The following is a 340,111-nucleotide window of genomic DNA, read 5'->3' on the forward strand; positions in this document are numbered from 1 at the left end:
ACGAGCAGGTCGGTAACGCCAAGGCGATCATCGCCGCGACCAAGAAGACCGGCATGGACGAGCGTGCCGCCGTGGTCGCGATCGCCACCGCGTTCCAGGAGTCGAAGCTGGAGAACCTGGGCCACCTGGGTGAGCGTAACGATCACGACTCGCAGGGCCTGTTCCAGCAGCGTCCGTCCAGCGGGTGGGGCACGGTCGAGCAGATCACCGACCCGGAGTACTCGACCACCGCGTTCCTGAAGGGTCTGAAGCAGGTCGACGGGTGGCAGGACATGCCGCTGACCGTGGCCGCGCAGACGGTGCAGGTGTCGGCGTACCCGGACCACTACGCCCAGTGGGAGCAGCAGGCCGCTGACCTGGTCGCCCAGCACTGGAACAGCTGACCCCGGACCATCATCGAACTGGCTGGCACCCCACCCGGGGTGCCAGCCGTTTCGGCGTCTGTCCCACCCGGGCGACATCGCGTGGCGCCTGCCGCTGCGGTGTTAAGAAGGGGCCCTTCCTCTACACCAGGCGTTAACAAGGGGCCCTTCCTTCGGTTGGGTTTTGGTGAAGTGGGAACAAGGAGGGGTGTGGGTCGGTTGTACCGAGCGTCGGTGTGATTCAGTGTCCCCGGGCCTCACCTATAACGCCTTCGCGGAATACCGTTCGGCTGGAGCCGCGTCGCGCCACTCGCCGAGAGGCGACCTGCACACCGACACCCACGTGCCGCCCCCGGCCCGGTTTCGGGCCGGGGGCGGTATCGGTTGACGATCTGCCGCCCCGGCTCGCCGACTCGCCCCGGCTGTCCTATGGTCAAGACGGACAGCGCTGGGCGGGAGGTGTCGCACGTGGGTCTGCGGAAGGTTCTGCTGGGATGGCCGGTCTACCGGCAGCTCACCGGCACCGACCCGCTGGGTCGGGGTGCCGCGGCCCGGTCCGCCCGCTCCGCGGCGCTCACCGCCCGCACTGAGGATGCCGATCGGGTGGCCCGTTCCGTCTGCCCGTACTGCGCGGTCGGCTGCGGCCAGCGGGTGTTCGTCGCCGACGGCCAGGTCACCCAGATCGAGGGCGACCCCGACAGCCCGATCTCCCGGGGCCGGCTCTGCCCGAAGGGCTCGGCGAGCAAGAGCCTGGTCACCAGCCCGCTGCGGCAGACGAAGGTGCGTTACCGCCGGCCGTACGCCACCGACTGGGAGGACCTGGACCTGGAGACGGCGCTCGACATGATCGCCGACCGGGTGCTCGCCGCCCGCGCGCAGACCTGGGAGGACGTCGACGCGCAGGGCCGTCCACTGAACCGTACGCTGGGCATCTCCAGCCTCGGTGGGGCCACGCTGGACAACGAGGAGAACTACCTCATCAAGAAGTTGTTCACCGCGGCCGGCGCGCTCCAGATCGAGAACCAGGCGCGGATTTGACACTCCGCCACCGTCCCCGGTCTGGGGGCCAGCTTCGGTCGCGGCGGCGCGACGATCTTCCAGCAGGACGTGGCCAACGCTGACGTCATCGTCATCCAGGGCTCCAACATGGCCGAGGCCCACCCGGTGGGCTTCCAGTGGGTGATGGAGGCGAAGCGGCGCGGGGCGAAGGTGTTCCACGTCGACCCGCGGTTCACCCGCACCAGCGCGCTGGCCGACGAGTACCTGCCGATCCGGGCCGGCACCGACATCGCGCTGCTCGGCGGGGTGGTCAACTACATCCTCAGCAACGAGCTGGACTTCCGGGAGTACGTGTTGGCGTACACCAACGCGGCGACGCTCGTCAGCGAGGACTTCGTCGACGCCGAGGACGCCGAGGGCATCTTCTCCGGCTTCGACCCGCAGACCGGCAGCTACGTGCAGACCAGTTGGCAGTACGCCGGCCAGGAGGCCAGTTCGGGCAGCGGTCACACGGCCGCCGAGCGGGAGACCGCCGCCGGGCTGCTGCACGAGTCGCACGGCGCCCCGGTGGCCGGCGCCGTCGAGCGCGACGAGACGCTGCAACACCCGCGTTGCGTCTACCAGATCCTCAAGCGGCACTTCGCCCGCTACACCCCGGAGATGGTGGAGCGGGTCTGCGGGGTGCCCCGGGAGAGGTTCCTGGAGCTGGCCCGGGCCTGGACGGAGAACTCGGGCCGCGACCGCACCGGCTGCCTGATCTACTCGGTGGGCTGGACCCAGCACAGTGTCGGCGTGCAGTACATCCGCACCGGGGCGATCATCCAGTTGCTGCTGGGCAACGTGGGTCGCCCGGGTGGTGGGGTGCTGGCGCTGCGTGGGCACGCCAGTATTCAGGGTTCGACCGACATCCCGACGCTGTTCAACCTGCTGCCGGGCTATCTGCCGATGCCGCAGCACGACGCGCATCCCACGTTCGACGCGTGGGTGGAGAGCATCCGGCACCCGGGCCAGAAGGGTTTCTGGGGCAACGCGCGGTCCTTCGCGGTCAGCCTGCTCAAGGCGTACTGGGGCGAGGCGGCGACGCCGGACAACGACTTCTGCTACGGCTACCTGCCTCGGCTCACCGGCGACCACGGCACCTATCAGCAGGTGCTCGACATGATCGACGGAAAGATCAAGGGTTACTTTCTGCTCGGCCAGAACCCGGCGGTCGGTTCGGCGCACGGGCGGGCGCAGCGGCTGGGGATGGCCAACCTGGACTGGTTGGTGGTCCGCGACCTTTTCATGATCGAGAGCGCGACGTTCTGGCAGCGCGGCCCCGAGGTCGCCACCGGCGAGATCGTGCCGCAGGAGTGCCGCACCGAGGTGTTCTTCCTGCCCGCCGCCTCCCATGTGGAGAAGGAGGGCACGTTCACCCAGACGCAGCGGTTGTTGCAGTGGCGCGAGAAGGCGGTCGACCCGCCCGGCGACGCCCGCTCCGAGCTGTGGTTCTTCTACCACCTCGGGCGCAAGCTGCGGGAGAAGCTGGCCGGCTCGCCGCTGCCGCGCGACCGGGCGCTGCTCGACCTGACCTGGGACTATCCCACGCACGGTCCGCACGCCGAGCCCGACGCCGAGGCGGTGCTGCGCGAAATCAACGGGTACGACACCACCACCGGCCGCCCCCTCGCCGGGTTCGCCGAGGCCCGCGACGACGGCAGCACCGCCGTGGGCTGCTGGATCTACAGCGGGGTGTACGCCGACGGGGTGAACCAGGCGGCCCGCCGTCGTCCCGGGCAGGAGCAGGACTGGGTGGCCGCGGAGTGGGGTTGGGCGTGGCCGGCGAACCGGCGCACCCTCTACAACCGGGCCTCGGCCGATCCGCAGGGCCGGCCGTGGAGCGAACGCAAACGCTACGTGTGGTGGGACGCCGAGGCCGGGCGGTGGACCGGCCACGACGTGCCGGACTTCGAGGTGTCGAAACCGCCGTCGTACCGGCCGCCGCCGGATGCCGTGGGCCCGGCCGCGATCGCCGGCGACGACCCGTTCGTCATGCAGGCCGACGGCAAGGGTTGGCTGTACGCGCCCAGCGGGGTGCTGGACGGGCCGCTGCCCACCCACTACGAGCCGGTCGAGTCGCCGGTGCGTAACCCGCTCTACGGCCAGCAGGCCAATCCGACCCGCAAGATGTACGCGCACCCGGTCAACGCCACCAACCCGAGCCCGCCGCAGGAGCACAGTCAGGTCTTCCCGTACGTGTTCACGGTCAGCCGACTCACCGAGCATCACACGGCGGGTGGGATGAGCCGTACCGTGGCGCCGTTGGCGGAGCTGCAACCGGAGATGTTCGTCGAGGTCTCCCCGGAGTTGGCCGTGCTGGTCGGGCTGAACCATCTCGGCTGGGCGCATCTGATCAGCTCCCGCGCGGTGATCGAGGCGAAGGTGCTGGTCACCGACCGGGTCGCTCCGCTGCGGGTGGAGGGCCGGGTGATCCACCAGGTGTGGCTGCCGTACCACTTCGGGTTCGAGGGGCTGGTCACCGGCGACTCGGCCAACGACCTGTTCGGCATCACCCTGGATCCGAACGTGCTGATCCAGGAGAGCAAGATCGGCACCTGTGACGTGCGGCCGGGCCGCCGGCCCACCGGGCCGGCGCTGCGCGAGCTGGTGTCGGACTACCGGGTCCGCGCCGGCGTCGTGCCGGGGGGCAACCCGCCGGCGGTCACCCCGGGCGTGTCGATCGAGACGACCGGGTCCACCGGCGAGGGAGAGGGGAATCGCTGATGGTCGACCCGGAGAGCCGGTCGGGTTCGCCGGTGGCGTTCGACCCGGCCGCGGCGGCCGGCTGGGTCGACGCGCCGCCGCGGATGGGCTTCTTCACCGACACCAGCGTCTGCATCGGCTGCAAGGCGTGCGAGGTGGCCTGCAAGGAGTGGAACGGGGTGCCCGCCTCCGGGCTGGATCTGCTCGGCATGTCGTACGACAACACCGGCGCGCTGACCGCGAACTCGTGGCGGCACGTGGCCTTCGTCGAGCAGCCCCGCCCGTCGGGGGACGACTCGGCCGCGCCCGCCGGGGCGGGGTCGACCGAGTTCCTCGGCATGCCGGGCGCCGCGCCGCCGGGCCGTACCGGTAGTGCGCACGGGCGCAGCGACTTCCGCTGGCTGATGATGTCCGACGTGTGCAAGCACTGCACCCGGGCCGGCTGCCTGGATGTCTGCCCGACCGGCGCCCTGTTCCGCACCGAGTTCGGCACGGTGGTGGTGCAGGAGGACATCTGCAACGGCTGCGGCTACTGCGTGTCGGCCTGCCCGTACGGGGTCATCGACCGGCGGGCCGACGACGGTCGGGCCTGGAAGTGCACGCTGTGCTACGACCGGATCGGGGCCGGGATGACGCCGGCGTGCGCGCAGGCGTGCCCGACCGAGTCGATCCAGTACGGCCCGCTGGACGAGCTGCGCGATCGGGCCGCGGCCCGGGTGGCGACGCTGCACGAGCGGGGTGTGCCCGAGGCGCGGCTCTACGGCCACGACCCGAGCGACGGCGTCGGCGGCGACGGCGCGTTCTTCCTCCTGCTCGACGAGCCGGAGGTGTACGGCCTGCCACCGGATCCGCAGGTGCCGACCGGGGACCTGCCGCAGATGTGGCGGCGTGCCGGGTTGGCGGCGCTGGCCATGGCGGCCGGAGCGGTCGCCGCGTTCCTGGGCGGGCGGCGGTGACCCCGCGCCGACCGCCGGTGGGCGAGCGGTTCCGCCGCTTCCGCGACCGGCTTCGCGCCGCGTCGGGCAACATCAGGGCTCCGAGCGACGACGCGCGCACCGCGCCCGGCACCGCCAGGCCTCCCAGCGACGACGCGCGCACCGCGTCGGGCCGGCGCGGCGTCCCGCCGCCGGAGGCCGGTCGGCGCCGTGGGCGGGGCGGGGAGGAGCTCACGGTTCCGCCGGCGGAGTTCAGCTCGTACTACGGCCGGCCGATCCTCAAGCCGCCGGTCTGGACCTGGGAGATCGCCGCCTACCTGTTCACCGGCGGCCTGGCCGCCGGCTCGTCGCTGCTGGCCGCCGGCGCGCAGCTCACCGGCCGGCCCGCGCTGCGCCGCGCCGGCCGCCTCACCGCGCTGGCCGGGGTCACCGCCAGCGGGGTGTTGCTGGTCAAGGACCTGGGCCGCCCGGAGCGGTTCCACCACATGCTGCGGGTGGCGAAGTTGACCTCGCCGATGTCGGTGGGCACCTGGATCCTGGCCGCGTACGGGCCGGCGGCCGGGCTCGCCGCGGTGGCCGAGGCGGCGCCGCTGCTGCCCGAGCGGGGTCCGCTGGGGGTGGCCCGTCGGATGCTGCCCCCGGTGGGGCGGGCCGCCGGGCTGGCCGCTGCGGGGATCGCGCCGGCCCTGGGCACCTACACGGCGGTGCTGCTGTCGGACACGGCGGTGCCGTCCTGGCACGCGGCGTACCCGGACCTGCCGTTGGTTTTCGCGGGCAGCGCCCTGGCCAGCGGCGCCGGGATGGGCCTGATCGCGGTGCCGCCGGCGCAGGCCGGTCCGGCGCGGCGGCTGGCGGTGGCCGGCGCCGGCCTGGAGTTGTTCGGCGCTCACCGGGTGCAGACCCGCCTCGGTCTGGTCGCCGAGCCGTACCGTGTCGGGCACGCCGGCCGGCTGCTGGCTGCCGGGCGGGCGTTGACCGTGGTGGGGGCGGTCGGCGCGCTGCTCGGTGCCCGCAGCCGGGTCGTCTCGGCGGCCTCCGGCGCCGCCCTGCTGGCCGCGTCGGTGGCCACCCGGTTCGGGGTGTTCCACGCCGGGGTCGCCTCGGCCCGGGATCCCCGGTACACGGTGCTTCCGCAGCGGGAGCGACTCCAGCGGCGGGCCGACGAGCAGGACCGGTAGCGGGGACTCCGTCGCGCGTCCGTCCACCGGCTGTGATCAAATGCTCGGTGGAGGCGTTCAGGTGGCTGGTGCCCCTCCCGGTCTTCAACACCGGTGTGGTCCGGGACCCGGGCCAGGCGGGTTCGATTCCCGTCCGTCTCCGCCAATGCTGCGAGGAGATGACCCGATGGGCGACGGCCGCGCCGACCCGCGACGCCGGGTGCCGCGTACCGACGTGCTGCTGGCCGATCCGCGGCTGGCCACGGCCGCCGCGACGCTGGGCCGGGAGCGGGTCAAGGCCGCCGTGCGGCAGGCCCAGGACCGGGCCCGTCGCGGTGAGATCAACCCGGATGAGGTACGCGACGCGGTGCTGGCCGCGTTGCCGCCGGCCGTCCCGCGCGCGGTGCTCAACGCGACCGGGGTGCTGCTGCACACCAACCTCGGCCGGGCCGCGCTCTCCGAGGCGGCGGTGGCCGCGGTGGTCGCCGCCGCCGGCCACACCGATGTCGAGCTGGACCTGGGCACCGGGCGGCGGGCCCGCCGCGGCCGCGACGCGCTGGCCGCCCTCGCCGCCGCCGTGCCGGGGGCCGAGGCGGTGCACGTGGTGAACAACGGCGCGGCGGCGCTGGTCCTCGCGGCCACCGCGCTCGCCGCCGACGCGGAGATCGTGGTCAGCCGGGGCGAGTTGGTGGAGATCGGTGACGGCTTCCGCCTGCCGGACCTGTTGGCCAGCACCGGCGCCCGGTTGCGGGAGGTCGGCACCACCAACCGCAGCACCCTGGCCGACTACGCCGCCGCGATCGGTGGCCGCACGGGTTTCGTGCTCAAGGTGCATCCGTCCAATTTCCGGGTCACCGGCTTCACCTCCTCGGTGCCGGTGCGGCGGCTGGCCGGGCTCGGCGTGCCGGTGGTCGTCGACATCGGCTCCGGGCTGCTCGCCCCCGATCCGGCGCTGCCCGACGAGCCGGACGCGGCGAGTGCCCTGGCGGCCGGGGCGGGCCTGGTCACCGCGAGCGGCGACAAGCTGCTCGGTGGCCCCCAGGCCGGGCTGCTGCTCGGCGACGCCGGGCTGGTCGAGCGGCTGCGCCGGCATCCGCTGGCCCGGGCGCTGCGGGTGGACAAGCTGACCCTGGCCGCCCTCGCGGCGACCCTCGGTGATCCGGCCACGCCCACCCGGTCCGCGCTGCACGCCGACCCGGCCGCGTTGCGGGCCCGCACCGAACGGCTGCGCGACGCCCTGGCGGGCGAGGGCCGCAAGGGCGAGGTGGTGCCGTCCGTGGCGGTGGTCGGCGGCGGTGGCGCTCCCGGGGTGGAGTTGGACTCGTGGGCGTTGAGCCTGCCCGAGCGGTACGCGTCGGCGCTGCGCGTCGGTGACCCGCCGGTGCTCGGGCGGGTGGCGCGCGGCCGGCTGCTGCTGGATCTGCGGTGCGTGCCGGAGCACGCCGACGAGCGCCTGCGCGCCGCCGTGCTGGCCGTGCCGGAGGACGACTGAACATGCTGGTGGTGGCCACCGCCGGGCACGTCGACCACGGCAAGTCCACGTTGGTGCGGGCGCTGACCGGGATGGAACCCGACCGGTGGGCCGAGGAACGCCGTCGGGGCATGACCATCGACCTCGGGTTCGCCTGGACGCTGCTGCCCTCCGGCGTCACCGCCGCGTTCGTCGACGTGCCGGGGCATGAACGTTTCGTGCCGAACATGCTCGCCGGCGTCGGTCCGGTGCCCGCCGCGGTGGTGGTGGTCGCCGCCGACGAGGGCTGGATGCCGCAGTCCGCGGAGCACGTGGCCGCGCTGGACGCGCTCGGGGTGGCGTACGGCCTGCTGGTGGTGACCCGCGCGGACCTGGCCGACCCGCGGCCCGCACTGGCGCGGGCCCGCACGGAGTTGGCGGCGACCTCGCTGGGCGCGGTGGAGGCGGTGGCGGTCAGCGCCGTCACCGGCGCCGGCCTGCCGCAACTGCGGGCCGCGCTGGACCGGTTGGCCGCGCGACTGCCCGCCCCGGCGGTCGACGCCCCGGTGCGGCTCTGGATCGACCGCGGCTTCACTGTGCGCGGCAGCGGCACCGTGGTCACCGGCACCCTCGGCGCCGGCCGGCTGCGGGTCGACGCCGAACTGGAGCTGGCCGGCACCGGCGAACCGGTCCGGGTGCGGGGCCTGCACTCCCTCGGCGAACCGTGCGTCGCGGTCGGGCCGGTGGCCCGGGTGGCGGTCAACCTGCGGGGGGTGGCCCGCGACCGGATCGCCCGAGGAGACGCCCTGCTCACCCCGGGACGGTTCCGGTCGACCGACCTGGTCGACGTGCGGCTGACCGGCGATCCGGTGGCCGACCTGCCGGCGACGCTGGTGCTGCACATCGGTTCGGCCGCGGTGCCGGTGCGGGTCCGCCCGCTGGGTGTGGACACTCTGCGGCTGCGGCTGAACCGTCCGCTGCCGTTGCTCGTCGGTGACCGGGCGTTGCTGCGCGACCCGGGCCGGCGCCACGTGGCCGGTGGCGTCACCGTGCTGGACGTGCTCCCGCCGCCGCTGCGGCGGCGGGGTGCCGCGGCGGCCCGCGCGGCGGTGCTGGCGACGGTGGACGGCCGCCCGGACCTGGCCGGCGAGCTGCGCCGCCGGGGCCTGGTGCGCTGCGGTGACCTGAGCCGCGCCGGTGTGCCGGTGACCGTCGCGCCGGTGGCGGGGGACTGGCTGGCCGATCCGGAGCACTGGCGGCGGCTGGGCGGCCGGCTCGTCGACGTCGTCACGCAGTACGCGCGGGCGCATCCGCTGGAGCCGGGCGTGCCGGTGGAGGTGCTGCGCCAGCGCCTCGACCTGCCCGACCGGGCGTTGGTGGAGGCGTTGGTGGCCACGCCGCTGCGGCTGGCCGCCGCCCGGGCCGGCGCCGACGCCGCGCCGGCGCTGCCCGAGCCGGTGGCGCGGGCGCTGGCCCTGGTCGGCGACGACTGGGCGGCCCATCCGTTCCGCGCGCCCGACGCCGACCGGCTGGCCGCCGTCGGGCTGGGCACCCGGGAGATCGGCGCCGCGGTCCGTGCCGGCGCGGTGCTGCGCCTGCCCGGCAACGTCCTGCTGGCGCCGGGTACGCCGCAGCGGGCAATGCGGGTGCTGGCCGGGCTGCCGCAGCCGTTCACGCTCAGCGCCGCCCGGCGGGCCCTGGACACCACCCGCCGGGTGGCGGTGCCGCTGTTGGAGCTGCTGGACCGGCAGGGCAGCACCCGCCGGCTGCCCGACGACGCCCGGGTGGTGGTGGGCCCGGCGGACGACCTGCCCGGTTGGGGCCAACCGCCGGCCGGCGGGCCGTCCGGCGACCTACGGTGACGCCATGGACCCTTCCGCGGTCTGGCGGGACAAGCAGCGCCGGTGGCGGATCGAGGCGTACCGCGCGCCGGACCTGCGGTTCGCCATCTTCGCCACCAACGGCACCACCGAGTCGGCGCCGTTGTGGTTGTTCGGTATGTCGGCGCTGGCCCGTTGGCTGATGAGCCACAAGGTGTCCCTCGACGATCTCGAGGTCGACTGACCGTTCGCCCGGTCGGAGGACTTCGCGGCGCGCACCCGGCAGCGGGCCGCCGCGGGCCGTAGCGTGCGAGCTGTGAGGGACCGAGGCATCCGCAAATTCCTCGCGGCACTGGCCGGCCTCGCCGTGATCTACTTCGGCACCGCCGGCCGGTCGGCCGAGGAGGGCCGCGGGCTCTCCGGCGGGCTGGTGGTGCTGGCGCTGCTGGCCGCCCTGCTGGTGTGGCACCTGACCAGGCCCGGTGGCGACGCGGCGAAGTGACCGGGGCCGGGGCGGTGGTCGTGCCGGTCAGCGGGCGGCGACGCTGCGGCTGATCTGCCCGGCCGAATCCTGGCCGAGCGCCACCCGCACCAGCGCCGAGGCCAGCCGGCCGAAGTCCACCTCGTCGACCAGCCGGGCCAGCCGGTCCGGTGCGGGGGGTAGGCCGAGCCGCCGGGCGCCGGCGATCGCCCGCCGGTCGGCGTACGGGCGCAGCCGTGGCCAGACCGTCTGCACCTCGCGCAGGAAGATGTCGGCGCCGGTGGGCCCGATGCCGGGGAACTCGGTGAGCAGCCGGCGCAACGCGGCCGGATCGTCGCCCGCCTCCCGGTGCAGTCGCCGCAGGTCACCGTGCCAGCGGTCGAGGCAGAGCCGGGCCCCGGTGCCGAGCATCGTCGCGGTCCGCTCGTCGTAGCGGCGGTAGTGGCCCCGGCCGAGCGCGTCCACCCGGTCCTGCCAGCTCGCCGCCTCCATCGCCTGCGGCGTGCGCTGGCCGGCGGCGAACAGTTCCCGCGCGGCGGCCACCGCTACCTGGGCCCGGATCCGGGTGCTCAGCAGGGTGACGAGCACCAGCAGCTGGTACAGCGGCGCCGGGCGGTCGGCCAGGGAGATGCCCGCCTCCTCGGCGTACGTGGGGCGGGTCAGCAGGACCCGTGCCATCTTCTGTTGGTCGCCCATCGTCGGGGTGTACCCGCACCTGATCCGGCTAGCCCTGATCGGGTGCGGGTATGCCGGCCACGGCGAGGGGTAAGCCGGGGTGGAGAGGCGGGCGCCGCGCCGGGCGGCGCACCGGCGGCGAAGGGAGACGACCGTGACGAACCCGCAGCAGGAGGAGTTCCGGCGCAACAATCTCGGTGGCACCAGCCAGGACAACAAGGGGCCCGGCCCGTCGGGTCATCCCCGCAACCGTGGCTCGTCGTCGGGCGACGCGGGCCGCCCGGTGCCGCGCGGTCAGCTGTCGCCGTACGGTCCGGCGGGTGAGCCGGTGGCCGACGACGACAGCGATCGACGCGGCTAGCGCCGGTCCGGGCCCGACGGCCGCAGCCGGTTCCAGGTGGCTGCGGCCGTCAGCCCGTACGCCAGGTGCGGAACGAGGTCGGTGACCCAGTCCGCGCGGCGCCAGGTGCGGGGGTCGGTGACGCCGAGCAGCGTCAGCGACCCGTCGGCGAGCGTCATCGCCCCACCGCCGAGCAGCGCGGCGGCCCGCAGCAGCGGTTGCCGCCGCCCGCGCGCCACCGCCACGAAGCCGACCGCCGCCGCCAGGCCCGCGCCGTAGCCCATCAACGCGCCGAGCCCGGAACGGCGGGCCGCCGCCGCCTCGCTCGGGCCCAGGTTCAGGCGGAGCGCGTCGGCCGCCTTCCCGGCGCTCTCCTCCGGCGTCTGGCTGGCCGGACGGGCCCGCACCACCATGTCCAGGTAGGTGAGGATGTTGAGGGCGGTGCTGCCCACCGCTCCGACGACGAGCCCGTCGGCGAGGTCGGCCTTGTTCACTTCGGGTCACCCGGTTCGCGGTTGCCCTTGGGCCCGTAGGTGCGTTCGCCCCGCACGACGCCGCGTTGACCCCGCTCCTCCTGCAGCAGCCGGTTGGCGGCCTCGTCGGCCAGCTTGTCCGGTGCGTGCCGACCCGAGTTGTCGATCGCGTTGCGGATGCGGGCCCGCTGCTTGTCGTAGGACTTGCTGCCCGGTCGTGGTCCTGGCATCGCTGTCTCCTCTGGTGTGCGCTGGTGCCGTTACGCGGCTCGTCTACCCGCCTGGACCGGTGCCAACCCCGCTTCGCCGGCTACCCGGGCGTATGCGATGTCGGTACTCTGGCGCCCTCTCCGTATGATGCTTGCCCCAGAGCAAGTAAATTTCGGAGGATGGTCATGGCGGATGCGCCCACCGGGGTCTCCCGCGCCCTGCGCGAGGCCCCGCCCGACCGGGTGGTCGAGGCCGCCGACCGGGCCATCCGGTCCGTCCTGGGCGCGTCGGGCACCGTCGTGTTCGTCGCCGACTACCGGATCAGCGGGCTCTGGCCGGTGCTCGACTCTCGGCAGCCCGGCGCCGGCGACCAGGCTCTGGCCCACCGCTGTTTCAGCAGTCAGCAGCCCGTGCGGGAGTCCGACGAGGACGGTCGGTGCCGGCTCTTCCTGCCGGTGTCGGTGTGGGGCGAACGGCTGGGTGTGCTGATGGTCGAGCTGCCCGAGGCCCCCGGTGACGAGATGGTACGTCGGGCGACGGACATCGCCGGCGAGGTCGCCCTGGCGCTGCGCGCCGCCGACCGGGAAACCGACCGGTACCGGCGGGCCCGCCGCCGGGAGCGGTTGAGCATGGCCGCCGAGCTGCAGTGGGAGCTGCTGCCGGGGCGCAGCGTCAGCCACGGCGCCTTCCACCTGGCGGGGCAGCTCGAACCGGCGTACACGGTGGGCGGTGACCACTTCGACTGGTCGTTGGACGACAACCGGCTCACCGTCACCGTGCTCAACGGTGACGGCGTCGGGCTGGCCGCGGCGCTGCTGACGGCGGTGGCGGTGAACGCGATGCGCAACGCCCGCCGCTCCGGCGGGTCCCTCGTCGAACAGGCCGAGCTGGCCTCCGACACCGTCTACTACCAGCATCGCGGGCACCGGCACGTGGCCACCGTGCTGCTCGAACTGGACTGCGACACCGGGCGGGTGCGGGCGGTGGACGCGGGTTCGCCGCACGTGATGCGGGTGCGTGGCGGGACCGTCTCCCGGGTGGAGCTGGAGCAGCAACTGCCGCTGGGCATGTTCGCCGAGACCCGCTACGACCTGCAGGAGTTCGACCTGGATCCGGGGGATCGGCTGTTCGTGGTCTCCGACGGGGTGTGGGGCGCCGACCCCACCGGCCGGGAGAGCTACGGCGAACGGGCGATGGCCCGGTCGATGCGGGCCACCCGGTTGCAGCCGCCGACCGAGGCGGTCGGCACGGTGATGCGCGAGTTGCAGGCCTTCCACGCGGACGTCGACCTGCGCGACGAGGCGGTCGTGGTCTGCCTGGACTGGCGTGGACCCGCCGGTTGGGCGGACCAGTGACGAACGACGAACCCATCATCCTAGGATGCGCTGGTGGTGGTGACGCCACCCACCCCGGTCACGGCACACCACGAGGCACGCCACCGCTGGGGCAGCCGAAGCCCCGCCAGGGCCCGATATAGTGGCAGCGCATCCGGCCGGCCGGTGATCATCGACCGGGAGCGGCAGGGCCAGGGGAGGTCCCGGATCGGGATCGCAGGGGGCGCCGGCATCAGTCGGCCCGACAGCGCGTACGACGCAGCACGGCGCAACCAACGCCGCGGTGCGCGAGCGTGCCGCGGAGGAGGTTCGGTGTCGCGTCGGCCCGCTCGGGCGGAGCAACCACAGGCCCCCGGCACCGCGGCAGAGCCCTCCGCCGACCGGGTGCTGACCCTGCCGAATGTGATCAGCTTCCTGCGCCTGCTGGGCGTGCCACTCTTTCTGTACCTGTTCCTCGTCGCCCGCGCCGACGTGGCCGCGATCGTGGTGCTGGCCGTCGGCGGCACCAGCGACTGGGTGGACGGCTGGATCGCCCGTCGGCTGCGGCAGGTCAGCCGCCTCGGCGAGCTGCTCGACCCGCTCGCCGACCGGCTCTACATCCTCGCGACCCTGATCGCCTTCACGGCCCGCGAGGTGGTGCCCTGGCAGTTCACCGCGGCCCTGCTGGCCCGGGAGGTGCTGCTGCTCGGTTCGCTGGCGGTGCTGCGTCGGCACGGCTACGGTCCGCCGCCGGTGCACTATGTCGGCAAGACGGCCACGTTCCTGCTGCTGGCGGCGTTTCCGCTGCTGCTGCTGGGCGCGGCGGTGCCGGCCACGACCGCGGTCGCCGACGCGATGGGCTGGGCCCTGGCCTGGTGGGGTCTGGTGCTCTACTGGGTGGCCGGGGCGCTCTACGTGATCCAGGCCCGCCAGCTGGTGCGGGCGGTACGCGGTCGAGGGGCGACGGTATGAGCGAGCGCGGCGTGGTGAATGACGAGCAGGGCGAGGGACGGCGCGGCGGCCGGGGGTTCAGCGCGGATTTCCTCACCGAGTTGTTCCGCAATCCGTTGGATCCGGGTTACGCCGACGCGGCGCTGCGGCGGGCACAGCGGGGGCAGCCGGGGCGGGCGGGCTGGTCGGTGAGTCCGGTCAGCCTCGTGATTGTCGTGCTGCTCGGCTTCCTGTTCGCGGTGGCGTATCGGCAGACCATGGCCGAGGAGCCGGGGCGGGCGCAGGCCCGGTCGGGGTTGGTGGCGCAGATCCAGCAGCGGCAGGGTGAGACCGACGAGTTGTCCATCCGGGCCGACGCGCTGCGCGAGGAGGTCAACCGGCAGCGGGAGGCGGCGCTGGGCGGTTCGGGCGCGGCGCGGTTGCGCAACCTGGAGGCCAGCACCGGCCTCGGTAAGGTGCGCGGTGACGGTGTGGTGGTGCGGTTGGCGGACGCTCCGCCCGGTCAGCAGCCGCTCAGTGGCGCCAAGGTCGGTCCGCCGCAGGTGCTTTACAGCGACCTGCAGGGGGTGGCCAACGACCTGTGGGGGGCCGGGGCGGAGGCGATCGCGATCAACGGGCAGCGGTTGACGGCGACCTCGACGATTCGTAACGCGGGTCAGGCGATCCTGGTGGACTTCCGGCCGGTGACCGGGCCGTACGAGGTGTCGGCGATCGGTCCGGGTGCGATGCGTAAGCGCTACGAGGGCAGCGGCAGTGCGTTGACGATGCGCAAGGTCGCGCAGGATACGGGGTTGTCGTTCGAGGTGCGTGACGCCGAGGACCTCACCCTGCCGGCGGCGCCGGAGCCGCAGCTACGCTACGCGCAGCCTGCGGTGAGCACGTCGCCGTCGGGTGCTGACGAGTTGTCCGGCTCGGGTTCGTCTCCCAGTCCCTCCGGAGGTGGTCGATGATCGCGGTGCTGGCGCTGCTGGCCGGTGTGCTGTTGGGTCTGTGGCTGGATCCCACGGTGCCTTCGGCGTTGCAGCCGTACCTGCCGATCGCGGTGGTGGCGGCGCTGGACGCGGTGTTCGGTGGGGTTCGGGCGAAGCTGGATCGGATTTTCGACGACAAGCAGTTCGTGGTGTCGTTCATCTCGAACGTGCTGGTGGCGGCGCTGATCGTGTATCTGGGTGACCAGCTGGGGGTGGGTGGGCAGTTGTCCACCGGGGTGGTGGTCGTGCTGGGTGTGCGTATCTTCGGCAACGTGGCGGCGATCCGCCGGCACCTGTTCCGGGCGTAGGTTTGTGGCGTGAGTGACGAGCACACCGAGACGGGTACGGGGTGGCCGCGGCCGGCGGGTCCGGCGCGGCCGGGTGGTCCGGCGGGTGAGCCGGATCCTCGGCCGGATGCCCCGGACCCGGACGAGTTGAGTCCGTTGTCGCCGACGGAGCGGCCGGCGGCAGGTGACGAGCCGTCGGCCGAGCCCGGCTCGGCCGACCCACCCTCCGCCGATCCGGTCGAGGGTGGGTCGGATGCCGCGTCCGCGGGTGGGTCTTCCGCGTCCGCCGGGGGGCCGTGGCGGCGGCTCAGTCCGGCCGCGGTGATGATCGGTGTGTTGCTGGTGCTGCTGGGTTTCACGCTGGCGGTGCAGTTGAAGACGACGTCGACGGATCCGTCGATGGCGACTGCGCGGCAGGAGGATCTGGTCCGCATTCTCTACGACCTGGATGCGCGGGAGATGCGGCTGCGGCAGGACATCGCGGCGTTGGAGGAGAGTCAGCGGCAGTTGCGTTCGGGTGAGCAGGGCCGTCAGGCGGCCCTGGAGGAGGCGACGCGGCGGGCGGACGAGTTGGGGATCCTGGCGGGTACGTTGCCGGCGCGGGGGTCGGGTCTGGCGGTGCGGTTCGAGGCGGGGTCGAAGTCGATCTCGGCGGTTCGGGTGTTGGACGCGGTGCAGGAGTTGCGGGGGGCCGGCGCGGAGGCGATGCAGATCTCCGGTGGTGATCGGGCGTCGGTGCGGATCGTGGCGTCGACGTACTTCCTGGACGGGCCGGGCGGGTCGTTGATCGTGGACGGGCGTCCGTTGACCGGGCCGTTCACGATCACGGTGATCGGGGATGCGGCGACGATGCGTACGGCGCTGAACATTCCTGGCGGGGTGGTCGCGGAAGTGGCGCGCGACGGCGGTAACGTGATCGTTGAGGATCGTGAGGTTGCCGAGGTTTCGGCGCTGCACACGCCGAGCAGGCTGGAACACGCCCGCCCGGTCGGTTAGGTCGGTGGGGGCCGGCACCGGTTGGTCCGGTGTCGCGACGGATGAGGACTTCTGGTGACTCCTGAGGATCTGCGTTACACCGCCGAGCACGAGTGGGTGGTCGCTGCCGAGGGCGGTGCGGTGCGGGTCGGTATCACCCATTTCGCGCAGGACGCTCTTGGCGACATCGTGTATGTGCAGTTGCCGGAGGCGGGCGTGGAGGTCGCGGCCGGTGAGTCGTTGGGTGAGATCGAGTCGACCAAGAGCGTGTCGGAGATCTACGCCCCGGTGGGCGGTAGGGTGTCGGCGCGTAACGAGGTGTTGACGGACACCCCGGAGGTGGTCAACTCGGATCCGTACGGGTCGGGTTGGCTGGTGGAGATTGTTCCGGCGGATCCGGCGTCGCTTGACGGGTTGCTGGATGCTGCGGCGTACCGCGAGTTGACCGAGAGCTGAACGTTTTTCTGTGCCGGCGGTGGTGTTGTGCCGCGCGTCCGGTTGCCCTGTTTTTCGGCGCTGGCTAGGCTCGCCCAGTCGACCGAGAACCCATTTGTTGCGCGTCGCGGACAGCCTTTCGAGGCGTGGCAGAGCCAGCCGCCGGGTGGATTAGCGCCCGGCGGCCAGATCCGCCGTCTTTCGACGCCGACCGAAACAGATCCGTGAGGTGGTCCCATGACTCGCCCAGGCGACGAGTTCCCCCCGCTCGACGTCACGTCGACGCTCAATCTCGGTTCGCTCGACGAAGCGTTGGAGGGGCCGGACACCGATGTGGTGCCGAGCCGGATGTCCGGTTCGCTGCCGCCGGGGATGGCGCTGCTGGTGGTGCGTCGCGGTCCGAACGCGGGTGCCCGGTTCCTGCTGGATCACGATGTGACGACCAGTGGGCGGCACCCGGACAGTGACATTTTCCTCGATGACGTGACGGTGTCGCGCCGGCACGCCGAGTTCCATCGGGACGGCGGGACGTTCACGGTGCGGGACGTGGGCAGCCTGAACGGTACGTATGTGAACCGGGAGCGGGTCGAGGCGGCGACGTTGAGCAACGGTGACGAGGTGCAGATCGGCAAGTTCCGGGTGGTGTTCATCGCCGGTCCGCGCCCGGAGGGGGAGGCCGGCCGGGGGTGAACGAGCCTGCGGCCTCCACGCCGTCCGGGGCGGGTCGTGCCCACGCGTTGATGAGCATCGGTGAGGTGCTGTCTCAGCTGCGGACGGATTTTCCCGACGTGACGATTTCGAAGTTGCGGTTTCTTGAGGCTGAGGGCCTGGTGGAGCCGCAGCGGACGGCGGCGGGTTATCGGAAGTACGGCTGGGACGATGTGGCGCGGCTGCGGTTCGTGCTGACTGCGCAGCGGGATCAGTATCTGCCGTTGCGGGTGATTCGCGAGCAGTTGGCGCAGTGGGATGCCTCGGGTGAGGTGCCGGAGCGGTCTCGGCCGGCGTTGGTGGCGGTGGGGCCCGATGGTGAGGTGCCGGGGCGTGCCGCGCCGGTGCAGTCTGCTCAGGTGCGCCTGGACCGCACGGAGCTGCTGGCGCGTAGTGGGTTGGATTCCTCGACGTTGGGGGAGTTGGAGCGGCTCGGGCTGGTGGTGTCGGATCCGCCGGGCTGGTACGACGGTGACGCGTTGATCATCGCGGGGGCGGTGGCGGGTTTGGCGGCGTACGGGTTCCAGCCGCGGCATCTGCGGGGTTATCGAACGTCGGCGGACCGGGAGATCGGTTTGTTCGCGCAGTTGGTGGCGCCGTTGGCGCGGCAGAGTGATCCGGCGGCGCGGGCGCGGGCGGCGGAGGCGGCGCGGGAGTTGGTGGCCTTGTCGCAGCAGTTGCACGCGGCGTTGGTGCGGGTGGGGTTGCGCTCGACGCTGGGTCGGTGAGGTGTCGCGTTGGGCCCGGTGGGTGTGGTGGCGCGTGCCGTAGGCTTGGCGGGGTATCCCCGGTCTTGGCGCGGGCGTCGGGTGCGGGAAGCGCATGGTACGGCCGTGTCGCGGTCCGTGTACCGTGCAGGGAAGGGCGCGGTGCGGCGCAGGTGACAACGACACGGAGGCGGCGGTGCGCGAGCTGAGCGTGGTCGGGGTTCGGGTGGAGCTGCCCAGTAACCAGCCGATCGTCCTGCTCAGGGAGGTCGAGGGTGACCGCTATCTGCCGATCTGGATCGGCGCGGTCGAGGCGACGGCGATCGCTTACGAGCAGCAGGGTGTCAAGCCGGCCCGGCCGTTGACCCACGATCTTCTGCGGGATGTGTTGGCGGCGTTGAAGGCGCCGTTGCAGGCGGTGGAGATCACTGAGCTGAAAGAGAATGTCTTCTTCGCTGATTTGTTGATCGGTGACGGGCTGCGGGTGTCGGCTCGGCCCAGTGATTCGATCGCGTTGGCGTTGCGGGTCGGTGCGCCGATTCGTTGTGCCGAGCAGGTCCTCAGTGAGGCGGGGATTGTGATTCCCGATGAGCAGGAGGACGAGGTGGAGAAGTTCCGGGAGTTCCTGGAGCAGGTGAGTCCGGAGGATTTCGCCGGTTGACCCTGGTGGTCCGGGGTGTTGGGCGGGCTTTTCGCGCCGGGGTGTGACTCTCGGTGATGGTGATGATCGTCGCTGTCGATGCGCGGCGTGTCGCGATGGTTTCTCCGTGGTAGCGCTGGGCGGTCGCTATAGGGTTGCCGTGTCGAGGGGTGCGCGTCCCGGAAACGACGTGTCCACCGCACTGACGGGGAGGTTGTCCGGATGCACGAGCCGCGAGAATTCGATCGGGTCACCGGGCTGGACGAGTCGGGTGGGTTGCCCGGGTCGGCAACTGACGGTGACGGTGCGGTGGGGTACCGGGGTGTGACGGCGTGCCACGCGGTGGGGATCAGCTATCGGCAGTTGGATTACTGGGCGCGGACGGCGTTGGTGGTGCCGAGTGTGCGGGACGCGTCGGGTTCGGGCACGCAGCGGTTGTATTCGTTTCGGGACCTGGTGGTGTTGAAGGTCGTGAAGCGATTGTTGGACGCCGGGGTGTCGTTGCAGAACATCCGTAAGGCGATTGAGGCGTTGCGGTCGCGTGGGGTGGAGGATCTGGCGGGCATCACGTTGATCTCCGACGGGACGACGGTGTATGAGTGTCGTTCTCCGGAGGAGGTGGTCGACCTGTTGCAGGGCGGCCAGGGGGTGTTCGGCATCGCGATCGGTGGCGCGTTCAAGGAGATTCAGGGTTCGTTGTCGCATCTGCCGGCGGAGCCGGTGGGGGTGGTGGCGGAGCCGGAGCCGCAGGAGTTGCCGGTGGGCGACGAGTTGGCGGCGCGGCGGGCGCGGCGGCGGGCGGGCTGAGGGGCGTTCCGGCCCGGGGGATGGCGGTGCGGGGTCGCCTTGTGAGTATTTTCTGGTTACCGAGTGTTGCTGTTTCGTGGTGCGCGGTGTCGGCTTCGGGTGGTTGTTCGGGTGTGGGGCTTTTGGCGCAGGTCCCCTCGCGTGTCGAGGGGCGGATGCGGGGCGGTGGTTGTTCCCGCGGGCCAGCACCGAAATGACGTTCTGTGAGTGCAGCGTGACACGCGACATGTCCATTTGTCACTCTTCGTGGTTGATAATCGTCATGATTCCGATAGGCCGGCGCTGCCGGATCCGATGCGACACGCTATCGTCCGTCACGGTCTGCCGGATGTCGTCGGCGTGTGTTCGACGGCGCCGGTTGACCGACGCCCCTCCGCGCCGATGTCGCGCGTACCCTCCGTGGGAAGGAAACGACCGTGACGGTTGTCGAAGAGACCGCCCCCACCTCGCACTACGAGCGCATCGGTGGCGCCGGTGCGGTGAAGGCCGCTGTCGAGTTGTTCTACGACCGGGTGCTGGCCGACCCGGAGTTGGCCGGCTACTTCGCCGAGGTGGAGATGGCGGGGCAGCGCCGGCACCTGGCGCAGATGCTGACGGTGGTGCTCGGTGGCCCGAACGGGTACACCGGCCGTGACCTGGCTGCGGCGCATCAGCCGCTGAACATCTCGGTGGCGCACTACGTCCAGGTGGGTCAGCACCTGACGGCGACGTTGACGCAGCTGGGTGTGCCGGGCGACATCATCACCGACGTGCAGGCGGTGCTGGCGCAGGTGCAGGACCAGGTGGTGGCCGGCGGAGACCGGGCGGGCGCTTGAGCGTGGACGTTCCCCGGCTCAAGCAGAGCTGGTCCCTGGTCGCCGCGCACGGTGACCAGGTGCCGCTCTACTTCTACTCCACACTGTTCCTGGCCTATCCCGAGGTCCGGCAGATGTTCCCGACCAACATGGCGGGCCAGCGGGACCGGCTGGTCACCGCGCTCGGTCACATCGTGTCCAACGTGGATCAGATGGACCGGCTGGTGGGTTTCCTGCGGGATCTCGGTGCCGACCACCGCAAGTTCGCGGTGCGGGCGGAGCACTACCCGGCGGTCGGGGAGGCGTTGCTGGCGACGCTGCGGCACTTCCTCGGCGACCAGTGGACCGACGAGCTGGCGCGGGACTGGACGGCGGCGTACGGGCTGGTGGCGAAGGTGATGACCGAGGCGGCGCAGGAGGCTGAGGCGGTGCACCCGCCGTGGTGGGTGGCCGAGATCATCGGCCACGAGCGGCGGGCCTTCGACGTGGCGGTGTTGACGGTGCGTCCGCAGTACCTGCTGCCGTTCACCGCGGGCCAGTCGATCGGGGTGTCGCATCCGGCGACGCGGGCGTGGCGGTACTACTCGCCGGCGAACGCGCCGCGGCAGGACGGCACGCTGGAGCTGCATGTGCGCGCGGCGCCGGGCGGCGCGGTGTCGTCGCGGCTGGTGTACGGGTGCGCGGTGGGTGACCAGCTTCATCTGGCGGCGCCGGTGGGCGACCGGTTGACGTTGCGGCCGGCCGGGTCGGCGGATCTGCTGCTGCTGGCCTCGGGCACCGGCTTGGCGCCGTTGAAGGCGGTGGCGGAGCAGGTGGCCGCCGAGGGGTCGCAGCGTCGGGTCGACCTGTACGTGGGGGCGCGTTCCCGCAGCGAGTTCTACGACAGCGACGCGCTGGACAAGCTCGCCGTGGCGTACCCCTGGTTGACGGTGACCCAGGTGGTGGGGTCGGACCTGACTCGGCCGGGGGAGCTGGTGCACCCGGTGGACCGGGCGTTGGCCGACGGTGACTGGCGGTCCCGGCACGTGTTCGTCTGTGGTTCCGACGACATGGTGTCGCATGCGGTGGCGACCCTGACCCGGTCCGGCTACCACGCCGGGCAGCTGCACCACGAGGGTTTGGGTCAGCACTGGTACGGCCCGGCCTGGCGGACGGCGATGGACCGCCCGTCGGTTTCCGATGATTCCGGGGGTGCCCGGTGAGTGGACGGCGTAGCCCGAAGGGAGGGTCGGTGCGGTGAACGCGACCCCGATCAGCAGGTACGACGGCACACATGTCGCCGGTGGTGTGCAGGTGCGGATGACTCCCGACCGGGTTCGGCGGTGGGAGTTCGGGTCGGCGTCGTTCACCCGGCGCGGCTACGACCAGGCCGACGTGGACCGGTTCCGCATGCAGGTGGCCGACGAGCTGGATCTGCTGGCGACGCAGGTGGCGAATCTGCGGGCGGAGAACGAGCGGCTGGGCGACCACGTGGAGCTGCACCGGCACGGGGTGATCCCGAGTTCGGGGCCGGCGGCGAAGGCGCCGGCGGCCAAGGAGGTCAATCTGCTGTCGGCCGCGCAGCGGGAGGCCGAGCAGATCATCGCGCAGGCGCACGACTACGCGCGGCGGGTCGCCGAGTACGCCCGGACCCAGTACGAGAGTTACGTGCGGGCGGCGGTGGAGGAGGCCCGGCAGGAGGCGGAGCGGGCGGTGCAGGAGTATCGCGCGTCGGCCGGTGCGACGTTCGACGACGGGGTGGCCGCGCGGGAGGCGCTGCGGATCTACGGCGAGATGATGATCTCGCACATGCAGGCGGCGGCGCGGCATCTCGACGACGGCAGCGCGCAGCTGGCCCGCGCGATGGAACGCATCGCCGGCCCGGCGATGGTGGCCGGCACGGCGCCGCGACACCAACAGCGCTGAGACCGATGGTGCGCAAGGGCCCCTTGTCAACGCCGGGTGTGCAGGGGGCCCTTGCGCACGTCGGCGGCGGTGGGGGTTCGCGGCGGGTGGGCGGGGACGCTGGTAGCGTTGATCGCGCCGGTAGCACCCACGTGGGAGAGACCGCCTGGCGGTAGCCGGGGCGGCGCCGAAGGGGCAAATCCTCCCCGGAACCTCTCAGGCAGAAGGACCGCGTCGGGGAAGGCACTGTGGAGCGCCCGTGGGTGCGACAGAGGGGGAGGGCCGACCTGTCGACCCCACCCCCGCAGGAGCGCCGCCCATGACCGCAGAGCAGTTCGCCGACCGGCACATCAGCCCCGGACCGGATGACGAGCGCCACATGCTGGACACCGTCGGGTACGCCTCGATCGACGAGTTGATGGACGCGGCGATTCCCGAGGTGATCCGCTGGCACGGCCGGTTGGACCTGCCGGAGCCGGCCGGTGAGCGGGAGACCTTGGCCGAGTTGCGGGCCCTGGCCGCCCGCAACACCGTGGCCGTGTCGATGATCGGCCTGGGTTACCACGGTACGCACACCCCGGCGGTGATCCGCCGTAACGTGCTGGAGAGCCCGGCCTGGTACACGGCGTACACGCCGTACCAGCCGGAGATCAGTCAGGGCCGGTTGGAGGCGCTGCTGAACTTCCAGACGATGGTGTCGGATCTGACCGGCCTGGCCACGGCCAACGCGTCGATGCTCGACGAGGGCACCGCGGCGGCTGAGGCGATGGCCCTGGCGCGGCGGGCGTCGAAGAGCACGAGCCGGGTGTATGTCGTGGACGCGGACACCCTGCCGCAGACCATCGCGGTGATCAGCGGGCGGGCCGAGCCGCTCGGTATCGAGGTGCGGGTGCTGGACGTGGATCGGGACGAGTTGCCGGCGGAGTTCTTCGGCCTGCACCTGCAGTACCCGGGGGCGTCGGGGGCGGTCCGGGACCACAGCCGGCTGGTGGCGGCGGCGCACGCCGTCGGCGCCCTGGTGGCCGTCGCGGCGGACCTGTTGGCGTTGGCGTTGCTGCGTCCGCCCGGTGAGGTCGGCGCCGACATCGCGGCCGGCACCACCCAGCGGTTCGGGGTGCCGATGGGCTTCGGTGGGCCGCACGCCGGCTACCTGGCGGTGCGCTCGGGGTTGGAGCGGATGCTGCCCGGCCGGCTGGTCGGCGTGTCCCGCGACGCGGCCGGCGACCCGGCGTACCGGTTGGCGTTGCAGACCCGTGAGCAGCACATCCGGCGGGAGAAGGCGACCAGCAACATCTGCACCGCGCAGGTGCTGCTGGCGGTGATGGCCGGCATGTACGCGGTGTATCACGGCCCGGACGGGCTGCGGGCGATCGCGGCGCGTACCCACCGCATGGCGGCGCGGCTGGCGGCGGGGTTGCGCGCCGGCGGTGTGACCGTCGCGGACGTGGCGTTCTTCGACACGGTGACGGCGACGGTGCCGGGGCGGGCGGCCGACGTGGTCGCGGCGGCCGCGCGGGGCGGGGTCAACCTGCGGCTGGTCGACGCCGACCGGGTGGGGATCTCCTGCGACGAGACCACCACGGCCGCGCACCTGGCGGCGGTGTGGGCGGCGTTCGACGTGCCGCGCTTCGACGGCGCGGCGGTCGCCGAGCTGCCGGCGGCGCTGGCGCGCACGTCGGACTTCCTCACCCACCCGGTGTTCCGCACCCACCATTCGGAGACGGCGATGCTGCGGTACCTGCGGCGGCTGGCCGACGCCGACTACGCCCTGGACCGGGGCATGATTCCGCTCGGGTCGTGCACGATGAAGCTGAACGCCACCACCGAGATGGAGCCGGTGAGCTGGGCCGAGTTCGCCGACATCCATCCCTTCGCCCCGGCCGAGCAGACCGCCGGCTACCGGGAGCTGATCGCCGGGTTGGAGGGGTGGCTGGCGGAGGTGACCGGCTACGACGCGGTCAGTGTGCAGCCCAACGCCGGTTCGCAGGGGGAGCTGGCCGGGTTGTTGGCGATCCGCGCCTACCACCGCAGCCGGGGGCAGGGCCACCGGGACGTGTGTCTGATCCCGTCGTCGGCGCACGGCACCAACGCCGCCAGCGCGGTGATGGCCGGCATGCGGGTGGTCGTGGTCGGCTGCGACGCCGACGGCAACGTCGACCTGGTCGACCTCGACGCGAAGATCGACCGGCATCGGGACACCCTCGCCGCGATCATGGTGACGTACCCGTCGACGCACGGGGTGTACGAGACGGGCATCGCGTCGCTGTGCGCGAAGGTGCACGACGCGGGCGGGCAGGTGTACGTCGACGGGGCGAACCTCAACGCCCTGGTCGGGTTCGCCAAGCCGGGCCGGTTCGGGGCCGACGTGTCGCACCTGAACCTGCACAAGACGTTCTGCATTCCGCACGGCGGCGGCGGGCCGGGGGTGGGTCCGGTGGCGGTGCGGGCGCATCTGGCGCCGTTTCTGCCCGGCGACCCGGCCGGGACGCCGGTCGGGGGCCGGCCGGCGATCTCGGCGGCCCGCTACGGGTCGGCGGGGATCCTGCCGATCCCGTGGGCGTACCTGCGGATGATGGGCGCCGACGGACTGACCCGGGCCACCGGGGTGGCGGTGCTGGCGGCCAACTACGTGGCGACGCGGCTGCGGCCGTACTTCCCGGTGTTGTACGCGGGCAACAAGGGTCTGGTGGCCCACGAGTGCGTCCTGGACCTGCGGCCGTTGACGAAGGCGACCGGGGTGAGCGTGGACGACGTGGCCAAGCGGCTGATCGACTACGGGTTCCACGCGCCGACGATGTCGTTCCCGGTGGCGGGCACGTTGATGGTGGAGCCGACCGAGAGCGAGGACCTGACCGAGCTGGACCGGTTCTGCGACGCGATGATCGCCATCCGGGCGGAGATCGACAAGGTGGGTTCGGGCCAGTGGCCGGCCGGGGACAACCCCCTCGCCAACGCGCCGCACACGGCGGCGATGCTGGCCGGTGACCAGTGGCCGCACCCGTACCCGCGGTCGGTGGGTGGCTACCCGCCCGGGGTGCGGCGGGCGGGGAAGTACTGGCCGCCGGTGCGCCGCGTCGACGGCGGGTACGGCGACCGGAACCTGGTGTGCTCGTGCCCGGCGCCGCAGGCGTACGAGAGCTGACCGGGCGCGTCGGGCCACCCCGCCGACCTGGGCGTCGGCCCCCCAGGGGCGGGGACTAGCCTGGGCGACGCGGGGAAAGTCGTGCCGGTCAGGCGGCGAGGGCGTGTCGGGCGGGGCCGCGGTGCGGTGCGATGCTGCTGCCGTCGGGCAGCAGCTCGCCGGTGTCCTCGAAGACGATGACCCCGTTGCAGAGCAGGCTCCAGCCCTGCTCAGGGAAGCAGGCGATGATCCTGGCTGCTTCCCGGTCGGTGGCTTCGGCGGAGGGGCAGACGGGTTGATGCTGGCACATCGGGTTCTCCGGACTGTGGGGGTACTGTGTCATGGTTCACATGACCAGTGACGCACAGTACCAAGCGCGGGCGCGCCGCATCGAGCAGGCATCCGCGTGGTATATGGGAAATCCGCTGAACGGATGAGCAGGAATCCCCCATACGGCGTGGAAACGCTCCCAGGGATGCTGGTCGATCCTCCCGCCACACCTGCCGCCTGCCGCGGCCGGCTCGTCGAACGCGCCCGCTGGCAGTGGCGCCCCACCGACGGCGGCGACCCCGCCGCCCACACCGAAGCGTTCCTCGCCGCCCACGGCCTCCCCCTGCACGACCTCGCCCACCCCACCACCGGCCACCACCCCGACGGCGTCTGCGGCGCCGCCCTCTACCTCTCCGCCGCCGCCGGCGCCCTGCTCACCGGCGCCCCCACCGGCGCCCCCAACCCCACCGACCTACCCGAAGTCGCCGTCGTCGTCTACGCCCACACCGACCCCCCACCCCGGCCACACCACCACCCACCCACGCCCTGGTCACACACCCCGTGGACGGAAAGCTGGACCCCCCGCCAACACGCCGACGCCGTCACCGCCGTCCGCGACGCCATCGGCCGCGGCGACATCTACCAGGCCAACCTCGTCGGCCACGCCGCCGCCACCTACACCGGCGACCCCCTACCCGCCCTGACCCGCCTCGCCCACCTACCCGGCGCCCGCTACGGCGGCGTCCTCACCGGCCCCGACTGGGCCATCGGCTGCGCCAGCCCCGAAACCCTCATCGAACTGCGCCACGGCACCCTGACCACCCGCCCCATCAAAGGCACCCGCCCCGCCACCACCACCGGCCGCGTCGACCTGCTCACCTCCGCCAAGGAACGCGCCGAACACATCATGATCGTCGACCTGGAACGCAACGACCTCGCCCGCGTCGCCGCCACCGGCACCGTCCGCGTCGACGACCTGTTCGCCGTACGCCGCTGGTGCGACCTGTGGCAGGCCGAATCCACCATCCGCGCCCAGGTCGCCGACGGCCTCGGCCTGGCCGACCTGCTCCGCGCCGTCTGCCCCGGCGGATCCGTCACCGGCGCCCCGAAACTCGCCGCCCTGAACCACATCGCCGCCCTCGAACCCGCCGGCCGCGGCGCCAGCATGGGCGCCCTCGGCTGGATCGGCCCCAACCACCTCGACCTCGGACTCACCATCCGCACCGCCGCCGTGGACACCACCACCCTGCACGTCTGGGCCGGCGGCGGCATCACCTGGGACAGCGACCCCGACGCCGAAGTCGCCGAAGCCGCCGCCAAAACCGCCCCCGTACGCGCCGCCCTCGCCCCCACCACCCCCCACACCCACGACCGATAACCTTGCCGCCATGACGATGCGCGACATCCGAATCATCGGCGACCCGGTGCTGCGCACCCCCTGCGAGCCGATCACCAGCTTCGACACCGAACTACGCGCCCTGGTCACCGACCTGATGGACACCCTGCTCGGCGCACCCGGCCGCGCCGGCGTCGCCGCACCCCAGATCGGCGTCAGCGCCCAGGTCTTCGTCTACGACGCCGACGGCCACCGCGGCCACCTCATCAACCCCACCCTGGAACTGTCCACCGAACTCCAACACGACGACGAAGGCTGCCTGTCCATCCCCGGCCTGTACTTCCCCACCCCCCGCGCCCTGCACGCCACCGCCCACGGCGTCGACCAGCACGGCGATCCACTCACCATCACCGGCAGCGGATTCCTCGCCCGCGCCCTGCAACACGAGACCGACCACCTACGCGGCCGCCTGTACGTCGACACCCTGCGCGGAGACACCCGCCGCCGCGCCCTGCGCGAGATCCGCGCCGGCCGCTACAGCTCACCCCGACGCGCCTGACCACACCCTCACCGGCCGGTCGCCGTCAGGGTGAACTCCCCGTACTCGGTGTCCCGTACGACGTGCTCGCGTGGACCGCCGAGTGGTACTTGCGGCCCGAGACGCTGGAGGCCGCGAACGCCGCGGTGGTCAACTATCACCACCGGCTGCCGCTGACCCAAGCGTTCGGTTGACGGGCCCGTATCGGGCCCGCGTTAGCGATCGTCAAGAAACGTTGGTTTTCTTGACGATCGCGGCTGTCGCCGGCAGGGGGCGACTCCCGGCGGTGGTCCGAGAGTCGCCCCCTGGAGGATCGTTTGAGTGCTTTCAGTTCGTTCTGCGGGTGAGTGGTGGTTGGCCTCGGGTGAGGAGTCCGGTGAGGAGTGTGGTGAGTGCTGGTGGTGCGGCGGCGATGAGGAGGAGGGCGAGCCAGGGGGTGTGCCAGTGTGCGTTGGTGCTGTAGCTGATGTAGGCGGCTGCGGGTCCGATGCCGGCGAGTAGGCCGAGGATTGCGCCGAGTCCGGCGATGAGGGCGCTCTGCGTGGCGGTGATCCGTCGGCGGGTTCGGGGTGTGGCGCCGACTGCGGTCATGGTGGCCAGGTCGGGGCGTAGTTCGACGGATGCCAGTCCAACGGCGACGGTGCTGGCGACGAGCGTGACCAGGGCGCTGACCGCGGCTAGTAGGTAGAACATCGTGGTGGTTTCTTGCGCGGGTGCTGACGCCTGCGTCGCTTCGGCGGTAATCGGCTGCTCGCGTGGCTCGCGAGCGTTGAGTTGGGCGCGGAGCAGGACGCCGTTCGCGTCGGTCAACTCCTCGTTTCGCGGTTGACGGGAGGGGTCGATCACGGCCGCTTGGGTCGTGACGTTCAGGTTGAGCCTCTTCGCCGTTGCAGGCGAGATCACCAAGCCGGGCAGCTGCGGATAGTACTCCCTGTGGGCGGCAAGAAGCGCGGGCAGGGACGGCAGGGGCTTTTCATCCTTTCTCAGCGTGATGTGCGTGTCGGAGATCAGAGTGTCGTTGAAGACGACCGCACCGCCGTCAGCGAGGATGTGCAGTTCCCTTGCGTTGGCAGGCCGGCCGGTTACCAGCTGCACTATTTCAGCCCCGCCGACAGCAACCGTGCGCTGTTGCATAGCGGCGATCAGCGTGGGGTCTGCGCCGCCATCGGGCGGGACGGCTGTTACCCATATGCCGGCGTCCGTGGCCGTTCGTAGGGTGACGGTATCCCGGGTCGGCAGGGCCGCGGTGAAGCGGCGAAGGCCGTCCTCGCCGAGCAGCCGGACGGTTTACGCCTCCAGCCGAATCTGGCCGGGGCGGGTGGGGTGTTGCGTGGCTGGCGCGTGGCTGCGGGCTGTGCCCACGATTGCGAGGGAGACGCTGCCGGCGGTCGCGGCGGTGACCGCCGCGACCGCCGCCGCTGTGCGCAGCCGGTGTCGTGCGCCGTGGCGCAGTGCCAGCCGGCCCGGCATGGGCAGCGCGGCGGCGACGCGGCCGGTGAGCCGGACGAGGGCGGGAGTGCAGGCCACCACACCGAGTAGCTGCGTGACAGCGCCGAGGGCGAGGAGTTCGGCGCGGCCCTCGGGGTTGCCCGCAAGCACGAGGACTCCCGTGCCGGCAACCAGAAGGATCATGCCGGCCACCAAGGCGGCAAGGTCGAGGCGGGATCGAGTTCGCTGACCTCCCAGGTCAGCACGGACCGGTCCGTGGCCGGCGGTGCGGGCGGGGAGCAGAGCCGCGAGGGCCCCGACCGTTGTGGTCACCGCCGCCACCCCTGCAATGCTTGGAAAGGGTATGGAGACGTCGATCAAGGGATGGTCGGCAATCGCCTCGATGAGCGGTCCGGCCAGTGTGAACGTCAAAAGGCCCGCGCCGGCCCCGGCGATGGCCGCTGCCGTGCCCAGGAGCAGTCCACTCGCCAGGACGATCCGCCTGACCTGGCGCCCAGTGCCCCCTACCGCAGCGATCATGGCCAGGTCCCGCCGCTGCCTGCGGGCACCGACCACGAACGCCGCACCTGCGAGCAGCACGACCTGCGCCCCGGCGAAGGTCGTGACGAGCAGAATCGCGGCAGCCTCCACCGCCTTCTCCGCGGCAGTCGGCCCTTCGCGATACGTATAGCTGAAGCCGCCTGACTCCAAGCCGCCTGGCTGCGGGGGTGACCAGCTCTGCCCGGCCGGAAGTTTCACCAGCAGCTTTGCGCGCGCGCCCGACAAGGGGGCCTCGGCGGAGACAAGCAACCCCGCCTGACGCAGGGAACGGCTCCAGTCGACGACGCCCACCACGGTCAGACTCCGTTGCGGCATGCCGGCAACCACCTCATCGCCGGGCCGGACATCAAGCTCACGAGCGAGCGTGTGGGTCACCGCAACCTCCGCCGCTCCCTGCGGAGCACGGCCAGCTCGCAACACATACCGGCCCCGATTGATCGGATTCTCGAGGTCGGTCGCCTCGTACTCGAGCGCGGCCAGCCCTGCGGGTCCGGCGACGACAGTGCGTCCCTGCGTCAGCGGCACCGACCGGCTAGCCGACGGCAGACTTGTCCGAGCCGCGTCACCGTCGTCGACGATCAGGTCGGCCTGCCCCATGCGGAAGCTCAACTCTTGAGCAGAGGTGCCGCTCAGGTTGGCCCAACTCATCACCAGGACCGTGGCGGCGTAAGCGGGCAGAAACAACATCATAAAGATCAATATGCTGCGTCCGCGGTGGCGGACCGTCGAACGGCGGGCAACCCGCAGCGCGGCACGCCAGGAACCGACGAACTCGCCGGCGGTCCGGGTCACGCGGTCCTCCCGAGCAGCTGCTCCGGGGTCTGCCTCGGCCCGGTGGCGTCAACCAGTCTGCCGTCGCGCAGGAAGATCGTCCGGTCGGCCCACCCGGCGTAGCGCGGCTCATGGGTGACGAGCACCCCGGCAGCGCCGGCATCGATCCGGGCCCGCAACACCTCCAACACAGCGAGACTCGTGCGCGAGTCCAAGGCACCGGTGGGCTCGTCCGCCAAGACCAGCCGCCGCTGCCCCACCAACGCGCGGGCGATCGCGATCCTCTGCTGCTGACCTCCGGAGAGCTGATCAGGGAAGCGGCCCGCCATATCGGCCAAACCCACCTCGGCTAACGCGGCGATCGCTTCCCGCCGCGCCGCCCGCGTGCCTACCCCGGCCAACTCGCGCGGCAAAGCGACGTTCTCCGCCGCGGTCAGGTCGGTAACCAGGTTGTAGTCCTGAAAGACGTACCCGACGCGATCCCTGCGCAGCCGGGCCAACGCCGCTGCGTCCAAGGCGCCGAGTTCGACATCCTCCATGAACACCGCCCCCGACGTCGGTGCGTCAAGCCCACCGGCCAACGCCAACAGCGTCGACTTCCCAGACCCCGAAGGACCCATCACGGCAACCAACTCGCCGGCGGCCACCTCGAAACTCACCTCGGCCAGAGCGTGAACCGTCTGCTCGCCACTGCCGTAGGCCCGGCTGACCCCCGCGAAACGCAACACCGCCGCACTCACCGGCCACTCACCTCGACCTCCGTGCAGTGCTGATCCGCCAGCGCTGGCGTCTTCAATGGCGTCCGGCCACGGCCAGGTCGCGCCCGCCGCAGCACAGTCGCCTCGACGTGGTCCAGCCAGCGAACCTCACTCTCCAGCGTGAAGATCAGATGATCAACAAGCAGCAGCCAGGCCACATCGTCGCTCTCGTCGGCCTGGCGACGCAGGTCGGTGTAATCACGCATCTGCCGCATCGACTCAGCCCGCTGCACCTGAACCACCGCCGCTACGTCCACGCCAGGCGCGACCGCCGCCATCGCCAACTTGATCGCCAGTTCGCTGCGCGGACGATCGGTGTCGGTCACCGGCGTGCCGAACCAACTCGCCAACGCCTCCCGCCCCTGATCGGTGATGGCGAAAACCTCGCGCCCGTCGGCATTGCTGCCGATCGGCGCCACGTAACCATCGCGGGCAAGCCGGTCAAGCGTCGTGTACACCTGCCCCACGTTCAACGCCCAACTTCCACTGGTGTGAGCATCGAACTCGCTCTTCAACTGATAGCCGTACTTCGGGCCATCCGCGAAGACCGCCAACAGCCCCCAGCGCACCGCGTTTCTCTGCATGGCGGCAACTTACCAGGTAACTACTTACTGAGTAAGTCGCCACCAAGGTGGCGACGAGGGCCTGCCGCCCGCGGGGCCGAACAGAGCCTCACGCTCTAACTGGTCAGCAGGGAGCGCGTCATCGAGTAACCCCGTCGGATGGCAGGAGCAGGAATCGGATCACTCGCCGAGCCCTCGCCTGTCAACACGGCCGGCAGCGGCCAACCGCTAATCGTTGGTTTTTCGCTGGAAGCTACATCCGCCGCTCATCCGCGACCTCGGCGTCCCGACCGTCCCGGGCCGCCTCGCAGCGCTCCCACCAGCTCGTACTTCAGGCTCCGGCACCGGTCGTCGCTCAGGCTCTGGGCTTCCGATACCACACCACCCAACGACACCACGCCGCCGCCGGTGGTACCTGGTACCGCTACAGCCCGTCATGACGATCTACCCAGGAGATCTCTTCCCGAGGTGGCTGCTCGCGGCTCTCCACAGCAGCGGCAACGAACCCCTTCGTCACTGCTGGTGAAGGCGCTCGGCGTCCGCCCACATACTGATTTGCCGAAAGAGTGCAACCGGCCTGCGCGGTTCACCGGCCATCAAGGATGGCTCTCGATCGTGGACGAGCGCATGCTGTAATCGCGCTCGACCGTGGCCACTCGTACGCGGTAGTCCTGGTACCAGGCCTCGCGGCCACGTCGCTGAGCCACCAGATGCGCAGCCACCTGCTTCCAGCCGCGTGCCGCCTGCTGATCCGCCCAGTAGGACACCGTGATCCCGAGGCTATCCCGCGCCGACTCGATGCCGAGGAATCCCGGTTGGTCCTTAGCGAGGGCTTCCATGGACGCCCCCATCGCCGCATATCCGTGGTCGCCGTCGGTGCGAGTAGACGTGAAGATCACGGCAACGTATGGGGGCTGCGGGGTGTCAGCAAAGGGTTGGTTGGACATTGATCAAGGATGACATGCGCCGTTCGTGCCCGAGGTTGTGGGCGTCCTCAACTGCCGCTGACATGGCGCGCCAGTCGTCCGGGCGCCCTCACGGTCAGTACGGCATCCAGATCGCCCGCCGTGTCATCAGACGAAGATCGTGGATCAGATCTCGCCGCCAGCACCATGCTCCGTGTGACTCACCGTGATTGCGGACGAGCCATGAACGCGAATACAAGGCAGTTGGATTACGCGACCCTGCCAGTCGGCCGGGCCGGACGCGTCGTCACGTTCCCCAACGCCGCCACCCGATAAGCGGGGGATACACGTGCACCCCGGCCACCGCCACCAGCAGGTCACCGTCGCGGATGCCCGCGTACCGGCCGGTGTCCACCATCCGCGCGTCGAACCAGTTACCCGGATACGCCACCGCGTACAGCTCACGCAACCGCGGCAGATCCGCCCGACCCAGCAGCACCCCGGCCGGTTCACACGTCGGCAACCGGCAGGCTCACCCGGCCAACCACTGGTCGTAGCCGAGCTTGCCCACCAGAGCGAACACCACCACCAGCAGCACCACCCGCACGAACCCGGACCCGCGCCGCAACGCCATCCGCGCCCCCACCATCGCCCCGACGATGTTGCACACCGCCATCGCCGCGCCCAACAGCCACCACACGTGCCCGGTCACCGCGAACACCACCAACGCACCCGCGTTCGTGCCCGCGTTGATCACCTTCGCCATCGCCGAACCGTGCAGGAAATCCGCACCCAGCAACGCCGTGAACGCCACCACCAGAAACGTGCCCGTCCCGGGCCCGATCAACCCGTCGTACGTGGCGATACCCACCCCGGCCACCAGCACCGCCACCACCACCCGCACCCGGGTCCTCCGCTGCGGCACCGCCACCGTGCCCAACCGCGGCCGCAACACCACGAACAACGCCACCGACACCAGCACCACCAGCACCACCGGCCGGTACGCCTCCGGCGGCACCGCACCCGCCAACGCCGCACCCAACCCCGCGCAGACCACCGCCAACGCCGCCGCCGGCCCCACCACGGCCCAGTCCAACGTCGTACGACGGGCGTACGTCAGCGCCGCAGTCGAGGTACCCGCGATCGCCGCCAACTTGTTCGTGCCCAACGCGGTGGCCGGCGGCATCCCCGGCGCCGCCACCAACAACGCCGGCAACAACAGCAACCCACCACCACCCACCACGGCGTCCACCCAGCCGGCCAGGGCAGCGGCGGTGAGCAGGATCGCGACAGTCACCGCATCCAGTTCCACGGGCGGCAATTCTTCCCACCCCGCCCCACCCGACGCGGCCCGCTGTGGCCAGCCTCACCGACCACCCACCAGGTCACCCGCCGCGACGGCCCCGCACCCACACCCCCACCGCGCCCATCGCCACGAAAAGCAACATGGAGCAGAGTAACGCCCGCAGCATCGGGCAACTGTCCCACACGTGTCGTTAGGGTGACAGCGTGCGCCTGGCCACGTTCAACCTGCTGCACGGCCGGTCCCTGACCGACGGCCTGGTCGACCCCGCCCGGCTCACCACCGCCGTGGCCGCCCTCGACGCCGACGTGCTGGCCCTGCAGGAAGTCGACCGCGACCAGTCCCGCAGCGGCAACCTCGACCTCACCGCCGTCGCCGCCCAAGCCCTGCACGCCACCGAACACCGCTTCGCCGCCGCCGTGGTCGGCACCCCCGGCGAAACCTTCCGCCCACTGACCCACGACGACGACGGCCACGGCGAACCCTGCTACGGCATCGGCCTGGTCACCCGCCACCGCGTCACCGCCTGGCGCGTCACCCGACTGCGACCCGCCCCACTACGCTCCCCGGTCTACGTACCCGGCCCCGGCGGCGGACTCGTCCTGCTGCGCGACGAACCCCGCGTCGTCCTCGCCGCCGTCCTGGACACCCCACACGGCCCGGTCACCGTCGCCGCCACCCACCTGTCCTTCGTCCCCGGCTGGAACGCCCACCAACTACGCCAGGTCGTCCGCGCCCTACGGCTGCTGCCCGCCCCCCGCATCCTGCTCGGCGACCTCAACCTGCCCGCCTGGGCCACCCGCGCCATCTCCGGCTGGCGACTGCTCGGCCGCCGCCCCACCTACCCGGCCGGACAACCCCGCGTCCAACTCGACCACATCATCGCCGACCGACACGGCTTCGACCGCCTACCCCCGGTCACCGCCGTGCAGACCCCCCTGTCCACCATCTCCGACCACCGCCCCCTGCTGGTCGACCTCGGCTGAGGCCAGGGCGGACCTCGTCGAATCAGCGCGGTCGTGCACCGCCTACGCGACGCGGCGTACAGGGCGCAGCAGAGTGAGGGCCCGGAGAGCATCCGCGCGGGAAATCGGCTGGTCGTCATCGGCTTGCATGGTGAGCACGATCTCGATGGCTTGGCGGATCCAGGCGGTCTTGGTGACGCCGGCGGCCTCGGCCGCCGCAGCCACCGACTCGTCGAGTTCTGCCGGTAGGCGCAGCGATCGCACGACCATGATCTCCGAGCCGCGCGGCGGGAGTGCGCCCAGCAGTTCGTCTTCACGCTCCGGCGCTGGCGGCGCGTTGTCCCGGTGCTCGCTCTGCGGCTGCTGCGAGCTGGTCGGCCAGGTTCTTCAGGGCCTGCCGTAGTTCGTCGGGTCGGTGGATGGTGAAGGGCCATTCCAGGGAGGCGAGCAGGTGGGCCATTCCGTCCAGGCGCTCTGCCCTTGCGCGCATCAAGACACCGCCGGTGTCTGCGGTGAGTGTCACGGCGGAGCGGGGCAGTCGGCGGGCGACGTCGTCCAGCGGGCCGTGGATGAGAACCTCGACGTCCCAGCGGTAGGGCACTTGAGCCAGTGCCGAGGTCAGGTGGGTGACGGGGTCGAAGTCGTCGGGGGCGGTGAAGGTCTGCGTGCGGGTCGTGACTGATGCGATGCGGTCGATACGGAAGGTCCGTAGGCTGTCGTGCCGGTGGTCGCGGCCGACGGCGTACCAGCGGCCGCGATGGAAGACGACGCCGTAGGGATCGAGGTCACGTTCGGTCTGGTCCTGGTGCCAGGACAGGTAGCTGATGCCGACGGTGGTGCGGGCGCGCGACGCCTGGGCCAGGGCCAACAGCACACTCGTCTCGGGTGCCTGTGCGGTCACCGCGTTCGTCGTGAAGGACAAGGTCTCTCGCATGGCGGCCAGCGGCTCCCGCAGGCTGTGCGGCAGGACGCGTTCGATCTTGGCCAGTGCGCCCGAATTCGCGGGGATGGTCATGCTCATGCCCAGCCGCTCAGCGGCAAGCAGGCCCACAACGACGGCGAGGGCCTCGTCGTTGGTGAGCACCAAGGGTGGCATCCGGTAGCCGCGGGCCAGGCGGTAGCCGCCGTGGCGTCCTCGTTCGGCCTCCACCGGGATGCCAAGTTCGCGCAGGTGCGCGGCGTACCGGCGCACGGTGCGGACGTCGGTGCCGAGCCGATCGGCCAGCTCGGAGCCGGGAATCCGCGTGTGCGACTGGAGGAGTTCCAGCAGGGTCAATACGCGGGTGAGGGGATGCGACATGGATCACTCGACCATTTCAGGGCGGAACTTGTCCTGTATTGATCCTACGCTTGCGGCGGCACGTCACTTCAGGGAGATCACATGGCTACCTTCGTACTCGTTCCCGGCGCCTGGCTCGGCGCGTGGGCCTGGGAAGACACCACGCAGGCCCTGCGTGAGCGGGGGCATACGGCGCTGCCGCTGACGCTGACCGGTCTCGGCGAGTACGCCGACCGGGGCACCCCGCAGACGGACCTGGAAACCCATATCGCGGACATCACCGACTTCGTCGAGCAACGCGATCTGCGCGACGTCACTTTGGTCGCCCACAGCTACGCAGCTGCTCCCGTCACCGGGGCCGCCGGGCGCCTTGGCGATCGACTGGAGCGTGTGGTCTACGTGGACAGCGCCCCGTTCGCCGCTGGCATGTGCATGCTTGACCTCATGCCACCCGAGGCTGTCGACCAGCTGCGCCAGCAGGTAGCAGAGTTCGGCGACGGGTGGCGGCTGCCGATGCCGCCCGTTGACGTCCTGGGCTTGTCCAGCAGCCTCTACGGACTCGACGAGAACAAGCGGGGGCTTCTGCGCGAAGGTGCCACCTCCCAGCCGTTCGGCACCTTCGAGCAGCGGCTCGCCGGCCCGGCCGAACCCAGCCCAGACGTCGACCGCGTCCTGGTCGCTTGCAACGACTTCAAGAACCTGCTGGACGCCGGGGTGCCGACGTTGGCGTTCCTCAACCAGCCGCCGTGGCGGCGTTTCGACCTGTCGACGGGGCATTGGCCTATGTTGTCGGCGCCAGCCGAACTCGCACACGTTCTCGGCTCGGCCGTCTCCTGACGGCGCAGAGCAGCAGATGCACCCGATGCTTCCGGGACGAACCCGAGCCACGGCAGCCGATGTTGCCCCGCGCAAAGCCGTCGCCAGCGACGTCCCGGTGCCGGTGGACCCGGCCACGGTCCGGCCGCGACGAGCCCGTGTGCGACCGGATTGACTACGCCCCGAGGACCAGGCTCCGATCTGCACCAGCTACACAGGCTTCTCCACCTCCTACGCCTGCATCCGGTGCGGGCAGGAAAGCAGACTGCACGCCGGCCGTCGCTGCACCCGTTGTACCTTCGCCCGGCGCGTCGCGGAACTCCTCGACAGCTGGCACCGCTGGCCGAGCTGCTGACCAGCATGGACAACCCGCTCTCCGGCCTGGCTTGGGTTTCGTCCCGGCACGGCCACCCGACCCGGCGTCCTGCTGCGCCTCGGCGACCCACCGAACCGGTCCCCGAACCGGTCGCCGAGCTCACGATCACCCCGCTCATGGAGGCCCCGACCCAGCCGGCCAACCGACATCCTGGCGTTACGCAGAGTCAGCTTCGTTGATCTTCATGAGCGAATACGCGATAGATCGTTTACATGACCCTGCCAGTCGTCTCTGGCGGGCCTCGTGGCGCTATCGCTGCTGCTCGAGCCACTGGTCGAAGGTGGTCGGCGTGATGCGGGCACCCTCGCCCGGCAGCAGCACGTCACCGGCCATCGCCGGACCGAACAGCGCCGACCAGGTCGGCACGAGCGTGACCGCGCGGCCGCGCGCGGAGTTGGTGCGTCGGGCCATGTCCACCAGGTCCTGCGGTTCCGGACCGGCGATGTCGGCGTAACGCCCCTGGGGCTCGCCGGTGGCGATTTCGGCGAGGATGTCGGCCACGTCCGCGGGCGCGATCGGCTGCACGAGCAGCGGGGCGATGGTGGCGACCCCGTCCCGCTCGGTCCAACTGGTCACCATCGCGGCGAAGTCGTGGAACTGGGTGGCCGGGACGATCGTCCACGGCACCGGCCCGGCGGCCACGAGGCGCTCCTGCTCCCGCTTGCCCGCGTAGTGCGCGTTGCCCTCGACGCGATGGACCCCGGTGATGGAAAGCAGCACGTGGTGCCGGACTCCGGCCCGCTGCTCGGCCGCCAGGAGGTTGCGCGTGGTGGTGCCGAAGTACGCCACCGTCTCTGCCGGGTCGGCCGCCGTGCTGTTGGTGACGTCGACGACGGCCGCGACGCCGGTCAGGACGTCGTCGAGGCCGTCACCGGTGGACAGGTCCACTCCGTGGGAGCGGCTGATCCGCACGACGTGGTGCCCGTCTCGTTCGAGGGCGGTGACGGTGAGGGTCCCGATGTTCCCGGTCGCGCCGGCAACTGCGATCCGCATGATGATCTCTCCTCTGACGTTGTCGCCGGCGACGGTATCATGGACTAAACGGGTCCACAATGTCTGCGATAGAATCGGCGGCGTGAAGCTGCCTGTGAGTACCGAATGGGTCCTGCACTGCGCCACCACGCTGGCGCAGCTCGAACCCGGAACCACCGCGTCAACGGCCCAGCTCGCGCAGTACTACGACCTCCCGCCGGCCTACCTCGCCAAGCAGCTCAAGGCGCTCGTCAAAGCCGGCGTGCTCGCCGCCACCACCGGCCCCAAGGGAGGATTCCGGCTCGCCCGGCCCACCACCGACATCACCCTGCTGCAGATCGTCGAGGCCGTCGACGGCGCGTCCCCGCCCTACGAGTGCCGCGAGATCCGCCAACAGGGGCGGGGCGCGCTACCCCCCGAGGACTGCCGCGACACCTGCATCCTGGCCGAGAAGATGGCCGACGCGCACCAGGCGTGGCGCCGCAGCCTCGCCGACGTCGCCCTCGCCGACGTCCTCACCGCGCTGCCCCCGACCGCACCGGCCCGCACCCGATCCCGCCTGGCAAGCATCCGCTGACACCTGCGGCGGACACCCGCCGCCCCACCGGGGCCGCCCGTAGCTTCCAGCTCAAGCGGCGCTCAGACCCGAAGGACACAGGATCCTACAAGTCAGTCTCTCCCTGGTTCAGGGGATTGCCAGGCGAGTAGTCGCCGAGGCTGGTGAGCAGTTTGCGCAGCAATCCGGCGAGATGTTCCTGGTCGCCGCCGCTCAGTTCATTGAGCAGCTTCGCCTCCAGGTCGACATGGGCGACGACGACGTCGTCGATCAGCTTGCGGCCGCGCTCGGTCAGCGTGATCAGCACGCTGCGCCGATTGGAGGGATCGACCTCGCGGGTCACCAGGCCTCTGGCAACGAGGCGGTCGATCCGGTTGGTGATCGCTCCAGAGGTGACCATCGCCGACTCGACCAACTGCCCTGCGGTGAGCTGATACGGAGGCCCGGACCGGCGCAGCGTGCCCAGTACGTCGAATTCCCATAGTTGCAGGTCATGTGCGGCGAAGTTGGCACGAAGCTCACGCTCGAGTAGCCGGGAGGCGCGCTGGATCCGGGCCACCACGCCCATCGGGGTGGGGTCGATATCGGGCCGCTCGGTCCGCCACTGATTCAGCCGCCAGTCGACGTTGTCCTCCACCAGCCTGCCGCCTCCAGAATCTCTCAACGTGAAACTGTTTGACGCTAGCCTAACAGACGCCTACTCTCGCCAACGTTGAACAGTTCAACGTTAAGGAGATTGGATGGCACAGGCCCCGAGCCGGCCGGACGCGGGCAACGCGTCCGTGCCCGGCAGCACCCTGGGACTGACCGCGCTGACCGCGACCGCGCCGATCAGCTGGGGCACCACATACCTGGTCACCACCGAGTTCCTCCCACCCGGCTACCCGATAGTGTCCACTGTGATCCGCGCGCTGCCGGCGGGGCTGATCCTGCTCGCCGTCACGCGCAACCTGCCGCGCGGCCAATGGCTGTGGCGCTCGCTGCTGCTCGGCACCCTCAACATCGGCGCGTTCAACGCGCTACTGTTCGTCGCCGCCTATCGATTGCCGGGCGGCGTCGCGGCGACCCTCGTCGCCGTCCAGCCGTTGTTCGTCGCTGGCCTGGCGTACCTGCTGCTCAGCGAGGAGCCCACGCGCTGGCGGGTCGGCTGGGGCCTGGTCGGCGTCGTGGGCGTCGGCTTGATCGTCCTGCGCGGCCAGATCTCCTTCGACCTGGTCGGCGTCCTGGCCGGCATTGCCGCTGCCGGCGTGATGGCCAGCGGGATCGTCCTGACCAAACGTTGGGGACGTCCAGCGGGCGCCGGCGCAGCGACCATCGCCGGCTGGCAGCTCACCCTCGGCGGTCTCGTGCTCGTCCCGCTCGCGCTCAGCTTCGAGGGACTCCCGCCCGCACTGGATCACCGTGCGATCGGCGGCTACGCGTGGCTATCGGTTGTGGGCGCCCTGCTTTCGTACGTCGCCTGGTTCCACGGCATCGGCAGGCTGCCCGTGGTCGCCATGTCGTTCCTCGCCCTGCTCTCACCCGCAGTCGCCACGATCCTGGGCTGGCTGTTCCTCGATGAGTCGCTGACGCCCTGGCAGGGCCTCGGGTTCGTGCTCGCGCTGACCACCATCGCCGCCGCGCAACTGACTCCGGATGCCATCCGCAACCTGGTCCGCATCCCCACCACCACCAAGGGAGCATGAACGTGTCACGCACCGTGCTAATCACCGGAGCCACCGGAACCGTGTCCACCGCGCTGCTGAAGGCGCTGAAGGGCGCCGATGTAAACCTTCGCGCTCTCGTCCGCGAAGAGTCCAAAGCCGACGGCCCACACCAGCAGGGCGTCGAGGTCTTCGTCGGCGACCTCGATGACGCTCGCTCACTGCCTCCCGCCTTCGAGGGCGTGCAGGACGCCTGGCTGCTCACCCCGAACGGCCCGCGCGCTCCGGAGCACAACATGAACGCCGTGTGGGCTGCACGCCAGGCCGGTGTGGAGCGCATCGTGCGCTTGTCCGTCGTCGGCGCGGCACACGACGCGCCGAATCGCAGCGGCAGGCTGCACGCGCTGTCCGACCGGGAGACCGAACGGTGCGGCATGCGCTGGACGATCCTGCGCCCGCACTGGTTCATGCAGAACCTGCTGAACGAGGCGGGCGACATCGCCGCCACCGGCACATTCTCGCTGAACATGGCCTCGGCGCGGATCGGCATGATCGACGTACGCGACATCGCCGAGTGCGCTGCCCGCGTGCTCCTCGACGACCCGGATCGCCACCACGGCCAGACGTACACCCTCACCGGCCCACGCTCGCTGACGTTCGACAAGGTCGCCGACCAACTGAGTCTCGCTCTCGACAGGTCCATCACGTACCTGCCGGTCAGCGACGACGCCAAGCGCAAGACACTGCTCGACTACCGCGTCCCGACATGGATCATCAACATGCTCGAGGAGTACGCGCAGGCGTATGCCTCCGGCTGGGGAGACTTCACCACCGACACGGTCGCCGACCTTCTCGGCCACCCCCCGCGCGACATCGCCGACTTCATCCGCGACCACGCCGCAGCGTTCACCTCAGCCGACGACCACTGAAACCGAGATCCAGGCGAGACAACTCCGATCCGAGCGCGACCCCGCCACCGTCCCCACAGGTTGCGGGGTCGCCTCCGGTGAACGTCCGCTTCTGCCGCTGACATGGCGCACCGACAGCTCAGTTGCCATCACCGTTGGTAAGTCACCCTCGCCGCTACCCGCCCGGCCGGGCCATCCTCGTGGCCGCAGATCGGCGCCAGCGTCAGGGAGTTGGCGTTATTCAACGTGGCTGCCGGATCAGCCATGAACACGAATACGAGACAGTTGGATTACGCGACCCTGCCAGCCTTCCGCGACCTCGGCATCCCGACCGTCCCAGGCCGCCTCGCAGCGCTCCGCTAGCTCGTACTTCAGGCTCCGGCACCGGTCGTAGCTCAGGCTCAGGTCTTTCACCACGACACCACCCAACGACACCACGCCGGCAGTGGCACCTGAAACCGCTACAGCCCGTCATGACGAGCCACCCAGGAGACCCCTTCCCGGGATGGCCCGCTCGCGGCTCTCCGCAGCAGCGGCAACGAACCCCTTCGTCACTGCTGGTGAAGCCGCTCGGCGCCCGCTGACATACTGATTTGGCCGAGTTGAGGGCGGTCGGCGGCTGAGTGGAAGAGACGGCATTCACGGGCAGCTTCTCGAGCGATGTATGTGGAAACTGGCAGCGGGAGCCGGGCCGGTATGACCCGGCTCCCTTGCTGATCAGTACGGGCGGAGCGACGTGAAGAACTGCGTCAGTTCGCCGGCGAGCAGGTCCGGTTCCTCCAGCGGCATGAAGTGACCGCCCCTACCTGGCTCGCTCCAGTGCCGGATATCGGTGCAGGCGCGTTCGGCGATCTCGCGGGGAAAGTTGGCATACGAGGGCTCGGCGCTCACCGTGAACGCGGCGGGCACGGTGATGTCCGGTCGTGGGCTGTTGTGGTCGAAGTCGAAGTACTGCCGGAACGACGAGCCGAGGGCGCCGCTGGTCCAGTACAGGGTGATGGTCGTGAGCAGGGTGGCCCTGTCGAAACGGCTTTCCAGGTCCCCGTGGTTGTCGCTCCAGTCTCGGTACTTGTCGACGAGCCAGGCGGCCAGTCCGGCTGGAGAGCCGGCCAGTGCCGCGGCGATGGTGTCCGGTCGGGTGCCCATGATGGCGCTGTAGCTGCCATCGGTCTCGTCGTATGCCGCGTCGGCGTCCAGGAATGCCTGCTCGGCGGGCGACATCGGGTGGGAGTCGAAGCTGGCCGGGAACGGTGGGTGGATCATGTGAATGCCGGCTACCTGCTCGGGGTCATCCGGGCGCCCTCATGGTCGGTACGGCATTCAGATCGCCCGCTGCGTCACAGACGATGATCGTGGATGCAGATCTCGCCGCCAACACCATGCTCCGTGTGACTCACCGTGATTGCGGACGAGCCATGAACGCGAATACAAGACAGTTGGATTACCCGACCCTGCCAGTCGGACGGCCCGGCTGACCACGCACCAACCCCACCAACGCCCGGTTCGTGCGATTGGCCCGCACCGCCTCCCGCTGCTGACCCGCGGTCACCTCGATGTAGTTCTGCGACGACGCCAACGACGCGTGCCCCAACAACCGCATGATCTCCGCCGCACCGGCGCCGTCCTCGGCCAACCGCGTCGCGAACGTGTGCCGCAACGCGTGCAACCGCGCCCCACGCGGCACCCGGTCGCCGATACCGGCCCGCCGGTAGCAGGACTCCACCAGATACTGCAGACCGCCCCGACGCAACGGCTCACCGTGCCGGTCCACCAGCAGCGGCGAATCCGGCCGCACCGTACGCGAACCGAACCGCCTCCGGCGACTGTCCAGATAGTCCGCCAGCACCGCGTCCAGGTCCGGCTCCACCGGCATCATCCGGGGCCGCCCACCCTTGCCCGACACCTCGAGCCGCCGCTCGCCGGGCCGGCCCGCGAGCGAACCGACCCGCAGCGCCAGCAGCTCCGACAGCCGCAGGCCGGCGCAGAGCGCCAGGGCCAGCACCGCCACGTCCCGCTCCGGCCACGGATCACGCTGCCGGCCCTCGCCGCGCGCGGCCGAGGCGAGCAGCCGCTCCGGAGTGTCCTCACCGCGCAACGGCTTGGGCTCAGGGAGCGGGGCCCGGGGACGGCCCACCCCCGGCATCGGATTGCCCGTCACCACCTGCTCGGCCACCAGGAAGGAGAAGAAGCCGTTCCAGGTCGACCAGGCCCGCCCCACCGAGGCAGCGGCCCGGTCGGTGGCGAACCGGGCGAAGGCCGCCCGCAGGAGTCGGGGGGAGAGCGCGCCGATCCGAAGATCGTCGAGGGGGAGGGGAGGGGTGGCCAACTCCGCGGCGAGGGCGGCCACGGTGCTCAGATCACGCCGGTACGCGGCCTGGGTGTGGGGGGAGGGCTTGCGGGTGGCTCGCGCGGTCAGGAAGTCCTCGATCAGCGCGACGACCGCCTTATCCGGTTTGTCATGCATAAGGCATATTATGCATGATTCTCGCGTCTGGCGCTGCCTTCGGTGCGGGGGAGAAGTGTCGGTGGCCGGTTCTAAAGTGGCCTCACCTGTCGAGCGATGGAGGCACACCATGACGACCCTGCCCGGGCGGCCGAACACGGCGCTGCTCGTTGTCGACGTTCAGCAGGGAGTGGTCGCCGGCGCCCACGACCGCGACGGCGTGATCGCCAACATCAACACCCTGGTGGCCAAGGCCCGCGCCGAGAAGGTGCCCGTCATCTGGGTGCAGCACTCCGACGACGACCTCCCGCAGGGCAGCCCGGACTGGCAGTACGTTTTCGAGTTGGTCCGCCGCGACACCGAGCCGCTGGTGCACAAGCGCTACGGCGACTCCTTCGAGCAGACCGACCTGGAGGCGGTGCTGGCCGAGCACCGCGTCGGCCGGCTGGTCGTCACCGGCGCCCAGACCGACATGTGCATCCGCTCGACCCTGCACGGCGCGCTGGTGCGCGGCTACGACGCCACGCTGGTCACCGACGCGCACACCACCGAGGACCTCAGCGCGTACGGCGCGCCGCCTCCGCACCAGGTGATCGCGCACACCAACCTGTACTGGCGCTTCCAGTCCGCGCCCGGACGACAGGCCGGCACCGTGCGGACGGTGGAGGTCGAATTCGCCGTGGCCGGCTGACCGGGGAGACCCGATCCACCGCCAACTTTACATAATGTGGATTATCGAATCCGGATCACGAGGCGTCCCGCAGCGATCAGAAGGACTGCTGGGCCGACGGTGCGCTGTGCTCGTTGACCGCCGCGACCAGTTCGTTGAACATGACCTCGTACGCCTCGCTGAGGTGTTCCACCAGTTCGTGCGGCAGAAGGTCGGTTGTCCAGACCAACGTCGCCGTCCCCTCGGCGTCCGTCAGCACCTGCATCTCGGCCTGGTGGTGCTCCGCCCCCGGGACCCCAGGTATCGCGTAGACGGCTAGCGCTCGAGGAAGTCCCACGCCACGTCCGCCGTCACCGTCAGCTTCGCCTCGCGATAGATGGTTGCCATCCGTCCCCACCTGGTTGGTCGGTCCAGCTGTCGGTCTGGCCGCCAACCATCGCATGTTCGGCGCTGAATGGGCAACGACGCCAGATTCGTCGCGGTCACTCCCCTCCCCTCGCGAGGCGAAGTTCACTCTCCACAACCGATGGGCCCGGTCGGAGGACCGGGCCCATCGGCGATAGCTACGGCGTCGCCAGCGGCTGCCCACCACGGTTACCGACCAAGCTTCCGGCAAGCTGCTCAACCCGTGATTCGGGTGTTCGGGGTGGTGCCTGGCAGTCCGCCGGTGTTGGTTTCGAAGGCGGGGATGGGAGTGCTCGCGAGTGCGGTCCCGTCGGCGGCGTGGGCGGTGACGGTTGCGGGCTTGGTTGGCGGGACGGTGGTGGTGCCGGAGCCGGCTGTGCCGAGGGTGACCGGGGTCGAGGTGCCGTCCAGGGCCGTGACGGTGGCGGTGGCCGCGCCCGGTGGGGCTACCACGATGACGCGGTCGGTCCGGGTGTCCCTGCCTTCGACGCGCATCCGCCAGGCGATGGGGCGTTGTTCGGCGCCGTCGGCGGGCAGCAGCAGCCGCAGGTCGGTTCGCCAGCCGGTGCTGTCGCCGTGCATGGCGTAGGCGATGACGCCACCGTCTCGGGGTTGGATCGTGAACAGCGCGGCGGGTTTGTCGTTGATGGTGCCGCACCAGCGTACGCGGATCGTGATGTCGCGGGCGGACAGCCGGCTGTCCTCCAACGCGAATTCGACGAAGCGGGAGAGGATGGCCTGGTCGATAGCGGGTCCTTGGGTGTGGCGGAGGGCGGCGGTGAGCATGTCGTCGGTCGGCTCGTGGCTGGTGCCCGGTCCGGTCCAGCTGCCGTGGATGGGGCCTTCGTAGATGACGGTGTCGTCGTTGCTGACCAGAGTGGTGAGCGCGGGTCCCCCGACGAGTGTGGTCGGCGGCACCTCGGCGACGCCGATGCCGGTGCCGGCCGATGAGGAAAGTTGGTGGCTCGCCACGACGCCCTTCGGGGAGTAGCCGGAGAAGGCGCTGATGGTCACGGTGGAACCGGCGGGTCCGATGACCACCGCAGCGCCGCCGTTGTTCGCGTCGCTTTCCATCCAGGTGACCACCCGGGCGTCGGCGGTTTCGTTTCCGCCCTGTTCCATCTGGTCCGACTCGGCGCCGGGCGGACCGGTGTACCAGATGAGCGTGGAGCTGGTGATGACGCCCAGGCGCAGGGGGACGAAGACCAGCGCGACCCGTCGGCCGGGGATGTCGTCGGCGTACACGATTCGGATCGCGTCGCGGTCGGTGACTCTCCACCACCCCTGCGGGTCCTGCAGGTCTGTGACCTGCCTGCGTAAGCCGTCCAGCCAGGTGTGATCGGCGGCGAGGGCGCCGCGGGTGGGGCCGTCGGCCAGTGGTGACGGCGATGAGGCGACGGCTATGCCGGGAAGCCACCCGGGCAGGGGTATCAGGTTGGTCTGAACGCCGACGGCGGCGGCCAGGATTCCGGCGATCACGCCGACGCGGACCCGGCGTGCGCGGCGGTGCACCTTCTCTTGCTGGGCGAAACGTGGCCACGGGTCCGCCGCCACGGCCAGCGTGTCGGCTTCGGCGCGGAGGGTTTCGCCGAGCGTTGTTTCGATGTCTGCGGTCATGCTGGGTCCTCCTGCAGGCTTGTCCCGATGAGCGTGGACGGTGGCTTCAGGTCGGCTCGCAGTCGGGCGAGCCCGCGCGAGGCCTGGCTTTTGACCGTTCCGGTCGAGCAGCCGAGGACCTGGGCGATGTCCGTCTCGCTGAGGTCCTCGAAGTAGCGGAGGACGAGCACGGCTCGCATCCTCGGCGGCAGGCGTCGCAGCGCCCCCAGTAGGTGGTGTCTGTTCTCGGCCCGGTGGTAGGCGTCCGGTGCCGTGATGGCGTCGGCTTCGAGAAGGGGTACCTCGACTGTTCGGCGGCGTCGCCGCCACGAGACCGCGGTGTTGACCATGACCCGGCGGACGTAGACGCCGGGTGCGTCCTTGCGGAGGACGCGGCCCCACCGCCGGTGGGTTTTTTCCAAGGCCGACTGCACCAGGTCCTCGGCGGCGCCGCGGTCTCCGGTCAGCAGGTAGGCCGTGCGGGTCAACGGCCCCCACTGTTCCACCACGAATTCGCGAAACCGTTCCTCGTCCTCACCCGGCATGACTGGTCCACATCGTCGACCACACTGTTGCTTGCATGGCAGGTAAGACGCTGCCTGGTGGGCGACAGGTTGAGCGGCGCGGTGAAGAATCTCGTGGCGGCCCGCTCAGGCGCCCTGGCCCTGGTTCTGCATGAGGCCGCCGTCGATGAAGTACGTCGAGCCGGTCACGTAGTCGGCGTCGGCGCTGGCGAGGAAGACCGCCAGTTTGGCGATCTCGGTGGGCTGCGCGGCGCGTTTGAAGGGGATGCTCTGCACCTGCTCCTCGAGGTAGGCCGGGTCGTCGATGGCGCGTTGGTTGAACGGGGTGAGCACCATGCCGGGGCCGATGTTGTTGACGTTCAGGTGCATGGGTGCGACTTCCAGGGCGAGGCTCTTGGCGAATTCCAGCAGGGCGCCCTTGCTGGTGTCGTAGTCCGCGCCGCCGGCTCGGGCGACCTCCTGGTGGATCGACGTGATGTTGATGATTTTTCCGTTGCCGCCCTGGTCGCGGCGGTGTCGTACGAAGCGTCGGGAGCAGAAGAACGCGCCGTAGACGTTGGTGCGGATGGCCCGGTCCCAGGTGGCGGTGTCCAGGTCGGCCACGGGGGTGCCGGAGGCGTCCACGCCGGCGTTGTTCATGAGGATGTCGAGCGCGCCGAAGGCGTTGAGCGCCTCGTCGAACATCGCCTCGACCTGGTGTTCGACGCTGATGTCGCCCTGCACCACGACGGCTCGGCGGCCGGCGCGTTCCACTTCGGCCCTGGTGTGGTCGGCGCCGGCGTGGTCGTGCAGGTAGTGCACCACGACGTCGGCGCCTTCCCGGCTGAACTCGATGGCGGTGGCCTGTCCGATTCCGGAGTCGGAGCCGGTGATCAGGGCGGTTTTTCCGGCGAGGCGTCCGGTCATGAGGGTGCTCCTTCCGTGCGACCCGTACCGGCCGGCACGGGGTGTCGCGGTCGGCCCGCGGTGGCCCGCCGCTCGGCGGCTTCGGTGAGCTGACCGGCGGCGTTGATCAGCCCGATGTGGGAGAAGGCCTGCGGGAAGTTGCCGAGTTGTTCCCCGGTGGCGGGGTCGATCTGTTCGGCGAAGAGGCCCAGGTCGTTGACCTGGGCGGCGAGCTGGCGGAACAGTGCCTCGGCGCGGTCCACCTCGCCGGCCAGCGCGAGGCAGCTGACCAGCCAGAAGGAGCAGATGACGAAGCCGGCGGGGTCGTCGTTCCAGCGGCGCAGCAGGCCGTGGTGGGACAGTTCGCGTTCGACGACGTCGATCGTGGAGCGCATTTGCGGGTCGTCGGCGGGCAGGAAGCCGACCAGCGGCATGAGCAGCACGGAGGCGTCCAGTTCGGCGGAGCCGAAGGCTCCGGTGAAGGCGCCCAGGCGCTCGTTCCAGCCCTGGCTGAGCACGGTCTGACGGACCTCGTCGCGGGCGGTGGTCCAGCGGGCCAGGTCGGTGCGGTCGCCGAGCCGGGTGCCGAAGCGGGTCGCCCGGTCCAGTGCGGTCCAGCACTGCACCTTGGAGGAGACGTAGTGGCGTTCGGCGTCGCGGGCCTCCCACATGCCGGCGTCCGGTCGGTGCCAGTTCAGCGCCGCCTCGTTGGCGAGGTCGTGCAGCAGTTGCCGTACGTCGGGGGCCATGGGGTCGAGGTAGTGGCGCATCAGCCAGGCCGCGTCGAGGACCTCGCCGAGTACGTCGTTCTGGCGTTGTTTCCAGGCGTCGTTGCCGACGGTGACGGGTCGGCTGTCGGCGTATCCGCGTAGGTGGTGGAGGTGGTGTTCGGTGAGGTCCCGTTCGCCCTGCACGCCGTACATGATCGGGACGGGATTGTCGCTGATGCGGCCGGTGGCGTGGGCGACCCAGGTGAACTGTCGGGTGGCCTCGTCGGGGCAGGCGGCGCGCCAGAGGGCCTGGAGGGTGAGGCTGAAGTCGCGTACCCAGACGTAGCGGTAGTCGTAGTTGCGGCCGGCGCCGGGTTTCTCGGGCAGGGAGGTGGTGGCGGCGGCGACGATGGCGCCGCTGGGCTGGTAGGTCATGCCTTGGAGGATGATGGCGCTGCGGCGGACCTGGTCGGCGAAGAGGCCGCGGTACTGATCGCGGTGCAGGTCGGCCCAGGAGCGCCAGCCGGTGATGGTGTCGGCGATGGCCTGGTCGGCGTCGGGCAGGGCGGGTGGGTCGGCGTCGTAGGTCGGTGCGTGGCCGAGGGTGAAGCGGTAGGTTTCGGCGGCTCGGACGGTGAAGGTGGCGGTGGCGTTGCCCTGGTCGCTGGTCAGCGGGATGTCGGCGCGCAGGCTGAGCCGGCAGGCGCCGGCGCTGGCGTCGATGGTGCCGTGGTGTTCGGTCAGGTAGGCGGTCACCTGTCCGTATTCGAAGCGTGGCCGGTAGTCGAGGCGGATCGGGACCGTTCCGGTGAGTCCTTCGACGACCCGGGCCAGTACTCGGGGTGAGTGCAGGCCGATGTCGTGGCCGCGGGCGCCGGGTTCGAGGGCGAGGGCGTCGGTCAGTGCGACGCTGCCGTTGGCGGTGGTGAAGACGGTACGCAGGACGAGGGTGTCTTCGAGGTAGGACCGTTCGGCGGTGAAGGGTTCTTCGGGTTGGATGGACCAGTGGCCGGCGTGTTCGTCGAGCAGTCGGGCGAAGACTGAGGGGTCGTCGAAGCGCGGCGGGCACCACCAGTTGACGGAGCCGGCGCGGTCGACCAGGGCTGCGCTGCGTCCGTCGGCGAGGAAGCCGTGTGCGGCGATGCGTGCGCTGTCCACGGCGGCGGTTACCCGCCGGGGCGGGTGGCATGCCTGGGTGGGTCAGCTGGGTGGGTGGTGGGGGGGCGTGGTGGTCAGAGGCCGCCGCCGACGCGGAGGATGGCGCCGGTGGTGTAGGAGGCGTCGGGGCTGAGGAGCCAGGCGATGGCGGCGGCGACCTCGTCGGGTTCGCCGGGGCGGCCGAGTGGGATGCGGCTGGCGGCGCGGTCGGGTCGGTCGGGTTGGCCGGAGAGGGCGTGGATGTCGGTGCGGATGATGCCGGGGGCGACGGCGTTGACGCGGATGCCGTGGGGGGCGAGTTCCTTGGCCAGGCCGATGGTGAGGGCGTCGGTGGCGGCTTTGACGGCGGCGTAGTGGACGTACTCCCCTGGGCTGCCGAGGGTGGCGGCGGCGGAGGAGATGTTGACGATGGCGGCGCCGTGGGTCATGCGGCGGGCGGCCTGTTGGGCGCAGAGGATGTAGCCGATGAGGTTGACGTCGACGACGTGGCGCAGGTCGTCGGGGTCGAGGTCGGTGAAGGGGCCGATGGGGCTGGTGATGCCGGCGTTGTTGACCAGGCCGGTGATGGGGCCGAGTTGGGCGGCGGCGTCGAACAGGGCGGTGACCTGGTTGGGGTCGCGGGTGTCGGCGGGTACGGCGACGGCGCGTACGCCGGTGGCGCGTAGTTCGGCGGTGATGGTGTCGGCGGTGTGGTGGTCGCGGCGGTAGCCGAGGGCGAGGTGGTGGCCGGCGTGGGCGAGGCGGCGGGCGGTGGCGGCGCCGATGCCGCGGCTGCCGCCGGTGATGACGGTGACGGGTGTCATTGGTCCTCTCCCCTGGCTCGGCCGGTGTGGGCGACGTTACCGGCGGGGGTGGTGGGGCTGATCTTCGGGTTGTCGCCGGCGGCTGGTATCAAGGCAGACGTCTGAACACGTGTACGAGGAAAGAGGTTGTGCGATGGGTGCCGCTGGGCAGGGTTTGTCCGATGAGGAGGTAGGCGGTATCCGGGAGGCGTTGGCCGCGGGCCGCAAGCCGAAGGTGGTGTTCACGGCGACGGCGGGGCAGATCGTCGGGCAGTTGGGTCAGGTGGTCGAGTTGACGGATCCGGCGGTGTCCGACGAGTTCGTGGTGGTGCGGTTCGGGCGTGACGAGTTGCCCTTCTCCCCTGCTGATGTGGCGGTGGCGCCGAAGGGTGCGGGGCGTCGGCCGGTGGAGTCGAAGGTGGAGCCGCCGGCGGCCGAGCCGGTGGTGGCCGGGCCGGAGTTTGTGTTGGACCAGGTGCCGCAGCCGCGGCGGGAGGAGCGGGAGGAGCCGAAGGTGGAGGCGGTGGAGGCAAAGCCGGCGCGGCGGGCGGTGAAGGTGGCGAAGCCGAAGGGGCCGGCGGGGCTGACGGTGACGTTGGCGTACGCCGATGGTGAGTGGACGGTGGCGGCGCAGCAGGGCGCCAAGGTGTTGGCCAAGCCGTACGTGCTCAAGCCGGCGGAGGCGCTGCGGATGGTGGCGTTGGTGGACGTGCCGGGGGTGCAGGAGGCGGTGGAGCAGATCCTGACGACGGAGCGGTCGGAGGCTGAGCGGCAGGCGGAGAAGTTGCGTGCCGAGTTGGCGGAGATCGAGGCCCGGTTGGCGGAGTTGCGCGAGGCGGGTTGACCGGTGGTGGGGTGTCGGCCGGCCTGGGCGGTTGCCCGGGCCGGCCGACGCCGTTGCTGGTGGTTCGGGGCGGGCCGGAACTGCGCTGGGTGAGGAGCCGGTCAGAAGGAGTCGAGGGCTTGGGCGGGTGGGCCGGCGGCGAGCAGGTCCAGGGCGCTCGGGTCCGGTGTGGTGTGTCGCAGCAGCCCGGTTTCGGTGAGGGTGCGGGCGGTGGCGGTGCCGGTGTAGAGCTGGGCGAAGCCGCGCACGGTCAGGTGCAGGTCCGCATCGGCGGTGACGCGGCGCAGGTGGGCGTTTCCGTCGGCGACGGTGAATTGCCAGGTGCCGGTGTTCCAGTCGGCGAGGTCGTCGGTGAGGGTGAAGGTGACCGTGCCGTGGGTGTGGGCGGGCCAGCCTCGGGTTTCGACGGCGCGGACGACGTCGACGGGCCGGTGCATCCAGACGTCGCGTTCGTGTTCGCGGGCGAGTTCGAGGGGCAGGTGGGCGCAGATGGCGTCGCCGGGCAGCGGGGTGACGCGCAGTGTCGGGGTGACGCTGTGCCAGCTGGCCAGGACGCCGACGAGGGCGCGGGCGGCGTCGGCGTTGGTGGCGAGGATGTCTTCGACGGTGAGCACGGCGTCGGGGCGGTAGCCGCGGCCGCGGTCCCAGCCGGCGTAGCCGATCAGGTGGCCGTCGTGTTCGACGAGGGTGAGCCCGTCGTAGGGCAGTTCGCCGCCGGTGTCGAAGCGGGGGTGGGTGCGGGTGAGCAGGCCGTTGCGGTGCCGGGTGACGCGTTGGTGCAGGTCGGCGACGGCGGGCAGGTCGGTGGGGGTGCCGGCGCGTACGGTCAGGTGTGGTTGCGGGCGGTGTCGGGGCAGCGCGGCGGTGGGCAGGTCGAGGGTGCGCAGCTGGCCGGTGATCTCCCAGCCGCAGGCCCGGTATGGGGCGGATGTGCTGGGAAAGAGGGAGCTGATGGCGGCGCCGCGGTCGTGGGCGCCGTGCAGCAGCGTACGTAGTAGGGCGCGGGCGACGCCGGTGCCGCGGGCTTCGGGGGCGACGGCGACGCCGGCGACGTCGGCGGCGGGTACGGCGCGGCCGGTCCACCACTGGTCGTGGTGCAGGTCGACGGCTTTGCCGACGAGGTGTCCGGCGGAGTCGAAGGCGCCGTAGACGGTGCGGCCGGGGGCGGGGGTGGTGGCCTGCGGTGAGGGTTGTGGGTCGGAGCCGAAGGCGAGCCGGCCGAGGTGCCAGGCGGCGGTGAGTTCGTCGGGGTGGAGTTCGCGGACGGTGGGTTGCACGCGCCCGACGATAGCCGCGCCGGCGAGGCTGTCGAGGGGTTTTGTCGGCCCCGCCGGGACGGGGTGGGTGTGGCGGATGGCCGGCGGGGCCGGGCCGGTCAGGTGGTGACGGTGGTGGGTTCGTGGCGGACGGGAAAGTTGACGGAGTTGGCGATGAAGCAGACGTGGTGGGCGTCGTCGTGCAGGGCGGTGGCGGTGTCGATGGTGGTGGGGTCGGCGACGGTGACCCGGGGGCGTAGGACGACTTCGGTGAAGTGGCCGCTGCCGGTGGCGTCGGTGGTCATGGTGCCGGTGGCGTCGTCGACGTAGTCGGTGACGACGATGCCGTTGTCGGCGCAGAGGTGCAGGTAGGCCAGCAGGTGGCACTGGGACAGCGCGGCGAGCAGGAGTTGTTCGGGGTTCCAGCGGGTCCGGTCGCCGCGGAAGGTGGGGTCGGAGCTGCCGGGGATGGGTGGGCGGCCGTCGGTGGTGATGTCGTGGTCGCGGTGGTAGTCGCGGTAGCCGCTGGTGCCGGTGCCGAGGTTGCCGGTCCAGGTGACGGTGGTGGCGTAGGTGTGGGTGTGCAGGCGCATCAGGTGATGGTGCCCGATCGGGCCGGGGTGTGTTTGCCGGCCCGATCGTCGGGTCACTGTTGGGGGATGTGGGTGACGCCGATGCGTTTGCGGAAGACCCAGTAGGTCCAGCCCTGGTAGGCCAGCACGATCGGAGTGAAGATCACCGCCACCCAGGTCATGATCTTCAGGGTGTAGGGGGTGGAGGCGGCGTTGGTGGCGGTCAGGGTGCCGGCGGGGTCCAGCGTGGAGGGCAGCACGTTGGGGAACAGCGCGGCGAACAGGGTCGCCACGGCCAGGGCGATCGCTACGGCGGTGCCGGTGAAGGCCCAGCCTTCGCGGCGTACCTTGGCGGCGGCGAGCCCGCCGAGCAGGGCGAGGGCGGCGCCGGCGGCGAGCACGATGGCGGCGGCGCTGGAGCGGATGGTCAGGGTCCAGGCGAGGAAGGCCACGGCGAGCACGGCGGTGGCCGCGCCGAGGCGGACCGCGAGGGCGGCGGCGCGGTCGCGGATGTCGCCGAGGGTCTTGAGGGCGATGAACACGGCGCCGTGGGTGGCGAACAGTGCCGCGGTGGTGGCGCCGCCGAGCAGGGCGTACGGGTTGAGCAGGTTGAGCAGGCCGCCGACGTATTCGTGGTCGGCGGACAGGGGTACGCCGCGCAGGATGTTGGCGAAGGCGACGCCCCACAGGATCGCGGGGATGAGGGAGCCGTAGAAGATGGCCTTGTCCCAGCGGCGTTTCCAGGTGGGCTCGGGGCGCTTGTGGCGGTACTCGAAGGCGACGCCGCGGGCGATCAGCGCGAGCAGGATGAGCAGCAGGGGCAGGTAGAAGCCGGAGAAGAGGGTGGCGTACCACTCGGGGAAGGCGGCGAACATGGCGCCGCCGGCGGTGATGAGCCAGACCTCGTTGCCGTCCCAGACCGGCCCGATGGTGTTGATCATGACGCGGCGTTCGCGGTCGTCGCGGCCGAGGACGGGCAGCAGCATGCCGACGCCGAAGTCGAAGCCCTCGAGGATGAAGTAGCCGGTGAACAGCACGGCGACGAGGAGAAACCAGATGGTGGTCAGTTCCACGGTGGGTGCTCCGGGTCAGTAGGCGAAGGCGAGCGGGCGCTCGGCGTCGTCGGTGTCGTCGGGTTCGGGGGTGGGCGTGACGTCGGGTACGCCGGCCTTGGCGTAGCGGACCAGTAGTTTCACCTCGATGACGGCGAGGATGGCGTAGATGAGGGTGAAGGCGGTGAAGCTGGTGAGGACCTCGGCGAGGGAGACGCTGCGGGAGACGCCGTCGCGGGTGAGCATCTCGCCGAAGACGATCCAGGGTTGGCGGCCCATCTCGGTGAAGATCCAGCCGAAGGAGTTGGCCAGCAGCGGCAGGATGGGCATGGCCAGGCCGGCGCGCAGCAGCCATTTGCTGTTCGGCACGGCGCGGCCGCGGCGTTGGGTCCAGAGCACGAGCAGGGCGATGGCGGCGGCGGCGAGCCCGAATCCGATCATGAAGCGGAAGCTCCAGTAGGTGACCGGGATGATGGGGGTGTAGCTGCCGGGGCCGTACTGGGCGCTGTAGAGGGCCTGGAGGTCGTTGATGCCGTGCACGGTGCCGTCGGGGTCGCCGGTGCCGAGGTAGGACAGCAGGTAGGGGATCTTGATGGCGAACAGTTCGCGGCTGCCGTCGAGGCTGCCGATGGTGAGTACGGAGAAGGGGGCGGGGCTCTCGGTGTGGTAGAGGCCCTCGGCGGCGGCCATCTTCATCGGCTGCACCTCGGTCATGATCTTGCCTTGGATGTCGCCGGTGATGACGACGGCTGCGGTGGCGGCCAGGGTGACCCAGGCGCCGAACTTCGCGGCGAACCGGTAGGCGGGGGTGTCGGCGCTGTCGCGGTTGCGGATCAGGTGCCACAGGGCGACCGCCACCAGCAGGGATCCGGCGACGAGGAAGGCGCCGGCGATGGTGTGCGGGAAGGTGATCAGGGCGACCTCGTTGGTGAGCACGGCGACGAAGTCGGTCAGTTCGGCGCGGCCGGTGTCGGGGTTGTAGCGGTAGCCGACGGGGTTCTGCATGAACGAGTTGGCGGCGAGGATGAAGTACGCCGAGAGGTTGGTGCCGATGGCGGCGGCCCAGATGGTGGCCAGGTGCACGCGTTTGGGCAGCCGGTCCCAGCCGAAGATCCACAGGCCGATGAAGGTGGATTCGAGGAAGAAGGCGACCAGGGCCTCGATGGCCAGGGGTGCGCCGAAGATGTCGCCGACGAAGCGGGAGTAGTCGCTCCAGTTCATGCCGAACTGGAACTCCTGCACGATGCCGGTGACCACGCCCATGGCGAAGTTGATCAGGAAGAGTTTGCCGTAGAACCTGGTGAGTTTGAGGTATTTCTTGTTCCCGGTGCGGTGCCAGAGGGTCTGCAGGATGGCGACCAGGACGGACAGGCCGATGGTCAGCGGTACGAAGAGAAAGTGGTAGACGGTGGTGACACCGAACTGCCAGCGGGCGACGTCCAACGCGTCCACCTGCGACCCCCAGGCTGCACTCATACTACAAGACGTAGTAAATGCTACCGGGTGTCGTAGAGGGTTCGGCAGGGGCGTGCGGCCCGAACCCTCCCGGGACCAATGACCCTGCTCACCTCTGCCGCTCGGCCCGCCCCCGCCACCGGCGACGCCGGACGTGCGACCATGATCGGCTGATGGACGCCGCCCACTCCCCCTGGCGATCGCCGCTGATCTGGCGCGCCGCGCAGCTGCTCGCCCACCTCGTGGTGAGGCTGCTGGCCCGGCTGGAGGTCACCGGCGACATCCCCGCGCGGCTACGCGGCGGGCCGCTGATCCTGGCCGCCAACCACATCAGCCCGTTCGACCCGATCGTGCTCACCGCCGCCTGCCGGGTCCGCCGGATCGCGCCCCGGATCATGGCCACCGGCGGGCTGTTCCGCGCTCCGGTGATCGGCGTCGCCATGCGCGCCGCCGGGCACATCCGCGTGGACCGGGGCACCAGCGGCGTACGCCGGGCCCTGGACGACGCCGCCGCGGCGGCCGCCGCCGGCGCGGCGATCCTGATCTACCCCGAAGGTCGCATCGGTCTGGACCCGGGCCTGTGGCCCGAACGCGGCAAGACCGGCACCGCCCGGCTCGCCCTGGCCTGCGGCGCCCCGGTCATCCCGGTCGCCCAGTGGGGCAGCCACGAGGTGCTGCCCTACCGGGCGCCCAGGGGGCTGCCGGGTGGGATCGCCCGCGCGCTGCTGCGCCGCCCGACGGTGCGGGTGCACTTCGGCGACCCGGTGGCGCTGGCCGACCTGACCCACGGCGATCCCGGCGCGGCCCGGCGGGCCACCGACCGGATCATCGACGCCCTCACCGACACCCTCGCCCCGCTGCGGCCGAACGAACCCGACCTGCCCCGGCATGTCGACCCGGGACGCCCCGTCGACACCAGCCGCTCGCACCGACGCCGTCCGGCCCCCGGCTGACCCGTCCGGCCTCTGGATGGGTGGGTGGGCCCGGTGGTGTTGGTCAGGGCAGCGGCTCGCCACGGGCGGTCAACCACAGCTCGTACCACTGCTCGTGGGTCAGCTCCGGTGCGCGGCGCACCGCGTCGCCGCAGGCGCGGATGCGTTCGGGTCGGGCGGTGCCGATCACCGGCGCGATCCGGGCCGGGTGCCGCTGCAACCACCACAGCACGATCGCCTCCGGCGTGGTGCCGTGGCGCTGCGCGAGCGCGGCGACGTGCTCGGCTGTGGCGTGGTCCGCCGCGCTCTGCGGGGCGCCGGTGAAGCGCCCGCCGGCCAGCGGCCCCCACGCCTGCAGCCCGACCCGGTGGCGCCGGCAGTGCTCGAGCGTGCCGAGGGGAAACCCGGGAGTCTCGGACTCCCGGGTGTTCACCAGCACGCCCGCCTCCAGCCAGTCCCGATGGGCCAGGCTCAGCTGGAGCTGGTTGACCACCAGCGGCAGGTCGAGGTGCGCCTGCAGGTGGGCCACCTGGGCGGCGGCCATGTTCGAGACCCCGACGTGGCGCACCAGGCCCTGCCGGTGCAGCGCGGCCAGCGCCTGCGCGACCTCCTCAGGGTCGGCCAGCGGATCCGGCCGGTGCAGCAGCAGCACGTCGATCACGTCGGTCCGCAGCCGGGTCAGGCTCTGCTCGACGCTGCGCACGATGTGCGCGGCGCGCAGGTCGTAGTAGCCCGGTGCGGTGCCGTCGGGCAGGTGAATGCCGCACTTGGTCTGCAGCAGGATGCGCGAGCGCAGTCCCGGCGTACGGGCGAGGACCTCGCCGAAGACGGCCTCGGACTTGCCGTTGCGGTAGATGTCGGCGTGGTCGAACGCGGTGATGCCGATCTCCAGGGCCGCCTCGATGGCCGCCTGCGCGGCGTCGATCTCCCGCGGGCCGTAGGGCTGCGTGTCCCACGTCCCGCCCAGCCCCATGCATCCGTAGACCAGCCGGTGTGTGCGGATGTCGGCTGCGGTGGTGATCTGCTGCTGACCGTTCACCAGACCTGGATAGCACAGCACGTCGTGGCCGCTGGTCGCGGGCGACCGGGTCGGGTGGCGCGTCACGTCCCGGCCACCGGCGGTTCAGCGGGGCCGGGCATACTGCGCTGCGTGTCGACCGGCTACACCTACCTGGACTCCCCCGCCCCGTTGGCGTTCGCGCACCGCGGCGGCGCCGCTGACGGCGACGAGAACACCACGGCCGCCTTCGCCCGCGCGGTCGACCTGGGGTACCGGTACGTGGAGACCGACGTGCACGCCACCGCCGACGGGGTGGCGGTGGTGGTCCACGACGACACCCTCGACCGGCTCACCGGGCAACGGGGGCGCGTGGCCGCGCTGCGCTGGGCCGACCTGGCCACCGTACGCGTCGGCGGCGCCGCCGCGGTGCCCCGCCTCGACGAGGTGCTCCACGCGTGGCCGCAGGTGCGGTTCAACATCGACGTCAAGTCCGACCCGGCGGTGACGCCGACGGTGGCCACCCTCGACCGGGCCGGCGCGGGTGACCGGGTGCTGCTGGCCTCGTTCAGCGACAACCGGTTGACCCGGCTGCGGGCGATGACCGGCGGGCGGGTGGCCACGAGCCTCGGGGTGCGCGGGGTGGCCCGGCTGCGGTGGGCCTCGCTGACCGGCCGGCCGGTGCGGCTGCCGCGGTCGGTGGTGGCCGCGCAGGTGCCGGTGCGCTACGGCCGGCTGCCGGTGGTGGACCGCCGCTTCCTGCGGATGGCGCACCGGCTGGGGTTGCAGGTGCACGTCTGGACGATCGACGAACCCACCGAGATGCACGAGTTACTTGATCTCGGGGTTGATGGCATCATGACCGACCACGTCGGCGTGCTGCGCGACGTCTACCGCAGCCGCGGCCACTGGGCCGCCTGAACACCTGAGGGCAAAGGACCCCACATGGCCGAGACGGTGACCCCTGCCGCGCAGGACGACATCCCACCGCCCACCAGCACGCGCCGCGAGCGCACCGGCTGGTACTTCTACGACTGGGCCAACTCGGCCTTCCAGACCACCGTCATCACCGTGTTCCTCGGGCCGTTCCTGACCAGCGTCGCCAAGGTCGCCGCCGGGTGCGCGCCGGGCGGCGACTGCGACGGGTACGTCTACCCGCTGGGCATCAAGGTGGCCCCGGGTTCGTACTTCCCGTACCTGATCACGTTGTCGGTGCTGCTGACGGTCTTCGTGCTGCCGGTGGTCGGGGCCATCGCAGACCGGTCGATGCACAAGAAGCGGCTGCTGGCCGGCACCGCGTTCACCGGCGCGTTCGCCACCATCGCGATGATCTTCGTGACCGGTGACAGGTACCTGCTCGGCGGCGCGTTGTTCCTCGTCGCCAACATCGCCTTCGGTGCGGCGATCGTGGTGTACAACTCGTTCCTGCCGCAGCTGGGTGGGCCGGACGAACGCGACGGCATCTCCAGCCGCGGCTGGGCGCTGGGCTACCTCGGTGGCGGTCTGCTGCTGGCGTTGAACCTCGTCGCGGTGCAGTCGTTCGACAACGGCACCCCCGAGCGCACCCTGGACCTGGCCCGCTGGTCCATCGTCTCGGCCGGTCTGTGGTGGGCGGCGTTCACCCTGGTGCCGCTGCGCTGGCTGCGGGAGCACCCCACCGCGGCGGCGCTTGCCGCCGGTGGTCGCGGCAACGTGCTGACCGACGGGTTCCGGCAGCTCGGTCGCACCCTACGGGAGGTCAGGGCGTACCCGTTGACGCTGTTCTTCCTGCTGGCGTTCCTGGTCTACAACGACGGCATCCAGACCGTCATCACCCTGGCCAGCGTGTACGGCATCGAGGAACTGCGGCTGGAGCAGAGCACCCTGATCGTGACGATCCTGCTGGTGCAGTTCCTGGCCTTCGGCGGGGCGTTGGGGCTCGGCGCATTGGCGGCACGCATCGGCGCCTGGAAGACGGTACTGCTGAGCCTGGTGCTGTGGACCGTGGTGATCCTCGGCGCGTTCTGGCTGCCCGCCGAGGCGCCGCTGCCGTTCATGATCCTCGGCGCGGCCATCGGCCTGGTCCTGGGCGGCAGTCAGGCGTTGAGCCGGTCGCTGTTCAGCCAGCTGATCCCGGCCGGCAAGGAGGGCGAGTACTACGGCTTCTACGAGATCAGCGACAAGGGCACCAGCTGGCTCGGGCCGCTGGCGTTCGGCCTGGTGTTCCAGCTCACCAACTCCTACCGGGTGGGCCTGGTCTCGCTGCTGATCTTCTTCGTGGTCGGTTTCGTGCTGCTGCTGGCGGTGCCGATGCGTCGGGCCATCGTCGCGGCCGGCAACACTCCGCCGCGGGTGCTGTGACCCGCACCGGCCGCCTGGTGATGATCGGCTAGGCTGCCCGTCCGTGACCACCGCCGACGACGCCACCCCGACCTGCCCGGCCCGACCGTTGCGGGCCGGGCCGGGCGACAACCCGGTCGGGTGCGTCGTCGCCCGGGGTGTGGACGGCCGGCCGGCGCACGCGGCCGCGTTGCGGTTCTACTGGGGTCCGATGGACTGCGGCAAGTCCACGATGGCCCTGCAGATGAATTACAACCACTCCCGGCAGGGACGTCGGGGGCTGGTCACCACCCGCATCGACCGCTCCCTCGGCCCGCAGGTCACCACCCGCATCGGGCTGGCCCACGAGGCGATCGAGGTCACCGACGAGGTGGACCTGCGGGACCTGGTGCGCGACGCGTGGGCCGACGGCGTACGGGTGGACTACCTGATCTGCGACGAGGCCAGTTTCTACTCGGTGCAGCACGTGGAGCAGATGGCCGAGCTGGTCGACAGCTACGACGTGGACGTGTACGCCTTCGGCCTGGCCACCGACTTCCGGTCCTGCCTGTTCCCCGCCGCGCAGCGGCTGTTCGAACTCGCCGACTCGGTGGCCCGGATCCAGGTCGAGGTGCTGTGCTGGTGCGGCCGGGAGGGTCTGCTCAACGCCCGCGTCGCGGGTGGGCGGGTGGTCCGTGAGGGCGAGCAGGTGGTCATCGGCGACACCGTCGACACCGGCGAGGTGCGCTACCAGGTGCTCTGCCGGCGGCACCACCGCGCCGGCGACCTCGGCCCGCGCCCGGCCGTCGTGCAGGGCTGAGCGGGGCGGACCTCGATCCGGTGCGCGACGGTCACCAGCGCAGCCCGAGCGTGCTGACGAAGGAGTGCAGCTGCTCGGCGATGACCTGGTGGTCGCGCTGCGACGGATGCCAGTGGCAGCCGAGCAGGTCCAGGCCGGTGTCGCCGTAGGCGAGGTGTCGTACCCGGTCGTCTCCCCGGCTGTTGCGTTCCCGGACGATCTGCCGGGTGGCGTCGCCCAGCGCGGTGGTGTCGGACATGTGGGCGGAGAGCACCACGATGACCGCGGTGGCGCCGTAGCGGGCGCGCAGCAGGTCGAGGAAACCGTGGTAGGCGGTGCGGTACGCGGCGATCAGGCTGTCCGGTGTCCAGGGCTCGCCGGAGTTGATGGCGGTGGAGAAGTCGTTGATCCCCAGACCCACCACGATCAGCTGCGGCCGCCAGTCGGCGGGCACCGGCCAGCGGTCGCCGTCGACGGCCAGCAGGGCGCGCTCGTAGTAGGTGCGGTAGCTGGTGCCGGGTTCACCGCCGTTGTAGTTGCGGACCATGCCGCGGCCGGAGAACGCGTTGATCTGGTAGTCGGCGTTGAGTCGTTTGGCGGTGAGGGCGCCGAAACTCGTGTCCGCGTTGGTGGTGCGGTTGACCTCGTCGCCGGAGCAGTCGCGGGTGGTGGACGTGTTGCCGTAGCCGGCGGTGTGCGAGTCGCCGATGAACTCGATCTGGCGGGTGCGGGCGGCGGGCTTGGCCAGCACGGCGCCGCCGGGCCCGGCGACGAAGCCACCGAAGGTGGCGGTGGCCCAGGGGCTCTCGTTGCGTTTGACCAGGCGCACGGTGTGCACGGCGTCGGTGAGGTTGTTGACCCAGTGGGTGCCGGCGGCCGGATTCACCAGGGTGGCCGTGGTGACGCCGTCGACCTGGATGTCGTAGTCGCTGTTGGGGTCGTCGAGCACGACACCGACCCCGGTGCCGCGGATCCGGCCCTCGAAGTAGACGCCCGGCCAGCTGAACCGGGCGGCGTCGGCGGCGATCCTGACCCGGCCGGCGGTGTGCGCCCCGGCGATTCCGCCGGGTGGCGGGATCGTCGGTGGCACGGTGGTGGGTGGGGTCGGTGGCGGCGTGACCGTGCCGGTGCAGGCCACACCGTTGAGGGTGAAGGCGGTGACGATGGGGTTGGCGCCCGACCAGGTGCCGAGGAAACCGATCGTGGTGAAGCCGTTGGTGGCCAGGGAGCCGTTCCAGGACATGCTGGTGGCCGTCACCTGGCGGCCGGACTGGCGCCAGGTGGCGTTCCAGCCCTGGGTGAGTCGCTGGCCGGCGGAGGCGAACTCGAAGCCGAGTGACCATCCGGTGACCCGGTCACCCAGGTTGGTGATGGTGACCTCGGCCTGGAATCCGCCCTGCCACTGGCTGGCCACGGTGTAGTCGACGCGGCAGCCGACGGCCGCGAGCGCCGCCCGGGGCGCGGCCACCGCCGCGAGCCCGACTGTCACCGTGCCGGCCGCCAGGACGGCGACGATCCGCCTCATCAACCCTCCGAACATCGAAGCATCTAGATTGAATGTCTTCAGTCTCGAAGCGTGCTGGTGGAATGTCAATCATGGGCGAGGCCCCTTCGGGCGAAGGATGCCGGTCGCCCGCGCCGCGCCGGTGGCGTCGAGTCACATAACGAAACGATCACTGCCGCGAACCTTTTCCGAGGGTCCGCCGCTCCTGATGCATGACGACACCGACCGCGGGCCCGTCCCGGCTCGTGAACAGCGGGGGTACGACGGATGAGGCTCGCGTTGCGACGCGCCCGTGGCACGAAGGGGCTGCTGCTCGCGGCGGCCGGGGCGGCACTGGTGGCGACGGTGGCCCTCACCGGCCTGGCCGCGTACAGCCGGGACGTGGTCGACTCCGGCACCCGCAGCGTGCTGGCGGCGGCCACCGCCGAGGAACGGTCGATCCTCGTGCGCGCCTCGGCCGGACGTACCGCCGAGGCGTTGCGGGAGCGCGACGGCGCGCTGCGGCAGCAGGTGGAGGTCGACCTGGACGGGCTGCCGGCCCGGGTCAGCGCCGCCGGATACGCGGCCGGCCGGCAGTTGCGGGGCGACACCGGCGACGCCGTCGCCGACCGAACCGGCACCATCTACGCCTCGGTGATGTTCCTCGACGACCTGCCCGCGCACGGCCAGCTCACCGCCGGCGCCTGGCCGCAGGCCGGCGCGGCCCAGCCGCAGACCGCCCTGGCCGCGGCCGCCGCGGCGACCCTAGGGGTGGAGGTCGGCGACCGGATACCGATCACCGACGGGCTCACCGAGCGGATCACCGAGGTGACCGTGGTGGGGGTGTTCACCCCCGTGGACCCGGACGACCCGTACTGGCGGCTCGCGCCGGAGACGGCGACCGGTTCGATGCCGCAGGCGGCCACCTACGGCCCGATGACCGTGCACCGCGACGACTTCGTCACCCACTTCCTGGCCAACGCCTCCGCCGGCTGGCTGGTCGAACCCGACCTGTCCGGGATCAGCACCACCAGCGCGCTGGACCAGCTGGCCGAGGTCGCCACCCGGATCGTCACCGCCACCCCGGCGGCGGCCGGTCTCGGTGACTCCGCGGTCGCCACCAGCAGCCTCGCCGAACTGGTGCCGCGGTTGCAGCAGGCCACCCTCGTCGGCCGGTCCGCGTTGATCACCCCGATGCTGCTGGTGGTGGTGCTCGGCGGGTACGCGTTGCTGCTGGTCGCCATCCTGCTCACCGAGCACCGCCGCGGCGAGACCGCGCTGCTGCGGGCCCGGGGCGCCGCCCGCTGGCAGTTGGCCGGGCTGACCGCCCGGGAGGCCACCCTGGTCGTCCTGCCCGCCGCCGTCCTGGCCCCGCCGGTCGTCGCCGAGGTGCTCGGGTTCGCCCACCGGCTGTCCGGGCTCGCCACGGTTGCGCTGCGTCCGGATGTCTCGCCCGACTCGATGGTGTGGCTGGTGGCCGGGGCCACGGCCGCCGGCTGCGCGCTGGCGATGATCGGGCCGAGCCTGCGCCGTGGCGACAGCTACGTCGCCGACCTGGCCAGCCGGTCCCGACCGAGCCGGCGGGGCATGGTGCAGCGGGCCGGGCTGGATGTGGTGCTGGTCGGCCTGGCCCTGCTGGCCTGGTACCAGCTCAGCCGCTACTCCTCACCGCTGTCGCGATCCCGCGGCGGCGAGCTGGGCGTCGACCCCCTGCTGGCCGCCGCACCGACGTTGGGGGTGCTGGCCGGGGCGGTGCTCGCCCTGCGGCTGCTGCCCCCGCTGGTCCGGCTCGCCGAACGCTGGCTGGACCGTAAACCGTGGACCGCCGTCATGCTCGGCACCTGGCAGGCCGGCCGGCGGCCGCACGCCGGGCCGGTGCTGCTGCTCGCCCTCGCCGTCGCGGTCGGCACCCTGGCCTGGTCGCTCGCCAGCACCTCGCGGCGTTCGCTGGACGATCAGGCCGCCCACCAGGTCGGCGCCGACCTGCGGCTGACCGAGGACAACGGGTTCGCTCCCGACAACCGGGCCGACCAGCTCGCCGATCTGCCGGGCACCCAGGCGGTCCTGGCGGCCTGGCGGGACAGCATGCGTCTCGGGCCGGCCGCCGAGCCGGCCACCATGCTGGCGATGGACGCCCAGGCCGCCGGTCAGGTGATGCGGATCCGACCCGACCTGGCCGGCGGCTCCGCCGACGGCCCGCTCGACGCTCTCGCCGACGGGCGCGTCACGGCACCGGACACTGCGCTGCCGGCGGGCACGCGGCGGCTGACCGGGCAACTGTTCACCCGGATCACCGTCCCCTTCGGTGTCGTCGCGCCCGTACGCCACCATGTGGTGCTCGCCGGAGCGCGGGACGGACACCGACGGCTGCTGCTGGGCACCACCGACGGCGGCGAACCATTACGGTTCTCCGTGGAGCTGCCCACCGGGGACGCGTGGCGGCTGGCCGGGTTCACCGCCGAAACCGTCGGCACGGACCGAATGACCCTCGACTGGCAGCTGTCCGACCTGCGGGCCAGCCCGAGCGCCTCCCCCGGCACCCCGGTCGACCTGGCTGCCGGCGGGCAGTGGCGGTTGAGTGAGCGATCCGGCCCGGTGGCTGCGCTGCCGGGAGCCGCCGGGAACACCCTGACGGTCAAGTACGTGCGTGGCGTGCTGGACTCTCAGACCAGCTCGATCCTGCAACTGGGCATCTCCCGGCAGGCAGCTGCCAGCCGGGTGCCGGTGGTGGCCACCCCGCAGGCGCTCGCCGCACTGCACCTGGACGTGGGCGCGCAGACGCGGTTGTTCCTCGGTGGCGCCGAGGTCGACGCCACCGTGGTCGACACCGTGACCGCGGTGCCCGGTGACGCCGAGGCCGCGGCGCTGCTGGTCGACCTGCCGTCGTTGAGTAGCCGGATCTTCCACGACCACGGCATCGTCCGCTCACCGCAGGAGTGGTGGGTGGCCGCCCGGCCCGGCCAGGCGCAGCAGGCGGGCGCCGCGGCCGCCGCGCTCGGCGGGCTGGGCGTGCTGGACCGGGAGGACGTCGCCGCCGAGCTGGCCCGTGACCCGTTCGGGGCGGGTGCCCGGGGTGCCCTGTTCGCCGCCGCACTGGCCGCGGTGCTGCTGGCCGCCGTCGGGGTGGCCGTGGACGTCAGCGCCACCGCCCGCCGGCGGGCCACCGAACTGGCCGTGCTGCACACCCTCGGCGCGGGACACCGCCTGGTGGCCAGATCGCTGCTGGCCGAGCAGTCGTTCCTCGCCGGCATAGGCGTGCTGGTCGGGCTGGCCGTCGGGGTCGGCGTCGCCGCGACGATGGCGCCGCTGGTCATCCTCACCCCGGCCGCGCAACGGCCGCACCCGCCGCCACTGTTGAGCATCGACTGGCCGCCGGTGGTCGCCACCGGTGTGGGCCTGCTGGTGTTGGCGCTGGCGTTCAGCGCGGCCGTGTCGGTGACCATGCGGCGGCGGCTGGCCGCCACGCAGCTGCGCATCGGGGAGGACCGGTGAGCGCGAGGAACGCAGCGCAGCGGAGTACCGCAGTCGCGAACGAAAGGCGGGTCCGGTGAGCGCGAGGAGTGAGCTTGCGAGCCCCGCAGTCGCGAACGAAAGGCGGGTCCGGTGAGCGTTCGAAGGATCAGGGCGTATGGCGCCCACGTGGGCCTGTTGGCGGCGCTGGGGTTGGTGGCGGCGATGCTGGTGACCGGTGTGCCCCGGCTGGCCAACGGGTACGCCGACCGGGGGTTGCACGCCGACGTGGACCGGCTGCCGCACCTGGTCCGCGACGTGTCCATCGCCGTCGAACAGTTTCCTCTCGATTCCCCGGACGCCACGGTGGGCCGGGCCGACCTCGACCGGCTCGCCGATGCGCTGCCGCAACCGCTGCCCACTCTGGTGCAGCGCCGGTGGTACGCGGCCTGGCTGGACGAGAGCAAACTGACCGCCACCGGTGCCGCCCCACCGATGGACGGCGGCGCGACCAAGCAGGTGGGTGTGCGCGCGCAGACCGGGGTCGAGGAGGCGGCTGTCCTCACCGACGGCCGGTGGCCGCGCACCGAGACGGACCAGCCGGCCGAGTTGGCGGTGTCGACGGCGGTGGCCGAGACGCTGTCGCTGCGCCCCGGTACCCAGCTGCGGTTGACCGGGTCTCGTGGGGTGGCGCAGGCGCAGGTCGTCGGGGTGTTCGAGCCGCGCGATCCCGACGACCCGGTCTGGGACGACCTGACGCTTGCGTTGAGTCCGGTCGTGCCGGTCGCCGACGGCGAGCCCTACCTCGCCGGGGCGGTCACCGACTGGGCCGGGATCGACGCCGTGTCCGCCGCCAGCGGAGCCCTGTCGATGTACGGCTGGCGGTACCGGGTCGACGAACAGCGGCTGGACACCTCCATGCTGGAGGCGGTCACCACGGCGGTGGCGGAGACCCGGCGCACCGAATGGCTGCCCAGGTCGAAGACGCACACGTCGCTGGACTTCGCACTGGCCCGCTTCGCCGAGCAGATGCGCGTGGTGCAGGCGCTGCTGGCCATCGTGCTGGCCGGCCTGGTCGCCAGCCTGCTCGGGCTGATCCTGCTGGCCGCCCGGTTGACGGTGCGACGCCGCCGCGACGAACTCGCGCTGCTGCGGGCCCGGGGAGCGTCGCTGGCCACGATCGGGCTGCGTACCCTCGCCGAGGCGGCGCCGGTGCAACCCGTCGCCGTGCTGCTCGGTTGGCTGGTCGGCACCCGGATGCCGGGCCGCTCGGACGGGGCACCGTGGGCGGTGCTGGCGCTGGCCGTGCTGACCACCGCCGTGGTGCCGCTGCTGGCCATGCATTCGCAGCGGCGGGTCGGGTTGGTCGCCGGACGGGCGGACCTGACGCGGCAACGCCCGTCGGCACGCCGCCTGACCGTGGAGGCCAGTGTGCTGGTGCTCGCCGTGCTGGGTGTGGTGCTGCTGCGCCGTCGTGGCCTCGACGCGGCCGGCGGTGTCGACGCGTACCTCAGTTCGGTGCCGGTGCTGGTGGCGGTCGCCGCCGCGCTGGTCGCGATCCGGCTGCTGCCGTGGCCGCTGCGGCTGGCCGGCCGGTTGACCAGGCGGGCCCGGGGTGCCCTGTTGTTCCTCGGTGTCGCCCGAGCCGGGCGGGGCGCGCCGGTGGCGCTGGGGCCGCTGGCCGTGCTGATCGTCGCCGTCAGCACCGGCGTGTTCGGTGGGGTGATCACGACCACCGTCGCCGCCGCCCGGGACCGGGCCGCGACGTTGACCGTCCCGGCCGACGCCTGGCTGACCGGGTACGCGTTCGCGCCCGACGCGGCCGACGCGCTGACCGCGGTGCCCGGAGTGCGGGCGGTGGCCCGGGTGTGGGTGGAGTCCAACCGGCGGCTGCTGTCCGAGGCCGGGCCGGGGGCCAAGGCGCTCGGCCAGGCCCGGGTGCTGGTGGTGGACGGTCCGGCGTTCGCCGACGTGGTGGCCCGCAGCGGAGTCGACATCGACGTGCCCGCCGCGCTGCGCGCCGCCGCCCGCGGTGACGGGCCGGTGCCCGCGGTGGTCTCCGCGAAGGTGGCGGCGGACCTCGACGGCGCCGCGGTGGCCGACGTCCAGGGCCGGCTGTACGAGTTCCACGTCGCCGGGGTGGCCGACGACTTCCCGGGCGTGGGATTGGGGGTCGACCGGTTCGTGGTGCTGCCCTGGCAGGCGCTGCCCGAGTACGAGTTCACGCCGATCATTCCCAATCGGTACCTGATCGCCGGCGACGACGTCGACCAGGCGCGGCTGCTGGAGGTGGCCGACGAGGCGCAGCGCCGCCGGCAGTCCGCGGTGCTCGGTGTGGAGGTGACGCGGGCGCAGGTGCCGGCGGCGGTGCAGACCTGGCGGGCGTACCGGGAAGGGCTGGAGCGGACCGGGGCCAACGAGGTGCTCACCCTGGCGTTCACCGCCAGCGCGGCCGGGGGCACGGCCCTGGCGGTGCTCGCCGTGGGGTTCGCGGTGCTCGCCGACGCCGCCGGTCGGGGTCGGATGCTGTCCCGGCTGCGTACGCTCGGCCTGTCCGCCGCCCACGGCCGCCGGCTGCTGGTGTACGAGCTGGTGCCGCTGGTGGTGGTCGCGGCCGTGACCGGCGCGGTGGTCGGGGTGGTCCTGCCCCGGATGCTCGGGCCGGCCCTCGGGTTGTCCGCGTTCGCTCCCGGCGTGCCGATCCGCGATCACCTGGACCCGCTGGTCGTGGGCGGGGTGTTGGCGACGGTGGTGCTCGGCCTGATGGCCGGTCTGCTGGCGGAGAACCTGGCGAACCGACGGATGCGCCTGGGAGAGGTGCTGCGTCTGGGAGAGGAGAGCTAGATGACTGTCGTGAAGGACGCACCGGACCTCGCGGCGCTGCAGCAGCGGGCGGCGCAACGGGCCGCGGACCGCGCCGGCGGCGCCGACCGGTTGCGGGGACACATCGTCTGCGACGGCCTGGTGCGGATCTTCGCCACCGAGGGCGTGGAGGTCGTCGCGTTGCAGGGCCTCGACCTGGTCGTGGACCGGGGTGACCTGGTGGCCATCGTGGGTGCGTCCGGGTCCGGCAAGTCCACCGTGTTGAACATCCTGTCCGGGTTGGACACCCCGACCGCGGGGATCGCCCGGGTGGCCGGCTACGACCTGTTGACCATGTCGGCGCGCAAGCGGCTGCGGTACCGGCGGCACACGGTCGGGTTCGTGTGGCAGCAGACCGGGCGCAACCTGCTGCCGTACCTGAGCGCCCGGGAGAACGTGGAGCTGCCGATGCGGCTGGCCGGTCGCGGCGGCCGGGCCGGCCGGCAGCGGGCGACGGAACTGCTGGAGATGGTCGGGGTCGGCTACTGCGCGGACCGCCGGCCGGGGCAGATGAGCGGCGGCGAGCAGCAGCGGGTCGCCGTCGCGGTGGCGGTGGCCAACGACCCGGAGGTGCTCTTCGCCGACGAGCCGACCGGTGAGCTGGACGAGGCGACGGCCGCGGAGGTGTTCGCCGCGCTGCGCACCATCAACGCCGAGTTGGGGGTCACCGTCGTGGTGGTCACCCACGATCCGCAGGTCGCCTCCCAGGTGCGGCGGACCGTCGCGATCCGCGACGGGCGCACCGCCTCGGAGGTGCACCGCACCGCCCGGGTCGGCGCCGACGGCGTCGAGGAGCTGGTCACCGAGGAGTACGCGGTGCTGGACCGGGCCGGACGGATGCAACTGCCCGCGGGTTTCGTCGACGCGCTGGCGCTGCGGGACCGGGTGAAGCTGACCCTGGAGCCGGACCACGTGCAGGTCCGCTCAGGGGACGAGAGGGGGCGCAGTGAGTGAGGACCTGGTCCGGGTCGAGGGGTTGTGCCGCGACTACGGCGGCGGCGACCGGGTGGTCCACGCGGTGCGGGACGTGTCGCTGCGCGCCGGCCGGGGTGAACTGATCGCGGTGCGGGGGCGCTCGGGGGCGGGCAAGACGACCCTGCTGAACCTCATCGGTGGTCTGGACCGGCCCACCTCGGGGCGGGTGTGGGTGGCCGGCCGCGAGGTGACCTCGGCCGGCGAGCGGGACCTGCTGCGGCTGCGTCGGGACAGCATCGGTTTCGTGTTCCAGTCCTTCGGGCTGATTCCGATCCTGTCCGCGGCGGAGAACGTCGGGGTGCCGATGCGGCTGGCGAAGGTGCCCGCCGGGCAGCGCGAGGAGCGGGTGGCGGTGCTGCTGGAGATGGTCGGGTTGGGTGGCCACGCCGGGCAGCGGCCGTACGAGTTGTCCGGCGGGCAGCAGCAGCGGGTGGCGATCGCCCGGGCGCTGGCCAACGATCCGGCGCTGTTGATCGCCGACGAACCCACCGGTCAGCTGGACTCGGAGACCGGGCGGGCGGTGATGGACCTGCTGCGGGCGTTGGTGCACTCTCGGGGGATGACCGCGCTGGTGGCCACGCACGACCCGACGTTGGTGGAGTTGGCCGACCGGGTGCTGGTGTTGCGTGACGGCCGGCTGGTCGCGTCCGCCGAGTCGGTCGGGGTGTGAATCAGTAGGGGTCGCCGCAGATCCGCCAGCCGCCGTCGTCGCGCACCACCGACAGGTCACGCTGTTCGGTGGTGCCGCTTTCGCGGGTCAGCCGTACGGTGACGGTGCCGTAGGGTCGGCCGGCGCGGGTGGCCACCGAGACGTCCAGGATCTCGTAGTCGCGCACCACCGGCGGGGTGCGTACCCAGCTGGTGAAGCCGAGCTGGCTCCACCGGGTGCGGGCGTCGGCGCAGAGCCGCCGGTAGGCGCCGTCGGTGTCGCCCACGGTGACCTCCCGCAGGAATCCTTCGGCGGTGTCCCGGACCGGGCTGGCGGCCTGCGTGACCACCTGCACGTTCCAGGCGCCCAGCCCGGCGACGCCGACACAGCACAGGGCCACCGCGACGCCGGCGAGGGCGAGTCCGGCCTGGACCGGACGGCGTCGCCGGGCCGGCCTGCTCCACGACTGTTCCGCGTCCACATCACCCGACGGTAGAGAATCCGCCGCGGCGGCGGGCGCGAAAACCGGGGCGGGGGTCAGCCGCGGCGGCGGGCGCGGGCGGCCCAGATGGCGTACGCGGGGTCGCGGTCCAGGTTGTGCCGGTCCCGGTCGTAGCGTCGGGTGGTACGCGGGTCGGCGTGACCCATCGCGTCCTGCACGTCCTCCAGCGGGACGCCCTCGGCGCGGGCGGTGGTGGCGAAGGCGTGCCGCAGCGAGTGCGGCGACAGGCGGGCCCAGGCGGGTATCCCGGCGTCGCGGGCGAGCCGGCGGACCAGCCGGAACACCGAGTGCCGGTCCAGGCGGGCGCCGCTGGCGGTGACCAGCAGCGCCCCGGTGAGCTGGGCGACGGGCACGCCCTGGCGGGTGGCCCGCTCGGCCAGGTAGGCGTCCACGGCGTACGCGGTGGAGGGGGTCAGTGCCCGGCGGCGGGGCTTGCCGCCCTTGCCGACGAAGCGCACGCTGCGGTGTCCCCGCTCCGCGCCCAGGTCGGTGAGGTCCAGGGCGACCAGTTCACCGACGCGGAGGCCGAGGTCGGCCAGCAGGGCGATGGCGGCGCGGTTGCGGGCGGCGGTCGGCCCGGTGTCGGCCTCGGTGGCGGCCAGCAGCGCGTCGACCTCGTCGGGGGTCAGTCCCACGGTGGCTGAGTGGTCCCGGTCGATGTGGGGGCGGTCGGCGCCGGCGACCGGGTTGGTGTCCAACGCCCGCAGCTTGACCAGGAAGTCGTACCAGCTGGACAGGGCGGACAGCTTGCGGGCCACGGTGGCCGGGGTCAGTGGTCGGCCGGTACGCGCGGACCGGCCGCTCTCCAGGGCGCGCCCGTATTCGTTGACGTGCAGGAAGTTGGCCCGTAGCGGGTCGAGGTGGCGGTCGGCGCACCAGGCGAGCCAGCCGGCGACGTCGCGGCGGTATGCGTCGCGGGTGTGGTCGCTGAGCCGACGGTTGCGCAGCCAGGCCTCGGTGACGGCGAGGGGCTCGTCGGGCAGGGCGGGTTGGGCCGGCGATTGCGACAGCACCGGCACATCGGACGAACGCACATGAAGAAGCTTCTCAGCTCGCGTGCCGCCACGCGCGCAGGCGCGCCGAAGCGCCATGATCGCCCCCACCCGCCTCCGCGATCTTGCACTTTTGGTCGGCCATTCGGGTTCTTTGTCCCGTAATGGGCCGACAGAAAGTGCAAGATCGCGGGGGTTGGAGGGCGCGAGTTGGCGGTCAGTGGTCGCGCTTCGGCAGCAGGGCGATCAGGGCGGCCGGCACCGCCAGATGCATCGCGCCCAGCGCGAGCTTGGCGCCGGCGGTGGCGTCGACCTGCACCAGGGGTGCGAACGACAGCAGCGTCACCGCCACCACGAGGCTGAACCAGATCGTGGTGGCCCGCCGCCCGGCGAACCGCTCCAGGACGGCCAGGGCCGCCCAGCCCAGCAGGGCCGAGCCGAGGGCGACGACGACGACCGGCACAAGATTGACGACCTCCGCACGCTGCCCCGGGCTGCTGACCGCGTAGTCGGCGCCGCCGAGCGCCCCGACCAGCCAGATCGCGGCGCAGGCCGCGACGGCCGCCAGGACGCTGAGGGGCCGGCGGCGCAGGGATCCGGTGGTGCTGTTGACGGCAGGCGCGGTGGTGCTGCTCATAGCCACTCCTCGATCGGGAACTTCAGCAGAGCGACCGTACCAGATCGTCTTGTGCGGGACTATCTGGTGCGAGACTAAAGTCCCCTCGCCCGGATGCCGCCGCGCTAGCGCCGGTCTGTCTGACCTTTGTCTCGTCCGACCCACGCGGAGGTACGGGGTTCGAAGTGCGCAAATCCCTGGTCAGCCGATAGGCGTATCAACGATGATTGCGGCCATGGCCACGACCCGACGAGTTGCCCCGATCACCGCCGGCGCGATCGATGGCCGGTTGGGTGGCAACGCCGCCTCGATCCGGGCGACGGCCCGTGCCCTGGCGAAGGTCGAGTCCGCTGCGGTCGTGGTGCTCGTCGAGGGCATCAGCGACCAGATGGCACTGGAAACGGCCGCAGCATGCCGCGGCCGGGATCTCCCTGAACATGACCCAGCTCGGCTCACCCCACACGCGCACCGACATGGAACACCTCGGGTTCCACGTCTGCGTCAACGACCTGGAGGAGGAGCTGATTCACGCCCTGGGCACCACACGGGTCGAAGCGCTCCTCGACTCTCAGGGCGACCTCCGCTCGTTCCGCTCGTTCCAGAGCCAGCCCGCCTGGCGTGGCCGGGAGCCCGAAGCGCAGATGTGGCGGTTCCTGCGCAGCAGCTCGCACCGCAACCTGCGCTACGCACGCCTGCTCGTCGAAGCGGCAGTTGACCGGAACACCTTGCCGCGGCCACTCGACGCGCTCCTCACCGCCGTGTGAGCGCCTGGTCAGAAGTCTCGTCGGTAACTGTCGGTGTCGTGTCCGCTCGGTAGAAAGGGCAGCCGAGGGTCGTGGTGTCGGGTTTGGCCCTGTCGAGCTGAGAGCGTGAACGGATCGCGGTGATCGACGGCGGGTGGGCGGGCTGAGGGATGGTGATAGCGCAGACGGGTCAGCTCGACAGCGGCCAGCAGCGACATCATCTGGGCCCGGGGCGCCCGCGCGGAACGCGTATCGCTCAACAGACCGAGCCGGCCGGCCCACACGCTCCGGGGCCGGCGAGCCGCTCGGTGACCAGGCGCTGAATGGCCTGGAGGAACACCTCGCGCTCGGCCTCGGGCAGCGCGGCGAGCACGTCGGCCTCGATGCGGGCGGAGACCTGCCGGGCCTGGTCGAGCACCCGCTTCCCCTTCGGGGTCACCTCGACCAACCTCGCTCGCCGGTCGGCCGGTGCGGGTACGCGTCGGGCCAGGCCGTCGGCCTCCAACTGGTCCAGGGTCACCACCATGGTGGTCTTGTCGACCCCACACGACTCGCCGATCTGGCGCTGGGTCAGACCGCCGTCGTGGGCGCGCAGCAGGACGCCGTACGCCCTGGGCGAGATACCGAGCTCGGCCAGGCCCTCGGCGTGCTCGGCCCGCAGGGCGTGACTGGCCCAGCTGAGCAGGAACATCAGGCCCGACGGGCGGCCCGGCGACGGGAGGTCCATGCACCGAGGCTAACAAGATCTTCCGAGCCGGGATCGTTGCCCGGTCATTGCCCATCGGGTGGATAGCCGACCTGGTGGGCCCGGCCGACAATGTCACCGTGACCACGGCAACCCCACAGAGCCGCAACCGCACCGCGAAGCCGCATCCGACGGGCTCCGTGCCCGGTCCCAGGGCGACCGCGCCGTGGCTCGTCGCCGGGGCGGTCGCCCTGGTCCTGCTGGCGTCAGCGCCGCGTTACGGCTACCACCGCGACGAGCTGTACTTCCTGCTCGCCGGCCGGCACCTCGACTGGGGCTACGTCGACCAGGGGCCCCTGGTGCCGGCCCTGGCCCGGTTGGCCGACACGCTCGCGCCGGGCAGCCTGCTCGCCCTGCGTACGCCGTCGGCGCTGCTGGCCGGCGGCGCGGTGCTGCTGGTCGCCGCGATCGCCCGCCAGTTCGGCGCGGACCGGCGCACGCAGATGTTCGCCGCCCTGCTCGGCGCCACCTCGGGGATCGTCCTGGCCACCGGCCACCTGCTCAGCACCAGCACCGTCGACCTGGTGGTCTGGCTGGCCGCCGCGCTGTGCACCGTACGGCTGCTGCGCACCGGGGACGGCCGGTGGGCCCTCGCCGTCGCGCTGGTGCTCGGGGTCGGAATGTTCAACAAGCTGCTGCCCGCACTGCTCGCCGTGGGCCTGGTGGCCGGGTTGGCGATCGCCGGGCCCCGCCGACTGCTGCGCGACCGCTGGGTCCTCACCGCCACCGGGCTGTTCGCGCTGCTCGCCGCCGCGAGCCTGGCGTGGCAGGCGGCTCACGGGTTCCCCCAACTGGGGGTCGCGGCGACGATCGCCGACGGGGACAGCTCCTACAGCGGCCGGCTGGACGCCTTGTTCCTGCACTTCGTGATCATCGGTCCGTTCGTGGTGCCGCTCTGGGTGGCCGGGCTGGTGGCACTGCTGAAGCGGCCACACTGGCGCGGGTACCGGACGCTCGGCTGGGCCGCCGTGGTGGTCGCCGGCATCGTGCTGCTCGCCGGCGGCAAGGGCTACTACGACGCCCCGCTGCTGCTGGTGCTCACCGCCGCCGGCGCGGTCGTCGCCGCCGGCTGGTCGGCCCGCAGCCGCGTACGCCAGGGGTTGTTGGTGGCCGTGGTCGTCCTCACCGCCGCCAGCAACGCGGTGCTGTTGCTGCCCCTGCTGCCGGCCGACCGGATGCCCGGATTCGTCGTCGCCGTCAACTACGACGCCGGCGAGACCATCGGCTGGCCGGCGTTCGCCGACTCGCTCGCCGCCGTGCACCGCGACCTCCCGGCCGAGGAGCAGGCCCGCGCGGTCATCCTCACCGCGAACTACGGCGAGGCCGGCGCGGTGGCCCGCTACGGCCCACCGCGCGGGCTGCCCACCGCGTACTCCGGGCACAACAGCATGGCCGACTTCGGTCGTCCGCCGGCGGACGCCGACGTGGTGATCGCCGTCGGGTGGCCCCGGCCGGACCGGTTGCAGGCCTGGTTCACCGACGTCACCCTCGCCGGGCGGGTGGACCAGCGGGTGGCGGTGGAGAACGACGAGAACGGCGGGCCGATCTGGCTGTGCCGGGGGCTGCGCCGCCCATGGGCCGACATCTGGGACACCGAGGTGCGTCACACGGGGTGACCGGTCGCCGCGCGGACCGCCACGGCGGCCCGCACCGGCGGGTTAGGGTGCTGCGATGGGTACCCATTGCGCCGCGGTCGAGGCGCTCAAGGCCGACCCGGCCACCGCGTCGCTGCGCCGCTCGCTGGAGGTCTACTACGGCGATCCCGACCGGGACGCGGCGATGGACGCCTTCTACGCCCGTTTCGTACGCCCCGGCGACCTGGTGTTCGACATCGGCTCGCACGTGGGTGACCACATCGGCTGCTTCCGCCGCCTCGGCGCCCGGGTCGTCGCCGTGGAACCGCAACCGCTGTGCCTGCAGGCGCTGCGCGCCATCTACGCCGACGACGAGCAGGTGACCCTCGTCGAGGCGGCCTGCGGGGCGCAGCCGGGGCGGGTCAGCTTCCTGGTGAACTCCGCCAACCCGACCGTCTCCACCGCCTCCACCGACTTCGTGGCGGCGGCGGCCGGCGCCGGCGGCTGGGAAGGACAGGTGTGGGACGGCCGGATCGAGGTCCCGGTCACCACCGTCGACGCGCTCATCGCCGAACACGGCACACCGGCCTTCGTCAAAATCGACGTGGAGGGCTTCGAGGACGCCGTCCTCGCCGGCCTGAGCCGCTCACTGCCGGCGCTGTCGTTCGAGTTCACCACGATCGGGCGTACGGTGGCGTTGCGTTGCCTGGACCGGCTCACCGCGCTCGGCTTCGGTGGCTTCGACGTGGCGCTCGGCGACGACAAGTCGTTGACCCTCGGGCGGTGGGCCAGCGCCGAGGAGATGGCCAACCACCTGCTCACGCTGCCGCACGAGGCCAACTCCGGCGACGTGTACTGCGTACCGACGTCGGCCTGACCGAGCGGCCGTCAGTCGGGCGGGCTGACGGTGACCAGCCGCTCGACCGCCTCGGCGAGGATGCTGCGCGCCTCCGCCACGCCTGCCCCCGACTCGGTGGCGAGCAGTTGCAGGCAGAGACCGTCGATCAGGGCGAGCAGCACGGTGGCATGGCGCAGTCGGTCCGGGTGACGTAGGGCGCCCTCGGCCTCCAGCGTGGCCAGCCAGGTGTCGACCCGGTCCAGCGCCCGGGCGGTCATCCCGGACAGCAACCGCCGGGCCTGTTCGATGCGTTGTGGACCGAGCGCCGAGGCGTAGAGCGCGAGCCAGTTCTCCAACTCGACCCGGCCGTCCGTAGCCGTGGGAAGGAACTGGGCCAGGCATTCGGTCAGCCGGGTCGCGGCCGGCACCGTGCGGTCGCCGATGCGCAGGTCGAGCAGCTCGGCGTCGAGGCTCTGGTCGATCACGGCCTGGTGGAGGGCGCGCTGGGTCGGGAAGTAGTGCCGCAGGGTGCTCGCGCCGATGCCGGCGCGCGCGGCGACGGCGCGTACGGTCAACGCGGCCAGGCCACCCTCTGCGGCGATCTCCGTCGCCGCGCGCACGATCTGCTCCCGCCGATCACCCATCGTCCACCCACTCCTTGCACCGACCTTTGGCAGCACGCCGCACTAGTACAGCGTGCTACGTCGCCTCGAGGTTAGCGCAGCGTACTAGTGGGTGGTGACGGAGTCGGGGCGGGGACGACGGTGAGGCGGACGTTGCGGGCCGTGAAGGCCCGTCGTCGCCCGCTCGCATCCGGGGCATACCCTGACCCGGTGCTGTCCCAGATCACGGGCCTGTCGCGGCACTTCACCGCGGAGACGCTCCGGGCCCACCTGCTGAGCCGCGCGACGCGCGCCGACAACGGATGTCTCATCGTGCGCGGTTACGGCGCCCAGCGCGGCGTGTACCAGAAACTCGCCGGCCGGGCGTGGGCGCACATCGCGGCGTACGTGATCTTCGTCGGCGACTACGACCCCGCTCTCGAGGTCCACCACGACTGCGGTGCGCCGGACTGCATCGAGCCCAGCCACCTGCGCCAGCGCAGCCGCGCCGACAACTGCCGCGACCGCTTCCAGCGTCCGCAGTGCCGCAACGGCCACGACCGGGAGATCGACCCGGCCACTGGCCGCTTCCGGCGGGCCTGCCGGATCTGCAACCGACTCGCCCAGCAGCGCTGGCGCGAGCGCCACGCCGCCGAGGTCGCCGAGGCACGCACGGCGTACGGGCGGACGTCCGCCGGAAATCACCCCTCCCCCTGATACTCGTGCCGGTTCAATCGGCACGGGAGGTGTCCACCCGCACGGTGCTGCGCGACATCGAGGCGCTGTCCGCAGCGGGCGTCCCGGTCCACGCCGAACGCGGTCGGCACGGCGGCTTCGCACTGTTGCCCGGTTTCCGGACAGAGCTCACCGGACTGAACCACGACGAAGCGCTCGCCCTGCTGGTCGCCGGATCGCGGAGCGGCGCGCAGGCGTTCGGCCTTGGCTCGGCGCTCGCCTCGGCCATGCGCAAGGTGGTTGACGCGCTGCCCGAAAGCTATCGGGCCACTGCGGCCGGCGCCGTCCAGCGATTGCTCATCGACCCGGAGACCGACCTCCTCTCGCGCCGGCTGGTCGCCGAGGAAGTGCCCGACGCCGTGGTGGCCGAGGTCCGACGCGCGGTGTTCGCCGGACACAAGCTGCGCATCCACTACGCGGCTGTGGACCAGACCCCGCAGTGGCGCACGGTGGACCCGATCGGCCTGGTCACGGTACGCGACCAGGGCTACTTGCTGGCCACGAGATCTGGCGCGGACCGCACCTACCGGCTGTCCCGGATCCTGGCCGCCGAGGAACTCGCCGAGCCCGCGCAGCGACCAGAGCGGGTCGATCTGGACCGGGCCTGGCAGGACCGCAGCACGCAGTTCCGGGCCGGCGGCGACCAGGTCACCGTGCTGGTACGGATGAACCCGGCGCGGCGGGAGGACCTGGCGGGCACCGCGCTGGCCATCCGCGCCGAGACAACCGACCCGAACGGCTGGCTGCGGCTGGAGGTGACCTTCCAGGATCCGAGGCACGCCGAATGGGCGCTGTGGCAACTCGCCATGAACGCGGAAGCTCTGGAGCCGCAGTGGTTACGTACCTCCCTCCGCAACCGCGCAGCCGCGGTCGTCACCCGCTACCGAGCACCATCCTGAGAGTCCGATCGGGACTTCCCGTCGTGTGACTGCTCCCATGCCGGTCCGGGTCGTGCGGGATCTGGTAGCGCCAGCAGGCACGCATCACCTGATTGCCGGACCCCTTGCACCAGTCTTAATGCTTACGCACCTTAACTGTCATTATGATGTCTCGACGGTATGTCCGTTTCGTGGGGACTATTTATCGGATTGCCGTAACCGGTAATCCGATAAATAGAGTCGGTGTGGCTCCAATCGCTTCTTGGCGAAGAGAGTGATGCTGCATGCCGGCAGTGACCCGTCGCCCACCCGCCCTGCTCGGTGAACGCGGACTTGATGACACCGCGCCGGAGCACGCCTACCGGGAAGCGCTCTTGCGAGTCGGGCTTCTACCGTGAACGATCGGGTGCCGTGCCGATCGTAGGGATGGACGCCGAAATCCCGGTGAACCGCCTCCTCAACGCGTCAACGCCGCGACGGGCTGACCTGGTCGCCGGCATCGTGGCCGGCGCCGCCGAGCATGCTCGGCGGCTATGCGCGGCTCCCCGCGTCCGAACGTGTCGACCTTTCCCACGATCTCCCTCTCTGCTGCGATGTCGACCGAGCCGAGTTCGCCATGGTCGGCGACCTCCGCGAAGGTCACGTTGTCCTCGCGGAGGTGCCGTGCTGAGACAGCCAGCCTCCCTGCCTGCCTGTTGTTTCTCTGGAGGGGACGGTCGAACCTCGTTCCGGTCGGAATGACAACCGCCGCGGCGGGGGGCCACGACTCGGCGTACGCCGAGTCCGCTCCACCCAGCGAACTCCATCAGCGTCGACGGTCGCCCGATGAGCAGCTCGAACATCTCGCCCCAGGCGCTTCGATCAGGCAGGCCGAGCAACTGCGGGAGTTGCCAAACTCGACCGCTCCGAGGCCGAACCGGCGCCGGTACTGCGAGGGAGCCAGCCCCGTCTCGCGGCGCATCAACGTGCGCAGGTTGGCGGTGGTGCCGAGCCCGCTGTGCCGCGCTACCACCTCAAGGCGTGCCTCACCCAGCTCGATCAGCCGACATGCCAGGTCAAGTCGTTCCCGAGTGAGCCACGCCAGCGGTGTCGTACCCAATCGCGCTTGGAAACGGCGGTGCAGCGTCGCCGGACTGACCGAGGCGTGCCTGGCCAGGTCAGCCACGGTCAGCGGCACGTCGAGCCGCTCCTGGGCCCATGCCAAGGTGGACGCGAGGGACTCGTCGGGAATGTCGGGCGCGGGGCGCTCGATGAACTGCCGCTGGCCGCCGTCGCGGTGTGCCGCGAAGACCAGCCGTCGACTGACCGAGTTGGCGATCTGCACGCCGTGGTCTCGGCGGACGATGTGCAGCCCGAGGTCAAGGGCGGCTGCACTCCCCGCTGCGGTGAGGATGCCGCCGTCGTCCACGAACAGTACGTTCTCTTCGAGCCGGACGGCGGGAAAACGGTCCCGGAAGGAGTCCGCCCACTGCCAGTGCGCGGTCGCCCGGCGTCCGTCGAGCACCCCGGCCTCGGCAAGGGTGAAAGCGCCGCTGCAGAAGCCGACCAGTCTCGTGCCGCGAGCGTGTGCCCGCCGGATGGTATCGAGTACGGCTGGGCGGCGGGGCACGTCGGTGTCGGACCGGTTGGGGACGATCAAGGTGTCTGCCGTGTCAGCCGCCTCCAGGCCGGACACCCCGGTCAAGGTGAAGAAGCCGTCCCGCATCAGCGTGCTCGGCTCGGGCGAGCAGAGACGGAAATCGTACAGATCGCGTCCGACCTCGGGTCGATGCAGGCCGAAGACCTCTGTTGCGCAGCCGAGCTCGAAGGGATTCGAGTTCTCGTCCACGATCACGACGACGCGGTGGAGCCGCGTCGAAGAGGCTGGCTGCGAGGATTCTTGCGGCACGTGCGATTTCTAGCACTCACACAGAGCATGCTCAACGGGCAAGGATTCACTCATGAGCCATGAACCCATCGCCCTCAGCGCGGCCCTGGCCTCCTTCGAAGCGTTGTGGAGCCCCCGCATCGTCACGCGCGTCAACGACTACGACGTGCGCGTCGCCAAGGTTGCGGGCGAGCACATCTGGCACGTCCACGACGACACCGATGAGTTCTTCCTGGTGCTCGACGGGGAGTTGTGCATCTCGTTGCGCGAGCCCGCTGGGGAACGCACCGTCCGGCTTGCGCAGGGCGCGGTCTTTACCGTCCCGCGAGGCACGCAGCACAGGCCGTATGCGCCCGCCGGCGCGGCAATCCTGATGTTCGAGCCCACAGGAACACCGACAGTCGGCGACCGCCACGACGAGATCCCCGACCACATCGACGCGACGACAGGGCGCCTTCTCGAGGCCGAAAAAATGAACGCAGCACCGCACGAGATCCCCTAGCCTCGCGAGGAGAGTCCACGCCCGACCGACACGAAGAGGAGACCGATCATGAGGACGTCCAGCGGTTCCCGCGGCCCCTTGTCCGTCTCCATCGCCGGAAAGGCACTTCGTGTCAGGTCTGTTCGAGAATCCTGTTGACCCCTTTCCCACCGGCGACAACTCCACTCCGGCCGCCAGTGTCCGGCGCTTCCTCCTGCGGACGTTCCGGCCGCTACGGCCGGTCGCGGCGGCTGCCGTCGCCACGACGATCCTGTGCGCCGCCGTCGAGGTGTGGCTCATCGGGTACGCGGGCCGCCTGGTCGACACCCTCGCCGCCACCAGCCCGAACACGCTCTGGACCCGCCACGGCACCGAACTGCTCACGGTGGCCGTGTTCGTGCTGCTGGTCAGACCGCTGATCAACCTGGTCGGCGAGACCCTGGACGACATCGCGTTCCGGGCCAACGCCCGCCCGCTCGCCCGCTGGCGGGCACACCGGCACGTGTCCCGGCAGTCCGTCGGCTGGTTCCGCGACGACCTCGCCGGGCGCATCGCCACCTGGGTCCGCGATGGCGGCGAAGCCGCCAGCACCGCCGCGTACTCGGTCATCCACACCTTGGTGTTCGTGATCGCCTACGTTGCCGGCTCGGTGTGGCTGATGTCCGCGATCGACGTGCGCCTGCTGTTGCCACTGGGCGCCTGGGTCCTGGCGTACGCGCTGCTCATGCGATGGGCGGTACCGCGCTACCGACGTGCGTCGGAACGCCTGCAGGACGCGGAATCCGCGCTGACCGGCCTGCTCGTCGACTCGTACGCGAACATCGACACGCTGGCACTGCTCGGCGGTCAGGACGCCCGCACCGAGCACGACGTCCAGGTGTTTGCGCGCGCCAGAAGGGCACACCTGAACCTGCAGCGGATCGAGGTGACGATCAACAGCACCATGATGGCGTTGGGCAGCGCACTGCTCGTTGGACTCGTCGGATACGGAATCGCTCTCTGGCGTACCGACGCCGCGCCCATCGGTCTCGTGGCGGCCGCGTTGGCGCTCAGTTTCCGGATCACCGCGATGGCGGAGTGGCTGCTGGACGCCATGTCGTCGCTGCTCGGGTCCGTCGGCGCGCTCCGGCGGGCGCTGCGGACCATCGCGCAACCACTCGCCGTGGCCGACAAACCGCAGGCAACCCCGCTGCTGGTACGAGGCGGAGCGGTCAGCTTCGCGCACGTCAGTCACCACTACGGCCGCGGCGAGGGCGGGCTCGACCGGTTGACCCTCGACGTCGCCGGCGGTGAGCGCGTCGGCCTCGTCGGCCGGTCCGGCGCGGGCAAGTCCACGCTGGTCGGCCTCCTACTGCGGTTTTACGACGCGGAGTCCGGCACGATCATGATCGACGGCACCGACGTCAGGGACGTGACGCAGGAGAGCCTGCGCGGCCAGATCGCCCTGGTTGCCCAGGACGCGACGCTGCTGCACCGCTCCATCCGCGAGAACATCGCTGGTCCCGGCGCCGTCGACGACATGCAGATCGAGGCGGCGCTGCGCCGGGCATCCGCCGACAGGTTCGTCGCCACGCTACGGGACGCGGATGGCCGAACCGGCCTGGACGCACATGTCGGGGAACGCGGCGTGCGACTGTCGGGCGGCCAGCGGCAGCGGATCGCGCTGGCCCGCGCGTTCTACCGCAACGCGCCGATTCTGGTCCTGGACGAGGCGACGTCCGCGCTCGATTCCGAGGCGGAGGCCGCCATCCACGACACGCTCGACGAGGTGATGATCGGCCGTACCGTGATCGCTGTCGCGCACCGGCTGTCCACCATCGCCCGCATGGACCGGATCGTGGTCCTCGACACCGGCCGGATCGCGGAGCAGGGCACCCATGCCGAACTGCTGGAACGAGGCGGAATCTATGCGAACCTGTGGTCGCGGCAGTCCGGTGGTTTCCTCGGCACAGCCGTTGATCAGGACGGGACGCCGGCGCCGGAGTGGCGAGGGCCTGCAGGTGGTGGGGCACGGCGGGCATGACCAGGCTCCCGAGCCCGCCCCAGCGCCGGATTCACCTTCACCGTGTTGGGCGAGGGCGTAGCCGGGCGGGCGGGCGAACCTACCCGCCCGGCTGGGTGGCTCCTCGGCCTCAACCAAGGGTTCTACGCCGCGCCGACTGGCTCGACCTCGATCTGGATCATCTTCCGGAGCCGCTGGAACGCCGCCTCCAATTCGGCCGGGTCGGCGGCGCCGAGCACCAGCACGCCGTGCCTGTCCGCGGACTCCCGCACCGGCCGGATCAGATCACCCGCCCGCAGGGAGAGATCGGCGGCGAGTACGCAGGGATCCGCGTACAGCTCCGCCCAGCCCTGTACCCGGCGTACCCGCCCGGCGGGCAGGACGAGGAACTCCGCACCAGCCGCCCGGCTCGCTGCCGGAAACGACGGGACAGCCAAGTCCAGCAGATCGTCGATCAACGCCCCGTAAAGCTCGAGATCGGGATGCACATGCTCCACCATCGCGTGGATGAAGTCACCGCCGGGCCGGGCGTGGATCTCGCCCAGCACCACGTTCGGGCCGTCCAACCAGAACTCGACATGGAAGATCCCGTGAGTGATGCCGACGGTTCTGAGGGCACGCTCCACCTCCTGCCGCGCCAACGTCGCCGTGGCGGTGTCCAACTGCGCCGGAACGCGGTGACCCGTCTCGACGAAGCCGGCGCCCGTGCTCTTGGCCGTAAGTGAAAGCACGACCGGCGCCCGGTCGCGCACCACGCCTTCGGCGGAGAACTCCGGCCCCGCGACGAAGGTTTCGATGAGAAAAGGTGCGCCGGGGTTGAGCCTCGCGATCGCTCGGGCCAGCTCGGCCGGGTCCGCGACAAGGGACACGCCCACGCTGCCCATCCCGTCGCGCGGTTTCACGATCCACGGACCGGGCGCCGTCGTGGCCAGGAAATGCCGCGCCGAGGGCTCGTCGGTCACCACGGCGCAGGTCGGTTGGCGGAAACCGGCCGCCCGCAGCGCCCGCCGGCACAGATCCTTCGTGCGGATCGTGCGTACCGCGTCCGGGTGGTTGCCGGCGAGCTTGCGCTCGTCGGCGACCGCCGCGACCGACTCGACGCACATTTCCCGAAACGTCATGACCGCGTCGATGCACTCGCGGTAAGTGGCCGCCCAGGATCGGGCGGCACCGGCGTCGTGCACGGGGAACGCGACGACGTCGTCAACCAGCTTCGGCGCGAACGCCCGCAGATTGGTCGGCGTGTCGGCACCGACGAGCCGCACTCCGCGGCCTCTGGCCTGCGCGCTGAGCCGGCGCATCTGATCACGCCCGTGTGGCGTGGTCGACGCGCAGCCCAGCACCAGGACGGTGGACCGGGACACGATCAAGCCTCGCTGATGCCGACGCGGACCGCGTTCACCGCCCTGACCAGGCTGTCGTGAACCCGGTCGGCGCCATCGCCCACCGCCAACACCGCCCCGACGGTGCTGGACATGTAATCCGCAGGCGGCAGTTTCACCAGCGTTCCCATCGGGCGTTCAAGCACCACGTGGCGGACCCCGGGAACCGTCAACGCCTCCGCAAGGCCGTCGAGCCCGACCAGCACTCCGGGACGGTCCGCCATGATTTTGCGGACGCCCGCGTACAACGGCTGCCCGCCACCCAGTTCCGGGCGCTGGCCCGTAGCCACCCGGATGACGTTCTCCGCGAACGGGTTTCCGGTCGCCAGGCCGACGAGGTGGGAGGTGATGAAGTCACCGCCCACCCGGGCCGCGATCTCCACCAGTCTCGCTCGGCCGTCCGGGCTCACCATGCACTCCAGGTGGAAGGTGCAGTTGTCCAGACCGATCGCGGTGATGACCGTCCTGGTCAGCTGATGCACCCGCGCCGACACATCGGCCGGCAGCAGGCTGGGGAAGGTGTGCGCGAGTTCCAGCCGAAACGGCTCAATGGTCTGCTTGTCGGTGATGCCGGCAATGACGATGTCGCCCTGGCTCACGAAGCCCTCCACGCTGTGTTCGGTGCCGGCGAGGAACTCCTCCAGGATCAGTTCGTTCGGGTTGTCCAGGAACACACGGTCAACCTCGGGCCGGGTGTAGTGCATCAGTGCGTCGAACGCGCCACGCAACTGCTCCTTGTCGCGCAGCACGAAGATGCCCTTGCTGCCCGAACCGGACGTGGGCTTCAGGACAGCGGGGAAACCGACGTCGTCGACGGCCTTGACGAGCTCCTCCCAGGTGGTGACCCGGGTGAACCGCGGAATCGTATCGGGATGTCCGGCCAACGCCTCACGCATCAGATACTTGTTGCGCGCGATGCGTGCCGCCGCCACCGAGGGCGCGGCAAGCCCGAGCCGCTCGGCGATGCGGCTCACGGTCTCCACGTCGCGGTCGGACCACGTGACCACACCGGCGACCGAATACGCGGCGACGATGGCCTCGACCGCGCCGTCCACCGCAGTCTGGTCGTAGGTGTCGACCTGGTGCACGACGCGCACGATTCGGTCCGGCAACCCGGCAGGCACTGTGTCCGCGATCAACGCGACCCCGTATCCGAGCCGGTGGGCCGCCTCGATGGCGGCGCTGTGCTCCAGGTGCGTTCTGCGCAGGTTGAGGAAGATGACGACGGGCTCAGACATGTGCTCGTTCCTTCGTGGCCACGTGGGCGCGACCGTATCGGGCTTGATACCACTGGTTGTCGAAATCGACGATATCCAGGGCTGCGGGGGCGCCCAGTTGCGCCAGCCGGTCCACGTGCGCCTGGTACAGGCTGCGCAGCAGCTCGCCGATGGCCATGCCAGCGCGCAGGTCGGACAGCGTGTACGGCTCCCCGGCAGCGCGCATGAGGCGGAAGTCATGCATGCCGGGACGGTCGGAGCCGTCGACGACGACGCCGAACGGCACGCGGATGGCGTGTCGGACGCTGTTGGCGACGTGCCCAGTGTGGTGCTGATCGGACCAGTCGGTGACGTCGGCCATGGTCGGCGCGAAGAACCAGTCACGGTCACCGCTGCGCTGGTGTGCCCCGACGGTGTGCGGCAGGTAGTGCCACCCGTTGTACCGCATGCGGGCGCTGATCGCCCGAATGACCTGAGGGAGTTGCTCCGGCACGTCGGTGAACAGCTCGATGAATGCCTGACTGGGTGTGACGCAGCAGTAGAACGCGTTCGTCGTCCACGCCACCGGGTCCATGCGGTGCTCGCGTACCGCCCGAACCAACTCACCCATCCACCGCGGCCCGCGGGACATGCCGACGTCCGATGCGGTGGCGTCGGTGGCCACTTGCACCAGTTCGTGCAGCACCTGCTCGAAGTAGCTGGTGAACCCGTCCGCGCCGGGCTGGTACAGGTCCGTCATCTTCTGCGCGCATGCGGTCCGCACGGCCGCGAAGTCGGCCGGGATGGGACAACGGAGAAGGAGGGCGAACGTCTTCACCACCGCTGGCGGCACGTCCGCGAGCGTGATGGGCGTGGCCGTCAGCTGCTCCTGCTTGTTCAGGTTCAGGCCCTGGATCACTCGGTACGGCCGGGTGCCGGCCGCCAGTGCCGCCGCCCGCCCGGCCGCGCTGGCCCGCGCCAGCACGGACAACCGCTCCCCGTTGGCAAGGCCCGCCACGTCCGGCTCGCTGGCGCCGTAGCTGGCGATTCGCTGCCGCAGGAAGGTCGTGAGCCGGTCCGGACGCAACTGCGTCCCGCTGAACTCCTCCGCCCGCACCGGCGGGCCTGAGGTGATGAGAGCGTGCAAACAGGCCAGGAAACAGGCATCCTGCGCGGCCCACTGCCTCACCGGGGTGGCCGACAGCGCATTGAGCAGACAGCGGGGCGAGTCGGTCCGTAACGACCTGCCCACCAGGTTGCTTCCCTTGCCGAGGTTGGTGTAACAGCCGTCCCCGGTGTACAGCAGCACCGGGGCCATGTGCTGCAGCGAGAAGCGGACCTGCTCGATCATGGCGGCGATCCGCTCGATGGGCAGCACGGCCAGCCAGGATTTGATCGCCTCAGCCTCGGCAGCGTCCCGCTCCGCCAGCGCGGTCAGCTGCGCGCTCAACTCGGTCGGTCGGCCGGCCGGCCAGCCGACCGAGCCGAGAAGGTGTACGTCGTCCGGCGTCTGCTGCCCGGCGGAAAGCATCCGCAGACGTCCGGTACGGGTCAGCACAAGCCGGTCCTCATCGTCCCGGTACGCGGCGAGCACGGCCCCAGCTTTTTCCGCCACCGCCAGCAGGTGCTCCTCGGGGCGAGTCAGCGCGGCCAGTCCGATCGGGACCGGAATTCGTTGCCCGAGCGACGCGGCGTACCGGGCGGCCTCGGCCACCCGGGCACATCGGGAACTGCTTCGGGCAACCCCTTCAACCAATGCCGAAAAGCCCTCGGCACGCAAAATCCCCACCCGATTCCCCCAGGTCTCAAAAGCACGTGACATGATCTGGCTGGTGCTCCAGCCGCGATTGCTCGATCGGGAAGTTGGCAGTTCGTCGACCTGGTCGGCGCCGGAGCGGCGCCAACCAGGTAGCTGCGGATGTCGATGTTACTCGCATACCTGGGCGCCGGCCGTACCGTTTGTCTGCTGTAGACTGTCGTAATTGTGATAATAAATTAACTCGGGGCTGGCGCGGTTCGCGCACCGGGCCGTGACCTGCCTGCCCGCCACCATCGACGGACCCGACCACTGGCTACCGGAGCACTACGCGGGAACCACCTGCACCCTGCCGGCTGCCGTGCGGGCACGCTCCTCGGCCTCCTCTGGTGTGCCACCGGTGGCGATCACCGAACCAACCCGGTCCCACGAGGACCGTAGATCGGCCAGCCGGTCACCCGGGCGGCGCAGCAGATCGACCCGTCGTACCCCCGGCTCGTTCTGCGCCGAAGCCACTCCCTCGATGGTGTCGATCAGACCGGGTTCCGCCGTGACGAAACGGATTGCCGCCGCACCGGCCGGTTCGACGGGAGGCCGTATCTCCCGGCCGGCCAGCAACCAGACCCACAGCTCGGTGAGGTTGGTGCCGTAGGCGAGGTCGATCAGATCCAGAATCTTGTCGCCGGGTGGCCGGCCGGCGCACTCGATGAGAAAGATCTTGTCTCCGGCGCGTACCCATTCCGCGTGCAGGATCCCGGTGTCGAAGCCGACGGCGCGCACCAGCTGCTCCGCAGCCTGCCGCCACGACGCCAGATCACCGCAGTCGGCGGCGGGCGCCGGCACGACGTGGCCCAACTCGACCGGGTGCGGTCCGGCGGCGGTCCTCTTTGCGGTCACGTTGACGAACACGACCCGTCCGTCGGCGACGAGGCACTCCGTGCTGAGCTCCGGGCCGTACAGCCGATCCTCAACCAGGTAGCGCCACGTCATCGGCCGCTTCGCCACCTGGTTACCTTCATCCGCCTGCGAGCACTCACGCCAAGCCGCAGCCACGTCGGCGCCGGCGTCGAGCAGCACCACGCCGAGACTCGCCTGCCTGTTCGCCGGCTTCACGACGCATGGGCGTCCACGGGCGAAGTCCGCGATGTCGGCCGCCGAGCCGATCTCGCGGAACCCCGGGCTCGGCATGCCCGCCCCCGAGGTGACCTGACGAAGCGAGATCTTGTCCCGGAGGATCTGCGCCGCAGCACGTCCGGCCCCCGGCAGGGCGAGGAGGTCGGCCGCGCGGGCAGCAGCCGTCACCGCGTACTCCAGACCTGGTGCGACCGCGTCGATGCCGTCCAGTCCCATGACGACGTCGAGGAACTGGTCGTCCTGCTGGTACCGGCCGAACACAACGTCGGCAAGGCAGGGATGCCTGCTTGCCTTCGTCGCCAAGCCTTTGCTCTCCCAGAGATCCTGCTCCTCGAGTACGACGACGCCGATGGCCGGCTGCACACGGTCCAGGGCCGCGAGCACGCCGTCGTTGTAACCGATCAGAAGTAATCGCATGATCAGGCGGTCCTCCGTGCGGGGTGGCGCAGGTAGGGCACAGCGGCGAGAACGCCGAAGACGGCGACGGCGCCCCAATACACCGGCTGCAGGTGGTGTTGCATGGCGGTGGCGAACAGAGCACCACCGCAGAAGGCGCCGATCGACTCGCCAGCGGTGGCGGCGACCTGTCGAAGGTTGAACAACTCCACGACCGGACGGCCACCGGGAATCTCGCTGAACGCGGTGTTGACCGTTGGCGTGAAGAAGGTTTCGGCCAGCGAGAACACCGCCACCACCGCGAACACGCCGATCACCGCCGCGCCACCGAACGCCATCACCGCGAACGCCGCACCGAAGATCATCACACCGACGGTCAGGAAGCGGACCGACGATGTTCCCGTGGTCATGCGACGGGCCACATATGCGGAAACAGGCACCTGGAGCAGTACGACGAACACCGCGTTGGCGGTGAAAAAACCAGCCCGCAACCCGACGGATTCCGTCACATGGACGACGTGCAGCGCGATCGCGCTGAAGAACTGCGCGTACAGGAACCCACCCACCGCGGTTATCAACGAGACGCGCCGCACGTGTGGATCGGCCACCACGGCGCGGAGCAGACCAAGGCGCAGCGGGGGACGCACATCTCCGTCCCTCGGTCGCATTCCCGCCGGTACGAGAAGCGCAACCGCCATGGCCGCCAGCACGTACATCCCGGCCGCCACCAGCAGCAGCGGCGTGTACATGTCACGCCCGAGCATGATGTTCGCCAGGATCGGCCCGAGCGCCGCGGACACGTTGACCGCGACCTGGATCGCCGAGAACACCGTGTTGCGCGCGGCCGCGTTCTCCAGGGACATCGCGACGTACACCCGAGCCATGAGCCCGTTGGTGCTGATGCCGGTGCCGGCGAGGAGCAGGCAGCCCACGATGCCGAGGCGGCCCGGCATGACCGGCAGCAGAGCGAACCCGAATGCCGCCATCAGCAGCCCGGAAATCATGGCACGGCGAACAGGAACGTGGTGCAGTACGGTCGCACAGAACAGCGACGCGCCGCGTACCGCGAAGTTGAAAGCGAACAGCGCCGCCCCGATGAACCAGGGACCTGCATCCGGGAGCAGACGTCCCAGCAACGGCGGCAGGACCGGGAGAACCGCGAAGAATCCCAGGTGGGACAGCAGATAGTCGAAAACGACCGGCACGCTCACACGTACAGGCGTCATCCCCGCACGGTCTTCGGCCGTGATCAATTCTCCCCGCAAAGGACGTCCCTACACGACGATTCGGTGCCGGTATCGGCATCTCCCCGATCGCCCGAAAGTATCGCAGGGCATGCCAGCGCCGGTCCACCCGCAAAGACGACCATGCGTCGGCGGGGCGTTCAACGCGCTGTCCACCGGACAGCCGTGACGCGGCCGCGGGGCCGCGCGGCGACCGCGCCGTTCGAGGCGCTGCGCCGAATGGTGACCCTCGCCTGGGGCGCAGCGAGCTTGTCCCGCAGTTGCTGAGCCTCCGGGTGCGCTATCTCGGTGAGGATCTGCAGGGCGTGCCGCCAGCAGCGGGCGGCGGCCTCATGGTCGCCGAGGGCCTGGCGGGTGTCGCCGAGGTGCCGCAGCGCCTCCGCCTCGTTGTAGCGGTGGCCGAGTTCGCGGCTGAGTTTCAACGCCCGGCCGTAACAGCGGGCGGCCCACCGGTAGTGGCCGAGATGGTGATGGGCGTAGCCGAGCGTGTCCCAGCTGTTCGCCTCGCCGGTCAGGTCACCCAGGCGGCGTTGCAGGGCAACCGCCTGCTGGCAGTAGCGCACCGCCTCCTGGTACTCGCCGAGCATGGCGTGGTCCCAGCCGAGCGCGTTGAGTGCCCGAGCCTCCCCCGCCTGGTGCCCGTGGTCGCGGAAGAGCCGCAGCGCCCGCTCGTCGTGGTGCAGCGCGGCCGCCTGGTCGCCGTCCTTCTCGCTCAACCAGCTCAGCGTCAGCAGGGTGTGTGCCTGGCCGACCCGGTCGGCGAGCTCGTCCAGCAGCGCCAGGGCGCGCTCCAAATGAGCCCGGGCCAGCTCGAACCGGCCGGTCTCGGTGTAGGCGGGGACGATGTTGAGATGCGCCTGGGCCTGCGCCGCCCGGTCACCGTCGCGCTCGGCGGCGGCCAACGCGCGCTCCTGTACGGCGATCAGGTCCGCCCAGTAGCCCCGCCGGCTGAAAAAGGTGGTCAGCGCCCACGCCAGCTGCCGGACATGCCGGTCGAAGCCGTGCCGGGCAGCCAGTTCGACCACCCGCATGAGCACCGGAGCTTCCTCGGTGAACCAGGCCAATGCCGGCGCGTGCTCGGCTGGTGCCTCCGGCCGTACGCCCGCCTCGGCCGGCGGCAACCCGAGTTGGTCCCGCAGGGGGGACAGCCGGGCGTCGGCGGAGCAGGCGCTGTGCAGGTAGTGGTCCAGCATCCGGTGCAACGCGGCGCGGCGTACGTCGGCGGGCTCCGACTCGACCAGCTCCGTCGCGTACGCCCGCAACAGGTCGTGGCAGGTGTATCTGCCGGGGACCCGCTCGACCAACAGTTGCATCCGGTGCAGTTCGCCGAGGACGGGACGCACCTGCCGCTCCGGCAGGGCGGCGAGGCTGGCCGCGGCCCGCACCGAGATGTCCGGCCCGGGATGCAGCCCGAGCAGGCGGAACAGTTGCGCCGCCGGCTCGCCGAGCGCCCGGTACGACCAGGAGAACACCGACCGCAGATCAGTGGCCGGATCCCCGCCGCCGGCGAAGCCGTCCAGGCTGCCCTGCAACTCGGCCAGTTCCCGGTCCAGCGCGGCGAGCGGGAACCCGGGTTGGGCTGACGCGCGGGCCGCCACGATCGCCAGCGCCAGCGGCAGCCCGGAACACCGCTCGACGATCCCCTGCACCGACGCCGGCTCGGCCGCCACCCGGCTGCCGCTGAGTCGGCTCGCCAGCAACTCGCGGGCCTCGGCGGCGGTGAGCAGGTCGAGCGTGACCGGGCGGGCCCCCTCGACCGCCACCAGACCGGACAGCTGCTGGCGGCTGGTCACCACCACGGCGCATCCGGGGACGCCGGGCAACAGCGGGCGCACCTGCTCGGCGTCGCGAGCGTTGTCGAGCACGATCAGCATCCGCCGACCGGACACCATGCCGCGGTACATGCTGGCCTGCGCGTCCAGGTCCGCGGGTACGGATCCGGGCGGCACACCGAGAGCGTCGAGGAAGCCGCGTAGCGCCACCGCCGGTGGCATCGCCGCCCCGGCGGGCTCGAAGCCCCGCAGGTTCACGTACAACTGCCCGTCGGGGAACCGGTCCAGGTTGTCGTGGGCCCACCGCAACGCCAGCCAGGTCTTGCCGATCCCACCCATCCCGCCGACAGCCGAGATGGTGACCCCGCCCCCCGTGGCGACCTGCCGGTCGACCGCGTCGGTCAGGGCCGCCAACTCTCGGACCCGGCCGGCGAAGTTCGCCGGTGGCGGCGGCAACTGCCGGGGCGTACGGCCGGTGCCCGGCCCGTCCGCGGGCACGGCCGAGGCGGCGAACTCGCGATCGCCGTGCAGGATCCGCAGATGCAGCTCCTGCAGGTCGGCGCCGGGGTCGACGCCCAACACGTCGGCCAGGCGGTGACGGATCCGCTGGTACTGGTCGAGGGCCTCGGCCTGCCGGCCCGAACGGGACAGCGCCAACATGAGTTGGCCGGTGAGCCGCTCGTCCAACGGCTGTTCGGCCACCCCACGCGACAGTTCGGACAGCAGCGAGGAATGCTGCCCACGCCGCAGGGCGATGTCGGTCCGGTCACGCTCGGCGGCCAGCCGCGCCTGGTGCAGTGCGGTACGCGACGTGTTGAACCAGGGCGTGTCCAGGCCCGCGAACGGCTCACCCCGCCACAGGCCGAGCGCCTCGTCGAACTGCCGCAGCGCCTCGTCGTCGTCGGCGGTGAGCCGGGCACGCGCGACCAGCGCCTGGAAACGGTGCAGATCCACCGCCATGGGATCGACGTTCAACAGGTAACCGCCCTGCTGCCGCACGATGCCGACATCGTCCGCGCCGCTCAGCGCGCGCCGTAGCCGGGACAGGTAGCTGTAGAGCGTGCCGTGTGCCCGCTGCGGTGGCCGGTCCATCCACACCCGGTCGAGCAACTGATCGGTATGGACGACCTTGTTCGCCTCGACCAGCAGCACCGCGAGCACACATCGCTGACGGACGTGGCCGAGGTCGATCGCATTGTCGTCGGCCTGCGCCTCGACATTTCCCAGCAGCCTGAACTGCACGACCATGAACCCTCGCTGCCCGCTGCTGCCGCCCACCAGCGGACTCAAGCTTTCCACAAGGTTCGCACAAGGGGTATCCGGTAGCGGCCCGCACGCCACGAACGAGCGGACGGACACAATCGACATCGACTGGAATCGGCCTCTGCTGCCCACGCTGATCTGCGAATTCAAGGTCTACGCAAGCTTTGCGAAGGGCTGAGGCCGGATGCTGATTTCACCGGGCAGCACGAACGCCGGGGCCACGGGTTGGACGGGGGGCCGGCGGGCGGACGGAGCAACACCGTCCGCCCGCCGGCAGCGGCGTCAGCCGACGCCGTCGAGCACCGGGATCAGCTGCTCCTCCTCGTACGCCAGGTGCGCCTCCAGGTCGGCGACGAGCCGGGCGACCTGCGCGCGGACCTGATCTCGGTCGGCGCTTTCGGCGTTGACCGTCTGCTGGAGTTGCGCCACCAGCTCGGCGACCCGCCGATGCTCCCCCCGCAGTCGGTCCAGCACCGGCGCCAGGTCCGGGCGCTGCGCGCCGATGCCGGCGAACATGCCGTCGTCCTCGTGGCGGTGATGCGCCTCCAGGCCGCCGCACACCGTCAGGCAGTTCACCCGCAGCTGCGCGCCGATGCCGGGACCGGAGCGGTCGACCTCGGCCCGGATCATGGCCAGCTCCCGGCGGAACGCGTCGTGGACCATTTTCAGCGCCGCGCCCCACGAGGACGCCTCGGGTGGCCCGCCGGCCTGCTCGTAGAGGGCCACCACCGGGATGACCCGGGATGTCCTCGCCTGGTAGTCGGCCCAGCCGGGGTCGGCCTCCACCGCGCGGGCGAAGAGCCGGTCGCGTTCGGCGCCGGTGAGCACCTCGGCGCGGGCCGGATAGGTGAACGTCCCGTCCTCGACGGTGACCTGCGGGTCGGCGACCAGGTTGTGGTACCACTGCGGGTGCCGGTCGGCGCCGGCGGCGGAGGCGATCACCAGGATCCGCTGGCCGCCGTCGGGCAGGTAGGCGACCGGGGTGGTGTGCCTGGTGCCGGTGCGAGCCCCGGTGGTGGTGAGCAGGATCAGGCGTGCCCCCTCGAACGGGCCGCCCACCCGGCCGGCGTTGGCCCGGAACTCGTCGATGATCTGCTGGTTGAAGTCGTTCGGCATGCTCTGCTTTCTGCGGTGGCAGGAGTCGGCCACGGTGAAGGACGCCGGTGGCCACGGCGAGCAGCGCGCTGCAGACAACGCGCGGGAGAACAGCAGCAGGCGCCTGGTGCAGGCGCGCAGGAGATGGCAGAAAGCGGCGGGCCGCGGGCCCGGGCCCGGCTCACCGGCGGGCCGGGTGTTCCGTCCACTCGTGGCCCATGGCCGACCCGGCAGTCACCCGATGGACCTTAGTCGCGCCGCTGCCGGCGCGACAACATCAGACGGTGCGGCGGCGACGAAATGGAAACCACCCACGCCGGGGCGTCGGTGACGGCGTGGCGGGCGCCGACGGCGCGGTGGTGGTGGCGCCCCGGTCGGCCCGCCAGCGCGCGACGACGGTGTCGGCGTTGACCGGACGCACCGCGACCCGGGGGCCGGACGGGTTGCGCAGCCACGCCAGCACCTGCGCGTTCAGTTCGGCGACGCAGGCCCGTACGGCCTGCTCGGTCGGCAGCTCGCGGACCTCGGCGGGCAGGCGCTCGATGCGGCGGCGCAGCAGCAGCGGGGTGGGCAGCAGCAGGTCATCGGGCACCTGCTCACGCTCCAGGAAACTCTTGATCCACCAGGACTCGTCGTAGGGCAGGCCTCGGCCGGGAATCGGCTTGCCGGCGCCGGGCAGGTTGTCGAACTCACCGCGTTGCTGAGCCGATCGGATCTGCGCCTCGACCGACGCCTCCCAGCTGTGCACCTCACCCACCTCCCGGGGCCACCGTAACGCGACCGACGCTTACCCGGAGCAGAGCGTCACCGGCCGCCGCGGGCGTTCCCCGCTGCCGTAGGCTCGCGGAGAACGAGAACGCGCCGACGGGGGGCACAGACATGGTGAGTACGGCAGGCGTCGTCGGGATCGCGTTGGTCGCGCTCGGGCTGGTGCTGACGCCGGGGCCGAACATGGTCTACCTGGTGTCGCGGTCGGTGACCCAGGGGCGGCGGGCCGGGTTGATCTCGCTGTTGGGGGTCGCCGCCGGCTTCGCGGTCTACCTGGGCGCCGCGGTGGCCGGCATCGCCACCGTGTTCGTGCTGGTGCCGGCGCTGTACACGGCGGTGAAGCTGGCCGGGGCGGCGTACCTGCTGTGGCTGGCCTGGCAGGCGATCCGTCCCGGCGGGCACTCGCCGTTCACCCCGGCGCCGCTGCCACCGGATCCGGCCCGGCGGCTGTTCGCCATGGGCCTGGTCACCAACCTGCTCAACCCGAAGATCGCGATCCTGTACGTGTCGCTGCTGCCGCAGTTCATCGACCCGACGCGGGGCAACGTGGCGGTGCAGAGCCTGCTGCTGGGGCTGACCCAGATCGCGGTGGCGTTGACGGTGAACGCGCTGATCGTGCTGACCGCCGGTGGCATCGCCGGGTTCCTGACCCGGCGACCGCTGTGGCTGCGGGTGCAGCGGCTGCTGATGGGCACGGTGCTGGCCGCGCTGGCGGTGCGGATCGCCGCCGACCGGTCCCGCGCCGCCGTGGCCGCCACCGGCTGACGCGGGTCACCCGGTCTGCTCGCGCAGCACGGCGACGCCGCCGGGCGGCAGGGTCACCGCCTCGTCGACGCATGCCCCGGTGAGCAGCTCCACGCCCCGCGCGGCGACGCGGTGTTCCCGGTCGGTGTGGTTGAGCAGGAACAGCCAGCTGCGGTGCCCGGCGCGGCGGCGGACCGCCTCCACGCCGTCGGGCGCGCCGGGGCAGACCGGTCCGACGCCGGCGGTGCGCGCCGCGGCGGCCAGCAGCCGGCGGTACGTGTGTTCGTCGGGTCGGGTGGACAGGTACCACGCGGTTCCGGCGCCGTATCGGTGCCGGGTGACGGCGGGTGCGCCGTCGAGCAGCCCACCGGCGTACGCGGTGACCACCTGCGCCCCGGCCGGGCGCAGCGTCTCGGCCCAGATCCGCCCGGTGCCGCCGTCGGAGAGGTCGACCTGCTCGTCGTCGGCCAGCGGGTGGAACTCCTCGGCCCGCACGCCGAGCACGTCGCGTAACGCGCCCGGGTAGCCGCCGAGGCGTACCCGGGCGTGTTCGTCGGCGGCCCCGCTCAGATACGTGGCCAGCAGGTGACCGCCGCCGTGCACGTAGGCGCGAATCCAGCCGGCGGTGGCGTCGTCGGCCAGGTAGAGGGCGGGCAGCACGAGCAGGCGGTACCCGTCGAGGGGGTCGCCGGGCACGACCACGTCGCAGCCGTAGCCGGCGTGCCACAGTCCCCGGTGGGCGGCGGCGGCCTCCTCGTGGTGGTCGAGGTGGCGGGAGGGCAGGCCGGGATGGCGTAGTGCCCAGCCGCTGGCGGCGTCGACGGCGAGCGCCACGGACGCCTCGACGGCTCCGCGTACCTCGGCGAGCCGCGCCAACGCCGCGCCGAGCGCGACGGCCTCGCGGAACACCCGGCTGTCCGGGCCGGCGTGCGGCACCAGGGCGGAGTGGAAGCGTTCGGCGCCGCCGGTGGGGGCCCGCCACTGGAAGAACATCGCCCCGTGTGAGCCGCGGGCGACGTGGGCGAGGCTGTGCCGCAGCATCCGTCCGGGTTCCTTGGTGTGCATCCGCCCGGCGGTGTGGATCTGGTTGGGGGCGCTCTCCATCAACAGCCAGACCGGCGCCGACGCGTCGGCGCGGTCAGCAGCCGGCGTCGGGCCGGTGCCGGGTGCCGCCGGGTCGCGGCGGCGGGTGGCGCCGTGCCGGGCCCAGCCCCGGGCCAGGTCGCCGACCAGCGCGGTCTGCTCCTCCGCGCCGATGTCCACCGCCGACGGGTAGTGGTCCACGGCGACCAGATCCACCTCGGCGGCCCAGCGGGCGTGGTCGACCGGCACCCAGTCGCCGAGCACGAAGTTGGTGGTGACCGGCAGCCGCGGGTTGGCCGCGCGCAGCAGGTCGCGCTGCTCGGCGTACGCGCCGCGCAGGGTGTCCGACCAGAATCGACGGAAGTCCAGCAGGTGACCGGGGTTGGCCAGGTACTGGGTGGCCCGGGGGGTACCGATCTGCGCCCAATCGGTGTAGTGCTGGCTCCAGAAGCTGGTCACCCAGGCGTCGTTGAGGCTGGCCAGGTCGCCGTGGTGGGCGACCAGCCAGCGGCGGAACGCGGTCGCGGCGTGCGGGCAGTGGCAGGTGGTGCCGTACTCGTTGTGCACGCGCCAGCCGGCGAGGGCCGGGTGGTGGGCGTACCGGTCGGCGAGGGCGGCGGCGATGCGTCGGGCGGCGGCGCGGTAGGCGGGCGCGGCGGCGCAGTAGGTGTCCCGGCTGCCGTGGTGCAGCCGGATCCCGTCGGCGGTGACCGGCAGGGCGTCCGGGTGCGCCGCCGAGAACCAGGGCGGCGGGGACGCCGTGGGGGTGGCCAGCGCTACCCGGATGCCGCCGTCGTGCAGCAGGTCGAGCACCTGGTCGAGCCAGTCGAAGGTGTACCGGCCGGGCGTCGGTTCCAGGCGGGACCAGGCGAACACCCCGACGGTGACCAGGTTGACCCGGGCCCGGCGCATCAGCGCGACGTCCTCGGCCCACACCCGTGCCGGCCACTGCTCCGGGTTGTAGTCCCCGCCGTAGCAGAGCCGGCCGTCGGTCCACATGCCACCACCGCCCCATTTAGTTGAAGTCCTGACCAAACTAGGTACGGGCTTTACCCATGTCAACGCCGCCGATACTTTCGGAATCGATGCCCCTCGTTGACAGTTCGTTGGTGAGTTAAAGAAACTGTCGGCACCGCCGGAAGACCTCGTCGAGGAGACGCCCATGCCGTACCGACCGCCGTTGGTGCCGTACGAGACCTTCGTCGCCGACCCGCCCGACCTGCCCGTGCGGGCCCCCGGCGAGGACGGCCCGGCCGTGGTGAGCCGGGCCGAGGTCACCGGCACCGACCCGCACGGCGCGACGTTCAAGGCCGCGCTGGCCGACGGCGCGACCATGGTGGTGCGCGTCGACGCGGCCGGCGAAGGAGTGATCAGGGTACGGCTGGCCGAGGACCCGCAGGCCCGCAGCCGCTCCGCCCGCGCCGTGGCGCTGGTGCACCCCCAGCCCTACCCGGCCACGGTCACCGTCGACGACCGGCAGGTACGGGTGGCCGCCGGCCCGGTCGTCGCCGAGATCACCCTCGACCCGTGGCGGATCCGGTTCCTGCGCGCCGACGGCGCCGTGCTCGTCGAGCAGGATCCGGGCACGAGCGACATCAGCGGCCGGCGGCGTACCCTGCCGTTCGGGCGCTCCACGGCCGACGGAGTCCGCGTCGCCTGGCACGAGAGCTTCCTCGCCCCCGGCGACGAACGGTTCGTCGGCTTCGGCGAAAAGTTCACCCCGCTGGACAAGCGCGGCCAGCGGGCCCTGATGTGGAACTTCGACGCCTTCGGCAGCGAGTCCGACCGGTCCCACAAGAACATCCCGTTCTACCTGTCCAACCGCGGCTACGGCCTGCTGGTCGACAGCGGACTGCCGGTGCAGTTCGACGTCTGCCAGTCCACCCACAGCGCGGTGCAGATCCTGGTCCCCGACGACCTGCTCGACTACTACGTGCTGGCCGGGCCGACCCCGGCGCAGGTGCTGGACCGGCTGAACCTGCTCACCGGCCGCCCGTACCTGCCGCCCCGGTGGGCCTTCGGCACCTGGGTCTCCTCCGGCTTCTACCCCGACAGTCAGCAGCAGGTGCTGGAGCGGGCCCGCCGGATCCGGCAGCGGGGCATCCCCTGCGACGTGCTGCACCTGGACTGCTACTGGCAGGTGGCCGGCGCCTGGTCGGACCTGCGCTGGGACGCCGAGGCGTTCCCGGACCCGACCGCGATGCTGCGCACCCTGGCCGACCAGGGCTTCCGGGTCTGCCTGTGGATGAACCCGTACCTGATGACCGACAGCCCGCTGTACGCCGACGCCGAGCGCGCCGGCTACTTCCTGCGCCGCCCCGACGGCGGCACGTACGTCGCCGACGTCTGGCACGGCACCCACCCGGCCTCGGGCATCGTGGACTTCACCAACCCGGCCGCCGTGCAGTGGTTCAGCTCACTGCTGCGGTCCCTGCTGGAGCAGGGGGTGGCGGTGTTCAAGACCGACTTCGCCGAGGGGGTGCCGGCCGACGCCGTGGCCGACAACGGGATGACCGGCCTCGAGCTGCACAACGTGTACGCCCTGATGTTCAACGACGTGGTCGCCCGGGTCACCGAGGAGGTGGCCGGCCACCGGACGGTGTGGGCCCGCTCGTCGTACCTGGGCGGGCAGCGGCACAGCGCGCAGTGGAGCGGCGACGTCAACGCCACCTGGCCGGCGCTGGCCAGCACGCTGCGCGGCGGCCTGTCCCACGGCCTGTCCGGGGTGCCGTTCTGGAGCCACGACACCGGCGGGTTCCACGGCGTTCCCGAGCCGGAGCTCTACGTACGCTGGTCGCAGTTCGGGGCGTTGTCGCCGCTGGTCCGGCTGCACGGCACCAGCAGCCGGCTGCCCTGGGACTTTCCGCCCGAGGCGGAACGGCACGTGGTGGCCGCGCTGCGGCTGCGTTACCGGCTGCTGCCGTACCTGTGGTCGCAAGCGGTGCGGGCCGCGCGAACCGGCGTACCGATGATGCGGGCCCTGCTGGTCGACACCCCGCACGACCCGACGGCCTGGACCACCGACCTGCAGTACCGACTCGGCACCGACCTGCTGGTCGCGCCGGTGATCGACCCGTCCGGTCGGCGCGACGTCTACCTGCCCGTCGGCGACGACTGGATCGACGCGGCCACCGGCGAGCGGTACGCCGGCGGACAGCACCTGAGGGTCGCCGTGCCGCTGTCCCGGGCGCCGGTGTACGTGCGCCACGGCGCGCTGCTGCCGCTGGTGACCGGCGGCGACACGGTGGGTGACGGCCCGTTCGGCGAGGTCACCCTGATCAGCTGGGGAGCCGTCGACGGGACCACGGTGGTGCACGACGTCGACGGCGACACGGTCATCGAGGCGGTCCGCGACGGCGCGCAGCTGCGGATCCGCACGCGTGGACCGCTGCGGGTGGGGCAGCTGGTCCTCGCCGGGGTCGACGAGGCCGACCGGCCGGCCCGGTCGCTGATCAACGGTGAGGTGGTGAGCACCTCAGCATCGACGGGACTGTTCCCCGACGCGGCCTGAACGACCCTGTGCGGCGCCGGCGACGCGGTCGGCGCCGCACGGCAGGCCGTCACCGACGGGTTTGCGCGGCGGGAATGCCCGGTTAGGATTAGTTGGGGGTCCAGCCGAATCACCGCCCCGCAGGACAGGGCGCGACTGGCCGCCGAGGACCGGGTCGCGGTGAAGCGCCGGGCACCATGATCGGTCCCGCCGCCGCACGCGATGATGAAGGCGCGCCGCGCCGGCGACGCAGGGAGCGGGCAGATCGTGATCAGCATCCACAACGAACCGCAGCCGACCGACCTCGGCGACGTCCGGGTCGCCAACCGCGCGGTGGTCCTGCGCCACGTCCGCCTGCACGCCCCCTGCTCCCGGGCGGACATCGCCGCGCGGACCGGGCTCAACAAAGCGACCGTCTCCAGCCTGGTCAGCGAGCTGATCGACCAGCGGCTGGTCCGCGAGACCGGGCTGACGGAGAACCGGGTCGGCCGGCCGGCGACGATGCTGGTGCTCGACGGCGAACCGTACGCCGCCCTGGGCCTGCAGATCAGCGCGGACGAACTGGTCGCCGTGGCGATCGACCTGGGCGGCAACCGGCTGCTCACCTGGCGGCGCGCCTTCGCCGCCGCCGCGGCCCCGCCCACCGAGACGATGCGCGCGCTGGCCGCGCTGACCCGCCGCGCGATCGGGCGCGTCAGCGCGCAGGGCCGCACCGTGCTGGGGCTGACCGTGGGCGTGCCGGGGCTGGTCGACCCGACCGGCGCGGTGCCGCTGGCCACCGCCCTGGGCTGGCGGGACGTGCCCGTCGCGGCCGACCTGCGCGCCGCTCTGCGGCAGCCGTCCTTCGCCGTCGGCGTCGACACCGTCGCCAACCTCGCCGCCCTGGCCGAGCAGCGACACGGCACGTACGCCGGCAGCACCGACCTGGTGCACCTGACCGGCGGAATCACCGTCGGCGCGGGGATCATCGCCGCCGGCCGGCTGCTGCGCGGCGGGCGCGGCTTCGCCGGCGAGATCTCCCACCTGTGCCTCGACCCGACCGGCCCGCCCTGCCGCTGCGGGCGCCGCGGCTGCCTCACCGCGCTGGTCGGGCTGCCCGCCGTGGTGCGCCGGCTGCTGCCCGACACCGCCGACGACGACAACCCGCTCACCGACTACCTGCCGGAGCTGACGCGGATCGTGGCGCTGGCCCGGCAGGGCGACCCGACGGTGCTGGGCGGGCTCGCCGAGACCGGCCGGCAGGTCGGGCGCGGCGCGGCGATCCTGGCCGACCTGCTCAACCCGCAGGTGGTGGTGCTGGGCGACCACCTCGCCACCCTGGCGCCCTGGCTGCTGCCGGCGGCCCGCTCGGAGCTGGCCGCGCGCAGCCACGCCCCCCACGCCGGTGGCTGCCAGCTGGACGCCTCCACCCTGACCACCGCGGCGGCGCTGGGCGGTGCGACCGCCGCACTGGCCACCGTCGAGGCCGGCCGGCCGCCAGCCTTGACCTGACCGGTTCCGGGGTGCCAACCTCGAATCGAGCCGCCCCGTTCGGGCACCCGGGGCGGCTTGCTTTCCGCGGTGTGTCGAAGCGCTTCGCCAGCGTCCGGGCCGACGACCGCCACCCCACCATGACCTGCGACGCTGCTCGGCCATCCGTCGTCGAAGCGCTTCGACACTCGGCGCGCCGGGCGCCGGAAGGCGACTCACCATGACCGACCACACCACACCCCACCCCCGGGTCGAGGACCTGCTGGCCCAGCTCACCCTCCCCGAGAAGATCGGCCTGCTGCACCAGTGGCAGGCGGCGGTGCCCCGGCTGGCCCTGCCCGGCTTCCGGACCGGCACCGAAGCGCTGCACGGTGTCGCCTGGCTCGGCCGGGCCACCGTGTTCCCCCAGGTGATCGGCCTGGCCAGCAGCTGGAACCCCGACCTGGTGCGCGCCGTCGGCGCCGCCGCCGGCGACGAGGTACGCGCCAAGCACCACGCCGACCCCGACCGGGTCGGGCTCAACGTGTGGGCGCCGGTGGTCAACCCGCTGCGCGACCCGCGCTGGGGACGCAACGAGGAAGGCTGGTCCGAGGACCCGTGGCTGACCGGCCGGCTGGCCACCGCATACGCCCACGGCCTGCGCGGCGACCATCCCGAACGGCTGCGCACCGCCCCCACCGTCAAACACTTCCTGGGCTACAACAACGAGACCGACCGGGCCACCACCTCCAGTAACCTGCCGCCGCGGGTGCTGCACGAGTACGAACTGCCGGCGTTCCGCGCCCCCCTCGCCGCCGGCGCGGCGATCGCCGCGATGGCCTCCTACAACCTGGTCGACGGGGTGCCGGCGCACCTGAGCCCACTGATCAACGCAGAGCTGCGCCGATGGGCCCCCGACGAGGTGCTGGTCGTCGGCGACGCGGGCGCGATCAGCAACATCGCCGACGTGCAGGGCCACCTGCCCGACCACGTCAGCGGCTTCGCCGCCGCCCTGCGCGCCGGCATCGACAGCTTCACCGAGGACGACGCCGACAGTGGACCCACCGTGGCGCGCCTGACCGAGGCACTGCGCCGCGGCCTGATCACCGCCGACGACGTGGACCGCGCGGCACGCCGCGTCCTCACCCTCCGGCTGCGCCTGGGCGACCTGGACCCGCCGCACACCGACCCGTACGCGCAGACCACACCGGAGATCATCGACTGCCCGGCGCACCGCGAACTGGCCCGGGAAGCGGCCCGCCAGTCCGTCGTGCTGCTGCACAACACCGGGCTGCTGCCTCTGCCCGCGCAGCCGCGGGTCGCCGTGCTCGGCCCGCTGGCCGACGTGGTGTACGAGGACTGGTACAGCGGCACCCTGCCGTACGCGGTGACCACCTACCAGGCGCTGGCCGAACGACTGCCGCAGGTCACCACCCATCCGGGCGCCGACCGCATCGCGCTGCGCGTGGCCGAGGGGTACGTCGGCTGCCCCGACGACCCCGACGGCGGAGCGTTGACCGTCGGCGCGGACCCCGCCTGGTTCGACGTCCACGACTGGGGCCGCGACACGGTGGCGCTGCGCGCCGTCGGCAACGGCCGGCACGTCGGCGCCGCCGACGACGGCACCCTGGTCAACGACCGTCCCGGGCCCGGCGGCTGGGTGGTCCGGGAAACCTTCCAGTTCGATCCGCTGCCCGACGGCACCGTGCTGCTGCGCCACCTGGCCACCGACCGGTACGTCACCGTCGACGACGACGGCCGGCTGCGGGTCGACGGGGACGGCACCGCCTTCGCCATCGACCTGATCGCCGACGGCGCGGCCGAGGCCGCCGCGCTGGCCGCCGCCGCCGACGTGGCGGTGGTGACGCTGGGCAACCACCCGATGGTGGGCGGCCGCGAGACCGAGGACCGCATCGACCTGGCCCTGCCGGCCCGGCAGGAGGCGATGCTACGCGCCGTGCACGCCGCCAACCCGCGCACCGTGCTGGTGGTGACCAGCAGCTACCCGTACGCCATCGGCTGGGCGCAGAAGCACCTGCCGGCGGTGCTGTGGTCGGCGCACGGCGGCCAGGAACACGGCGCCGCGCTGGCCGAGGTGCTGCTCGGCGACGCCGAGCCGGGCGGCCGGCTCACCCAGACCTGGTACACCGACGCCGCCGAACTGCCCGACCTGCTCGACTACGACGTGATCGGCGCGGACTCCACCTACCTGTACTACCGGGGCGATCCGCTGTACCCGTTCGGGCACGGACTGTCCTACACCCGCTTCGAGTACTCCGGGCTGCGGCTCAGCGCGCCCGTGGTGGCCGCCGGCGAGCAGGTCGAGGTGAGCGTGGAGGTCACCAACACCGGCGACCGGACCGGCGCGGAGGTGGTGCAGCTGTACACCCGGCAGCGCCGCTCCCGGGTCAAGCAGCCCCTGCGGCAGCTGCGTGACTTCGCCCGGATCACCCTCGCCCCCGGCGAGCGGCAGACCGTCACGCTGCGGCTGGACACCACCGAACTGGCCTGGTGGGACAGCGACCGAGGCGCCCTGGTGGTGGAGGACGCCACCCACACCGTGCTGGTCGGACGGTCCGCGACCGACGTGCGGCAGGTCGGCGCCGTGACCGTACGCGGCGAACCCGTGCAGCGGCGGCCGCGGCTGCACACCGCCAGCGGGGCCCGGTGAGCGGGCGCGGCCGCGTGCCGTCCGGCCAGCCCACCATCGCCGACGTGGCCCGGCACGCCGGCGTCGCGGTGAGCACCGTGTCGTACGTGCTCAGCGGCAAACGCGCCATCTCCGAACTGACCCGCAACCGGGTGCTGGCCAGCATCCGACTGCTCGGCTACCACCCCAACGCCGGGGCCCGCGCCCTGGCCAGCCGGCGGGCCAACGTGATCGCGCTGGTGCTGCCGCTGCGCTCGGGCATCCAGGTGCCGGTGGTGATGCAGTTCGCCACGGCCGTGGTGACCTCCGCCCGCCGCCACGACCACGACGTGCTGCTGCTCACCTCAGACGAGGGGCCGGCGGGGCTGCACCGCATCGCCGCCGGCGCCCTGGTCGACGGGCTGCTGGTGATGGACGTGGAGCTGCACGACGGGCGGGTTCCGCTGCTGCGCACCCTCGGCCGGCCCAGCGTGCTCATCGGCCTGCCCGCCGAGAGCCGCGGGCTGACCTGTGTGGACCTGGACTTCCACCGGGCCGGTCAGGTCTGCGTGGAGCACCTGGTGACGCACGGCCACCGGCGGGTGGCGCTGCTCGGCGCACCGGCGGCCGTCTACGACCGCGGCACCGGCTTCGCGCACCGCACCCGCGCCGGTGTGCTGGCCGCCGCCGCCCGCCACCGCGTCGACGCGGTGGCGCTGCCGTGTGAGGAGAACGCCGCCGAGGTGCACCGCCGGGTGGTCGACCTGTTCGCGCGCCACCCCGACACCACCGGGCTGGTGGTGCAGAACGAGGCGGCGGTCGGGCCGGTGCAGGCGGCGCTGGCGGCGCTGGGCCGGCGGATACCGCACGACGTGTCGGTGGTGGCGGTCTGCCCGGACCAGTTCGCCGAACACGCCAGCCCTCGGCTCACCCGCGTGCCGGTGCCGGCCGAGGACATCGGCCGGCAGGCCGTGTCGCTGCTGATGCGCAAGCTGGGCGACGAGCCGACGCCGGAGGTCACGCTCCTGCCACCCCGGTTGACCGTGGGCGACAGCACGGCCGCCGTCGCGACGGCGGGGTGATCCCGGCCGCCGACTAGACTGCGCGTTCGATGGACGCCCAGCCCGCCACCGACACCCGTCCCTGCGCCCACTGCGGACGCGACGTGCCGCAACGCGCCGGCGCCGGCCGTCCGTTCCGCTACTGCCGGGACAACGACGGCGCCTGCCAGCGGGCCTCCCGCAACAGCCGGATGCGCCACCGCAACGCCCCCGGCCTGCCCGGCCAGGTCGCCCGCACCTGGGAGGCGGTGGACCGGCTCGACCAGATCGTGACGACCCTGACCGAGGCGCTGCACGCCGAACTGTCCCCCGCCGGCGTGGAGCATCAGCTCGCCCAGATCCGGGCGGAGGCGGCCACGGCGGTGGCGGCGGCGCAGACCGGACGCGACGAGGCCCGCCGCCAGGCCGAGGACGCCACCGCCGCCGCGGCCCGGGCCCACAAGGAGACCGCCGCCGCGTTCACCGAACGCGACACGGCCCGCGCCGACGCCACCCGCGCCGGATCGCGGGCCGAGGCCGCCGACGAGCGCGCCCGGCAGGCCGAAGCGGACCGGGACGAGGCGCGGCGCACCGCCGCCGCCGCCGAGGCCCTACGGGCGCAGGCCGACACCGACCGGGATCAGGCCCGCAGCCGCTCGGCGACGCTGCAGGCCGAGCTGGAGGCCGAGCTGGAGGCCGAACGCCGCCGGTGCGCCGAGCTGACCGCCGAACGCGACACGGCCCGCGCCGACGTCGCCCGTACCGCCGCCGAGGCCGACCAGCAGCGGGCGGAGACGGCCCGGTGGCGCACCGCCGCCGACCAGGCACAGGCGCAACTCGCCGAGTCCCGCGCCGCCGCCGACCAGGCCCGGTCCCAGGTGGCGGCGCTCGAGGCGGAGCTCGAGCGCACGCGGGCGCTGGCCGCCGCCGCGCACGACCGGGCCCAGGCGACGGCGCGGCAGGCCGCCGCGCAACTGGCCGCCGCGCGGGCCGACCTCGACACGGCGCACGCGGGCCTGGCCGCCGCCGAACACCGGCACGGCGAGCTGACGGCGCGCCTGCACGCGACCGAATCGGATCGCGACGATGCTCGGCAACGGGTGGCCCAACTGGCCGGCCAGGTCGCCGACCTCGCCACCGCCCTGACCCGCTCCACAATGCGGCCCCACAAGACGGACTCAGCGGGCGAAACCCCGCCCACAACCGCATGATCGCGGTGGCCGAGGCCGGGGATGGCGGGGATGGCGGGGCGGGCGATGATGGCGGCATGGGCAAGACACACGAACGCATCGACGGCCGGCTACGCACCTTCATCGAGGCGCAGCCGATCTTCTTCACCGCGACCGCCCCGCTGACCGGTGACGGCACCATCAACCTCTCCCCGAAAGGCCTGCGCGGCAGCCTCGCGGTGCTCGACGAGCACACCGTGGCCTACCTGGACTTCGCCGGCAGCAACGCCGAAACCATCGCCCACCTGCGGGAGAACGGCCGGATCACGCTGATGTGGTGCGCCTTCTCCGGCCCGCCGAACATCGTGCGGGTGCACGGCCGCGGCGAGGCGGTGTTCCGCGACGATGCCCGCTTCCCCGCCCTGGTGGCCCGCTTCCCGGACATCGACCCCACCGCCCACGGGCTGCGGGCGGTCATCGTCGTGCACGCCGAACTGATCCGCGACACCTGCGGCTACGCGGTGCCGTTCATGACCTACGACGCCGACCGGGACCTGCACGCGCGGCGCTTCGCCCGCGAGGACGACGCCTCGCTGAGCGCCTACTTCACCGGCAAGGACCACGTGGCGCGCAGCCTCGACGGCCTGCCCGGGCTGCCGTTGCCGTTGCCGCCGACCCCACACCTCACCTGACGACGCGGCGGGTTTACGCCGACGGCATGCCCGCCGCGGCCACCGGACCGGCTACCATTCCCGCTGGCGGCGACGGTCCGCCGTGCCGACCGGCCGGGCGTACGCCGTGGCCGGCTACCGTTGACAGCGCGCGAACGCCGCCGTGGCAGGGCCGCGGGAATGGCCGGGCGGGCACGGACCGTTGTACCGACAGGACCAGCACCACCGAAGAGGGGAAGTCGATCATGGGCGAGCGTATGCTGCGCGGTAGCCGGCTGGGCGCGGTCAGCTACGAGTCCGACCGCAACACGGAGCTCGCACCGCGGCAGACCCGCGAGTACCTGTGCGCCAAGGGACACCAGTTCGAGGTGCCGTTCGCTGTCGACGCCGAGGTGCCCAGCACCTGGGAATGCAAATTCGACGGCAGCGTCGCCCGGCTGGTCGACGGCACCGAGCCGGAGCAGAAGAAGGCCAAGCCGCCGCGCACCCACTGGGACATGCTGCTGGAGCGGCGCTCCATCGCCGAACTGGAGGACATCCTCGCCGAGCGGCTGCAGGAGGTCCGCACCCGCCGCGGTCGCGCCTGACCCGTACCGACACGACGCCCCCGGGAGAACTCCCGGGGGCGTCGTCGTGTCTTCTTCCGGTCGCGGCCTCGCCTCAGCGGTTACGCGGCTCCACGATCTCACCCTCGATGGCCCCGCCGCCGTCCACCACCGGCGGCTCCGCCGCCTCGACGGGCTGCCCCGAGCCGGCGGCCGGCTCGAACGGCGGCCCCGCGGGCTCCTGCGGCGCACCCCGGTACACCCGCACCCGACGCGGCCCGAACAGGTCACCAGCGGCCATCGACGACATCCGACGCTCGGCGGAACGCTGCATCCCGACCCGGGCCAACCGACGCACCGGCGGCACCAGCAACACCACTCCCACCACCGCGCTGACCAGACCCGGGGCGGCCAGCAACAACGCGCCGAGCAGGCCCACCAGCCCCTCGGTCACCTCGCGGCCCGGCGGCCGGCCGGAGCGCGCCGCCTCCCGGAACCCCCGCCACGCCCGGACCCCCTCACGGCGCAGCAGCACCAGCCCGAGCAGCGAGGCCGCGAACACCAGCAGCGTCGCCACGCCGAAGCCGACGCTGCGACCCACCACCACGAACACGGCCAGTTCCGCGGCCACGGACAGCAGCAGGACCAACGGTACGAACTTCAGTGTCCGGCGCATATCACCCCATCCGCCTCACGGCGCCTCGTCGTCCCGGCACGCCCGACGGACGCCACCGTCTACCCACGCCCAGCATGACACGGACCCCCTCAGGGCCACCGCGCCCGCCCGAGGGTGGCCTCGCGCCAGCCGCGCCGCACCGCCGCACCTCGGTCGCGTACCGCCCAGCCGGTGACCCGCCACAGCGCCTCCGCCACGATCAACGGGCTCATCTTGCTGGCGCCGCGTTCCCGCTCGGCGAAGGTGATCGGCACCTCCACGATCCGCGCCCCGGCCCGATGCGCCAACCGGGACAACTCCACCTGGAACGAGTAGCCCTGCGAACACACCGACCCCAGATCCATCCGGTCCAACACCCCCACCCGGTAGACCCGGTAACCGCCGGTCGCGTCGGCCACCGGCATCCCCAACGCCAGACGCGCGTACAGGTTGGCGCACCGCGACAACACCAGCCGCCGCAACGGCCAGTTGAGCAGCCGGGCGCCACGGGCCCACCGCGACCCGATCACCACATCGGCGTCGCGGGCAGCGCTCAGCAGAGCCGGCAGGTCCTCCGGAGCGTGGGAACCGTCGGCGTCCATCTCCACCACCGCGTCGTAGCCGCGCTGCCGCGCCCACGCGAACCCCGCCAGGTACGCCGCCCCGAGACCCTGCTTGCCGCCGCGGTGCAGCACATGCACCCGCGCATCGGCACGGGCGAGTTCCGCGGCGCGCGCACCGGTGCCGTCGGGGCTGTTGTCGTCGGCGACGAGGATCTCCACCTGCGGCGCGGCCCGGCGCACCCGCCGCACGATCACCTCGACGTTGTCGGCCTCGTTGTAGGTCGGGATCACCACCAGGACCCGCCCCACCCCGGGCACCGCCGTGCCGCTGCCCTGCGCCACCGCCGCCCCCCTCTCGTGCCGGCCGTGGGCCGAGCCGGCGGACCCTAGCCGGACCCGACGCCCGCGCGGCGGCGCAGCACGGCCGCACCGACCAGCGCAACCACACCCAGCCCGGCCAGCAGCACCTCCGGCAGCACCCCGACCCGGGTGGCCAGCGTGCGCCCCTCGGTCAGCGGCAGCTGCCGCACCACCACCGCGCGGGTGTTGAACCCGGTGGCGTCGCTTACCCGCCCGTCGGCGGTGACGAACCCGGACACCCCGACCGTGGAGGCCATCAACGCCGACCGGCCGTGCTCCACCGCCCGCAACCGCACCATGGCCAACTGCTGACGCGCCTCGGCCACGTCGAACGTGGCGTTGTTGGTCTGCACCACCAAAAGCTGCGCCCCGCCGACGACCGTGTCGCGGACCAGCCCGTCGTAGGCGACCTCGAAACAGATCACGTCACCCAGCACCACCGCCGGAGTACGCAGCACACCCGCTTCGGTGCCGGCCACGAAATCCGCCCGCACCCGATCGACCTGGTCGCTGACCATCCGGGCGATGCGGCGCAGCGGCACATACTCGGCGAACGGCACCGGATGCCGCTTGACGTACAACTGCTCCAGGTCCGGGCCGACGCCCGGACGCCACAACAGCCCCACGTTGCGCACCTGCCCCTGACCCGGACCGGCCAGCACCGCCCCGACCAGGATCGGCACACCCACCGCGTCGGCGGCGGCCGAGATCCGGGCCCCGGCGGCCGGGTTGCGCAACGGGTCGATGTCGCTGGAGTTCTCCGGCCACACCACCAGGTCCGGTCGCGGCCGGGTGCCGTCGGCGACCTCACCGGCCAACGCGATCGTGGCGTCGACGTGATTGTCGAGCACCGCCTGCCGCTGGGCGTTGAAGTCCAGCCCGAGCCGCGGCACGTTGCCCTGCACGATGGCCACCGTCACGCTCCGGCCGGAACCCGCCGTGCCCACCGGCACCACCAGCCCACCGCCGGCCACCGCCACGACCGCCGCGGCGCAGCCGGCCACCGGCACCCACCAGCGCCGGCCGACGGCGGCGTCCCGGCGCGCCCGCAGCAGCCACCAGACACCGGCCACCAGCAGCCCGCCGGTCACCGCCACCGCGAACGTGACCAGCGGGGCGCCGCCCAGCGCCGCCAGCCGCAGCAGCGGCGACCCGTCCTGACCGAACGCCAGCCGGCCCCACGGAAACCCCCCGAACGGGGTGCGGCCACGCAACGCCTCCTGCCCCACCCACAACACACCGGTCACCACCGGCCACACCGCCGCAACCCGCTCGGCCAACGGCGACACCCAGGCCGTGGCCGCGCCCAGCACCGCCAGATAGCCGGCCTGCAACAGCGACAGCAACACCCACGGCAGATAACCGGTGTGCAGATTCGTCCACGCCAGCAACGGCGCGAACAGCACCACACCGGTCAGAAAGCCCAAACCGGCGCCGGCGCGCAGCCGCCGCCGGTGCGCAGCCGCCGCCAGCAGCGCCACCCCCACCGGCGCCATCGGCCACCACCCGTACGGCGGGAACGCCACCAACAGCGCCAGCCCGGCCGCCACCGCCATGGCCACCGCCACCGGCAGACGCACCGGCTGTGGGGCCGGCTCAGGACGCCGCGGCGAGATGCCGGCGGGCCGGTCCACGGTCGCCACGGGCGAGTCAGGCGCGATCACGCGCCGAAGGCTACCCGCCCACCGGCGGCGTCCACCGGTCAACCCGACCGCACCCGCCCCGGAACATGAAATCGGGGCGCGGCATACGCCGCGCCCCGATGCTCCCAGGCCCCTCCCGGCCGGTGCGGCGAGAATGGGCACGACGACCTTCGGACCGACCGGACGGCGGCTGGCTGCCCCCGTCAGGCCGTTGTCTACTGGCCACGCACCTCACCCTGCCCAAACACCGATAACCGCGGCCCGGTTCGCGCCGCCCCGCCGACCCCCGCCCGCTGGACCTGGCCGCCGCGACCAAAAAACACCTGTCGCTCGGCCAGCGGACGAAGGGACGAAGCGAACAACGGCCGCTTCCCGTGGTAGGACTCAAAGACGGTACGTGGCCCACCCCCGGCCTTGTCAACCCACCCCCGACGAGTCGCCGCGCCACCCCGGCGTGTCGCACCGATCCGCCGCACTCAGCCGAGCAGCGGACGCAGCACCGCCCGCGCCGCCACCGGATGCGCGACAGCGAGCAACCCGGCCGCCGCCAGCACATAGTCGACGTCCACCACCGGCCGCGCCGCCCGCGGCAACGCCCACCCGCCGCCGTGGTCGGCCAACACCGCGTCCAGCACCCCCACCGCCTCGTTGTGCCGGGCGTGCCGCAACACCCCACCCGAACCCACCAGCAACCGCACGTCCCGCAGATCCCGCCCGGCCCGCTCCCCGGTGCCCACCCCACGGGCATGCCGACGCACCGCCACCGTCGCCGCCAACGCCGCGATCCGCGCGTCCACAGCCCGAGCGGCGACATCCCCCGGCAAAAACCCGGGATCGGCGGCGCGGACCGCCGCCGCGGCCACCAACCCGTCCTCCGCCCCCGCCGCGACGAGACGTTCCTCGACCGCCGCCCGCACCACCCCCGGCGCGCTCCACCGCACCCCCAGATCCCCCTCGACGGTCCGCGCCCGCCACAACGCGCCGGCCACCTCCCGGCCCGGCCCGCCGGCCCGCTCGTCCGGAGTCAACACCGAGTACACGTCCGTGGTGGCCCCACCCACATCGACCACCACCAGGTCCCCGCCGACCACCTCGGCGAGCACCTCCACCCCGGTCAACACCGCGTCCGGCGTCGCCGCCCGCACCAGCCGGGCGAACCGGCCACCGGCCGACAGCCGCTTACCACCGATGACATGCCGCAGAAACACCTGCCGGATCGCCGAACGCGCCGACAGCGGCGCCAACACCCCGATGCGGGGCAGCACATTGTCGGCCACCGTCACCGGCACCCCCGCCCCCACCAACAGGGCGTGCAACTCCTCCCGGACGTCGACATTGCCGGCGAGCACCACCGGCACCCGCCAGCGGGCCCGCGCCAGCCGCGTCGCGTTGTGGGTGAGCGTCTCGGCGTCCCCGCCGTCGGTGCCGCCCACCAGCAGCACCACGTCCGGGCGGGCCGCCCGCAACGCGGCCAGCTCCGCCCGACCCAGCCGCCCCGCCGCCACGTGCACCACGTCCGCCCCCGCCGACAAACCCACCCGCCGGCCCGCCCGCGCGGTCACCAGCGGCTCGTAGCCGACCACCGCCAGCCGCAACCCACCGCCGGCCGACGAACACACGTACCACGGCGCGCCCCGCAACCCCGGCCCCGGCCAGGCCGCACCCACCGCGGCGTCCAGACCGTGCAACACATCCGAACCGACCGTGGTCGGCACCGCCGCCGCCGCGACCAACCCACCGCCGTCGAGATCCACCACCGCGACCTTCGTGTACGTGGAACCGACGTCGGCGCAGACCGCCACGCTCACGCCGACGCGGGCACGACCACCGTGCCAGTGGCCGTCACCGCCACGATCGGCGGATCCAGCACCTCCGCGGCCGACCCATCCCCCTGCGGACGGCCCCGGCAAACCACCCGGGCGACAAAGTCCAGGGTGCGGCTGCGGGCGCCCAGCCGGGTCACCGTCGCCACCACCTCCACCACGTCACCGGCCCTCATCGGCGCCCTGAACTGCACATCCGAATAGGACGCGAACAACCCCTCGTCGCCGTCGGTGCGGATACACACCTCCGTGGCCACATCCCCGAACAACCCCAGCGCGTACGCCCCATCGACCAGATTCCCCGCGTAGTGCGCGTGCCCGTACGGCACATACCGCCGATGCGTCACCGACACACCCAACCGTGGATCGCTCATGCCACCCTTGCCCTCTTGTTCGTGACCAACGCGTGGACCAGATACGACGCCACCTCACCCGGCGTCGTACCCCGACCGAAGATCCGATCCACCCCCAACTCGGCGATCTGCGACTCGTCGAACCGCGGCCCACCCACCACCAGCAGCGGCCGCCGCCCCACCGGCATCGCCTCCCGGAACGCCGCCGACATCTCCCGCGTGTTGTGCAGATGCGCGTCCCGCTGCGTCACCACCTGCGACACCAGCACCGCGTCGGCCCGCTCGACGCGCGCCGCCTCCACCAACTCCGGCACACTCACCTGCGCACCCAGATTGGTGACCTTCAACTCCCGGTAATACTCCAGGCCCTTCTCCCCCGCCACACCCTTGACGTTCAGGATCGCGTCGATGCCGACCGTGTGCGCGTCCGTGCCGATACACGCCCCCACCACCGACAACTTGCGCCGCAACTGCCGCTTGACCACCGCGTTGACCTCCCGGGCCGACAGCAGCGGATAACCCCGCTCCACCACCCGCACCGCCGACAGGTCCACCAGATGATTCACCCGCCCGTACACCACGAAGAAGGTGAACCCCTCGCCCATCGGCTTCGCGTGCACCAACAACGCCGGGTCGATGCCCATCTTGTTCGCCAACTGGACCGCCGCGCCCTCGGCCCGTCTGTCGTGCGGCACCGGCAACGTGAACGACACCTGCACCATCCCGTCACCGGTGGTGTCCCCGTACGGCCGCACGATGGTCTTCTCCGTCATGCTGTGCTGGCTGGGCATGCCCTCACGGCCCTCGCTTCGCTCGGTGCGTTCGCTCATGCCGAATGCTCCAGGATCTCGGTGGCCGGGTTGTAGTAGCCGACCTCGTGCCGCGCCACCCCGTCCAAACCCTTACCCCGGTCCGCCGGCCGCCGCATGATCCCGAACGTGCCCTCGGCGATCGCCGTCAACAACGACTGCTCCCCGATCCGCTCCAACAAACCCACCGCATCCGCCAGCACCCGGTTGGCGCGCCGCTGAATGAACCCGCCCGGCGCCGGCACGAAATCCTCATGCAACCCACCGGCCGCCCCCAGCACATACCGCACGTTCTGCAAGGCGATGTCCCGGTCCGACAGCCACGGCGTCACCACCGCCTCCGTCATCATCCCCACCAACAGAATCCCCTGCCCGGTCATCGTGCCCACCAGGTTGAAGAACCCGTCCAGCAGATTGCCCCGGAACACGTCACCGGTCATGTGCTTCGTCGGCGGCATCCACTTCAACGGCGCCTCCGGAAACAACTCCCGCGCCAACAACGCGTGCGCCAACTCCAACCGCAACGACTCCGGCACATCCGGATTGATCTCAAACGCGTGCCCCAACCCCAACTGCCAGTCCGCCAACCCCGCCTCATGCGCGAAGTACTCGTTCAGCAGCTGCGACACCGTCACCGTGTGCGCCTCGTCCACCGCATCCGCGGTCGTCAGATAATTGTCCTCACCGGTGTTGATGATGATTCCCGCCCGCGCGTGCACCTGCCGCGAAAACCGCTGGTCCACAAACGTGCGAACCGGATTGATATCCCGGAACAAAATCCCGTACATCGAATCGTTGAGCATCATGTCCAGCCGCTCAAGCCCCGCCAGAGTCGCCATCTCCGGCATGCACAACCCCGACGCGTAATTCGTCAGCCGCACATACCGACCCAGCTCCCTCGACGACTCATCAAGAGCCGCCCGCATCAACCGGAAATTCTCCTGCGTCGCGTACGTCCCAGCGAACCCCTCCCGGGTCGCCCCCTCCGGCACATAGTCCAACAACGACTGCCCCGTCGACCGGATCACCGCAATCACATCCGCACCCGCCCGCGCCGCCGCCTGCGCCTGCGGAATGTCCTCGTAGATGTCCCCCGTCGCCACGATCAGATAAATCCACGGCCGCCGCGCCGGATCCCCGTACCGCCGCACCAACCGCTCCCGCTCGGCCCGTCGCCGATCGATCCGCCGAACCCCGACCGCCACCGCCCTGCGCGCCGCCCGCCGCGCCGCCGTCGCCGCCCGCCCAGCCGGCACCGAAAACCGCACCGACCCCGCCGCCGCCTGCTGCGCCAACAACGTCACATCGGTGAGCTGCTCCCGCGCCAACGCGTCGAACACCGGCACCGCCACCCCATGCCCCAACCCCACATCCGCGACCACCGCGTCCACCAGCCGGTTCACCCACGGAATACCATCCGGATCGGCACCGCTCACCCCCGCCAGCCGCAGCACCGCCCGCTCCACCGACACCGTGGTGTGGCCCCGCGCCAACTCCACCACCGGCCGGCCCACCCGCCGCGCCAACTCCCGCGCCCGCCCCACCAACGCCGGATCCAGAGCCAGCTTCCCGACCGGCCGACTGGTCACCTCAGCCACGACGACCCTTCCTCGTAGATCACTTCACCACGCAACACCGTCGCCCGGCACACCGGCAACGGCGTCGGATCCTCCGCACCCCGCGCCTCCGGATCCGACGCCTGCAACACCGGAAGACCCCCCTGAACCCCCGCCGGCGTCGACCACACCGCAAACGTCGCCGGCGCCCCCAACGCGAGAACCCCCTCGCTGTCCAGACCCACCGCCCGCCACCCACCCCGGGTATGCGCCGCGAACGCCGCCCGCACACTCATCCGCTGCACCGGATTGTGATGCGCCGCCGCCGCCCGCACCGAACCCCACGGATCCAGCGGCGTCACCGGCGAATCCGAACCGAACGCCAACGCCACCCCCACCGCGTGCATCGACCCCATCGGATTCGACGCCAGCGACCGCGCCAACCCCAACCGCGTCTCATACATCCGACCCGCACCACCCCACAACCGGTCGAACGCCGGCTGCATCGACGCCACCACCCCGAACTCCACGAACCCGGCAATCAACCGCCGATCCATGATCTCCGCGTGCTCCACCCGATGCCGCGCCGAACGCACCCGATCCGTGCCGAGCGTCTCCGCCGCCGCCGCGAACCCCGCCAACACCGTCGAGATCGCCGCATCCCCGATCGCGTGGAACCCGCCCTGCATCCCGTGCGCCGCACAATCCAGCAGATGATCACGCACCTGCTCCGCGCTCAGATACCCGTGGCCACACCCGGCACCATCGACGTACGCCTGCGACACATGCGCCGTCCGCGACCCCAACGCCCCATCGGCGAACAGATCACCGCCGGCCCCCACCGCACCCAACTCCCGCGCCCGCGCCGCACCACCCAACTCACCCCAGTACCCGTACACCTCCGGCACCCCAACACCGGAAAGCGCCAACAAACCCGTGAAATCCTCCTCGTCGGAGATCTCCGGCCCACCGCACTCGTGCACCGCCGCGATCCCCAACGACGCCGCGCGTCCGAGGGCCACCCGCTGCGCCGCCACCCGCTGTTCCCGCGTCACCGCCTCCCGCGCCACCGCCCGCACCACATGGTGCGCGTCCCGCCGCAACCACCCCGACTCGTCATACCCCGGCGCCGCCACCGCCTCCGGACACGCCGCCAACAACGCCGACGACACCACCGCCGAATGAATCGACGCCTGCGACAGATACACCCGCCGCCCACCGGCCGCCCGCCCCAGCTCCACCGCCGAGGGCGGCCGCGGCACCGGCCACGTCGACTCGTCCCAGCCATGCCCCAGCACCACCGCGTCCACCGGCAACCCCGCCGCGAACCCGGCCACCGCGTCCAACAGCTCACCCGCCGACCGCACCCTGGACAGGTCCAGCCCCGACAACACCAACCCGGTGTCACTGACATGAACATGCGCGTCCACGAACGCCGGCGTCACCAACGCCCCGGCCAACTCCACCACCCGGTCCGCGGCCGGAGCATCCCCGTCCGCACCCACCCAGGCGATCCGCCCGTCCCGGACCAACAGCGCCGTCGCCGACGGCTCCGACGGGCAGTACAGCACGCCACCGCGATACAACGTCGAGGGGTTGTTCGTCATGACCTCAGTCTGCCGCCAACCGCGCCTCGAACAGACCACGCACCCCCGGCTCGCCACGCAGCAACCCCAACGCCAACTCCGCGTGCCCCGGCACGTACCCGTTACCGACCAGCATCGTCACATCCGCCGCCAGGCCCTCCGCGCCCAACGCCGCCGCCGCGAAACTCGTCGCCATCGAGAAAAAGATCACCGTGCCGCCGTCCGCGGTCGCCAGCACCGCCCCGTGCTCGCAGCCCGGCACATCCACACACACCACCGTCACATCCGCCGGCATTCCCAACGCCGAGGTCACCGCCGTGGACAACGCCACCGGATCCCGCGCGTCGGCCAACACCACCTCGTCAGCCAGACCCGCCGCCAGCAGCGCGTCCCGCTCCCCGGCCACCGGCACCACCCCGACCGTACGACCCGCACCCGCCCGCCGCGCCGCAGCCAGCGACAGCGAACCGCTCTTGCCCGCCCCACCGACCACCACCACCGCAACCGGCCGGGCATCCCGCCGCTCGGCCACGTACCGCGACACCACTCGGGCGGTCAACGCCGGCGCCCCGCACACGTCCAGCACCGCCAGCGACAGCTGCGGGTCCAGGTCCTCCGGCAGCACCGCCGCGATCGACCGGGCGAACAGAATCGCCCACCCATCGCACGGCACCTGCTCACTACGCCCGTCCCAGCGCGCCAGCCCGTCGGTGACCACCAGCGGGGTCAGCGTCAGCGACACCAGCGTCGCCACCCGCTCGCCCGGCTTGAACCCCAACGGCGAACGCCGGCCGACCTCCTCGACCGTGCCGATCAACATGCCGCCCGAACCGGTCACCGGGTTCTGCATCTTCCCCCGGGTCGAAATGATCTCGCACACCTCGGCGCGGACCGCGTCGCCGTCACCGCCGTGCTTCTCCCACAGCTGGCGGAAACTCGCCGCGTCCAGGTTCAACCGCTCGACCCGGATCCGCACCTCGTTCGGCGCGATCTCCGGCCGCGGATCCAGCCGCCAGGCTGCCTGTGGCAACACCCCCGCCGGTTCCCTGACACGGTGCAGACCCACCGGTGACGTCACGCCGACCTCCCCCTGTCCGGCCGCCCGAAGCTCCGACCAGAACTCGCCGAGCGGGAAAACTTACGGCAGACTAATTACTTCACCGGATATTTTCCAGTAGCCTTCGGTTCGCTGATCAACCGCACCAGCCAGAGGAGGGGTCGTGACCCAGACCCACCCGCCGGTACAGACCATCCCGGCACCCAAGCCGGCCTCGGCCCACACCACCGGCCAACCGTACGAATATCGCCGCAGCCCACTCGTCGAACCCGACTGGACCCGCTTTCCCGGCTGGCGCCACGTCACCCGCGACCAGTGGGAGAACGCCCAGTGGCAGCGCGTCAACTGCGTCAAGAACATCAAACAGCTGCGCACCGTGCTCGGCGACACCGTCGACGAGACCTTCTACGCCGACCTGGAAGCCGACCAGCGCGCCCTGGCCACCATGTCCATGCTGGTGCCGCCACAGATGATCAACACGATGGTGCCGTGCGCGCCGCCGACCACCGAGGCGCTCCTCGCCGACCCCGTCCGGCGCTACATGATCCCGGTCGCCTCCGACCGACGCACCGACTGGCCCGCACACCCGTACGCCACCCGCGACTCACTGCACGAACACGACATGTGGGTCGCCGAGGGCCTCACCCACCGCTACCCCACCAAGGTCCTCGCCGAACTGCTCTCCACCTGCCCGCAGTACTGCGGGCACTGCACCCGCATGGACCTGGTGGGCAACTCCACCCCCGCCGTCGACAAGCTCAAGCTCACGCTCAAGCCGGTCGACCGGTACGACGCGCACATCACCTACCTCAAGGCCCACCCCGGCGTCCGTGACGTCGTCGTCTCCGGCGGCGACGTGGCCAACGTGCCGTGGCGCAACCTCGAGTCGTACCTGATGCGCCTGCTGGAGATCGAGACCATCCGCGACATCCGGCTGGCCACCAAGGCCCTCATGGGCCTGCCCCAGCACTGGCTCCAGCCCGACGTCGTCGAGGGCCTGGAACGGGTCGCCCGCACCGCCGCCCGGCGCGGGGTCAACCTGGCCATCCACACCCACGTCAACCACGCCCAGTCACTCACCCCGCTGGTCGCCCGGGCCGCCCAGACCGCGCTCGACGTCGGCGTCCGCGACGTACGCAACCAGGGCGTGCTCATGCGCGGGGTCAACGCCACCAGCACCGACCTGCTCGACCTCTGCTTCGCGCTCCAGGGCGAGGCCGGCATCCTGCCCTACTACTTCTACATGTGCGACATGATCCCCAACGCCGAGCACTGGCGGGTCCCGGTCTGGCACGCCCAGCAACTCCAGCACGACATCATGGGCTACCTGCCCGGCTACGCCACCCCGCGGATCGTCTGCGACGTGCCCTTTGTCGGCAAGCGCTGGGTACACATGGTCACCGAGTACGACCGGGAGCGCGGCATCTCCTACTGGACCAAGAACTACCGCACCTCCATCGAGTCCGCCGACCTGGCCACGCTCAGCAAGCGCTACGCCTACTACGACCCGATCGACACCCTGCCCGAGGCCGGACAACGGTGGTGGCACGCCCACCGCGACGACTGACCCGCACCAGCGCACGTCAGGGGCCGCCGAGTTCACTCGGCGGCCCCTGACGTCGGCACGGTCACCGGGTGACGGCGTCCTTGGCATTACGCCCGGCGTCCTTGACGTGCTCGCCGCTCTGACGCACCCGGGCCTCACTCTGCTCGGTGGAGCCTTCGGCTCGCATGCGCTCGTTGTCGGTCATGTCGCCGACGCGCTCCTTGGCGGTGCCGCTCAGCTCCTGGAACTTGTTCTTCGCCTTGTCGGTGAAGCTCATGTCGCCTCCTCTGCCACTGCGGCGGGTCTGTTCCTTCCTTCTTGGTGTTCCCCTTGGCTTGCGCCGCGGAAACCTTTGGGATGGCACACATCCGCTAGTGCATCCTAGGAAGCTAGGTGATATGGCCCGTGCTGGTGTGAGCCCTCCGGACCTGGGGCAAGTGGTTAACTGGATGAATGGGGCAGATCATGCTGATCCGGCACGGTGAGACCACCTGGAGCGCCAGTCGCCGGCACACGTCGTACACCGATCTGGAGCTCACCCCGGACGGTGAGCGGCAGGCCCACGCGCTCGGCTCCGCCCTCGCGGACCGGCAGTTCGTCGCGGTGCTGACCAGCCCGCGTATCCGGGCGCTGCGCACCGCGCAGCTGGCCGGGCTGACCGTCACCGGCACCGACGAGGACCTGGCCGAGTGGAACTACGGCGAGTACGAGGGACGCACCACCGCCGAGATCCACCAGGACCGGCCCGGCTGGAGCGTCTGGTCCGACGGGTGCCCGGGCGGGGAATCCCCGAGCGAGGTCGGTGAACGCCTCGACCGCCTGCTCACCACACTGCACCCGCTGCTCGACCGGGGCTCGGTGGCCCTGGTCGGGCACGCGCACTCGCTGCGCGTGCTGGGAGCCCGATGGGTCGGCCTGCAGCCCTCCGCCGGCGGGCTGCTCCGCCTGGACACCGCCACCATCAGCCTGCTCGGCCAGGAGCACGGGCGGCGGGTCATCCTACGCTGGAACCAGCCCCTCCCCCCGATCGCCGAGTCTCCCGCGGCGGCGGCGCGGCACTGATCCTCCTCGCAGCGGATCGCGGTGGCCGAGCGCGGTCGGCCGCGACGTCAACGGCTCCGGTCCGACGGGGAACGCCGCAGACCGGAGCCGTGGATGCCGATGGTTCTAAAGGTAGCGGCCGGCCTCGTCGAGGAAGTGCTGCGCGTACCCCTCCGCCGGGATGTCCCCGAGGTAGTACTTCTTGAGGTCATGGCGGGTGGCCGCCAACGGATCACTGCCGAGCAGGTCGTCGAGGACCCGCTCGAGCCCCTGCACCCGGCCGCCATGCGCGTCGATCACATACGCCGCCTTCGCGAGCGGGAACGCGTCGGTGAACCGCTCCGCCGGCACCGAGACCGCGACCATCGCGAACGGCTTCTCCGAGTACAGGTAGTCGGCCACCACACTCGACACGTCCGAGACCAGCACGTCCGAGGCGTTGAAGCAGTCCACCACCGACATCTTCACCTCGGCCTCGGCCCCGAAAACATGCGGCCGCCCGGTCGCCTTGCGGTCCTCGGCCAGCAGCGCCCGGATGCGTGCACACTGGGCGATCAGCTCAGCCGAACGCTGAGAGTACGGGTGCGGCCGGAAGACGACACTGCACCCGCGCGCCAGCAGCGCCTTGATGATGTCGTAGCCGACGGGCAGCGACGAGTAGTTGGAGTCGGCGTAGAAACCCGCCCAGGTCGGAGCGTAGAGAACCCGGGCGTTGGCGATCGAGGCGATCGGCTGCGTGCCGATGACGACGTTCTCCACCTGCGGACGCCCCACGACCGTGAACATCTCCGCCGGCATGTGCACGCCGTTGGCCGCGAACCGGTCGATCGCCGCCTGGCCGGCGACGAAGTTCTTGTCGTACATCCGGAACACCGGGTTGTGGCTCGGCACCTTGTCGCTGTCACCGTGGTTGAGCTGGATGTGCTTGAGGTTGGTGTAGCGGATGAGATGGCAGTTCTTCGTCGCGGTGTTGACGTAGAAGGCGGCCTTCAGCGACGGGACGATGACCTCGTCAAGCTGGGTCAGGCCCGCCCGCAACACCACCGGGGCGGTGGTCAGCCGCAGCACTTCGTTGAAGTTGGCCTCGCTGCGCACCAGGACGAAGTACTTCTTGCCGAGCCGCTCGAGGTAGGGCAGCCACATCGCGACCTGGTAGCCGGTCGCGGCGGGCGCCTCCCAGTGCAGGAGGAAGACCGGCTCGTACGCGGTCAGCGCGGCCTTCAACCGCGCCTCGCTGTTGTGTCGGGTCCGCACTCGGGTCAGCGCCTGCCACCCGGTGAACCCGATCAGACCGAGTGCCGCCACCGACACCGCCAGCGCCACCACCCCGATCAGGCCGGTGAACCCGCAGACCAGTGCCGCGACGACCGCCACGGTGTTGACCAGCAGCGCCCGGGCCGTGTTGGGGCGAAGGGCGGGTCGCAACCCGCTACCGGGCAGGTTGGCCGAGACGGGATAGACGGCGCGGGACACCGCCATCACCGGCGCCTCGCCCAGGATCGACACGGCGGCGAGGCCGACCCCCACCGCCAGGAAGGGATCCAAGCCGCCGTGCACCGCGCCGAGCAGGTACGCGGTGGCGAGCAGGAGCAGGCGCGCCACCACGGTCGCCTCGGCGGCGACCTGGCCGGCACGCAGCCCGCCCCGCCACATCCAGGTCAGCAGACCGACCGCGACCAGGGCCGGGGGAAGCGCCCAGAGAGGTGAGTTGCCCACCGCCGCCAGCAGCAGCGCGACGACGGCCGTCACCTCGGCCGCCAGGACGGGCAGTCGACCGGCCAGCCAGCCGCCGACCCCGGAACGACCCGGCGTCACCGCCGAGCCCCCACCGACGACGGGTTGATCCGCAACACCCGACTGACCCGGCCCCGCCAGCTCGCCAGGAAGTTCTGCTGCACCTTCAGCTCCTGCTCCAATCGGGTCACTCGCTCTTCGAGTGACGTCTGTCCGCGTGGTTCGCGGAACGGTGGTTCGAACGCGTAGGCGTTGCGCTCCACATCGCCCTCGTGCCCCTGTCGCAGCCAACGCAGGCGGGACATCACCTGGCGACGCCCGACGACGTCGGAGGCCATCAGGGTGTGGACCGGCCCGGGGAACTTGGCGGCGGCCAGCGCCGCGTCGTAGGCCGGGTTCGCCTTGCCCGGCTGGAAGACGTGCTCGAGATCGTTGTGTTCCAGGAACCGCACGTAGGTCGCGAAGGTCTCGGCCTGCCGCGGCTCGAAGGCGTCGAAGTCGGCCTCCTCGTAGAGCCGTTGCGCGTCGATGTCGGGCGGCAGGTCGGCGTAGAGGCGGTAGGGGATGCCGTGGTACTCGGAGAGTTCGACGGTACGGGAGTCGTGTGCCAGCACCACCGAGGGCGTACCGGCCAGCACTCCGGCGACGTTGCCGTGGATGCGCGTGCCGAAGGCGAAGTGCTGCTCGGCCATGAACTCGACCCAGGTCGACGCGTCCACGAAGAAGCGCATCCGGTCGGTCTCGTAGAGCGGGTGTTCGGTGTGGATCGGCATCCGCGGGTTGCCGATCTTGGCGGGGTTCTCCCCCCACAGCATGAGAGCGAGCCGGTGATGCTGCTGAGGCACGATGACGCTGTTGGGGTAGCGGGTGGTGTTGGCCTCGACGAGCCGGTCGACCCCCTTGACCTTCGGGGTGTAGGAGATGGCCATCGGGCTGTCGTACGCCAGTCGGTCGACCTTGCGCACCAGCGGCCCCAGCGGCCCGTTGCCGAACATCGACGGGCAGCCGATCACTCGCACGTGCTCGTCGCCGAAGCCCAGGTACTTCAACATGCGCGCGGTGTACTCGCCGCGCACCCCGATTGAGGCGGAGCGGTCGAGGACGGCCCGGGTGAACCGCTTGACGACGCGCTTGTACTCGTCGGGCAGGGTGTCGAACTCGGTGCCGTACGGCAGCTGGGCCCCGATGCCGACCACCGTGACCGGGATCTTCAGCCGCTCGATGACCTTGGCGAGCCGCTCCAGGTGCGGCAGAAAGGTGTCCCGGTAGGAGTTCGCCATCGGCAGGACGAACCGGTCGAACTCCTCATTCGTCCGGTCGATGTACCGGCCCAGATGGATGGGCCGCTCATGGACGTACGAGTTGGCGACCAGTTCGGCGTCGGGCACGCTCAGGGCCCGGAACACCGCGCTGTAGAAGAGCATGTTGCCGGAGTTCGACCCGAAGACGCCCAGCCTCGACGTGGCCAGGCTCTGCTCGTGCGACAGCACGGTCAGCGGGCTCTTGCCGGCGCGGATGAGGATACGAGTCATGAGCGGACCTCGGGCACCGTACGGCTGAACCGCCATCTCGTCGATCGGTACATCTCATCCTCCCCTTGAAGGCGCGCGAGGCGACCCGGGTACCGCGGCAACAGGAGTCGACGCCGGCGGTAGGCCCGACGTCGACTCCTCGTTCAGGTCCTGCTAACGCAAAATTCGGCTTGGATCCTAGCCTCGCCGGCCGCGAGTCGACCGCACCGGGGGTGGCTGGATTCAGCCCTGCTCGACCCGTTCGACCAGATCACGGGCCGCCCGACCGGTGAGTGGTCAGTCACTCTCCGCCGCAGGCCGGCGGCGGTCGCCGTACGGGGTCAGGCGGAGGGCTCGTTCGACCCACGGTGCCGGTGATTGAGCGTATCCGGACCGACCTTCGGCGGACGGTGCTCGTACGGCGTGGAGAGCACGACCGTGGTGCGGGTGGTGACATTGGCGGAGGTACGTATCTCCTGGAGCAGCCGCTCCAGATCCGCCGGACCGGCCACCCGCACCAGCAGCAGGTAGAAGTCCTCCCCCGCCACCGAGTAGCACGAATCGATTTCCGGCAGGTGGGCCAGCCGCTCCGGGGCGTCGTCGGGTTGCGACGGGTCGAACGGCCGGATCGCCACGAAGGCGGTCAGCGGCAGGTCGAGCGCCTCGAAGGAGACCCGCGCGGCGTACCCCTTGAGCACGCCGCGCTGCTCCAGCCGGCGCACCCGCTGGTGCACAGCGGAGACCGACAGGCCGACCCTCTCCGCGAGGTCCGTGTATGACAGCCGGCCGTCCGCGGTCAGCGCGGCGACGATGGCCCGGTCGATCTCCTCCACGGCGTGCAAACTTACCGGGTACGAGCCGTCAGCGCGACGACCCGCCCGCCGAGCGTCACTCACGACGGACCGTCGGTCAGTCTGCCGCCAGGGCCCGGGAGATCACCAGACGCTGGATCTGGTTGGTGCCCTCGACGATCTGGAGCACCTTCGCCTCGCGCATGTACCGCTCCACCGGGTGGTCGGCCACGTAACCCGCGCCGCCGAGCACCTGCACCGCGTCGGTGGTCACCCGCATCGCCACGTCGGTGGCGAACAGCTTCGCCTTGGCCGCCTCGACCGAGTACGGCCGGGCGGCGTCGCGCAGCCGGGCCGCGGCCAGGGTCAACGCCCGGGCGGCGGAGATCTGGGTGGCCAGGTCGGCCAGGGTGAACCCGAGCCCCTGGAAGTCGATGATCGAGCGGCCGAACTGCCGACGTTGCCGGGCGTAGTCCACCGCGTAGTCCAGCGCCGCCTGGGCCAGGCCCACCGCGCAGGCGGCGATGCCGAGCCGACCGGAATCCAGGGCGGACATGGCGATGGTGAAGCCGTTGCCCTCGCCACCGATGAGCCGGTCCGCCGGCACCCGGGCCTCGTCGAAGGCGAGTTGCGCCACCGGCGAGGAGCGCAGGCCCATGGTGCGCTCGGCGGCCTGCGGGTGGATGCCGGGCGTGGCCCGGTCGGCGAGCAGGCAGGAGATGCCCCGCGCGCCCGGTCCGCCGGTGCGGCAGAAGATGTTGTAGAAGTCGGCCACCTGGGCGTGGGTGATCCATGCCTTGGTGCCCGAGACGACGTACGCGTCGCCGTCGCGGACCGCCTTCGTGGTCAGCGCGGCGGCGTCCGAGCCACCCTGTGGCTCGGACAGACAGTAGGCGCCCAGCAGTTCGCCGCCGATCATGTCGGGCAGCAGCTTGCGCTGCTCCTCGGTGCCGAAGGCGGCGACCGGGTGGCAGGAGAGGGTGTGCACGCTGATCGCCTCGGCGACCGCGAGCCAGCGGCTGGCCAGGATCTCCAGCACCTGGAGGTAGACCTCGTACGGCTGGGCGGCGCCGCCGTACTCCTCGGGGTAGGGCAGGCCGAGCAGGCCGGCCCGGCCCAGGGTGCGCAGCACCTCCCGGGGGAACTCGGCGCGCTGCTCGTGCGCGACGGCCTTCGGGGCGAGTTCCCGGTCGGCGATCTCGGTGGCCAACTCCAGCAGGTCGTGGGCCTCGGCGGTGGGCAGGATCCGGTCGACAGTCATAGCGCGATGAGCTCCGTGGGGGTGGTGTTGAGCCGTCGTACGCCGTCCGTCGTGCAGACGACGATGTCCTCGATCCGGGCGCCGTGCCGCCCGGCCAGGTAGATGCCCGGTTCGACGGAGAAGGTCATTCCCGCCGCCAACGGGCGGTCGTTGCCCGCCACCAGGTACGGCTCCTCGTGGCCGTCCAGGCCGATGCCGTGACCGGTGCGGTGCAGGAAGGCGGCGCCGTGTCCGGCGGCGGCGATCGGCTCACGGGCGGCGGCGTCGACGGCCTCCGCGCTCACCCCGGGGCGGACCGCCGCCACGGCGGCGCGCTGCGCGTCGTGCAGCACCGCGTAGTAGTCCAGGAACTCGGCCGGCGGCCGGCCGCCGGCGACGTAGGTGCGGGTGCAGTCGGAGCGGTAGCCCGAGGGCATGGTGCCGCCGATGTCCACCACCACCGGCTCGCCGGTGCCGATCGGGCGGTCGGAGGTGCCGTGGTGCGGGCTCGCGCCGTTCGGGCCGGCGGCGACGATGACGAAGTCGACGGTGACGTGCCCGGTGGCGCGGATCGCCGCGGCGACGTCGGCGGCAACCTCGACCTCGGTACGCCCCGGCCGCAGCCATTCGCCGATGCGGGCGTGCACGGCGTCGATGGCCGCGCCGGCCTCGGCGAGCGCGGCGATCTCGGCCGGCGACTTGTGGATCCGCAGTTCCCGCAGCACCTCGGAGGCGAGCCGCTGCCGGGCGTCGGGCAACGCGGCGCGCAGCGCGAGGACCTGCTCGGCCCACATCCGGTCGGCCAGCCCCACCGCGTCGACCGGCCCGCCGAGCGCGGCGGCCACCAGCGGGTACGGGTCGGTGCCGTCGGGATGGTCGACGATCCGTACCCCGGTGCTCGGCGCCGCTTCCGCCGCCGGCCGTTCCAGGGTCGGCACGATCAGTGTCGGCTCGCCCTCGGCGGGCAACACCAGCAGGGTCAGCCGCTCACCGGCGTGCGCGTCGTAGCCGGTCAGGTAACGCAGGTCGGAGCCGGGGCTGAGCAGCAGCGCGTCGAGCCCGGCGGCGGCGGTGGCGCGCTGCGCGGCGACCAGCCGCTGCGGCGGGTACAGATCCTCGATCCCCACCCCCTCAGCTTAACGTTCGTTTGGGTCCGGTGGATGGACGCCTTCCACTTCGAGCGCGTCGGCCACCCGGCGGGCCCGCTCGGCATGGGTGAGCACGTCGACGCTGTGCACGACCTGGTCGATCGCACCGATCAGGGGCCGGGCCCGCAGTTCGGCGTCGGTGATCTCCGCGCGCAGCGCGGCGGCGACCCGGTCGGCGTGCAACACCAGGAACGGCCGGGTGTGGAACGGCGCCGCCCGGGCGCGTACCGGCGCCGCCAGGCCGGTGTCGTCGGTCCAGGCCGCCACCGCCTCCAGCGCACGAACCAGGCCCGCCTGACGCCACAGCCAGTCGCCGGGGCCGAGCGCGTCGGCGAGCACCGCCGTTATCGGCGCCGCGCCCGGCAGCCGACCGAACACGGTGCCGAGCCACTTGTCGTACGGCGGCCAGCGTCGCCGGGTCAGCAGACCGATGCGCATCAGATCGCGGACGATGCCGGCGGTCACCACCCGGCTGCCCACCTCGTCGCCGACCTCGGCGCACCGGCCCGGCAGATGCTCGGCCTGCGCCACCCTGGTCCACGCGGCGGCCAGCACGTGCCGCCACACGTCGTCGGGATACCACCGCAGAGCAGCCCGGGCCCGGGTGAGCGAACCATCGAGACCGTCGTGGAAGACCGCGCCACCGGTCACCTCCGCCAGCCGCTGGGTCGGCGTCGCCAACCAGTCCGGCGTGGACACCGTCCGCATCGGATCGAAGCTCAGCCGGCCGTGGAACCAGCCGCCCAGTTCGTGGGCGGTCACCCCGTGCCGTACGCCGTCCTCCCCCGCGAGGCCGAGCAGCACGTCCTCGGCGTCGGCGAAGCGGGTCGGCAGGCCGAGAAACCTGGCCGGCAGCGCGGCGTCCACGGCGGCCAGCAGTTCGGGAACACGGTGGGCGTCGGCCGGGCCGACGAACAGTTGCAGACGGCAACCCCAGTCGTGGTCGGTCGACCGGGGCGTGTCCAGGCCGAGCAGTTCCGATCCACCGTCGAGGCGCCCGGCTGCGTACCGCAGGCCGGCGAAATTCCGCCGAATCACCGGGGCGACCACCTCGGTGTGGAAGCGCCGGGACAGCTCCAGACCCGGCAGAAAGCTCATCACGCCAGTCTGCTCGCCCGTCCGCCGAGCCGGCCAGGTCGACACATCGGCGGTCGAGCCGATTCCTTCCGATCGTGCCGCTCGCCCTGAACGTCGGTGGGGTGTGCCAGGCTGTCGGGCGTGGCACAGCAGACCCCGATCATGCTCGTCGACGCGCCCAGTCTCTACTTCCGGGCCTACTTCGGCATCCCCGAGTCCGCCGCGAAGACCGCCGACGGCCAGCCGGTCAACGCCGTGCGGGGATTCCTCGACATGCTCGCCCACCTGATCCGCACCCGGCGGCCCGGCCGAATGGTGTGCGCGATGGACCACGACTGGCGGCCGGACTGGCGGGTGGCGCTGCTGCCGTCGTACAAGGCGCACCGGGTGGCACCGGAGGGCGGCGAGGTGGTGCCGGACGCCCTCACCCCGCAGGTGCCGATGCTCCTCGACGTGCTCGCCGCACTGGGCATCACCGTGACCGGCGCCGCCGGCTACGAGGCCGACGACGTGCTCGGCACCCTCTCGGTCACCCAGCCCGGGCCGGTGGAGGTGGTCTCCGGCGACCGCGACCTGTTCCAGCTCATCGACGACGCCCGCGGGGTGCGGCTGCTCTACGTCGGGCGGGGCGTGGCCAAGCTGGAGGACTGCGACGACGCCGCGGTGCGCGCCCGCTACGGCGTGCCGGCCGACCGGTACGCCGAGTTCGCCGCCCTGCGCGGCGACCCCAGCGACGGGCTGCCCGGGGTGGCCGGCGTCGGCGAGAAGACCGCCGCGCGGCTGGTCGACCGGTACGGCGACATCGTCGGCATCCTCGCCGCCCTGGACGACCCAGGCTCCGGCTTCGCGCCCGGGCTGCGCGCCAAGCTCGCCGCCGCGCGCGACTACCTCGCGGTGGCGCCGAAGGTGGTCCGGGTCGCCCTGGACGTGCCGCTGCCGCCGCTGCCCACCGAGCTGCCGGCCGCGCCGGCCGACCCGGAGCGCCTGCTCGAGCTGGCCGAACGGTGGAACCTCGCCGGCTCCACCCGCCGGCTGGTCGACGCCCTCGCCACCCGCGCTGCTCCGCACCGCTGACCACGGAACCCTTAGCCTGGATCCGTGGACGAGGGCTGGTCCACTATGGCCCGGGCGGCGTGGAAATATGACGAGAGTGCCCTCTGGACTGGGATAATCGGGTTTGTCTAGAACACGAATCTCACCAGCTCGGAAGGGCACTCTCGGTGCAAGGATCTCATGCCTGGCGCGCGGACAGCGCGGTGTTCGACGAGGACAATCTCGTGTCGCAGGCAGGACTGGTGCCGCTGCTGGAACTGGCCGAGCAGACCGGCCTGTCACAGTTGCTGGACGAGCACGTGCGGTTCGCCTGCGAGCGGGTCAAGTCGAGGGCGGCGAACTCGACGGCGAAGCTTGCCTCGATCATCGCCGGGATGGCCGCTGGCGCGGACAGCATCGAGGACCTGGACCTCGTGCGCGCTGGTGGGATGAAGAATCTGTTCGGTGGGGTCTACGCCGCCGCGACGTTGGGAATTCTCCTACGCGAGTTCACCCACGGTCACGCTCGGCAGCTTCAGGCGGTGCTGCGCCGGCACCTGGGGGCCCTCGCCCAGCGCACGGCGGTGCTGGACGGCATCGACGACCGCGTGTTCGTCGACATCGACTCGCTGCTGCGTCCCGTGTACGGGCACGCCAAGCAGGGTGCCTCGTTCGGCCACACGAAGATCGCGGGCAAGACCATCCTGCGTCGGGGCCTGTCACCCCTCGCCGTCACCATCAGCACCGAGACCGCGGCGCCGGTCGTGGCAGGAGTGCGGTTACGGGCCGGACGCGCCGGCTCGTCGCGTGGCGCGGCGTCCATGGTCACCGAAGCGATCACCACCGCGATCGCCTGCGGCGCGGACCCGGCGAACATCCTCGTACGCGGCGACTCCGCGTACTGCGCCGGCAAGGTCGTCACTACGGTCGTCAAGGCCGGGGCCACCTTCTCGTTCGCGATCGCCCGCAACCCCGCCGTCGACGCCGCCATCGCCGCCATCGATGACAAGGCATACACGCCCGTGCACTACCCAGGTGCCGTCGTCGACCCCGACACCGGCGAACTGATCTCCGACGCCCACGTCGCCGAAGTACCGTTCACCGCGTTCGCCGGCACCCGCCACGAGACCACCGGCTGGCTCGTGGTCCGCCGCATCCTGGACGCCAACACCCAGGACCCCCTCTTTCCGGTCTGGCGCTACCACCCGTTCTTCACCAACACCACCGAACCCGCCGACCAGGCCGACATCACCCACCGCCAGCACGCCATCTGCGAAACCGTCTGGTCCGACCTCATCGACGGCCCCTGGGCACACCAACCATCCGGCCTGTTCGCCGCCAACGCCGCCTGGTGCATCCTCGCCGCGATCTGCCACAACCTGCTCCGCGCGGCCGGCACCCTCACCAACACCACCCGCTACGCCGTCGCCCGAGGCGCCACCCTACGCACCCACCTGATCAACATCCCGGCCCGCCTCGCCCGGCCGCAACGCCGGCCCGTGCTGCACCTACCCAGCCGCTGGCCCCGCGCCGACGCCTGGCTCACCATGTGGAAGGCCGTGTTCACCTGACAACGACCGCCACCGCCGCACACACCACACGCAGCATCCACACCCGAACTGCCCGACAAGTAGCCACCGAGCAGGCTGGACCAGGACCAGCGGATCAACCACGCCCTCAAACCCGCAAGATCAACCCGCCCCCGTTCCGAAGACCACACCGATCCCGATCCACGGATTCAGGCTTAGTGGCCGCCATGGCTCTGGCCTACGACGCAACGGCGGTGGAGTTGGGCGATGCGGACGCGGCGGCCACCAGGCACGAGAAGCACCAGCAGATGATGGCCTCGCACGACGTTAACAGGGGGCCCTTTTACTACAGCAGGCGTTAATAGGGGGCCCTTCCTTGCATGTCAGATGACCTCGCGGAGGTAGCCGTCGACGGCGGCGGCGAGGACCTGATCGCCGGGGCGGGCCCACACGTCGGCGTTGAAGACCTCCACCTCGATCGGGCCGGTGTAGCCGGCCGCGTCCACCGCCTCGCGCAGCCGGCGCAGCTCGATGCAGCCGTCGCCGGGCAGCGCCCGGCCGAGCAGCACCCCCGCCGGCAGCGGGGTGACCCAGTCGCAGACCTGGAACGAGGCGATCCACTCCCCCGCGCGGGCGATCTGGGCGTACACCGTGTCGTCCCACCACACGTGGTACGCGTCCACGACCACGCCGACCACGCCGGGGTCGAACCGTTCGGCGATGTCGAGGGCCTGGCCGAGGGTGGCGATGACGCAGCGATCGGCGCTGAACATCGGGTGCAGCGGTTCGATGGCGAGGGTCACCCCGGCGGCGTCGGCGTGCGGGGCCAGCTCGGCGATGGCGTCGGCCACCCGGGCCCGGGTGCCGTCGATGTCCCTGCTGCCGGCCGGTAGGCCGCCGGAGACCAGCACCAGCACCGGCGCACCGAGGGTGGCCGCCTCGTCGATGGCGCGTCGGTTCTGCTCCCGCCAGTCCTCGGCGGTGAAGAACCCGCCCCGGCACAGCGTGGTCACCGCCAACCCGGCGTCGCGGACCAGCTTGGCGGCGCGCTCGAGACCGTACTCGGCGACCGGCTCCCGCCACAGGCCGATCCCCGGCACTCCGGCGGCGACGCAGCCGGCCACCACGTCGGGCAGCGGCCAGTGCTGCGCGGTGGCCTGGTTGAAGGAGAAGCGTCGCAGCGCCGCCCGCCGGCCGGTCACCGGGGTACTCCGGCGACGGCGAAGAAGGCGCATGCCCGGGCGGCGGCCAGCTCGGCGTCGGGCAGCAGACCGGCGGCGTCGGCGAGGGTGAGCAGGGTGGCCAGGTGCGCCGGTGAGCGGCCGGACTGCAACCCGCCGACCATGGTGAAGTGGTCCTGGTGGCCGGTCAGCCAGGCGAGGAAGACGATGCCGGTCTTGTAGTACCAGGTGGGTGCGGCGAACAGGTGCCGGGCCAGCGGCACGGTGGGCGCGAAGATCTCGTCGTACGCCGCGAGGTCACCCCGGTCGAGGGCGGCCAGCGCGGCCGAGGCGGCCGGGGCGATGGCGGCGAAGACCCCCAGCAGCGCGTCGGAGTGGCCTGCCTCGTCGCCCCGGATCAGCTCCGGGTAGTTGAAGTCGTCGCCGGTGTAGAGGCGTACCCCGGCCGGCAGCCGACGGCGCAGCGCCACCTCGCGGCCGGCGTCGAGCAGCGACACCTTGATCCCGTCCACCCGGGACGCGTGGGTCTTGAGCAGCTCGACGACGGTGTCGGCGGCGAGGTCCAGGTCGGGGCTGCCCCAGTAGCCGGTCAACGCCGGGTCGAACATCGGCCCGAGCCAGTGCAGCACCACCGGCCGGTCGGCCGCGGTCAGCAGGTCGTCGTACACCCGCAGGTAGTCCTCGGGGTCGCGGGCCGCGGCGGCCAGGTGGCGGCTGCACATCAGCACCGGCACCGCCCCGGCGGCCTGCACGTCATCGAGCTGCTCGCGGTAGGCGACGGTGACCTCGGTGAGGGTGGCCGGGCCCGCCGGCAGCTGGTCGGTGGCGACGCCGGCGACGATCCGGCCGCCGGCGGCCCGGGCCTCCGCCGCGCTGCGCCGGATCAGCTCGCGGGTGGCCGGATAGTCCAGGCCCATGCCGCGCTGCGCGGTGTCCATCGCCTCGGCCACCCCCAGCCCGTACGACCAGAGGTGCCGGCGGAAGGCGAGGGTGCGGTCCCAGTCGAGGGTGGCCGGGGCGCCCGGGGTGTTGTCGGCTTGCGGGTCGGCGACGACGTGCGCGGCGGCGTACGCGATGCGGCTGCGCGACGGTCCGTCGGGGCGGGGATGGCCGGCGCCACCGCGCAGCCGCAGCCGCCGGCCGCCGGGCAGGATCACCTCGGCGGCGCTCACAGCGCCAGCTCCGGCACCTCGACGCGGCGGCCCTCGCGGGCCGAGAGCAGGCCCAGTTCGGCCAGTTGCACGCCCCGCGCCCCGGCGAGGAAGTCCCACGGAAACGGCTCACCGGTCGCGACGTGCCGCAGGAACGCCTCCCACTGCACCTTGAAGCCGTTGTCGAAGTCCTCGTTGTCCGGCACCTCGGTCCACTGCGAGCGGAAGTCCTCGGTCACCGGCAGGTCCGGGTTCCACACCGGCTTCGGGGTGACCGCCCGGTGCTGTACCCGGCAGCGGCGCAGCCCGGCCACCGCGCTGCCCTCGGTGCCGTCGACCTGGAACTCGACCAGTTCGTCGCGGAACACCCGCACCGCCCAGGACGAGTTGAGCTGGGCGATGACGCCGCCCTCCAGCTCGAAGACCGCGTACGCGGCGTCGTCGGCGGTGGCCTGGTACGGCCGGCCGGCCTCGTCGACGCGGCGCGGGACGTGCGTGGCGATGGCCGCGGAGACCGAACGCACCTGGCCGAAGAGCTCCGCCAGCACGTAGTGCCAGTGCGGGAACATGTCCACCACGATGCCGCCGCCGTCGGCGGTCCGATAGTTCCACGACGGACGCTGGGCGGGCTGCCAGTCGCCCTCGAAGACCCAGTAGCCGAACTCGCCGCGCACCGACAGCACCCGGCCGAAGAAGCCGCCGTCGAGCAGCCGCTTGAGCTTGCGTAGCCCGGGCAGGAAAAGCTTGTCCTGCACCACGCCGGTGCGGACCCCGGCGGCGCGGGCCGCCCGCGCCAGGTCGAGGGCGGCGGCGGTCTCCTCGGCGAGGGGCTTCTCGGTGTAGATGTGCTTGCCGGCTTCGATCGCCTGCCGGAGGGCCTTCTCCCGCTGCTGGGTGACCTGGGCGTCGAAGTAGATCTGGACGTCGTCGCGGGCCAGCGCGGCGGTCAGGTCGGTGGTCCAGTCGTCCAGGTCGTGCCGTTCGGCGATCTCACGCAGCTTGGTCTCGCTGCGCCCGACCAGGACCGGGTGCGGCCAGACGGTGGTGCCGTCGGCCAGCGGCACGCCGCCGGACGCACGGATGGCCAGCAGGGAACGCACCAGATGCTGCCGGTATCCCATCCGGCCGGTGACGCCGTTCACGATGATGCCGATCGACCTGCGGGTCATGGGCGTCCTCCCGTCGCACACGCCTAGGTAAGCGCTTTCCCGTCAGCGTAGGTGAGCCGTCCGACACCGGCAAGGGTGGAAGGAAGGGCCCCTTATTAACGCCTCGTGCATAGGAGGGGCCCCTTCTTAACAAGCGTTGCACCTGCGCCGAGGCCGTACGCATCACGCGCCCGGGGACCGACCTGCGGCCTTGACCTGCGCGAACCACGGAACAGGCAGGGGCCTGCGCTGCGGTACCGTGACGCTGGTCGCCACGCACGCGGCCGGCGTGACGCGGGAGGGGGCGGGAGTGGCGACGCTGTCCGATGTGGCCCGGCGGGCGGGAGTCTCCCCCGCCACGGCGTCTCGCGTGATCAACGGCAGCAGCAAGCCGGTCACCGACGAGCTGCGCGAGCGGGTGCTGCGGGCCGTCGCCGAGTTGCAGTACGTGCCGAACGCCCACGCCCAACTCCTGGCCCGTTCGCACCGCGGCGCCGTCGGCGTCATCGTGCACGACGTCTCCGACCCGTACTTTTCGGAGATCACCCGGGGTCTGCAACGGGTCGCCACCGATCAGGGCCGGCTGTTGATGATCTGCAACAGCTACCGCGACCCGGAGCGGGAGCTGGAGTACGTCGAGCTACTGCGCGGTCAGCAGGTCGCCGCCATCATCCTGGCCGGGTCCGGCTACCACGACGCCGGGTTCACCCGGCTGCTCAACGACAAGCTGGCCGCGTACGAGGCCACCGGCGGACGGGTCGCGGTGATCGGCCGCCACGAGCACTCCGGCGACGCGGTGATGCCGGACAATCGCGGTGGCGCCCGGCTGCTCGGGGAGGAGATGTGCCGACTCGGGCACGAGGGGATCGGTGTGGTGGCCGGGCCGCAGGTGCTGACCACCACGACCGACCGCCTCACCGGGCTGCGCGAGGCGCTCGCCGCGCACGGCCGGGAACTGCCGGAGCACCGCATCCGGTACGCCGAGTTCGACCGCGACAGCGGTGCCGCCGCCACCGCCGCCCTGCTCGACGCGGAGCCCGGGCTGACCGCGATCGCGGCGCTGAACGACTCGATGGCCATCGGCGCGCTGTCCCTGCTGCGCTCCCGGGCGGTACCGGTGCCCGACCGGATCAGCGTGTTCGGCTTCGACGACATGCCGATCGCCCGCGACGTCACCCCCGCGCTGACCACCGTCCGGCTGCCGCTGGTCGAAATGGGTTCCCGGGCGATGGCGCTGGCCCTGGACGCCGGCGGCACCCGCCCCCGGGTGGAGTCGCTCGCCGCCGAACTGGTCCGCCGCGACAGCTCCGCACAGGTGCAAGGAAGGGCTCATTCTTGAGCGCCCGGTGACGTTTCTGGCAACGCGAGCGCGGCTCGGCACGGGACAGACGGCGGGCATCCGGGCGCGTATCCTGACCCCGGTGTCGATCCTCAGTCCCACCCAACGGCTCCTCTCCCCGGGCGGCGTGGCCGAATTCGTGCGGGCGTCGTTCGGCCCCGACGGGCGGGTACGCGACTGCGGGCCGCTGACCGGCGGCGGCTTCGCGGCGGTGTGGTGGGTACGCCTGGACGACGGCCGCGACGTGGTGCTCAAGGTGGCCCCGCTGCCCAGCGTGCGACTGCTGCGCTACGAGACGGACCTGCTCGCCGCCGAGGCGCGCTACTTCCGGCTGGTCGCCGAGCACGCGCCGCGGGTGCCGGTGCCGCCCGTGCTGCATCACGGCCGGGATCCGCACCTCGGCGAGTGGCTGGTCACCGGGTGGCTGCCCGGTCGGGCACTACCCGACCTGGACGGTGACGACAGCGCCGCCCGCTACGACTTCGGCGTCGCGATGGCCACCCTGCACCGGATCACCGGCGACCGGTTCGGCTACGACGCCGACCGCACCGGCGGCGCCACCTGGTCGGCTGCATTCGCCGCGATCATCGACGACCTGCTCGCCGACGCGGCCGACTGGGACATCACCCTGCCCACGCCGTCACAACGGATCCGCGCGCTCGTGGCCCGGCATGCCGACCTGCTCGACCAGGTACGCCGGCCGGCCCTGCTGCACTTCGACGGCTGGGACGGCAACGTGCTGGCCGCAACCGGCAGGAGCGGACCGGCCGCCGCGCCCGACGGCGACGTGCCGGCCGCACCCGACGACACCGGCGCGTACCGGATGTGCGGGCTGGTCGACGGCGAACGGTTCCTCTACGGCGACCCGCTGCTGGACCTGGTCTCCCCGCTGCTGTTCCGCCGGGCCGAGGACGAGCCGGAGCATCCGTTCCTGCGCGGGTACGCCGACACCACCGGCATGCCGCTGGTGTTCGACGACGGGGCGCGCCGCCGGCTGGCGCTGTACCGGATGCACCTGCACCTGCTGATGACCGTGGAAATGCCCAGCCGCGGCATCACCCCGGACAACGACCCCGGCCGACACACCCTGCTGGCCAAACTGCTGGACCGCGACCTCGCCGACCTGTCTGGACACTGACCGACCACGCATGCGGAGAGCCGAACCAGCTTCCCAGGCCTGGCCGACAGCCTCTGTCACCAGGCCACCGGCGGTCACCTCTACGGGCGCTGTCCGAGCTTTGGCACAACGGCCCGTCGCAGCACCGCGGTCGTGGCCAGCACTGTCCCGGCCGGCCCGTCAGCGGTGTCCGCCACGAGATAACTGCGCGCGCCGAGGTATTCGTACGTCCGCTCATCGAAGATCCACTCGTCGCGTCGGTTCAGTTCGGTGTACCCGACGGCAACCCCTCGCCGGCCCGCCGCGTCGGTGACTTCGCGGATCAACTCGACCCCCGGAATCTTGGCCGCGGCCCGGTAGAGCACGGCGCTGGTCTGTGGCGTAACCAACGACTCGCGCAGGATGTCGCCGATCGCGGTGAACGCCGCACCGTCGCGGCTGTTGCCCCAACCGCGCTCGTCCCGCTCCCGGTAGAGCCTCGCCAGCAGTTCGTCCGGGTCGCTGGGCAGATCGACGATCTCCGCGTTCGGCGTCACGTCCGTCAGCGTCGTCTGCTCGGGGATCGCACCGATGATCGGCAGGTCGAAAAAGGGCTGCCGGAGCAGGCCGTCACCCTGCTCGTACCGCGGAATCCAGATCTCCCGCTCGTGCACCGGTTGCAGCCGGGCCGGACCGTCACCAAACTCGGCGAACGCAACCCGGCTCTTGATGTAGACGTACTCGCCCTCGCCGGGGCCCGGCTTCTCCGCGGTTGCCGCGGCCATCCGGTGGAGAAACAGGATCGCGCCAGCGTGTTCCCCTTGTTCGACCGCAACGATCAGCGGCGCGCTGTTCGGTGCCCACGGCTGAGCGATCGCTCCGGCCGCGACCGCGGTGGCCAGCACGCCCGCCACCGGCGCAAGCACCAGCATCCGCCGTCGTCGCCGGACCGGCCGCGCGACCTCGTTGATCAGGTGGTGGCGCAGTGCCTGCCGGCGCACCGCCGCAATGGCCGGCACGTGGGGAGCGCTGGGCTCGCTCATCGGTATTCTCCCTGCTTGACGGGGATGATTCGGGTACGGGCCAGTTCCTGCTCTGCCAGCCTCCGCAGCCGGGTCCGGGCCCGCGACAGGCGCGAGCGCACGGTTCCGATGGGTACGCCCAGCGCCTCAGCTGCTGCCGAGTAGTCCAGTTGTGACCACACGCACAGCAGGAACACCTCCCGGTCCGCCCGGCGCAGTGCCCGCAACGCCACCATGGCCGCGGCCACCTGGTCGGCATCGTGCATCCGGCCGACCACTTCGTCGGCGAAGTCCGCGACGGTCTCGTGTACCGGCAGTCGGCGTAGCGCCTCCCGGTGCCGGCGTGCCGCCCGCCGCCGATTGCGCAGCACATTGGTGGCGATGCCGAGCAGCCACGGCCGCAGGCTTTCCCCGTCCGGGTGCAGGGATTCGCGGATCCGCCACGCCTCAAGAAAGGTCAGCGACACCACATCCTCGGCGAGCGCCGGATCGCCCCCGCTCCATACCGCATGCCGATGAATCGCATCGGCATGTTCATCGAAGAGCTCACCGAAGGCGTCGGTGTCACCGGCCCGGATCCGGGCCCGCATCTGTGCTGTCACACCTGTACCTGTCCGCAGCCGCCCCGGAGTTCCCACCGTCCCGAGACATCTCTGCCTACGAATGGTGGCTTACGGTTGCCGAACTGCCCGTCGGCAGCACCACCGGGTCAGGACGGTGCGAAGCGGGCGATCGGGTTGGCCAGGGCGCCGACGAGTTGCAGCGCGGCGGACGGGTCGGCCAGGTCCACCATCTGCTGGTTGTCGCGCAGTTGCAGCCGGTTGAGGCAGGAGAGCGCGAACTCGGGGGCGAACAGGTCGTGGCGGGCCAGCCGGTCGGCCAGGTGGGGCACCCGGTCGGCGTACGCGGTGACGCACTCGGCGACCGTGCGCCAGAAGGTTTCCTCGTCGGTCACGCCCTGGTCGGCCAGGAGCGGGCCGAGGAAGCGGAAGAAGCAGTCGAACACGTCGGTGAAGATGCAGAGCAGCTTCATGTCCTCGGGGACGTCGGCCCGGATCCGCTCGACGGCCGGCGGCAGGGTCGCCTCGGCGTTCATCACCACGATCTCCTCGGCGATGTCCTTGAAGATCACCCGCTCGACGGCGCCGTCGCGCAGCACCAGGATGACGTTCTCCCCGTGCGGCATGAACGCCAGGTCGTAGGCGTAGCAGGCGTGCAGCAGCGGGGTCAGGTAGGCGTGCAGGTAGCGGCGCAGCCACTCGACCGGCGCCAGTCCGGAGGCGGCGATCAGCTCGGCGGCGAACGAGCGGCCGTCGGCGTCGACGTGCAGCAGCGACGCCATGGTGGCCAGCCGTTCGCCGGGGGCCAGGCCGGGCACCGGGCTCTCCCGCCAGAGCGCGGCCAGCATCTTGCGGTACGGCGAGTAGCGGTCGGTGGCGGCCTCGTACTGCCGGTGCCGGTAGCCGACGGCGGCCCGCTCCCGGATGATGGTCAGGCCGGTGTCCCGGAACACGTCGTCGGCGGCGATCAGGTCGGCCAGCCAGTCGTTGATGGCCGGGGTGGCCGCCATGTACGCCGCCGACAGCCCCCGCAGGAAGCCCATGTTCAGCACGGAGAGCGCGGTCTTGACGTAGTGCCGCTCGGGTTGGCTGATGTTGAAGAAGGTGCGGATGGACTGCTGGGCGAGGTACTCGTCCGGCCCTTCGCCGAGGTGGACCAACCGGCGGCGGGCCACCTCACCGGCGAAGGTGACCGCCAGCCTGTTCCACCACTGCCAGGGGTGCACCGGAATGAGGTGGTAGTCGGCCAGGTCCAGGCCGTACCCGGCCATGGTGTCGGCGAAGGCGGTGCGGGTGGCTTCGCCGAGTTCCGCCCGGACCAGCCGGTCGTAGTCCAGGTCGGCGGCGCAGGTGAAGGTGGCATGGTCGCGGTGCGCGGCCACCCAGATCAGGCGTACCGGCCGGGCCGTCTCCGGGGCGTACCGGTGGTATTCGTCGACGCCGAAGCCGAGCCGGCCGTTGTTGGCCACGAAGCAGGGATGCCCCTCGGTCATCGACGTCTCGATGACCTGGAAGTCGGCCTCGACCAGCTTCGCCGCGCTCGGCAGCGGGCGGTCCAGCTTGTACGCGACACCGGCCAGGGTGGAGGTGACCTCCTCCAGGTAGACCGGCAGGATCCGGTCGGTGAGGCCGAGCGAGGTGCGCAGGTCGAGGCAGAGGTCGACGGCGTCGAGCGGCAGCGGCTCGGCACCCCGGTGCCGGGTGATGCTCTCCGGGTCGATGTCCCAGTGCTCCAGGGTCTGCACCCGGGCGGCGAACCGGTAGCGCACCGCCCCCGAGTCGTCGGTCACCGCGTACCATCGCCGGCCGGTGGGGTCGGCGGCCGGGCCGTCCGGTTCGGGCGTGAGCAGTCGCTCGTGGCTGAACTCGGCCAGGGCCTTGCGCACCAGCAGCCGGTTGGCCCGTTCCCAGGTCTCCGGTCGCAGGTGGGCGACCAGGTCAGGCGTGGTCACCAGAGTGCTCCTTCGCTACGGTCGCGGCCCGGAAGCGGGCCCGGGTGCAGATGCTGAGCAACGCCGTCTTCTCCGGCTTGGCGATCGGGCCGATCACCTCGAAGCCGACCGCCGCGTTCAGCGCGTGCACGGCGGTGTTGCGCACGTCCGGCTCGACCACGACCCGTTCGGTGTCGGGGTCGGCGAACAACCACGCCAGCACCGTGGTGAGCACCGCCGTGGTGAAGCCGTGCACCGGCGTCTCCGGCGGCGCGCAGAGGAAATGCATGCCCACGTCGCCGGGGCGGGCGTCGTGGAGCCCGACCAGCTCGACCCGGGCGGGGTCGTACCGTTCGGCGAGGAACGCCGGCTCGCCGCGCCACGAACCCAGGAACGCGTCGTGGTGCGGATGCGCGGCGATGCGCCGGTACTCGGCGGCCACCGCGTCGACGTCGGCGTCGGGCATCAACCAGAACGCCGACCTCGGGTGGGTCACCCAGCGGTGCAGCAGCGGCGCGTCGGCGGCCGGATCGAGCGTACGCAGGGCGAACTCGCCGAGCCGCGGGTCGAGGCGGGTGTGCACGAGGGTGCTCACGCGGGCGCCCCGAACTCCTGGAAGGTGATCGACTTCTCGATCGGGTACGCCTCCCGGCCGAGCAGCTCGCGGATGATCCAGGCGTTGCGGTACGCGCCCATGCCGAGGTCGGGCGAGGTGATGCTGTGCGTGTGGGTGCCACCGTTCTGGAGGAAGACGCGACGCCCGGTGTGGTCGACGCTGTAGTTGCGGGCGACGTCGAGCCGGCCGTGGCCGTCGAAGCGCAGCCGGTCGCGGATCGGCTCGCAGAAGGCGGGCAGCTGGTAGCGGTAGCCGGTGGCCAGCACCAGCCCCTCGGTGTCCAGGGTGAAGTCCCGTTCCTGCTCGACGTGGCGCAGCCCGAGGGTGTGCACACCGGTGTTCTCGTCGTACGTCACGGCGGTCAGCTCGGTGTTGGTCAGCAGGCGGGTGGGCACCGGCGCGTCGACGCTGCGCGCGTAGAGCAGGTCGAAGATGTCGTTGACCAGGTCGGCGGAGATGCCCTTGAACAGCCCCCGCTGCTCGGCTTCCAGCCGGTAGCGGGTCGGCTCGGGCAGGGCGTGGAAGTAGTCCACGTAGTCCGGTGAGGTCATCTCCAGGGTCAGCTTGGTGTACTCCAGCGGGAAGAAGCGCGGCGATCGGGTCACCCAGTTCAGCTGGTAACCGTGGGCGTCGATGTCGGCGAGCAGGTCGTGGTAGATCTCCGCGGCGCTCTGCCCGCTGCCGACGATGGTGATGCTCCGCTTGGCCCGCAACGCGTCGCGGTGTTGCAGGTATCGCGAGTTGTGCACGGCGTCGGAGGTCAGCCCGGCGCAGGCGGCCGGCAGGTGCGGCGGGGTGCCGGTGCCGAGCACCAGGTGCCGGGCACGATGGGTGACGGTCGGGCCCCCCACGGCGGCGGTGACCACGTACCGGTCGTCGGCCGGGTCGTACTCGACGGCGGTGACCCGGTGACCGAAGCGCAGCTTGGGCAGCTTCGCGGCGGCCCACCGGCAGTACGCGTCGTACTCGGCGCGCAGCGGGAAGAAGTTCTCCCGGATGTAGAAGGGGTAGAGCCGGCCGATCTCCTTGAGGTAGGCGAGGAAGGAGTACGGCGAGGTGGGGTCGGCCAGGGTGACCAGGTCGGCCAGGAACGGGGTCTGCAACCGGGACGCCTCCAGCAGCATGCCGGGATGCCAGGAGACGTCGTCGCGGGCCTCCAGGAACAGCCCGTCGAGTTCGGTGATCGGCGCGGTGAGGCAGGCCAGCCCGAGGTTGTACGGACCCAGGCCGATCCCGATGAAGTCGTGGCTTGCCATCCGGCCCTCCAGGCTCGGGTTCGCCGGCGGCACGCTCAGCCGACCGGGCAGGTGAGATCGGCGGCGGTGCGCGCGTACCGGCCGGCGTGCTCGGCGATCAGATCGAGCACGTAGGCGATGTCGGCGCGGGTGGTGGCGGGGTTGAGCACGGTGAACTTGAGGTACTGCCGGCCGTCGACGCGGGTGCCGGCGACCACGGCCAGGCCGGAGGCGGCCAGTTCCGCCCGGGCGTGCAGGTTGGCCGCGTCGGCCAGCTCCGGGCCGGGCCCGGTGGGCCGCCAGCGGAACACGACCGTGCTCAGCGCCGAGCGGGTGAGCACCTCGAACCGGGGGTCGGCGGCGACCAGCTCCCAGGCCTGCGCGGCCCGGTCGCAGACCTCGTCGAACAGCTCGCCGACCGCGTCCGGGCCCATCACCCGCAGGGTCAGCCAGAGCTTGAGGGCGTCGAAGCGGCGGGTGGTCTGCAGGCTCTTGTCGACCTGGTTGGGAATGCGGTCGGCGACCGCCCGGGCCGGGTTGAGGTAGTCGGCGTGCCAGGTGGCGTGCGACAGCGTCCGCCGATCGCGGACCAGCACGGCGCTGGAGCTGACCGGCTGGAAGAAGGACTTGTGGTAGTCGACGGTCACCGAGTCGGCCCGCTCGATGCCGTCGAGCAGGTGCCGGCGGGTCGGTGAGACGAGCAGCCCGCAGCCGTACGCGGCATCCACGTGCAGCCACACCCCGGCGGTGGCGCACCCCTGCGCGATCTCGGCAAGCGGGTCGATGGTGCCGAAGTCGGTGGTGCCGGCGGTGGCCACCACCGCCATCACCGGCAGCCCGGCGCGGCGGCAGCGGGCGATCTCGTGTCGTACCGCCCCGGGGCGCATCCGCCGGTCCGGGCCGGTCTGCACCACCACGACCGCGTCCGGCGCCAGGCCGAGCAGCTTTGCCGCCTTCTGCACGCTGAAGTGCGCGGCCGCCGAGGTGACGATCCGCAGTCGGGGCAGCAGGAGCCGCCGGTCGGCCGGGCTCGCCCCGGCCAGGGCCTCCTCCCGGGCGAGCAGCAGGGCGTGCAGGTTGGACTGGGTGCCGCCGCTGGTGAACACCCCGTCGGCGGCCGGGCCGAGGCCGATCCGGCGGGCCGTCCAGTCGATCAGCCGCCGCTCGATCAGGGTGCCGCCGGCGCTCTGGTCCCAGGTGTCCATCGAGGAGTTGACCGCGCTGAGCACCGCCTCGCCGAGCAGTGCCGGGATGACCACCGGGCAGTTGAGGTGGGCGAGGTAGCGCGGGTGGTGGAAGTAGACCGCGTCGCGCAGGTACACCTCCTCCAACTCGTCCAGCGCGGCGGTGGTGTCGTGCAGCGGCCGGTCCAGGTCTATCGCCTCCACCCGCGGCGCCAGCCGGTCCGGACGTACGCCGCTGAACGGGCCGGTCACCCGGGCCACCCGCCGGGCCACCCGGTCGACGCCGGCCGCCACGGTTCGGCGGTAGTCGTCGACGGTGCCGTCGTTGAGCAGATGGGCCCGGGCGGCCGTCGGCTGGATCGGCGCGGCGGTGTGCACCGGCAGGGTCATCGGATTCCTTCCGTGGGCAGCCGGAACCCGCCGCCGGCGCGGCGCGCGGCGGGTGCTGCGGTCGGTGCGGGTGGTGGGGCCGGGCGGCCGCGATCGACCACGACAGCCGGGAGTTAGGCTAACCTAACCTAACTCCCTGTCAAGCGTCGTTCGGCGTTTCGCACCACACTGGAGGTCACTCTGTCCGCCACCGCACCACCACCTCCGGTGCCGCCGGCAGCGGTACGGTGACGCCGTGAGCGAGCGCACCGCCCGGCGGTACCGGGACGCATACGGGATCCCGCACCTGCGCGCCGCCGACCACGAGGCGCTGGCCTTCGCCCAGGGCCGGGTCACCGCGCTGGACCGGGCCTGGCAGATCGAGGTGGAGCGGCACCGGTCGCAGGGCAGCAGCGCGGCCTTCCTCGGCCCCGACGCCCTCGCCTGGGACAGCTTCGCCCGCCGGGCCCGGCTGGACGACACCGCGCGGCGCTGCCACGCGGCCCTCGACCCGGCCACCGCGCGATGGGTGGGCAGCTACGTGGACGGCGTCAACGCCGGGCTGGCCGCCGGCGCGACACGGGCACCCGAGTTCGCCGCCACCGGGCTGGCCGCCGGGCACTGGCGACCGTGGACACCGCTGGCGATCTGGCTCACCCACCACGTGCTCTTCGCCGGCTTCGGCACCAAGCTCTGGCGCACCCACGTGACCCGGCGGCTCGGCCCGTGGGCCACCCGGCTGTTCGCTGCCGAGGGGCACCTCACCCCGGGCAGCAACGGCTGGCTGCTGGCCGCCGACCGCACCGCCACCGGCGCGGCGCTGATCGCCGGTGACCCGCACCGGATCATCGAGGCGCCCGGCATCTACCAGCAGATCCGGCTGGCCTGCCCGGAGTACGACGTGCTCGGCTTCGCCGTGCCCGGTATACCGGGCATCGCGCACTTCGGTCACGCCGGGGAGGTCGCCTGGGCCATCACCAACGCGATGGCCGACTACCAGGACGGGTACGCCGAACGACTGCGCCGCCGCGACGGCCTGGTCGAGGCGTACGGGCCGGACGGCTGGCGGGCGGCACACCGGCACGTCGAGACGATCGAGGTGGCCGGCGCGGATCCGGTCGAGGTCGAGGTGATCGAGACCGAGCGGGGGCCGGTGATCTCCGGCGGCCCGGACGACGATCCGGCGGTGACGGTCGCCCTGCGGCACCCACCCCGGGTCACCGCCGACCTCGGCTTCGCCGTGCTGCCGGCGCTGCTGCGCGCCCGTACCGTCGGCGACGTCGACGCGGCGGTGGACGGCTGGGTCGAGCCGGTCAACGTGGTGCTCGCCGCCGACACCGCCGGCGGGCTGCTGCACCGGGTCGCCGGTCGGGTGCCGCGGCGCCACCCAGACAACGGGCTGCGGGTGGTGCCGGCCTGGGAGGCCCGCCATGCCTGGCAGGGCTGGCATCCGATGCCGGCCGCCCCGGTCCACCAGGTGGCGGTGATGGCCAACGAGCGCGGCGTCTCCGCCGGGCTCGGGGTGGAGTTCGCCCCGCCGTACCGCGCCGACCGGATCCGGGAGCTGCTCGCCGCCGGCACCGGCTGGCGCCCCGAGCAGATGGCGGCGATCCACACCGACACCCACCTCGCCGCCGCCGAACCGCTGTTGGCGCTGCTCGCCGAGACACCCGGGCTCGGCGTCGAGGCCGTCGCGCTGCGCGAGCGCCTGCGGCGCTGGGACCGCCGGATGGACGCCGACAGCGTCGACGCGGGCACCTTCGCCGACCTGCGGGCGGCGGTGGTCCGTCGGCTCGCCGCCCACCCGGCGCTGGCCGTACTGGACGCCCCGTCCGGCTACCCGGAGGTGTTCGCGCCCTGGCTGGCGCTGCCGCCCCGGGTCGGGTACGCGCTGCCGGCGCTGCTGCACGCCGACCTGCCCGGCCTCGACCGGGACGCCCTGCTGCGGGCCGCGGTCGAGGAGGTCGCCGCCGCCGGTGACCACCGGCGCTGGGGCGAGCGGCACCGGCTCGCGCCGTGGCGGGCGCTGCCCGACCCGGCCGCGCCGGACGGTCCGGAACTCGCCGGGGACCACGACTGCGTGCTGGCCACCGCGAGCGTTCCCGGCGTCACCGACCGGTGCCTACGCGGCCCGGCGGCCCGGTACGTGTGGGATCTCGGCCGGCGGGAGCGCAGCCGGTGGGTGGTGCCGCTCGGCGCCGACGGCACCGGCCCGCACCGCGACGACCAGCTGCCGCGCTGGCTGCGCGGCGAGCTGATCGAGGTGGTCAGCGACTGGGATCGGCTGACCGAGGAGCACGGTGACTGAGCGGCACCGGCACGAGCGGCACGTCCCCGGTTTCGGGGTGGTCGCCTTCCGGCCGGTCGACCCGGACGCCGACGCCGACGTGATCCACTCCTGGGTCAGTCAGGAGCGTGCCCGGTTCTGGGGGATGCGCGACGCCGACCGGGACCGGGTCGCCGAGATCTACCGGTACGTCGACTCGCTACCCACCCACCACGCGTACCTGACGCTGCGCGACGGTGCGCCGGTGGCGCTGTTCCAGACCTACCAGCCGGAGCACGACCCGGTCGGCGAGTGCTACCCGGTCCGCGCCGGCGATTACGGCGGCCACCTGCTGATCGGCACGCCGGTGCGGCCCGAGCCGGGCTTCACCGGCACGCTGCTCGGCGAGTTCATCGCGTTCGTCTTCACCGACCCTGGCCGGCGGCGGCTGGTGATGGAGCCGGACGCCCGCAACGACAAGGCCGTCGCCCGGCTGCGGCGGGCCGGTTTCGTCGACGGCCCCCTGATCGACCTGCCGCACAAGCGGGCCCAGCTGATGTTCAAGTGCAAGGAAGGGCCCCTTCTTAACGCCTCATGCATAGCAGGGGCCCCCTCTTAACATCGCGGCGGCCGGTTCGGCGCCGGGTTGTCGGTGGGCGCGGTTCGACGCCGGTCAGGTTGCCTCGCCGCGCTCCGACAGGGCGTAGCGGGTCAGCACCACGTCGCCGATCTGGCGGGCCTCCAGCACCCGGGCGCGTCGCCCCGGATGCCACGGGAACCGCCCCTCGCCGACGAACCGGGGCGCCCGCCGGTCCCCGACGAAGAAGGGCGCCACCACCAGGTGCAGTTCGTCGGCGAGCCCGGCGGTGAGGAACTGCCCGTGGATCCGGGCGCCGCCCTCCACCAGCAGCCGGCGGATCCCCCGCTCGGCGAGGTCGGCCAGGACGAGCGCCAGGTCGACCGGGTCGCCGACGTCGACCACCGTGGCCCGCTCGCCCAGCCGGTGCCGGGTCTTCTCCACCGCCCCGCGGGCGCAGTAGACGATCCGGTCCGTGACGCCGACGGTGAAGAACCGGGCGTCCGGGTCCAGGTCACCGCAGCCGGTGACGGTCACCCGGGTCGGGGACGCCGGCAGGCCGCGGGCGACCCGGTCGGCCCGGCGGCGATCGCAGCGCACCAGCAGCCGCGGGTCGTCGCGGCGGACCGTGCCGGCACCCACCAGGATCGCGTCGCAGCCGGCCCGGACCGCGTCGACCCGGTCGAGGTCCGCGTCGTTGGAGAGCAGCAGCCGCTCGTCGGTGGCGTCGTCGATGTACCCGTCGATCGAGGTGGCGCAGCTGAGCAGCACGTACGGCCGCGGCGCCGCCCGCGGGCCGGTCACCGGACGAAGGGGAGGTCGGCGGTACGGGCGGCGCGGCTGGCTTTCGCCGCGAGATAGTCGGCGTTGGCCGGGGAGAGGAACACCCCGGTCGGCACCTGCTCGGTCACGGTCACCCCGAGCCGGCTCAACTGCTCGGTCTTCTCCGGGTTGTTGCTCAGCACCGCGATCGGCCCGACGCCGAGCACGGCGAGCATCTGCGCGGCGACGGTGTAGTCGCGCTCGTCCTCGGCATGGCCGAGCGCGACGTTGGCCTCGAACGTGTCCAGCCCGGCGTCCTGCAACGCGTACGCGTCGAGCTTGGCGTACAGGCCGATGCCGCGCCCCTCCTGCCGCAGGTAGAGCAGATACCCGCCGACCTCGGCGATGCGCTGCACGGCCTCGCGCAGTTGCGGGCCGCAGTCGCAGCGCTGGCTGCCGAACACGTCGCCGGTGAGGCACTCACTGTGCGGGCGGACCAGCGGCACGGTCCCGCTGTTCTGCTCGCCGAGGGCGAACGCGAGGTGCTCCCGGCCGTCGACCAGCCCGTCGAAGGTGAACAGCCGGGCGGTGGTGGCGTAGCCGTCGGGGAACCGCAGCGGCACGGTGACCTGCGTCCGGATGGTGGCGACAGGCAGTGATTCGGACATGCGTCTCCTCGTCAGACGGTGGCGGGTACACGGACACGTCGAGCCAGCAGCACGGCGGCTCCGGGCAGGCTCGCGACGAGCACCAGGGCGCCGTACACCGTCGCGGTGGCCACTCCCTCGGCGGCGGTCAGGCCGGCGGCGGCGAACGCCCACGCGGCCACCCCCTCGCGGGGACCGAAGCCGGCGAAGTTGGCCGGCACGCCCATCGCGAGCAGGGCCAGCAGGGTCAGCGGCAGCAGCAGGCTCAGCGGGGCGGTGGAGCCGGCCGTCCGGGCCGCCACCAGGAACGTCGCGAGGTGCCCGGCGACAGCGAGCGCGGAGGCGAACAGCACTCCCGCCCAGGTGCGCCGGCCGAGCAGCCCGGCGCGTACGTCGGACACGGCGGTGCGCAGCGCGCGGGTGAAGCGCGACGCACCGGAGTCGGGCAGCAGCCGGGCGGCCAGCAGCACGCCGGCCAGCACGGCCAGCGCGACCGTGGCCGCCGCCGGCAGGTACGGACGCACCGGCGACGGGAAGGCGAACAGCAGCACGAGCGCGACGGCGACCAGTACGACCTGCCCGGCCATCCGCTCCCACACCACGGCCCGGATGCCACGGCCGATGTCGCCGGCCTCGCGGCCGTGGCGCACCGCCCGGTGCACGTCGCCGAGGATCCCGCCGGGCAGGGTGGCGTTGAGGAACACCGCCCGGTAGCAGTGGGCCACCGCCCGCCGCAGCGGCAGCCGCACGCCGAGCCCGCCGGCGACCAGGCTCCACCGCCAGGCGGCGCAGACCGTGGTGAGCACACCGATGGCCAGGGCCGCAAGCAGCGCGGGCGCGTCGATCAGCCGCAGTCCGGCCAGGAACGGTCCGGTGCCCAGCCAGTAGACCAGCCCCGCCAGCACGGCGAGCCCCGGGGCCAGGCGCAGCCATCCCCAGCGCGACCGGCCGGTCGGGTTGGCCTCGGGCGTGACGCCACCAGCTTCATCCCCCAACGCGGCCTCCCCGGCGAGACGATCTTCCCTGACTGTACGCACGTAACCCACGGGCCGCCGGTTCAACGGCGCACGGCCAGCAGGTCGGTGTGCTCCACCACTACCCCGAGCCGGCCGCCTTCGGCTTCCGCCCGCCGGCGTCGCCCGTATTCGCGGGTGCGCTCGGTCAACTCGGGACACTGTTCCCGGGCCGCGTCGAGCCAGCCGGTGAACCACTGCGCCGCCAGGGCGGCCTGCGCCGGGCCGAGCTGCCACGGGCTGGGCCGGGTCCGCACGGTCACGCCGTGCCGGGCAAACGCGGCGACGCAGGCGTCCGGGGCGTCCGGGCCGAGCAGTCGCCGCCCGTCGCGGGTGCGGCGCTGGTGCGCGTTGAACGCCGCGGCGACCTCGGCGTCCAGCGGGTCGGCCGGGGTCAGCCGTACCGTGCCGGTCACCGAGATCAGGAACAGCGCCGGGCAACCGGCTTCGGCGCACGTGGCGACCAGATGTTCGAGTTCCTCGGCGGTCAGCATGTCCAGCAGGGCCGAGGCGGTGACCAGGTCGGCGCCGCCCAGGTCGGCGGCGGTCAGCCGGGTCAGGTCGGCCCGGCGGGTGCGCACCGTCACCGGCGTGCCGTCGGCGGCGGCGCCGGGCCGCTCGGATGCGGCCTGGGCCAGCAGGTCCGGGTCCTGGTCGTGGAGGATCCAGTGCTGCGGCCCGGGCAGCAACGGCGCCAGCCAGCGCCCCAGCGAGCCGGTGCCGGCGCCGAGGTCGTGCACGACGAAGGGCCCGTCCCCGGTCAGGGTCGCGCGGACCGTGTCGACCAGTTCGGTCGACCGGGCCGCCACGTCGGCCGGCTCCCGCAGCGCGAGCCACTGCGCGAAGTCCGGCGGTAGATCGATGCCGGCACCTGTCTCGCTCACCGTGCCATCGCCTCCTTCAGTGCCGTGGTGATCCGGGTGGTGGTGCTCGTCCAGTCGTCGAGGGTGGCCCGACGCTGCGCGGCGGCCCGGCGCAGGTCCGCTCGGAGCGCCGCGTCGTCCAGCCACTGCCGCAGCGCCGTGGCCAGGGTCGCCGGGTCCTCCGGCGGCACCAGCAGACCCGGGCGGTCGCCGGCCACGGTGTGCCCGAGGGTGTCCGGCAGCCCACCCACGGCGGTGGCGAGCACCGGGATGCCGCGCGCCAGCGCCTCGGTGACCACCATCCCGTACGTCTCCCCTCGGGACGGGTGCACCAGCAGGTCGGCGGCGGCGTACGCGGCGGCGAGCCGGTCGCCGGTCAGCGGCCCGGTCAGCCGGACCCGCCCGTCGAGTCGGTGGACGCGCAGCCGGTCGCGCAGCCGGTCCACGAACGCCGGGTCGCGGTGCAGTGCGCCGACGCAGGTCAACGTCCAGGACCGGTCGGTGACCTCGGCCAGGGCCTCGACCAGCACGTCGTGTCCCTTGTGTGCGGCCACCGCGGCGACGCAGAGCAGCGCCGAGCCGGCCGCCGAGCCCGCCGCGGGTGGCGCCGGATCCACGCCGGGCGCCGCCACGTGCACCCGGTCGGCGGGCAGCGCGTACCGCCGCAGCAGCCGCTCGCGGGTCCAGGCGCTGGTGGCGACGACGGTGGTGGCGCACGCCAACGCCCGGGCCTCGGTGTCGTCGTCGCGGGGCAGGTGCACCAGGGCGACCAGGCGCAGCCGCCGGGCATGCCCGGCGAGGGTGTCCGGCGCCACCGAGGCGACCAGCCCGTCGACGAGCACCAGCGCGTCGTCGGGCAGGCCGGTGAGCACGCCGGCCAGCACGGCGTGCTCCGCCGGTGACGGCTGCGGCCAGGCACCCGGTACGGGATGTTCCCGCACGGTCCAGCCCGTCGCCGCCAGCCCGGCGCAGATCCGCCGGTCGTAGCCGTTGCCGCCGCTGGGCGATGCCGGGTCGTCGATGTCGCCCGGCAGGATCACGTGCAGCACCGGCACGTCAGGCGGTCTCCTCGCCGGCGTCGAGGGACCGTTCGTAGCTGGCCCAGGCGACGTGCGACTCGTGCAGGGTGACCGTGATCCCGGTCAGTCCCCGGGCACCGGGGCCGAGGTCGCCGGCGCGTACGCGGTCGGCGAGCCGGTCGGCGATGGTCCGGGCCAGCACCTCGGTGGTGGTGTTGGTGCCGGCGAAGGCGGGTTCGTCGTCGAGGTTGCGGTAGTTCAGTTCGCCGAGCACCGCGCTGAGCTGCCCGGTGGCCAGCCCGATGTCGACCACGATGCCGTCGTCGTCGACGTCGGGGCGGCGGAAGGTGGCGTCGACAACGAACGTCGCGCCGTGCAGCCGCTGGGCCGGGCCGAAGACCTCGCCGCGGAAGCTGTGGGCGATCATGATGTGGTCACGGACGGTCACGCTGAACACGGATCACTCTCCGTCGTAGGTGATGAGGTGGCACAGCGCGGGCAGGTCGCCCGCGCTCAGTCGGGTGAGCACGTCGGGCAGTTCGGCGAAGGGCGAACGGCCGGTGATCAGCGCGTCGAACGCGGGGTCGGCGAGCAGGTCGAGGGCGATCACCATCCGGTCGGCGTAACTGCGGCTGTCGCGGCGGGCGGGGGCGACCCGGCCGACCTGGCTGCTGCGGATGGTCAACCGGCCGGAGTGGAAGGCGGCGCCCAGGGAGAGCTGCACCGGCCGGTCGCCGTACCAGCTCAACTCCAGCACGGTGCCCTCGGGCGCCAGCAGGTCCAGGCCGCGTTGCAGCCCGGCGGCGCTGGCGCTGGCGTGCACCACGAGGTCGCGCCCGCCGCTGGCCGTCAGCGGCGCGGCGAAGTCGACGCCGAGCGCGGCGGCCACCTCGGCCCGCGTCGGGTCGGTGTCGACCAGTTCCACGCGGACGCCGGGGAAGCGCGCCAGCAGGGCCGCCACCGCGCAGCCGATCATGCCACCGCCGATGACGCTGACCCGGTCACCGACCAGCGGTGGGGCGTCCCAGAGCGCGTTGACGGCGGTCTCCACCGCGCCGGCCAGCACCGCGCGGGCCGCCGGCACCCGATCCGGTACGACGGTAACCGCCTCGGCCGGCACCACGTACGCGCTCTGGTGCGGGTGCAGGCAGAACACCGTACGCCCCAGCAGCCGCGCTGGCCCCTGCTCAACCTCGCCGACGCTGAGGTAGCCGTACTTGACCGGGGCGGGGAAGTCGCCTTCCTGGAACGGCGCGCGCATCGTCGCGTACTGGCTGGCGGGCACGCGACCGGCGAAGACCAGCGTCTCGGTGCCCCGGCTGACCCCCGAGTAGCGGGCGCGGACCAGGACCTGCTCGGCGCGCGGCTCCGGCAGCGTCACCGGGCGGATCTCGCCCACGCCGGGGGCGCTGAGCCAGAAGGCGCGGGCCGCTTGCGTCACCGGTACTTCTCCCTTACCTGCGTCCGGACCGAACCGATCCGTCGTATTTCCCGTATGTCCTGACAGGGGTCGTCGATCATAAACACGGAGGCACGGTGTCCACAGTTCGAACCGGTCCGCAAATCGGGCTGATCGTCCAGATCGTTGCGCTGGTCGGGCTCGCTGCGACGGTCGGTCTCAGCCCGGTGGGCTGGCTGGCCGGGCTGGCGTACGGTGCCGTGACCTGCCTGGCGCTCCTTCGTGGGCTGCGGCACGCCGGTTCGGCCCGGCTCGGTCCGGCCGACTGGGTCACCATGGGCCGTGGGCTGCTGGTCGGCGGGGTGACCGCGCTGATCGTCGACGCGCTGGTCACCGACCGCGCCGCGCCGGTCGGTGTGCTGGTCACGATGACGGCGGTGGCCCTGGCGCTGGACGCCGTCGACGGGCAGGTGGCCCGGCGCACCGGGACGGTCAGCACCCTCGGTGCCCGCTTCGACATGGAGGTCGACTCGTTCCTGGTGCTGATGCTGAGCCTCTACGTCGCCCCGTCGGTCGGGGCCTGGGTGCTCGCCATCGGCGTCATGCGGTACGTGTTCCTCGTCGCCGGCTGGCTGCTGTCCTGGATGGACGCGCAACTGCCGCCCCGGTACTGGCGTAAGGTGGTCGCCGCGGTCCAGGGGATCATGCTCGTGGTCGCCGCTTCCGAGGTGCTGCCCGGGGTGCTGACGGCCCTGGTGCTGGTCGTGGCGTTGGGCATGCTGGTCGAGTCATTCGGCCGGGACGTGGCCTGGTTGTGGCGCCACCGCGCCGACCGGCCGGTGCCGGCGCGGCTCGTGCCGGCGGTGCCGATCGGCAGGCGGAGCATCGACGGGCCCGAGGACCGTGACCTGTCGCCCGCGCCCGTCCTGTCGCTGCGCTGATCCGGGAGAACCAGTTGTCGATCTCCGACCAGGCCACGTCCGCTGCTGCCGAGCCGACCGAACAGCCCGGCCGGTGGCGCCGGGTGCGGGCCGGGGTGGTCAGCGTGCTGGCCGCCGCGCTGGCGCTGGTCACGTTGACCCTGCCCAACCGGCCCTGGCAGATCGCACCCGGCGCGTTCCTGCGGATTCCGCTGGAGGCGTTGCTGCTCGCCGCGCTGCTGCTCGCCCTGCCCGGCCGAGCCCGGCGGGTGGTGGCGGCGATCTCCGGTGTGCTGCTCGGCCTGATCGTCGCGGTGAAGGTCGGCGACATCGGTTTCTACTCGTCGTTGGGCCGCCCGTTCGACCTGGTGCTGGACTGGTCGCTGCTCGGCGCGGCGTTCGACTTCGTGGCCGAGTCGATCGGTCGGTCCGGCGCGATCGCCATCGCGGCGGGTCTCGGGCTGGTGCTGCTGGCCGTACCCGTGCTGAGCGCGCTGTCCACGGTGCGGCTGTCCGGGCTGCTGGACCGGCACCGCACGGCCGCCACCCGGGTCGTCGCCACGCTGGTGGTGGTCTGGGCGCTGCTCGCCGCGTTCCAGGCCCGGATCGTGACCGGCGTGCTGGTGGCCGACACCAACGCCAGCGCGCTGGTGCACGAGCACGCGTCCGAGGTGCGGGCCCGGCTGGCCGACCGTAAGGCGTTCGCCGCCGAGGTGGGCGTCGACCCGTTCCGGGACGTGCCCGCCGACCAGCTGCTCACCGGGCTGCGCGGCAAGAACGTGCTGATCGCCTTCGTGGAGAGCTACGGCCGGGACGCCGTCTCCGACCCCGACTTCGCCACCGTGCAGCGGGTGCTCGACGAGGGCGCGCAACGGCTGGCTGCGGAGGGCTTCGCCGCCCGCAGCGGCTTCCTCACCTCCCCGACGGTGGGCGGGGCGAGCTGGCTGGCGCACGCCACCCTGCTGTCCGGGTTGTGGATCGACAACAACCAACGCCACAAGAGCCTGCTCGCCAGCGACCGGTTCACCCTCGGCGACGCCTTCGCGCGGGCGCAGTGGCGCACGGTCGGGATGATGCCGGCGGTCAACCAGGCGTGGCCGGAGGGAGCGTTCTACGGCTACGAGCAGTTCTACAGTGGACCCGACCTGGGCTATCAGGGCCCGAGGTTCGCCTTCGCGCCGATGCCCGACCAGTTCGCCCTGCACCGGTTCCACCAGCGCGAACTCGCCGGGCCGCGGGACCGGCCGGTGATGGCCGAGTTGTCGCTGGTCTCCAGCCACTCACCGTGGACCAAAGTGCCCTCGCTGGTCGGGTGGGACGAGATCGACGACGGGGAGGTGTTCCGGCAGGGCGTCATCGGCACCCCGGCGGCACAGGCCCGCACCGGTTACCGGCACTCGATCAGCTACACGCTGCGTACGCTGATCTCCTACCTGGAGACCTACGGCGACGACGACACGGTGCTGGTCATCGTGGGTGACCACCAGCCAGCCCCGGTGGTCACCGGCGACAACCCCAGCCCGGACGTGCCGATCCACCTGCTCGCCAAGGACCCGGCGGTGCTGGAGCGGATCACCGACTGGGGCTGGCAGGAGGGCCTGACGCCGGATGCCGCCGCACCGGTCTGGCCGATGGACGCCTTCCGCGACCGCTTCCTCACCACCTTCGGTCCCACCCCCGACCGGCCTCAGACCCAGGGTCGCTGAGGCCGGTCCGGAGCGTTCCGATCGGTGCCGGCGGTGGTCGCGGCTACCGCCGGCTCCATTGCTGGTTGACCTGGCCGTTGCAGGTCCAGAGGACGAGTTTCGTGCCGTTGGCGGTACCCGCGGCGTTGGCGTCCAGGCAGAGGCCGGACTGCACGCCGGTGATGGTGCCGTTGGCGTTCACCTGCCACTGCTGGTTCGTCCCACCGTGGCAGTCGTAGATGGTGACCCGGGTGCCCGGCGACGTGCCGTAGCCCTCGGCGTCGAGGCACTTGTTGCCGTAGACGGTCAACGCCCGGCTGGACGTGTGGGTCCACTGCTGGTTGGTGCCGCCGTGACAGTCCCACAACTGGAGCTGGGTGCCGTTGGTGGTGCTGTAGCCCGGGACGTCGAGGCACCGGCCGGACGCGGCGCCGACGATCGCGGTGGCCTGTCCTCCGCCACCGCCACTGCCCGGGTTGCCGATGCTGCCGGGTACCGACTGCAACGCGGCGTACCAGACCGCGGCCATCTTGTCGTAGCCGTTGGCGGTCGGATGGATGCCGTCGATCAGGTCGCCGGTGGTCAGGGCACTGTTCATGTTCACCAGGTGCACCCGCTTGCCCGCGTTCACCTTGCTCTGCACGATGCCGGGGATCGCCGCGTTGAAGGTGCGTACGGCCGCCGCCTGGTTGCTGTTGGTGAGCGTGATGATCTGCGCGACGAACACGTCCGCGTCGGGCGCGGTGGTGGTGATCCGGTCGATCAGGGTGGAGAGTCGGTTCGGCGCGCTGCTCACGTTGTAGTTCTGCAGGATGTCGTTGGTGCCGATGTGCAGCAGGACGGTCCGCGGTCGCTGGGTGTTCAACCAGCCGACGATGTTGGCGTCGATCTGGTCGATGCGCCAACCGGGATGCCCTTGATGATCACGGTCACCGAGGCTGGCCGGCCCGTTGAACTGCGACCCAACGAAGTCCACCGTGTATCTGCCGTTGACCAGGCGCTGCCACAGACCTATGCGGTACCCGCCCGGAATCTGGGTGCCCTCGGTGATGGAGTCGCCGAGCGGCATCACCCGCACCCCGCCGTTGGACTCCGCGCTGGCCGCACCGGGCTGTGCCGCCACCCCGGCGACCACGAGACCGAGCGCGGCGACCGCAGCGAGCCATCGTCCCCTCGTACGCATCATCAACTCCTGCCCTCTGCTTCCCCAGCGCGACCGGCTTCACCCGTCGCGAGTCCTCTGTGAACGCTAACACTTACATTAATCGATCTCCACCCCCTTTCCCCCCACCCCTCGCGCCGTCGATCTTGCAGTTTCTGTCGCCGCATAAGTTGCGAAAGCCGCATTTCGGCGACCAAAAGTGCAAGATCGACGGCGCAAGGGGGTGGGGCGAGGGGTGGGGGGTGGGGGTGGGTCAGGGGGAGGGTTTGTGGGCGACGAGGATGTCGCGGGTTATGGCCTGGTCCACACGGTGGGCCAGGCAGCGCCAGGGGGCGTGGTCCAGGACGGTGAGGCCGGCGGCGGTCAGGCGTTCGGCGGCGGCCTCGCGCCGGGCCACGTTGGTGTTCCAGGAAATGCCGAGGGCACCGCCGGGGCGCAGCAGGCGTGCCCAGCCCGGCGCGGCGGCGGCGAGCAGGGCCAGCGGGTCGCGGGCCAGGCCCTGCTCGGCGGTACGGCTGCCGTGCTGCACGCCGTACGGCGCATCGGCCACCACCAGGTCGATGCTCTCCGGACGGAAGAACTCGCCAGCGCGGGTGGTGTCGGCGCTGACCACGTCCACCATCTGCACGTCGCCGGCCCGGCACGCCTCCTTCGAGGTGGCCACCTCCACCCGCAGCCGCCGGCCGACCACCTTGCGTTCCCGGCGCACCGGCCCGGACTCCAGCACCCGGTGCTTGACCCGCTTGCGCTTGAGCCAGGTGGTCAGGAACGCCTGGTACGCCTCGAAGTCCTTGCCGTCCCGGTCCAGGCCGGCGGCGTCGAAGCCGTACATCATCGCCTGGTTGACCGTGGTGCCCCGGCCGCACAGCGGGTCCAGCACCCGGAACCGCCGGGTGAGCAGTTCCTCGGCCCAGGTGGAGGCGAGCAGGGTGACGTTGAGCAGCAACTTGGTGAACTGTTCGTTGGTCTTGCCCGGGTACTTCTGAATGGTGATCAGATCGTCGTCGAAGCGGTCCAGCCGGGTCAGCGGCACCGGACGCAGCAGGTCGCCGACGAACTCGAACAGCGCGTACGCGCTGGACAGGTTGCCCAGCAGCGCCGCGTCCCGTTCGCTCAGCCCGCCGTCGACGTCGAACGTGAGGTAGCGGACACCGCCGATGGTGTCGGTCTCCACCGCCCCGATCCGGCCGCTCAGCAGCGCGTCACCGAAGATCCTCAGCTCCGCCCGCGTCAGGTCGACGGCGGCAGCGGCGTACACCCGGTTGCTCGAAGGCAGGATCAACATCCCGTAGCGCTTCACGACCAGCCACTATCGCACGCCGCCGATCCCCTCCCGCGCGCGCCCATTCGCGTGGGAGGGGCGGACCGGACTCAGGCGGGGAGACCACCGACCTGGGTGTTGATCCAGGAGCGGATGGCGGGCAGGTCACCGTAGATGGAGGGGCCGGTGGCGCAGGTGGCGTTGTTGTTGCCGGAGCGGCTGGTCGCGCCGATCACGTTCCAGACGCCGTTGATCCGACGCACCTGCGGGCCGCCGGAGTCGCCATAGCAGGCGCCGGAGTTGCCGTTCGGGTTGTCGGTGCAGATCTCGTAGGTGGCGTTGATGCCGCTGCACCGGCTGTCCGCCACGATCGAGGTGTCCAATTCGTACGCGGTGGTCGGCGCCGAGCCGCAGCCACGTACCGGGCAGGTCAGCCCCCAGCCGATGATCCGGGTGGCGGTGCCCACCGCCCCCGACGAGGTCGGGATCGGCGCCGGTGCGTAGCCGACGGAGCTGGACAGCTGGAACAGCTTGACGTCGATGCTCGGGTGGTTGACCGCCCGGCTCACCCCGACCACGGTGCCGCCGCTGGAGCGGTTGACGCTGCCCACCCGGACCGACGAGGGGGTCGAGCAGTGCTTCGCGGTGACCACCCAGTTGGCCTTGATCAGGGTGCCGGTGCAGCCCGAGGTGTACACCAGCCACGGATAGTTCTCGGTGGCCGGCCGACCGCCGACCACGAACGTCCCGATGTCGGAGTCCCCGGTCCAGGTGTAACTGCCGGCGGCGGCCACGCTGCGGCTGCCGGCGAAGAGCTGGTTGACCCGGCTGGCCTCGGCCGAGCTGGGGTTGGCGTTGGTGCAGGAGACCGGCGCGCTGCTGCCGGACATCAGATCGGTGCAGAGCCCGGTACGCCGGTCGGGCAGGCCGAGGATGTGGCCCAACTCGTGGCTGGCGATCCGGGTGCGGTGGTAGCCCTGGTTGACCGCCTGCCATCCCATCCAGATCCGGCCGGAGCCCAGCCCGGTGACCTGCGCCCGGGGCCAGCCGTCGTCGACCAGGATGGTGACGCTGGCGGGTGTGCCCGGCACCAGCCGGACGTTGCTGACCCGGCTGTTCCAGATCTGGGCGGCCTGGTCGAAGTTGGTCCGGAACTCGCCGGCCCGGCTGGCGTCGTAGTAGACGGTCCGGGCGGCCGAGGCACCGGTGGCGGTCGCCACCTGAACCCCGGTCGCCGCCAGCACCGCCGCCAGCGCGGCGGTGGCCACGCGCAGCAGTCGTCGTCGGATCATCACGCACTCCCCTGCGGACTATGCGGCGCACCGACGCGCCGCAATCGATGTGCGTGAATGTTAATGGTCGCCGTCGGCGGAATGTCATCGCGAAAGTGTCATACCGCCGGACGGCTGTTACCCGGGTGTTACGTCACGGTGAAGCTCCGGTGGCACGCCACTTCGACAGTGAAGCCACGAGGTCTCCGCCCGCACGCGGCGGGCGGAGAGGAGAGGGGACGACGATGAGGATCAGAAGGACCATGACCGCGCTGGTCGTGGCGTTCGCGGCGCTGCTCGCCGCAGCCGCGGCCGCCACCCCCGGGACGGCGGCCGACGCGCCGTACTGCGGGATCACCTGGGGCAGCGGGGACAAGACGGCCGGACCGATGAGCAGCTCCCCGCTGGTCGAGGTACGCACCGGCCGGCACGAGTGCCACGACCGGGTGGTGTTCGAGTTCGACGGCCCCGTCACCGGCTACTCCGTCGGCTACGGCGAGACGTACACCGACGGTGAGGGGCTGGCGTTGTCGCCGTACACCGCCGGTGGCGCGCTGCTGCGGGTGTCGCTGCGCGCGCCCGCGTACGACGACGAGCACCTCGCGACGGTGCTGTACCGGGTCGGCGACCACGTGGCCAACGTGGTGCGCTACCAGACCCTGCGCGACGTGGTCTTCGGCGGCAGTTTCGAGGGCTACACCACCTTCGCCGTCGGCGTGCGGGCGCGGCTGCCGTTCCGGGTGTTCCTCCTGGCCGGCCCCGGCACGCACAGCCGGATCGTGCTCGACGTGGCGCACCAGTGGCAGCAATGACCGACCGCGGGGGCGGGGGTCCGGCGCCGGCCGGTCCCCCGTTCCCGGCCGTCACGCCGAGCGACGCCCGGCCGCCCGCGGACTACCCTGGGTGCATCATGGACGGCTGCGTGCTGGTGGTCGAGGACGACGCCTCCATCCGGGAGGTCACCGCCCTCGGGCTGCGCCGCGCCGGATTTCGGGTCGACACCGCCGTCGACGGCCGGCAGGCCCTCGCGGCCTGGCGGGCCGGGCCGGTCGACCTGATTGTGCTGGACGTGATGCTGCCCGGGCTGGACGGCCTCGAGGTGTGCCGCGAGATCCGGCGCAGCAGCACGGTGCCGATCCTCATGCTGACCGCCCGCACCGACACCATCGACGTGGTGGTCGGCCTGGAGTGCGGCGCCGACGACTACTTGCGCAAGCCCTTCGACCTGCCCGAGCTGGTGGCCCGGGTCCGCTCGGTGCTGCGCCGCACGGTCGCCCCGCCGGAGCCGGGCCCGCTGCGGATCGGCGGCCTGGAGATCGACCCGGGCGCCTTCGTGGCCCGCCGCGACGGCGCCGAGCTGCCGTTGACCGCCACCGAGTTCCGCCTGCTGCTGGAGCTGGCCCGCCGCCCCGGGCAGGTCTTCACCCGCGAACTGCTGCTGGAACGGGTCTGGAACCACAGCTATCTCGGCGACAGCCGGCTGGTCGACGTGGCGGTGCAGCGGCTGCGCGCCAAGGTCGAGGACGACCCCGGCAACCCGCGACTGATCCGCACCGTGCGCGGTGCCGGCTACAAGTTCACCGCCGGATGACCGGGCGGCGGCGATGCTCCCCGACACCGTACGCCCCGGCCGGCTGCGCCGCCGGCTGACCGTCGCGTTCGTGCTCGTCGCCGGGGTCTCCGCGGGGGTCCTCGCCGGCGGGTCCTACCTGCTGCTGCGGCAGGCCCGCTACGACGCCTCGCTGCACGCCGCCGCCGCCGACGCCCGCTACCAGCTGGTGCTGGCCGGTCAGTTCCTGCCGCTGACCGAGCAGCGCCGCGCCGAGCTGCTCACCAGTTTCGAGGGCAGCGGCCGGCACGTGGTGCTCGTCGCCGGGGACGCCTGGCCGTCGCATCCGGCGTACGCGCCGCCGCTGGGCGAGCAGCTGCGGGCCACGGTCGCGGCCGGACAGCTCGGCTACGAACGCGGCGGGCTGTCCCGGCTGCTCGTGGTGGGCGGCCGGATCCCCGGTTCCACCGTCGAGCTGTACGTCATCACCGACGAGGGCGATCTCGCCGTCGGCCTGGACCAGCTGCGCAACGCCCTCGCGGCGGGCTGGGTCCTGGTGGTGCTGCTCGCCGCCGCCGTCGGGCACACCCTCGCCCGGCGCACCCTGGAACCGGTGGGGCGGGCCAGCCGAGCCGCGCGGGCGATCACCGAAGGGCTGCTCGCCACCCGGCTACCGGTCCGTGGCCGGGACGAGTTCAGCGCCTGGGCCGCCTCGTTCAACGAGATGGCCGAGGCACTGGAGGCGAAGATCGCGGCGCTGCACCGGGCGCAGGAGCGGGAGCGGCGGTTCACCGCCGACGTGGCGCACGAGCTGCGTACCCCGGTCACCGCCCTGGTGGCCGCGGCCTCCCTGCTGCGCGACCACCTCGACCAACTGCCCGCCGACGCCCGTCGGGCCGGCGAGCTGCTGGTCAGCGATGTGGTCCGGCTACGCCGGCTGGTGGAGGACCTGATGGAGATCTCCCGATTGGACGCGGGGCAGGTGGCCGTCGCCGACGCCGACGTGGACGCGCCGGCCCTGCTGCACGCGATCCTCGCCGCCCGCGGCTGGCGGGACCGGGTCGCCGTCGCCGTTGCCGTCGCCGTCGCCGGCGACGGCGACGGCGACGGCGACGGCGAACCGGTCCGGCTGCGCACCGACCCGCGCCGGCTGGAACGGGTGCTGGGCAACCTGATCGCGAACGCAGTGCAACACGGCGACGGCGAGATCCGGGCGCGCGTCACCCGGCGGCTCGGTCGCGTGGTCTTCGAGGTCGACGACCAGGGTCCCGGCATCCCGGTCGAGCACCTGCCGCGCCTGTTCGACCGCTTCCACAAGGTCGACCCGGCGCGCTCCGGCGGCGGCAGCGGGCTCGGCCTGGCCATCGCCCAGGAGAACGCCCGGCTGCTCGGCGGCCGACTGACCGTGCACAGCGCCCCCGGCTTCGGCACCCGGTTCCGGCTCGACCTGCCCGACGCCCCGGACACGGAGATCGGATCAGCGGCCGCCCACTCGTCACCGCGGTCACCCGGCGGCGAGCCTGGCGGTGCCAGGTGAGCCGGCACGCGGCCACGGCCCCGGTCCGGCGGCCGGTCAGGCCGTGCCGAACGAGCGGCCCGACGGTCACCGCGGTCGTCATCGTGCTGCTGCTGGCCACCGGCTGCGCGCCGTCGCGGTCCGGAACACTGGGACCGGCACCCACCGCCCCTGCCCCGACCTCGGCCACCCCCACCAGCGTCGGCCCGCCGGCCACCACCACACCGGCGCCCAGCGGCACCCCCGCGCCCGCGCCGCCGACCACCGGCGTCGCCGGCACCACCCGGCCCGCGACCCTCACCCTGGAGCTGTGGTACGTCCGCGACGGGCGGCTCGCCCCGACCCGACGGACCCGACCGGCCACGGTGGCCACCTCCCGGCTCGCCCTGACCGAGCTGGCCGCCGGACCGACCCCGACCGAGGCCGCGGCCGGTCTGGTCACCCTGCTGCCCGACGGCGCCGAGGTGAGCCGGATCGCCGACGGCGTCGCGACCCTCCGCCTGCCCGACGCACCCGATCCGGCCACCGCCCGGACGCGCGAGGCCCAGGTGGTCTACACACTCACCCAGTTCCCCACCGTCCGGCGGGTCGCCTTCGGCCGGGACGCGCCGGCCGGCCGCGCCGACTACGCCGACCTGTTGCCCGCGATCGTGGTCACCGGCCCGGTCATCGGTGACCGGGTGACCAGCCCGGTCACCGTGCTCGGCACCGCCGACGTGTTCGAGGCGACCGTCAGCGTCCGGTTGCTCGACGCCGCCGGCCGGCAGCTCGCCACCGCGTTCACCACCGCCACCTGCGGCACCGGCTGCCGCGGCGCCTACCGGGTCACCGTCGGCTACCGGCTGGCCCGCCAGCAACCCGGCACCATCGAGGTGTACGAGGTGTCGGCCGCCGACGGCTCGCGTACGAACCTGGTCGCCGTCCCGGTGACCCTGGCCGCCACGAGGTGAGCCGGACGGTCAGTTGGGTTTGCTGGCCAGGTACTCGGCGTGGCTGAACGGGACGACGCAGCAGCGCGCCATCTCATTCCGGGAGGCCACGTATCACCCCCATCGATTTCTGTTTGGCGAGGAACGACGTCATCGGCGCCGTCTACATCGACGCGTGACAACCCGCCCTCGGCCGACACCGCGACCTGGCTGCGCCAGGCGGGCCGACGGCCACGACAGGAGATCCGCTGACATGACCGAGCCGATGGCGAAACCAGGCCGCCTCGACAGCACCGACCTCTGGTCGCTGATCCACGCGTAGCGGGCGGCTCTGGCAGCCGACCTCACGAACCTGGCCGCCGAGCGGTGGGCGGCGCCATCCTTGTGTTCGGAGCTGACAGTGCGTGAAGTTCTCGCACATCTCACCGCGGCGGCGAGCCTCAACTCCGTGCGCTGGATGCTGGGTGTGATCCGGTGCCGGTTCGACTTCGACCGGCAGGTGGCCATGCGGCTGGCCGAACAGATGGGCCGCGACCCCGACGAGACTCTCGACAGGTTCCGCCGCGTCATCACCAGCACCACCAAGCCGCCTCTGCCGGTGCTGGCGATGCTCGGCGAGCAGATCGTGCATGGCGAGGACATCCGACGTCCCCTGGGCATCCGCCACCCGTACCCGATCGGGACCGTCACGCGCGTCGCCGAGTACTTCGCCGGCTCCGACCTCACCGTCTCCGCCAAGAGACGAATCGAGGGGCTGCGCCTCGTGGCGAACGACGCGCCCTTCACCACCACGCAGCACAGCAGCCAGCGAACCTACCCGTGCGCCCGACGGCGCGGGCGGCAGGCCGGTGGTGGATCTCGGCCGGCGCGGTGCTCGGCGGTGCCATTCTGCACGGCGGTGATGGCCAGAAAGCTCGCACTCGAGTTGGCGGAGCGAGGGCCACGGCCCGATCTCCCCCGCACGGGGGAGGCAAACCCCCGTAGTCCGGGAGGCGCGAGGCACCGAATCGCTGGCATGCTCGCAGGCATGGCCAACCCTGACCTCCCACATTTGCCGTCGGGCGCTACGCAGACAGGGCGCTCGGTCGGCTTCTCCGTGTCTGGAGCCGGCCTGCCGGCCGCCCTGGCCGCGTGGGCTGCGCCATTGGCGCTCGCGTTCGTCGTGGGGCTCGTGCTCCTCGCGACCCCGGCACCGTGGCCGCAGATGCATGTTTTCGACGACCTCCCGAGCGCTGTGCCGGGTGTTGGTCGCATCGCGATCGGGCTTGCCAACCTCGCCGCGATCATGGCGGTCGCGTTGTCGCGGCATCGGCTCGGGCTGGCCTGCGTACTGACGGCTGTCCCCTGGGTGCTCTCGCCGTTGGCGGCAACGATGGCGTGGGGCTGGTGGCTCGCCAGTCTGGCCGTGCTCGGGGTTGCGGTCTTCGACGGCGCCCGCAAACGCGCACTATGGATCGCAGCCTTGGCGATCGCCCTGGCACTGACCTACTGCACGAGCGGGGTGTACTGGAACGTGCCGCTCGTCGGGCCGGTCAATCTGTACGCCAGCGACCCGAGTCGGTGGCTCGACGACACAAGGCTGTTCTACATCGCGGCGTACCTGGGCGCGGTAGGCGCCGTCGTGCTGACCGCCGCGCTCACCAGGGCTGTGACGCGTCGGCAGCGGGCCACTCGCGCCGCCTCGATATCCGTACAGCCGACAGCCGAGCCCGCCGAACCGGCCACGCCGGCCGAAGGCGTGCCATCGCACGCCGCCGAACGGGCCCCATCAGGACCATGGGCCAACCGGATCGCCACGCTCACCCGGCGCGAGCGGGAAGTACTGCTCGCCGCCGCCCGGGGCTTGTCAAACGCCGAGATCGCCGCGGACTTGGTCATCGGCGAGGAGACGGTCGAGACTCATATTTCTGAGGTTCTTCGCAAACTCGGCTGCCGCGACCGCGTGCAGGCCGTCATCACGGCCTACGAGTCGGGTCTCGTAACACCCACGTCCGCACAACCGGCGGACGGCCGACCAGCGAGGCCAACAACACCGTCATAGCCGCTGATAGGGCGCTGGCACCTCAGCGAGTGGCACGGGCCGCGGCTGGGCGGCGATCCTCACCGGGCTGTCGCTGGTCGCCCTGCCCTACGCCATCACGGCTGTCCCGCTACTGCCCGACACGGTCTCCGGGTGGCTGCTGCGGCTCACCCCGGCCGCCGGCGTCGCCATCAAGCAGACAATGGAGGAGTTTCCGCAGGTCACCGCGCATTACGCACCGTCGGCCGGGTACTTCCCACTTCCTTGGTGGGCCGGGCTTGCCGTGCTCTGCATGTACACCGTGATCGTGATGCGAATGGCCGCCGGTCGCAAGCAGGCTGCGGACACCGACTGGCGATAGCAGACGGTGCGGGAGCTTGCTCCCGCACCGTCTCCGACTACCCGAGGACGACGCCGTCGCCGTCGGCGAGGTTACCGGTCAACGGGCCACCACCGCGCTCGTTGCCGGTGCTGGCATCTGGTGAGCTTCGCGTCGAAGGCGGGGGCATGCCCATGCCGATGGTGCCCCGACCAGGATTCGAACCTGGGGTCTCCGGCCTCGTATGCCGGCGCTCTCTCCGCTGAGCCATCGGGGCGTACGACCGGCACCCGCCCCCTGCGGGCGCCGGTCGGGTCCTCAGCCCTTCACGCAGACCACCTGCTTGAGGTGCGCCACCACCTCGACCAGGTCCTGCTGCTGTGCCATCACCTCGGTGATGTCCTTGTACGCGCCGGGGATCTCATCGATCACCCCGGCGTCCTTGCGGCACTCCACCCCGGACGTCTGCGCCGCCAGGTCCGCGGTGCTGTACGTCCGCTTGGCCTGGGCCCGCGACATCCGGCGTCTCGCCCCGTGCGAGGCCGAGCAGTACCGTTACCAGCCGTGCGCTCTGGTAAGCGCACGGCTGATAGCTCCACCTTGCGGTGAGGCGATCCCGGTCTGACCGGCGGATGCCGTGCCGGGTTCACGCTTCACGGCCACCGGCCCGCGTATGCGGGTCTTACGGTCGGCTCCACGTGCTGCCGCCGGGCCACTCCCGGCAGGGCCGACCTCGGTGGCGAGGGCGGCGAGGTTACGTGCGGCGTTGAGGTCCCGGTCGAGGGTCAGGCCGCAGGCGGTGCAGGTGTAGGTACGTTCGGACAGGGCGAGTTTGGTTTTCACCGCGCCGCAGCCCGAGCAGGTTTTCGAGGATGGGTACCAGCGGTCGGCCACGACGAGTCGACCGCTGTTCCATTCGGTCTTGTACGCCAACTGTCGGCGAAGCTCGCCGAAGCCGGCGTCGGCGATGTGCCGGGCCAGCCTGCGGTTGCGCAGCATCCCGGCCACGTTCAAATCTTCGACCACGATCGTGCCGTGCTCGCAAGCGAGTCGGGTGGTGAGTTTGTGCAGCCCATCGCGGCGCAGGTTCGCCACCCGGGCGTAGGCGCGGCCCAGCCGCAAGGACGCGCGCCGCCACCGGTTCGACGGCCGCTGCCCGGTACGCCGGTCGGGGCCGGCCTTGCGCGACAGCGCCCGGCCGAGCTGACGCAGCCGGGCCTGCGCCGCGGCCAGGTGACGCGGGTTGTCCACCAGTTCACCGGTGGACAACACCGCCAGGTGCTTGACCCCGATGTCCACCCCGACCACCGATGCGGGCCGGGCAGGTCGACGCTCGGCGCGGTCAACCTCGACACAGAACGCCACATGCCACCGGCCGCCGTCACGACGCACGGTCGCGGACATGATCCGGGCCGTGCCGTTGTCCAGGCGGCGGGCCAGCTTCCGCGCCGACTCGTGCAGCTTCAACCGGCCCAACCGGGGCAACACCACATGCTTACGGTCCGGCTCGATACGGATCGCGCCGGTGGTGAACCGCACGCTCGGTGTGCTGCGGCGGCGGGACTTGAACCGGGGGAACCCCACCGGCCGACCAGCCCGTGTCCCCGACCGGGATTCCGACCAATTCTTCAACGCGCGGGCGAGCGCGTCCAGGCCGGTGTTGAACGCCTCCTTCGAGCACTCGCGCCACCACGGCGCGACCTGCTCCTTGTTCGCGTTCCACACCTTGCGCAATCCGGGCAGCGTCCACGACACGCTTGGAGTGAGCATGTCCTCCGGCATGCCGTAGGAGCGTTCGGCGGTCTGCTGATCCATGACCGCCTTGACCCGCGCCAGCGCCCAGTTATGCGCCACCCGGGCCGCACCCGCGTGCGCCAGCGCCGCGCGCCCCTGAGCCGGGGTGAGATCGACAGCAAAGCGGTACGCCTGGATCGTCTTCACGCCGCATCCCCGGTGGCAGCCTCCACCGCACGGCGAGCACGGCTCGCAGCCGCGCGGCGTCCATAGAGACGGGCATACAGCAACGCCAGGACCTCGGTCACGCCACGCACAAGATCGTCGTCCACCTCAACCGGATCCACCACAAGCAGCCGCCGACCCGAAGCAGCCAGAGCAGCTTCCACGCACTCCGCGCCAAAACGCGCGAACCGGTCCCGACGCTCGACCACAATCGCAGTGACGTTCGGGTCACGCAGCAGAGCGAGGAACTTCCCCCGCCGCCCGTCCAACGCTGAGCCAACCTCGGTCACCACCCGCGACACAGCAATATTCTGACCGGTCGCCCACTCCGTCACCCGAGCAACCTGCCGGTCCAGGTCGGACTTCCGGTCAGCCGACGAAACTCGGGCGTACACCACCGCCATCTCTGAGAGCGACGGCTCGCAAGTTTGCTCCACCAGGATCAGCCCACCGACTCGCCGAGCAGCCACGGGCAGCTTGCCCTCCCGGAACCAGCGATACGCCGCAACCGGATGAACACCTTCCCGCTCAGCCCACTCCTTCAAGTTCACCGCATTCTGTAATTCACTGACTCGACAACAGCCGCCGACCCCACTCGTTGCCCTTGCCGCGCACGATGTACGAGCCGGTGCCCATCGACCCGGGAATGATGCCCAGGTCACCGCGGCCCGCCCGGATCGCTCCCTTGCGGGTCACCAACACGTCCACCCCCTCGTAGTGCTCCTCGGCCACGTAGTTGTGATGGCAGCTGATCGGCTCGTCGTAGCCGACCTGCGGGAACCGCTCCCGCATCAGGTTCATCAGCACGGCGAGCATGACGGCGCGGTTGCGCCGGGCGTACTCCTGCGCCCACCAGAGGTCCCGGCGGTAGGCGTCCATCTCCGGCGTGCCGGTGAGGAACACCGCCAGGTCCCGGTCGGGCAGGTCGGCGTTGTGCGGCAGCCGGCGGGCCACCGCCATGTGCCGCTCGGCCAGTTCCTTGCCGATGTTGCGCGACCCGGAGTGCAGCATCAGCCAGACCCGACCGGCGCTGACGCCGCCCTGCTCCAGGCAGACCTCGATGAAGTGGTTGCCGCCGCCGAGGGTGCCCAACTGCCGCCGAGCGCGGGTCTCCAGCTGCGCCACCCGCCGGTCGAGGTCGGCGAAGCGCCGCCAGAAGTCGTCCCATCCTCGCTGCTCCAGGCCACGCACCCGACGCGGGTCGACCGGGTTGTCGCGCTGGGCAAAGCCGACCGGGATCGCATCCTCGATGGCCCGGCGCAGCCCGGCCAGGTCGTCGGGCAGGTCGGCGGCGGTCAGCGAGGTGCGGACCGCCGACATGCCGCAGCCGATGTCCACGCCGACCGCGGCGGGCGAGATGGCCTGCCGCATCGCGATCACCGAGCCGACCGTGGCCCCCTTGCCGAAGTGCACGTCCGGCATCACCGCGACACCCTGCACCCACGGCAGCGCACCGATGTTGCGCAGCTGCCGGGCGGCCTGCGGTTCGATCCCGTACGGGTCGGTCCACACCCGCACCGGCGCCCTCGTCCCCGCGAGCACGTTGAATCCCATGATCGTTTTCTCCTGAACTGCGAACGGCCCCGCCGATCTTGCACTTACGGTCGCCAGAACACGGCTTTTCTACCCTTTGACCGGGCAAGAAGTGCATGATCGACGGCCACGTGCGGGCGTGGGGGCACGGCGGGGGTGGGGTGGGGAGAGAGAGGGAGAGGCAGCGCGCTATTTAGCGGCGGGGGGCCGGCGGCGAGATGAGCGAGCCAGGCCCGGGAAGGTGGCCGGTCTGCCGGCGGGTACGAGGGCGCGACCCGGCAGAGGACAGCTGGCCTTGGGTTTCTGTTCTGGCACGGCGTACTCCTTCCGGCTCTCGTCGTTTCGCCCTGACACGGAGAAGAGTATTGCCGGGCCGGCACGGGTGCAATTGATATTGCCCCCGCTACCCCCCGCTGGGCCGGACCGGCGGGGGGTAGCGGGGGCAAACCGCCTCAGGCGTGGGCCGAGTCCTTCTGGTCTCCGGCGAGCCGGTCCAGATGGGCGGCGAGTTCGTCGGTGAGCAGCAGATCGGTACGGATGTACTCGTGCGGGTAGCCGGCCCGGCCGACCATGTGCGCGGCCACCGGCGCGGTGGCGAGTTGGAACACCCCGACCAGCACCAGCGTGGTGATGTCCACCCCGGTACGCAGCCGCAGCGCGCAGCCGAGCAGCACCAGCAACAGCCCGAGCACCTGCGGCTTGGCCGCAGCGTGCATCCGGGTGAGCAGGTCGGGGAAGCGCACCAGGGCCACCCCGGCGGCGAGGCTGAGCAACGCGCCGACGACCAGGCAGGCGGCGGCGATGACGTCGAGCACGGCGTCGAGGCTCATCCGGCGTTTCTCCGGGCGGCGAACCGGGCCACGCTGACCGACCCGACGAACCCGAGGACGGCGAGGACCACCAGCACCGGCAGTGCGGTGGCGTCGCGGCTGTAGGCGGCCTCGGTGGCGATGGCGGCGACGATGATGGCCAGCAGCACGTCGGTGGCCACGGCCCGGTCCAGGATCGACGGACCACGGATGATACGGATCAGGGTGAGCCCGCCGGCCACGGCGAGCAACGCGGTGACGGTCACGGCGACGGCGGTCAACGTGATGCCCCTTCCAGGTCGGATGGCGCCGGCGGGTTCTCGCGAATCCGGCGCAGTTCGTCGGGTGAGCCGAGAGCGGAGACGATGCGGGCCTCCAGGGCGTACACCCCGCGCCGGAACTCTTCGAGCTCCTCCCGATTACGCAGGTTGATGACGTGGACGAACAGGGTGCCGGTGCTGCGGTCAGCCTCCAGGATCAGGCTGCCCGGCACCAGGGTCAGCGCCTCGGCGGTGAGCGTCAGGTTGAGGTCGGTGTTCACCCGCAACGGCACCGCGATGATGGCGCTACGCGCCTGCCCACCCGCCGGTCGCAGGGCCAGCCAGGCGATCTGGATCGAGGCGATCACGAGATCCTGCAGGAACCGCAGCCAGAAGCGCAGCATCGGCAGCGGGTGGATCCGCCCCGCGAAGGTCACCGGCGGCAGCGGGAAGACGGCCAGCAGGATGGCGACCACCACCAGCCCGCTGATCACATTGGCCCAGAAATGGGTCCCCCACAGCAGCACCCAGATGGCGGTCAGGCCGGTCATCGCGATGATCCGGTTACGGCGCCGGGCGGCCCGGGTCAGTCGCGGCTTCGGCGGGTCGGCCGGTGGGGCCGGGGTCATCTGGTCGGCGCTCACGGCGTACCTCCCGGGAAGACGGCCTCGACGTACGGCGTCCGACGCAGCAGGTCGTCGGCGGCGTCGGTGCTCAGCTCGAGCAGCGGCCCGGCGACCACGGTCAGCACCAGTCCGAACGCCACCAGCGCGGCGGTCGGCGCGATCATCAGTCCGGGCATGACGGCGGCGTTCTGCGCCGTGGCGACGTTCTGACCCGGCTCCATCGCGCCGTCGGTGCGGGCCGCCCGGGGCGCGTCGTCTTCCCGCGGCATGTCGGCATGTGGTGCCCGCCAGAAGGCGAGGTTCCACACCCGGGCGATGGCGTACAGGGTGAGCAGGCTGGTGACCAGTCCACCGGCGACGAGGATCCAGGCGAGCGCACCGCCGTCGTCTATGCCCGCCTGCACCAGGCCGAGCTTGCCGAGGAATCCGGAGAACGGCGGGATGCCGGCGAGGTTCAGCGCGGGTACGAAGAAGAGCACAGCCAGCAGCGGCGACAACCGGGCCAGGCCACCGAGGCGGTCCAGGGCGGTGCTGCCGCCCCGGCGTTCGACCAGACCGGCGGCGAGGAACAGGGTGGTCTGGATGGTGATGTGGTGCACCACATAGAAGATCGCCGCGGACAGGCCGAGCGACGAGGTGAGTCCGACGCCGAAGAGCATGTAACCGATGTGACTGATGAGCGTGAACGACAGCAACCGTTTGATGTCCGACTGCGCGACCGCGCCGAGGATGCCGATCACCATGGTCAGCACCGCCGTCACCAGCAGCAGGGTGGACGTCCGCCCGCCCGGGAAGAGCAGCGTCTCGGTACGGATGATCGCGTACACGCCGACCTTGGTCAGCAGGCCGGCGAAGACCGCGGTGACCGGGGCGGGCGCGGTGGGATAGCTGTCCGGCAGCCACGCCGACAGCGGGAACACCGCTGCCTTGATGCCGAAGGCGAGCAGCAGCATGCCCTGCAACACCAGCCGGATGTCGTCCGGCAGGGCGTCCAGCCGGTCGACCAGCTGGGCCAGGTTGAGGGTGCCGGTGGCGGCGTACACCAGTCCGATGGCGACCAGGAAGATCACCGACGAGAGCAGGCTGACCACGACGTAGGTGGTGCCGGCCCGGATCCGGGTCTCGGTGCTGCCCAGGGTCAGCAGCACGTAGCTGGCGACCAGCAGGATCTCGAAGCCGACGTAGAGGTTGAACAGGTCGCCGGAGAGGAAGGCGTTGCACACTCCGGCGGTCAACACCAGATAGGTGGGGTGGTAGACCGACAGCGGTGTCTCCTCGTCGCCGTCGGCCATGCCCTGCCCGATCGAGTAGACCAGCACGCAGAGGGTGACCGCGGCGGAGACCACCAGCATCAGCGCGGCGAGTTGGTCGGCGACCAGCACGATGCCCATCGGGGCGGCCCAGCCGCCGACCTCCACCACGAGCGGTCCGTCCAGGGTGGACCCGACCAGCAGCATCGCGGCGACCGCGACGGTGGCGGTGAGCACGGTCAGGCTGACCCACCGCTGGGCGCGGGGGCGGCCGAGGAGCAGCAGGGTCAGTGCCGCGCCGAGCAGCGGCATCACCACCGGCAACGGGACCAGGTGCGTCATCCGGACCTCCCCGGGGTCGCCGAGGCGGCCAGCCGCCGCTCGTCCTCTGCCGTCATGTCGTCGTCGTCATCGTCGCCGGTGTCCTCGCCGTCGGGGCCCTCGTCGCGCTCCGCGAGAGTCATGATCCGGCGGTCCTCGACGTCGTCCTGCACCTCGTCGTGCCCGTTGAGGTGCCAGCTGCGGTAGGCGAGGGCGAGCAGGAAGGCGGTCATGCCGAGGGTGATGACGATGGCGGTGAGGATCATCGCCTGCGGCAGCGGATCGCTCATCTCCTCCTGCGAGGTGGTGCCGACGATCGGCGCTCCGCCGGCCCGCCCGCCGGTGAGCAGCAGCAGGTTGGCGCCGTTGCCGAGCAGGACGACACCCATCAGCACCCGGGTGAGGCTGCGTTCCAGCAGCAACGTCACGCCGGCGGCGACGAGCACGCCGATCACGAGGACGTAGGTGAGGTTGGGTGTCACACCAGCTCCTTTTCCCGTACCTCGTCGTCCTCGGTCTCGTGCTGGCGGTCCATCTCCGCGCCGAGGCTGCGCAGGATGTCCAGCACCAGGCCGACGACGATCAGGTAGACGCCGACGTCGAAGAAGGCCGACGTGACGAAGTGGATGTGCCCCACCACCGGCAGATGGAAGTCGAGCATGGCGCTCTGCAGGAACTCCCCGCCGAGCAGCATCGCGGTCACACCGGTGCCGACGGCGACGAACAGCCCGGCGCCGAGCACCACGCCGGCGTCGACCGGTGCGGCGCCGTTGAGTTCCGTACGGCCGCCGGCCAGGTAGCGCACGGCCAGGGCGAGGCCGGCGACCAGGCCCGCGGCGAACCCGCCGCCGGGGGCGTTGTGCCCGCTGAACAGCAGGTATATGGAGAACAGCAACATGGCGTGGAACAGCATCCGGGTGACCACCTGAAGGATGACCGACTGGGCACGGGCGGTGGCACCGGTGGTCAGCCAGCGTGGCCGGGAATAGTCCGTCGGGCCGTCGCCGGGAATGTCGCCACGTCGGCCGAGGTCGCGGGTCCGCTGAAAGATCAGGCTGGCCACGCCGGTGGCGGCCACCACCAGCACGGCGATCTCGCCCATGGTGTCCCAGGCCCGGATGTCGACCAGGGTCACGTTGACCACGTTCTTGCCCCCGCCGTACGAGACGGCCGCGTCGGGGAAGCCGACGGAGATGGGCACGGCCTGGCGGGTGCCGGCCATGACGTACGCCATGCCGGCGGCGACCGCGCCGACCGCGACGCCGAGGCCGATCCGGCCGCGGCGGCTGGCCCGCATCGGCCGCTCGGAGAACTTCACCGGCAGACGGCGCAGCACCAGCACGAACATGACGATCGTGACGGTCTCCACCAGGAACTGGGTCAGCGCCAGGTCGGGCGCGCCGTGCAGGATGAACATCAGCGCGATGCCGTAGCCGGCCACGCCGACCAGGATCATCGCGGTGAGCCGGCGCAGGGCGCGGGCCGCCATCACGGCGGCGACGACGACCACGGCGGCGGCCACCACCTGCAACGGGGTGTCCCAGATGTGGAAGCGCTGCGGCCAGGGGCTGCCGGCCAGCAGTGCACCACCCGGCAGGACGACCAGCACGACCAGGATGACGCCGAGATAGAACGGCAGCGAACCACGCTGGGTGGCACCGGTCAACCACACCGCCATCCGGTCCAGCCCGCCGACGGTCCTCTCGTAGACGGCGGCGCCGTCGAACGGCAGTCGCAGGGTGGCCCGCACGCGTTCGCCACGCAGCAGCAGGAACAGCCCGACACCGCCGGCCACGGCCAGCACCGACAGCCCCAGCGCCGGGGTGAGCCCGTGCCACAGCGCCAGGTGGTAGCCGGGCTCGGCGGTGCGGTAGAGGTCGGCGTACGGGGCGAGCAGGCGGTCCACCGCCGGGGCCAGCACACCGACCGCAGCGCCGGCGAGGGCCAGCACGGCTGCGGGCGCGAGGAAGGGCCAGGAGATCGGCCGGACCGAGGTGGCGGCAGTGTCGGGCTTGTCGGCGAAGGCGCCCCAGAGGAAGCGCAACGTGTACGCGACGGTCAGCACCGAGCCGAACAACACGCCGGCCAGCACCACCCAGTCGGCGCCGGTGCCGTGCAGCAGCGCCTCGACCGCCGCCTCCTTCGCGACGAACCCGGCCATCGGCGGCAGGCCGGCCATCGAGGCCGCGGCGAGCCCGGCCACCACCGCCAGGGCCGGCGCGCGACGGCCGACGCCGTTGAGTTCCCGCAGGTCCCGGGTGCCGGTGGCGTGGTCGATGACGCCTACGGTGAGGAAGAGGGTGGCTTTGAACAGGGCGTGCGCCAGCACCATGGCGACACCGGCCAGCGCGGTGTCCCGGGTGCCGCCACCGAGGATCACCATCAGCAGGCCGAGCTGGCTGACCGTGCCGTAGGCCAGCAGCAGTTTCAGGTCCATCTGACGCAGCGCGGCCCAGCCGCCGAGGAACATGGTGAGCAGGCCGGTGGTCAGAAGTACGGGTCGCCACGGCGCGGTGTCGGCGAACGCGGGCCCCATCAGGGCGACCAGGAACACACCGGCCTTCACCATCGCCGCGGCGTGCAGGTAGGCGCTGACCGGGGTGGGCGCCGCCATCGCGCCCGGCAGCCAGAAGCTGAACGGGAAGATCGCCGACTTGCTCAGCGCACCGAGCATGACCAGCAGCACGGCGGCCGTGAGGTAGCCGCCGTCGGGCAGGTTCTCGGCGACCTCGGACCAGCGGTAGGTGCCGGCGTGCTGGCCGAGCATGATGAACCCGGCGAGCATCGCCAGGCCGCCCAGCGTGGTCACCAGCAACGCCTGCATGGCTGCCCGTCGGCTGGCGCGTTTGGCCGGGTCGTAGCCGATGAGCAGGTAGGAGAAGACGGTGGTCAGCTCCCAGAACACGTACAGCAGGAGCAGGTCGTCGGAGACGACCAGGCCGAGCATCGCCCCGGCGAAGGCGACGAACACGGCGGCGAACCGGCCGAGCCCGGGATCGTCGGACCGGAAGTAGCGGGCGCTGTACGCGAGCACCAGCGCGCCGACCCCGCCGATCAGGACGACCAGCAGCCAGGACAGGGTGCCCATCCGCAGGGCGAGTTCCAGGTTGAGCGACGGCACCCACGGCACCGTCTCGACCACCGGGTCGCCGGAGCGGACCCCTTTGGTGTGGGACAGCGCCCACACCAGCGTCGCGCCGGGGGCCAGCGCCACCAGGTAGAGGGCCTGCCTGCCCCAGAGCCGCACCAGCACCGGGGCGATCACAGCTGTCAGCGCGTGAACCGCCACCAGCACCAGCACACAGCCCTCCCCAAAGATCATCAGTCGGTGTAACGACCCTATCTGGTGACGGCCGTTGTCCGCACGCGGCGTGATTCTGATTAAAAACCGACGCCCTGAGGGGAGCGGGCTGCTGGTGTGCGGTTAGTGTACTCAATCTTACCCAGTTCGACGCGGGCGTCCGTCATCGCGGTCAATGCGAAGGTCTCGCTCAAGTTCGACGATGAGGGTGCGCAGATCGTCCAGCCGTTGACTGATCGCGATCCGGTCCACCTCGTCCGGTATCCCGTCACCGTCCTCGTCGTACCCCGGGGCGAGCCCTTCGGTCATCTCCAGCCGGCGCGCCTCCTCCATCGAGTTGACGATGACCGCGATCAGGATGTTCAGCAGCACGTTGACAGTGATGATCACGAAGCTGACGTAGTAGAGCAGGGTCCACGGGGAGAACGCGACGCCCTCCTCGATGAGGTCCGGCAGCGTCTCCAGGGACAGCAGCACGAACAGCGTCAGCAGTGACCGTCCGATGTCGCCGTAGTTCTCCGGATACGCCTCGCTGAAGATCAGCCAGCCGGCCATGCCGTAGACGTAGAGCGTCACCATGCCCAGGGCGAGGAAACCGCCGACGCCGGGCAGGCTGCGCCACAGCGCGGTGACGATCATCCGCAGGCCGGGCGAGAACCGCACCAGCCGCAGCATCCGCAGCACCCGGAGGAACCGCAGCAGCGCCGTGTCGCCGTGCAGGCCCGGCATGAAGGTCGCCATGATCACCAGGAGATCGAAGACGTTCCACCCGTGTCGGAAGAAGTCCTGCGGTCGGCGGCCGTACGCGAGCAGCCGGACAGTGATCTCGAGGACGAACACGGCTCGGAAGCACCACTCCAGGACACGCAGCGCGACGCGTGCCGAGCCCAGGTCGGGATAGGTCTCCAGGCCGAGGACGACCCCGTTGGCGATGATCACCCCGATGATCGTGATCTCGAAGGGACGCGACGCGGAGAGCCGGGCGCAGAAGTCGACCAACCGGGCACCGCGGGTGGTGCGAGCCCGGTTGGCCCGTTGAGCCGGTACGCGGTTACCGCTCACCGTCCGGCCGGTCCCGCCTCGGCGACCAGGGCCGGTGCGACCGGCCACCGTGCGTCGTCGAATTGTTGACGTACGGCAGGCATGAGCGACAGCCTACGGGGCGACGATCAACGCCAGCACCCGCCCGGCCGGACCGGACGGCGGCCAGGCCGGTATGCCGCTACCGTCGACTTTCATGGCCCTGATCCACTTTGACTTCTTCTCCGAGACGCTCGGCCTGAGCACCTCGATGACCGTCCTCCTGCCGCAGCGGACGCCGTCCCAGATCGGCATGGCCGGCGCCGAGAGCACCACGGACGATCCACCGGTGCTCTACCTGCTGCACGGGCTCAGCGATGACCACACGATCTGGCTGCGACGGACCTCGATCGAGCGGTACGTCGCCCCGCTCGGCCTGGCCGTGGTGATGCCCCAGGTCGGTGGCATCCGACCCGTCCGATCGATCCCCGGGTGTGGCACACGGTCTTCGGGGACCGTCCGCTGGCCGGGACCGACGACGGTCCACTCGCCCTGCTCGACCGGCCGGCGCGAACGCGCCCGCGCTCTACGTCGCCTGCGGCACCGAGGACTTCCCGTACCCGGACAACGTGCGCTTCGTGGAGGCGGCCCGGGCGAAGCGGGTGCCGGCTGCCGGTGACGGTGGACTTCTCCGTTACCTTTAGTGCGCTCTGGTGAGCGTGTGATCGGTAGTCCTACCTTGCGGTGGGACGGTCCCGGTCTGACCGGCGGTCGCCGTGCCGGGTTGACGTTTCGTAGCCACCTGCCCGCGTACGCGGGTCTTACGGTCGGCTCCACGTCCGGCCACCGGGCCACTCCCGGCGGTGTCCACCTCGGCCGCCAGGGCAGCGAGGTTGCGTGCGGCGTTGAGATCCCGGTCGAGGGTCATGCCGCAGGTGGTGCAGGTGTAGGTGCGCTCGGACAGGACCAGCTTGGCTTTCACCGCGCCACAGCCCGAGCAGGTCTTCGATGAAGGGAACCAGCGATCGGCTGTCACGAGCCGACCGCCGTTCCATTCAGTCTTGTACGCCAACTGGCGGCGAACCTCGGCGAACCCGGCGTCGGCGATGTGCCGGGCCAGCCTGCGGTTGCGCAGCATCCCGGCCACATTCAAGTCTTCCACCACGACCGTGCCGTGGGTGCGGGCGAGCCGGGTGGTGAGCTTGTGCAGGCCGTCACGACGCAGATTGCTCACCCGGGCATGCGCGCGGCCCAGCCGAGCGGATGCCCGGGCCCACCGCTGCGATGGACGCTGCCCGGTACGCCGATCAGGGCCGATCTTCCGCGACACGGCACGACCGAGCTGACGCAGCCGGGCCTGCGCGGCGGCCAGGTGACGCGGGTTGTCCACCAGCTCACCGGTGGACAACACCGCCAAGTGCGTGATGCCGACATCCACACCCACCACCGAGCCAGGGCACGCTGGCGCCCGGTTGGCCCGGTCCACCTCGACGCAGAACGCCACCTGCCACCGGCCGCCGTCACGCCGCACCGTGGCCGACACGATCCGGGCAGTGCCGTTGTCCACACGGCGAGCCAACTTGCGCGCCGACTCGTGCAGCTTCAACCGGCCCAGCCGGGGCAACACCACATGCTTACGGCCCGGCTCCACCCGGATCGTTCCGGTGGTGAACCGCACACTCGGTGTGCTGCGGCGACGCGACTTGAACCGAGGAAACCCGACCGGCCGGCCAGCCCGTTCCCCGGTGCGGGAGTCGGACCAGTTCCTCAACCCGCGAGCGAGAGCGTCCAGGCCGGTGTTGAACGCCTCCTTCGAGCACTCCCGCCACCACGGCGCGACCTCGTCCTTCGCCGCGTTCCACGCCTTCCGCAGCGCCGGCAGCGACCAGCCGATCGCGGGCGTCAGATCAGCCTCGGCGACCCCGTAGCTACGTTCAGCCGCCCGCTGGCTCATCACCGCCACCACCCGAGCCAACGCCCAGTTATGCGCAACCCGAGCCGCCCCCGCATGGGCCAACACCGCCCGCTCCTGAACCGGGGTCAGGTCCAGCGCGTACCGATACGCCTGAATCGTCTTCACCCGCAGGCGACCTCGACCGCCCGACGGACACGGTTCGCAGCGACATGCCGGCCGTACCGACGGACACACAACGACGCCACCATCTCGGCCACGTCCCCGACAAGGTCATCATCGACCCCGGCAGCATCGACCACCAGCAGACGACGGCCCTGCGCAGACAACGCGGCCTCCACATACTCGGCACCGAAACGGGCGAACCGGCCGCAATGCTCGACCACGATCGTGCCCACCGCCGGATCCCGTAACAGGGCGAGGAACTTCTCACGGTGACCGTCACGCGCGGACCCGACCTCGGTCACCACCCAATCCACCGCAACACCCTGCCCCGTCGCCCACACAGCCACACCCGCCACCTGCCGATCAAGCTCCGCCCTCCGGTCAGCCGACGACACACAGGCGTACACCGCGCTCTGCCCCGCAACCGGCGCCGAGCCGGCCAGCGGCTCTCCGACCATGATGAGCCACCCGAGACGATACGTGGGAACAGGAAGCCTCCCCGCCGCGTACTGCCGCCGCGCAGTCACACACGCGACACCCCTGGGAAGCCGCCCCCTCCTTCAAATTCACCCGCCCACCCTGCACCCCAAAGGGCTAAACAACGCTGACACGCCAGCAGCAGATACCCCTGGCGACCACGATTGGGCGTACTGGGACTCGACGATCGTCGACGTGCTCGCCTGGCTCCCGCTGCGTACGCGGCCGGCGAGCTGAGGCGACGCGGCGAAGGCCGACCGGCTCAGCCGGTGGAGGGCCGTGCGACCGGCAGGTCGAAGTACGTCTCCGGCCAGGGCTCGTCGCGGTACCGGAAGTGCCACCACTCCCGGTCGTAGCCGACGAAGCCGCCGTCGGTCATCAACTGCCGCAGCAGGGCCCGGTTCTCTGTGGCCGTGGCGCTGATTCCGCGCGCTCCGACGTGCGCCAGCGGGTCGAAACAGTCGAAGCCGGTGCCCATGTCGACGCTGTTGTCGGCGAAGCGCCGGTCACGCGGGGCGGTGCAGGCGACCAACGGCTGGCCCGGGACGTACCCAGGTTGACCGGGTGCCGGCACGTCGACCAGGGTCAGGTCGACCGTGCTGCCCCGGCTGTGCGCGCTGGGTGCACCGAGGTAGCCCTGGTCGAACAGGTCGGCCTTGGCCACCCGGGGATAGAACTCTGCCTTCATCTGCTGCTCGTGCGGGCGGCGGAACCAGGTCAGGAAGTCCTGCACCGCACGTTGGGGGCGGTAGCAGTCGTAAACCTTCAGGCTGCGGCCCACGGTCAGGGCGGCGTCCTGCACCCGGCGCAGCGCCGCGGCGGCCGGACCGGTGAGCAGACACAGTGGTTCCGGATAGCCGACGACGGCCCGGCCGACGAAGTTGTGCGCGGTGGCGTAGCGGATTTCGGTCTGGATCCGTGGATCCACGTCCGACAGCACCACGAAGCCGGGCCGCCCCGACGGCGACGCCTGCAGTGACGGCTGCGGCTGCTCCCGCACGCACCCACCGAGCAGTCCCGCCCCGGCCAGCATCCCCACCGCCACCCTGACTCCGATCCGTCGCCCGCCTCGCCGGGCCACCTGGCGGCTCGACCGCGGCATCGGCCGGGTACGGCGGGCCACGGCGGTCACCTGCCGCGGATGGCGGCGGCCCGGCGCCGGCGGCGGGCGATCAGGGCACTCGCGAGCAGGGTGAGGCCGGCGGCGAGGACGACGAGCGAGACGGATCGCAGTTGTCCGGCGAACGCCCGCCGACCGGAGGCCTCGGCACCGGCGGCACCGCCGGGCAGCGCCTGCGGCGGCACCGAGGCGGGCGGCGCGGAGGCGGTGGTGGCGCCCGGGCGCACCAACGCGCCGACCGAGGCGTCCCGGGGCAGGGCGAAGCCCCAGTCGAGCAGGGCGGCACCCTGTTCCCAGCCACGCTGGTCGACGACGTCCGCCCCGAGCAGGGTGACCACCAGTCGGCGACCACCGCGCTCGGCGGCGCCGACGTAGGTGTGCCGGGCCAGGTCGGTGTAGCCGGTCTTGCCGCCCAGCGCCCCCGGGTAGTGGTACAGCAGCTGGTTGTCGTTGTCGATGGTGAAGCCCTTGGCGCGCTGCCTCGGCTGGGCCGGGATGGTCGCCTCCCGGGTCGCCACGTAGCGCCGGAAACGGGCGTCGTCGAAACAGACCCGGGCGATCAGGGCCAGGTCGTACGCGCTGGTGAACTGCCCCGGGCCGTCCAGACCGGAGGGGGTGGCGGCGTGGGTCTGGTACGCACCGAGCCGGCGGGCCTGCTCGTTCATCTCCCGCAACCCGCCGGTCATGCCGTCCGCTCCGCCGCCGAGCCGGGCCAGCGCGTTGGCCACCTCGTTGCCCGATCGCAGCAGCAGGCCCAGCCACAGCGTCTCGACGCGGTACCGCCCACCCTCCACCAGCCCCACGGCCGAACTGCCCGGCTCGATGTCGAGGTCACCGGCGGTGATCGTGACGACCTCGGCCGGGTCCAAGCGAGGCAGCATGGTCGCGGCCAGCAGCAGCTTCTGCACGCTGGCCGGCGTCGCGTACTCGTGCGGACCACAACCGCCCAGCACCTCGCCGGTCTCCAGGTCAGCCACCAGCCACGAGGTGGCGGCCACCCGGGGCGGCGCCGGTGCCCCCGACGGTACGACCAGCCCGGCGGTGGCCAGCTGGGCGCCGCCCACCGCCCGCTGCACCGGATCCGGCGACGGCGCCACCGGCCGGTACGGCGCGGGCGCGGGCGGCGGCGGGCGCGGGCACGGCACCGGGGCGGCTGCGCGGGCACCGGTCGCGGGCGCCAGCGGCGACGTCATGAGCGCCGCGGTCACCGCGACGGCGAGGCGATTGACTCTCACATCCAGTGACACTATCGGGTGATTTCCGGTAGGTCCGGCGAATCGACCAGCACGCAGGTTCCCGGTCTGTCGAGACGATCAGCGCAGCGCTACGACTGCTCCCCCGGCAGTTGTCACAGCCGCGCTACGGCTCGTCGGATCCGGTGCGGCGTCCCGGAACTCGCACCGGGCCGCCGCTCGTCTGGCTGGTCCGGCCCCGCCGACCGGCGAGCACGGCCAGCCCGATCGCGGCCAGGCCGACCGCCAGCGCCACCAGCGTTCCGGTGCCCGGCGCGTCGTCGAGCGCGGCCGAGGCGTTGGGGTCCGTCGACGGCGCGTCGCCCGGCTGCGGCGCGTCGGGCCCGGCCGTCGGAGGCGCGTCCAGCTCCCCCGGTTCCACCAGCCGACCCACCGCGCTCGCCGGCGGCAGCGAGAACCCCCAGTCGAGCAACGCGGCACCCTGTTCCCAACCGCGCAGCGGCCGGGGCTCGGCACCGAGCAGCGTCACGACCAGGCGACGGCCGTCGCGCTCGGCGGCGCCGACGTAGGTGTGCCGGGCGTAGTCGGTGAAGCCGGTCTTCCCGCCCAGCGCACCGGGATAGCGGTAGATCAACTGGTTCTCGTTCTGGATCTCGAAGCCCTTGCCGCGCAGTGCCTTCTGGGCCGGGATCCGGGTTCGCTCGGTGAGCGCGTACCGGCGGAAGGCCGGGTCGGCGAAGCAGGCGCGGGCGATCAGCGCCAGGTCGTACGCGCTGGTGAACTGCCCCGCGGCGTCCAACCCGGACGGGGTGACCGCGCGGGTCTGCAACGCGCCGAGCCGGCGGGCCTGCTCGTTCATCGCCCGTACCCCGCCGGCCGCCCCGTCCGGCCCACCGCCGAGGCGGGCCAGCGCGTTCGCCGCCTCGTTGCCGGACTGCAACAGCAGCCCCAGCCACAGGGTCCGCACCGGGTAACGACCGCCGGCGAGCAGTCCGACGGCCGAGCTGCCCGGCGCGATGTCCAGGTCCTCGCGGGTGACCGTGACGACGGCGTCCGGGTCGAGCCGGGACAGCATGGTCGCGGCCAGCAGCAGCTTCTGCACGCTGGCCGGCGTGGCGTACTCGTGCGGGCCGCAACCGCCCAGCACCTCGCCGCTGTCCAGGTCGGCCACCAACCAGGAGGTCGCGGTCACCTTGGGCGGCGTCGGCGCGTTCGGCGGCACGACGAGCCCCGGGGTGGCCAGCGCGTCCCCGCCGACGACCAGGTGCTCCGGTGTGGACGGCGGTGGCGTGGGTCGCGGCGATCGCGTCACCTTCGGCGCCACCGCCCTCGGGCAGGGCAGCGCCGCCGCGCCGCCCGCCCCCGCAGGGGTGGCCGTCGCCGCGTTGGTCGCCGCCACGGAGACGAATCCGGCGGTGGCCGGCGCCACGGCGGCGACACGTTCGGTGGCGGCCGCGACACCCCCGGTCGCGGGGATCGTCGCGAACGCGAGGACGACGGGGGCGACCGCCAGGGCCCGGACTGTCATGAACACGCAGCCTAACCGCAAGATCGGCGCAGTTCAGGGCCGGGGCGGCAGCGGTACCGCTGACCACAGCGCCGGGCCGCTCGGCGAGGGCGGCGACCGGACCAGGCGACGGTCACGGCCCGAGCCCGCCCAGGTAGTCGTGCAGCGCCGCCGACGCGGCCAGTCGCCGCAGGCTGCGCCGGTGCAGGTCCTGCTCGCGGCGGGCCAGCTCCGCGCGGACCCGCTGCGGGCTGCCGGTGGTCCGCATCTCGTCGAGCACGGCCTCGATGATGTCGAAGGGGTAGGCGCCCCGGCGCAACAGTGTCACCACCTGGGCGGCGCGCACCTCGGCCTCGTCGTACACCCGGTATCCGGTGCCCGGCTCGCGAACCGGCCGGAGCAGGCCGCGGGCCTCCCAGAAGCGAAGCTGTGAGGTGCGGACCCCGACCAGGTCGGCCACCGCACCGACGCGTACCGCGCGGCGTGGCGCGGCGACCGGCGGGCTGGTCACCACCGTCTCGAACGCGCCGAGCACCCGACGGATCTCGGCGCGCTCGCGGTCCAGCTCGGCGTGGCCGGCGTCGAGCGCCGCCAGCGCCGTCGGCAGGTCGCCCCCGTGCACCGCAGACATGATCTCCCGGGTACGCGCCCAGCCGTGTCCCTCGGCCATCGTCCGAGCCACGGCGAGCGCCCGGGCGTGCGCCTCGGTGAAGATCCGGTAGCCGCTCGCCGTGCGCTCGACCGACGGCAGCACACCGAGATCGACGTAGTTGCGCACCTGCTGCACAGAGATGCCGACCGTCGCGGCGAGGTCGACCGCCCGCAGTCGCCGGTTGCTTCCGCGATCCGTCACCCGGGCAGCCTAGCTCTTCCACGTCGTTTGAGACTTTCACGCCCGTATCGCCATCGCTCCCAGCACAGCCGGCGCGAAACCCTCCACATGGTGTTTAATGAGACAATTTAATGCGGCCAGGCCAGCCCAAGCCCGTTCCGGGCGAGAAGTCCGTTCCTCACCTCGCGAAGGGTTCGCATGCAGCAGCCAGCACGGTCCGCCGCCGACAGTCACGACGTCATCGAGGTACGCGGCGCGCGGGAGAACAACCTCGCCGACATCTCGGTCGACATCCCCAAGCGCCGGCTCACCGTCTTCACCGGGGTCTCCGGCTCCGGCAAGTCCTCACTGGTCTTCGGCACCATCGCCGCCGAGTCGCAGCGGCTGATCAACGAGACCTACAGCGCCTTCCTCCAGTCGTTCATGCCGAGCCGCTCGCGGCCGGACGTGGACTCGCTGCGCAACCTGACTCCCGCCATCGTGGTCGACCAGGAGCGGATGGGAATCAACTCGCGCTCCACCGTGGGCACCGCCACCGACGCGTACGCGATGCTGCGGATCGTCTTCAGCCGGCTCGGCAGCCCGCACGTCGGCGGGGCCGGCGCGTTCAGCTTCAACCTGGCCGAGGGGATGTGTCCGACCTGCGAGGGCCTGGGCCGGGTCTCCGACCTGGACGTCAACGAGCTCGTGGACGTGGAGAAGTCGCTCAACGACGGCGCGATCACCGTGCCGAACTTCGGCGTCGACACGTGGTACTGGCAGAACATCGTCGGCTCCGGGCTGTTCGACCCGGACGTCAAGCTTCAGGACTTCACCCCGCAGCAGTGGACGGACTTCCTGCACAAGCCGGCCACGAAGATCAAAATCGGCGGCACCAACGTCACCTACGAGGGCCTGGTCGTCAAGGTGCGCCGGCTCTACCTGGCCAAGGAACGCGAGTCCATGCAGCCGCACATCCGGGCCTTCGTCGACCGGGCGGTCACTTTCACCACCTGCGCCGACTGCGGCGGCACCCGGCTCAACGCCGCCGCGCTCTCCTCCCGGGTCGCCGGGCGCAACATCGCCGAGTGCTCGGCGATGCAGATCAGCGACCTGGCCGAGTTCGTCCGGGGCATCGACGACGAGTCGGTCGCCCCGTTGACCGCGAACCTGCGGGAGCTGCTGGACTCGCTGGTCGAGATCGGGCTCGGTTACCTCAGCCTCGACCGCGAGTCCGCCACCCTCTCCGGCGGCGAGGCCCAGCGGGTCAAGATGGTCCGGCACCTCGGCTCCAGCCTCTCCGACATCACGTACGTCTTCGACGAACCCACCGTCGGCCTGCACCCGCACGACATCGCCCGGATGAACGACCTGCTGCTGCGGCTGCGGGACAAGGGCAACACGGTGCTCGTCGTCGAGCACAAGCCGGAGACCATCGCGGTCGCCGACCACGTGGTCGACCTCGGCCCCGGCGCCGGCACCGCCGGCGGGCGGATCTGCTACACCGGCGACGTGGCCGGACTGCGTCGCTCCGACACCCTCACCGGCCGCCACCTGGATCACCGGGTACGCCTGCGCGACCGGGTCCGCACCCCCAGCGGCCACCTGCCCATCCGCCACGCCGACCTGCACAACCTGCGCGACGTCAGCGTGGACGTCCCGCTCGGCGTGTTGACGGTGGTGACCGGGGTGGCCGGCTCGGGCAAGAGTTCCCTGATCCACGGCTCGCTGCACCGCCGCGACGGGGTGGTCGTGGTGGACCAGGCCCCGATCCGCGGTTCCCGGCGCAGCAACCCGGCCACCTACACCGGTCTGCTCGACCCGGTACGCACCGCCTTCGCCAAGGCCAACGGGGTGAAGGCGGCGCTGTTCAGCGCCAACTCCGAGGGCGCCTGCCCGACCTGCAAGGGCATCGGGCTGGTCTACACCGACCTGGCGATGATGGCCGGCGTCGCCTCGGTCTGCGAGCAGTGCGAGGGCCGGCGTTTCACCGACCGGGTGCTCACCTACCGCCTGCGCGGCAGGAACATCGGCGAGGTGCTCGGCATGTCGGTGGCCGAGGCCCGGGACTTCTTCCCCAGCGGACCCGCCCGGGTCGTCCTGGACCGGATGGCCGACGTCGGGTTGAGCTACCTGACCCTGGGCCAGCCGCTGACCACCCTCTCCGGCGGCGAGCGGCAGCGGCTCAAGCTGGCCATCCACATGGCCGACAAGGCGGGCACGTACGTGCTGGACGAGCCGACCACCGGCCTGCACCTGGCCGACGTCGACCAGTTGCTCGCCCTGCTCGACCGCCTCGTCGACGCCGGCAACACGGTCATCGTCATCGAGCACCACCAGGCGGTCATGGCGCACGCGGACTGGCTGATCGATCTCGGGCCGGGCGCCGGTCACGACGGTGGCCAGGTCGTGTTCACCGGCACCCCCGCCGACCTGGTCGCCCACGGTGACACCCTCACCGCCCACCACCTGCGCGAATACGTCACCCGCTGAGCAGCAGACCCGCGATCTGGGAATTTCTGTCGCTCATGGAGATCCACCAACGACGGAAATCCCTGGATCGCGGCGGGCCGTTCGGCGGCGGGACTGCCCGCGGGGGCGGGCCGGGTCGGCGGTGGGCCGACTGCCTGCGCTGTTCAGGTCAGCCGGCGCAGCCAGCGACGCTGCCAGGGGGTTTCCACCGCGCGGGGTCGGTAGGCGGCGCGGACCCAGTCGACCGCGCGGTCGGCGGGCAGTCCGTCGAGGATCGCGAGCGCGGCCAGCGCGGTGCCGGTCCGGCCCGTGCCGCCCCGGCAGGCCACCTCCACCCGCTGGCCCGCGTACCCGCGCCGCAGCGCCTCACGCAGCGCGTCCAGGGCGTCCGCCCGGTCCACCGGCACCCAGAAGTCCGGCCACCGCAGCCGCCGGTACGCCCACTGCGGCGACGGACCCGGCGCAAGCAGCAGACTGAAGTCGGCCGGCGACGCCGGATCCGCGATGCGCCGCCCCCGCACCCGTACGCCCCCGGGCAGCTCGACCACCCCGACCGTGTCCACCCAGTCGCCCATCCCAGCAGTATCGGCGAAGAACCTGGTACCGGAGGCACCAGCAGCGGTCAGCGGGGTAGGTCCTGGTCGGGGCGGTGGGTCCCGTCGACCCAGGCGCTGCGGTAGATGGTGCCCCGGCCATGCGGGTCGGGCACACCGCTCGGCGTCACGTCGGTCAACCCGGCACCGCTGTCGTTGGACCGGAGGCCACCGGCCCGCCGCGAGCGGCGCAGCCGGGTGACCACGAACCAGACCAACCCGATCACGCAGGCGACGATGACCAGGTTCTGCAGGATCCCGGCGTACCCCTCGACCAGGTGCCAGTTGTCGCCGAGCAGGTACCCGGCCAGCACAAAAACGGTGTTCCAGATCAGGCTGCCCAGCGTGGTGTAGACGACGAAGGTGAGCACCGGCATCCGCTCCACGCCGGCCGGAATGGAGATCATGCTCCGGAAGATCGGAATCATCCGGCCGAAGAAGACGGCCTTGACGCCGTGCCGCAGGAACCACTCCTCGGTCCGATCGACGTCGCTGAGTTTCACCAGCGGCAGCCGCGCCGCGATCGCCCGCGTCCGCTCCCGCCCCAACGCCGCGCCGATCCAGTACAACGCCAGCGCCCCGACCAGCGAGCCGAGGGTGGTCCAGAAGATCGCCCCGATGACGCTCATCCGGCCCTGCGCCGCGACGAACCCGGCCAGCGGCAGGATGACCTCGCTCGGAATCGGCGGGAAGAGATTCTCCAACGCCACCGCCAGCCCCGCGCCCGGGCCGCCGAGCCGCTCCACCAGATCGGTGACGAAACCGACGAGGCCGTCCTGGGGCGGCCCGGACCGGCCGGGCTCTTCGGCGGCGTACGGAAAGAGAATCATGCTCCCTACGCTACGAACTGAGCCCGCGGACCGCTCAACCGGTATCGGCTCCGTGCGACGACAAGGCTCTACGCTGCGCAAGCGGGGAGGCGACGTCCTATGTATCCCGTCACGGCGCGGAGAGCCCGACCCGACGTCGGTCAGTCGTCCTCGGGCAGCGTCTCTTCGAGCCGGTCGAGCAGGTCGTCCAGGCGGTCGGCGAAGTCGGCGGGAAGCCGGCCGCGTTCGGCCTCGTCCTCGATGCGGTCGCGCAGCTTCCCGATCCGTTTCTCGCGGTCCTTGGGCTTGCCCCGGGCGAGATCGGTGAAATCCTTACGCAGCCGGTCGGCGACCTTGCGGTCCACGTCGCCGACGAGTTGCGCCTCGGTGAGCAGGGCGACGAACTCGGCGGCGGTCTGCCGCAGGCTCACTGGTTCTGATTCGGAAGGAGGCGCCGACGGGCTGGGGCGCAGTGCCGTCGGGGTGGTCGAGGCCGGTGCAGCGGCCCGATCGGCCGGGGCGGTGGTGACGGTCGTGCTCGGCGGCGCCTCCTCGTCGCCGTTGCCGAGGGCGAGCACCACGCCCACCCCGACGAGCAGCGCCAGGCCGGCCGCCACCAACGCGCCGACCGGTGGGACGTTCCGCCCCGGCCTCCGGCCCGCGCCGCGCCCGCGACGGCCGCTGCCACGGGCCGGGCCACCGGCCGGCCGAGCGGACGCGGCCCAGACACTGGTGGCGGCCCCCTCCGGGGCGGAGCCGGCGGCCGGGCGCACGGAGGTGGGCTCGCCGGCGGCGGGCGTGGCCCTGGCGGACCACATGCCGGCCCGGTCGATCAGCGTCGGTGGATGCGCCGGCGCCGGCCGGGCCACGGCCGCCGTCGGCTCGCCGCCGGCCGGAGCGGAGGTGATCGGCAGTACGGCGGTGGGCGACCCCACCGGGCCGGTCGGCCCGGCCGCGGCACGCAGCCGGGCCGCCAACTGTCCGGCGGTGGGCCGCCGGGCCGGCTCCGGGTCGAGGCAGGCCAACACCAGTTCGGCGACGTCGGCGGGCAACCCCGGCGTCCGCGGCGGCGCCACGGGCGGCCGCTGGGCGTGCACCCGGGCGGCCTCCTCCCAACTGCGTACGGGCAACGGAACGTCACCGGTCAGGGTGCGGTACAGCAGCACGCCGAGCGCGTACAGGTCGCTGGCCGGATTCGGTGCCCCGGCCCGCAACCGCTCCGGAGCGATGTACGCGGGCGTACCCATGATCGGTTCGCCGCTCGGGCCGGGGCCGGCGTGCTGGGGGCCGGCGAGCGCGGCGATGCCGAAGTCCAGCACCTTGGCGCCGGTCTCGGTGAGCATGACGTTGCCCGGCTTGATGTCCCGGTGCACCACCCCGATGCGGTGTGCGGCGGCGAGCGCGGCGGCGACCTCGGCGCCCATCCGGAGCGCCGACGGCCAGGGCAGCGGGCTCTCGGCCAGCCGATCGGCGAGACTGCGCCCGTCGACCAGCTCCATCACCAGGTACGGCACGGTGCCGCCGTCGAGAATCGCCTCGCCGTAGTCGTACACCTGGGTAACGTGCGGGTGAGCGAGCCGGGCCGCGGCGCGGGCCTCCCGCCGGATGACGGCCCGCAGGTCCGGGTCGACGGCGAACGCGCCGGCGAGCACCTTCACCGCGACGAGCCGGCCCAGCACCTCGTCGTCGGCGCGCCACACCTCGGACATTCCGCCGAGGCCGATGCGGTCGTGCAACACGTAGCGGTCCTGCAACCGCAGGTTGGGCGTTAACGGCGACATGATCGTCAAGTCTGCCCGGTCACCCGGCCGGTCCACCACCCGCCCCGGCCGCACCGCCGGTCATCAAGCCCGGCCGTCAGCCGGGCTGCCGGTCGTCGAGCCGAGCTGTCAGTTGTTAGTAGGGGGCCCCTTCAATGCACCAGGCGTTAAAAAGGGGCCCTTCCTTTCGCGCTAGCAGGCGCAGCGGGACGGGGCGGGCTGGATCTGGTCGGCGAGGCGGTGCAGGGCTGCGGCGGTGAGCCGGCGGGCGCCGACCAGTCGCGCGGCACGCGGCGGGTCGGGACGGATCGGCGCGTCCGGCCGGGCGGAGGTGACGTGCCGCGTGACCGCGTCGACGGCGAAGATGAAGCCGGCGGGCTGTTCCATGTTCAACTCCTCGGTAGTGGTCCACTGCTGGTGCGGACGACGAGCGTGGTGGGCAGCAGGATCTGGCCCGCCGAGGCGTCCGCGGGCGGGTCGAACAGGAGTTCGGCCGCCGAGCGGCCCTTCTCCTCGCCGGGCTGGCGCACGGTGGTCAGGCCGGCGGTGGCGGCCTCGGCGATGTCGTCGAAGCCGGTCACCGAAATGGCCCGGCGCGGCCCGCCGGCCGCCGCCAGCGCGTCCAGCGCGCCCAGGGCGAGCACGTCGGAGCAGGCCAGCACGGCGGTCGGCGGCTCGGCGAGGGCGTCGAGCGCGCGTACGGCCGCGGCACCGGCGGCCCGGGTGTTGCCGGGCGCCGAGAGGATCGTCAACTCGGGCCAGGCGACGCCGACCGCGGCGAAGGCATCGGCGAAGCCGGCGAGGCGCTCGCGGGTGGTCGGGTGCGGCACGTCGGCGACGTCGGCCACCCGCAACGGCCCGGTGGCGGCGTCGGACAGGACGTCGTCACCGAGCAGGGCGACCCGGCGGTGACCGAGACCGGCCAGGTGTTCGGCAACCGAACGGGCGGCGGCCCGCTCGTCGATGCCCACCCACCGGTCACCGGCGCGGGGACGCGCGGCGGTGGTGACGAACGGCAGCCCGCGACCCCGGATGGTGTCGAGGATCCCCTCCTCGTCACCGGCGCAGTAGACGCAGAATCCGTCGACGGCGGCGTTCTCCACCGCCTTGCCGGCGCCGGCCGGGTCGGCGGGCAGCGGCACGAGCAGCAGGCTGCTGCCGTGCCGCTCGGCAGCCTCGGCGATCCCGGTGAGGAACCGCACCGCGAAGGGATCGGTGAAGGCGTACGACAGCCGCGAGGTGAACAGCACCCCCACGGCACCCACGAAGCCGCGCCGCAGCGAGCGGGCCGTCGGGTCGGGCCCCGGGTAGCCCATCTGGCGTGCGGTGTCGAGGATCCGTCGGCGCAGCTCGGTCGAGAGCTGGTCGGGGCGGGAGTAGGCGTTGGAGACGGTGCTGCGCGAGACACCGACGGCCTCGGCGACGGCCCGCAGGGTCGGTTTCACCGGGCCCTCCCCTCTTCTGGATCGATTCAGTCTGGATCGATCCAGAGACTAGCCGCAGGGGCCGGAGGATGTCAACGCACGTGATTGCGTGAACCGGCGTGCAGCCGGTCCGGTGAGATCAGCCGTGCCGGCCGGTCACGGGGAATCGATGTCGGCGATGATCCGTTTGAGGATGTCCGGAGTGTTCTCCGGCGGCTCGGCCTCGACGCAGAGTCGCTCCATGGCCAGCGCGTAGAAGTCGAGGTCCTCGCGTTTGTCCAGATAGAGCGCGCTGGTCAACTGCTCGATGTAGACGATGTCCGGCAGGTCGTGGTCGCCGAAGCGCAGGATGGTGAAGGCACCCCCGGCCGCGGCGTGCCCACCCGCGGCGAACGGGATCACCTGCAGTCGGACGCTGGGCGTCCGGGTGGCCTCGAGCAGCGCCTCCAGTTGGCCACGCATCACCTGCGGGCCACCGATCGGTCGGCGCAGCACCGCCTCGTCGACCACCGCCCACAGCCGGGGCGGGCGCGGGCGCCGCAGCAACTCCTGACGCCGCATCCGCAGATCCACCCGGCGGTCGATCTCCGCCGGGTCGGCGCCGGAGTGACCGAGCAGCACCACGGCCCGGGCGTACTCCCAGGTCTGCAGCAGCCCCGGGACGAACTGGACCTCGTAGCTGCGGATCAGCACCGCCGCGGCCTCCAGGCCGAGGTACGACTGGAACCACGACGGCAGTACGTCACCGTAACGGTGCCACCAGCCCGGGCTGTTGGCGTCCCGGGCGAGCTTGAGCAGCGCGAACCGCTCCTGCTCGTCGGTGACGCCGTAGAAGGTGAGCAGGTCGGCGACGTCGCGTTCCTTGAACCCGACCCGACCCAGCTCCATCCGGCTGATCTTCGATTCGGAGGAACGGATCTCCCAACCGGCGTCCTCCCGGGTCACCCCGCGCGACTCACGCAGCCGGCGCAGCTGCCCGCCCAGCAACATCCGCAGCACGGTCGGGCCGGCCGCCTGGCCCTGCTCGGCGGACACCATCGTCACCTGCCGTCCTCCGCATGCCGTCGGTGTGGCCGAACCGGTGAGCCGGCCCGACCGACCTGTAAGCATGCCATGAACCATCAGTGAGGTGAACCTCCATCCCGTGCGCGGCGATTCCCGCGGGTGGGATGTCGGGTCAGCCGATCAGATGATCGAAGTCTCCGTCCCGGGCGCCGAGCACGAACGCGGCGATCTCGTCCACGGTGTAGATCAGCGCCGGCCCCTGAGGGTGCCGGGAGTTACGCATGGCGATCCCCGCGCCACCGGGCAACTCCGCCAACTCCACGCAGTTCCCACTGGGATTGCTGCGTCGGCTCTTCTGCCAGGCGAGGGGAGGCAACTCGTGTGCGGGTACACCGTTCGGCGGCTGCTGCATGGGTGCGTGGGTTCTCTCCGTTGGGCGCCGGTGCCGTGGGGAGGAGCGGTAGCGGCACGAGGGACGGTGTCGACTCGATCGTTCTGCACGTGCATCTGCTATTGCATCTGCAATGGACAGCGAGCATGATAGCGCATGTGAGCGGTGCGCAGCCGCTCACATTCTGTTACGTGAACCTGGCCGCCACCAGGGGAAACGAGGTGTCTGGCAGCGCTGGACGCTGCGGCGGGGCGAAGGGAGTGGTCGGTGCCGGATCCGCTGACCGTCGCATCCGGCATCTGTGCTGCGGGAGCCCTGCTCTCCTCCTGGCAGCTGGGACGACGGGCCGTACGGGCCGAAGCCGAGATCGGGCATCTCCGGGCCGAACTGGCCGCCGAGCGGCACGCCGCCAGCCACGACCCGCTGACCGGCCTGCCCAACCGACGGGCTTTTTACCGCCTCGCCGCCGCGCTGCTCACCGACGGCACCGGCCGCCCACTGGTCGCGGTGGTGCTGGACCTGGACGGCTTCAAGCAGATCAACGACCGGTACGGCCACTCGGCCGGCGACCAGGTCCTGATCAGCGTCGCCCAGCGGCTGGCCGCCTTCGCCGGCGACAACCCGGTGGCACGGCTCGGCGGTGACGAGTTCGCCGGGCTGCTGGCCAGCCCCACGATCGACCGGCGGTGGATCGAGCAGGCCACCCGGCAGCTGTGCGACATGCTCGCCGCACCGATCCCGCTGAGCGCGACCACCCTCCGGGTGACCGCCTCGGTCGGGCTGGCACCGGTGCACGGGGCTCAGTTGGCCGAGGCGCTCGACCGCGCCGACGCGGCGATGTACGAGGCCAAGGGGCTCGGATCGGGCCGATCCGGCCGAGCGCTGCGCGGCAGCGCGCACCTCGCCGAGTGCTGACCGGCCCAGGCCCCCGCGTAGGCAGCCCGACCGCACCAGGCGGCGGCGTTGCTCAGTGCCAGCCGTAGCCGGCCCGCAACGCCTGGCTGACCCGGTCGAAACGGGCCCGGTCCAGCACCGCGCCCTCGCGCCGGATGCCGTCCTCGCGCATGGTCAGCACCCGGTCCAACCGCACCCAGCTGGGCCGCTTCTCCCGGTCCCACTCGCCAGGGCCGAGGGCCAGCCAGTGTCGCTCGCCGTCGCGATCACGCTGGCTGGACAGCATCAGCCCGAACAGCGTCCGGCTGTGCCGGCCCACCACCAGCACCGGCCGATCCTTGCCCTGCCGGGGGTCGTCCTCGTAGGACACCCAGGTCCAGACGATCTCCCCCGGGTCGGCCTGCCCGTCGGGCTCCGGGGCGTACGACAACTCGCGCCGCTGCAGGGCGTTGACCTGACGGGGCCGCGCGGCCCGAGCCGGGGTCGGCCCGGCACGCCGGGGGATCGGGATCGCCGCGCCGACCCGGGCCGCCATGTTCCTCAACAGACCTGCCACGGCGGGCAGCCTAACGGTCGACGGCCACCTCGTGTCGGCAGGGTTGGGCGAAGCCTTGCCGCTTCGGCTACGGCCCGACCTCGTCGGGGCCGGCGAGCGGATCGATCGCGCCGTCGGCGGTGGCGGGCAGTCGGGCGACCATCTCCCGGAACTCGTCGACGGTGACCGCCTCGCGCAGCGTCGCGAACACCGCCGCCGCGCCGGTGCCCGCCAGCTGCGGGTCGACCCCGGCCCGCTGACCGACCCGGCGCAGGAAGTCCGCGGGCTCCTGCGGGGCCGACGCGGCGCCGAACTCGGCCGGCAGGTAGCCGGTCGGGTCGGTGCTCGGGCCGGTCATCCGCTCCGCGACGGTCTGCAGCACCGCCCGCGCGACGGCCTCGGCCTGCTCGGGCGGCAGGCCGGAGCGACGCGACACCGCGTCGACGAAAAGGGGAAACCGCACGCCGCCTCCTGTCGTCAGCGCCGCGCTGGTTACCCTCGCCCGTCCCCGGCAAACGGAGGTGCCCCGCCGGTGGCACCCGTACGCGTACGGTTGGCCCGTGTCCACCGTCGTCGACCGGGCCACCTCCCACCGGCTGGCCCGGATCACCACCGAGGTGTTCGCGCCCGCGGTGTTCGCCGCCGTGCTGCCCATGGTGGTCGCCGTGCACGCCACCGCACCGGCCGTCGTGGTCGGGCTCGGCTGGGGGGCGCTGGCCGTGCTGTTCTGCTCCGCCGTCCCGTACGGGATCATCTGGCTGGGCGTGCGGCGTGGCCAGCTGACCGACCACCACATCGGGGTACGCACCCAGCGCCGCCGGCCGCTGCTGCACGGGATGGCATCCGTCCTGGCCGGCCTGACGCTGCTGGTGCTGCTCGGCGCGCCGCGTCCGCTGGTCGCCCTGGTGGTGGCGATGTTCGCCATCGTGGCCGGTGTCGCCGCGGTCAACCAGGTCTGGAAGTTGAGCGCCCACGCCGCGGTCTGCGCCGCGTCGGTGGCCGCCCTGATCTACGTCTTCGGCCCGGCGGCGGCTCCACTGCTGGCCCTGATCGGGCTGGTCGGCTGGTCACGGGTCCGGTTGGCCGCCCACAGTCTGGGCCAGGTGGTCGCGGGTACCGTGCTCGGTCCGCTCGTCGGGGCGCCGATCTTCGTCCTGCTCGGCTGAACGCGTGGCCGGCACGAACCGGTAGCCCAGCCCGCGTACGGTCACGATCACCGGCGCCTGTCCCCCGTCCAGCGCGAGTCGCCGACGCAGCCGCTTGATGTGCACGGTCAGGGTGTTCGAGGTGTCGTCGGAGATCCCGCCCCACACGGCGGCCAGCAACTGCTCACGGGTGACCGTCCGCTCGGCGTGGCTCATGAAGAAGTAGAGCAGCCTGAACTCCTTCAACGGCAGCGCCATTGTCCGGCCGTGCAGGCGCACCTCGAACGTCGACGGGTCCACCCGCAGCCCGCCCAGCTCGATCGGCGGATCGAGGGCGGCGGCGGTCTCCGGGCGGATCGCGCGCAGGATCGGCAGCACCTCCTCGGCCCGGTAGGGCCGCCGTACGCCGGCCGTGGCCCCCGCCTTGAGCCCGGCCGCGGCGATCCCTCCGTCGTCGTCGCCGACCCCGACCACGGTCGGGATGCCGGCCCGGCCGGCGAGCAGCCGGACCAGCTCAATGCTGCTCATGGTGGTCAGGCCGGCGGCGACCACCGCTGCGTCCGGTTGCAGGGCTCCCGCGGCCAGCAGGGCCTCGGCGGCGTGCGGATAGTGGTGTCCGCGTACCCGATGCTCGGCCAGCTGGGTGACCAGCGCGGCACCGACGCTCTCGTCGTCGTCCACCACGAGCAGCACGAAACGTCCGTCGGCCCGATGGTCACCCCTGGTGGCCTCGACGAGGTTGTTCATCGCGTACCGGCTCCGGTTCCGTCGGTCAGCCGAAGCGGCCGGTGATGTAGTCCTCCGTACGCTTGTCGGCGGGGTTGGTGAACAGCTTGCCGGTCTGGCTGTACTCGACCAGCCGGCCGTGCCGCACCTGCTTCTCGTCCACCTCGGCGGTGAAGAACGCGGTGTAGTGGCTGACCCGCGCGGCCTGCTGCATGTTGTGCGTGACGATCACGATCGTGTAGTCGTTCGTCAGCTCGAACATGAGGTCCTCGATCTTCGCCGTGGCGATGGGGTCGAGCGCCGAGCAGGGCTCGTCCATGAGGATGACCTCGGGCTTGACCGCGATCGTACGGGCGATGCACAGCCGCTGCTGCTGACCACCGGAGAGCGCCAGGGCGCTCTTGCGGAGCTTGTCCTTGACCTCGTCCCAGAGCGCGGCCTGGGTCAGCGCCTCCTCCACGTGGTCGTCGAGCCGGCCCTTGATGCCGTTGATCCGCAGCCCGTACGCGACGTTGTCGTAGATGGACTTCGGGAACGGGTTCGGCTTCTGGAACACCATGCCGATGCGCCGGCGGACCTGGATCGGGTCGACGTCCCTGGCGTACAGGTCCTGGCCGTGGAAGGAGACCTCGCCGCTGACCCGGGCGCCGGGGATGGGGTCGTTCATCCGGTTGAGCGCCCGCAGCACCGTGGACTTGCCGCAGCCCGAGGGCCCGATCATCGCGGTGACCTGGTTCTGCTGGATCGGCATCGTGGTGCCCCGGACCGCTTCGTAGCTGCCGTAGTAGACGCTGACGTCGCGCAGCTGCATCACCGACGCGGTGGCGGTGTCGACGCCGGAGGTGGTGATACCGGCGGCGTGCACCGCGACGGACGGGCGGATGGTCAGATCGGTGTCATTGGCCATGTCAGCGCTCCTTGATGGCGAACCGGCTCGAGATGAATCGGGCGATGACCGTGAAGCCGAGGACGATCACGATCAGTGTCAGGGCCGCACCCCAGGCTCGGTCCTGGGCGGCGGGAAACGAGGTGCTGGCGTTGCGGAAGATCTGCGCCGGCAGCGCGGTGTTGGAGCCCTCGAACAGGTTCCAGTTGGGCGAGAAGACGATGCCGGTGACGATGATGATCGGAGCGGTCTCGCCGGCCGCCCGGGCGACGGCCAGCAGCGAGCCGCTGGTGATGCCGGAGATCGCCGCCGGCAGCACCACGGTGAGGGTGGTCTTCCACTTGCGGGCGCCCAGCGCCATGCTCGCCTGCCGCAGCTCGTCCGGGACCAGCCGAAGCATCTCCTCGCTGCTGCGGATGACCACCGGCAGCATCAGGCAGGCCAGCGCCAGCGCGCCGGCGAAGCCGGTCTGCTCGCCGACGAGCAGCACCCAGGAGATGTAGACGAACAGGCCCATCACGATCGACGGCACGCCGGTCATCACGTCGGCCATCAGCCGGATCAGCCGGGCCAGCGGCTTCTGCTTGCCGTACTCGTTGAGGTAGACGGCGCCGAAGACGCCGAGCGGGATGGCCATCAGCGCGGCCGCACCGGTGATGACCAGGGTGCCCACGATCGCCGGCGCCATGCCGCCGCCTTCCCGGCGGTACGAGTTGGGGATGTCCTCGGTCAGGAAGGACAGGCTCATGACTCCGGCGCCCTTGCTGAGGACCGTGTAGGCCACCAGGGCGAGCGGGATGACGGCGAGCAGCAGGGCCCCCCAGATGGCGGCCGTGGCGAGGTGGTTGGTGAACCGACGCCGCCCGGCGAGGGAGGCCCGGGTCAGGTCGGGGCCGCCGGCGGCGGAGCGGGTGGCGGGCGGTGCGGTGACGGTCACGCGACACTTCCCTTCATCCGGGCCTCGGCCCGGCGGACGACCATCTGGGCGAACACGTTGATCAGCACCGTCATCGCGAACAGCACGACACCGAGGCCGATCAGGGCCGCGGTGAAGGTGCCGGTGGATTCACCGAACTGCTGCACGATGACGGCGGCCATCGAGTTGCCGGGGGCGAAGAGGTTGGCCGTGATGTTCGTGGCCCCGCCGATGACCAGGGCCACCGCGATGGTCTCCCCCATCGCCCGGCCGAGGCCGAGCATCACCGCGCCGACGACGCCACCGAAGCTGTGCGGGAAGACGGCGCCCCGGATCATCTCCCAGCGGGTGGCACCGAGCGCGAGAGCGGCGTCCTTGTCGGCGCGCGGCACGGTGCTGAACACCTCGCGCGTGATCGACGTGATGATCGGCGTGACCATGATCGCCAGGATGAGACCGGCGGTCATGAAGTTGCGACCGCTGCCGACCGGGCCGAAGAGGCGGCCGAGCACCGGGACGCCGCCGAGGACGTCGTGCATCCACTGGTACACCGGGACCAGCGCGGGGGCGACGACCAGGATGCCCCAGAGGCCGAAGACCACCGACGGCACGGCGGCGAGCAGGTCGATCACGGTCACCGCGGCCCCGCGCAGGCGGCGCGGTGCCAGTTCGGTGAGGAACAGCGCGATGCCGACCGAGACCGGCACCGCGAACAGCAGGGCGATCAGCGACGAGATCGCCGTGCCGTACGCGAACGACAGCGCCCCGAAGATGGCGTCGCCGGCCGCCGGGTTCGGGTCCCAGATCCGCTCGGTGAGGAAGCGCAGGCCCATCGCGTCGAACGCGGGCCAGGCCTCCCGAACGGTGGTGATGAGGATCAGCCCGAGGATCGCCAGCACCAGCAGGCCGGTGCCGAGTGTCCACCAGGAGAAGAGGCGGTCTCCGACGGCGTTGCCGCCACGCCGGTTCAGTGCCTGCCGGGCGGCGGGGGATTCGTTCGTCACGGTCATCTTCACTCCAGCTCAGGGACTCCGCTGGGGACGGGATCGTGTCGATCCCGTCCCCGGCTGGAAGGCCCAGCGATCCTGATGTCGATCAGCTCTGGATCTTGTCGACCTGGGCCAGCGCCTTCTCCTTGAGCGAGGCGGGCAGCGGCGCGAAGTCGATCTCCTTGGCCAGGTCCTGGCCGTCGTTGAGCAGGTAGGTGAGGAAGCCCTTGACCAGCTCCGCCTTGGCGGCGTCGCTGTAGGAGGTCTTGACGATGATGAAGGTCGGCGCGGTGATCGGGTACGAGGTCGCGCCGGCGGCGTTGAGCGGGTTGTAGCTCAGGTCGTCGGCGATCTCGGCGCCCTCCAGGCCGGCGGTGGTGCCGTCCAGCGTCGGCTCGACGAACTGGCCGTCCTTGTTCTTGATGGCGGCGAACTTCAGGCCGGTGGCCTTGGCGTCGCTGAGGTCGACGTAGCCCACGGCGCCGCTGGTCTGCTGCACGATCTGCGCGACACCGGTGTTCTTCTCGCCGCCCTGGGTGCTGGCCGGCCAGGCCACGGTGTCACCGCTGCCGAGCTTCCAGGCCCCTCCGGAGGCCGCCTCCAGGTACTTGGTGAAGTTGCTGGTGGTGCCCGAGCCGTCCGAGCGGTGCGCCACGACGATCGGGGTGTCGGGCAGCTCGACGCCCGGGTTGTCGGCCTTGATGGCCTCGTCGTTCCAGGTCTTGATGTCGGTCTGGAAGATCTTGGCGAGCGTCTCCGGGCTGAGCTGGAGCTTGTCGACGCCCTGGAGGTTGTAGGAGACGGTGATGGGTGCCGCCACCGTCGGGATATAGAGGAACGAGCCGACGGCCACGCCGTCGCTCTCCTTGACCAGGCTGTCGGTGCCGGCGAAGTCGACCAGGCCCTCACCGAACTGCTTCTTGCCGGTGCCCGAACCGGTCGCGTTGTAGGTGACGGTCACGCCGGAGGCCTCGCCCTTGAAGGCCTCGACGACCTCTTGGTAGTACGCGTCGGGGAAGCTGGCGCCGGACGCCTTCAACTCGCCGGACAGGTTCGCGTAGGCGCTGTCGCCGCCGCTCGCGCCCGGCTCTTTGCCGTTGTCGTTGCTACCACAGCCGGTAAGCGCGAGCGCGGCAAGCGCGACGCCAGCGAGGAGACGCCGCGAGAGCACGTTGCGGTTCACCAGGTAAGCCTCTCTATCGGGGTGCATCAGCCCGTCCGGGCCGTACGCGAGTCAAGCTAGGAGGCGCAGGTAGCCGGACCCCCGGCAGCAGGTGAACGAAAAATGAACTTGGTGGCCACGGTGGTGGCCGGCCGAGGTCGGGATGTGACACCGCGGGGGCGAACGCCCCGAATGCCCGAAATACGGCGGCCGGGTCAGAGGCGGATCGTCCCGGTCACCAGGAAGACCACCTGCCGGGCGACGTTGACCGCGTGGTCGGCGTACCGCTCGTAGTACCGGCCGACCAGGGCCAGGTCGATCGCCGACTCCACGCCGTACGGCCAGCCGGAGACGAGCAGCGACAGCAGCCGCTTCTCGGCCGCGTCAACCTCGTCGTCGTCCAGTGCGAGCTGCGCGGCGTCCAGGTGATCGCGGGTGGCCAGCACGACCGCTGCCTTCTCCGCCATCCGGGCCGCCGCGTCCGCCATCGCGGTCAGCACCGGCACCGCCGACGCCGGGACCACACCCACCGGGTACCGCATCAGGACGACCTTCGCGATGTGCACCGCGAGGTCGCCCATCCGTTCCAGCGAGGCGGCGATCCGCAGCGCGCACACCACCAGCCGCAGGTCGGAGGCGACCGGCTGGTGCCGGACCAGCACCTCGGGGATCCTCGCCTCCGCCTCGGCCCGGTACCGGTCGAGCACGGCGTCGCCGGCCACCACCGCCTCGGCCGCGGCCCGGTCGACGTCGAACAGGGCGACGCTGGCGCCCCGGATCGCCGCGCCGGCCTCCCGGCTCATCGTCGCCAGCAGACCGGTGAGGCGATCGAGCTGCTCCTCGTAGTTCTCCCGAGCCATCGCGCCTCTCCCGTCGTGCAGACCACCGGCCATGCCAGCATGGCCAGCAAACAGCGCCGCCGTCCAGCCGAACACCGGGAAGCCGAGGTCGGCGCCGACTTACGGTCCCGGGCTGGATACGGTGGCCAGATGAGCGAGCGCAGTGCCGGCACGGGCAACCCGACCCGCTGGGTCACCGACACCGGCCCGGAGCACTCCCAGTGGTACGTCGACCGGTTCCGGCGGCTGGCCGCCGAGGGGGCCGACCTGGCCGGCGAGGCGCGGCTGCTCGACACGCTGGTGCCGCCGAGGTCGCGGATCCTCGACGCCGGCTGCGGCACCGGCCGGGTGGGCGCCGAACTGGCCGCCCGGGGCCACACCGTGGTCGGGGTGGACGCCGACCCGGTGCTCATCGAGGCCGCCCGCGCCGACCACCCGGGGCCCCGCTGGCTGGTCGGCGATCTGGCGGAGTTGGACCTCGCGGCGGCCGGCGTGGTGGAGCCGTTCGACGCGGCGGTGCTGGCCGGCAACGTGATGACCTTCGTCGCCCCGGGCACCGAGGCGACGGTGCTGCGCCGGGTGGCCGAGCACCTGCGCCCCGACGGGGTGATCCCGGTCGGCTTCGGCACCGACCGGGGCTACCCGTTGGCCGACTTCGACGCCGACGTGGCCACCGCCGGCCTGCGGCTGGAACACCGCTTCGCCACCTGGGACCTGCGTCCCTGGCGCGACGACGCGGACTTCGCCGTCAGCCTCCTGCGCCGGCCCGCCTGATCCTCGCGCCACCGGAGCCGTAGACGACGCGTTGACGGTGCTGAGGCGAGAGTTCGAGTCCGTGGATGGGAGCTTCCTGCTCCGACTGCGCGGTGGACTCGTCTGGGACCGGGCGGCGTTCAGCCGGTTGGAGCAGGCGATGCGGCTGGCCTGTGAGCAGCGCGGGGGTCATGACGACTTGCCGCGCTGGATGGCTGAGGGGTTCTACGAGGTCTCACACTTCGTGGCGGAGTGGACCGCGCACCCGAACTTCCCTCGGCGCAGCCGGCGCAGTACTACCAGGATTGCCTGGAGCGGTGCGGGATCTGGCGGACTGGTTCTTTCGCGGGTGGCATGCCTACCAGGAGCCGCACCTGTGGCGTGATCTCTAGCGTCCCGCGGAAGGGTTTGCGTTGTGCCTTGGCGAGAATCTGGTCAGCGGTCTTGGTCCAGCGGACGGCCGGCAGCGCTCGCTGTCGACCCGGGGCACGACACTCCACCCCTTAACTGGGCAAAACGGTCAAGCCGAAACGGGCGACCGAGGATCGGAATCCTGACGGATCGAGGTCAATCCGAAGATCCGTGGTCCATCATGGAATCCACAATGTGGTATGTCGATGTTTTGGGACTGCAATGGATGACGCGGTGCGGATTCGAGTGGCGGCGGGCGCCGACGCCGCTGCCCTCCTTGACTGGTTGCGGGTCGAGCCCGAGCTGAGCGGTTGCATTGATCGGGACGCAGCGCCGCCCACACCGGGCTCGCTGGGCACCGTGACGGACGTCCTGGTCGTCGCGGTGGGCTCCGGCGGGGTCGCTACGGTGCTGGCCAGCGCTTTGGTCTCCTGGATTCGGCGGCGCGCTGGCAGTGCCGAGGTCAGGGTGACCCTGTCCGACGGCAGCTCGATCGAGATCAGGGCCACCGACGTGCACGGCCTCGACGCGGACGGAGTCGCGGCCCTGGTACGTCAGGTGCGCGTCGCGATCGCCGAAGTGCCGGCTAGCGATGGTTGAGCCCGGGCCGCCCGCCACGCGGGTCCTGATAGTGGCGACCGGTGCCCATGTCGAGGGCTCGGTCCTGCCGGACGTGCCCGCCGCGGCAACCACCGCGCATGACCTGGCCGAGGAGTTGGTCCTGCGCCGCGTGGTCGCGCCCGGGAACGTGCGGACTCTGCTCGACCCGCGCGATCCGGTCGCGTTTGGAGAGGCGGTTACCGCAGTGGCCGAGGAGGCCGACAGCGTGCTGATCGTGTACTACGTGGGCCACGGCCTCGTCGGCCTCGACGGCAGGCTGTACCTGGCCACCGCGATCACTGACCATCTGACGCGGGGTCTGGAATTCAAGGCTTTCCCCTACGCGGTGCTGCGGGCAGGGCTCGCCGCCTCCCGAGCGCGGTCGATCGTCCTCGTTTTGGACTGTTGCTTCTCCGGTCGCGCGGGTCCTGGCTTCGGTGGGGTGGCCGGATTGTTCGACCAGGCGGACGCCCAGGGCGGTTTCGTGCTGGCCTCCGCCGCGCCGGAGGAGCTGGCGCTCGCGCCTGAGGGCGAGCGGCATACCGCGTTCAGCGATAGGTTCCTCCGGTTGCTGCGCGAGGGCGATCCCGGCGGGCCTCCGCTGCTGACCTGGGATCACGCTTTCCGGTATCTGTCGCGGCATCTGCGGGACACTGGTTTCCCGCCGCCGCACCGCCAGTCGCGGGACCGGGCTGGTGAGCTGGTACTTGCGGTCAACGAGGCTTACCAACTGCCCTCAGAACCCAGCCGGCCGGTCGACCCCGAGGACGAGGACCGGGCGTTGGACATCTGTCCGTTCCAGGGCTTGGCCTCGTTCGGCGCGGACGATGCGCGGTATTTTTTCGGCCGTGACCGGCTGGTCACGGAACTGGTTGAGCGATTGTCCGCCCAGCTGGCAGCGGACGGACCGGTGATGGTCGTCGGCCCGTCTGGAGCAGGGAAGTCCTCGCTGCTGCGTGCGGGACTGCGACCGTCCCTGGACCGAGGGCTGCCGGCCGCACCACAGGTGCGGGGCTGGCCGCATCTGCTGTTCAATCCCGGCGAGCACCCGGTACGAGAGCTTGCGAGGGCACTTGGCCACACATTCGGCGGAGACCCGCAGGAAATTCAGACGGCCTTGACCGAAGATCCGCAGTCGATCACCAGCTACCTGCGGCGACCCGGCATGCTGGCGGACGGGCGCCGGCTGGTCCTGGTCATCGACCAGTTCGAGGAGCTGTTCACGCTCTGCGTCGACGAACGACAGCGTGAAGTGTTCGTGGAGGGCCTCGCTGCCGCGTGTACCCGCACTGCCGAGGCTGACGACCCGCCCGCCGTCGTGATCCTCGGGCTGCGCGCCGACTTCTACGGACATTGCGGTCAATACCCTGCATTGGTTGACGCCCTGCGCGAGGCCCAGGTGCTGGTCAGCCCGATGACCACGGGCGAACTGCGGGACGTGATCGAAAAGCCGGCGTACCTCGCCGGTCTGGCCTTGGAGCCGGGACTTGTCGATCTGCTGCTGCGGGACCTGCGGGCCGGCGGGCCCGGCGCCGGCCCGGCGCTGCCGCTGCTGTCGCACGCGCTGCTGTCCACCTGGCAGAAGCGAGTGGGCCGAACGCTGACCATGGCCGGATACGAGGCGGCCGGCGGGATCTGGGATGCGGTTGCCCGCACCGCCGAGGGCACCCACGACCGGCTCGACGAGGACGGCAGGGTGGTCCTGCGCCGGGTTCTGCTGCGCATGGTCCGGCTCGGCGACGACGCTGAGGACAGCCGCCGCAGAGTTCCCCTTACCGAGTTTCACGAGGACGGGCCAGCGGCGCCAACGGTGCTCGATGCGCTGGTACAGGCCAGACTGGTCACCGTTGACAGCGAGACCGCCGAGCTCAGCCATGACGCGCTACTGCGCGCCTGGCCTCGACTGAAGGACTGGATCGAAGCCGACCGCGCCGGCCTGTTGGTCCGCCAGCGCTTGCACGAGGCCGCGGAGGCATGGGAGCGCGACGGCCACGACCCTGACGCGCTCTACCGCGGCGTCCGACTTGACGCGGCCCAGCAGTGGTTCGAGGAGTTCGGTCACGTTCACGGAACGACCGCCGAGGCGCGGGCGTTCCTCGAGGCGAGCATCGCCCAAGCGCACGCCGAGCGGCGCGCCGCGCAACGCCGGACCACCCGGCTGCGGCTACTGGCCGGCACGCTGGGGATCCTCCTGGTGGCGGCCGTCGCCGGGGCCGGCACGGCCATATGGCAGCGCCGAATGGCGGCCCAGCAGCGGGACCTGCTCGCCTCCAAAGCCGCCAGCGTGACCGCCGATCGGCTTCGAGACACAGACCCCAGACTGGCCCTGCAGCTTGCGCTGGCCGCCCGCCGGGTCGCCGACACGCCAGAGGCCCGAACCAGCCTGCACCACGCCGCGTTGGCACCGTACGACATCCACCTCGACGGGCACACTGCAGCGGTGGCCCGGATTGCCTACCACCCGGGCCGGCACCTGCTGGTCAGCACCGCAGACGACCACACCGTCCGACTTTGGGACATCAGCGAGCCGAACCGACCCAGGACAACAGCCGTGCTGCCCACCCCGGCCAAATCGGACGTGGTCCTCAGCCCGGATGGCCGACTGCTGCTGGCAGGGCAGACCGGCACCGCTCAGCAACTGTGGAACGTTGCGGACCCGAACAAACCGGTGGCGCTCGGCTCGCTGGGCATCGGTCCCAGCCACGCCGCGTTCAGCGCGAACGGGCGCACCCTGCTCGCCCTCAACAAGGAGACGCTGACTCTGTGGGATCTCACCGACCCCGGACATCCGGTCGAGTTCAGTACGCTCCCCGTCGGGCTGGCTGACGTCAGGTCCGTGTCGCTCAGCGCGGACGACCGCACCTTCGCCGCAGCGATCGACCCAGGTGACGGCGAGTACGCCGTCCGATTGTGGAACGTGACCGACCCGCGGCGGCCAGTGGCGACGATCACTCTCCCGGACACCCACGCGCTCTCGGTGGCCTTCAGCCCGCGCACTCCGATACTCGCGATCGGTAACACCAGTACTGGGGTGGAGCTTTGGGACACCACCGATCCGACCCGGCCCACCCAGCCACACAAATACAGCATCAACAGAGGTTTCGGGGCGGTGGCGGCCCTGAAGTTCAACCCCGACGGCCACACCCTCGCGGCGGGCGTGTCCGCCGTGACCGGCAACCGCATCGAGCTCCTAGACGTCAGCGATCCAGCGTCTCCGAAATCGACCGCCGAGTACCCCGAGCCCACGCTAATCAACCAGCTAGTGTTCGGCGATGACCCGGAAACCGTCTTCAGCATCGGCGAGGAGAACAGCTTCATCCGGCTCTGGCGGCCCGCCCTCAATACGCTATGGCCGGTGGAGGGCGCTGTCGACGTGCGCGAGTTCACTCACAGCGACAGCCAAATCCTGGTGCTGCCCAAAGACACCGACCACGGGGAGTTCACGTTGTGGCGCGCGAACGGACTCCGACATCCGCAGCAGGTCGGCGTCCTCAGCACCGGAACGAAGGACCCGGTCGTGCGCGCGGTCGATGACCGCCTGCTGGTTGAGTTCAGTTGGAAGGCGCCAGCGCGACTGTGGGACATCACGGACCCGGCACACCCCGTGCCGCGCGCCTCCCTGGGCCGGATCGGGTGGAAAAAGACAACCCCCTTCCACTCCATCGGTAACGACCTGACCATCGCCGGCCACACGATCGCCGTCAACACCGACGACGACCAGATCCACCTGTGGGATGTCGCCAACCCGGCAGCCCCGGTTCCACTATCCACGATCCCGCAGCCTGACGTGGCCGACAGCATCTTCTTCATCCAAGACGGGCGTACCCTTGCCGTCATCGCCGGCGCCGCCGTCGGCCAGGCCAACGGCGATATCCTCTTCTGGGACGTCACCGACCCCCGGCGGCCAACCGGACCCACCTCCTTGGGCACCGACCATATCGCCCAATTGAATGGGTTTGACAGTCGGCTCGCGGCGGTCGGAGACGGCCCCAATCTGAAGCCCGTCCGACTGTGGGACATCAGCGACCCAGCACACCCGGTCGCCGGGACACTCCCGCCGAGCAACGTGCGCGGCCTCGCAATGAGCCCCGACGAGCACACCCTCGCGACGGCAACCAACAACAGCATCGACCTGTGGAACATCGAAGACGTACGAAACCCGGTCCAGACGGGTCACATCACTGTCGACACCCCCGCCAAACTCGCCTTCAGCCCCGACAGTCGGCTGGTGGTCGCCGAGAGCGGTGGGGGTTCCCGTCAGGTCACATTCAGCGAGAGCCAACTACAGCTGTGGGATGTGACTGACCCGGCCCGCGTCACGGAGGTAGCCGCTCCGACAGTGCCGGTCTACCTCTCGTCGGCAGGCTTCAGCCCCGACAGCAACACCCTGTACATCACAGGCAACTACAAGATCCTCCTCCTAGACCCGAACGTCGACAGTCTGACCCGGCGGCTTTGCGAGGCATCCGACGGCCCTCTCTCCCCGGGCCAACGGCGGCAGTACTTCCCCGGCACGCCATACGACCCGCCCTGCCAGCGGTGACCAGTCGCAGACGCGACCAAGCCGCAGGCAGTTGTACCGACGTTGATCGCGGCCACGTCGATCAGCCCGACCGTGTACGGGTGCCAATACGTGTCGCACGTGCTGCAAGTTGGTCCCCAGCCTGCCTGGGCGGCTCCGCGCCCCTGCTGAGCCCGTCCGGCGGGCTGGTCTTCGACGACCCCCGGTCCGTGCCCCCGGCCGTACGCGAAATCGCCGCCGCCAGCATCGCGCAGCTCGACGTCTGCCGGGCCCATGCCGCCGACTGGGTCTACCTGAGCCCACCTGCTGAGAAGCTTTACTCGCTGAAGGGCGTCATGTCACAAAGGCATAATCATGTCTCTGTGACATGACGTCTTTCGATGATGTGTCCCTCGGGCTGTCGGGCGGCGCCTCGACGCCAATGCGGCCAAGCGCGCGTCACGCGGGGGCGGCCGCCTGCCGGGCGATCGCCGGGTCCAGGGTCGCTCCGGCGGGGACCAGGCTGACCACGCCCGCCGGGAGCCGGAGCGGCCGGGCGTCGCCGTAGCCGAGCATGGCCGGCACCCCGGCGTCGGCGAGGACGTGCCGGCGGCCGAGATCGGTGACCACGGAGACCGCCCCGCCGGTCGCGCCGGGCGCGGCCACCGACTCGACCAGCGCGCCCCGCCCCGGCTCCACCAACACGTGGTCGGCCACCACCGCGGCGACCTGCCCGCGAGCGGCGCGTGGGGCGGTGATCAGCTCCGGCAGTTCCACGCCGAGCCGCAGCTCGACCTGCCCGGCCTCGTCGGCGACCCGGGCGCACAACGCCGGCGAGTCCATGGTGGCCAGTCGGGGCGGTGCGCTCGGCGGGGCGTGCGGCCCGGTCGGCGTGAGGTCGTCCAGCTGGGGCAGGGCCGCGAACCGGCCGAGGCTGATCTGGTCCGGCTCGCGCTGGCCGGTCCGGGCCAGCAAGAGCGCCGCCTGTAGCTCGGTGATGCCGGCCAGCCCGTCGCGCAGCACCACCGCGTACTGTCGAGCGCCGCCGGAGTTGCTGACCAGCAGCACGTCGCCGACCCGGGCGTCGGCGACCCGGGCGGACCGCTCGCCGAGGCCGGGCAGGTGCAGCGGCGCCAGGTCCAGGCCGGTGGGCACCGTGTTGAGCAGGGCCGGGGCGACCGGAACGGCCCGGGCCCGGGTGACTGCCAGCGCGGCCAGCACCCGGTCGGTGTCGCGGATCAGGTGACGTCGCTGCTGCCAGAGCAGGTGCAGCCGGCCATCGGGGGCGCGCAGCAGCAGCGCCTCCTCGCCCAATGGCCGGCCATCGGTCCCCTCGGTGCCAATCAGCAGCACCGACCGCGACTGCGGTCGGCCGTCGTCGGTCGTGCCGATCGAGCAGACCGTCCAGCGATCGGTAGCGAGCCGGGCCGCCGCCGGCAGCGAGTCGGGCGCGTCGGCAATGCCCAGCGGCAGGCCACGGGGTACGCCCTCGATCGAGCGGCGCGACACCAGCACGGTCCTGGGCCGCTCCGTTCCGATGATCAACAGCGCGGAGGCGTAGTTGAGGACCGGGTGCAGCCGCTGCTCGCGGTAGACGAACCGGGCACCGGACTCCTTCTCCACGATGACCGCATTGCCGTCGCGCCACTTCACGCCGCCGCCGGCGAACAGCCCGTAGAGGGCGAAACCGCCCAGCCCGATGACCGCCACCAGCATGCTGGCCAGCGCCGCACCGGCGAGCCGGCGAAACGGTGACTGCGCCGGGTCGGTCTCTCGCATCACCAGGGCGGACACCACCCGCTGGATGGTGAACTGGTACGAGTGCAACTGGTCCTGCCGCGACGGCATGCGGCCCCTTCCGGCGAGTACGGTCGGGGCACAGGATATGCGTTGCGTCGATCCCCCGGGAACCGTGCGTCACCGTCCTCCGCCGCAAGCGCGTCCGTCCTGGTCAACCGGCATGACCCGGGCGGAACCGGGTAGCTGCACCGGCAAGCCGTCCGGACCCGCCGGACGGCCCGGTCGGGAGGTGAAGATGCGCGCCCTGCTCTGGACCGTCGGCGTGATCGCCGCAATCCTCGTGCTGCTCGGGCTGCTGCTGGAGGCGGTCCGCTGGCTGGTCATCATCGGGATCATCGCCCTGGCCGCGGTGATCGTGCTGGCCTCTTTCCGAGGCCGCCGATCAGCCCAGAACTACCCCAGCCGCCGCTGACCCGCGCGGGTACGACATCGCCCGGGGCGGAAGGTTCCGGAGCCTCAGGCGGCGACGAGCACCGGGGTCGGCTGGTCGTCGACCGCCGGGGTGGCCGGCTGGCGGCGGTTGGGGAAGGCGAGGCGGATGACCTTCCACCAGGCCGAGAAGACCTGTCGGGGCAGCGAACCGGTGACGTACTTCAGGCCGTAGCGGTCGAATAGCGCCCGTACCTCGGGGGCGATCTCCTGGTAACGGTTGCTGGGCAGGTCGGGGAAGAGGTGGTGCTCGATCTGGAACGACAGGTTGCCGGTCATGATGTGCATCAGCCGGCTGCCGCTGATGTTGGCCGAGCCGAGCATCTGCCGCAGGTACCACTCGCCGCGGGTCTCGCCGTCGATCGAGGTCTTCTCGAAGGTCTCCACGCCCTCCGGGAAGTGCCCGCACATGATCACCGAGTGGCTCCACAGGTTGCGGATCAGGTTCGCGGTGAACGTCGCGGCCATGGTGTGGAAGAACGACGGCCCGGAGAGCAGCGGGTGGATCACGTAGTCCTTGAGGACCTGGCGGCGGATCTTCCGGCCGGCCGCACGGAGCTTGGCTCGGAACTCCGGATGCTTGTGCCGCCCCTCCTTCAGGTTCGTGCCCAGGTCAAGGTCGTACGCGGCGACGCCGTACTCGAAGAAGCAGGCGTTGACGAAGTTGTAGAACGGCTGGCCCAGGTAGGCCGGGTGCCAGGGCTGGTCCTCGTCGACCCGCATGATGCCGTAGCCGAGGTCGTTGTCCTTGCCGACCACGTTGGTGTAGCGGTGGTGCAGCTCGTTGTGCGACTGCTTCCACTGTTCGGCCGGGGTGGCGTGGTCCCACTCCCAGCTGGTCGAGTGGATCTTCGGGTCACGCATCCAGTCCCACTGCCCGTGCAGGACGTTGTGCCCGATCTCCATGTTCTCCAGAATCTTCGCCACCGCGAGACCGGCGGTACCGACGATCCAGGCCGGCGGGAACAGCGAGAACAGCAACACCACCCGGCTACTGATCTCCAGCTTGCGTTGGGTCGAGATGACCTTGCGGATGTACGCGGCGTCCCGCTCGCCCCGGGAGTCGATCACCCGTTGCCGGATGGCGTCGAGTTCCTCACCGAGGGTCTCGATGTCCTCTGCGCTCAGGTGAGCGATCGGGTTGGTGGCCTTCTTCTGGATGACGGTCACGTCGGTGGTTCTCCGATCAGATTTCGAGTTCGCATGGGCCGGCCGCGGCCGACACGCAGGTCTGCACGCGTACGCCGTCGCCCGGCAGGGCGGTGGTCAGTTCCCCGTTGCGTAGATCCCGGACCGCGCCCTGACGCAGTGGCAGCACGCAGCCGAAGCAGATGCCCATCCGGCAGCCCGAGGGCATCAGCACCCCGGCGTTCTCGCCGGCGTCCAGCAGCGGGGTGGCACCGCCGGCGGTGACGGTGACGGACGAGCGGGTGAAGGTGACCGTCCCGCCGTCACCGGCGGTGATGATCGTGGGCCGGAACCGCTCGGTGTGCAGCCGCTGCGCGTACCCCCGCGCCGACCAGTGCGCCTCGGCCGCGTCGAGCAGCCCGACCGGGCCGCACGCCCAGGTCTGGCGGTCCAGATGGTCGGGAACCAGGACGTCGAGTTCGGCCACGTCCAGCAGCCCCTCGACGTTGGTGTGCCGCTCCACCAGCCGGATCGCGCCACGCTCGGCGAGGTGGCGCAGCTCCGCGCCGAAGACGACGTCGGCCGCGGTGGGCGCCGAGTGCACCAGCACCACGTCGCTGCCGGCCAGCACGCCGGAGCGCAGCATCCCGGCGACCGGGGTGATGCCGCTGCCGGCGGTGAGGAACAGCACCCGGGCCGGCGACGGGTCCGGCAGCACGAAGTCACCCTGTGCCTGGTCGAGCTGCACGATCGTGCCCGGTCGCACCCGGCGGACGAGGTGGTTGCTGACCACGCCGTCCTCGATGGCCTTGACCGTCACCGAAATCGGCTCGGGATGCCGACCGGGCCGGGAGGTGACCGAGTAGGCCCGCCACTGGCGTACCCCGTCGACGTCGACCCCGAGCCGCACGTACTGCCCCGGCACGTGCGGTCGCCAGCCGCGTCCGGGCCGGATCAGCAGCGTCGCCGCGTCCGGGGTCTCCGCGCGTACGGCGAGGATCCGGCCCCGCAGATCGGTGCCGGCCCGCAGCGGCGCGACCAGGTCCAGGTAATCCCCGGGCAGCACCGGCGTGGTCACCGTCTCGGCCAGCCGCCACAGGCGACGTCGCAGGGACCCGGATGCGCGCGGCCGCGGGACGGTAGTGGTCATACGACGATGGTCGCCGCGCGCTGGCATAGAATCTTGGCCTGCGAAGGTAAAGCGATCCACCCCTTTTGTGCGGAGAGAACAACCGTGGCGGAATCCTCCGGGACCACCCATCGGGCGGCCCGCCTCGAACTGGACGAGCGGGTCGCCCGCGAGCTGCGCGATCGACTACCGCTGGTAGCCGAGCGAACCGTATCCGCGATCACGGCCGAGGTGCCCAGCTACTCCGGCACCCTGACCGGGCAGATGCGGGACAAGATCGAGAATGCGGTGCAGATCGCCCTGGGCACCTTCCTGCAACTGCTCGAACGCTCCCAGGCCACCGATCCGAGCACGCCGCTGATCCCGGCGTTGGAGGCCGCGTACGCGCTGGGCAGCGGCGAGGCCCGCGCCGGCCGCAGCATGGACGCGCTGCTGGCCGCGTACCGGGTCGGCGCCCGGGTCTCCTGGCGGGAGATGGCCGCCGCCACCGTGGCGATCGGGCTTGCCGCCGCCACCGTCGCCGAGTTCGCCGAGCTGATGTTCGCCTACATCGACGAGCTCTCCGCGGCCAGCGTGGCCGGTCACGCCGACGAGTTGGCCAGCGTCGGCCGGGCCCGGCGGCGCAACCTGGAACGGCTGACCCAGCAGCTGCTCGCCGGCGAGCCGGAGGACGTGCTGCGGCGCAGCGCCGAGCGAGCGGGCTGGCCCGCGCCGCAGACCCTCACCGTCGTCCTGCTGCCCCGGGCCAACCTGCGCGGGGTCCTCGCGTTGCTGGACGAACGCACCCTGGAGAGCAGCGAGGAGTCGTCCGCCCGAGAACCGGGTGAGGAGACGGCGGTGATGCTGGTACCGAACGCCCACGGCGACCGTCGGCAGTTGGCCCGGGTGCTGCACCGACGCCGCGCGGTGCTCGGGCCCGCCCGCCCGTGGACCCGGGCCAGCTCCTCCTACCGGCGGGTCACCCGGGTCGTGGAACTCGGCATCGCCCACCCGGCGGACGGCGAGCCGCTGGACACCGAGCGGCATCTGGCCGAACTGCTGCTCAGCGCCGACCTCGAAGCCCTCGCCGACCTGCGGGCCCGGGTTCTGCAACCCCTCGCCGAACTGCCCGCCGCCACCGCCGAACGACTCACCGAGACGCTGCGCTCCTGGCTGTTGCATCAGGGCCGACGCGACGACGTGGCCGCCGACCTGTTCGTTCACCCGCAGACCGTGCGCTACCGGATGGGCCAGCTCCGGCAGCTGTACGGCGAGCGGCTCAGCGATCCGCGTACGCTGCTCGACCTCACCGTCGCCCTGGCCCTGCCCGCCGCCCCGCCGACGGGGTGAGCACGGTCCGGGCACCGGTCAGTCGGAGCTCGACGGTCCCAGCAGGCGGATCTCCTCGATGTCCAGCCTGGCCTGCAACGCGCGCAGCACCGCCTCGTCGATCTCCCGGGAGTCACGCATCCGGGTGATCTCCTGTCGCTTGTGTTCGAGCGCGGCCAGGCGCAACCGGCGTTCGGTCTCGCGGGCCGCCGCCGAGTCGCCCTCCGGCTCGGCCTGCACGGCGCCGAGGTGGCTCTCGTACTCGGTCTGGAGCCGCCGCACCGCCTCCGGGTCGGCACCGATTCGCTCGGCGATCTCCGGCAACGCGGTGAGCGTGGCCCGGGTGGCGTGCGCCTGCGCCTTCCGGGCCTCGCTGTCGTGCTCCGGGTCGCCGCGGAGACCGGCCCAGGTCATCAGCAGCGGCAGGGTGGCGCCCTGCACGAGCATGGTCAGCAGGATCACCCCCGCGACACAGAAGATGATCAGATCACGCTCCCGCACCGGGCCGCCGTCGGCGTTCAACGGCACGGCGAGCGCCGCCGCGAGCGAGACGGCGCCCCGGAACCCGGCCCAGCCGGCGACCGTACGCACCCGCCAGTTCACCCGCTGGCCGCGCTTGGCCTTGCGCCGGTCCAACCGGGCGACGGCCGCCGTCAGGTGCAGCCAGAGCATCCGCACCGCCACCAGCACGCCGGCCACGACGAGCGCGATGACCATCGCGCGCGCCAACGACACGCTGGAGACCCCGCGGACCGCCCGCGGGATCTGCATCCCGACCAGCACGAAGAGCCCGCCGTTGACGAGGAAGGTGGTGAGGTCCCAGAACGACAGGGCCAGCAGCCGGGACCGGGCGCGGATCACCCGGGGGCTGGCGAAGGCGATCATCAGGCCGGCGACCACCACCGCGAGCACGCCGCTCTCGTGGATGCTGTCGGCCAGGAAGAAGGCGGCGAACGGCGTGATCACGCTGAGCGCGCCCTCGCGCAGCGGATCGTCCAGCCGCCTGCGAATCAGGATCACCACCGTACCGACCAGCACGCCGGCCGCGATGCCGCCGAGGAACGACAGGCCGATCCGCTCGACGAGGTCGAAGGCGTCCGGCACCGCGCCCCCGCTCAGCACGCCGAGCGCGACGGCGAACAGCACCAGGGCGGTGCCGTCGTTGATCAGGCTCTCGGCGCGCAGCGTGGTGAGCAGACGCCGGGGCATCCGCTTGGCCAGCCCGGCCACCGCCGCGGCGTCGGTCGGCGCGAGCGCGGCACCGAGCACCCAGGCCACCGGCGGGTCGACCCCGAGCCGCTGCGCGACCAGTGCCACCGCCACCATCGTGGCGCCGACCAGCCCGACCGCCAGCAGGGCGATGATCACGAAGTTCGCCCGGACCTCCCGCAGGCTGGTGGCGATGCTCTCCCGGTAGAGGATCGCCGGCAGGAACAGCACCAGCACCACCTCGGGGGCGAGCACCACCTCCGCGAACGGCGGCAGCAGCGCCAGCAGCGCGCCGAAGCAGATGAGCAGCACCGGCGGCGCGACCCGGTACCGGCCGCCGATGGTGGTGCCGACCAGCACGGTGACGCCCAGCGCGATGATCAGGAGCTCGCTCACGTCGGCCTCGTTTCCCGCACCCACTCATGGTGGTACGCGGTACGGCACGGCGAGCGCGGTTCGCCGCAGGCGACTCAGCGGCCGGCGCCGGCGCCCAGGTCCTCCTCGATGCGCCGCGCGGCGGCCAGCAGCGGGGGCAGCAGTTCCTTGCGGATCATCTCGAAGGAGCCACGGCTGGCGTGCGCCGAGACGTTGACCGCGGCGATCACGGACCCGTCGTCACCGTGGATCGGTGCGGCCAGCGAGCGCAACCCCTCCTCCAGTTCCTGGTCGACGATGGCGTACCCCTGGGCGGCGATCTTCGTCAGGATGGCGCGCAGCCTGGCCGGGTCGGTGACGGTGCGCCGGGTCAACGGGCGCAGCTGCGCGGCGGCGAGGTAGTCGTCGAGCCAGTCGGCGGGCCGTGCGGCGAGCAGCACCCGGCCCATCGACGTCGCGTACGCGGGGAACCGGGTGCCGACGCTGATCCCCACGGTCATGATCCGCTTGGTGGGTACGCGGGCGACGTAGACCACCTCGTCGCCGTCGAGCACCGACGCCGAGCAGGATTCGTGCACCTGCGCGACCAGCGCCTCCATGTGCGGCTGGGCGACCTCGGGCAGGCTCAGGCTGGACAGGTAGGCGTAGCCGAGGTCGAGGATGCGTGGCCGCAGCGAGAACAGCCGCCCGTCGGTGTGCACGTAACCCAGCTCGACCAGGGTGAGCAGGAAGCGGCGGGCGGCGGCCCGGGTCAGCCCGGTGGCCCGCGCCACCTCGCTGAGGGTGAGCTGGGGCCGTTCGGCGTCGAAGGCGCGGATCACGGCCAGGCCGCGTTCCAGCGACTGGACGAACTCGCCCGATCGCGCCGCCTCGCTCACTCGACCTCCTGCCGCAGGGTCTCCTGGGCCACCTTGAAGGCCCGGTTGGCTGCCGGTACGCCAGCGTAGACGGCCACCTGGAGCAGGACCTCACCGATCTCGGCGGGGGTGAGCCCGTTGCGCCGGGCGGCCCGCACGTGCATCGCCAACTCCTCGTCGTGGTGCAGGGTGGCCAGCACGGCGAGGGTGATGCAGCTGCGGGTGCGCCGGTCCAGGCCCTCGCGGGTCCAGATCTCCCCCCAGGCGTACCGGGTGATGAGGTCCTGGAAGTCGGCGGTGAACTCGTCGGTGCCGGCGACGGCCCGGTCGACGTGCGCGTCGCCGAGCACCTGCCGGCGGACCGTCATCCCGGCGTCGTGTCGCTGCTGGTCGGTCACGGGGTCATCCCGCCTTCCGGGTCGAAGTGGGCGGCCAACAGGCGGGCCACGGCCTCGGGCTGTTCGACGTTGGCCAGGTGCGCGGCGTCGTCCAGCACGACCAGCCGCGCGGACGGGATCCGCCGGGCGATGTCGGCGGCCTGCTCCGGTGGGGTGGCGGGATCGTCGGCGGCGCCGATCACCAGGGTCGGGGCGCGTACCGCCGCCAGGTCGGCGCGCAGGTCCATGCCGGCGATGGCCTCGCAGCAGCCGGCGTACCCGGCCGGCGGGGTGGCGGTCAGCATGGCCCGGTAGGCCGCGACCGTGTCGGGTCGGGCGGCGGCGAAGGCGGGGGTGAACCAGCGTTCGACCACGGTGTCGGCGATGGTGTCCAGCCGCCCGGCGCGGACGGTGGCCGCCCGGGCCCGCCAACCGTCGGCCGGGCCGAGGCAGGCCGAGGTGCACAGCAGGGCGAGCCGGTCGATCCGCTCGGGTGCCTGCGCGGCCAGCCACATGCCGACCATGCCGCCGAGGGAGAGCCCGGCGTAGTGCGCCCGACCGACGTCCAGCTCGTCGAGCAGTTGCAGCACCTTGCGGCCGAGCAGGTCGATCGTGTACGGCCCGGTCGGGGCGCTCGATCCGCCGTGCCCGAGGTGGTCGTAGCGGACGACGCGGAACCGGGTGGCCAGCGTGGCCAGCTGCGGCTGCCACATCGCCCCGGTGGTGCCCAGGGAACTGCCCAGCACCAGCACCGGCGCCTGCGGCGGGCCGTCGACGGTGGCGTGCAGCCGGGCGCTCACCGCGTACCGTCCCGGTGCAGGTCGAGAGCGCGGTCGACCAGGTGGCCGGCGGAGCCGAGCCAGCCGGCCGGGTCCAGCGCCGCGTCGACGTCCGCGACGGACAGGTGGGCCCGCACGTCGGGGTCGGCGAGCAGGGCGGCCCGGAATCCCGGCCCGGTGGCGGCGCGCTTGACCAGGTCGTGGGCGGCGGCCCGGCCCAGCGCCGGCGCCAGCCGGGCGGCGACGGCCTCGGCGAGCAGCAGGCCACCGCCGGCGTCGAGGTTGGCCCGCATCCGATCCGGGTGTACGCGCAGGCCGGTCAGCATCCGGGCGGTGCGGGCGGCGGCCCCACCGGCCAGGTGCAGCAGTTCGAGCAGGGGTTCCCATTCGGCGTGCCAGCCGCCGGTGGCGCGTTCGTGTTCCTGCCCGGCGGCGGCGAACAGGGTGCCGACGAGCCCGGGGGCGCGCCGGGCCGCGGCGGTGACCAGGACGGAGTCGACCGGATTGCGTTTGTGCGGCATGGCCGAGGAGCCGCCGCGCCCCTCCCCGCCCTCACCGACCTCGCCGACCTCGGTCTGAGCGAGCAGGCCGACGTCGAGCGCGACCTTGCCGGTTGCGGCGAGCAGGCCGCCGAGCGCCGCGGCGAGGTCGAGCACCGGCTGGCGGCGGGTGTGCCAGGGCAGCGGGCTCGCCGCCAGGCCCAGGTGGGCGGCGAAGCGTTCGACCACCGCCGGGCCGGCCGGCCCGTACCCGGCGAGGGTGCCCACCGCCCCGCCGAGCTGCGCGGGCAGGGCCTCGCGGACCCGCGCCAACCTGGTCCGTGCCTCGTGCAGCCCGAGCAGCCAACCGGCCGCCTTGAGACCGAAGGTGGTCGGGGCGGCCTGCTGGCCGAGGGTGCGGGCGACCATGAGGGTGTCGCGGTGGATCCGGGCGAGGCCGGCGGCGGCGTCGGCCGCGGCCTCGACGTGGCGCAGCAGCGGGCCGGCGGCCCGCAGGACCACCAGCGCCAGGGCGCTGTCGAGGACGTCCTGGCTGGTGGCCCCGTAATGCACCCAGGGCCGGGCCGGTTCGGCGACCGCGGCGGTCAGCTCCCGCACCAGCGGGACGACCGGGTTGCCGGCGGCGTCGGCCGCGGCGCCGAGCGCCGTCGGGTCGTACCGCTCGGCGTGGCAGTGCCGGGCGATCTCGTCGGCGATCTGCGCGGGCAGCAGACCGACGTCGGTGGCGGCCCGGGCGAGCGCGGCCTCGGTGTCCAGCATCGCCTGCAGCAGGGCACGGTCGTCGAGTTCGGCGTCCACGTCGGCCGCGCCGGACAGGCCGCGCAGCAGCGCCTCAGACCGCGAAGAAGACGGTTTCATGCTCACCCTGCAGGCAGATGTCGAACGTGTACCCGTCCGGCGCCGGACTCGCCAGCAGCGTGTCCCGGCGGGCGGGGTCGACGTCACGGAGCAGCGGGTCGGTGGCGTTGCCCGCCTCGTCCGGGAAGTACACCCGGGTGACCAGGCGGTGCAGCAGGCCACGGGCGAAGACCGACAGGGCCAGGTGCGGTGCCTCGGTCTCCCCCTCCGGGGTGGGCAGTGCCCCCGGCTTGACGGTGAGCAGCGCGTACCGGCCCTGCGCGTCGGTCTCGCAGCGGCCGAAGCCGCGGAAACCGGGCACCGTCGAGGGTCGGGCGCCCCGCGGGTCGTCGGGGTGGTCGAAGCGGCCGTCCGGGTCGGCCTGCCAGCTCTCCACCAGCGCGTCGACCACCGGTTCGCCGGTGCCGTCGACGATCCGGCCGCGGATCCAGCACGCCCCGGGCGTGCCCTCCGGCACCACGTACGGGCCGTCGGGCCAACGCAGGCCGATGTGCAGGTACGGCCCGACGGTCTGGGCGGGCGTGACGCCCAGGCGCTCACTCATCGTCGTCCTCGTCCTCGAAGGGGGTGGCGTCCCGGCCGCGCAGCACGATGTCGAACTCGTAGGCCAGCGCCCACTCGGGCCGGGTGGTGGCGTGGTCGTAGCGGGCGACCATGCGCTGCCGCGCCTGCTCGTCGCGGACCGAGTTGAAGATCGGGTCCTGGAAGAACAGCGGGTCGCCCGGGAAGTACATCTGAGCCACCAGCCGTTGGGTGAAGGCCCGGCCGAACAGCGAGAAGTGGATGTGGGCGGGCCGCCACGCGTTGTCGTGGTTGCGCCACGGGTACGCGCCGGGCTGCACCGTGACGAACTCGTAGCGCCCCTGGGCGTCGGTCATGGCACGCCCGACGCCGGTGAAGTTCGGGTCCAGCGGGGCGGGCCAGTTGTCCAGGGTGTGCCGGTAGCGGCCGGCGGCGTTGGCCTGCCAGATCTCCACCAGGGTGTGCGGCACGGCGCGGCCGTCGCCGTCGAGCACCCGGCCGTGCACGATGATCCGCTGCCCGAGCGGCTCGCCATCGTGCTGGCGGGTCAGGTCGTGGTCGAGTTCGCCGAGCCGTCCCGCGCCGAGCACCGGGCCGGTGATCTCGGTGAGCCGCTGCGGCAGGTAGGTCAGCGGCTGCCGCGGGGCACGGGTCACGGTGGACTTGTAGCCGGGACTGAGCAGCGGCGGGTGGGCGTCGACGTCGTCGCGTCGGTAGCCCGGCAGCACCAGCTTGCCGGTGGTGTCCTGGGTCATGGATTTCGCTCCCGTCAGGCTTCCAGTACGACGGCCAGGCCCTGGCCGACCCCGATGCAGATCGCGGCGAGGCCGCGGCCGCCGCCACGGCGGTGCAGCTGCCAGGCCAGCGATCCGAGTATGCGCGACCCGGAGGAGCCGAGCGGATGCCCGAGGGCGATGGCGCCGCCCTGCGGGTTCACGATCTTCGGATCGAGTTCTGGCCAGTGTGCCAGGCAGGCCAGGGACTGCGCGGCGAAGGCCTCGTTGAGTTCGACGACGTCGAGATCGCCCCAGCCGATGCCGGCGCGGCGCAGCGCCTCCTCGGCGGCGGCCACCGGGCCGATGCCGAACAGATGCGGCTCGATCGCGGTGACCGCCCGGGAGACGATCCGGGCCAGCGGCGCCCGGCCGATCGATTCCGCCGCGGCGGCGTCGGCGAGCAGCAGAACGCTCGCGCCGTCGTTGAGCGGCGAGGAGTTGCCGGCGGTGACCGTGCCGTCGGGCCGGAAGACCGGCTTGAGCCGGCCCAGCGCCTCGATCGTGCTGGTCGGCCGGATGCTCTCGTCCCGCTCGACGTCGGTGTCGGGCACCGGCACCACCTCGTCGGCGTACGCGCCGTCGCGCCAGGCCCGGTCGGCGAGCTGATGGCTGCGCAGCGCGAACTCGTCCTGGGCGTCACGGCCGATCCCGTGCCGCTCGGCGAGGATCTCGGCGCCCTCACCGAGCGGCACCGTCCACTGCTCGGGCATCCGGGGGTTGACCAGGCGCCAGCCCAGCGTGGTCGAGTGCAGCGTCTCGTGCGCCCGGGGGTAGCCCTGCTCTGGCTTGGCGAGCACCCACGGGGCCCGGCTCATCGACTCCACTCCCCCGGCCAGGCAGACCGAGGCGTCGCCGAGGGCGATGGCCCGGGACGCGCCGATCACGGCCTCCAGCCCGGAACCGCAGAGCCGGTTGACGGTGGCGCCGGGCACCGACGGCGGCAGGCCGGCCAGCAGCACGGCCATCCGGGCCACGTCCCGGTTGTCCTCGCCGGCGCCGTTGGCGTCGCCGAGCAGCACGTCGTCGATGCGGGCCGGATCGAGCCCGGGGTTGCGGGCGACGATCTCGCGGACCACGTGCGCGGCGAGGTCGTCGGGGCGTACGCCGGCCAGGCCGCCGCCGTAGCGGCCGATCGGGGTACGCACGGCGTCGAGCACGTACACGTCGCTCATGCCGGCCCTCCGCTGCGCTGCGGGCCGCCATGAGGCACCACCGCACTGAGCTGATGATTCGCTCGCTGCCGCTCGCTCATGCCGGCCCTCCGCTCGGCGTCGACCGCTTGGTGGCTTCCAGGGCGCGCAGGACGGTGAGTTCGTCGGCGGTGGGCGGTTCGCCGGTGGTCAGCTCGTCAGCGACGGCGAGCGGCCAGCCGGTGGCCGCGCGGGCCTGCTCGACGGTGACGCCGGGATGCAGCCGGGTGAGGGTGAGCTCGCAGGTGGCCGGGTCCGCTTCGAGGACGCCGAGGTCGGTGATCACCGTACGGGGTCCCCCGCCGCGCAGGCCCAATCGCTCCCGGTCACCCGGCCCGGCGCCGAAGCCGACCGAGGTGACGAAGTCGACGCGCTCGGTGAAGGTCCGCAGGCCCTGCCGGACGACGACCACCACCTCGCGACAGGAGGCGGCGATCTCCGGTGCTCCGCCGGCGCCGGGCAGGCGTACCTTCGGGTCGGTGTAGTCGCCACCGATGACGGTGGTGTTGATGTTGCCGTACCGGTCGAGCTGCGCGGCGCCGAGGAAGCCCACGTCGATGCGGCCGGGCTGGAGCCAGTAGTTGAACACCTCGGGCACGGAGACCACCGCGTCGGCGGTGTCGGCGAGCACACCGTCGCCGATGGACAGCGGCAGCCGGTCGGGCTTGGCCCCGAGACAGCCCGACTCGTAGATCAGCACGAGGTTGGGGGCGTGGGTGGCGCGGGCCAGATTGGCCGCGGTGCTGGGCAGCCCGATCCCGACGAAGCAGGCGGTGCCGTCGCGCAGTTGCCGGGCGGCGGCGACGGTCATCATCTCGTCGGCCGTGTAGTCCGTCATGCCTGCACCTCCACCTTGCGCACGTGCCGCTCGATCCAGTCGGCGAAGGTGTCGCGATCGCGGCTGATCGCGTCCCAGGCCCGGTAGAAGTCGTTGTCCCGCACGGAGTAGCCCTGGGTGTACGAGGGGTGGGATCCGCCGGGCACCGCCGCCACCGCGGTGACCGCCCAGCCGGGCAGCACGACCTGTCCGGGTACGGGTTCCAGCTCGTCGACGATCTCCTCGACGGTGACCAGCGACCGGTGCGCGGCCAGCACTGCCTCCTTCTGCACCCCGGTGATGCCCCACATCTGCACGTTGCCGGCGCGGTCGGCCCGCTGGGCGTGCACCACGGTCACGTCGGGCCGCAGGGCCGGAACGGCGGTCAGCGTCTCCCCGGTGAACGGGCATTCGATGGGGCGGATGTTGGTGGTGTGCCGCGGCAGGTCGGTGCCGGTGTAGCCGCGCAGCACGGCGAAGGGCAGGCCGGAGGCGCCGGCGACGTAGCGGTTGGCCATGCCCGCGTGGCTGTGCTCCTCCAGCTCCAACGGAACCGGCCAGGAGTTCTGCACGGCGTCGCGGAAGCGGTGCAGCGAGCCGACGCCGGGGTTGCCGCCCCAGGAGAAGACCAGCCGGCGCGCGCAGCCGGCGCCGATGAGCTGGTCGTAGATGACGTCGGGCGTCATCCGGACCAGGGTCAGGTCACGTCGTCCCTGTCTGATGATCTCGTGGCCGGCGGCGAACGGGATGAGGTGTGTGAAGCCTTCCAGCGCCACCGTGTCCCCGTCGCGGACCAGTTCCGCGACGCCGTCGGCCAACGAGACGAGCTTCGCCATGAGCCTCTCGCCTCCTGCGATTCGGTCGTCCGCGCGACTGGGTGTTCGGCATGCGGACTCACGTACTTATCTCGAACATAATGCTCGACAGCAGCATCCGTCAACGCGCCGCGAACTGTATTGTTTTGCGGACGGGGCTCGAGTTGCCGAAATCTTGATCTTGCGCCGGCCCGTTGACGCGAGCCAGGCCACGTGGAAACGTTCTGAATGAGAACAGCCGTTCGATCAGCGAACAGATCGGAAGGTCCCTCCGTGGCGGAGCTGCTGGCGTGACATCCACCCCCGCACCACCGACCCGTGCACCACGGGTCGACGGCACCCGGCGCACGCGGCTGCCCGGCAACACCGCGCTGCTCGGGGTGCTCGGCTTCGCCACCTTCCTCGCGCTGCTCGAGGTGGTGCCGCGGCTCGGCATCGTCGCACCGGGCTACCTGCCGCCGGTCAGCCGCATCGGGGTCGCCCTGGTGGAGCTCGCCGGCGAGTCCGCCTTCTGGACCGCCCTCGGGGACACCGTCCGGGGGTGGTTCCTCGGGCTGCTCATCGCCGTGGCGCTCGGCATCGTCGTCGGGTTCGTCCTCGGCGCCACACCGATCCTGCGGGAGGCCACCGCCTCCACGATCGAGTTCCTGCGCCCCATCCCCTCGGTGGCGCTCATCCCACTGGCCGTGCTGGTCTTCGGCACCAACCTGCGATCGGTGCTGCTGTTGGTGGTCTACGCCGCGTTCTGGCAGGTTCTCGTCCAGGTGCTGCACGGCGTGCAGGACGTCGACCCGGTCGCCCAGGAGACCGCCCGCACCTTCGGCCTCGGGCGGCTGGCCCGGATCCGGCACGTCACCTGGCCGACCGCGCTGCCGTACCTGCTCACCGGTGTGCGCCTGGCCGCCGCCGTGGCGCTGATTCTCGCCGTCACCGCCGAACTGGTGATCGGTGCCCCCGGTCTCGGCAACGAGATCGGCGTCGCGCAGTCCGGCGCCGCCGTCGCCCGGATGTACGCGCTGATCATCGTCACCGGGCTGCTCGGTGTGGCGGTCAACGTACTGGCCCGCCAGCTCGAAAGGTTGCTGCTCAGGTGGCATCCGTCGATCCGCCGGGAGGTGCCCGCATGACCGCTCTGCTCCGCCGGGCAGCGCGGAACACCCTCGCCGCTGCGGCGCTGCCGATCGCGCTGCTCGCCCTCTGGTGGGTGTTCACCGCCGACAGTGACAGCTACTACCTGCCGCCGCTGTCGGACATCCTGGCCAGCGTCGACGACGTGTGGCTGCACTCCGGCCGGCTCCGCACCGACGTGCTGCCCAGCCTGCTGCGCCTGCTCGCCGGATTCACCCTCGCCGTGCTGCTGGGCGTCGGCGTCGGCGTGGCCATCGGGTCGTCGCGCCGCCTGCGGGCCTTCTGCGAGCCGGTGCTGGAGTTCCTCCGGGCGATCCCGCCACCGGTGCTGGTGCCGGTGCTCATGCTCTTCGCCGGCATCGGCAACACCATGAAGGTCCTGGTCATCGTCTCCGGCTGCGTGTGGCCGATCCTGCTCAACACCGTCGAGGGCGTCCGGGCCGTGGACCAGGTCCTGCTCGACACGGCACGCTGCTACGGCGTACGCGGACCCGCCCGGCTGTGGCACCTGATCATCCGATCGGCCAGCCCGCAGATCGTCACCGGCATGCGGCAGGGGCTCTCCATCGGGATCATCCTCATGGTCATCAGCGAGATGTTCGCCGCCAGCAACGGGCTCGGCTTCAGCATCATCCAGTTCCAACGGACCTTCGCCGTCACCGAGATGTGGACCGGCATCCTGCTGCTCGGGCTGCTCGGCTTCCTGCTCGCCACCGCCATGCGGGTCTTCGAGCGGCGCGCCCTGAACTGGTACCTCGGCCTACGGCAGACCCAGCGGGGAGGAGACCGATGACCGGGACGCTGCTCGACGTACGCGGCGTACGCAAGGTGTACGAGGGGCACGGCCGCAGCGTGGAGGCGATCCGCGACCTGACCTTCACCGTCGCCAAGGGCGAGATGGTCTGCGTGGTCGGCCCGTCCGGCGCCGGCAAGACCACCCTGCTCAAGTGCATCGCCGGGCTGCTCGCGCCGACCAGCGGCGAGGTGGTGCTGGAGGGCGAGGCGGTCGCCGGGCCACCGCCGGGCATGGCGGTGGTCTTCCAGGAGTACGGCCGCAGCCTGTTCCCGTGGATGACCGTACGGGGCAACGTCGAGCTGCCGCTGAAGCAGAAGAAGCTGCCCAGGGCGCGCCGGGTGGAGCTGCTGCACCAGGCGCTGGACGCGGTCGGTCTGGGTGACGTGCACGGCGCGTACCCGTGGCAGCTCTCCGGCGGCATGCAGCAGCGCGTCGCCATCGCCCGGGCCATCGCGTACGAGCCGCGCATCCTGCTCATGGACGAGCCGTTCGCCGCGGTCGACGCGCAGACCCGCGCGGACCTGGAGGATCTGGTCCGGTCGCTGTGGCAGGGGCTCGGGGTGACCACCCTGTTCGTCACCCACGACATCGACGAGGCGGTCTACCTCGGCCAGCGGGTGCTGGTGCTCTCCGCCGCGCCAACGCTCGTGCTCGACGACGTCACCGTCGACCTGCCCGCCGAGCGGGACCAGCTCTCCACGCGCTCGTCGGCCCGCTTCGCCGAGCTTCGTGGGCACCTCTTCGCACAGATCCAGCGGGCCAAGACGTACCACCCGCCCGACCCCCCGCACCCCCCTGGAGGAAACTGATGTCCCTGCTCGATAACGGAACCTGGCACGGCACCCTGTACAGCGACGGCTGGGTCCAGGCGGCCGGCGGCACCGCCGCCGTGCGCTCCCCCGCCACCGGCGAGGAGATCGGCCTGGTCGGCGTGGCCGACGCCGACGACGTGGCGCGGGCCTGCGCCCGGGCCGCCGCCGCGCAGCAGGCGTGGGCCGCCACCGGCTACACCGAGCGGGCCGCCGTGCTGCGCCGGGCCGGCGCGTTGTGGGAGCAGCACGCCGCCGAGGTCGGCGACTGGGTGGTCCGCGAGTCCGGGTCGATCCCGCCGAAGGGCGTCCTGGAGACCACCACCGCCGCGCAGGAGTGCTACGAGGCCGCGACGCTGCCCTCGCATTCGCTCGGCGAGATCATTCCGAGCGCTCAGCCGCGGCTGAGCCTGGCCCGCCGGCTACCGGTCGGCGTGGTGGGGGTCATCTCGCCGTTCAACGCCCCGTTGATCCTGGCGATCCGCTCGGTCGCCCCGGCGCTGGCGCTGGGCAACGCGGTGGTGCTCAAGCCGGATCTGCGCACGGCGGTCTGCGGCGGGCTGAGCATCGCCCGGGTCTTCGAGGAGGCCGGGCTGCCCGAGGGTCTGCTGCACGTGCTACCGGGCGGCGTGGCCACCGGCGAGGCGCTGGTCGCCGACCCGCACGTGCGGGTGATCAGCTTCACCGGGTCGAGCGCGGCGGGCCGCAAGGTCGGCGAGGCCGCCGCCCGGCACCTGAAGCGGGCCCACCTGGAGCTGGGCGGCAACTCCGCCCTGGTGGTGCTCGACGACGCCGACCTGGACCTCGCCGTCTCGGCCGGCGCGTGGGGTTCCTTCCTGCACCAGGGGCAGATCTGCATGACCACGGGCCGGCACCTGGTGCACGAGAGCCTCGCCGAGCGGTACGTCGCCGAGTTGGCCGCCAAGGCCGACCACCTGCCGGTCGGCGACCCCGCCAAGGAACAGGTGGCGCTCGGGCCGATCATCGACGAGGCGCAGCGCGACAAGATTCACTCACTGGTCACGGCCAGCGTGGACGCGGGCGCCCGGCTGGCCGCCGGCGGCACCTACGACGGGCTGTTCTACCGACCGACCGTGCTCGCCGACGTCACCCCGGACACCCCGGCGTACGCGCAGGAGGTCTTCGGCCCGGTCGCCCCGGTGCTCACCTTCACCGACCTGGACGAGGCGGCGGCGCTGGCCGGCGCCAGCGAGTACGGCCTGTCGCTGGGCATCCTCAGCCGCGACGTGATGAAGGCGATGGCGCTGGCCGAGCGCATTCCCAGCGGCATCGTGCACATCAACGACCAGACCGTCAGCGACGAGGCGGTGGCCCCGTTCGGTGGGGTCGGCGCCTCCGGCACCGGTTCCCGCTTCGGTGGGGCGGCGGCGAACGTGGAAGCCTTCACCGAGACGCAGTGGCTGACGGTACAGGGCGACATCACCCGCTACCCGTTCTGAGAGACTGCCGCACACGGTTCGGGGCGAGGAAGGGAGTTGCCGTGGCAGGCGGAAGCCGGACCCCCGGCGCATCGGTGACCTCGCGTGTCCTGGCCGTGCTGGGCGCGTTCGACGCGGCCCACCCGGCGTTGACACTCAGCGACATCGCCCGGCGCAGCGGGCTGCCGCTGGCCACCACGCACCGGCTGGTCGCCGAACTGGTGACCGGCCGGGCGCTGGCCCGCGCCGCCGACGGCAGGTACACCATCGGCGTCCGGCTGTGGGAGGCCGGGCTGCTCTCGCCGCTGCACACCCGGCTGCGCGAGGTGGCCCTGCCCTACCTTCAGGAGCTGTACACCACGGTGCGGGAGAACGTGCACCTGGCGGTCTGGGACGGCGACGAGGCGCTGTACGTGGAGAAGGTCACCGGGCACAAGTCGGTGCCGACCATCTCCAGGACCGGGGGACGGCTGCCGCTGCACGCCACCGGCGTCGGCAAGGCGCTGCTGGCGTACGCCCCGCCGGAGGTCGTCGCCGCGCACCTGCGCCGACCGTTGCGCCGCTGCACGGCGTACACCGTGACCGAGCCGGGCCGGCTGGCCCGCGAGCTGGCCACCGTGCGGGAGCGCGGCTGGGCGCTCACCCACGAGGAGATGACCCTCGGTTCCTGCTCGGTCGCCGTCCCGGTGCGCGACGCCGACGGGGTCGTCGTCGCCGCGATCGGCGTCGTCGGGCACAGCCTCGGCGCCAACCCGCAGCGGCTCGTGCCGGCGTTACGCGCGGCGGCCGACGGGGTCGCCGCCCGGTTGGCCGAGGCGGCGCAGTCCTCGATTCGCCCAGTGCAGCGGAGAAGCGCCTGAGCATGCTCCGGCCAGGTGAATGCCCGGATCGAGCCAGCCTTCCACTGAGTGGAAAGCGACAGCGGCGGCGCGGGACGCGATCGGGCAGGCTGGTGCGCCGGGTGACCATGTCGCCCCCACCACCGCAAGCGTCAAGGAGGCACGGATGCGTACCCAGGTCGGCATCATCGGAGCAGGCCCGGCCGGGCTCATGCTGTCGCACCTGCTGCACCGGCAGGGCATCTCCTCCGTGGTGATCGAGAGCCGCAGCCGGGAGTACGTGGAGCACCGGTTGCGCGCCGGGGTGCTCGAACAGGGCTCGGTCGACCTGCTGCGGGAGACCGGCCTGGGGGCGCGCATGGACCGCGAGGGGATGCGGCACGAGGGCATCGAGCTGCGCTTCGACGGCGAGTCGCACCGGGTGCCGATGACGGAGTTGACCGGCCGGGCGATCACCGTGTACGGGCAGCAGGAGGTGGTCAAGGACCTGATCGCCGCCCGGCTCGACGCGGGCGGGACCATCCTGTTCGAGGCGCCGGCCGAGCGCCTCTCCGGGCTGGACTCGGCGCCGGTGATCCACTTCCGGCACCAGGGCCGGGAGGAGGAGCTGCACTGCGACTTCGTGGTCGGCTGCGACGGCTACCACGGGATCAGCCGCCCGGCGGTGCCCGACGGGGTGCTGACCACCTACGAGCGCACCTACCCGTTCGCCTGGCTGGGCGTGCTCGCCGCCGCCCCGCCCGCGGTGGACGAGCTCATCTACGCCCACCACGAGCGGGGTTTCGCGCTGTACAGCATGCGGTCGCCGCAGATCTCCCGGCTGTATCTCCAGGTGCCCGCCGACGAGGACATCGCCGACTGGCCGGACGAGCGGATCTGGGCCGAGCTGCGCACCCGGCTGGAGACGGTGCCCGGCTGGAAGCTCAACGAGGGCCCGATCCTGGAGAAGGGGATCACCCCGCTGCGCAGCCTCGTGGTCGAACCGATGCAGTGGCAGCGGCTCTACCTGGCCGGCGACGCGGTGCACATCGTGCCGCCCACCGGCGCCAAGGGCATGAACCTGGCCCTGGCCGACGTGACGCTGCTCGGTGACGCCTTCGCCGCCTGGTACGCCGACGGCAGCACCGAACTGCTGGACGGCTACTCCCGCACGGCGCTGCGTCGGGTGTGGCGGGCCCAGCAGTTCTCCTGGTGGATGACCTCCATGCTGCACCGGCTCAACGCCGACGACCCGTACGAGGCGAAGCTCCAGTCGGCGACCCTGCGGTACGTGACCACCTCGCGGTCGTACGCGACCAGCCTGGCGGAGAACTACGTCGGCCTGCCGCAGGTCTGACCCCGACCGGGTTCAGCGCAGCTTGCCGAAGAAGGTACGCAGGTCGGCGACGAAGAGGTCCGGCCGCTCCATGGCGAAGAAGTGCCCACCGCTGTCGTACTCGGCCCAGTGCACGACGTGGTGATCCCGTTCCGCGAGGCGTCGGATGGTGACGTCGCGGGACCGGGACACCAGCACGCCGGTCGGCACGGTGGGCCGCTGCCCCGTCCCCCAGTCGCCCACCGCCGCGTCGGTGCCATCGTCGGACCAGGCGTTGCCGTCGTCGGTGATGTCCTCGTAGTAGACCTGGGCGGCGGAGCCGGCCGTGCCGGTCAGCCAGTACAGGCTGACGTTGGTCAGCAGGCGGTCCCGGTCGATCGCGTCGTCGAAGTGCCCGTCGGCGGGGTGGTCGGTCATCCGCTGGAACATCTCGACGATCCAGGCGAGCTGCCCGGCCGGTGAGTCGTGCAGCCCGTACGCCAGAGTGTGCGGCGACTTCGCCTGGATCTGGAGGTATCCGTCGTTGTAGGCGGTCAGCGCGGCCAGCCGCTGCTGCTCGGTCTCGGTGAGCCCGTCGAGTTCGCCCGGAGCGCCGCTCGGGAAGGTGAGCAGCGCGTTGACGTGCACGCCGAGCACCCGCTCGGGGGCCAGCCGGCCGATCGCCGGCGCGACGAACGAGCCGGTGTCCCCGCCCTGCACGCCGTAGCGCCGGTAGCCGAGCCGGTCCATCAGCTCGACCAGGGCACCGGCCATCCGTTCGCTGCCCCAGCCCGGCCCGGACAGCGGGGCGGAGAAGCCGAAGCCGGGCAGCGACGGGATCACCAGGTGGAACGCGTCGGCCGGATCGGCGCCGTGGGCGCGTGGGTCGGCGAGCGGCCCGGCCGCGTCCAGGAAGTCCAGGAACGAGCTCGGCCAGCCGTGCAGCAGGAGCAGCGGCGTGGCGTCGGGCTCGGGTGAGCGTACGTGCAGGAAGTGCAGCCGCTGCCCGTCGACCTCGGTGAGGTGGTGCGGCAACTTGTTCAGCTCCGCCTCGTACGTACGCCAGTCGTAGCGGGTACGCCAGTGCTCGGCCAGCGCCCTGAGGTAGCCCACCGGCACGCCACGGCTCCAGCCGACCTCGGGCAGTTCGTCGGGCCAGCGGGTGTTGGCCAGGCGCGCGGCCAGGTCGTCGAGCTGGGCCTGGGGGATGTCGAGGCGGAACGGAACGATGTCGTTGATCATGCGATCGACGCTACGGGCCGGTCAGGTCAGTTCCGGTCCTAAATAGGAACGGCAACGACACCGGCGGGAGCCGGACCGGCCACTGATCCGACCAGATGCTCGAAGCGGCGAGCATCCGGGCGACGGCAGCACCACTGATCCGAGGGGCGCGGATCAGTTCGCACGAATACCTTCTAGTCCGATCGGAAAAGTGTATGTCTCTGACCGAAGCCCCCGGCGCACCGATGCCGGAGTCCACGCCCGGCCCTGAGCCCACCACCGCCCAGCCGGCGGCCCGCCCGCCACGACGCCCCTCCCCGCTGGCGGCGATGCTGCTCCGCCTGCACTTCTACGCCGGCATCCTGGTCGCCCCGTTCCTGGTGGTGGCCGCACTGACCGGCCTGGCGTACACCGTCACGCCGCAGCTGGACCAGGCCCTCTACGGCGACCAACTCACCGTGGCCACCGTCGGCGACCAGCCCCGGCCGCTGGCCGAGCAGATCACCGCGGCCCGGACCGCCCACCCGGACGGCACCCTCGCGGCCGTGGCACCCGGCATCGGAGAGCACACCACGCGGGTGGTGTTCTCGCTGCCGGAACTGGGCGACCGGCAACACACCGTCTACGTCGACCCGTACACCGGCGAGGTGCGGGGGCAGCTCACCACCTGGTTCGGCTCGACCCCGCCACCACCTGGCTCGACGACCTGCACCGCAATCTGCACCTGGGCGACCTCGGGCGGCACTACTCGGAGATCGCCGCCAGTTGGCTTTGGGTCCCGGCGCTCGGCGGCATCGTGCTGTGGTGGCGTCGCCGGCGCACCGGACGCGGCCGGGTGAAGCACCTGCTGGTGCCCGACCTCTCGGCCGGCAAGGGGGTCCGGCGTACCCGGGGATGGCACGCCACCACCGGTGTCTGGCTCGCCGTGGGGCTGCTCATCCTCTCCGCGACCGGTCTGACGTGGTCCCGCTTCGCCGGGGGAAACCTCGCCGCCGGGCTGGACGCGCTCGACGCCCGGCGACCCGCGCTGGCCACCGCGCTGGAGGGCGCGTCCGCCGTCGGCGGTGGCGAGCACCAGCACGGTGGCGCGCCCGCCTCGGCGGCGGTCGACCCGGCCACCTTCGACCGGGTCCTGGCGGTGGCCCGCGACGCCGGCCTGTCCGGGCCGGTCGAGATCAGCCCCGGCGAGCCCGGGGACGCCTGGGCGGTCGCCCAGACCGACAACACCTGGCCGGTGGGGCGGGACCAGGTCGCCGTCGACCCGGACGCCGACGCGGTGACCGCCCGCAACGACTTCGCCGACTGGCCGGTGCTGGCCAAGCTCAGCGCCCTCGGCGTGCAGGCGCACATGGGTCTGCTCTTCGGTACGGTCAACCAGATCCTGCTCGCCGCGCTCGCCGTCGGCCTGCTCTGCGTCATCGTCTGGGGCTATCGCATGTGGTGGCAGCGGCGCCCCACCCGCCGTGACCGGCCTGCTTTCGTCGGAGCTCCGCCCGCCCGCGGCGCCCTGCGCGGGCTGCCCTGGTGGGCGCTGCTGGTCGGCGTACCGGTGGTCGCCGCGGTCGGCTGGGCCCTGCCGGGGTTCGGCGTTCCCCTGCTCGGCTTCCTCGTCGTCGACGTCGTGCTGGGTGCGCTGGCCCGGCGACGCGACGGCCGGCAGGGCGATCCCATCCCCACCGCCAGCTGACCCCGGCCGGTTGATCGACACCGTTTCGGCGGGATGGCGGTATCCGCTTCCCCTGGACCCCGCCATTCCGCCGAAACGGATGCCGCGTCTCGCCCGTCGTCACGTCGGTAGGTCGTACGTCACCTCGGTCAGCCGTTCGCTCTCCACCCAGAGCCGCCGCGCCAGGGCGATGTCACGCGCCCGCTTCGTCGTGGTGACTCGGACCGGCGGGCCGGCGTACTGGAAACGGTGCGCCGGCCCCCAGTAGCTGCCGCTCTCGGCGTCCGGGTCGGTGGCCGCGCGCACGGTCGGCAGCGCCCCGTCGTGCGTCGTCATCGCGAGCGCCCGGGCGACGGTGTTGACGAAATTGTCCCGGTGTCCACGCTGGCCGGTGTAGGCCCAGCCGGGGTGCGCGGCGGTGGACCGCAGCGGCGAGCCGGCCGCGGCCAGCCGACCGTGCAACTCCAGGACGAACAGCAGGTTCGCCAGCTTGCTCTGGGCGTACGCGGCGAACCGCTGGTAACGCCGCCGCTCCCAGTTGAGATCGTCGAAGTCGATCCGGCCGGTGCGGTGGGCGTTGCTGGCGACGGTGACGATCCGCGCCGCCGGGGTGGCCCGCAGCAGCGCAAGCAGGTGGCCGGTGAGCGCGAAGTGGCCGAGATGATTGGTGCCGAACTGGAGTTCGAAGCCCTGCCGGGTCCGCTGCAACGGGGGATACAACACCCCGGCGTTGTTGATCAGCAGATCGAGCCGGTCATGGTCGGCACGGAAGGCGGCGGCGAACGCGGCCACCGAGTCGAGATCGGCCAGGTCGAGCCGGGCGACGCTCACCTCGCCCGCCGGGAACTGCTCGCGGAGCCGGCCGGCGGCCGCCGCGCCCCGACCCTGGTCGCGGCAGGCAAGGACGACCCGCGTGCCCCGGCCGACGAGCATCCGCGCGGTCTCGAAACCCAGCCCGCTGTTGGCTCCGGTGACGATCGCGGTACGCCCGCTCTGGTCAGGAATGTCGTCGTACGTCCAACCTGCCATGCCCACCCCTCCCCCACCGATAACCGCGTTGATCATGAGGTTAGCGGCAGTCTTCGATCTTCAAACTGCCGCTAACCTCATGATCAACGGAAGGGCGCCGGCCCCGGGCCGTGGTTTAGGGCAGCAGTTTGTCGAGGTCGGGCTTGGTGGTGAGCAGGCCGTCGGTCACGGCCAGATCGGCGAGCGCCTGCACCGAGTCGCGGTTGATCTCGGCCGGCCACTTGGGCAGGATCATCGTCGCCCGGACTTCCGGCGCAATCTTGGTGTAGCCGCCCAGCGCCGTCCGCACCTCGTCCGGGTGGCTGTCCGCGTACGCCAGTGACTCCTTCATCGCTTCACTGAAGCGTTTGACGAGATCTGGATTCTGGCTGGCCAGTTGAGTCGAGGTGAAGTACATGGCGACGGTGAGGCCCGGTGCCGCGTCGACATAGCTGGACGCGATCTTCCGGGCCCCCGCGGTGAGCGCCGCCTGCTGGAACGGCTCGACCACGAAGATGGCGTCGACCCGGCCGGACTGCAGTGCGGGGCCCTGGTCCGGGAACGGCAACTCGACGAACTTCACCGCCGACGCGTCCCCGCCGTCCTTCCGGACCGAGGCCCGGACGGTGGTGTCGACGATGTTGTTCAACGTGTTGGCGGCCACCGTCTTGCCCGCCAGGTCCTTCGGCGACCGGATCGGACTGTCGGCCCGCACGAACAGGCCGGCGAAGTCCTGGCCGTCCACTCCCGTCGAACTGTTGCCGTTGCACACCACCTTCAACGGCAGGTTCTTCGACTGGCCGAGCAGAAGCGAGATCGTGTTGCTGAAACCGAACTGGTAATCCCCGCTGACGACGGCCGGGATGATGGCCGCACCGCCCTGGGCCGTCGTCAGCGTCAGGTCGATGTCGCGACTGCTGAAGAAACCCTTGTCCTTGCCGAGGTAGACCGGTGCCACGTCCGCGATGGCGATGACGCCGACGTTGACCTTGTCGGGCTGGCCAGGGGATGTGGCTTTCTCGGCACCACACGCGGCACCGGCCAGCATGGTCGCCGCGGCAACGAGCGTAACGAGGACACGTCGCATCGATTCTCCATCCACTTGGGCTGATGAGCGGAAGGGCCATGGCTGCGGGTCCAGGTCCGGACGCTGACCAGTGGAACACAAAATCAACTTTCATGACAGTCTATGCCTCAACAGGCCGCTGAGCTGCCAACAGCGGGAGTGTCAAGTTAACGGCTGATCTTGGTTTGTTGAGGTGGTCAGTGGTTGGCCGGGGTGAGCCGGCCGTCGAAGGCGATCTGGAAGGCGTTCAGTGGTGCCTTCCAGCGCATGGTCCACCGCCGGCGGCCGGCGCCGGTCGGGTCGAGGCTCATCAACGCCATGTACACGCACTTGAGCGCGGCTTGCTCGTTCGGGAAGTGGCCACGAGCTCGCACGGCCTTGCGAATGCGGGCGTTCACCGACTCGATCGCGTTCGTGGAGCAGATGACCTTGCGGATCTCGACGTCGAAGGCGAGGAACGGGACGAACTCGGCCCACGCGTCGGACCAGCTCATCCGTGACCGCACCCACCGCCTCCACAGCCGGCTCCTGCCCAGAGGTGGTCTCGGTCGGTCGACGACGGAACGGGCGAGCGTTTCGTGGCCGAGCACCCCGATCCCGACGTTCCCTGATCTGAGGAGCGACTTTCCGGACGACGAACGCAGCACCCGCCGCTGATTGCGTGCCCCGGCAGCACTGGGGCGTACGCGTCAACTTCTGCGAGCGGATCGCGATGAGCGACGGCAACGCGCTGTTTGTCTTCCAGTTGTACGGAGTCAGAACGAGCGCGGATAGCCTCCGGGCCTCCCAGATCGCGGGAGACGGTACGTAGATCTTGGACAGTTCTCGTTCCGGCGAAACGGGAACTGTCCAAGGTCTACGGGTAAGTGCGGCGAGGACGTGACCACGCGACGCCGTCTCGGGATCAAACCCGCCGTAGCTGTCGAACGCCGTCGCCACCGCCGCAGCCCAGCGGCGACACGCACCGCAGCCTCTACCCGGCGGCGCAGCAGCAAATACGCGAAGCCGAGATCCACGGCCGGTTCCGCGCCGGAGATTCCGACCAGTCGATGATGCCGCCGAATCGAACCAGTGACCCCGTCGGTGTGAAATGAGTACGCGTGCGGATACGCCAGGCCCCGATGCCGTGCCAGGATTCGCGGGCATGGATGGTGTGAAGACACGACGTAGGGCGTCGTTCGGGTTGAGTCTGCTTGTGGCGCTGGGGTGGTATGCCACCGTGATCGCCGCGGTTCTCGTCGGTCGGGCCGGGATACCAGTTGCACCGGATCGAGACTGCGCAGCGGTGTTCAGTTGCATGACGCCGGGCCAGGAAGTCATCCTGCTGATGATCATCGCCGGGCCGGTTCTCGTGGCTCTGCTGATCATCACGCTGCCGGTCACCGCCCTGCTCGCGCGCTGGGTCTCCTCCTCGATCGTCACCGGCACCCTGGCGGCGCTGGGCAGCGTCGTGGCCGCGGCGGCGGTCGGCATGCTCTGGCACGGTGGTCGATGAAGCGCGTCGGATTCGGCGTACTGCTGTGCACCTGGCTCTACGGCGTACCGTTCCTGCTCATCGTGGGTCTGATCCGGCGCACCTCGTCGCCGTACCTGCCGACCAGGGCGGCGGCGGAGGGATTCGGAACGACCACCGACACCATTCTGAGCACTGCGCTGCTGCTCAATCTGGCGCTGCCGGTGGTCGGGACGCTGCTCGCCGGGCTCGTCGGCGACCGGGAGTGGACGCGCCGTTTCCTCTGGTCTCTGGCGGGCGTGGCGCTGATCTATGTCGCCGTCTCGATTGCCGGAAGCGCGGCCACGGCACCGTTGGTCGGTCACACCCCGAGCGATGAGGAGCCGGCGCCCCGCATCACGCAGTGCATTCCGATCAGCGGCGGTCGTGGCTGCCCGGGTGGGTGATCGCGGCGTACCCGAAAGCTCGATCATGGATGACCGCGATCATGGAATTCCGAAACTATCGATATCTGCAAGCATCTTGCTCGAGCCATCGATGGAAGCGCATACTTTGGCTACGCGCGAGCTGCGGATTGGCACGATATGCACCGTTGGCAGGGCGAGGTGAACGGACGCGTGTTCCGTAGGGCAGCACCTCCCGCATCGCGATACCGGTCCTCACTCCTCGGTTGACAAAGGGCGCGTCGGCGCCGTCTTCACCGTGGCCGGGGTCCGGTGTCGATCCGTACTCCATGGAGGTCAACGTGAAACGAACCACAGCGGCGCTGGCATCGCTGGCCGCCGCGCTCCTCTTCGCCGCGACGGGCGTCGTCCTGGCCGCACAGCCGGCCGCCGCCGCGTCCCTGGTCGAGGTGACGAACTTCGGTAGCAACCCGGGCAACATGCGGATGCACATCTACGCGCCGGACAACCGGCCGGCCAATCCCGCCATCGTGGTGGCCATGCACGGCTGCGGCGGCTCCGGCCAGGGCTTCTACTCGGGCAGTGAGTTCGCCCGACTCGCCGACCAGTACGGCTTCCTGGTCATCTACCCCACCGCGACGCAGCAGGCCGGCTTCGGCAACTGCTTCGACGTGTGGTCCGCCGCGTCCAAGCGGCGCGACGGCGGCAGCGACCCGGTCTCCATCATGTCGATGGTCAACTACGCGCAGCGGCAGTACGGCGGCGACCTGCAGCGGGTCTTCGCCACCGGCAGCTCGTCGGGCGGGATGATGACCCAGGCCCTGATGGCGCTCTACCCGGACGTGTACAAGGCCGGCGCGGCGTTCATGGGCGTACCGTTCAACTGCTTCGCCAACGCCGCCGACTTCCCACCCACCAACAGCCAGTGCGTCAACGGTCGGATGGACCGGACCCCGCAGCAGTGGGGCGACGCCGTCCGGCAGGCCTACTCCGGCTACAGCGGGCCCCGTCCCCGGGTGCAGCTGTGGCACGGCACCGCCGACAACCTGATCCCCTTCCAACTCCTCCAGGAGGCGGTCGAGCAGTGGACGAACGTGGCCGGGTTGAGCCAGAACCCCACGTCCACTGACACCCCGCAGGCCAACTGGAACCGCCGCCGCTTCGCCGACTCGTCGGGCACCGTGCGGGTGGAGGCGTACGCCATCCAGGGCGCCGGGCACAGCCTCCCGTCGTCCGGCATGGCCCGGGTCGCCATCGAGTTCTTCGGTCTGACCGGCAGCAACCCGCCGCCCACCACCGCACCGCCGCCGCCCACCACCGCACCGCCGCCGCCCACCACCGCACCGCCGCCGCCCACCACCGCACCGCCGCCGCCGACCACGCCGCCGCCCGGCTCGACGTCCTGCCGGGTGCAGTACACGGCCGACTCGTGGAACAACGGCCTGGTCGCCAACATCACCGTCACCAACACCAGTACGAGCCCGGTCAACGGCTGGACGGTGCAGTGGACCTGGCCCAACAGCCAGCAGGTCACCAACGCCTGGAACGCCACCATCACCCAGAGCGGCAACCAGGTGACCGCGCGCAACGTCGCCTACAACGGCACGATCGGGGCCAACCAGAGCGTCAGCTTCGGTCTACAGGGCACCCACAACGGCACCAACACCGCGCCCAACCGGTTCACCCTCAACGGGGCCGCCTGTTCCTGACCCCGACCCGTCCCCCGGTGCCCCGGCCGTCCTGCGGCCGGGGCACCGGTCGTTGCCTACCGCGCGGGCGTCAGAGCGCGGTGCAGAGCGTGCCGTTGAGCCGGAAGGCGGTCGGTACGACGTTCGGGCCGCTGTACTCGCCGACGAAGCCGGCGCTCACCGTGCCTCCGGCGGCGAGCTGACGGCTGTCGTCGGTGCTGGTCACCCGGACGTTGGTGCCGGTCTGTTCCCAGTTCGCGTTCCAGCCGCTGCCGATCCGCTGCCAGGACGTCGGCCAGGTCCAGGTCAGCGTCCAGCCGTTGATCGGCCGCTCGGTGTTGTTGACGATCTCCACCGTCGCCACGTAGCCGTTGCCCCAGTCCGTGTCGTTGGTGAAGCGGACGCCACAGGCGCTCTCGGCCGGGCTTCCGGTGGTGAAGGTCAGTGGCGGCGAGGCCCAGGAGACCCGACCGGCAGTGTCGCGGGTCAGCACGTTGACCGTGTACCTGCTGCCGGGGTTGAGGTTGCCGACGGTGAGCGAGGTGCCGGCGGTCTCGCCGAGTTGCTCGCTGACCGCGCCGAACTGCCGGTGGACCTCGTACTTGGCGATCGGGCTGGCGCCCGGGGTGGCCGCCGGCCAGGAAATGGTCGCGCTCCGGTCGGTGACCGCGCCGGCGCTGGGTTGACCGGGTGCGCCGGGTGCGCCGGTCGCCGGAACCGCCGGGCGGACCACGAGGGTGGTCAGGGAGTACGGCGGCAGCGTCCGGCTGGTCGCGCTGCCGCTCTGGCTGGTGGCGATGGCGGTGGCGCCGTTGGTGTGGGTGTGGACCGTCGGCGCGGCGCTCGACGGGGCGAAGCCGGCGTAGTCGATGGTGACCGGGTAGCTGTTGTCCGGATCCTTGTTCACCAGCAGCACCGCCACCTCACCGTTGCCGCGCCGGACGGCGTGCGCGGTCACCAGCGGCTGGTCGGTGCCGGCGCGGATGAACTGGTCGCCGGTCTTCGCGAAGCGGCTCATCATGGACAGCCCGTGGTACGCCGCGAACGGCGTGTTCACCGGCGGTTCGCAGACCGCGCCGTCGGAGGTGCAGGTGCCGCTGGAGAGGAGCCCGAAGTCGCCGTAGTCGGTCTGCCCTGCCACCGTCGTCACCCGCCCGATGCCGTTGTGCACGTTCCACCAGTGCACCGTGAAGACGCCGTTGGCCAGCAGCCCGCTGTAGGCGTCGGCCAGGAAGAGCGCGGCGGGTTGGCTGGTCATGCCGTCGGCCGTCACGTTGATCTCGGTGAGGCTGATCCCGATCCGCGCGGCGTTCGGGCCGGCGTACCGGGCGATCTGCTGCCGGAGCAGGTGGACCGCGTCGGGGATGTGGCTGGTCCGGGGCAGCGATTCGCCGGCGTTGCCGCCCGGGTACCAGTGCACGTCGACGAAGTCGATTTTCGGCCCGGCGATGGAGAGCACGGTCTGGTTCCAGGGGCCCGGATCGTCACCGGCGGTCAGGCCGTCCGGCCAGTTGGCCGGCATGGTCAGCACCGCGCCGACCTTGATGGTGGGGTCGACGGCCTTCATCGCCTCGGCGTAGGAGACCACCAGGTTCGCGTAGTAGGTGGCGCTCTTGTCGGGATGGTGGTCGGCCTCCCAGCCGGACCCGTAGTGCCCGTTGCCGTAGTTCTCGTTGCCGACCGTCCAGTACCGGGCGCCGTACCGCTTCGTCACGTTGGCGTAGCGCACCCAGTCGGCGGCCTCGGCCGGGGTGCCGGTGCCGTAGTTCGCGATGATCATCGGTTCGGCGCCGACCCGCCGTGTCGCGGCCATGAAGGTGTCGAAGTCGGTGCCGGGAGCGACGTAGCCGCCGGGTGCGGTGTGGTCGCGCCAGTGATAGATGTCGGCGTACGAGCCGCCGGGGTAGCGCATCATCTGCACGCCGGCCGTCTTGAGCAGGTCCGACGTCTCGTTGGTGCCCAGGTGCTGGTCCCAGATGGCGTGGTTGACGCCGAGTGCGGTGCCGGGCACGGTGGCCAGCCCGGCCCGCGCGTTCACGGTGACGGTCACCGGCGCGGTCGCCGCGCCGGCGCTCGGGGCGTTGATGCCGGTCCACACGCTGGTGACGAGCAACATGCTCGCCACCAGCGCCGCGCGAGCGCGCCGGGGCAGCGGCGACGTAAGGGCGGGGCGTCGAACACCGTGCCTGTTCGGGATTCTCATGGTTGTCCTTATGGTCACGAGCGAAATCCGCCCGACCTGGCCCTTCGAGGGCCTCGGCATAGGCGGACGAGGAAACGACGAACTCATCTGCCGCCGCCCGCCGCAGGCCATGGCGGCCCCGGCTGCCCATCGGGCGACGGTCACTCGCGCGCGCGACAACGCATCGACGGATCAGCCTCCCACAGCGCCCGAGCACCGCTCAAGAACAAACGCGAAAAGCGCCCACCCACACGTGGGACAGGCGCTTTCGGCGAATCTTGGATTGGAGTGGCCCTCTGGGGCGGAAAATGTCCAAGCTCTCCAGGATCAGGTCAGTTTGGGGGTGGCGCGGTCGATAATGGCGGCGAAGTCGACCCCGGCGGGCAGGGTGCCGTAGGCGTGGCCACGGTCGCCGCCGAGCCGGGAGGCGCAGAAGGCGTCGGCTACGGCGGGGTGGCCGTACCGCACCAGCAGCGCGCCCTGGAGCAGCAGCGCCAGTTGTTCGACCACCCGGCGGGCCCGCACCTCCAGGTCGGCCGGGTCGGCCAGGGCGGCCAGCGCCTGGCGCGCGGCGGCGTCGAGTCGCGGGTCGGCGCCGGCGGCGGCCGCCACCTCGGCGCGGAACGCCGCCATCACCTCGGGCTGACCGGCCAGCGCGCGCAGCACGTCCAGCGCGGCGACATTGCCCGACCCTTCCCAGATCGAGTTCAGCGGCGACTCGCGGAACAGCCGCGGCATGCCGGACTCCTCGACGTAGCCGTTGCCGCCCAGGCATTCCAGGGCCTCGGCGGCGTGGCCCGGCCAGCGCTTGCAGACCCAGTACTTGCCGACGGCCAGGGCGATCCGCTTGAACGCGGTCTCCGTCGCGTCACCGCGCGCGGACCGGTCGGTCGCGCCGGCGAGGCGCATCATCAGCACCGTGGCGGCCTCGGACTCCACCGCCAGGTCGGCCAGGACGTTGCGCATCAGCGGCTGGTCGACGAGGTGCCGGCCGAAGGCCCGCCGGTGGGCGGCGTGGTGCGCGGCGGTGATCAGGCCCTGCCGCATGCCGGCCGCCGCGCCGATCACGCAGTCCAGGCGGGTCAGGTTGACCATGTCGATGATGGTGCGTACGCCCCGACCCTCGTCACCGACCCGCCAGGCGACCGCGTCGTCGTACTCCACCTCGCTAGAGGCGTTGGAGCGGTTGCCAAGCTTGTCCTTCAGTCGCATCAGCCGCATCGGGTTGCGGCTGCCGTCGGGGAGCACCCGCGGGAGCAGGAAGCAGGTCAGCCCGCCCGGCGCCTGGGCCAGGGTGAGGAAGAGGTCGCACATCGGCGCGGAGGTGAACCACTTGTGCCCGGTCAGGCGGTAGCTGCCGTCGGGCTGCGGACGGGCGGCGGTGGTGTTGGCGCGTACGTCGGAGCCGCCCTGCTTCTCCGTCATGGACATGCCCGCCAGCAAACCGCGCTTGGTCAGCGGCGCCCGCAGCCCGAAGTCGTACGCCGTGGTGGTGAGCAGCGGCTCGTAGCGTGCGGCCAGGTCCGGGGCGTGCCGCAGCGCCGGCACCGCCGCGTAGGTCATCGAGATCGGGCACCCGTGGCCGGCGTCGGGGCGCCAGGTGTAGAACTTCGCGGCCCGGGCGACGTGCGCGCCGACCCGGTCGTCGGCCCAGGGCGCGGCGTGCAGGCCGTGGCCGACGGCGGTGCGCATCAACTCGTGCCAGGAGGGGTGGAACTCCACCTCGTCGATCCGGTGGCCGTAGCGGTCGTGGGTACGCAGCACCGGCGGGTGTTCGTTGGCCAGCCGGCCGTGCTCGATCGCCGGCTCGGTGCCGGCGAGCCGGCCGAGTTCGCGCACCTCGTCGGTGGCCCAGCCGGCGCCTTCGCGGGCGAGCCCGTCGAGCAGCGCCGGGTCGTCCGCGGCGTCGTGGCCGGCCAGGGGTGGAACCTGGTTGAACACCTCGTGTGTGGTCACGGGACGACTCCAAGCGCGCGGCGGGTGAACGGAGAATTGAACCATCGTTCAGTTCTCGACGGCAACACCGCCAACCCGCTTGGCGAACCAGTGGTGGGCGTACGGGTCGGCGTTGTAACGCGGAATCTCGCAGCAGCCGCTCCACCTCACCCGTGGCGGTGATCAGCCGGCCCCGCTGGCCGTCGCCGAGCGGCGCGAGCATCGACCAGGCCATCAGGTATTGCCGTTGGCGACAGCCGCTTTTTCTGCCCGGTCAGCCCGAGTTCGAGCGCCCAGGGCGGATGGGGCCAGGGCCGCCAACGCGGCCGTCGCCAGCACAGCGGCACAGCCGTACAGCACGGTCGCGGCTCGCGTGGCCTCGGCGAGCGAGCCGAGCGCGTTCGTCGTGAGCACCAGCGGCAGGTTCTGCACGAGCACGAGCACGGCCTGCACCCGGGACAGGTGGGTGGCGGGTGTGGCGGCCAGTACCAGCGGGCCGACGTGGGTGGCGAACCCGCCCGATCCCAGGCCGGCCAGCAGCCCGGCCGCGATCGCACCGGCCGGGGTGGAGGCGGCACCCAGCGCGGCCACGCCGACGGCAGCCACCAGGAGGCTGGCGACGGCCGCCCGGTGCGGGTCGGCCAGCGCGCCACGCACCAGCACGAGCACCGCGACGCTCGCCGTGCCCAGCGCCAGTGCCGCGACGATCGCGCCGGCGGTCTGCGGCGGCCACGTCCGCTCCTGCGCCAGCAACGGCACCAGCAGCCCGGTGACGGGCAGCAGGAAGCCGGCGGCGACCCCGATCAGCAGCAGCGCGGGCCGCAGCACGGCATCCGACGCGGCGACCCGCAGCCCGTCCAGCGCGGCCCGCCACACCGGTTGCGCCGGCTCCGGCACGCCGCCGTCGTGGCCGTCCACCGCGTAGGGTCGCAGGGCCACCAGGACCGCCAGCAGCAACGCGAACGTGGTGGCGTTGGCCAGGGCCGCCCCGGCGAGCCCGGCCGCGACCAGGACCAGGCTGCCCGCCGCCGGACCGGCGAACAGTGCCAGCTGACCGGCCAGGTTGCGGGCCGACATCGCCCGAGCCAGCCCGGCCGCCGGCACCAGACGCCGGGGCATCGAGCCGGTGCTCGGCAGGTAGAAGGCGTCCACGATGCCGATGGCCAGGGCGGCCAGCAGCAGCGGCAGCCGCGGATCGGCCGACCACCACACGGCGACGGCCAGCACCAGCATGACCACGATCATCACCGCGTCCGAGACCACCATGACGGTCCAGGCGCCGAACCGGTCGGCCACCGCGCCACCGACCAACAGCAGCAGCACCCGGGGCAGGACGATCGCGCTGATCACCAGCGCAGCGAAGCGACCTCCCTGCCCGGCCGCCACCCAGGCCATCGCGAAGGCCATGGTCTGCACGCCGAGCAGGGACAGGGTCGTACCGCCGAGCCACGTCCAGTACGTGCGCGGCAGCGCCGTCCGACTGCCCGTTGTCGCCACCACGAAGCCTCCCTGAGTCGGGCACGCCGGCCGATGTCGGTGAGGTCCCTCGCCGGTGTCGTGCGATCGGCACTGTCCGGCCTCGACCCGGTCGAGGGTCAAGTCGTCGACGGTGCGGAACGGTTTCCCGTCGATGTGTCGCACCGGGACTGCGAGGGTTGCGATGTTGTCAACGGCTGATTATGTTAGCGATAACATCGACATCAGTCGCATTGACCAATGCGGCTGCGTGTGGGCCGGCGCGAGGGGCGGCACCTGGTCGCCCCTGCCCACAGAATCCCGGAGGCCGTCATGCCCAACCCGTCACTCAACCGCCGCCACGTGCTCCAGGTCGCCGGCGCGGCGGCCCTCGCCACCGCGGTCGGCCCCGCCCTGCGCGGCGGCACCGCCAACGCGGCGATCCCGCCTGCCCGGCCCGACCTCGGCGTCTCCGCGTACGCCTTCGACCTGGGTCAGGTGCGGCTGACCGCCAGCCGCTGGCTGGACAACCAGAACCGCACCCTGAACTACCTGCGCTTCGTCGACGTCAACCGGCTGCTCTACACCTTCCGCGCCAACCACCGCCTCTCCACCGGCGGCGCCGCCGCCCTCGGCGGCTGGGAGGCACCCACCTTCCCCTTCCGCACCCACTCCCAGGGCCACTTCCTGACCGCCTGGTCGAACATGTGGGCCGTGCTCGGCGACACCACCTGCCGGGACAAGGCCAACCAGATGGTGGCCGAGCTGGCCAAGTGCCAGGCCAACAACGCCGCCGCCGGATTCAACGCCGGCTACCTCTGCGGCTACCCCGAATCCGACTTCACCGCCGTGGAGAATCGCACCCTGAACAACGGCAACGTGCCGTACTACACGATCCACAAGACCCTCGTCGGCCTGCTCGACGTGTGGCGGCACATCGGCAACACCCAGGCCCGCGACGTGCTGCTGGCGCTGGCCGGCTGGGTCGACTGGCGTACCGGCCGGCTCACCTCGGCCCAGATGCAGGCCATGCTGGGCACCGAGTTCGGCGGCATGAACGCGGTGCTGACCGACCTGTACCAGCAGACCGGCGACGCCCGCTGGCTGACCGTCGCCCAGCGGTTCGACCACGCCGCCGTCTTCAACCCGCTCGCCGCCAACCAGGATCAACTCAACGGGCTGCACGCCAACACCCAGATCCCGAAGTGGATCGGTGCGGCCCGCGAGTTCAAGGCCACCGGCACCACCCGCTACCGCGACATCGCCAGCAACGCGTGGAACATCACCGCCAACACCCGCACGTACGCGATCGGCGGCAACAGCCAGGCCGAGCACTTCCGCGCGCCCAACGCGATCTCCGGGTACCTGCGCAACGACACCTGCGAGCACTGCAACACGTACAACATGCTCAAGCTGACCCGGGAGCTGTGGCTGCTCGACCCGAACCGGATCGCGTACGTCGACTTCTACGAGCGGGCGCTGCTCAACCACCTCGTCGGCGCGCAGAACCCGGCCGACAACCACGGCCACATCACCTACTTCACGCCGCTGCAACCGGGCGGGCGGCGCGGCGTGGGGCCGGCCTGGGGCGGCGGCACCTGGAGTACGGACTACAACTCCTTCTGGTGCTGCCAGGGCACCGGGCTGGAGAGCAACACCACGCTGATGGACTCGATCTACTTCCACAACGGCAACACGTTGACGGTGAACCTGTTCATGCCGTCGGTGCTGAACTGGTCGCAGCGCGGCATCACGGTCACCCAGTCCACCGGCTACCCGGCCAGCGACACCACGACGCTCACCGTCACCGGCAACGCCGGCGGCTCGTGGACGATGCGCATCCGCATCCCGAGTTGGACGCAGGGCGCCACGGTCAGCGTCAACGGCGCCCAGCAGAACATCGCCACCACACCCGGCACGTACGCCGTCCTCACCCGCTCCTGGGCCGCGGGCGACACGGTGACCGTACGCCTGCCGATGCGGGTGATCCCGGAGCCGACGAACGACAACCCGAACGTCGTGGCGCTCACCTACGGCCCCGCCGTGCTCTCCGGCAACTACGGCAACACCGCGCTGTCGGCGCTACCCGCGCTGGCCACCTCCTCGGTCACCCGCACCAGCACCTCAGCGCTCACCTTCACCGCCACCGCCAACGGGTCACAGGTCAACCTGATCCCGTTCTACGACGCGCACGGGCACAACTACACCGTCTACTGGAGCACGGGCGGTCAGACCGGCCCCGCCGGCGCCACGTTCCGCCTGGTCAACGTCGCCAGCGGCCTGGTGCTGGGTATCGAGAACATGTCCACCGCCGACGGCGCCCCGGCGTTGCAGTGGGGCGACAACGGCACCACCGACCACGACTGGCAACTGGTGGTCGACGGCAGCGCGGTGCGGTTCCGCAACGCCAACAGCGGCAAGGTGCTCGGCGTGCAGGACATGTCCACCGCCGACAACGCGCAGGTCCTGCAATGGTCGGACACCGGCACGGCCGACCACCGGTGGACCATCGTGGACTCCGGCGACGGCTCGCACAAGGTCCGCAACGGGCACAGCGGCAAGCTGCTGGCCGTTCTGGGCGGGTCGACCGCGCAGGGCGCCCGGGTGGTGCAGGACTCCGACAACGGCACGCTGGACAACCAGTGGCGGTTCCTTCCCAACGGTGCCCGCCGGATCCAGAACCTGGCCACCGGCCTCGTGCTCGGGGTGCAGAACATGTCCACCGCCGACGGCGGTCTGGTGATCCAGTGGGGCGACACCGGCACCGCTGATCACCTCTGGACCGCGGTCGTCGACAGCGGCGGCTACCTTCGGCTGCGCAACTCGCACAGCGGCAAGGTGCTGGGAGTGGAGAACGGTGGCAGTGCCAACGGCGCCCGCGTGGTGCAGTGGGCCGACAACGGCGCGACCAGCAACCGCTGGCGACTGCGGTACGGCGCGAACGGCTACTTCCGGATCCAGTCCGCCAACGGCGGGCGCGTCCTCGGCGTGCTGAACGCCTCGTCGAGCCAGGGCGCCCAGATCATTCTCTGGGACGACAACGGCGCCGGCGACCACCGCTGGCGGTTCATCTAGGGACAGGTGCGCGGGTGGTACGCGCCCCAGGCGCTGCCCTGGGGGCGTACCGGGCCGCGATCGGAGGCAGCAGGCGGGCGGCATTCAATTCATGACCGTCACTTGAACGTGTTATCGATAACATGTTAGTTTTCTGCCAACGGAGTTACGGGCACACTCCTGCACCGAGGTCGCCGGCCAGCAGGCCGAGGCGGTTCCCGCCGATCATCGGCGACCTGTCCGGGCCGGCATCCGTGAGGCGCCGCGCGCTGCCACGTTGCGCGGAAGGGCCACCTCGACGGTAGGCAGCACCGATTCGTCGCGTGCCAGCCGGCTGCCACGAGTGATCGACACAGCTCAAGGTTGCTTCGGCGCCGACGCGCCACGTCCGCGTCGGAGCGGCCCCGCCGTGCCCGGATCGGGTTCCGCCGTCCCGTCCACCACCACCGGAAGGGCCAGTCGATGAAGGACACAGCCAGCACGGTCGGTGCGCCGAGGCTCCGGCCGCGTACCGTACTGATCTCCGTCGCGGCCGGTGCCGCACTGCTCGCCTCCACCGCGTTGTTCGCGCCCGCCGCCAACGCCGCCGCCAGCACACTGGGCGCGGCGGCGGCCCAGAGCGGACGCTACTTCGGCACCGCCACCAACTCGTCCCAGCTCTCCAACGCCGCCTACGCCACGATCCTCAACCGCGAGTTCAACTCGATCGTGGCCGAGAACGAGATGAAGTGGGACGCCACCGAGCCCCAGCAGAACGTCTTCAACTTCGGCGGCGGGGACCGGCTCGTCGCGCACGCCCGCGCCAACGGGATGTCGGTACGCGGTCACACCCTGGTCTGGCACGCCCAGCAGCCCGGGTGGGCGCAGAGCCTCTCCGGCAGCGCGCTGCGCAACGCCATGGTCAATCACATCAACCAGGTCGCCGGCCACTTCCGGGGGCAGATCCACTCCTGGGACGTGGTGAACGAGGCGTTCGCCGACGGCGGTAGCGGCGGGCGGCGTGACTCGAACCTGCAGCGCACCGGCAACGACTGGATCGAGGTGGCGTTCCGTACCGCCCGCGCGGCGGATCCGAACGCCCGGCTCTGCTACAACGACTACAACACCGACGGCATCAACGCGAAGTCGACCGGCATCTACAACATGGTGCGCGACTTCAAGAACCGTGGCGTGCCGATCGACTGCGTCGGTTTCCAATCCCACCTGGGCACCTCGATCCCCGGTGACTACCAGGCCAACCTGCAACGCTTCGCCGATCTCGGCGTCGACGTGCAGATCACCGAACTCGACGTAGCGCAGGGGTCGAACCAGGCCAGCATCTACGAGCGGGTGACCCGAGCCTGCCTCGCCGTGACTCGGTGCACCGGCATCACCGTCTGGGGCATCCGGGACAGTGACTCCTGGCGGCGCGGGGAGAACCCACTGCTGTTCGACGGCAACGGCAACAAGAAGCCCGCATACCAGTCGGTGCTCAACGCGCTGAACAGCGTCAGTGGGCCGAACCCGACCAACCCGCCGCCGACCACGATCGCGCCTCCGCCGCCCGGCGGTGCCTGCTCCGCGTCGGTGTCGCTGAACTCGTGGAACGGCGGCTTCGTGGCCACCGTCCGGGTCACCGCCGGCAACGCCGCGATCCGCGGCTGGACCGTACGCGTCACGCTCCCCAGCGGCACCACGATCACCGGAACCTGGAACGCGCAGGCCAGCGGTAGCACCGGAACGGTGGACTTCACCAACGTCAGCTACAACGGCCAACTCGGCGCGGGCGCCAGCACGGAGTTCGGCTTCCAGGGCACCGGCACCGGCCCCTCCGGCACCCCCACCTGCACCGCAACCTGACCCACCCCGGCCCCCGGTCAGTTGATCAAGAGGTTTTGGTCAGAAGGAGCTCGAAGCCCGACCAAAACCTCTTGATCGACACGGCCTGGTGCGGGGTCGGGTCGGGTGGGGGTCAGCGGGAGGGGGGTTTGCCGACGCTCTGGCGGGCGACCAGCGCTGGGGCGATGGTCTCGCGCAGGGCGCCGCCGCTGTCCGACTCGATCTGCGCCAGCAGCATCTCCAGGCTCGCCCGGGCCACCGCGCCGAAGTCCGGCCGCACGGTGGTCAACGGCGGTATGAAGTACGCCGCCTCCGGTACGTCGTCGAAGCCGACCACACTGATGTCGTTCGGCACCCGGCGGCCGTGCTCGTGCAGGGCCCGCAGCACCCCGAGCGCGAGATGGTCGTTGGCGGTGAAGACCGCGGTGACGTCGGGCATCCGGGCCAGCATCTGCCCGCACCGGTAGCCGGCCGCGGCCGACCAGTCCGCCGGCACCAACGGCGGAATCTCCGCTCCCGCAGCGAGCAGCGCCGCCCGCCAGCCCTCGATGCGGCCCGCGCTGTCGAACCAGTCGGAGGGCCCGGAAACGTGCCAGACCGTACGGTGGCCGGCGTCGAGCAGGTGCTGAGTGGCGGCCCGGGCACCGGCGGCCTGGTCGACCGTCACCAACGGCATGGGTCGGCGGGGATCACCGTCGACGGTCACCAGTGGAACCTCTTTGGGCAGGCGCTCGAGCGCCTCGCCGGCCGACTCCACCGGCGCGATCACCACGATGCCGGCGACCCGGTGCGCCAGGTGTCGCTCCACCGCCGCGGAGATCGACCGGTGATCGAGGTCACGCACGCTGCCCACGCTGACCGCGAACCCCGCCTCCGCGGCCGTCTGCTCCAGGGCGGCGAGCAGCGACGCCGGCCCGTAGAGGGTGGTGTTCTGCGCCACCACGCCGATCACCTGAGAACGACCGGTGACCAGCGCACGGGCCGCCCGGTTCGGCCGGTAGCCCAGTTCGGCGATTGCCGCCTGGACCCGCAGCCGGGTCTGTTCACGCACGTTCGGATGGCCGTTGAGCACTCGCGAAACCGTTTGATGGGAAACGCCAGCGAGGCGAGCCACGTCCGTCATCGCAGGATCGCGTACGGCCATTTCATACTCCCGCCCGTGGGTCGCCGCGGCCCGTCGACGCTGACCGGAGCGGCCTTGTTTCACGATCCCTCTCGCAACGCCCACGCCCGGTCCGTGCCCGCCGGGTGGCCAGCGCTAGATCACCGACAGTCTACGCCAGCGATGACGTCGATCGCGGACAGGTCGGGCGCGTCCGGCAGTTCGCGCCATGACCGACGCCAATGGGGCAGGCCACGTTCCGGAGGTGTCCCATCGAGGTGCGGCGAAAGGCCGCCTCAGCAGCACGAATGAGCCCGCGCCGCACTTCGCACGGAAATACGGCACGGCCGGTGCCGTATTTCGCACGCACGGCGCGGCCCGTGCCGTGCTCCTCGTGGGAGTACGGCACGGGCCGCGACAGGGTGCGCGGGTGGCGCCGAGTTGGGCGCCACCCGCGCGTCACCGGTGCCCGGTGACCTCCCTCTCTCGGTGGGCGGCGCTGCCGGAGGAGAACGCCGCACCCGTTCCGAGGGCCGCCTGCGCTACGTCACGGCGTGGCCAGTTCGAAGCGTCGCACGGTCACCGCGCCGCCCAGTGCCTGGGTGGCGTGGTTGAAGATCGCGAACCGGTACCCCATGAAGAACGTCCAGTTGTTGTTGAGCGTCAGGGCGTTGCCCAGCGAGACGAAGTTGACCCCGTCGGTGCTGTAGGAGAAGCGCGCCTGCCGACCGGAACCCGGCCTGATGTCGGCGTTGGCACGCAGCCAGATCCGGCCGCCGGAGACCGACGCGCTGGCGATCTCGCTGCCCGTGCTGCTGGTGTCCCAGTTGCTGTTCATGTTCAGCCCGTTGGTCATGACGACCCGGGTCGCCCCGTTGTCGCGCCGGACCCCGATCCAGGCGGAGACGTCGCGCAGCATGGCGAGCCCGGTGCGGTCGCCGTCGCGCATCGTCGAGTAGTCGAGTTCGACGGTCGCCGTGGAGGTCGGCCCCTGGATGCGGTGGGTGATCGTGTTGCGGGCCCGGTAGAGGTCGTTGGTCACCGTGGCGGTCTCCAGGCGCAGGCCGTTGTTCACCGACCACCGGCTGTTGTCCGGGTTGTGGTTCCACTCCCACTGCGGGCCGAGGGTGGTGCCGGCGAACGTCTCGACGCCGGTGAGGGGCTTGACCGGGCGCAGCGGCAGCGGGTTGGGGTAGTTCACACCCCAGGCGCCGTTGACCGTCTGCACCTGGGGCCAGCCGTCGGCGGTCCAGGTGATCGGCGCCAACGTCGGCACCCGCCCGCCCGGGTACGCGTCGGTGAAGGCCATGTAGTACCAGGCCCCGTTCGGGGTCTGCACCAGACCACCCTGGTGGGGCACCCCACCGCCGGAGATCGGGCCCTGCATGTTGAGCAGCACCTGCCGCTGCTCGTACGGGCCGAAGGGTCCGTTCGTGGACTTCAGCACGTACTGGCCGTTGGCGGGGCGGGTCAGCCAGATGTAGTAGGCGCCGTTGCGCTTGTAGAAGCGGGCACCCTCCAGGGTGCCGATGCTCGACGGGGTCTGGTACACCTGCTGGGCCCGCACCTGGCTGCGCCCGTCGGCGGAGAGCTGGGCCACGCTGATCGTGCCGTTGCCGTACGCGACGTACATGGTGTCGTTGTCGTCGACCAGCAGGCCGGCGTCGTAGTAGCAGTTGGGGATGGTGGCGTGCCGGCTCCACGTGCCGTCGACGGCCGAGGCGGTGTAGATGTGGGTCTGGGAGAAGTCAATGCAGCCGGCCCAGTAGTACGTCCGGTTGCTCTGCCGGTAGCCCAGCGTGGAGGCCCAGATGCCGTCCACGTACGCCTGTTGTCCGGCGGGAAGGTCGTACTTGGTCCCGAAGTCCAGCCGAGGCACCGAGTGCCCGGCGAACTCCCAGTTCACCAGGTCCCAGGAGCGCAGGATCGGTGCGCCCGGCGAGTAGTGCATCGTGGAGGCCGTCATGTAGTAGACGTCCCCGACCCGGATCACCTCGACGTCGGCGAAGTCCTGCCAGACCACCGGGTTGGTGAAGTTGCCACCGGGGTTGGGCGGCGGTGTCGTCGTCGGCGGCGGCGTGGTGGGGTTGGTCCCGCCGTCGACGCGGACGAGTTGCCACTGCTGGTTGTTGCCGTTCCAGTCGTCGTACTGCACGATGTTGCCGCCGTCGGCGGTCGAGGCGTTCTGTACCTCCACCACCTTGTTGCTGTTCCGGTTGATCAGTCGCACATAGCCGCCGGCCGAGTCGGCCAACCGGAACTGCTGATTCGTCCCGTTGCCGTCACTCCACTGCACGATCGACGCGCCGTTGGCGGTGGAGAAGTTGTAGACGTCGAGCACCTTGCCCGAGTGCCGCGACCGCAACCGGTAATACCCACCGCCGGAGTCGACGAACTGCCACTGCTGCCAGGCGCCGTCATTACGCGCCCACTGGGTGATCCGCGCACCATCGTTCGTCGCCCGGTTGTAGACATCCAACACCTTGCCGCTGTTGCGATTCACCAACACGTACCAGGCATTCGTGTCCACCGTCGCCGCCACCGCCGGCGAGGTCGCGACCGCCGCCAGCGCACCGCCCACCATCAGCGCCACCACCGCGGCGACGACCCGCGGCAACCAGCCGCGCCGACCCGGCGCAGGCCGTGCAATCCCGTCCAAGGTAGCCATGATCTTCCTTCCGGAACGAGGTGCCGTACGACCACCGGCGCGTTTTCGTCCGCGGGGCGACACGCGTCGCCCGCCGACGAGCGGCCATGTGATCGCTAACAGAGCTTCCCTGCCCAAGGGAGGCGCAGACCCGGTATCTGCTCCGACGCGGCGTCGACGGCCCGGCCAGCCTCAAATATCGCCCAACGTCACTATCGACTGTGAGCGATAACAGGCCGTTAGTCAAGACGTAAGTCCACACGAGCGGCGAGCGGCGGAGCGGCCCATCGGAGGCCCACCGCTGACGGGGCGACGCCGACGGCGCCGGGGGGAAGGAGATCAGTGGCGTGGCGGGTGGGGTGGCGGGCGCGCCGGCAGATCGCGGGCGCGCGGGCGTGCGGCCGCCGGGCCGGGTCCGTCGAGGTCGGACCCGGCCCGGCGGCGACGCCGCGGTCAGAAGCCCCGGGCGAGCCGGTAGTACGCCTGGTTCCAGCGGAGCTCGTCGGCGAAGCGGCGGAGGTTCGTGTCGGCGTCGATGACCACGAGTTCGGTGCGGGCCATCTCGGCGAGGTCGTGCAGCTCCTCCACGCCCACCGCCCGCGACAGCACGGTGTGGTGCGGGGCGCCCGCGGTGATCCACGCCTCGGACGAGCCGGCCAGGTCCGGGCGGGGCCGCCACACGGCCCGAGCCACCGGAAGCCGGGGCAGCGGCTGCGGCGGCGACACCACGTCGACCTCGTTGGCGACCAGCCGGAACCGCTCGCCCATGTCCGCCAGGCCGAGCACCACCGCCGGGCCGGGCTCGGCGTCGAAGACCAGCCGGACCGGGTCCTCCCGGCCCCCGATGCTCAACGGGTGGATCTCCACGTTTGGCACGTCCGCGGCGATCGTCGGACACACCTCGAGCATGTGGGCGCCGAGGATCAACTCCGCGCCCGGGGTCAGGTCGTAGGTGTAGTCCTCCATGAACGAGGTGCCGCCCTCGGCACCGGCCGACATCGCCTTGAGGGTGTGCACCAGCACGGAGGTCTTCCAGTCCCCCTCCCCGCCGAAGCCGTACCCGTCAGCCATCAACCGCTGCACGGCGATGCCGGGCAGTTGCCGCAGCCCGCCGAGGTCCTCGAAGTTCGTGGTGAAGGCCCGGAAGCCGCCGGCGTCCAGGAACGCGCGCAGGCCGAGTTCCTGGCGGGCCGCGTACCGCAACGAGTCGTGCCGCTCGCCGCCGGGGCGCAGCTCGGCGGCGACGCGGAAGGTGTCGTCGTACTCCTTGACCAGGTCGTCGATCTGGGCGTCGGCGACCTCGTCGACCACCCGGACCAGGTCGTTGACCCCGTAGGTGTTGACCGAGACCCCGAAGCGCAGTTCCGCCTCGACCTTGTCCCCCTCGGTCACCGCGACGTCGCGCATGTTGTCGCCGAAGCGCGCCAGACGCAGCGAACGCATCGCCGACCAGCCGATCGCCGCCCGGGTCCAGGCGCCGACGCGGGAGGCGACGCGCGGATCGGTGACGTGCCCGGCGACGGTCTTGCGGGCCACCCCGAGCCGGGTCTGGATGTACCCGAACTCCCGGTCGCCGTGGGCGGCCTGGTTCAGGTTCATGAAGTCCATGTCGATCTCGTCCCACGGCAGCAGGACGTTGGCCTGGGTGTGCAGGTGCAGCAGCGGAGTCTGCAGCGCGTCCAGGCCGGAGATCCACATCTTCGCCGGCGAGAAGGTGTGCATCCAGGCGATGACCCCGATCGCGCCCTGCGCGGCGGCATCCCGGCATACCTGCAGGATGTCGGCGCTGGTGGTCAGGACCGGCTTCCAGACCACCCGGGCGGGGATGTGCGGCGACTCGTCGAGCAGGGCGGCGATCTGACGGGACTGCTCGGCGACCTGCCGGAGGGTGTCCTCGCCGTACATCGCCTGGCTTCCGGTGAGAAACCAGACCTCGGGTTCAGGGTGTGTTGCCATGGGAGTTGCCTTCCGCGAGAGGGGCGGTCACTTGTAGCGGATGCCGATGAGACGCTGGAACAGGATGAACGCGAAGAGTAAGCCTCCGATCACGATTTTGGTCCACCACGAGCTGAGGCCGCCATCAAAGGTGATCAACGTCTGGATCACACCGAGCACCAGCACACCCAGCACCGTGCCGAAGATGTAGCCGGAGCCTCCGGTGAGGACGGTTCCTCCGATCACCACCGCCGCGATCACGTCGAGTTCCATGCCGACCGCGATCAGCGGCGCCCCGGAGAGCGTGTAGAAGGAGAGCAGGATCCCGCCGATCGCCGAGCACAGCCCGCTGATCGTGTAGACGGCGATCCGGGTACGCGCCACCGGCAGGCCCATCAGCAACGCCGACTGCGGGTTGCCACCGATCGCGTACACGTTCCGGCCGAGCCGGGTGTACGCCAGCACGTACGCAGCGACCAGGACCACCGCGAAGGCGATGAGCACACTGGCCGAGACGAAGTTGCCCCGGGGATCGCCGATCCGGTACTGCGACATCGTGGTCCAGAAACCGTCGGTGATCGGGATCGAGGCGTCGCTGATGAACGTGCACATCCCACGGGCGAAGAACATCCCGGCGAGGGTCACGATGAACGGCTGGAGATCGAAGAAGTGGATCGCGCAGCCCATCAGGAACCCGAGCGTCGGCCCGATGAGCAGCGCGATCACCAGCACCAGCAGCGTCGGTAGACCCGACTGGAGCAGCCATGCCGAGACCATCGCGGTCATCGCGACCACCGAGCCGACCGACAGGTCGATGCCGCCGGTGAGGATCACGAAGGTCATCCCGACCGCGACCACGAGGAGGAAACCGTTATCGATGAAGACGTTGAAGATGACCTGGATGTTGGAGAAGGCGCGGTACTGGGACACGCCGATGCCGTACATGACCAGCAGCAGGGCGAGGGTGACCAGTACCGGCACGTGCCGCCGGGGCAGCCGGGCCCAGCTCGGGCCGGTGGTCAGCGAGGTCGAGGTCACGCCGGCACCTCCTCCTTCTGCCGCTGAGGCGACGGGGTTGGCGGGGGCGGGGTGCCGCGCCCGCGACGGCTGAACTTGGCGCGGAAGGCCGGCGCCTGGATGAGGCAGACGGCGATGACGACCACGGCCTTGAACAGCAGCGCCGTCTGCGGGGAGATGTTCATGGCGTACACCGTCGTGGTGAGGGTCTGGATGATCAGGGCACCGAGGATGGTGCCGCTGAGGTAGAACCGGCCGCCGGCCAGGGACGTGCCACCGATGACGACCGCGAGGATCGCGTCGAGTTCCACCCAGAGGCCGGTGTTGTTGCCGTCGGCGCTGGAGACGTTGGCGGTCATCATGAAGCCGGCGATGGCGGCGCACGCGGCGCTGACGACGTAGACGAGGAAGACGATCCGCGCCGACCGGATGCCGGCCAGACGACTGGCCTCACGGTTTCCGCCCACCGACTCGACGATCATGCCGAGGGCGGTGCGGCGGGTGAGCCCCGCGATGAGCAGGGCCGCGCCCAGCGCGATGAAGATCGCAAGGGGCAGGGTCAGGAAATGACCCAGACCGATGGCGCGGAACGGGCCGGAGTTGATGGTGATGATCTGACCTTCGGTGACCAACTGGGCGAGGCCCCGGCCGGCCACCATGAGGATGAGCGTGGCGATGATCGGCTGGATGCCGATCACGGACACCAGGACGCCGTTCCACGCGCCGAGCGCGAGCGCCACACCGAGCGCCATGGCGAGCGCGGTGAACACGGTGACCAGATTGTTCTGATCCGGCGCCCGACTGATGTAGAGGCAGGCGATCGCGCCACTGATGGCGCAGGTCGAACCGACCGACAGGTCGATACCGCCGGTGGAGATGACCAGGGTCATGCCCAGCGCGACCAGGATCAGGGGTGCGCTCAGCCGGAGGATGTCGATCGGTGTGCCGTACAGGTGGCCGTTGTTGACCTCGATGCTCAGGAAGCCGGGTCGGTAGACGGTGTTGGCCACCAGCATGACCACGAGTACGGCGACCGGCCAGAACAGCCGGTGATTCAACATGGACTTGGCACGCTCGCTCATCGGGTCGCCTCCTCTCGTGGGGTACCGCTGGCGATGGTCTGCATGACGCGGTCGGCATCCACAGTGTCGTCGTTGCTGAGCTGCGCCACCATCTCCCGGTCGCGCATCACCGCGACCTTGTGGCTCAGCCGCAGCACCTCCTCCAGCTCGGCGGAGATGAACAGCACGGCCATGCCGCCGTCGGAGAGCTGCGCCACGAGCTTCTGGATCTCGGCCTTGGCCCCGACGTCGATGCCGCGGGTCGGTTCGTCCAGGATGAGCAGGCGGGGCTCGGTGATCAGCCAGCGGGCCAGCAATACCTTCTGCTGGTTGCCGCCGGAGAGGTTGCGCACCGGCACGTCGGGGTTGGCGGGCCGGATGCTCAGCGCCTTGATGTACTGCTCGACCAGTTCGTCCTGGCGGCGCCGCGGAATCGGGCGCAGCCAGCCGCGCGAGGCCTGCATCGCCAGGATCATGTTCTCCCGGACGCTCAGGTCGGGAATGATCCCCTCCGCGCGGCGGTTCTCCGAACAGAACCCGATGCCGCGCTCGATGGCCTGCACCGGGTTGCGCAGGCCGGCCGGTTTGCCGCTCACCGCGACCTCACCCCGGTCGGCCCGGTCGGCGCCGAAGAACAGCCGCGCCACCTCGGTGCGACCGGAGCCGAGCAGCCCGGCCAGGCCGACCACCTCACCGGCGTGGATGGTCAGGCTGAACGGGGCGACCGCGCCCTTGCGGCTCAGCTGCGAGACCTCCACGAACGGGGTCCCGTCCTCCAGCGCCGCCAGATCCCGTCGGGAGTGCTCCTCGATCCCCTCGAGGACGTCGAGTTCCTTACCGATCATCTTCTCGACCAGGGCGAGCTGCGGCAGTTCGGCGGTCGGGTACTCGCCGACCAGCGTGCCGTTGCGCAGCACGGTGATCCGGTCGGCGATGCCGTAGACCTGGTCGAGGAAGTGGGTCACGAAGAGGATGGCGATTCCCTCGTCGCGCAGCTGACGCATGATCCGGAACAGCTGCGCCACCTCGCCGGCGTCCAGGCTGGAGGTCGGCTCGTCCAAGATCAGCACCTGGGCCTGGACGTCGATCGCGCGGGCGATGGCGACCATCTGCTGCACCGCCAGCGAGTAGCTCGCCACCGGCGCGGTGACGTCGATGTCGAGGTCCAGCCGGGCCAGCAGCTGCCGGGCCCGTCGCCGAACCTCGCCCCAGTGCACGGCGCCGAAGCGGCGGGGCTCCCGACCGATGAAGATGTTCTCCGCCACCGAAAGGTTCGGGCAGAGGTTGACCTCCTGGTAGACCGTGCTGACCCCGGCCGCGGACGCCTGCATCGGCCCGCTGAAGGCCACCTGCTCCCCGCTCAGGGTGATGGTGCCCGCGTCGATCCCGTAGACGCCGGTCAACACCTTGATCAGGGTCGACTTGCCGGCGCCGTTCTCGCCCATCAGGGCGTGCACCTCGCCGGGGAAGAGTCGGAAGTCGACGTTGTGGAGTGCGCGCACCCCGGGAAAGGACTTGCTGATCCCGGTCATCGTCAGGACCGGACGGCTATCCGTCATCCCATGAAACCTTCTTCTGGGTTCTATCGATACGGATGGGCCACGACACTTCCGTCGCGTCCGCCCGGTCGACCCGTGGGTCGACCGGGCGGACGTGGCACAGGTTGTCGGGCCAGGCGCCCAGTCCGTCGGGAGGTGGGCGGCGCGCCGGGGCCGCCACATTCAGCGCGGCGACCCCGGGCGTCGGTCAGTACTTGCGGTTGGGCAGGGCTTCCTTGGCCTGCTCCTGCGTGAAGGTGGTCTCCTCGGTCTCGATCCGCGGCGCCACCTCCTCGCCGGCGTGCACCTTCTTGGCCAGCTCCATCAGCTGTGGCCCGAGCAGCGGGCTGCACTCCGCGATGAAGTTGAACTTGCCGTCGGCCAGGGCCTGCATGCCGTCCTTGACCGCGTCGATGGTGATGATGGTGATGTCCTTGCCGGGCACCTTGCCCGCCGCGGTGATCGCCTCAAGGGCACCCAGACCCATGTCGTCGTTGTGCGCGAAGAGCACGTCGATCTTCGGGTGGGCCTTCAGGAACTGCTCCATGACCTGCTTGCCGCCGGCCCGGGTGAAGTCACCCGACTGGGAAGCGATGACCTTCAGCTTGGGGTCGGCCGCGATCGCCTCGGCGAAGCCCTGCTTGCGGTCGTTGGCCGGGGCCGAGCCAGTGGTGCCCTGCAACTCGACGATGTTCACGTCACCGGTCGCGGCCTTCTTCTCCTCGACCAGCCACTCCCCCGACAGCCGGCCTTCCTTGACGAAGTCCGAGCCGAGGAAGGTCTTGTAGAGCGACTTGTCGGCCGAGTCCACGGCGCGGTCGGTCAGGATCACCGGGATGCCGGCGTCCTTGGCCTCCTTGAGCACGGTGTCCCAACCGGACTCCACCACCGGCGAGAAGGCGATCACGTCGACCTTCTGCTGGATGTAGTTGCGGATGGCCTTGATCTGGTTTTCCTGCTTCTGCTGGGCGTCGTCGAACTTCAGCTCGAAGCCTGCCTCGGCAGCGGCCTCCTTGATGGAGTTGGTGTTGGCCGTCCGCCAGCCGCTCTCCGCACCGACCTGGGAGAAGCCCAAGACGATCTTGTCGTTGCCGCTGTCGCCTCCTCCTCCGGTGTCGCTGTTGCCGCAAGCGGCAACGCTGCCGGCAAGCAGTACGGCGGCGAGAGCCGCGACGGCGCGCCGAGGCGCGAGGGACATTCGCATGTTTCTCATCGATACTCCTCGGGATGGAATTGCGGTGAACACCGCCCGCGACGTGCCGGGTGGTGGTTGCTGATGGTGCGGATCTTGTGTGTGGTGGTGCGGGTTCGAATCGCGGGTCGCCGGTGGCCCGTGATCCGGGCTAGGAACTCGGTGCAGGCGAGGGACGTTGGCCGTAGACGTTCTGGTAGCGGTCGTACAGGGCGTCGACGTCGGCCTGCGCGATCGGTACCGGTTGCCCGAGCGCCCGCGCCAGGTGCGCGGTCCGGGCGACGTCCTCACACATCACCGCGGCCTTGACCGCGGCCCGGGCGGTCGGCCCGATGGTGAAGACGCCATGGTTACGCATCAGCACCGCCGGCGAACGGTGCCCGGTGAGGGTGCTGACGATCCCCTTGCCGATGTCGTCGCCGCCGATCAGCGCGAACGGGCCCACCGGGATCTCCCCGCCGAACTCGTCTGCCTGGGCAGTGAGATAGCAGGGGATCGACTCGCCACGCGCCGCCCAGGCGGTCGCGTACGTGCTGTGGGTGTGCACCACCCCGCCGACCTCGGGCATGGCGCGGTAGACGTAGGCGTGCGCCGCCGTGTCGCTCGACGGTGACAGGTCGCCCTCGACCGGTACGCCGTCGAGGTCGCAGAGCACCATGTTGTCCGCCGAGAGGTCGTCGTAGTCGACGCCGCTCGGCTTGATCACCATCAGATCGCGGCCGGGCACCCGCGCCGAAACGTTCCCGGCCGTCCACGCCACCAGTCCGTAGCGGGTCAGCTCGCCGTGCAGGCGGGCGACGGTCTCCCGCAATTCACGCTCGGTCATACGACCACCTCCAGCGCGGTCTCGTGCTGCGACGCGGCCGACTCGACGGCCGCATTCCGGATCGCCCGCAGGCGCAGCATCACGTCGTTGCCGCCACGACCGAAGTGGTCGTGCAGCGTCCGGTACTCGGCGTAGAGGGCGTCGTACGCGCGTGCCCGGTCCGGGTCCGGCCGGTAGACGGCCTCGTGCACCCGGCCCATCGCCTGCGACGCCTCGTGGATCGAGGGATAGGCCCCGGCCGCCACCGCGGCGTGAATGGCCGAGCCGAGCGCGGGCCCCTGAGCGGAGCCGATGATGCCGAGTGGCCGGTTGGTGACGTCGGCGTAGATCTGCATGAGCAGCTCGTTCGACGTGAGGCCGCCAGCGACCACCAGGTCGTCCACGTTCACCCCCGCCTCGACGAACGCCTCGATGATCATGCGGGTGCCGTACGCCGTCGCCTCCAACAGAGCCCGGTAGATGTCCTCCGGGCGGGTGGCCAGCGTGAGCCCGACAATCATTCCGCTGAGGTCGTGGTTGACCAGCAGCGACCGGTTGCCGTTCCACCAGTCGAGGGCCACCAGCCCGTGGGCGCCGACCGGCTGGGCGGCGGCCAACTCGGTGAGCCGCTGATGCGAGGCCAGCTCCGCCGGAGCGGCGTGCTTGACGAACCAGCCGAAGATGTCGCCGACACCGCTCTGCCCGGCCTCGTAGCCCCACGCGCCGGTGCTGATGCCACCGTCGACGACGCCGCACATTCCCGCCACCTCGGCCGGGTGCGCGCCGTTGACCACGTGACAGGTGGAGGTTCCCATGATCGCCACCAGCCGACCCGGCGCGAGTGCCTGCGCGGAGGCGGCGGTGACGTGGGCGTCGACGTTGCCGACCGCCACCGCGATCCCCTCCGGCAGACCGGTCCACGCGGCGGCCCGCGCAGTCAGCTCGCCGGCCTTGTCGGCCAACGGCAGCAGCGGACCGTCCAGTTTGGCCACGAAGTCGCCGAAGTCGGGGTTCAGCGCGGTCAGGTAGTCCGTCGACGGGTACGCGCCGTCCTGGCGGATGCCCTTGTAGCCGGCCGTGCAGACGTTGCGGGTCTCGACGCCGCACAACTGCCACACGATCCAGTCGGCGGCCTCGATGAAGCGCTCGGCCCGCCGGTATACCTCCGGGTCCTCCTCCAGGAGTTGCAGGCCCTTGGCGAACTGCCACTCGGCGGAGATCTTGCCGCCGTACCGCCCGATCCACGGCTCGCCACGCTCGTGGGCCAGCGCGTTGATCCGGTCGGCGTGCGGCTGGGCCGCGTGGTGCTTCCAGAGCTTCACCCAGGAGTGCGGGCGCTGACGCAACTCCGGCACCTCGCACAGTGGAGTGCCGTCGGCAAGCGTCGGCAGGACCGTGCAGGCGGTGAAGTCGATGCCGATTCCGATGACGTGCTGGGGATCAACGCCGGCTGCGGCCACCGCCGCCGGTACCGCCTGCCGCAGTACCTCGCGGTAGTCCTCGGGATCCTGCAGGGCCCAGTCGGGTGGCAGGGGCGTGCCGCCGTCCGGCAGGGCGGAACTGATGACCGCGTTGCGGTACTCGTGCACCGCGGTTCCCAGCTCGGCCCCGTCCCGGATCCGGACCACCAGAGCCCGCCCGGACAGAGTCCCGTAATCCACCCCGACGACGTACCGGTCGCCCGCTTCGACACCGCTCATCTTCACCTCCGGCCGATGACGGACCTAATTGTTAGCGCTCACATCCCGCGTCGTCAAGACACCCGCCGGCAACAGCTCCGTAACGGAGTGCAGCCCCGGCGGTCGCACCCGCCTTCAGCCCCGAGCCGGCGATCGATCGCTCTCGACGGCCTGCCGGACGGTCGACGCGGCCGGAATCGTAGTCGGAATCCGCCCCCACGGGGTACCTGCGCCGCACGCTGCCCCACCCCGGGCCAGTGAAAGACCAGGCCAGACCGGAGGTACGCCGGGCAGCCGGACACCTGTCCGGTTCAACACGCGGGACTGGACGATAAACAGATGTCGCCGCGACCCGACCGGACCCGGACCACCGCGACGAGCTGTATGTCCTGCTCATTGGAGGCCGGACAGCGAGGCGAGCGGCCGACCAGCGTGGACGCCGACGTCACAGGCTGCGGTCGACCGGAGTCGGCGCGACGCCGGAGCTGCGGAAAGCCTTACCTGGCACGGGTTCCGGAGCGTTGCCCGCGTCAGCTGGACGCGAACCCGAGGGCCGCCCGAGGATAGGCTCGACGGCCGCCGAGCGGTCGCCCCCGGCGGTATCTCGGCTCCGCGCCGACGCATATTAGCGTTAACAATCCTCGATCCCGGAACGGGTCAGATCAACCCGACCCACGTCCATCCGATCAGACCCGGGCCGGCATTCGCCGCCACCCGAGCCGATTGACATGCGACTTCGGCATGTGGCGGTGAGCCTCTGGCGTCTGCCGAAGCCGCTGCACCAGCCCATAACGACCGTGGGCGATTTACAGGATTGGATGTCAGCGATAACATCCATGGCATCGATGCGTCCGGTGCCCGGGTGCGGCGCCCACGTCACCAGGCCGACGCCGGCGCGACGACAGTGCCGGCCGACGCGATCCCCGGGCGGACCGTCGGCGGCAGGCGTCCCCGCCACGGCCCGGTTGCTTCGTTCATCCGGGCGAGCAGGCCCACCTCCACGACGCCTGGACCCATCCCGACAGCTCGACAGCCGACGGCTGTCTGCCCCGTGACCCGAGGAGGATCGAATGCGCGCACGACCACGATGGTTGGCCGCCCTGAGCGTTCTGATACTGACACTCACCGCGTTCGTCGTCGACGGAATCCACTCGCCGAAACCCGCCCAGGCGCTCAACAACGGTGTGGCCCGCACCCCGCCGATGGGCTGGAACACCTGGAACACCTTCGGCTGCAACATCAACGAGACACTCATCCGGCAGATGGCCGACACCATCGTCAGCACCGGCATGCGGGACCTCGGCTACAAGTACGTCGTCGTCGACGACTGCTGGTTCAACCCCAACCGCGACGCGCAGGGCAACCTCCAGGCCGATCCGGGACGTTTCCCCAGCGGTATGAAGGCCCTCGGCGACTACCTGCACGGCCGTGGCCTGCTCTTCGGCATCTACCAGGTGCCCAGGGAAAAGACCTGCGCCCAGTACTTCGGCGCGTGGCCCGGCGCCACCGGCAGCCTGGGACACGAGTACCAGGACGCCCGGCAGTTCGCCGCCTGGGGGGTCGACTTCCTCAAGTACGACTGGTGCTCGCCCTGGGGCACCATCAACGACCAGATCGCCGGGTTCTCCCTGATGCGCGACGCCTTGGCGGCCACCGGTCGACCGATCGTCTACAGCATCAACCCGAACAGCATCCACGAGAAGACCGGTCCGCAGCGCAACTGGGGCGACATCGCCAACATGTGGCGGACCACCGAGGACATCACCAACGCCTGGAACACCGGCCAGACCAACGGCTACCCGATGGGCATCCAGAACATCGTCAACGTCACCGTGCCGCTGGCCTCGTACGCCTCCCCGGGCTCGTTCAACGACCCGGACATGCTCGTGGTCGGCAACGGCGGTATGAACGACACCGAGATGCGCAGCCACTTCGCCCTCTGGGCCATCATGGCGGCGCCGCTGATGGCGGGTAACGACATCCGCAACGCCAACGCGGCGACGATGAACATCCTGCGGAACCAGAATCTCGTCGCGATCAACCAGGACCCGCTGGCGGTGCAGGCCGTGCAGGTCTCCAACGACGGCACCCGCCGGGTGCTGGCCAAGCGGCTGGCCAACGGCGACGTGGCCGTGGCCCTGCTCAACCAGGGCAGCTCCACCACCACCGTCTCCACCACGGCGGCGGCGATCGGCAAGTCCGGCAGTTCGTTCACCCTGCGCGACGCCTGGACCGATGGCACCTCGACCACCAGCGGCGCGATCTCCGCCAGCGTGCCGGCGCACGGCACGGTGGTCTACCGGGTCAGCGGCGGCGGGACGACCGACCCGCCGCCGCCCACCACCTTCCGGCTACGCAGCGAGTCGTCCGGCCGGTGCCTCGACGTCAACAACAGCGGCACCGCCAACGGCACCGCGACGCTGATCTGGGACTGCCACAACAACAGCAACCAGAGCTTCACCCAGAGCGGCCAGGCCCTCCAGGTGCTCGGTAAGTGCCTCAACATCTCGACGAGCGCCACCGCCGGCACCCCGGTGCAGATCTGGGACTGCAACGGCGGCACCAACCAGCAGTGGACCTTCAACGGCAACGGCACCATCAGCAGTGTCCGGTTCCCGAGCCTCTGCCTGGACGTCAACAACAACGGCACCGCCAACGGCACCACCGTCATCGTCTGGACCTGCCACACCGCCGCCAACCAACGCTGGTCCCGCGTCTGATCCCCGCCCCGCCCGTCGGTCCTGCACTTTCTGTCGCTCGCGAGGACCGCGCGACATCACACCGGAAGTGCAAGATCGACGGTGCGTGGGGGCGGCGAGTGTTAAGAAGGGGCCCTTCCTTACATCAACGGGTCGCGCCGGCGCGGCGTTTGTTGTAGACGTCGAAGGCCACGGCGACGAGCAGCACGAGCCCCTTCACCACCGACTGCAACGACTGGTCCACGCCCATGAGCTGCATGCCGTTGCTCATCACAGCCATGATGAGACCGCCCACCATGGCGCCCACCACGGTGCCCACCCCACCGGTGACCGCCGCGCCGCCGATGAACGCGGCGGCGATCGCGTCCAGCTCGAACATGTTGCCGGCGGCGGGCTGCGCGCCGTTGGACCGGGACGAGAAGATGATGCCCGCCACCGCGGACAGGAAGCCCATGTTGACGAAGATCCAGAAGTTGACGGTCTTGACCTTCACGCCCGACAGCATCGCCGCGGAGAGGTTGCCGCCGATCGCGTACACCTGCCGGCCGAACACGGTACGCCGGGTGAGCAGGCCGTAGACGAGCACCAGCGCGGCGAGGATGATCAGCACGATCGGCAGGCCCCGGGCATTCGCCAACTGCCAGGCGAACCACATGACCACGGCGCCGACCAGTGCCATCCGCGCCACGAACAGCGCGAACGACTCCACCGGCTGCTGGTAGCGGATGCGGGCCACCCGGGTGCGGAAGCAGCTCACCACGTAGCCGGCCACCGCGATGGCACCGATGAGCAGGGTGAAGGCGTCGTATCCGGCGCCGCCCATCAACCCGTTGAGGAAACCAGCCGCGATCTTGTTGTACTCGGCCGGGAACGGCGAGAGCGAGATGTTGTCCAGCACCCGCAGGGTAAGACCGCGGAACAGCAGCATGCCCGCCAGGGTCACGATGAACGCGGGGATGCCGACGTAGGCCACCCAGAAGCCGTGCCACGCGCCGACCGCGAGCCCGACGGCCACCGCCGCCAGCACGCCGACCCACCAGGGCTGCCCCTGCCGGATGACGACCACCGCGGAGACCGCGCCGGTCAACGCCACCACCGAGCCGACCGACAGGTCGATGTGACCACCGATGATCACGATGACCATGCCGATGGCGAGCACGAGGATGTACGAGTACTGCAGGACGATGTTGGTGATGTTGCCCGGGCTCAGCGAGAGACCGTCGGTCAGGAACGCGAAGAGCGCGACGATGACGACGAGGGCCACGAAGATGCCGCTCTGCCGCAGGTTGTTCAGGATCAGCGTACGGGGATCGCTGGTGCCGACGTGCAGCGCGGCGGCGGGGGCATTCTCGGCCGGCTTCGTCTGCGCCCCCGAGGAGGGCTTGGTGCTGGTCATCGCGCGGGTTCCTTGTCCTTCGCCATGAGTTCCATGAGCTTCTCCTGGGTCGCCTCACCGACCGGCACCACGCCGGTGATGCGTCCCGCCGACAGCGTGTAGATGCGGTCGCACATCCCCAGCAGCTCGGGCAGTTCGGAGGAGATGATGATGACGGCCTTACCGGCGGCCACCAACCGGTTGATGATCGTGTAGATCTCGAACTTCGCCCCGACGTCGATACCGCGGGTCGGCTCGTCCAGGATCAGCACGTCCGGGTCGGTGAAGAGCCACTTCGACAGGACGACCTTCTGCTGGTTGCCGCCGGAGAGCTTGCCCACCACGGACAGCACGGTCGGCGCCTTGATGTTCATGTCACGCCGGCTCGCCTCGGCGACCCTGGTCTCCTCGTTGTCGTGCACCCAACCGAAGCGGGCGAGCCTGCGCAGGCCGGCCGAGGAGACGTTGCTCCGGATGTTGTCGATCAGGTTCAGCCCGAAGCGCTTGCGGTCCTCCGTGGCGTACGCGATGCCGTTGCTGATCGCCTCGGCGACCGAGCGTGCCCGGACCTGCCTGCCGTGCATGTACAGCCGGCCGGTGATGTCCCGACCGTACGAGCGACCGAAGACGCTCATCGCCAGCTCGGTACGTCCCGCGCCCATCAGCCCGGCGATGCCGACCACCTCGCCGGCCCGTACGTCGAGGTTGGCGCCGTCGACGACCAGACGGTCCTGCGTCGGATGCCGCACGGTCCAGTCCTCGATGCGCAGCACCTCCTCGCCCGGCGTGCAGTCCCGGTCGGGATAGAAGCTGTCCAGGTCCCGGCCGACCATCCCGCGGATGATCCGGTCCTGGGTCACCGCGCCCGAGCGCATGTCGAGCCGTTCCACCGTCCGGCCGTCGCGCAGCACCGTGGTCGAGTCGGCGATCGAGGTGATCTCGTTGAGCTTGTGCGAGATGATGATGCAGGTGATGCCCTGGTCGCGCAGCCGGCGCATCAGGTTGAGCAGGTGCGCCGAGTCGACGTCGTTGAGCGCGGCGGTCGGCTCGTCCAGGATCAGCAGCCTGACCTTCTTGGACAGCGCCTTGGCGATCTCCACCAACTGTTGCTTGCCGACCCCGAGCTGGACGACGGGCGTCACCGGGTTCTCGTGCAGCCCGACCGAGGCGAGCAGCTCGGCGGCGTCGGCGTTGGTGCGGTTCCAGTCGATCAGGCCGCTGCGGCCCCGGCGTTCGTTGCCGAGGAAGATGTTTTCGGCGATGGAGAGGTACGGCACCAGGGCGAGCTCCTGGTGGATGATGACGATGCCGTGCTCCTCGCTGTCCCGGATGCCGCGGAAGTCCACCGGCTTGCCGTCGAGGAGGATCTCCCCCTGGTAGCTGCCGGCGGGGTAGACGCCCGAGAGCACCTTCATCAGCGTGGACTTGCCGGCGCCGTTCTCACCGCAGATGGCGTGGATCTCTCCACGCGCAACGGCCAGCGAGACGTCCTGGAGCGCCGCCACCCCTGGGAAGGTCTTGGTGATGCGACGCATCTCGAGGATGTGGTCGCTCATGATCACCGTCCTGCGGTCTATTCGTCGTGTGGGGCAGAGTAACCAATCCAGAAAGGAGCCGGGCTCGGCGGCGGGCACCGCCGCCGAGCCCGGCGCTCACCGTCAGCTCTTGGCCTGGCCGGCGGCGACCTCCTCGGCCGTGAAGTACTCGGAGTCGATCAGGATCGGCTTGATGTCGTCCTTGTAGACGGTCTGCACCGGCAGCAGGAACGAGGGAACGACCTTCTTCCCGTTGTTGTAGGTCTCGGTGTCGTTGGCCTCCGCCGTCTTGCCCTGGAGGAACGCCTCACCGGCGATCACGGCCTGCTCGGCCAGCAGACGGGTGTCCTTGAAGATGGTGGAGTTCTGCACCCCGTCGTTGATCAGCTTGACCGAGGCGATCTCGGCGTCCTGCCCGGTCACCACCGGCATCTCGCCGGAGCCGCCGTAGCCGGCGTTCTGCAACGCGGTGATGATGCCGCGCGACAGGCCGTCGTACGGCGACAGGACCCCGTGCACCTTGGCGCTGTCGTTGTAGCTCGACGTGAGCAGGTCCTCCATCCGCTTCTGCGCGCCCTCCTGCTGCCAGCGCAGGATCGCCACCTGATCGATCTTGGTCTGCCCCGACTTGACCTTCAGCGTGCCGTCTTCGATGAACGGCTTGAGGGTGTCCATCGCGCCGTTGAAGAAGAAGTGGGCGTTGTTGTCGTCCAGCGAGCCGGCGAACAACTCGATGTTGAACGGGCCCTTCGCGTCGCCCTTCGCGCCGTCCTTGGTCTGCACGCCGAGCCCGACCAGCAGCGCGGTGGCCTGCGCGACCCCGACCTTGTAGTTGTCGAAGCTGACGTAGAAGTCGACGTTCGGGCTCTCCCGGATCAGCCGGTCGTAGGCGATGACCGGGATCTTCGCGTCGGCCGCCGCCTGCAACTGCCCGCTCAGCGCGGTGCCGTCGATCGCCGCGATGATCAGCACGTTGGCACCCCGCGTGATCATCTGGTCGACCTGCTGCGACTGGGTGGGGATGTCGTCGCCGGCGTACTGCAGGTCCACCTTGTAGCCCTTGGCCTCCAGCTTCTCCTTGACCGAGTTGCCGTCGGCGATCCACCGCTCGGAGGTCTGGGTCGGCATCGAGACGCCGATGGTCAGGTCGGCGGGCTTGTCACCGTCGTTCCCACCGCTGCCGGCCCCCTCGCCACTACAAGCCGCCATGCTGAGCGCCAGCACGGCGCTGCCGAGAACGGCCAGGACTCTTCTGCTCACTGGCTTCCCCAATCTGGAACTCGCGCCGTCGGTCCGGTTCGCGGGTCGCACTTGGAGGCCAAGTGTTAGCGCTCACAATGGCCAGGTCAACACCTGGCGTGACATCCAGCGGTCACGGTCTCGTAACGAACAAACCGCTCCCCTGACCAGCCGGATCACCGCAGGTCAGGGCGGTGTCGGTGAGACAGCGCGCCGGACGGTGAACGCCTATCGAGACGAGACGATACACCACATCCGACGGTCGGTGGCGCACCGCGATTTCGCCGGCACTTTCGGCGACGGAGCCCGGGCTCGCGCCGAACGGGCGACCGGATCAGCATATTTCGGGTCGGTCCAGGCACCCCGAATCGGCGTTTCCGGTGCGTCACGGGCGTGGCCTTGACATCGGAAGCCCTGGAGCAGATGCTCTGCTAAATCAGTTTAGCGACCGTTGCCGCTACACCATCCCACCGCCGGGGCGCGAGACGACGGTGTCCGGTCAGAACGGACGCGTCGACAAGGAGGACCAATGAGACTGCGAAGGACCCTGATCGCCTTCGCCGCAGTGCTGGCGATCGCCTCGTCCGGCACGGCCTACGCCGCGTCGAAGGGCCAGGGCGCCACCGACGGCATCAAGAGCATCACGCCGATCACCACGGTCTACACCTACGGGCAGAAGGTCTCCGCGGTCGCCGTCGAGTACGAGCAGACGGTCAACCCCCGCATCCTGGACAACTCGACCTTCTCCGTCTCGGACACCAAGTACAACTTCCGCTTCAACCCCATCGAGGACCTGCCGAAGCTCGCCGAGCGGACGATCACCCACACCTACACCAACGACGCGCCCACCTCTCGCGCCGACCGCAGCTCGGTGCCGGGTCGGTACGTCATCGTCGAACTGGACCCGGACGAGAACCTGGGCTGGACGGTCGTCCTCTCCAAGTGCCCGACCTTCCTGTGCCACGTCAAGGTGAACAGCGACCTGCCGACGCAGGTGGTGCAGCGCAAGGACGTGCACGCCCAGCCGGGCAACGGCAAGGGCAAGGGCCCGGTGCTGGCCAAGGCCACGCCGAAGGTCTCACGTGGGGTCACCGAGAAGGCCGTCAACCTGCTCGTCGACGACTTCCAGTACGGCTCCTACCTCAACGCGGGCGTGGTGCTGCCGTACCACTACCACCTGCCGAAGAACTACCAGCCGGGCAAGAAGTACCCGCTGATGGTGGTCCTGCCCGGTCACGGCATGGGCTGGGACGGCGACAACCTGGGCGTCCAGATCGCGGCCGACATCCCGGCGACGGCCTGGCTCCAGTCCAGCTGGACCGGCAGTACCGAGGACGTCATCGTGCTGGCCCCGCAGAACCAGCGGGTGGGCCTGCCCGCCGAGGGCGACCTGCTGATCAAGCTGGTCGAGCAGTTCACCAAGGACTTCGCGGTGGACACCGAGCGGGTGTACGCCACCACCGTCTCGTACGGCTCGCAACTGCTGTGGGAGGCGTTCGCCAAGCGCCCCGACCTGTTCGCCGCCGGCCTGGTCACCGGTGGTTTCCAGGTCAGCGCCGACCAGGCGAAGGCCATCGCCGCCGGCGAGGTCCCGCTCTGGATCACCCACGGCGTCAACGACCACCTGCTCAACATCTCGCTCGCCCGCAACTCGAACGCCGCGCTGCGGTCGGCGTACGAGACGCAGGGCAAGACGCCCGAGCAGATCGCGGACCTGCTGCACTACACCGAGTACGGCGACGAGGCCTTCTCGCTGCCCGACCACCACGCCGCCTACGGCCCGACGTACGAGGACAGCAGCATCCTGCAGTGGCTGCTGGCCCAACGGAAGGGCTGACGGGCCGCACGGCCGGAACGTCCTGATCACCCCCGGTCGGGTTCGCCGGGCGCGACACCGAACGTCGCGCCCGGCGAACCCACCAGGGTCGGCGGGCACGCGGCGATCATGCACTTGTGGTCGCCAAAATGAGCATCTCGCGGCTTATGCGGCGACCAAAAGTGCAAGATCGCGGGGGCACGCCGGGGCTGCGGCGCGTCAGGCGCCGATCGCGATGGCGAAGATGTGCATCGTCGGCACGTTGGCCGCGGGACGCGCGCTGATGTTGGGCAGTTCCACCCGGGCCACCGGCTTGTTCTGCAACGCCACCCCGACGTAGTAGACGCAGGCGGAGACGTTGTGCCGCTGGTTGCCCGGCCGGTTCTGGTACGCCATCACGATGGCGGCGGTGGCACCGGAGTGCGGCCCGCCGTACCAGTCCGGGGTGCTGAGCGTGAACGTCTGCCGGGTGCCGTCGGCGTAGACCACCGCCGCGGTTCCGGACACCGCCCCGTAGGTGCCGGTCGTGAGGAAACCGAGGGTACGGCCCGTGCCGGACACGCCGATGGACTGCCCCGAGGCGATGGCGTTGTCAGCACCGCCCGGAGCCACGTTGGGCCAGCGGAAGTTGACCCCGTTGCGGCTCACCGTGCTGCCCGGCGTGACGCCGGCCTGGGCGAGGGCCTGGGCGGAGAGCGTGGCCCCGGCGCCGTCGAAGTTGCCGGCACCGGTGTTGGTGTCGTTGGTGGTGCTGGCGTTGGTGAAGCTCTGCTCCAGGGGCGGCGCGGTGGGGCCCGGATCGGAGCCGGAGCCGGTGACCCGGTAGGTGCGCCCCGCCGCCACGGTCACCTCGATCAGGTCGTTCTCGATCCGGGTGGTCCGGGCCGGAGTGCCGTCGGCGGTGTCGACCACGGTGTGGTTGCCGGTGAACAGCCGACCACGCAGCCGGACGGTGCCGGCGCGGTCCGGCCGGACGAGCACCTCGGTGGCCTGGCCGTTGCTCCAGGTGATGCCGACGGTGTGCCCGCCGCGGGCCCGCAGGCCGCTGACCTGACCGCTGGGCCAGGCCGGCGGCAGGGCCGGCAGGATGTGCAGTTCGCCGATGTGGCTCTGCAGCAGCATCTCCGCGATGCCGGCGGTGGCGCCGAAGTTGCCGTCGATCTGGAACGGCGGGTGCAGATCGAACATGTTCGGTGCGAGCCGGGCCGGGGTGGCCAGGAACCGGATCAGGTCGTGGGCCCGTTTGCCCTCCTCCATCCGGGCCCAGAAGTTGATTTTCCAGGCGAGGGACCAGCCGGTGCCGTCGTCGCCGCGGATCTCCAGGGTGCGGCGGGCCGCCTCGAACAGCTGGGGGGTGCCGCGCTTGGTGATCTGGTTGCTGGGGGCCAGGCCGTAGAGGTGGGAGACGTGCCGGTGGTTGCGTTCGGTCTCCACCCAGTCGTACAGCCATTCCATGATGTTGCCGCGCGAGCCGATCCGGTTCGGGGCGAGCCGGTCGCGGGTGGCTCGGACCTGGGCCCGGAAGGTGGCGTCGACGTTGAGGATCTCGCTCGCCCGGGCACACCCGTCGAAGAGGTCCCGCAGGATCTGGTTGTCCATGGTGGGCCCGGCGCAGATGGAGGCGTCGGCGTGGTGGCCGATCTCCGGCGAGTTCGACGGGTTGGTGACCAGGTATCCCAGGCTCGGCTCGGTCACCAGGGTGTCGAGGAAGAATTGGGCGGCGCCCTTCATCGCCGGGTAGTTCGCCCGCAGGAACTCGACGTCGCCGGTGAACAGGTAGTGGTCCCAGATCAGGGTGGCCAGCCAGGCGCCCCCGGTCTGCCACATGCCCCAGAACGCGCCGTCGACCACGGAGGTGGCCCGCCAGGCGTCGGTGTTGTGGTGGGTGACCCAGCCACCGGCGCCGTACTGCACCTGGGCGGTACGGGCCCCGGCGACCGCCAGATCTCTGATCAGGTCGAAGACCGGGGCGTGGCACTCCGACAGGTTGGTGGTGTTGGCCGGCCAGTAGTTCATCGGCAGGTTGGCGTTGATGGTGTACTTCGAGTCCCACGACGGGGTCAGCGAGTCGTTCCAGATGCCCTGGAGGTTCGCCGGCTGGGTGCCGGGACGCGAGGACGAGATCAGCAGGTACCGGCCGAACTGGAACAGCAGCGCCGAGAACTGCGGGTCGTTGACGTTGTTGTGTTGGGAGATCCGCACGTCGGTCGGCTGGTCGGCGGCGGCGGTGCGCCCCAGGTCGAGGCTGACCCGCCCGAAGAGAGCCTGGTAGTCGGCGACGTGCCGGGCGCGCAGCTGGTCGTAGCTGCTGGCCCGGGCGGCGGTCAGGTGCCCCCGCGCGATGCCCTGGTAGTCGCCACCGACGTTGCGGTAGTTGACGTAGCTGGAGCCAATCGACACCAGCAGGGTCACGCTGTTGGCGCCGCTGACCCGCAGCGTGCCGCCGGAGCTGGTCACGGTGCCGCCGCTGACGGTGGCGTTGGCCAGCGTGAGGAAGCGGACCGCGCCGGTGACGCCCTCCTGGTTGCCGGAAACGCCGTCGAGGGCGATCGTGGTGCCGTCCGGGCTGGACACCGAGGTTCGCTGCGGACTGTCGAAGGTGGCGGTGAAGCTGATCGAGCCGGTCCGGTCGGCGGTCAGCCGGATCGCGATGACCTGGTCCGGCGCGCTGGCGAAGACCTCGCGCTGGAACCGCACCCCGTTCTGCACGTACGTGACCGAAGTCGTCGCGGTGGTGAGGTCCAACTGCCGGTTGTACTGGGAGGCGCTGCCCGAGGGGAAGGTCAGCCGGAGGTTGCCGACGGTCTGGTACGCCAGTTGTCCCACCGGGTTGCCGAGCATGTTCTGGTTGACCAGGTTCTGGGCCTGGGTCCACTGGTTCGCGAAGACCAGTCGCCGGATCTCCGCGAGCGCGCCCCGGCCTCGGGAGTTGCTCGGGTCGTGCGGTCCGCCGGCCCAGACGGTGTCCTCGTTGAGCTGCAGCCGTTCCGTGTCGACGTTGCCGAACACCATGGCGCCGAGCCGGCCGTTGCCGATCGGCAGCGCCCGCAGCCAGTCGGTGCCGGCGGCCTTGTCGTACCAGAGCGCCAGGTCGCCGGCGGCCAGCACCTGTGGCGGTGCCGCCGAGCCGGCCCGGGCCGCGGCGGTCCAGGGCAGCGGCAGCAGGGTGCCACCCGCACCCGCCGCGCCGATCTTGAGAGTCTGTCGTCGGGTCAGGTCTGACATCGATCCTCCAAGCGGTGACCGATCCGGCCACCCGAAGCCCGAAGCCCCACTGATCGCCAGCAGACTCAGAACAGCCAGACATCTGATGTGTTGCGCGAATGCTACCGCCACGCAACGGGATAGGCAATGGTCGATCGAGCTGGCCGCAGAACTCTCGGCTTACCCCCTTCGAGCTGGCAGTTTCCCGGCACGGCGCGGCGGCTTGCCGACATCGCTCAGCAAGCTCGGGCGCACCGGGTCGGCCCGACCCACGGGAGCGAACCACCGGATTCGGGCCCGCCCGAACCCGGATACATCTGATGTAGTCGACGGAAACGGCCGACGTCAGTGCTGATTCGTGGTGCTCTCGCCCGAGGTGCGACGAGCACGCGCACGGCTGTCGCAGTCGCGGAGTCGCTCGAGGGCGGCGTCGCGAACCACGACAGGTTCCTCGGCGGCGAGCCGGTGGACGTGGTCGGCGACGAGGTCGGGAAACCGGTAGCGGCCGCCGCTCTCGATGAGCAGTTGCCGTTCGCGCAGGTCCGCCAGACTCCGCCGGGCGTGCAGCAGGGTCAGGTTGCCCAGGGCCGCGGCTGCCGGCACGTCGAAATCCGGGCCCGGGTGCAGGCCGAGGTAGCGCAGCAGCCGCCGCCGGCTGGCCGGCAGGTCGCGGTAGGACAGATCGAGGACGGCGGCCACGGCGAGCGCCGCCCCGTCCAGGCCGGGGAACCGGTCCCGAGCACTACCGAGGTCATCGGCGAGACCGCTGACCGTGCGCCTCGGGTCGGCCCGCAGGAGAGCGGCGGCGAGCCCGAGCACGGATGGCAGATGCCCGCAGAGCCGCACGAGCCGCTGCACGGCGGCCGGCTCCGGACGCGGCAGCGCTCCCCCGGCCTGACGGACGAACAGAGCCGCGGCGCGGTCGGGCGCGAGGGCTCCCGACGCCGGGCCGGTGCCAGCCGGCTCGGCGCCGGCGGCCGGTGACGCGGGGGGCGCGGACCATGCCGAACCAGACAGCCGCACGACTGCCCTCCCTCCTGTGTCGACGGCCCGGATCGCACTACCATTCACGCCCATATCACAACATAGCGTGTTATCGATAACATCACCAGAATGAATGTGAATGAACGTCCGAACGGACGACCTCAGCGGGCGAGCCAGCCACCGTCGACCGGGATGACGGCGCCGTGCACGTAGGCGGCCGCGTCGGAGGCGAGGAAGACGGTGACCCCCGCGAGGTCGTCCGGGCGACCCCAGCGTCCGGCCGGGATCCGCTCCAGGATCGCCCGGTTCCGCTCCGGCTGGTCCCGCAGCGCCCGCGTGTTGTCCGTACTGATGTAGCCCGGCGCGATCGCGTTGACGTTGACCCCGTGCTGCGCCCACTCGTTGGCCAGCGCGCGGGTCAGTCCGGCGATCCCGGACTTGGCGGCGGCGTAGCCGGGCACGTTCACACCGCCCTGGAAGCTCAGCATCGAGGCGGTGAAAATGATCTTGCCGGTGCCGCGTCGGATCATGTCGCGGCCGATCTCGCGGGCGAGCACGAACGGGGCCGACAGGTCGACCTCCAGCACGTGCTCCCAGTCGGTGTCGGCATGCTCAGCGGCCGGGGCACGGCGGATCGCGCCGGCGTTGTTGACCAGGATGTCGATCGGCCGCTCCCGCTGGCCGAGCCACCCGGCGAGCGCCCGGACAGCAGCGCGGTCGGACAGGTCCGCCCGGTACGGCACGAACGAGCGACCGTGCGCCCCGACCCGCTCGGCCACCTCGCTGCCCGTCGCCTCCAGCGCGGCGCTCACACCGATCACGTCCGCGCCGGCCGCCGCGAGCGCCTCGGCCATCGCCAGGCCGATGCCGCGCCGGCAGCCGGTCACCACGGCCAGCCGGCCGGTCAGGTCGAACGGGTTCACGCGTCCCCTCCACAGTCGACGAGTACCTTGACGTCACCCCCGGCGGCGAGGGCCTGGAAGGCCTGTGCCACCTCGTCCAACGGCACGATCCGGGTGATCAGCCGGTCGGCGGGCACCTGCCCGCCGTGCACCAGCCGGACCGCCTCGGCGTAGTCCTCGCGGTCGTAGACCCGTACCCCGATCACCTCCAGCTCGCGCCAGAAGATCCGGTGCAGGTCCACCTCGCGCGGGGTGGGGTGGATCGCCACCACGACGAGCCGCCCGCGTACGGCGAGCAGGTCGGTGGCGGTGCGGACGCCGGCGGCCGAGCCGGACACCTCGAACACCACGTCGGCGCCCGCTGTCCCGGTGGCCTCCGAGATGTACTCGGCCACGTCGATCGTCGCCGGGTCCACCGTGGCGAGCCCGAGGTCGGCGGCGAGTGCGCGGCGGCGTGGATCGAGTTCGAGCACCGTCACCGCGGCGCCGGTCTGCCGGGCGACCATACCGATGAGCAGGCCGACCGGGCCGGCGCCGATGACCACCGCGTGCTCGCCGGCGACGAGCCGGGAGCGCCGTACGTCGTGCACGGCCACCGCGGTCGGTTCGACCAGCGCCGCGTGCGCCAGGGGCAACTCCTCGGGCAGCTGCACCAGGAGCCGCGCCGGCACCGTCCAGGAGCGCTGCATCGAGCCGGGCGAGTCGATGCCGACGAAGGTGAGCCGGTGACAGATGTGGGTGTGGCCGGCGCGGCAGGCGGGACACTCGCCGCACCAGTCCAGCGGCAGCACGGTCACCGGATCGCCCACCCGGTGACCGTCGACGCCCGCGCCGACCTCCGCGACGCGGCCGGACATCTCGTGGCCGATCACCGCCGGTGCGCGGACCCGCCGATCCATCGCGCCGTGCGCGATGTGCAGGTCGGTGCCGCAGATGCCGGTGTACGCCACGTCGAGGCGCACCTCACCGGGACCGGGCGGCACCGGTGCGGTCTCCTCGACGACGAAGGTCTGCTCGCCGACGTACAGTGCGCTGCGGTTCACGCCGCCTCCTCGGTCAGGTGCCAGATCCGGCGCGTCGCGGCCGATCCGCGGCCGGCCGATGCTTCGGTCAGCTTCGCCCACGCCGGCGAACGCAGCAAACGTCCGATGTCTCTATAGTGGTGAGGGCCGCCAGCATCGGCCGCAGGCGGCGTGCCCGTGCCGACGGCGCATGGTGGGCCGGTCCGAAGGGGGCGTGAATGGCACTGACCGACGACGCGATCGCGCGGATCCGGAGCATGATCCAGAGCGGTGAGCTGCCCCCGGGCACCCGGCTGCCGCCGGAGCCGCAACTGGCCGCCCAGATGGGGCTGTCGCGCAGCGGGGTCCGGGAAGCGGTGAAGGTGCTCGAGTCGGCCCGGGTGCTCGACGTGCGGCGCGGCGACGGCACGTACGTCACCAGCCTCGCCCCCCGCCTGCTGTTGCAGGGGCTCGGCGTCGCGGTGGAACTGCTGCGCGACGACACGCTCCTGGAGGTGATGGAGGTACGCCGGATACTGGAGCCGATGGCGACCGGCCTGGCGGCGCTGCGGATGACCGACGCGGACCTCGACGAACTCGGGCAGATCCTGGAGGACATGCGGGCGGCGGCCGACGACGCCGAGAAGCTCATCCAGTTCGACACCGCCTTCCACCACACCGTCATCGCCACCACCGGCAACGAGACCCTCACCTCGCTGCTGGACGGGCTGTCCGGTCGTACGCTGCGGGCCCGGGTGTGGCGCGGTCTGATAGAGGGCAACGCGGCCCACAAGACGATCGACGAGCATCACGCGATCTACCTCGCCCTGCGCTCGCGCGACCAACTGCTCGCCCAGGCCAGCGCACTGATCCATGTCAACACCTCCGAGGCGTGGCTGCGTACGGTGCTCGCCGCCAAGACGGCCGAGGGGTAGTCGCCGGCTCATGTCGACGGCCCGGCCGGTTCGGGGCGGACGCCGCGCTGGGTCAGCTCGTAGACGCGCAGCGCAGTGCCGGCGAAGATCTCGTGCCGTTGCGACGCCGTCAGCGGCGGCAGGGCGGCCTCCAACGCCCGGCGTACCCGCAAATAGTCCGATCTGAGCAGACAGACCGGCCAGTCCGAGCCAAACATCAGACGATCCGGCCCGAACTCCTGCACCGCTGTCTCGACGAACGGGCGCAGGTCGTCCGGCGACCAGTCCGGCCCGGCCTCGGTGACCAGACCGGACAGCTTGCCGGTGACGTTGGGGTTCGCGGCCAGGGCAGCGACGGGACCCTGCCACCGCCGCAGCCCCGCCTCACCCTCGTCGATGCGGGGTTTGCCCAGGTGGTCGAGGACGAACCGGAGCTGCGGCACCGCCCGCGCCGCCCGGGCCGCCGCCGGCAGCTGATCCGCCCGGATCACCAGGTCGAAGACGAGCCCGGCGTCGGCGATGCTGGCCAGCCCGCGCCGCACGTCGGGCCGGTCGAGGTAGTCCGGGTCCGCCTCCCCCTGCACCTGCGAGCGCAGCCCGACGAGCAACTCGCCCCCGCGCAGCCGGCGGTAGCGCGCGATGGTGGCGGGCACGTCGTCGGCCGCCACGTCGATCCAGGCCACCACCCCGAGGATCGGCGCGGTGTCGGCGGCGTAGCCGAGGAACTCGGCCGCCTCGTCGGGGTGGCAGCGGCCACCCTCCACCAACACCGTGCCGTGCACACCGGCCGCGGTGAGCTCGGTGATCAGATCCGCCGGAGTGAACGGCCGACGGATCGCGGCCAGTCCGGGCTCCGCCAGCCAGGTGTAGCCACGTTCGGGCCGCCACAGATGGTGGTGCGCATCGATGATCATGCCGTCGGCGCTCCCGCCATGGCCGGCACGCCCGCCCACGCCGGGCCGTCCGGGAAACGGTACTCGGCAAGGGAAGCGGGGAGGATCTCCGCGCTCATGCCGGGAGCGCTGGGCGCGAGGTATCGTCCGCCGCTGACGCGTACCGGATCGGCGAAGTGCTCGTGCAGGTGGTCGATGTACTCGATGGCCCGGTCGTCGGTGCTGCCGGTGAGCGCGACGAAGTCGAACATCGCCAGGTGCTGCACCAGCTCGCACAGCCCCACTCCCCCGGCGTGCGGGCAGACCGGCACCCCGAACTTCGCGGCCAGCAGCAGGATCGCCAGGTTCTCGTTCACCCCGGCGACCCGGCAGGCATCGATCTGCACCACATCGACCGCGTCGGCCTGGAGCAACTGCTTGAACATCACCGGGTTGTGCACGTGCTCGCCGGTGGCCACCTTCACCGGGGCGAGGGCCTTGCGGACGGCGCCGTGCCCGAGCACATCGTCCGGCGAGGTCGGTTCCTCGATCCAGTACGGGTCGAACGGAGCCAGCTCACGCATCCAGTGGATCGCCTCGGGCACGCCCCAGATCTGGTTGGCGTCGACCGCGATGCGGATGTCCGGCCCGACCGCCTGCCGGGCGATGCCCATCCGGCGTACGTCGTCGGCCAGGTTCCCGCCGACCTTGAGCTTGATCAGTTGGTATCCCGCCTCGACCGCCTCCGTGCAGAGCCGCGCCAGCTTCTCGTCGTCGTAGCCGAGCCAGCCCGGGGTCGTGGTGTACGCCGGATAGCCCTCGGCCCGCAGCCGCCGCTCGCGCTCGGCCCGCCCGCCATCGGCGCTTCGCAGCAGCGCCAGCGCCTCGTCCTCGGTGAGCGCGTCGCGCAGGTAGCGGAAGTCGACCTGGGCGACCAACTGCTCCGGGGTGAGGTCGGCGAGCAGCTTCCACAGCGGCTTGCCGGCCCGCCGGGCGGCGAGATCCCAGACCGCGTTGACGAGACCACCGGCGGCCATGTGCACGACCCCCTTCTCCGGTCCCAGCCAACGGATCTGGCTGTCACCGACCAGCCGACGGGCCAGCGTCCCCGGGTCGGCGACCAGCTCGTCGACCCGCTGACCGACCACCATCGGGGCGAGCGCCTGCACGGCCGCGACCTGAAGGTCGGTGCCCCGGCCCACGGTGAAGACGAGTCCGTGGCCCTCGGCGCCGGCGGAGGTCCGCAGGATGACGTACGCGGCGGAGTAGTCGGGGAACGGGTTCATCGCGTCCGATCCGTCGCGATGCCGGGACGTGGGGAAGCGTACGTCGATGGTTTCTACGGACGAGATGCGCTCACTCACCAAAACTCCTGAGGGATTGAACAGGTGGGCCTGGTCTGTCTGCCTCGTGATGGCCCGGCCGGCGGGCCGGTCCGGCTATGTCTGCGCCCTGCCTCCGGTGATGCGGGAGACCACCAGGGCCACCAGGATGACGGTGCCGTTGAGGAAGTTCGTCCACTGCGCGGGCACTCCGGCCAGGGTCAACACGTTGATGATCATGAAGAGCAGGAGTACGCCGGTGAAGGCGCCGAAGACGCTGCCCTTGCCGCCGTTGAGGCTGACGCCGCCGATCACCGCCGCCGCGAAGACCTGGAAGATGGCGCCGTTGCCCTGGGCCGCCGGCACCGCCGCGAGCCGGCCGCTCATCAGCAGGCCGGCGAGCGCCGCGAGCATGCCGGCCACGATGAGGGCGATCCACAACACCCGATCGGTACGGATTCCCGCCGCCCGAGCCGCGTCGGCGTTACCGCCGATCGCGTACAGCGCCCGGCCGGCGCGGGTGTAGCCGAGCACCACGATCCCGGCGGCGAACAGCAGCAGCGACAGCCAGATCGAGGCCGGCACGCCGAACCAGGTGGCGGAGCCGAGGTAGGTCATCGACTCCGGCAGCGCGAAGAAGGTCTGGCCGCCGGAGATGCCGGTGAGCAGCCCCCGCAGCACGATGAGCATGCCCAGCGTGACGATGAAACCGTTGAGCCCGAAGCGGACGATGAGCAGCCCGTTGAAGGCGCCGACGAGGGCGCCGACGAGCAGGACGACCGGCACCGCCCAGGCGTCCGGCAGCAGGTCGAGACCGAGCCCTCGGGTCAGCGCGGGGTCGACGATCAACCAGGCCGCGATGCCGGGCGCGAGACCGAAGGTGGACTCCAGCGACAGGTCCATCTTCCCGGTGATCAGCACGATGGTCTGGGCGAGGACCACGATGGCGATCTCCGACATGCTCTGCAGCACGTTGATGATGTTGTCGGCGCTGAGGAAGACCGGGTTGACGATCGACCCGACGATCGCGACCGCGATGATCGCCGGCACCAGCGCCAGGTCACGCAGCCGGGCGATGGCCAGGCTCCGCGACGACGTCCCCGGTGGTGACGGCGGTGCCGCCGGTGGTCGCGCGGTGGTGGACAGCGTCTCAGACATGGTGGAGATCCACCCCTTCCATGGCGGCTACCAGATCGTTGTCGCTCCAGCCATGGGCCATCTCCCGGACGACCCGCCCCTGGAACATCACCAGTACGCGGTCACAGATCCGCAGGTCGTCGAGTTCGTCGGAGACGACCAGCACGGTGGTGCCGCGACGGCGTACCTCCTCGACCACGCCGAGGAGGGTCTGCTTGGACCGCACGTCGACGCCGGCGGTCGGGGTGATGAGGACCAGCAGCTTCGGATCGCTGGCCAGCGCCCGACCCATCACCACCTTCTGCTGGTTTCCGCCGGACAGGTCGGAGACCGGCACGTACGGCCCGGCGGCCTTGATCGTCAGGTCGGCGATGGTGTCCCGGGCCAGGGCGTCGCGCCGGGCGGGCGAGATGAGGCCGTGTCGCCCGACGCGGCCCGGCACCGTCATCGTGACGTTCTCGGCGATGGACAGCAGCGGCACCAGGCCCTCCCGGTGCCGGTCCTGCGGCACCAGCCCCACCCCGGCGTCGAGGGCGTCCGGCACGCTACCGGGACGCAGCACGCGGCCGTCCACGGTGACCGTCCCGCCCACCGGCCGGGTCAAGCCGACGATCGCCTCGGCCGCCTCGACCTTGCCGCTGCCCCCGCCGCCCGCGATGCCGACCACCTCGCCCGCCCTGGCCTGCAGCGACAGCTCGGCGCCCGAGGAGGTGACCAGGTCACGCACGGACAGCAGCATCGGCGCGTCGGCGGACAACGGTCGATGGTCGGCCTCGGGCATGGTCACGTCCTCACCCGTCATCGCGGCCACCAGCGCCGGGCGGCTCAGCTGCGCCACCGGGGCGGTGACGATGTGCCGGGCGTCGCGGAAGACCGTCACCTGGTCGCAGATCTCGTAGATCTCCTGAAGGTGGTGGCTGATGAACAGGAACGTCACCCCCTGGGCCCGCAGATCCCGGATCCGGCTGAACAGGCGGTTGATGCCGGCGCCGTCGAGCTGGGCGGTCGGCTCGTCGAGGATGATGAACCGGGCGCCGAAGGAGAGCGCCCGGGCGATCTCCACGAACTGTCGCTGCTCGACCGTGAGCGTCGAGGCGGGCTGGCGTACGTCGACGTCGACCGACCACTCCGCCAGCAACTGCTCCGCCTCGCGGCGCAGCCTCGACCAGCGGATCAACCCGGCCGGACCACGGGCGTGCCGGTTGAGGAACAGGTTCTCCGCCACGGTGAGGGTGCCGATGATGGTCGACTTCTGGTAGACGCAGGCCACCCGCTTGCGCCAGGCGTCGCGGTCGGCCAACGGTGGTGACGGACGCCCGTCGAAGGTCACCGTGCCGGCATCGGCGGCCTGCAACCCGGTGAGGATGCTGACCAGGGTGGACTTGCCGGCGCCGTTGCGGCCCACCAGCGCGTGCGTCTCACCGCGGCGGACCACGATGCCCGCCTCGGAGAGCGCCAGCGTCGACCCGAACCGTTTGGTGATGTTCACGGCCTCGACGACGGGCTGGCCGGTGTCGACCAGCCCGTCGGTCGCTTCCTGCGGAGCGACACTCATCAGTTGTTGCCCCACAGGGAGGCGTCGTCGAACTTCAGGGTGGGCTCACCCGCGATCGGCGCGCCGTCCAGCGACACCAGCGGCGCCGGCAACTGATCCTCCAGCAGGCCGTCACGCACCTGAATGATGGTGCTGCCGTGGTCGGTCGGGCCGGGCTGGAACGTCTTGCCCTCGATCGCCGCCTTGACGTACTCCAGTCCGTGCTTGGCGTACAGGTCGGCCGGCTGGCTGACGGTGGCGTCGATCATCCCCTCACCGATGAGCTTCAGCTCCTCGGGGATCCCGTCGTTGGAGACCACGAAGACGTGCTTGGGGTCGCTCGGCGGCACCTGAAGGCCCCGCTGCTTGAGGATCTGCAGGGTCCCCGACAGGGCGAACGACGACTGCATGTAGATGCCCTTGATGTCCGGGTCGGAGGCGAACCGGGTCTGCAGCTTCGACGCCGCCACGTCCGCCTTCCAGTCGGTGGCCTCGCCGAAGACGGTGATGCCGGGGAACTCCTTCTGCATGCACTCGTTGAACGCCTCGGTGCGGTCCCGACCGTTGATCGAGTCCAGGCCACCCTGGAGCATGACCACCTTGCCCTTGCCACCGAGCTTCGTGCCGAGGAACTGGCACGCCTTCGTGCCGTAGGCGCGGTTGTCGGCGCGTACCACCATGAACACGTTGCCGGTGTCCGGCCGGGTGTCGATGGTGACCACCGGGATCTTCTTGCTGTCCAGCTGGGACAGGGTCGGCGCGATGGCGGCGGTGTCCTGCGGCGCCATCACCACGCCCTTGACGCCCTGACTGATGAAGGTCTGGGCGTTCGAGATGAGGTTGGCGATGTCGTTCTGCGAGTTCGTGGTCTTGAGTTCGACACCGAGTTCGTCGCCGAACTGCGGGACGTACTTGATGTAGGAGTTCCAGAAGTCGGTGTCGGAGCGGGGGTAGTCCACGCCGACGAGCAGCTCGGACCCGCCCGACCCGGTCCCGTTGGTCGTGCCGTCGCCGCAACCGGCCGCGAAGGTGAGTGACGCGCCGAGCATCACCGTCAGCCCCACGCTCAGAGCCCTACGATTCATCGTCGTTCCTCCATATCCGGGAAGTCGCCCGACGCGGGCCGCCGCGACCCGTGCGGATCGCGGCGGCAGGTGCCGGGCACACAAGTGCGAAGCGTTCAAACGGCGGCGATGGTCCACAGCAGATTCGTGCTCCCGTCCCAGTTCCACTGCTTGACCATCGAGCCGGAGGCGACCTGACCACCCCCGTCGAGCACCAGGCCGGTGGCCCGGTTGGCGATCCGGTACCGCCGGTTGCCCTGGTCGGTGATCTGCCACTGTTGGTTGTTGCTGCCGTTCCACGGCGCCTGCTGGGCCGCCGCGCCGTTGCTGGTCTGGCCGAAGCCGTCGGCGACCATGCCGTTGGTCCGGTTGACGATCCGGTGATAGCCGGTGCCCAGATCGACGAGCTGCCACTGCAGGTTGGTGCTGCCGTCCCAGCTCCACTGCTTCAGTTGCGACCCGGAGGCGACGTTCCCGCCGCTGTCCAGCGCCAGCCCGTTGGTCACGTTCGTGATCCGCTGGTACGTGACCGGGTTGAAGGTGACCCGCAGCGAAGCGATGGCGTCGTTGTTGCCGGTGTTGCGCAGATCGCTGTTGTCGGCGGTGAACGTCCAGTTGGCGCCGGAGAAGTTGTCGTTCGCGTACCCGACGATCTGGTGGCCGGCGGTGACCCGGACCGACGAGATGCTCCGCAGCCCGATCCCGACGGCCTGCAACTGCGCCGCGGTGTAGCTGCCGACCGACAGGCCGACGCCGCTCTCGTAGCCGACGTGCGCGTAGACGCTGGCCGGCGGCGAGACGGTGGGCCCACCGCCGAGGGCCGGGATCGGCCCGTTGAAGGTCAGCTTCACCACGTACGCGGACGCGCTGAACGGCGCACCGGCCGACGGCATGGTGATCCGCAGCCCGGTGGCGTCCTGGGTGCGGTTCGGCAGGTTCACGTAGCTGCCGGCGGTCGAGTCGAGCAGTTGCACGCCGGCCAGGGAGCTCAGGTTGATCCGGTTCGACGCGAGCGTGGTGATGGTGACCGAGCTGCCCGGCCAGCCGAGGATCGTCGCGTACAGCACCCGGTTGTCCTTGCTGCGGGTGAACCGGATGTCGCGCGCGGTGCCGACGGCCGGCGCCACGAACGAGCCGCCGCCCATCCTGGTCGGCCCCTCGCCGTGGACGCTCCAGGACCTGGTGGAGTAGATGGACTCGCCGAAGCGTCGGAGGTAGTCGCCGATGCCGTGCAGGACCGTCTGCTGCCCGGACGGGATGGTGCCGTCGGCCATCGGCGCGATGTTGAGCACCATGTTGCCGTTCTTGCTGACCCGGTCGATCAGCGAGTGCAGCATCTGGTTCAGCGAGTAGTAGCCGATCCCGACGGTGTAGCACCAGCTGGAGCTGCTGATGCTGTCGTCGGTGAGCCAGTAGGGCTCACGCAGCTCGGCGGGGCCGCCGCGCTCGTAGTCGTAGACCGCGCCGCCGCGCTCCAGGCCGTCCTTGTAGGTCGCGACGACCTCCCTGTCCCAGGCCACGGCGCGGTTGTAGTAGTACGCCAGGAAGCGCAAGCGTTGCGCCTCGCTGATCCGGGGCAGGTCGAAGTCCTGCCAGATGAGGTCCGGCTGGGCCTGGTCGATGACCTCCCGCAGCTTGTCGAACCAGAGCTGTTCCTGCGCGGCGGTGCCCAGTTGCCCGTAGAGTTTGCGCAGGCTGGGGTCGGACTGCTGCGGCACCCAGCCGTAGAAGCCGGTGAAGTTGAAGGCGTGGTGCATGGCGACCATGACCTTGAGCCCGCGGCCCCGAATCGCGTCGGTGTGCAGTCGGAGCAGGTCGAGCCTGGGCCCTCTGGCCACCGAGTTCCACTCGTTGACCTGGCTGTTCCACATGGAGAAGCCGTCGTGATGCTCGGCCACCGGCCCGGCGAACCGGGCGCCCGCGTCGGCGAAGAGCTGCGCCCACTCGTTCGGGTCGAAGTTGCCGCCAGCCGAGCGCAGCCGCGGCGCGAACTGCACGAACCGCCCCGAGCGGTCGTTCGCCCCGTTGATGAAGTTGTGGTACGGCCAGACCGACGGATCGCCGTACGTGCTGCGGTGGTGGTTGTTCTCGTTCGAACCGGCGTTGTACATGTTGCGCGGGTACCACTCGTTGGCGTACGCCGGCACACTGAACACTCCCCAGTGGAAGTAGATGCCGAACTTGGCGTCCTGGAACCACTCGGCCGCGGCCGGGTGCTGGCCCACCGACGCCCAGCTCTCGGAGTAGTTGGACGGGCCGGGGATGGCGGCCTGGGCGGGCAGCGGGCACACCAGGCCGCTCACGGCTGCCGCGGCCCCACCCGCGCCGAGGGCGGTCAGCACCGAGCGACGGGTGACAGGGGGACGGGACATGGCGATCCCTCCAGAACACGGCGGCGGGGATGGAAGCTCACGTGTCTTAGACATCAGACGTTAGGGGCTCTCGCCGTGCACCGTCAACGCCTCGGCGTCGAAGGACTTCCCCTAAAATCCAAATTCCGGCCGCCAGTAGCCGGTGCGGCCACCCCGACACATCAGATGTTTGCTCCTCGCCATCGAGCGGATCGCCGGGGGTGGCCCGAGCGCCGGGCCACGAAGTCATGTTGGCGATCACATCCAGGTATCGACCAAACCGATGCAGGCCACACAGAGGAGGGACATGCGAACGTTAACATCGATGGCGTTGAGATTGCTAGCTTGTTGCGCCCAGCGGCGCTCGGCGCTTCCCTATGCCGAAGCGGACGCGATCGGTGCGACCTTGCGCTGCTCACCGTCACCGCTGGACGGTTACCCATGTGGATGGTGGGCGCGGTGGTGAGTGGTGGGTCGCCCGCATCCGGCCAGTTCCCTCGTGCACCGAAACTGGGTTGATCGCACTGAAAGACTGAGGTCATGGTTTCGCGAGTGCGCCGGACCGACGTGGAACGCCGGGCCGCGGTCCGTGCTTGACAAGCCTGACGTCGACGAGCGGTTGCTGGCGGTCGAGGTGGCCGCCGCCTGGGCCGTGGACGTCGCCGCTCTCGTGTTCATGCCGGTCGGGCTCGACGGGCACACGTGGGCCTACCGGGTGGACACGCCCGACGGTGACCGCTACTTCCTGAAGGTGCGCCACGGCGAGTTCACCCCGGCCGCCGTCCTACTGCCCGGTTTTCTCCGCAGGCAAGGAGTCCGGCAGGTCGTAGCGCCGATCGACCGGCCGGACGGTGGGGTCGGCCACGAGTTCGGGGACCACCAACTGCTGCTCTACCCGTTTCGCGACGGTGGCGACCTGTGGGACCGCAGCCTCACCGACCGCCAGTTGATCGAGTATGGCGAGTTCCTGGGTCGGCTGCACGCGATCACGCCGAGTGCCGACCTCGCCGCCGTTCTGCCCGTCGAGACGTACCGATCGCGCGCGGGCGAGCGGCTGCGAACCCTCGGCGGGCGGGCGGCGGCGAGCGAGGTCCTCGGCGCTTTCTGGGCCCGATACGGCACCGCGCTGCACCGGTTGTCGGAAGCGGTCGACGACCTTGCCTCCCGCGTGCCGGACGCGCGACACGTGATCTGCCACGCGGACATTCACCCCGGAAACCTGATCGCCGAGGGCGACGGTCCGTTACACGTCGTGGACTGGGATGCGCCGATCCTCGCGCCACGCGAGCGGGACCTGATGTTCGTCCACAGCCGGGACTTCGGCGCCCACCCGGTCAACGCACGTCGCGCCGAGCTCTTCCATCAGGGCTATGGGCGGATGGAACCGGACCAGACCCTGCTGAGCTACTACCGCCGCGAACGGTACCTTGACGACATCGTCGAGTTTCTGGACAGCATCCTCGACCCCGGGGCCAGCCCGGAGGCGCGGGCCAACGATCTGCACTGGCTGACTCGCATCGCCGAGACCGTTCACTCGACCGAGCCAGCAGTGCCGGTCCATTCGCAGGGAGCAACCCGATGAGCCGCCACGTCGAGGTCACCTTCGACGCCCACGACCCAAGGCGCTGTCGTCCTTCTGGCGGGAGGCGCTGGGCTACGTGCATCCCGGTCCGCCCGGAGTCGACCTGCCCGACGGCGCCGACCCGCTGGCCGCGTGGGACGACTTCCTCGCCGGAATCGGCGTACCACCGGAGCAGCGCAACACCAGGTCGGCCATCGAGGATCCGGCGGGGCACGGCCCGCGGCTGTTCTTCCAGCAGGTGCCGGAGAGGAAGCGTGGAAACCAAGAACCGGTGCCGGGATCGCAATGGCGGCTGGTCCGCCAGTCGATCGTGTGACGATGTGGTCGGTCAGGGACGCCTGAGCAACCACATCCAGCCGATGACGCCAGGTACGGGTGGCGACGCGGCCACTCGACTACTTGGCGCCCGTCATCGATTGAGTCGCGCGATGGCTACCTCAAGGCCGTCGAGGATCAGGTCGAGGCCGAACACGAAGTCCTGGTCCTCTGGGTTCTCGCCCGGATCCGTCTCGAAGACGCCTGCTTTGAACAGCAACGCGGCCTCCGGGAAGCGCTCGGGGTCGACGAGCGCGGCGAGGGCCCGGCCGTAGTTCTGCTCAACGTCCGCCTGGCTGAGCCCGGTGCCGCGGCGGCCCTCCGCCATCTGCCGACCCTGCAAGATTGCGTTGCGCACGTATCCGCCGACGACGACAAGGACGCCTGCCTTCGTCCCCGGATCCAGGCCGGTGTCGTGCAGGACCCGCAGGAACGCGTCCATCCAGCCGATGGCGTTCGGCCCTCGGGGCGGGCCCAGGACCGGGACCTCCACGAGCCATGGGTGCTCGGCGTACCGGGCGCGGATCGCCGCCGCCCACCAGTGCACGCCGTCGCGCCAGCTATCCGCGTCGAGCCTGGGGGCGGACCCGGTGGCGTGGTCGGCCATCAACTCGACGAGTTCCTCCTTCGAGCCCACGTGCCGGTACAGCGACATCTTGGTGAAGCCGAGCGCCTGCGCGACCTTCTGGAGGGTCACCCCGTCCAGGCCCTCCCGATCGGCCAGGTCGACCGCGGCGTTGACGACCCGGCCGACGTCGAGTTCGGCGGGCCGGCCGCGTCGTGCGGACGCCGAGAGCCGCCAGAGCCGCGCCAAGTCGGCGGGCACCTCTCCGGCGGTTGACGACTCATTGTGTCCCATGGATAGTATCCCCAGTACATTAAGTGCGCGGTTGGATCGAGCGGAAGAGGAAGCATATGAACGGATCAGCGAGCACGGCGGGCGCCACGGCGAACCGGGCGCCCGCCGGGCAGCGCCTCCACGACGTCGACGCCGTGCGAGGCTTCGCACTGCTCGGCATCTTCGTCGTGAACATCACCTTCATGGCCTCCGGTTACCCCGGTAATCTCGTTTCGGATCCGGCGTTCTCCTCGCTCTTCGACAACCTGGCGCGGGGACTGTCCGCGGTGTTCGTTGACATGAAGTTCTACATCCTCTTCTCGTTCCTGTTCGGGTACAGCTTCACCCTGCAGATGGAGTCGGCGGAGCGCGCGGGCGCGGCGTTCGGGCCGCGGATGCTGCGCCGGATCGCCGGCCTGTTCATTCTCGGCGCCCTGCACACGGTGCTCCTGTACGGCGGCGACATCCTGATGACCTACGCGGTGGTCTGCCTGATCCTGCTCGGGATGCGGCGGGTCTGCGACCGGACGGCGCTGCGCGTCGCCGGCGTGCTCTACGGGATCGTGCTGCTGAGCCTGCTGACCAGCGGGCTCTTCGTGGACTCCTCCGCGTTCCTGCCGACCGAAGCTGAGGCACTGGCCAACGCCGAGAACGCAACGGCCGCGATGCTCGGCGGATGGGGCGACGTCATCGGTCACAACCTCTCCGGGCTCCCCTTCCTGGTGCTCCAGTCCGCGACGTTCCAGGGGCCAACGGCGCTGGCGATGTTCCTGCTCGGCATGGTCGCCGGCCGGCGACGGCTCCTCGCGGGCGTGCGCGGTCACGAGCCGGTGCTGCGGCGGATCCAGTGGATCGGCTTCCCCGTAGGGATCGCGGGCGGTGTGGTGTACACGCTGGGCGGCGGCAACGGCGAGACGCTGGCCGTGGCGGTGAGCGCGGCGACCGCGCCGCTGCTGACGGCTGCGTACGTGGCCACGCTGCTGCGGATGATGCACAGCCCGCGGTTGGCGTTCGTGCGGCCGGCCCTGGCACCGGCGGGGCGGATCGCGCTCACCAACTACCTGGGGCAATCGCTGCTGGGACTGCTCATCTTCAGCGGTGTCGGACTTGGCTTGGCCGGGAGCGTGTCGCCAGTGGGGACGACCGGGCTGGCATTGCTGATCTTCGCGGGGCAACTCGCGGTGAGCGCGTGGTGGCTGCGACGGCACCGGTACGGGCCGGCGGAGTGGGCGCTGCGGTGGGTGACGAACGGAGAGCGGCCGGGGAGGGCGCGGAGCGCTACCCCCGTCGGCTAGTCAGCGTTTGTCCATGAACCCCCCGGTCGGAGCGTCAGGCGGCTCGTGATGCGGGTCCGGCCCCAGCGTTGCCGGCTTTCGCTGCGGACGCGAGTGCATTCGCGCCGCCGGACAGGTCACCGTCGGTCGATGCCGGATCATGGTGTGTGGGCGCGCGCCCATGCTGCTCAAGTGGGTGTCGGCTGGGTTGGTGGCTCCGGTTCGGTGCCCGAGGAGTCGAGGTCACCGTACCGTGGGGGGTGGAGCCCACGCCTCTGCAGGAGCTCGGGTAGGGCCGGGTCGGAGATTCGTGGCACCGCGTCTGCCACCGCGTTTCGGGCCGCGTTTGCTCCCGCGTCTCGGTGAGGACAAGGTCGCCAAGAACCGCGTTCACCTCGACGTACGGACGGCTCCCGGGCTGGCGGGAGAGAAGCGGATGGCGGCGCTGGAGACCGAGTGTGACCGGCTCGTCGCGTTGGGGGCCGCGCGCGTACGCCGTGTCGAGCCCGCGCCGCCGTTCGAAACCGGTTTCATCGTGATGACCGACCCGGAGGGCAACGAGTTCTGCCTCGACTGACTGCACACCCTTGCCCCCGTGTCATCGCTGGATCTTCAGCAGCGCGGACACCGTGACGAACTGGAAGCCTCTGGCACGCAGTCCCGTGATCATGTCTGGGAGGCCGTCGAGTGCGACGAGGCGGTCGTCGGATCCGACGTCGTGGGCGAGGAGGATGGTGCCCGGTTGCGCCCGGTCGACGACGTGGCGGGCCTGGCCGGCCGGATCGCCTCGGAACTGGCGTTCGCGCATCTGCTGTGACCAGAGGACGATGTCGTAGCGCATCCGGGCCGCGGCGGCGAGCGCGCCGCCGCTGAGATGGCCGTACGGGGGCCGGAGGAAGCGGGGCTCGCGGCCGGTGAGGTCGGTGAGCGTGGTGTGGGTGCGGAAGAGTTCGTCGTACGCCTCGTCCGGGTCGGTACGGGCGAGGTCACGGTGGGTCCACGTGTGGTTGCCGACGTCGTGCTGGCTCATCCGACGGTGGCCGATGATGTCGGCGTGGCGCTGTGCCTGTTCGCCGACCATGAAGAAGGTGGCCGGCACGCGGTGTCGGTCCAGGATGTCGAGCACCATCGGGGTCCAGCGCGGGTGGGGACCGTCGTCGAAGGTGAGCGCGACGAGTTTCTCGGTGGTGGGGACGGACCAGGTCACCTGGACCCGCCCGGCGCCGAACAGGTCGGGCCGATCGGCGATGACGGCGGCGGCCCCACCACGCAGCGGAAGCTTACGGTCGGTGACATCGGCTGCCTCGGCGAAGCCGACCGCTCCGACTCCCATGCCGAAGGCGACGAGGACACCATCGCGAACCATCTCGCGGCGTCGTCGTCGGGTCCACCTGGTGGGCATGGCCTCCTCCGGACCTCCTGCGGTCGAAGCGGGGCCGATTACCCGATTTCAGATCCGACACACTTGCCGCTTTCGTGGGATCACGGAAGCGGCAAGCCAGCGCCACCTGCCCGCTGGTCCGCGACGAGCGCCAACAGTTCCGCGTGCGTCCGCGCGTCGGCCGCCACGACGAGACCGCCCAGGCCGGTGTGCCAGGGTTGGCCGTCGATGCCGGTCACCACGCAACCGGCCGCCGCACAGAGCGCGATGCCGGCCGCGAAGTGCACGCTGTCGCGGAGCTGACCGTCGGTCACGTACGCCGCGCGCCGCCCGGCCGCGACCCACGCCACCGCCAGCGTGGTCGAGACGACCCGCGGCCGGAACCGCTCGACGAACCTCTCGTGGGCGAGCAGCCGGGCGGCCCGGAACACCGACTCGTTGGGAAACGGTGGATCGAGATTGACGTCCACCAACCTCGATTCGGCCGACGGAACAAGCCGCTGATCGACGCCCGCGCGTCGCACACTGGCGTCGACGCCGTCGGTCCAGAAGATCTCCTGCGCGAACGGGTCCGCCGAGGCCGCCACCACGACCCGCGTTCCGACCCGCAAGGCCACGTTGACCGCGACCAGCATGTTGTGTACGGCGAAGTTCAGCGTCCCGCACAGCGGGTCGACCAACCAGAGGCGTTCGCTCCCGCCGGTCCCGCTGCGCCCGCTCTCCTCCGCCCACACGTGGTCATCGGGACGGGCGGCCCGCAGGACACCGAGGATGGCCTCTTCCGCCTCGATGTCGGCGGTCGTGGCGAAGTCCCCGGCCGACTTCGCAAAACGAACCACCGATGTCCCGTAGTGAGCACGTACGACCGCCGCACCGGCCTCCGCCGCCTTGATGGCCAGGTCCCGGTCACTGATCGACATTCCCCGCCCCCGGTTGCCCATGGGTCACGCCAGGCAGTCGCGCACCGCGTCGCTGAGCAGGTTGGCCCGCACGTCGTCGACGCCGCCCATCTGGTTGACGACGTAGCCGAAGCCGACCTGGTGGGTGTCGTCGCCGAAGGCCAGGTGCCCGCCCGCGCCGTCGTGACCGAAGCTGCGCTCGCCGACCATTGGGCGCGGCACCGAGTGTACGAGGAATCCGGTGCCCCAGCGGTGTCCCGCGTCGGGGTGCCCGTACACCTGCTGGCCGGCGGCGCGCACGGTGATCGCGTCGTCGACGGACGCGGTGCTGAGCAGCCGTGGTGCGTCGATGTCGGAGACGCAGGCGGCGTAGAGGCGGGCCAGGCTCTCGGCCGTGCTGACCGCGCCCGCGCCGGGAACCTGAGCGGCCTGGATGGCCGGGTCGTTGAAGCTGACCAGGTTGTTTTCGTCGGCGGGGAAGGGGAAGGCGCCGCCCATGGTGATGCCGCGTTCGGAGACCGGGTCGATGGCCGGGCCGGGATCCCCGATGGGCCCCAGCATCCAGGCGACCGAGTCGCGTTCGGCGGCCGGCAGACCGATCCAGGTACGCAGGCCGAGCGGGTCGCCGAGGGCTCGGGCGAAGAAGGCGCCGGGCATCTCGCCGGTGATCCGGCGGATCACCTCGCCGATCAGCCAGCCGTAGGTGATCGGGTGGTAGCTGTGTGCCGTACCCGGCTTCCACAGCGGAGTCTGCGCCTCGATCGCCGCGATCACCGGGTCCCAGGCGAGCACTTCCTCGCGGGTGAACGGCTTGTCCAGCGCCGGCAGGCCGGACTGGTGGGTGAGTAGCCACCGGACCGGGATCTCGGCCTTGCCGTGCTGGCCGAACTCGGGCCAGTAGCGGGTGACCGGGGCGTCGAGGTCGAGCCGGCCCTGCTGCACCAGCAGGTACGCGCAGATCGCCATGATCCCCTTGGTGACGGAGAAGACGACGGCGGGCGTGTCGGCGCTCCAGGGGCGACCGGAGCGGGGGTCGGCCAACCCGCCGTGGAGGTCGACGACCTTGCGGCCGCGCAGGTAGACGGCGACCGCGGCGCCCACCTCCCCACGGTGGGCGAAGTTGTCGCGGAACACGTCGGCGACCGGGCCGAAGCCGTCGTCGACGTCACCGTGGATCTGCGGGTCGGTCAACTCGCTATCCCTTCACGGAGCCCTGGAGCAGGGCCTTGATGAACTGTCGCTGGAAGATCAGGAACACGATCAGGGTAGGGGTCAGGATAAGCAGCGATCCAGCGCAGAGCAGCACCAGATCCGTCCCCCACTGCCCCTGGAACGCGCCCAGCGCGCCGGCCATCGTCCGCTTGGTGGCATCGTCGACCATGACGATGGCGAGCAGGAACTGGTTCCAGGTCCAGAGGAACAGCAGGATGGTCAGCGAGGCGATCGCCGGCCGGGCCAGCGGCACGTGCACCCGCCAGAACAGCTGCCAGGTGTTGCTGCCGTCGACTCGGGCCGCCTCGGACAGTTCGGGCGGCACGTTGGTGAAGTGCGCCCGCATCCAAAACACCGCGAACGGCATGTAGAGGCCGATCAACGGCAGGATGATTGCCCATCGGGTGTTGAGCAGGCCCATGTCCCGCATCTGGTAGTACATCGGGGTGACCACCGCCTCGAAGGGCAGGGTCAGACCGAGCAGCAGCAGCCCGAAGGCGATGTGTCCGCCGGGCACCCGCAGGTGACCGAGCCCGAAGCCGGCCATGGTGGCGATGAGTACGCCGATCGGCACCACCCCGGCCACGATCAGCAGGCTCGACTTCAACAGGGCGCCCATGTTCGCGGCGGTGAAGGCGTCGGCGAAGTTGCCCCACTGCGGATCCGTCGGCCAGGCCAGGCCGGTGGGCACGGTGCCGCGGGGTTGCAGCGCCGCCGAGAGCATGCTCAGGAACGGCAGCAGGGTGACGACGACCAGCGCGATCAGGAAGATCCGGCCGGTCAGCCGTTCGCTGCGACTGCTCAGGTTCACGCCTTCTCTCCTCGGGTCAGCCGTTGGATCGGCAGGACGCAGACCAGGACCAGCAGCATCAGCACCACGCCCAGGGCCGAGGCGAGCCCGACCTGCCGCTGCGAGAAGGCGAGCCGGTAGATCTCCAGGCCGGGCACGGTGGTCTGGATGCCAGGGCCGCCGCTGGTGGAGATGTAGACGATGTCGAAGCTGGCCAGGGCCGCGATGACGGTCACGGTGAGGCAGACGCCGATCTCCTGGCGCAGGCTGGGCAGGGTGACGGCGAAGAATTCCCGGATCGGGCCGGCGCCGTCCATCCGGGCCGCCTCGTAGAGCGACGGGTCGATCTTGCTCATGCCGGTGACCAGCAGGATCGTGCAGAGGCCGAGCATGACCCAGGTGCCGATCACGCCGACCGCGGGCAGTGCGGTGTTGAACTCACCGAGCCAGGAGCGGGTGAGGCCGTCCAGCCCGACGGCCCGCAGCGCCTGGTTGACCAGGCCGCTGCTGGACAGCACCCAGCTCCAGGCGATGCCGGCCGCCACCAGCGGGATCACCTGGGGCAGGAAGAGCACGGTACGGACCAGGGTGCCACCCGGTCCGGTGGTGATCCGCCGCACCAGGCTGGCCACGAGCAGGCCGAGCGCGACCGGGATGAAGCTGAAGAAGACGATCAGTACGAACGCGTTCGAGATGATCTTCAGCAGGTCGCGGTCGGTGAAGACGGTCAGGTAGTTCTCGAACCCGACCCAGCGGGCGGACCCGATGCCGTTCCAGCGGTACAGCGAGTACTGCACGGTCAGCGCGAGCGGGCGCAGCACGAAGACGGCGTACATGATCAGCGCGGGCAGGACCCACACCCAGCCGATCCACCGGGCCGTGCGGCCCCACCGCCGTTTCCGGTGGGGCCGCACGGGTGGGCCGGGGTTGCCCCCGCCGGGCCGGGACGCGATGCCCGACCCGGCGGGGGCGCTGCCGAGGGCAGACGTCATCGAGACAGTTCCTTCTCGTACTCGGCCTGGACCGCCTTCACGTACCCCTCCGGGGTCTGCTGGTCGGCGATCAGCTTCTGCATCTCCGGGGTGATGGCCGAGGCGAAGATGCCGCCGGTCGCGTTCGCGGTGAAGTCGACCGCGCCGTTGTCGGCGCCGAGCTGCTGCGATGCCTTGAGGGTCTCGGCCAGCACGGTACCGTCGGTCACCGCCGGCAGGGGCAGGTCGCTCGGGCCGCCCGGGTGCGAGCCGCCGATCTGCACCGCGATCTCCCGGGCCTTGTCGTTGGTGTGCGCCCAGTTGAGGAAGTACACCGCGGCGTCGGCGTTCTTGGCCCGCGCACCGACGCCGAAGGTGTTCGGCGCGGACATCGCCACGTTCTTGGCGTCGGCGGTCTCACCCGGGAAGAGGAAGAACCCGACCTCGCCGGCCATGTTCTTGTCCAGGTTCCCCGACTCCCAGTCGCCGTTGAACATGAACAGGCCGTTGCCCTTCATGAACTCGCCCATCATCGCGGTGTAGTCGATGGCGTTGGCGTCCTTCGGGAAGTAGCCGGCCTGGGCCCACTTCTGGATGGTCTGGGTGGCCTTGAGCGCAGCCGGGGTGTCGAAGCTGGCGCCCTTCTTCTGGAAGATCCAGTCCGCGATCTGGGTCGGGTCGCCGAACTGGTTCTGCAGCGCCTGGTGCGTGAAGTTGATGCCGGCGGTGTTCTTGTTGAACTGCATGATCGGCTGCAGGTTGGCCGCCTTGGCCTTGGCCAGCAGTTCCTCGAACTCGGCGATGGTGGCCGGCGGCTGGGTCATGCCGATCCGCTCGGCCTGCTTCTTGTTGTAGAAGACGCCGGTGACGCTGTAGCCCAGGCCCATGCCGTAGAGCGAGCCGCTGCCGCGCTCCGCGCCGCCGTCGGTGAGCCGCAGCTGCACCAGCTGGGAGGCGGGGAACTTGTCCCAGCCGTGCGCGTCGAAGTACGGGTCCAGGTTCTTCAGCAGCCCGTCCTTGACCAGGTCGACCATGGTGGGCAGCCGGATGATGTCGGGCGCGTTGTCCGAGGCGAGCACGCGCGGGGCGTTCTCCACGATGACGGTGAACTGGTCCTCGCGGATGTTGAACTTGACGTGCGGGTGCTGCTTGGTGAACTCGTCGGCGAGCGCCTTGGCCAATGGGAAGCCGGTCTCGGCGTACATTTCCAGGGTGATCGGATCGGTCCCCAGCTCCGTGCTGACCTTGGCGTCGGAGTCCTCCGACTTGGGCTGCTCGGAGCCGGGCGCGCTGCACGCGCTGATGGTCAGGCCGGCCGCCAGCAACGGCACCAGCAGTGCCAGCCGGCGGCGGGTGAATCTGGTCGTGAACTCCGACACCTTTATGCTCCTTGACTCGTCCGCGGCGGGTCGGGCGACGCTCCCAGTGGGCGGAACCTCGTCGCTAAACTGATTTAGCAAAGCATGCGCGCGTTGTTACAAACTGTCAAGGACGAGTTGGCCACAGTCCGGACACGGTCAGTTCACGAAATGGACGTGCGCGCTCCGACAGCTCCCACCGGTGACCGACCATGCGGCACCACGCATCATGATGGGGAGCAGCTGCGGCGCCGAACGGGCCGCCGCGATCGGAGGACTCATGGGCCGCAACCGAGCAACCCTGGCCGACGTCGCCAGACGGGCAGGGCTGTCCAAGACCGCCGCGTCGATGGTACTCAACGGGCGAGAGGGCACCCGACTCTCCGCGGAGGCGCACCAGCGCGTGTTCGCCGCGGCGGAGGAACTCGGCTACCGGCCCAACATCGCCGCGCGCAGCCTGCGGACCCGCAAGACGGCCACCATCGCGTTCGTCTCCGACATCGTCGCCACCACCCGGTTCGCCGGCGGCCTCATCCGTGGCGCCCTGGATGCCGCGCGTGAGCGCGACCACGTCCTGCTGATCACCGAGACGCAGGGCGACGCGGCGTTCGAGCAGTACGCGATCGAGGCGATCCTCGACCGCCAGGTCGACGGCGTCATCTACGCGGCCATGGCGACCCGGCGGCTGACGGTGCCGCCGGCGATCCTCGGCGGCTCGGTGGTGCTGCTCAACGCCACCAGCTCGACGCGGTTACCCTGGGTGCTCCCCGACGACCAGGGGGCCGGTGCGACCGTCGCCGAGACACTGCTCGCCCAGGGCCACCGGGACCGGATCGCCCTGATCGGGCGCAATCGGCAGAAGGAACGCGACCCCGAGATCTCCCTCGCGGCCGAGGCCCGGCTGCACGGCATCCGGGACGCTCTCGCCGCCGCCGGCGTCCGGCCGTTGACCGAGATCTTCTGCCCCGAGTGGCTGCCGGAACACGGCTACACCGCGACGCGTACGCTGCTGGATCTGCCGGCGGCACCCAGCGCGATCATCTGCATGAACGACCGGCTCGCCTTCGGCGTCTACCAGGCGCTCGGCGAAGTCGGCCTGACCATCCCGGACGACATCTCGGTGATCTCCTTCGACGACGACCCGATCGCCGCCTGGCTACGCCCCGGGCTCACCACCGCCGCGCTGCCGCACGAGCAGATGGGGCGCAAGGCGGTGGAGCTGCTGCTCGACGGCGACGACGACGGCCCGTCGCTGGTGCCCATGCTGCTGCGCCGCCGCCAATCCGTCGCCGCGCCCGCCGGCACCGTTCCCTCGCCGCGCCCGCCGGGTGAGGGCCCTCCGGCGGCCGATGTGAGCTCGGGGGTCGCGCGCTAAACCGATTTAGTGATACCTTCCCGGCCATGCTACGTCTGCCCGACCACTGGGTGTGGGACAGCTGGTACGCCCAGGACGACGCCGGCCAGCGGCACGCGTTCTTCCTGCGCGCCTCCCGGGCCCTGCTCGACCCGCACCGCCGTCACCGACGCGCCTCGATCGGTCACGCCGTCTCCACCGACCTGCGCTCCTGGCAGCTGGTCGCCGACGCGCTGGTGCCCGCCGACACCGGCTGGGACGACCTGGCCACCTGGACCGGCTGCACCGTACGCGGCCCGGACGGGCGGTGGTACCTCTTCTACACCGGCGTCGGCCGAGCCGAGGACGGGCTGGTCCAGCGCATCGGCCTGGCCGTCTCCGACGACCTGCTCACGTGGCAGCGGCACGGGGACGGCCTGATCGTGGAGGCCGACCCCACCTGGTACGAACTGCTCGACCGCGACATGTGGTACGAGCAGGCGTGGCGCGACCCCTGGGTCTTCCCCGATCCGGACGGCGACGGTTGGCACATGCTCATCACCGCCCGCGCCAACCACGGGCCGGCCGACGAGCGGGGCGTGATCGGTCACGCGACCTCCCCGGACCTGCTGACCTGGACCGTCCAGCCGCCGCTCTCCGCACCGGCCGGCTTCGGTCACCTCGAGGTGCCCCAGGTCGCCGTCGTGGACGGGCAGCCGCTGCTGCTGTTCTGCACCAACGCCATCGCCGCCGGCCGAGGATCCGAGCACCTGCTCTGGACGGTGTCCGCGCCGACGGTGCGGGGCCCGTGGGACGTGGCGGCCGCCCAACCGATCGACCAGCCGAACCTGTACGCGCCGCGGCTGGTCCCCGACGGCGACGGCTGGTCCCTGATCGGCTTCATCGACCACGTCGACGGTCAGTTCGTCGGCGAACTCACCGACCCGATCCCGGTCCGCTACGACCGCGCCACCGGTCTGGTCACCCAACCGGCGGCTCCCGCGCCCCGCGATGGCTGAGGCGCCGTCGGCGGACACGCTGCCGGCGGCCGGGCCCGCCGGCGGCGCGGCGGTCACGGTGCTCGGTGAGGCGGTCGTCGACCTGGTGCAGGAGCCGGACGGCCGGTTCACCGCCCACCCGGGCGGCAGCCCGCTCAACGTCGCCGTCGGGCTGGCCCGCCTCGGCGTACCGACCACGTTGCTCGCCCGCTTCTCGACCACCCGGTTCGGCCGGCGGCTGCGGGCACACGCCGAGACCAACGGAGTCGACCTACGCCACGCCGTCGACACCGACGACCCGGCCACCCTGGCGATCGCCTCGCTGACCGGTGACGGCGTGGCCGCGTACGACTTCTACGTCGACGGCACCGCCGACTGGCAGTGGCGCGCCGACGAACTGGCCCCGGCGCTCACCGGCCAGGGCATCCTGCACACCGGGTCACTGGCGGTGTTCCGCTCCCCCGGTGCCGACCGGCTGGCCGCCGCCCTACGCACCGCGCGTGACCGGGGCGCGCTGGTCAGCCTCGACCCGAACATCCGGCCAGGTCTGGTCGGCGCCCCCGCCGAGGCCCGCGCCCGGGTCGACGGCCTGGTGGCCCTCGCACACGTCGTCAAGGCGAGCGAGGAGGACATCGCCTGGCTCTACCCGGGCCGCTCGGCGCAGGACGTGCTGCGGCACTGGCAGGACCTCGGCGCCAGGCTCGCCGTCGTGACGCTGGGCGCCGAGGGCGCGCTCGCCGTCTCCGGCACCAGCGGGTTCCGACAGCCCGCGCCGGTCGTCGACGTCGTGGACACCATCGGGGCCGGTGACGCGTTCACCGCCGGGCTGCTCGCCGGGCTGTCCCGCTCCCCAGCCGATCGGCCCGACGAGGACCGGCCCGGGAGCGGCTGGCCCGACGAGGACGTCGCCGCCGCCCTGCGGTACGCGGTCGAGGTCGCCGCCGTCACCTGCACCCGCGCGGGCGCCGACCCGCCCTACCCGCACGACCTGCCGGGTTGAGCCGGTACCGACACGACCTGCCGGGTTGAGCCGCTGCGGCGCGGTTCAACCCGGCGACGCGCTGCGGCGCGGTTCACCCGGCGACGTGCTGCGGCGCGAAGGTCCGCTGCGCCGGAACCGCGGTGGGGGTCACCGTCAGCCCTGCCGGCAGCCGGGACACCGTGGCGTGTCCGGTGTTGTCGACGCTGACCTCGACGTCGGCGTCGGCCACCCGAAGCCTGGCCACCGACACCCCGCCGAAGCGCGGACCGGCCAGCGGCGCCACGCGTACCGTGCCGGCGGGCACGTCGGGATAGACGCCGGCGGCGACGTGCAGCAGCGACACCGCCGCAGCGGCCGACCAGGCCTGGGGACGGCAGGCTGCCGGGTACGGCACCGGCCGGCCGAGCACATCCCGCTCGTCGCCGCCGTGCAGCTCCGGCAACTGGTAGTCGAACGCCTCGGCGGCGGCGAGCAGGCCGTCGGCCAGGCGCAGGGCGGGCTCGTGGAAGCCGGCGCGGGCCAGGCCGGTGAGCGCGATGGCGGTGTCGTGGGTCCAGACCGAGCCGCAGTGATACGACAGCGGGCTGAAGCCACCGTCGTGGGTGGACATGGTCCGCAGCCCGAACGCCCCGCTCATGGCGTCGGTGCCGAGCAGCCGGGCGACCTGTGCCTGCTCGTCGGCGTCGAGCAGGCCGGTGCCGAGCAGGTGGCCGATGTTGCTGGTCAGCGAGTCGACGGGGCGCTTGTCCCGGTCCAGCGCCAGGGCCGGCTGCGGGCCGTACGGACCGTCCACCCAGTACGCGGCCCGGAAGCGGGCGGCGAGCCGGCCGGCCCACTCGCGCCACCGGTCGGCGCCGGGGCGGCCGAACGCGTCGAGCAGCGCGGCGGCGTTGACGGCGGCCTCGTGCGCGTAGCCCTGCACCTCGGCCAGCGCGATCGGCCCGCTGGCCAGGCTCCCGTCACGGAACCGGACGGCGTCGCCGGAGTCCTTCCAGCCCTGGTTGGACAGCCCGTGCCCGCTGGTGTCGAGGTACTCGACCAGGCCGTCGCCGTCGGCGTCGGCGTGCTCGCCCAGCCAGCCGAGCGCGGCCTCGAGGTGCGGCAGCAGGGGCTCGACCTGTTCGGCGGGCAGCCCCCAGCGCCAGGCATCGTGCAGCAGGTTGACCCAGAGCATGGTGGCGTCGACGGTGCCGTAGTAGGCCGGTGGCAGGCGTAGCCCATTGGCGGGCAGGTTGACTTCGCCGCGCCGCAGCTCGTGCAGGATCTTGCCGGGTTGTTCGGCGGTAGCCGGGTCGGTGTGTCGGCCCTGGCGGCGGGCCAGCACGCGCAGCGTGCCGGCGGCCAGGTCGGTGCCGAGCGGCAGCAGCATCCGGGCGGCCCAGAGGCTGTCCCGGCCGAAGAGGGTGAGGAACCAGGGCACGCCGGCGGCGAGGAAGACGTCGTCCGGGGCGTCGGGGTCGGCCAGGCGCAGCGCGTGCAGGTCGTCGAGGGCGCGGCGCAGCAGCCGGTCCAGCCGCCGGTCGTCGGCGCGTACCTCCGGCCGGGACCAGGTCGGCTCCGCCGGCGGGTACGCGACGACGGCGCGGGGATCGGTGACGGCCAGCCGCCAGCGCAGGGTCCGGGTCTCCCGGGGGCCGAGGGTGACCGGCCAGGTCAGGCGGGGCGCGTCGGCCCGGTCACCGGCCAGGTCGAGTTCCGCCCCCTCGGCGGTGACGGTGACGGTGGTGCCGCCGGCGGTCCAGCTGAGCCGGTCCGACGCGAGCGCTTGCGCGGGCAGCGGCGGGCTGCTGAAACCGGTCTTGACCCGTTCGATCGGGGCGAGGTCGCAGCCGAGGTCGAGGGTGACGGTGGCCCGCACCGGCACGGCGGCGGTGGAGACCACGCGGATCTCCTCGATCAGGCCGTACGGTTCGAGGCGGCGGGTCCGGTCGAGCCGGACGGTCGGGTCGGGGCCGGGGTCGCCGAGCCAGCGGGCCAGGCCGACGAAGCGGGCGGCGTCGGCGCTGACGGGCGCGTGGCCGATCGTCTCCGGCTCCCGCTCGTCGATGCGCAGTTCGGCGCGGGAGAGCACGCGGGTGTCGGCATGGAAGACGCCCTGGACGCCGAGCGGCCGGATCTGCCCGGCGGGGTCCCCGAGTGCGCTGGTCGGCGCGAGGACGACCCCCACCAGGTCGTGCAGCAGGGGTTGCAGGTGACGTGCGGTCACGTACGGCTCCAGGTTCATCGGGGGAACTGCCCCTTGACAGACGTTTCCGGGCGGTGCAGAGTCCGAAACACTCCAGCAACTTGAACGATCCAATCCTGCCTCATCCGAATTGGATCGTTCAAGCCCCCCGAAAGGCATGACGTGGCAGAAAAGGTGACCATCGCGACAGTGGCCCGGCACGCCCAGGTCAGCCGGCAGACCGTGTCCAACGTCATCAACGCCCCGCAACTGGTGCGGCCGGAGACGCGACAGCGGGTGCAGGACGCGATCGTCGCTCTGGGCTACCGGGCCAACCAGGCCGCCCGGCAGATGCGTACCGGCCGTTCCCGGCTGATCGCGGTCCGCATCGAACCGACCCGCGACGGCATCAACGGCACGGTGCTCGACCGCTTCCTGCACGGGCTCACCGAGACCGCCGAGGCGTCCGGCTACCGCGTCATGCTCTACACCGCACCCGACGTCGACCGCGAGATCGCCGCGTACGGGGACCTGCTCAGCGCGTACGAACTGGACGGTTTCGTGATCACCGGCACCGACCACGGCGACCCGCGTACCGCCTGGCTGGCCGAACGCGAGATCCCGTTCGTCACCTTCGGCCGGCCGTGGGACCACCCGCACGCGCACAGCTGGGTCGACGTCGACGGCGCCGCCGGCACCGCCGAGGCAACCGCCCACCTGGTCACGGCCGGACACCACCGCACCGGGTTCATCGGCTGGCCGGCCGGCTCCGGCGTCGGTGACGACCGCCGCGCGGGCTGGCGGCGCGCACTGCTCGACGCGGGCATGGACCCCGACGGACTCGACGTCCAGACCGAGGACGGCATCGCCGAGGGCGCGCGGGCGGCGCGGGAGTTGCTGGGGCGGCCCGTCCCACCCAGCGCCCTGGTCTGCGCCAGCGACTCGCTCGCCCTCGGCGCCCTCCAGACGCTGCGCTCGGCCGGCACCGCCGTGCCGGTGATCGGTTTCGACGACACCCCGGTCGCCGCCGCGGTCGGCCTCAGCAGCGTCAGCCAACCCCTCGGCGACGCCGCCGCCCGCTGCGTCGACCTGCTCACCGACCTGCTCGACGGGCCGCACCGCGACCCCCGGCAGGTGCTGCTACGACCCGCGTTGGTCCTGCGGCACCCCGCCTGAAATCCCGTCCCTCACCCCAGGAGAGAAAGACACGATGACACCTCGCGCCCTCACCCGCGTGGCCGTCGCCGGCCTCACCACCGCCGCCCTGTTCGGCACCGCCGCCTGCGGCAGCGGCTTCGACGACTCCACCGGCGAGACCGCCCAGTCCACCGGACCGGCCAACCTGCAGATCATGATCGGCTCCTCCGGGGACGCCGAGACCAAGGCCGTGCAGGACGCCGCCGCGGCCTGGGCCACCGCCTCGGGCAACCAGGCCACCGTCTTACCCGCACAGGATCTGACCCAGCAGCTCGGCCAGGGGCTGGCCGGCGGCAGCCCGCCGGACGTCTTCTACGTCGACGCCGCGCGCTTCGCCGACTACGCCAGCGTGGGTGCGCTCGAACCGTACGGCGACAAGATCAGCAACGTCGACGACTTCCACGAGAGCCTGCGCACCACCTTCACCTACGACGGCAAGCTGTACTGCGCGCCCAAGGACTTCTCCACCCTCGCCCTCCAGATCAACACCGACCTGTGGAGCAAGGCCGGCCTGACCGACGCCGACGTGCCGACCACCTGGGACCAGCTCACCGCCACCTCGCGGAAGATCAAGGCGAAGGGGATGGTGCCGCTGGCGCTCGGCGACACCCGCGACCGCATCGGCGCCTTCCTCGTGCAGAACGGTGGCTGGCTGCTCAGCCAGGACGGGCGTACGCCCACCGGCGACACCGCCGAGAACGTGGCCGCGCTGACGTACGTCAAGGAACTGGTCACCGAGGGCCTCGCCCGCTTCCCGAAGCAGCTCGACGCAGGCTGGTCCGGTGAGGCGTTCGGCAAGGGCTCGGCCGTGATGACCATCGAGGGCAACTGGATCAAGGGCGCCCTGCAGAACGACTTCCCGAAGATCAAGTACCAGGTGGTCGAGCTGCCGGCGGGCCCGGCGGGCAAGGGCACCCTCTCCTTCACCCAGTGCTGGGGCATCGCCGCGAAGTCCCAGTACAAGGAGCAGGCGATCAAGTTCGTGGAGGCGATGACCAGCGGCGAGCAGCAGATGGCCTTCGCCAAGGCGTTCGGCGTGATGCCGTCCCGCCAGTCGGTCCGTGACCAGTACACCTCGGCGTTCCCCGCCGACAAGCCGTTCATCGACGGCGCGGAGTACGCCCAGGGTCCGGTGAACGCGCCGAAGATGGACAGCGTCCTGCAGGACCTCGAGGCCGGCCTCCAGGGCCTGGCCAACGGCGACCCGAAGAGCATCCTCGCCAGCTACGACAAGAACGCACGGGCCGTGCTCGGCGGCAGCTGAGTGATTGCAGGGGCCCCTTCCTATACCGCAGGCGTTAAGAAGGGGCCCCTCCTTCCACCCGATCCGAAGGGAGGGCAAGTGGCGACGGATGTGCTGGCGACACCGACGAGCGTGAGTGGTGAGCCCGGCCGACGCCGACGTGGTGGCGTACGCGCCAACGAGAACATCGCGGGCTGGCTGTTCGTCGCGCCGGTGATCATCATCCTCGGGCTGTTCCTGCTGCTGCCGATCCTGATGGCGCTCTGGGTCAGCCTCACCAGCTGGAACGGGCAGGGCAGCCCGTTCACCCGCGAGGTGCCGTTCGTCGGCACCGACAACTACACCCGGCTGTTCACCTCGGAGGGCCTGGCCCGCCGGGACTTCATGACCAGCATCCGCAACAACGTCTACTACGTGGCGCTGGTGGTGCCCACGCAGACGGTGCTGGCCCTCGGCCTGGCCCTGGTGGTGAACAACCGGCTGCTCAAGGGCAAGAGCTTCTTCCGCACCGCCTTCTACTTCCCCTCCGTCACCAGCTCGGTGGCGATCAGCGTGGTCTTCCTGTTCCTGTTCGCCAACTCCGGCGCGGTCAACAACCTGCTGGCGATGTTCGGCATCAGCGGACCGCAGTGGTTCGCCGACTCCCGGGGCGTACTGCACCTGCTGCTCGGCGTGGTCGGGGTGGACACCCCACCGACCGCGCTGACCGAGGGCGGTCCGCTCGGCCTGAGCTGGTGGGAGTGGTTCAGCGGGCCCAGCGTCGCGATGACGTCCATCATCGCGCTGGTGATCTGGACCACCTCCGGCACGTTCATGCTGATGTTCCTCGCCGCCCTGCAGAACGTGCCGGTCGCGCTGGAGGAGGCGAGCACGCTGGACGGGGCGGGCCGTTGGCAGCGGTTCCGTCACGTCACCCTGCCGCTGATCAAGCCGACCACGTTCCTGGTGCTCACCCTCGGTCTGATCGGCTCCTGGCAGGTGTTCGACCAGGTGTACGTGATGAGTCAGGGCGAACCGGCCAAGACCACCCTCACCCCGGCCTACCTGTCGTACCGCACCGCGTTCCGCGACTTCGAGTACGGCTCCGGCGCGGCCATCTCGTTCGTCCTGTTCCTGATCATCATCGTGTTCACCCTCGTCCAGCGTCGGGTGATGGCCGACCGGGACACCGACCGCCCCCGCTGGGGCCGGCGGCGTAGATCGGAGGGATCCGCCCGATGACCACAGTGGCCGACCGTCCGGCGGCGCCCGCGCGCCGCGGCGACCGCGGTCCGCGCACCCTCGCCACCCGTTTCCTGGGGTACGCGGTCCTGGTCTTCTTCTCGCTGGTCTTCCTCTACCCGTTCGTCATCCAGATCGGCAACTCGTTCAAGACCGAGCCCGACGCCGCGGCCAACCCGCTGTCGCCGATCCCCGATTCGATCGTGCTCGACGGGTTCGTACGGATCTTCGCCGGCACCAACTTCCCGCTCTGGCTCGGCAACTCGCTGCTGGTGACGGTGGTGGTCACCGCCGGGCGGGTCTTCTTCTGCTCGCTCGCCGGGTACGCCCTGGCCCGGCTGCGCTTCCGCGGACGCTCCGGGCTCTTCGCGGCGGTCATCGCGGTGATGGCGGTACCGGGTGTGGTGCTGCTGATCCCGAAGTTCCTGGTGCTCAACCAGCTCGGCATCTACAACAGCTACACCGCGCTGATCGTGCCGCTGCTCGCCGACGCCGCCGGCGTGTTCATCATGAAGCAGTTCTTCGAGTCGATCCCGGTCAGCGTCGAGGAGGCGGCCCGCATCGACGGCGCGAGCATCTTCCGTACCTTCTGGTCGGTGGTGCTGCCGATGGCGAAGCCGGCGCTGATCACGCTGACCATCCTCTCCTTCCAGGGCTCCTGGAACGAGTTCCCGCACAGTCTGGTCGCCGTGCAGGACCCGAGCCTGTTCACCCTGCCCCGGGGCCTCGCCGACCTGGTCAGCGGCTCACTGGGCAAGGGCACCCAGTACCCCCTCAAACTCGGCGCCGCCCTGCTCGCCACCATCCCCGTCGCCATCATCTTCGTGATCTTCCAACGCTACTTCGTCCGCGACGCCAACGAAGGCGCCGACAAAACCTGACCCCACCCACCCACCGTTGATCATGAGGTTAGCGGCAGTCTAGAGCAACAACTGCCGCCAACCTCATGATCAACAGGGTCTGGGTGGGACGGTGACCTCGCTCGACGGGTTTTCAAGCCTTGGACGGCGAAGGAGCGGTATCGCCCGGCGCGTGATCTCAGGCGGGACAGTTGTTGCTGGTCAGCCGCACGGTGTACTCGGCGTCGTCGTGGGTGATGCCGGAGGGCTGCCCGTCGAACCAGGTCTCCACCTTCTCCCAACCCCGGCGCTGCTCGTAGTGCAGGTGCGGCGCGCCGGAGTTGCCGGTGCTGCCGATCCGGCCGAGCTGCTCGCCCTGAGCGACCCGCTGCCCGACCTCCACCAGTGGCGGTTCGAGCAGGTGCAGGTACTGGGTCTCCCACCGGCCGCCGTGGTCGATCTTCACCCAGTAGCCGCCGCCGCGACCCCGAGGGCCGTCCGGGTTGTCGGGGGTACGCCCACCGAGGGAACCGTTGATCCCGGCCACGGTGACGGTGCCCGCGTACGAGGCGAGCACCGGCTGGCCCCACGGGTCGCCGTCGAGGGGGAAGAAGTCCACGTCGTACTCGCCGTGCCCGGGGTAGGTGCCGATCTGCCACGTCTCGCCGCAGCCGACGGGCATCTGGAACAAGGGTCGCGGACCCGCCGGCAACAGCTGCGGCACCGCGAACACGGCAGCGGCGACGAGCACCCCGACCGCACCGACGACAAGCATCAGGCGCAGCAGGCGTCTGCGGCTACGGCGGTGGGATCGGGGGTGGTCGGTCGTCACGGCCCAGAGCATGGCAGACGCCGGCAAGACGCCGCCGCAGGGCTCAGCCCGGCAGGGCCGGCACGGCGGTACCGGTGGGCGTCGGGGCTGGCACCGGAATCACGACGACGGGGCAGGTGGCCTTGCGTACGCACTCCTCGCTCACCGAACCGAGCACGGTGTGCCGCAGCCGGCCGTGGCCGTGGCTGCCGAGCACCAGCAGGTCGGCCCTGCGCGCGACGGCGGACAGCACGTCGGCCGGGCGGCCCTCGAGAACCTCGGCGGCCACTGGAATCGCGGATCCGTCCCGGGTGATCGTCGCGATCTCCCGAGCCAGCAGGGCCTCGGCTCGTTCGTTCTCCTCGACCGGGTTGGGCGCGACCATGGCGCCGCCGTCCAGGCCGTCCCACCGCCAGGCGATGACCGCCTGCACGGTGCCATTGCGCTCGGCCGCCTCGCGCGCCGCCCACCGCAGGGCCCGCCGGCCACCATCGGAACCGTCCACACCCACGACGATCAGATAGCTCATCGTCCTCACTCCCTTTCGTCCTCCCTTCCAGTGCAGTCCTGGTACGAGGGTCGGGCCAGCGGCCGAAGTCCCGGTACGCCGGGACCAACGGCCCCGGGCCGGTCGGTGCCGGCCATCGGTGGCCGGGGCATGCGCCGATCACCGTTGATCGACGACCTTGTGAAGCACCACGATCGCCTGATAGACATCGGATGTATCGCCGACTCATTGCCATATGACGTTGGGTGGGGAGCGACGGGTGAAGCTGCTGCGAGTGGATGCGCCGGAGGCGGGATCCCCGAAACATCAGACGCTGGCGCCCGCATGACCGGCGTCGACGCCCGGGAGTTCGCCGGCCTGGCGGCGGTGGTCACCGGTGGGGCGTCCGGCATCGGCCTGGCGACCGCCACCCTCCTCGCGGAGCGAGGCGCCCGGGTCGCGTGCCTGGACCTGAACCCCGAGGCGGTGCCCGCGCCGTTGCTCGGCCTGGCCGCCGACGTGACCGACGACGATTCGGTACGCGCCGCGATCACCGCCGCGAGCGAGGCGCTCGGCGGCATCGACATCCTGGTCAACAACGCCGCCGTCGGCGCACTGGGCACCGTCGAGACCAACGCCGACGACGAGTGGCACCGGGTGCTCGACGTCAACGTGGTGGGCATCGTGCGGGTGACCCGCGCCGCGCTGCCGCACCTGCGCGCCTCGGCGCACGCCGCGATCGTCAACATCGGTTCCATCGCCGCCTGGCTCGGCCTGCCCCAGCGTGCGCTCTACAGCGCCAGCAAGGGAGCCGTCCAGGCGCTCACCCTGGCGATGGCCGCCGACCACGTCTCCGCCGGCATCCGGGTCAACTGCGTCAACCCGGGCACGGCGGACACCCCCTGGGTGCGTCGCCTGCTCGACGCCGCCGAGGACCCGGCGGCGGAACTGGCCGCGCTGCGGGCCCGCCAACCCACCGGTCGACTCACCACCGGGCAGGAGGTGGCCGCCGCCGTCGCGTACCTGGCCAGCCCGCTCGCCGGGTCGACCACCGGCAGCGTGCTCGCCGTCGACGGCGGGATGCACGGTCTGCGGCTGCCCACGCCATCGGCGGGCGCGGCATGAGCGGCGTACGGATCGGACGGTCGGCGGTGACCGTGAGCCGCCTCGGTCTCGGCTGCGCCCAGCTGGGCAACCTCTACACCGAGATCGACGACGCCGAGGCCGACGCCACCGTGGCGGCCGCCTGGGAGTGCGGCATCCGCTACTTCGACACCGCGCCGCACTACGGCCTCGGGCTCTCCGAGCGGCGGCTCGGCGCCGCGCTGCGCGCCCGGCCCCGGGACGCGTACACGATCAGCACCAAGGTGGGCCGGCTGCTGGTGCCGGATCTCGCCGGGGCCGGCCGCCGCGACCCCGAGGGCTTCCAGGTGCCCGCCGACCACCGCCGGGTGTGGGACTTCAGCGCCGACGGGGTACGCCGCAGCCTGGAGTCGAGCCTGACCCGGCTCGGTCTGGACCGGGTCGACCTGGTGCTCATCCACGATCCGGAGGACCATCAGCAGGCGGCCCTGGATCAGGCGTACCCGGCCCTGCACGAGTTGCGGGCCCAGGGCATGGTCGGCGCGATCGGGGTCGGCACGAAGCACTGGCAGGCGCTGCACCGGTTCGTCGTCGAGACCGACGTCGACGCGGTCATGGTCGCCGGCCGGTACACGCTGCTGGAACAGCCGGCGCTGCACGCGCTGCTGCCGGAGTGTCAGCGTCGCGGCGTGTCCGTGCTCAATGTGGGCGTCTTCAACAGCGGTCTGCTGGCCGTGCCGCGTCCGCACGCCGGCCTGCACTACGAGTACGCCCACGTGCCGCCTCCGGTGCTTCAGCGGGTACAGGCGATCGTCGCGGTCTGCGACCGACACGGCACGACCCTGCCGGCTGCCGCGCTAGCCTTCGCCGCCGCCCACCCGGCGGTCGCCGCCGTGGTCGTCGGTGCCGACCACCCCGAGCAGGTACGCCGCAACGCCGCCCTGCTGGCCGCCCCACCCCCACCCGAGGAGTTCTGGTCCGACCTGGTCGCCGAAGGCCTGGTGCAAGGAAGGGCCCCCTATTAACGCCTCCGGTAGAGGAAGGGCCCCTTTTTAACACCTGCTCAGGTCAGCGGACCGGGCCGATCGCCGGGCCCGCCTTGCGGACCGACCGGCGCACCGCGCAGCCCGGGTCACCGGGCCGGCCGGGTCCCACCACGTCACCGCGTACGTCGGAGACGATGGTGGCGAGCAGCTCGCGGCTGTGTTGCAGCGACTCGATCTTCTCGGTCAGCAGGTCCAACTCGCCTTCTAGGGTGTCGGCCAGGCGGGCGCGGTCGGCCGGCTCGTCGGGGATCACCGCGCGCCCGTCCAGCAGGAACTTCAGCGCCTCACCGACCACACCGGAGGGCAGCGCGGCCGAGAGCATGCACCGGATGCGGGCCACCCGGTCCACGTCGGACTCCTGGTAGATCCGGTATCCCGAGTCGGTGCGCACGGGCGCCAGCAGGCCCTGTTCCTCGTAGTAGCGCAGCATCCGCACCGATGCCCCGGTCCGCGCGCTCAAGTCTCCGATCCGCATCACTTGACTCTAACGTCAATGTGAGGCTTTAGCGTCCGCCCGTGATCCTTTACGTGCTTCTCGTCTGCTCGTTCGCCGTGGCCACCGCCGAGTTCGTGCTGGTCGGCCTCCTCCCCCAGGTCGCCGCCGACCTGGGGGTGTCGGTACCCGCCGCCGGGCAACTGGTCACCGCGTACATGATCGTGGTGACCGTGGGCGGTCCGGTGGCCGCCGTGCTGACCCGCCGGCTGCCGCGCCGGGAACTACTGGCCGGCACCATGGCGCTGGCCACCGTGTCGGCGGTGGCCAGCGCGATGGCCACGTCGTACGCCATGTTGTTGTCGGCCCGGCTCGGTTCGGCGCTGGCCCAGGCGCTGTTCATGGCGGTGGCCTCCCAGGTCGCGATGGCCGCCGTGCCGCCCGAGCGACAGACCGTCGCGGTGGCCCGGATCTTCGGCGGGTTCGCCCTGGCCACCGTGCTCGGTCTGCCGCTGGGCAGCCTGATCGGTGAGGCGTACGGCTGGCCGGTCACCTTCGTGGTGGTGGCCGGGATGGCCGCCGTCGGGCTGCTCGGCGTGGTCGTCTTCTGCCCCCGGATCGCCGCTGCGCCGCCGGCCGGGGTCCGGGACAGCGTCGGCGCGCTGGCCCGCCGTCCCGTCCTCGCCGGCCTCGGCGTCACCCTGCTGGCGCTGACCGGTTTCGTGGCGGCCTTCACCTACGTCGCGCCGATGCTGCGCACCGTCACCGGGCTCAGCCCCGGCTGGGTCAGCGTCGGCCTGGTCGGCTACGGCCTGGGCACCGTCGCCGGCAACCTGCTCGCCAGCCGGGTACGCCCCGACGCGATCACCCGCCGCCTGCCGCTCGCCGTCGGCGCGCTGGCCCTGATTCTGCTCGCGCAGCCGCTCCTGCTGCCGGTGCCACCGCTGGCACTGGTCGGCCTGGCCCTGCTGGGGGCGGCGGCGTTCCTGGTCGTACCCCTGGTCCAGACCTGGCTGATGGGCCAGGTCGACGCCGCCACCACCGGCCTGGTCGCCGCGGTCAACATCTCCGTCGCCGGCGCCGCCGGAGCCCTCGGCGCCGCGCTCGGCGGCGCGGTGCTCACGGTCGGTCTCGGCCCGGCCTGGATCGGGCCGGTCGCCGCCGTCTCCGTCCTCGCCGCGACCACCGTCGCCGCCGGCATCGCCCGGGCGTCGTCGGCGCACGGGGCTTCGTCAAGGGCACTGCTCAGGCGATGACGTGGGTGGAGAGCAAACCCTTTGCGGCTGACGGGGTGGGGGTGTTTCGATCAGCGTGTGTCGACTGTGATGAACACACCGGGTGTCGATGGGTTGGACGAGGTCGTGCGCGTGCTGCGCCAGTGGCAGCACGACGGGGCACCGATGCAGTTGCATCCGGGGGACCTGGGCTGGTACTGGCGGTTCGGAGCGGAGACGACGGCCGGTGCGCTCCGGACCTGGGGCCGCGACGGAGAGATCCTCGCCCTCGGGCTGCTGGACGGTCCCGGCCTGCTGCGACTGGCGATCGCCCCCGACGCCGGTCACGACGAGGAACTGGCCCGTCGGATGGTCGCCGACGTGACGCAGCCGGAACGCGGCGTCCTTCCACAGGGGAGCGTCTGCATCGAGGCGCGGTACGACGGGGTGTTCCGCGACCTGCTGCTCGTCGACGGGTGGAAACTCGACGAGCCGTGGACACCGCTGCGGCGCGACCTCGCGGAGCCCGTGGAAGACTGCGGCGTGCGGATCGAGGCGATCGGCCCGGAGCAGGCCCACGTGCGGGCCGACGTGCAGCGCGCGGCGTTCGACGGGTCGACGTTCACCGACGAGCGGTGGCATGCGATGGCCACCGGCTCGCCGTACGCCGAGGCTCGGTGCCTGGTCGCCTACGACGGCCACGGCGTCGCGGTGGCGGGCACCACGGTGTGGTCGGCTGGTCCGGGTCGGCCCGGGTTGCTCGAACCGATGGGCGTGCACCGCGAGCATCGCGGTCACGGCTACGGCACGGCGATCACCGTCGCCGCCGCGGCCGCCCTGGGGGACATGGGCTCGTCGAGCGCGATCGTGTGCGCCGAAAGCGCCAACGCCGGCGCCGTCGCCACCTACCGGTCCGCCGGCTTCGAACAGCTACCCGACGTACGGGACCTGCGTCGTCGGAGCGGTTGAGTCGGGCCGGTGGCTGTCGCGGCGCCTTGTGCTGTGCGCGGCCCTGTCGAGCTGAGAGCACAAACGGATCGCGGCGACCGGTTCCTTCGCGAAGACGGCCTGTTCTGCGGCGCCGGCGGGACGACCGACGACGCGGTCGGGCAGCCGATCGGCCGAGGGCCGCGATAGCGCAAACGGATCAGCTCGACAGGCTGTGGGGCGGACGCAGGACTACTGCTCCCTGAAAGGGCGTGATGTCACAGAGACATAATTATGTCTCTGTGACATACCTCAGTTGAGGGATGCACCTCCGGCGATTGGCCCCCGCGCCCTGCGCCGTCCAACACTGTCACCGTTCCGCACTCGACCACCGGGTGCCGACAACGGTCAGGGAGTTTCGCGCATCAGCGGTCCGACCGCTATGGTCCGCCGTAAGCGGCGGCCAGACGGTCGACGTCCTCGACCTCTGCTGAGGTGACGGTGAAGCGGACGTTCTTGCAGGCGGACGAGTTTCGCGACCTGGTGGCGGACCAGTTCGGCGGTGACCGCCGGATCGTCACGCTGGACCGGCTGACGGGCGGCACCAAGAAGGGCGTCTATCGGCTACGCCTCGACGACCGAACGCAGATGATCGTCTACGTGTGGGCGGCCGGGGAGAACTACTGGCCGCCGTCGCCGACCGTCCCGGACGACCCGTTCACCGACGCCTCCGGCGCGGAACTGTTCGCCGCCAATCACGCGGCGCTCGCCGCCGTCGACGTGCGGATTCCACGGCTCCTGATGCTCGACCGCGACCGCCGCTACCTCGATGCCGACGTCGCCCTGCTTGAGGATGCGGGCAGGGTGAAGCTGGAAGCTCTGCTGGAACGTGATCCGGCCGCCGCCGCCAGGCCACTCTCCGCGCTCGGTGACGCGCTACGTCGGATGCACACCACGCTCGGCGCGAACTACGGCAAGCTCGCCGCCATCGAGCGTGGCGCGGCTAACCAGAGCCGACGCACCGAGGACATCATCGTGGACCGGGCGCTCAGCCACCTCCAGGCCACGGCCGTCCGCGACTCTCGGCTCGCCGAGGCACACGATCGGATCACCGCACACGTACGCCAACTCCGTGACGCGGTCACCGAACGCCGGACGTACGGGCTGGTGCATGGCGAACTCGGACCGGATCACGTCCTCGTCACGCCCGACGGCGAACCCGTGATGATCGATATCGAGGGCCTGACGTACTTCGACGTCGAATGGGAGCATGCCTGGCTGCGGATGCGCTTCGGCGACGCCTATCCGCTGCTGCGCCCCGTCGATCTCGACCCGCACCGGCTGGAACTCTACCGATACGCGCAGGTGCTCTCGCTGATCGAGGGCCCGCTGCGGATCGCGGACACCGACTTCCCGAACCGGCAGTGGATGCTGGATCTGGCCGAGTGGAACATCAACAAGGCGTTGGCTGCCCTTCGACCGACCACCTCATCCCGTCTGTAATGTTCCGCAGCGTCTCCGGCACCGCCTGGGCCGGATGTAGGGCTACTACTCACTGAAGGCGTTATTTCACAGAGACATAATTATGTCTGTGTGAAATAACATTGATTGAGGGATGCGCCTCCCACTGGCTTCAGGAAGTCGATTGTCCGAGGGGCGCGATGACGCAAACGGATCAGCTCAACAGGCGCGCATGCGCGCGGTCTTGTGTAGGTGATCGAAGATGATCTGATCGACTGGGGAGACCCGGTGGCGGTCGGCATGGGTGAGCCAGACCATCTCCTCGATCTCGCTGCTCGGCTGCAGAACCCCGTGGTGGTCGGCGGTGTAGCAGGTCATCCGGACCATCGTCCCGTCGGGGTGACCATGGGCTTGGGCGTGGAAGGTTCCGACGTGCTCGGCGGTGTTGGGATCGATGGTCACGCTGAGCTCTTCCTGGACCTCGCGGACGAGGGTATCGATGTCGCCTTCGCCTGGTTCTCGTTTGCCGCCGGGGATGTAGTAGACGTCCTTGCCGCGTGATCGGGAGCTGAGGATCGCGCCGTTCTCAAGGCGAATCCAGGCGATCTTGTCGATGATGGTCATGTTTGCCTTTTCAGCTCATGAGTACCACGCCACTGTGCGGTCAGCCTCCTTGGCCGTCACGGCCGCCGCCCGACTCTCGTCCCTGGCGCTCAGCAACCCATAGACCCCGCCCCTGCAGACCGACGATCAAGCCACGGTCCTGCAAGATAATCACCGCCCGCTGCACTGTTGTCACGCTGACCTGATACAGGTCTGAAAGCTCCCGATACGTCGGCAACCGGTCGCCAGGACCGTACTCTCCGCTCTTGATGCGGGCGGCCATGTCTTCGGCAACCTCGCGGTAGCCACCAGTCGGTATGGGCATGTCGAAACTTCCTTCGTTCGGCACTCCCATCGGACCACGCTGCTTACCCTCCTTCAAGACCATCATTGCCTTAGGTACCAAAGGTCTCTAACATCAGAACCGGCATGGTCCTTCGTTCGGCAAACGCGGACCGGCCAAGGCCGCCGTGGGCGCAGGCACTCGCGCTGCTCCCACGGCGGACCGGCCACTCGTACCCCGACCCACTTACTCGTCAGTCTGACGATCGAGGCCAGGAGGGCAGCCGAAATCAAGCTCACCAATCAAGTCGAACGTCAGAGAATGGGAAGATCCCGCCCGACCGCACCGGATCGGCGGTGGCGGGGTGGAGAGTGAGGTGCCGATCGGGCGGCGGGTGGCGTACTGGCGGGTGCGGCGGAGGATGTCGCAGCAGGTGTTCGCCGATCGGCTCGGGAAGTCGAAGAGCTGGGTCGACAAAGTCGAGCGCGGGGTACGGGCGCTGGACAAGGTTTCCACGTTGCGGGACATCGCCGCCGCGCTCCGGATCGACCATGCGTTGCTGCTCGGGCAGGACAGCCGGCCCGTTGACGTGACGGCGCGGATCGAGGACGTGGAGTTGATCGGGGCGGCGCTGTCCGCGTACGACATCGCTTTGGAGCGGCCGACGGCGGGCCCCACGGTGCCGGACGCGGCTCGGGTGATGCGCGGCGTCGCGCATGCCTGGACCAGCTACCAGCATGCGCGGTACCCGGCCCTGATCGACCTGCTTCCTGACCTGCTGGCCGGCGCGCAGCGCGGCCACGCCCACGATCCTCGGGCGGGTCGGGTGCCGCTGGTGGAGGCGTACCGGCTGACCGCCGCCCTGCTGGTCAAGCTCGGCGAGACCGGCCTTGCCTGGCTGGCCGCCGATCGGGCGATGGCCCTGGCCACCGGGGATCCGGTGCTGGTGGCGAGCGCCACCGTGCAGCTCGGTCAGGTGCTGCGGGCCACCGGTCGGGCGCGGGCGGCCGGGAGGGCGGCGCTCACCGCCGCGTACCGGATCGGCCAGGCCGACCCCGACGCGGCGCGGCTCTCCCTGTGCGGGACGCTGCTCGTGCAGGCGGCGCTCGCGGCGGCCCGGCAGGGCGACGACCGGGCCGCCGCCGCGCGCATCGACGAGGCCGCCGACCTTGCCGCCGAGGTCGGCGACGGCCACGACCATCATCACACCGGCTTCGGACCGACCGCCGTGGCGCTCGCCGGGGTCGCGGTGGGCGTCGAGTTGGGTACGGCGGACGACGCGATCGCCCGACACGGGGAGGCCGTCGGGCGCGCCGGCTGGCGGTGGCTGCCGCCCGAGCATCGCGCCGCGCACCTGATCGAGGCCGCCCGCGCCTACCTCCAGACCGAGGATCCGGGCAGCGCCGCCCGGGTGTTGCTCGACGCCGACCTCATCGCACCTTCCGAGGTACGCCACCGGCCCGCCGCCCGGGAGGTGCTCGCCCACGCGGCCGACCACCCCGAGGCACCGAGCACGATCGTCGCGCTCGCCGCCATCGTGGGGGTGAGCCGGGCATGACCGCACCGTTTCTCACCCTGGCCCAGATCCTCAACCGGCTCACCGTCACCGCCCGCCGGACCCTGCGCGAGCATCATCCCGGCCCGGACGGCCGCTGCCCGCTCTGCCGTACCCCCGACTGCGCCGTGGCGGCCGCCGCCCGCGACGTGCTCGACACCATCAACCTGCCCCGCTGGCTCCCGCTCGACCGCGCACCCGGCGGTCCGGAGCGTTAACAAGGGGCCCTTCCTCTACACCAGACGTTAAGAGGGGGCCCTTCCTTGCACGAGCTGCGGGCTTCCCATGGGGTGATCAAGGCACTACGGTTTGTGGATCACTCGGGCGCGGGCCGAGGGGGGCCGGATGGCGGAGTTCGACTACATCGTGGTCGGTGCGGGTGCGGCCGGGTGCGTCCTGGCGAACCGGCTGACCGAGGACCCGCGCGTTCGGGTCCTGCTCGTCGAGGCCGGCGGGTGGGACAGCAGCCCCTGGGTGCGCATCCCCAAGGGGTTCAGCCGGCTGATGGACGACCGGCGCACCGCCTGGCACTACCCCGCCGAGGTCCGCCCGGGGCAGCGGGAGATCTGGCAGCGCGGCCGGCTGATCGGCGGGTCAAGCTCGATCAACGGCATGGTGTACGCCCGCGGCGACCGGCTCGACTACGACGAGTTGGAACGCCTCGGCAACCCGGGATGGGGCTGGGACACCATGCTGCCGATCTTCAAGCGGCTGGAGGACAACCCGCTCGGCGCCTCCGAGGTGCGTGGCGCCGGTGGTCCGTTGCGGCTCTCCACCGCTACCGGCACCGACGAGATCTGCGAGGAGACCATCGCCGCCGGCGAGCAGTTGGGCTGGCGCCGGGTGGACGACCTGAACGCCAGCGAGGACGAGCGGATCGGCTACCTGATGGCGACCATCCGCGACGGTCGACGCAGCAGCGCCGCCGACGCCTTCCTGCATCCGGTTCGCCACCGACCCAACCTGACCGTCGTCGTCAACACCGTCGTGCTGCGTGTCCTCGTCGAGAACGGCCGTGCCGTCGGCGTACGGGCCCGCCGCGGTGGGGACACGGTCGACTACCGGGCCGCCGCCGAGGTGGTGCTCGCCGCCGGCGCGATCGCCACGCCACAGCTGTTGCAGGTCTCCGGCATCGGCCCAGCCGACACGCTGCGCCAAGCCGGTGTCCCGGTGCTGCTCGACCGGCGCCGGGTCGGCCAGGGCATGCGGGAGCACCGGACCACGCCGATGCAGTTCCGGCTGGTCGGCAGGGCCGGCTACAACCCGCGACTGAGCAGCCCGCTCGGGCAGGCCAGGGAGATGCTGCGTTACCTGTTCACCCGCCGGGGGCCGCTCGCCCTGCCGGTGTACGACCTCGGCGCGTACATCCGGTCGGCACCGGAGGCCGAGCACCCCGACGCCCAGTTGCTGATCGCGCCGTTCTCGGCGGCGCCCCGGCGGCCCGGACGCGCCATCGAGCTGGAGTCCGAGTCGGGGCTGATGGCCCAGGTCACGGTGACCCGCCCGGAGAGCGCGGGCAGCCTGGCCATCACCTCCGCCGACCCGGGCACCGCGCCCCGGATCGTGGCGAACTACTTCGACGCCGCGCATGACCGCCGGGTCGCGATCGGTGCCCTGCGTCGGGCCCGGGAGCTCTTCGCCACCGGGCCGATCGCCAAGCGGATCTCCGCCGAGACGCTACCCGGCCCGACGGTCCAGGACGACGACGAGATCGTCGAGGCCGGGTTGGCGCTCGGCTACTGCGGCTACCACGCGGTGGGCACCTGCGCGATGGGCCCGGACGACGACTTCGTGGTGGATCCGCAACTGCGGGTCCGTGGCGTGACCGGTCTGCGCGTGGTGGACGCCTCGGTGCTGCCGGTCATCGTCTCGGGCTACCTCAACGCGCCGGTGATGGCGCTGGCCTGGCGGGCCGCCGACCTGATCCGGGCCGCCTGAGCGGGGTCAGGTCGGTGCGGGTCCGTTGTCGACCAGCCGGAACCGGGCGGTCACGGGTGCGTCGCCGGCCTCTTCGAGGATCAGTCCCCGGGTCCGGGAGTTCTGCAGGTAGGCCGAGTGGCTGCTGATCAGGTACGTCGAATCGCCGTTCGGTACGACCGTGAACTGCTGCCTCGGCTCCCCGGTCGCGCAGGGGGCCGCCTCGACCCGCAGCGGCTGGCTGCCCGACGACCGCACATCCCAGCAGGTGCCGGGTTCGGCGGTGCGGATCTGGTACGTGTCGGGCCCCTGGGGGGTGAACACGAACAGCTGGCGCCCTTCGTCTCCGTCGACCTCGGCCAGCCGGCCGTCGTCGAGCAGCGACAGTCCGCCCTCCGCGGCGGCCACCCGGACGACGGTGACCTGACGCTGCCCGGACAGCAGCGGGTCGTCGTTCGGGGGCACGACGGGCGAGGCGGTGGGCGAGGCGGGTGACTCGCTGACCGGACCGGCCGGGCCGACGGGGGTGCGGTGCGGCGTCTCGCCGGGGCGGGCCAGCGCGATACCCGTGCCGAGCGCGACAACGGCGACGGCGGCGAGCGCGACACTCGCCACCCGTCGACGCCGACGGCGGGTGGCGCCGCGTCGCCGGATGTCGGCGGCAGCCGGGACCCCGGCCGGCCCGCTTTGCCCCGCCAACATTCGCAGGGCGTCGTCGAGCCGGTTGTCAGAGCTCATGGCTACGCCCCCCTTCCACGCTGGAACACTCCTCTTCCGTCAGGTGCGCGGCGAGGGCTCGGCGACCCCGGGCCAGCCGGGTCTTGACGGTGTTCTCGTTGGTGCCGACCTCCGCCGCGATCTCGGCCACGCTCAGCCCGACCAGATGATGCAGCACCACGGCCCGGCGTTGCTCGGCGGAGACCCGCCGCAGCGCCGTCACGACCGCGACGTGGTCGACCGAGGTGGCATCCACGCGCGGTTCGGCCGCGTCCCGGCGATGGGCGCGCAGCCGGTTGACGGTCTTGCGCCACGCACTCACCGCCACCCGGTACGCCACCCGCCGTACCCAGGCCTCCGGGCTGTCGCACTCGCGCACGACGGCCCAGCGGTCCCAGGCCCGGGCGTACGCCTCCGCCACCGCGTCCTCGGCCTCGGACCGGTTGCCGATCATCGCGTACAGATGTCCCAGCACCCGCTGCACGGACGCGGAGTAGAAGGCGTCGAACTCCGCAGCGTCACGCATCGGTCACTTCTGGCGCGGAGCCGGTCCGGTGTCGTTGAACCGGAAGCTACTGACCGACGGGGCGTCGCCCAACTCCTCCAGGATCAGACCGGAACGCGCCGAGTCGCGCAGGTACGCCCACCGGTTGCTGATCAGGTATTCACGGGCACCTCCGGCGGGAGCGGGTGCGATGACGAACCGCTGGGCCTGGTCGTCCGCCCGGCAGGCGGCCCCCCGCACGAACAGCGGTTGGGTGTCACCCGGGTTGCGCACCTGCCAGCAGATCGGCTGCCCGGTGCCGCCGCCGTGGTACGCCTTGATCAGGAACTCCCCCGAGCCCAGCGGAGTCGGCACGAACACCTGCCGGCCACGGTCGTCGTCCACCTCGGTCAGCCGCCCGCCGTCGAGCAGCGACAACCCCGACTCGAACGCCCCCACCCGTACGATGGTGACTCTGCGCTTGCCGGAGAGCACCGGCTCCACGCTCGGCTTGGACGGCGAGGCGGCTACCGGCGCCACCGCGGCCACCGGTCTGGCCACGGCCATCGGCACCACCGCGGCCGCCGGTTCCGCCTCGACCGCCGCAGCCGCGCCGTGGGACGTCGGCAGCATGCCGTAGACCGCTGCGGCGGCGCCGCTCAACACCACCAGACCCGCATCAGCGAGCCAACTACGCACCAACACAGTTCCTCCCGGCTGCCTCGATCGCCGAAGCCGGCAGCCTTGCCGCTGGCGGTCCTCGGTCGATTCAGCCTGATGACGCGTGGGGTCGGCGGCGGGTTTCACCGGCCCGCCGAATTTCTCGAGCGCAAGATTCGAACCCGTTGGCGGGCCGCCTTCCGCGTGATGGCGTAAACGGCTCAGCTCGACAGGCATCGAAGGATTGACATCCTCTCCGTCCTGAAGGACGGAGATTCCCTCCACGCTGCGTGTGGAACACGCGGTGTCCGGGTGGGTTACCGCTTCCCTGCGCGCCGCCGGGGCGAGTCCCGGTCTTACGTGCGCTCCACGGTCGTTTAGGCTCTCCGCCTGTCCGGCGGCGAGTACGTTGATGGCGGCGTTGACGTCCCGGTCGTGGGTGGTCCCGCAGGGGCAGTTCCACGACCGGACGTTCAAGGCCATCGTGTCGTTGATGCGGCCACACTGCGAGCACATGCGGGTGGATGGGAAGAATCGGTCCACCCGGCCGAATGCCCTGCCGTACTTCGCGGCCTTGTACTCCAGCATGGCGGTGAAGCTGGCCCAGCCCGCATCGTGCACGGATTTCGCCAGCCGGGTCCGGCCGAGTCCGGCAACGGCAAGGTCCTCGACGTACACCGCTTGGTTCTCGCGGGTGATCGTCGTGGACAGCTTGTGCTGCCAGTCCCGCCGGGTGTCGGCCACGCGGGCGTGCGCCCTGGCGACCCTCACGACGGCCTTCTTACGGTTCTGACTCCCGCGCCGCTCGCGGGAGAGGGCTTGTTGCAACCGCTTGAGCTTGCGTGCCGCACGGCGTAGAAACGTGGGCGCGGCCACCTTCGTGCCGTCCGACAGGACCGCGAAGTGCGTCAGGCCCAGGTCGATTTCGCGATGCATGCCTACTTGGTTTTCGTGACGAAGTTCCGGCATGAGGTGTTCGCCGACCGGCACCTGACCCGAATGGAGGCGATCATGCGAGACGTGTGCGCCGACTTCGAGGCCGAACTGGTCGAGTTCAACGGCGAGAACAACCACGCACACCTGCTGGTCAACTTCCCGCCAAAAGTGGCCGTGGCCCGCCTGGTCAACTCACTCAAAGGCGTGTCCTCGCGACGCCTACGGCAGGAGTTCCCCGACCTGGCACACCACTACTACCAGGCCAACAAACTCTGGTCCGGTTCGTACCTCGCAGGCTCCATCGGCGGCGCACCGCTGAGCGCCGTGAAGCAGTACATCGAGCAGCAGAACCGTCCCGGTCAAGGCACTGCTCGGGCCTTCACCCCCGGACTGAAGGCCGGAGCACTGGCCCGCATTCCGGTAGCATTCGGGTCGAGCGCCGAGCCCCGCTCCACGGCTGTGAGCTGCGGCACCAAAGCGCCGGCCGGGAATCAGCCGGCCGATTGCGGGTTGGAGCCAGATATGACCTTCGCACCACAGTCTGCCCCGTGTCCGGGTCGGGCGACCACGGCCCGATGACCGCCGTCGACACCGCCGTGGCCCCGCCGAACGCGCTGATGCCCGGCGACCTGATGAGCCGCCGGCAACGCCTGCGGCTCATCCTCGTGCTCGGCTCGCTGATCGCGCTGGGGCCGCTGACCATCGACATGTACCTGCCGGCGCTGCCGGCGATCGCCGACGACCTCGCCACCAGTTCGTCGACGGTGCAGTTGACCCTCACCGGCACGCTGGTCGGCCTCGCCCTCGGCCAACTGGTGATCGGTCCGTTCTCCGACGCGCTCGGCCGCCGCAGACCGCTGATCGCGGGCACCGCACTGCACATCGTGGCCTCGCTGGGCTGCGCTCTCGCGCCGAACATCGCGGTGCTCGGTGCGCTGCGGGTCGTCCAGGGGTTGGGCGCGGCGGCGGCCGCGGTGATCGCCATGGCGGTGGTACGCGACCTGTTCAGCGGCTCGTCCTTCGCCCAACTGCTCTCCCGACTGCTGCTGGTGATGAGCGCCGCGCCCATCCTGGCACCGACGCTCGGCAGCGAACTGCTGCGCTGGACGCAGTGGCGGGGCATCTTCGTAGCGCTGATGGTCTTCGGCGGACTGCTGATGCTGGTCGCCACGTTCGGCCTGTCGGAGACGCTGCCACCCGGGCGTCGCCAGCGCGGCGGCGTGCTGTCCACCGCCCGGCTCTACCGCTCGCTGCTGCGCGACCGCGCCTTCGTCGGGCTGGTGCTGGTGGCGGCGCTGGCCATGGCGGCGATCTTCGCCTACGTCGCCGGTTCCTCGTTCGTGATGCAGGAACAGTACGGGCTCAGCGAGCAGCAGTTCGGGTTCGCGTTCGGGGCGGGCGCGATCGGCCTGATCGCCGCCACCCAGGGCAACGTACGGCTGCTGCGCCGCTACTCCCCGCAGCAGATCCTGACGGCCGCGTTGCTCATCGGCTCGGCTGCCGCACTGGTGCTGCTCGGCGTCGCCGCGACCGGGTTCGGCGGGCTGCCGGCCCTGCTCGGGTCGCTGTGGCTGGCGCTGACCGCGATCGCCCTGGCGATGCCGAACGCCCCGGCCCTGGCACTGAGCCGGCACGGCGAGGCAGCCGGCACGGCCTCCGCCCTGCTCGGCGCGGTCCAGTTCGGCGTCGGCGCGGTGACCGCGCCCCTGGTCGGGGTGCTCGGCAACGGCGCGGTAGCGATGGCCCTGCTGATCGCCGGTGGCCTGGTCATGGCACTGGTCGTGCTGCTGCTCGTGGTACGCCCGGCCCGCCTCACCCCGACGGGACCCGAACCGGCCGTCGTCGTGGTGCACTGACCGCCCAACCGACGCGGGGGCACTTCCGCAACAAGATCTCCGCTCGGTATGGGGCGGGCGGGTCAGGACACCGAGGCGGGAAACCTCTCCCAGACGCGGTGGGTGGCGAGCAGGTGCTGCACGGCGGTGAAGACCTCGTCGCCGGAGTCGGCGGTGACCACGCCGGGGCTGCCGATCACGCCGGCCTGCTCCAGCACGGTGACGCCGGGGCCCCAGGCACCGATCGCCTTGGCGTGCCGCCAGCACTCCTCGACCAGCAGCAGCACACGCGGATCCACCGGGACCGGGCGTGCCGCGCCGGCCTTGGCCTCGCGGGCCGGCAGCGCGTCCGACGCCGGGGGCGGGGCGGCGGCGAGCAGCAGCGCGTCCAACTCGACCGAGCGGCCGGTGGCGAAGCTGCGCTGCACGGTCAGGTCACCGATCATGCCGCCGTGCGGGGCGATCAGCAGTGGCACCATGTCGGCACCGAAGACCGCGCGGCGTACCTGGCGGACGGTGTCCAGGTCGGCGTCGGGGTCGACCACGATGCCGATCATTCGGCCGTCGGCTGGCCACTCGCGACCGACCTGCGACAGCGCAGGGCTGGGCGTGACGTCGGGCAGCGGGACCGTCGGCTGCGGCGTGGGCAGCCCGAGGCCGGTGGCGACCTGGGCGCAGAGCACCGGGTCGATGTTGGCCAGGCACTGGAGTTGACGCTCCCTGATCGTCTGGTGGTAGCACTTGCCCAGCTCGAAGGTGTAGGCGCGGATGATGTGCTCCCGCTCGACGGGGGACATGCTCAGCCAGAACAGCCGGGCCTGGCTGAAGTGGTCGTCGAACGAGGCGGGGCTCTGGCGTATTTTAGGCGCCTCGGCCACCCGTACCGGCAGGTCGGTGAAGGGGTGGTCGTCGTCGCCGGCCGGGAACGGGTTGCCGCCGTCGAGCGAGTTCGGCCGGTAGGGCGCGATTCCCGTGTGGATCGCCTGCTGGTGGAAGCCGTCGCGCAGCATGTCGTTGACCGGAGCGTGTGGCCGGTTGATCGGGATCTGCGGGAAGTTCGGCCCGGCCAGGCGGGTCAACTGCGTGTCGACGTACGAGAAGAGCCTGCCCTGCAACAGCGGATCGTTCGTGACGTCGATGCCCGGCGGCAGGTGACCGACGTGGAAGGCGACCTGCTCGGACTCGGCGAAGAAGTTCGTCGGCGTACGGTTGAGCGTCAGCCCGCCCACCGGCTGCACCGGGGCCAACTCCTCCGGCACGATCTTGGTCGGGTCGAGCAGGTCGATGCCGGCGAAGGTCTCCTCGGGGGTGTCCGGGAAGACCTGGATGGCGAGTTCCCACTCGGGGAACGCCCCGGCCTCGATCGCGTCGTACAGGTCGCGGCGGTGGAAGTCCGGGTCGATGCCACTGAGCATCTGGGCCTCCTCCCAGATCAGGGAGTGCACGCCCAGTTTCGGCTTCCAGTGGAACTTGGCCAGCACCGTCTCGCCCGCGGAGTTGACCAGGCGGAAGGTGTGTACGCCGAAACCCTCCATCGTCCGGAACGAGCGGGGGATGCCCCGGTCGGACATGTTCCAGATGGTGTGGTGCTGGGCCTCGGTGTGCAGGGAGACGAAGTCCCAGAAGGTGTCGTGGGCGCTCTGCGCCTGGGGGATCTCGCGGTGCGGGTGCGGCTTGCCGGCGTGGATGATGTCGGGGAACTTGATGGCGTCCTGGATGAAGAAGACCGGCATGTTGTTGGCGACCAGGTCGAAGGTGCCCTCGTCGGTGTAGAACTTCGTCGCGAAGCCCCGGGTGTCGCGAACGGTGTCGGCCGATCCACGCGAGCCGAGGACGGTGGAGAACCGGACGAAGACCTCGGTCTCGCGGCCCTTCCTGAGAAAGCCCGCCCGGGTGACGTTCTCGGCGGTGCCGTACGCGCTGAAGGTGCCGTGTGCGCCGGCGCCCCGGGCGTGCACCACCCGCTCGGGGATGCGCTCGTGGTCGAAGTGGGTGATCTTTTCCCGCAGGTGGTGGTCCTGGAGCAGCACCGGGCCGCGCGGTCCCGCCTTCAGCGAGTGGTCCGTGTCGCGCAGCCGCGCCCCCTGGGCCGTGGTGAGGAAGGCCCCCTGCTGACCCATTGCCCTCGACGGCGTGCCGGTTCGCGCGCCGGTGGGCGTACGGGTCTGCGGGCTGCCCTGCTCCGGCTTCGGCGGCGGCGGGTCGTGCGGCGTGGTCGGTTCCTCCAGGGGCGGCGGCTCGCCCGGCACACCGGGCACCTTCGGGGTCAGCACGTCGGAGACCTTCTCCGCGGCGGATTCCACGACGTCCTTGACCGCCTTGGCGGGGTTTCGCGATTCCATCTCTACCGGTACCTCCCTGGTGAACAACGACCAGATCCTCAGGGCGGTACCCCGGCCAGAGAGGGCAAAACGGAGCGAACGGCACCGGCGTCGCCTTTCGATCACATCTGGACGACCCGGCCAGCCGCCGATGCAGGAGATCAGCGAGGGGAAAGGCTCAACTGATCAAAATAGGTCTTCATCGCCGGGTAGTAGTCATCGAACGACGGCATCGCCGTGTCGTGGTGGGCGGCCACCAGCCGATCCAGGTAGTACTCCCAGCCGGGCCCGATCTCGCCGACGCCCTCGACCGTGTCCAGGTGCTGGACGAAGCGCAACTCCGTCCGGTCGTCGCGCCGGGTGAGCAGCAACTCCAGCCGCCAGGTGCCGGATTCGTCCTGCGCGGCGAGGGCGAGCCGGCGGGGCGGCTCGCACGCGTCGATCCGCATCGTGGACCACGGCTCCCCCTCTTCGAAGGCCATCTGCATCCGGACGCTCTGACCGGGCGTGGCCCGACCCGCCCAGCGCCCGTACCACCGGGCGGTGCGATCCGGTTCGGTCAGGCTGGCCCAGACGGCCTCGATCGGGGCCCGGAATTCGCGAGTGACGACCAGCTCGGGCCCGGTGTCGGTGCCGAAGAGGCGCCCGGATGGGGTGGGTGTCATGCTGTCCGCTCCTCATTGGAGTACGGCGAGCCACCGGAGCAGCTCACGGAGCCGGGTCGAGTCCAGTTCATAGCGGCGCTCGCGGCCGTCCACGGTGTCGCGCACCAGACCGCTCTCACGGAGTACGCGCAGGTGACGACTGACCGCCGGCCGGCTGATCTCGAAGTGGTAACTGACAGGTTACGTGCTTTCCACCGACCTACTCCGATCGTCGTACGCCGTACTCCTTTGGCGTCGGAAAAGGTGACGCCGCCGGTACGACGCGCCTCCCCCGGTTTGCGCCGTAGCTTTCGGGCCACGTCGATGAAGGGTGTCCAATGCACGCTGCTGATCTGTCCGCTCGGCCGTCGGGGAACGACCGGCCGTCACGTTCGCGCTTCACGGCCGACGCCGTGCTGGTCGGCCTGGCGCTGGCGCTGTCCGCCATAGCCACGGCGGACACGCTCAACCCACGGTGGAGCTGGATCGAACACATGGCCAGCCACTTCGTGCACGGACGAGCCGGCTGGCTCATCCCGTGCGCGGCAGTGGGTTTCGCCCTCAGCACGGCGCTGCTGATCCTGTTGGTCGTGCGATCCGGTCGGGCGCCGGGAACGAGCGGGGTGCCAGCTGTGGCATCGGCCACCCCGGCCCGTGGCGGGCGGCTCGGGTTGGGGCTGCTCGGTGTCTGGGCGGCCGGAATGCTGATCGTAGGGATCTTCCCGGCCGACCCGCCGGGTCAGTGGGACCGCCCGCCGTCCACCGCCGGGCTGGTGCACGGGTTGGGTGGGCTGACCGCGTTCGTTGCCCTGCCGGTGGCCGCGGCGCTGCTCACCCGGGCCTGGCGGCGGGACGTGCGGTGGCGGCCGGTGGCCCAGGCGTTGACCGTCGCGTTGGTCGTGGCGCTGGCCACGTTCGCCGTCTTCGTGGTGACCTGGGTCGATGTGATCGGCGGTCCGAGTCTCTCGGTGGGCGCCCAGCACACCGTCGTCGGGCTGACCGAGCGGGTCATGATGTGGGCGTACTGCGGCTGGCTCGCGGTGGTGGCGGTCGGGCTGCGCCGCATGCCGGCCGCGCCCCGCATTGGGTCCGGCGGATAATCGGCCGATGGTGGAAGCGGGCGGGACAATGGCGTACCCGGGCACGGCGGCACGGCCGGCGCTGCCGGGCTGGGCGCTCACCGGCCTGCTGGCGGCGGCCACCGCCGTCGGGGTGCCGGCCGGCGTGGCGCTGGCCGGCGGCCGGGTGACCGTCGCGGGCGCGCTGGCGCTGGCGCAGACGCTCGCCGCGCTGCTGTTGCTGCGTACCCGGTGGCCGGTCGGCACGCTCCTCGCGTCGGTGGCCACCGTCGCGGCGTACCGGGCCGCCGGTCTGGTCGACGTCGGGTGGATCTGGCCGGCGACCGTCGCCTTCGCCGGGGCCGTGCTGGCCGGGCGGGTGGGTTGGGCGCTGGCGACCGGGGTGAGCGCCCTCGCCTTCGCCACCAGTTGGGAGGCGAACGTCGCCGGGCGCGCCCCGGAGTCGGTCGCGGTCGCGGTCGGCGGCGAGGCGTTGTGGCTGGCGGTGGTGGTGGCCGCCGCCCTAGCGTACGCCAACCGGCGGCGCTGGCAGGACGAGGTGGCCGCCCGGGTGCGGCAGGCGCGGCACGAACAGGAACTGGCGGCCGGTCGCCGCCGCGCCGAGGAGCGGGTACGCATCGCGCGGGAACTGCACGACGTCGTCTCCCACACGCTGGCCGTGGTCGGCGTGCACCTCAACGTGGCGCTGGACGCGGTCGACTCGGCACCCAACGAGGCCCGCGACGCGCTCCGGCTGGCGCAGGACGTGCGCGGCCGGGCGATGGCGGACCTCGGGGCGCTCGTCGGCGTCCTGCGCGACGACTCCACACCCGGGGTCGAGTCGCCGTTGCCCAGGTTGGACGGCGTGACCGACCTGGTCGAACGGGTGCGGGGCGTGGGGCTGCGGGTGACGCTGGAGGAGAGCGGCGACCGATCGGCCGTGCCGACCCCGGTGGCGTTGGCCGTGTACCGGGTGGTGCAGGAGGCGTTGACGAACGTCGTCCGGCACGCCCGCGCCGGCCGGGCCGTCGTCGCCCTGCGGTACGCGCCGACTCGGGTCACCGTCGAGGTATGCGACGACGGTACGGCGACACCCGGCGCCACCGTGGGGCACGGCCTCGCCGGGATGCGGGACCGGGTGGAGGCGCTGGGCGGCACGCTGACGACCGGCCCCGTCGACGGCGGTGGCTTCGAGGTGTCCGCCGTGCTGCCGGTGGCGAGGTGACGATGGCGGTCAGCGTACTGCTCGCTGACGATCAGCAACTGGTCCGCGCGGGCTTCCGCAGCCTGCTGCGACGCGACCGGGGCATCGTCGTGGTCGGCGAGGCGTCCACCGGCGACGAGGCCGTCCGGGCCGCGCGGGCGACTCGGCCGGACGTCGTACTCATGGACATCCGGATGCCCGGCATGGACGGAATTACGGCGACCCGTCAGATCGTGTCCGACCAGGGGTTGTCCGGTTGCCGCGTCATCATCCTCACCACGTTCGAGACCGACGAGTACGTGTTCGCCGCGCTCGCCGCCGGCGCCAGCGGCTTCCTCACCAAGGAGGTCGACCCGAACGGGTTGCGCCAAGCCGTCCGGGTGGTCGCGGCCGGCGACGCGCTGCTCTCCCCCAGCGTCACCCGCCGGGTCGTCGCGCAGTTCGCCCACCGGCCGGTCACCACCGGCACCGGCGGGGATCGGCTCGCGGTGCTCACCGACCGGGAACGGGACGTCCTGCGGCTGGTCGCGGCCGGTTTGTCCAACGAGGACGTCGCGCGCGAGTTGGTGATCAGTCCGCTGACCGCGAAGACCCACGTCAGCCGGGCCATCACCAAGCTCGGCGTTCGGGACCGGGTCCAGCTGGTGATCCTGGCGTACGAGACCGGGCTGGTCCGTCCCGGTGATCCGGATCGGACAGGGTGAGGCGTACCCGCCACGACGGTGCCGGGTTGCTGCCGTTCCACGAGCCACGCCGGCGCCGGCACCAACAGGTGCCGGCGCCGGGTCTGGGCTCAGCGTCCGGCCTGGTGCTTGGCCATCTGCGGGTTTTCGCCCTTGCCGACCTTGCGCAGCGCCTCGCGCAGTTGCGCCTCGGTCATCTTGGAGTTGCCCTGGATGCCGGCGTTGTGGGCCTGCTGCCGCATCTGGTGCAGCTTCTCCTGGTTACCCATGTCGACCTCCCCGTGAGGTGGGCGGTGGCGGACGGTTCATCTGCCACGCGACCATCGCATTCCCGTGCCCTGGCCGGACTAACCGGTTGAAGTCACCGCCTGGCGCACTCGGGCCGGCCGCCGTGGTCACGCCAACCGTCGTGTTTCCGGTGCCGCGGCACGCCGCCAGGAGCATTGACATCGCTGTGGGTGACGTGATGTGCTCACTCCGCAATGCACATGACAATGATTGTCGTTAGCGAGTGGAGGAAAGCATGTCTCTCACCGTGTCACCGGACCTGCTGCGTGCCGCCGAGTCGGGGCCGGTCACCGACGAGGAGTTCGTGGCCTGCGTACGCGAGTCCCTGCCGTACGCCTGGCAGACCGTCGCCCGAGTGGCGGCGGAGCTGACGTCGTCCGACGCGGAGTTCGCGGACAACGAGATCCCACCGCCCGGCGAGGTGGAACGGGGTCAGTTGCTGCGGGCGCTGGCCAGCGACTCGATCCGGTCCAGCCTGGAGCGGCACTTCGACGTCAAACTGGCCTTCCAGAACTGCCACCGGGTCGCGGCGTTCCGTCCGTCCGCTGTCGACTCCGACACCTATCGCCGCTTCGTCTCCGTCCGCGGCCAACTCCTCAACCAGTCCCCCGAGCTGCGCAACTGCTGACCCATGCATGTCGGCCCGGCGGGCAGCACGGGGGCGCACAAGCGCGCCGGCGTCTGCCCGCCGGGCGACCTGGCCACGCCCGGCGTCAAAGACGCCTCAGTCGTGCATGGCAGCGATCTGGATGAGGTTGCCGCAGGTGTCGTCGAAGACCGCGGTCGTCACGTTGCCCATGTTCAACGGCTCCTGGGTGAAGGTCACCCCGAGCCCTTTCAGTCGCTCGTACTCGGCGGGCACGTCCGGCACACCGAACATGGCGAACGGGATCCCGTCCGCCACCAGGGCCTTCTTGAAGGCCGCCGCCGCCGGATGCTGATCTGGTTCGAGGAGTAGCTCCACGCCGTCCGGGTCTTCCGGCGACACCACCGTCAACCAGCTGTGGCCCCCGAGCGGAATCTCGGTCTTCTTGATGAAGCCGAGCACGCCCGTGTAGAACGCCAACGCCTTGTCCTGGTCGTCGACGAAGATGCTCATGTGTCCGATTCGCATGTGTCAACCCTCCACCGCTCGTAGATCTGTCGGAGCGGGGACGTGTCGAGGTCGATGAACATGTACCTGCCCTCGCGCCGCACCACCACCAGGCCGGCCTCGGACAGGACGGCGAGGTGCTGGGAGATCGCCTGCCGCGTCGAGGTGAACCCCTTGCCGGTCAGCCGGACGCACAACTCGAACAGCGCCTGGCCGCTGCGGTCCTGCAACTCGTCGAGGATGGCACGCCGGGTCGGATCCGCCAGCGCCTTGAACACGTCGCCCACACCGGAAACGATAGGAAAGCCACTGCTTGCATGTCAAAGCGTGACACCTACGTGACCACGTGCGAGTGACTCTCTCCCGTGTCAGGCGTACGGCCCGGGCCCGGCCCACGGCCCGCCCGGGGCGGGGCGACGAGCCCCGCCCCGGTTGCCTCAGCGGGCCGCCGCGGCGTCCTTGCGACGTGGGCCCAGGTGTCGGGCGTACGCGGGAGTGGTGAAGAAGGACGGCAGGTCCTCGCCCAGCGCGGTCTCCTCGACGATCCGCGCGGCCTGCTCGGCGCGCTCCCGCTCGGCGCCCTCGCGCCCCTCGGTCAGCGCCGCCAGTTCCTCGGTCAGCATCGACCGGACCAGTTCCTCGGTCACGCAGCCACCGCCGGCCAGCGGTGTGGCGTGATGCAGCCACTGCCAGACCTGGCAGCGGGCGATCTCGGCGGTCGCCGCGTCCTCCATCAGGTTCCACAGCGCCACCGCGCCGGCGCCGCCGAGCCAGGCGTCGATGTAGCGCAGCGCCACCGCGATGTTGGAGCGCAGCCCCGCCTCGGTGACCTGGCCCGGTGTCTTGTCGACCGACAGCAGGTCGGCGGCGGCCACCGCCACCTCGTCGCGCCGGCGGTCGAGCTGGTGGGGGCGCTCGCCCAGCACCGCGTCGAACACCTCGCGGCAGGTGTCGACCAGGCCGGGGTGGGCGACCCAGGAGCCGTCGAACCCGTCGCCGGCCTCGCGCTGCTTGTCCGCCCGCACCCGGGCGAGGGCGGTCTCGTTGACCTGCGGGTCGCGGCTGGGCACGAAGGCGGCCATCCCGCCGATCGCGTGCGCGCCGCGCCGGTGGCAGGTCTGCACCAGCAACTCGGTGTACGCGCGCATGAACGGCACGGCCATGGTGACCTCGGCGCGGTCCGGCAGGACGAAGTCCGGCCACTGCCCGAAGTTCTTGATGATGCTGAAGATGTAGTCCCAGCGGCCGGCGTTCAGACCCGCCGAGTGCTCCCGCAGCTCGTAGAGGATCTCCTCCATCTCGAAGGCGGCGGTGATCGTCTCGATCAGCGTGGTCGCCCGGATGGTGCCCTGCGGCAGGCGCAGGTAGTGCTGGGCGAAGACGAAGATGTCGTTCCACAGCCGCGCCTCGCGGTGACCCTCCAACTTCGGCAGGTAGAAGTACGGGCCGGCGCCGGCGGCGAGCTGCCGGCGGGCGCAGTGGAACAGGTAGAGCCCGAAGTCGACCAGGCTGGCCGAGATCGGCCGTCCGTCGACCACGATGCCCTTCTCCACCAGGTGCCAGCCGCGCGGCCGGACCACGATCGTGGCGAGTTCCTCGCCCAGGGCGTAGCGCTTGCCGCGCGGATCGGTGAAGTCGATGCGCCGGTCCAGGGCGTCGATCAGGTTGAGTTGTCCACCGATGACGTTGTGCCAGGTCGGGGTGGTGGCGTCCTCGAAGTCGGCGAGCCACACCTTGGCGCCGGAGTTCAACGCGTTGATGGTCATCTTCCGGTCCGGCGGACCGGTGATCTCGACCCGCCGGTCCTCCAGCCCGGGGGCCGGCGGGGCCACCTGCCAGGTCGGGTCGGCGCGCACGCCGGCGGTCTCCGGCAGGAAGTCGGGAAACTGGCCGGTGGCGTACCGGTCCCGGCGGGCGCGGCGGGTGTCCAGCAGCGCCACCCGCCGGGCAGCGAACTCGCTGTCCAGCGTGACCAGGAACTCCAGCGCGTCCGGGGTGAGCACCTCGTCGAACCGTTCGGCCAGCGGGCCGATGATCTCGTACCTCATGCGAACTGCTCCTCTTCGGTCGAGCCGCGCAGCGCGGTGGTCTCAGCGGCCGGGTTGAGCACGGTGCTGATCAGGTCGAAGTAGCCGGTGCCCACCTCCCGCTGGTGCTTGACCGCGGTGTAGCCGGCCGGCTCGGCCGCGAACTCCCGCTCCTGCAGCGACACGTACGCCGACATGCCGTCGGTGGCGTAGCCACGGGCCAGGTCGAACATCGAGTAGTTCAGGGCGTGGAAGCCGGCCAGGGTGATGAACTGGAACTTGTAGCCCATGTGGCCGAGTTCGCGCTGGAACTTGGCAATGGTGGCGTCGTCGAGGTGCTTGCGCCAGTTGAACGACGGCGAGCAGTTGTAGGCGAGCAACTGGTCCGGGTACTCGGCCTTGATCGCCTCGGCGAAGCGGCGGGCCACCTCCAGGTCCGGGGTGCTGGTCTCCATCCAGAGCAGGTCGGCGTGCGGGGCGTACGCCAGGCCCCGGGCGATGCACGGCTCGATGCCGTTGCGCACCCGGTAGAAGCCTTCGGCGGTGCGCTCGCCGGTGACGAACGGCTGGTCCCGCTCGTCGACGTCGGTGGTGAGCAGGGTGGCGGCCTGCGCGTCGGTACGGGCGATCACCACGCTCGGCACCCCGGCGACGTCGGCGGCCAGCCGCGCCGCCTCCAGGGTGCGGATGTGCTGGCCGGTGGGGATGAGCACCTTGCCGCCGAGGTGGCCGCACTTCTTCTCCGAGGCGAGCTGGTCCTCCCAGTGCACCCCGGCCGCGCCGGCCGCGATCATCGCGCTCATCAGCTCGTACGCGTTGAGGACGCCACCGAAGCCGGCCTCGGCGTCGGCGACGATCGGCGCCAGCCAGTCGATTCCGGAGCTGTCCCCCTCGGCGGTGGTGATCTGGCCGGCGCGCAGCAGGGCGTTGTTGATCCGGCGCACCACCGCAGGCACCGAGTTGGCCGGGTAGAGGCTCTGGTCCGGGTAGGTGTGTCCGGCGAGGTTGGCGTCGGCGGCCACCTGCCAGCCCGACAGGTAGATCGCCTTGAGCCCGGCCCGGACCATCTGCACCGCCTGGTTGCCGGTCAGCGCGCCGAGGGCGTGGATGTAGTCCTCGCTGTTCAGCAGCCGCCACAGCCGGTTCGCCCCGTGCCGGGCCAGGGTGTGTTCCTCCTGGATCGCCCCCCGCAGCCGCACCACGTCCTCGGCGCGGTAGCTACGCCGCACACCCCGCCACCGAGGGTTGGTGTCCCATTCGCGCTGCACCTGCTCGATCGCGGTAACCATCGATTCTCATCCCCTTCAAGTCGTGCTCGGCACACCCGCCGACGCCGAGCCGCCGATGTGTTTTCCACGGTCACACGGCTGGTCGGGACAGGTCGAGATACGGAAAAGGCCAATTATTGAAAAGTCGACCGGCGATTTTGCGAAGTTGTGAAAGCCTCTATTCGCAGCAGTGCTAATGTGACCGGAATCCGTCGGCGGCGACCAGGGAGGTGAGGGCGGTGGCCAAGACCTTCGCCGGGGCCCGGCTGCGCCGGATGCGCGAGGAACGGGCGCTCAGCCAGACGGAGCTGGCCCGGCACCTGAACATCTCCCCCAGCTACCTGAACCAGATCGAGCACGACACCCGACCCCTGACGGTCCCGGTGCTACTGCGCATCACCGAGCTGTTCGGCGTCGACCCGGCGGTCTTCGCCGCGCACGACACCCCGCGGCTGGTCACCGGCCTGCGGGAGGCGCTGCCCGGCCGGGCCGGCCTGGCCGAGCTGACCGAGCTGGCCACCCGGCTGCCCGAGGTCGCCGCCGCCGTCATCGAGCTGCACCGCCGCTACCAGCAGGTCGACGAGCAACTCGCCGAGCTGGTCGGCGACCGCGAACGGGTCGGCCGCAGCCCACACGACCAGGTCACCGAGTTCTTCTACCGGCGGCAGAACTACGTGCCGGAGCTGGACGAGGAGGCGGAGCGGCTGGCCGCGCAGATGGGGCTGCGCCGCGGCGAGGTCCGCGGGCTGCTGCGCGACCGTCTTTCACAGCAGCACGGCGTTCGCGTACGCCGCGAGGACGCCGCCGCCCTCGACGACGAGCTGCACCGGTACCGTCCCCAGACGCGCACCCTGCACCTGTCCACGTCACTGCGGTCCGGGCAGGAGGCCATGCGGATGGCCGCCCAGATCGCGCTGCTGGAGTTCGCCGACGTGATCGACGAGATCGTGGAGTCGGAGCAGTTCGACGACGTACAGACCCAGATCCTCACCCGGGTCGGCCTGGCCAACTACTTCGCGGCGGCGCTGATCCTGCCGTACGAACAGTTCCTGACCGCCGCCGAGCAGCGCCGGTACGACATCGACCTGCTCACCCAGCACTACGCGATGGGCTGGGAGACGGTCTGCCACCGGCTCAGCACGCTGCAACGCCCCCGGGCGCGCGGGGTGCCGTTCTCCTTCGTGCGGGTCGACCGGGCCGGCAACATGTCGAAACGCCAGTCCGCCACCGGTTTCCCGTTCTCCCGCACCGGCGGCACCTGCCCGCTGTGGAACGTCTACGAGGCGTTCAGCTCTCCCGGCCGGGTGGTCACCCAGGTCGCCGCGATGCCCGACGGGCAGCGCTACCTGTGGATCGCCCGCACCATCACCCGCCACCACGGCGGCTACGGCCAACCCGGCAAGGTGTACGCGATCGGGCTGGGCTGCGAAACCCGGCACGCCGGCCGCCTGGTCTACTCCACCGGCATGGACCTGCACGCCGCCGAGGCCGCCATCCCCATCGGCCCCGGCTGCAAGACCTGCGACCGGATGACCTGCCCCCAGCGAGCCGCCCCACCCATCAGCCGCCAACTCGACCTGGACGAAAACCGCAGCACCTTCGTCCCGTACCCCCTACGCGACTGACCCACCCACCTGCATCTCTGCGTTGATCATGAGGTTAGCGGCAGTTTGAAGATCAACCACTGCCGCTAACCTCATGATCAACGGAAATGGTCGAGGCGGACACCAGACGCGACGCCATGTAGATCGACAACGAGACCGGAGCACCCTCGTACTCGATCAGCAACTCTCGACGGCGGATGCGGCAGGGCCAGAGCGATCCACACCCCGCGCAGACCCAGATCGGCAGCACCGGCCCGTGCGCCGTCATGCGGACTCCCCCGGCCAGTGGCCCCGATTGATCGGCACCCGATGCCGAACCCGGCACGGCAACTCGTTCCCGCAGCGGCAAACCATCCGCCACCTGATCCACGACCAGACCGGCCGGTGCCTACGCGAGAGGGTCCGCGCCACGGCGGCCAGATACTCCCCGTATGAGATGAATCGCGGCATACGGCCACGATCCCAGTAAGCCAACAGGTTAGTTAACTGGCAATAGCCATCAGACTAGCTCGGGTCGACCTACCTTCGGGCCATGAACCGAGGGCCGGGGCAGCTCATGGGGCCCTACGAGATCGCCCAGCGCCTGAACGTCTCACGGCAGCGGTTCCAGCAGCTTGCCCGGTACCCCACCTTTCCGAAGCCCTACCAGGAACTTCGCGGCATGAAGGTGTGGTTGGCCGAGGACATCGAAGAGTGGATTGCCAAGTACCGGCAGCCTCGGCCTACCGACGAAGACTGACGCCCAACGCCCGGCGGCTGATGCACGTATCCCGGAATACGGGACGCGAAATGCAGATCTTGGACACTCACCGTTCGGAAGGGCTCGCAGAGTAATAACACGTAGTTTTCCGGATTCGCGGCCTCCTGCCTGCTAGTGCCGTCTCTACCAACGTTGATCGGGGTAACGCGTGGAAGGGCCGGACATCGGCCGTACGCCGGGTCGCCCGGCCAGAGGCACATCCCGAACAGGCGTCATGTCACCCTGACATATTCATGTCACGGTGACATCAGCATCCTCACGACCACCGCTCCCCGCACGCCAGCCAGGTGCCCGAGACGATCATCCGGCATCGAGCCGCTCGAACCCAAGCGGATCCGGACAGCCTCGGCGGGATACACCAGTCCCGCCACGCCGAAACAGAACCTGACCAGCGCCAGAACGACGGGCTACCCGATCAACGTTCACATACCACATCCGCGACCGGAAGCTCGGGAACCAGCGTGTTATTACTCTGCGAGCCCACACGAACCGAAACTGTCCAAGATCTACGAACGGTAGCCCGGCGGGCATAGGTCGACCACGGCCTGGTGTGCACTTGCGGCCGTACCTACCTCTGCACTCGGACCTGCACGCTGACACCCGCCGCCTGAAGGATGTCCGACGGCCGTTGGAACTCACGCGGCCAGAAACCTGGTCACCGCGTCGAGGTAGGCCTCCGGCGCGGTCTCGTGCACCAGGTGGCCGGCGGTGATGGTGACGAGGCGGGCATCGGCCAGCCGGTCGGCGAGTTCGGCGACGTGCTGCTGAGACACCGGGCTCGCCGTGCCGCCGCCGATCAGCACCTTCATAGTCCTTGGCGTCCCAGTCGAAGACCCACCACGCCCGGTACGCGTCGTCGGGGTCGAAATAGACCTGGCGCGCCGGCAGCCGTGCTCACGCCGCTTTTCCACAGGATCGCCAGCGGAGACCGAACCGGGTCCGATTCTGGTGTACCGCGCGTCACCACGAGCCTGGAGTCCAATCGGGAATTATCGATGGATCGGCCCGGTTGAGTCGGTCGCAAGGGCCGGAAAGGCCGGCCAGGCGGCAAGGAGTGGGACATGAGCGAGAAGAAGATCATCGCGATCGTCGGCGCGACCGGGGCTCAGGGTGGAGGGCTGGCGCGGGCGATCCTGGCCGACCGCGACAGCGAATTCACCGTCCGCGCGCTGACCCGCGATCCCACCTCGGAAAAGGCGCAGGAGCTGGTGAAACTCGGCGCCGAAGTGGTCGAGGCCGACATTTACCATCCGGAGAGCCTGGTGCGGGCATTCGCCGAGGCCTACGGTGCTTTCCTGGTCACCAACTTCTGGGCGCACATGTCTGCCGAGAAGGAGTTGCAGGAGGCGGCGAACCTCGCCGAGGCGGCCAAGCAGGCCGGCCTGCGGCACGCCATCTGGTCGACCCTTGAGGACGTTCGTGACCACATCCCGGTCCATGATGATCGGATGCCCACGCTGCAGGGTAAGTACAAGGTTCCGCACTTCGACGCGAAGGCGGAGGCGGACGCATTCTTCACCCGGGCCGGCGTACCGACCACGTTCCTGCGGACGGCCTTCTACTGGGAGGGCCTGGCCACCGGTGCGGCGGGTCCCACCCGCGGCGCCGACGGGGTGCTGGCCCTGTCGCTGCCGATGGGTGACAGTCGTCTCGCCGGCATCGCGGCGGAGGACATCGGCAAGACCGCGTACGGCATCCTGAAGGCCGGCACGGAGTACGCCGGCCACACGGTCCACATCGCGGGTGAGCACCTCACCGGCGAGCAGATCGCCGCAGGCCTGTCCCGGGCGGTCGGCGAGCCGGTCGTCTACCGCCCGCTGTCCCACGACGCCTACCGCGACCTGGGCTTCCCCGGCGCGGACGAGATCGGGAACATGTTCCAGTACTACACGGAGCACCATGCGTACTTCACCGGCGTCCGCGACCTCGACAAGGTCCGCCGGCTCAATCCGGAGCTGCAGACCTTCGACACGTGGCTCGCCACCAACGGCCACACCATCCCGCGCGACTGAACTTATGCGCTACACCCAGCGGCCGCCGTCCCGGCAAGGGAACGGCGGCCGCTGAGGACGTCGGCGCCGGGCCTACCCCTGGGTGATGACGGCGTCGTCGACGGCGGCCTCGACCAGACTCGCGGTGCCCGCATCGGCGGCCTCGATGAGGATCCGTACGCTCTGGCCGGCGTAGCCGGTGAGGCTCCAACTGCCCGACGCCCAGGCGGCGTCGCGGTTGGTCGCGCTGCCCAACTGGGTGAACAGGGCGGTGGTGCCGCCGCTGTGCACGACGGAGACCCGGAAGAAGTCCGCGCTGGTGGCGTTGTTGCCGTGGGCGAAATACCAGGACAGCTTCAGCGTCAGCGGGCCGGTGGCGGGCAGCGCGATGGCGGGCGAGCGGACGCTGGTCGCACCCCCGTCGATGTCGTAGTCGCCGGCGGAGGTGCCAGCGAGCCTTCCGGTGACCAGGTCGTTCGTGCCGGAGATGGTGGCGGCGAGCTGTTTGGGGCCGCTGGAGTTGGTGGCCTGTGGGACGCCGCGCTCCCAGAGGCCGGTGGTGGCGGTGTCGGTGCCGGCGGGGTTGGTGGTCCAGCCGGTGGCCGTCTCGAAGGTGTCCGACCAGATCACCGTCGCCGGGGTTCCGGCGGCCAGCGTCCACAGTGCGTACGCGGCTGCGTCGCCGGCCCGGTTGAGCACCGTGTCGGAGATGTTGCTCGGGTACGTGTCGCACGCCCGGTGGTAGCAGGGGTCGAAGGCGCTCTGGGTGCCACCCCACTTGGCCACCTGCGCGGCGGTCTTCACCCGGGACGCGCCCGCCGCCACGCCCGAGGTCTGCACACCGATCGCGTTGAAGGGGGCATCGTCGGAACGGCCGGCACCCTCGGTGTTCTCCTCGGTCTGCACGCCAATCGAGTCGTAGTAGGCCTTCAGCGTCTGACCGGGGGCCGAGGTGATCCGGTTGATGAAGTAGCCACCGTTGACGGAACCGACCATGTCGAAGTTGAAATACGCCTTGATCTTCGATCGTTCCGCGGTCGGCAGGGTGTTGGCATAGAACCTCGACCCGTTGAGGCCCTGCTCCTCGTCCGTCCAGAAGGCGAACCGGACGCGGCTGGTCAGGCTCGGCCTGGTCGCCGCGAGAGTCAGGGCGATCTCCAGCAGAGTCGCCGACCCGGAGGCGTTGTCGTTGATGCCGGGACCAGCGGATACGCCGTCGAGGTGCGCGCCGAACATGTAAACGCTGTTCGGGTCCCCACCGCCCGGCCAGTCGGCGATCACGTTCGGACCGGCTCCGCTGGTGCAGCCGGAGGTGCAGTTCTGCCGCGTCACGGTGAATCCGGCGGCGACCAGTTTGTTGTACACGTAGGTCACCGAGGCGGTGTAGCCGGCGGTGGTCGAGCGTCGGTTGCCGCCGTTGGCGGAGGCGATCGCCTGGAACTGTTGCAGATGCGCCTTCGTGTTGGTCAGCGAAATGTCCGGTACCGCCAGGGCGGATGCCGCCGCCGTGGCTGCGGTAGCTGTGGTCGGGACGGCGACCACAGCGACGAAGGTCAGGACCAGGGCCGTGAACGCACGCAACACCGCAGTGACTCGCAACGTCTTCTCCTGCCGGTCGGGGAACGCCGGGATCACCGGCAGCCGCAGATTAGGACGGCGCGAAGGTGGGCGGAAATAGACCGAGCCATACCTCTTTCCTCATAACGTGCCGTCAACCGGCCAGGTCGTCACCCGAATCCGGGCCCGCGATCGCGGACAGCGATGACGCCGACCGGTCGGGCCACGGATGCCGGTACGCTTGCCACCCCTTCGCGAGCATTGGGCAGGTGCATGGCTGGTCGTCCGTACCGGATTTCGCCGGCGCTGGCCGTCAGCCTGATCCTCGTCGCCGCGCTGCTGGCCGGTTGTTCGGTGGCCCGCCCGGCCGAGACCACCCGGTTGCGGGTGCTCCAGATGAACCTGTGCAACAGCGGCATGGCGAAGGGCTGCTACACCGGACGGTCGGTCGACCGGGCCGCCGAGGTGATCCGCGCCGAGCGGCCCGACGTGGTCACCCTCAACGAGATCTGCTCCGGCGACGTGGCGGCGTTGGAGCAGGCGATGGTGCAGGTGCACGACGGCACCGTGGTGGCTGCCTTCCAGCCGGCGCGCAACGGCCGCACCGGCGACCCGTACCGCTGCGTCAACGGGCAGCAGTACGGCGTCGGGGTGCTGGCGCACCTCGCGGCGCCGGAGGGTGGGCACACCGTGCACAACGGGTTCTACCCGGCGCAGGACCCGGCGGACCCGGAGCAGCGGGCCTGGCTCTGCGTCGAGGCCGGCACCGTCTACTTCGCGTGCACGACGCACCTGGCGTACACCAGTGCCGCGCTGGCGCTGGCCCAGTGCTCGCACCTGCTCGGCGTGGCCATCCCGCAGTTGCACGCCCGCGCCCGCTACCAGCCCACGGTGGTCAGCGGCGACCTCAACCTGCGGCACGGCGGCGCACCGGACGTACGCTCCTGCGTGCCGGCCGACTACCGGCACCGGCACGACGGCGGGGTGCAGCAGTTCATGGCCACCGCGGACGTCAACATCGAGTCCACCAGGTCGATCGGCATGGCCGGCACCACCGATCACGCCGCCTTCCTGGTCACTCTCACCACCAATCGGGAGCAGCATCCCGCTGCCTGAGCAGGTCGCTCAGTCCCACCAGAACGCCCAGGTCGGGGCGTCGACGAGGCGATCGGCGTAGGCAGCCAGCGTGCACGGACGCTGCCCCTGCCAGATGTTGTCCGGGCAGAAGGCGAAGTGTTCGGCGGCGATCGGCAGCGCCTCGGCGAGGTCTTTCGGCGGCGCGGCGACGCTGAGGTACAGCTCGGCGAAGCCGACGCCGATCGCCCGAACCCCGAACCGGTCCTCCCAGCTGCGCAACACCGCAGCAAGTTTGCCGGTGTCGTTGGTGTAGTTGAGGGCACCCTGCCAGCCCATGGCCGCCAACGCGTCGCTGCCGCACGCTGCGGCGACGAGGCCGAGGCGCATGGTGGGCTGGGCCTGTGACAGCTGCTCGGCCCAGTGCTCCGCATGCCGCTGCGGCGCCACCCGTGGCCGGGCCGCCGACGCCAGGCCGGGCCAGTCCAGGCCGTACGGGGCGGTGACCGCGAGCCGCTCCGCCGGGGCGAGCATGTCCGTGTCGTCGTCGGTGCCGGTGTAGGACGCCCACCAGCCGGCGAGCAGCCGCTCGACATCATGCTCCGCTGACGAGAACGCCGGACGCGGCCAGAGCTCGCCCCGGTCCCAGGGGCGGGACGGGTCACCGGGCAGGCTGTCCAGCAGCAACGGCCAGAGCGCGGAGTCGTCGTGTGCCGCGTGCAGCCGCGACCACAGCCCGGCCGGCGCCGGACCGTCGCTCACCCACAACACCGGTCGTTCACCGTCGCCCTCGTCGCCGCGTACGGTCCCCCCGGGCGGCAGCGGCACGGCCAGCGTCCGCGTCCGGGACTCCTCGTCCGCGAACAACTCCACCAGGTCAGCGGGCATCTCGTTCAGCTGCGACGTCACGAGGCGTGAGGATAGCCATCGGGTCGGACAGTCCCCGGACGACGGGCCGGCAGGCGGAAAAGTCGGTTGCCGGTGCGGTACGGCTCCGGCTTGTTAGATGTGGGCCGCTTTTATACTAGGTTCGTGGCCGGACACCAGACGAGTCGCGGGGTGGCGTACAGCCTCGGATATCACCTCGTGTGGTGTTCGAAATACCGCCGCCCCGTGCTCGCCGGCCCGGTCGCCGAACGCCTGCGAGAACTGATCGAACAGAAGACCGTCGAACACGGATGGTCAATCGTGGCTCTGGAAGTCATGCCCGACCAGGTGCACCTGTTCGTTCGCGCCGACCCGACCGCTTCGCCGTCGTACATTGCGAACCAACTCAAGGGCTTCACGTCTAAGGTTCTGCGAGACGAATTCCCTCACCTGCGGTCCCGGCTACCGACGCTGTGGTCTCGGTCGTACTTCGTGGGTTCGGTTGGCACCGTGTCCGCCGCGACGATTCAGGGGTACACCGAAACCCAGTGGGAGCGCCCGTGGCGGAAGGGGGCCGCGTCGTGAAGGTCAACCACGGTTACGTTCGGCGTCTCTGCCTCGCCCCCGGTCAGGCCGCGGCCCTGGATGAGCAGGGCCACGCCGCACGGGCCATGTGGAATCTGCTGCACGCCTGGTGGACGTGGGGCGGCAAACATCGCCGACCGAGCCTCAAGCAGGCCGATGGGGCGATCCGACAGGCCCGCAAAGACATTCCGTGGCTCGCCGACCTGCCCGCGCAGGCCGCCCAGCAGGTACTCAAGACGTACGTGCGAGCGTGGAAAAACTGCTGGGAAGGCCGCGCGTCGGCCCCCGAGTTCAAGTCACGGATCCGATCCCGGATGGCCGTCGATGTACCGCAGGGGCGCGACCTCGGCGTGGTTCGACTGTCCCGCCACGTCGGGCAGGTTCGGATCCCAAAGGTTGGTGTGGTGCGGTTCCGCTGGTCCGGCCCCATCCCTGGGGTTGGCCGCGAGCCGGGCCGCATCACCGGTGCGAGGCTGGTCAAAGACGTGCTCGGCTGGCACATCGTGTTCCGCACCGAAGTCGACATGCCCACCCCCGCGCAGCATCCCGGCCCCGCCGTCGGCGTGGACCGGGGCATCACCATCGCTTTGGCGTTGTCCGACCGCAACAACCATCCCCACGGGCCATGGACCCGCCCGACCGAAGCGGTCCGGCTTCTCAGGCTGGAACGCACAGCGGCACGACAGAAGCGGGCACGTAAACGCGGCGAGCCGACCTCGAACCGGCTGCACCGCACCTATCACCAAATCGCCAAGGTACGCGCGAAAGTCAAGCGCCGCCGGGGCGACTGGCAGCACAAAACCACCACGTCCCTGGCACAGCAGTACAAGGTTGTGGTGGTGGAAGACCTCCGAATCCGCAACATGACCCGCAGCGCCAAAGGCACTGCCGAGTCCCCTGGCGTGAACGTGCGGCAGAAGGCCGGCTTGAACCGATCGATGCGCAACGAGGCCCACGGCAGGACCGTTGAACTACTGGCGTACAAGCTGGCCGAACGCGGCGGACAGTTATTGAAGGTTCCGGCTGCGGGCACGTCCCAGACATGCTCAGCCTGCGGACATCGTGATCCAGCCTCCCGCAACGGCGCCCGGTTCGTCTGCACATCGTGCAGCTGGGTCGGCCACGCCGACAGCAACGCCGCCCTGAACATTCTGAACGCGGCAGGGCTTGCCGTGTACGGACGTGGAGCCAAGACCATTGGGTCTGGCCGTGAAACGTCAACCATCCGGCGCGCCGCATAAGCGCCGCCGGAAATCTGCCCCCTTTAGTGCGTCCGCCAGTAGGTCATCGGATGCGAGGGCTGCGGGGTCGGGTTTCCCATCGGTAGTGTTTCCAGGCTCGGACGATGAGGCTGCGGATCGTGATGAGGATGCAGGCCGCGTCGAGGTAGAAGTCGACGCATGGGCGGCGGCGTTCGGTGTTGCGTCTGATCTTGCCGAAGTTGTTGCACCACGAGTTCGTACGTTC

General features: G+C 71.2%; 298 protein-coding genes, 2 tRNA genes, 12 pseudogenes and 1 riboswitch. Of the genes and pseudogenes, 129 read left to right on the top strand and 183 right to left on the bottom strand.

The window, feature by feature from the left end:
- From IEY61_RS02160 to IEY61_RS02205, 9 genes and pseudogenes are all read left to right on the top strand, one after another.
- A pseudogene (locus IEY61_RS02160) lies at positions 1-383 on the top strand (hypothetical protein); the annotation flags it as partial.
- Between the two features lie 408 nt (positions 384-791).
- Positions 792-4,124 carry a formate dehydrogenase gene (fdh, locus tag IEY61_RS02170; protein WP_505820134.1) on the top strand — a complete coding sequence of 1,111 codons (3,333 nt, stop codon included), beginning with the start codon at positions 792-794 and terminating at the stop codon, positions 4,122-4,124.
- A complete protein-coding gene (locus tag IEY61_RS02175; RefSeq protein WP_189040530.1) occupies positions 4,124-5,059 on the top strand; it encodes a 4Fe-4S dicluster domain-containing protein in 936 nt (311 codons plus the stop codon). The genes fdh and IEY61_RS02175 overlap by 1 nt, the downstream gene beginning before the upstream one ends.
- Complete coding sequence (nrfD, locus tag IEY61_RS02180; protein WP_189040531.1) at positions 5,056-6,216, top strand: NrfD/PsrC family molybdoenzyme membrane anchor subunit; 1,161 nt, start codon at positions 5,056-5,058, stop codon at positions 6,214-6,216. Before IEY61_RS02175 ends, nrfD begins: the two co-directional genes overlap by 4 nt.
- A 49-nt stretch (positions 6,217-6,265) precedes the next feature.
- Positions 6,266-6,361, top strand: a tRNA-Sec gene (locus IEY61_RS02185).
- A 21-nt stretch (positions 6,362-6,382) separates the two neighbouring features.
- Positions 6,383-7,687: an L-seryl-tRNA(Sec) selenium transferase gene (selA, locus tag IEY61_RS02190; RefSeq protein ID WP_189040532.1), complete on the top strand. Its 1,305-nt coding sequence runs from the start codon at positions 6,383-6,385 to the stop codon at positions 7,685-7,687.
- Positions 7,688-7,689: 2 nt separating this feature from the next.
- Complete coding sequence (locus tag IEY61_RS02195; protein WP_189040533.1) at positions 7,690-9,507, top strand: selenocysteine-specific translation elongation factor; 1,818 nt, start codon at positions 7,690-7,692, stop codon at positions 9,505-9,507.
- Positions 9,508-9,511: 4 nt separating this feature from the next.
- Complete coding sequence (locus IEY61_RS02200; protein ID WP_189040534.1) at positions 9,512-9,709, top strand: hypothetical protein; 198 nt, start codon at positions 9,512-9,514, stop codon at positions 9,707-9,709.
- 72 nt (positions 9,710-9,781) lie between these two features.
- Positions 9,782-9,967 carry a hypothetical protein gene (locus tag IEY61_RS02205; protein WP_189040823.1) on the top strand — a complete coding sequence of 62 codons (186 nt, stop codon included), beginning with the start codon at positions 9,782-9,784 and terminating at the stop codon, positions 9,965-9,967.
- Positions 9,968-9,994: 27 nt separating this feature from the next.
- Here the strand turns inward: IEY61_RS02205 and IEY61_RS02210 are convergent, their stop codons facing one another.
- Positions 9,995-10,642 carry a hypothetical protein gene (locus IEY61_RS02210; RefSeq protein WP_189040535.1) on the bottom strand — a complete coding sequence of 216 codons (648 nt, stop codon included), beginning with the start codon at positions 10,640-10,642 and terminating at the stop codon, positions 9,995-9,997.
- A 133-nt stretch (positions 10,643-10,775) separates the two neighbouring features.
- On the opposite strand from IEY61_RS02210, the gene IEY61_RS02215 reads away from it, so the two are divergent.
- On the top strand, positions 10,776-10,982 hold the full coding sequence (locus IEY61_RS02215; RefSeq protein WP_189040536.1) for a hypothetical protein: 207 nt from the start codon (positions 10,776-10,778) through the stop codon (positions 10,980-10,982).
- On the opposite strand, the gene IEY61_RS02220 is transcribed toward IEY61_RS02215, so the two are convergent.
- Together IEY61_RS02220 and IEY61_RS02225 are read right to left on the bottom strand one after the other, a co-directional pair.
- Positions 10,979-11,455 carry a hypothetical protein gene (locus IEY61_RS02220; RefSeq protein WP_189040537.1) on the bottom strand — a complete coding sequence of 159 codons (477 nt, stop codon included), beginning with the start codon at positions 11,453-11,455 and terminating at the stop codon, positions 10,979-10,981. The two genes, IEY61_RS02215 and IEY61_RS02220, sit on opposite strands and share 4 nt — an antisense overlap.
- Complete coding sequence (locus IEY61_RS02225; protein WP_189040538.1) at positions 11,452-11,664, bottom strand: phosphatidylethanolamine-binding protein; 213 nt, start codon at positions 11,662-11,664, stop codon at positions 11,452-11,454. Before IEY61_RS02225 ends, IEY61_RS02220 begins: the two co-directional genes overlap by 4 nt.
- A gap of 165 nt (positions 11,665-11,829) precedes the next feature.
- Here IEY61_RS02225 and IEY61_RS02230 point away from each other — a divergent pair, with 165 nt between their 5' ends.
- From IEY61_RS02230 to gcvP, 14 genes are all read left to right on the top strand, one after another.
- Complete coding sequence (locus IEY61_RS02230; RefSeq protein WP_189040539.1) at positions 11,830-12,999, top strand: PP2C family protein-serine/threonine phosphatase; 1,170 nt, start codon at positions 11,830-11,832, stop codon at positions 12,997-12,999.
- A 291-nt stretch (positions 13,000-13,290) separates the two neighbouring features.
- Positions 13,291-13,929 carry a cardiolipin synthase ClsA gene (gene clsA, locus IEY61_RS02235; RefSeq protein WP_189040540.1) on the top strand — a complete coding sequence of 213 codons (639 nt, stop codon included), beginning with the start codon at positions 13,291-13,293 and terminating at the stop codon, positions 13,927-13,929.
- Entirely contained in the window at positions 13,926-14,858 is a 933-nt protein-coding gene (locus IEY61_RS02240) for a DUF881 domain-containing protein (protein WP_189040541.1), read from the top strand. The genes clsA and IEY61_RS02240 overlap by 4 nt, the downstream gene beginning before the upstream one ends.
- A complete protein-coding gene (locus IEY61_RS02245; protein ID WP_189040542.1) occupies positions 14,855-15,187 on the top strand; it encodes a small basic family protein in 333 nt (110 codons plus the stop codon). Before IEY61_RS02240 ends, IEY61_RS02245 begins: the two co-directional genes overlap by 4 nt.
- 9 nt (positions 15,188-15,196) lie before the next feature.
- Entirely contained in the window at positions 15,197-16,162 is a 966-nt protein-coding gene (locus tag IEY61_RS02250; RefSeq protein ID WP_189040543.1) for a DUF881 domain-containing protein, read from the top strand.
- Positions 16,163-16,216: 54 nt separating this feature from the next.
- Positions 16,217-16,597 carry a glycine cleavage system protein GcvH gene (gene gcvH, locus IEY61_RS02255; protein ID WP_189040544.1) on the top strand — a complete coding sequence of 127 codons (381 nt, stop codon included), beginning with the start codon at positions 16,217-16,219 and terminating at the stop codon, positions 16,595-16,597.
- A gap of 216 nt (positions 16,598-16,813) precedes the next feature.
- The gene (odhI, locus tag IEY61_RS02260; protein WP_189040545.1) at positions 16,814-17,266 is read left to right on the top strand and encodes an oxoglutarate dehydrogenase inhibitor Odhl; all 453 of its coding nucleotides are present in this window, start codon (positions 16,814-16,816) and stop codon (positions 17,264-17,266) included.
- Between the two features lie 50 nt (positions 17,267-17,316).
- Entirely contained in the window at positions 17,317-18,012 is a 696-nt protein-coding gene (gene ftsR, locus IEY61_RS02265) for a transcriptional regulator FtsR (protein ID WP_189040782.1), read from the top strand.
- A gap of 175 nt (positions 18,013-18,187) precedes the next feature.
- Positions 18,188-18,652, top strand: a complete 465-nt coding sequence (locus tag IEY61_RS02270; RefSeq protein ID WP_189040546.1) for a bifunctional nuclease family protein — start codon at positions 18,188-18,190, stop codon at positions 18,650-18,652.
- Positions 18,653-18,853: 201 nt separating this feature from the next.
- Positions 18,854-19,438 (top strand): MerR family transcriptional regulator, encoded by a 585-nt coding sequence (locus tag IEY61_RS02275; protein ID WP_189040547.1) that lies wholly within the window; start codon positions 18,854-18,856, stop codon positions 19,436-19,438.
- A gap of 416 nt (positions 19,439-19,854) precedes the next feature.
- Entirely contained in the window at positions 19,855-20,253 is a 399-nt protein-coding gene (locus IEY61_RS02280) for a group I truncated hemoglobin (RefSeq protein ID WP_189040548.1), read from the top strand.
- Positions 20,254-20,255: 2 nt separating this feature from the next.
- Positions 20,256-21,434: a globin domain-containing protein gene (locus IEY61_RS02285; protein WP_189040783.1), complete on the top strand. Its 1,179-nt coding sequence runs from the start codon at positions 20,256-20,258 to the stop codon at positions 21,432-21,434.
- Between the two features lie 34 nt (positions 21,435-21,468).
- Positions 21,469-22,137: a DivIVA domain-containing protein gene (locus tag IEY61_RS02290; protein WP_189040549.1), complete on the top strand. Its 669-nt coding sequence runs from the start codon at positions 21,469-21,471 to the stop codon at positions 22,135-22,137.
- A gap of 122 nt (positions 22,138-22,259) precedes the next feature.
- Positions 22,260-22,358, top strand: a riboswitch (glycine riboswitch).
- A 77-nt stretch (positions 22,359-22,435) separates the two neighbouring features.
- Positions 22,436-25,258, top strand: coding sequence for an aminomethyl-transferring glycine dehydrogenase (gcvP, locus tag IEY61_RS02295; RefSeq protein WP_189040550.1), 2,823 nt, complete (start codon positions 22,436-22,438; stop codon positions 25,256-25,258).
- An 88-nt stretch (positions 25,259-25,346) separates the two neighbouring features.
- Here the strand turns inward: gcvP and IEY61_RS02300 are convergent, their stop codons facing one another.
- The gene (locus IEY61_RS02300) at positions 25,347-25,547 is read right to left on the bottom strand and encodes a DUF5999 family protein (protein WP_189040784.1); all 201 of its coding nucleotides are present in this window, start codon (positions 25,545-25,547) and stop codon (positions 25,347-25,349) included.
- Between the two features lie 123 nt (positions 25,548-25,670).
- On the opposite strand from IEY61_RS02300, the gene IEY61_RS02305 reads away from it, so the two are divergent.
- From IEY61_RS02305 to IEY61_RS31745, 3 genes and pseudogenes are all read left to right on the top strand, one after another.
- Entirely contained in the window at positions 25,671-26,885 is a 1,215-nt protein-coding gene (locus tag IEY61_RS02305) for a chorismate-binding protein (RefSeq protein ID WP_373293080.1), read from the top strand.
- A gap of 10 nt (positions 26,886-26,895) precedes the next feature.
- Positions 26,896-27,402, top strand: coding sequence for a peptide deformylase (def, locus tag IEY61_RS02310; RefSeq protein ID WP_189040552.1), 507 nt, complete (start codon positions 26,896-26,898; stop codon positions 27,400-27,402).
- A gap of 47 nt (positions 27,403-27,449) precedes the next feature.
- Positions 27,450-27,572: pseudogene (locus tag IEY61_RS31745) on the top strand (Tn3 family transposase); the annotation flags it as partial.
- Between the two features lie 136 nt (positions 27,573-27,708).
- Here the strand turns inward: IEY61_RS31745 and IEY61_RS02320 are convergent.
- The 7 genes from IEY61_RS02320 to IEY61_RS02350 form a co-directional block, all read right to left on the bottom strand.
- Positions 27,709-28,515 (bottom strand): FtsX-like permease family protein, encoded by an 807-nt coding sequence (locus IEY61_RS02320; protein ID WP_189040554.1) that lies wholly within the window; start codon positions 28,513-28,515, stop codon positions 27,709-27,711.
- A gap of 153 nt (positions 28,516-28,668) precedes the next feature.
- The gene (locus tag IEY61_RS02325) at positions 28,669-30,162 is read right to left on the bottom strand and encodes an FtsX-like permease family protein (protein ID WP_189040555.1); all 1,494 of its coding nucleotides are present in this window, start codon (positions 30,160-30,162) and stop codon (positions 28,669-28,671) included.
- Positions 30,159-30,881 (bottom strand): ABC transporter ATP-binding protein, encoded by a 723-nt coding sequence (locus tag IEY61_RS02330; protein WP_189040556.1) that lies wholly within the window; start codon positions 30,879-30,881, stop codon positions 30,159-30,161. Before IEY61_RS02330 ends, IEY61_RS02325 begins: the two co-directional genes overlap by 4 nt.
- A complete protein-coding gene (locus IEY61_RS02335) occupies positions 30,878-31,483 on the bottom strand; it encodes a PadR family transcriptional regulator (protein WP_189040557.1) in 606 nt (201 codons plus the stop codon). The genes IEY61_RS02330 and IEY61_RS02335 overlap by 4 nt, the downstream gene beginning before the upstream one ends.
- 575 nt (positions 31,484-32,058) lie before the next feature.
- A complete protein-coding gene (locus tag IEY61_RS02340; protein ID WP_189040558.1) occupies positions 32,059-32,409 on the bottom strand; it encodes an antibiotic biosynthesis monooxygenase family protein in 351 nt (116 codons plus the stop codon).
- 265 nt (positions 32,410-32,674) lie between these two features.
- Entirely contained in the window at positions 32,675-32,890 is a 216-nt protein-coding gene (locus tag IEY61_RS02345; protein ID WP_229705624.1) for a hypothetical protein, read from the bottom strand.
- A gap of 9 nt (positions 32,891-32,899) precedes the next feature.
- Entirely contained in the window at positions 32,900-33,679 is a 780-nt protein-coding gene (locus IEY61_RS02350) for a sulfite exporter TauE/SafE family protein (RefSeq protein WP_268240616.1), read from the bottom strand.
- Positions 33,680-33,876: 197 nt separating this feature from the next.
- Here IEY61_RS02350 and IEY61_RS02355 point away from each other — a divergent pair, with 197 nt between their 5' ends.
- Positions 33,877-34,656: an endonuclease/exonuclease/phosphatase family protein gene (locus IEY61_RS02355; RefSeq protein WP_189040559.1), complete on the top strand. Its 780-nt coding sequence runs from the start codon at positions 33,877-33,879 to the stop codon at positions 34,654-34,656.
- A 42-nt stretch (positions 34,657-34,698) separates the two neighbouring features.
- Here IEY61_RS02355 and IEY61_RS02360 read toward each other — a convergent pair whose 3' ends face one another.
- A complete protein-coding gene (locus IEY61_RS02360; RefSeq protein ID WP_189040560.1) occupies positions 34,699-34,905 on the bottom strand; it encodes a toxin-antitoxin system HicB family antitoxin in 207 nt (68 codons plus the stop codon).
- A 43-nt stretch (positions 34,906-34,948) separates the two neighbouring features.
- Positions 34,949-35,935, bottom strand: a complete 987-nt coding sequence (locus tag IEY61_RS02365; RefSeq protein WP_189040561.1) for a helix-turn-helix transcriptional regulator — start codon at positions 35,933-35,935, stop codon at positions 34,949-34,951.
- Positions 35,936-36,016: 81 nt separating this feature from the next.
- On the opposite strand from IEY61_RS02365, the gene IEY61_RS02370 reads away from it, so the two are divergent.
- Positions 36,017-36,751: an alpha/beta fold hydrolase gene (locus IEY61_RS02370; protein WP_189040562.1), complete on the top strand. Its 735-nt coding sequence runs from the start codon at positions 36,017-36,019 to the stop codon at positions 36,749-36,751.
- A gap of 604 nt (positions 36,752-37,355) precedes the next feature.
- Here IEY61_RS02370 and IEY61_RS02375 read toward each other — a convergent pair.
- The gene (locus tag IEY61_RS02375) at positions 37,356-38,099 is read right to left on the bottom strand and encodes an SDR family oxidoreductase (RefSeq protein WP_189040563.1); all 744 of its coding nucleotides are present in this window, start codon (positions 38,097-38,099) and stop codon (positions 37,356-37,358) included.
- Positions 38,100-38,181: 82 nt separating this feature from the next.
- Here IEY61_RS02375 and IEY61_RS02380 point away from each other — a divergent pair, with 82 nt between their 5' ends.
- Positions 38,182-38,655 (top strand): RrF2 family transcriptional regulator, encoded by a 474-nt coding sequence (locus IEY61_RS02380; RefSeq protein ID WP_189040564.1) that lies wholly within the window; start codon positions 38,182-38,184, stop codon positions 38,653-38,655.
- An 85-nt stretch (positions 38,656-38,740) separates the two neighbouring features.
- On the opposite strand, the gene IEY61_RS02385 is transcribed toward IEY61_RS02380, so the two are convergent.
- Positions 38,741-39,271, bottom strand: a complete 531-nt coding sequence (locus IEY61_RS02385; RefSeq protein ID WP_189040565.1) for a MarR family winged helix-turn-helix transcriptional regulator — start codon at positions 39,269-39,271, stop codon at positions 38,741-38,743.
- Between the two features lie 103 nt (positions 39,272-39,374).
- On the opposite strand from IEY61_RS02385, the gene IEY61_RS02390 reads away from it, so the two are divergent.
- Both IEY61_RS02390 and IEY61_RS02395 read left to right on the top strand, forming a co-directional pair.
- Positions 39,375-40,319, top strand: a complete 945-nt coding sequence (locus tag IEY61_RS02390) for an EamA family transporter (protein WP_189040566.1) — start codon at positions 39,375-39,377, stop codon at positions 40,317-40,319.
- Entirely contained in the window at positions 40,316-41,206 is an 891-nt protein-coding gene (locus IEY61_RS02395; RefSeq protein ID WP_229705625.1) for an SDR family oxidoreductase, read from the top strand. Before IEY61_RS02390 ends, IEY61_RS02395 begins: the two co-directional genes overlap by 4 nt.
- 696 nt (positions 41,207-41,902) lie before the next feature.
- Here the strand turns inward: IEY61_RS02395 and IEY61_RS02400 are convergent.
- Both IEY61_RS02400 and IEY61_RS02405 read right to left on the bottom strand, forming a co-directional pair.
- Positions 41,903-42,448 (bottom strand): hypothetical protein, encoded by a 546-nt coding sequence (locus IEY61_RS02400; RefSeq protein WP_189040567.1) that lies wholly within the window; start codon positions 42,446-42,448, stop codon positions 41,903-41,905.
- Between the two features lie 178 nt (positions 42,449-42,626).
- Positions 42,627-43,649, bottom strand: a complete 1,023-nt coding sequence (locus IEY61_RS02405; RefSeq protein ID WP_189040568.1) for a tyrosine-type recombinase/integrase — start codon at positions 43,647-43,649, stop codon at positions 42,627-42,629.
- Positions 43,650-43,758: 109 nt separating this feature from the next.
- Between IEY61_RS02405 and IEY61_RS02410 the strand changes: the two genes are divergently transcribed.
- A complete protein-coding gene (locus IEY61_RS02410; RefSeq protein WP_189040569.1) occupies positions 43,759-44,319 on the top strand; it encodes an isochorismatase family protein in 561 nt (186 codons plus the stop codon).
- A 76-nt stretch (positions 44,320-44,395) separates the two neighbouring features.
- Here IEY61_RS02410 and IEY61_RS30985 read toward each other — a convergent pair whose 3' ends face one another.
- From IEY61_RS30985 to IEY61_RS02440, 6 genes are all read right to left on the bottom strand, one after another.
- Positions 44,396-44,563: a hypothetical protein gene (locus IEY61_RS30985; RefSeq protein ID WP_229705626.1), complete on the bottom strand. Its 168-nt coding sequence runs from the start codon at positions 44,561-44,563 to the stop codon at positions 44,396-44,398.
- A gap of 356 nt (positions 44,564-44,919) precedes the next feature.
- Positions 44,920-46,320: a hypothetical protein gene (locus IEY61_RS02420; protein WP_189040570.1), complete on the bottom strand. Its 1,401-nt coding sequence runs from the start codon at positions 46,318-46,320 to the stop codon at positions 44,920-44,922.
- Positions 46,317-46,844 carry a SigE family RNA polymerase sigma factor gene (locus tag IEY61_RS02425; protein ID WP_189040571.1) on the bottom strand — a complete coding sequence of 176 codons (528 nt, stop codon included), beginning with the start codon at positions 46,842-46,844 and terminating at the stop codon, positions 46,317-46,319. The genes IEY61_RS02420 and IEY61_RS02425 overlap by 4 nt, the downstream gene beginning before the upstream one ends.
- A 105-nt stretch (positions 46,845-46,949) precedes the next feature.
- Complete coding sequence (locus tag IEY61_RS02430) at positions 46,950-47,729, bottom strand: glucose 1-dehydrogenase (protein WP_189040572.1); 780 nt, start codon at positions 47,727-47,729, stop codon at positions 46,950-46,952.
- Positions 47,726-49,576 carry a glycoside hydrolase family 15 protein gene (locus IEY61_RS02435; protein ID WP_189040573.1) on the bottom strand — a complete coding sequence of 617 codons (1,851 nt, stop codon included), beginning with the start codon at positions 49,574-49,576 and terminating at the stop codon, positions 47,726-47,728. The genes IEY61_RS02430 and IEY61_RS02435 overlap by 4 nt, the downstream gene beginning before the upstream one ends.
- 74 nt (positions 49,577-49,650) lie before the next feature.
- Positions 49,651-50,379 (bottom strand): SDR family oxidoreductase, encoded by a 729-nt coding sequence (locus IEY61_RS02440; RefSeq protein WP_189040574.1) that lies wholly within the window; start codon positions 50,377-50,379, stop codon positions 49,651-49,653.
- Positions 50,380-50,512: 133 nt separating this feature from the next.
- Here IEY61_RS02440 and IEY61_RS02445 point away from each other — a divergent pair, with 133 nt between their 5' ends.
- Positions 50,513-51,202, top strand: a complete 690-nt coding sequence (locus tag IEY61_RS02445) for a hypothetical protein (protein ID WP_189040575.1) — start codon at positions 50,513-50,515, stop codon at positions 51,200-51,202.
- Between the two features lie 101 nt (positions 51,203-51,303).
- Here IEY61_RS02445 and IEY61_RS02450 read toward each other — a convergent pair whose 3' ends face one another.
- The 4 genes from IEY61_RS02450 to IEY61_RS02465 all read right to left on the bottom strand — a co-directional run bounded on the left by IEY61_RS02450 (position 51,304) and on the right by IEY61_RS02465 (position 55,534).
- The gene (locus IEY61_RS02450; protein ID WP_189040576.1) at positions 51,304-52,479 is read right to left on the bottom strand and encodes a GNAT family N-acetyltransferase; all 1,176 of its coding nucleotides are present in this window, start codon (positions 52,477-52,479) and stop codon (positions 51,304-51,306) included.
- 98 nt (positions 52,480-52,577) lie between these two features.
- Entirely contained in the window at positions 52,578-53,051 is a 474-nt protein-coding gene (locus IEY61_RS02455) for an OsmC family protein (RefSeq protein ID WP_189040577.1), read from the bottom strand.
- Positions 53,052-53,104: 53 nt separating this feature from the next.
- The gene (cydB, locus tag IEY61_RS02460) at positions 53,105-54,103 is read right to left on the bottom strand and encodes a cytochrome d ubiquinol oxidase subunit II (RefSeq protein WP_189040578.1); all 999 of its coding nucleotides are present in this window, start codon (positions 54,101-54,103) and stop codon (positions 53,105-53,107) included.
- 15 nt (positions 54,104-54,118) lie between these two features.
- Entirely contained in the window at positions 54,119-55,534 is a 1,416-nt protein-coding gene (locus tag IEY61_RS02465; protein ID WP_189040787.1) for a cytochrome ubiquinol oxidase subunit I, read from the bottom strand.
- Positions 55,535-55,710: 176 nt separating this feature from the next.
- Between IEY61_RS02465 and IEY61_RS02470 the strand changes: the two genes are divergently transcribed.
- The gene (locus tag IEY61_RS02470; protein ID WP_189040579.1) at positions 55,711-56,490 is read left to right on the top strand and encodes a lysophospholipid acyltransferase family protein; all 780 of its coding nucleotides are present in this window, start codon (positions 55,711-55,713) and stop codon (positions 56,488-56,490) included.
- Between the two features lie 43 nt (positions 56,491-56,533).
- Here IEY61_RS02470 and IEY61_RS02475 read toward each other — a convergent pair whose 3' ends face one another.
- Positions 56,534-57,574 carry an aldo/keto reductase gene (locus IEY61_RS02475; protein ID WP_229705627.1) on the bottom strand — a complete coding sequence of 347 codons (1,041 nt, stop codon included), beginning with the start codon at positions 57,572-57,574 and terminating at the stop codon, positions 56,534-56,536.
- Positions 57,575-57,619: 45 nt separating this feature from the next.
- Here IEY61_RS02475 and IEY61_RS02480 point away from each other — a divergent pair, with 45 nt between their 5' ends.
- From IEY61_RS02480 to IEY61_RS02490, 3 genes are read left to right on the top strand one after another with little or no spacing between them, the layout of a single operon-like run.
- On the top strand, positions 57,620-58,387 hold the full coding sequence (locus IEY61_RS02480) for a glycerophosphodiester phosphodiesterase family protein (protein ID WP_189040580.1): 768 nt from the start codon (positions 57,620-57,622) through the stop codon (positions 58,385-58,387).
- A gap of 24 nt (positions 58,388-58,411) precedes the next feature.
- The gene (locus IEY61_RS02485) at positions 58,412-59,806 is read left to right on the top strand and encodes an MFS transporter (RefSeq protein ID WP_189040581.1); all 1,395 of its coding nucleotides are present in this window, start codon (positions 58,412-58,414) and stop codon (positions 59,804-59,806) included.
- 43 nt (positions 59,807-59,849) lie between these two features.
- Positions 59,850-60,584, top strand: a complete 735-nt coding sequence (locus tag IEY61_RS02490; RefSeq protein ID WP_373293081.1) for a thymidine kinase — start codon at positions 59,850-59,852, stop codon at positions 60,582-60,584.
- A 31-nt stretch (positions 60,585-60,615) separates the two neighbouring features.
- On the opposite strand, the gene IEY61_RS02495 is transcribed toward IEY61_RS02490, so the two are convergent.
- On the bottom strand, positions 60,616-62,088 hold the full coding sequence (locus IEY61_RS02495; protein ID WP_189040582.1) for a cellulose binding domain-containing protein: 1,473 nt from the start codon (positions 62,086-62,088) through the stop codon (positions 60,616-60,618).
- 246 nt (positions 62,089-62,334) lie between these two features.
- Between IEY61_RS02495 and IEY61_RS02500 the strand changes: the two genes are divergently transcribed.
- The 4 genes from IEY61_RS02500 to IEY61_RS02515 all read left to right on the top strand — a co-directional run bounded on the left by IEY61_RS02500 (position 62,335) and on the right by IEY61_RS02515 (position 70,003).
- Positions 62,335-65,538, top strand: coding sequence for an FtsX-like permease family protein (locus IEY61_RS02500; protein ID WP_189040583.1), 3,204 nt, complete (start codon positions 62,335-62,337; stop codon positions 65,536-65,538).
- 111 nt (positions 65,539-65,649) lie between these two features.
- Positions 65,650-68,340: an ABC transporter permease gene (locus IEY61_RS02505; protein WP_189040584.1), complete on the top strand. Its 2,691-nt coding sequence runs from the start codon at positions 65,650-65,652 to the stop codon at positions 68,338-68,340.
- Positions 68,341-69,312 (top strand): ABC transporter ATP-binding protein, encoded by a 972-nt coding sequence (locus IEY61_RS02510; protein ID WP_189040585.1) that lies wholly within the window; start codon positions 68,341-68,343, stop codon positions 69,310-69,312.
- Complete coding sequence (locus IEY61_RS02515) at positions 69,305-70,003, top strand: ABC transporter ATP-binding protein (RefSeq protein ID WP_189040586.1); 699 nt, start codon at positions 69,305-69,307, stop codon at positions 70,001-70,003. The genes IEY61_RS02510 and IEY61_RS02515 overlap by 8 nt, the downstream gene beginning before the upstream one ends.
- A gap of 1 nt (position 70,004) precedes the next feature.
- Here the strand turns inward: IEY61_RS02515 and IEY61_RS02520 are convergent, their stop codons facing one another.
- The 3 genes from IEY61_RS02520 to IEY61_RS02530 all read right to left on the bottom strand — a co-directional run bounded on the left by IEY61_RS02520 (position 70,005) and on the right by IEY61_RS02530 (position 72,113).
- Complete coding sequence (locus IEY61_RS02520) at positions 70,005-70,463, bottom strand: Rv0361 family membrane protein (protein WP_189040587.1); 459 nt, start codon at positions 70,461-70,463, stop codon at positions 70,005-70,007.
- Between the two features lie 56 nt (positions 70,464-70,519).
- The gene (locus IEY61_RS02525) at positions 70,520-71,518 is read right to left on the bottom strand and encodes a tyrosine-type recombinase/integrase (RefSeq protein WP_229705628.1); all 999 of its coding nucleotides are present in this window, start codon (positions 71,516-71,518) and stop codon (positions 70,520-70,522) included.
- A gap of 175 nt (positions 71,519-71,693) precedes the next feature.
- Entirely contained in the window at positions 71,694-72,113 is a 420-nt protein-coding gene (locus tag IEY61_RS02530; protein WP_189040589.1) for a DUF6069 family protein, read from the bottom strand.
- Positions 72,114-72,529: 416 nt separating this feature from the next.
- Between IEY61_RS02530 and IEY61_RS02535 the strand changes: the two genes are divergently transcribed.
- Positions 72,530-72,856 carry a hypothetical protein gene (locus IEY61_RS02535; protein ID WP_189040590.1) on the top strand — a complete coding sequence of 109 codons (327 nt, stop codon included), beginning with the start codon at positions 72,530-72,532 and terminating at the stop codon, positions 72,854-72,856.
- A 235-nt stretch (positions 72,857-73,091) separates the two neighbouring features.
- On the opposite strand, the gene IEY61_RS02540 is transcribed toward IEY61_RS02535, so the two are convergent.
- Positions 73,092-73,562 (bottom strand): MarR family winged helix-turn-helix transcriptional regulator, encoded by a 471-nt coding sequence (locus IEY61_RS02540; protein WP_189040591.1) that lies wholly within the window; start codon positions 73,560-73,562, stop codon positions 73,092-73,094.
- A 98-nt stretch (positions 73,563-73,660) separates the two neighbouring features.
- On the opposite strand from IEY61_RS02540, the gene IEY61_RS02545 reads away from it, so the two are divergent.
- A complete protein-coding gene (locus IEY61_RS02545; RefSeq protein WP_189040592.1) occupies positions 73,661-75,196 on the top strand; it encodes an ArnT family glycosyltransferase in 1,536 nt (511 codons plus the stop codon).
- A gap of 55 nt (positions 75,197-75,251) precedes the next feature.
- A complete protein-coding gene (locus tag IEY61_RS02550; protein WP_189040593.1) occupies positions 75,252-76,031 on the top strand; it encodes an FkbM family methyltransferase in 780 nt (259 codons plus the stop codon).
- A gap of 11 nt (positions 76,032-76,042) precedes the next feature.
- On the opposite strand, the gene IEY61_RS02555 is transcribed toward IEY61_RS02550, so the two are convergent.
- The gene (locus IEY61_RS02555; protein WP_189040594.1) at positions 76,043-76,636 is read right to left on the bottom strand and encodes a TetR/AcrR family transcriptional regulator; all 594 of its coding nucleotides are present in this window, start codon (positions 76,634-76,636) and stop codon (positions 76,043-76,045) included.
- A gap of 189 nt (positions 76,637-76,825) precedes the next feature.
- On the opposite strand from IEY61_RS02555, the gene IEY61_RS02560 reads away from it, so the two are divergent.
- Complete coding sequence (locus tag IEY61_RS02560) at positions 76,826-77,311, top strand: HNH endonuclease (RefSeq protein ID WP_189040595.1); 486 nt, start codon at positions 76,826-76,828, stop codon at positions 77,309-77,311.
- A 29-nt stretch (positions 77,312-77,340) separates the two neighbouring features.
- Positions 77,341-78,228 (top strand): helix-turn-helix transcriptional regulator, encoded by an 888-nt coding sequence (locus IEY61_RS02565; RefSeq protein WP_229705629.1) that lies wholly within the window; start codon positions 77,341-77,343, stop codon positions 78,226-78,228.
- Positions 78,229-79,012: 784 nt separating this feature from the next.
- Here the strand turns inward: IEY61_RS02565 and IEY61_RS02570 are convergent.
- Positions 79,013-80,041 (bottom strand): GlxA family transcriptional regulator, encoded by a 1,029-nt coding sequence (locus IEY61_RS02570; protein ID WP_229705630.1) that lies wholly within the window; start codon positions 80,039-80,041, stop codon positions 79,013-79,015.
- A gap of 106 nt (positions 80,042-80,147) precedes the next feature.
- Here IEY61_RS02570 and IEY61_RS02575 point away from each other — a divergent pair, with 106 nt between their 5' ends.
- On the top strand, positions 80,148-80,576 hold the full coding sequence (locus tag IEY61_RS02575; RefSeq protein WP_189040596.1) for a cupin domain-containing protein: 429 nt from the start codon (positions 80,148-80,150) through the stop codon (positions 80,574-80,576).
- A 109-nt stretch (positions 80,577-80,685) separates the two neighbouring features.
- Positions 80,686-82,578 (top strand): ABC transporter ATP-binding protein, encoded by a 1,893-nt coding sequence (locus IEY61_RS02580; protein WP_189040597.1) that lies wholly within the window; start codon positions 80,686-80,688, stop codon positions 82,576-82,578.
- 122 nt (positions 82,579-82,700) lie between these two features.
- Here IEY61_RS02580 and IEY61_RS02585 read toward each other — a convergent pair whose 3' ends face one another.
- From IEY61_RS02585 to IEY61_RS02620, 8 genes are all read right to left on the bottom strand, one after another.
- Positions 82,701-83,921 (bottom strand): ATP-grasp domain-containing protein, encoded by a 1,221-nt coding sequence (locus IEY61_RS02585; protein ID WP_189040598.1) that lies wholly within the window; start codon positions 83,919-83,921, stop codon positions 82,701-82,703.
- A gap of 2 nt (positions 83,922-83,923) precedes the next feature.
- Positions 83,924-85,177 carry an ATP-grasp domain-containing protein gene (locus IEY61_RS02590; RefSeq protein WP_189040599.1) on the bottom strand — a complete coding sequence of 418 codons (1,254 nt, stop codon included), beginning with the start codon at positions 85,175-85,177 and terminating at the stop codon, positions 83,924-83,926.
- Positions 85,170-86,849, bottom strand: a complete 1,680-nt coding sequence (locus tag IEY61_RS02595; protein WP_189040600.1) for a hypothetical protein — start codon at positions 86,847-86,849, stop codon at positions 85,170-85,172. Before IEY61_RS02595 ends, IEY61_RS02590 begins: the two co-directional genes overlap by 8 nt.
- A 369-nt stretch (positions 86,850-87,218) precedes the next feature.
- Entirely contained in the window at positions 87,219-88,442 is a 1,224-nt protein-coding gene (locus IEY61_RS02600) for an ATP-grasp domain-containing protein (protein ID WP_229705631.1), read from the bottom strand.
- Between the two features lie 2 nt (positions 88,443-88,444).
- Positions 88,445-89,647, bottom strand: coding sequence for an MFS transporter (locus tag IEY61_RS02605; protein WP_189040601.1), 1,203 nt, complete (start codon positions 89,645-89,647; stop codon positions 88,445-88,447).
- A 158-nt stretch (positions 89,648-89,805) separates the two neighbouring features.
- Positions 89,806-92,715, bottom strand: a complete 2,910-nt coding sequence (locus IEY61_RS02610) for an AfsR/SARP family transcriptional regulator (protein WP_229705632.1) — start codon at positions 92,713-92,715, stop codon at positions 89,806-89,808.
- Positions 92,716-92,982: 267 nt separating this feature from the next.
- On the bottom strand, positions 92,983-93,816 hold the full coding sequence (locus IEY61_RS02615) for a nitroreductase/quinone reductase family protein (protein WP_189040602.1): 834 nt from the start codon (positions 93,814-93,816) through the stop codon (positions 92,983-92,985).
- A 256-nt stretch (positions 93,817-94,072) separates the two neighbouring features.
- Positions 94,073-94,543, bottom strand: a complete 471-nt coding sequence (locus IEY61_RS02620; RefSeq protein WP_189040603.1) for a DnaJ family domain-containing protein — start codon at positions 94,541-94,543, stop codon at positions 94,073-94,075.
- A 131-nt stretch (positions 94,544-94,674) separates the two neighbouring features.
- Here IEY61_RS02620 and IEY61_RS02625 point away from each other — a divergent pair, with 131 nt between their 5' ends.
- On the top strand, positions 94,675-95,328 hold the full coding sequence (locus IEY61_RS02625; RefSeq protein ID WP_189040604.1) for a LysE family translocator: 654 nt from the start codon (positions 94,675-94,677) through the stop codon (positions 95,326-95,328).
- Between the two features lie 6 nt (positions 95,329-95,334).
- Here IEY61_RS02625 and IEY61_RS02630 read toward each other — a convergent pair whose 3' ends face one another.
- Positions 95,335-97,389 (bottom strand): beta-galactosidase, encoded by a 2,055-nt coding sequence (locus IEY61_RS02630; protein ID WP_189040605.1) that lies wholly within the window; start codon positions 97,387-97,389, stop codon positions 95,335-95,337.
- Positions 97,390-97,552: 163 nt separating this feature from the next.
- On the opposite strand from IEY61_RS02630, the gene IEY61_RS02635 reads away from it, so the two are divergent.
- The 7 genes from IEY61_RS02635 (at position 97,553) to IEY61_RS02665 (ending at position 107,425) form a co-directional block, all read left to right on the top strand.
- Positions 97,553-99,901, top strand: a complete 2,349-nt coding sequence (locus IEY61_RS02635; protein ID WP_189040606.1) for a TIM-barrel domain-containing protein — start codon at positions 97,553-97,555, stop codon at positions 99,899-99,901.
- Between the two features lie 246 nt (positions 99,902-100,147).
- Entirely contained in the window at positions 100,148-101,371 is a 1,224-nt protein-coding gene (locus IEY61_RS02640) for an ROK family transcriptional regulator (RefSeq protein ID WP_229705633.1), read from the top strand.
- A 199-nt stretch (positions 101,372-101,570) separates the two neighbouring features.
- On the top strand, positions 101,571-104,000 hold the full coding sequence (locus IEY61_RS02645) for a beta-glucosidase family protein (RefSeq protein ID WP_189040608.1): 2,430 nt from the start codon (positions 101,571-101,573) through the stop codon (positions 103,998-104,000).
- Positions 103,997-105,040 carry a LacI family DNA-binding transcriptional regulator gene (locus IEY61_RS02650; protein ID WP_189040609.1) on the top strand — a complete coding sequence of 348 codons (1,044 nt, stop codon included), beginning with the start codon at positions 103,997-103,999 and terminating at the stop codon, positions 105,038-105,040. The genes IEY61_RS02645 and IEY61_RS02650 overlap by 4 nt, the downstream gene beginning before the upstream one ends.
- 29 nt (positions 105,041-105,069) lie before the next feature.
- Complete coding sequence (locus IEY61_RS02655) at positions 105,070-106,209, top strand: coiled-coil domain-containing protein (RefSeq protein WP_189040610.1); 1,140 nt, start codon at positions 105,070-105,072, stop codon at positions 106,207-106,209.
- 56 nt (positions 106,210-106,265) lie between these two features.
- On the top strand, positions 106,266-106,859 hold the full coding sequence (locus tag IEY61_RS02660; RefSeq protein ID WP_189040611.1) for a pyridoxamine 5'-phosphate oxidase family protein: 594 nt from the start codon (positions 106,266-106,268) through the stop codon (positions 106,857-106,859).
- Positions 106,860-107,083: 224 nt separating this feature from the next.
- Positions 107,084-107,425 (top strand): RNA polymerase-binding protein RbpA, encoded by a 342-nt coding sequence (locus IEY61_RS02665; RefSeq protein WP_091240230.1) that lies wholly within the window; start codon positions 107,084-107,086, stop codon positions 107,423-107,425.
- A gap of 73 nt (positions 107,426-107,498) precedes the next feature.
- Here IEY61_RS02665 and IEY61_RS02670 read toward each other — a convergent pair whose 3' ends face one another.
- The 9 genes from IEY61_RS02670 to kdd form a co-directional block, all read right to left on the bottom strand.
- Positions 107,499-108,059 carry an FxsA family protein gene (locus IEY61_RS02670; protein WP_189040612.1) on the bottom strand — a complete coding sequence of 187 codons (561 nt, stop codon included), beginning with the start codon at positions 108,057-108,059 and terminating at the stop codon, positions 107,499-107,501.
- 89 nt (positions 108,060-108,148) lie between these two features.
- Complete coding sequence (locus IEY61_RS02675) at positions 108,149-108,943, bottom strand: polyprenol monophosphomannose synthase (protein ID WP_189040613.1); 795 nt, start codon at positions 108,941-108,943, stop codon at positions 108,149-108,151.
- 44 nt (positions 108,944-108,987) lie between these two features.
- On the bottom strand, positions 108,988-110,697 hold the full coding sequence (lnt, locus tag IEY61_RS02680) for an apolipoprotein N-acyltransferase (RefSeq protein ID WP_373293090.1): 1,710 nt from the start codon (positions 110,695-110,697) through the stop codon (positions 108,988-108,990).
- 383 nt (positions 110,698-111,080) lie between these two features.
- Positions 111,081-112,412 (bottom strand): glutamate mutase L, encoded by a 1,332-nt coding sequence (locus IEY61_RS02685; RefSeq protein ID WP_189040614.1) that lies wholly within the window; start codon positions 112,410-112,412, stop codon positions 111,081-111,083.
- Positions 112,409-112,801, bottom strand: a complete 393-nt coding sequence (gene kal / locus IEY61_RS02690) for a 3-aminobutyryl-CoA ammonia lyase (protein WP_189040615.1) — start codon at positions 112,799-112,801, stop codon at positions 112,409-112,411. The genes IEY61_RS02685 and kal overlap by 4 nt, the downstream gene beginning before the upstream one ends.
- Positions 112,798-113,553 carry a lysine 5,6-aminomutase subunit beta gene (kamE, locus tag IEY61_RS02695; protein ID WP_189040795.1) on the bottom strand — a complete coding sequence of 252 codons (756 nt, stop codon included), beginning with the start codon at positions 113,551-113,553 and terminating at the stop codon, positions 112,798-112,800. The genes kal and kamE overlap by 4 nt, the downstream gene beginning before the upstream one ends.
- A gap of 53 nt (positions 113,554-113,606) precedes the next feature.
- Complete coding sequence (gene kamD, locus IEY61_RS02700) at positions 113,607-115,178, bottom strand: lysine 5,6-aminomutase subunit alpha (protein ID WP_189040794.1); 1,572 nt, start codon at positions 115,176-115,178, stop codon at positions 113,607-113,609.
- Positions 115,175-116,752, bottom strand: coding sequence for an amidohydrolase (locus IEY61_RS02705; protein WP_189040616.1), 1,578 nt, complete (start codon positions 116,750-116,752; stop codon positions 115,175-115,177). The genes kamD and IEY61_RS02705 overlap by 4 nt, the downstream gene beginning before the upstream one ends.
- 4 nt (positions 116,753-116,756) lie before the next feature.
- Entirely contained in the window at positions 116,757-117,809 is a 1,053-nt protein-coding gene (gene kdd / locus IEY61_RS02710; RefSeq protein ID WP_505820148.1) for an L-erythro-3,5-diaminohexanoate dehydrogenase, read from the bottom strand.
- Between the two features lie 142 nt (positions 117,810-117,951).
- Between kdd and IEY61_RS02715 the strand changes: the two genes are divergently transcribed.
- Positions 117,952-119,355, top strand: a complete 1,404-nt coding sequence (locus IEY61_RS02715) for a KamA family radical SAM protein (RefSeq protein ID WP_189040617.1) — start codon at positions 117,952-117,954, stop codon at positions 119,353-119,355.
- 61 nt (positions 119,356-119,416) lie between these two features.
- On the opposite strand, the gene IEY61_RS02720 is transcribed toward IEY61_RS02715, so the two are convergent.
- Positions 119,417-119,611: a CsbD family protein gene (locus IEY61_RS02720; RefSeq protein WP_189040618.1), complete on the bottom strand. Its 195-nt coding sequence runs from the start codon at positions 119,609-119,611 to the stop codon at positions 119,417-119,419.
- Between the two features lie 176 nt (positions 119,612-119,787).
- Here IEY61_RS02720 and IEY61_RS02725 point away from each other — a divergent pair, with 176 nt between their 5' ends.
- Positions 119,788-120,396: a histidine phosphatase family protein gene (locus IEY61_RS02725; RefSeq protein ID WP_189040619.1), complete on the top strand. Its 609-nt coding sequence runs from the start codon at positions 119,788-119,790 to the stop codon at positions 120,394-120,396.
- Between the two features lie 105 nt (positions 120,397-120,501).
- On the opposite strand, the gene IEY61_RS02730 is transcribed toward IEY61_RS02725, so the two are convergent.
- The 6 genes from IEY61_RS02730 to IEY61_RS02755 form a co-directional block, all read right to left on the bottom strand.
- Positions 120,502-122,190 carry a CDP-glycerol glycerophosphotransferase family protein gene (locus IEY61_RS02730; protein WP_189040620.1) on the bottom strand — a complete coding sequence of 563 codons (1,689 nt, stop codon included), beginning with the start codon at positions 122,188-122,190 and terminating at the stop codon, positions 120,502-120,504.
- The gene (locus IEY61_RS02735; protein WP_189040621.1) at positions 122,187-123,641 is read right to left on the bottom strand and encodes a polysaccharide pyruvyl transferase family protein; all 1,455 of its coding nucleotides are present in this window, start codon (positions 123,639-123,641) and stop codon (positions 122,187-122,189) included. Before IEY61_RS02735 ends, IEY61_RS02730 begins: the two co-directional genes overlap by 4 nt.
- A gap of 320 nt (positions 123,642-123,961) precedes the next feature.
- Positions 123,962-124,453 (bottom strand): Lrp/AsnC family transcriptional regulator, encoded by a 492-nt coding sequence (locus IEY61_RS02740; RefSeq protein ID WP_189040622.1) that lies wholly within the window; start codon positions 124,451-124,453, stop codon positions 123,962-123,964.
- A 76-nt stretch (positions 124,454-124,529) separates the two neighbouring features.
- Entirely contained in the window at positions 124,530-125,672 is a 1,143-nt protein-coding gene (locus IEY61_RS02745; RefSeq protein ID WP_189040623.1) for an acyl-CoA dehydrogenase family protein, read from the bottom strand.
- Positions 125,669-126,778, bottom strand: a complete 1,110-nt coding sequence (locus IEY61_RS02750; protein WP_189040624.1) for a M24 family metallopeptidase — start codon at positions 126,776-126,778, stop codon at positions 125,669-125,671. Before IEY61_RS02750 ends, IEY61_RS02745 begins: the two co-directional genes overlap by 4 nt.
- 9 nt (positions 126,779-126,787) lie before the next feature.
- Positions 126,788-127,897 carry a DUF4037 domain-containing protein gene (locus IEY61_RS02755; RefSeq protein ID WP_189040625.1) on the bottom strand — a complete coding sequence of 370 codons (1,110 nt, stop codon included), beginning with the start codon at positions 127,895-127,897 and terminating at the stop codon, positions 126,788-126,790.
- Positions 127,898-128,038: 141 nt separating this feature from the next.
- On the opposite strand from IEY61_RS02755, the gene IEY61_RS02760 reads away from it, so the two are divergent.
- Entirely contained in the window at positions 128,039-128,950 is a 912-nt protein-coding gene (locus IEY61_RS02760) for a 5'-3' exonuclease (protein ID WP_189040797.1), read from the top strand.
- A 146-nt stretch (positions 128,951-129,096) separates the two neighbouring features.
- Positions 129,097-130,479, top strand: a complete 1,383-nt coding sequence (locus IEY61_RS02765; protein ID WP_189040626.1) for an IS1380 family transposase — start codon at positions 129,097-129,099, stop codon at positions 130,477-130,479.
- A gap of 341 nt (positions 130,480-130,820) precedes the next feature.
- Here the strand turns inward: IEY61_RS02765 and IEY61_RS02770 are convergent, their stop codons facing one another.
- From IEY61_RS02770 to IEY61_RS02780, 3 genes are read right to left on the bottom strand one after another with little or no spacing between them, the layout of a single operon-like run.
- Positions 130,821-131,639 carry a sugar phosphate isomerase/epimerase family protein gene (locus tag IEY61_RS02770; protein WP_229705634.1) on the bottom strand — a complete coding sequence of 273 codons (819 nt, stop codon included), beginning with the start codon at positions 131,637-131,639 and terminating at the stop codon, positions 130,821-130,823.
- Positions 131,636-132,790 carry a dihydrodipicolinate synthase family protein gene (locus IEY61_RS02775; protein WP_189040628.1) on the bottom strand — a complete coding sequence of 385 codons (1,155 nt, stop codon included), beginning with the start codon at positions 132,788-132,790 and terminating at the stop codon, positions 131,636-131,638. Before IEY61_RS02775 ends, IEY61_RS02770 begins: the two co-directional genes overlap by 4 nt.
- The gene (locus tag IEY61_RS02780; protein ID WP_189040629.1) at positions 132,787-133,938 is read right to left on the bottom strand and encodes a Gfo/Idh/MocA family protein; all 1,152 of its coding nucleotides are present in this window, start codon (positions 133,936-133,938) and stop codon (positions 132,787-132,789) included. The genes IEY61_RS02775 and IEY61_RS02780 overlap by 4 nt, the downstream gene beginning before the upstream one ends.
- 289 nt (positions 133,939-134,227) lie before the next feature.
- Between IEY61_RS02780 and IEY61_RS02785 the strand changes: the two genes are divergently transcribed.
- Positions 134,228-135,256, top strand: a complete 1,029-nt coding sequence (locus IEY61_RS02785) for a LacI family DNA-binding transcriptional regulator (protein ID WP_189040798.1) — start codon at positions 134,228-134,230, stop codon at positions 135,254-135,256.
- An 82-nt stretch (positions 135,257-135,338) separates the two neighbouring features.
- Positions 135,339-136,394, top strand: a complete 1,056-nt coding sequence (locus IEY61_RS02790; protein ID WP_229705635.1) for a fructosamine kinase family protein — start codon at positions 135,339-135,341, stop codon at positions 136,392-136,394.
- 80 nt (positions 136,395-136,474) lie between these two features.
- On the opposite strand, the gene IEY61_RS02795 is transcribed toward IEY61_RS02790, so the two are convergent.
- The 6 genes from IEY61_RS02795 to IEY61_RS02820 all read right to left on the bottom strand — a co-directional run bounded on the left by IEY61_RS02795 (position 136,475) and on the right by IEY61_RS02820 (position 143,290).
- Positions 136,475-137,395 carry a CU044_5270 family protein gene (locus IEY61_RS02795; protein ID WP_189040630.1) on the bottom strand — a complete coding sequence of 307 codons (921 nt, stop codon included), beginning with the start codon at positions 137,393-137,395 and terminating at the stop codon, positions 136,475-136,477.
- Positions 137,392-137,976, bottom strand: a complete 585-nt coding sequence (locus IEY61_RS02800; protein WP_229705636.1) for an RNA polymerase sigma factor — start codon at positions 137,974-137,976, stop codon at positions 137,392-137,394. The genes IEY61_RS02795 and IEY61_RS02800 overlap by 4 nt, the downstream gene beginning before the upstream one ends.
- Positions 137,977-138,083: 107 nt before the next feature.
- Positions 138,084-139,886 (bottom strand): IucA/IucC family protein, encoded by a 1,803-nt coding sequence (locus IEY61_RS02805; protein ID WP_189040631.1) that lies wholly within the window; start codon positions 139,884-139,886, stop codon positions 138,084-138,086.
- Positions 139,873-140,460 (bottom strand): GNAT family N-acetyltransferase, encoded by a 588-nt coding sequence (locus IEY61_RS02810; RefSeq protein ID WP_189040632.1) that lies wholly within the window; start codon positions 140,458-140,460, stop codon positions 139,873-139,875. Before IEY61_RS02810 ends, IEY61_RS02805 begins: the two co-directional genes overlap by 14 nt.
- Positions 140,457-141,737 (bottom strand): lysine N(6)-hydroxylase/L-ornithine N(5)-oxygenase family protein, encoded by a 1,281-nt coding sequence (locus IEY61_RS02815; RefSeq protein WP_189040633.1) that lies wholly within the window; start codon positions 141,735-141,737, stop codon positions 140,457-140,459. Before IEY61_RS02815 ends, IEY61_RS02810 begins: the two co-directional genes overlap by 4 nt.
- A gap of 35 nt (positions 141,738-141,772) precedes the next feature.
- A complete protein-coding gene (locus IEY61_RS02820; protein WP_189040634.1) occupies positions 141,773-143,290 on the bottom strand; it encodes a pyridoxal phosphate-dependent decarboxylase family protein in 1,518 nt (505 codons plus the stop codon).
- Between the two features lie 235 nt (positions 143,291-143,525).
- On the opposite strand from IEY61_RS02820, the gene IEY61_RS02825 reads away from it, so the two are divergent.
- Together IEY61_RS02825 and IEY61_RS02830 are read left to right on the top strand one after the other, a co-directional pair.
- A complete protein-coding gene (locus IEY61_RS02825) occupies positions 143,526-145,577 on the top strand; it encodes a penicillin acylase family protein (RefSeq protein ID WP_189040635.1) in 2,052 nt (683 codons plus the stop codon).
- Positions 145,570-146,154 carry a GNAT family N-acetyltransferase gene (locus tag IEY61_RS02830; protein ID WP_189040636.1) on the top strand — a complete coding sequence of 195 codons (585 nt, stop codon included), beginning with the start codon at positions 145,570-145,572 and terminating at the stop codon, positions 146,152-146,154. Before IEY61_RS02825 ends, IEY61_RS02830 begins: the two co-directional genes overlap by 8 nt.
- A gap of 54 nt (positions 146,155-146,208) precedes the next feature.
- Here the strand turns inward: IEY61_RS02830 and IEY61_RS02835 are convergent, their stop codons facing one another.
- From IEY61_RS02835 to IEY61_RS02865, 7 genes are all read right to left on the bottom strand, one after another.
- Entirely contained in the window at positions 146,209-146,916 is a 708-nt protein-coding gene (locus IEY61_RS02835) for a RibD family protein (protein WP_189040637.1), read from the bottom strand.
- The gene (locus IEY61_RS02840; protein ID WP_189040638.1) at positions 146,913-147,542 is read right to left on the bottom strand and encodes a GTP cyclohydrolase II; all 630 of its coding nucleotides are present in this window, start codon (positions 147,540-147,542) and stop codon (positions 146,913-146,915) included. The genes IEY61_RS02835 and IEY61_RS02840 overlap by 4 nt, the downstream gene beginning before the upstream one ends.
- A gap of 11 nt (positions 147,543-147,553) precedes the next feature.
- A complete protein-coding gene (locus IEY61_RS02845; RefSeq protein ID WP_189040639.1) occupies positions 147,554-148,516 on the bottom strand; it encodes a lysylphosphatidylglycerol synthase domain-containing protein in 963 nt (320 codons plus the stop codon).
- Positions 148,517-148,578: 62 nt separating this feature from the next.
- Positions 148,579-149,418 (bottom strand): class I SAM-dependent methyltransferase, encoded by an 840-nt coding sequence (locus tag IEY61_RS02850; protein ID WP_189040640.1) that lies wholly within the window; start codon positions 149,416-149,418, stop codon positions 148,579-148,581.
- Complete coding sequence (locus IEY61_RS02855; protein ID WP_189040641.1) at positions 149,415-150,452, bottom strand: glycosyltransferase family 4 protein; 1,038 nt, start codon at positions 150,450-150,452, stop codon at positions 149,415-149,417. Before IEY61_RS02855 ends, IEY61_RS02850 begins: the two co-directional genes overlap by 4 nt.
- A gap of 1 nt (position 150,453) precedes the next feature.
- Positions 150,454-150,873, bottom strand: a complete 420-nt coding sequence (locus IEY61_RS02860) for a 6-pyruvoyl trahydropterin synthase family protein (protein ID WP_189040642.1) — start codon at positions 150,871-150,873, stop codon at positions 150,454-150,456.
- 3 nt (positions 150,874-150,876) lie between these two features.
- A complete protein-coding gene (locus IEY61_RS02865; RefSeq protein ID WP_189040643.1) occupies positions 150,877-151,857 on the bottom strand; it encodes a zinc-dependent alcohol dehydrogenase in 981 nt (326 codons plus the stop codon).
- A 95-nt stretch (positions 151,858-151,952) separates the two neighbouring features.
- Here IEY61_RS02865 and IEY61_RS32055 point away from each other — a divergent pair.
- Positions 151,953-154,441: pseudogene (locus IEY61_RS32055) on the top strand (CDP-alcohol phosphatidyltransferase family protein).
- Between the two features lie 43 nt (positions 154,442-154,484).
- Here IEY61_RS32055 and IEY61_RS02880 read toward each other — a convergent pair.
- From IEY61_RS02880 to IEY61_RS02890, 3 genes are all read right to left on the bottom strand, one after another.
- Positions 154,485-155,603, bottom strand: coding sequence for a ricin-type beta-trefoil lectin domain protein (locus IEY61_RS02880; protein ID WP_189040646.1), 1,119 nt, complete (start codon positions 155,601-155,603; stop codon positions 154,485-154,487).
- Between the two features lie 232 nt (positions 155,604-155,835).
- Positions 155,836-156,882 (bottom strand): TRM11 family SAM-dependent methyltransferase, encoded by a 1,047-nt coding sequence (locus IEY61_RS02885; RefSeq protein WP_189040647.1) that lies wholly within the window; start codon positions 156,880-156,882, stop codon positions 155,836-155,838.
- Between the two features lie 71 nt (positions 156,883-156,953).
- Positions 156,954-158,135: a snapalysin family zinc-dependent metalloprotease gene (locus IEY61_RS02890; protein ID WP_189040648.1), complete on the bottom strand. Its 1,182-nt coding sequence runs from the start codon at positions 158,133-158,135 to the stop codon at positions 156,954-156,956.
- Positions 158,136-158,359: 224 nt separating this feature from the next.
- Here IEY61_RS02890 and IEY61_RS02895 point away from each other — a divergent pair, with 224 nt between their 5' ends.
- The 6 genes from IEY61_RS02895 to IEY61_RS30995 all read left to right on the top strand — a co-directional run bounded on the left by IEY61_RS02895 (position 158,360) and on the right by IEY61_RS30995 (position 164,489).
- Positions 158,360-158,926 (top strand): AMIN-like domain-containing (lipo)protein, encoded by a 567-nt coding sequence (locus IEY61_RS02895; RefSeq protein WP_189040649.1) that lies wholly within the window; start codon positions 158,360-158,362, stop codon positions 158,924-158,926.
- Between the two features lie 98 nt (positions 158,927-159,024).
- The gene (locus IEY61_RS02900; RefSeq protein WP_189040650.1) at positions 159,025-159,705 is read left to right on the top strand and encodes a response regulator; all 681 of its coding nucleotides are present in this window, start codon (positions 159,025-159,027) and stop codon (positions 159,703-159,705) included.
- Between the two features lie 13 nt (positions 159,706-159,718).
- Entirely contained in the window at positions 159,719-161,200 is a 1,482-nt protein-coding gene (locus IEY61_RS02905) for an ATP-binding protein (protein WP_189040651.1), read from the top strand.
- Positions 161,197-162,129 (top strand): Gmad2 immunoglobulin-like domain-containing protein, encoded by a 933-nt coding sequence (locus IEY61_RS02910; protein WP_189040652.1) that lies wholly within the window; start codon positions 161,197-161,199, stop codon positions 162,127-162,129. Before IEY61_RS02905 ends, IEY61_RS02910 begins: the two co-directional genes overlap by 4 nt.
- A gap of 310 nt (positions 162,130-162,439) precedes the next feature.
- On the top strand, positions 162,440-164,149 hold the full coding sequence (locus IEY61_RS32060; RefSeq protein WP_373293091.1) for a maleylpyruvate isomerase family mycothiol-dependent enzyme: 1,710 nt from the start codon (positions 162,440-162,442) through the stop codon (positions 164,147-164,149).
- A gap of 181 nt (positions 164,150-164,330) precedes the next feature.
- Positions 164,331-164,489, top strand: coding sequence for a hypothetical protein (locus IEY61_RS30995; RefSeq protein ID WP_229705637.1), 159 nt, complete (start codon positions 164,331-164,333; stop codon positions 164,487-164,489).
- A 159-nt stretch (positions 164,490-164,648) separates the two neighbouring features.
- On the opposite strand, the gene IEY61_RS02930 is transcribed toward IEY61_RS30995, so the two are convergent.
- From IEY61_RS02930 to IEY61_RS02985, 12 genes and pseudogenes are all read right to left on the bottom strand, one after another.
- A tRNA-Arg gene (locus tag IEY61_RS02930) sits at positions 164,649-164,724 on the bottom strand.
- 41 nt (positions 164,725-164,765) lie between these two features.
- Positions 164,766-164,999 (bottom strand): annotated as a pseudogene (locus IEY61_RS02935) (RtcB family protein); the annotation flags it as partial.
- Positions 165,000-165,002: 3 nt separating this feature from the next.
- The gene (gene tnpB, locus IEY61_RS02940) at positions 165,003-166,388 is read right to left on the bottom strand and encodes an IS607 family element RNA-guided endonuclease TnpB (protein ID WP_189040653.1); all 1,386 of its coding nucleotides are present in this window, start codon (positions 166,386-166,388) and stop codon (positions 165,003-165,005) included.
- Positions 166,385-166,957 (bottom strand): IS607 family transposase, encoded by a 573-nt coding sequence (locus tag IEY61_RS02945; RefSeq protein ID WP_189040654.1) that lies wholly within the window; start codon positions 166,955-166,957, stop codon positions 166,385-166,387. The genes tnpB (IEY61_RS02940) and IEY61_RS02945 overlap by 4 nt, the downstream gene beginning before the upstream one ends.
- Before the next feature lie 43 nt (positions 166,958-167,000).
- Positions 167,001-167,960 (bottom strand): annotated as a pseudogene (locus IEY61_RS02950) (RtcB family protein); the annotation flags it as partial.
- Between the two features lie 431 nt (positions 167,961-168,391).
- Positions 168,392-168,769, bottom strand: coding sequence for a monovalent cation/H(+) antiporter subunit G (gene mnhG, locus IEY61_RS02955; RefSeq protein ID WP_189040655.1), 378 nt, complete (start codon positions 168,767-168,769; stop codon positions 168,392-168,394).
- Complete coding sequence (locus tag IEY61_RS02960; protein WP_189040656.1) at positions 168,766-169,029, bottom strand: monovalent cation/H+ antiporter complex subunit F; 264 nt, start codon at positions 169,027-169,029, stop codon at positions 168,766-168,768. The genes mnhG and IEY61_RS02960 overlap by 4 nt, the downstream gene beginning before the upstream one ends.
- Positions 169,026-169,652 (bottom strand): Na+/H+ antiporter subunit E, encoded by a 627-nt coding sequence (locus IEY61_RS02965; RefSeq protein ID WP_229705638.1) that lies wholly within the window; start codon positions 169,650-169,652, stop codon positions 169,026-169,028. Before IEY61_RS02965 ends, IEY61_RS02960 begins: the two co-directional genes overlap by 4 nt.
- Complete coding sequence (locus IEY61_RS02970) at positions 169,649-171,226, bottom strand: Na+/H+ antiporter subunit D (RefSeq protein WP_189040657.1); 1,578 nt, start codon at positions 171,224-171,226, stop codon at positions 169,649-169,651. The genes IEY61_RS02965 and IEY61_RS02970 overlap by 4 nt, the downstream gene beginning before the upstream one ends.
- A complete protein-coding gene (locus IEY61_RS02975) occupies positions 171,223-171,687 on the bottom strand; it encodes a Na(+)/H(+) antiporter subunit C (protein ID WP_189040658.1) in 465 nt (154 codons plus the stop codon). The genes IEY61_RS02970 and IEY61_RS02975 overlap by 4 nt, the downstream gene beginning before the upstream one ends.
- Entirely contained in the window at positions 171,684-174,506 is a 2,823-nt protein-coding gene (locus IEY61_RS02980) for a Na+/H+ antiporter subunit A (protein ID WP_189040803.1), read from the bottom strand. The genes IEY61_RS02975 and IEY61_RS02980 overlap by 4 nt, the downstream gene beginning before the upstream one ends.
- Positions 174,507-174,644: 138 nt before the next feature.
- Positions 174,645-175,568: an ion transporter gene (locus tag IEY61_RS02985; protein ID WP_189040659.1), complete on the bottom strand. Its 924-nt coding sequence runs from the start codon at positions 175,566-175,568 to the stop codon at positions 174,645-174,647.
- A 175-nt stretch (positions 175,569-175,743) separates the two neighbouring features.
- Between IEY61_RS02985 and IEY61_RS02990 the strand changes: the two are divergent.
- Positions 175,744-176,206, top strand: a pseudogene (locus IEY61_RS02990) (alpha/beta hydrolase); the annotation flags it as partial.
- Between the two features lie 20 nt (positions 176,207-176,226).
- Here IEY61_RS02990 and tnpB (IEY61_RS02995) read toward each other — a convergent pair.
- Both tnpB (IEY61_RS02995) and IEY61_RS03000 read right to left on the bottom strand, forming a co-directional pair.
- Entirely contained in the window at positions 176,227-177,606 is a 1,380-nt protein-coding gene (gene tnpB, locus IEY61_RS02995) for an IS607 family element RNA-guided endonuclease TnpB (RefSeq protein ID WP_189040660.1), read from the bottom strand.
- Positions 177,603-178,130, bottom strand: a complete 528-nt coding sequence (locus IEY61_RS03000; RefSeq protein WP_189040661.1) for an IS607 family transposase — start codon at positions 178,128-178,130, stop codon at positions 177,603-177,605. The genes tnpB (IEY61_RS02995) and IEY61_RS03000 overlap by 4 nt, the downstream gene beginning before the upstream one ends.
- Positions 178,131-178,227: 97 nt before the next feature.
- Here IEY61_RS03000 and IEY61_RS03005 point away from each other — a divergent pair.
- Positions 178,228-178,317, top strand: a pseudogene (locus tag IEY61_RS03005) (esterase family protein); the annotation flags it as partial.
- A 25-nt stretch (positions 178,318-178,342) separates the two neighbouring features.
- On the opposite strand, the gene IEY61_RS03010 reads toward IEY61_RS03005, so the two are convergent.
- From IEY61_RS03010 to IEY61_RS03025, 4 genes are all read right to left on the bottom strand, one after another.
- Positions 178,343-179,212, bottom strand: coding sequence for a M15 family metallopeptidase (locus tag IEY61_RS03010; protein ID WP_229705640.1), 870 nt, complete (start codon positions 179,210-179,212; stop codon positions 178,343-178,345).
- Positions 179,209-180,393 carry a D-alanyl-D-alanine carboxypeptidase family protein gene (locus tag IEY61_RS03015; protein ID WP_189040805.1) on the bottom strand — a complete coding sequence of 395 codons (1,185 nt, stop codon included), beginning with the start codon at positions 180,391-180,393 and terminating at the stop codon, positions 179,209-179,211. Before IEY61_RS03015 ends, IEY61_RS03010 begins: the two co-directional genes overlap by 4 nt.
- 166 nt (positions 180,394-180,559) lie before the next feature.
- The gene (locus tag IEY61_RS03020) at positions 180,560-181,921 is read right to left on the bottom strand and encodes a D-alanyl-D-alanine carboxypeptidase family protein (protein WP_189040662.1); all 1,362 of its coding nucleotides are present in this window, start codon (positions 181,919-181,921) and stop codon (positions 180,560-180,562) included.
- Between the two features lie 112 nt (positions 181,922-182,033).
- Positions 182,034-182,753 carry a MerR family transcriptional regulator gene (locus IEY61_RS03025; RefSeq protein WP_189040663.1) on the bottom strand — a complete coding sequence of 240 codons (720 nt, stop codon included), beginning with the start codon at positions 182,751-182,753 and terminating at the stop codon, positions 182,034-182,036.
- Between the two features lie 177 nt (positions 182,754-182,930).
- Here IEY61_RS03025 and IEY61_RS03030 point away from each other — a divergent pair, with 177 nt between their 5' ends.
- Positions 182,931-185,204, top strand: a complete 2,274-nt coding sequence (locus IEY61_RS03030) for an ATP-binding cassette domain-containing protein (protein ID WP_189040664.1) — start codon at positions 182,931-182,933, stop codon at positions 185,202-185,204.
- A gap of 143 nt (positions 185,205-185,347) precedes the next feature.
- Here IEY61_RS03030 and IEY61_RS03035 read toward each other — a convergent pair whose 3' ends face one another.
- From IEY61_RS03035 to IEY61_RS03065, 7 genes are all read right to left on the bottom strand, one after another.
- The gene (locus IEY61_RS03035) at positions 185,348-185,758 is read right to left on the bottom strand and encodes a protein-tyrosine phosphatase family protein (RefSeq protein WP_189040665.1); all 411 of its coding nucleotides are present in this window, start codon (positions 185,756-185,758) and stop codon (positions 185,348-185,350) included.
- A gap of 47 nt (positions 185,759-185,805) precedes the next feature.
- Positions 185,806-186,606: a DedA family protein gene (locus IEY61_RS03040; protein WP_189040666.1), complete on the bottom strand. Its 801-nt coding sequence runs from the start codon at positions 186,604-186,606 to the stop codon at positions 185,806-185,808.
- 140 nt (positions 186,607-186,746) lie between these two features.
- On the bottom strand, positions 186,747-188,366 hold the full coding sequence (locus IEY61_RS03045) for a serine/threonine-protein kinase (RefSeq protein WP_189040667.1): 1,620 nt from the start codon (positions 188,364-188,366) through the stop codon (positions 186,747-186,749).
- A gap of 171 nt (positions 188,367-188,537) precedes the next feature.
- Entirely contained in the window at positions 188,538-188,732 is a 195-nt protein-coding gene (locus IEY61_RS03050; RefSeq protein ID WP_189040668.1) for a hypothetical protein, read from the bottom strand.
- Between the two features lie 2 nt (positions 188,733-188,734).
- Entirely contained in the window at positions 188,735-189,790 is a 1,056-nt protein-coding gene (locus IEY61_RS03055) for a LacI family DNA-binding transcriptional regulator (RefSeq protein ID WP_189040669.1), read from the bottom strand.
- A gap of 135 nt (positions 189,791-189,925) precedes the next feature.
- Positions 189,926-190,807, bottom strand: a complete 882-nt coding sequence (locus tag IEY61_RS03060; RefSeq protein ID WP_373293092.1) for a Sco1979 family transcriptional regulator — start codon at positions 190,805-190,807, stop codon at positions 189,926-189,928.
- Between the two features lie 139 nt (positions 190,808-190,946).
- The gene (locus tag IEY61_RS03065) at positions 190,947-191,186 is read right to left on the bottom strand and encodes a DUF397 domain-containing protein (protein ID WP_189040671.1); all 240 of its coding nucleotides are present in this window, start codon (positions 191,184-191,186) and stop codon (positions 190,947-190,949) included.
- A gap of 246 nt (positions 191,187-191,432) precedes the next feature.
- Here IEY61_RS03065 and IEY61_RS03070 point away from each other — a divergent pair, with 246 nt between their 5' ends.
- Positions 191,433-192,080, top strand: coding sequence for a GGDEF domain-containing protein (locus IEY61_RS03070; RefSeq protein WP_189040672.1), 648 nt, complete (start codon positions 191,433-191,435; stop codon positions 192,078-192,080).
- 52 nt (positions 192,081-192,132) lie between these two features.
- On the opposite strand, the gene IEY61_RS03075 is transcribed toward IEY61_RS03070, so the two are convergent.
- Positions 192,133-192,615, bottom strand: coding sequence for a type II toxin-antitoxin system PemK/MazF family toxin (locus IEY61_RS03075; RefSeq protein ID WP_189040673.1), 483 nt, complete (start codon positions 192,613-192,615; stop codon positions 192,133-192,135).
- A gap of 67 nt (positions 192,616-192,682) precedes the next feature.
- Positions 192,683-193,057: a DUF2267 domain-containing protein gene (locus IEY61_RS03080; protein WP_189040674.1), complete on the bottom strand. Its 375-nt coding sequence runs from the start codon at positions 193,055-193,057 to the stop codon at positions 192,683-192,685.
- 97 nt (positions 193,058-193,154) lie between these two features.
- Here IEY61_RS03080 and IEY61_RS03085 point away from each other — a divergent pair, with 97 nt between their 5' ends.
- Positions 193,155-193,760: a phosphatase PAP2 family protein gene (locus IEY61_RS03085; RefSeq protein WP_189040675.1), complete on the top strand. Its 606-nt coding sequence runs from the start codon at positions 193,155-193,157 to the stop codon at positions 193,758-193,760.
- Positions 193,761-193,766: 6 nt separating this feature from the next.
- Here the strand turns inward: IEY61_RS03085 and IEY61_RS03090 are convergent.
- From IEY61_RS03090 to phoU, 6 genes and pseudogenes are all read right to left on the bottom strand, one after another.
- Positions 193,767-194,486: pseudogene (locus IEY61_RS03090) on the bottom strand (winged helix-turn-helix domain-containing protein); the annotation flags it as partial.
- A gap of 25 nt (positions 194,487-194,511) precedes the next feature.
- Complete coding sequence (gene pstB / locus IEY61_RS03095; RefSeq protein ID WP_373293083.1) at positions 194,512-195,372, bottom strand: phosphate ABC transporter ATP-binding protein PstB; 861 nt, start codon at positions 195,370-195,372, stop codon at positions 194,512-194,514.
- Position 195,373: 1 nt separating this feature from the next.
- Positions 195,374-196,288 (bottom strand): phosphate ABC transporter permease PstA, encoded by a 915-nt coding sequence (gene pstA / locus IEY61_RS03100; protein WP_189040677.1) that lies wholly within the window; start codon positions 196,286-196,288, stop codon positions 195,374-195,376.
- Positions 196,285-197,277, bottom strand: a complete 993-nt coding sequence (gene pstC / locus IEY61_RS03105; protein WP_229705641.1) for a phosphate ABC transporter permease subunit PstC — start codon at positions 197,275-197,277, stop codon at positions 196,285-196,287. Before pstC ends, pstA begins: the two co-directional genes overlap by 4 nt.
- A gap of 85 nt (positions 197,278-197,362) precedes the next feature.
- Positions 197,363-198,439, bottom strand: coding sequence for a phosphate ABC transporter substrate-binding protein PstS (gene pstS, locus IEY61_RS03110; protein WP_189040679.1), 1,077 nt, complete (start codon positions 198,437-198,439; stop codon positions 197,363-197,365).
- 194 nt (positions 198,440-198,633) lie between these two features.
- Positions 198,634-199,278 (bottom strand): phosphate signaling complex protein PhoU, encoded by a 645-nt coding sequence (gene phoU, locus IEY61_RS03115; protein ID WP_189040680.1) that lies wholly within the window; start codon positions 199,276-199,278, stop codon positions 198,634-198,636.
- A 129-nt stretch (positions 199,279-199,407) separates the two neighbouring features.
- Between phoU and IEY61_RS03120 the strand changes: the two genes are divergently transcribed.
- The 3 genes from IEY61_RS03120 (at position 199,408) to IEY61_RS03130 (ending at position 205,564) form a co-directional block, all read left to right on the top strand.
- On the top strand, positions 199,408-200,031 hold the full coding sequence (locus tag IEY61_RS03120; RefSeq protein ID WP_189040681.1) for a class I SAM-dependent methyltransferase: 624 nt from the start codon (positions 199,408-199,410) through the stop codon (positions 200,029-200,031).
- 612 nt (positions 200,032-200,643) lie between these two features.
- Positions 200,644-201,021 carry an effector-associated constant component EACC1 gene (locus IEY61_RS03125; protein ID WP_189040682.1) on the top strand — a complete coding sequence of 126 codons (378 nt, stop codon included), beginning with the start codon at positions 200,644-200,646 and terminating at the stop codon, positions 201,019-201,021.
- A gap of 31 nt (positions 201,022-201,052) precedes the next feature.
- Entirely contained in the window at positions 201,053-205,564 is a 4,512-nt protein-coding gene (locus IEY61_RS03130; RefSeq protein WP_189040683.1) for a caspase, EACC1-associated type, read from the top strand.
- 417 nt (positions 205,565-205,981) lie between these two features.
- Here the strand turns inward: IEY61_RS03130 and eccB are convergent, their stop codons facing one another.
- Positions 205,982-207,370, bottom strand: a complete 1,389-nt coding sequence (gene eccB, locus IEY61_RS03135) for a type VII secretion protein EccB (protein WP_189040684.1) — start codon at positions 207,368-207,370, stop codon at positions 205,982-205,984.
- A 112-nt stretch (positions 207,371-207,482) separates the two neighbouring features.
- Between eccB and IEY61_RS03140 the strand changes: the two genes are divergently transcribed.
- A complete protein-coding gene (locus tag IEY61_RS03140) occupies positions 207,483-207,734 on the top strand; it encodes a hypothetical protein (protein ID WP_189040824.1) in 252 nt (83 codons plus the stop codon).
- Positions 207,735-207,778: 44 nt separating this feature from the next.
- Here the strand turns inward: IEY61_RS03140 and IEY61_RS03145 are convergent, their stop codons facing one another.
- A complete protein-coding gene (locus IEY61_RS03145; protein WP_189040685.1) occupies positions 207,779-208,921 on the bottom strand; it encodes a fatty acid desaturase family protein in 1,143 nt (380 codons plus the stop codon).
- Positions 208,922-208,937: 16 nt separating this feature from the next.
- Positions 208,938-210,029, bottom strand: a complete 1,092-nt coding sequence (locus IEY61_RS03150) for a ferredoxin reductase (RefSeq protein ID WP_189040686.1) — start codon at positions 210,027-210,029, stop codon at positions 208,938-208,940.
- An 84-nt stretch (positions 210,030-210,113) separates the two neighbouring features.
- Here IEY61_RS03150 and IEY61_RS03155 point away from each other — a divergent pair, with 84 nt between their 5' ends.
- Positions 210,114-211,337: a PucR family transcriptional regulator gene (locus tag IEY61_RS03155; RefSeq protein WP_189040687.1), complete on the top strand. Its 1,224-nt coding sequence runs from the start codon at positions 210,114-210,116 to the stop codon at positions 211,335-211,337.
- An 18-nt stretch (positions 211,338-211,355) separates the two neighbouring features.
- Here IEY61_RS03155 and IEY61_RS03160 read toward each other — a convergent pair whose 3' ends face one another.
- From IEY61_RS03160 to IEY61_RS03205, 10 genes are all read right to left on the bottom strand, one after another.
- The gene (locus IEY61_RS03160; protein WP_189040688.1) at positions 211,356-212,921 is read right to left on the bottom strand and encodes a Na+/H+ antiporter; all 1,566 of its coding nucleotides are present in this window, start codon (positions 212,919-212,921) and stop codon (positions 211,356-211,358) included.
- A 74-nt stretch (positions 212,922-212,995) separates the two neighbouring features.
- Entirely contained in the window at positions 212,996-213,778 is a 783-nt protein-coding gene (locus tag IEY61_RS03165; RefSeq protein WP_189040689.1) for an IclR family transcriptional regulator, read from the bottom strand.
- Entirely contained in the window at positions 213,775-214,155 is a 381-nt protein-coding gene (gene pcaC / locus IEY61_RS03170) for a 4-carboxymuconolactone decarboxylase (RefSeq protein ID WP_189040690.1), read from the bottom strand. The genes IEY61_RS03165 and pcaC overlap by 4 nt, the downstream gene beginning before the upstream one ends.
- Entirely contained in the window at positions 214,152-214,934 is a 783-nt protein-coding gene (gene pcaD, locus IEY61_RS03175) for a 3-oxoadipate enol-lactonase (RefSeq protein WP_189040691.1), read from the bottom strand. Before pcaD ends, pcaC begins: the two co-directional genes overlap by 4 nt.
- Positions 214,931-216,271 carry a 3-carboxy-cis,cis-muconate cycloisomerase gene (pcaB, locus tag IEY61_RS03180; protein WP_189040692.1) on the bottom strand — a complete coding sequence of 447 codons (1,341 nt, stop codon included), beginning with the start codon at positions 216,269-216,271 and terminating at the stop codon, positions 214,931-214,933. Before pcaB ends, pcaD begins: the two co-directional genes overlap by 4 nt.
- A complete protein-coding gene (gene pcaG, locus IEY61_RS03185; protein WP_189040693.1) occupies positions 216,246-216,815 on the bottom strand; it encodes a protocatechuate 3,4-dioxygenase subunit alpha in 570 nt (189 codons plus the stop codon). Before pcaG ends, pcaB begins: the two co-directional genes overlap by 26 nt.
- Positions 216,808-217,548 carry a protocatechuate 3,4-dioxygenase subunit beta gene (gene pcaH, locus IEY61_RS03190; RefSeq protein WP_189040694.1) on the bottom strand — a complete coding sequence of 247 codons (741 nt, stop codon included), beginning with the start codon at positions 217,546-217,548 and terminating at the stop codon, positions 216,808-216,810. Before pcaH ends, pcaG begins: the two co-directional genes overlap by 8 nt.
- A 14-nt stretch (positions 217,549-217,562) precedes the next feature.
- Positions 217,563-218,741, bottom strand: a complete 1,179-nt coding sequence (locus tag IEY61_RS03195; protein ID WP_189040695.1) for a thiolase family protein — start codon at positions 218,739-218,741, stop codon at positions 217,563-217,565.
- Between the two features lie 76 nt (positions 218,742-218,817).
- The gene (locus IEY61_RS03200) at positions 218,818-219,597 is read right to left on the bottom strand and encodes a CoA-transferase subunit beta (RefSeq protein WP_189040696.1); all 780 of its coding nucleotides are present in this window, start codon (positions 219,595-219,597) and stop codon (positions 218,818-218,820) included.
- A complete protein-coding gene (locus IEY61_RS03205) occupies positions 219,594-220,412 on the bottom strand; it encodes a CoA transferase subunit A (RefSeq protein WP_189040697.1) in 819 nt (272 codons plus the stop codon). Before IEY61_RS03205 ends, IEY61_RS03200 begins: the two co-directional genes overlap by 4 nt.
- Positions 220,413-220,681: 269 nt before the next feature.
- Here IEY61_RS03205 and IEY61_RS03210 point away from each other — a divergent pair, with 269 nt between their 5' ends.
- The 6 genes from IEY61_RS03210 (at position 220,682) to IEY61_RS03235 (ending at position 226,738) form a co-directional block, all read left to right on the top strand.
- Positions 220,682-221,518 carry an ABC transporter permease gene (locus IEY61_RS03210; RefSeq protein ID WP_229705642.1) on the top strand — a complete coding sequence of 279 codons (837 nt, stop codon included), beginning with the start codon at positions 220,682-220,684 and terminating at the stop codon, positions 221,516-221,518.
- Entirely contained in the window at positions 221,515-222,312 is a 798-nt protein-coding gene (locus IEY61_RS03215) for an ABC transporter permease (RefSeq protein ID WP_189040698.1), read from the top strand. Before IEY61_RS03210 ends, IEY61_RS03215 begins: the two co-directional genes overlap by 4 nt.
- Positions 222,309-223,124 (top strand): ABC transporter ATP-binding protein, encoded by an 816-nt coding sequence (locus IEY61_RS03220; RefSeq protein WP_189040699.1) that lies wholly within the window; start codon positions 222,309-222,311, stop codon positions 223,122-223,124. The genes IEY61_RS03215 and IEY61_RS03220 overlap by 4 nt, the downstream gene beginning before the upstream one ends.
- Positions 223,124-224,584, top strand: coding sequence for a benzaldehyde dehydrogenase (locus IEY61_RS03225; protein ID WP_189040700.1), 1,461 nt, complete (start codon positions 223,124-223,126; stop codon positions 224,582-224,584). The genes IEY61_RS03220 and IEY61_RS03225 overlap by 1 nt, the downstream gene beginning before the upstream one ends.
- 74 nt (positions 224,585-224,658) lie before the next feature.
- A complete protein-coding gene (locus IEY61_RS03230) occupies positions 224,659-225,423 on the top strand; it encodes an IclR family transcriptional regulator (RefSeq protein WP_229705643.1) in 765 nt (254 codons plus the stop codon).
- A gap of 145 nt (positions 225,424-225,568) precedes the next feature.
- The gene (locus IEY61_RS03235) at positions 225,569-226,738 is read left to right on the top strand and encodes a 4-hydroxybenzoate 3-monooxygenase (protein ID WP_189040702.1); all 1,170 of its coding nucleotides are present in this window, start codon (positions 225,569-225,571) and stop codon (positions 226,736-226,738) included.
- A 12-nt stretch (positions 226,739-226,750) separates the two neighbouring features.
- Here IEY61_RS03235 and IEY61_RS03240 read toward each other — a convergent pair whose 3' ends face one another.
- Positions 226,751-227,938, bottom strand: coding sequence for an epoxide hydrolase family protein (locus IEY61_RS03240; protein WP_189040703.1), 1,188 nt, complete (start codon positions 227,936-227,938; stop codon positions 226,751-226,753).
- 194 nt (positions 227,939-228,132) lie between these two features.
- Here IEY61_RS03240 and IEY61_RS32065 point away from each other — a divergent pair, with 194 nt between their 5' ends.
- Positions 228,133-228,756 (top strand): PepSY-associated TM helix domain-containing protein, encoded by a 624-nt coding sequence (locus IEY61_RS32065; RefSeq protein ID WP_373293087.1) that lies wholly within the window; start codon positions 228,133-228,135, stop codon positions 228,754-228,756.
- Entirely contained in the window at positions 228,753-229,604 is an 852-nt protein-coding gene (locus tag IEY61_RS32070) for a PepSY-associated TM helix domain-containing protein (protein ID WP_373293088.1), read from the top strand. Before IEY61_RS32065 ends, IEY61_RS32070 begins: the two co-directional genes overlap by 4 nt.
- Before the next feature lie 99 nt (positions 229,605-229,703).
- Here IEY61_RS32070 and IEY61_RS03250 read toward each other — a convergent pair whose 3' ends face one another.
- The 3 genes from IEY61_RS03250 to IEY61_RS03260 all read right to left on the bottom strand — a co-directional run bounded on the left by IEY61_RS03250 (position 229,704) and on the right by IEY61_RS03260 (position 232,304).
- Complete coding sequence (locus tag IEY61_RS03250; RefSeq protein WP_189040704.1) at positions 229,704-230,612, bottom strand: oxidoreductase; 909 nt, start codon at positions 230,610-230,612, stop codon at positions 229,704-229,706.
- 115 nt (positions 230,613-230,727) lie between these two features.
- Entirely contained in the window at positions 230,728-231,678 is a 951-nt protein-coding gene (locus tag IEY61_RS03255; protein WP_189040705.1) for an ABC transporter substrate-binding protein, read from the bottom strand.
- A 176-nt stretch (positions 231,679-231,854) separates the two neighbouring features.
- On the bottom strand, positions 231,855-232,304 hold the full coding sequence (locus IEY61_RS03260; protein WP_308424542.1) for a transposase: 450 nt from the start codon (positions 232,302-232,304) through the stop codon (positions 231,855-231,857).
- Positions 232,305-232,852: 548 nt separating this feature from the next.
- Between IEY61_RS03260 and IEY61_RS03265 the strand changes: the two genes are divergently transcribed.
- The 3 genes from IEY61_RS03265 (at position 232,853) to IEY61_RS03275 (ending at position 235,223) form a co-directional block, all read left to right on the top strand.
- Positions 232,853-233,152 (top strand): hypothetical protein, encoded by a 300-nt coding sequence (locus IEY61_RS03265; RefSeq protein WP_189040706.1) that lies wholly within the window; start codon positions 232,853-232,855, stop codon positions 233,150-233,152.
- Positions 233,149-233,556 (top strand): hypothetical protein, encoded by a 408-nt coding sequence (locus IEY61_RS03270; RefSeq protein ID WP_189040707.1) that lies wholly within the window; start codon positions 233,149-233,151, stop codon positions 233,554-233,556. The genes IEY61_RS03265 and IEY61_RS03270 overlap by 4 nt, the downstream gene beginning before the upstream one ends.
- A 287-nt stretch (positions 233,557-233,843) precedes the next feature.
- Positions 233,844-235,223, top strand: coding sequence for an extracellular catalytic domain type 1 short-chain-length polyhydroxyalkanoate depolymerase (locus IEY61_RS03275; protein WP_189040708.1), 1,380 nt, complete (start codon positions 233,844-233,846; stop codon positions 235,221-235,223).
- Between the two features lie 70 nt (positions 235,224-235,293).
- Here the strand turns inward: IEY61_RS03275 and IEY61_RS03280 are convergent, their stop codons facing one another.
- The 3 genes from IEY61_RS03280 to IEY61_RS03290 all read right to left on the bottom strand — a co-directional run bounded on the left by IEY61_RS03280 (position 235,294) and on the right by IEY61_RS03290 (position 240,819).
- Entirely contained in the window at positions 235,294-237,318 is a 2,025-nt protein-coding gene (locus tag IEY61_RS03280; RefSeq protein WP_229705644.1) for a cellulose binding domain-containing protein, read from the bottom strand.
- 393 nt (positions 237,319-237,711) lie between these two features.
- Positions 237,712-239,340: an isovaleryl-CoA dehydrogenase gene (locus IEY61_RS03285; RefSeq protein WP_189040710.1), complete on the bottom strand. Its 1,629-nt coding sequence runs from the start codon at positions 239,338-239,340 to the stop codon at positions 237,712-237,714.
- 213 nt (positions 239,341-239,553) lie between these two features.
- Positions 239,554-240,819 (bottom strand): MFS transporter, encoded by a 1,266-nt coding sequence (locus IEY61_RS03290; protein WP_229705645.1) that lies wholly within the window; start codon positions 240,817-240,819, stop codon positions 239,554-239,556.
- Between the two features lie 288 nt (positions 240,820-241,107).
- On the opposite strand from IEY61_RS03290, the gene IEY61_RS03295 reads away from it, so the two are divergent.
- On the top strand, positions 241,108-243,849 hold the full coding sequence (locus IEY61_RS03295) for a beta-L-arabinofuranosidase domain-containing protein (protein WP_189040711.1): 2,742 nt from the start codon (positions 241,108-241,110) through the stop codon (positions 243,847-243,849).
- Positions 243,850-244,290: 441 nt separating this feature from the next.
- A complete protein-coding gene (locus tag IEY61_RS03300; RefSeq protein ID WP_189040712.1) occupies positions 244,291-245,667 on the top strand; it encodes a glycoside hydrolase family 10 protein in 1,377 nt (458 codons plus the stop codon).
- Positions 245,668-245,779: 112 nt separating this feature from the next.
- On the opposite strand, the gene IEY61_RS03305 is transcribed toward IEY61_RS03300, so the two are convergent.
- The 9 genes from IEY61_RS03305 to araB form a co-directional block, all read right to left on the bottom strand.
- Positions 245,780-246,769: a LacI family DNA-binding transcriptional regulator gene (locus IEY61_RS03305; protein WP_189040713.1), complete on the bottom strand. Its 990-nt coding sequence runs from the start codon at positions 246,767-246,769 to the stop codon at positions 245,780-245,782.
- Between the two features lie 526 nt (positions 246,770-247,295).
- Positions 247,296-249,416, bottom strand: coding sequence for a family 43 glycosylhydrolase (locus IEY61_RS03310; RefSeq protein WP_189040714.1), 2,121 nt, complete (start codon positions 249,414-249,416; stop codon positions 247,296-247,298).
- A 432-nt stretch (positions 249,417-249,848) separates the two neighbouring features.
- Positions 249,849-251,351 (bottom strand): L-arabinose isomerase, encoded by a 1,503-nt coding sequence (gene araA / locus IEY61_RS03315; RefSeq protein ID WP_189040715.1) that lies wholly within the window; start codon positions 251,349-251,351, stop codon positions 249,849-249,851.
- Between the two features lie 27 nt (positions 251,352-251,378).
- Positions 251,379-252,368: a galactofuranose ABC transporter, permease protein YjfF gene (yjfF, locus tag IEY61_RS03320; protein WP_189040716.1), complete on the bottom strand. Its 990-nt coding sequence runs from the start codon at positions 252,366-252,368 to the stop codon at positions 251,379-251,381.
- The gene (locus tag IEY61_RS03325) at positions 252,365-253,429 is read right to left on the bottom strand and encodes an ABC transporter permease (protein WP_189040717.1); all 1,065 of its coding nucleotides are present in this window, start codon (positions 253,427-253,429) and stop codon (positions 252,365-252,367) included. Before IEY61_RS03325 ends, yjfF begins: the two co-directional genes overlap by 4 nt.
- Complete coding sequence (locus IEY61_RS03330; protein WP_189040718.1) at positions 253,426-254,967, bottom strand: sugar ABC transporter ATP-binding protein; 1,542 nt, start codon at positions 254,965-254,967, stop codon at positions 253,426-253,428. The genes IEY61_RS03325 and IEY61_RS03330 overlap by 4 nt, the downstream gene beginning before the upstream one ends.
- A gap of 187 nt (positions 254,968-255,154) precedes the next feature.
- Positions 255,155-256,159, bottom strand: coding sequence for an ABC transporter substrate-binding protein (locus tag IEY61_RS03335; protein ID WP_229705646.1), 1,005 nt, complete (start codon positions 256,157-256,159; stop codon positions 255,155-255,157).
- 130 nt (positions 256,160-256,289) lie between these two features.
- Positions 256,290-256,964, bottom strand: a complete 675-nt coding sequence (locus tag IEY61_RS03340) for an L-ribulose-5-phosphate 4-epimerase (protein ID WP_189040719.1) — start codon at positions 256,962-256,964, stop codon at positions 256,290-256,292.
- Positions 256,961-258,643, bottom strand: coding sequence for a ribulokinase (gene araB, locus IEY61_RS03345; protein ID WP_189040720.1), 1,683 nt, complete (start codon positions 258,641-258,643; stop codon positions 256,961-256,963). The genes IEY61_RS03340 and araB overlap by 4 nt, the downstream gene beginning before the upstream one ends.
- A 1,049-nt stretch (positions 258,644-259,692) precedes the next feature.
- Between araB and IEY61_RS03355 the strand changes: the two genes are divergently transcribed.
- Positions 259,693-261,342, top strand: a complete 1,650-nt coding sequence (locus tag IEY61_RS03355) for a glycoside hydrolase family 27 protein (RefSeq protein ID WP_189040722.1) — start codon at positions 259,693-259,695, stop codon at positions 261,340-261,342.
- A 124-nt stretch (positions 261,343-261,466) separates the two neighbouring features.
- Here the strand turns inward: IEY61_RS03355 and mmsB are convergent, their stop codons facing one another.
- The 3 genes from mmsB to chvE form a co-directional block, all read right to left on the bottom strand.
- Positions 261,467-262,717: a multiple monosaccharide ABC transporter permease gene (mmsB, locus tag IEY61_RS03360; RefSeq protein WP_189040723.1), complete on the bottom strand. Its 1,251-nt coding sequence runs from the start codon at positions 262,715-262,717 to the stop codon at positions 261,467-261,469.
- Positions 262,714-264,252, bottom strand: a complete 1,539-nt coding sequence (gene mmsA, locus IEY61_RS03365; RefSeq protein ID WP_189040724.1) for a multiple monosaccharide ABC transporter ATP-binding protein — start codon at positions 264,250-264,252, stop codon at positions 262,714-262,716. Before mmsA ends, mmsB begins: the two co-directional genes overlap by 4 nt.
- 102 nt (positions 264,253-264,354) lie before the next feature.
- The gene (chvE, locus tag IEY61_RS03370) at positions 264,355-265,491 is read right to left on the bottom strand and encodes a multiple monosaccharide ABC transporter substrate-binding protein (RefSeq protein WP_308424543.1); all 1,137 of its coding nucleotides are present in this window, start codon (positions 265,489-265,491) and stop codon (positions 264,355-264,357) included.
- A gap of 508 nt (positions 265,492-265,999) precedes the next feature.
- On the opposite strand from chvE, the gene IEY61_RS03375 reads away from it, so the two are divergent.
- Entirely contained in the window at positions 266,000-267,307 is a 1,308-nt protein-coding gene (locus IEY61_RS03375) for a hypothetical protein (RefSeq protein ID WP_189040725.1), read from the top strand.
- Positions 267,308-267,505: 198 nt separating this feature from the next.
- On the opposite strand, the gene IEY61_RS03380 is transcribed toward IEY61_RS03375, so the two are convergent.
- The 4 genes from IEY61_RS03380 to IEY61_RS03395 all read right to left on the bottom strand — a co-directional run bounded on the left by IEY61_RS03380 (position 267,506) and on the right by IEY61_RS03395 (position 273,419).
- On the bottom strand, positions 267,506-270,511 hold the full coding sequence (locus IEY61_RS03380; protein ID WP_189040726.1) for a glycoside hydrolase family 95 protein: 3,006 nt from the start codon (positions 270,509-270,511) through the stop codon (positions 267,506-267,508).
- 324 nt (positions 270,512-270,835) lie between these two features.
- Positions 270,836-271,513: a hypothetical protein gene (locus IEY61_RS03385; protein ID WP_189040727.1), complete on the bottom strand. Its 678-nt coding sequence runs from the start codon at positions 271,511-271,513 to the stop codon at positions 270,836-270,838.
- 122 nt (positions 271,514-271,635) lie between these two features.
- Positions 271,636-272,397, bottom strand: a complete 762-nt coding sequence (locus IEY61_RS03390; RefSeq protein WP_189040728.1) for an SDR family oxidoreductase — start codon at positions 272,395-272,397, stop codon at positions 271,636-271,638.
- The gene (locus IEY61_RS03395) at positions 272,394-273,419 is read right to left on the bottom strand and encodes a zinc-dependent alcohol dehydrogenase (protein ID WP_189040729.1); all 1,026 of its coding nucleotides are present in this window, start codon (positions 273,417-273,419) and stop codon (positions 272,394-272,396) included. Before IEY61_RS03395 ends, IEY61_RS03390 begins: the two co-directional genes overlap by 4 nt.
- Positions 273,420-273,616: 197 nt before the next feature.
- On the opposite strand from IEY61_RS03395, the gene IEY61_RS03400 reads away from it, so the two are divergent.
- A complete protein-coding gene (locus IEY61_RS03400; protein WP_189040730.1) occupies positions 273,617-274,312 on the top strand; it encodes a FadR/GntR family transcriptional regulator in 696 nt (231 codons plus the stop codon).
- Positions 274,313-274,320: 8 nt separating this feature from the next.
- Here IEY61_RS03400 and IEY61_RS03405 read toward each other — a convergent pair whose 3' ends face one another.
- The 6 genes from IEY61_RS03405 to IEY61_RS03430 form a co-directional block, all read right to left on the bottom strand.
- Entirely contained in the window at positions 274,321-275,205 is an 885-nt protein-coding gene (locus IEY61_RS03405; RefSeq protein WP_189040731.1) for an amidohydrolase family protein, read from the bottom strand.
- A complete protein-coding gene (locus IEY61_RS03410) occupies positions 275,202-276,530 on the bottom strand; it encodes an enolase C-terminal domain-like protein (protein ID WP_229705647.1) in 1,329 nt (442 codons plus the stop codon). Before IEY61_RS03410 ends, IEY61_RS03405 begins: the two co-directional genes overlap by 4 nt.
- Before the next feature lie 72 nt (positions 276,531-276,602).
- On the bottom strand, positions 276,603-277,643 hold the full coding sequence (locus tag IEY61_RS03415) for an ABC transporter permease (protein ID WP_189040733.1): 1,041 nt from the start codon (positions 277,641-277,643) through the stop codon (positions 276,603-276,605).
- Positions 277,636-279,177, bottom strand: coding sequence for a sugar ABC transporter ATP-binding protein (locus tag IEY61_RS03420; RefSeq protein ID WP_189040734.1), 1,542 nt, complete (start codon positions 279,175-279,177; stop codon positions 277,636-277,638). The genes IEY61_RS03415 and IEY61_RS03420 overlap by 8 nt, the downstream gene beginning before the upstream one ends.
- A complete protein-coding gene (locus tag IEY61_RS03425) occupies positions 279,177-280,241 on the bottom strand; it encodes a sugar ABC transporter substrate-binding protein (RefSeq protein ID WP_189040735.1) in 1,065 nt (354 codons plus the stop codon). The genes IEY61_RS03420 and IEY61_RS03425 overlap by 1 nt, the downstream gene beginning before the upstream one ends.
- A 95-nt stretch (positions 280,242-280,336) precedes the next feature.
- Positions 280,337-282,592, bottom strand: a complete 2,256-nt coding sequence (locus IEY61_RS03430) for an alpha-L-fucosidase (protein ID WP_189040736.1) — start codon at positions 282,590-282,592, stop codon at positions 280,337-280,339.
- 568 nt (positions 282,593-283,160) lie between these two features.
- On the opposite strand from IEY61_RS03430, the gene IEY61_RS03435 reads away from it, so the two are divergent.
- Positions 283,161-284,153 carry a phosphotransferase enzyme family protein gene (locus IEY61_RS03435; protein WP_189040737.1) on the top strand — a complete coding sequence of 331 codons (993 nt, stop codon included), beginning with the start codon at positions 283,161-283,163 and terminating at the stop codon, positions 284,151-284,153.
- Between the two features lie 76 nt (positions 284,154-284,229).
- The gene (locus IEY61_RS03440; protein ID WP_229705648.1) at positions 284,230-284,469 is read left to right on the top strand and encodes a hypothetical protein; all 240 of its coding nucleotides are present in this window, start codon (positions 284,230-284,232) and stop codon (positions 284,467-284,469) included.
- A 93-nt stretch (positions 284,470-284,562) separates the two neighbouring features.
- On the opposite strand, the gene IEY61_RS03445 is transcribed toward IEY61_RS03440, so the two are convergent.
- Positions 284,563-285,294 carry a TetR/AcrR family transcriptional regulator gene (locus IEY61_RS03445; protein WP_189040811.1) on the bottom strand — a complete coding sequence of 244 codons (732 nt, stop codon included), beginning with the start codon at positions 285,292-285,294 and terminating at the stop codon, positions 284,563-284,565.
- A gap of 89 nt (positions 285,295-285,383) precedes the next feature.
- Between IEY61_RS03445 and IEY61_RS03450 the strand changes: the two genes are divergently transcribed.
- Both IEY61_RS03450 and IEY61_RS03455 read left to right on the top strand, forming a co-directional pair.
- The gene (locus IEY61_RS03450; RefSeq protein ID WP_189040738.1) at positions 285,384-286,601 is read left to right on the top strand and encodes a DUF418 domain-containing protein; all 1,218 of its coding nucleotides are present in this window, start codon (positions 285,384-285,386) and stop codon (positions 286,599-286,601) included.
- A gap of 289 nt (positions 286,602-286,890) precedes the next feature.
- Positions 286,891-287,157 carry a VOC family protein gene (locus tag IEY61_RS03455; RefSeq protein WP_229705650.1) on the top strand — a complete coding sequence of 89 codons (267 nt, stop codon included), beginning with the start codon at positions 286,891-286,893 and terminating at the stop codon, positions 287,155-287,157.
- 21 nt (positions 287,158-287,178) lie between these two features.
- On the opposite strand, the gene IEY61_RS03460 is transcribed toward IEY61_RS03455, so the two are convergent.
- The 6 genes from IEY61_RS03460 to IEY61_RS03485 all read right to left on the bottom strand — a co-directional run bounded on the left by IEY61_RS03460 (position 287,179) and on the right by IEY61_RS03485 (position 293,212).
- Positions 287,179-287,982, bottom strand: a complete 804-nt coding sequence (locus tag IEY61_RS03460) for a polysaccharide deacetylase family protein (protein WP_189040739.1) — start codon at positions 287,980-287,982, stop codon at positions 287,179-287,181.
- Between the two features lie 80 nt (positions 287,983-288,062).
- Entirely contained in the window at positions 288,063-288,881 is an 819-nt protein-coding gene (locus tag IEY61_RS03465; protein ID WP_189040740.1) for an inositol monophosphatase family protein, read from the bottom strand.
- Between the two features lie 24 nt (positions 288,882-288,905).
- Positions 288,906-290,051, bottom strand: coding sequence for a serine hydrolase domain-containing protein (locus tag IEY61_RS03470; protein WP_189040741.1), 1,146 nt, complete (start codon positions 290,049-290,051; stop codon positions 288,906-288,908).
- A 4-nt stretch (positions 290,052-290,055) separates the two neighbouring features.
- The gene (locus tag IEY61_RS03475; RefSeq protein ID WP_189040742.1) at positions 290,056-290,883 is read right to left on the bottom strand and encodes a carbohydrate ABC transporter permease; all 828 of its coding nucleotides are present in this window, start codon (positions 290,881-290,883) and stop codon (positions 290,056-290,058) included.
- Positions 290,880-291,854 (bottom strand): carbohydrate ABC transporter permease, encoded by a 975-nt coding sequence (locus tag IEY61_RS03480; protein WP_189040743.1) that lies wholly within the window; start codon positions 291,852-291,854, stop codon positions 290,880-290,882. The genes IEY61_RS03475 and IEY61_RS03480 overlap by 4 nt, the downstream gene beginning before the upstream one ends.
- Complete coding sequence (locus tag IEY61_RS03485) at positions 291,851-293,212, bottom strand: ABC transporter substrate-binding protein (RefSeq protein WP_189040744.1); 1,362 nt, start codon at positions 293,210-293,212, stop codon at positions 291,851-291,853. The genes IEY61_RS03480 and IEY61_RS03485 overlap by 4 nt, the downstream gene beginning before the upstream one ends.
- Before the next feature lie 259 nt (positions 293,213-293,471).
- Here IEY61_RS03485 and IEY61_RS03490 point away from each other — a divergent pair, with 259 nt between their 5' ends.
- The 3 genes and pseudogenes from IEY61_RS03490 (at position 293,472) to IEY61_RS03500 (ending at position 296,522) form a co-directional block, all read left to right on the top strand.
- On the top strand, positions 293,472-294,566 hold the full coding sequence (locus IEY61_RS03490) for a LacI family DNA-binding transcriptional regulator (RefSeq protein WP_189040745.1): 1,095 nt from the start codon (positions 293,472-293,474) through the stop codon (positions 294,564-294,566).
- A gap of 17 nt (positions 294,567-294,583) precedes the next feature.
- Positions 294,584-295,543: pseudogene (locus tag IEY61_RS03495) on the top strand (glycosyl hydrolase family 32); the annotation flags it as partial.
- Positions 295,536-296,522 (top strand): carbohydrate kinase family protein, encoded by a 987-nt coding sequence (locus tag IEY61_RS03500; protein ID WP_189040747.1) that lies wholly within the window; start codon positions 295,536-295,538, stop codon positions 296,520-296,522. The pseudogene IEY61_RS03495 and the gene IEY61_RS03500, both read left to right, overlap by 8 nt.
- Positions 296,523-296,595: 73 nt before the next feature.
- Here the strand turns inward: IEY61_RS03500 and IEY61_RS03505 are convergent, their stop codons facing one another.
- A complete protein-coding gene (locus IEY61_RS03505) occupies positions 296,596-298,710 on the bottom strand; it encodes an amylo-alpha-1,6-glucosidase (RefSeq protein WP_229705651.1) in 2,115 nt (704 codons plus the stop codon).
- Between the two features lie 153 nt (positions 298,711-298,863).
- Between IEY61_RS03505 and IEY61_RS03510 the strand changes: the two genes are divergently transcribed.
- The 4 genes from IEY61_RS03510 to IEY61_RS03525 all read left to right on the top strand — a co-directional run bounded on the left by IEY61_RS03510 (position 298,864) and on the right by IEY61_RS03525 (position 303,210).
- Entirely contained in the window at positions 298,864-299,844 is a 981-nt protein-coding gene (locus tag IEY61_RS03510) for a LacI family DNA-binding transcriptional regulator (RefSeq protein WP_229705652.1), read from the top strand.
- Between the two features lie 34 nt (positions 299,845-299,878).
- A complete protein-coding gene (locus tag IEY61_RS03515) occupies positions 299,879-301,129 on the top strand; it encodes a sugar ABC transporter substrate-binding protein (protein WP_189040750.1) in 1,251 nt (416 codons plus the stop codon).
- A gap of 78 nt (positions 301,130-301,207) precedes the next feature.
- Positions 301,208-302,329, top strand: a complete 1,122-nt coding sequence (locus tag IEY61_RS03520) for a carbohydrate ABC transporter permease (protein ID WP_229705653.1) — start codon at positions 301,208-301,210, stop codon at positions 302,327-302,329.
- Complete coding sequence (locus tag IEY61_RS03525; RefSeq protein WP_189040751.1) at positions 302,326-303,210, top strand: carbohydrate ABC transporter permease; 885 nt, start codon at positions 302,326-302,328, stop codon at positions 303,208-303,210. The genes IEY61_RS03520 and IEY61_RS03525 overlap by 4 nt, the downstream gene beginning before the upstream one ends.
- A gap of 157 nt (positions 303,211-303,367) precedes the next feature.
- Here the strand turns inward: IEY61_RS03525 and IEY61_RS03530 are convergent, their stop codons facing one another.
- Positions 303,368-304,000, bottom strand: coding sequence for a M23 family metallopeptidase (locus IEY61_RS03530; protein WP_229705654.1), 633 nt, complete (start codon positions 303,998-304,000; stop codon positions 303,368-303,370).
- A gap of 43 nt (positions 304,001-304,043) precedes the next feature.
- Positions 304,044-304,508, bottom strand: a complete 465-nt coding sequence (locus IEY61_RS03535) for a universal stress protein (RefSeq protein WP_189040753.1) — start codon at positions 304,506-304,508, stop codon at positions 304,044-304,046.
- 303 nt (positions 304,509-304,811) lie between these two features.
- Between IEY61_RS03535 and IEY61_RS03540 the strand changes: the two genes are divergently transcribed.
- Complete coding sequence (locus IEY61_RS03540) at positions 304,812-305,591, top strand: SDR family NAD(P)-dependent oxidoreductase (RefSeq protein WP_189040754.1); 780 nt, start codon at positions 304,812-304,814, stop codon at positions 305,589-305,591.
- On the top strand, positions 305,588-306,574 hold the full coding sequence (locus IEY61_RS03545; RefSeq protein WP_189040755.1) for an aldo/keto reductase: 987 nt from the start codon (positions 305,588-305,590) through the stop codon (positions 306,572-306,574). The genes IEY61_RS03540 and IEY61_RS03545 overlap by 4 nt, the downstream gene beginning before the upstream one ends.
- A 43-nt stretch (positions 306,575-306,617) precedes the next feature.
- Here IEY61_RS03545 and IEY61_RS03550 read toward each other — a convergent pair whose 3' ends face one another.
- On the bottom strand, positions 306,618-307,070 hold the full coding sequence (locus IEY61_RS03550) for a MerR family transcriptional regulator (protein WP_189040756.1): 453 nt from the start codon (positions 307,068-307,070) through the stop codon (positions 306,618-306,620).
- A 41-nt stretch (positions 307,071-307,111) separates the two neighbouring features.
- On the opposite strand from IEY61_RS03550, the gene IEY61_RS03555 reads away from it, so the two are divergent.
- From IEY61_RS03555 to IEY61_RS03565, 3 genes are all read left to right on the top strand, one after another.
- Entirely contained in the window at positions 307,112-308,284 is a 1,173-nt protein-coding gene (locus tag IEY61_RS03555; protein ID WP_189040757.1) for an MFS transporter, read from the top strand.
- A 69-nt stretch (positions 308,285-308,353) separates the two neighbouring features.
- A complete protein-coding gene (locus IEY61_RS03560; protein WP_189040758.1) occupies positions 308,354-309,211 on the top strand; it encodes a GNAT family N-acetyltransferase in 858 nt (285 codons plus the stop codon).
- A 459-nt stretch (positions 309,212-309,670) separates the two neighbouring features.
- Entirely contained in the window at positions 309,671-310,672 is a 1,002-nt protein-coding gene (locus tag IEY61_RS03565) for a phosphotransferase family protein (RefSeq protein WP_189040759.1), read from the top strand.
- 177 nt (positions 310,673-310,849) lie between these two features.
- Here IEY61_RS03565 and IEY61_RS03570 read toward each other — a convergent pair whose 3' ends face one another.
- A complete protein-coding gene (locus IEY61_RS03570; RefSeq protein WP_189040760.1) occupies positions 310,850-311,254 on the bottom strand; it encodes an NUDIX hydrolase in 405 nt (134 codons plus the stop codon).
- A gap of 40 nt (positions 311,255-311,294) precedes the next feature.
- Positions 311,295-311,588: a winged helix-turn-helix domain-containing protein gene (locus IEY61_RS03575; RefSeq protein WP_229705655.1), complete on the bottom strand. Its 294-nt coding sequence runs from the start codon at positions 311,586-311,588 to the stop codon at positions 311,295-311,297.
- Positions 311,589-311,880: 292 nt separating this feature from the next.
- On the opposite strand from IEY61_RS03575, the gene IEY61_RS03580 reads away from it, so the two are divergent.
- The 3 genes from IEY61_RS03580 to IEY61_RS03590 all read left to right on the top strand — a co-directional run bounded on the left by IEY61_RS03580 (position 311,881) and on the right by IEY61_RS03590 (position 315,009).
- On the top strand, positions 311,881-313,074 hold the full coding sequence (locus IEY61_RS03580) for a helix-turn-helix domain-containing protein (protein ID WP_229705656.1): 1,194 nt from the start codon (positions 311,881-311,883) through the stop codon (positions 313,072-313,074).
- The gene (locus tag IEY61_RS03585) at positions 313,071-313,289 is read left to right on the top strand and encodes a hypothetical protein (RefSeq protein ID WP_189040761.1); all 219 of its coding nucleotides are present in this window, start codon (positions 313,071-313,073) and stop codon (positions 313,287-313,289) included. Before IEY61_RS03580 ends, IEY61_RS03585 begins: the two co-directional genes overlap by 4 nt.
- 127 nt (positions 313,290-313,416) lie before the next feature.
- Entirely contained in the window at positions 313,417-315,009 is a 1,593-nt protein-coding gene (locus tag IEY61_RS03590) for a GMC family oxidoreductase (RefSeq protein WP_189040762.1), read from the top strand.
- A gap of 6 nt (positions 315,010-315,015) precedes the next feature.
- Here the strand turns inward: IEY61_RS03590 and IEY61_RS03595 are convergent, their stop codons facing one another.
- The 3 genes from IEY61_RS03595 to IEY61_RS31000 are packed head-to-tail and all read right to left on the bottom strand — an operon-like array spanning position 315,016 to position 317,839.
- Positions 315,016-315,726: an RICIN domain-containing protein gene (locus tag IEY61_RS03595; protein ID WP_189040763.1), complete on the bottom strand. Its 711-nt coding sequence runs from the start codon at positions 315,724-315,726 to the stop codon at positions 315,016-315,018.
- Positions 315,716-316,231 (bottom strand): RNA polymerase sigma factor, encoded by a 516-nt coding sequence (locus IEY61_RS03600; RefSeq protein WP_189040764.1) that lies wholly within the window; start codon positions 316,229-316,231, stop codon positions 315,716-315,718. Before IEY61_RS03600 ends, IEY61_RS03595 begins: the two co-directional genes overlap by 11 nt.
- 3 nt (positions 316,232-316,234) lie before the next feature.
- On the bottom strand, positions 316,235-317,839 hold the full coding sequence (locus IEY61_RS31000; RefSeq protein ID WP_229705657.1) for an RNA-guided endonuclease InsQ/TnpB family protein: 1,605 nt from the start codon (positions 317,837-317,839) through the stop codon (positions 316,235-316,237).
- Here IEY61_RS31000 and tnpA (IEY61_RS03615) point away from each other — a divergent pair.
- Together tnpA (IEY61_RS03615) and IEY61_RS03620 are read left to right on the top strand one after the other, a co-directional pair.
- Positions 317,780-318,142: pseudogene (tnpA, locus tag IEY61_RS03615) on the top strand (IS200/IS605 family transposase); the annotation flags it as partial. The gene IEY61_RS31000 and the pseudogene tnpA (IEY61_RS03615) sit on opposite strands and share 60 nt — an antisense overlap.
- A 191-nt stretch (positions 318,143-318,333) precedes the next feature.
- The gene (locus IEY61_RS03620; RefSeq protein ID WP_308424544.1) at positions 318,334-319,641 is read left to right on the top strand and encodes a Bcr/CflA family efflux MFS transporter; all 1,308 of its coding nucleotides are present in this window, start codon (positions 318,334-318,336) and stop codon (positions 319,639-319,641) included.
- 62 nt (positions 319,642-319,703) lie between these two features.
- Here the strand turns inward: IEY61_RS03620 and IEY61_RS03625 are convergent, their stop codons facing one another.
- The 3 genes and pseudogenes from IEY61_RS03625 to IEY61_RS32075 all read right to left on the bottom strand — a co-directional run.
- Positions 319,704-321,962 carry a catalase gene (locus IEY61_RS03625; protein WP_189040765.1) on the bottom strand — a complete coding sequence of 753 codons (2,259 nt, stop codon included), beginning with the start codon at positions 321,960-321,962 and terminating at the stop codon, positions 319,704-319,706.
- A 140-nt stretch (positions 321,963-322,102) separates the two neighbouring features.
- Positions 322,103-322,606, bottom strand: a complete 504-nt coding sequence (locus tag IEY61_RS03630; RefSeq protein WP_189040766.1) for an SRPBCC family protein — start codon at positions 322,604-322,606, stop codon at positions 322,103-322,105.
- Between the two features lie 108 nt (positions 322,607-322,714).
- Positions 322,715-322,771 (bottom strand): annotated as a pseudogene (locus tag IEY61_RS32075) (ArsR family transcriptional regulator); the annotation flags it as partial.
- Positions 322,772-322,923: 152 nt separating this feature from the next.
- On the opposite strand from IEY61_RS32075, the gene IEY61_RS03640 reads away from it, so the two are divergent.
- Genes IEY61_RS03640 through IEY61_RS03650 form a run of 3 tightly spaced genes read left to right on the top strand, consistent with a single transcriptional unit; the run spans position 322,924 to position 325,551 of the window.
- Positions 322,924-323,685: a DUF998 domain-containing protein gene (locus IEY61_RS03640; protein ID WP_189040767.1), complete on the top strand. Its 762-nt coding sequence runs from the start codon at positions 322,924-322,926 to the stop codon at positions 323,683-323,685.
- Between the two features lie 7 nt (positions 323,686-323,692).
- The gene (locus tag IEY61_RS03645; protein ID WP_229705658.1) at positions 323,693-324,868 is read left to right on the top strand and encodes a sensor histidine kinase; all 1,176 of its coding nucleotides are present in this window, start codon (positions 323,693-323,695) and stop codon (positions 324,866-324,868) included.
- A 2-nt stretch (positions 324,869-324,870) separates the two neighbouring features.
- On the top strand, positions 324,871-325,551 hold the full coding sequence (locus tag IEY61_RS03650) for a response regulator (protein ID WP_189040768.1): 681 nt from the start codon (positions 324,871-324,873) through the stop codon (positions 325,549-325,551).
- 89 nt (positions 325,552-325,640) lie between these two features.
- Here IEY61_RS03650 and IEY61_RS03655 read toward each other — a convergent pair whose 3' ends face one another.
- Positions 325,641-325,799 (bottom strand): hypothetical protein, encoded by a 159-nt coding sequence (locus tag IEY61_RS03655; protein WP_189040769.1) that lies wholly within the window; start codon positions 325,797-325,799, stop codon positions 325,641-325,643.
- Between the two features lie 254 nt (positions 325,800-326,053).
- Here IEY61_RS03655 and IEY61_RS03660 point away from each other — a divergent pair, with 254 nt between their 5' ends.
- Entirely contained in the window at positions 326,054-326,446 is a 393-nt protein-coding gene (locus IEY61_RS03660; RefSeq protein WP_189040770.1) for an SCO5389 family protein, read from the top strand.
- Between the two features lie 96 nt (positions 326,447-326,542).
- On the opposite strand, the gene IEY61_RS03665 is transcribed toward IEY61_RS03660, so the two are convergent.
- From IEY61_RS03665 to aceA, 4 genes are all read right to left on the bottom strand, one after another.
- Complete coding sequence (locus IEY61_RS03665; protein ID WP_189040771.1) at positions 326,543-326,932, bottom strand: VOC family protein; 390 nt, start codon at positions 326,930-326,932, stop codon at positions 326,543-326,545.
- Positions 326,914-327,189 carry an ArsR/SmtB family transcription factor gene (locus IEY61_RS03670; RefSeq protein ID WP_373293095.1) on the bottom strand — a complete coding sequence of 92 codons (276 nt, stop codon included), beginning with the start codon at positions 327,187-327,189 and terminating at the stop codon, positions 326,914-326,916. The genes IEY61_RS03665 and IEY61_RS03670 overlap by 19 nt, the downstream gene beginning before the upstream one ends.
- Positions 327,190-327,348: 159 nt before the next feature.
- Positions 327,349-328,959 (bottom strand): malate synthase A, encoded by a 1,611-nt coding sequence (gene aceB, locus IEY61_RS03675; protein ID WP_189040772.1) that lies wholly within the window; start codon positions 328,957-328,959, stop codon positions 327,349-327,351.
- Complete coding sequence (gene aceA / locus IEY61_RS03680; RefSeq protein WP_189040773.1) at positions 328,956-330,227, bottom strand: isocitrate lyase; 1,272 nt, start codon at positions 330,225-330,227, stop codon at positions 328,956-328,958. Before aceA ends, aceB begins: the two co-directional genes overlap by 4 nt.
- A gap of 218 nt (positions 330,228-330,445) precedes the next feature.
- On the opposite strand from aceA, the gene IEY61_RS03685 reads away from it, so the two are divergent.
- A complete protein-coding gene (locus tag IEY61_RS03685) occupies positions 330,446-331,831 on the top strand; it encodes a short-chain fatty acyl-CoA regulator family protein (protein WP_189040774.1) in 1,386 nt (461 codons plus the stop codon).
- A gap of 52 nt (positions 331,832-331,883) precedes the next feature.
- Here IEY61_RS03685 and IEY61_RS03690 read toward each other — a convergent pair whose 3' ends face one another.
- On the bottom strand, positions 331,884-332,078 hold the full coding sequence (locus tag IEY61_RS03690) for a hypothetical protein (protein WP_189040775.1): 195 nt from the start codon (positions 332,076-332,078) through the stop codon (positions 331,884-331,886).
- A 264-nt stretch (positions 332,079-332,342) separates the two neighbouring features.
- On the opposite strand from IEY61_RS03690, the gene IEY61_RS03695 reads away from it, so the two are divergent.
- Positions 332,343-332,549 carry a helix-turn-helix transcriptional regulator gene (locus IEY61_RS03695; RefSeq protein WP_229705660.1) on the top strand — a complete coding sequence of 69 codons (207 nt, stop codon included), beginning with the start codon at positions 332,343-332,345 and terminating at the stop codon, positions 332,547-332,549.
- Positions 332,550-333,205: 656 nt separating this feature from the next.
- Here IEY61_RS03695 and IEY61_RS03700 read toward each other — a convergent pair.
- On the bottom strand, positions 333,206-333,379 hold the full coding sequence (locus tag IEY61_RS03700; protein WP_189040776.1) for an alpha/beta fold hydrolase: 174 nt from the start codon (positions 333,377-333,379) through the stop codon (positions 333,206-333,208).
- Between the two features lie 252 nt (positions 333,380-333,631).
- Between IEY61_RS03700 and IEY61_RS03705 the strand changes: the two genes are divergently transcribed.
- Positions 333,632-334,582 (top strand): NmrA/HSCARG family protein, encoded by a 951-nt coding sequence (locus IEY61_RS03705; RefSeq protein WP_189040777.1) that lies wholly within the window; start codon positions 333,632-333,634, stop codon positions 334,580-334,582.
- Between the two features lie 72 nt (positions 334,583-334,654).
- On the opposite strand, the gene IEY61_RS31750 is transcribed toward IEY61_RS03705, so the two are convergent.
- Positions 334,655-336,145, bottom strand: coding sequence for a M28 family metallopeptidase (locus tag IEY61_RS31750; RefSeq protein ID WP_373293096.1), 1,491 nt, complete (start codon positions 336,143-336,145; stop codon positions 334,655-334,657).
- A 246-nt stretch (positions 336,146-336,391) separates the two neighbouring features.
- On the opposite strand from IEY61_RS31750, the gene IEY61_RS03715 reads away from it, so the two are divergent.
- Positions 336,392-337,234 carry an endonuclease/exonuclease/phosphatase family protein gene (locus IEY61_RS03715; RefSeq protein ID WP_189040778.1) on the top strand — a complete coding sequence of 281 codons (843 nt, stop codon included), beginning with the start codon at positions 336,392-336,394 and terminating at the stop codon, positions 337,232-337,234.
- A 9-nt stretch (positions 337,235-337,243) separates the two neighbouring features.
- Here the strand turns inward: IEY61_RS03715 and IEY61_RS03720 are convergent, their stop codons facing one another.
- Positions 337,244-338,101, bottom strand: coding sequence for a DUF4253 domain-containing protein (locus IEY61_RS03720; RefSeq protein ID WP_229705661.1), 858 nt, complete (start codon positions 338,099-338,101; stop codon positions 337,244-337,246).
- A gap of 123 nt (positions 338,102-338,224) precedes the next feature.
- Here IEY61_RS03720 and tnpA (IEY61_RS03725) point away from each other — a divergent pair, with 123 nt between their 5' ends.
- A complete protein-coding gene (gene tnpA, locus IEY61_RS03725; protein WP_189040779.1) occupies positions 338,225-338,644 on the top strand; it encodes an IS200/IS605 family transposase in 420 nt (139 codons plus the stop codon).
- Positions 338,641-339,885 (top strand): RNA-guided endonuclease InsQ/TnpB family protein, encoded by a 1,245-nt coding sequence (locus tag IEY61_RS03730; protein ID WP_189040780.1) that lies wholly within the window; start codon positions 338,641-338,643, stop codon positions 339,883-339,885. The genes tnpA (IEY61_RS03725) and IEY61_RS03730 overlap by 4 nt, the downstream gene beginning before the upstream one ends.
- Positions 339,886-339,928: 43 nt before the next feature.
- On the opposite strand, the pseudogene IEY61_RS03735 reads toward IEY61_RS03730, so the two are convergent.
- Positions 339,929-340,111: pseudogene (locus IEY61_RS03735) on the bottom strand (IS5/IS1182 family transposase); the annotation flags it as partial.

It is taken from the genome of Micromonospora sonchi, from assembly GCF_014646235.1.
Taxonomy (GTDB): domain Bacteria; phylum Actinomycetota; class Actinomycetes; order Mycobacteriales; family Micromonosporaceae; genus Micromonospora; species Micromonospora sonchi.

Bases quoted from the DNA above. Each gene is read 5' to 3' on its own strand.
- IEY61_RS03030 (WP_189040664.1), top strand. From the start codon at position 182,931: ATGCAGCAGCCAGCACGGTCCGCCGCCGACAGTCACGACGTCATCGAG.
- IEY61_RS03650 (WP_189040768.1), top strand. From the start codon at position 324,871: ATGGCGGTCAGCGTACTGCTCGCTGACGATCAGCAACTGGTCCGCGCG.
- IEY61_RS02550 (WP_189040593.1), top strand. From the start codon at position 75,252: ATGGGTACCCATTGCGCCGCGGTCGAGGCGCTCAAGGCCGACCCGGCC.
- IEY61_RS03325 (WP_189040717.1), bottom strand. From the start codon at position 253,429: ATGAGCGAGCGTGCCAAGTCCATGTTGAATCACCGGCTGTTCTGGCCG.
- IEY61_RS03415 (WP_189040733.1), bottom strand. From the start codon at position 277,643: ATGTCTGAGACGCTGTCCACCACCGCGCGACCACCGGCGGCACCGCCG.
- pstC (WP_229705641.1), bottom strand. From the start codon at position 197,277: ATGACCGTGACGAACGAATCCCCCGCCGCCCGGCAGGCACTGAACCGG.
- phoU (WP_189040680.1), bottom strand. From the start codon at position 199,278: ATGGCTCGGGAGAACTACGAGGAGCAGCTCGATCGCCTCACCGGTCTG.
- IEY61_RS02420 (WP_189040570.1), bottom strand. From the start codon at position 46,320: ATGACCGCAGACATCGAAACAACGCTCGGCGAAACCCTCCGCGCCGAA.
- IEY61_RS02670 (WP_189040612.1), bottom strand. From the start codon at position 108,059: ATGCGCCGGACACTGAAGTTCGTACCGTTGGTCCTGCTGCTGTCCGTG.
- IEY61_RS03655 (WP_189040769.1), bottom strand. From the start codon at position 325,799: ATGGGTAACCAGGAGAAGCTGCACCAGATGCGGCAGCAGGCCCACAAC.
- IEY61_RS02335 (WP_189040557.1), bottom strand. From the start codon at position 31,483: ATGCAGAGAAACGCGGTGCGCTGGGGGCTGTTGGCGGTCTTCGCGGAT.
- IEY61_RS03150 (WP_189040686.1), bottom strand. From the start codon at position 210,029: ATGACCACTACCGTCCCGCGGCCGCGCGCATCCGGGTCCCTGCGACGT.
- IEY61_RS03585 (WP_189040761.1), top strand. From the start codon at position 313,071: ATGACCGCACCGTTTCTCACCCTGGCCCAGATCCTCAACCGGCTCACC.
- IEY61_RS03020 (WP_189040662.1), bottom strand. From the start codon at position 181,921: ATGACAGTCCGGGCCCTGGCGGTCGCCCCCGTCGTCCTCGCGTTCGCG.
- IEY61_RS02445 (WP_189040575.1), top strand. From the start codon at position 50,513: ATGGGTGCCGCTGGGCAGGGTTTGTCCGATGAGGAGGTAGGCGGTATC.
- IEY61_RS30995 (WP_229705637.1), top strand. From the start codon at position 164,331: ATGGAGGAGTTTCCGCAGGTCACCGCGCATTACGCACCGTCGGCCGGG.
- IEY61_RS03340 (WP_189040719.1), bottom strand. From the start codon at position 256,964: ATGACCGAGCGTGAATTGCGGGAGACCGTCGCCCGCCTGCACGGCGAG.
- selA (WP_189040532.1), top strand. From the start codon at position 6,383: ATGGGCGACGGCCGCGCCGACCCGCGACGCCGGGTGCCGCGTACCGAC.
- IEY61_RS02300 (WP_189040784.1), bottom strand. From the start codon at position 25,547: ATGTGCCAGCATCAACCCGTCTGCCCCTCCGCCGAAGCCACCGACCGG.
- IEY61_RS03550 (WP_189040756.1), bottom strand. From the start codon at position 307,070: ATGCGGATCGGAGACTTGAGCGCGCGGACCGGGGCATCGGTGCGGATG.
- mmsB (WP_189040723.1), bottom strand. From the start codon at position 262,717: ATGACCAGCACCAAGCCCTCCTCGGGGGCGCAGACGAAGCCGGCCGAG.
- IEY61_RS02175 (WP_189040530.1), top strand. From the start codon at position 4,124: ATGGTCGACCCGGAGAGCCGGTCGGGTTCGCCGGTGGCGTTCGACCCG.
- IEY61_RS03490 (WP_189040745.1), top strand. From the start codon at position 293,472: ATGGGCCGCAACCGAGCAACCCTGGCCGACGTCGCCAGACGGGCAGGG.
- IEY61_RS02530 (WP_189040589.1), bottom strand. From the start codon at position 72,113: ATGAGCAGCACCACCGCGCCTGCCGTCAACAGCACCACCGGATCCCTG.
- kal (WP_189040615.1), bottom strand. From the start codon at position 112,801: ATGAGCGATCCACGGTTGGGTGTGTCGGTGACGCATCGGCGGTATGTG.
- IEY61_RS03480 (WP_189040743.1), bottom strand. From the start codon at position 291,854: ATGACGTCTGCCCTCGGCAGCGCCCCCGCCGGGTCGGGCATCGCGTCC.
- IEY61_RS03425 (WP_189040735.1), bottom strand. From the start codon at position 280,241: ATGAATCGTAGGGCTCTGAGCGTGGGGCTGACGGTGATGCTCGGCGCG.
- IEY61_RS02210 (WP_189040535.1), bottom strand. From the start codon at position 10,642: ATGGGCGACCAACAGAAGATGGCACGGGTCCTGCTGACCCGCCCCACG.
- IEY61_RS02555 (WP_189040594.1), bottom strand. From the start codon at position 76,636: ATGGGTGATCGGCGGGAGCAGATCGTGCGCGCGGCGACGGAGATCGCC.
- IEY61_RS03400 (WP_189040730.1), top strand. From the start codon at position 273,617: ATGGCACTGACCGACGACGCGATCGCGCGGATCCGGAGCATGATCCAG.
- IEY61_RS03045 (WP_189040667.1), bottom strand. From the start codon at position 188,366: ATGTCGCCGTTAACGCCCAACCTGCGGTTGCAGGACCGCTACGTGTTG.
- IEY61_RS03275 (WP_189040708.1), top strand. From the start codon at position 233,844: ATGGAGGTCAACGTGAAACGAACCACAGCGGCGCTGGCATCGCTGGCC.
- IEY61_RS02535 (WP_189040590.1), top strand. From the start codon at position 72,530: ATGACCCAGCTCGGCTCACCCCACACGCGCACCGACATGGAACACCTC.
- odhI (WP_189040545.1), top strand. From the start codon at position 16,814: ATGACTCGCCCAGGCGACGAGTTCCCCCCGCTCGACGTCACGTCGACG.
- IEY61_RS02195 (WP_189040533.1), top strand. From the start codon at position 7,690: ATGCTGGTGGTGGCCACCGCCGGGCACGTCGACCACGGCAAGTCCACG.
- IEY61_RS02470 (WP_189040579.1), top strand. From the start codon at position 55,711: ATGGACGCCGCCCACTCCCCCTGGCGATCGCCGCTGATCTGGCGCGCC.
- IEY61_RS03700 (WP_189040776.1), bottom strand. From the start codon at position 333,379: ATGAAGGTGCTGATCGGCGGCGGCACGGCGAGCCCGGTGTCTCAGCAG.
- mnhG (WP_189040655.1), bottom strand. From the start codon at position 168,769: ATGAGCCTCGACGCCGTGCTCGACGTCATCGCCGCCGCCTGCCTGGTC.
- IEY61_RS02655 (WP_189040610.1), top strand. From the start codon at position 105,070: ATGGACGCCCAGCCCGCCACCGACACCCGTCCCTGCGCCCACTGCGGA.
- IEY61_RS02725 (WP_189040619.1), top strand. From the start codon at position 119,788: ATGGGGCAGATCATGCTGATCCGGCACGGTGAGACCACCTGGAGCGCC.
- IEY61_RS03465 (WP_189040740.1), bottom strand. From the start codon at position 288,881: ATGTCGATCAGTGACCGGGACCTGGCCATCAAGGCGGCGGAGGCCGGT.
- IEY61_RS03310 (WP_189040714.1), bottom strand. From the start codon at position 249,416: ATGGCTACCTTGGACGGGATTGCACGGCCTGCGCCGGGTCGGCGCGGC.
- IEY61_RS02905 (WP_189040651.1), top strand. From the start codon at position 159,719: ATGCTCCCCGACACCGTACGCCCCGGCCGGCTGCGCCGCCGGCTGACC.
- IEY61_RS02635 (WP_189040606.1), top strand. From the start codon at position 97,553: ATGCCGTACCGACCGCCGTTGGTGCCGTACGAGACCTTCGTCGCCGAC.
- ftsR (WP_189040782.1), top strand. From the start codon at position 17,317: ATGAGCATCGGTGAGGTGCTGTCTCAGCTGCGGACGGATTTTCCCGAC.
- IEY61_RS02320 (WP_189040554.1), bottom strand. From the start codon at position 28,515: ATGCAACAGCGCACGGTTGCTGTCGGCGGGGCTGAAATAGTGCAGCTG.
- IEY61_RS02795 (WP_189040630.1), bottom strand. From the start codon at position 137,395: ATGAGCGAGCCCAGCGCTCCCCACGTGCCGGCCATTGCGGCGGTGCGC.
- IEY61_RS03240 (WP_189040703.1), bottom strand. From the start codon at position 227,938: ATGATCAACGACATCGTTCCGTTCCGCCTCGACATCCCCCAGGCCCAG.
- IEY61_RS02440 (WP_189040574.1), bottom strand. From the start codon at position 50,379: ATGACACCCGTCACCGTCATCACCGGCGGCAGCCGCGGCATCGGCGCC.
- IEY61_RS02895 (WP_189040649.1), top strand. From the start codon at position 158,360: ATGAGGATCAGAAGGACCATGACCGCGCTGGTCGTGGCGTTCGCGGCG.
- pcaB (WP_189040692.1), bottom strand. From the start codon at position 216,271: ATGAAACCGTCTTCTTCGCGGTCTGAGGCGCTGCTGCGCGGCCTGTCC.
- IEY61_RS03120 (WP_189040681.1), top strand. From the start codon at position 199,408: ATGAGCGAGCGCAGTGCCGGCACGGGCAACCCGACCCGCTGGGTCACC.
- IEY61_RS03570 (WP_189040760.1), bottom strand. From the start codon at position 311,254: ATGACCATCATCGACAAGATCGCCTGGATTCGCCTTGAGAACGGCGCG.
- IEY61_RS03430 (WP_189040736.1), bottom strand. From the start codon at position 282,592: ATGTCCCGTCCCCCTGTCACCCGTCGCTCGGTGCTGACCGCCCTCGGC.
- IEY61_RS02395 (WP_229705625.1), top strand. From the start codon at position 40,316: ATGAACGTGTCACGCACCGTGCTAATCACCGGAGCCACCGGAACCGTG.
- IEY61_RS03220 (WP_189040699.1), top strand. From the start codon at position 222,309: ATGACCGGGACGCTGCTCGACGTACGCGGCGTACGCAAGGTGTACGAG.
- IEY61_RS03525 (WP_189040751.1), top strand. From the start codon at position 302,326: ATGACCACAGTGGCCGACCGTCCGGCGGCGCCCGCGCGCCGCGGCGAC.
- pcaG (WP_189040693.1), bottom strand. From the start codon at position 216,815: ATGAGTGAGCGCCTGGGCGTCACGCCCGCCCAGACCGTCGGGCCGTAC.
- IEY61_RS02815 (WP_189040633.1), bottom strand. From the start codon at position 141,737: ATGGCAAGCCACGACTTCATCGGGATCGGCCTGGGTCCGTACAACCTC.
- IEY61_RS32065 (WP_373293087.1), top strand. From the start codon at position 228,133: ATGTCTCTGACCGAAGCCCCCGGCGCACCGATGCCGGAGTCCACGCCC.
- IEY61_RS02225 (WP_189040538.1), bottom strand. From the start codon at position 11,664: ATGCCAGGACCACGACCGGGCAGCAAGTCCTACGACAAGCAGCGGGCC.
- IEY61_RS03335 (WP_229705646.1), bottom strand. From the start codon at position 256,159: ATGAGAAACATGCGAATGTCCCTCGCGCCTCGGCGCGCCGTCGCGGCT.
- IEY61_RS02625 (WP_189040604.1), top strand. From the start codon at position 94,675: ATGGTGAGTACGGCAGGCGTCGTCGGGATCGCGTTGGTCGCGCTCGGG.
- IEY61_RS03690 (WP_189040775.1), bottom strand. From the start codon at position 332,078: ATGACGGCGCACGGGCCGGTGCTGCCGATCTGGGTCTGCGCGGGGTGT.
- IEY61_RS03640 (WP_189040767.1), top strand. From the start codon at position 322,924: ATGCACGCTGCTGATCTGTCCGCTCGGCCGTCGGGGAACGACCGGCCG.
- IEY61_RS03355 (WP_189040722.1), top strand. From the start codon at position 259,693: ATGCGCGCACGACCACGATGGTTGGCCGCCCTGAGCGTTCTGATACTG.
- IEY61_RS03500 (WP_189040747.1), top strand. From the start codon at position 295,536: ATGGCTGAGGCGCCGTCGGCGGACACGCTGCCGGCGGCCGGGCCCGCC.
- IEY61_RS03450 (WP_189040738.1), top strand. From the start codon at position 285,384: ATGAACGGATCAGCGAGCACGGCGGGCGCCACGGCGAACCGGGCGCCC.
- IEY61_RS03460 (WP_189040739.1), bottom strand. From the start codon at position 287,982: ATGCCCACCAGGTGGACCCGACGACGACGCCGCGAGATGGTTCGCGAT.
- gcvP (WP_189040550.1), top strand. From the start codon at position 22,436: ATGACCGCAGAGCAGTTCGCCGACCGGCACATCAGCCCCGGACCGGAT.
- IEY61_RS03305 (WP_189040713.1), bottom strand. From the start codon at position 246,769: ATGACGGACGTGGCTCGCCTCGCTGGCGTTTCCCATCAAACGGTTTCG.
- IEY61_RS02735 (WP_189040621.1), bottom strand. From the start codon at position 123,641: ATGACTCGTATCCTCATCCGCGCCGGCAAGAGCCCGCTGACCGTGCTG.
- IEY61_RS02375 (WP_189040563.1), bottom strand. From the start codon at position 38,099: ATGCGGATCGCAGTTGCCGGCGCGACCGGGAACATCGGGACCCTCACC.
- IEY61_RS02630 (WP_189040605.1), bottom strand. From the start codon at position 97,389: ATGTGGACCGACGGCCGGCTCTGCTACGGCGGGGACTACAACCCGGAG.
- IEY61_RS02365 (WP_189040561.1), bottom strand. From the start codon at position 35,935: ATGTCGCATCCCCTCACCCGCGTATTGACCCTGCTGGAACTCCTCCAG.
- IEY61_RS02245 (WP_189040542.1), top strand. From the start codon at position 14,855: ATGATCGCGGTGCTGGCGCTGCTGGCCGGTGTGCTGTTGGGTCTGTGG.
- IEY61_RS03205 (WP_189040697.1), bottom strand. From the start codon at position 220,412: ATGGCGAAGCTCGTCTCGTTGGCCGACGGCGTCGCGGAACTGGTCCGC.
- IEY61_RS03215 (WP_189040698.1), top strand. From the start codon at position 221,515: ATGACCGCTCTGCTCCGCCGGGCAGCGCGGAACACCCTCGCCGCTGCG.
- IEY61_RS02970 (WP_189040657.1), bottom strand. From the start codon at position 171,226: ATGACGCACCTGGTCCCGTTGCCGGTGGTGATGCCGCTGCTCGGCGCG.
- IEY61_RS02575 (WP_189040596.1), top strand. From the start codon at position 80,148: ATGAGCCATGAACCCATCGCCCTCAGCGCGGCCCTGGCCTCCTTCGAA.
- IEY61_RS03545 (WP_189040755.1), top strand. From the start codon at position 305,588: ATGAGCGGCGTACGGATCGGACGGTCGGCGGTGACCGTGAGCCGCCTC.
- IEY61_RS03035 (WP_189040665.1), bottom strand. From the start codon at position 185,758: ATGGGCGACTGGGTGGACACGGTCGGGGTGGTCGAGCTGCCCGGGGGC.
- IEY61_RS03540 (WP_189040754.1), top strand. From the start codon at position 304,812: ATGACCGGCGTCGACGCCCGGGAGTTCGCCGGCCTGGCGGCGGTGGTC.
- IEY61_RS03295 (WP_189040711.1), top strand. From the start codon at position 241,108: ATGCCCAACCCGTCACTCAACCGCCGCCACGTGCTCCAGGTCGCCGGC.
- IEY61_RS02485 (WP_189040581.1), top strand. From the start codon at position 58,412: ATGGCCGAGACGGTGACCCCTGCCGCGCAGGACGACATCCCACCGCCC.
- IEY61_RS02660 (WP_189040611.1), top strand. From the start codon at position 106,266: ATGGGCAAGACACACGAACGCATCGACGGCCGGCTACGCACCTTCATC.
- IEY61_RS02360 (WP_189040560.1), bottom strand. From the start codon at position 34,905: ATGGTCGTGCGATCGCTGCGCCTACCGGCAGAACTCGACGAGTCGGTG.
- IEY61_RS02240 (WP_189040541.1), top strand. From the start codon at position 13,926: ATGAGCGAGCGCGGCGTGGTGAATGACGAGCAGGGCGAGGGACGGCGC.
- IEY61_RS03040 (WP_189040666.1), bottom strand. From the start codon at position 186,606: ATGATTCTCTTTCCGTACGCCGCCGAAGAGCCCGGCCGGTCCGGGCCG.
- IEY61_RS02890 (WP_189040648.1), bottom strand. From the start codon at position 158,135: ATGATCCGACGACGACTGCTGCGCGTGGCCACCGCCGCGCTGGCGGCG.
- IEY61_RS03065 (WP_189040671.1), bottom strand. From the start codon at position 191,186: ATGCAGCAGCCGCCGAACGGTGTACCCGCACACGAGTTGCCTCCCCTC.
- kamE (WP_189040795.1), bottom strand. From the start codon at position 113,553: ATGACGGAGAAGACCATCGTGCGGCCGTACGGGGACACCACCGGTGAC.
- IEY61_RS03645 (WP_229705658.1), top strand. From the start codon at position 323,693: ATGGTGGAAGCGGGCGGGACAATGGCGTACCCGGGCACGGCGGCACGG.
- IEY61_RS03515 (WP_189040750.1), top strand. From the start codon at position 299,879: ATGACACCTCGCGCCCTCACCCGCGTGGCCGTCGCCGGCCTCACCACC.
- IEY61_RS02540 (WP_189040591.1), bottom strand. From the start codon at position 73,562: ATGGACCTCCCGTCGCCGGGCCGCCCGTCGGGCCTGATGTTCCTGCTC.
- IEY61_RS03235 (WP_189040702.1), top strand. From the start codon at position 225,569: ATGCGTACCCAGGTCGGCATCATCGGAGCAGGCCCGGCCGGGCTCATG.
- IEY61_RS02665 (WP_091240230.1), top strand. From the start codon at position 107,084: ATGGGCGAGCGTATGCTGCGCGGTAGCCGGCTGGGCGCGGTCAGCTAC.
- IEY61_RS02405 (WP_189040568.1), bottom strand. From the start codon at position 43,649: ATGCATGACAAACCGGATAAGGCGGTCGTCGCGCTGATCGAGGACTTC.
- IEY61_RS02500 (WP_189040583.1), top strand. From the start codon at position 62,335: ATGAGGCTCGCGTTGCGACGCGCCCGTGGCACGAAGGGGCTGCTGCTC.
- IEY61_RS03200 (WP_189040696.1), bottom strand. From the start codon at position 219,597: ATGACGGACTACACGGCCGACGAGATGATGACCGTCGCCGCCGCCCGG.
- IEY61_RS02755 (WP_189040625.1), bottom strand. From the start codon at position 127,897: ATGAGCTTTCTGCCGGGTCTGGAGCTGTCCCGGCGCTTCCACACCGAG.
- IEY61_RS03660 (WP_189040770.1), top strand. From the start codon at position 326,054: ATGTCTCTCACCGTGTCACCGGACCTGCTGCGTGCCGCCGAGTCGGGG.
- aceB (WP_189040772.1), bottom strand. From the start codon at position 328,959: ATGAGGTACGAGATCATCGGCCCGCTGGCCGAACGGTTCGACGAGGTG.
- IEY61_RS02780 (WP_189040629.1), bottom strand. From the start codon at position 133,938: ATGACCCGCAGGTCGATCGGCATCATCGTGAACGGCGTCACCGGCCGG.
- araA (WP_189040715.1), bottom strand. From the start codon at position 251,351: ATGGCAACACACCCTGAACCCGAGGTCTGGTTTCTCACCGGAAGCCAG.
- IEY61_RS02340 (WP_189040558.1), bottom strand. From the start codon at position 32,409: ATGTCCAACCAACCCTTTGCTGACACCCCGCAGCCCCCATACGTTGCC.
- IEY61_RS03380 (WP_189040726.1), bottom strand. From the start codon at position 270,511: ATGTCAGACCTGACCCGACGACAGACTCTCAAGATCGGCGCGGCGGGT.
- IEY61_RS03695 (WP_229705660.1), top strand. From the start codon at position 332,343: ATGAACCGAGGGCCGGGGCAGCTCATGGGGCCCTACGAGATCGCCCAG.
- IEY61_RS03535 (WP_189040753.1), bottom strand. From the start codon at position 304,508: ATGAGCTATCTGATCGTCGTGGGTGTGGACGGTTCCGATGGTGGCCGG.
- araB (WP_189040720.1), bottom strand. From the start codon at position 258,643: ATGAGCGGTGTCGAAGCGGGCGACCGGTACGTCGTCGGGGTGGATTAC.
- def (WP_189040552.1), top strand. From the start codon at position 26,896: ATGACGATGCGCGACATCCGAATCATCGGCGACCCGGTGCTGCGCACC.
- IEY61_RS02425 (WP_189040571.1), bottom strand. From the start codon at position 46,844: ATGCCGGGTGAGGACGAGGAACGGTTTCGCGAATTCGTGGTGGAACAG.
- IEY61_RS03420 (WP_189040734.1), bottom strand. From the start codon at position 279,177: ATGAGTGTCGCTCCGCAGGAAGCGACCGACGGGCTGGTCGACACCGGC.
- IEY61_RS03375 (WP_189040725.1), top strand. From the start codon at position 266,000: ATGAGACTGCGAAGGACCCTGATCGCCTTCGCCGCAGTGCTGGCGATC.
- IEY61_RS03280 (WP_229705644.1), bottom strand. From the start codon at position 237,318: ATGTTGCTCGTCACCAGCGTGTGGACCGGCATCAACGCCCCGAGCGCC.
- IEY61_RS03590 (WP_189040762.1), top strand. From the start codon at position 313,417: ATGGCGGAGTTCGACTACATCGTGGTCGGTGCGGGTGCGGCCGGGTGC.
- IEY61_RS03665 (WP_189040771.1), bottom strand. From the start codon at position 326,932: ATGCGAATCGGACACATGAGCATCTTCGTCGACGACCAGGACAAGGCG.
- IEY61_RS03270 (WP_189040707.1), top strand. From the start codon at position 233,149: ATGAAGCGCGTCGGATTCGGCGTACTGCTGTGCACCTGGCTCTACGGC.
- IEY61_RS02745 (WP_189040623.1), bottom strand. From the start codon at position 125,672: ATGACTGTCGACCGGATCCTGCCCACCGCCGAGGCCCACGACCTGCTG.
- IEY61_RS03560 (WP_189040758.1), top strand. From the start codon at position 308,354: ATGAACACACCGGGTGTCGATGGGTTGGACGAGGTCGTGCGCGTGCTG.
- IEY61_RS02455 (WP_189040577.1), bottom strand. From the start codon at position 53,051: ATGCGCCTGCACACCCACACCTACGCCACCACCGTCACCTGGACCGGC.
- IEY61_RS02390 (WP_189040566.1), top strand. From the start codon at position 39,375: ATGGCACAGGCCCCGAGCCGGCCGGACGCGGGCAACGCGTCCGTGCCC.
- IEY61_RS03050 (WP_189040668.1), bottom strand. From the start codon at position 188,732: ATGGAACAGCCCGCCGGCTTCATCTTCGCCGTCGACGCGGTCACGCGG.
- IEY61_RS30985 (WP_229705626.1), bottom strand. From the start codon at position 44,563: ATGCAGGTGCTGACGGACGCCGAGGGGACGGCGACGTTGGTCTGGACA.
- IEY61_RS02840 (WP_189040638.1), bottom strand. From the start codon at position 147,542: ATGTCCGAATCACTGCCTGTCGCCACCATCCGGACGCAGGTCACCGTG.
- IEY61_RS03630 (WP_189040766.1), bottom strand. From the start codon at position 322,606: ATGACACCCACCCCATCCGGGCGCCTCTTCGGCACCGACACCGGGCCC.
- IEY61_RS03125 (WP_189040682.1), top strand. From the start codon at position 200,644: ATGGATGACGCGGTGCGGATTCGAGTGGCGGCGGGCGCCGACGCCGCT.
- IEY61_RS03600 (WP_189040764.1), bottom strand. From the start codon at position 316,231: ATGCGTGACGCTGCGGAGTTCGACGCCTTCTACTCCGCGTCCGTGCAG.
- pstB (WP_373293083.1), bottom strand. From the start codon at position 195,372: ATGGCCAATGACACCGATCTGACCATCCGCCCGTCCGTCGCGGTGCAC.
- IEY61_RS02275 (WP_189040547.1), top strand. From the start codon at position 18,854: ATGCACGAGCCGCGAGAATTCGATCGGGTCACCGGGCTGGACGAGTCG.
- IEY61_RS02430 (WP_189040572.1), bottom strand. From the start codon at position 47,729: ATGACCGGACGCCTCGCCGGAAAAACCGCCCTGATCACCGGCTCCGAC.
- IEY61_RS03595 (WP_189040763.1), bottom strand. From the start codon at position 315,726: ATGAGCTCTGACAACCGGCTCGACGACGCCCTGCGAATGTTGGCGGGG.
- IEY61_RS03575 (WP_229705655.1), bottom strand. From the start codon at position 311,588: ATGGGAGTGCCGAACGAAGGAAGTTTCGACATGCCCATACCGACTGGT.
- IEY61_RS02645 (WP_189040608.1), top strand. From the start codon at position 101,571: ATGACCGACCACACCACACCCCACCCCCGGGTCGAGGACCTGCTGGCC.
- IEY61_RS02900 (WP_189040650.1), top strand. From the start codon at position 159,025: ATGGACGGCTGCGTGCTGGTGGTCGAGGACGACGCCTCCATCCGGGAG.
- IEY61_RS02705 (WP_189040616.1), bottom strand. From the start codon at position 116,752: ATGACGAACAACCCCTCGACGTTGTATCGCGGTGGCGTGCTGTACTGC.
- IEY61_RS02820 (WP_189040634.1), bottom strand. From the start codon at position 143,290: ATGACCCTGCCGGTGCACACCGCCGCGCCGATCCAGCCGACGGCCGCC.
- IEY61_RS03330 (WP_189040718.1), bottom strand. From the start codon at position 254,967: ATGACGGATAGCCGTCCGGTCCTGACGATGACCGGGATCAGCAAGTCC.
- IEY61_RS02880 (WP_189040646.1), bottom strand. From the start codon at position 155,603: ATGCGTACGAGGGGACGATGGCTCGCTGCGGTCGCCGCGCTCGGTCTC.
- IEY61_RS02230 (WP_189040539.1), top strand. From the start codon at position 11,830: ATGGCGGATGCGCCCACCGGGGTCTCCCGCGCCCTGCGCGAGGCCCCG.
- IEY61_RS02495 (WP_189040582.1), bottom strand. From the start codon at position 62,088: ATGAGGCGGATCGTCGCCGTCCTGGCGGCCGGCACGGTGACAGTCGGG.
- IEY61_RS03405 (WP_189040731.1), bottom strand. From the start codon at position 275,205: ATGATCATCGATGCGCACCACCATCTGTGGCGGCCCGAACGTGGCTAC.
- IEY61_RS02590 (WP_189040599.1), bottom strand. From the start codon at position 85,177: ATGTCTGAGCCCGTCGTCATCTTCCTCAACCTGCGCAGAACGCACCTG.
- IEY61_RS02410 (WP_189040569.1), top strand. From the start codon at position 43,759: ATGACGACCCTGCCCGGGCGGCCGAACACGGCGCTGCTCGTTGTCGAC.
- IEY61_RS03225 (WP_189040700.1), top strand. From the start codon at position 223,124: ATGTCCCTGCTCGATAACGGAACCTGGCACGGCACCCTGTACAGCGAC.
- pcaH (WP_189040694.1), bottom strand. From the start codon at position 217,548: ATGACCCAGGACACCACCGGCAAGCTGGTGCTGCCGGGCTACCGACGC.
- aceA (WP_189040773.1), bottom strand. From the start codon at position 330,227: ATGGTTACCGCGATCGAGCAGGTGCAGCGCGAATGGGACACCAACCCT.
- IEY61_RS03255 (WP_189040705.1), bottom strand. From the start codon at position 231,678: ATGCGACGTGTCCTCGTTACGCTCGTTGCCGCGGCGACCATGCTGGCC.
- IEY61_RS03015 (WP_189040805.1), bottom strand. From the start codon at position 180,393: ATGACGTCGCCGCTGGCGCCCGCGACCGGTGCCCGCGCAGCCGCCCCG.
- mmsA (WP_189040724.1), bottom strand. From the start codon at position 264,252: ATGAGCGACCACATCCTCGAGATGCGTCGCATCACCAAGACCTTCCCA.
- IEY61_RS02510 (WP_189040585.1), top strand. From the start codon at position 68,341: ATGACTGTCGTGAAGGACGCACCGGACCTCGCGGCGCTGCAGCAGCGG.
- IEY61_RS02720 (WP_189040618.1), bottom strand. From the start codon at position 119,611: ATGAGCTTCACCGACAAGGCGAAGAACAAGTTCCAGGAGCTGAGCGGC.
- IEY61_RS02615 (WP_189040602.1), bottom strand. From the start codon at position 93,816: ATGCCGAACGACTTCAACCAGCAGATCATCGACGAGTTCCGGGCCAAC.
- IEY61_RS02760 (WP_189040797.1), top strand. From the start codon at position 128,039: ATGCTCGTCGACGCGCCCAGTCTCTACTTCCGGGCCTACTTCGGCATC.
- IEY61_RS02370 (WP_189040562.1), top strand. From the start codon at position 36,017: ATGGCTACCTTCGTACTCGTTCCCGGCGCCTGGCTCGGCGCGTGGGCC.
- IEY61_RS03300 (WP_189040712.1), top strand. From the start codon at position 244,291: ATGAAGGACACAGCCAGCACGGTCGGTGCGCCGAGGCTCCGGCCGCGT.
- IEY61_RS02200 (WP_189040534.1), top strand. From the start codon at position 9,512: ATGGACCCTTCCGCGGTCTGGCGGGACAAGCAGCGCCGGTGGCGGATC.
- IEY61_RS03195 (WP_189040695.1), bottom strand. From the start codon at position 218,741: ATGAGCGACGTGTACGTGCTCGACGCCGTGCGTACCCCGATCGGCCGC.
- IEY61_RS02605 (WP_189040601.1), bottom strand. From the start codon at position 89,647: ATGACGCCTGTACGTGTGAGCGTGCCGGTCGTTTTCGACTATCTGCTG.
- IEY61_RS03715 (WP_189040778.1), top strand. From the start codon at position 336,392: ATGGCTGGTCGTCCGTACCGGATTTCGCCGGCGCTGGCCGTCAGCCTG.
- IEY61_RS02400 (WP_189040567.1), bottom strand. From the start codon at position 42,448: ATGATCCACCCACCGTTCCCGGCCAGCTTCGACTCCCACCCGATGTCG.
- eccB (WP_189040684.1), bottom strand. From the start codon at position 207,370: ATGCCGTCGCGGCAGGACCAGTTGCACTCGTACCAGTTCACCATCCAG.
- IEY61_RS02305 (WP_373293080.1), top strand. From the start codon at position 25,671: ATGAGCAGGAATCCCCCATACGGCGTGGAAACGCTCCCAGGGATGCTG.
- IEY61_RS03625 (WP_189040765.1), bottom strand. From the start codon at position 321,962: ATGGAATCGCGAAACCCCGCCAAGGCGGTCAAGGACGTCGTGGAATCC.
- IEY61_RS02600 (WP_229705631.1), bottom strand. From the start codon at position 88,442: ATGCGATTACTTCTGATCGGTTACAACGACGGCGTGCTCGCGGCCCTG.
- IEY61_RS03250 (WP_189040704.1), bottom strand. From the start codon at position 230,612: ATGGCAGGTTGGACGTACGACGACATTCCTGACCAGAGCGGGCGTACC.
- IEY61_RS03140 (WP_189040824.1), top strand. From the start codon at position 207,483: ATGACCCGGGCGGAACCGGGTAGCTGCACCGGCAAGCCGTCCGGACCC.
- IEY61_RS03705 (WP_189040777.1), top strand. From the start codon at position 333,632: ATGAGCGAGAAGAAGATCATCGCGATCGTCGGCGCGACCGGGGCTCAG.
- IEY61_RS03060 (WP_373293092.1), bottom strand. From the start codon at position 190,807: ATGGTGTCCGCCGAGCAGGGCCAGGCGGCCGGCCCGACCGTGCTGCGG.